Below are 451,949 nucleotides of genomic sequence, written 5' to 3'. Positions count from 1 at the left end.
TGGCGGGCGGCTTCCCGCCCGCGTAGATCGGGGTGTGGTGGACGACCACCCACGCGATCTGCCGAACGATCGGGTTGGTGGCGTCGGCGCCTTCGGCCTTGACCAGGATGGTGGTCAGCTCGTCGACGAGCTGCTGCTCGCGCTCCGGGGTCAATGCGTCGGCCGGCAGATTGAGGTCGATCATGGGCATGGTGTCGCTCCTGGTTCGTTGGTCGATAGGGGGGCGTGCTTGATATTCGGTAGCTACCTGCCGGTGAAGCGTGCGTCTCGTCGTTCGACGAACGACTGCATGCCTTCCCGGCCGTCGTCGGTGTGAAGCAGTGCCGTCATATCGCTGTCGAGGCGTGCGAACGCCGCCTGTTCGCCCTCGTTGCGGGCCCGGTGGGCGGACTCGAGGGTGGTCTTCACACCGAGCGGCGCACTTTTCTCCGCGATGTACTCGGCGAGTTCGAGGGCGCGTTCGAGCTGGTGGCCGGGTTCGACCACCTCTTGTACGAGGCCGATGCGCAGCGCTTCGGCGGCGTCGTAGGGCTCGCCGGTCAGCAGCCAGCGCATCGCGTTGCCCCAGCCCGCGTCGCGTGGGAGTCGAACGGTGGCGCCGCCGAAGGCGTAGATGCCACGGTTGATCTCCATCTGAGTGAATTTCGTATCGGAGGAGGCGACGCGGATGTCGGCTGCGAGCGCCAGCTCGATGCCGAGGGTCATCACCCATCCGTGGACGGCCATCACGAGCGGTGTCGTCCAGACGTTGGACCGTCGCCAGGGATCGAGGCGGCCGGGGCGGTCGTAGTCGACGCCGCCGTCCTCGATCTGCGGCCCGACTTCCTGCAGATCGAGGCCGCCGGTGAAGTGCTTGCCGTGCGCGAAGAGCACGCCGCAGCGGATCTCGGGATCGTTCTCCAGCCGGTGATACGCCTGGGCGAGCTCATCGATCATCTGGAGGTTGAAGGCGTTGAGCTTGTCGGGGCGGTTGAGCCCGATCATCAGGACCTGACCGCGTTGCTCGACGGTGACCGTTTCCTCGTGGGGTGTGGTGACTTCCGGCATGACTTTCCTTTCCGGCAGATCCGCGCTGCGCCGCGACGCATCCGTGCGGCAGCAGGCAGCGCGGTGCGGCTTCACTGATCGGTGGGGCGGCCGTCGACCGGGGTGCCGCGGTATTCGGGCTTGACGCCCTGGAGGCCGCGTTCGACGGCCCGGTCGAGGATCTGCTGGCCGTTCCTGTCGAAGTAGTCCCGCACGACCTTGAGTCGGGTGAGCTGATTGGGGATCTTCAGCAGGACGGATACGGTGCGGACCACGGCCTCCGCGAAGGGAAGCGGTGCGACGTCGAGGCATTCGCGGAGATCCCCGTCCGGGATCGTCGCCGTCATCCTCGGAGCGAGGAGTTGCCGGGAGAGCGCCTGATTGATCGCCCGAGAGCCCAGGAAGTGCCCCATGTCGGTGGCACCGGCGATCACGTACTCGGTGAGTTCCGCACCCCTGGCGCTCGGCTCGTAGAAGCACTGGTGCTCACGGGACTGGAGTGCGAACTCCTCGGCGTGCGTGCGGCCCAGCAACTGATTGTTGGCGCCCTGGATGCGCGACACCCAGCGCCACATCAGTGCGAAGCCGTCGCGCTCCTCCTGGGTCACGACACCGCCTGCGAACTCGATGATGTTGACCCGGTGCTGCCCGAAGATGTACGTGCACGCCGCAGTGGCGAGCTGGCTGATCGGTGTGCCCTTGTTGGCGAGGGGCCACCGACCACCACGGTGAATTCCGAGGCGGATCATCGTGTGCAGCAGGCGGATCCGAACCCACACGATCCACCGCTCGCCGCCGGGGAGCATGCCGTCCACGTCGAGCGCTCCCACGAAGGCGGTTGCCGTCTCCATCATTCTCCTGCGGTAGTCGCTGCTACCGCCGGAAAGGCGCCCCGTCGATCCCATGACCTCGGAGGTGGCCGGATCGATGTACGTGAACGGCAGGGCCGAATGCATACCGATGTTCATTCCGAGCGGGTTGCGCCGCCCCATGCTGGCCCCGAGGCGCAAGGCATCGATGTCGAACCAGGTGGGCAAGGTCTCGACGTCCGCGAAGAACGCGATCGCCTCCGGTGCCCCCTCTGTCTCGAGGGCCCGCGCGTTTGCGTACAGATCGCCACCCATCATCTTTCTCCTGCGCATCAGCTCGACCAGATCCTCGGCGAGCGGATCGCCGACGTGATTCCAGGCCTCGTAGTCGACCTCGTCAGCGCTGAGATAGACCTCGGCGCCGGGAATGCGTGCGAGGTCGGTCAATTCGGTCACCCGCTCGACGAGCGGACCGGTCGCTGCGGGCGTGGTGGGGGTGAGGGCGGGGTTCATGACATCTCCTGCGCTGAGTGGTTCAGTTAATCAGAGTCTCACTCTAAAGTAGAGTCCGACTCCTGTCTAGAGTGTGACTCTGATTTGGAGGTGGGGGCTCGGTGTGTCGGTCCGGGGAGTGGTCGGGTCAGGAGGAGGGAGTGCCCGCTCGATTACGATCAGCGGCGATGACGATGGAAGAGCCGGTGGGCCCGGCGGCGCGCGGTGAACGGCGGCGAGCCAAGACGCGCGCTGCGATCATTGCCGCAGCCGAGGACCTACTCGGGCGTACCGCCCCGGAGTCGGTCCGCATCGAGGATGTTGCTGCTCGTGCCGGAACGGCCCCCGCGACGGTGTACGTCCATTTCGGTACCAAGGACGGGCTCGTCGCGTCTACGACCGAGCGCCTGTTGACGGCGGCGTTCGAGGAGGTCGCCGCTGCGAGTTCCGGCGGGGGGAGCGCGGTCGAGCGAGTGGTTGCGACCGGGCGCGCCTACTTGCGCATGCTCGTCGACAGGCCGGCGCTGACCCGGTATCTGATCGCGCGCGAACTCCGGACCGACGAGCCGGTGTCGCCCACGGATGCGCGCATCGACCGTCAATTGGAGGCGACGAGGATCGCGTTCGAAGGCCTGATTCAGGACTCTATCGACGCCGGTGAGGTTCTCCCGTTGGATGCACGCTTGATGTCGCACTTCCTGTTCGGTGCCTGGGTGGGGCTGGCCGCGTTGTCGCTCGAGGGTAATCCGCGGCCGCTGAGTGCCGAGGATGTGATCCGGTCCGGCGATCAGGCGTTGGAGGTACTGACGCGTGGCACCACGGCGGGCGGGGTCCGTTAGCTCGTTACGAGCGCAGTCGTGGAGCCGCGTAGTCGCTCGCGATCGTTTGGCTTGTGAGCGTGTGAATGCGGCGCATCACTTCGTCGGTCGCATCGCGGATCCCGTGCTCGTCGATGAGGCCGCCGATTTCGAGCGGAGCGCCGAAACGCACTGTCACGCGGCCCGGTCGGAGCGACCGTCGCGGGCCGGGCGGGTTGACGGTGTCCGTGCCGCTCAATCCCACCGGTACGACCACTGCGCCCGGCACCTGCTGGGCGACCCGCGCGAGTCCGGTGTGTCCCCGGTAGAGGCGCCCATCGGGGGAGCGGGTGCCCTCGGGGTAGATCCCCCAGGCGCCGCCCCGTCGAAGATGAGCGACCGCTGCGTTCAGCGCGGCGGTGCCGCCACCCGATCGGTCGACGGGGATCTGCCCCGCGGACTGGAAGAACCAGCGCGACAGCCGACCACGGACCCCGGTGCCGGTGAAGTACTCCGACTTCGCCAGGAAGGCGATCTCCCGCGGCGCTGCCAGGGGGAGGACCAGGGAGTCGACCTCCGCGAGGTGATTCGCTGCCAGGATCACCGGACCGTGCCGAGGAATGTTTCCGGCACCGATCGCCTCGACGCGAACAACGGCGCGCAGCGCCGGACCGATCAGAACGTGTTTGTACAGGGAGTAGAACACGGTGACCTCCTCCAATTCGTAGACACTGTCTACGTGTGCTTGCCAGCCTGCCTCAGTCCGTAGACACTGTCAACGTGGATGCGACACGAGAAGCTCTGATCCGCGCCGGAACCGTCATGGTGGATGCGGAGGGCGTCGCCGCGGTGGGGGTACGGTCCGTCGCGGCGGCCGCGGGGCTGTCACACGGGGCCCCACGGAGGTACTTCCCGACGCTCGCTTCGCTGCTCGCGGCCATCGCCAGGGAGGGGGTCGACGATCTCGATCGCGTCCTGGCACCCGCGCTGGCGGGCGGCATCGACGACGCGGCGGTGGCGTACTGGCGCTTTTCCGCGGAGCGCCCGCACATGTTCGATCTGATCTTCCGCCACGATCTGCTCGACGGTGCCGGTGGGAACCTCCGTGAGGTCACCCGCCCCTGGATCGACGCGCTGGCGGAACGTCTCGGGGGCATCGATCGCGCGATCGAGCTGTGGTCGGCGATCCACGGCCTCTGTGTCCTCGCCCGCACAGCGGCCATCGCAACCACGGGGGTGACCGTGGACGAGAGGTACGTCCGCGCCGTCGCCGAACGCCTCGCGGCCGCCTGATACGGACGACGCCGCCCGCTCCTGAGAATCAGGGGCGGGCGGCGTCGTGAGAAGAGCTGCGGCTCAGTACTTGCCGAAGGCGAGGGCCACGTCGTGGCCGCCGAAGCCGAACGAGTTGTTCAGGGCGTACGTGAAGTCGCCCTTGCGCGCCTCGCCGTGCACCACGTCGAGCTCGATCTCCGGATCCTGGTTCTCCAGGTTCAGGGTGGGCGGGATGACGCCGTCGCGCAGCGACAGCACCGTCAGGGCGGCCTCGAGGGCGCCGACGGCGCCGATCGAGTGGCCCAGCGCGCCCTTGGGGGCGTAGATCGCCGCGTCGGTGCCGACGACCGCGTTGATGGCCTTGGCCTCGGCGAGGTCGCCGATCGGGGTCGCGGTCGCGTGCGCGTTGATGTAGTCGATGTCCGAGCTCTGCAGGCCGGCGGTCTGCATGGCGCGCTTCATGGCGCGCGCGGCGCCGCCGCCCTCGACGTCGGGGGAGACCATGTGGTAGCCGTCCGAGGTGATGCCGGCGCCGAGCAGGCGGGCGATGGGCTTCGCGCCGCGGGCGAGGGCGTGCTCCTCGGTCTCGATGATCATCAGCGTCTGCGCCTCGCCGAAGACGAAGCCGTCGCGGTCCTTGTCGAACGGACGCGAGGCGGCCAGCGGATCGTCGTTACGGGTCGAGAGCGCGCGCATCATGGCGAACGGGGCGATGACGGGGCTGTCGATCTTGCCCTCGATGCCACCACAGACGGCGATATCGGCGTCGCCCATGACGATCTGGCGCCAGGCGTGGGCGATGGCCTCGTTGCCGGTCGAGCAGGCCGACACCGGGGCGATGGCGCCCGCGCGGGCGCCGATCTCCAGCGCCGAGACGGCGCAGGCACCGTTCGGCATGGCCATCTGGACGGTGAACGGCGAGACCTTGCGGACGCCGTGGTCGCGCAGCGCGTCGACGGCCTCGACCATCGACTCGCCGCCGCCGAGGCCGGTGCCGACGACCGCGGCGAGGCGGTTGTGGTCCACGTCGGGGCGTCCGGCGTTGTCCCACAGGCGCTTGGTGATCACGTGTGCGGCCTGCTCCACGTAGGACATGCGGCGCTTGCTGACGTGCTGCTTGCTGATGTCGCCCGCGTACTTGCGGTCGGGGCGCTCGGGGACCTCGGAGGTGGGGTCCTCGAGCAGCTGGCCGCCGAAGCGGACCGGGAGATCGGCGATGTCCACGCCGATGAAATCGCCCTTGAGCTCGCGAATGCCGCTCTTGCCGGCCAGGAGGCCGGCCCACGTGGACTCGGTGTCGGTGCCGATCGAGGTGGTCATCTCGATCGCGGTGACCACGACGTTGGGGAACTGTCCGCCGAGCGTGCTGAAACTCCGGATGTCTGCCATGTCCTCCATGAAACAGGATCGGACCGCCCATCCGGCTGTTCTCAGGTGAGAACTTCACAGCCGTCTCTTGTGGGATCGTCACGAACCGTTCGGTTCACCTTCAGTCCTCGTCCGCTCCGCGGTCGACGCGGAGCACCCCGTCGACGCCGCCGAGCGTCGCGCCCGCCTCCGTCACACCCCGTCCCACCAGCGATAACGCGACGGTGACCTCCCGGTCGGGCCCGTCCTCGCCGGCGGGGCCGTCGAGGACGGTGAGCGAGGCCACACTCCAGCCCCGGCGCGAGCACGAGGCGAGGACGTCCCGTAGTACGCCCGCCCCGTCGCGGTAGGTGACGGTGAGGCTGCGCTCGGCCGTGCCGCGCGCCGCGACCATCCGGCCCAGCGGCGTGAATCCGAGAACCGCGACGAAGTGCAGCCCCGTCACCGCGACCGCGAGGATCTCCAGTCCGGCGCCGGCGGCCATGCCGATCGCGGCGGTCTCCCACACGGCGGCGGCTGTGGTGAGGCCCCGGATCGCGCCGCGCCGCGTGATGATCAAGCCGGCGCCGAGGAAGCCGATGCCCGAGACGATCTGCGCAGCGACGCGGGACGGATCGAGGACCACGGTCTCCGGGGCGAGCACGTTGCTGAAGCCGTACTTGCTGACCAGCAGGATCAGGGCCGACGTGGTGCCGACGATGGCCTGGGTGCGCAGGCCGGCGCTCTTGCCGCGGAACTCGCGCTCGAGCCCGACCACGGTGGACAGGGCGAACGCGAGGACGAGTTGCTCGATCTGGCGCCATCCCTGGCCGGCGCTGATCCATGAGTCCGCGAGCGTGCTCACACCTCCATGGTGCTCCCGATCTGCTCGGATGCAAGCGGTTCCCGCGCACGGAGCAGGAACGTCGACGCCACGGCGCCGATCGCGACCGCGAAGCACAGCAGAGCGAAGGGCAGGTTCCCGACGGGATCGCCCGCGGCGGTCACGCCGTTCTCCGCGCGGAAGTAGTCGGGCAGCGCGGCGATCCACAGCCCGGCGAAGACCACGACGTACAGGCTCGCGTACGTCTGGACCAGGCGGTTGCGGTGCGCCGGAATCGACGGTGCGCCCGCCGTCGACGCCCGCCGGACGGCGTACAGCGCGGCCGCCGCCATCAGCGCCAGTTCCAGGGCGTAGACGGTGCCGCGCACCGTGTCGCCGGCCAGCCCGAGGATCGTGGCGGGCAGGGGCAGCAGGAAGGTGCCCACCGAGGCCGCGAGCCCGATGACGACGGTGCGCCACACCAGCTGAGGGCCGGCGAACCGGACGCCCGCATCGACGTGGCGGCCGACCATGAACTGGACGCACAACGCCAGCGACATGGGCCAGAGCGCGGCGAAGACCACGACCGAGCCCATCGGGACGGACGCGAAGAACGGCAGGTTGATCGGATTGTCGGGCGCCCACTCCCACCAGCGCAGCTGCGGGCCGAGGTGGTCGAAGATCTCGTAGAACGCGCCGTGCACCAGACCGACGGTGCACGCGCCCAGGATGATGCCGCACCGCCGGAACACGCCGAGCATCCGGACGATCTCGAACGACATCGTCGCCATCAGGGGGTAGATCGCCACGATGTAGAGCGGCAGCCGGCCCCACAGGAATTCGACCGTGAACAGGTTGTGCGCGAACATCGTGTCCACGTACCCCTCGATGCCGAACGCGCCCGGGAAGTACAGCGGCGGCTCGATGACGAACAGGTACGCCGTCGCGCCGAACCAGACCGCGAGATTCGTCGCATCGCCCTGCCGCCAGCGCCGGAAGGCGTGCACCAGCATCAGGATCGAGCCGACGATGATCGTCACCTCCAGCGCCGGCAGCGTCCAGTTCTCGAGCTGGAACGGGCTGCGGACGGAGACCAGCCCGCCGGTGTCGTCGCAGGTGAAGCCCATACGGCGCGCGAGCGCGTCGAACGTGGGGGTGCACAGGTCCATCGGTCAGGCCCCGATCGCCGCGGAGGAGGCGTACCAGCGGGTGCAGTCCACGCCGCTGTCGTAGCGTCGCAGCCATTCCCCGGCGAGTTCCGGCAGGTTCTCGTGCGCGGGATCGTGCAGCGGCATCTGGCTCCGGATGATGCCTTTGAGTGCGACGGCCTGCTCCGCCTTGGGGAGTACGTCGAAGGCGCGCGGCATCGCTCCCTTCGTCAGGTGCGGCGCGACGGCGACGAGCACCTTCTGCTTGAGCCGGTACCGGCCGAACATCGACAACGCATCGACGTGCCGGTCCTTGAGCGGCACATGCTGATTGAAGCCCGCGCAGGCGATGCGGATCACCTTGAGCACGTGCGCGAAGATCGACGGCGCCATCCGCATCCGGTACACCTCGCTGCCCACGATCGCGTTGTAGATGATGAGCGCGGAGCTGCGGTGCTCGACCTCTTCGACGAAGTGCCACAAGAACATCGACGCGACCCGATCGTCGCCGGGGCGGAACAGTGCCTCCTCGTTGTCGAGCATGAGCTTGAACACCGGCGTGAACGTCGCCTCGAGATCGGCCGTGTACGCCAGCCGGTAGTCCGTGGAGGTGGCTTCGGTGAGCAGGTCGAATTCGCCGATCACCGCGTCGAGGGTGTTCTCCAGGCCCGGGTACTGGGCGATGAGGGCCTGGACGTGCCGACGGTGCGCGGTCGAGTGGTGCCCCTCCTGCTGCATGAAGGCGTTGGCCTCCGCTGCGACCTCCGGGTCGGCGAACTCCTTTCGCAGCTGAAGGATCAGCTTGACGATCATCTTCTCGAAGCCGACGGCGAGGAAGCTGACCGCGTTCATCATCGACGAGAAGGCGGGGTTGTCCGGGTTCCACACGAAGGGCACGGGCGCCTCGTCGAAGTGGAAGTCCATCTTGCGGGGGTGCAGGTCCGTCATGGGGCGACCATACACATAGAACACGTTCTGTATGTTGAGAACGCGCGAAGCTGTAGCCTGGGGCGATGGCACGCAGGGGATGGGGTGGTTCGCCGCCGGGCGGCGACGAGGAGGCGTCCGCGCGCATCGTCGCGGCCGCGGTGGAGATCATCGGCGAGCGCGGCACCACGTCGATCGCGGAGGTGGCCGACGCACTCGGCGTGATCCGGCAGACGGTCTACCGCTACTTCCCGACCGTCGACGCGCTGCTGCAGGCCGCGGCCGTGCAATCGGTGGGTGCGTTCCTGGACCGGCTCGCGGCCCACGTGCACGGCATCGACGACCCCGCGGAGGCCGTGGTCGAGGGCATCGTCTTCACTCTCGATCAGGTGCCGCGCGCCCCGCACCTGCGGCTCATGCTGGCGGGCGAGTACTCGCACACCGAGGCCATCGCGTCCGGGCAGGCCATGGCCTTCGGCATGACCATGATCCAGCGCTTCGACGTCGACTGGTCCGCCCACGGCTACGACGAGCAGCGGCTGCGCGAGCTCGTGGAGTTCCAGCTGCGCATCATGCAGTCCTTCTTCATCTCCCCGGGCGACCCGCCCCGCGCGCAGGACGAACTGCGCGCATACCTCCGTCGATGGGTGGCCCCCGCCGTCGGCGACCTGCGCTGCAACCCCGCTGCAACGCTTGACTCGTAGTGTTCCAGATCACACCGACAGGAACCGTCGGTGAAACACGCCGATACCGGCCCGGAAACACGCCGGGAACAGGATCGACCGTGATCAGGAAGGCCGATATGAGTACAGAGCGCCAGGCGCCGCAACAGCTCCACCACGACGGGGTGGACGCGACCATCGAATCCGACGACTACCTCGCCAAACGCACCCTCCGCTCCGGCTCGGCCGGATGGGTGCTGCTCGCGGGCCTCGGCGTGAGCTACGTGATCTCCGGCGACTACGCCGGCTGGAACAACGGACTCGCGCAGGGCGGATGGGGCGGCCTGGCCATCGCCGCGGTGATCATCGCCGGCATGTACCTCGCGATGGTGCTCGGCATGGCCGAGATGTCCTCGGCGCTGCCCGCGGCCGGCGGCGGCTACACCTTCGCCCGACGGGCGATGGGCCCCTGGGGCGGCTACGCCACGGGCATCGCGATCCTCATCGAATACTCCATCGCGCCCGCAGCGATCGCCACCTTCATCGGCTCCTACGTCGAATCACTGAACCTGTTCGGCATCACCGACGGCTGGTGGGTCTACCTGTTCGTCTACGCGCTGTTCATCGGCATCCACCTCACCGGCGCCGGCGAGGCACTCAAGGCGATGTTCGTCATCACCGCGATCGCCCTGGTGGGCCTGGTGATCTTCGCGGTCTTCGCCATCGGGAAGTTCGACGCTCACAACCTCACCGACATCGCCGTGACCGACGCCGCAGGCGCGTCGAGCTGGCTGCCGTACGGCTACCTCGGCATCTGGGCGGCCGTGCCGTTCGCGATCTGGTTCTTCCTCGCCATCGAGGGCGTTCCGCTCGCCGCGGAGGAGGCGCGCGAGCCGGAGAAGAACGTGCCCCGCGGCATCATCGTCGCGATGGGGATCCTCGTCCTCACCGGCGCCACCGTCTTCCTCCTCGCCCCCGGCGCCGCCGGAGCGAGCGCGATGGCCGGATCCGGCAACCCGCTGGTCGAGGCGCTGGGCGACGGCACCGCGGCGAAGGTGGTCAACTACATCGGCCTCGCCGGCCTGGTCGCGAGCTTCTTCTCGATCATGTACGCCTACTCCCGCCAGACCTTCGCGCTCTCGCGCGCGGGCTACCTCCCGAAGAGCCTCTCGATCACCAACGCGCGCAAGGCGCCGGTCCTCGCGCTCATCGTCCCCGGCGTCATCGGTTTCGCCCTCTCGCTCACCGGTAAAGGCGCGATGCTGCTCAACATGGCCGTCTTCGGCGCCGCAGTGAGCTACGTGCTCATGATGGTCAGCCACATCGTGCTGCGCCGCCGCGAGCCCGACATGCCGCGCCCGTACCGCACGCCCGGAGGCATCGTCACCACCTCGTTCGCCCTGGTCATCGCGTGCGCCGCTGTAGTCGCGACGTTCCTCGTCGACCCGACCGCGGCGGGCCTGACCCTCGCGGCGTTCGCCGCCTTCCTCGTCTACTTCGGCGTCTACAGTCGCCACCACCTGGTGGCCAACTCGCCCGACGAGGAGTTCGCCGCCCTCGCCGACGCCGAACGGGAACTGCAGTGAGGCGCACCCACGCGGCGCTGCTCGCCGCGGCGCTCCTGGCGCTCGCACCGCTCGCCGGCTGCACCACGAGCGACGCACAGGACGAGGCCGCCGAGTGCCGCAGCCTCGCGGCCGACGCGGGCTGGTACGGCGACAACCACGACCGCCTCCAGCAGCTCATCGCCGAACGCGGCCACTGCGGTGCCGGGCACGACGGTGCCGCCCCCGTCGCCCTGTTCGACTGGGACAACACCGTGGTGCGCAACGACATCGGCTCGGCGACCGCGTACTGGATGATCCGCACCGGCAAGATCCGCCAGCCCGCGAACGGCGACTGGCGGACCACCAGCCGCTACCTCGTCCCCGAGGCGGCGCAGGCCCTCGCCGCGGCGTGCCCGACCGCGCTCGCGGCGCCGGGCGCACCGCTGCCCACGGACCGCGACACCCGCTGCGCCGACGCGCTCGTCGGCGTCGTCGACGACGGCGAGATCGGCGGCAGGGCCGCGTTCGCCGGCTACGACCACCGCCGCATGGAGCCCGCGTACGCCTGGGTCGTCCAGCTCATGGCCGGGTACACCGAGGCGGAGGTCGAGGACTTCGCGAAGGCCGCCCGCACCGAGGCGCTCGCCGCGCCCGAGGGGGCGAAGCAGGTCGTCGGGACCACCGAGGTGGCCGCCTGGGTGCGCTACTACAGCCAGATCAAGGACCTGATCGGGACGCTGGTGGACAACGGCTTCGACGTGCGGATCATCTCCGCCTCCGCACAGCCCGTCGTGCGGGCATGGGCGCCCGAGGTCGGGCTCGCGCCCGACAAGCTGATCGGCATCCGCCCCGTCGTCGCCGACGGGAAGATCGCTCCGCACCTGCGCGGCTGCGGCGACGTCCCCGACGGCGACGACTCGGTGATCAACTACATCGACGGCAAGCGGTGCCTGGTCAACCAGGAGGTCCTCGGGATCACCGGTGCGCAGGCCTGGCAGCGAGCGCCGGAGGACCGGCGGCAGGTGTTCTCCGCCGGCGACTCCGTCACCGACCTCACCTTCCTCGGCGACGCCACCGGCCTGCGGCTGGTGATCAACCGCAACGTCCCCGAGCTGATGTGCACCGCCTACGCGAACGCCGACGGCAAGTGGCTGGTCAACCCCATGTTCATCGAGCCGAAGCCGCAGGCGAAGCCGTACGCGTGCGCGACCGCGGGCACCGACGCCGCCGGTGCGAAGGTGCCCGTCCGCGGCGCCGACGGCGCCCCGTTGGGGTCCGTCGCGGATACCGTCTACTAGAAGTCACGTCTGAAAACGGAGCAAGCATGATCCGCACCCAATCCGTCCGCGGGGAGAGTTTCACCTTCACGTCCATGGCCGACCTGCTGGCCAAGGCGACGCCGCTGCGGTCGGGCGATCAGCTCGCCGGCTGCGCGGCGGCGTCCGACGCCGAGCGGGCCGCCGCGAAGTGGGCCCTCGCGGAGGTCCCTTTGACCGCGCTGCTCGAGGAGCTCGTGGTGCCGTACGAGTCCGACGAGGTCACCCGCCTCATCATCGACAGCCACGACCGGTCCGCCTTCGCCCCGATCGCGCACCTGACCGTCGGGGACCTGCGGGACCTCCTGCTGCGGATCGCCGTCGCCGACGATGCCGGTGCCCGGCTCGCCGCGCTCGGACCTGCCCTGACGCCGGAGATGGTGGCGGCGGTGAGCAAGCTGATGCGCAACCAGGACCTCATCGCCGTCGCACGCGCCGTCCGGGTCACCGCGGGCTTCCGCACCACCGTCGGGCTGCCGGGCACGCTCGCCACCCGCCTGCAGCCGAACCACCCGACCGACGATCCCCGCGGCATCGCCGCCGCCACCCTCGACGGTCTGCTGCTCGGCTGCGGCGACGCGGTGATCGGGATCAATCCCGCCACCGACTCGCCGCACGCCACCTCGGACCTGCTGCACCTGCTCGACGAGGTGCGCACCCGCTTCGACATCCCCACCCAGTCGTGCGTGCTCAGTCACGTCACCACGACGCTGGGGCTCATCGAGCAGGGCGCCCCCGTCGACCTGGTCTTCCAGTCGATCGCCGGCACCGAGGGCGCCAATTCCGCCTTCGGCGTGACGATCCGACTCCTCGAGGAAGCGAACGCCGCCGCGCGCGAGCTGGGGCGCGGCACCGTCGGGAACAACGTGATGTACCTGGAGACGGGGCAGGGCTCGGCGCTCTCGTCCGGCACGCACCTGGGCACCGACGGCGCGCCCGTCGACCAGCAGACGCTCGAGACCCGCGCCTACGCCGTCGCCCGGCACCTCGATCCGCTGCTGGTGAACACCGTGGTCGGGTTCATCGGGCCCGAGTACCTCTACGACGGCAAGCAGATCACCCGCGCCGGACTCGAGGACCACTTCTGCGGCAAACTCCTCGGCCTGCCCATGGGCGTGGACGTCTGCTACACCAACCACGCCGAGGCCGACCAGGACGACATGGACGACCTGCTCACGCTGCTCGGCGTGGCCGGGGTGTCGTTCGTCATCACCGTTCCCGGCGCCGACGACGTGATGCTCGGCTACCAGTCGCTCGCCTTCCACGACGCGCTCTACGTACGGCGCGCACTCGGCCTGCGGCCCGCGCCCGAGTTCGATGCCTGGCTCGCGCGGCAGGGGATGACCGACGAATCCGGTGGCCTCCGCGACGTCGCGGTCGAGGCGTCGCCGCTGCGCGAACTCGCGGCGGGGGTGCCGCGGTGAGCGCGCCCCAGCGGACCGACTCCGCCTTCTGGGACGCCCTGCGCACCACGACGCAGTCGCGGATCGGGCTGGGGCGCACCGGCGACGCGCTGCCCACACGGCGGGTCCTCGAATTCGCCGCCGCGCACGCGGCTGCACGCGACGCCGTGCATCAACCCCTCGACGCCGACGAATTCCTCTCCCGCGCCCGTGATCTCGGACTCGGCGAGCCCGCCGTCGTCACCAGCCGGGCGGCCGACCGCGGCGAGTACCTGCGCCGCCCCGACCTGGGCCGGGTGCCCGCGGACCTGACCGGGGTGTCGACGGTGCCGGACGCCGACGTCGCGCTCGTGCTGGCCGACGGTCTCTCGCCCAAGGCGCTCACCGACCACGGCATCGCGCTGGCCGCCGCGATCATCGCCGCGCTGCCGCCCGACGTCACGGTGGCACCGCCCGTGATCGCGACGCAGGCCCGCGTCGCGCTGGGCGACCACGTCGCCCGCGCGCTGGGCGTGCGGACCCTCCTCGTGCTCATCGGGGAGCGACCGGGGCTCTCGGTCGCCGACAGCCTCGGCATCTACCTGACCCACCGCGCCGATCCCGAGGACTTCGGCATCGGGGTCACCGACGCGCACCGCAACTGCATCTCCAACATCCACCCGCCCGAGGGCCTCGGTTACCCCGACGCCGCCAGGATCGCCGCAGGTCTCGTCGTCGGCGCACGGCGACTCGGCCGGTCCGGCGTCGATCTCAAGGACACCTCACGCGCGGAGCTGGAAGGCGCTGACCAGCGCGGACTAGACTGAGCGCACCCGCGGCGAAGGAGTAGGCGATGATCGGCAAGCGGATCCAGGAGAACATCGAGGCGGTCACCAGGATCGCGGCCGATTCTGTGCGCAAGTCCGGCGAGATCGTCGAGGGCGCGGGCGAGGCGCTAGGCGGCGATGTGAAGGGCGGCGTGGGCCGCATGGCCGCGAGCGCGGCGGACATCGCGACGTCGGCGACCACCGAGGGCGTCAAGCTCGCGGGGGAGAACCTCGTCGCGGCCCGCGAAGTCTCCGATGCGGTGGCCGACAAGGTGACGCGTAAGGACTGATCAGCGCGCGGTCCGGCGGTACCCGCCCGGCGTGAAGCCGAGCACCTTGCGGAAGTCGCGCACGAGATGCGGCTGGTCGGCGTAGCCGAGCTCCGCGGCGATCTCGGCGACCGTGGTGTCCGGTTCCGTGCTCAGCCGGTGCGCCGCCTCCTGCAACCGGCGGCGATGGATCAGGGCGAGCGGCGTCAGGCCCACGAAACGACGGGTCAGGCGCTGTGCCGTCCGCGGCGAGACTCCGATCGTCGCCGCCGCGTCCTCCACGGTGAGGATCGTCTCGTCCTCCTCGATCGTGACGACGAGGCGGTTCGCGAGCGCGGCGTCGTCGGTCACCGTCGGAACCCGTGCCGTGAGCCAGGATTCGACGGCGAGGCAGGCGCCCGCGAGGTCCCCGCGCGTCATCGCCGCGGTGACGTCCGCGTGCAGGTCCGGTGCGTCGACGGTGGGGTAGCCGTTCAGGATCGCGCGGGCGTCGTCGGTGACCGCGGGGGTCGCCGCGGGCCTCAGGAGCGCACCCACGGCCCATCCCGTGCTGACGAGGTCGCGGTGCGAGCGCTCCGTCGTGGCGCCCGCGAGACCGACCAGATCCGTCTCGACGACGAGGTTGAGCGCGGGGAAGGCCAGTACGTCCTGGCGCGAGGTGCGGCCGGGCGCGATCTCCCACTGGGAGATCCAGAACCAGCGCACCAGTGCGTCCGCTGCGGGGGACGGCTCCCGGCGCTCGAAGGTCGGCAGCTGCGCCGGGTAGAGGATGCCGCGGGGGTTCACGGATCGATCCTAGGCGCGCGGGATCTGTCGCGAATGTTCAATCGGTGCGGCGGGGTGCGCTCGTAACGTCGTCGGCATGACAGAGAACATCGCCGCCGCGAACGGCGCACACACCACCGACGGCGTCCCGCACTCCTTCTCCTCGCTGACGCCCTTCCTCGCGATCCCGAACGCCAAGGCGGCCATCGACTTCTACGTCTCGGTCTTCGGGGCCCGCTCACGCGGCGTCACGGAGATGGGAGGCGTCGTCGTGCACGCCGAGCTGGACTTCGGTCACGGCCGCCTTCAGCTCGGGGAGCCGAACGAGCAGTTCGGCCTCATCGCGCCGCCCGGCGGCGACGCCGACTGCTACTCGCTCGGGCTGTACTGCAGCAGCGTCGATGACGTGGTCGCGCGCGCCGAGGCCGCGGGCGCGACGATCCGGGAGCCGGTGGCGAATTTCGTCTCCGGCGACCGGTTCGCCAGCATCCGCGACCCGTTCGGCGTGCGCTGGTCGATCATGACCCGCGTCGAGGATCTCAGTGACGAGGAGAGCGCCGCGCGGGTCGAGGAGTGGGCGGCGACCCAGGGTTAGTCCGCTACCTGCGGCGGGATCGGGTCGAGCGGCTGCGGAGTGTCCTGCGGCATCGTCTGGAACCGCACGTCGGCCGAGCCCGGGGGATTGGCGTTGGCGTCACCGGGGTTCAGCCACTTGAACCGTACGGTGATCTGGCCGGGGCCGTTGCTCCCGACCACCGAGGTGTATCCGTGTGCCTTCTTCGTCGGGGTCCCGGCAAACTTCTGACGGTCGAAGAGCAGGACCTGTCGGGGAGAGCTGACGGTGCCGTGGATTCCGAGCGATACCCAGTTGAGGGTGCAGTCCACCGACCCGCCCATGGCTTCGACGACCCACGGCACTCCGGGCATCGGCGGCGCGATCGAGGCGATCGCGCTGTCGATCCGGTCCTGCGGGATCTCGGGGCAGGTGACGGGCGCGGCACCCGCTGTCCCGGCCCCGACGGTGGCGGTCGCGATCCCCGTGGCGGCCGCCGCAGCGGACAGGGCGAGTGCGGTCAGAGGCTTGCGCATGGCTTCGGTCCTTCCTTGACGGGAGGTCGACGCTGGCTCCATCGACGGGCACTGGTTGTATCGAGTAACGATCTGTCGACGTTACCTCGCGAGGGTCGCCCCCGGTTACTAACCTGGAGACATGAGCGAGGAACAGGGCAGCTACGTCACCGCGAACAAGCCGTACGAGCGGGACACCCGCTACATCGAGACCCGCATCACCAGGGACGGCCGCGACGGCTATCCCGTGGAGGCGGGGCGCTACCGGCTGGTGGCTTCGTACGCCTGCCCGTGGGCCACCCGGACCATCATCGTGCGGCGGCTGCTCGGGCTCGAGGACGCGATCTCGCTGGGCATCGCCGGCCCCACCCACGACAAGCGGTCCTGGACGTTCGACCTCGACCCGGGCGGTCTCGACCCCGTGCTGCAGATCCCGCGCCTGCAGGACGCGTACTTCAAGCGCGTCCCCGACTATCCGAAGGGCATCACCGTGCCCGCGATCGTCGACGTGCCGACGGGCGCCGTGGTTACCAACGACTTCCCGCAGATCACGATCGACTTCTCGCTGGAGTGGACCGACTTCCACCGCGACGGCGCCCCGCAGCTCTACCCCGAGGACCTGCGCGGTGAGATCGACGAGGTCAACAAGCTGGTCTACCGCGACGTGAACAACGGCGTGTACCGCTGCGGTTTCGCGGGCTCGCAGGAGTCCTACGACGCCGCCTACGATCAGCTCTTCTCCCGGCTCGACTGGCTCAGTGAGCGGCTCGCGACGCAGCGGTACCTGGTGGGCGACACCATCACCGAGGCGGACGTGCGGCTGTTCACCACGCTGGCGCGATTCGATCCCGTCTACCACGGGCACTTCAAGTGCAACCGGGAGAAGCTCAGCGAGATGCCGGTGCTGTGGGCGTACGCGCGGGATCTGTTCCAGACGCCCGGTTTCGGCGACTCCACCCACTTCGACCACATCAAGCGGCACTACTACGAGGTGCATCGCGACATCAACCCGTCGGGCATCGTCCCCAAGGGGCCGGACCTGAAGAACTGGTTCACCGAGCACGGCCGCGAGAAGCTCGGCGGCAGCCCGTTCGGCTCCGGCACCGCTCCCGCGCCGCTACCGATCCCCGCCGGCTGAGATCCCGGCGCAGGGGTAGTCCGAGTAACCCTCGGCGGTGCGGCCGTACAGCACGTCCTCCCGGATGGCGGCGAGCGGTAGCGATCGCCGAATACGCTCCACGAGATCGGGGTTCGCGATGAACGCCCGGCCGAAGGAGACCAGGTCGGCGCCGTTGCAGAGGGCCAGCTCCGCCGCTGTCGCCGACGTGGGTGCGCGGTTCTCGCCCACGTTGGCGATGACGGTGCCCGCGAATCGCGGCCGGAGGTCGCCGAGTGCAGGGTAGTCGTCGTTGTCGGTGAGGTGCAGGTACATCAGATCGCGGTCGCTCAGCTCCCCGACGAGTGCGCGGTAGAGGGTGGCGGGGTCGTGCTCGATCATCGAGAACTGCGGGTTTCCGGGCGAGAGCCGGATCGCCGTGCGGCCGGCGCCGATGGCGTCGGATACGGCGTCGACCACCTCGAGGGCGAACCGCAGCCGGTTCGCCGTGGAGCCGCCGTAGCGATCCGTACGCAGGTTGGTGTTGTCCGCGAGGAACTGATGGATCAGGTAGCTGTTGGCGCCGTGCAGTTCGACACCGTCGAATCCCGCCGCAACAGCCCGGCGTGCTGACGCTACGTACTGCTCGATCGCCCGCGCGATGTCGGTGGCGGTCATCGCTGCGGGGCGCGGCCACGTCGTCTTCGAACCGTCCAGCAGGTGAAGGACGTCACCGTCGGGCACGGCCGACGGACCGGCGGGGATCGAACCGTCGATCCGGGCGCCGGGATGTCCCTTGCGCCCGCCGTGCATGAGCTGCGCGACGATCCTTCCGCCTTCGGCGTGCACGGCGTCGACGACCCGTGCCCACGCGCGCTCGTGCCGATCGGTCGCCAGGCCGGGGACCCACGCCTCGCTCTGCCCTGACGGGTGCGGCCACATCCCCTCGGACACGATCAGACCCGCGCTGGCGCGCTGGCGGTAGTAGTCGGCGACGTCGACCGTCGGCGAGCCGTCGGGCTCCGAACGCAATCGCGTCATGGGCGCCATGACGACGCGATTGGGAAGGTCGAGAGTGCGGCTGCGGTACGGCGTGAGGAGGGACATGCCCGTACGCTAAAACCTGACACCAGTGTGAGGGGCAAGAGATGCGGATCGGAGAACTCGCGCAACGCACCGGAGTGAGCGTGCGCTCGCTGCGCTACTACGAGGAGAAGGGGCTTCTGGCCTCGACGCGCACGGGCGCGGGGCAGCGGCTCTACCCGGACCGTGCAGTCGATCGGGTGGTGCGCATCCAGGAACTGTTCGCCGCAGGCCTCACGAGCACGGTGATCGCTCAGTTGCTGCCGTGCATCCACGATGAGGACGGATCGCCGAACGCGAGCGCCACGCCCTGGCTCACGGAGACACTACGTGCGGAGCGCAACCGCATCGACGCGGGCATTCGCGATCTGGTCCGGGCAAGGGAGGTTCTCGACGGCGTGATCGATACCGCAGGATCGCAGCGGTCCTCCGGATCGGTTTAAGCCGCTTGCGACGGTGCGGTGGATCGGTGGACATGTCCTGTGGGGGTGTGGGTTTCGACGGTGTGCCTCCCCGACGGGTCCGATCCGACCGTGGACGTCCAGCCTTCGGCTTCCTTGGCGTAGTTGCACGCCGCGCACAGACCCTGCCCGTTCTCGAAGCTCGTCGGCCCGCCTCTCGCGTGGGGGACCACGTGATCCGAATGCGCGATCGGCGCATCGCAGTACGGGGTGCGGCAGTACCGGTCCCGGGCGCGGATCATCTCCGCCAACCCGTCGGGGAAGCAGCGTTGCCGGGAGTCCATCGCGACGATCGCGCCGGATTCGGGGGTGATGTAGAGGCGTTTGACCCACGCGAGACCCGCGGCGGTGGCGTGGCCGATGAGGTTGCGGGCGATTTCCGCCGGCAGTGTGCCGCCGCCGTCGAGGTGCGCGGTGCCGGGCCGATCGCCCAGCAGGACGGTCGCGGGGATGGTCAGGTTCACCAGCACGGGTTGGCCGTCGATCGATGCGCGGCCGGTGAGGCGGGCGAACGCGGTGTCGGCCATGATCTGCCCGCGCGTGCGGAGCTCGGTGCCGTGGCCGAGGAGGGTGTCGGCGTGTTTGCGCAGGTGCGCGTACGCGCCGACCGCCTGCGCCAGCGGCAGCAGTAGCGAGACCCTGGCCATGCCTTCGGGGAGCGGGCGGATGGTGACGGTGCGGTCCTTCTCCGCGGAGGCGTTCCGGTCCACGGTGGCCCGCGCATCGAGCGCGTACGCGATCTGCTCGACGTGGGCGGCGAGTTGCTTGAGTCCCATCCCCGCCAGGGTCGCCGGGTCGGCGCACAGTTGCTGATCCGCGGTCTGCCGATCCGCGATATCCAGGTGCGCCAGGCCGCCGATGATCACCGGGATCGCCTCCGGGGCGAGGTCCCCGTCGTGCAGGCGGGCGCGGGTGTGCGGCAGGTGCCGCTCGAGCTCCACTGCGCGGGCGAGGAACTTCGCGGCGGTGTGCGGGGACAGGTGCAGCGCCAGGGCGAGTTCCGCGGCGACGCCCTGCTGCCAGCGGTCCTGGCCCACACCGGCGGCGATCCGCTCGCACACCCGCTCCCGCAGCAGTGACGCCGCGAGGGCGTACTGTTCGAACACCAGACGGCACCGTCGGACTTCACTCGAACGCAACCGATCGATCACACCGCCATCGGGAGGCCGATCAACCTCCGCTTCATGAACTTTCTCCATGACTTGACGCTACGCCGACCCACCGACAAGTTTTCGATTGGATGGCATGATATCGAAAATCAATCAGACTCGGAAGCGGCCCGACCTGACGGCGTCCGCGACGCGCCCGAGAGTGCGCGTCGGGGCCTCGTCCGACGTGTCGATCACGTGCGACTCGTACCCGCCGAGGTCGGCGAACTGCTGCCACATCGCCACGAGCGGCCCCTCGTCGACGAGAGCGTCGATGCCCGTCCGCGCCTGCGCGCGCTGGAGCGTCCGGTCGAGCGAGGGACGCAGCACGACGTAGTGGAGCTCCACCTCGGGCGGTGTGTCGCGGAAGTGCTCGAGCATCCATGGGCCGACGACGCCGTCGACGACGGTGGTGAAGCCGCCCAGCGCGTAACCGAACGCCGCGCCCGCGACGACACCCATGACGATGTCGTTCTGGTGCGCGGACTCCGGCTCGTACGGTGCGATCGCGCCGGCCACGATGGCGGCCCAGAAGTCGTCGGAGTGCAGGTGCACGCCGGGCGTCGTGCTGCGGGCCAACGCTGCGGAGACGGTGCTCTTACCGGACCCCGGTGGGCCCGTCAGAACGATGACGGTGCGGCTCATGCTGTGCGTCCTCCTGTCGTGTTCGCATCCGACTCTCCGAGGGGCGCCCCTTCGCTGTCAACGGGTTTCCCTGGGCCGAGACGTCGCGGTCAGTGGAGATCGCGTTCGCGAAGGAAGTCGATGACGGCGCGCGCGGCACAGTCGGCCTCCTGTTCCGCGGGGTAGTGGCCGGAGTCGGACAGGACGACCCCGCGCACGTCCTTCGCGACCGGACGCAGCCCCTCGGCGACCGCCGTCCCCATCGCGTACCGCCCGCCGAGCCCGAGTACCGGCACCGTGACCGGGTGGGTGCGCAGGCGTGCCACGTCGTCGAGGTCGACGGTCCGCGTGCGGTAGTACTGCAGCGCGGCCCGGTGGACGTCGGTGGGGCGGTACGCGTCGACGTAGGCGCGCACGACTGCGGGGTCGAGCGCTGCCGGACCGGCGCTCTGCCGGAGGAAGGCGCCGTAGAAATCGTCCTCGCGGCCGGGGACGAGGCCCTCGGCGAGGCCCGGCGCCCGGTTGAACGCGCCGTGCCAGTCCGGGTAGTGCGCGCTGCCCGGCGCGGGAACGCCCACGTCGATCCCCGGCAGGATCTCCTCCTCGACGACGAGCGCGCCGACCAGGTCCGGGGACGCCGCCGCGAGGTGCACCGCGACGGTTCCGCCCCAGTCGTGGCCGATCACGGCGCATCGCCGAACCGACTGCGCTGCCAGCTGATCGAGCACACGGTCGACCAGCGTGCTCTTGCGGAAGTCGCGCACGCCGTCGGCGCTCACCCCCAGGCCGGGCAGGCTCATGGGGAGCGGGGTGAAACCCGCGTCGCGCAGCCGGGGCAGCAGGTGGCGCCAGTGCAGGTCCGTGACGGGCCAGCCGTGCAGCAGCACGATCGGTGGCCGCGCCGTCACGACGCGGACCCGCGCAGGTGCGCCGCTGCGAGATCGGCGACGGCGAAGTCCCGCTCGCGTTCGGCGCTCTCGCCGTCCTCGTCGAACCACGCCGCCGACAGTCCGGCGAAGGCGAGCACCCAGCGCAGCAGGCGTTCGCGTGGCACGCCGGACGCGGCGACGACGACCGCGAGCTGCCGCGCGAACCGCACCGGATCGGCTGCGGTGGGCAGGTCCGGATTGGTCAGCAGGTTCGCGTAGTCGTAGCCCCGCTCGCCCACCACGCATTTGGGATCGATCGCCAGCCAGCCGCGCGCCCCGAAGTCGAGGACGTTGTCGTGGTGCACATCGCCGTGCAGCACCACCGGGTCGCGCGGGTCGGCGAACAGGCCGAGAGCGGCGTCCCATGAGCGTCGGTACCGCGGGTCGTCCCCGTGCGCCCTCTCCAGCGATGCGAACCACTCGCGCAGCGGAACGAGCTCGGCGTCGGGCGCGCCCGGGCGGGGCCGGTGCAGGTGTTCGACGGTGCCGCACAGGATCCGGGTCGCTTCGTCGTCGCGACCGTCGAGGGCCATCGTCATGAGGCTCGCGGTTCCGGTCGCCCGCTCCATGAGCACGATGTCGCCGTCGTGCGCGAAGACCTCGGCGGCACCGTCGCCGCCCCACCAGCGCAGCACCGCGGCCCCGGCCCGCTCCTCGGAGGTGTTGGCGCGCTTGAGCATCGCCGGCCGGTCCCGCCATCGCACGGGCAGCAGGTCGCTGCCGGGCGTGTCGAACGGCGCACCGTCGGGGGAGAGGCTCCATCGGTCGAGGGCATCGCACCAGCCGGCGAGGGGATCCACGCTGCCAGCCTATCGAGGCGCCTCTCAGCGCCGGTACAGCGCCGCGGTGCTCACGCCGAGCGGGATGTCGAACTCCTCGGTCGGAAGCAGGCGGCGGAGCGTGTCCGCATCGACGAACTCCATGGTGGACGAGTCAGCAGCGCACGAGTTCCGCGCTCGGCGTGCGGTCGCGCATCACGACGAAGGCGGCGAGGGCGGTGGCGACGAGCAGCAGGCTCGATACGCCGACCGTCGTGGTCACCGCATCGACCCAGGCCGAACGCGCGGCGTCGGCAAGGGCGGGGGCGCCGGGCCCGGTCATCGCATCGACGCGCGCCAGGGTGTCGCCGAGCGTGCGCGACATGCCGTCGTGCCGGGTGAACACCGCAGTCGCGATGGAGCCCAGCACGGCGAGGCCGAGGGCGGTGCCGAGCTCGAAACTCATCTCCGACATCGACGAGGCCTGGCCCGCTCGCTCCGGCGGCGCGGCGTCGAGCGCGACCGCGGAGACGAAGGTGAACAGGGTCCCGTAGCCGACGCCGGCCACGACCGTGCCGAGCACGTACAGCCACGACGGGCCGTCCGTACCGAGGCCGACGAGCAGCAACTGGCCGGCGGCCGCGAACAGCAGTGCTGTCACGAAGGTCGCACGCCGCCCCAGGTACTGCTCGATCCACGGAGCCCGCAGCGAGAAGTACGCGACCACCGCGGCGGCGGGGAGGCCGAGCAGGGCGGCGGCCAGCACGTCGAAACCGACGACCGACTGCAGGTAGATGCCCGTGAGGTAGGACATCGAGCCCAGCGTGGACATCGCCAGGATGGTGCCGACGATGGCCATGGTGAACACGCGGTTGCGGAACAGGTCGAAGGGGATCAGCGGGTACGGCGTGCGACGCTGCTGCGCGATGAACGCCACGAGCATCAGCGCGCCGAGGCCGCCGATCAGGAACGTGCTCCCGTGCACCCCGTGACCCGCTGCGGACTTCACGGCGTAGACCAGGGGGAAGATCGCCGCCATCGACAGCCCGACGCCCACGAGATCGAAGCGCGCGGCGCCTCCGCCGCGGAACTCGGGGATCAGCAGCGGTCCCGCGATGAGGAAGGCCAGGAACACCGGCGCGTTGATCAGGAACACCGAACCCCACCAGAAGTGGTGCAGCAGCACGCCGCCGATCACGGGGCCGACGGCCATGCCGAAGGAGAAGGCCGCGGTCCAGACGCCGATCGCGATGCCCCGCGCCTTCGGGTCGCGGAACATGTTCGCGATGAGCGCGAGGCTCGCGGGCAGTAGGGTGGCGCCGCCGACGCCCATGAGGGCGCGCGCGGCGATGAGCAACTCGGGCGACGGCGCGAAGGCTGCGATCACCGATGCGACGCCGAACAGTCCTGCGCCCCAGGTCATCAGGCGCCGGCGACCCCAGCGATCGCCGAGGTTACCCATGGTGATCAGCAGGCCGGCGAGCATGAACGGGTAGATGTCGAGGATCCACAGCTGCTGCTCCGGGCTCGGATGCAGGGCGACGGTCAGGTGCGGCATCGCCAGGTAGAGCACCGACGCGTCCATCGAGACCAGGAACACCGGCAGGAGCAGTGCTGCGAGGCCGGCCCAGGCGCGGCGCGGGGTGGTGGACACTTCGATCTCCTCAGAAGAGCGGGGGCGGGCGCGTACGGCGTACGCATGACGACTGGGTACACTGTACGCATCACCGTCGAATCCGGTCAACGGAGAAAGGGCGCAGGTGTCCGAGACCACCCTGACCCGCGAGGCCATCGTGGCCGAGGCCGTGCGCCTCGCCGACGAGGGAGGCCTTGAGAAGGTGTCCATGCGGCGGATCGCCGACGCTCTCGGCGCCGGGGCCATGTCCCTGTACCGCCACGTGCCCGACAAGGACGCCCTGGTGCGCGACATGGCCGCCACCGTCGGCGCGGAGTACCTCTACCCGCCCGAGTTGATGGGCGATCCCGACTGGCGCACCCGCACCCATGTGGCGGCCGAGGCCGACATGCGGCTCTACCTGCACCACCCATGGGTGCTGCTCGCGCACTCGATGCCGCGCGCGGCGATGGCTCCGTCCGCGGTCTCCTGCTTCAACTGGCTCGTCGAAGCGTTCACCCACCTCACCGGGAACGTTCCCGATGCGGCCGAGCTGACGCTGCACGTGTGGAACCACGTCCAGGGAGCCGGGATCGGCGCCGTCGGACGGCTCCTGCTCGCGCCCGGCGCCTCGCTCGAGGGCGCGGGTTTCGTGGCGGACCTCGCGGAGAACCCCGTGATCGAGGATCTGCCGCTGCTCCAGGAGCTCGTGGCGGTGGACCGGCCGGATCTGTGCGCCGCCATGCCCCTGCTGCACGCCGGCATCGGCGCGCTCTGCGACGGCTTCGCGCAGCGCTACCCGCGCTGAAGCGGCGCTCGTCGGGGTGAGGCGGCCGGCGCCGAACCGTCGACGCGCGTTCAGCGCCGCGCCACCGTCGATTCAAACCGATGGTCCAGCGTGGAACCGTGACCACCGCTAATCGGCGCACGTTCCTCAGGGGAGCCCTCGGCGGCGGTATCGTCGCGGGCATGGGGCTGCTCCCGTCGTCGCTGACCGACGCACTGGCCGAACCCGCCCCCGCCGGCGGGCTGGCCGATCTCGAGCACGTGATCTTCCTGATGCAGGAGAACCGGTCCTTCGACCACTACTACGGCACCCTGCGCGGTGTGCGCGGTTTCGCCGACCCCGCGGCCATCCGCCTCCGGTCGGGCGGGGACGTCTTCTTCCAGCCCACCCGCTCGGGCCTGACGGTGCCGCCCTTCCCGGTGCGCGGGGCCGCCGACCGCCAGCGGATGGACGCGGAGAACATCGACGCGCTCGACCACACCTGGAAGGGCGGCCACGCCGCGCTCGCGGACGGCTGGCACGACGGGTGGATCGCCGCTAAGACCGATTCGACGATGGCGTACTACGACCGCGAGGACATCCCGTTCCACTACGCGCTCGCCGACGCCTTCACGATCTGCGACCACTACTACTGCAGCTCGCCCACGTCGACCTCGCCGAATCGCAACTTCTTCTTCTCCGGTACCACCGGCTACGAGCCCGGGACGGGGGAGCGGGCCGTCGAGAACAGCGCCTACGACCGCGGCCACCCCGGCTACGACTGGCCGTGCATCGGCGAGATCCTGCAGGATGCGGGCGTGCCCTGGCAGGTCTACCAGGAGTGGGACAACTTCACCGACAACAACATCGAGTTCTTCCGCCGCTTCAAACGAGTCTCCAAGCAGGTCTTCGGCGACTTCGGCACCGAGATCGACGACTTCTACCAGGGCCTGCGACGCCTACCGGAGGCGGAGGCGCACCGTCGATCCGGGGAGGTGGACGCCCGGGCCCGGGCGCTCCCGCGGACCGAGCGCGAGTTGTTCTTCCGCGGTCTGCGCCGCACCGCCACCGGGACGCTCACCGACCGGATCGCCGCCGACATCGCCGCCGGCACCCTGCCCACCGTGAGCTACGTCGTCGCCTCCGAGCGGGAGTCCGAGCACCCCAGCGGCTCCTCGCCGCGCGCCTCGGCGAACCTCGTGCACCGCATCCTCGACGCACTCGGCCGCAATCCCGCGGTCTGGCGCAAGACGGCGCTGTTCCTGCTCTACGACGAGAACGACGGCTACTTCGATCACGTCCCGCCGCCGCGTCCGCCGCGCGACCTGGCGGACGAGTGGGTCGGCGGTCTGCCGCTCGGGCTCGGCGATCGTGTGCCGATGACGGTGGTCTCCCCGTGGACGGTCGGCGGTCACGTCGCCTCGGAGACCTTCGACCACACCTCCACGCTGCGCTTCCTCGAGCGCTGGCTGGGGATCGCGGTGCCGGCGATCTCGTCGTGGCGGCGCACCGTCTGTGGTGATCTCACCAGCGCCTTCGACTTCCAGGTGCCGCAGGGACTCCCGACGCAGGCGCACCCGCGGCCCGTCGGCGCGCTCTCCCCGCGGTGGAAGCCGCACGCGCCGGCCGTGGGACGGCGCCCCGCGCAGGAGCCGGGGGAGCGCCCGGCGCGCCCCGTGCCCTACGTTCCGGGGGCCACCGCCGTTCCCCGGCCCGACGGTGTCCGCGTGCGCCTGACCAACACCGGATCCCGCAGCGCGCACTTCACCGTCTTCCCTTACCACGCACCGGATTCCGTTCCGCTGCACGCCGACGTCCTCGGCGAGGTGCAACTCGACGTGCCGGCCCCGGGCGGCCGCTACGACCTGCTCGTGCTGGGGCCCGCCGGTGAGCACTGGCGGTTCGTCACCTCTCCTGCCGTCGAAGGATGAACGCCGCCGTCCCGGCGATGCGCGCGTCGCCGTCGCGGGCGAGGTCGCGGAGGGCGGCGTCGGCGCCGTCGGTCCGGATCTCCGCGAGCGCCTGGACGATCCGCTGCCGCTCGTCGTAGGCGGTGCTCGTGGTCGCGATGTCGGCGAGCCGGGTGCTGATCGCCTCCGGCGCGGGCGTGATCGTCGCGATGACCCCCAGAGCCTCGGCCGCATCGACGTCCTTGCGGCCGGTGCGCACCATTTCGATGAGCGCGGGTACCGCCGCGGCGTCGCCCCGCCGGCCCAGCGCGACGGCCGCGAGCACTCTGACCGCTGCGTCCTCGTGCTCGAGCGCCGAACGCAGCGCCTCGTCCTGTCCCGGTACCTCGGCGAGGGCCTCGACGGCGCGGCGGCGCACCGCAGCGTCCTCCGAGCCCAGCGCGTCCACCAGCGGTGCGAGGTCCGGGCCGTCCGCCTGGGCCAGCGCCCAGCGCAGCGCGCCGGCGACGTTCGTGCTCTCCTCCCGCAGCAGCGCCTCGGCCAGGGCGTCCGACGGTGCCCGGCCGCCCGCCGCCAGGACGGCCCGTTGGCGCGCGCCGGGCGATCCGGTGTCGAGGCGGGAGAGCAGGCCCACGACGGCGAGGACCTGCTCCCAGTCCGACGGCCCGGTGGCAGCGACGTGCTGCAGTCGCTCGAACAGCTCAACCTCGAGGCGGATCCGCTCCCGGCTGCGGGCGATCATGTCCTCGAGCAGCCGCTCGGGAGCGAACGACGGATCGTCGAGCGCGCGCCCGATCTCCTTGAGCGAGAGTCCGAGTGAGCGCAGGCTCTCGACGTGGAAGATCCGCCGGATGTCCTCCGGTGCGTACTCCCGGTAGCCCGTCGAGGAGCGCTGGGAGGGCCGGACGAGGCCGAGCGCGTCGTAGTGCCGGAGCATCCGCGCGCTGACCCCCGACCGTTCCGCCACCTCGCCGATCCGCATGGCCGTCCCTCCTCAGTCCTGGCGCCCCAGGGCAGCCACCCGCTGCGCCTCGTGCAGCGAGCCCGCGAAGCCGGAGTCGGGATCCTCGAGCAGCCGCACCGTCTCCGCCACGTGCTCGCGCACCTCGTCCGCGGCGGTGGCCGCGTCCGGCAGGGCGGACACGCCCTCGTCGCCGAGGGCCAGGATCGCACGGCTGAGGCTGCGACGGGTCTCCGCGTCGCCGCGCCCCAACTGCGCGACCAGAGCCCGGGCGGCGGACCGTCGGGCCCACGCGTCCGGATCGAGCGCGGCAGCGGTGCGCCACGCGGCCCTGGCCACCTCGGCATCGGCGTCGGCAGTCAGCGTCACGACCTCGCCGAACGCGGCCGCCGACTCCGCGCCGCCGATCTTCGACAGCGAATGCAGCGCCTGGCTGCGGGCCTGCGGCACCGCGGAACCGAGCTCGGCCCGCAGCAACGGCACCGTCGTCGATGCGGGCAGGCGGGTCAGCGCCCAGGTCAGCATGTCGCGGACGAAGAAGTCCGGCTCGACACCGCACCGCGCGACGAGCGCCGCGGCGTCGACGTCGCCGGGCGACGTCCCCGCATCGAGCGCCGCGCGCAGGCGGATCGAGGCGTTGTGATGATCGAGCAGGGTCCGGGCCATGACGGCCACCTCCTTGGTTGGTCGGTGGCGTCGATTCCAGACCCTGTCACGATGTCAAGGTCAACCCGTGCAGGTCAGGGACCTACTCCGCGTCGACGTCGACCACCTTCGCGCCCTCGGCGGCACGCTGCACGGCGGCGGCACCGTCGTGCGCACCCTTGCGCGAGGCGTAGGCCTGACCGGAGGCCACGACCTCGCCGTTGCCCGCCTTGAGACGGAACCGGAACTTGCCGGCGTTGTCCTCGTACACCTCGAACTTGCCTGCCATGTGGAGCACCTTTCTCGTGGTGATCCCCGTCCTCGGGGCCGGATGCAGCGTATGACGCCGGCCGCGTGAGCGCGGGGCGAAGCGTTATCAGCCGGCGCTCAGCCGTCGCCAAGCGTCGTGACTATCGTGGATCGCGACGATACGAACGAGGACAGGGGTGCAGCGCAGATGGGGATCATGGACAGGGTCCGCGGCGAGCTCGTCGACATCATCGAGTGGCTCGAGGACAACCGGTCGACGATGGCCTGGCGCTTCCCGCGCTACAACAACGAGATCAAGAACGGCGCGCAGCTCATCGTGCGCGAGGGCCAGGAGGCGCTGTTCGTCTACCGGGGCCAGCTCGCCGACCGCTACGGTCCGGGCAACTACCAGCTGGTCTCCGAGAACATGCCGGTCATGTCCACGCTGCAGGGGTGGCCGCACGGCTTCAAGAGCCCGTTCCGCAGCGAGGTCTACTTCATCAACACGCGCCCCATCACCGACCTGCGGTGGGGCACGCCCAATCCCATCACCATCCGGGACCAGGACTTCGGCATGGTCCAGGTGCGCGCGAACGGCCTGTGCGTGGTGCGCGTCGTCGACGCGCCCACCTTCCTGCGCCAGGTGATCGGCACCGACTCCAACGTCGACTCCGACGAGATCGCCGAACTCCTGCGCCGCACGATCGCCACCGCCTTCTCCGAGATGCTCATCGAGACCGGGGTCGGCGCGATCGACCTGCAGGCCCGCCAGCGCGAGCTGGCCGCGCAGCTGCAGCAGTACGTGCAGTCCAAGATCCACCAGCAGTACGGCCTCGCCTGCGAGGCGATCGAGCTCAACATCTCCCTGCCCGACGAGATCACGCAGGCCATGACCCGGGGCGTCGCCCGCGGCGTCGAGGAGAAGGGGTACTACGGCAACGTCGGCGACATGAACCGCTTCCAGCAGGGCCGGGCGGCCGATTCGATGCTCGGTGCGGCTACAAACGAGGGCGGCGGCGGTGCCGGCCAGTTCATGGGCGCGGGCATGGGCATGGCGATGGGCCAGCAGTTCGCGCAGAACCTGCAGCAGCCCGCATCCGGCGCGCAGGGGCAGGCGGGTCCGCCGCCGCTGCCGACCGAGCAGGCCTTCCACGTCGAGCAGAACGGTCAGCCCGCCGGACCCTTCCCGGTCGAGCAACTGCGCTCCATGAACCTGAGCCCGCAGACCCTGGTGTGGTCGCCGGCCCTGACCGGCTGGACCCCCGCCGGGCAGGTGCCCGCTCTGGCGTCCCTGTTCGGCTCGACGCCGCCGCCCCTGCCGCCCCGGTCGTAGCCGATGACGGTGCCACCCCCGCTGCCCGGGCAGGAGCCGCCGCCCGGGCGGAACACGCCCCGGCCGCTCGTGCCCGGCGTCCCGTCGGCGAACGACCGGGAGATGCTGCAGCTCACCGAGCAGACCCGCACCTACCCGTGCGGGAACTGCGGTGACGCACTGGTCTACGACCCCGCGATCGGGCAGCTGCGCTCGCCGAGCTGCGGCAGCACCTATCCGGTGCTGCTCGACACCCGCAAGTCCCTGACCCCGCATCCACTGGGCCCCACCATGAACGCGCTCTACGCGCGGGCGGCGTTGGCGGCCCCGGTACCCGTCGTCGACCACGAGGTGGTGTGCCAGAACTGCGGCGGGCACACGCTGTTCAGCGGCACCCTCACGGCCGTGCGGTGCCCGTACTGCAACACCCCGATCCAGCGCACCGACGTCCAGGTCGCGCCCGCGCGGCTGCCCGTCGACGGGATCCTGCCGCTGCGGGTCGCCGAGGAGCAGGCGCGCCGGAACATCGAGGCGTGGGTCGACAGCCGGTGGTTCGCGCCCCGCGAGTTCAAGAAGTACCGCGTCCTCGGCTCGTTCAGCAGCGTCTACCTCTCGTACTACAGCTACGACGCCGAGGTGACGACCGACTACTCGGGCTCGCGCGGCGTCCGCCGCACCCGCCGCGACCGCGACGGCAACATCGAGACCTACACCGACTGGTGGCCCGTGAGCGGTCGCGCGCACGACAGCATCCGGCAACTCGCCGAGTCCGCGAACACGGGCCTCGACGGCGATCGGGTCCGCGAGCTCGAGCCCTGGCCCACCGAGCAGGCGGTCACCTACACGCCCGAGTTCGTCGCGGGCCACCTCGCCCGCACGTACGACGGTGACGCGGCCCAGGTCTTCGAGGCGCAGGCGCGCCCGCGGATCGAGGGGATCATCGAGAACACCGTGCGCCGCGACATCGGCGGCGACGAGCAGCGGATCAGCCGGATGAACCCGGTGTACCAGTCCATCGACTTCCTCTATCTGCTCATGCCGGTGTGGCTGCTCACGGTCACCTTCGGAGGCAGGCCCTTCCAGGTGTTCGTCAACGGCGTCACGGGCGAAGTGCAAGGTCAGCGGCCGTGGAGCGCGATCAAGATCGCCTTCGCCGTCACCGCCGGGTTGCTGCTCGTCGGGCTGGCGGTGTACCTCTACATGCAGGCGCGCGGCGGATAGTCGCGGCGGCGAGGAGGTACGGGATGTCGTGGATCATCGTGGTGGTGCTCGTGATCGTCGTGCTGGCGGTGCTCGCGGCCACCGGCTTCGCGATCGCGCTGGTGCGCAACAGTCGCCGGCAGCAGCAGGCCGAGGCCGCGATGCCCTTCCCCTCGCGCGCGCCGTTGTCGTGGTCGGGCTCGCACGTGCCCGAAGCGCGGCTGCACCGCCGCATCCGGAAGGCGTTGCGCGCCTTCGAGCAGCCCGCGGGGGTTCTCTCGGCCGCGCAGCTCGACGCCCAGGTGACGCTCACCATCACGGCGCAGGAGATCGACGACCGGCTCGTCGCCATCGCCGCCCTGCCCGAGACGGAGAAGGAGCCCGCTCTCGAGGCGGCCACCGCGGACGTCGCCGAGCTGGAACGGCGCATCGCCGACACGGTTGTGGTGCGGCCCCAGCTGCCGCCTACGACGACCTGACGAAAGCTGTCGGCGGCGATCACTAGACTGCCGGTGTGACTTCAGCGAACACCTCGACCAAGCCCACGATGCTCCTGATCGACGGGCACTCGATGGCGTTCCGCGCCTTCTTCGCGCTCCCGCTCGACGGTGGCCGCTTCCGCACCAAGGCGGGGCAGCCGACCAACGCGGTGTACGGCTTCACGTCGATGCTGATCAAGCTGCTCAAGGAGGAGGCGCCCGGCTACGTCGCCGCCGCCTTCGACGTCTCGCGGCAGACCTTCCGCGCCGAGATGTACCCCGAGTACAAGGCGCAGCGCTCCTCCGCGCCCGACGACTTCCGCGGCCAGGTGGACGTGGTCAAGGACGTGCTCGCCGCGATGGGCATCCCCACCATGGCGCAGGAGGGCTACGAGGCGGACGACATCATCGCCACGATGACCACCCGCGCGCAGGAGCAGGGCTTCAAGGTCCTCATCGTCACGGGCGACCGGGACGCGCTGCAGCTGGTCAACGACGACGTGACGGTGCTCTACCCGCGCAAGGGCGTCTCCGATCTCACCCGGTTCACTCCCGAGGAGGTGGAGGCCAAGTACGGCCTGACCCCGTCGCAGTACCCGGACTACGCGGCGCTGCGCGGCGACCCGTCGGACAACCTGCCCGGCATCCCCGGCGTGGGGGAGAAGACGGCCGCCAAGTGGATCCGCGAGTACGGCGACCTCGAGGGCCTCGTCACGAACGTCGACAAGGTCAGGGGCAAGGTGGGCGACTCGCTGCGCGAGAACCTCGCCACCGTGCAGCTCAACCGGCAGATCACCGAGATGGTGCGGGACATGACGCTGCCCTACGAGCCGCAGGATCTGGCTCTGCAGCCGTGGAACCGCGAGGCCATTCACCAGCTCTTCGACGACCTTGAGTTCCGCGTGCTCCGTGAGCGGATCTTCACCGAACTCTCGTCCTCGGAGCCCGAGGCGGACGAGGGCTTCGAGATCTCAGGCGGCATCGTCGCGGCCGGCACCGTCGCCGAGTGGCTGGCCGAGCACGGCGCCTCCGGCGCGCGGTCCGGTCTCGGAGTCGTCGGGCCCGAGGTCGTGGTCGACGGTGACGCGGAGGCCGTCGTCATCTCCGCGCCCGACGGCGAGGGCGGCTACATCGAGCTCTCGTCGCTCACGCCGCACGACGAGGCCGCGCTCGGCGCCTGGCTCGCCGATGCGGCGCAGCCCAAGGCGGTGCACGAGGCGAAGTGGGCCATGCACGCCCTGTCCAGCCGCGGGTGGTCGCTCGGCGGCCTCACCTCGGACACGGCGATCGCGGCGTACCTGGTGCGGCCAGGGCAGCGCACCTTCAACCTCGACGATCTGTCGGTGCGGTACCTGCACCGTGAGCTGCGGGTCGAGACCGCGAGCGACGACTCGCAGCTCTCCCTGCTGGATGATCCGGACGACTCCGCGGGGGAGAAGGCGCAGCAGGCGATCCTGCGGGCGCGCGCCGTGGCGGATTTGGCGGACGCGCTCGACGGCGAGCTCGACAACATCGAGTCCGGGCCGCTGCTCGCGGAGATGGAGCTGCCGCTGCTGCGCGTGCTCGACGTCATGGAGGCCACGGGCATCGCCGTCGACACGGCGCACCTCGAGTCGCTGCACAGCGACTTCAGTGAGCGCATCCGTGCCGCCGAGGCCGCCGCGTTCGAGGAGATCGGTGAGCAGATCAACCTGGGCTCGCCGAAGCAGCTGCAGGTGATCCTGTTCGAGAAGCTGGGCCTGCCGAAGACGAAGAAGACCAAGACCGGCTACACCACCGACGCGGCGGCGCTCGAGGCGCTCTACGAGAAGGAGCCGCACCCGTTCCTGCAGCACCTGCTCGAGCACCGTGACGCCACGCGGCTCAAGGTCACCGTCGAGGGCCTGCTCAAGACGGTCGCCTCGGACGGGCGGATCCACTCCACGTTCAACCAGACGGTGGCGGCCACGGGCCGCCTCAGCTCGACCGATCCGAACCTGCAGAACATCCCGGTGCGCACCGAGGCCGGCCGGCAGATCCGGCACGCGTTCGTCGCGGGCGAGGGCTACGAGACGCTCATGACCGCCGACTACAGCCAGATCGAGATGCGGATCATGGCGCACCTGTCGGGTGACGAGGGGCTGATCGAGGCCTTCAAGACCGGCGAGGACCTGCACAACTTCGTCGGTTCGCGGGCCTTCGGCGTCCCGATCGACGAGGTCACCCCGGACATGCGCCGTCGGGTGAAGGCGATGTCCTACGGTCTCGCCTACGGGCTCTCCGCGTTCGGGCTCGCGGCGCAGCTCAAGATCTCGCGCGATGAGGCGAAGGATCAGATGGAGGCGTACTTCTCCCGCTTCGGCGGCGTGCGGGACTACCTCCAGGACGTGGTCACCGAGGCCACGCGCAACGAGTACACCGAGACCATCTACGGCCGACGCCGGTACCTGCCTGACCTGACCTCGACCAACCGCATGCGCCGTGAGGCGGCCGAGCGGATGGCGCTCAACGCCCCGATCCAGGGCAGCGCCGCCGACATCATCAAGGTGGCGATGATCCGCCTCGACGAGCAGATCCGCGCCGCCGGGCTGCGATCGCGGATGTTGCTGCAGGTACACGACGAGCTGGTGCTCGAGGTCGCGGCGGGGGAGCGCGAGCAGCTGGAGACTCTCGTGCGTGACACGATGGGCGGCGCCGCGGAGCTGTCCGTGCCGCTCGAGGTGTCCGTCGGCTACGGACGCACCTGGGACGACGCTGCGCACTAGTCACATGCTGATGTGACAATATGAATCCGTGTACGTGGATCCGTGGTGGAAGAACCGGCGCGTCAGCCGCGGCACCGTCGGCGCGGGTCTCGCGCTCTGGGGCGTCGCGATGCTGCACTCGTACCTGCGGCTGAACCTGTGGATCCTCGACCTCGTGATCGTGCCGATCGCCTGGATCTGCTTCGCGCTCGGGTTCGTCCTGGTGATCACCGGATTCGCTCGCGGGGGCGCCGCCGGCCTGGTCGGGCTTCTCGTCGTTCCCGTGATGGTGGGCGTGACCGCGGTGATCGGTGCGTGGTGGTGGATCGCCCCGCAGACCTGGTTCTCACTGCACAGGCCGTTGTACGAGCAGGCGCGCTCCGTCGACATCAGCGACGACTACTACGCGAGTCTGCCCGTGCACCTGCGCTTCCTCACCGAGGGAGGGACCGTGTCGAAGCGCGGGACCGACGGTGCCCGCTTCTTCCCGCAGTGGACCGGGATCCCCGATGACGCCGGCGGCTACTGGTACGTGCCGTCCGGGTCTCCGGACGGGTTCGACATGTACGGCATGGCGTGCCGCGGCCCGGTGCCGCTGGGCGGCGGCTGGTGGATGTGCGGGATGCGCGACTGACGACCGGAAATCCGCTGTCGCAGGCTCTGCGCAGCGAGGACACTGGGGCCATGCGGGTTGAACTGATGCGTTCGGAGCACGCCGCCACTGCGGCGCGACTGCAGGTGGACTTCAACGTGGAGTTCGGCTCACCCGTGCCGACGGTGGAAGTGCTGGAGCGGCGGTACGCGCGGCTCATGGACGATCCGGCCGCGTTCGTTCTGTTCTCCTGGGGCGACGCCGAGGAGGCCGGCCCCACCGGCTACGCGCTCGTCACACTGCGTCCGACGGTGTACTGCGACGGTCCGCTGGCGGTGCTCGACGAACTGTACGTCGTTCCGCACCTGCGCGATCGGGGGATCGGTACCGCGCTGCTCGAGCGCGCCATCGCCGAGGTTCGCGTCCGCGGCGGCGGTGAGATGCACATCAATGTGGACGAGGTGGACGTCGATACCCGCCGGTTCTACGACCGGCACGGTTTCTACAACATCGAGCCGGGCACCGACTACCGGATGCTCTGCTACATCCGCGAGCTCGTGTGAACCCGGGCCGGGAACTCCGGACCGTGCTCCGGCCTGTGGCACTCTGGATTCATGCGGCGTCGCTCGGGTGAGGTGGGATCCACGCGATCCGTCTCAGCGGCAACCGCTGGGGGCACTGCACAGTCACACCCCGCGTCCCACGCCGGACGGTGCGCTGCGCGCACGCGACGGCGCTCCGGGAACATGTTTCAGGTCACCCGAGCGGCGTTCGCATCCCCGTCATGAGTGCCGTCGAGATCAGCCGGCGACTGCCCCGCGCGTGGCGGTACGCCATCGCCGACCGGGTGGAGATGTTCACGGAGGAGATGTGGACCGCCGACCGCGTCGCGGTGGCGATCCGCGGGATCGTCCCCGGCGAACTGGTGCCCACCGTCGCGCGTGAGCTCCTCGCTGCGCATCCCGCGCCGCCGCTCGCGATCATCGACGGAACCCCGGTCGCGCCGGATCGCGACGCGATCGTCGTCGCGCTGGACACCGTCCGCACCGTCGAACGATTGGGCGCCCGAGCGCCGCTCGAGGTTCCGGGGGTCGCGCTGCCCGATGTCGCCGCCGTCGCACGGATGCTGGACGTGACTGCGCCGGAGCTGGAGTGGTTCGTCGATCACGGCCAGTGGCTGCGGCACGCCACCGGCCCCCTGCGGCACTACCGGGTCCGCCGGATGGCCAAGCCCTCCGGGGGAGTCCGCGTGATCGAGGCGCCGAAACCGCGTCTCGCCGAAGCGCAACGGCGCATCCTGCACCGGGTCCTCGACCCCGCCGGCGCCCACCCGGCGGCGTGTGGATTCCGGCCCGGCGGTTCCGTACTCGCGTACGCCGCTCCGCACGTCGGCGCCCGGTCCGTCGTGCGCCTCGACCTGCGCGACTGCTTCTCGACGGTGACCGTCGACCGCGTCCGCGGCGCGTTCCGCCGGCTCGGATATCCCGTGCCCGTCGCCGGGCTGCTCGCGGACCTGTGCACCACGTCGACCGCGGTGGACGAACTGCGCGGCCTCGACCCGTGGCAGGCGGCGGTCCTGCGGTCGCGGCACCTCCCGCAGGGAGCGCCCACCTCACCCGCGCTGGTGAACCTGGTGCTGCGCGGGCTGGATGCGCGGCTGACGGGGCTGGCCCGGGCTCAGGGCGCCCGGTACAGCCGCTACGGCGACGATCTGGCCTTCTCGAATGCCCGGGACGCTGCGCTGATCGCGGGGGTGGTGCCGAAGATCGTGGCGGCCGAGAAACTTTCGGTGAACCCGCGCAAGACGCGCATCATGCGGTCCGGTGACCGACAGGAGCTCGCCGGCGTCGTCGTCAACGCACGCGCGCAGGTGCCGCGCGCCGAGTACGACGCGCTGCGGGCGCTGCTGCACAACGCCGCCCGATTCGGGCCGGAGAGCCAGAATCGCGACGGCCACGAGGACTTCCGCGCCCACGTGTACGGCCGGATCGCGTGGGTCGCGCAGGGCAACGACGCCCGCCGGGAACGCCTGCGCGCGATGGCCGAGCGGGTTCGATGGTGAGCGGCGTCAGTGTCCCGTGGCATATTGCTCCGCATGAACAGTAGAGCGGCTTCCATCGCGGGAATCCGAGTACCGCGATTGCCGAAACCTGATCCGATGCGGGTGGCTTGGTATGCGCAGATTCCCGTGGCTGCGGTGTTGCTCGCGGGCGCGCTCTCCCCAGTTCACCTTCCGCGGCTGGTCGTCGGAATCGGGGTTGCCGCTTGTGCGGTCGGTGCGACCTCGGTCGTCGTGGCGTGGCGTCGACGCCAGGTCTCGGATTATGCGAAGCGTGCCGCGGCAATAGTGTTCGTGCAGGCCCTGCTGAACGCGTTCGTCCTGATCTCGATGCCGTTCCGCGACGGTGGTCCGTCGGCGGAGGCTCGGATCCTCTGGGGGCTGTGTGCTGTGATGCTCGTCGTCAACAGTGCTGTCACGCTGAACACCTGGCGCAGGTAGCGTCGCAGGGCGTGTTCACCATCGGCTTCGACCTGGACCTGACGCTGATCGACTCTCGGCAGCGGATTCTCACCGCCGCGCAGCGCGCGTTCCGCGATCTCGGCCACGCGGTGGACGATGCGGCGCTCCTGCCGCACATGGGAGTGCCGATCGACGACGTGGCTCGCGCGCTGGTCCCCGGCATCGACGCCGATCGCTTCCTGCGGCGCTACCGCCGGCACTACGCCACCGACGACACGACGCCCGTGCCGGTACTTCCCGGGGCGACGGAGCTCCTGGCGGCGATCCGCGCCGCAGGGGGCGCCGCGGTGGTCGTCTCGGCGAAGCAGCAGGCCGCCGCGGAACGCGCCGTGGCCGAGGCCGGGCTGGACCTCGCGGCCGTCGTCGGCGGGCACTTCGGGGAGCGCAAGGGGGAGGCGCTGCGGCGGTTCGGGAACGTCCGCGCCTATCTCGGCGATCACGTCGAGGACGCGGCGGCCGCCAGAGCCGCGGGATGCCCCTTCATCGGGGTCACCACCGGCGAATTCGATGCGGGTGCCCTGCGGCGCGCAGGGGCGGCGCGCACCGTCGCAACCCTGGCCGACGTCGTCCCGCTTCTACCCGAGTTCACGCGTGTCGGAGGCTCCGAACTGGACTTTCCCTTCGAGGTTTGATATTGCATAACGCATGGGGAAGACATTGGGGGGCGCATCGGACAGCGTAGATCCGATGAAGGCACGGACGATCGAGTGGAAGACCTACGGGGACTCGTTGGCCCGTCGCCTCGTGACGTTGCGGCGAGCGCGCGGGCTCTCGCAGGAGAAGCTGGCGGAGTTGGCGGGGCTGCATCGCAACCAGATATCGAACATCGAGCGGAACGTGAGCTCGAACGACGGTGTCTCGGATCCGCACCTGTCGACGGTCTACCGGCTCGCGGCGGCGCTGGATGTGGCGCCGGCGCTTCTCATGCCGGACCTGGACCGCCGCGTCGCGAAGAAGTCACCCGAGCAGGCCTCGGGGAAGGCGATCGCGGCGGTCGAGGCGGCGTTGCAGGACGCTCTCGACGAGCGATGATCTGCGGCTGCTACTTGGCCTTCGCGGTGCCGCAGGTGCGGTAGGCATCCGCGACCGCGCGCTGCACGTTCGCCTGCTCACCCATCAGGCTCATGGCGCTGCCCGTGCCGCGGAAGGCGAGGGCGGCGACCCGGAGCTGACGCTCGAGGCCGTCGGACGCCGCGATGTCCGCGAACTCCTGCGGGCCGCCGGCGGCGTCCTCGAGCCGCTTGGCCAGACCGGGCGACGAGCGATCGATCGCGACCCGCAACTGACCCACGGTGCACGACGTGCCCGGCACCGCGCGTGTCGACGCGGCGTTCGGCTTGGGCGCGGGCTTCGGGGTGGGAGCGGCGGCGGCCAGCGGGGCGCCGGCGAGGGCGATCGCGCCGAGAACGGCGGCGGTGGCGGCGGTGCGACGGAACGTCATGAACAGGTGTGCCTTTCGGTGGCTGGGGAGGTCAGTACTTGTCGCAGGTCGCGATGACCTTGGCGATCTTGGCGTCCACGTCGGCGCGGTTCGCCTTGTAGTACGACGCGGCCGCGGGGTTGTCCTTGACCAGGCGGTCGATGATCGGCTGCCGGTCCTCGGGCTTGGCGGTCAGCAGCTCGGTGGCCTGGGCGCGACCGCCGGGGGTGGCGTCCATGACGGCGATCGCCTCGGGGGCGATGACCTGGGTCGCGCGCTCGACCTGCGCGACGGTGCACTTGGTGCCGGGCACCTTGTCGGTGGGTGCGGCCGAGGCGACCGCGGGGACGAAGGCGACGGCGCCTGCGAAGGCTGCGACCGCGGCGGCGATCCGGATCCGGTTCATGACTGTCTCCTGTTCGGGCGGTGACGACTGCCCAGCGAGACTACCGGGTCGGGGTGAACGACGAAAGCGCGCCGGCGGCCAAGAACAACCCCACTCGACCCGATCGAAACCCAGGTAGAGGGTGCTTATGCCGCCCGCGGCGACGACGGCTTCTCGCAGCAGAAGATGGCGGTTCCGGGGAAGATCGCACCGCGCAGTGGGCTCCATTGGCCCCACTCCTGGGTGAATCCTTCCGGCCATTCGGGCTCGATCACATCCACCACGCGCAGGCCTGCTCCGACGATCTCGCGGATCCGGTCGCCCATCGTCCGGTGGTGCTCGACGTAGGTGACCGTCCCGTCGTCGTCGGTCTCCACGTAGGGCGAGCGGTCGAAGTAGGACAGGGTCGCGACGAGTCCGTCCGGCCCGGGATCGTCGAGGAACATCCACCGCATCGGGTGGTTGACGGAGAAGACGAACCGGCCGCCGGGGCGCAGGACGCGGAAGGCCTCCGACATCACCCGCGCGGAGTCGGCGACGAACGGGATGGCCCCGAAGGCCGAGCAGACGACGTCGGCGGCACCGTCGGCGACGGGCAGGTTCTCCGCGCCGGCCTGGACCAGTAGCGGGTTGTCGTCCCGCACGTGGGGGAGTCCGCGGCGCAGCATGCCCGCGGAGATGTCGAGTCCCAGCACCGTCGCCCCCTGCGACGCCAGCCACCGGGCGCAGGGGGCGCTGCCGCAGCCGATCTCGACCGCGACGGTCCCGGGGCCGACGGTGCCGAGCAGGCGCACCTCGGATTCGCGCAGGCCCTCGGGGCACCAGACGAACTCGCCGTCGGCGGTGTCGACGCCCAGGAAGGCGGCGTGCTCCTGGTGGTAGGCATCGGCGTCCGCGTCCCACCAGGACCGGTTCGCGGCCTCCGAGCCGGCGCTGTCGCGCCGCATGTCCGGCTTGGGGCGATAGGTCACGGGTGGGGCCCTCCCAGGGCGGTTTGCCCAGCTTGCACGCGGTGGAGTAGCCTGGACCTCGCGTGTGCCCATGCGTGCGCGATCTCGACCCAAACTACTAGCACCCTGTCCGGAGCAACTTACCCAATGCCCACCACCACCGTTACGTCCCCGCAGGTCGCCGTCAACGACATCGGCACCGCGGAGGACTTCCTCGCCGCGATCGACGCCACGATCAAGTACTTCAACGATGGCGACATCGTCGAGGGCACCATCGTCAAGGTCGACCGTGACGAGGTTCTGCTCGACATCGGTTACAAGACCGAGGGCGTCATCCCCTCCCGCGAGCTGAGCATCAAGCACGACGTCGACCCGTCCGAGGTCGTCAACGTCGGCGATGCCGTCGAGGCTCTCGTCCTCACCAAGGAGGACAAGGAAGGCCGCCTGATCCTGTCCAAGAAGCGTGCGCAGTACGAGCGCGCCTGGGGCACGATCGAGGAGCTCAAGGAGAAGGACGAGGCCGTCAAGGGCACCGTCATCGAGGTGGTCAAGGGTGGTCTCATCCTGGACATCGGCCTCCGCGGCTTCCTCCCGGCCTCGCTGGTCGAGATGCGTCGTGTGCGCGACCTCCAGCCGTACATCGGCAAGGAGATCGAGGCGAAGATCATCGAGCTCGACAAGAACCGCAACAACGTGGTCCTGTCGCGCCGTGCATGGCTCGAGCAGACCCAGTCCGAGGTCCGCAGCGAGTTCCTGCACCAGCTGCAGAAGGGCCAGGTCCGCAAGGGCGTCGTGTCCTCGATCGTCAACTTCGGTGCCTTCGTGGACCTGGGCGGCGTCGACGGCCTCGTGCACGTCTCGGAGCTGTCCTGGAAGCACATCGATCACCCGTCCGAGGTGGTCACCGTGGGCGACGAGGTCACCGTCGAGGTCCTCGACGTCGACCTGGACCGCGAGCGCGTCTCGCTGTCGCTCAAGGCGACCCAGGAGGATCCGTGGCGTCAGTTCGCCCGGACCCACGCCATCGGCCAGATCGTGCCCGGCAAGGTCACCAAGCTCGTCCCGTTCGGCGCGTTCGTCCGCGTCGAGGAGGGCATCGAGGGCCTCGTCCACATCTCGGAGCTGGCCGAGCGCCACGTCGAGGTCCCGGACCAGGTCGTCTCCGTCGGCGACGATGCGATGGTCAAGGTCATCGACATCGACCTCGAGCGTCGTCGTATCTCGCTGAGCCTCAAGCAGGCCAACGAGGACTACACCGAGGAGTTCGACCCGTCGAAGTACGGCATGGCCGACAGCTACGACGAGAACGGCGAGTACATCTTCCCCGAGGGCTTCGATCCCGAGACCAACGAGTGGCTCGAGGGCTTCGAGAAGCAGCGTGAGGAGTGGGAGGCCCGTTACGCCGAGGCCGAGCGTCGTCACAAGATGCACACCGCGCAGATGGAGAAGTTCGCGGCCGACGAGGCCGCCGAGGCCGCTGCCGGTGGTCCGGCCGCGGGTGGTGCGAACTACTCGAGCGAGTCGACCGGCGACCGTGGCGGCAACGACGCCCCGCAGAGCACCGGCGGTTCGCTGGCCAGCGATGCGCAGCTCGCTGCTCTCCGCGAGAAGCTGTCGGGCAACGCCTGATCCGCTTCACAGTTCGACGTCGAACGCCCCGCATCCTTATCTGGATGCGGGGCGTTCCCCGTTTCGAGGGTAGGGAGCAGTGGCGTCCGGGATGTTCTCAGCGGGGCAGCACGGGGGCGGATGCTCTCCCGCACCCGTCGCGCGCGGTCGCACCCTGCATGCCGGGTGCGCCGGCGCATTTCGGGTGCGGATGGATTCCCGCACCCGAAACGCCTGCCGCCAGAGCGCCCTCCGGCTCTAGTTGAGGCGTTCGCCCGAGTCCGGGTGGAACAGGTGCACCGCCGGTTCGACCTGCGCGAGCCGCAGGCCGTCGCCGATGCGGGCCTCCGTGCGGCGAGGGCAGCGTGCCACCAGGGTGACGGGGGCACCGTCGACGCCCGCCACGTCGGGGTCCTCCACGCGCGCGTAGACGTAGGTGTCGCTCCCGAGGTCCTCGAGGATCGCGACGGTGCCGGGCACGCCGGCGTCCGGACCGGCGAGACCGAGGCTCTCGGGGCGGATCCCGACGGTGACGCGGTCCAGGCCCGAGGTGCGGAGGGCCGCCTGCGCCTCCGCGTCGAGGTCGACGGTGCCGCCCGCCACAGCGATCGCCCCGTCGCGGACGGGCGCGGTGAACAGGTTCATCGCGGGCGAGCCGATGAAACCGGCGACGAAGGCGTTCTTGGGGCGGTCGTAGAGTTCGGCGGGCGTTGCGAACTGCTGCAGCACACCGAACTTGAGCACCGCGACCCGGTCGCCCATCGTCATCGCCTCCACCTGGTCGTGCGTGACGTACACCGTGGTCGTGCCGAGGCGCCGCTGGAGCGCGGCGATCTGCGTGCGCGTCTGCACCCGGAGCTTGGCGTCGAGGTTCGACAGCGGCTCGTCCATGCAGAACACCTGCGGCTCGCGGACGATGGCGCGCCCCATCGCGACGCGCTGCCGCTGGCCGCCGGACAGCCGGGCGGGCTTGCGGTCGAGGTACTCGGTGAGGTCCAGAAGCTTCGCGGCCTCGGCGACCTTCTGCTTGCGCTCGTCGAGCGGCACGCCGCGCATCTTCAGCGCGAAACCCATGTTCTCGCCGACCGTCTTGTTCGGGTACAGGGCGTAGTTCTGGAAGACCATCGCGATATCGCGGTCCTTGGGGGCCACGCCCACCATGCTGCGTCCGCCGATGGAGATGGCGCCGGAGTCGATCTCCTCCAGGCCGGCGAGCATGCGCAGAGCGGTCGACTTGCCGGAGCCCGACGGCCCGACCAGCACCACGAACTCGCCGTCGGCGATGTCGAGGTCGAGGGAGTCGACGGCGAGGGTCTCGGCGCCGGGGTAGACGCAACACGCCTTGTCGTAGGTGATGGAAGCCATGGTGTTCCTCCTGGGGATGGCGAGGGAGTGAGGCGCTACTTGATGGCGCCGAAGGACAGGCCGCGGACCAGCTTGTTCTGGGCGATCCACCCGCAGATGACCACGGGCAGGGCGGCCAGCACGGAGGCGGCGGAGAGCTTGGCCCAGAACAGGCCCTGCCCGGACATGAACCCGGTCAGTGCCACCGGCATGGTCTGGGCGTTGACCGCGGTGAGGTTCACCGCGAAGAAGAACTCGTTCCACGAGAAGATCACGCAGATCAGGGCGGTGGCGGCGATGCCGGGGGAGATGATCGGAAGGATCACCTCGCGCACCGAGGTCCACAGCCCGGCGCCGTCCATCCCGGCCGCCTCGAGCAGCTCGCTCGGAACCTCGAGGAAGAAGGACCGCATCATCCACACGGCGATGGGCAGGTTCATCGCGGTGTAGAGGATCACCAGCGTCCAGATGTTGTCGAGCATGCCGATCCGCCCGACGATCACGTACAGCGGGATGATCGCCGCGACGATCGGCAGCATCTTGGTGCTGATGAAGAAGAACAGCGCGTCCTGCGTCTTGCGGACCGGCCGTAGCGACAGGGCGAACGCCGCCGGTACGCCGAGCACCAGGACCAGCGTGGTCGAGAGGACCGTCGCGAAGACCGAGTTGAGCAGCGGGACCCCGATACCGGAGTCGAAGACGGCTGTGAACTGATCCAGCGTCGGCACGAAGAAGACGGTCGGCGGACGGGTGGCGGCGTCGCTCTCCTGCTTGAACGCGGTGAGCACCATCCACAGCACGGGGAAGAAGAAGCCGATGGCGATGATCCAGGTGAGCGCGGTCAGCGCGCCGCCCTTGGGGTCGCGCCGGCGGCGGGGAACGATGGTCGTGGACATCAGGCTGCTTCCTCTCCGGCGCCGAAACTCTTGAAGATCAGGCGGATCGCGAGTGTCGAGACGACGATCGTGCCGACCACGGTGACGACGCCCATGGCCGCGGCCTGGCCGATGTCGAACCCGAGGAAGGCGCGCTGATAGATGTAGAAGGGCAGGTTGGAGCTGGCGACGCCCGGCCCGCCCGAGGTCATCATGTAGACCGCGTCGAAGGTGTTGACCAGATAGATGGCGCCGAGGACGGCGCCGAGTTCGATGAACCGCCGCAGATGCGGCAGCGTCAGCTCGCGGAACAGCCGGAAGCTGGTGGCGCCGTCCACCCGGGCGGCTTCCTGCACGTCGCGCGGCATGGACTGCAGGCCCGCGAGGATCAGCAGCATCATGAACGGCGTCCACTGCCAGACGAGCTCGGCGATGACGGACGCGAGCGGGTACTCGCTGAGGAAGTCGACGTGAACACCGAAGGGGCTGAGGGCCCACGCCAGCAGGCCGTTGGTGGGGGAGAGCAGGCTGGTCTTCCAGAGCAGTGCGGCGGCGACCGGTGTGACCAGGAACGGAGTGATCAACAGCGTGCGAACCACGCCGCGCCCCAGGAACTTCCGGTCCAGCAGCAGTGCGAGAACAAGGCCGAGGATCACCGACAGCACGACGGTGCCGACGATGAGCAGCACGGTGTTGAGGGTGACCGTCCAGAACTGGGTGTCCCGGAAGACCTCGACGTAGTTGTTGAGCCAGTTGAACTTCCGTGATCCCGGCCGCACCAGGTTCCACGACTGCGTGGAGTAGTACAGCGTCACCAGGAACGGGATCTGGGTGACTATCACCATGAAGATCAGGGCGGGCAACAGCGGTCCGCGCCGGCGCCACGCCTCGGCGCGGGTGATCCGGTCGCGCTTGGAACGCAACGCGGTCGCCGGCCGCGCTGCGGGCGGCGTGCTGGTCGTGGTCATCGTGCTGCTCCCGTCCGGTCCTGGCTGTCGCGGTAGCTCTTCCCGACGACCTCGGCGTACTTCTGCGACTGGGCCAGGGCGTCGTCGACGGAGATCTGGCCGGCGATGGCGGCGCTGATCTGCTGGCTGACCCGGGTTCCGAGGTCCTGGAACTCGGGGATGGCGAGGAACTGGATGCCGGTGTAGGGCACGGGCTCCAGCGTCGGGCGGGACTGATCGGCGGCCAGCATCGAGTCGAGGGTCTGCTTGGCGAAGGTCGACGACAGTTCCTTGTAGGCGGGCAGCTCGTAGGTCGAGAGGCGGCTTCCCGGCGGTACCCGGCTCGGCCCCAGCTTGTCGGCGACGCCCGCGATGTACTGCTTGCTCGTCATCCAGGAGACGAACTTCCACGCGTCGTCGGTCCGCGTGCTCTTGGCCGGGATTCCGAGCGACCAGGTGTAGAGCCAACCGTTGCCGGACTTGGCCATCTTCGGCGCGGGGAGGTAGCCGACCTGGCCTGCGATCTTCGAGGTCTCCGGGCTCTCCAGCGACGAGACGGCCGCAGTGGAGTCGTACCACATGGCGGCCTGGCCCTGCGCCAACAGGTTTCCGCATTCCTGGAATCCGGTGGAGGCGGCACCGGCCTCGCCGTAGTTCCGGACGGTGTCGACGTAGAAGCGCACGGCGTCGCGCACCTGCGGCGAATCGAACTGCGGATTCCACTGCTCGTCGAACCAGCGGCCGCCGTAGGCGTTGATCACCGTGTTCAAGGGCGCGAGCACCTCACCCCAGCCGGGCTTGCCGCGCAGGCAGATCCCCGCCACGTCCCGCGAGTGCAGTCGGCGGGCGGCGTCGGCGACCTCGGGCCAGGTGGGCTCGGCGGGCAGCGTGATGCCCGCCTGCGCGAACATCTGCTTGTTGTACATGAGGAAGGAGGACTCGCCGTAGAAGGGGACGGAGTACATCCGGTCCTGGTACGAGAGCGCCTCGCGCAGCGTGGGGATGAAGTCGCCCGGGTCGTACGACGGGTCGCGATCCATCAGCGCGGACAGGTCGGTGAGCCAGCCGTTCTGCGCCCACATCCGGGTTTCGTAGTTGCTGATCATCACCACGTCGAACTCGCCACCCCCGGTGGAGACGGAGGCGGTGATCTTGGCCCGCGCCTCGTTCTCCGAGAGCGTGATGAACTTGAGCTTCACGCCGGGGTTGGCGCGCTCGAACTCGGGGGCCAGGCCCACCGCGTCCGTCATCTGCGAGTTCGACACCATGGCGACGGTGACGGCGGAACCGCCCCCGTCGGTGAAGACACCCGCTCCGGAGCAGCCGGCGAGCAGTGCCGTCACGGCGGCGAGGCCACCGGCGGCCGCGGCGCGGCGTCGTACGGATCTGCGGATCACGGTCATCCCTTCTGTTCGGCGAGCAGCCACTGCGCGGTGGGGCGGTCGGTGACCAGAGCGGTCGCGAAGCCGCCCCGCAGGGCGCCCAGGATCGATTCCCGGCGGTGCTCGCCGCCGGAGGTGAGAATCGCTGTGGGGCAGTGCCGGATGTCCTCCAGCGGTACCGAGACGGTGCGCTCGACGAGCGACGACGGGACCGGTGCACCGTCGAGCCCGTAGAACCGCCCGCCGATCTCGCCGACCGCCCCGAGCTCGTGCAGTTCGCTCAGGACCTCGGTGTCGATGTAGGCGCCCTCGAACAACGTGGTCGAGGTGGAGACGGATCCGACACCGAAGAGCATCACCTCGGCGGAGCGGCCCGCCGAGAGTGCCTGGGAGACGATGGAGTCGCGTTCCAGCGCGCGCACTGTGCCGGGATCGGCGAACAGCGGTGCCACCAGCCGGACCGGTCGCGCACCGAGGCGTTCGGAGAATCGGGCGAGGGCGTGATCGACGCCGGTGTGGTACTCGACGGAGGTCATCGAGCCGTCCATCTGGACCACCCGGGCACAGGCCGCGCCTCCGCCGAGCGCGTCCGCGACCGCGACCTGCTCGGGGCCCCAGGTGAAACCGAACGTGTCCGTGGGCTGCAGGCGGCGGGCGAGCAGGGAGGCTCCCGCGCGGCCGAGTGCGGCGTCGCCCGAAGGGGTTCCGTCGGCGTCCTCGGCGATGATCAACGCTTCGGCGAGCCCGAACGCCGCCTCCAGGTCGCGCTCGAGGTCGGGATGGATGGAGCCGGCGAGGTGGGCGGGTGCTGCGACGGTGACGGTGACGAGGCCCTGGGCGCGGGCGCGGGCGACGAGGCGGCCGGCCGTGGGGCGGGAGACGCCGAGCCGCTCGGCGATCTGGGCCTGGGTGAGGCCCTCGAGGTGGTACATGGTGGCCGCGCGGACCAGGAGGCGCAGGTCGTGGCCGGGCTCCCCGGGTGTGCGCTGTGGTGAGGTCACGCGATACTCCGTCGTCTCGTGAGCAAATGCTCACTAGCGGTGATTCTGCTCACTACGCTAACATCGGGGGTGTGACCCAGGCAACAGTTTCGAGTGAAATGCGCGCCAGCGTGCTGCACCCCGGGGGCCGGATGGCCCTCGAGTCGAGACCCGTTCCGACGCCCGACCCCGGCGACGTGCTGGTCCAGGTCGCGGCCGTCGGCGTGTGCGGCTCCGACACCCACTACCTGCGCCACGGCCGGATCGGCGAGTTCGTGGTGACCGCTCCGATCGTGCTCGGGCACGAGGCGTCGGGGCGGATCGTGGCCGTCGGCGCCGGCGTCCCCGACGAGCGGATCGGCGAGCGCGTGTCCATCGAGCCGCAGCGCCCCGACCCGCACAGCCCGGAATCGCTGCGCGGCGAGTACAACCTCTGCCCGGCCATGCGGTTCTACGCGACGCCGCCGGTCGACGGTGCCCTCGCCGAGTACGTGACCATCGGATCCGCCTTCGCGCACGCCGTCCCGGACTCGGTGTCGGATGAGGCCGCGGCGCTGTTCGAGCCGCTCTCCGTGGGGATCGCCGCTATGCGGAAGGCGGCCGTCGGCCTCGGCGGCTCGGTGCTCATCGCCGGCGCGGGCCCGATCGGCCTGCTGAGCGCGCAGGTCGCGCGCGCATCCGGGCTGACGCGGATCGTGGTGACCGACCCCGACCCCCTGCGGCGCGCCGCGGCCGAAAGGTTCGGCGCCACGCGCACCGTCGACCCCGGAACGGAGTCGCCCGCAGTCGGCGACGGCTTCGACGCCTTCGTCGACGCGTCGGGGGCGCCCGCCGCGATCCGTGCCGGCATCCCCGCCGTCCGCCCCGGCGGCCGGGTCGTGCTGGTCGGGATGGGCGCGGACGACCTGGAACTGCCCGTCTCTCTGATCCAGTCCCGAGAGCTACTCCTCACCGGCGTCTTCCGCTACGCGAACACCTGGCCGACCGCCATCGCGCTCGCGGCGAGCGGCCGCGTCGACCTCGACGGCATGGTCACGGGGCGTTTTCCGCTCGACCGCGCCGAGGACGCGCTCAACGCCGACCGCGAGCCGGGCAGCATCAAGGCCGTCGTCCATCCCGGCCGCGCCGGAACCGAACCGCAAGAGGAGCTGTGATGAGCGCACCCATCGACCTCACCCCGGCCGCCCTGCCCGCGATCACGGGAGCGTCCGTACCGGCCTACGACCGCGCCGTACTGCGGCCCGGCATCGTCCACTTCGGCGTCGGCGGCTTCCATCGCGCCCACCAGGCCGTCTACCTCGACCGGCTGCTCGCGGCCGGCCCGGACGCGGCGAGCTGGGGCATCTGCGGCGTCGGGCTCCGGCCCGCCGACGCGGCGATGCGCGACGCCCTCGTCCCGCAGGGCGGGCTCTACACGCTCACGCTCAAGCACCCCGACGGGGCCGTGGAGACCTCCGTCGTCGGGGCGATCGTCGATTACCTGTACGCCCCCGACGATCCCGAGGCGGTGATCGAGCGGCTCGCGGCGGCCGAGACCCGCATCGTCTCCCTCACCATCACCGAGGGCGGCTACAACTTCTCCGCGGCCACGGGGGAGTTCGACGCCGAGAATCCGGACGTCCGAAACGATCTCGAGCCGGGTGCGGCGCCCCGCACCGTCTTCGGCTACGTCACGGAGGCCCTGCGCCGGCGGCGCGACCGCGGCGTCCCGGCGTTCACCGTCATGTCGTGCGACAACATCGAGGGCAACGGGCACGTCGCGCAGCGCACCTTCACCGCCTACGCCCGCCTCGCCGATCCCGGACTCGCGGACTGGATCACCGAGCACGTGCGCTTCCCCAACTCGATGGTCGACCGGATCACCCCCGCGACCCCCGACGGCCTGCGCGCCGAGGTCGCGGCGCGGGCGGACGTCGACGACCGCTGGCCCGTGGTCGCCGAGCCGTACACCCAGTGGGTGCTCGAGGACGCTTTCGGCGCAGGTCGGCCGCGATTCGAGGAGGCGGGCGTCCAGGTGGTCGACGACGTCGCGCCGTACGAGCTGATGAAGCTGCGACTGCTCAACGCGGGACACCAGGCGCTGGGGCACTTCGGCCGACTGCTGGGTTACGAGTACGTCCACGACGCGGCCGCCGATCCGCACGTGCGGGAGCTGCTCCGGCGGTACATGCAGGAGGAGGGCAGGCCCACGCTGCGCCCCGTGCCGGGCATCGATCTCGACGACTACATCGACACGCTGCTCGAGCGGTTCTCCAACCCCGCCATCGCCGACACGGTCGCGCGGCTGTGCCAGGACGCCTCGGATCGTATCCCGAAATGGCTCGTGCCCGTGATCGTCTCGCGCCTCGACTCCGGTGCCGCGGCGCCCCTCGCCGCGGCCGTCGTCGCGGCCTGGACCCGCGGCTGCGAGGGTTTAGACGATGCCGGCGCCCCGATCGTGCAGGCCGACCGCGAGGCGGACGCGCTCGCCCGGCGCGCCCTGGCCTCGCGCACGGAGCCGCTCGCCTTCGTCGCGGCGCCGGACCTGTTCGGCGATCTCGCCGACCGCCCCGGGTTCACCGAGCCGTACCTGGCTGCGCTGACGGCGTTGCGCGCGTCGGGCGCACGCGCCGTGCTGCAGGAGTTGCTCGCACGCTAGACCCGCTGCCGCTCAGGGGCGGTCGAGCACCAGCGCTGCCGCCTCCCGGTAGCGCGCGTAGACCGCCGGGGTGGGATCGGCCGTCCGGGACTCGGCGCTCGGGCGCGACCACTCCGGCGGAGTGCCGTCGCCCCCGAGCGCCCACGCCGCCTGCCGTGCGGCCCCGCGGGCCACGTACTCGCCGTCCGCGGGGAAATCGACGGCGCGACCGAAGATCGCGGGGGCGATGTCGCGCACCGCGCGCGACCGGCCGCCGCCGCCCACCACCAGGATGCGCTCGACCGCCGTCCCCTGCTCGGCGATCGCGTCGAGGCAGAACTGCAGGGAGCAGAGCAGGCCCTCGACGGCGGCGCGGGCGATGTTCTCCCGGGTGAGGTTCGTGCCGGTCACGCCCTGCAGCGAGCCGGTGGCGTCCGGCAGGTTGGGGGAGCGCTCGCCGGCGAAGAAGGGAACCAGGACCAGGCCCTCCGCGCCGGGCGGCGCGGCCAGCGCGAGCCGCGCGAACTCCCCGAGGTCCGCCCCCAGCATCCGCGCGGTCGCGGCCAGGACCGGGGCACCGTTGAGGGTGCACACCAGCGGCAGATGGTGCCCCGTCGCATCGGCGAAACCCGCGACGATGCCCGACGGGTCGCGCGGCGCGGTCGGCGTCACGGCGCTCACGACGCCCGATGTGCCGAGCGAGACGATGCAGTCGCCGGGCCGGGCATCGAGTCCGAGTGCGGCGCCGGCATTGTCGCCCGTACCCGCACCGAGCAGCGTTCCCCGGCGGAGCGGGCCGTCGTCGGCGACGACCGGTACGGACTCGGCGGGGCCGAGCACTCGGGGGAGTGCCGGCCGCCGGCCGCGCAGCGCGAGTTCGAGGAGGTCCGTGCGGTATTCGCCGGTCGCGGCACTGAAGTAGCCGGTGCCCGAGGCGTCCGATCGATCCGTCGCGAGGGTGTCGAGTCCGCCGCCGCCGAGCCGCCAGGTCAACCAGTCGTGCGGGAGGCAGACGGCGGCCGTCGCGTCGGCGTGTCCGGGTTCCGCATCGGCGAGCCAGCGCAGTTTCGCGGCGGTCACGGCGGCCACGGGGACCACCCCCACCGCGTCGGCCCACCCGTCCGTCCCGCCGAGGTCGTCGATCAGCTGATCCGCCGCGGCCGCGGACCGGGTGTCGTTCCACAGCAGCGCGTCCCGCACGACGGCGCCGTCCCGGTCGAGGCACACCATGCCGTGCTGCTGGGCGCCCACCGAGGCGGCGGCGACGTCGTCGAGGCCGCCCGCGTTCCGCGCGGCCACGGTGAACGCCTCGAGCCACGCGGTGGGGTCGATCTCGGTCCCGGGCGGGTGCGGAGCGGAGCCGGAACGGACGACCTCGCCCGAATCCGCATCGCACACCACGACCTTGCAGGACTGGGTGGACGAATCGATTCCGGCGACGAGGGGCATGGCCGCGATCATCGCAGACGCCGACGCGGCGCATGCACGTATCGCCATGGTGATCTTTGACAATGGTTTTCATCAGTGATTAGAAATGCCGTCATGTCCCAGCGCCTGCGTCTTGCCGTCCCCCTGCTCACCGCCGCCCTGCTCGCCGCTGGATGCGGCTCGTCCCAGCCGGATCCCGCGCCGTCGTCCGCGGCGTCCGACACCGATGCCCCCGGCGGCGCCACCGAAGCGCGACGTGCGGCACCGCGCCTCGCGGTGACCTACGAGGGCGGCGTGCAGATCCTCGACGCCGCCACGTTCGAGCGCGTAGCGGACTTCCCGGGCGAGGGCTACCTCCGGGTCAATCCCGCCGGCGACGGCCGGCACGCCTTCCTCTCCGAGGGGGACGGCTTCCGCCTGCTCGACCTCGGTTCCTGGTCCGCGCCCCACGGTGATCACCAGCACTTCTACACCGCGACGCCCCGTCGTACCGACATCCGCATCGCGGCACCCGAACCCGGCCACGTGGTACGGCACGACGGTCGGACCGTGCTCTTCTCCGACGGCACCGGTGAGGTCACGTCGATCGCCTCGGACGCGGTCGGCGACCCGAACGCGCCGCGCACCACCTACACCGCTCCGAAGGCGCATCACGGCGTCGCGGTCGAGCGTGCGGACGGCTCGATGCTCATCACCCTCGGCGACGAGAAGACCCGCACGGGCGTCGCGATCCTCGACAAGGACCGCAAGGAGATCGCCCGCAACGAGCAGTGCCCCGGCGTGCACGGGGAGGGAGCGGCCGAGGGCGGTGCGGTCCTCTTCGGCTGCGAGGACGGCGTGCTCATCGTGCGCGGGAACGACATCGTCAAGACGGCGGCGCCGACGCCCGGCTACGCCCGCACCGGCAACGTCGCGGCCACCGAGGCGCACGCCGTGGTCCTCGGCGACTACAAGGTGGACAAGGCCGCCAAGCCCGAGCGCCCCACCCGGGTCAGCCTCATCGACACCCGCACCGGCGCGATGAAGCTCGTCGACCTGCCCGCCTCGTACAGCTTCCGCTCGCTCGCGCGGGGCCAGTTCGGCGAGGCGCTGGTGCTCGGCACCGACGGAACGCTGCGCATCCTCGATCCCGAGACCGGTGCGGTCGCGCGCGAGGTGAAGGCGACGGCCCCCTGGACCGAGGATGCGAACTGGCAGGAGCCGCGCCCCGCGGTCTTCACCCTGGGCTCCACCGCCTTCGTCACCGAGCCCGCGACGAAGACGATCGTCGCGATCGACGTTCCGACGGGCAAGGAGCTCCGGCGCGGCACTCTCGAGCACACCCCCGACGAGGTGTCGGGCGTCACCGGGGTGAGCGCCACTCACTAGTCTGAGGGCATGTTGCGGATCGGACTCACGGGTGGCATCGGCGCGGGCAAGTCGACGGTGGCGAAGGAACTCGCGGCCCTCGGCGCCGTGATCGTGGACGGCGACAAGATCGCCCGCGAGGTGGTCGAACCCGGGACTCCCGGTCTCGCCGCGCTCGTCGAGGCCTTCGGGGATGACATCCTCGCCGAGGACGGCAGTCTCAACCGGCCCGCTCTCGCGGCGATCGCCTTCTCCGACGACGAGTCCCGCGCGAAGCTCAACGCGATCACCCATCCGCTCGTGGGCGCGCGCTCGGCCGAGCTGATCGAGGCCGCCGGGCCGGACGCCGTGATCGTGCAGGACATCCCGCTCCTCGTGGAGAACAAGGTGGCGCCGATGTTCCACCTCGTCATCATCGTGTGGGTCGACGAGCAGGAGCGGATCCGCCGGCTGGTCGGCTCGCGCGGCATGGCGGAGGACGACGCCCGCGCCCGCATCGCCGCCCAGGCCACCGACGAGCAGCGGCGCGCCGTCGCCGACGTCTGGCTCGAGAACACCGGCACCGAAGAACAGACGCGGGCGGCGGTGCGTGCCCTGTGGGCCGAGCGGATCGCGCCGTTCGCCGCGAACGTCGCCGCGCACCGTCCGGCCGAGGGCGCACCGCTTCTCGACGATCCGGCGTACGGCGAGCGGCTCACGAACCGCCTGTGGGTCGCGCTCGGCGCGAAGGCCTCCGCCGTCACGGCCGACGGTGCCGCCGCCACCGTCGTGCTCGCCGACGGAGTCGAGGAGCCGGCGGTGACGGACGTGCTGGCCGACGCCGGCTTCGCCCCCGTGGGGGCGGGGGAGTACCGCGGCAGCGACCCCGGCCGGGCGGTGACGGTCCGGGTCCGCGCTCACGACAGCGCGAAGTAGTCCCGCGCGTCGAGCGAGGCCAAGGGCGTCCACCGAGGCACCGGACGGTCCGCGGCGGCACCGTCCGGCTCGGCGGCGACCTCCGCGGCCCCGAAGTCCTGGAGGATGAGCACGGTGTTCGGCTCGTTGTCGACCAGGACGGCCAGGGCGTAGAGCGCCGCGAGCACGTGCACGCAGAACGTGCTGCGGGCGCGGCACGAGCAGTCCGCCGCCTCGAGTGCCGGGGCCGGATCGTGCCCCTCCGCCCGGGCCGCGGCGAGCACCGCGTCGTCCGGCTCGGGGCGTGCGCCGAGAGCCTTCCGGAGCGCGGCGACGGTGGCGGGTGCCATGGCCGCGAACTCGAGGTGCGCGATCGACGCCTCACCGCCGCGGTGAATCCGGGCGGTCACCTGTCGACCGTCGATCTCGAGGCCTACGCCGCCGTTGCGGGCGATCATGCGGGCGCGCGGGGCGTGCGTGTTCGGGGTGCGGGCGGTGATCGGCTCGGCGATGCGCACGATCGCGGCGCCGAAGGCGGTGAATCCGAAGGTGAAGACTGCCATCAGGCCTCCCGGTTGCGTCGAAGGACGTCGAGCAGTCGCTCGTCGTCGAGGGCCGCGAGGCTGGTCACGATCCCGTCGTCGTCGGCGTGCACGCCGAGAAGTGCCTTGCGGCGGTGCATCTCATCGATGTGCTCCTCGATCGTGGTCGCGGTGGTCAGCGTGGTCACGGTGACCGGGCGGTCCTGGCCGATGCGGTGCGCGCGGTCGGTCGCCTGCGCCTCGACCGCGGGATTCCACCACCGGTCGTAATGGATCACCTCGGTGGCGCGGGTCAGAGTGAGGCCCGAGCCGCCGGCCTTGACGCTGATCACGAGGACGGGCGGGCCGTCACCCGACTGGAAGCGGTCGCCGATCGCCGTCCGTTCGGTGGGCGCGAGGCCGCCGTGGAAGAAGGGCACCGTGGCGCCGACGATGCGTGACGCCGCCCGCGCAAGGAGCTCACCCGTCTCGCGGTACTGGGTGAAGACGAGCGTCGCGCGGCCCGCGGCGACATTGGCCTCGAGGATCTCCAGGGCGACGTCGAGCTTTCCGGAGCGCCCCGGTTCGGCCTCGGCGGTGCCGCCGCCCTGCAGGTCCGGGTGGTTGCAGATCTGTTTGAGCGCGGTGAGCACCGCGAGCAGCCGGCCGTGACGCGCGAGACCGGAGCCGAAGCCGTCGTCGGCCGCCCGTGCCAGGCAGGCGTCGTAGCGGCGCGCCTGCTCGTCGGTCAGGTCGCACAGGACGGGGTTGTCGAGCTTGGGCGGCAGCGCGCCGGCGGCGCGTTCCTTGGTGCGGGCCAGCATCACCGGCGAGACGGCGGCGCGCAGGCGACGCAGCGCACCGTCGTCGCCCGCCGCGACGGCCCGCGTGAACCGGCGCCGGAACACCGCCTTGACCGGGAAGAGCGACGGCGTGATCACCCGCAGGATCGCCCACAGGTCGTCGAGAGAGTTCTCGATGGGCGTGCCCGTCAGCGCGATCCGGGCGCGGGCGTCGAGGGCCTTCGCCGCGCGGGAGACCTGGGTGCGCGGGTTCTTCAGTGCGTGCGCCTCGTCGAAGACCACGGCGGCCCAGGCGGTCTCGGCGAGCTCGACCGCGGAGAGCCGCAGTCGGGCGTACGAGACGACCGTGACGCGATCGGCCAGGCCTGGTGCGAACCGCGCGATCTCGCGGCGCCAGTTGGTGATCACGCTCGTGGGGCAGACCACGAGGCAGGGCCCGTCGCCGAGCAGCGAGAGAGCGGAGATCGCCTGCAGGGTCTTGCCGAGGCCCATCTCGTCCGCGAGCAGGGCGCCGCCGTACAGGTGCACCGCGCGCAGCAGCCACGCGACGCCCGCGACCTGGTAGGGCCGTAACACGGCGTCGACCTCGAGCGCGTCCTCCAGGGCGGCGGACTGCGCGTAGGCCGTCGCGGCGTAGTCGGCCGTGGTGACCGCGGTGCCGGTGGGGTCGGGTTCGGCGTGGGCGGCGATGGGCAGGAGTGCGGAGCCGCCCGCGGACACGGTGGCCCACGCCGCGTGGGAGGCGGACCGCCGGGTGCCGGGCGGGAGCGCTCCGACGTCGACGAGGTCGCAGCGGACGTCCGCGACGGCGAGCGCACCGTCGACCGGCAGGACGAGGGGGAGGGCGGTCCCGCGCGCGGGATCGTCGGGGTGGTGCGAGGACCAGAGGGCGAACTGATGCAGATCGGGGAGGTACGTGACTTCGAGGCTCAGGGTGCGTCCTTCGCAGGAGTCCAATAGGGTACGTTGTACGGAGTACGCGAAACAGTGTACATCGTACGGAGAAAAGGTGCCAATGACTCCCGAAGACGAGGGCAGGGCGCTGGTCAGGCTGCTGTGGCGGTCGGAGACCGGCGAGCCCGTTCGCGCCCGGAAGGGCCCCAAGCAGCGGCTCACGGTCGACGAGATCGTGGACTCCGCCATCGCCCTCGCCGACGCCGAGGGGCTCGCCGCGGTGACCATGCGCGCCCTCGCGGGGCGGCTGGGCATCGGCCCGATGAGCGTCTACACCTACGTGCCGACCCGGGACGTCCTCGTCGCACTCATGGTCGACGCAGTCGCCCTTGCGCAGGCGCCCGTCGCGCCCTCCTCGACGGTGCGCGCGTCGCTCGCCGCCGCCGTGCGCGCGCGCCGCGAGGAGTACCTGGCGCATCCGTGGCTGCTCGACGCCCCCTCGTGGCGCGACGTGCTCGGGCCGGGACGGCTGAGCCACTACGAGGCTCAGCTGGGGCTGATCGAGGAGCTCCCCATCGGGGACATCGAGCGCGATTGGCTGCTCGTGCTTCTCGAGAGTTTCGCGGCGGGCGCCGCTCGCAGCTCCGGCGCACGCGGTGCGGCGTCGCGCCCGTTGACCGACGCGCAGTGGTGGGAGGTCGTGGGGCCCGAGCTCGCGGCGGTCATGCCCGCCGGGCGGTTCCCGCTGGCCGGGCGCGTGGGCACGGCCGTGGGGGAGCACTACAGTGCGCCCGGCGACCCCGATGCGGGATTCGAGCTGGGGCTCGACGTGCTGCTCGACGGCATCGAAGCGCGTGTCCCGGGGATGCGCCGGGGTGACGTCACCGCCAGGTGACCGGCGCGCCCTCGGCGGCGAGCCAGGCGTCCACGCTGTGCCCGTGCGCGGCGGTGCCGGCGACGGCGCGGGTGGCGGCGTACAGCGCCCGCTCGGCGTCCCGTGCGCCGAGCAGGTCGGCGGCGGAGGCGGCGAGCAGCTCGTCGACGTCGATGAGCTCGATCGGACGGCCGGGGTGCTCGACGAGATCGAGGTACCAGTCCTCGGTGTGCCAGCGGTCCCCGTCGCGCCACACCCGCGCGACGTCGAGGTAGACGCGCTGGTCGCGCTCGTGGCCGGGAGTGAAGTGGAAGATCGTCGCGCGCAGGTCCAGCGCCGGCAGCAGCCACGACTCGATCGCATCGAACTTCGGGTGATCCGCGTGGCGGAACAGGTACAAGCCGAAGGGCGTCTCCCGGAACTCCTCGACCTCGCGGACGAAGCCCTTGGGGTCGGTGTTCGTCAGCGCCGGCGGGTCGAAGACCTCGCGCTTGGGCGGATGGATCGCGCCGTCGTCGATCTCCGCGTCCGCCGCCGGCCGCAGGACGAGGGTGACCTCCGTGCGGCCCCGCGGACGCCCGACGACCGCGCCCGAGGGGCGGAAACCGTGGCGCCGCAGCAGCGCCGCCAGCTCCGCGTCGTGCGTGCGCACCAGGATGCCGTCGAGGCCCTCCGCGCGCTCCCGCGCACCGTCGAGCAGCGCCGGCACCGCGTCCTCCGCGGCGTCGAGCACCGTTAGGTCCAACCATCCGCTGCGCACGGCACCGAGCGCCGCGGCCCCGTCGACGGTGAGCTCGAAGGTCACGTCCGCGTCCATTCGTCCACGATACGACGCCTCGCTAGGATTCCCGGGTGCCTCAGTACTCCCTCCTGCCCGCGCCCGCCGCCAACCGCGTCTACGCCGAGGCGACCGCCTCGATGGTGCGCGCCGAACTGACGGTCCTCAGCAGGGCCGCGCTCGGCGGGCGGATCGGCCCCGTCGAGAGCGCGACGATCGCGGGAGTCGAGCACCTGGTCTTCGAGGCCGACGAGCTCACCGAGCGCGACCTCGGTTTCCTGGGGCTGACCTCGGCGTTCTACGCGCTCTTCGCGCACGAGGGTGAGTTGCTGCGGCCCGTCGCGGTGCCGTCGCCGGACCGCTACCCGTCGGACCTGCTGACCATCCTCAAGTACCAGGGCAAGACGAACGAACAGTTCACCCGGCTCGTGCTGAACGTGACCGCCGCTTCGACCGCGCGACCCGAGGGCGTGCTCGACGGGACGCTGCGCGTGCTCGACCCGGTGTGCGGGCGCGGCACCACGCTGAGCCAGGCCGTCATGTACGGCCTCGACGCGGTGGGCATCGACGTCGACGTCAAGGACTTCGAGCTCTACAGCTCCTTCTTCACCACCTGGCTCAAGGACCACCGGTTCAAGCACACCGCGTCGACCACGCCGGTGCGCCGGGAGAAGTCGGTGATCGCCAAGAAGTACGAGGCGGCCTTCGCCGCCGACAAGGCGGACTACCTGGCGGGGCGGAAGCAGTCGCTGACCTGCTACGCGGCTGACACCATGCTGACCTCGCAGTTGATCCGGCCCGGCACCGTCGACGTGATCGTGGGCGACCTGCCGTACGGCGTGCAGCACGGCAGCCGCGGACCCCGCGGCCTCGTGCGCGACCCGCTCGAGCTGCTGGCCGGTGCGCTGCCGGGGTGGGCGAGCCGGCTGCGCACCGGCGGCGCGATCGGACTCGCGTGGAACGTCCGCGTCGCGCCCCGCGATCGCGTCGCCGACGCCCTCGCCGCCGCCGGCCTGACGGTGCTCGACGGTCCCGGCTACGACGACCTGCGGCACCGGGTGGACCGGGCGATCACCCGCGATGTGATCGTCGCGCGCAGGGACTGAGCCGCGCGCCGGTCGCGGCGAACTTGTCGGTGGGTCGGCCTACCCTGGTGGTATGGCATTCGCGGCAGAGCAACCGGTGGTGGCGCACTCCGAGCACCGGCCGATCGGGGAGATCGAGCGGGCGGCGGCGGAGTTCACCGTTGTCAGTGAGTACGAGCCGGCGGGCGACCAGCCCGCCGCCATCGCCGACCTCGAACGTCGCCTGAAAGCGGGCGAGCGGGACGTGGTGCTGCTCGGCGCCACCGGTACCGGTAAATCGGCCACCACCGCGTGGCTGATCGAGAAGGTGCAGCGCCCCACGCTGATCATGGCACCGAACAAGACGCTGGCCGCACAGCTGGCGAACGAACTGCGGGCCATGCTGCCGAACAACGCGGTCGAATACTTCGTCTCCTACTACGACTACTACCAACCCGAGGCGTACATCGCGCAGTCGGACACGTACATCGAGAAGGACTCGTCGATCAACGACGACGTGGAGCGCCTGCGGCACTCGGCCACCTCGTCGCTGCTGTCCCGGCGGGACGTGGTCGTGGTCGCGTCCGTCTCGTGCATCTACGGCCTCGGCACCCCGCAGAGCTACCTGGACCGCTCCGTGCAGCTGGAGGTGGGCCAGGAGGTCGATCGCGACGCGCTGCTGCGCCTGCTCGTGGACGTGCAGTACAACCGCAACGACACCGCCTTCACCCGCGGATCCTTCCGCGTCCGGGGCGATACCGTCGAGATCATCCCCTCGTACGAGGAGCTCGCGATCCGGATCGAGTTCTTCGGCGACGAGATCGAAGCGCTGTACTACCTGCACCCGCTCACGGGCGACACGGTGCGCCAGGTCGACAACCTGCGCATCTTCCCGGCCACCCACTACGTCGCCGGCCCGGAACGGATGGCCCGCGCGATCGAGGGCATCGAGGCCGAGCTCGAGGAGCGGCTCGCCGAGTTCGAGCGGCAGGGCAAGCTGCTCGAGGCGCAGCGCCTGCGGATGCGCACCCAGTACGACGTGGAGATGATGCGGCAGGTCGGATTCTGCTCCGGCATCGAGAACTACAGCCGCCACATCGACGGGCGTGAGGCCGGTTCGGCGCCGGCCACCCTGATCGACTACTTCCCGGAGGACTTCCTCCTGGTGATCGACGAGTCGCACGTGACCGTGCCGCAGATCGGGGCCATGTTCGAGGGCGACGCCTCCCGCAAGCGCAACCTGGTGGACTTCGGGTTCCGGCTGCCGTCGGCGGTCGACAACCGCCCGCTCACGTGGGAGGAGTTCGAAGGCCGGATCGGGCAGACGGTGTACCTGTCGGCGACGCCGGGCCAGTACGAGCTCGGGCAGACCGGCGGCGAGTTCGTCGAGCAGGTGATCCGCCCCACCGGCCTCGTCGATCCGCAGGTGATCATCAAGCCCACCAAGGGCCAGATCGACGATCTCATCCACGAGATCCGCGAGCGCACCGAGCGGGACGAGCGCGTGCTCGTCACCACCCTCACCAAGAAGATGGCAGAGGACCTGACCGACTACCTGCTCGAGGCCGGCATCCGGGTCCGCTACCTGCACAGCGACATCGATACGCTGCGCCGCGTCGAACTGCTCCGCCAGCTGCGGCTCGGCGAGTACGACGTGCTCGTGGGCATCAACCTGTTGCGGGAGGGTCTCGACCTGCCCGAGGTGTCGCTCGTGGCGATCCTCGACGCGGACAAGGAGGGCTTCCTCCGTTCCACCACGTCGCTGATCCAGACGATCGGTCGCGCGGCCCGCAACGTCTCGGGCGAGGTGCACATGTACGCCGACAAGGTCACCGATTCGATGCGTGTCGCGATCGAGGAGACCGAGCGTCGCCGCGAGAAGCAGATCGCCTACAACAAGGAGATGGGGGTCGATCCGAAGCCGCTGCGCAAGAAGATCGCCGACATCCTCGACCAGGTGTACACGGAGGCCGACGACACGGAGCAGGCGATCGGTGGATCCGGTCGCAACGCCAGCCGTGGGCGGCGCGCGCAGGGCGAGCTGCGTTCGTCGGCGGTGAGCGCCGGGGTGTACGAGGGGCAGGACGTCAAGTCCATGCCGCGCGCCGAGCTCGCGGATCTGATCTCCGAGCTCACCGACCAGATGATGCACGCCGCGCGTGAGCTGCAATTCGAGCTCGCGGGCCGTATCCGTGACGAGATCGCCGATCTGAAGAAGGAACTCCGCGGAATGGATGCGGCCGGTTTGCAATGACCTGCGAATCGGGGGACGCAGCCCACACTGGTGTGTTCCCTGCCGCAAACTGCCTGTTCCCGGGGACAATGAGGCTATTGTGTCGGAGAAGTATTGCTAGGACGTTCCCATGGCAGAACTCCGCTGGAGAAACGTAGAGAAAGAGGAGACTCGATGAGTGGCTACAGCACGATCGTCGTCGGCACCGACGGCTCGGAGTCGTCGCTGCGCGCCGTGGAGCGCGCCGCTGCGCTGTCCGGTGACGCGAAGCTGGTGATCGCCTGCGCGTTCCTGCCGAGCGAGGGTGCCGACCCGGCCGCCGCCGACATCCTGGGTGCCGACGCGTACCAGCTGCAGGGTGCGAACCCGGTCAACGACATGCTGCGCACCGCCGAGGGGCGTGCGATCAAGGCCGGTGCCGCCAACGTCGAGAAGCGGGCCATCAAGGGGCAGCCGGTCGACGCGCTGCTGGACCTGGTCAAGTCGCTGCCGGAGCCTGCCCTGCTGGTCGTGGGCAACAAGGGCATGAACTCGCTCACCGGCCGCCTGCTGGGCTCGGTGCCCTCGGACGCCGCCCGCAAGACCTCCGTGGACATCCTCATCGTCCACACCACGTAGTACCGGCCTCAGGCCTCCAGAGCGCGCAGCGCGCGCGGTAGCGACCCGGACGTGACCACGGTCAACGTCTGGGTCGCTCGCGTCAGGGCCACATACAGGTCCCGCAGGCCCCGGTCGAACTCCACCTCCGCCGGTTCGCCCACGATCAGCGCCGGCTCCACGACGATCACGTGATCGAACTCGAGGCCCTTGGAGTCGCGCACGCTCATGACCCGCACGTGCGGAGCCGTCAGGCGTCGCAGCGGTGCCACCAGTTCCGACGGTGCCAGCACCGCCGTCAGGCGGTCGTCCTCGCGCGGCAGCTCGGCACGCACGGCCTCGACGAGCGGGCGGTCACCGTCGACCCGCACCAGGCGCGGCGGTTCCGCGCCCGAGCGCACGGACGTGGGCGGCGACAGCGCGGGATCGATCTCGGCGAGGACGTCGGCCGCGAGATCCATGATCTCCTCGGGCGTGCGGTAGTTCACCGTCAGCTCGGCCACGGTGAACCGGCCCGGCACGTACGGGTCCAGCGCCGCGCCCCAGCTCGTCATCCCGGCGGCATCGCCGGTCTGCGCGGTATCGCCCACCAGCGTCATCCACCGGTTCGGGCTGCGCCGCATCAGCATTCGCCAGGCCATCGCCGAAAGCTCCTGCGCCTCATCGACGATGATGTGCCCGAAGGTCCAGGTGCGGTCCTCGCGAGCGCGATCGGCGGTGGTGTTGAACTCGCGCACCGTCTGCCGCTGGGCCAGCTGCTCGGCGTCGATCAGGTCGTAGGCCATGAGGATCTCGGCATCGAACTCGTCGTCGAGATCCTGTGGGGCCGAACCGGTCAGGATGTCGAGCGCCTCCTGAGCCTCCTCCAGCCGCTGGCGCCACTGCCGTTCCGCCTCATCGGCGTCCGCGTCGTCATCGCCCAGGAACTCGGCGATCTCGTCGAGCAGCGGCGCGTCGGCGGGGGAGAAGACGGGCTTGCCGTCCGGCCCCGTCGCGACCTCGCGGCGCAGCTCCGCCCGTTCGGCGTCCGTGAGATCGGGGGCCGCCTCGGCGAGCCGGTCCTCATCGCGCAGCAGCTCCGTCAGGACGCGCTGCGGGGTGAGCGCCGGCCACAGCTGATCGAGCGCGCCCAGCACCTCGCGATCCTGCGCGAGCTCGTCGCGGATGTCCGAGATGTCGGTGCGCGAGAGCAGCATCGAGTCGTCCACGACCGACGAGCCGATGGTCTCCGCGTGCTGCGCGGCGAGGGCGTCGAGCGCCGACTGCCGGAAGATCGCCCGGGCCGTGTTGTGCGGCCGGCGCGAGGAGCGTGCGCGGCCTCGGGCCCGAGTCGCGATCTTCTTGTCCAGCGTGAGCGGGTAACCGTCGAACTTCAGCACGATCGGCTCGTCCGGCACGCTCTGCCAGCCGCGCACCGCCTGCTTGCACACCTCGACCATCGCGGTCGAGCCCTTGAGCCGGGAGGCCGCGGCGGTGTCCTCCAGCGTCGCGATCACGCCGGGGAACAGGTCGCCGATCGTGCTGAGCAGGACGCCGGTCTCGCCCAGGCTGGGGAGCACCTGGCTGATGTAGTTCAGGAAGGTCTCGTTCGGCCCGACGATGAGTACGCCGGTGCGGGAGAGGTTTTGGCGGTAGGTGTAGAGCAGGTACGCGGCGCGGTGCAGCGCGACGGCGGTCTTGCCCGTACCGGGCCCGCCCTGCACCACGAGGACGCCGCGGTGCTCGGAGCGGATGATCGCGTCCTGTTCCCGCTGGATGGTCTCGACGATGTCGGCCATGTGCCCGGTGCGCGCCCGGTTCAGGGCGTCGACGAGCGCGGACTCCCCGGCGACGTTGGAGCCCAGTCCCTGGCCGGCGTCGGCACCGTCGTCCCCGGCGCCGGTGAGCGTGAGGCGCTCCGCGACCACCCCGGTGAGTTCGCGGCCGCGGGTGCGGACGTGGCGGCGCACCGCGACGCCCTCGGGTTGGGCGGGAGTGGCGAGGTAGAAGGGGCGGGCCAGCGGCGCGCGCCAGTCGAGCAGCAGGGTGCTCAATTCCTCGTCGTCGTCGAGGACACCGATACGGCCGATGCGTCGGACCCCGTCCGGTGACCCGTCCTGGGCGTCGTCCATGTCGAGGCGGCCGAAGTAGAGGTTCTGCTCGGCGGCGTCGTACTTGGCGAGGTCGTCGGTGTAGAGCTGGTGGTAGGAGTCCCGCTCGGAGATCTCCTGCGGGTTCTCGCCGACCTCCTGCAGGTTGTCGGCCAGGCGCCGGTTCGCGGTACTGCGCAGGGAATCGATTCGGGCGTACACGCGATCGAGGTGGGCCTGTTCCTCGGCGAGCAGGGGGTCGCCAACTGCTGCAGGGTCGGTCTTCACGGGGCTCCTCGTGGACGGCTGCGATGAATCAGACCGTCCATTGTCCACGATCCGCGCGGCGCGTGGGGCGTGCGCCCGTGTGGCCCCCGACTCAACGCCGAGCGATCGTCCTCACCATGAGGTAGCCCGTGATCACGATGTACACGAGAAGGATCAGCCCGACGACGAGCCGCGTGCCGCCGTCGCTGTCGACCACGCCGAGGCCGACGAGCGGCACGCCGATGAAGCCGAGGAGGAACAGCATCGTCGCGGCCCGCCGGGCGCGGCGGTTGTCCGGCGGGGGAGTCTCGACGGTGCCGGAGCGCAGCCGCTCGCGCGCGCTGGCCGGGTTCGCCCGTGACCCGTCGTCGTGCCCGTCGGGCATCACGTCGGAAGCCCCTCCCGGTAGTCGGGCAGGTCGATGCCGTTGATCGCCCGCTCGATCACGGTCGTGTCCCAGTCCGCGGGCGAGATCGCGGGCTCCTCGCCCGGGCCGGGCGTCGTGCGGCTCGCCGCGTTCCACCGCGCGACCTGCTGATTGGCGGCGACCATGGGTCGCAGCAGGCGCTCGTACGCCGCGAACGCCGGCCTCGATGTACTCGAACACCGCACCGTCGGGGTGGCGCGCGATCAGTCGGTCGCCGTTCGGGGCGGGGTTCGGCCCCTCGACGATCTCGGCTCCCGCGTCGGCGAGCGCGCGGAGCACGGGCGTCAGGTCGGAGACCTCGACGGTGGCGGTCCGGTCCCGGTACGCGTCCGTGTCGCCGGCGAGCAGCAGGAACGGCCCGACGCGGGCGAGGCGCACGTCGCGGAAGTCGAAGCGGTGCGCGGTCTCCCGGGCGAGCTCCTCGTACAGCGGGAGAGCGCGGTCCAGGTCGTCGACGAAGACGCGGGTGAGGACCCTCGTGATGGTGGGCACGCGGGGCTACCAGCCGCGTTCGCGCCATTCGGCGAGGTGCGGACGCTCGGCGCCGAGGGTGGTGCCCTTGCCGTGGCCGGGGTGCACGACGGTGTCGTCGTCGAACCGGTCGAAGAGCTTGGTGGTCACGTCGGCGAACAGGCGGTCGAAGTCGCCGGGCTCCCAGGTCTTGCCCACGCCGCCGGGGAAGAGGCTGTCGCCGGTGAACAGGTGCACGGGCGCACCGTCGAACTCGGGGCGCAGGGCCAGGGCGATGGACCCGGGCGTGTGCCCGACCAGTTCGATGACGTCGAAGGTGAGCTCGCCCACGGTGAGTACCTCGCCGTCGGCGAGGGTGCGATCGGTGGGGGCGTCGATGCCCTCGGCGTCGTTGACGCCCGCGGCCGCGGGGACGCCGAGACCGGCGCGGACCTCGGCCAGGGCGTACCAATGGTCCAGGTGGCGGTGGGTGGTGACGATGAGTTCGACACCGCCGGTCTCCCGCGCGACCTCGAGGATCCGCTCGGCGTCGTTGGCCGCATCGATGAGCAGCGTGCGCCCGGCGGAATCACTGACCAGGTACACGTTGTTGTCCATACCGCCGACGGAAATCTGATTGATCGTGGTGGTCACGCGCCTCACGGTACCGCGCGGCGAAAAACTTGTCGGTGCGCTTCTCTAGCATTGATCCGGGCTCGTCTGTGGGCCTGCACGCTCGAACGGAAGGAACACGGTGGCGGATCGCCTGATCGTGCGCGGTGCGCGCGAGCACAACCTGCGGGGTATCGATGTGGATCTCCCGCGCGACAGCCTGATCGTGTTCACGGGGCTGTCCGGATCGGGCAAGTCCAGCCTCGCCTTCGACACCATCTTCGCGGAGGGCCAGCGGCGCTACGTCGAGTCGCTGTCGGCCTACGCGCGGCAGTTCCTCGGACAGATGGACAAGCCCGACGTCGACTTCATCGAGGGGCTCTCGCCCGCGGTGTCGATCGACCAGAAGTCGACCAACCGCAACCCGCGCTCGACCGTCGGCACCATCACCGAGGTGTACGACTACCTGCGCCTGCTCTACGCGCGTGCGGGCACGCCGCACTGCCCCGAGTGCGGTTCGGTCATCGAGCGGCAGACGCCGCAGCAGATCGTCGACCAGGTGCTCGAGATGGAGCCGGGCACCCGGTTCCAGGTCCTCGCGCCGGTCGTGCGCACGCGCAAGGGCGAGTTCGTCGACCTGTTCAACCAGTTGCAGACGCAGGGCTACTCCCGCGCCCGGATCGACGGGGTGGTCTACCCGCTCAGCGAGCCGCCGAAGCTCAAGAAGCAGGAGAAGCACGACATCGAGGTCGTGGTGGACCGGCTCGCGGTCAAGCCGACGGCGAAGCAGCGCCTCACCGACTCGATCGAGACCGCGCTGCGGCTGGCCGACGGCGTCGTCGTGCTCGATTTCGTGGACCGCGAGGAGGACGATCCCGAGAGGGAGCGCCGCTTCTCGGAGAAGATGGCGTGCCCCAACGGCCACCCGATCGCGGTCGACGATCTCGAGCCGCGCTCGTTCTCGTTCAACTCGCCGTACGGCGCCTGTCCGGAGTGCGACGGCCTGGGCGTGCGCAAGGAGGTCGATCCGGAGCTCGTCGTGCCCGACCCGGAGCTCTCGCTGGCCGACGGTGCCATCGCGCCGTGGTCGTCCGGGCAGAGCGCGGAGTACTTCCTGCGCCTGCTCTCCGGCCTCGCCGACGCGATGGGCTTCGACCTCGATACGCCGTGGAAGGACCTGCCGGCCAAGGCGCGCAAGGCCGTTCTCGAGGGCTCCGAGCACCAGGTGCACGTGAAGTACCGCAACCGGTACGGCCGCACCCGGTCGTACTACGCCGAGTTCGAGGGCGTCATGCCGTTCCTGCACCGTCGCCTGGAGTCGACGGAGTCGGAGCAGATGAAGGAGCGGTACGAGGGCTACATGCGCGACGTGCCGTGTCCGGCGTGCTCGGGCGCGCGTCTGCGTCCGGAGATCCTCGCGGTCACGCTGGATCACCCGCGGTTCGGCGAGAAGTCGATCGCCGAGGTGGCGGCGATGTCGATCGGCGAGTGCTCGGACTACCTCTCCGATCTCAAGCTCGGCGCGCGCGAGGCCGCGATCGCCGGCCGTGTGCTCAAGGAGGTGCAGGCCCGCATCGCGTTCCTGTTGGACGTGGGCCTGGAGTACCTCTCGCTCGCGCGGTCGGCGGGATCGCTCTCCGGCGGTGAGGCGCAGCGCATCCGGCTCGCGACGCAGATCGGTTCGGGTCTGGCGGGTGTGCTGTACGTGCTCGACGAGCCGTCGATCGGCCTGCACCAGCGCGACAACCGCCGCCTGATCGACACGCTCGTGCGCCTGCGGGATCTGGGCAACACGCTCATCGTCGTCGAGCACGACGAGGACACGATCCGCACCGCGGACTGGGTGGTCGACATCGGCCCGTACGCCGGTGAGCACGGCGGCAAGGTGGTGCACAGCGGCACCTACAAGGAGCTCCTCAAGAACAAGGACTCGCTCACCGGTGCGTACCTGTCCGGTCGCCGCGCCCTGCCGGTGCCCGCGGTGCGGCGCCCCGTCGACAAGAAGCGCCAGCTCAAGGTTGTCGGCGCGCGGGAGCACAACCTGCAGAACATCGACGTCGCGTTCCCGCTCGGCGTGCTGACCGCGGTCACCGGCGTGTCGGGCTCCGGCAAGTCGACGCTCGTCAACGACATCCTCGCCACGGTGCTCGCCAACAAGCTCAACGGTGCGCGCCAGGTCCCGGGGCGGCACAGCCGCATCACCGGGCTCGGCGATCTCGACAAGCTGGTGCAGGTCGACCAGTCGCCGATCGGCCGCACCCCGCGCTCGAACCCGGCCACGTACACGGGCGTGTTCGACAAGATCCGGACGCTGTTCGCGGCCACCACCGAGGCCAAGGTGCGCGGCTATCAGCCGGGCCGGTTCTCGTTCAACGTCAAGGGCGGCCGGTGCGAGGCGTGCTCGGGCGACGGCACGATCAAGATCGAGATGAACTTCCTGCCGGACGTGTACGTCCCGTGCGAGGTGTGCCACGGCGCGCGGTACAACCGCGAGACGCTCGAGGTGCACTACAAGGGCAAGAACATCGCCGAGGTGCTGGACATGCCGATCGAGGAGGCCGCGGAGTTCTTCGAGGCGGTCACGTCGATCCACCGTTACCTCAAGACGCTCGTCGAGGTCGGCCTCGGCTACGTCCGCCTGGGACAGCCCGCCACCACCCTCTCGGGCGGTGAGGCGCAGCGCGTGAAGCTGGCCGCCGAGCTGCAGAAGCGGTCCAACGGCCGTACCGTCTACATCCTCGACGAGCCGACGACGGGCCTGCACTTCGAGGACATCGCCAAGCTGCTGCAGGTGATCGACGGCCTGGTCGACAAGGGCAACTCGGTGATCGTCATCGAGCACAACCTGGACGTGATCAAGACCGCCGACTGGATCATCGACATGGGCCCGGAGGGCGGCAGCGGCGGCGGCACCGTCGTCGCGCAGGGAACGCCGGAGGACGTGGCCGCGGTACCCGAGTCGTACACGGGCGGCTTCCTCGCGGAGGTTCTCAAGGCCTGAGGCGCCGAGCGGAGCAGCCATGACCTTCCTTCCACCCACAGCCGAGACCACCCGTCCCACGCTGCGCGGATCGTTCGGGATGTGTGCGTCCACGCACTGGCTCGCGACCGCCGCGGCCCAGGCCGTGCTCGAGCGCGGCGGCAACGCCTTCGACGCGGCGGTCGCCGCCGGTTTCGTGCTGCACGTCGCGGAGCCGCACCTCAACGGTCCCGGCGGGGATCTCACCGGCGTGTTCTTCGACGTCCGCACCGGCGCGCCGCGGGTGCTGATGGGGCAGGGCCCGGCGCCCGCGGGCGCGACCCGCGAGCACTTCCTCGCCGAGGGGCTGGAGCTGGTGCCGGGCGCGGGCGCGCTCGCCGCCGCCGTCCCGGGCGCGGTGGACGCGTGGCTGCATCTGTTGGCCGAGCACGGCACGTGGGAGCTGTCGGCGGTGCTCGCCCACGCCGTGGGCTACGCGCGCGACGGCTGCCCCATGGTCGGTCGCGTCGGGGAGACGATCGCCGCGGTGCGGGAGCTGTTCGAGGGGCACTGGCCCACGTCGGCGGCGGTGTGGCTGCCCGGCGGGCGGGTACCGGAGCCGGGGCAGGTGCTGCGCAACCCCGCGTACGCCCGCACCCTGGACCGCCTGATCGAGGCCGGCGCCTCCGTCGTCGGCGACGGGGAGGATGCGCGTCGCGCCCGGATCGAGGCGGCCCGCGCCGCCTGGTCGACGGGCTTCGTCGCCGCCGCCGCGGTGGACTTCGTCGCGGCGCCGCACCGTCACTCGACCGGGACCGATCATGCGGGCGTGATCACGCTGGCGGACTTCGCCGGATTCCGGGCGGGGGAGGAGGAGCCGGTCAGCATCGTCTTCCGCGGCCGCACGATCGCCAAGACCGGCCCGTGGGGCCAGGGGCCCGCGCTGTTGCAGACGCTGCGCATCCTCGAGGGTTTCGCGGACCACGAGCTCGACCCGTCGACCGCCGCGGGCGCGCACCGCATCCTCGAGGCGCAGAAGCTGGCCTTCGCCGACCGGGAGGCCTATTACGGCGACGCCGTCGAGGTCCCCCTGAGCCGTCTGCTCTCCCCGGAGTACGGCGCGCAGCGCCGGGCACTGATCGGACCGCAGGCCTCGCTCGAGTTCCGGCCCGGCACCGTCGACGGGTGCACGCCGTTCCGGCCACCGCTGCGGGAGGCGTACGACACCCCCGCCGACGGCGGCGCGGGGGAGCCGACGGTCCGCGTGAGCGGCGAGGTCCGCGGCGACACCTGCCACCTGGACGTGGCCGATCGGCACGGCAACATGGTCTCCATCACGCCGTCGGGCGGGTGGCTGCAGTCGTCCCCGCTGATCCCCGAGCTGGGCTTCTGCCTGGGCACCCGGCTGCAGATGACCTGGCTCGAGCCGGACGGGCCCGCGACGCTGACGCCGGGCCGGCGCCCGCGGACCACCCTCACTCCCACGCTGGTCCTCATCGACGGTGCGCCGGTCACCGCGCTCGGCTCACCCGGCGGCGATCAGCAGGACCAGTGGCAGCTGCTGTACCTGCTGCGCACGATCATCGGCGGCTACAGCCCGCAGCAGGCGATCGATGCGCCCGCCTTCCACACCACCGCCGTTCCCGGATCGTTCTGGCCGCGCACGTGGACCCCGGGCGGCGTGGTCGTCGAGGACCGGCTCGGAGACGCGGTGATCGACGGCCTGCGGGCGCGGGGACACCGCGTGGTCCGTGCGGGGGACTGGGCACTGGGCCGGCTGTCGGCGGCGGGGCGGGAACCGGAGACGGGGCTGCTGTACGCCGCGGCGAACCCGCGGGGCGCGCAGGGGTACGCGGCCGGCCGGTGACCGCACCCGGATCGGTACACACCCGCCCGAGGTGCGATCGCTCCACAATCCGGGGCGGTCGGGGCCTTCGACCTGCTCCGACGGCCGTTCGGATGGGGATCGAGCTGTGGAGAAACTGTGCATCGAACCCAGTATCTTGTGCAAATTGCACGCCTGTAACACAAGATGTAGTGTTGCTGACATGAGCAACGTGACCGTCTACACCAAGCCCGCGTGCGTGCAGTGCACCGCGACCTACCGTGCGCTCGACAAGGCGGGCATCGAGTACACCGCGGTCGACATCAGCGTCGACGAAGAGGCGCGGGAGTACGTCCTCGCGCTCGGTTACCTGCAGGCGCCCGTCGTCGTGGTCGACGGTGCCGAGCACTGGTCGGGCTTCCGTCCCGACCGCATCAAGGCGCTCACGGCGCAGGCCGCGGTCGCCGGCGCGTAGTCGGTCGACGGCCACGACGAACGGGCCCTCAGTCGCGGGGATGCGACTGGGGGCCCGTTCGTGTGTGCGGCCGAAGGCGTTCGGGTCAGCGGTGCGGGTAGCAGCGCCCGGGTTCCCACCGGCCCGGTACCCAACGCCCCTGCTCCCACCAGCCCGGATTCCAGCGGGGCTGCACCCAGTAACCCGGATGCCAGCCCCAGCGGTCCACCCAGCCGGGCCGCCAATAGCCGGGTGACCACCAGCCGTTGTGCCAGCGGCCCTGACTCCAGTGGCCGCCGACCCAGCGTCCCGGTTCGCACCACCCGTGCCCGGGGTGCGAGACCGCGGGGGTCGGGGCGGCCGTCGCTGTCGCGGCGGTGACGCCCCCGAGTGGGGCCATGACTCCTGCAGCGACCAATACGCCGGCCGCGAGCGTTCTCATCCGTTTCATGCCTGGACGGTACGCCCGGTGTGACCTGGAACACTAGACCTATTTACACAGGTCAGGGTGTGTTTGGGGGTTAACCCTGAGGGTTAGCTGTACACCGGTCCCGTGTACTTCTCGCCCGGGCCCTGCCCCGGCTCGTCGGGGTAACTGCTGTATTCGCGGAACGCGAGCTGCAGCGACTTGAGGCCGTCGCGGTACGGGCCTGCGTGCGGCCCGAGGTACTCGACCGAGGCGGTCGTCAGTCCGGCGAGCGCGGTGATCAGGCGTCGCGCCTCATCGAGGTCGAAGTGCGGGCTCTCGCGCGGGTCGAAGCCGGCTTCGTCGCCCTCCGCGGACGTCAGGCCGAGCTTCTCCGCCGCCGCGCTCATCAGCAGCATCCACGCGCTCGAGATGACCTCGATCGACGGCGACTCCGCGACCAGGCGTTCCAGGGTGTCGGGCTCGGGGGACGAATTCGGATTCTCACTCACGACTGCTACACTGTCATGTGCGACCGCTCCGGCTCTGTCCGGGGCAGCAAGTGGAGTCCACTCCCACCACGTCGATCTTCGGTCGGCTGGTCCGGTCGCCGCCGCGGTTTCCGTGAGGAATGCCCGTGGCGGTCTCCTTGTTACAGGAGAGGTCGATCGTCGGTGCACGCCGGCGCGGCCCGAATCGGTCGGTGTGGGCCCCGCCAGGCGAAACGTCTGGTCGGGGCCTTTTCGCTGTGTGGGACTTGGTGGGCCTCGTCGGCTGCGCGGCGGTCTACGAGTGAAGACCGCTCGCAACGAGACACGAGCACCTATTCAAGGAGGCCCCATCAGCACTGAGACACGCACCAACGGTCAGATCCGCGTTCCCGAGGTCCGACTCGTCGGCCCCGGCGGCGAGCAGGTCGGGATCGTGCGAGTTGAAGATGCGCTCAAGCTGGCGTACGAGGCTGATCTCGACCTGGTCGAGGTCGCGCCGAACGCCCGCCCGCCCGTGTGCAAGATCATGGACTACGGCAAGTTCAAGTACGAGGCGGCGCAGAAGCTGCGCGAGTCGCGGAAGAACCAGCAGCTGACCGTGATCAAGGAGCAGAAGCTCCGTCCGAAGATCGATGACCACGACTACGAGACCAAGAAGGGTCACGTCGTCCGGTTCCTGGAGCAGGGCTCCAAGGTGAAGGTCACGATCATGTTCCGCGGCCGCGAGCAGTCGCGTCCGGAACTCGGTTTCCGTCTGCTGCAGCGCCTCGGCGCCGATGTCGCCGAGTACGGCTTCGTCGAGACGTCGGCGAAGCAGGACGGGCGCAACATGACCATGGTCCTCGCCCCGCACAAGGGTGCGAAGACCCGCGCCAAGGCGCAGCAGGACAAGGAAGCCCCGGCGGCGCGGCCCGCCGCGCCCGAGGCTTCGGCCGAGTAGCGACGCACGTCGCGCCCGGCGAACGAACAAGACAGAGAGACGAAACACATGCCGAAGAACAAGTCCCACAGCGGTACCTCGAAGCGCTTCAAGCTCTCGGGGAGCGGCAAGGTCCTGCGCCAGAAGGCCGGCCGTCGCCACCTGCTCGAGCACAAGAGCTCGCGCGTGACCCGTCGCCTCGACGGTGTGGCCGAGGTCGCGCCCGCCGATGTGCGTCGCGTCAAGAAGCTGCTCGGCAAGTAAGCCGCTCCCGGTACCCGCTCGAACTTTTCATCACGTAAGGACGAAGACCTATGGCACGCGTCAAGCGCGCAGTGAACGCTCAGAAGAAGCGTCGTTCCATCCTCGAGGCCTCGAAGGGCTACCGCGGTCAGCGGTCGCGCCTCTACCGCAAGGCCAAGGAGCAGCAGCTCCACTCGCTCACCTACGCGTACCGCGACCGTCGTGCGCGCAAGGGCGACTTCCGCAGGCTGTGGATCACGCGTATCAACGCCGCCGCGCGGGCCAACGACCTGACCTACAACCGTCTGATCCAGGGCCTGACCCTGGCCGGCGTCGAGGTCGACCGCAAGAACCTCGCCGAGATCGCCGTCTCCGATCCGGCCGCCTTCACCGCGCTCGTCGAGATCGCCCGCAAGGCGCTCCCGGCCGACGTGAACGCGCCCGTCGCGTAACTTGGCAGACCACTCGCAACGACCCGCGGACCAGCTCTTCACGGAGCGGACCCCGCGGGTCGTTGCTGCATCCAAGCTCCTGCGCGCCGCCGGCCGCCGTAAGGCCGGACTGTTCCTCGCCGAGGGCTCCAATGCCGTCACCTCCGCGCTCGAGGCCGGACTCGTCGACGAGCTCTTCGTCACCGAGGAGGGGGCCGAGCGGTATCCGGAACTGCTCACCGCACGCGTGGCGTATGTGACCGACCGCGCCATGCGGGGGCTGTCGGACACCGTCACCCCGCCCGGGATCGTGGCGGTCTGCCGGGCGCTGCCGCAGGCCGTCGTGCCCGACGGTGCGCGGCTGGTCGCGGTCCCCGTCGACGTCGCCGAGCCCGGCAACGCCGGCACCGTCATCCGGGTCGCCGACGCCGTCGGCGCCGACGCCGTGCTGCTCGCGGGCGATGCGGTCGATCCGATGAACGGCAAGGTCGTGCGGGCCTCGGCCGGATCGGTCTTCCACCTGCCGGTCGTGCAGGAGCGCGACGCCGCCGCCGCGATCGTGCAGCTCAAGGACTCGGGCCTGACGGTGCTCGCCACCGCCGCCGACGGCGAGGTCTCGCTCGACGACGCCGACGACCTGCTCGCCGGCCCCACCGCCTGGCTGTTCGGCAACGAGGCCCACGGCCTGCCGGGACAGCTCCAGGCCCTCGCGGACCACCGCGTCGCCATTCCCATCCGCGGCCGCGCCGAGTCGCTCAACCTCGCGACCGCAGCGTCGATCTGCCTGTACGCGAGCTCGCGCGTGCAGAATCGGGGATAGGTCCTCACCGGTTCCGGGTAGGACTACTCATCCATGACGGCGCCCGCACCGGAAGCATGGTGACCATGAGATTCCTGCCCGCCCGCGCCGCCGTCCTGGACGGCACCCCGGACGCCCGTGATCGGGCGATCGACGTCGCCCGCCTCGCGAGCCTCCTCGTCGTCATGTTCGGCCACTGCGTGCTCCTGCTCGCCACCGTCACCCCGTCGGGCGTGTGGGTGGGCAACACCCTCGGCGCGCAACCCGCGCTGCAGCCGATCACCTGGGTGCTGCAGGTCATGCCCCTCTTCTTCCTCGCCGGCGCGGCGTCGTCGGCCTACGGGCTGAAGCCGGGAACGCCGTGGGGCGGGTGGCTCCTCGCCCGGGCGCAGCGGCTGGCCCGGCCCGTGTTCTGGTACCTCGCCTTCTGGACGCTCGCGCTGGGCGCGACGCGGATGCTGCTGGGGGAGTCGAGCGCCGCGCGCCTCGGTGGCGAGTCCGTCGCGCTGCTGTGGTTCATCGGCGTGTACCTCCTGGTCCTTGCCTTCGTTCCGGTCCTCATGCGGTGTTCGGCCGGCGCGCTGGCCGGGATCGTGACCGGGCTGCTCGCCGCGGCGGCCCTGGTCGACGGTGCGCGGCTCGCGACCGGCGCGATCGAGTGGGGATTCCCGAACTTCCTGATCGTGTGGTTGATCCCCGTCGTCATCGGCGTCGCCTACGCGCGGCGGATGATCCCGGTGCCGGCCGCGCTCGTCGTCGCGGCGCTCGCCTTCGCGGGGGCGGTGGCGGCCGTGGTTCTGGGCCCGTACGACGTGCCGTTGGTGGTCACGGGCACCGAGACGTTCTCGAACACGACGCCGCCCACGTTCCTGCTCGGCCTGCACTGCGTGTGGGTGAGCCTGCTCTTCGTCGCGGCCGCGCCGGCCATCGGACGCTGGGCCCGGAATCCGCGGGTCTGGTACCCGGTGGCCGTGGGCAACGGCGGCGCGATGACGCTCTACCTCTGGCACATCCCCGCCATCGCCGTCGCGGCGTTCAGTCTGCATTCCGTCGGCATCGACGCCGTCGATCCGGCCCAGCCCGGCTTCTGGGGGGTGATGGCGTTGCGCGCCGCGGTCTTCGCGGTGGTGATGCTCGCGCTGTTCGTCCTGCTCTCGCCGCTCGAGCACCGGCCGTTGCCGTGGTGGGACGCGCGCGTCGGCGCCTCGGGAGAGCGCGGTGCGCTGGTGGGCGGGCTGGTGTGCGCCGCCGGCGCTGCCGCTCTGCTCATGGCGAAGGAGGGGCTCGGCTCGTCGACGGGGTGGCAGGCCCTGGCGGTCTTCCTGAGCGCGCTGGTCCTCGCCCGGGCCGCGGCGTCGTCGGGCGTCGGCCGGCCGGATCAGGCGCCCTCGCTCACCCGCACCGTCGTTGCGGGCAGAGGCGAGGCACCGTCGGACGCCTGATCGGAGGACGATCGCGCTCCGGCGTTCGGCCGGATGACGTTGAACAGGAGGTTCAGCGTGACAGCCACGATCGCTGCAGCGCTGATCCCGGAGTGGAAGATCACCACGAACCACGCGGGGAAGGCGTGCCAGAAGTCGGTGGACACCACGGGGATCAGGCCGAAGGCCAGCGATGCCGCGACGATGATGAGGTTGTTGTTGCCCCGGAAGTCGACCGTGGACAGGGTGCGGATGCCGCTCGCGGCGACGGTGCCGAACAGCACGATCCCCGCGCCGCCCAGGACCGGCCCCGGGATCACGCTGAACGCCGCCGCTGCCATGGGGGACAGGCCGAGCAGCAGCAGGATCGCGCCGCCCGCCGCGACGGCGAACCGGCTCGTGATCCCGGTGAGCGCGACCAGGCCGACGTTCTGCGCGAAGGCCGTCGCCGGGAACGAGTTGAAGACGGGGGCGAGTAGGGACGAGGCCATGTCGGCACGCAGCCCGTCGGCGACCCTGCGGGAATCGACGGGGGTGCCGACGACCTCGCCGACGGCCAGGATGTCGGCGGTCGTCTCCACCATGATGACCAGCACGACGACGGTCAGCGAGGCGATCGCCCCGAAGTCGAACAGCGGCCCGCCGAACGCGAACGGCTGGGGGAGTGCGAACACGGAGGCCGCGCCGACCGCGCCGACGGCCGCCTTGCCCAGCAGGACGGCGGCGACGGTGCCGACGGCGAGGCCGAGCAGGATCGACAACCGCGACAGCGAGCGGACCTTGCTCAACGCGATCACCACGAGGAACGTGAACAGCGCGAGGGCGATGTCGGACGGCGCGGCGAAACCCGCTGCGGGGACCTCGACGCCGCCGACGGTCGTCGTGCGCGGGCCCGTGATCCATCCGGCTGCGACCGGCATGAGCGACAGCCCGATGACCGTGATGATCGACCCGGTCACCACCGGCGGGAAGAAACGGATGATGCGGGCGAAGAACGGCGTGATCGCCAGTCCGATGGCCGCCGCGACGAGCAGGGAACCGAACGCCACGCGCAAGCCGTGCTCCCCGTCGCCCGCGAGGATCGTCAGCAGGGTCGAGACGGTCGCGAAGCTCGTTCCCTGCACGAGCGGCAGGCGGCTGCCGAAGAACGGCGCGCCGAGCGTCTGCAGCATCGTGGCGAGGCCGCTGACGAACAGTCCGCACGCGACCAGGAGGGCCTTCTGCGCCGTGTCCAGGCCGGCGGCGCCGCCGACGATGAGCGGTACGGCGATGACGCCGCCGAACATCGCCAGGATGTGCTGCAGGCCGTAGCCGACGGTGCGGCCGAAGCCCAGGTACTCGTCCTCCGGTCGCCGGCCGGGCAGGTCTGCGGGGGCGGGGCCGGTCGACGTCGTGGTTGCTGTCATGGGCCGACGCTAGGCAGCTCGGCGTACGGGCGGATTGCCCTCGCGTGACGTCCGTGTTGCGCTCCGCCGGGCCGCGTGAGGCAGGTCGTGCATCTCGGGCATCGGGCGTACCCTCCGGTCATGGGTCGACGGGCGCGGATCGAGGACGTGGCGGAGATCGCGCTCGCCCTGCCGCGGGTCGTGGAGATCACCGCGTGGGGCGGCCGGACCGCATGGCAGGTGAGCAAGAAGGTGTTCTGCGGCAACCGGTCTCCGCGGCCCGATGCGATCGACGCCGACGGAGTCCGGCTCGACGACGTGATCCTGATCCGCACCCCGGACGAATCGGACAAGCTCGCGCTGGTCCAGGCCGACGGGCCGTTCTTCACCACCCCGCACTTCGACGGCTACAACGCGGTCCTCATCCGGGCCTCCCGGCTCCGGGAGATCACCCGGGACGAGCTGGCCGAAGTCATCGAGGACGCCTGGTGCGCGTGTGCCCCGAAGACCGTCGTGCGGGCGTGGATCGCCGAGCACGACGGCTGACCACCCGCTGGGCGCGGACCAGCGGTAATGCGTTTCCGATCGGAAAGAGCCGTCGACTAGTCTGGTCGGGTACCGTCCCACCCTCACCGAGGAGCTCAGATCCGTGTCGGAAGCCCAGAACGCCCCCGTCGACGACCTCAGCGAAGCCGCGCTCGACGCCTTCGCCGCGGAGGCCGCGAACGCGTTCGACGCCGCGACCGACCTGGACGCCCTGAACGCCGCGCGACTGGCGCACCTCGGTGAGAAGTCGCCGCTGGCGCTGAGCAAGCGGGCGCTGGGCTCCATCCCCAAGGAGGAGCGCAAGGACGCGGGCAAGCGCGTCAACGTGGCGCAGGGCCGCGCCCGCGCGGCCTACGAGCAGCGCAAGGCCGTGCTCGACGCCGAGCGTGACGCCGCCGTGCTGGTCTCCGAGTCCATCGACGTGACCATGCCCTCGGCCCGCACCCCGCAGGGCGCGCGGCACCCGGTCAGCATCATCGCCGACGAGGTCGCCGACTTCTTCGTCGGCATCGGCTGGGAGATCGCCGAGGGCCCCGAGGTGGAGACCGAGCACTTCAACTTCGACGCGCTCAACTTCCTCCCCGATCACCCGGCCCGGTCCATGCAGGACACGTTCTACGTGGCGCCGGAGGGCTCGCGGCAGGTGCTGCGCACCCACACCTCCCCGGTGCAGGTGCGCTCGATGCTCACGCGCGACGTGCCGATCTACGTGGCCTGCCCCGGCCGCACCTTCCGCACCGACGAGCTGGACGCCACCCACACCCCGGTGTTCAGCCAGGTCGAGGGCCTCGCCGTCGACAAGGGCCTGACGATGGCGCACCTGCGCGGCACCCTCGAGGCCTTCGCCAAGGCGATGTTCGGCCCCGAGACCACCACCCGCATGCGGCCCAACTACTTCCCGTTCACGGAGCCGTCGGCCGAGGTCGACGTGTGGTTCCCGAACAAGAAGGGCGGCGCCGGCTGGATCGAGTGGGGCGGCTGCGGCATGGTCAACCCGAACGTGCTGCGCGCCAGCGGTATCGATCCCGAGGAGTATTCGGGCTTCGCCTTCGGCATGGGCCTCGAGCGCACTCTGCAGTTCCGCACCGGCCTGTCGGACATGCGCGACATCGTCGAGGGCGACGTGCGCTTCACCCTGCCCTTCGGCGTGCGCGGCTAGCGCCGAACCCCGACCCCGCTCCCCAGCAAACCTCCAGGAGAAGGACTTCCACCGTGCGCGTTGCACAGTCATGGCTCACCGAGATCCTCCGTCGCGACACCCCGGACTGGGGCGTCACCGCCGACGAGCTGGACGCGGGTTTCGTGCGCGTCGGCTTCGAGGTCGAGGAGCTCGACTCGCTCGATACCGTGACCGGCCCGCTGAAGGTCGGTCGCGTCGTGGCGATCGAGGAGCTCACGAACTTCCGCAAGCCGATCCGGTTCTGCCAGGTGGACGTGGGCGAGGCCGAGCCGCGCGACATCGTCTGCGGCGCCCGCAACTTCGCCGAGGGCGATCTCATCGTCGCGGCGCTGCCCGGTGCCGTGCTGCCCGGCGACTTCGCGATCGCCACGCGCACGACCTACGACCACATCTCCGACGGCATGATCTGCTCGGTCTCCGAGCTCGGCCTCGGCACGGACCACTCCGGCATCCTCGTGCTGCCCGCGGGGACCGCGCAGCCCGGTGACGACGCCAAGCAGGTGCTCGGCATGGACGACACCGTCATCGAGCTCAACGTGACGCCCGACCGCGGCTACGCCTTCTCCGTGCGCGGCCTCGCGCGCGAGCTGGCGTGCGGGTACGACCTGCCCTTCACCGACATCACCACGCCGTCGGACAAGCAGGGCGCGGGCGTCGGCGCGGTCGACGTGACCGTCGAGCCGGAGTCCGGCTGCACCCGGTTCACCGCGCTGCGCGTCGAGGGCATCGACCCGAAGGCCGTGAGCCCCTGGTGGTTGCAGCGACGCCTGCTCACCTCGGGCGTGCGCCCGATCAGCGCGGCCGTCGACGTGACCAACTACCTCATGCTGCTCACCGGACAGCCGCTGCACGCCTTCGACGCCGACCTCGTCCGGGGCGGCCTGACGGTGCGCGCCGCGCGCGCCGGCGAGACGCTGGAGACCCTCGACCACGTCGAGCGGAAGCTCGATCCCGAGGATGCGGTCATCGTGGACGACTCCGGCCCCGTCTCGCTGGCGGGCGTCATGGGCGGCGCGACCACCGAGGTGGGTGAGGAGACGGTCAACGTGATCCTCGAGGGCGCGATCTGGAACCCCGTCAAGGTGTTCCGCACGGGCAAGCGGCACAAGCTCAGCTCGGACGCCGCGAAGCGGTACGAGCGCACCGTCGACCCCGCGATCTCCGTGTGGACCGTGCGCGAGGCGGCCCGCCTGCTCACCGAGATCGCGGGCGGCACCGTCGTCGGCGACCTCACCGACCTCGGCTCCTACGACGACCGTCCGCAGGTCACGATCGCCGCGGACCGCCCCGACCGCGTCGCGGGCATCTCCTACGCCGCGGGCACGACGGTGCGCCGCCTCACCCAGATCGGCTGCACCGTGCAGGGCGAGAGCAGCCTCACGGTGACCCCGCCGACCTGGCGTCCCGACCTGACCATGGTCGCCGACCTGGTCGAGGAGGTGCTGCGGCTCGAGGGCCTCGAGCAGATCCCGCCGGTGCTGCCCGCCGCCCCCGGCGGCCGCGGCCTCAACGCCCGCCAGCGCCGCCGCCGGATCGTGAGCCGCTCGCTCGCGCACACCGGCCACGTCGAGGTGCTGACCAGCCCGTTCCTCCCCGCCGACGTGTTCGACACCTGGGGGCTCGAGGCCGACGACGCGCGCCGCACGACGACGAAGGTGCTCAACCCGCTCGAGTCCGACCGGCCGGCACTGGCGACGACGCTGCTGCCCGGCCTGCTGGAGATCCTGGCGCGCAACGTCGCCCGCGGCCAGCGCGACCTCGCGCTGTACACGATCGCGCAGGTCGTGCTCCCCACCGCCGCGACGGTCGCGATCGATCCGATCCCGGTGGACCGCCGTCCCACGGCGGAGCAGATCGACGCGCTCAACGCCTCGCTGCCGCACCAGCCCGAGCACATCGCGCTCGTCTTCGCCGGACAGCGGACCGTCGCCGGTCCGTGGGGCGCCGGGCGCGCCGCGGACGCGACGGATGCGTTCGAGGCGGTGCGGGAGATCGGCCGCGCGAGCAACATCGAGTTCACCCTGCGGGCCGCGCAGTACGCGCCCTTCCACCCCGGCCGCTGCGCCGAGGTGCTCGTCGGGGAGACCGTCGTCGGGCACGCGGGCGAACTGCACCCGGCCGTGCTCGAGCGCGCCGGGCTCCCCGCCCGCACGTGCGCGGTCGAGATCGATCTCGACGCGGTCCCGCTGGTGGAGAACCTGCCCGCGCCGGTGGTCTCGCCGTTCCCGGCGGTCCTGCAGGACGTGGCGGTCGTCGTCGACGGTGCCGTGCCCGCGGAGGCCGTCCGGGCCGCGCTCGCCGACGGTGCGGGCGAGCTGCTCGAGGCGATCGCGCTGTTCGACGTCTTCACCGGCACGCAGGTGGGCGAGGGACGCAAGTCGCTCGCCTTCTCGCTGCGGTTCCGCGCGGGCGACCGCACGCTGACCGAGGACGAGGCCTCCGCCGCCCGCGACGCCGCGGTGGCGAACGCGGCAGAGCGGGTCGGCGCCGTCCTGCGCTGACCCTCCCCGGACATGGAACCGGCCCCGGCGGTGCACGTGCTACCGCCGGGGCCGGAGTCTGTGACGGCCTAACTGGTGTGGTGCACCTCGGCCAGCTTGTAGACGGGGGTGTCGATGCCCTCGTAACGCGCCTTGAGCTGCAGCGCCAGGTACAGCGAGTAGTGCCGCGACTGGTGCAGGTTGCCGCCCATCATCCAGAGGCCGGGCACCTGCGTGGGCTTCCACATGTTGCGCTGCTCGCCCTCCCACGGGCCCGGGTCCTTGGTGGTCTCGGAGCCGAGGCCCCAGCACTTGCCCAGCGTATCGGCGGTCTCCTGGCCCATGAGGTCGGCCGCCCAGCCGTTCATCGAGCCGTAGCCGGTCGCGTAGACCACGAGATCGGCGGGCAGGACGGTGCCGTCCTGGAGCACGACCGCGTCCTCGGTCAGGTGGTCCACCTGGCCCTTGGCCAGCTTGATCGAGCCGTCGATGATCAGGCCCGCCGCGCCGACGTCGATGTAGTAGCCCGAACCGCGGCGCAGGTACTTCATGAACAGGCCGGAGTCGTCGTCACCGAAGTCGAGCTCGTAGCCCGCCTTCTCCAGGCCGTCGTAGAACTCGGCGTCGATCTCGCGGACCTTGTCGTAGATCGGCTTCTGGAACTCGTTCATGATCCGGTAGGGCAGGGAGGCGAAGATCATGTCGGCCTTGTCGGTGGTCACGCCGTTGGCGACCGCCCGCTCGCTGTAGAGATCGCCCAGGCCGTGCTCCATGAGCGACTCGGACTTGATGATGTGCGTGGAGCTGCGCTGCACCATCGTCACCTCGGCGCCGGCCTCGATGAGCGCCTTGCTGATGTCGAGCGCGGAGTTGTTGGCGCCGATGATCACCACCTTCTTGCCGGCGTAGGCGTCCGGTCCCGGATGCTTCGACGAGTGGTGCTGCTCGCCGGCGAAGACGTCCATGCCCGGGAAGTCCGGGATGTTGGGCTTGCCCGACATGCCCGTCGCGAGCACCAGCTGCTTCGGGTGCAGGGTCAGCTTCTCGCCGTCCTTGTTCACCTCGACGGTCCACTCGCCCTTCGCCTCGTCGTAGGAGGCGGACAGGGCCTCGGTGCGCGACCAGTACGGCACCTCCATGACGCGGGTGTACATCTCCAGCCAGTCGCCGATCTTGTCCTTCGGGGCGAAGACGGGCCAGTTGGCGGGGAAGGGGAGGTAGGGCAGGTGGTCGTACCAGACGGGGTCGTGCAGGCACAGCGACTTGTAGCGCCCGCGCCACTGGTCGCCGGGGCGGTCGTACTTGTCGACCACGAGGGCGGGGACTCCGAGCTGGCGCAGGCGGGCACCGAGGGCGATGCCGCCCTGGCCGCCGCCGATGACGAGGGTGTCGGGCTGGATGGAGCGGCCGAGCTCGGCCTCCTCCAGCTCGCGGCGCTCGGCCCAGGTGGGGGCGTCGTTGTGCGCGCCGTGCACCGCGCCCATGGGACGGTTGACGCCGAAGGACTCCTCGTGGCCCTTGAGCTCACGGAGTGTGGTCAGCAGCGTCCACGCCCGGTCGACGCCGTCGTCGCCCTGCCGGATGCGCAGGTGGCCCTTGCCCCGGCCCACGCCGGTCTCGAAGCCGAGGAAGGCCTCCGCGACCTCGTCGCCCGTGGCCGGGTCGGTGGTGACGAAGCCGCTCGGTGCGGTGTCACCGAGGCGCTCGGTGAGCATCGCGGCGATCTGGTCGCGGCCCTCGCTGGTGTGCAGGTTCCAGGTGAACGAGACCAGATCGCGCCAGAAGCCGCCGGGCTCGAACAGGTCGACCGCCGCTGCGACGTCCCGCGCGACGAGGGCCTCCTCGAACCGGGCGAGCCAGGCCTCGATCCGCTCCTGGGGTCCGGTGGCGACGCCCTGTGTCGATTCCGCGATCGCGGTCATGTCGTTCTCCTTCACGGTCGGTGTGGCTGTGGTGTGAATCACACGCTTCGTGTGACGGATGCGACAAGGGTTGCGCCCCGTTGCACGGTTCTGCGCGAACGCCCCTGCCGTGACGGGCGACGATGCAGAATCGAGGGGTGGCACACGCAGTGGAACCGGCGGTGGCGCACGGAGAGGATCCCCGGACCTATGCGCGCCTGCTGGCGGAGGTGTACGACGCGACGATGGCCGGGGAGCGGCCGCCGGCGCGTCCGCGTGAGGTGATCGGGGACTCCTGGGAGCGGGTCATCGCCGCCGGCCTGCGGCCCGATGCGGGCGCCGCGCCCGCGATCCACTCGGCCGCCCTCGCCCGGCTGCGCCGGGAGTCGGGGCTGGCCGGCTTGATCGACGACTTCACGGGCGGTCTGGCGCCGATCACCGACGCCGGATCGAGCATCATGGTCGTCTCCGACGCCGAGGGCCGCCTGCTCTGGCGCAGCGGCTCGACGCGGGTGCTCCGCGAGGCCGACCGGCTCGGCTTCGTCGAGGGCGCCGCGTGGTCGGAGAACGACGTGGGCACCAACGCCATCGGTACCGCGCTGGCCTCCCGGGCGGCCGTGCAGACCTTCTCCGCGGAGCACTTCGCCCGCAACCAGCACCCGTGGACCTGCTCGGCGGCGCCGATCCGGGATCGCCGCACGGGCCGGGTGCTCGGCGTCGTGGACGTGAGCGGGCCCGCGTCCACCGTGCATCCCACGACGTTGGCGCTGGTCGCCGCCGTTGCGAGCCTGGCCGAGGCTTCGCTGCGCGAGGCGCACCTGGCTGGGCTGGATCAGTTGCGCACCGTCGCGGCGCCCCTGCTCGCGGGACTCTCGGGTCCGGGCCTCGTGGTCGACGCCCACGGCTGGGTGGCCGCGGTCGGGCAGCTGGCGCCGTGCACCCGCGTCACGCTGCCGAGCGCCGTGGACTCCGCCCACCTGTGGCTCCCCGAGCTGGGGCAGTGCACCGTCGAACCGTTGCCGGGCGGCTGGCTGCTGCGGCCCGTCGCCGAGGAGCCGCGCGACGGCACCACCCGGGTCACCCTCGACCTGCGGGCGGGGAAGGCCCCGTCGGTCACCGTCGCGGGCGCCACGGGGGAGTGGCGGCACCAGCTCACGCCCCGGCACGCGCAGATCCTCGAGCTCCTCTCCGACGGGCACGGGCGGACCGCGGCGCAGGTCGCGGCGGCGTTGTTCGGCGACGCGGGCCGGGTGGTCACCGTGCGCGCGGAGATCTCCCGGCTGCGCCGGGTGCTCTCCGGGCTGATCGCCGCCCAGCCCTACCGCTTCGCCGACGCGGTGACCGTCGAGACGCTCCGCTGAGCCGGCGCCGCCGCAACCCCGTGCAACCTTGGCGACTGTGTCGCCGGTCACATAGACCGGTGTGACACGTCGACGAAGGGACGCACACGATGGCACGCATCGCATTGGTGACGGGGGCGGGACGAGGGATCGGCGCGGGTATCGCGCGACGACTCGCGGCCGACGGTCTGGACCTGGCACTGGTGGACCTCACCGCCGACGGCGTCGAGGCCGTCGCGGAGGAGATCCGGTCGACGGGACGCCGCGCGGTCGCGCTCACGGCCGACGTCTCCGATCGCGACGCGGTCTTCGGCGTCGTCGCAGCCGCCGTCGAGGCGCTGGGTGGGCTCGATGTGATGATCAACAACGCCGGCGTCGCGCTGGTCGGGCCGGTCGCGGACGTGACGCCCGAGGAACTGCGCCGACTGTTCTCCGTCAACGTCGACGGCGTGCTCTGGGGCATCCAGGCGGCGGCGGCCTCCTTCATCGAGCGCGGCGTGCGCGGCAAGATCGTCAACGCCGCGTCCATCGCCGGGCACGAGGGCTTCGCCATGCTCGGCGCGTACAGCGCCACCAAGTTCGCGGTCCGCGGCTTCACCCAGGCCGCCGCGAAGGAGTACGCGACCCACGGCATCACGGTCAACGCCTACTGCCCCGGCGTGGTGGGCACCGACATGTGGGTCGAGATCGACCGCCGGTTCGCCGAGCTCACGGGCGCCGAGGTCGGCGCGACCTACGACCAGTTCGTGGGCGGGATCGCCCTCGGCCGCGCGCAGACCCCCGAGGACGTCGCCGCCTTCGTCTCCCACCTGGCCTCGCCCGACTCGGACTACATGACGGGGCAGGCGGTGCTGATCGACGGCGGCCTGGTCTACCGGTGACCGAGGGACCCCGATGACGGAACCGGCGATGTCGGCGGGCGAGGACCCGCGGAGCTACGCGCGCCTGCTCACGCAGGTCTACGACGCGACCATGAGCGGCGACCGACCGCCGGCCAGGCCGCGCGGCGTGATCGGCGACTCCTGGGAGCGGGTGCTCGCGGCGGGACTCGCGCCCGACGCGGATGCCGCGCCCGCCCTCGGGTGGATGGATCTCGAGCTGCGGCGACGACAGTCGGGCCTCGGCCCCGTGCTCGAGGAGCTGACCGCGGGCCTGGACCCGCTCACCGCCGACGGCGACAACATCCTCGTCATCGCCGATCGGTTCGGCCGCGTGCTGTGGCGCTCCGGCTCGACGCGGGTCCTCGCGCACGCGGACCGGCTCGGCTTCGTCGAGGGCGCGGGCTGGGCCGAGGATGAGGTGGGGACCAACGCGATCGGGACGGCCATCGCCTCGCGCACGCCCGTGCAGATCTTCTCCGCCGAGCACTTCGCCCGCAGTCACCATGCCTGGACCTGTGCGGGCGCGCCCATCCGCGACGTGCACACCGGCCACATCCTGGGCGTGGTCGACGTCTCCGGTCCCGCCGCGACGGTGCACCCGACGACGCTCGCTCTGGTCTCGACCGTCGCCAAGCTGGCCGAGGCGCGGCTGCGCGAGGCGCACCTCGCGGGCCTGGAACGGCTGCGGTCCGTGGCGGCGCCGATGCTGGCCGGGCTCGGCCGGCCGGGACTGGCCGTGGACGTGAACGGGTGGGTCGCCGCGGTCGGCGCACTGCCCCCGCGCACGCGCGTCGCGCTGCCGACCGACCTGACGGGGCCGAGCGTCCTGCTGCCCGAACTCGGCCCGTGCACCGTCGAGCCGCTGCCGGGCGGGTGGCTGCTGCAGCCCGATCCGGGCGACGGGGCGGAGCCGGTCACCCGCGTGACGCTCGACCTGCGGCCCGGCCGCGCACCGGAGGTCGCCGTCGCGGGCCGCGGGGGCGCGTGGCGGTACCAGCCCTCCCCGCGGCACGCGCAGATCCTCGCCCTGCTCGCCGACGGTGCCGGGCACACCGCCGCGCAGTTGGCGCAGGCGTTGTTCGGCGACCGCGGGCGGGTCGTCACGGTGCGGGCCGAGATCTCCCGGCTGCGGCGCGTGCTGTCCGGGGTGATCGCGGCGCAGCCCTACCGGTTCGCCGACGGCGTCTCGGTCGAGTTGCTGCGCTGACCGGTCCCGGCCTCTAGCGTGGGGAGCGTGAGCGAGCCGCAGATCTTCCCCGAGGACTGGACCACGGCGCTCGTCCTGGTGGCGCACCCGGACGACCCCGAGTACGGGATGGCCGCCGCCGTCGCCCGCTGGACGTCCGAGGGGAGGACGGTGGCCTACGGTCTCGCGACCTCGGGTGAGGAGGGCATCGAGGGCATGTCGCCCGGCACCGCCGGCCCCGTGCGCGAGGAGGAGCAGCGACGGTCCGCCGCCGTCGTCGGGGTCGACGAGGTGCGGTTCTGGGGCTACCCGGATTCGCAGCTGCGCAACACCCCGGAGCTGCGGGAATCGATCCGCAAGTCCATCGCCCGGTACGCACCCGACATCGTGATCACGCTGTGGGGCGGACCGGACTGGGGCAACGGTATCGCCAATCAGAGCGACCACATGGAGTTCACCCGCGCGGTCGCCGAGGCGGGCGCCGAGGCCGGCGTGCGGCTGTTCCAGACGTGCCCCGATCCCACGCTGATCGTCGACGTCACGGGATTCACCGAGCGCGCGGTGGAGTCGCTCGCCGAGCACCGGCAGTACCTGTCCGTGCTGGACCCGCAGACGCCGGTGATCGAGCAGGCCCGCGCGCAGGTCGCCTCCGCGTGCCTGCCGCGCGGCGAGTACCGGCACACCGTGGGCTTCCGGGACCTCGCCTGACCGACCGCAGCGCGGGTACCGCGCTGTGAGAGTGTGGGCGCGAACGGTTCCCGCGGCGGAAGAAGGATTCAGTGGTGGACGAGACGGGCGAGAGCGCGCCGGCGGGCGGCGCGGGACTGGGCTTCGGCATCGACGAGCGGGGCGTCGCGACCCTCACCCTGCAGCGACCCGACGCCGCGAACGCCCTGAACCAGCCGCTGGCGGACGCGCTCGTCGCAGCCGTGCGGTCCATCGGCGCCAACGATGCGGTCCGCGTGATCGTGCTGCGCGCCGAAGGGCGGTTCTTCTGCGCGGGCGGCGACGTCAAGGCGATGGTCGCGGCATCGGATCGCGGGACGATGCTCGACGTGTTGGCCGGCACGATCCACGAGGCGCTCGCGGGGCTGGACCGGCTTGCCGTGCCGGTGGTCGCCGCGATCCAGGGTCCGGTCGCGGGCGGCGGCCTCGGGCTGGTGCTCGCCGCCGACGTCGCGATCGCGGCGGATGCGGCGCACTTCTCCACGGCGTACGCGGGCGTGGGGCTGAGCCCCGACTGCGGCGTGTCGGCGCTGCTGCCGAAGGCGGTGGGGATGCGGCGCGCGCTCCGGATGCTGCTGGACGGCGAGCGGATCGATGCGCCGACCGCCGCCGCATGGGACCTCATCGACCGGGCCGTGCCCGGGGGCGAGCTCGAGGCCGAGGTGGGCGCGGCGGTGGACCGGCTCCTCGCCGGCCCGTACCCAGGTCTGGGCGAGGCGCGCCGCCTGGTACGGGCGTCGTACGCGAGCAGCTACGGCGAGCAACTCGACGACGAGCGCCGCACCATCGCCCGGACCGGCACCAGCGACGCCGCGGCGGCGCGGCTCGCGCGCTTCGCCTGACGCGGCGGTGCTCAGCCCAGGTGGAAGGCCTGCGTGATGTGGTTGCCGCGCCGGTGATCGCCCACCAGGCTGGGGCGCCCGCGGCCCATCTTCACCAGCATGGCGCGGTTCTCCACGCGCGGTGCGAAGCCGTCGAGGACGCGGTTGACGCTGCCGCGCAGGCCGCGCTCGCGGCGCGGGAGCGACAGCGGCTGCGTCAGGGCGTCGGGGTTCGAGTTCGGAAGGTCGTTGCGCATATCAGGTCTTTCGGACGGGTGCAGTGGATCGTTACTGCTATCGACCGTGCCCATCACGCCTGGTCGGAGCCTGGCGGGAAGCTGTGGGGGTGCCAAGGAAGTGGGTTCGCCGAGCCAGTGTGAATAGGCTTGCATGATGGTGCATAATCATTGCATGACTGTTTCCGTGGCGATCGCGGGCGCGAGCGGCTACGCCGGGGGAGAGATCCTCCGGCTGCTGCTCGGCCACCCGCAGTACCTGTCCGGCGAGCTCACGATCGGCGCGCTCACCGCCGGCGGCAACGCCGGCAGCACGCTCTTCGAGCACCACCCGCACCTGCTGCCGCTCGCCGACCGCGTCCTGGCCGAGACCACCCCGGACACGCTGCGCGGCCACGACGTCGTCTTCCTCGGGCTGCCGCACGGCAAGTCGGCCGAGATCGCCGAGGCGCTGCCCCCGTCGACCCTCATCATCGACTGCGGTGCCGACTACCGGCTCAAGGACGCCGCGGAATGGGAGCACTACTACGGCAGCGCCCACGCCGGCACCTGGCCCTACGGTCTGCCGGAGCTCCCCGGCAACCGGGACGTGCTCGCCGGCGCGTCCCGCATCGCCGTCCCGGGCTGCTACCCGACGGTGTCGACCCTCGCCTTCCTGCCCGCCGTCGCCGCCGGCATCGTCGCGCCCGAGGTCACCGTGGTCGCCGTGAGCGGCACGTCGGGCGCCGGGAAGTCCCTGCGGACCGACCTGCTGGCCTCCGAGGCCATCGGCTCGGCGCGCGCCTACGGCGTGACCACCCACCGGCACACGCCGGAGATCACCCAGAACCTGTCGGCGGCCGCGAATTCGCCCGTCACCGTCTCGTTCACGCCGGTCCTCGTGCCGATGGCGCGGGGCATCCTCGCCACCGTCTCCGCCCCGACGACGGTGACAGCCGCGCAGGCCCGGGAGGTCTACGCGGCGGCCTACGCCGACGAGCCCTTCGTGCATCTGCTCCCCGAAGGGGTGCAGCCGCAGACGAAGTCGGTGCTCGGCAGCAACGCCGTGCAGGTGCAGGTGGCCGTCGACGAGCGCGCCGGTCGGCTCATCGCCACCGCCGCGATCGACAACCTCACCAAGGGCACCGGCGGCGCCGCCGTGCAGTCCATGAACCTCGCGCTCGGCTGGCCCGAGACCGCCGGCCTGTCCACCGTAGGAGTCGCACCGTGACCTTCAAACTCGTTCGGAACCAGGGCGTCACGGCGCCGCTGGGGTTCAAGGCCGCCGGCATCGCGGCCGGGATCAAGGCCTCGGGCAAGCCCGACCTCGCGCTCGTCTTCAACGAGGGCCCGCACTACGCGGCGGCCGGCGTCTTCACCCGCAACAAGGTCAAGGCCGCCCCCGTGCTCTGGAGCCAGCAGGTGATCAAGGACGGCCACCTGCGCGCGGTGATCCTCAACTCGGGCGGCGCCAACGCCTGCACCGGGCCCGGCGGCTTCCAGGACACGCACGCCACCGCCGAGAAGGTCGCGGAGACGCTGAGCCACTGGGGGACTGAGACCGGCGCCGGCGAGGTCGCCGTGTGCTCCACCGGCCTCATCGGCGACCGGCTGCCGATGGACAAGCTGCTCGCCGGCGTCACCGAGATCGTGCACGAGATGGGTGGCGGCCTCACCGGCGGTACCGACGCCGCGCACGCGATCATGACCACCGACACCGTGCCCAAGGAGACCGCGCTGCACCACTCCGGCGGCTGGAACGTCGGCGGCATGGCCAAGGGCGCCGGCATGATGGCGCCCTCGCTGGCGACGATGCTCGTCGTCCTCACGACCGACGTGCACGCCACCCCCGAGCAGCTCGACGAGGCCCTGCGGCACGCCACGAGCTACACCTTCGACCGGCTCGACGTGGACGGCGCCACCTCCACCAACGACACGGTGCTCCTGCTGAGCAGCGGCGCGAGTGAGAAGGCCTGCACGCAGGAGGAACTCAACGCCGCCGTGCGGGCGGTCTGCGACGACCTCGCCGCGCAGCTGCAGGGCGACGCCGAGGGCGTCACGAAGCGGATCCTCATCACCGTGACCGGCGCCGCCTCCGAGGAGGAGGCGCTGATCGGGGCCCGCGCCATCGCCCGCGACAGCCTGGTCAAGACCGCGCTGTTCGGCAGCGACCCCAACTGGGGTCGCGTCATGGCTGCGATCGGCATCGCCCCGATCGAGCTGGTCCACGACAAGCTGACCGTCTCCTTCAACGGGCAGCCCATCGCCGAGAACGGCTGCGGCGTACCGGGGGCGCGCGAGGTCGACCTCTCCGGGCCGGAGATCGACGTCACCGTCGACCTGGGCCTCGGGCGCGGCACCGCGACGATCCGCACCACGGACCTCTCGCATGCGTACGTCGAAGAGAACTCGGCGTACTCCTCATGACCGCACCCGATCTCACGCCGCTCGACAAGGCCGGCGTCCTCGCCGAGGCGTTGCCGTGGCTCCTGGACTTCCACGGCAAGACCGTCGTGGTCAAGTACGGCGGCAACGCCATGGTCGACGACGAGCTCAAGCGCTCCTTCGCGCAGGACATGGTGTTCCTGCGGACCTGCGGCCTGCACCCCGTGGTGGTGCACGGTGGGGGCCCGCAGATCAACGCGATGCTCAAGCGGCTCGGCATGGAGGGCGAGTTCCGCGGCGGCTTCCGCGTGACCACGCCCGAGGTGATGGACGTGGTGCGCATGGTGCTCTTCGGCCAGGTCGGGCGCGAGCTCGTCGGGCTGATCAACTCCTACGGGCCCTTCGCCGTCGGCATGTCCGGCGAGGACGCGCACCTGTTCACGGCCACCCGCCGGGAGGTCGTGGTCGACGGTGCGCCCACCGACATCGGGCTGGTCGGCGACGTCACATCGGTGAGCCCCGACGCGGTGAACGACCTCATCGCGGCGGGCCGGATCCCCGTGATCTCCACGATTGCCCCCGACGCCGACGGTGTGGTGCACAACATCAACGCCGACACCGCCGCCGCCGCGCTCGCGGAGGCGCTGGGCGCGCAGAAACTGGTGGTGCTCACCGACGTCGAGGGGCTGTACACGAACTGGCCCGACCGCTCGTCGCTGACCTCCGAGATCGACACGGACGCGTTGACGGAACTGCTGCCGAGCCTCGATTCCGGCATGGTCCCCAAGATGGAGGCCTGCCTGCGAGCCGTGCACGGGGGCGTCCCCACCGCGCACGTCATCGACGGGCGGGTGCCGCACTCCGTGCTCCTCGAACTGTTCACGAGCAAGGGCATCGGCACCATGGTGACCCCGCCGAAAACTCCTTCACAGACCTGGATCTGAGACACATGACGAACGAAGCAATGCAGTCCCGGTGGAACGCCGCGGTGATGGACACCTACGGCACCCCGCCCATCGCGCTGGTCTCCGGCCGCGGCGCGACGGTGACCGACGCCGACGGCACCGAGTACATCGACCTCCTGGGCGGCATCGCCGTCAACGCCCTCGGCCACGCGCACCCGAAGATCATCGAGGCCGTGACCCAGCAGGTCTCGACCCTCGGGCACGTCTCGAACCTCTACATCAGCGAGCCCGTCGTCCGCCTCGCGGAGCGCCTCACCGAGGCCGTGGGCGTCCCCGGCACCCGCGTGTTCTTCAGCAACTCCGGCGCCGAGGCCAACGAGGCCGCCATCAAGATCGGCCGGCGCACCGGTCGCACCGCGATGGTCGCCGCCGAGGGCGCCTTCCACGGCCGCACCATGGGCTCGCTCGCGCTCACCGGTCAGCCCGCCAAGCGGGAGCCCTTCGCGCCGCTGATCGAGTCGGTCACCCACGTGCCCTACGGCGACGCCGCCGCGCTGCGGGCGGCCGTTTCGGGTGACAACGGCGCGATCGCTGCGGTTTTCCTGGAGCCGATCATGGGCGAGGGCGGCGTCGTCGTCCCGCCCGAGGGCTACCTCGCGCAGGCCCGCGCCGCAGCGACGGACGCGGGCGCGCTCCTCGTCTTCGACGAGGTGCAGACCGGGATCGCCCGCACCGGAACACTGTTCGCGTACCAGCGGGTGGGCGTGACCCCGGACGTCTTCACCCTCGCCAAGGGGCTCGGCGGCGGCCTGCCCATCGGCGCGACGGTGGCCGTCGGCGCCGCCGGGGAGTTGCTCACCCCGGGCCAGCACGGCACCACCTTCGGCGGCAACCCGATCGCGGCCGCTGCGGCCAACGCGGTCCTCGACGTGATCGAGGCCGAGGGCCTGGCGGAGCGCGCCGATGCCCTCGGCAAGCACATCGCCGCCACCGTCGAGGGGTTCGGTCACCCCCTCGTCACCGGCGTGCGCGGCTCCGGCCTGCTGCTCGGGATCACCCTGTCCCGTGGTGTCGCCAAGGCGATCGAGGCCGGAGCCCGGGACGCGGGCTTCCTGCTCAACGCCGCCCAGCCCGACGTGATCCGCCTCGCCCCGCCGCTGGTCCTCACCGACGAGCAGGCCGACCGCTTCCTCTCAGCCCTGCCCTCTCTGCTCGACTCAGCCCAGGAGACACCATGACCCGCCACTTCCTCCGCGACGACGACCTGTCGCCCGCCGAACAGCGCGAGGTGCTCGCGCTCGCGGCCGAGCTCAAGGCCGCGCCGTTCTCGCGGCGGCCGCTGGAGGGCCCCAAGGGCGTGGGCGTGCTGTTCGACAAGAACTCCACCCGCACCCGATTCAGCTTCGACGTCGGCATCGCGCAACTCGGTGGGCACCCCGTCGTGGTGGACAGCAAGTCGACGCAGATGGGCCGCGACGAGTCCCTCGCGGACACCGCCCGCGTGCTCTCGCGCTTCGTCGACGCCATCGTCTGGCGCACCTACTCCCAGGCGGGACTCGAGGAGCTCGCCCGGTACGCGACGGTGCCCGTCGTCAACGCCCTCTCCGACGACTTCCACCCGTGCCAGATCCTGGCGGACCTGCAGACCATCGCCGAGCGCAAGGGCGCCGAAGGCACGGGTTCCGTTGCGGGCTTGAAGCTCACGTACCTCGGCGACGGCGCGAACAACATGGCGCACAGCTACATGCTCGGCTGCGTGACGGCCGGCATCGACGTGACCATCAGCGCACCGGCGGGCTTCCAGCCCGACGAGCGGTTCGTCGAGGCGGCCCGGGCCCGTGGCCGCGAGACGGGTGCGGAGGTCAGCGTCATCCCCGATCCCGTGCTCGCCGTCGCGGGCGTCGACGTGGTCGTCACCGACACCTGGGTCTCGATGGGGCACGAGGACGACGGCGTCGACCGCAACGCGCCGTTCCGGCCGTACCAGATCAACGACGCGCTCCTGGCCCACGCGGATCCGGACGCGATCGTGCTGCACTGCCTGCCCGCGCACCGCGGCGACGAGATCACCGACGAGGTGATCGACGGGCCGCAGTCCGCGGTCTTCGACGAGGCCGAGAACCGCCTGCACGCGCAGAAGGCGCTGCTGACCTGGCTGCTGGAGCACTCGTGAGCGAGCAGCCGCTCGCCACGCGCGCCGGGCGGCAGGCGGCCGTCGTCGAGATCCTGGCGAACCACCAGGTGCGCAGCCAGGCCGAGTTGCAGGCGCTGCTCGTGCGCGGGGGCTACGAGGCCACGCAGGCCACCATCTCACGCGATCTCGACGAGCTCGGCGCCGTGAAGCTGCGCGGCGCCGACGGCGGAGCCGGGGTGTACGTCGTGCCCGAGGACGGCTCACCGGTGCGCGGCGTCTCCGGCGGCACCGAGCGGCTCTCCCGCCTGCTGGGGGAACTGCTCGTCTCCACCGATCACAGCGGCAACATCTGCGTCCTGCGCACCCCGCCCGGGGCGGCGAACTTCCTCGCCAGCGCGTTGGACCGCTCCTCGCTGCCCGAGGTCGTCGGCACCGTCGCCGGCGACGACACCGTCCTGGTCGTCGCGCGCGAGCCCCTGACCGGCAAGGACCTCGCCGAGCGCCTCGTGGCGCTCGCCTGAATCCGCACACTCACCACCAGATAGGCTTATCGACCATGTCCAAGGTCCTCTCCACCCTGCCCATCGGCGAGCGCGTCGGCATCGCCTTCTCCGGCGGCCTCGACACCTCCGTGGCCGTCGCCTGGATGCGCGACAAGGGCGCCGTGCCCTGCACCTACACCGCGAACATCGGTCAGCCGGACGAGCCGGACATCGACGCCGTTCCCGGCCGTGCCAAGGAGTACGGCGCCGAGATCGCGCGCCTGGTGGACGTGCAGCCGCTGCTGGTGCAGGAGGGCATCGCCGCCCTGCAGACCGGGGCCTTCCACATCCGCTCGGGCGGCAAGACCTACTTCAACACCACCCCGATCGGGCGTGTCGTGACCGGCACCATGCTGGTGCGGGCCATGAAGGAGGACGGCGTCGACATCTGGGGCGACGGCTCCACCTACAAGGGCAACGACATCGAGCGGTTCTACCGCTACGGCCTGATGGCGAACCCGGCGCTGCGCATCTACAAGCCGTGGCTGGACTCGCAGTTCGTCACCGAGCTCGGCGGCCGCAAGGAGATGAGCGAGTGGCTCGTCGCGCACGGCTTCCCCTACCGCGACTCCACCGAGAAGGCCTACTCGACCGACGCCAACATCTGGGGCGCCACGCACGAGGCGAAGGACCTGGAGTACCTCAACACCGGCGTCGTCATCGTCGATCCGATCATGGGCGTCGCCCCGTGGGACGAGTCCGTCGAGATCACGACCGAGGACGTCACCGTCACCTTCGAGGCCGGCGTGCCCGTCGCGATCAACGGCGTCGAGTACTCCGACCCGGTCGAGCTGGTCCGCGAGGCGAACCGCATCGGCGGCCGCCACGGCCTGGGCATCTCCGACCAGATCGAGAACCGCATCATCGAGGCGAAGTCGCGCGGCATCTACGAGGCGCCCGGCATGGCGCTGCTGCACGCCACCTACGAGCGGCTGGTGAACGCGATCCACAACGAGGACACCATTGCCACGTACCACAACGAGGGCCGCCGCCTGGGCCGCCTGATGTACGAGGGCCGCTGGCTGGACCCGCAGTCGCTCATGCAGCGCGAGGCCATCATCCGCTGGGTCGCGTCCGCCGTCACCGGCTCGGTCACGCTGCGGCTGCGTCGCGGCGACGACTACTCGATCATCGACACCACCGGCCCCAACCTCTCGTACCACCCCGAGAAGCTCTCGATGGAGCGCGTCGGCGACGCCGCCTTCGGCCCCGACGAGCGCATCGGCCAGCTCACCATGCGCAACCTCGACATCGCGGACTCCCGTTCGCGGCTCGAGCAGTACGCGGTGCAGGGCATCGTCGCGGGCGAGACCGCCGCGCTGGTCGGCGAGCTGGAGCAGGGCGGCGCCGAGGCCATCGTCGCGGGCGGGGAGAAGACCCCGTCGAACTTCGACGAGGTCGGCAACCACGCCGCGTTCGACCTCGGCACCGACTAGGAGATCCGTTGAGCGAGAACGCCGAGAAGCACGCCGGCGAGCCGGCATCCAAGCACGGCACCAACGAGGGCAGCCTGTGGGGCGGGCGGTTCGCGTCCGGCCCCGCCGAGGCGATGGCCGCGCTGAGCAAGTCCACGCACTTCGACTGGGCGCTGGCCCCGTACGACGTGCGCGCGTCGAAGGCGCACGCCCGCGTGCTGAACCGCGCCGGACTGTTGTCCGACGCGGACCTCGAGGCGATGCTCGCTGCGCTCACCCGGCTCGGCGAGGACGTGGCCTCGGGGGCCTTCCAGCCCGCCGAGTCCGACGAGGACGTGCACGGCGCGCTGGAGCGCGGGCTCATCGAGCGCGCCGGCCCCGAGGTGGGCGGCCGGCTGCGCGCGGGCCGGTCCCGGAACGACCAGGTGGCCACGCTGTTCCGGCTGTGGCTGCGCGATGCCGTGCGGCTCGTCGCGGTCGGCGTTCTCGACGTGGTGGACGCGTTCGTCGCGCAGGCGCAGGCGAACCCCGATGTGATCCTGCCGGGCAAGACGCACCTGCAGGCGGCGCAGCCGATCCTGCTCTCGCACCACCTGCTGGCCTACACGCACCCGCTGCTGCGGGACGTGCAGCGGCTGCAGGATCTGGACAAGCGGATCGCGGTCTCGCCCTACGGTTCCGGCGCGCTCGCAGGCTCGTCGCTGGGGCTGGACCCCGACGCCATCGCGGCCGACCTCGGTTTCGACTCGGCCGCCGACAACAGCCTCGACGCGACCGCCTCGCGCGATTTCGCAGCCGAGGCGGCGTACGTCTTCGCGCAGATCGCCGTCGACCTCTCGCGCTGGTCGGAGGACGTGATCCTCTGGAGCACCGCTGAATTCGGTTACGTGACGCTCGCCGACGCGTGGTCGACGGGGAGCTCGATCATGCCGCAGAAGAAGAACCCGGACGTCGCGGAGCTCTCCCGTGGCAAGGCGGGCCGGCTCATCGGCAACCTCTCGGGCCTGCTGGCGACGCTCAAGGCGCAGCCGCTCGCGTACAACCGGGATCTGCAGGAGGACAAGGAGCCCGTCTTCGATTCGGTGGAGCAGCTGCGGCTGCTGCTGCCGGCCGTCGCCGGACTCACCGCCACGCTGACCTTCCACCCGGAGCGGATGGGTGCGCTGGCGCCGGCCGGCTTCACGCTCGCCACCGACGTGGCGGAGTGGATGGTGCGGCAGGGCGTGCCCTTCCGCGTCGCGCACGAGGCGGCGGGCGAATGCGTCCGCGCCGCCGAGTCGCGCGGGGTGGGCCTCGACGGCCTCACCGACGCCGAGTTCGCCGCGATCCACCCGGCGCTGACCCCGCAGGTCCGCGAGGTCCTGACCGTGCGCGGTTCGGTCTCCTCCCGCGACGCCCGCGGTGGTACAGCCCCGTCCGCGGTGGCGAAGCAGCTCTCCGCGGTCAGTGCCGCCGTCCCGCCGCTGCGCACCTGGGCCACCACAAGCGCCTGACCCGAGGAATCAGGCGCGGGGGAGCGGGCCGGTGATCACCTGCTGCAGCGGCGGCGCGGCGAGGGCGACGACCTCGTCGACGGTGAGCGAGGCGAGGGGCTCGAAGCCGACGACGTAACGCGCGACCAGTAGGCCGAAGACCTGGGCGATCATGAGGTTCGCGCGCAGCACCCCGTCGCCGGGGCCCGCGTCCATCCGCTCGATCAGCTCGGCGAGGGCGATCTCGAGCAGGAAGCCGCGCACGATCGCCGGGTCACCGTCGTTGCCGAGGTTGGTGCGGATCACCGCGACGCCCACCTCCCGCAACGGGCCGTCCCACATGGTCAGCAGCGCACGCAGGAGGACGGGTGCGGCTTCCTCGAGCGGTGCCTCCCGCAGCGGCGCGCGCACGAACTCCGGGTCGACGGGGATCGCGAGCGCGGCCAGGTACAGCTGCTGCTTGGTGCCGAAGTAGTGGTGCACCAGCGCCGTGTCCACGCCGGCGGCCCCGGCGATCGATCGCACCGTCGTGCCGGCGAGGCCGCCACGGGCGAACGCGGCGCGCGCGGCCCCGAGGATCTCGGCGCGCGTGTCCGGGCTGCCGGACCTGCGGCCCGACCGGCGCTGCGTCATGAGACCTTCCGCGGCAGTGTGGCCGCCGCGAGGGCCAGCGCGGTGACGGCGAATCCCGCCACCACGGAGAGCGAGGTCCACATCGTGCCCGTCGGCGAGGCGTGCGCGCCGACCTCCTGCAGGGCCTGCACCGCGTAGGTCATCGGCAGTACGTCCGCGATGCCCTGCAGCCAGCCCGGCATGGCGTCGTGCGGGACGAGTAGGCCGCACAGGAAGATCTGCGGCACCACCACGATCGGCATGAACTGCACCGCCTGGAACTCGGTGCGGGCGAAGGCGCTGAACAGCAGGCCCAGCGCGACGCCGAGCCAGGCGTCGACGACGGCGATGAGGACGACCAGCCAGACGCTGCCGGCGGTCTCCATGCCGAGCAGGTACGTCGCGACGGTGGTGGCGAGCACCGCCTGCACGGTGGCGGCCAGAGAGAACGCGACCGCGTAGCCGAGCAGCAGATCCGCCTTGGCCAGCGGCGTGGTGAGCAACCGCTCCAACGTCCCGGAGGAGCGCTCGCGCTGCATCGCGATCGACGTGACGATGAACATGAGGGCGAACGGCAGTACCCCGAGCAGCACCAGGGCGATGCGGCTGAACAGCGCCGGGCCGCCGGGGGAGTCGTGGTACAGGAAGTACAGGAGCGTCAGCAGCGCCGTCGGCACCACGACGACCATCGCGACGGTGCGCGGGTCGGCGCGCAGCTGACGGAGTACGCGGACGGCGGTCGCCCGGGTGATGCTCGGATTCAGGACGGTGCTCATGCCGTGGCCTCCTGCGCACGGACGAGCGTCAGGAAGGCCTCGTCGAGAGTGGGGGCGCCGGTGCGGGAGAGCAGTTCCGGCGGTGTGAGCGCGGCGACGAGGCGCCCCTCGCGGAGCAGGAGCAACCGCGAGCAGTGCGCAGCCTCGTCCAGGACGTGGCTCGAGACGAGCAGGGTGGTGCCGGCCGCCGCCATCGCGCTGAACCGCTCCCACAGCTCGGCGCGCAGCAGCGGGTCGAGGCCGACGGTGGGCTCGTCGAGGATGAGGAGCTCGGGGTGGGCGACCAGCGCGCACGCGATGCTCACGCGGGAGCGCTGCCCACCCGAGAGCGCTTCCGCGCGCCGGTCCGCGAAGTCGCCGAGCCCGACGGCCGCGATCGCCTCGGCGACGTCGGCCTGCGCCGACGCGCGCCGGGCCGGGTACAGCGCGCCGAAGTACTCGACGTTCTGCGCCACGGTCAGGTCGCCGTAGACCGCGGGGGACTGCGTCGTGTAGCCGACACGAGCCCGCAGATCCGCGCTGCCGGCGGGGCGGCCGAGGACCGTCGCGCTCCCGCGGGTGATCCGCTGCGCCCCGACGATCACCCGCATGAGCGTCGTCTTCCCGGAGCCCGACGGGCCGAGCAGTCCCGTGATGGCCCCGGCGGGGATCTCGGCGTCCAGGCGGTCGAGGACCGTGGTACTCGACCGCACCACGGTGAGGCCGGCGAGGGTGATCGCGCTGTTCATGGCGCCTCCTGGTAATTCACTGTTCGATGAATTCATCGGTCAGTGAATTATGCGTCGGGATGCGCCGCGCGGTCAACCCCCGGAGCGGTGCGGTGTCAGAACAGTCCGGCGTCCAGGCCGCCGTCGAGCACCAGTCCGCTGCCGTTGCAGAACGTCGACTCGTCGCTCGCGAGGAAGGCGACGGCCCGCGCCACCTCGTCCTCCGTGCCCCAGCGGCCCTGCTTCTGCTCGATGAGCGCGTCGAATCCGCCGGAAGGCATCCCGAGTGCGGCCTCGAACGCCGCCGACTGGTGGGTGACGAGCGCGGTCGCCACGAACCCCGGCAGCACTGCGTTCACGCGTACGCCGTGTGCGCGCAGCTCCGTCGCTGCGGTCTTGGTCAGGTTCACCACTGCGGCCTTCGCCGCGCCGTAGTGCCCGACGAGCGGGGTGCCCGCCGTTGCGGTGACGGACGCGACGTTGACGATCGTGCCGCCGCCGCTCGCGATGATCGCCGGCGCGGCGTAGCGCATCGACAGGAAGACGCCGTCGAGGTTGATGGACATGACCTTGCGCCACTCCGCGAGGTCCATCTGCAGCAGCGGTGCGACGGAGGCGATGCCCGCGTTGGGCACCATGACGTGCAGGCCGCCGTGGTCGGCGACGGTGCGTTCCACCAGCGTGCGCACCTGGTCCTCGTCGCGGACGTCGCATGCGACGGCGTGCGCGCCCGGGAGCTGTGCGGCGGCCGCCACGGCGCCGGCCTCGTCGATGTCCGAGACCACGACCGTCGCGCCGCCCTCGCTCAGTCGGCGCGCAATGGCGAATCCGATCCCGCGTGCGGCGCCGGTGACGATCGCGGTCCTGCCCTGGAAATCCTCGGTCATGGTGTGTGTCCTCCCGTGATGGTCGGTATTCGTCGATGTCGTCCTGACGGTAGGAGTGCGTGTGGTAGGAATCACTGTGTCCAGCGCACGAACATGGCGCGATGGTTTGGTTCTTTCTCCCGCTCGGCAGTGAGAATTCCGGTCTCGGAGACCAAAGGTGAGGTGATGGCGGTGCGAAACGAGCCGGCGGCGCGCGAGCGGGCGCGCGAGTGCATGGCGGCTGCGGCCCGCGCGATGAACGAGACACGTGGCCCGCTCTCGGACGCCGTGCACCAGCAGCTCGCCGCGGGCATCCCGGAGTTGCGCGGCGATCCGGCGCTCCTGGAGCTCCTGCGGGCCAGTACCGAGAGCAACATCGAGACGTTCCTGCACTTCGCTCAGCACGCGATCCCCGTGGAGGAGATCGCGCCGCCCACCGCGGCGCTGGCCTACGCGCGCCGGTTGGCGCAACGCGGCACATCGTCGAACGCGCTGCTGCGGGCGTACCGGCTCGGCCAGCGCGGCATCGTCGAGCTCGGCTTCGCGGAGGTCGACCGGCAGGCGGGCGACGCCGAGGTCGCGTACCTGGCCGCGCAGATGCTGCACGAGGAGGCGTTCCGGTACGTCGATCGCGTCGCCCAGCAGGTGGTGACGGAGTACGAGGCCGAGCGGGAGCGCTGGCTCGCCAACCGCAACTCCGTGCGCTCGGCGATGCTGGCGAGGGTCCTCGACGGCGAGGACGTCGGGGTGACGGTCGCCGAGACGGCGCTGCGCTACCGCCTGCGCCGCCGACACCTGGGGCTGGTGCTGTGGAACGCCGCCGGCGCGGAGACGGCCGGCGCGCTACGGGACCTGGAGTCGTTGGCGGGGGCGGTCGCCCGCGTCGCGAGGTCGGGGGAGCCGCCGCTGTTCATCCCGCACGACGGTTCGCTGGCCTGGGCCTGGATCGCCGTGCCGGGGGAGGCGGGTGAGCCGGCGGTCGACGACATCCGCGGCGTCGTGACGGGGGCGGGCCCCGATCTGCGGGTCGCCATCGGCACGTCGGCGTCGGGGCCGGAGGGGTTTCGGACCACCCACAGGCAGGCACTCCGCGCCCGCGAGGTGGCCGTGATCGCCGACGAACGCGCGCACCCCGTCACGGCGTACGGGGCGGAGGGGGTGCGCGCCGCGGCGCTGGTGGCCGCGGACGTCGAGGTCGGACGGGAGCTGGTCGCGGCGGCCCTGGGGGCGCTCGCCGTCGACGACGAGAACGCGGCGCGCCTCCGCGAGACCCTGCTGGTCTTCCTCGGCGAGGGCGGTAGCTACCTGTCCACCGGGCGTCGCCTGCGCATTCACAAGAACACGGTGAAATACCGTGTCGACCGGGCGGCGGAGGCGCGCGGACGCCCGATCGATGCGGATCGCTTCGAACTGGAGCTGGCGCTGCACGCCTGCCGCTGGTTGGGGAGCGCGGTGCTGCGCTGATCGGTGTCCCCGGAGCGTCAGCCGGCGCGCTGGCGGAGGTCGCCGATCCGGCGCATCGCGGCCAGGATCTTCAGGCCCAGCGACGGTGCCGCGTCGGCGGACCGCACGACCGCACCCCGCCAGCGCGGGACCACACGGAACACCTGCCGCGAGTCGAGGAGGTCGAGGCCGGCGGCGGCGACACCGTCCGCGTCGAGCGGCTTGGGGCCCGAGAACAGCATGGCGGCGCCCGGGTCCTTGCTGCGGTCGGTCACCATCGCGGTGCTCACGACGTCGGGGCACAGCGCCCGGGCCCGGATCGGGAGCCCCGCGTGCCGCAGATCGCCCTCGAGCGACGTGGTGAAGGAGAGCACCGCCGCCTTCGTGGCGGCGTAGAGGGCCAGGCCCGGGACGGGGGTCAGCGCCGAGATCGAGGCGACGTTGAGGATGGCCCCGCCCTGCGCGCCCATCGCGTCGACGGCCGCGATCGAGCCGCCGATCGGACCACGCAGATTCACGTCGAGGATCCCCGTCAACTGGTCGTCCTCGTGGGTCCAGCAGTCGCCCGCGATGAGGATTCCGGCGTTGTTGACCCAGACTGCCAGGCGCCCCAGCTCCTGCGCCTGTTCGGCGACCCGGCGGTGCGAGTCGAGATCGCGCACGTCCTGGGCGATGCCCACGGCGTCGCGGCCGACCTCGGCGGCGGCCCGGGCCGCGGCGTCGCCGTCGATGTCGGTGAGAATCACGCGATGCCCCTGGTCGGCGAGGCGGTGGGCGAATCGGAGGCCGATGCCACGGCCCGCTCCGGTCACTACTGCGATGGATGTCATGGGTGACGACGCTAGGCCCGTCGAGCGTGATCGGTCCTCGTCCTCGAGCCACGGAATCCGACGGCGCCCCTTGTGCCGGGGAGCCAGTCCTGGCGCCGTCCATCGCCGTGCCGCGACCTGGAACAGGTTCCCGTTTCCGGTCGTGCGACGGAGAACATCCGATAACATCGCGGCATGACCGCAGAGCGCACCGTCCGCGGGCTCATCGACGAGCCGCGCCGTTCCGAACCCGCTGAGCTGGCCGGGCTGTTCGCGCAGCTCGAGCCGGTCTCGACCGACTTCCTCCTCGGCGACTGGCGCGGCGGCGAGCTGCCGTCGGGTCACCCGATGGACGGCTCCCTCGGCCGGGCTCGGTGGTACGGCAAGAGCTTCCACTCCGCGAACGACGTGCAGCCGCTGGTCTGCCTCGACGAGAACGGCGAGAAGTTCTCCAACGTCGCGCTCGGCAAGGGCGAGGCGACGCTGCGCCTGATCGAGTTCGAGGGCACCGTGACCGCATCGATGGTCTACGACGGTCAACCGGTGATCGACCACTTCGCGAAGGTCGACGACGACACCGTCATGGGGGTGATGACCGGGAAGAAGCTCGCGCCGCCGTACTTCTACTTCTATCTTGAGCGCGACGCCCGACCCGCGGCGGCCGGTGGCTGTCTGGCGGACCGGTGACCGGCACGATCGCGCGGGTCGTCGCCGCGCCCGGGGCGGCACCGTCGCCGCTGGAGATCGACGTCCCCGCGCCGTCCGGGAACCAGGTCCTGGTACGCGTGCACGCCGTCGGCGTCTGCCACACCGACCTCACCCTCGCCGCGCAGTGGCCTGAGCAGGGACTGCCCGTCATCCTCGGCCACGAGGGCGCCGGCGTCGTCGAGGCGCTCGGCCCCGACGCGCAGGGCCTGTCCGTCGGTGACCGGGTCTGCCTCACCTTCGACAGCTGCGGCGCCTGCGAGTTCTGCGGCGCGGGGACGCCCGGCTACTGCGAGCAGTCCATCACTCGCAACTACCTGGGCCTCCCGGGAATCCGGGCCGGGGAGACTGCCGTGACGGGCGGCTTCTTCGGGCAGTCGAGCTTCGCCGGCCTCGCCCTCGCGACCGACCGCAACACCGTCCGCATCGGTGACCTGCCCTTCGAGGTGGCGGCGCCCCTGGGCTGCAGCGTGCAGACCGGCGTCGGCACGATCACCCGCGCGCTGCAGGTGCAGTCGGGTCAGTCCGTCGTCGTCTTCGGCACCGGGGCCGTCGGCCTCGCCGCCGTGATGGGGGCGAAGCTGGCCGGTGCGACGACGATCGTCGCCGTCGATCCGCGGGAGGACCGTCGCGCACTCGCGCTGGAACTGGGGGCCACGCACGCGGTGGAGGCCGGACCGCAGGCGGCGCAGCAGGTGCTCGAGGCGACCGGCGGCGGCGCGCACGCCGCGGTCGACACCACGGCCCGCGCCGACGTCCTCGGGCAGGCGGTCCTGGCGCTGCGTGCCCGCGGCACGCTCGCGGTCGTCGGGCTCGGCGCACCGGCGGCGGAGCTGCCGGTCATGCTCATCATGGCCCGCGGGTTGCGGGTGATCGGCGTCATCGAGGGGGATTCGGAACCGTCGGAGTTCCTCCCGGAGCTTGCCGCCGCGGCCGTCGAGGGGCGGCTGCCCGTGGACCGGCTGGTGAGTACCTTCACCGATTTCGACGAGGCGTGGGCCGCGGCCCGCGAGGGCACCGCGGTCAAGCCGGTGTGGCTGCCCGCTGGGTAGCATGACGCCATGGCCATCGACGCGACGCTGCTGAAGATCCTCGCCTGCCCGCAGGACAAGGGGCCGCTGCTGTACGTGCCGGACGAGCTGTTCTACAACCCGCGTCTGCGCCGCGCCTACCCGATCGAGGACGGACTGCCGGTCCTGCTGGTCGGCGAGGCCCGCGACGTCGACGACGCCGAGCACGAGTCGATCCTGGCCCGCGCGGCGGAGTGATACCGGACGAGGCGCGTCGGCGCCTGTCCGAGCACCCGCTCGTGGCCGCCCGACTGGTCCTCGGTTCGGTGCTGACGGTCGGCGCGGTGCGCGCGCGCGTCGTCGAGGTGGAGGCCTACGGATCGCCCGAGGACGGCCCGTGGCCGGACCCCGCCGCGCACACCTATCCCGGGCCAACGCCTCGTAACGAGGTGATGTTCGGGCCCGCCGGGCACCTGTACGTGTATCTCTCGTACGGCATCCACCAGTGCGTCAACATCACGGCGGGGCCGGACGGCGAGGGCGCCGGCGTCCTGCTGCGCGCCGCGGCGATCGAGTCGGGGATCGACCTGGTACGGGAGCGGCGCGCCGTCCGCGATCCCGATGCCCGGCTCGCCGCCGGCCCCGGTCGGCTCGGGCAGGCGCTCGGGATCACGGTCGCCGACAAGGGGATCGACGTGCTCGGCGGAGCGTCCGAGGTGGGGCTGGAGATCGCCGCCCGACGGGGCCCGGTCGCCGTCGGACCGCGGATCGGGATCAGCAAGGCGGTCGACCTGCCGTGGCGCCTGTGGCTGGAAGGGCACCCGTCGGTGAGCCGCTGACGGACCGGCTCGTTCACAATGGTCGGGTGAGCACTGACATCCTCGAGGAACTGTCCTGGCGCGGCCTGATCGCGCAGTCCACCGACATCGACGCGCTGCGTGAGCGCCTCGCCGCGGGGCCGGTCACCCTCTACGCCGGGTTCGACCCGACGGCGTCGTCGCTGCACGCCGGCCACCTGGTCCAACTGTTGACCCTGCGCCGGTTCCAGGAGGCGGGCCACCGCCCGATCGTCCTCGGCGGTGGCGCGACCGGCCAGGTGGGCGATCCGCGTGACGTGGGCGAGCGCGTCATGAACTCGGTGGACACGGTCGCCGAGTGGGCGGCCAAGATCGACGATCAGCTCCGGCGCTTCGTCTCCTTCGACGGCGACAACGCAGCCATCCTGGTCAACAACCTGGACTGGCACGGCGCGATGAACGTGCCCACCTTCCTCCGCGATGTGGGCAAGCACTTCTCCATCAACGTCATGCTCGCGCGCGACACGGTCAAGCGGCGCCTCGAGTCCGACGGGATCAGCTACACCGAGTTCAGCTACATGCTGCTGCAGGCCTACGACTACGTCGAGCTCGCGCGGCGCTACGACACCGCGCTGCAGATCGGCGGCTCCGACCAGTGGGGCAACATCGTCGCGGGGGTCGACCTGAACCGGAAGATCGACGGCCGCCAGGTGCATGCGCTGACCACGCAGCTGGTGACCTCGTCCGACGGCAAGAAGTTCGGCAAGTCCACCGGTGGCGGTTCGCTCTGGCTCGATCCCGAGCAGACGAGCCCGTACGCCTGGTACCAGTACTTCGTGAACACGGCCGACGCCGACGTCATCCGCTACCTGCGGTGGTTCACCTTCCTCACACAGGAGGAGATCGCCGAGCTCGAGCGCGAGACGGCCGAGGCGCCGCACAAGCGCACCGCGCAGAAGCGGCTCGCCGCCGAGATGACGACCCTCGTGCACGGCGAGGAGCACACGCGCGCCGCGGAGCTGGCTGCGCAGGCACTCTTCGGACGTGGCGAGTTGGCGGAGCTGCCGGAGCAGACGCTGGCGGCGGCCCTGACCGAGGCCTCGGTCGTCGACGTGGCGGCGGGGGAGCCGCGCACGATCGTCGACCTGTTGGTGGCCTCGGGACTGAGCGAGTCGAAGGGCGCCGCCCGGCGTGCGGTCAAGGAGGGCGGTGCCTACGCGAACAACGTGAAGGTGGAATCCGAGGAGTGGGAGCCGGCTGCCGAGGACCTCCTGCACGGACGGTGGCTGGTCCTGCGACGCGGCAAGAAGAACTTCGCCGGAGCTCGATTCGTCTGAAGTTCCTGGTCATGACCACTGAGGCCGTCCCGCACCTGTGCGCGGGACGGCCTCAGTGCTGTGGATCACACGAACGGGTTTCGGCGGCATTCTGATAGACGCGATCGCCTGACCTGCATAGATGAACATCGCGTTACGCGCTGACCTGCGGATTTGCCCTTCCGTTCCACGGTGCGTAACTTATTCGAAGTCAGCGCGACACCGACCAGGACGGGGCCGAAAAGCCCAGGTCAGGCGGTAGAAACGCAGACAGATTGACAACCAGGAGCTGAACCCCGGTTTGACACCGAGTTCGACTCCGACATAAGCTGGAACGGTTGCTCCGAGCAGCCAGCCCACGGAAGACGATGACTTTCGAGCGTGTCACACGGTCGAGAGCGTCTTGATGTGCGGCTGAGCGGTGAGAAGCAGTTCCGAGAGCGGCCCGCGAGAGCGAGTTGCACACGGAAATCCGGTCTGCTAAGCTAGAACGGTTGCTCCGAGAGGGTCACGCCAGTGAGTTTGACTGGTGTTCCTTCAGAGAGTAGCATGAACTGCCTGCGAAGGTGCGGTTCACACGGAAAACATATGGTGTGGACGGCCGCGTTTGGCGTGTTCTTTGAGAACTCAACAGTGTGTCGATGAAATTGTCAGTGCCAAAATTTTTTGGCACGCATGGACAATCAAATTACTTGGTTGTTTGTGTTGTGGCTTTTCTCGTTTATTTCTTTGCGAGATGTATTTCTGGAATCATTGATTTTTGTCAGTGGTTTCGTTTTGTTCAGGATTTCCTGGATTATGCTGAAACCTTGTGTTTCTAGTGTTTTTTATGGAGAGTTTGATCCTGGCTCAGGACGAACGCTGGCGGCGTGCTTAACACATGCAAGTCGAACGGTAAGGCCCCTTCGGGGGTACACGAGTGGCGAACGGGTGAGTAACACGTGGGTGACCTGCCCTGTACTTCGGGATAAGCCTGGGAAACTGGGTCTAATACCGGATATGACCTTCCCCTGCATGGGGGTTGGTGGAAAGCTTTTGCGGTACAGGATGGGCCCGCGGCCTATCAGCTTGTTGGTGGGGTAATGGCCTACCAAGGCGACGACGGGTAGCCGGCCTGAGAGGGCGACCGGCCACACTGGGACTGAGACACGGCCCAGACTCCTACGGGAGGCAGCAGTGGGGAATATTGCACAATGGGCGAAAGCCTGATGCAGCGACGCCGCGTGAGGGATGACGGCCTTCGGGTTGTAAACCTCTTTCAGTAGGGACGAAGCGCAAGTGACGGTACCTACAGAAGAAGCACCGGCCAACTACGTGCCAGCAGCCGCGGTAATACGTAGGGTGCGAGCGTTGTCCGGATTTACTGGGCGTAAAGAGCTCGTAGGCGGTTTGTCACGTCGTCTGTGAAAACCCGAGGCTTAACCTCGGGCCTGCAGGCGATACGGGCAGACTTGAGTACTGTAGGGGAGACTGGAATTCCTGGTGTAGCGGTGGAATGCGCAGATATCAGGAGGAACACCGGTGGCGAAGGCGGGTCTCTGGGCAGTAACTGACGCTGAGGAGCGAAAGCGTGGGTAGCGAACAGGATTAGATACCCTGGTAGTCCACGCCGTAAACGGTGGGTACTAGGTGTGGGTTTCCTTCCACGGGATCCGTGCCGTAGCTAACGCATTAAGTACCCCGCCTGGGGAGTACGGCCGCAAGGCTAAAACTCAAAGGAATTGACGGGGGCCCGCACAAGCGGCGGAGCATGTGGATTAATTCGATGCAACGCGAAGAACCTTACCTGGGTTTGACATATAGAGGATCGCCGGAGAGATTCGGTTTGCCTTGTGCCTTCTATACAGGTGGTGCATGGCTGTCGTCAGCTCGTGTCGTGAGATGTTGGGTTAAGTCCCGCAACGAGCGCAACCCTTGTCTCATGTTGCCAGCACGTAATGGTGGGGACTCGTGAGAGACTGCCGGGGTCAACTCGGAGGAAGGTGGGGATGACGTCAAGTCATCATGCCCCTTATGTCCAGGGCTTCACACATGCTACAATGGCGCGTACAGAGGGCTGCGATACCGCGAGGTGGAGCGAATCCCTTAAAGCGCGTCTCAGTTCGGATTGGGGTCTGCAACTCGACCCCATGAAGTCGGAGTCGCTAGTAATCGCAGATCAGCAACGCTGCGGTGAATACGTTCCCGGGCCTTGTACACACCGCCCGTCACGTCATGAAAGTCGGTAACACCCGAAGCCGGTGGCCTAACCCCTTGTGGGAGGGAGCTGTCGAAGGTGGGATTGGCGATTGGGACGAAGTCGTAACAAGGTAGCCGTACCGGAAGGTGCGGCTGGATCACCTCCTTTCTAAGGAGCATTTAGTGCCGTATCAAACCCGTTCGTGGTTTGGCGGTCGCTCATATTATTGGGTGGAACACTGACACGGTAATTCTTATCGCCTCGTGGCCGGCTGGTGCTGGTCGTTGGGGGTTTCGTCGGCACACTGTTGGGTGTCTGAGAGGACACGTCTTCTCTAGTTTGCTGCTGCGCGTCTGCGCCGGCGTAGTGGGCCCTGTGGGGTTCATAGCTGGTGGCGGTGTGGTGGTGTGTGTTGTTTGAGAATTGTATAGTGGACGCGAGCATCAACATGACGCTGCATCGTTTTCGGTGTGGTTGTTGTGTTATGTTTCTGTAATTTTACATGTTTCTGTGTAAGCATTTTGTTGTGTTTTTTTGGCGCTTATGTCATGAAGGGCACTCAGGTTTGTGACGGCTTCGGTTGTTTCAGGTTTGGTGTGTGTTTTGTGTGTTGTAAGTGTCTAAGGGCGCACGGTGGATGCCTTGGCGCAAGGAGCCGATGAAGGACGTGGGAGGCTGCGATATGCCTCGGGGAGCTGTCAACCGAGCTGTGATCCGAGGATTTCCGAATGGGGAAACCCAGCACCAGTCATGTGGTGTTACCCGCCGTTGAATATATAGACGGTGTGGAGGGAACGAGGGGAAGTGAAACATCTCAGTACCCTCAGGAAGAGAAAACAATAGTGATTCCGTGAGTAGTGGCGAGCGAAAGCGGATGAGGCTAAACCATGCACATGTGATACCGGGTAGGGGTTGTGTGTGTGGTGTTGTGGGGTTCATCTTTCCAGCTCTACCTGGCTGGACAGCAGTAAGAAAGTGTCATGTTAGGTGAAGTGGCCTGGAATGGTCCGCCGGAGAGGGTGAGAGTCCCGTAACTGAAAACGTGGTGCCTGTTGTGATGGATACCCGAGTAGCAGCGAGCCCGTGGAATTTGCTGTGAATCTGCCGGGACCACCCGGTAAGCCTGAATACTACCTTGCGACCGATAGCGGACAAGTACCGTGAGGGAAAGGTGAAAAGTACCCCGGGAGGGGAGTGAAATAGTACCTGAAACCGTGTGCTTACAATCCGTCAGAGCCCTCGTTGTGGGGTGATGGCGTGCCTTTTGAAGAATGAGCCTGCGAGTCAGTGCTCGGTGGCGAGGTTAACCCGTTGTGGGGTAGCCGTAGCGAAAGCGAGTCCCGAATAGGGCGTTTGAGTCGCCGGGTCTGGACCCGAAGCGGAGTGATCTACCCATGGCCAGGGTGAAGCAGCAGTAAGATGTTGTGGAGGCCCGAACCCACTTAGGTTGAAAACTGAGGGGATGAGCTGTGGGTAGGGGTGAAAGGCCAATCAAACTCCGTGATAGCTGGTTCTCCCCGAAATGCATTTAGGTGCAGCGTCACGTGTTTCTTGCCGGAGGTAGAGCTACTGGATGGCCGATGGGCCCTCACAGGTTACTGACGTCAGCCAAACTCCGAATGCCGGTAAGTGAGAACGTGGCAGTGAGACTGCGGGGGATAAGCTTCGTAGTCGAGAGGGAAACAGCCCAGATCGCCGGCTAAGGCCCCTAAGCGTGTACTAAGTGGAAAAGGATGTCCGGTCGCGAAGACAACCAGGAGGTTGGCTTAGAAGCAGCCACCCTTGAAAGAGTGCGTAATAGCTCACTGGTCTAGTGGCTGGGCGCCGACAATGTAGCGGGGCTCAAGTACACCGCCGAAGCCGCGGCACTCACAGTTTTGACTGTGGGTGGGTAGGGGAGCGTCGTGCAGCCGTAGAAGCAGCAGGGTGACCTAGTTGTGGAGGCTGTGCGAGTGAGAATGCAGGCATGAGTAGCGAATGACAAGTGAGAAACTTGTCCTCCGGATGACCAAGGGTTCCTGGGCTAGGTTAATCCTCCCAGGGTGAGTCGGGACCTAAGGCGAGGCCGACAGGCGTAGTCGATGGACAACGGGTTGATATTCCCGTACCCGTGTCAGATCGCCCCTGATGAATCAGTTGTACTAACCGTCCTGAAGCCGCGAGATCACCTTCGGGTGACGAGCTGGTGGATGCACGGGACCTCGGCTGGTAGTAGTCAAGCGATGGGGTGACGCAGGAAGGTAGTGGGGCCAGTCAGTGGTTGTACTGGTGTAAGCCTGTAGGGCGAGATCTAGGCAAATCCGGATCTCATATAAGCCTGAGAGGTGATGCGTAGCCGTTGCGGCGAATTCCATGATCCTATGCTGCCGAGAAAAGCCTCTAGCGAGATCTGATGTGGCCCGTACCCCAAACCAACACAGGTGGTCAGGTAGAGAATACCAAGGAGATCGAGAGAACTGTGGTTAAGGAACTCGGCAAAATGCCCCCGTAACTTCGGGAGAAGGGGGACCTCGTCTGGTGATGATCTTTACGGTCGGAGCTGGGTGGGGTCGCAGAGACCAGAGAGAAGCGACTGTTTACTAAAAACACAGGTCCATGCGAAGTCGTAAGACGATGTATATGGACTGACGCCTGCCCGGTGCTGGAAGGTTAAGAGGACCGGTTAGCCGTAAGGCGAAGCTGAGAATTTAAGCCCCAGTAAACGGCGGTGGTAACTATAACCATCCTAAGGTAGCGAAATTCCTTGTCGGGTAAGTTCCGACCTGCACGAATGGCGTAACGACTTCTCTGCTGTCTCAACCACAGACTCGGCGAAATTGCAGTACGAGTAAAGATGCTCGTTACGCGCGGCAGGACGAAAAGACCCCGGGACCTTCACTATAGCTTGGTATTGGTGTTCGGTTCGGTTTGTGTAGGATAGGTGGGAGACTGTGAAGCGGGCACGCCAGTGTTCGTGGAGTCGTTGTTGAAATACCACTCTGATCGTATTGGATACCTCAACCTCGGACCATGATCTGGTTCAGGGACAGTGCCTGGTGGGTAGTTTAACTGGGGCGGTTGCCTCCCAAAATGTAACGGAGGCGCCCAAAGGTTCCCTCAGCCTGGTTGGCAATCAGGTGTTGAGTGCAAGTGCACAAGGGAGCTTGACTGTGAGACTGACAGGTCGAGCAGGGACGAAAGTCGGGACTAGTGATCCGGCACCGGCAAGTGGAAGCGGTGTCGCTCAACGGATAAAAGGTACCCCGGGGATAACAGGCTGATCTTCCCCAAGAGTCCATATCGACGGGATGGTTTGGCACCTCGATGTCGGCTCGTCGCATCCTGGGGCTGGAGTAGGTCCCAAGGGTTGGGCTGTTCGCCCATTAAAGCGGCACGCGAGCTGGGTTTAGAACGTCGTGAGACAGTTCGGTCTCTATCCGCCGCGCGCGTTAGAATCTTGAGGAAGGCTGTCCCTAGTACGAGAGGACCGGGACGGACGAACCTCTGGTGTGCCAGTTGTTCCACCAGGAGCACGGCTGGTTGGCTACGTTCGGAAGGGATAACCGCTGAAAGCATCTAAGCGGGAAGCCTGTTCCAAGATTAGGATTCTCACCACCTTGAGTGGGTAAGACCCCCTACAGACTATGGGGTTGATAGGCCAGAACTGGAAGCGCAGTAATGCGTGTAGGTGACTGGTACTAATCGGTCGAGGGCTTACCACACACATAACATTCGCCAAAATGAGCACTGAGGCTCACAGGAACGAATAGCGTGTAACAACAACAGAAACCAGACTTCGGTTTGGTTCGCGTCCACTATGCAATGTCTGAGACAGCACACATGTGTTGTTTCGCAGTGTTACGGCGGCCATAGCGGAGGGGAAACGCCCGGCTCCATTCCGAACCCGGAAGCTAAGCCCTCCAGCGCCGATGGTACTGCACTCGTGAGGGTGTGGGAGAGTAGGACACCGCCGGACTAAAATTAGATACAGGATGAAGGCCCTTGGGGATCGTGTAGAACACTTCGCGTGTTCCACTCCTCAGGGGCCTTCGCCATGTCCAAGTACAGTAATAGCGTGAGTCGCCTCGGGGGCGACGGGAAGTGGGTGCACCGTGGCCGATTCGAACGGCGAGCGCCGGCAGCGTGCCGGATTCACCAATCCCGCCGAGCGGGCGGACCGCGGCGGCAGTGGAGATTCGTCACGTGGCACGGGCCGCGGCAACGATCGGGGAGCCCGCGGCGACGACCCCCGTGGCGGTGATCGCTCCGGCGGCCAGCGCGGTGGCTATCAGGGTCGCGGCGGTGACCAGCGTTCCGAGGGCGCGCGCGGTGACCGCCGTGACGTCGGTGGCAACCGGTCGGGCCGCGGCGGCGACTCCCGCGGCGGTGACCGTCGTGACTTCCGCAGCGGCGATTCCCGTGGCGGCGATCGTCGTGACTTCCGCAGCGGCGATTCCCGTGGCGGTGACCGTCGTGACTTCCGCAGCGGCGATTCGCGTGGCGGCGATCGTCGTGACTTCCGCAGCGGCGATTCGCGTGGCGGTGACCGTCGCGACTTCCGCAGCGGCGATTCCCGCGGTGGCGACACCCGGGGCGGTGACCGCCGTGAGTTCGGCGGCCGGCCGTCGGGCGACCGACGCAGCGGCGGGCCGAGCGCGGACCGTCGGGGCCCGGGCGGCGACCGGCGGGGCGGAGGGGACCGCCGCGGCGGGTTCTCCGGCCCTCGCAACGGCGCGCGCCCCGCGGGCCAGGGCGGACGGCCCGGCGGGTTCAAGCGCGACGATCAGCGCTCGGACCGCCCGCGGACCCGCGCCGGCGAGCCGTCGATCCCGAACGACGTCGATCCCAAGGAACTCGACCCTGCGATCCGGCGTGACCTGCTGAGCCTGGACAAGAACAACGCCGAGCTCGTCTCGTCGCACCTGGTCCTCGCCGGTCGGCTGCTCGACAGCGACCCCGCGGCCGCCCTGGCGCACGCCCGGGCGGCGCGCGAGCGCGCCGGCCGCATCGCCGCCGTGCGCGAGGCGTGCGGTATCGCCGCGTACATGAACGGCGAGTGGTCCGAGGCACTCAGCGAGCTGCGTGCCGCCAAGCGGATGGGCGGCGCGGTCAACCTGCTGCCCATGATCGCCGACAGTGAGCGTGGTCTCGGCCGGCCCGAGAAGGCCATCGAGACCGCCCGCGGCGACGAGGCAGCGCAGCTGACCGGCGACGACCGGACCGAGCTGCGGATGGTCGAGGCCGGCGCCCGCATGGACCTGGGCGAGTACGACAAGGCCGTCGTCACCCTGCAGGCCGAGGACCTCGATCCGTCCCGGCGCGGCTTCCACGCCGCCCGCCTGTTCTACGTCTACGCGGAGGCGCTGCTCGGCGCCGAGCGCCGTGCGGACGCGCTGACCTGGTTCCTCAACGCCGCTGCCGCGGACGAGGAGGAGTTCACGGACGCGGAGGAGCGGGTCGCCGAGCTGTCGTCGGACGACGCCGCCGAATGAGTCCGCTCGCCGAAGCCTACGATCGGCTCCTCGTCGACCTGGACGGCACCGCGTACGCGGGCGCCGTCGCGATCCCGGGGGCCGCGGAGGCGCTCGACGGCCTGCCCGTCACCTACGTGACCAACAACGCCAGCCGCCGCCCCGGCGACGTGGCCCGGCACCTGCGTGATCTCGGCTTCGCCGCACCGGACGACACCGTCGTCACCAGTGCGCAGGCCGGTGCGGGGCTGCTCGCTTCCCTCGTGCCGGTGGGAACGCCGGTGCTCGTGGTCGGCGCGCCGGCGCTGCGCGACGAGGTCGAGGCCCGCGGGATGGTTCCGGTGGAGACCGCCGAGGAGGCCCGCGCCGTCATCCAGGGGCACAACCCCGAGACGGGGTGGGCGCGACTGTCCGAGGCCGCCCTCGCGATCCGCGCCGGCGCCGTCTGGGTCGCCACCAACACCGACGCCACCCTTCCCACCGAACGGGGACTGCTCGTCGGCAACGGGTCGATGGTGGCCGCGGTGCGCAACGCCACCGAGCGCGAGCCCCGGGTCGCGGGCAAGCCCTACACCCCGATCTTCGTCGACGCCATGCGCGCGGCCGGCGCGCAGCGGGCTCTGGTCGTGGGCGACCGCCTCGACACGGACATCGAGGGCGGCAACGCCTTCGACGCCGACACGTACCTGGTGCTCACCGGGGTGAACGACGTGGCCGACGTCGTCGCCGCCCCCGACAGGCACCAGCCCACCCACCTCGCAGACACCCTCGCGGGACTGCGCCTCCCCGGCGCGGCCACGCGGCCCGGGCCGCGCGAGCGATGGACCGCGACCCTCGACGGGGACGAGCTGATCGTCACCGGCGGCCCCGGCGCCGATCCCGCCGACGCGAAGTACGTCGCGGTCGCCGCCGCGCGGGAAGCCCCCGAGGAACGCCGGGCGGGCCTGCGCCTGACCATCCGATAGCGTGGACACCGTGGAGCCAGCAGCGTTTCGACCCGACGATCCCGCCGATGTCCGCACGGCCGTCGAGGATCTGATGCACCGCGTCGACGAGCTCGAGGCAGCACCCGTCGTCGATCCCGGCACCGTCGCCGGCGTCGGCGAGCTCGCGACGCTCGGACGGCAGGCCGCCCTGTTCGAGCAGGCGCACCACCTCCTGGTCGACGCCCTCGACACCGTGGATCGCGCCTGATGGCTCGGAGGGTGCGGCTCGACGCCGAGCTGGTCCGCCGCGGCATGGCCCGGTCCCGTGACCACGCCCGAGAACTGATCGAGTCGGGCCGGGTCACGGTCAACAAGCAGGTCGCGCGCAAGGCCGCCAACCAGATCGATCCCGCCGACCCGGTCCACGTGACAGCGGTGGTGGGCGAGGTCGAGTGGGCCTCGCGCGGCGCCCACAAGCTGATCGGCGCCCTCGACGCCTTCCCCGACGTCACGGTAGAGGGGCGACGGTGCCTCGACGCCGGCGCGTCGACGGGCGGCTTCACGGACGTCCTGCTGCACCGCGGCGCCGCGCGCGTGTACGCCGTGGACGTCGGCTACGGCGAGCTCGTCTGGCGCCTGCGCGACGACGACCGCGTGACGGTCCTCGACCGGACCAACGTGCGCTTCCTCGAGCCGGAGGCCGTCGACGGCCCCGTCGACCTCGTGGTCGGTGATCTGTCCTTCATCTCCCTGGGCCTCGTCCTGCCGGCGCTCGCGCGGTGCGCCGCACCCGGCGCGGACCTGCTGCCCATGGTCAAGCCGCAGTTCGAAGTGGGGAAGGAGCGCCTCGGGTCCGGCGGCGTGGTCCGGGGACCCGCGCTGCGCGCGAGTGCCGTGCGCGGCGTGGCCGAGGCCGCCGCCGCGGTGGGCCTGGCGACGCGCGGGGTGACCTTCAGCCCGCTGCCCGGGCCGTCGGGCAACGTCGAGTACTTCCTGCACCTGCGGCGGGAGGAGGGCCCCGTCGCCCTCCCCGGCGACGTGGACGACATGATCAGCACGGCCGTGACGGAAGGACCGCAGTGACCACAGCGCGCGACCGCACTTTCCTCGTGGTGGTGCACACGCTCCGCAGCGACGTGGACCGCACCGTCGACGACATCCGGCGTCGGCTCGACGCCGCCGGGGTGCGGATGAAGCTCGAGAGCGACGTCCGCGAGGCGCCCGACGACGCCGCGGTCGGCTGCGAGGTCGTCGTCGTCCTCGGTGGTGACGGCGGCTTCCTGCGCGGCGCCGAACTGGCCCGTCGCGCCGACGTCCCCATCATCGGCATCAACCTCGGGCACGTCGGCTTCCTCGCCGAGTCCGAGGTCGACACGGTGCCGGAGACCATCGACGACCTCGTGCACCGCCGCTACACCGTGCACCCGCGCATGACGCTCGACGTCGAGATCCACGACGGTGACCGGCTCGTCTCCCAGGGCTGGGCGCTCAACGAGGTGTCCGTGGAGAACCGTTCGCGGCAGGGCCTGCTCGAGCTGGTCACCGAGGTCGACGGCCGGCCCGTCTCCCGGTTCGCGTGCGACGGTCTGCTCGTCGCCACGCCCACCGGCTCGACCGCCTACGCGTTCTCCGCCGGCGGCCCCGTCATGTGGCCCGACCTGGAGGCCCTGCTCATCGTGCCGAGCAACGCGCACGCGCTGTTCGCCCGGCCGATGGTCACCAGCCCGCGCTCGGTGATCGCGATCGAGGTCGAAGGGAGCCGGCACGAGGCGATCGCCTTCTGCGACGGACGCCGCACCCTCGAGGTGCCCGAGCGCGGGCGCATCGAGATCCGGCGCGGGGTCGAGCCGGTCCGGTTCATCAAACTGGGCGCCGGTCCGTTCACGGACCGCCTGGTGACCAAGTTCCAACTGCCCATCAGCGGCTGGCGCGGCCGCCGCGACGGCGACGGCGGGACCGTCGCCGGCACCAGCACGGGAATCGGGGGATAACGCAGTGCTCGAAGAGATCCGCATCTCGTCGCTCGGTGTCATCGAGCAGGCCGCGGCGGAGTTCGCGCCGGGCCTGACGGTGCTCACGGGTGAGACCGGCGCGGGCAAGACGATGGTCGTCACCAGCCTGCACCTGCTCGCGGGGGCGCGCGCCGATCCCGGCCGCATCCGCGCCGGCGCCGACAAGGCCGTCGTCGAGGGCCGGTTCTCCCTGGCCGGCGCCAGCTCAGCCGACCTGGTCCGCGGGACCGTCGACGGGGCCGGGGGCGAACTCGACGACGACGCCGTGATCGCCGTCCGCAGCGTCGCCCCCGACGGGCGCTCCCGCGCGTACCTCGGCGGGCGCAGCGTGCCCGTGGGCACCCTCTCCGAGTTCGCCGGGCCGCTGCTCACCGTGCACGGGCAGAACGATCAGCTGCGCCTGCTGCGGCCCGAGCGCCAGCGTGACCTGCTCGACGCCTTCGCCGGCTCCCCGGCGGCCAAGGCCCTGCGCGCCTACCAGGGTGTGCGCGAGGAATGGCTCGCCGCACGGGCCGAGCTCGCCGACCGCACCACCCGCTCCCGCGAGCTCGCCCTCGAGCAGGATCACCTCACGGCCTCACTCGCCGAGATCGACGGTGTTGCACCGCAGTCCGGCGAGGACACGGACACCGTCGAGAAGATCAAGCGGCTCTCCGACCTCGATACGCTGCGCGAGGCCGCCGACACCTCGTACGCCGCTCTCACCGGCGCGGGCTACGGCAACGACGGCGAGGGAGTCGGCTCGGTCCTGGACCTGCTGGGCACCGTCCGCGCGTCGCTCTCCGGTTCCGACGACGCCGCGTTGCGGGCTCTCGCGGAGCGGATCGACGAGGCGGCCACCGTGGCGGGCGACGTCGCGACCGAACTCGGCGCCTACCTCACGGACCTGCCGAGCGACCCGTCGGAGCTGGAATCGCTGCTGCTGCGGCAGTCCGAGCTCAAGACGCTGACCCGCAAGTACGCGCCCGACATCGACGGCGTCATCGCCTGGGCCGACGAGGCGCGCACCCGGCTGGAGGGAATCGACACGTCCGCCGAGGGGCTCGCCGCGCTGCAGTCCCGCGTCTCGGCTCTCGAGACGGACCTCGCCAAGGCGGCGGCCGCACTGACCGCGGCGCGGGTCAAGGCCGCCGGCTCGCTCGGCAAGAAGGTCACCGGCGAGTTGCGCAAGCTCGCCATGGGCGGCGCGTCGATCACCGTCGACGTCGCGCCCGACGCTGTGGCGGCCGATGCCGACGGGGCCGGTGTCGTGGTCGACGGGGCGCCGCGTCGCGCCGGTGCGCACGGGACCGACGTGGTGGAGTTCCGGCTGATCGCGCATGACGGCGCCAACCCGCTGCCCATCGGTAAGTCCGCATCCGGCGGCGAGCTCTCGCGCGTGATGCTGGCGCTCGAGGTGGTCCTGGCCGCCACCGAGCAGGGCCTGACGATGGTCTTCGACGAGGTGGACGCAGGCGTCGGCGGCAAGGCGGCCGTCGAGATCGGCCGTCGGCTCGCGGCTCTGGCGCAGCGGCACCAGGTGATCGTCGTGACGCACCTCCCGCAGGTCGCCGCCTTCGCGGACACGCACCTGACGGTGGGCAAGCAGACGGGCAAGGGCTCGGTGACCTCGACGCTGACCGCACTGTCGCGCGAGGAGCGCATCGCCGAGCTGGCGCGCATGCTCGCCGGGCTCGGTGATTCCGATACCGGTCGCGCGCACGCGGAGGAGCTCCTCGAGGCAGCCGATTCGGACAAGATCGCGCAGTCGGGGGCTCACGCGAGCGCATAGCTCGGGAAATCAGCCGATTTCGGCGTGGCGACGGCATATACCGGCGCCACGTCGATTCCGGCGGAATCGTCGATGGCGGGGCGTAACACCAGTGCGGTGCAAGTTGCTCAAAGTTTCCAGTGTTGTCGGCGCGCCTCCCGTGACTTCTGTGACTCACGGGGCAGTATGTGCGGCATGAAGCTCACTGGCCTGCTGTCCCGCAACACGTCGAACCTGCCCGGCGTCACCGGCACCGCCCGGGTCGACAAGGACACCACGCGTCTGCTCGGCCGGATCGGCCGCGGCGACATCGTGGTGTGCGACGAGCTGGACCTCGACCGCACCACCGCCGACCTCATGGTCGAGGCCGGGGTCGCGGCGGTGGTCAACGCGTCGCCGTTCATCTCCGGCCGGTACCCGAACCTCGGCCCCGAGGTGCTGGCCGCCGCCGGGATCGAGCTCGTCGACGATGCCGGCAAGGAGGTCTTCACCCGCGTCAAGGACGGCGCGAAGATCCGCGTCCACGAGGGCGTCGTCTACACCGGCGAGCGCGAGCTGGCCCAGGGCGAGCAGCTCACCGACACCGACGTGACCTCGCGCATGCTCGCCGCGCGCTCCGGCGTCGTCGATCACCTGGAGGCCTTCGCGGGCAACACCGTGGAGTTCATCCGCGTCGAGTCGCCACTGCTCATCGACGGCGTCGGCATCCCCGACGTGGAGGTCAACCTCAACGAGCGGCACGTGCTCGTCGTCTCCGACGGGCCCGATCACGCCGAGGACCTCAAGCGCCTCAAGCCCTTCATCAAGGAGTACGCGCCGGTGCTCATCGGCGTGAACCGCGGCGCCGACGCGCTGGTCAAGGCCGGCTACCGCCCCGACCTCATCGTGGGCGACCCGGAGATGATCACCACCAACACCCTGCGCTCCGGCGCGCAGGTGGTGCTGCCCGCCGCGCCCGACGGCCACGCGCCCGGCCTCGAGCGGATCCAGGACCTCGGCATCGGCGCGATGACCTTCCCGGCCACGGGCTCGGCCGCCGATCTCGCGCTGATCATCGCCGACCACCACGGCGCCTCGCTCATCGTCTCCGTCGGCCACTCCGCCTCGTTGGAGGAGTTCTTCGACGCCGGCCGCCGTGAGTCCAACCCGTCGACCTTCCTCACCCGTCTCAAGGTGGGCACCAAGCTGGTCGACGGCAAGGCCGTCGCCACCCTGTACCGCAGCCGCGGCCACGGCGGCGCCATCGCGCTGTTCATCCTCGCCGCGCTGGTCGCCGTCATCGCGGCGGTGCTGGTCTCGAACCAGGGCCACGACCTGCTGCAGTGGGTCATCGACCAGTGGAACCGCTTCGCGCTCTGGGTCCAGGGCCAGTTCCGGGCACTCTAAGTGCCCGGCCCGTCGCGCCGACTCCGTTCGCCCGGCGCCCGCCGTCCGGCGCTGTTCTGGGCCGCAGTGCTGCTGGCCTTCGCCGTCGGCGTCGCCCTGGGCGGGGGAGTCCTCACCCGGTTCACCGCCGACGGTGACCTCAAGGACCTGCACGCGCAGGTGGACCGGCTCGAGCAGGACAACGCCCGGCTCACCGACCGCGCCCGCGCGGCCGACGACTTCGCCGATGCTGCGGCCCCGTCGGCGCTGGGGCGCAGCCTCGCAGGCGTTCCGGTGCTGATGGTGCTCGCGCCGTCCGCGGATCGCGGCGATGTGGACCAGATCAGCCGCCGGATCACCGATGGCGGCGGCAGCGTCGCCGGGACGCTGCGGCTCACCGACGACCTCTACGCCGAGGACAAGGCGGAGCGCCTGCGCGGCGTGGTCGAGAACGCCGTACCCACCGACGTGACGCTGAACGCCTCCCTCGTCGACCCGCGCGCTCGCGCCGGCGACCTGCTCGGCGCCGTACTGCTCGCCGAGGGCGCGGTCAAGCCGCCGTCGAACGGCCGGACCGACGCGCTGGCCGCGCTGCAGCAGGCGGGCTTCGTCGACTTCGCCGGTCCGACGGTGCCCGGCGCGCGCGCCGCCGTCGTAGTGACGGGCGGAACAGTCCCCGGCGATCGCGCCGGCGAGGGCCAGGGGATCGGCCGCCTCGCGGCCGCGCTCTCACGTCACGGCGACGGCACCGTGCTCGCCGGCCGATCCGGATCGTCGCAGGGTGCGGGCCCGATCGTGGTGGTCCGGCAGGACCGGGCGCTCGGGGAGGAGCTCGCCACCGTCGACGACGCCGACACCGTCGTCGGGCAGGTCTCGACCGCGCTGGCGCTCGCGCAGGCGATGCGGGACGACGTGCGCGCCTACGGAGCGGGTCGTCGTTGACGAGAAGGTGATAGGCTGGAGTCCCGTAGTAGAAGCAGGTCTGTCCGCTCGAATACGGGAGTCTCGTTGCCCTCTCCTCGCGTTGGCGCGCGTGTCGCCACGAAGCACATTTTCGTCTCCGGAGGCGTTGCGTCCTCCCTGGGTAAGGGCCTGACGGCCTCCAGCTTGGGACAACTTCTCACCGCCCGCGGACTGCGGGTCACGATGCAGAAGCTCGATCCGTACCTGAATGTGGATCCGGGCACCATGAACCCGTTCCAGCACGGCGAGGTCTTCGTCACCGAGGACGGCGCTGAGACCGACCTCGACGTCGGCCACTACGAGCGCTTCCTCGATCGCGATCTCTCGGGCATCGCGAACGTCACCACCGGTCAGGTGTATTCGACCGTCATCGCGAAGGAGCGCCGCGGCGAGTACCTGGGCGACACCGTGCAGGTGATCCCGCACATCACGGATGAGATCAAGGCGCGCATCCTGGCGATGCAGGCGCCCGACTCCGAGAGCATCGTCCCCGATGTGGTGATCACCGAGATCGGCGGCACCGTCGGCGACATCGAGTCGCAGCCCTTCCTCGAGGCCGCCCGCCAGGTGCGCCACGACGTGGGCCGCGACAACGTCTTCTTCCTGCACGTCTCGCTGGTCCCGTACCTCGCCGCGTCCGGTGAGCTCAAGACCAAGCCCACCCAGCACTCCGTCGCCGCGCTGCGCAGCATCGGCATCACGCCCGACGCGCTCGTGCTGCGCTGCGACCGCGACGTCCCCGAGGGACAGCGCAACAAGATCGCTCTGATGTGCGACGTCGACATCGACGGCGTGATCTCCTGCCCCGACGCCGGCTCCATCTACGACGTGCCGAAGGTGCTGCACCGCAACCAGCTCGACTCCTACGTCGTGCGCAAGCTCGGCCTTCCCTTCCGGGACGTCGACTGGACCGTGTGGGGCGATCTGCTCAAGCGCGTGCACGAGCCGCGCGAGAGCGTCAACATCGCGCTCGTGGGCAAGTACATCGACCTGCCCGACGCCTACCTCTCGGTGACCGAGGCGCTGCGTGCCGGCGGCTTCGCCAACTGGGCCAAGGTCAAGATCTCCTGGGTCCCCTCGGACGACTGCGAGACCGACGCCGGTGCCGCGGCGGCGCTGCGCGACATGGACGGCATCCTCATCCCCGGCGGCTTCGGCATCCGCGGCATCGAGGGCAAGCTCGGCGCCATCCGCTACGCCCGCAAGCGCGGAGTGCCGCTGCTCGGCCTCTGCCTGGGCCTGCAGTGCATCGTCATCGAGGCCGCCCGCTCCGTCGGGCTCGAGGGCGCCAGCTCCACCGAGTTCGACGACGACACCCAGTACCCCGTCATCTCGACCATGGCGGACCAGGAACAGGCCGTGGCCGGCGAGGCCGACCTGGGCGGCACCATGCGCCTGGGCGCCTACCCCGCAGCCCTCGAGCGCGGCTCGATCGTGGCCGCCGCGTACGGCGCCACCGAGGTTTCCGAGCGGCACCGCCACCGCTTCGAGGTCAACAACGCCTACCGCGACAAGATCGCCGAGTCGGGCCTGTCGTTCTCCGGCGTCTCGCCCGACGGGCACCTCGTCGAGTTCGTCGAGTACCCGAAGGACGTGCACCCGTTCCTGGTGGGCACGCAGGCCCACCCGGAGCTCAAGTCCCGCCCGACGCGGCCGCATCCGCTGTTCGCGGCCTTCGTCGGCGCGGCCCTGAAGTACCGGGCCGAGCTGGAGCTCCCGGTCGGCGTCCACGCCGTCGCGGACGAGGTACCGTCGGAGGATGACCACGCAGATGACTGAGCAGCTGGCACCGCTCGGTTCCGTGCAGACGCACGACTTCGAGACAGTGCGCAGTGAGACCGTCTACGAGGGCGCCATCCTCGCGGTCCGCCGCGACGAGGTGACGATGCCCGGCGGCGGGACGGCCGTGCGGGACGTCGTGGAGCACGACGGGGCCGTGGCCGTCGTCGCGATGAACGACGACGGCGCGATCGCCATGGTGAACCAGTACCGGCACCCGATGGGGCGGCGGCTGCTGGAGATCCCCGCCGGCCTGCTCGACCACACCGGCGAGGAGGAGCCCGTCTGCGCCGCGCAGCGCGAGCTCGCGGAGGAGACGGGCCTCGGTGCCCGCGATTGGCACGTGCTGGTGGACCTCGCCCCGTCGCCCGGCTTCACCGATGAGATGGTGCGCGTCTTCCTCGCCACCGACCTGCGCTACTGCGAGATGGCAGAGCAGGAGGACGAGGAACTCGACATGACGGTCGAGTGGATCCCGATGCCGGACGCGGTGCGCATGGTGCTCTCCGGCGAGATCGTGAACTCCACCTCGGTGAGTGCGATCCTCGCCGCCACCATGGTCACCGACGACGACACCCCGCTGCGGTGCTCCGACGCGCCGTGGCCGGGCCGGCCGACGGCACTCGCGGCCCGCAAGGGCCGGCCCGTGGAGGACGGGCGGTAACTGTGTCGGTCGGGGTGGCTCTCGACGATCAGCTGCGCGCGTACGTCGACCACCTCACCGTGGAGCGCGGCGCGGCGCCGAACACGCTCAGCAGTTACCGGCGCGATCTCGCCCGCTACCGCGAGTACCTCGACGGGCTCGGCGTCGGCGACCTCGCGGAGGTCACGCAGCCGCAGGTCAGCGGGTTCCTGGTGGCGCTGCGCGAGGGTGGGGCGGAGCATCCGCCGCTGGCCGCCAGCTCCGCGGCGCGGTCGCTGATCGCGGTGCGCGGCCTGCACCGGTTCGCCGCGGCCGAGGGGATGACGAGCGCCGACGTCGCGCGCGAGGTGCGCCCGCCCGCCCCGGCGAAGCGCCTGCCCAAGGCCCTGCCGGTGGACCAGGTGATCGCCCTGCTCGAGGCGGCCGGCGGGGACTCGGACGCAGACACCCCGTCGCGGTTGCGAGACCGCGCGATGCTCGAGCTGCTGTACTCGTGCGGCGCCCGCATCTCCGAGGTCACCGCACTCGACGTCGACGACATCGACGCCGAGTCGCGGTCGGTGGTGCTGCTCGGCAAGGGCGGCAAGCAGCGTGTGGTCCCGATCGGGCGCCCGGCGCTCGCGGCGCTCGACGCGTACCTGGTGCGGGGCCGTCCCGCGCTGGTGAAGCGCTCCAACCCGGCGCTGTTCCTCAACGTGCGGGGCGGGCGGCTCTCGCGCCAGTCCGCGTGGCAGGTGCTCGCCGCGGCCGCCGAACGCGCGGGCATCGACACCGCGACGACGCACGTCTCGCCGCACACCCTGCGCCACTCGTTCGCCACCCACCTGCTCGAGGGCGGTGCCGACGTGCGCGTGGTGCAGGAGCTGCTCGGCCACGCCTCCGTCACCACGACGCAGGTCTACACCCTCGTGACGGTGAGCGCGCTGCGCGAGGTGTACGCCCAGGCCCACCCGCGGGCGCTGGGATGAGCGTGCCGGGGGACGGGGAGCGGCGTCCGAAGGCCTCATCGGCCACACCCGTCGCAGGGGCACCGTAAGCTCGGCGTGGCGCGCGCCGGTGCGACGGCGTCGGCGCCGCGCGCATTAGGGTGGTTGTGGACTTATCTGGAGGTGGACATTGGCGGCAGCGCCGGACGCGGAGAACCCGGGCCTGGACCTGGGTGAACTCCAGCACCACCACGCGAGCCCCCGGGACGCGCAGGAGGGCGACCTCGACGCCACCGGCCGCCCGCGGATCGAATTCCCCGAGCCCACGCCCAAGTCCACCCACGGCCCTGCGCGCGTGATCGCGGTGTGCAACCAGAAGGGCGGCGTCGGCAAGACGACGACCACCATCAACCTCGGCGCCTCGCTCGCGGCGTACGGGCGGCGGGTGCTGCTCGTCGACCTCGATCCGCAGGGCGCGCTGTCCGCCGGGCTCGGCGTCGCGCACCACGAGCTCGAGCTCACCGTGCACAACCTGCTCATGGAGTCGCGCATCTCCGCCGATGACGTGCTGCTGCGCACGCGCGTCGACGGCCTCGACCTGCTGCCGTCGAACATCGATCTCTCCGCCGCCGAGATCCAGCTGGTCAACGAGGTCGGCCGCGAGCAGACCCTGGGCCGCGCGCTCTACCCGGTGCTCGACCGCTACGACTACATCCTCATCGACTGCCAGCCGTCCCTCGGCCTGCTGACGGTCAACGCGCTGGCCTGCGCCGATCAGGTGCTGATCCCCATGGAGTGCGAGTACTTCGCGCTGCGCGGCCTCGCGCTGCTCACCGACACCGTCGACAAGGTCAAGGACCGCCTCAACCCGCGGCTCGATCTCGCGGGCATCGTGGTGACCATGTTCGACGCGCGCACGCTGCACTCGCGCGATGTGATGGCGCGCGTCGTCGAGGTCTTCGGCGACGCGGTCTACCGCTCGGTGATCTCGCGGACGGTGCGCTTCCCCGAGACCTCCGTCGCGGGCGAGCCGATCACCTCGTGGGCCCCGAAGTCCACCGGCGCCAACGCCTATCGCGCCCTCGCGCGCGAGGTCATCGCGCAGGAGAAGTGACCGACACCGCTGCGGCCCCCGAGCCGATCGAAGCCGACGCCCCGCTCGACCCGGCGCCGCGGACGGCACCGTCGGACGGCGAGGCGGCGACGTCGGGCGCAGAGGGGGAGGCGGCACCGTCGGGCTTCACCGTCAAGCTCGCCAACTTCGAGGGTCCGTTCGACCTGCTGCTGCAGCTGATCGGCGGCCGCCGGCTCGACGTCACCGAGGTGGCGCTGCACGTCGTGACCGACGAGTTCATCGCGTACACCAAGCAACTCGGTGCCGAGGCGGACCTCGACCAGACCACCGAGTTCCTCGTCGTGGCCGCGACGCTGCTCGACCTCAAAGCGGCTCGGTTGCTGCCCGCCGGCGAGGTCGAGGACGCCGAGGACCTGGCGCTGCTCGAGGCCCGCGACCTGCTCTTCGCGCGGCTGCTGCAGTACCGCGCCTACAAGCAGGTGGCCGAGCTCATGGCCCAGCTCGAGGCGAAGGCGAACCGTCGCTACCCGCGGGCCGTGGGGCTCGAGGCCCGGTTCGAGGAGCTGGTGCCCCCGGTGCAGCTGGGCGTCACGCCCGAGCAGTTCGCCCTCGTCGCCGCGTCGGCCTTCACGCCCAAGGCGAAGCCGACGGTGGGCCTCGGACACCTGCACGTGCCCAAGGTCTCGGTGCCCGAACAGGCCAAGCTCATCGCCGCCCGGCTGCGGGAGCGGCCCGATCACTGGTCGGGTTTCGCCGAGCTCGTCGCGGATTGCGACTCGGGCATCGCCGTCATCGCGCGGTTCCTGGCGCTGCTGGAGCTCTACCGCGAGCGTGCGGTGCTCTTCGACCAGCCCGAGGCGCTCGGCGACCTCAAGGTGCGGTGGTCGGGCGAGAACGATGGCACGGTGGTGGGCGGCACCGTCGACGAGTACGACGAGACTCCTGAGGAGGAATCGTGAGCGAGACATCCGAGGACTTCGCCCTGGTCGAGGGGATGGAGCCCGACGAGCTGCGGTCGGCGCTGGAGGCACTGCTGCTGGTGGTGGACGCCCCGGCGACCGCGGAGCAGCTGGGCACCGCTCTGGAGGAGCCGGAGGAGCGGATCACCGCCGACCTGCGCGCGTGGGCGGGCGAACTCGCCGAGCGCCGCTCCGGCATGGAACTGCGGGAGTCCGCCGAGGGCTGGCGGCTCTACAGCCGCGCCGAGTACGCGCCGTACGTCGAGCGCCTCCTGCTCGACGGGGTGCGCTCCAAGCTGACCCGCGCCGCTCTGGAGACCCTCGCGGTGATCGCCTACAAGCAGCCCGTGAGTCGCTCGCAGGTGAGCGCGGTCCGCGGCGTGAACGTCGACGGGGTGATGCGCACCCTCGCCGCCCGCGGACTCATCGCCGAAGCCGGCAGTGACGGGGGCGCGACGACGTACGCCACCACCGACCTGTTCCTCGAGCGCCTCGGCCTCGGCTCGCTCGACGAGTTGCCGCCGCTCGCGCCGTTGCTGCCCGAGGTCGACGTGATCGAGGACCTCAGCTCGCACCTCGACGAGGAGCCGCGGTTCGCCAAGCTGGGCCGCAAGAGCGCCGACGTGATCGGATTCGATCCCGATGCCTGATCTCTCCGCCGTCCTCCGCGAAGCCTTCCCGCTCGGCTCCCTCGGCCCGACGGTCCGCCGCTGGTGGCCGCTCGTCCTGACCGCCGTGACCGCGGCGCTCACCGGATGGGCGGCGACGGCGACGTGGCTCGGCTTCAAGGTGGGGCAGGTCGAGCTCCCGTGGGGCTTCACCGGCACCGGCCGGATCGTCGCGACCGGGCCCGATGCGAACGTGATCGGCTTCGGCGGTCCGGACGACCTCGTCGACGGGGTGATCCCGTGGGGGTACGCGACCGCCGCGCTCGCGATCGCGGCGCTGGTGCTGGTGATCGTCGCCACGGTGCGCCCCGCGTTCACCCGCGGCCTCGCCCTGGCGAGCGGATTGCTCGGGCTCGCCGCGGTCCTGGCGATCCTGATCTGGATCTTCCCGGCCATGATGACGAGTGGACTCGACGATCTGACCGGCGGCGATGCGGGCGGCGATCCGCTGTTCTTCCCGCCGAAGGGCGGGCTGGTGAGCACGATCGCGGTCACCTCCCTCGCCGCGACGGTGCTGTTCATGGGGCGCCGGAACCGCTCCCTGCGCGCCGCCGCGGTCGCGCCGCGCTGACGAATACCGCTTTCGGCCGCGACCTGCGATCATGGAGTGATCATGAACAGACCCGCTCGCCGTGATGGCACACCGGACAGAAAACGAACCAGCAAGCCCCAGCAGGCACCGAAACAGGGTGGCGTCCCGCGCCTGTCGAACGCCAAGCCGGCACGCACCCAGAACGTCGCGGCCCGCAAGGCCGACCGCGCACCGTCGGATGCCGCCGCCGGCCCCGTCGCCGAGGGCGAGGGCATCCGCCTGCAGAAGGTGCTCGCCCAGGCGGGCGTAGCCTCGCGGCGCGTCGCCGAGGAGATGATCGCCGACGGCCGCGTCGAGGTCGACGGCGAGATCGTGATGGAGCAGGGGCGTCGCGTGGATCCCAACGTCGCGGTGGTCCGTGTCGACGGCGTGCGCGTCGTCGTCAACGAGAACCTCGTGCACCTCGCGCTGAACAAGCCCCGCGGCTGGCAGTCGACGATGAGCGATGACATGGGCCGCCCGTGCGTGGGCGACATCGTCGCCGAGCGCGTCGCCGCCGGCCAGCGCCTGTTCCACGTCGGCAGGCTCGACGCCGACACGGAGGGTCTGCTGCTGGTCACCAACGACGGTGACCTCGCGCACCGGCTCATGCACCCCTCGTACGAGGTGCCCAAGACCTACCTGGCGTGGGTGCAGGGCGAGGTGCCGCGCCGCCTGGGCAACACGCTGCGCAACGGCGTCGAACTCGAGGACGGTCCCGTGAAGGCCGACAAGTTCTCGGTGCTGGAGGCCTCCGAGGGCCGTTCGATGGTCCGCATCGTGCTGCACGAGGGCCGTAAGCACATCGTGCGCCGGCTCCTGGCCGAGGTCGGACACCCCGTCGAGCGCCTGGTGCGCACCCACGTCGGGGCCGTGGCCCTGGGCGATCAGCGCCCCGGCTCGCTGCGCGTGCTCGGCCGCGACGAAGTGACGGCTCTCTACAAGGCGGTGGGACTGTGACGCTCGTGATCGCCATGGACGGTCCCTCGGGGACCGGCAAGTCGACGGTGGCCCGGCGCATCGCCGAGAACCTCGGCGCGCGCTACCTGGACACCGGCGCGATGTACCGCGCGGCGACCGTGTGGGCGCTGGAGCAGGAGGCCGACCTCACCGACCCCGCCGCGATCGCCGCGGCCACGGCCGACCTGCCGTTGGCGATGGGCTGCGATCCGCTCTCGGAGCAGGTGGAGCTGGACGGGATCTCGATCACCCGCCGGATCCGCGAGGACGACGTGACCGCGGCCGTTTCGGCCGTGTCCGCGGTGCCCGAGGTGCGTGAGCAGCTCGTGGACTACCAGCGGGCCATCGCCGCCGACGACGAGTCGCCCATCGTGGTCGAGGGCCGCGACATCGGCACCGTCGTCTTCCCCGACGCACCGGTGAAGATCTACCTCACCGCCTCCGCGGAGGCGCGCGCGCAGCGCCGCCATGCGCAGAACACCGAGCTGGGGCTGCCCAGCGACTACGACGAGGTGCTGGCGTCCGTGCAGCGCCGCGACGGCCTGGACTCGACGCGGAAGATCTCGCCGCTGCGGCCGGCCGAGGACGCGATCGAGCTGGACTCGTCGGAGATGAACCTGGAGGAGACCGTCGCCGCGGTGGCCGAACTGGCCGACCGCGCGCTGTCCTCCCGCGATAAGGAGGTCACGCGATGAGTGACAACGAGTTCGAGTTCGCCGGCGCCGACACTGCGGACGGCACCTGGGACGACGAGGGCGACTTCGCCGACTACGAGGGCGATTTCAGCGACCTCGAGGCGGAGGCCGCCGAGGCCGCCGCGAAGCTGCCGACCGTCGCCATCGTCGGTCGCCCGAACGTGGGCAAGTCGACGCTGGTCAACCGGATCCTGGGCCGCCGCGAGGCCGTCGTCGAGGACATCCCGGGCGTCACGCGCGACCGGATCAGCTACGAGGCCAACTGGGCCGGCCGGCGGTTCCTGGTGCAGGACACCGGCGGCTGGGAGCCGGACGCCAAGGGGATGCAGCAGTCCATCGCCGCGCAGGCCGAGGTCGCCATGCGGACCGCCGACGCGATCGTCGTGGTCGTGGACGCGACCGTCGGCGCGACCGCGACCGACGAGGCCGTCGCGCGCGTGCTGCGCCGGTCGAAGGCGCCGGTCATCCTGGCGGCCAACAAGGTCGACGACCAGCGCACCGAGGCCGAGGCGGCATCGCTGTGGTCGATGGGCCTCGGTGAGCCGCACACCATCTCGGCCGCGCACGGCCGCGGCACGGGTGACCTGCTCGACGTCATCCTGGAGAAGCTGCCGGAGACGCCCCGCGAGGGCACCGGCGGGATGGGGCCGCGCCGCATCGCGCTGATCGGCAAGCCGAACGTCGGTAAGAGCTCGCTGCTCAACAAGCTCACCGGCGAGAACCGGTCGGTCGTCGACAACGTCGCCGGCACCACCGTCGACCCCGTGGACTCCCTGGTCGAGCTCGGTGGCAAGACCTGGAAGTTCATCGACACAGCCGGCCTGCGCAAGAAGGTCAACCAGGCCAGCGGGCACGAGTTCTACGCCTCGCTGCGCACCAAGGGCGCGATCGAGGCCGCCGAGGTCGCGATCGTGCTCATCGACGCCTCCCAGCCGATCACGGAGCAGGACCTGCGGGTGCTGTCGATGGTGATCGAGTCGGGTCGCGCGCTGGTGATCGCCTACAACAAGTGGGACCTCGTCGACGAGGACCGGCGGTACATGCTGGAGAAGGAGATCGACCGGGAACTCGTGCAGATCCCGTGGGCGCTGCGCGTGAACATCTCGGCGCAGACCGGCCGCGCGCTGCAGAAGCTGGTGCCCGCGATCGAGACCTCGCTCGAGTCGTGGGACAAGCGCATCCCGACGGGGCGCCTGAACAACTGGCTCCGCGAGGTCATGGCCGCGACCCCGCCGCCCCTGCGCGGCGGCAAGCTGCCGAAGGTGCTGTTCGCGACGCAGGCCGCGACGCGGCCGCCGACGTTCGTGCTGTTCAGCTCCGGCTTCCTGGAGGCGGGCTACCGACGGTTCCTCGAGCGACGGCTGCGCGAGGAGTTCGGCTTCGACGGCTCGCCCGTGCGGGTGAACGTCCGCGTCCGCGAGAAGCGCGCGAAGAAGTAGGGCCGTGACGGCCGGGGTCGACGTCGCATCCGTGCCGCGCCGCCAGGTGGCGGCGTGGTGCGCGTGGGACTGGGGGAGCGCCGCGTTCAACGCGGTGATGACCACGTTCATCTTCACGGTCTACCTCACCGGTGCCGTCGGCGAGGACCTGCCCGGCTCGATCAGCGCCACCAGCTGGCTCTCCTGGGCGATGGCGGCGGCCGGGGTGGTCGTCGCGCTGTCGGCGCCGGTGCTCGGCGCGCGCTCCGACGCCGCGGGCCGGCGGAAGTTCTCGTTGGCCGTGTGGAGCGCGGTGGTCACGCTGTGCACCGCCGCGTGCTTCTTCGTGCGCGACGAGTACCAGTTCCTCTGGCTCGGCCTGCTCCTGCTGGCCGTGGGCACCGCGGCGTTCGAGCTCGCCAACGTGCCGTACTACGCGATGCTGCGGCAGGTCTCGACGCCCGCGACGATCGGCCGGATCTCCGGGATCGGCTGGGCCTGCGGCTACTTCGGCGGCATCGTGCTGCTGCTGCTCTGCAACTTCGGTTTCATCGCCGGCGACGGTCCCACCCGCGGCTTCCTCGACGTGCCCACCGAGGGTGGCCTGAACATCCGCCTCGTCGCGCTGTTCGCGGCCGCCTGGTTCGCGCTCTCGGCGCTGCCGGTGCTCTTCCTCGTGCCCGAACTGCCCGCCGACCCGGCGGCTGCCCCGCGTCGCGGCATCGCCGGGGCGTACCGCGACCTGTTCGCGACGATCGGGGCACTGTGGCGCGAGGACCGCAACGTGGTGTGGTTCCTGGTCTCCTCGGCGGTCTTCCGCGACGGCCTGGCCGCGACGTTCACCTTCGGCGCGGTGCTGGCTCACAGCGTGTACGGGATGAGCGAGTCGACGGTGCTGCTGTTCGGCGTGGCCGCCAACGTCGTGGCCGCTCTGGGTGCGGTGGTCGCGGGCCGGTTCGACGACCGGATCGGCCCCAAACCGGTGATCGTGGCGTGTCTGGCCGGCATGCTCATCGCGGGGACGGTGCTGTTGCTCGTGAGCGGCGAGACCATGTTCTGGATCTTCGGACTGATGCTGACGGTGTTCGTCGGGCCGGCGCAGGCATCCGCGCGCAGCATGCTCGCGCGGATGGCGCTCCCCGGCCGCGAGGGCCAGATGTTCGGCCTCTACCAGACCACCGGGCGCGCCGCGTCCTTCCTCGGTCCCACCCTGTTCGGTCTGTTCGTGTGGGCGTTCGGCACCGATCGCGCGGGCATCGGCGGCATCATCGTCGTCCTGGCCCTGGGGCTGCTCCTGCTGGCCCAGGTGCGCCCCACCCGCGACCGCGCCCTGGCGGCCTGAGTCACGGGCGCAGGCCTGATCTGAGGAATCGCACTCGAGATGCTGTCCTCGCGAGGGAGGGCCGGGCGTCCCGAGTGGGAATCAGCGCCGCGCGGGGGACGGCTCAACCCCCACCGTTCGCACGGCGTCTGGTGGGGGAGCGAACGAGGGGCGCCGCCTTTCGGCGCCGCGTGGGGGACGACCGAGGTGGTCGGCCCCGATGCCGACGCAGCCCCAGAATCTCCGTGCGGGCGCCGGCGCACCGTCGCCGGACGTGCGCGGGCGGCCGGGGCGCGATCAGCGCGGGGCGGCGGAGGGCTTCGCCGACGAGGTGGGCGAGGAGGGCTTCGCGGCGGTGGACGGCTTGGCCGGGGTGGCGGGCTTCGCGACGTCGACGCCGGGCGGGAGGCCGGCTGCGATGGCGGGGTAGTCCACCGCGAGGCGGAGGTTCAGCACCGGGCCGTTCGGGGTGTTCGGCATGGCCCTGCGCACGTTGTCCATCAGCTGTGAGAACTGGAGACCGACACCGCGCGCGCTGCCGTTCGGGAACGCGTCGAGCAGCGGCTGGAGCAGGTTCACCAGGATCGGCGACGCGGTGCGGAGCCCGTTCAGGGCTTCCGGCGTCAGGATCGCCTGGAGCCCGGCCAGCAGGCCGGTCTGCTCGTTGTTGATGGCGTCCTGCATGGCGATCGTGCGCTTGCTGGCGCCCGTGTGCAGGGGCTGGAACTGGAAGGACGTGCGGAACGCGGGGAGCATCGCCGCGACCGACGGATCGGCGGCCTGGAGCGCGGCCACGATCTTCGGGAAGGTCTCCGCGGTCGAGACGCGCTGCGTGTCGTGCACGGCCTCGGTGACGCTGCCCAGAGCGGTGAGCAGGGGCAGCATCGCCTTCGACGAGGCGTCGACGTTCATCAGCACCTGGCTCATGCGCGGGCGCAGCGCGTCGTCGTTCACGTCACCGAGGGTGGTGATCATGTTGGAGACGGTGTTGTCGGTGATCTGCCGGTTCGGCGAGATCTGGGCACCGTTCTGCAGGGCGCCGCCGCCGTCGTGCGGGGTCAGGATCACTTCGGATACGCCGAACAGGTTTCCGGCCGAGAACGCCGCCTCGACGTTGTTGGTCAGGCTGCGCCCCTGCGGACCGTCGATGAGCAGCGTCACGCCCTGCTGCGCGTTGCCGAGCGCGTGCACCGACGAGACGGTGCCGACCTCGACGCCCTGGATCCGGACCTTGGCACCCTCCACGATGCCCGCGGCCACCGTCGGCGTGCGCAGCGTGAGGCTGAACTCGTCCTTGGGCCGCAGCGTCTGTACGCCCCACACCACGAGGCCGATGAGGACCACGCACAGGGTGAACGCGACACCGCGGCGCCGCAGCTGGGCGTGCGACGGTGCGAAACCTGGTACCGGTGCGAGATCCACGAATAGACAAATTATCCGCAGGTGTCTGAAATCCGTGCTCCGACAGGCCTGTTTGTGTGCACACTCACGTCCCGGCACACGGTGTGAGCGGCGACACCTTCACCGGTGTCGGCGGCCTGATCAGTCGATCTGGCCGATCGGCTGGCGCTTCTCGGCCTGGAAGGCGTCCTCGGCGCGGCCGCGCGCCCAATAGCCCGAGATCGACAGTCGCTCGCGCGGGATCGCGAGCTCGCGCAGCACCTTCCGGATCGCCTTGATCGACTCGCGCTCGCCGTGCACGAAGACGTGCGCGGTGGCGCGGTCCTCGGGCCAGTTCGCGACCGCGACCTGGCGGGCGAGGAAGTCGACGTCGGCGACGTCGGGGTTCACGGCCCAGCGCACGTTCACGCCCGCGGGTGCCGTCAGGTCGATCCGGTCGGCGTCGCTCTCGACCTCGATGACGGCGCTGCCCCGGGCGTCGGCCGGGAGCGCCTCGAGCGCCGAGGCGATCGCGGGCACGGCGGACAGGTCGCCGGCCAGAAGGTGCCACGCGGCCGCGGCGTCGGGGGAGTACGCCCCGCCGGGGCCCATGATGGTGAGTGTGTCGCCGGGCCGGGCACTCTTGGCCCACGGGCCTGCGAGTCCCTCGTCGCCGTGCACGACGAAATCGATCGCGATGCGGCGCTCGGCCCGGTCGAAGGAGCGGACGGTGTAGGTGCGGGTCGCGTCGCCGAACGCCAGCTTGACGTAGGAGTCGGTGCTGGGCAGGCCGGGCAGGTCGGGGTCGCCGAAGGTGGCGAGGGACTCGCCCTCAGCGATCACGCGGACGAGGTGGGCGCCGACGGTCTCGGTGCGCACGACCGTGACCTCGTAGGTCGGCCGCGGACGTCGGGCGGGGGCGGGGGCGGTTTCAGTACGCTGTTCAGTCACGCGTTCCACCGTACGCCTCGCAACTTAGGGTCGCCTAATCGTTTTCGGGCGAGTGGGTCGTCCCGTACGAAACAGCCGCGGCCCGCCGGGCCGCGACTAGCATTTGCGAACATGAGTGCAGAGGTACCGAGCGGCAAGGGACTGCGCAAACGGCTCGCCCGGTCCGCCCATGCGGTGTTCACGCCGGACGCGCGTGATCCGGTCGAGATCATCCGCGAGCAGAACAGCACCCGCATCCAGGAACTCGTGCCCGTCCGGGTCTCGCGCATGTTGCACTCGCCGTTCGCCTTCTACCGCGGTGGGGCCGCCCTCATGGCGCACGACCTCGCGGGGGAGGCCGACACCGGCGTGACGGTGATGAGCTGCGGCGACGCCCACATCTCCAACTTCGGCCTGTTCGCCTCGCCGGAGCGGCGCCAGCTCTTCGACGTCAACGACTTCGATGAGGCGGGCAACGCCCCGTTCGAATGGGATGTCAAGCGTCTCGCGGCCAGCGTGATGATCGCCGCCCGCGAGAACGGCTACACCGACGAGCAGGCGCGGAGCGCGGTCGCCGCCGCCGTGGGTTCCTATCGCACGACATTGGCCGAGCTCGTCGGCCAGAGCGCCCTCGAGCGCTACTACACCTGCTACGACGTCGAGCACCTGGCGACGCGGGCCGCCGGCGATCAGCCGTTGCTCGAGCTCATCGAGCAGACCGCGAAGAAGGCCCGCAAGCGCACCTCGGCGCGCATGGTCGAGAAGATCACGGCGACGAGCGCCGACGGCGAACCGCACATCGTGGCGAACCCCCCGACGCTGGTGCCGGCGCCCCCGAAGCTGGTCGAGGGGTTCGAGGGCATCTACGTCCGCTACCTCGATTCGCTCCGCGCGGACGCCGCGGCGCTGCTGGGCCAGTTCCGGGTCCTCGACTGGGCGCTGCGGGTGGTGGGCGTCGGCAGCGTCGGCACTCTGTGCTTCATCGTGCTGGTGGGCCGCGACGTGCCCGGCGGCGGTATGGAGACGCTGTTCCTGCAGGTGAAGGAGGCGTCCCCGTCGGTGCTGCAGACGTACGGCAAACGCGGGCCGTCGACGATGCCGCCCCGCGCGCCGTCGAGCGGTGCCCAGGCCTGGCGCGTCGTCGCGGGCCAGCAGATCCTGCAGGCGCAGTCCGACTCGTTCCTCGGGTACACGCCGACCGTGCTCGGCAAGGACTTCTACTGGCGCCAGTTCCGCGACATGAAGGGCTCCGTGGCCCCCGAACTGCTCACGCACGAGCAGTTCGAGCGGTACGGCCAGGCGTGCGGCGGCGTGCTGGCCCGCGCCCACTCGCAGTCCCCGGCGTCGGCCTCCGCCTCGGCCTACCTGGGCAAGTCCACGGAGTTCGACGAGGCCGTCGCCGGATTCGCCACGGCGTACGCCGATCAGAACGAAAAGGATTACGCCGCAGTGCAGGCCGCGGTCAAGGCGGGCGTTCTCCCGTGCGCCGAACCGGGGGTCTGACAGTCTTAGCGCGACCTTGACGGCGGCGGACCTTCCCTCCGCGCCACGGCCCGCGTAGACCGGTAGGCGTGACTTTGATGGAGGTACTGCCCTCACTCGCCCGCGCCGGCGTCGCCCGGTCCTTCGACCCCACGATCTGGCCGGAAGGCACCGCGATGGACGGCGACGACGTCCTCATCGCCGGCACCCCGGCCGCCGCTCTCGCGGACGGCGGCCCGTCGACCTACCCGGTGGTCGTGAGCCGCATCAGCCGGCTCGTGCGGTCGGGCCCGGTGGTCCTGTGCGATGTCGCCGGGCACCTGCCGCAGCACGCGAGCCTGGCCGACGTCGCGTGGCCCGGGGCCCGCCTCGCCGGGGCCCGGACGCGTCAGCTCCTGGTCCGCGGCGCCGACGGTGCGCGGCTCGCCGCCCGCGTGGAGGTTCCCGTAGACGTGCCGGTGGACGCGCCGATCGCCCTCGCGCTCGCACTGCCGCACGGCCTGGCCACGCCCGGCGCGCACGACTGGTGGCCCGCGACCGGGTGCGCCCACCGGCGCCTCGGACGGCTGGCCTAGCCCGTCCGGCACCACCGCGCAGCCGAGCGCGCCCGGTGCGCTCGCCCGTCGATTAGGCTCTGCCCGTGCACAATTTCCGCGATGTGGCAGGTATGGACGGGTACACGGCCGAGGGCGGCCGGATGCGGCGCGGCCTGCTCTTCCGCTCCAGCGTGCTGGACGCCGATTCGATCGACCCGGACCGGCTGGCGCAGGCCGGCCTGGCGGACGTCTTCGACCTGCGGATGACGGTCGAGGTCACGCCCAAACCGGACGTCGTGCCCGACGGCGCGCGGTACGTGCGGCTGAACGTGATCGGCGACGACGTCGAGCTCGGTGCGCTGGATCCCAAGTCGCTCACCGATGCCGCGCACGCCAAGGAACTGCTCACGGACGTCTACCGGATGTTCGTGACGGAGGAGAACGCCCGGGCCCAGTTCTCCTCGCTCGTGCGGGCCGTCGCCGACGAGGACCGCGCCCAGGTCTTCCACTGCAGCGCGGGCAAGGATCGCACCGGCTGGGCGGCTGCGATCGTGCAGCGGATCCTCGGCGTCTCGCCCGACGACGTGATGGCCGACTACCTGCTCACCAACGAGTACTCGGCAGCCGTCATCGAGGCGATCGCCGAGCGCGCCACCACCGAGCGCGGTGCGGCGATCGGCGAGGCCGCGCGGGCGCTCGCCGGGGTCTTCCCCGAGGCGCTCACCGCCGCGTTCGATGAGGCCGATGCGCGCTACGGCGGCTTCGACGGGTACGTGCGCGCGGGGCTCGGCATCGACGACGTCGTCATCGCCCGACTGCGCGCCAAACTCGTCGCCTAGCCCAGTCGCTTGCCCTTCGGGGTGAAGCGGCCGTCGTCCTGGGTGAACCCCGCGGAATCGACCGAGCACTCCAGCCCGCCGTCGCGCAGCGCGGTGCAGGAGACGCCGTGGACCGAGAGCCGAGCGCCGGCCGGGAGCATGCGCGGCCGCTCCCGCACGCTGAGTTTGTCCAGGTAGCGCCACCCGGCGTCGGTCACCTCGACCGCTTCGGGCCGCACGCTGCGGTTCTTCACGGTGATCCGGGTGCCCGCGGGGGCGAAGATCCCGCAGCGCAGCGTGGCCGGCTCCGACTCGATGGTGCACGCCCGCTTACCGCCGTCGTAGCGGTAGACGAAGGCGTGGTGGCCGCCGTCGGTGCGGTAGCGATCGGCGTCCACCGCGGGCTCGGCCGCCGCGGGCACCGCGACCGCCACGATCGCGGCGACCATCGCCGAGCCCAGGAGAACACGCTTCATGCGGCTACTCTAGCGCGCGGAAGGGCCCGCGAGCAGGCTCAACGTGCGTTGACCCGCACGATCCGGTCGTCCCCGGGGCGGGGCTCGCCGCGGCCGTCGGTGTTGTTGGTGAGGGCCCAGGCGGAGCCGTCGGGCGCGCGTACGACGTCGCGGAGCCGGCCGTGGGTCCCGCGGTAGCGCTCCGTGGCGGTGGCCGGGGCCCCCAGCGGGACCGTGCGCAGCCGCTCGCCGCGCAGGTTCGCGATCAGCAGGTCGGTGCCGACGACCGCGATGCCGCTGGGGCTCGCGGACGAGGTGGACCACTGCTGCAGCGGGTCCGCGAAGCCCTCACGTCGTCCGATGCCCTCCACCTCGGGCCACCCGTAATTCGCGCCCGGCCGGATGAGATTGAGCTCGTCCCAGGTGTTCTGGCCGAACTCGCTGGCGTAGAGGGTGCCGTCCGGCGCCCACGCCAGGCCCTGCGCGTTGCGGTGGCCGAGGCTGTAGACGAGCGAATCCGGGAAGGGGTTGTCCGCGGGCCGGGCCCCGTCGGGCGTCATGCGCAGGATCTTGCCGCCCAGGGCGCGCGGGTCCTGGGCGTCGTCGGGGCTCCCGGCGTCCCCGACGGTGGCGTAGAGCATCCCGTCGGGCCCGAAGGCGATGCGGCCGCCGTTGTGGATCGACGCCGCGGGCAGGCCCGTGAGAATCGGGCGGGCGGGGCCGAGGGTGCGTGCACCGGCGGTGCCCTGCAGCGGCATCCGCACGATCCGGTTGTCGGTCGCGGTGGTGAAGTAGGCGAACAGCTCGTCGTCGCGGACCGCGATCCCGAGCAGGCCGCCCTCGCCGCGGGCGGCCACGCCGTCGATCCGCCCGACCTCGCGGGGCCTCCCGTCGACGATCTCCACGATGCGGCCGCGGTCGCGCTCGCTGACCAGAGGGGTTCCGTCGGCGAACGCGATCGACCAGGGCGCATCGAGCCCCGCCGCGATGGTGTCCTGCGGGGCGGGGTCGGCGCTCGCGCTCGGGGTGGGCGCCTGCGACGGTGCCCCGCCGCCGCATCCCCCCACCGTCAGCGCCGCGAGCACGGCGATCGCGACGCCTCGGTTCCTCAGCGGGGTGCGCATACGTCCACAGTAGGGCGGAACGTCCGATTCCACCGGCGATGCGGTGGCGCCGTATACCGAAGCGATGGCGTACTCCGCCGCCTCTCGGGGACGACGTCGTGAGCGCGCCGCGTCGCGCCGTGCTGGCGATTTCTCGTCCGCGCGACGTATGGGGTAATCTCCTACAGCACCGCGAGAGCGGCCACGGGCTGTGGCGCAGCTTGGTAGCGCACCTGACTGGGGGTCAGGTGGTCGCAGGTTCAAATCCTGTCAGCCCGACAGAAAAAGGCCAGGTCAGAGGGTAAAACCTCCGACCTGGCCTTCTTTGTTTCCGGCGCAGATCGGCCCCAGTGGGCCAAGAGTGGGCCAAGCGGTTGCCGAGGGCCACGAGTGGGCCGAATGGCTACCCGAACAGCACGGTGGATGCGCGGCGCAGATCGTCCTCCTGGGCGCGCGCGTAGTGCGCCAACGCCACCGCCTCGGAGTGACCGTGCCAGGCCGCGGATACGTGCAGCGGGACGTCGCGCGCGAGCATCGCGGACTCGGACGAGGCGCGCAGGCCCTTCAGGGTGATTCGCCGCTGGCCGGTCGCGGCCCGCAGCCGGTCAAACTCGCGGCTGAACCAATCCGGCGCGATGGGCTCGCCGTCCTCTCGCACCGCCAGCAGGCCGCGCTCATCCCACGGGACGCCGAGCGCCAGCGCCTCGCGCTTGCGGACGGTCCTGAAGGCCCGCAGCGCCTCGGTCAGTTCGTCCGGCAGCGGCAGGGTCCGATCCGATCGCTTCGGCGACTTGGTACGGCCCTCGATCACCTCCGCACCGACCGCGACCCGGCCGCGCACGACCGACAGCGTGCCCTCGTCCAGGTCGATCGCATCCCACCTCATGCCCATGATCTCGCTGCGGCGCAGTCCGTACATCGAGAGCAACCACAACGGGTAGAGCCGGTCGGCGGCGACGGAGGCGCGGAAGACCTCGACCTCGGCGGGGGACCAGGCGATGTGCGTACGTGAGTCGGTGTCGGCGGCGGCGTGATCGTCGTACTCGTCGCGCGGGCGCTCGACCAGGGCGATGACGTTGCGGGGGAGCGCGCCCTGGTCGACGTAGCTCTGCGCCACCGAAGTCAGCGCCTTCAGAGTCGCCCGGACGCTCACCGGCTTCAGCCCGCCGACCTGTTGCTGTGCGGCGGGTGCGGGTGCGTAGACACCGCGCGACGGCCGGGTCACGCGGCCGGAACGGACCAGACCGGCAAGCGTGGTGCTCGCGTCCTCCCCAGGGAACGCCGCCTTGATCTCAGTCAGGGTGATGCCCTCGGGATGCTCGGAGACCAGCGCGGTGACGCGGCCCGCGAACGAATCGGCGCGGTAGTGGCGCGGCGAGGTGCGGCCTTCAGTGAGCATCCAGGTGACCAGCGCGTCGCCGTCGGCCTTGGTGAGTGCCGCGAGCTTCTTGGTCCCGAGGTACCGCTGCGCCGCCTTCAGCGAGTCGGCGTACCCGCGCAACGTCACGGCGCGCACTCCGCGCCGCCCGGCGAGCCACTGGTCGATCGCTTCGTTCACCGTGAGCGTCGTCTGGCGGCTGAACCGTCCGGCCGCGACCTCGGCGCTGATCCTGCGGAACTCGATCACGGCCAGCTTCTTGGTGGGGAAGGTGAACCGCTGACGATCTCGGGTGCCGTCGGGGCGCAGGCCTACATCCAGGCGGAACTCGTAACTGACCGTGCCGTTCTTCGCGGTGCGCTTCGTGATCGGCTCGGCGCGGCGGGTGCGCTTGGTGGGCTCGGTGGTGGTGTTCTCGGGCATGTCGTGTGTGTCCTGTCGTGGTGGCGTGTCAGGTGGTCAGGATCGGGTCGCCCAGTCGCGCGCGAGGAAGCCGCGCTTCTTGGCCTCGCGCACCCATCGGTCCAGGGTCGGAAGTGGCACCCCGCCGAGCTGCTGCGCGACGTGCTCGCGTGGAATCTCGCCCATCTCGCGGGCCGTGACCATCAGCCGCGCGACCTGGCGGTAGTGCGCGTCATCGAGATTGCGGCGGCCGACACTGTTACGGCGACTGATCGGGTCGAGGTCCGGCCGGTCGACGACCGTCGCGTCTTCAAGCTGATCGGGCGTGGCAATTCCGTGTTCACCCTGAGTGATGAACCGCGCCGCCGCCTTCGTCAGTCGCCGCGCAGGAACCCCGCGCAGTGCGGCGGGCGTGATCTCCTGCTCGGGCGAGTCGGCGATCATCCGCAGCTCGACCAGGCGCGGCGCTGGGCCGGAGAGATCGACACGCACCTGGTAGCGGTGCGCGTGACCGAACAGCGGGATCTCGATCAAGCCGTCCGCGCTGCCCTTCTCGCCCGAGACGCGGCGGATGTCGGCAGCCATCACGTCACCCGGGATCGGGGTGTCGTCGTAGGGGTTATCAATGTCCACGACAAAATGATAAGCGAATGACATGGACTTTGTCACGCTGATCGGCGATATTGGATTCATGACCACCACACAGACCAACCCATCCACGACCTCCGACATCGACGAATTGCGCTCTCGCGCAGCAATCTCCATCCCTCGCGCTGGCGAGATCCTCGGCATTTCTAGGGCCAACGCGTACTCGCTCGCAGACCGCGGCGAGTTGCCGAGCATCGCGCTCGGTGGGCGTCGCCTGGTCCCGACCGCGGCGCTCAGGGCAATGCTCGGCGTAGAGGCATAGCGCCATGACGACGGCGATGGAACTCGGCCTCTACGAGGACGACCTCGGCTACCGGTGGGGCGGCACCTCCCGGTGCAGCCGTGCCGACTTCGATCTCTGCCTGATTTGGGTGGGACGCAACAACGGTCCGGCCCTGCTGTTCGACTTTCACTTCGGCGGGGTCGTCGATCTCAGAGCCCCGGACATGGCGGGGATCGCGGCCAGTGCGTGGTGCGGTGCGGAATATCCGGAGCGCACATACGATCCGCCGAGCATGTGGGTGAGGATGTTCAAGCGGAACGGCTACACCCACGACGGCAGTCGCGCTCCGCTGCCGACGGAGCCCATTCAGCTCTACCGGGGATGCACGGAGGACGGCCGCTACGGGATGTCCTGGACGACCGACTGCGAGATCGCGAGGGCGTTCGCATTCGACGGGCTCAGGGGCCAACCGGCAGGCGCTGTGTACACGGCCACAGTCGATCCGAAGCACCTGTTGGCCTACATCGGCCCCGAGGTCGGGCGGGGAGAGTCGGAGTACGTGGTGGACCCCGCCGGGCTCTCCGACGTATGCCTGAGCCACTGACCCTCTGGCCGGGGGCCTTCTCCAGCCCCCAACACACCCTCAGCGGCGGTGATCGTCCGGTTACGCACCGGGTCACCGCCGCTGAGGCGTGCCCATCAAAAGCACCACCCTCATAGGTATTTCGCTTCCACCGGGCGACCACCAGACACGACAACGCCCCCGCGTCACGGTTCGCGGGGGCGTCATCCAAACCACAGATAGGGAGCACGACCAATGTCCCAAGCCGAGAATACCTCGACCAGCGGCGATGCGGGAGACGAGCAGGCGGCGTATCGCCATGTCGCGGGTGACGCGGCTGAGTCGATCGGCGCTGCGCGCACCGGGGCTACCGAAGCCGCCGCCGCGACGGAGGCCCTTCGCCAGGTGATGCAGGAGCGCGCCGACGTGTTCGACGCGAGCCCGACGCTCGCGCATGTCCGCTCGTTCGCTGACGCGCGACGAGCCGGGCACTGGGCGACGCTGCTCGGCGTGCTTCAGCGCACGACCCTCGCGGTGCCGCCGTATGTCGTGTTGCCGCCGATCATCGGCGGCGAGGTGTCGCTGAACCTCCTGACCGCGCTCGTGGGGGTCTCCAGCGGCGGCAAGGGGGCCGCCGACAAGACCGCTGCGGCGGCGATTCGTTTCACGCGCGAGGGTGCTCGCATGCCCACGCCCTCGGTCGTCCCGCTCGGGTCCGGCGAGGGGATCAACCGGACGTTCGCGACCGCGCGGAAGGCCCCGCTTGGCGGTGGCGCGACTGTGATGCGCTGGCACAAGACCGCGGCGCTATTCGGGGTCCGGGACATCGCCCATCTGGTCGCGCTCGCTGGCCGGTCGGGCTCGACGCTGCTGCCCGAGCTGCTGAAGGCGGCGATGGGCGAGGAGTTGGGGTTCGCCAACGCTGACGCCGAGCGCCGGGTGATTCTTCCGATGCATAGCTACCGCCTCTGCATGTCCGCGGGCGTTCAGTTCGACAACGGCGTGGCGCTGCTCAATGACCAGGCGCAGCGCGACGGTGTGCCGCAGCGGTTCGTCTGGGCACCGACACGGCAGGGCGAGGCACGCAAGCTCCAGGCCGCGCCGGACAAGCCGTTGGAGCCGATGGAGATCGAGTTGCCGGACTTTGGCAGCGACCCGTTCTCGGTGCCCGAAGGGGCGGACGACGACCTGGCGTTCAACCCCGAGGCCCGTGAGCTGATCCCGCTCGACCTGCACCCGTCGATCACCGCCGAGATCATCGCCGCCGACGCGGCGAAGGATCTCGACCCGTTCGGCCGCAGCGGAGACCCGCTCGCAGGCCATCGGCTCCTCACCCAGGAGAAGGTCGCCGCCGCGCTGGCAGTGCTCCACGGGCGGACCGCGATAGAACCGATGTACTGGCAACTCGCCGCCGCGATTCTTGACGTGTCCGCGGCTACCAGTCGAGCCGTCGCCGCCGAGTCGGGCATCGCAGCGCAGCGGGACGCCGAACGGCAAGGCGAACTCGATGGACACCGCCGCGCAGCCGCGGACACTGTGCGCGACGCCGCCGCGATCGCGGCGACCGCAGACCGAATCGAATCGTTCCTCCGCAAGCGCGGCGGATGGGTCGCCTCGTCGGAGGTGCGCAAGGCCGTGTCCTCACGGCTGCGCCAGCATTTCGAGGAGGCACAGCTCGCCCTCCAGACTTCTAAGCGGATCGAACTCCGCCGCGACACCAACGCCACTGGTCAGAGCGTTACCTACTACCGGTTGCGGCAGTCGTGACCCTGCTCGGGAGGGGTGGCCAGAAATCCAGGGGTGGCCGCCAGGGGTGGCCAGCGTTTCCGCAGGTCAGCGAGGGGTGGCCAGGGGTGGCCGGGGTGGCCACGCGCTCGCGGAAATACGACCGCGCGTAGTACCCTCGCATACCTCTTACTTATTACAAGAACTAACTACTTTTTCAATCCCCTGATGCGTAGAGAGAGCGCGCGACCCCGGCCACCCCTGGCCACCCCGGCCACCCCTGTCTGACCTGCGGTTTTGCTTGGCCACCCCTTGGCCACCCTGGCCACCCCTCGGCCACCGCTGGAAAATGCTGCTGAGCTGCGTAGACGGTGGTGGGGCCGTCGTCTGGGGCGCGGGTTCGGCACCTCGGCACCCCCTCTCGTTAGCTCAGCACCCCGTGCCGTGTTCTGGTGTGGCGTTCTGGTGTGGCGCTGCGGACAAGCCGAGCGCGAGCGCGCCGAGGGCTGCACGGTTGTCAGGTACTTATCGGGTATGCCCCACGTGATGCCGCTGGCCCTGAGCCGCGAGAGAGCCGAGGAAGCGCACACCCTGCGCGTGCACGGGTACTCCTGGCGCGAGATCGCAGGGGCGCTCGGGTTCAAGTCCGTGGGTGCTGCTCAGCAGGCCGTCGCCAGCCACCGCAAGCGCAACCCTCCACCTTCGCGCGAGGACACGCTGGCGGACATTCTGGAGCGGCGGCGGGTGACCCTCCAGCGTCTTCTCCGCCAGCTCGCCGTCGCCGAGACCGACGGCGACAGTGCCGCGGTCGCAGCGCTGTCGAAGACGATCACCGCAGCCGATGCCGAGACATCGAAGATCTTCGGCCTGTACGCCTCGGAGAAGGTCGACGTGACGATCGGACGGTCGCCCGTCGAGGCGATCGCCACAGCGCGTGACGCCGCCCTTGCCGCGCTCGAAGCGCGCCGTGCAACAACCCCGGCGGTGTCCTCCGTCGAACCCGAACCGATCGACGCCGAGGTGGTCGAGTGAGTACGCCAAACATGACCGACGCAGATGTCGTGAACTCAGCCTTCGATGTGCAGGCCGCGATCACCGACGGAACCCTAAGCGCCGCGACGCTGGAGTCCGAGCTGACCGAGATGATGCGCGCCGAGTTTGGCACCGTCGGCGAGCCCGGCGACCCGCTGTTTGAGCTGCATTGCGACGTGACGCGTCAGTTCCTCGCGGTCGGCGGGCTGACCTCCGATGAGCTGCGCGAGTGGCTGAGCGTGCGCCTTCGGGCCGAGAACGGCGGCGAGTTGCCCGAGGATGCGACTCCGGCACCCGAGCCGGTCGCGCTGCTCGGCGTCGTCGAGCCCGAGTCCGAGCCCGACGACGAGCTGGCCGACCTCCCCGAGTCCGTGCTGGCCGACGCCGAGGCGGCGGCGCAGGCTGTCATCGACGCGTGGCGTGCCGCGCGCCCCCACCTCCGAGGAGTGACCGAATGAGCCTGCTCGCCCGTCTGCGCGCCCGAACCGCGCGACCCACCCCTGAGCCCGCCGAGGTAGATCTGACCCCGGACCGCGGCGCACAGCCTCAGCACGAAGTACCTCCGCACGTCCGAGGGCCACACGACTTCGGGAGCCAGCGCCGGGTCCGGGTCTCGGCCGACGAGGTGATGCGCGCTCGGAGCGGAGTCGTCGGCGCGTTGCCCAACTCGTTGGCCCGGCCGGTCGGCTCCGGCACACCCGAGCGGCGGCGCACTGAGCTGGCGCGTGATCGCGGGTTCGGCGACGACGTGCTGTTCGGTGACGCGCCGTGATCGCCTCGATTCCGGGGGTCATTGGCCCACTGCTGGCCCACCGGCTTGGCCGATCGCTCTCCGGTCGGGCGAACGGGGCATCATCACCCCTGGTCAACAGCTGCATTTGCCGCATGCGAACTACCCCGAACCACTTGATCAGAGATCAGGTGTACTCCACCTTGACCCGGATCGAGGCCCAGTCATGAGCGATCGCAAAGACCCGACGCGGACGTTGATCGCCGCCCGCGCGCTGCGCACCGCGCGCCGCCGTGTGCCCGCGCCGGGTCCGGCGCAGCTCGCACGCCGCCTCGATCCCAGCTATCGGATCGTGCCCGCCACCGCCCTGCTGTCAGACCTCGCCGTTCGATCCATCCGCGAGGAGGATCGCCGCGACATCGTGAGCACACCACCCCGCGCTGGCAAGTCGCGGTTGCTCTCGGTCTGGACGGTGGTCTGGGCGCTGCACTCGGACCCTGACCGCGAGGTGCTGCTAACCAGCTACAGCGACGAGTTGGCACAGTCCCACAGTCGCGAGGTGCGCGCCTTGATCCAGGAGCACGGCGCGGAGCTGGGCATCTCGATCGCCAGCGACAAGTCGAGCGTCGGCCGATGGCGGATCGAGGGGCGGCGCGGTGGACTACTCGCTGGCGGCATCCAGTCCGGCGCGACCGGATTCGGTGCACATGTACTGATCATCGACGACCCGATCAAAGACGCCGCCGAGGCTGATTCCGCCGCGCACCGCAAGCGGGTGCTGAACGAGTTCCGTTCGACCTACTCGACCCGCGTGTACCCCGGCGGGAGCATCTTGCTGGTCGGCACCAGGTGGCATGAAGCCGACCTGATCGGCTCGCTGCTGGCCGACGAGCCCGAGCTGTGGACACGTACGAACGTGCCCGCCGTGTCCGAGGTCGGAGTGCCCGACGCACTCGGCCGCGAGCCCGGCCAGGCCATGACCTCCGCTCTGGGATTCACCGCCGAGCACTTCGCCAGCGCGCGGCGTACTGCAGGCGAGCGCGCGTGGTGGTCACTGTATGAGGGCGAGCCCAGCTCGCCCGAGGGCGGCCTGGTGCAGCGCTCGTGGCTGGACGACTGGCGCATGGCCACGGCTCCCGCGAATCCCGTCCGCGCGATCGTCGCCGTCGACCCATCCGACAGCGGCCGCGGCGACTCGGCGGGCATCGTGGCGGCGAGCACGACAGCCGACGGCGTCGTGGCGCTGATCGCCGACCGCAGCGCACCGATGACCAGCGACGCATGGGCTCGCACCGCACTGGAGCTGGCCATCGAGGTCGGCGCGTCCGAGATCGCGGTCGAGGCGTTCACCGCCCGCGCGACCTACGAGCGCATCCTGGCGGAAGCCGTCGAACGGCACCGTCGGGCGCACCCTGATACGCACCACATCCGGGTCACGATGTGGCCCGAGAAGGGCCGCGGTGCGATGGGCGACGCGCTGGCGCGCAGCGGCGCGATGCTGCAAGGCCTGGAGACGGGCACGTGCCGGGTCGCCGGTCATCTCCCGAAGTTCGAAGAACAGGCACTCCGGTGGCAGCGCGGGCAGCACCAACCGGACAGCTTGGCCGCCGCCGTGATCGCGTTCGACCTGCTCGGCGCGAAGACCGCGGGACTGATCCTCGGCGTGCCCGGCGACCGAGACGCCAGGAAGGCGTACTTCAGCCGTCGGATCGGCTGAACTCCCAGGTCAGCACACGGTGACTACCCTGGTAGGCACGATCTGAACTCGGCGTCATGACCGGGGTCACGACGATTTCCAGCACGCCGACCATCAGGGATAACGCCCAGGTCGGGGGCATCAGACGGCGCTACGCCGCAACGCCGCTGCACCCCCGTTCGGTGGACTACTCGCATGGCAACAGTCACCGCCCCCGAGGCACCGAGCGCCGAGCTTCCCGCTTCGAGCTGGTCCGCACAGCTCGCCGGACTGAAGTCCCGAGGCGCGTCCGACCAGGACTCTCGTGTGCTCCGGTGCCGTGCCGCTCTCGCGTACCACCGCGCACTGCGCGTGATCGACGCCGAGGCCGACCGGCTCGACCCCGCCGACGCCGCCGCGCTCGCCGCGCGCCTGACCGGCGGCGCATAGACCCCCACCGGTCGACCTTCCCCAGCACTCACGGATGACCACCGCAGAGATTCGGAGAAACCACAGATGACCACCACCAGCAGCACCACAGCCCAGACCGGCGACCTCGACACCGCCGACATCGCGGCGGCCTTCGACCCGTGCCCGGAGTGCACGACCCGCACGTACGAGGCGCTGCGCTCAGCCATCCTCGCGATGCCCGTCGGCGAGCCGGTGCGCTGGTCCGCCCTGCGCCGCCGCCTGCCGAAGGACTCGGCCAAGGGGCTGGAGGCGGCGAGTGCGCTGCTGAAGCTGTGCGACCAGGGCGAGGCGGTGCTGGTCTCGGGACGTGACGCGACGTGGGTCGCTCGCGCCGACGACTTCGACAAGGCGACCGCCCAACTAACGCGGCCCGGCGGCAAGACCGCGAACACCTTCGACTACCGCTGACGCGAACGGAGACAGACACAATGGCACTCAAAGGATTCATCAAGCCCCGTCGGCCGCTGCCCGATCCGAAGCCGATCAAGTACTCGGCGGCTCAGCAGCGCGACCGGCGGCGAAATCACCTGCCGCTTGTGCTCGGTGCGGACTTCGACCTGGGCGCGGAGGTGCTGGCAGTGACAGGCCCGGTGGCCGCGCGATTGGCCGAGGAGCCGCACCCGAGCGGGCGCACTGCGCTTGCGTCGGTGGCCGCGATCAGCGAGGCCGTCGCCGACCTCTGCATCGTTGCGGGTGAACTCGTCGCCGTTGATCGCGCACGGGGTGTTGACGGTGCGGAGGCGAAGGTGCGAGCCACCAACGCGCTGAAGTCGATCACCAACCGGGCGGCGCTCCAGTTCGGCGCTGACGAACTGGCCGCGGGCACCTGGGCCGAGACCCTGGCGGGCTTCGCACGGCCGCTCGCTGGTCCTCTGGCCGCGGTGCTGGGCCGGGCGGCAGCGGACAAGAGTCGTCAGCCGGTCGAGTCCGACCGGATACTCGATGCCCTCCGCGACCTTGACCGCGCGGTGATCTCGCTCGATCGGAAGATCACCGCGTCGATCGACTACCGCCGCGCGCTACCCACCCCGAAGGCCGCGCCCCAGCGTGACCTCTCCTCCGCCATCGAGGCCCTGGAGAGCAGCGGGATTCGATACGACGACTTGATCTCCAACGACAACGAAGGGACCGCCCCGTGACCGCCCCCAACAACACCCTGAACCCCGCCGAATGGGAAGCGCCGCTGGTGAACCCCGACGCCATCGGCCTGTACTCGGCGACCACGTTCGCGACGCCCGATACGGTGCCGCGCTGGCTCCAGTCCGGGGTGCGCATTCGGCCGCACAACTACGACACCGAGAACACGGGCGTCTGGGGTGCGGACTGGTGCGACCCCGAGCCCGGGGAGCTGAAGGACGGCGAGCGCCTGGGGCTCTCGGATCCGCATGAGCCGGTCGTCGTCTGGGCATTCGACGAGTGCGATTTGTCCCGCCCGAGCCAGGCCGAGGTCCGGGAGCGAGCGCTCCAGAACATGCGGCTGCGCGAGGAGACGGCCGTCGAGCGCGAGTTCGCGGGACGCCTCGTGCTTGACTCGGGCACCCCGGCCACCGCGGCCTCGTTGGTCGCCGCGGTGGGCAAGCTGGAGGAAGCGCTGGCTGCGACGAACACAGTCGGCGTGATCCATGCGAGCGCGCGGTGGGCAGCGGCGGCGGCCGATGCCGGGCTGCTGACCCGCACGGGCGCGGGCTTCCTCACGCCGCTGGGGCACCGTTGGGTTTTCGGCGGCGGCTACGCGCCGGTCTTCGGCGACACCCTCGTGGCCACGAGCCCGTCGTACGGCTGGCGCACCGCGGCCGAGCTGCGGGAGACCATCGACCACCTGAACAACCGGTTCATCGCGGTGGCCGAGGCGTCGATCGTCGTCGGCTTCGAGCGCGCCATCGCGGCCGTCACGGTCACCGCTCCGTAGCCCACTGAAGAACTTGCTGGCGTTGGGCATGTGCCAGCGAGGCGCGGTGCGGGGTCCGAAACTCGGTCTCTCAACTGACGGACCCCGCGCCCGCTGCCTACCTCATCTCTCGACGACGAACAGGACGACACCATGACCACGAAGCGCCCACCCGATGCGACCCGCCAGGCGGCGGATCAGATCAAGGCCGCGAGGGAGCGAGCCGCGATGAGTGTTCACGAAGCCGCGCACTGTGTTGCGGCGGTGCTCCTCGGTGGCACCGTCGAGCTGGCGGTGCTCGACCCCGAGGACCGCGACGAGAAGGGCTTGACCACGGTGGCCGAGGACTCGTTGTCGACGGATGCGCAGGCGCAGGTCGCCTGGGCAGGCCCGTTCGCGCAGGCCAAGTTCGATGCGGGGCGGCGACCGACGCGCCGCGAGATCGACGCCGCGATGGCTAGCAGCGGCCACGGAGACATGCAGATGATCACCGCTGCGGGTGGGCCGATCCAGCTGGGCGTCGAGCGCGTCGAGTCGCTGATCGAACAGAACTGGCCCGCGGTGCTCCGTCTGGCTCGACGGGTCGCGAAGGATGGGTACTGCACCCACTGGCACGTGTGCAACGAGCTGGGCTTCCCGAGCGGTGATGCCGGCGGCCCGACGAGCTTCGGCCTGAGCTGCGTCCGCTCCGGGATGACGCCCGCGCGGCGTTGACCCCATGAACTCCGATCCGCTCCGCCGCTCTCGGTCCTATCTCCCGAGCGCGGCGTCCAACCGGCTCGTCACCGGGCGCAGCGGATCGGCGGGCGACCGTCCTCATCTGGGGTGGGCGGTCGCCAGGTCGGCACGGCGTCGGGGATTCTCCGACCTCCGTCGCCGTGTCGGCCACCTCGGCTCGCAGCTAGTGGAACTCCCAGCCCTGGGCCTCGATGTAGCCCATGAGGGTCACGCACGGCACTCGGAGATCGCTGCATACGTCCGGGATACGGGGCTTCGTCAAGTTTCCGGAGGCCGTCTCCTCACTGACCACAGTGCCCTTGGTGACCAGCGCGAGCGCGATCACGAACGGATCGGCCCCGCTCCGTTTGCCGCCCTGCCGGACGAGGTTCGGGTAGAGGCTGAGAACCTGCCGCGCGCCGTCCTGGATCTGTTGCGACAGAGGGCAGAACAGATCAGGTTGCTGATCGGCCCACTGCTTCGCGTCGTCGTCACGCTTCGATAGCTCGCGCTGTACCTCATCGACGGCGCGGATGTCACCGCGTGCGATCTCGTCCTCGATGCGCGTCCACAAGCCGACGAACACGGCGGGGCGAAACAGGTCACGGCGTCCGTTGAGGATCGCGCTCGTGTCGAACGAGTACAGCGTCACCTCTCAGTGCTCCCGAGCTGCGCGAACTCGCCGAGCTTCTGGATCTGCCCCACCTTGGCGTTGAGGTACACCGCCGCGGTGTTGCTGTCGATCACTCGCCGTCGGTGTGCGTCGGTTACCGCTCGGACGTACGCCTTGCCGAGATCTCGCACCGTGTTGCGGTACCAGTTCCCGCTCGTCGGCTTCTTGCGCGCGGCCTCCTCGTCGAACGCCGCCGAGAACTCAGCGCGACGCTGCCGGTAGAACTCGATCGGGACCACGCCCAGCGTGGACAGTCGCCGCAGGAACGCCTCGGGGCTCACGCCGAAGTGCGCAGCGACCGGCCGGAGGTTGTCGTAGTCCCACGACGTGGGCACGTCCCTCCGCGCGATCACCTCGGGGCGCGCGAGCACAGCCGAGCGAGGCATGAGCACAGCTGCGGCGATCGCATTACAGACGGTCTCCACCTCGCGGTTCTCCGTGCGCGGTCGATCGTCGGCGGTGACATCGCACAGACCCTCCGTGTGCAACGCGAGGTGCGCGAACTCATGGAGCAGTGAGAACAGTCGGGGCCGGACGGTATCGCTTCCGTTGAGGACGATCACCGGGAGCACGTCGAAGTACAGGGACATGCCGCGCATCTCCGACACCTCGACGCCGCCGCGGCTTGTCGCGAGAACCAGCACACCGCTGGCCTCGATGGCAGCGATCCAGGCGTTCAGGTGGGCGTACGAGTCGTTCGACGTGGGCGGGACGGCCAGAGGGCCGACGGTGCCGAGCACGTCCCTGATCCGCTGAGCCGCGGCCTCGACATCATCCGCCGACAGCCGCAGATCCCACTCGGTCGGTATCTCTCGGTCCTCGGTCTCTGCCAGCTCCAGAGCGAACTCGCGCTGCGTGTGGGCGCGCCGGAACTCGTCGTGCAGTCCCGGGCTCCAGTCGCCCGCGGTGACTTCATCGAGTCGACGGAAGTCGCGAAGGGTGTCGAACCCGTCCGGCGGCTCAGGGAGGAAGAACACGGCCAATGACCGGTTGTACGCCTCCGCCGCCTTGCGAAGCTGGGCGATGGTCGGGACGGCCTCGCCAGCCTCCCACTGCGCCACTCGGTCATCCGGCAACGACATCTTGCGCGAGGCCGCGATCGGCGAGTATCCGCTGGACTCGCGCGCCCAGCGGAGCACGGAGGTCTCCACGGGTGCAGGGATCGAAGCGGCCACACCACGATGATGCACCACCCCACCCACACGCGAAGAATGAACCGCTGGACACAGCGGACATTCCGGCAGCGATTCGACCGTTCCCCGCTGGCCTACCTCGCTACCCTGGGCGCATGAGCGAGCCCGTGTGCCGCCCCGGTCCTGACCGCGCGGTGTGCGCCGTGAGCGGATGCACTTACCACGACGAGCGAGGCAACCTGGAGCAGGGCGGCCGAGAGCGGCTGCTCGAATACCTCACCGAGCCGCAGGAGCAGATGGGCAAGCCGTGGCTCACGACGGAGGAGGCCGCGCAGATCCTCGACCACGTGAGCCCCCGAGTGCTGGTGCTCTACTTGCTGGGCAAGGTGGGCGTGCGCGGCGCAGGGCAGTGCGATCGCTGCGGCGGGTGGGTCGCGTCGTTCTACGACACCCCGAACTCCACCGAGGGCACACTCGCGAACCAGACGTGCCCGTATCACCCCGATGGTCGCCCGTGGAGGTCCAGCGAGGTCGGCGACAACACACCCCGGCGCGCTCTGACTGATGGCTCGGAGTCGGCGACTCAGGCCCTCCCCAGTGGGCCGCCAGTGGGCCAAGACCCGGACATACAGCGTAGACAAGCTGATACACGGTAGATGGTTCTAGCTCGCTGACCAGGACTTATGGAGACGCTATAGACGCGATTCTCTGATTGTCGACGCTCTGGGGGTCAGGTGGTCGCAGGTTCAAATCCTGTCAGCCCGACCAGAAGTCCCGAGACACAAAGTGTCTCGGGACTTTCTGCTGTGCGGGCGACCGGTTCGCGATCACGTCACCTCGGAGTGTCAGTGCTCGTCCCTATCGTTGCGCCATGCGGGACCGGACGTACACCGATGCACAGTTGATCGCGGCGATCACAGGGTCTGCGTCATGGCGAGGAGTGATGCGCGAACTCGGGCTCCGGGCCACATCGAGCGGCGCCATTCGCTCGGTGCGTGCTCGGGCAGACGTCCTCGGCATTGACTACTCGCATTTCGGGCGACTTCGATGGTGGTCTGACGATGATGTTCGGGCCGCGGTCGACGGTGTGACGAGCTGGGCGGAGGCCGCCGCCCGGTTGGGTGTGCGTGACGACCCGTCCGCTCTCGGGGCAGTTCGGCGTGACGCACGTCGATTGGGCGTGGGAGTACTGCGTGTCGACAGTGTCGGCGCCGCTCCGGGGGACGGCGCAACCTTCGCTCCCCACGCACTCGCGCGCGCCGGATCGATGCTCGCCGCCAGTTGGTTCACTCTGCGCGGCCACGAAGTGTCCTGGCCACTCGAACCGTGTCGCTATGACCTCGTGGTGAACACCGGAGTGGAGTTGATTCGGGTTCAGGTGAAGACGACGATCTCGCGTAGCGCCAACAGCTGGAAGGTCTATCTGTCGACGTCACGTCAGGGCAGAACCACGTACGAAGAGGACGAGATCGACCAGTTCTTCATCATTGACGGTGATCTGACGTGCTATCGCATCCCCCTCGCTGCGGTGAAGGGACTCTCCGCTGTTCATTTGTCGGCCTATGGGCGGTTTCGTGTGGAGGGTTTCGGGAACCCGCGACGCACCAACGAGCCGAGCGATCGATGAGGTGGTTTCCGGCGTGCGCGGTCTCGTGATCGGAATCCTCGGCCGTCGGGCCGGGTTGGCACTGATATGGACCACGAACGAGGGCACGCGCTCTGGGTGTACGCGCACCCGAGGGCGGAATCGCTGAACGCGCAGCTGCGGGACGCCGGGGCCGCCCGACTGCGCGCCGACGGCTGGACCGTCGACGTCGCCGACCTCTACGCCGAGGGCTTCGATCCGATCCTGGTCGAGGAGGGCGGCGCCGACGTCCGCGCCGAACAGCGGCGGCTGCTCGCCGCCGATCTCGTGGTTCTGCAGTTCCCGCTGTGGTGGTACGGGCCGCCCGCGATGCTCAAGGGTTGGATCGACCGCGTCTTCGAGCGGGGCTTCGCCTACGACGTGGCCGATCCCGCCACGGGCCGCAACCGCAAGTACGGGGACGGGGGCCTCGCCGGCCGCCGGGCGTTGGCCGTGGTCACTGCGGGCGATCGCGCCGACTCGATCTCGCCGCGGGGGATCAGCGGCGACGTCGAGGACCTGTTCTGGCCCCTGCTGCACGGCACGTTCTGGTACACCGGCATGGAAGCGCTTGCGCCGCATCTGATCACCGGCGTCCACGGCATCGACGACGCCGGGATCGCCCGCCTCGCGCGCGACCTCGGCGCCCGGCTGGGCGCGATCGCCGCGGAAGAGCCGATCCCGTACCTCCCCATGACCGACGAGTTCTACGACCACTCGATCGCGCTGCATCCGCACGTCTCCTCGGGGCTCACGGGAGGGGCGGCGCACCGTCGGCCGTCATAGTCCGTGCAGTGCGGCGAACGGATCCTCGGTCGAATCGGTCCGGTAGTCGAGCTCGGCCGTGTCCGCGGCGGCGGCGGCCACGTCGTCGCCGTAGAGAGCGCGGATCAGCGCGACGGTCATGTCCATGCCGGCGGCCACGCCCGACGAGGTCCAGCGATCGCGGTCCTCCACCCAGCGTACGTGGGCCACCCAGTCGACGGACTCGCCGAACGTCTCCGCCCAGCGGAAGGCCATCTTGTTCGACGTGGCGCGGTACCCCTCGAGCATGCCCGCCGCTGCCAGGAGCGCCGATCCGGTGCACACGGACGTCACCAGGCGTGCCGCGGCCCCGTGCGCGCGCAACCAGGACAGGAAGGCCTCGTCGCGGATCACCTCGCGGGTGGCGACGCCGCCCGGCACCAGGATGATGTCCGGTTCCGGCGCGGTGGCGTAGGTGTGGTCGGCGTTGACGGTGACGCCCTGCGAGCTGCGCACCGGCGCCGCATCGGGAGCGAGGAACGTGACGGCGAAGTGCTCCGGGATCAGGCCGAACAGCTCGACAGGGCCGAAGACGTCGAGGAGTTCGAAGCCGTCGAAGAGGACGATCTGCACGGCGCGCGGGGTCATGATTCCGACGGTACGGGAGCCGGCGGCGGGCGCCCCGGCGTCGTCGCGGGCACAATGGCGGCATGAGTCTTTCCGACAAGGCGGCCGAGATCGGTGCGTGGGCCCTGGAGAACGGGCACCGCGCCCTCCTGGCCCTGACCGGCGGGCGCTTCCCCCGGCGCGTGCTCGGCATGCAGACCCTCGAACTCCACACGATCGGACGCAAGTCCGGCCAGCGGCGTTCCACGATGCTGACCGCGCCGATCTACGGCCCGGACCGCATCGTCGTGATCGCGTCCAAGGGAGGGCACTCGGAGCATCCGGACTGGTACAAGAACCTCGCCGCGAACCCCGAGGTGGAGGTCACCGTCGACGAGGTGACCGGCCCGTGGACCGCCGTTGCCGCCACCGCCGACGAGAAGGCGCGGCTGTGGCCGCAGATCACGAAGGTCTACAGCGGCTACGAGGGCTACCAGAAGCGGACCGACCGCGACATCCCCGTGGTCATCCTCACGCCGCGCTGACGTCCCGGCGGGCTCACGCGCCGAGATCGCCGTCGAGTTCCTCGAGGAGCCCCGCATAGGCGGTGGCGTCGTCGGTGCCGCCGGTGTGCGGCCGCCGGAACCAGTCGAGGTACTCGGCGATCTCGGTCAGCCGCCATTCGAGCTCGAACAGCTCGATCGCCCAGTCGCGCGCGGCGAACTCCGCGCGGAGGGCGACCGGCACGTCGAGCAGGTCCCGCTCGGGCGGGGCCAGGCGCAGTGACTCCCAGTCGACCAGCACCAGATCGTGGTCGACGAGCATCTGGTTGGCGTGATGCGGTTCGCCGTGCGTCGGCACCCGGCCCTCCGAGCGCTCCGCGCGGGCGACGAGCTCCGCGTGCCGCGCGGCCCAGCCCTCGATCGCGTCGGCCCGGCCGGCGATCGCGCCGCGTGCGCGCTCCCCGTAGGGACCCGTCGACCACCGCGCCGCGGTCGTCCGCCGCACCCGGGCGACGAGATCGGGCGGCACACTCGTCGACCAGCGCGGCAGGTCCGCGGGCGGCCGTGCCGCGTGCAGCCCGCGCAGCAGTTCGACGGTCCGCCCGGCGTGCGCGGCCGCTGTCTCCTCCGACGGGGTGATTCCCGCGAGCCACGGCGTGACGCTGAGCCCGTCGTCGCCGAGCGGCACCATGTACCGGGCGTCGAGCGACGGCATCGGCGCCACCACGCCGGGCACCCCGTCGTCGTGGAGCCGCGCGGCGGCCCGGTAGGCCTGCGCGGTGACGGGCAGGGGCCGGATCTCGGTATCGAGGTCGACGGTGGCGAACCCCACCGGCCCGTCGGCACCGTCGATCCGCCAGTGGTGTGCGCCGAACCCCAGCGGCAGGTGGATCGCGTCGGTCGCGTCGAGCGCCCAGGCCGCCCGCACCGCGGCGAGCACCTCGGAGGCGGTGGGCCGCGCCGGCGCCGTCAGCACCCGTGCCGCCCCGTCACTTGCCGAACGACGGATCCCGGCCGATGAAGGCCATCAGCGAGGTCACCTCGTCGGTCCCGGCGGGCACCGGGATCGGGGCGCCGAACTGGCCCGACTCCTGCAGCATCGGCCCCATCGACTCCAGGCCGCGGTGCAGCATCTTCGCGAAACCCGGGTCGAGATGCGCGGTGATGCCGTTCGAGCGCGCCAGATCCCACGTGTGCATGAAGACGTCCGCCGTGTAGAACTGGTCGACCAGCGCGTCCAGCGGCTTGTCCCCGAACATCTGCGTGTGCAGCACCCGGGACGCGTCCGGCGCATCGAGCAGTGCCTGCACCGCCTGGCTGAGCTGCCCGAAGGCGGCGGCGGGCTCCGCCGCGTCCGACGGCGCGCCGGGCAGTTCCACGTCGTTCATCGCGAGGAACCCGGGCAGCCACTCGACGAGGTGGCCCACGACGTCCCGGGACTTCCACTCCGGGACGGGCGTCTGTGCGTCCCAATCGGTGACCGCGGCGGCGGCGTCGGCGAACGTGGCGGCCACCGCGCGATGGCGCTCGGCGGGGGACAGGGAGCTGAGTTCGGTCATGGCGCCACTGTCGCACGCCCCACCGACACGGGGGTGCCCTAGCGTGAGATCCGTGACCGAACATCTGAGCATCCCCACCGCCGCGGGTTCCTTCGACGCCATCGCCGCCGGGCCGCACGACGGTCGCCCGGTGCTGCTCCTGCACGGCTTCCCCGAGGCCGCGATCGAGTGGCGACATCAGGTCGCGGTGCTGGGGGAGCGCGGATTCCGCGCCGTCGCACCCGATCAGCGCGGCTACTCGCCCGACGTGCGGCCCGAGCGCCCCGCGGAGTACGGCATCACCGCGCTCGTCGACGACGTGATCGCCGTCGCGGACGCCCTCGGCTGGCCCCGCTTCGACCTCGTGGGGCACGACTGGGGCGGCGCCGTCGCCTGGTGGACGGCGTCCGAGCACCCGGACCGGCTGCGCTCGCTCACCGTCGTCTCCACGCCGCACCCCGCCGCCCTGGCGACGGCCATGAAGACCGACGAGGACCAGGCGAACCGGTCGCGCTACATGACCGAGTGGCGCAACACGCCCGCGACGGAGAAGGCGATGCTCGCCGACGACGCCCGCGCGCTGCGGCAGATCTTCGGGCGCGACGTGCCGCGGGACGCCGTCGACGAGTACGTCCAGCGACTCCAGGAGCCGGGCGCGTTGACGGCCGCCCTGAACTGGTACCGGTCGGGCCGGCCGCCGTCGGCGATCGGCCCGATCGAGACGTCCGTGCTGTACGTCTGGAGCACCGACGACGCGGCCTTCGGTGATGTCGCCGCCTTCGGCACCCGGGAGCAGTGCACCGGGCCGTACCGCTTCGAGATGCTCGAGGACGTCTCGCATTGGGCACCCGAGCAGGCGCCCGAGGCGATCACCACGCTGATCCTCGAGCACCTCGACGCGACCTGAGCCGGGCTACCCCGCGGCGATCACCGGGGTGTGCGTGACGGGGCAGGTGAGCGAGGCGGCGATGTAGCACTGCTCGCCGGCGTCGTGGTGCAGGGCCAGAGCGAGGTCGAGATCGCCACCCGGCGCGACGGTGACGCGCGGCGCCAGCGCGATCTCCGTGAACCGGCCGCCACCGCCCGGCGTCTCGACCATCGTCCCGGTCGCCGTGTCCACGTAGTCGATCACCGTGACGCCGCGCAGCGCGCACAGTGCGAGGTACGAGAGCATGTGGCAGTTCGCGGCCGCCGCGACGAGAAGCTGCTCGGGGTTCCACAGCGCCGGATCGCCCCGGAAGTGCGGATCGGCGGACGCGGAGATCGTCGCGTCCGCCGCCGAGCTGATCCGGTGTTCGCGCGGGTAGGAGGCGTAATCGGCGGTTCCGCCGGGGGAGGACCATTCGACTTCGACCGAGTAAGTGTGCGTGTTCACCCCGCAATCCTCGCCCCATGTGTATCTAATGAGAACCATGTTGCACAGGCGAAAGAACTCCACCACCATCCGGGTCGTCAGCGCGCTGGCGGCCGTGAGCCTCGTCGCGGCGGGCTGCGGCACGTCGGGCGACGATGCGGCGTCGTCGAGCACGGCCGCCGCCGGATCGTCCTCGAAGGCGGCCCCGAGCAGCGTCGACCGTCCCGCCCCCGCGGGTGCGGCCGACGACGCCGGCGCGACCGAGAAGGCGCGCGCGCTCGCGGACGCCGTGACGCTCGAGGGCGCGGTCAAGCACCTGGAGACCTTCCAGGACATCGCGAACCGCAACGGCGGCAATCGCGCACTGGGCTCGCCCGGCTACCAGCAGAGCGTCGAGTACGCCGAGCAGGTGCTCCGCGACGCGGGCTACGACCCCGTCCGACAGGAGTTCTCGACCGCGGTCTGGTCGGCGTCGAAGGTGGACGTGCAGGCCGGCGGCGCGCCGGTGAAGGCCGCCGCGCTGTCCTTCTCGGGGGCCACTGAGGGCGCGGTGACCGCCAAGGCGGCCGTCACCGGCACCCAGGGCTGCACCGCCGACGACCTGCAGAAGGTCACCGAGGGCAGCATCGCCGTCGTCCAGCGCGGCAAGTGCACCTTCGGTGAGAAGTACAAGGCCGCCGCCGCGAAGGGTGCGAAGGCGCTCGTCATCACCAACAACGAGGCCGGGGATTGGAAGGGCGGCACGCTCGGCCTCGACGACGGCGCCTCCATCGCCGTCGTGGGCGTGGCGCAGGACGCGCCGATCGCCGACGGCCAGGACCTCACGCTCACCGTCGACGCCACGACCGAGAAGGCCAAGACCTGGAACATCCTGGCGGAGACCACGAAGGGCGACGACGCCAACGTGCAGATGGTGGGCGCGCACCTCGACGGCGTCACCGAGGGCCCCGGGATCAACGACAACGGCACGGGTTCGGCCGCGGTCCTGGAGACGGCCGCCAAGCTCGGCGCGAACGCCGACGTCAAGAACAAGGTCCGCTTCGCGCTGTGGGGCGCCGAGGAGGAGGGGCTCGTCGGTTCGGAGCACTACGTCTCCGAGCTGAGCGAGGAGCAGGCCTCGAAGATCAAGCGCTACCTCAACTTCGACATGCTCGGCTCGCCCAACGGCGGCTACTTCACCTTCGACGGTGACGGTTCCTCCAAGCTCGACGGCGGTGCGGGGCCGGCCGGCTCGGGCGTGATCGAGCAGGTCTTCCGGAACTACTTCGCGTGGCGGAACGTCCCCGTCGAGGCCTCCGCCTTCGACGGCCGCTCCGACTACGGCCCCTTCAAGGAGGTCGGGATCGCCTCCGGCGGCATGGACACCGGCGCCGACGGCAAGAAGACCGAGGAGCAGCAGCGCCAGTGGGGCGGCACCGTCGGTGACATCTTCGACCCGAACTACCACAGCCCGCGCGACACCATCGAGAACGTCAACCGCGACATGTACCGCGTGTCCCTCGGTTCGGTGGGCTTCTCGACGGCGTACTTCGCGGCACTCTGAGCGGGCGCCCCGCGACCCGGGCACCACGGGGTGCTCGGGCGTGGGGCGGCGCGGTGCGGACCGGTAGTGTCGACGGCGCAAGCGGTCGAGTGTCGAGTGCGGAGGTCACGTGGGCAGGTTCAGCAACAAGGTGTGGAAGGTGTTCGGCGCGCAGAGCACGCGGAACCAGTCCCGGTCCGTCGCGCTGATCGAGCAGTCGTCCGCCTTCGACGAGTGGGCCCACGGCCTCTCCGATGCGGAGTTCCCGGACGCCGCGCTGGCGCTGGACGTCTACGACGCCAAGTCGGAGGATCGCGCGAAGTTCATCGCGATCGCCCGTGAAGGAGCCGAGCGGGCCCTGGGCCTGCGCCCCTTCGACGTCCAGTTGCAGGGCGCCGACCGCCTCCTCGAGGGCGACGTGGTGGAGATGGCCACCGGTGAGGGCAAGACGCTCGCCGGCGCCATCGCCGCCGCCGGCATGGCGCTGGCCGGCCGCAGCGTGCACGTGATCTCGCCGAACGACTACCTCGCCCGGCGCGACGCGGAGTGGATGAAGCCCTTCTTCGACCTGCTCGACGTCACCGTCGCCTACGTCGCCGAGTCCTCCACCCGCGAGGAACGGCGCGCGGCGTACGCCCAGGACGTCGTCTACGGCTCGGTCAACGAGATCGGCTTCGACGTGCTGCGCGATCAGCTCGCCACCCGCGCCGAGGATCTGCTCGCCCCGAAGCCGGACGTCGCCATCGTCGACGAGGCCGATTCCGTCCTGGTCGACGAGGCGCTCATCCCGCTCGTGCTGGCGGGCTCGGTCAAGGGCGACGTGCCGCAGGCCGCGATCATGGAGGTCGTCGCCCGGCTGCGCCAGGGCAAGCACTACGAGATCGACTCGGACGGCAAGTCCGCCTTCCTCACCGACGACGGCGCCAAGCTGGTCGAGGAGGAACTCGGCGGGATCGACCTCTACTCCGACGCGCACGTCGCCTCGACGCTGCCGCAGGTGAACATCGCGCTGCACGCGTACGCGCTCGTGGAGCGCGACGTGCACTACATCGTGCGCGACGGCCAGGTGAAGCTCATCAACTCCTCCCGCGGCCGCGTCGCCGAGCTGCAGCGCTGGCCCGACGGCCTGCAGGCCGCCGTCGAGGCCAAGGAGGGGCTCTCGCAGACGGACTCCGGCGAGGTCATCGACACCATCACCGTGCAGGCACTGCTGCAGCGCTACGCCCTGGTCTGCGGCATGACCGGTACCGCGATCGCCGCCGGCGAGCAGCTGCGTCAGTTCTACGACCTCGGCGTCTCGCAGATCCCGCCGAACACGCCGAACATCCGCGTCGATCAGCCCATGCGGGTCTACGACAACAAGGGCAACAAGGTCGCGGGCATCGTCGACTACGTGCGCGAGGTGCACGAGACCGGGCAGCCGGTGCTCATCGGCACGCACGACGTGGCCGAGTCCGAGGAGCTCGCGCACATGCTCAAGATCTCGGGCGTGATCGCGACGGTCCTCAACGCCAAGAACGACGCCGATGAGGCGCGGATCATCGCCGACGCCGGCACCAAGGGCGCCGTCACCGTCTCCACCCAGATGGCGGGCCGCGGCACCGACATCAAGCTCGGCGGCCACGACGCCGGCGATGAGAGCCCCGAGCACGACGAGGTGGCCGAGCTCGGCGGCCTCGCCGTCGTCGGTACCGGTCTGCACGACACCGAGCGCCTGGATCAGCAGCTGCGCGGCCGCGCGGGCCGCCAGGGCGACCCGGGGACGTCGGTCATCTTCGCCTCCGTCGAGGACCCGATCGTGGAGCGGCATCTGCCGCTCAAGCGGCCGCCCGGCGGTGCCGACCCCGAGACGGGCGAGTTCCCCCGCGGCAAGGCGGCGGACATGCTCGACTCGGCACAGCGCGTCGCCGAGGGCGGGATGCTGGAGACGCACGCCAACACCTGGCGCTACAACCAGCTGGTCAACCAGCAGCGCGACCTGGTGATGGCACGGCGTCACACCCTGCTCACCACGGCCCGCCCGCTCGACGACTTCGCCGAGTTCGAGCCCGAGCGCCTCGCGGAACTGCGCGAGGCAGGCATCGAGGACGAGGTGCTCGAGCAGGCCGCGCGCGAGGCCTTCCTGTTCCATCTGGACCGGGCGTGGGCCGAGCACCTGGCCTTCGTCTCCGAGGTGCAGACCACGATCCACCTGCGGGCGCTGGGCCGGCAGTCGCCGCTCGACGAGTTCCACCGCCTGGTGATCGAGGAGTTCCGCAAGCTGCCCGACGAGGCCGTGCGCCGCGCCCGGGAGACCCTGCTCGAGGCGGAGATCACCGCCGACGGCATCGACCTCGAGGGCGCCGACCTCGGCCGGAACACCCTGACCTGGACCTACATGGTCCACGACAACCCGTTCGCCACCAAGGGCATGGCGAACATGTTCGGAATGATCTGAGCCGGACGTGAGCGATCCCGGGCCACAGGCGTCGTCGGAGCCCAGCGCGCTCAACGTGCCCAACGCCCTGAGCCTGCTGCGCCTGCTGGGCGTGCCGCTGTTCCTGTGGCTGTTGCTGGTGCGCGAGGCGGACGGCTGGGCGCTCGCGGTGCTGATGGTCTCGGGGTTCACCGACTGGCTCGACGGCAAGCTCGCCCGGCTGCTCGATCAGCAGACCCGCCTGGGGGAGTTGCTCGACCCCGCCGCGGATCGGCTCTACATGATCGCGGTCCCGATCGCGTTCGGCCTCCGCGAGATCCTGCCGTGGTGGGTGATCGGCCTGCTGATCGGCCGGGAGGTGATCCTCGCCGGGACGGTCCCGCTGCTGCGCAGCCGGGGCCTGACCGCGCTGCCCACGCTCTACCTCGGCAAGGCCGCGACGCTGGCGCTCATGTACGCGTTGCCGATGCTCCTGGCGGGGACGTTCGACAACACTCTCGGCGCCGTGATGCACCCGCTGGGCTGGGCGTTCCTCATCTGGGGACTCGGCATGTACTGGTGGACCCTGGTGCTGTACTGGTGGCAGACCGTCCTGGTGGTGCGTGACCTGCCCCGGGTGCGGTAAACCGGGGGGTGTGTTGCTCAATCATCGTGCCGCCCACTAAGTTGTAACCCGCTGCGCGGCCCCGCACAGCCCTCGTGAAAGGACATCCCCGTTGAGCGCCAGCTTCCCCGGAGAACTGCTGTACACCCCTGATCACGAGTGGCTGCTGAAGAAGAGCGAGACGGTGGTCCGCATCGGGATCACCGACTTCGCGCAGGATCAGCTCGGCGACGTCGTCTTCGTGCAGCTGCCCGAGGACGGCGCGGACGTCGCCTCGGGCGACTCGTTCGCGGAGGTCGAGTCCACCAAGAGCGTCTCCGACATCTACGCGCCGCTGGCCGGCACCGTCGTGGCGATCAACGGTGAGCTCGACTCGAGCCCCGACATGATCAACTCGGACCCGTACGGCGAGGGCTGGATCGTGGAGATCGAGGCCGCGTCTCCCGAGGATCTGCAGACCGCGCTGGGTGAGCTGCTCGACGCCGACGCCTACAAGGCCCTCACCGCCGACGCGTAGAACGTCTTTCCTTAGAACGGCTTTAGAGCCGCCGAATCCGGCCGCCCTCGAGGGGCCCGGCACGGTACCGTGGACGACAGGTCCATCAGGTGTCGTGAACTACAGACCTGTGCAGTAATCACTGACGAAGGAGCGATGTGAGCGAGAACGACAAGGGCAACGAATCGGCCCCCGTTGAGACCACTTCGGTGTTCCGCGCCGACATCATCCGCGAGATGGACGCCTCCGGCGGATCCGAGAGCGATGCGCCCGTCTCGGGCCTCGAGAACCTCCCGGCCGGCGCGGCCCTGCTCGTGGTCAAGCGCGGCCCGAACGCGGGTTCCCGCTTCCTGCTGGACCAGGAGACCACCTCCGCCGGCCGCCACCCCGACAGCGACATCTTCCTCGACGACGTGACGGTCTCGCGTCGCCACGCCGAGTTCCGCTCGGTCGAGGGCGGCTTCACCGTCGTCGACGTGGGCAGCCTCAACGGCACGTACGTCAATCGCGAGCCGGTGGACGCCTCGCCGCTCTCGCACGGCGATGAGGTCCAGATCGGCAAGTTCCGCCTGGTCTTCTTCGTCCCGGCGGCCGGCTGACCCCTGTGACGGCCCCACGCCAGGAATCGGCGGCCCCGAGCGCGATGTCGATCGGGGCCGTCCTCGAACGCCTTCGTGACGAGTTCCCGGACGTGACCATCTCCAAGATCCGATTCCTCGAGTCGGAGGGGCTGGTCACGCCCGACCGGTCCCCTTCGGGGTACCGGCGGTTCTCGCCGAAGGATTGCGAGCGACTGAAGTACGTGCTCACCGCGCAGCGCGACTACTACCTGCCGCTCAAGATCATCAAGGAGCAGCTGGACGCGCACGATCGGGGCGAGGCCGTCGAGGGCCCCGCTCCGCGTGCGCCCCGCGCCCTCGCTGCGGTGTCGTCCAAGACGGCGCCCGCCACCGACTTCTCCGCGCGCCGGCAGACCCGGATCAGCCGCGCGGACCTGCTCGCCCGCTCGGGGGCCGACGAGGCCTTCCTGCGCGAGCTGGAGCGCTCGGCGCTCCTGACCTCCGGCAAGGCCGGCTTCTTCGACGAGGACGCGGTCGCCCTCGTGCAGGCGGCCAAGGCCCTGGCGGAGTACGGCCTGGAGGCACGCCATTTGCGCGCCTTCAAGACCTCGGCCGATCGTGAGGCCGGCCTGATCGCGCAGATCGCGAACCCCGTCGCGCGCGGTGGGGACGCCGGCGCCGCCGAGCGCGCGGCCGAGCTGGTGCGCGAGCTGGCGGCCCTGTCGGTCACGTTCCACACCCAGCTCGTCAAGGCCGCCGTCAAGGACGCGGTGCGCTGAACGGACTCCGCGTTCGAATCCCGTGTCGCGCCGGTAAGCTGGAACCATGATCGAGATGACCGTCGCGGGCATCCGTATGGACCCGCCGCAGAACGATCCCGTGCTGCTCCTGCGCGAGGTCTCCGGCCCCCGGTACCTGCCCATCTGGATCGGGCAGGGCGAGGCCACCGCGATCGCGATCAAGCTGCAGGGCGTCGAGCCCCGCCGCCCGCTCACGCACGATCTCATCGCGGATCTGCTCGAGACCGTGGGGCGCTCGCTCACCGAGGTGCGGATCACGGGCCTGCAGGAGGGCACGTTCTTCGCCGACCTCGTCCTCGACGGTGACGAGACCGTCTCGGCCCGCCCGTCGGACTCCGTGGCGATGGCCGTGCGGCTGGAGGTGCCGATCTTCGCCGAGGAGGAGGTGCTGGCCGAGGCCGGTCTGCTCCTGCCGGACGAGGAGATCGATGCGGAGGCAAGCGAATCCGGCGCGGAGCCGCCCGCGGATGAAGAGGTCGAGGCGTTCAAGGAGTTCCTCGATTCCATCTCCGCGGACGACTTCAAGGCGCCCGGCGAGTCCTGACGGCGAGCCGTCCCGAGGTCACGATTCGATCTCGACCTCAACTTCAACTTGAGGGTGTCGGTGTGTCGCGTTGATTCGGCGCTCTCCGCGCCCTAGCGTTCACGCCGAACACACCGCGAATGGCACCGGGGGAATTACACCGACGGCCGCCGCGCGGCAGGCGTACTCTCAGGAGTGCGCACGGACCTCATGAGGGAGACGGCAGTGACCGATCAGGACGGCACCGGGCAGAACGCGCCGCAGGCGGATTCCGCCATGGGCACGCAGGGCTCGCTCGACGACATCGCGCCGGGCCTGTTCCCGAACGACACCATCCCGGACGAGCTGCTCGGCTACCGCGGACCCAGCGCCTGCCAGATCGCCGGCATCACGTACCGCCAGCTGGACTACTGGGCGCGCACCTCGCTGGTCGTCCCGTCGATCCGCAGCGCCGGCGGCTCGGGCACGCAGCGCCTGTACTCCTTCAAGGACGTGCTGGTGCTCAAGATCGTCAAGCGCCTACTCGACACCGGCATCTCCCTGCAGAACATCCGCGTCGCCGTCGATCACCTCCGCCAGCGCGGCGTCGAGGATCTGGCCCGCATCACGCTCTTCTCCGACGGCACCACCGTCTACGAGTGCACCAGCGCCGAGGAGGTCGTCGACCTCCTGCAGCACGGCCAGGGGGTCTTCGGGATCGCCGTCTCCGGCGCGATGCGCGAGCTGACCGGCACCATCGCCGACTTCCCGGGCGAGCGCGCCGACGGGGTGGCCGCCGAGTCCGCGCCCGAGGACGAGCTGGCCTCGCGCCGTCGCAACCGCGCCCGCGCCACCGGATAGTCACCGGATAGTCACCGTACGGGCGTCCTACTGAAATGCGTTAGAATCGCCGTGCGTCGCAACACCGCGTGGGAGAGTCCGCCGGACCGGCAGTAGACGGGCCGCGGGCGCCGAAGGAGCAACACCTCTCCGTCAATCTCTCAGGCACCAGGACCACGTGGGTTGGGCGCCTCTGGAGCCGCCGGCGACTGAGGGAGAGGGCACCCGGCCCGGAGGTCCCCAGTGTCCGAGAACACTCCCGCGAGCAACTTTCCCGCGCGCCACATCGGCCCTGATGCGTCTGAGCTCGACCAGATCCTGCGCGTGATCGGCGTCGACAGCCTCGACGATCTGGCCCGCGCCGCCGTCCCGTCGGCCATCCTCGATCCCGAGAGCGACAACGGCCTCGGAGCCCTGCCCGCCCCGATCGATGAGCACGAGGCCCTCGCCGAGCTGCGCGCCCTCGCGGACCGCAACACCGTGGACCGCACGATGATCGGCCTCGGCTACTACGACACGCTGACCCCGCCGGTGCTGCTGCGCAACATCGTCGAGAATCCCGCCTGGTACACGGCCTACACGCCGTACCAGCCCGAGATCAGCCAGGGCCGACTCGAGGCCCTGCTCAACTTCCAGACGATGGTCTCCGACCTCACGGGCATGGAGATCGCCAACAGCTCGATGCTGGACGAGGCGACCGCCGCCGCCGAGGCGATGACCCTGCTGCGCCGCGCCGGCAAGTCCAAGAGCCCGCGGCTGGTCGTCGACCGCGACGTCTTCCCGCAGACCCTCGCCGTGATCGAGACCCGCGCCGAGCCGCTGGGCATCGAGGTGCTGGTCCACGACGTGACCACCGGCCTCCCCGAGGGCGAATTCTTCGGCGTGATCCTGCAGACCCCGGGCGCCTCGGGCCGCATCGCGGACGTGAAGTCCGTCATCGACGGGGCGCACGAGCGCGGCGCGCTCGTCGCGGTCGGCGCCGACCTGCTGGCCATGACCCTGCTGACGCCTCCCGGCGAGCAGGGCGCCGACGCCTGCTTCGGCACGACGCAGCGCTTCGGCGTGCCGCTCGGCTTCGGCGGCCCGCACGCCGGTTACCTCGCGGTGCACAGCAAGCACGCCCGTCAGATCCCCGGCCGCCTCGTCGGCGTCTCCGTCGACGCCGACGGCAACCTGGCCTACCGCCTCGCCCTGCAGACCCGTGAGCAGCACATCCGCCGCGAGAAGGCCACGAGCAACATCTGCACCGCGCAGGTGCTGTTGGCCGTGCTCGCCGCGATGTACGCGAGCTACCACGGCCCCGAGGGGCTGAAGGCGATCGCGCTGCGGGTGCACGCCCGGGCGTCGGCCCTTGCCGCGAGCCTCGGCGACGCCGTCGTGCACGCCGACTTCTTCGACACCGTCCTGGTGAACGTCCCCGGCCGCGCCGACGCCGTGCTGGCCGCCGCCAAGGCCGCGGGCTACAACCTGTGGCGCGTCGACGACGACCACGTCTCCGTCGCCTTCGACGAGACGAGCACCCCGGCCGACGTGGCGGCGGTACTCGCGGCGTTCGACGCGCAGCCGGTCGACGCGGCACCGTCGGACATCGAGAACCGGACCTCCGAGTTCCTGACGCACCCGGCGTTCCACGCCTACCGCACCGAGACGGCGATGCTGCGCTACCTGCGCAAGCTCTCCGACAAGGACATCGCGCTGGACCGCTCGATGATCCCGCTGGGCTCGTGCACCATGAAGCTCAACGCGACGGCCGAGATGGAGTCCATCACCTGGCCCGAGTTCTCGCGGCTGCACCCGTTCGCGCCGGCCGCGGACAGCGAGGGCATCCGCGCGCTGATCGGCCAGCTCGAGGAGTGGCTGGTGGCGATCACCGGCTACGACAACGTCTCGCTGCAGCCGAACGCCGGCTCGCAGGGCGAGTACGCGGGCCTGCTCGCGATCCGCAACTACCACCTCTCGCGCGGCGACGCGCACCGCACCGTCTGCCTGATCCCGAGTTCCGCGCACGGCACCAACGCGGCGTCTGCCGTGATGGCGGGCCTGCGCGTCGTGGTCGTGGCTTCGCGCGAGTCCGGTGACGTGGATACCGCGGACCTCAAGGAGAAGATCGCCAAGCACGCCGACGAGCTCGCGGCGATCATGATCACCTACCCGTCCACGCACGGCGTGTACGAGCACGAGGTGCGCGAGATCTGCGGTGCGGTCCACGAGGCCGGTGGGCAGGTCTACGTCGACGGTGCCAACATGAACGCGCTGGTCGGCCTGGCCCGGCCCGGCAAGTTCGGCGGCGACGTCTCGCACCTGAACCTGCACAAGACCTTCTGCATCCCGCACGGTGGCGGCGGCCCGGGCGTCGGCCCGATCGGCGTCCGCAGCCACCTCGCGCCCTTCCTGCCCGGGCACCCGCTCGAGCCCTCCCTGGGCACCGGCCCGACCATCTCGGCGGCGCCCTTCGGCAGCGCCTCGATCCTGCCGATCACCTGGGCGTACATCCGGATGATGGGCGCGTCGGGCCTGCGGAGGGCCACGCTGACCGCGATCGCCTCCGCGAACTACATCGCCGCGCGCCTGAACGATGCGTTCCCGGTGCTCTACACGGGCGAGAACGGCCGGGTGGCGCACGAGTGCATCCTCGACGTCCGCGGCATCACCAAGGAGACCGGCGTCTCCATCGACGACGTCGCGAAGCGCCTGGCCGACTACGGTTTCCACGCCCCCACGATGAGCTTCCCCGTCGCGGGCACGCTCATGGTGGAGCCGACGGAGAGCGAGTCGCTCGGCGAGATCGACGAGTTCTGCGATGCGATGATCGCCATCCGTGCCGAGATCGCCCGCGTGGCGTCGGGGGAGTGGCCGGTGGACGACAACCCGCTGCGCGGCGCCCCGCACACCGCGGAGTGCCTCGTCACCGAGTGGGATCACCCGTACTCGCGCGAGATCGCGGTCTACCCGCAGGGCCTGCCCTCCGGGGGGGCGCGCGCAAAGGTATGGCCGTCCGTCCGCCGCATCGACGGCGTCTACGGCGACCGCAACCTGGTCTGCTCGTGCCCGCCGATCGAGGCCTTCGCGGAATGAACACCCCGGTACAACGCCGGCGATAAAGATTCGAATACTTCATATTCGGTTTGTTAAACTCTCCGAGTATGGGGAGTCGGGGCGATGGCGCGGGCTATCAGACGGGGCTGCTCGTCGGACTGGTGACGTTCGTGATCGTCGCGGGTGCGTTGACCTGGCTGGCGGCGCGTCACGCGCGGCGCGAACGCTTCCTGTTCCGGCCGGCCGATGTCCTGCTCGGGTTCGGGCTCGCGTGGGTGGGTGCGCTGGTCTTCGCGGCGACGGTGCGCCGGTCCGACTTCGTCACCGGATTCGCCGTTCTCACGACCTTCGCATTCGCGCTCGCCCTCGCCCTCGGCGTCGCGGCGATCCGCAGCCGGCGTGATCTGCGGCGCGAGCGGGCATCGGTGGAGGTCGCGCGTGCGGCGATCCCGGCCGCGGCGCGGGAGTACTTCGCGAGCGCCGGGTTCCGGTCGGCGCTGGCCGGTATGAGCGTCGTCTCGCCGCCTCGGCCGGAGACGGCCTCGGAGGTCATCGCCTACTGGGCGTACCGGGCACTGGACTCCGGCGACTACGTCGAAGGCGCGCGCCTGATCCACGAGGCGGCAGCGCTCGCCGGGTGGACGGTAGCCTCGCCGTCCCTTGCGGCGGCCGTCCCACGGCTCACCGCCCCGTTCCTGGCCGGCGACGAGTGGCGGGATCCCGCGATCGACCGCGGGTTCCGCGACTGCGCGCTCGCGCTGCTCAGCGCGCGATTCGGACAGGGAGCCCGGGTATGACGGAGTTCTTGTGGGGGCTGGCGGGCGCGGGCGTCGGCGCCGTGGTGACCGGCCTCGTCCTGGGTGGCGTCATCGGTGCGGTGGTGGGCCCGTTCGTGACGGCGCCCACTCGGGGCGATCGAGTGGCGGCCTTCGTGCTCGGCGTCGCCGCGACCGCCGTGCTGATGGGCTCCTTCTCCGCCCTCGTGCCCGGCTCGGCGTTCGCCGAGAAGCTCGGATTGGGAATCGGGCTCACGATCATGTTCGGGACGGAGGATCTGTTCGCGATGCTTCGCGGACACGTGCGTTCGGGAGCGCCCGCTGCGGCGCTGCCGACGCGGGTGGATCCGGCGCGGTTCACCGATGAGGTGCGCGAACACTTCGCCGATCCGACGGCGCGCGCCCGGTACGTGGTGGCCGCGTACCGTCGCGGCCTGATCGCCCCCGGGTTCGTCCCCGCGCTGGCGGCGGAGCTCGCGCCCTCACTGGTCGACCGTGCCGCCTGGTCGGACCTCGCCGCGTGGCAGGGACAGGACGGGCTCGAAGCCACCGTCGATCGCGCGGCGCTCGCGCTCGACTACGCCCCGAACGATGAGGTGGCGCGTGCGGACACCGTCGAACGGCTGGTCTACGCCGCCCTGTGCGGCGATGACCCCCGCACCCGCTTGGCGACCGCCGAGGCGCTCGCGCTCCCGATGTCCGAGAGCGCATCGCCGCGCCTCGAGGCGCGGCGTGCACGCGCCGTCGAGCTGCGCGTTCTCCTCGCCGATTCACTGGCGGCCCGGTACGGTCCGGCTCTCCCCGAGGCGGTCCAACGGCGCTTCACCGGAGCGCCTGCGCGGGCGCGGGCACTGGTCGCGGAGTACCGTCACGGCCTCCTCGTCTCGCCCCAGGTGCCGCAGGCGGCCGCCGAGATCGTCGCAGAGCTGCCGGGGGAGGCGTGGACGGAACTGGCGATGGCCGCGCCCGATGCGCCCCGCTCCGAACTGCTCCCCGTCCTCGATCGCGCGGCGACGGAGATCGCCTACGCGCCGACCGAGCGCGACGCTGAGATCGACGTGCTCGAGGCCGCCGCGTATCGGGCGGTGGTCGACGGGCGGGTGGTGCGCGAGTCGTCACTGCTCCGCCGCATCGACTTCCACGGCGACCGCGACGACTACCCGCCCGAGCTCCAGCTGCTCCGCGACGCCTGGTTCCTGTCCGACGGCGGGGAGGAGCAGCTTGCGAGCGTCCGCTCCCGGCTCGTCGACTACCTCACGGCGCGCTACGGCTGACGGCCCCCGGATCGCGGGCCTCGGCGGCGCCCCGGGCCTCGGCCCGCGGCACCGTCGCCAACCAGTTCTCGACGACGGCGTCCGCGACGGCGCGATCCGCGCGGAGGTGCCGCGTCAGTTCCAGGCCGCGCACCAGCGCCATGAGCGATTCGAAGGTCACCCGGCGCTGCTCGGGGTCCTCGATCCCGGCGTGCTCGTCGAAGATGGAGCGGAGCTCCCGGCCGAGCCGTCGCTCGGCGGGCAGCAGCGCGTCCGCTAGGAGCGGGTCGGTGCGCGAGGCCGACCACAGCTCCAGGGCGGCCTGGAAGTGCGGTCCGCTCATCGCGGAGCGGATCGCCGCGACCATGGCGCGCAACGGATCCGGCGCACGGTCGAATCCCTCCGTCATGTCGGTGACCTGCTGCAGGCGCAGGTCGGCGACGTGATGGATCGCGGCGACGAGCAGCTCGGACTTCGAGCCGAAGTGGTGCAGCAGGGCGCCGCGGGAGACACCCGCGGCCTCCTGGATCCGCTGCGTGGTGGTGCCGGCGTAGCCGTGGGTGACCAGGCTGGCGATCGTGGCGTCGAGCAGCCGCTGCCGGGTGAGCTCCTTCTGCTCCGCGCGTGACATGGTCACAATGGTGTCAGGTCGCCCTTCGCCCATCGCTCGCGCAGTGCGAACTTCTGCAGCTTGCCCATGGCGTTGCGGGGCAGTTCCTCCGCCACGAGCCACGTGGTGGGCGTCTTGTGCGGGGCGAGCGTCGAGCGCATGAACCCGTGCAGGTCCGCCGTCGTGGGCCGCGCCGCCCCGGGGCGCAGGGTGAGGACCGCGGCCACCGTCTCGCCCCACTGCGGATCCGGGATCCCGAGGACGGCCACCTGCTCGACGGCGGGATGCGTGGCGAGCGCGTCCTCGATCTCGGCGGGCGCGATGTTCTCGCCGCCGCGGATGATCAGGTCCTTCAAGCGGCCGGTGACGGTGACGTAGCCGCGCGCGTCCATGGTGCCGAGATCGCCCGTGTGCAGCCACCCGTCGGCGTCGATGGCGCGGGCCGTCTCCTCGGGGCGCCCGTAATAGCCGAGCATGTTCTGGTAGCCGCGCGCACAGATCTCCCCGGCGGCGCCGAGGTCCTGGACCGACTCCGTATACGGGTCACGGATCGAGACCTCGACGTTCGGCAACGGGCGGCCGGCGGTGTGGAGCACGTCGTCGCGCTGGTCCGCCGGGCCGGTCTGGCAGACGACCGGGCTGAGCTCGGTCTGCCCGTACACCGCGCTCATCGCCGCGCCGCACCGCGCCGCCCACGCATCGACCAGGGCGGGCGGGACCATGTCGCCGCCGGACATCAGGACCCGGAGCGAACTGAGGTCCGTCCGAGCGTTGTCGGGGTGGGCGAGCATCGCCTGCAACATCGTCGGCACGCCGCCGACGGCCTCGACCCGGTACGTCTCGATCGCTTCGAGGAGCAGCCCGGGGTCGAAGGCCTCCGCGAGCACCAGTGTCGCGCGGTGGTGGACCGAACCGAGCCCGGCGAGACCGCAACCGGCGGTGTGGAAGAGGGGGAGCGCGGTCGCGTAGGTCGCCCCGCGCGTCGCCCCGCAGCGGTCGCGCACGTACGCCGCGTTCGTGACCATCGCCCGGTGGGAGAGCATCGCGGCCTTCGCCGGCCCCGTCGTTCCCGACGTGAACTGCAGCTGAGTCGGATCGTGCGCATCGACCGGGGGCAGCGCGTCGCTGCGGGGAGTAGCCCGGACCGCATCGAGCCAGTCGACGAGGTCGACGCACTCGCGCACCCGCGGTGCGTGGGCCACGGCCACGTCGAGAATGGCACGCATATCGGTACCGCGGTGCTCGCCGACGTGGAAGACCCCCGACACCTCCGCCGTCACCAGGGCGTGGGACAGTTCGCCCACGCGGAGGGCGGGATTGACCGCCGCCAGCACCAGCCCCGCCAGGGCGGCGCCGTACTGCAGCACGACCCACTCCGGGACGTTCGGCGCCCACACGGCGATGTGCTCGCCCGGGCGGTAGCGCTCCGCCAACCACGCCGCGGCGCGCTCGGCATCGTCGAGAAGCTCCGCGTAGGTCCAGGTCCGGGGCGGACGGCCCCTGCCGATCGACACCAGCGCGGGGGTGTCGGGCACCTCCGCCGCGGCGCCGCGCAGGAGATCGCCGACGGTGACCTCGAGCACGGGACGGGACTCGTCGGCCGGCCAGTACGACGTGGTGAGAGTCGTCATCGGGCCGCCGCCGCGTCGAGTTCGGCCTTCATCTCCGCGATCTCGTCGCGCGACGGGACGGGGCCGCCGCCGTCGGGGATGAAGCGCCCGGTATCGCGCCACTGCACAGCGGCGCCGAAGCCGTGGGCCTGCGCGAAGTCGACGAACCAGCGCCCCTCGGGGGAGTGGCGGGTGATGCCGTCGAAGAGGACCGCCATGTTCTGGGTGCTCTGCAGCCCCATGTTGTCGTAGGCCTGGTTGATCATGAGCTTCTGCATCACCAGTTGGTTGGTGGGGACGCCCGCCATGCGATCGACGAGCGTCTCGACAGTGGCGTCCAAGTCGGCGGCGGGGACCGCGTCGATGACCAGGCCCCAGTCCTTGGCGGTGGTGCCGTCGATGGTGTCGCCGGTGAGCAGCATGCGCTTGGCCTTCTCGGCACCCAGCCGGTACACCCACATCGCGGTGGTGGGGCAGCCCCAGATGCGAGCGGGCATGTACCCGATCTTCGCGTCCTCGGCCATGACGACCAGATCGCATGAGAGCGCGATGTCGCTGCCGCCGGCGACGGCGTAGCCGTGAACCTTCGCGATCGTCGGCTTCGCCGAGCGCCAGAGCGAGAAGAAGTGGTCGGTGTTCGCCTTCATCATCCGGTAGTCGGCGATCGGGTCCCAGACTTGCGACTGGTGTTGTTCGCCGGCTTCGGCGTAGAGCTTGAGGTCGTATCCGGCGCAGAACGCGCGACCGGCGCCCTGCAGGACGATGACGCGGACGTCGGGGTCGGCGTTGGCCTCCGCGACGGCGGCGGCGATGTCGAACCCCATCTGCCCGGTGATCGCGTTGAGGCGCTCGGGGCGGTTGAGCGTGAGGTACGCGCGGTGCTCGCGCACCTCGTAGTCGACGGTCTCGGTGGTGAACGGCACGGGTGCTCCTTCGAGGGTGGTGGTGACCGCCACACGGTTTCACAGTCCGTCTGGACTGTCAACGACGGAGGCGGTATCGCTTGTTTTCGCGGGCTCAGCCCTCGCGGAGGCTCTGCCCCGCCCCGTTCTGTGGGGGCGGCGACGGGTTCCGGGCGTCGGGCCGCCGCCAGGAGGTGGGGCGCGTCGCCTCCGCCGGTCGCCGCCTCGGCATCGGGGCGCGGCCGTTCCTGACGTGTTCGAATTCGCCTCGTGCTTTCAGTCGAACAGGTGTAGCATTAACGCATGGGCGAGGCGGCCACTCTGAGCGATCTACCGGGGGAGTTGATTCCCCCGGAGCTGGTCGCGGCGATGGGCCGCGAGCGTGTGATCGCTGAGGTGCTGTTCGAACAGCGGCGGTCGGAAGGGCTGGCCTATTGCCGGACGATGACCTCGCTGTACGCGCTGCATCGCGCGATGTACGCCGATGACGAGGCCGAGTACCTGGCGCGGCCGGCCGGGTTCGCGGAGGCGGTGGAGGCTCGACGGCGGTTGTCTGCCGCGGGCGTGGCGGTGGAGGCGCAAGTGTCCACGCTGCTGCGGTTGGGCCCGACGGCGGCGCGGCTCGCGATCGAGACGGCGATCGGCTTCGTCGAGCGACTGCCGAGAGTGTTCGCGCTGATCGGGGAGAACGTGATCTCACCGAAGGCGGGAGAGGCGGCGCTGCGGCGTTCCCAGGCGCTCGACGACGTGCTGGTGCGGCGGTTCGATGAGCTCCTCGCCGACCGGTTGAAGGCGGACTACGAGGTGCTCTCGCTCCCCGCGTTGAGGGAGGCAGCGGACGTGATCGTCGAGCAGATCGACGCGGAGGCCGCGGAACGGCGCCGCCGGGCGGCGTTGGAGGAACGTCGGGTGGCCTTCCGGCCGGAGCAGGACGGCATGGCCGCGGTGTTCGCCCTACTGCCGGCGGAGGACGCCCTCGAAGTGGAAGCCCGGGTCGAGCAGATCGCGGGCACCGTGTGCGACGCCGATCCGCGGACGCTGCCGCAGCGTCGCGCGGACGGGTGGGTGCAGCTCACCCGCGGCTACGGCACGCTCGGTTGCCGCTGCGAGACGTCCGGCTGTCGCTACCGGGAGGCGCGTTTCCACGGCGAGCCGGACGCGGACGGGGTGATCACCCGGTTCGTGACCCTGATCAACGTCGTCATCAACGAGCGGGATCTGGCGTCTCCCGGCGCACCGTCCCCCGACGACGCGCGACCCGTCGTGGCATCGGGGACGGAGCTCGGTCGGCGCACTGCAGCGGACGCTCCGGCGGCCACGGCCGCCCAGGGCGATGCGAGTCACGGCCAGCACCGTCTCGGGTACCTGGTCGGTCACGGTGTGATCTCACTGGACCGCGCGCGCGAGCTCGCGGCGCGCGAGGGCGCGAGGATCCGCCCCTTCGGGCAGCGGATCGACGAGCGCGTGAACTCGCATGCAGCCGAACGCGACCCGCTGCGCGGAAGCCAGGAGCCCGCGGGGATCGGCGACGGTCCTCGTGGGCGCCTGGACTTCTCAGCGGTGTGGGCGGACATCGTGGTGCGGCTGGAGGGGCACAACGGGCCCGGCGACGGGTGGGGCTTCGATGACGGTCCACCGGACGGTGATCCGCCCGAAGCCGATCCGCCGGACGGGCCACCCGATCCCGACGACGACCCGGACCAGCCGCGCGATCCGAGTCCACGCGGAGGTGCGTCAGGAACCGAACGACCGGATGGCCCGGAGAACACCGGCCGTGTGCACGGCCCGATCGTGACGGCGCGGGGGAGCAGCCGGTATCGGCCGTCTGCCGATCTGCGGCGGTACCTGCGAATGGTGCACCCACGCTGCGTCTTTCCGTACTGCACCCGCCCGGCGGCGCTGGCGCAGCTCGACCATCGCCGCGAGTTCGATCATCGCGCGCCGCGGGAGGGCGGCGGCACGTCCGCGGATCAGCTGCAACCGCTGTGCGTGGCGCATCACCAGCTCAAGACCGCGGGCGCGTGGATCGACGCGCGCATGCCGGACGGACGGATCCTGTGGACCTCGCCGGACGGGCGGCGCTATCTCGTCGACCCCAGCAGCACCGTGCTCGCACTGTTCCCCGACCTCGAGCGGGTGCGCTGGATCGTCCCGAAGGCGGCGGTATCGGCGGCGTCGACGAATCCCGGCAGCCGGCCAGGAGGGCGGACGCGCCTGCAACGCGAGCACGCCCGCCGGGAGTGGTTGCGGCGGCGCAACGTCGCGGCGATGCAGGCCGAACTGGACCGCGCGAACACCACCGTGAGCACGATCGAGGAGAATCTCGCGTCCGTGATCGGCGCGCCACGCCCGACGCGTGTCGTGGCGCCGTTCGACGGCCCGCCGCCGTTCTGACGATGCCGCGGGTGAACCGCTCGGAGGACGCGGCGGCTAGCGGCGATTCATCGTCTCGACGAGGCTGATGACGGCGCCGTTCGAAGCGGGAGCCAGCGGCTCGATGGTGCCGAACTCCACGGAGGCGGTCTTCGCCGGTGCGGGCTGACCCACGACCCGGAACCCGGCCTCCGCCAGCGGCTTCGCGTTGCCGCGCTCGGTCAGGTACGTCACGAAGTCGGCGGCCGCCCGGTCGTGGGCATCCGTGGTCTCCTCGCGGTCGAGGACCGCGGCGGGATAGGTCGCCGCTGCCGTCGGCCCCTCCGGGTACACCGCGACGGGCACCGCATCGCCCCGGCCGCGTGCGAAGGCCGCGAGCTGCTGCTCCGTGACCGGTACGGCCCGCAGCGCGTCGCCGGGACGGGTGAGCGCCTCCAGGGCCGCGCCCGCGGTCGTCGACTTCGGGGCGTCCTTCCCCCACCGGGACAGCGAGCCGACCACCACGGGGCTCTTCGCCGCGTCCTCGGACAGCGCGGCGCCGGCGGTACGCCCCACCGCGGCCGCCACGGACTGGGCCGCGAGGTAGGTCCCATCGGCGTCGGCGCCCGTGGGCAGCGCAATGCGCAACTGTTCCTGCCGCGTGGGAAGGTCGAGCCAGCGGACACCGTCGAAGCCGGGGCGCGCCGAACCGCGGACCGCCAGGACCACCGGCGACGAGGCGACCGAGGTGGGCTGGCCGGACACCTCCGCCGGCTTGGCCGCGGCCAGTCGCGCGGTCCACACCGTGCTCTCCGGGATCCACAGCGACGGCACGGGGCCCAGCTTCGGGTCCCACGTCCCGGTGAGCGCGTTCAGGGCGACGGGCGAGTCGATCCCCATGACTTCGATCTTCGCGCAGTAGTCCGCCGAGACGGCGCCACTGCCGTTGAAACTCTCCGCCACCCGCTGCAGCGGTCCCACCAGGGCGGGCGCGACGGCCACCTGCACCGCGAGGTCGCCGCGCACGCACGAGGCGGCCGCGTCGCGGCCCTCCTGCTCGGAGCGGCCCGACAGCCAGACCATCGCCGCAGCGACCGCCGCGATGACAACGACGGCGGCGACAGCGGCGATCAACCACCGCGCGACGCCGCGGGAACCGGTTCCAGAACGATGTGATCCCATCGAGAGCAACCTACCCGAAGACGCCGCGGGGTGGCAGAGGAGACTCCTGTGCGTTCGCGCTGGTGAAAGGCTTCGCCCCGCCCGTGAACCTGGTCACGGCGGCGCCCTCGAGCAACGTTCCCGGGAACGGGTCGCCCGCGAGCCTGCGGGCGAGACCGTTCGCCAACAGTTCCGGCACGGCCCCGGCCACCAGGACCAGGTTCCCGAACCGGCGGCCCTTGAGGACGCCGGGCTCCGCCGCGATCGCCACCTCGCCGAACACACCGGCCACCGTGGCCGTCACCGAGCGGGCGAAGGCGAGCGGCGCACCGTCGGCGATGTTGAGCGCGAGCACCGCGCCGGGGCCGAGCAGGGGAGTGAGGGAGGTGAAGAACTCCGTCGTGGTCAGGCTGGAGGGCGTGCGGGCGCCGGCGAAGACGTCCAGGATCATCAGGTCGACGGTGCCGTGCATCCCGGGCGGCAGCACGGAGGCCGCCGCGGCGGCGTCGGCGCAGCGGATCTTGATCTGCTCGCGCGGGGGCAGGGGCGCGGCGGCGCGCACGGCGTCGATCAGCGCGCGGTCCACCTCGAGCACCTGCTGCCGCGAACCGGGCCGCGTCCGCGCGATGTAGCGGGGCAGGGTGAACCCGCCACCCCCGAGGTGCACGGCCGTCACCGGCGCGCCCTCCGGGCGGGCGAGGTCGATCACGTGCCCGATCCGGCGCACGTACTCGAAGACGAGGTTCGTGGGGTCGCCGGTGTCGATGTAGCTCTGCGGCGTGCCGTCGAGCAGGACCGTGAACGCGCCGGGCCGGTCGCGATCGGGTTCGATCACGACCGGCCCGGAATCCGACGCGGTGTCGGTCTCGGCTGCGTTGCTCAGCTGTTCGCGGCCTTGTACTCGCGACGGCGCGCGTGCAGGATCGGCTCGGTGTAGCCGTTCGGCTGCGTGCCGCCGAGCAGGATCAGGTCCTTCGCGGCCTGGAAGGCGATGTTGGTGTCGAAGTCCGGCGCCAGCGGGCGGTAGTCCGGGTCACCGGCGTTCTGCTGGTCGACGACCGGCGCCATGCGCTTGAGCGCCTCGATGACCTCGTCCTCGGTGACGACGCCGTGGCGCAGCCAGTTCGCGAGCAGCTGCGAGGAGATGCGCAGGGTGGCCCGGTCCTCCATGAGTGCCACGTCGTGGATGTCCGGCACCTTCGAGCAGCCGACGCCCGCGTCGATCCAGCGGACCACGTAGCCGAGGATCGACTGCGCGCTCTCGTCCAGCTCCTCGCGCTTCTCCTCCTCCGACCAGTTCGCGTTCTTCGCGAGCGGGATGGTGAGGATGTCGTCGACCGATGCGGGATCGCGCTTGGCGATCTCGTTCTGCACCTCGAACACGTCCACCAGGTGGTAGTGCAGGGCGTGCAGCGTCGCGGCGGTGGGCGAGGGCACCCAGGCGGTGGTGGCGCCGGCCTTGGGCTGGGCGATCTTCTGCTCGAGCATCGCGGCCATCAGGTCGGGCATGGCCCACATGCCCTTGCCGACCTGTGCCTTGTGCTGCAGGCCCGCGTGCAGGCCGATGTCGACGTTGCTGTCCTCGTAGGCGGGGTACCAGGTCTGGCCCTTGAGCTCGCCCTTGCGGACGATCGGACCCGCGACCATCGAGGTGTGGATCTCGTCGCCCGTGCGGTCGAGGAAGCCGGTGTTGATGAACACGACGCGGTCGTTCGCGGCGGCGATGGCGGCCTTGAGGTTCACCGACGTGCGGCGCTCCTCGTCCATGATGCCGACCTTGAGCGTGAGTGCCGGCAGGCCCAGGATCTGCTCGACGCGGGCGAAGATCTCCGCGGCGAAGGCGACCTCCTCGGGGCCGTGCATCTTCGGCTTGACGATGTAGACCGAGCCGGTGCGCGAGTTGCGGATCTCGCCGGTGAGGCCGTGGATCGCGATGAGCGAGGTGACGATGCCGTCGAGGATGCCCTCGCCGATCTCCTCGCCGTCCAGGAGGATCGCGTCGGTGGTCATCAGGTGGCCCACGTTGCGGACGAACAGCAGCGAACGGCCGTGCAGCACCAGCTCCGAGCCGTCGACGGCGGTGTAGACGCGGTCCGGGTTCAGCGTGCGGGTGAAGGTCTTGCCGCCCTTGCTGACCTCCTCCGCGAGGTCGCCCTTGTTCAGGCCCAGCCAGTTCCGGTACCCGAGCACCTTGTCGTCGGCGTCGACGGCCGCGACCGAGTCCTCGAAGTCCATGATCGTGGTGACCGCGGACTCCACGAGCACGTCCTTGACGCCCGCGCGGTCGGTCGAGCCGATCGGGGAGGCGGGGTCGATCTGGATCTCGAGGTGAAGGCCGTTGTGGCGCAGCAGGATGCCCGACGGGGCGCTCTTGTCGCCCGTGTAGCCCACGAAGGCCGCGGGGTCGGCCAGGCAGACGGAGGCGTCCTCGCTGGAGCCGGACGCGCCGGCGACGGTGGCGAGCAGCTCGGTGCCGTTGATGCGGTACTCGATGACGTCGGCGTGCGAGCCGGACTCGAGCGGCACGGCCTTGTCGAGGAAGTCCTTGGCGAACGCGATGACCTTGTCGCCGCGGACCTTGTTGTAGCCCTTGCCCTTCTCGGCGCCGTCGGCCTCCGAGATGGCGTCGGTGCCGTAGAGCGCGTCGTACAGCGAGCCCCAGCGGGCGTTCGCGGCGTTGATCGCGAAGCGCGCGTTGAGGATCGGGACCACCAGCTGCGGGCCGGCGGTCGAGGTGATCTCGGAATCGACGTTGCTCGTGGTGATCTCGCGGTCCTCCGGGACCGGCACGAGGTAGCCGATCTCGGTGAGGAACTGCTTGTACGCGGGGAAGTCGGTGATCTCGCCCGGGGCGGCGGCGTGGTAGGCGTCGATCTTCGCCTGCAGCTCGTCGCGGGTGGCCAGCAGCGCCTTGTTCTTCGGCACCAGGTCGGCGATCAGCTTCGCGGCGCCCTCCCAGAAGGCGGCCTGGTCCACACCGGTGCCCGGAAGCGCCTCGTCGTTGATGAAGTCGTAGAGGACCGTTGCGACCTCGAGGCCGGCGACGGATGTCCGGGCGGTGTCAACCATGAAGTACTTCAACCCCTTCGTAGCGCGTGATAGGTACCCATCAGGTTACTCCGCGCGCGATCGTCGCCGACGCCGGGACCACCTGGCCGAAGTCCAGTTTCACCAGCTGGTCGGCGCGGTCGAAGTACCGGTCGTCGTGTGTGATGACGACCACTGTCTTCCCCCGTGCTGTCAGGTCCGGAATGATCCGGTCGTAGAAGACCTCGCGGAACCGCGGGTCCTGGTCGGCGGCCCACTCGTCGAACAGGTACACCGGGCGGTCCTCGAGCAGCGCGGTCAGCAGCGCCAGCCGTTTGCGCTGCCCGGTGGAGAGCGCGAGCGTGGACAGCCGGCCGCCCTGCACCGTCACCGCGTGCGCCAGTTCCAGCTCGTGCAGCAGCCCGCGGACGCGGTGGTCCAGGTCGTCCGCGGACAGCCCGAGGTAGTCGTCGAACAGGTGGAAGTCGGCGAAGACCGCGGTCGTGTGCTGCCGGAACCATTCGGTGTTGTGGGGCCCGATCGGCTCGCCTCCGGCACGGATCTCACCGATCCGCGGCGCGTAGAGCCCGCAGATCAGCTTCGCCAGCGTCGACTTGCCGCTGCCGTTGCCGCCCACGACGAAGGTCACTTCACCGGGCCGCAGCGTCAGGTCGACGGGGCCGAGGCGGAAGCCGTGCGGAGCCCCGGGCGGTGGCCCCTGGGGCGGGTGCGGCGGGAGGCCTCCGGGCCCGCCCGGTCCGGGCGGTCGGTGGCCGGGGCCCATGGGCGGGGGCTCGGGCAGGTACTCGTAGCCGACGCCCCGCAGTTCGACGGTGCCGTCCGACAGCGGGCGATCGTCGTGCGGGAGCGCGGACTCGTCGCGCGGGGTCTCCAGCGACAGGTCCAGGCCGCGGATCTTCGCCAGCGCGACGTCGCCGCGCAGCAGGTCGGGGATGCGGTGCATGAGGCTCTGCATGGGCATCGACAGGAACGTCGTGACCAGCACGTATCCGATCATCGTCTCGCGCGGCAGCTCCAGGGCGCGGGCCAGCACGAACAGGATCAGCATCATGGTCCCCAGCTGCAGGACCTGCCCCAGCGCCTGGCCGCCCGCGAACCGGGTGCCTGCGGACACGTGCGCGGCGCGCAGGTCCTGGGCGGTGCCGAGCAGCGAGCGCTCCAGGAAGTCCGCGCGCCGGGCGCGGTGCAGCTTGAGCTCCTTGATGCCGTGCGTGACCTCCTGGAACGAGCCGATCAGCGCGTCGTCGAGCTCGCGGGCCCCGCGATAGGTCTCCCGGACGCGGCGCAGCACCGTCTCCACGCACGCGATCCCCACGAGCGTGCCCGCCACCGATACCGCGAACAGCGGGCCGGAGACCGTCGCGAGATAGGCCAGCGCGCCGATGATGGTGGCCAGGTCGATGCACAGTCCCGGGATCCCGGAGACGGCCATCGACAGCGAGCGCACGTCCTCGGTGAGCGTCGCGAGCAGGCGGTGGTCGCCGAGCCGCTCGATGTGCTCGAGCGGCGCGGCCAGGACGCGCTGCGAGAGCCGTGCCCGCAGGCGGTACACCGCCGCCTGCGCCAGGTGCAGCAGTATCAGCTGCGAGGCCACCCCCGCGACCACCACGACGAGTGCGGTCAGGGCGAACCGGGTGATCGTCACCGTCGGCATCGGGCCCGGCGCGACCAGGCCGTTGATGAGGGTGAGCAGGTAGGCGTTCGCGCCACCCGCGATCAGGCCGGCGACGACGGCCGCGGCGATCGCGGCGGGCGAGATCGAGAGCAGGAACCTGAGGAGTTTCACGGCGTGCTCATTCGCCGGTGGTCACGACGTCGAAGAGGAAGCCCTCCACCGTCACGCCGGGTGCGAAGGAGAAGGCCATCCCCGTCGACGGTGCGCCGTCGGCACCGTCGGAGGCCACCTGCGCCCGGAGACGCTCCAGGACGAACAGCAGCGAGACGCTGAGCATGTTGCCGTGCTCGGCGAGCACGTCCCAGCTCAGGCGGGAGGCATCGTCGGGCAGCCCGAGCGCCGCGGCCGCGGACTCGATGATCTTCGGCCCTCCGGGGTGGATGGCCCAGTGCGCGACGGCCTCCCGGCCCAGGCCGTTGCGGTCGAGCACCGCGTCGACCACGGGCGCGACGCCGTTCACGATGTACTGCGGCAGCGACTCGGCGAGCTCGCACGTGATGCCGTTCGCGTTGACCCCGAGAACGATCCCGTCCTCGGCACCGTCGAGCAGGTGGGTGAAGGTGTCGCGCACGACGATCTGGCCGCTCGGCAGCGGGTGCCCGACCTCGCTGGCGCCGATGACGGCGGCGCCGCAGCCGTCGGCGAAGAGGCTGGAGATCACCACGTCGTTGGGGTCGCCGGAGAAGACGGCGTTCACCGAGCTCAGTTCCAGGCAGATCATCAGCGACTTGCGGTCCGGTTGGGCCCGCACGTAATCGGTCGAGACGCGCAGCGCGTTCATCGCGGCCGCGCAGCCCATGAAGTTGATGACCACGCGGCTGGTCTGCGGCGCGAGGCCGAGCGCGCGGATCACCGCGACGTCGACGCCGGGCGCGAGGAAGCCCGTGCTGGTGACGAAGACGAGCTGGCCGATGTCGGTGGCGGCGTTGTCGCCGAGCGCGCGACGGGCCGTCTCGATCGCCAACGGTGCGGCGTGCTCGAAGAACAGGTCCATGCGCTCGCGGACGGTGTCGGGGCGGGCGCTGAACTCCGCGAACTCCGGCGTCAGCGGGTCGATCGCCAGGTGGCGCTCGGTGACGCGGGTCTTCGCGTAGACACGGCGGATGCGCTCCGCCTGCCGCGGGTCGTCGAACCGCGCGGCGACCCGGTCGGCCGATTCGGCCTGCCCGTAGGTCTGCGTGGGCGAGCTCGTCGCCAGCGATTCGATCACCGCGACCGAGGTGGGCGGCGCCGGAGGCGCGCCCAACCAGGCCTGTTGGGGCAGAACGCTCTGCTGCTCCGTGGTGTTCATGGTGATCTCCTTACACCGTGCCGATGCCGGTGAAGCCGGCGACGACGTACGAGCCCGAGGTCTTGAGCGCCTGGGGCGAGAAGTGCTCGCGGAAGAAGCCGTGGCCCTGCTCCTGCGCGGGCCGGGCCTTGCTGCCGAGGAACGTGCGGACCTGGTCCGGCAGGCGGTCGAAGACGAAACTGCGGCGCGGCAGCCACTCGACGCCGAACTTCGCCGCCTCCTCTGCCATCAGTTCCTCGGTCGCGATGTTGGCGAAGCCGCTGCGCTGGTACGGCAGGACGTGGTGCACGCGGTGGCTGGACAGGCCAGCGGAGAGGAAGCAGTCGACGTACCGGTTGCCCGAGATCCACAGGTCGTAGGCCTGGTGGAGCTGGTTGACCGCCCAGTCCTCGGTCTCGACCTCGGGGAGCTCGTCGACGTCGGTCTCGAAGTCGTGGCTCGCGACCACCAGGAAGGTGCTCACCCAGAGCACCGCGACGAACTGCGCGACCCAGGCCCACACGTCGCCGAGGAACAGGAACAGGAGGAACTCGCCGATGAGCAGCGCGCGCATGGCGAAGGCACCGATGAAGTGGGGGAGCGCGCCGCGCAGCGAGCCGTACATGTCGGCCACGCCCACCTGCCGCGTGAGCCTGACGATCTCGAACAGGCGCATCGTCATGCCCGTGGCCGTGTGCCCGAACTTGTGCAGCGTGTGGATCGGGATCCGGTACCAGCGCGGGATGTCCATCATCATGGTGAAGACGTTCTTCTTGATGTCCACCTCGCTCTGCGTGTGCGGGTGGTGCAGCAGCGCATGGCCGTCGGCGGTGACGAACGACAGCGCGACGTAGTTGATGTCGAAGGCGTTCACCAGCACCTTCGTCGCGCCCTTCTGCGCGCGATGGATCGCGTAGTGGCCGAAGCCCGCCAAGGAGCTGCGCAGGATCACCATGAGCAGCACGAACAGCCAGATCGGCATCCACGACGGGACGCCGAGCCTGGTCGCGATGACTACGACGTACGCGATCGCCAGCGCCGCCGCGACGATGTCGAACCAGCGGTCCATACGCGTGATGCGCGCCTTCGTCGCGGGATCGCGCAGTCGCGCCTTCACGGCGTGCAGCAGATCCTTCGGGTCGTCGAACCGATAGCGCGGAGTATCGCGCCAACTGTCGAAGCCGTCCTTGAACAGGAATGCCGGAGCGTTGTTCTTCGGGTGCACATCCTCGACCCGCGCGTCGCGATCAAGGGCGAAACGTTCGAGCATCTTCTCGACCTTCTCGGGATTCGCGTGATACGACCCGATGATCGACGTGATGTCACGATTCTTCGATCGGCCGATGAAGAATTCCCCGCCCGGATGCTTGTTGATCCATTCCGAGAGATCGTAGGCGCGGCCTTTGTAAACCCACACGTTCGACAACTGCGGTCCGCCGCCGGGGCCCGGTTCGCGGCCCAGGTCGCGGGGGCCCGGATCGCCGTCCTCGGTGTCGAAATCGCGGCCGCGAGGACCGGCGGGGCGGCGCCCGGGATCGCGGGGATCAGGCGCGGAAGTGCCGTCCTGAGCTGCATCTCCGCGCCGGCCGGGTCCGGGGCCGCGCTCGAGATCGCGGGGGCCCGGATCGGCCGTGCCGCGCTCGGCGGGAGCCGGCGACGGAGTGGGATTGATCGACACTTCTCGTTCCTCCTGAGTGCTGCCGTATTCGGCGGTCACGAAGACCGTCCCCGGTTACGCTAATGGATCACTGAAGGCGCGCTTGCCGCTACCGCGAAGTGTCCGATTTGCCGGGAAAATGGTCGGAAGAAGTCCTGGACCTGATCCGGAATTGATGCATACTTCTTCCGTAAGGGCGGGGCTTCCGTCCTTTCATTGAATCCGGACGATCACCGTTCGGACAGATCCCAGGGGGGAAACCCATGAACCTCAAGGCTTCACGGGCGGCCGTCGCCCTGCTCGCCGCCGGCGCGCTGGTGCTCACCGGGTGTGCGGACAAGAAGTCCGACGACTCCGCGGCGGGCGGGACGACCGCAGCCGCGCAGAGCGGGGCGTCGGGCTCGCCGAGCGCCGCACCGTCGGTCGATCCGAACGGCCTGCCGACCGTGCAGATCATTCAGGACGCGGCGCTCGCGACCCGCGAGACCTACTCGGAGCACCTGACGCTGACCGTCGACAAGGCGATCCAGGGCCTGCCGGTGACGAGCGTCGACGGCGACATCATCTCGTACAAGGACACCAAGCGGGTCGCCGCACAGGGCGATGCGAACGTCCGGGTGGACGGCAATTACGTGCAGACCAAGTTCGTCGTGATCGACGGCGTGCTCTACGCCAACCTCGGTGGCGCGAAGTACCAGCCCATGGGCAAGGCGGGCGAGAAGGGCGTCTACGACCCGGCGATCATCCTCGACCTGGACAAGGGCCTGGCGAAGATCCTCGATTCCGTGCAGAACCCGAAGGTCGAGGGCAAGGACTCGGTGAACGGGCTCAAGACCGTCAAGGTCAGCGGCACGGTCGCCACCCAGGTGCTCGACCCGCTGCTGCCGCAGATCACCGATATCGCGATGCGCGGCAACGCCGGGACCTCGCTGCCGATCACGCTCTGGATCGTCTTCGATCCGTCGGCGGATCCGCAGCCCAAGCCGAACGTCACCCGGATGCAGGTCAAGCTCAAGGAGAGCCCGATCGAGCTCAACCTCACCGACTTCGGCAAGGACGTGCAGATCACCAAGCCCGCCACCTAGGCGGCACGACGCGGGTACGACGGGGCCCGCCGGACTCTGGGGGAGTCCGGCGGGCCCACGTCGTGTCACGGCCAGAGGTTGGGGTTCAGATCCGAGCCGTAGCCGCCGTACCGGGGGCGCCGCTCGAGATGCAGGTGCGGGCCCGTCGTGTTCCCGGTGTTGCCCGAGTAGCCGATCAGCTGATTCGTCGCGACCCGCTGGCCGTCGCCGACCACGCGCTTGGACAGGTGGCAGTAGCCCCAGTCCGACCCGTCGACGTCGTCGTTGATGAGGATCATGGTCCCGTAGGAGGACCCCCAGTTCGCCCGGCCGGTCCGGACGTCGCCCCCGATGGTGGCGTACACCGGTGTGCCCACGGGGCAACCGATGTCGACGCCGGTGTGGTAGCCGGCCGCCCAGGATCCCGGCTTGCGCCATGCGGCGGTGATCGGGTGCGCGGTCGGGTTCCGCACGGGCCGGACGTAGGACGCGGCGTTGGCGATCGGCGCGAGCGCGGCCCCCGCGGCGGTGAGACCGGCGACGAGCGCGCCACCGAGCAGCACGCGCCGGCGACTGAGCAGGTTGGATGAAGCACGATCGGCTGTCATTGACTCTCCCTGGATGTCCCTGAGGATGCGAGAACGTGAGCAGGGCTCACGTTCAGCGCGAGTATCGCACCACCCGGGAGTGCCCGCCGGGCGGAACGCCGGGCGGCTCAGAAGCCCTTCGAGCGCAGGTACTTCCCGAGCGTCTCCACGCTCGACGCCGTCCGCGGCCCCTCCACCCAGCCCGCGTAGGGGATGACCACGACGTTGCCCTCGCGCACCGCGGTGGTGGCGGCCATCAGCGGCTGCGAGCGCAGCTGCGCGATCTTCGCCTCCGCCGTGTTCTCGGGGCCGACCCCGTAATCGACCACCGCGATCACCTGCGGGTCGCGCTGCGCGGCGGCCTCCCACGACGCAGTGGTCCAGGAGTCGTCGAGATCGGCGAAGACGTTCTCGCCGCCCGCGTTCTCGATGATCGCCTGCGGCGTGCCCGTGCGGCCCGAGGTGAACGGATCGGGGGAGGCGCTGTCGAACAGGAACACGCGCGCCTTCGGTCCCGACGGTGCGCCCGCCCGCACCCGCTCGATCCGGGCGCGGTAGTCGGTGACCAGTTGCCGGGCGCGGTCCTCGACGCCGAACAGGGTGCCCAGATCCGTCAGGTCGCGGAAGAGCGCGTCGAGCGGGGGCATGACCCCGCGCCGCGTGCTGCCGGCCTGGCGGCAGGCCTCGGTCAACTGGTACGGGACCGCGCCGATCTGCCGCACCCAGTCCGGGGTGACGCCGGTGGTCTCCTGGAAGCCGTAGCTCCACCCGGCGAAGACGAAGTCGGGGCGTGCGGCCTGGATCGTCTCGCGAGTGAACGCGGTGCCCAGGTTCGGGGCGCGGTCGAAGTCCGCCTTCCAGGGCGAGGTGTTGTAGTCGACGTGCTTGCCGTCGTAGGTCGTGTACCCGGCGATGCGATCGGTCAGGCCGAGCGCGAACAGGATCTCCGCGCTGCCCGTGTCGTTGACCACCACGCGGGAAGGTGTGCCCGGCACCGTCAGCGGCGCACCGCAATTGGTGACCGTCGCCGGCTTCCCGGCCGGCCCGGACGGCGTCGCCTCCTCGACGGTCGCGCCGCAGCCGGCCAGGAGGGCGCCGCACAGCAGCAGCACGGACAGTCGCTTCATCTCAGGGTCCTTCGTCGAAGATCACCTGGGGCACTCCCAGGCGGGGGTGGGGCAGCACGTGCGCCCCGATGCCGAAGTAGCGCCGGATCGTCGCCGGCGTGAGGATCTCCGCCGGGGTCCCGGAGCAGGCGAGCGCGCCGTCGGCGAGCACGTAGAGCCGATCGCAGTACTGCGCTGCGAGGTTCAGGTCGTGCAGCACCGCGATCACCGTGACACCCAGGTCGCGCGCCGCGCTGAGCACCGCGAACTGGTGCCGGACATCGAGGTGGTTCGTCGGTTCGTCGAGCACCAGCACTCGCGGCTCCTGGGCGAAGGCGCGGGCGATGAGCACGCGCTGCGCCTCGCCGCCGGACAGCGTGCCGAAGTCGCGCCGGGCCAGGTCCGTCGCGCCCGCGGCGGCGAGCGCACCGTCGACGGCCCGGCGGTGGGCGACGAGCGGCACCCCGCGCCGCCGGTGCGGCAACCGGCCGGTCTCGACGATCTCGCGGGCGGTGAAGCCGATGTCGGACGGCGCGTGCTGCATCACCGCGGCCACCTGGCGCGCGTTCTCGGCCAGGCCCACGGCGGTCACGTCGCGCCCGTCGATGCGTACCGTGCCGGACGACGGCGTCAGCACCCGGTACAGGCAGCGCAGCAGTGTGGACTTCCCGCTGCCGTTCGCGCCGACGACGCCGAGGAACTCGCCGGTCTGAGCGGTCAGGCTGACGTCGTCGACGATCCGCGCGCCGCCCAGTTCGACGGAGACGTCCCGGTACTCGACCCGCATCAGCCGACGCCGACCGTGCGGCGGCGCATGAGCGCGACGAACAGGGGCACGCCGACCGCGGCGGTGATGGCGCCCAGCGGCAGTTCCTGCGGCGGCGCGACGGTGCGGGCGGCGATGTCCGCCAGGACGAGGAACAGTGCGCCGAGCGCCGGCGCGATCACCAGCACGCGGCGGTGGTCCGCGCCGACCAGCAGTCGCGCGACGTGCGGCACCACCAGCCCGACGAAGCCGATCGCCCCGCACACGGAGACGATGATCCCGGTCATCGCGGCGGTGAGCACGAACAGGGCCGAGCGGTAACCGGAGGCGGAGAGCCCCACGGAGATCGCGACCTCGTCACCCAGGGCCAGCGCGTTGAGCTTGCGCGCCCCGGAGCGCAACACGACCAGGCCGATCGCCACCGTCACCCCGAGCAGGGCCGTCGTGCGCCACGTCGAGGGCGACAGGCTCCCGAACAGCCAGAACATGACGGTGCGGGCGGCGTCGCCGCGCGGGGCGAGGAAGACCAGGACGGTGGTCACGGCGGAGAAGCCGTAGGCGAGCGCGGTCCCGGTGAGCACGAGTCGCAGCGGGGTGAGCCCGCCTCCGCGGTACGCGATGAGGTAGACCAGCGCCGTCGCGCCGAGCGCCCCGAGGAAGGCGGCCGTGGGCAGTGCGTAGAGCCCGAGCGTGCCGAAGACGCCGAACAGGGCGACGGTCGTCGCGCCGACGGAGGCGCCCGAGGAGATGCCCAGCACGTACGGGTCGGCGAGCGCGTTGCGCACCATCGCCTGCACCGCGACGCCGATGGCGCTCAGTCCGGCGCCCACGATCGCGGCGCTGAGCACGCGGGGGATCCGGGAGTCGGCGACGATCCGGTAGTGCGTGGCGTGTTCGGCGTCGATGGTGCCGCCGGTGAGGAAGGCCGTGAGGTAGCGGGTCGAATCGGCCCACGGGATGCGCACGGTGCCGAGCACGACGCCCAGCCACATCGCGGCGATCAGGGCGATCAGCAGGCAGATCAGCAGTACGGCCACACGGCGCGACGAGACGACTCGCACTCCGCGACTCCCCTCGGGTCGGTGAGCACCACCCGGTCCGGGCGGTCGCGAGGGCAGGTATCGGGCTCTCACCGGGGTGATCACCGTTGCGGGGCAGCCCCGGATTCGCACCGGGTTCCCTCTTGCGCCGCGGGCTCCCGCCCGCGGACCGCTCGCTGGGAGGGAAGTCTAGGCGGGGGAGCCGGACTTCTCGGCAGGGGGTTCACCGTCACCGGGCCACGCGCGGACGGTGCGCAGGAGGCGCTCGCGGATCGGCGCGGCGCGCTCCGCGAGCGCCACCTGCTGCCGCACGTACTCGCGGCGGCCCGCGGCGGTCTCGATCGCGATCGGCGCGAAGCCGTGCGCGGCGAGGTCGTACGGACTGGCCCGCATGTCGAGCTCCCGGGCGTCCCGCGCCAGGTCGAACGCGTCCGCGACCACCTCCGACGGTGCGCCGGGCGTGAGCTTGAACGCCCACTTGTAGAGATCCATCCCCGCGTGCAGGCAGCCGGGCTGCTCGGAATCGACCTGCGTCTCGCGGGTGAGCGCGGTGGCGTTGCGGGGCGCCGCGTCCGGGGTGAAGAACCGGAACGCGTCGTAGTGGGTGCACGTCAGTTGCCCCGCGCGGACCACCTCGTCCGTGCCCGCGGGGCCCAGCCGTAGGGGCACCGGGTGGCGCGCCTGGTCGGCTTCGCGGTAGACCATCGCCCATTCGTGCAGGCCGAAGCACCCGAACACGGGTCGGCGCGCGGCCGTGGCCTCCAGGAGCCGGGCCACGTACGCGGCGGTGCCGGCGCGCTTGGCGAGCACCGCGGGGTCCGCCCGCACCCGGGTGCCGTCGACCAGGTAGCCCCGTGCGCCCGCGAACTCCGCCGCCGCGCGGGGACCGTCGAGTTCGGTTCCGAGACCGGGATGCCAGCGCAGCAGGTGCGCCGGCCGGTGCCCGTAGTAGGTGAACAGGAAGTCCCAGACGGGGTGCTTCTCGCCGCGCGCGGAGCGGTCCCGGTGCGCGGCGACGAACGGCTCGAGCCGCGCGCGGTGCCGCTGCGCCCGGGCCTCCCACTGCGCGTCGGTCAGGACGGTGACGGCCGAGCTCACACGCGGTGCGTCCCGTCGCGCACGGTGCCGACGAACTCCTCGACCACGTCCTCCAGGGCGACGATGCCGATGGTCCGGCCGTGGTCGTCCGCGACGGCGGCGAGGTGCCCGCCCAGGCGGCGCAGATCGCCGGCCGCCTGGTCCAGCGACAGGCTGCCGTCGACCACGGGCAGCGGGCGGATGCGGCTGGTGCCGATCACGGTGTCCGGCCCGACCGCCGCGTCCATGATGTCCGGCAGCACGTCCTTGACGTGCAGGTACCCCGTGAAGGCGCCCGCCTTGCTCCGCACGGGATAGCGCGAGTAGCCGGTCTCCGCGACCGCGGATTCGATGTCGCCGAGCGTCGGGCCCCAGGTGCCACTCGTCCCCTGCACCGCCTGCAGGCCGCGGATCTTCGCCAGCGGGATTGCCACGTCGGCGACGGTGCGCCGCGAGGTCTGCAGCGCGCGCGTGAGTCGCACGCGCTCTTCGGCGTCGATGAGGCCCTCGTCGTGGGACTCCGCGATCAGCTCGCTGAGCTCGCCCGCCGAGACCGTGCTGTCGAGCTCGTCGCGCGGTTCGACGCCGCCGGCGCGCAACACCAGCATCGCGAGCCAGTTGTAGACGGCGATGACCGGGCGCATCAGCCGCACGAACGCGACGTGCGGCGGGACCAGCAGCATCGCGGCGGCCTCGGGGCCCGCCAGCGCGATGTTCTTGGGCACCATCTCGCCGAGCAGGATGTGCAGCACCACGACCAGCCCGAGGGAGACCGTGAACGAGATGGGATGCAGCAGCGCGTCGGGCACGTGCGCCCAGCCCAGCGGCTTCTCCAGCAGGTGCGCGATCGCCGGCTCGCCGACCTTGCCGAGGAGGATCGAGCAGATCGTGATGCCGAGTTGGCAGCCCGCCAGCATCAGCGACAGGTTCTCCGACGCCTTGATCACGGCCTTCGCGCTCGAACGGCCCTGCTCCACGAGGGCTTCGAGCCGGTCGCGCCGGGCCGCGATCAGCGCGAACTCGGCCGCCACGAAGAAGGCGTTCGCGGCCAGCAGCAGCACTGTCAGGGCCACGCCCAGGAGGTCATTCATGGGTCACCTCCACCAGATCGACGCGGCGCCCGTCCATCCGCGCCACCCGCGCGGACCACTGCGGCGCACCGGATTCGTCGTCGAGCGACGGGTGGTGCGGCAGCGTGACGCGGTCGCCGACCGCGGGGATCCGGCCCAGCAGGTACATCACGAGCCCGCCGAGCGTGTCGTAGTCGCCCTCGGGGGCGCGGTAGCCCGTGTCCCGCTCGAGTTCGTCGACGCGGAGCAGTCCGGCGCACAGGTAGCCGTTCTCCGTGCGCTGCACGTCGACGGGTTCGTTCGCGTCGTGCTCGTCGCGCACGTCACCGACGATCTCCTCGATCAGGTCCTCGACGGTGACGATCCCCGCGGAGCCGCCGTACTCGTCGACCACGAGCGCCATCTGCAGGCCGTTCGCGCGCAACTGCTCCATCAGGGCATCACCGTCGAGCGTCGCCGGGACGACGGGCGCGGTGGTGGCGATCTCGGCCACCGCCACGCTCGCGCGGCGCTCCGCCGGCACCGTCAGCGCCTGCTTGACGTGCACCAGCCCGACGGTGTCGTCCAGATCGCCCCGGACCACAGGGAACCGGGAGTGCCCCGACTCGATGGAGAGCGCGATCAGGTCCGCGACGGTGTCGTCCGCGTCGAGCGAGTGGATCCGCTGACGCGGGGTCATGAGCTCCTCGGCCGTGAGCTCGCCGAACTCCAGGGAGCGGCCGACCAGCTCGGCCGTCATCTCGTCGATCGCGCCCTGCGCGGCCGAGTTGCGCACCAGCGCGCTGAGCTCCTGCGCCGACCGCGCCGAGCTCAGCTCCTCCGCGGGCTCGATGCCCAGGCGGCGGACCAGTGCGTTCGCGGACCGGTTGAGGAACGAGATGGCGAAGCGGAAGGTCGAGGAGAACAGCGACTGCGCGCCCGCCGTGAGCCGCGCGGTCTGCAGCGGCCGGGCGATGGCGAGGTTCTTCGGCGCCAGCTCGCCCAGCACCATCGACAGCGACGTGGCGATGACCAGCGCCAGCACCAGGGTCAGCGCCGTCGACCACACCTCCGGCATGCCGGTCCACTCCAGCGCGGGGCGCAGGAACTGCGAGAGCACGGGCTCGGCGAGGTAACCGGTCACGAGTGTCGTGATCGTGATGCCCAGCTGTGCGCCCGAGAGCTGGAAGGACAGGGTGCGGTGCGCGTTCTGCACCTGCTTGGACCGGCGATCGCCGCGGTCGCGCACGTCGGCGTCGACCGTCGACTTCTCCAGCGCGGTCAACGAGAACTCGGCCGCGACGAACAACGCCGTGCCCAGCGTGAGCGCGATGAAACCGGCGATCGCGCCGAGCGTGATCAGCGCGCTAGTCATCGCGCGACACCACCGGTCCCGGCGTCGGTGGACTCTGTCGTCGGCGGCGTTTGCCCGGTCTTCGGACCTTCATGTTCCTTCTCAGGAGTCGGGGAGAGCGTGATCGCAGTGTAACGGGGCGGGGCTGCTCCGTCCGGTCACCAGCCGCCGGGGAGCGGCCGGCCCTCGGCGAATCCGGCGGCGCTCTGCACGCCGACGGTGGCCTTCGCATGGAACTCCGGCACGCTGCGGGCGCCGGCGTAGGTGAACGAGCTGCGCACACCGGACGTGATGCGGTCCAGCAGGTCCTCGACGCTCGGGGCGTCCGGATCGACGCGGATGCGCGAGCTGGAGATGCCCTCCTCGAACAGCGACTTGCGGGCGCGATCGAACGCGCCCTCGCCGGCGGTGCGCGCGGCGACCGCACGCTTGGAGGCCATGCCGAAGCTCTCCTTGTACGCGGAGCCGTCGGTGGCGTACTTCATGTCGCCGGGGGACTCGTAGGTCCCGGCGAACCACGAGCCGACCATGACGTTGGAGGCGCCGGCGGCCAGCGCCAGCGCGACGTCGCGCGGGTGCCGCACGCCGCCGTCGGCCCAGACGTGCGCGCCCAGCTCGCGGGCGGCCGCGGCGCAGTCGAGTACGGCGCTGAACTGCGGACGGCCGACGCCGGTCATCATGCGGGTGGTGCACATGGCGCCGGGGCCCACGCCCACCTTGACGATGCTCGCGCCGGCGTTGACCAGATCGCGGGCGCCCGCGGCGGCGACCACGTTGCCCGCCGCGATCGGCAGGCCCAGATCGAGCGCGGCGACGGCCTCGAGGGCGTCGAACATCTTGGCCTGGTGGCCGTGCGCGGTGTCCACGACCAGCACATCGGCGCCGGCCTCGGCGAGCGCGCGGGCCTTCGCGGCCACGTCGCCGTTGATGCCGACCGCGGCGGCGATCCGGAGCTTGCCGGCACCGTCGACCGCGGGGGTGTAGATGCCGGCGCGCACGGTGGCGGTGCGGGTGAGCACGCCGTGCAGGCGCTCGTCGGAGTCGACGAGGACCGCGAGGTCGGAGTGGTCCTTGTCCAGCATGTCGAAGACGGCCTCGGGCGCGGTGCCGGCGGCGGCGCACACGAAGGACGTGCTCATCACGTCGCGCAGGCGCGCGAAGCGGTCGACGCCCTCGCAGGCGGCGCTGGTGACGAGGCCGACCGGACGGTTCTCGGCGTCGATGATCACCACGGCGCCGTGGGCGCGCTTGGGCAGCAGCGCGACGGCGTCGCTCACCGAGTCCTCGGCGCTGAGCGTGACCGGGGTGTCGGCGACGAGATCGCGGCTCTTGACGTAGGAGATGGTCTCGGCCGCGGCCTCCAGCGGGAGGTCCTGCGGTAGCACGACGATGCCGCCGCGTCGCGCGACCGTCTCCGCCATGCGGCGGCCCGCGACGGCCGTCATGTTGGCGACGACGAGCGGGATGGTGGTGCCCGTGCCGTCGACCGACGAGAGGTCGACGTCGAATCGGGAGGTGACGTCCGACCTGTTCGGGACGAGGAAGACGTCGTCGTAGGTCAGGTCGTACTGCGGGCGGCTATCAGGAAGGAACTGCACGTGGGGACATGCTAGCCCACAGACGGCCGGAATCGGGCATCGACGGTCAGGAACGCAGCGCCCGGCCGTACGGATCCTTCACCGCGCCGGCGAAGATCATGATCGCGTCGATCAGCACCCAGATGCCCACACCGAAGAACAGCAGCATCGCGATGATCGTGCCGATGCCGAAGGTGAGGAAGCCGAGGAAGAAGAAGAACCACCCGACGACCGTCAGGGGCAGCTGGATGGCGCCGATCAGGCCGTAGCCCAGGTAGAAGCGGCCCGCGCCGAAACCGCCGAGGAACAGCTGCAGCAGGCCGCCCGCGACCTTCGACTTGTCCGACAGCGGCAGGCCCGTGGCCGGGTCGACGCCGTAGCCGCCGGGATGTCCGGGCGCGGGGTACCCCGCCTGCGGGTAAGCGGGAACGCCGTACCCGGGCTGGGCGTACCCGGGCTGTGCGAGGCCCTGGTACGGCGCGATCTCGCCGTAGCCCGGCTGCTGCCCGTACCCGGGGTACGCGGCCTGCTGGGGCGGGTAGGGCTGCTGGTACGGCTGCTCACCGTAGGGCTGCTTCGGCTGGTACGGATCGGTCATGGTGGTCCTCCCTCTCATCCCCCTGGAGCGACCAGATTAACCCGCGAGGTCAGTGGGTGAAGAGGCGGTAGATCTCCGTGAGCCACGGGACCGCGACGGCGACCGTGGGGACGACCAGGATGAGGCCCGCGAGCAGGTAGACCGACGCGCTGAACAGGTTGCTCGCCGGGGGCATCGACAGGCGCTCGACGCGGACCACGGTGCCCGTCGCACCGACCGCCAGCGCGCCGCGCGGGGCGGGGCTCTGGGCACAGGTGACCAGTGCGTTCGCCAGGGGGACCGGGCCCGCGGCGGCGACCGCTTCGTCGTCGGCGAGCAACTCGACGAGGAGCTTGACCGAATCGAGAGCGGTGGAGGAGCGGACGAACTTGGGGAAGGCGTGGTGCACCGCGGTGAAGGCCTCGAGCACCAGGTCGTGGCGCGAACGCAGGTGGGCGCGCTCGTGCGCGAGCACGGCGGTCAGTTCCTCGTGGGTGAGGGAATTGAGCGTGCCCACGCTGAGCACCACGCGGTGGCGCAGCCCGGGCAGGCAGTACGCGAGGGGTTGGTCCACGCCGAGGACCCGCAGGTCGGCGGCGGAGACGGGGTGGTCGCCGTCGACCGCCTGGGAGAGGATGTCGACGACGGTGCGATGCCGGGCCCGGCGTCGACGGGTGCGGATCGCCAGGCGCACGGTGGAGGTGATGAGCCGGGCGCCGATCAGCAGGGTGAGCGCGAAGGCGACCACGGCGACGATCCACGGGACCAGGCCCAACTGGCGGATCTCGTCGATGGGGTTCGTGGTGGGGCGTCCATCCGCCCCGGGCACGAGCAGGCGGCTGGCGATCACGAGGCCGGCGCTGAAGGCGGAGAGCACGGCGGCCAACGCGATGGCCTGCCAGAGCACCAGCGCGGCGCGCGGGGCGCGCAGCGGCCAGGTGGCGCGGGAGAGCCAGGCCGGCACCGGCCCCGCGAGCAGCAGGGCCAGCGCTCCGAAGATGAAGGCCGCCATGGGGACGAGCCTACTTGCCGATCAGGACTCGGCGCGACGCGCGGCCTCGCCGCCCTCCAGCTTGGCCAGGGCACGGCGCAGGGCCTGCGCCTCGTCGGCGCCGACGCGCTCGACGAAGTGCACGAGCGCGGCCTCGCGCGAGCTCTCGGCCTGCGCCAGCGCGTCGAACATCAGGTCGGCGACCAGCTCCTCGCGGCCGAAGCTCGCGGCGTAGCGATGCGCGCGGTCGGTGCGGATCTGGCTGACCAGCTTCTTCTTGGCCAGTCGCTGCAGCACCGTCATCACGGTGGTGTACGCGAGTTCGCGGTCAGCGGCGAGGGATTCGTGCACCTGTCGCACGGTCTGCGGTTCGGTGGACGCCCAGAGGTGGTCCATGACCGCGCGTTCGAGATCTCCCAAAGCCGCCATTGCACTGATTCTACTCGGCATGGTCCGCATCGCTACGACGACCTGTCGTAATCCACGCCACATCGATGAGGGCTTGCTAACTTAGGCCAGCCTGCCCTAGAGTAGGTCGTGTCGCCGAGAGCGACGACGAACCACATCGGACCGTGACGCGAACTGAGGGCTGCAGTAATCCGCCGGTCTGTGCCACGGCGGGTCCGGGGGATGGCTGAGCCCCCGGACCCGCCGACTTCTTTCTCCGCTCCGCGGCGCAGTCCGTCGCGGATCAGTCCTTGGGCATCACGAGCCACAGCAGCAGGTACAGCAGGAACTGCGGGCCGGGCAGCAGGCAGGACACCACGAAGAGCACCCGCACGAGCGTCGCGTCGATGCCGAAGTAGCGCGCGATGCCGGCGCACACGCCGCCGATCCAGTTGTTGTGGAGGTCGCGGGCGAACCGCTTCTGCGGCGCGGGGGCGTAGGGGGTCTGTGTGAAGGGCGAGTTCTCGGTCATGTCTCCACGGTGCCCGCGGGAGGCGTTGCCGCGCATCGGGGTCTACCCCGAATCCGGCCCGGAGATCGGCCCGTCGGACCGCAGCCCTAGGGTGTGTCCATGACGCAACCGACACCCGGACAGCAGCAGGTCATCGACGGGATCCTCGCCGGCGGCACCGCCGGATTCGACTCGATCCTCGGCCTCGAGTACACCGCGATCTCGCCCGACGGCGTGCAGGCGACGCTCACTCTGCGTCCCGAACTGCACCAGCCCTTCGGCATCACCCACGGCGGCGTCTACTGCGCGATCGTCGAATCCGTCGCCAGCGTCTCCGGGGTGGTCTGGCTCGGCGGCGCGGGTCACGTGGTCGGCGTGAACAACAACACCGACTTCCTGCGGGCCCTCTCGAGCGGGGTGCTCGCGATCCGGTCCACGCCGATCCATCGCGGCCGCCGCCAGCAGCTCTGGCTCGTCGAGATCGACTCCGAGGACGGCAAGGCCGTCGCGCGCGGCCAGGTGCGGCTGCAGAACATCGACGCCTGACCTCCACCTACGCGACGAGCGCGCCACCCGGAGATCGGGTGACGCGCTCGTCGGTGTCGGAGGGGCTCAGCCCGCCTGTTCGGCGTCCTTCGACGGTGCCGTCGCCGGGGCCTTGGCCGCCGGAGCCTCGGTCTTGTGCAGCGCCCGCGGGGAGCTGGTGTGCACCGGCGGGATGGCCTTCTTCGCGCCGGTCTGCAGGGCGTCGAGCGCCGTGCGCGCGTACACCTGCTGCTCGGTGATCGTCATCTGGCCGCGCTTGTTGGTCAGGAACGTCACGCCCCACGAGGTCAACGTGATGACCCGGTTCTGGTAGCCGACGATGTACCACAGGTGCAGGGCGAGCCACCCGAGCCAGGCGAAGAACCCGCCGAACTCGAGCTTGCCGACCTTGGCGACCGCGTCGCCGCGGGAGATCGTCGCCATCGAGCCCTTGTCGAAGTACTTGAAGGGCTTGCGATCGGCGGGGGACTGGCCCTTGAGGCCGGCGATGATCGCCTTGGCGGCGTAGGTCGACCCCTGGATGGCGCCCTGCGCCATGCCCGGCACACCGTCGACCAGCATCATGTCGCCGACGACGAAGACGTTCGGGTTGCCCGGGATCGTCAGGTCCGGCAGGACCCGGACGCGACCCGCGCGGTCGATCTCGGCGCCCGACTGCTCGGCCAGGACGGCGCCGAGCTTGCTGGCGGCCACGCCCGCGGACCACACCTTGCACTGCGCCTCGATGCGCCGCTCGGTGCCGTCCTTCTCGCGGACCACGAGGCCGTCGGCGTCGACGTCGACGACCATCGCGTTGAGCTGGATCTCCACGCCCATCTTCTCGAGGCGCTTGGCGGCCATGTCGCCCAGCTTCTTGCCCATGGGCGGGAGCACCGCGGGCGCGGCGTCGAGCAGGATGACCCGCGCCTCGGTGGGATCGATGTTGCGGAACGCGCCCTTGAGGGTGTTGTCCGACATCTCGGCGATCTGCCCCGCGAGCTCCACGCCCGTGGGGCCGGCGCCGATCACGACGAACGTGAGCAGTCGCATCCGCTCCTCGTGGTCGTGCGAGAGCTCGGCCTGCTCGAAGGCGCCCAGGATGCGGCCGCGGAGCTCGAGAGCGTCGTCGATGTTCTTCATGCCCGGCGCGAACTCGGCGAACTGGTCGTTGCCGAAGTAGGACTGGTCGGCGCCGGCCGCGACGATGAGGCTGTCGTAGGGCGTGACCGTGGTGCGCTCGAGCAGGTGGCTGGTGACCGTCCGGTTCTCGAGGTCGATGTCGGTGACCTCGCCCAGCAGCACCTCGACGTTGCGCTGCTTGCGCAGCACCATGCGGGTGGCCGGGGCGATCTCGCCCTCGGAGAGGATGCCCGTGGCGACCTGGTAGAGCAGCGGCTGGAACAGGTGGTGGGTCGTCTTGGCGACCAGCGTGACGTCGACGTCCGCGCGCTTGAGCGCACGGGTGCCGAACAGGCCGCCGAATCCCGAACCGATGATGACCACCTTGTGGCGGTGTGCTCCGTCGCTCATAACTCTCAAGGCTCCTGGTTGTGCGTCGAAGCCGGGGTCCCCGGCATGTGCAGTACCACCGTAGTCCCCTGCTCAGCTCCCGTCGCGCCGCCCGCCCGAAGTGGAGGCGCGGCGCTCCCGGTAGGCGGCGACGTGGGTCCGGTTGCCGCAGTTCCCCTCGGCGCAGAAGCGCCGGGAGCGGTTCTTGGACAGGTCCACGAGGACCCGGTCGCAGTCGTCCGCCGCGCAGGTCTTGAGCCGGTCGACGTTGCCGCTGCGGACCAGATCGACCAGGGCCATGGCGAACTCGGCGCGCATGCGGACCGGGATCGGCGCGTCGTCCGGGGTGAAGTGCAGATGCCAGTCCCAGCTGCCGTGCCGGGTCAGGCGCGGCTGCTGCGGGGCCGCGGCCAGCATGTCGTTGACGATCACGGCGACCCGGTCGGGGTGACCGGCGGCCCAGGCGTGCGCGAGTTCGACCCGCAGGGCGTGCACGGGCACGAGGTCGCCGGAGTCGGCGCTGTTCCAGCCGGTGAACTCGTGGCGGCGCAGGTACTCCTTGAGCGCGGCGACGGTGCCGAGGGTCTCGGTCTCTGCGTAGTCGGAGTTGACCAGGTCGGCAGCCATGACGAGCGACGGCTCGGTGTCATGTGCGAATTTCATTTGACTCCTTACGTGGCGCGCCGGTACTGTCACCAGTGTAGTTCATTTGACTCCTTACGGTTCGCGCATAGTCGGAGGTGACGCATGGGTCGGGGTATCGCAATCGCACTGTTGTCGGGGTTCGCGTTCGCGATGTCCGGCCCGTTCGGGAAGCCGCTGCTGGAATCGGGGTGGAGTCCGGCGGGCGTGGTCCTGGTGCGGATCTGGATCGCGGCCCTGGTGACCGGTGTCCCGATGCTGCTCTTCGCGCGCGAGCGCCTGGCGACCCTGTGTCGCGCCCCGTTCACGGTGCTCGCGTACGGCGTCCTGGCCGTGATCGGCGTCCAGCTGGCGTACTTCAACGCCATCGCGCACATGTCGGTCACCGTCGCCCTGCTCATCGAGTTCTCCGCTCCGCTGCTGGTGCTCGTCTACCTCTGGGCCCGGTTCGGGCAGCGTCCCACGCTCAAGACCGTGCTCGGCGCCGTGCTCGCGGTCGCCGGGCTGATCGCCGTCGTCGGGGCCGCGTCGGGCGGCGCGGTCGTGACGCCCGTCGGGTTGGCGTGGGCCTTCCTGTCGCTGATCGGTCTCGCGGCGTACTTCCTGCTCGCGGAGGACGGCACCAAGGCCGATGCGATCGACGTGGCGAGCGCGCAGAAGCCCGGCGTCGACCAGCTGGCGCTGGCGGTCGGCGGCCTCGTGGTCGGTGCGGTGGTGCTCTCCGCCACCTCGCTGGCCGGGATCACTCCGGTGCGCGTCACCACCGAGCCCGTCGTGCTCGGCGGGCTCGGCACCACCCCCTGGTGGGTGCCGGCCGTGGTGATCGGCGCGATCGCCACGGGGCTCGCGTACGTCGCGGGCATCCTCGCCATCAACATGGTGGGGCCCACCTTGGCGTCGTTCCTCGGTTTCTCCGAGGTGATCGCGGCGGGCGTCGTCGCGTGGCTGATGCTGGGGGAGGCGCTCACGCCGGTCCAGATCGGCGGTGCGATCGCGATCGTGGCGGGTGTGATCGCGGTCAAGCGGGGCGAGCAGCGCGGGGGTGCGCGGCCAGCCGCGCCAGCCAGTCCGCACGATGCAGTTCGTACTCCACCCGCGCGTACGGCGTGAGGTCCGCGCCGTCCTCGACGCCCAGGTCCACCTCGCCCTGCAGGGACTCCCAATCGAGCATGGCGATGTCGAGCTGGTGCATGCCCAACCCGGCGAGGACGCGCCGCGAGGCGAGGTTCGACCACGCGGTGGACGCGTAGACGCGCCCCGTGAGGCGCTGCTCGAAGGCGTGGCCCACGAGCGCGTGCGCCGCTTCGGCGCAGAAGCCCCGACGACGGTGCGCGTCCGCGACCGCGTAGCTCAGCTCCAGTCCGCGTGCACGGCTGTGCCGCGACGCGCGCAGGGCGATGCGGCCGAGCGTGCGGCGCGAATGTCGATCGACGATGTGGAACCGACCGTCGGCGTCGCCGACGCCGGTGGCGGGCGCGAGATGCAGGCGTGCCGTCTCGATGTGCACGTGCAAATCACCCCTCACACGGCCCAGAGTAGCCTCTCCGGCTCGTCGTGCGGCGTAGTTCGCGCGGGTGTCGCGACGGTCGCGCCGCTCCGGCTGCCATACTGTCCGGCGTGACGTACCGAATCGCTCTTGCCACCTCCGCGGCGCAGCCGGACACCGACGACCGCGGCCAGGAGATCCTCTCGGCCCTGCGCGCCGCCGGACACGAGGCCGAGGCCGCCGTGTGGTCCGATTCCGCCGTCGACTGGGAGCAGTTCGACGCGATCGTGATCGCCGGTGCCTGGGACTACGCGCAGCGCTACGACGACTTCCTGGGCTGGGCCTGGCGCGCCGCCGCCCAGTCGCTCGTGCTCAACCCGGAGCCGCTGGTCCGCTGGTACGCCGACAAGCGCTACCTGCGGGACTACGAGTCCGAGGGCATCCCGATCGTGTCGACGCAGTTCATCACCGTGCACGACGCGACGCTCGACCACGACTACCTCGGCACCGAGCACCTGGTGCGCCCGTCGATCAGTGGCGGCCTCGCCGAGTCCTTCCGCTTCGGCCCGGGGGACGACGACGCGAGCCGCGCCAAGCTGGACGAGATCAAGGCCAGCGGCAGCAGCGTGATGGTGTTCCCGTACTCGGTCGAGGCCGGCGGTGTCTCCCTGGTCTACATCGGGGGCGAGTTCAGCCACGCCTTCGGCCGGGACCTCGCCGCCGAGATCAATGCCGAGCCGACCGAGGGGCGTCCTGCCGAGGTCCTCGTCGACGCCGAGCCGACGGATGCCGAGCGCGCGGTCGCCGAGGCCGCGCTCAAGCCGATCGACCCGGCCAACCCGCCCCTGTACGTGCGCGTGGACCTCGTCCGCACGCCCGGTGGCGAGCCCGTGGTCCTCGAGGTCCAGGTCGTGCAGCCGGATCTGCACCTCGAGCGCATCGACGGTGGCGCGGAGAAGTTCGCGCAGGCCGTGATCGATCGGGTGGCCGCCGCGAAGGCCTGACCCGCACCTTTCGACGTGATCGACGTCCCCGCCCGGACTCCGGGCGGGGACGTCGTCGTTTCCAGGGGTTGCCATCGACGCTATCGCGATATATCGTGAACGCATCGGGTTGCGAAACATGCGACCCCCTACCGAAAGGAGTGCCACCATGCGTAGGCACACTCACGATGATCAGCGTTTCGAGGGCCGCGGTGCCCGCACCTGCGACGACCGGTTCGAGGGCCGCTTCGACGGCCGGTTCCGGCAGGGCGGTTTCCCCGGCGGGCCCGGCTTCGGCCCCGGCGGCCCCGGTCCGTTCGGCCCCGGAGGACCGGGTGGTCCCGGCGGACACGGACGGGGCGGCCACCGCGGCCGCGGCCGCCGCGGCGTCCAGCGCGGCGACGTCCGGATCGCGGTCCTCAAGCTGCTGGAGGTCGAGCCCATGCACGGCTACCAGATCGTCTCCTCGATCGAGGAGCGCACGGCCGGTGCGTGGAAGCCCAGCCCCGGGGCCATCTACCCCACGCTCAGCCAGCTCGAGGACGAGGGGCTCATCACCATCGAGCGGGAGAACGGCCGCAAGGTCGCCACGCTCACCGACGCGGGGCGCGAGTACATCGCGACCGCCCTCGCCGACGCCCCTGATCCGTTCGCCGGATTCGACGGCGGCTCGGCCGAGCGCGGCCATCTTCGCGAGACGCTGCGCGAGCTGCACGAGGTCACTCGCCGGGTGGCCCGCACGGGGAACGCCGAGCAGACCGCCGCCGTCGATGCCATCCTCGGCGACGCGATCAAGCAGGTCTACCTGCTGCTCGCCGGTGTCGACCGGACCCCGCCGTCGGCTACCGACGCGGGGGAGCCGGGCGCGCAGTAGCCGCCCGGCCGGCCCGCGCCGGGTCCGGGAGCAGTCGCACCGCGTCGCCGGGGTGCAGCTCCCGGTACCGCTCGGCCGGCAGCTCCGCGACCACGGTCGCCCCCTGCTCGACCCGCGCGGTCACCCGGCAGTGGCCGCCCGCCACCGTCACTTCGACGACGGTGCCGGGCATCCCGGCACCGTCGGGCCCGTCCACCCGTACCGTGTTCGGTGCGAACACGCGCACACCGTCGCCGTCCGGCAGCAGGTTCATCCCTGCGAGCCGGGCGGCGAACGGCGTCGCGGGGGCGAGCAGCAGGTCCGCGGCCGGCCGGTGATCGCTCACCCGGCCGTCGTCGAGCACCGCGGCCTCGTCGGCGAGCGACACCACGTCGGCCGCGTCGTGCGTGATGAGCACGCAGGTCAGGTCCCGCAGCAGCGCGCGCAGTAGCGACCGCACCTCGGCGCGCGCCGAGACGTCCAGCGCGGAGAGCGGCTCGTCGAGCAGGAGGACCTTCGGTTCCGCGGCGAGCGCCCGCGCCAGGGCGACCCGCTGAGCCTGACCGCCACTGAGTTCGGTGGGTCGACGGTCGCGCAGGTGCTCCGCGCCCACCGCGGCCAGCCAGCGATCGGCCGCCTCCGCCGCCGCGCGACGGTTCGCGCCGGCGCTGCGGGGCGCGAAGGCCACGTTGGCGTGCACCCGCAGGTGGGGGAACAGCCGGGCGGTCTGGCCCAGCAGCGCCACGCGGCGCCGGTACGCGGGGACCCAGCGGCCGTCGTCGTCGAACACCGTCTCCCCGGCCACGACGATGCGCCCGGCGTCCGGGCGCAGCAGCCCCGCGACGGCGCCCGCCACCGTCGACTTGCCCGTGCCGTTCGGGCCGAGTAGTGCCAAGGTGCGCCCCTCGGGCACGGTGAACCGCGTGTCGACGCCGCGCGCGGCGACGGTCGCGTCGACCTCGAGTCCCGCCGTCACCTCCGCCACGACCGCACCCCGTACACCGCCGAGACGATGACCGCCGCGGCGGCGAGCAGCACCAGCGAGAGCGCGACCGCCGCCTGCGGGTCGGTCTCGTTGCGCAGGTAGATCTCGAGCGGCAGCGTGCGGGTGGTCCCCGCCAGAGAGCCCGCGAAGGTCAAGGTGGCGCCGAACTCGCCGAGAGCCCGCGCGAAGGTCAGCACGACGCCCGACGCGATCGACGGCAGCACCAGTGGCAGCGTGATCCGCCGCAGCACGGTGGACGGCCGCGCACCGAGCGTCGCGGCCGTGTGCTCGAAATCGGTGCCCAGCGTGCGCAGTGCGCCCTCCACGGCCAGCACTAGGAAGGGCAGCGCGACGAAGGCCTGCGCGAGCACCACCGCCACCGTCGTGAACGCGATGTGCTCGCCGATCCCGCCGTGCTGGCCGACCAGGCCGCGCCGGCCGAACGCGTAGAGCAGCGCGATGCCGCCGACGACGGGCGGCAGCACCAGCGGCAGCAGCACCAGCGGCCGCAGAACTCCGACGAAGCGGGATCGGCTGCGCGCCAGGACGACCCCCAGCGGCACGCCGAGCAGGATGCACACGAGGGTCGCCGCGGAGGACGTCTGCAATGACAGCACCAGCGCGGTCCGTGAGTCCGGCGAGGTGACCAGCTCGCCGAACCGCGGCCAGTCCACCTTCGCGACGATGGCGACGAGCGGCACCAGCACGAGCGCCGCGCCGAGCGCAGCCGGCAGGACGATCCAGCGGGGGTGGGTCCGGACAGGGGCGGACCGGGTGCGCGAGGTCAGCTCGGGGCCCCGAAACCCGCGTCCGCGAGCGCCGAGCGGCCCTCGGGTCCGCGGACGAAGTCCACGAACGCCTTCGCGCCCTCGGCGTTCTTCGCGCCGGACAACGGCGCGATCGGGTAGACGTTGACCGCGTCGTCGGCCTGCGGGAAGTCGACCGACCCGACGGCGCCGCCGGTGCCCTTGACGTCCGTGCGGTAGACCAGGCCCGCGTCGGCCTGGCCGTGCCGGACCTTGGCGAGCACGCTCGAGACCGCGTCCTCCTCGCTCACGGGGGCGAGAGTGACGCCCGCGGCCGAGGTGACCTTCGCCGTGGCGGCGCCGCACGGCACGGGCTGCGCGCAGACGACGACCGAGACGCCCGGCTTCGTGAGGTCCGCGAGTCCGGTGATGTCCTTCGGATTGCCGGGCGCGGTCGCGATCGTGAGCACGTTGGTCGCGAACGGCTCCGCCTGCGCCACCAGGCCCGCGGTGCGTGCGCGGTCCATGGTGGGCGTGTCCGCCGTGGCGAAGACATCGGCCGGCGCGCCCTGGTTGAGCTGGGTGAGCAGGCCGGAGGAGCCGCCGAAGGAGAACTTCACGCCGGTGCCCGGGTGCTGCGCGCCGAACCGCGCGCCGAGCTTCTCGAACGTGGCCTGCAGGCTGGCCGCGGCGTACACGATCACGGTGCCGGAACCGCCGGCCGCCGAGGACGGGGCGGCGTCCGGTGGCGTGTTCGAGGTCGAACACGCGGCGACCGCCGCCGCGAGCGCCGCGGCGGCGAGCAGTCGTGTGGCGCGCATCGCATCTCCCGGTGACAGGTTCTCGGACGGTCGTGCTCGACAATAGCCCCATGGCAAGTCAAGAGGTGGCCGTCCTGCTGCGCTGGGCCGACATGGACGCACTGCAGCACATCAACAACGTCGCGATGCTGCGACTGCTCGAGGAGGCCCGGATCCGGTTCCTCACCGAGTGGGTCGCGCAGCCCGAGGGGCCCACGGTGACGATGTTCGTCGCGCACCAGGAGATCGACTACCTCGCGCCCCTGCTGTATTCGCCCGAACCGGTGCGGATCGCGTTGCGGGTCACGCGGATCGGACGGTCGGGCTTCGACGTGGGCTACGAGGTGATCGAGCCGGGCGGCGCGACCGTCGCGATCGCCGAGACGTCGCTGGTCGTGGTGGATGCCGCCGGCCGTCCGTCGGAGCTCCCCGCGGCGCTGCGCACCGAACTGGCCGGTCTGGTGGGCGATCCGATCCCGTTCCGGCGCCGCCGCTCCGGGTCCTAGCGGGCCACCGCGGCCAGATAGCGCCGGGTCATGGTCGCCTGGAGCGCGCGGGCGACGGGCGCACCGAGACGGGTGTACCACCTGCCCGGCCGGGAGAACGCGGCGATCACCGCGACCACGGCACCGTCGGGCCGCAATTCGACGGAGAAGAGCTCCTCGCCGCTCTCCGGATGCCCGGGCAGCGTGCCGTAGGCGAAGCCGGCGCGGTCGGGTTCATCGACGACGTAGACCACTCGGCAGGGGATCCGGATCGGGCCGAACAGCGGGGCGCTCAGCACCAGGACCGTCCCGGGCCGCGCCCGAGACGTGCTCGCGCGCACCCGCATCCCGGCGCCGCGCTGCATGCCGTAGGTCATGATCGACTCCCGCACCGCCGCGAAGTCCTCCGCCCCGCGGCCCACCACGCGCTCCGCCCGGTTGCCGTGCGCATCGGCAGGCGGGACGCCGCGCGTCGCACCGACCTCGGCGTAGGTGAAGGGCGCGTCCGCCAGCGCCGCGAGTTCCGTCATACCGCCCGACGGTACGCCGCTACCGCCCGGCCAGGCGGGCGGCCGCGATCGCGCCGACGACGCCCGAGGCGATCACCGCGACGCCGTGCCAACCCGTCAGCGTGACCGATTCGTGCAGCACGACGGCGCCCAGCGCTGCCGCGCACAGTGGCTCGGCGAGCGTGATCGCGGGCAACGACGCCGCGATCGGGGCCGGCTGGAAGGCCCTCTGCTGCAGGTACATCGCGCCGATCCCGGCCAGGACCAGCACGTACAGGCGCCAGTCCGTGAACAGCCGCAGCGTGTTCGCGAGGAAGGGGGCGTGCTCGTAGGAGGTCAGCACGGGCTTGGTCAGCACCGTCGCCACGCCGAACAGCACGCCCGCGGCGACGCCGAAGGACAGTGCCCGGGTGCGGCCGGGCAGCGACCGCACCAGTCCGACACCCGTGGCGGCCGCCGCGACGACGCCCACCGTCAGCAGAGCGGGCAGCCAAGCCGTCCCCGGAGCGTCGGCCGCGCCCTCCGTCGGCCGGCCCGCGATGAGGAACACCGCGAGCGCGACCGCGAGCAGTACGGCGTAGGTCCACTCGCGGGCGGTGACCCGGGTGTGGTTGAGCAGCGCGGAGACGGGCAGCGCGAACAGGAGTGCCGCGACGATCAGCGGCTGCACGACGAGCACCGGTCCGAGCGCGAGCGCCCACGCCTGCAGGGCGTAGCCGCCGAGGTCGCCGAGGAGGCCGAGCCACCACCGCGGCCGTCGGATCAGCTGCGCGATCAGCGGCGTCCCCTCGTCGACGCTCGCCGCCTCGCTCTGCTGCGCCGCGGAGCCGCACGCGAAGAGGAACGCGGCGACGAGGGCGAGGACGACCGAGGCGGAGGTGGCGGACACGCGAGGAATCTACGCTCGGGCGGTGGTGGTGCGGCGTCGCACGCTAAGTTCGACAGCAGCAACTCGCGAAGGAGGACACCGTGGCGAAGGTCGAGAGCAGGGTCGAGGTGGCGCTGCCGCCGGAGGAGGCGTGGGCCAAGGCCGCGGACCTGGAGACGCTGCCGCAGTGGGTGACGCTGCACGACGGGTGGCGCGGCCCGCTGCCCGAGCTCGCGACGGGCGCGAAGATCGCCTGTGTGGTGAAGGTCAAGAACTTCCGCAACCGGGTCGACTGGACCATCACCGAATACGATCCGCCGCGCCGGCTGGTGCTCGACGGCAAGGGCGTCGCGGGCACGAAGTACAAGCTCACTGTCACGATCGCACCCGCGAGTGGCGGCTCGACCATCGCGCTGCGCGCCGACCTCGGCGGTGCCCCGCTGTTCGGTCCCATCGGCGCGACGGTGGCGCGGGCGCTCAAGGGCGACATCGCGCAGTCACTCGCGACCTACAAGCGGATGTACGAGAAGTAACGGGCGCGTCGGCGGGAGGCGGAGGGAGAGCGGCGTGGAGCTCACGGAGCTGGTGGGCGCGGCGGTCCGCGGTGGCCTGGGCTGGGGTGCGGAGACGCTCGCCCGCCTCCGGCAGCGCTCCGGGATCGACGGTCCGCGGCCCTGTGACGGCCTGATCCTCGATGTGGACGACACCCTCGTCGACACCGACGCGGCCCTGCGCACCGCCGCCCGCGCGGCGGCGCTGGAGGTCTGGCCGACCACGAGCGCGGCGGTGCGCGAGGGCTTCGCGGAGCTCTTCCTCGCCGATCCGGAGGGCGTGTTCGGTCGCTACACGGTGGGGGAGCTGCGCTTCCACGAGATGCGCAAGGCCCGGATCGCCGTCGCGGCCGAACGCTCGGGGCTGCTGTGGGAGGCGCGCCGGTACCGGCGCTTCTGCAGCGGATTCGACCCGGCCTTCGCCGCGGCGCAGCACCTGTTCCCCGATGCGATGCCCGCTGTCGTGGCTGCGGAGCGGTGGGGGATCGCCGTGGTGCTGCTGACGAATTCGTCCTCGCCCGCCACCCGGATGAAGCTGCAGGTGCTCGGCGTCGCCGACCGGTTCGAGCACGTGGTGACCACCGACACGCTCGGCATCGGCAAGCCCGATCCCAGCGTCTTCCTGCACGCCTGCGAGCTGGCCGGGGCGGCACCGGAGGCGTGCGTCGCGGTGGGCGACAACTACCGCAACGACGTGGCGGCCGCCCGCGAGGCGGGGCTGCGCGGACTCTGGCTCGACCGCACCGGGCGGGGCGTCGCGGGGGAGCCGCCCGCGATCCGCTCACTCGCCGAACTGCCGGCTGCGCTGACCCGGGCGGTCTGACCTGTCGGTGCCCCGTGTTAGAACTGCGCCCATGCTCACCGTGCACCGCTCCGACCGCGGCGACGTCCTGTTGGACGCGCTCGCCGAGGTGCTGGCCGTGCCCGGTGCCGATCCGTTCGTCCCGGAGCTGATCGCCGTCCCCGCGCGCGGCGTCGAGCGGTGGATCGTCCAGGGACTGGCCTCGCGGCTGGGCATCGCGGCGAACATCGAGTTCCCCACGCCCGCCGCCCTCGTGGCCGATGCGGTGGGCGCCGCGTCGGGGATCGCGCCCGACGAGGACCCGTGGCGCGGTGAGCGGCTGGCGTGGCTCGTGCTCGCGGCGATCGACGCGATGGCCTTCGAGCCGGGCGGCGCCGTGCTGGCCCGCCACCTGGGCGTGGTGCGCCCCGGCGGGTGGACCGATCAGCCCGGCCACCGGCCGCGCCGCAGGTACCCCACGGCGGAGCTGCTGGCGGGCCTGCTGCGCTCGTACGGCGCGAACCGGCCGGGCATGCTCGCCGCGTGGGCCGCCGGCGACGACAGCGACGGGCTGGGCGCGCAGCTGCCGGAGGACTTGCGCTGGCAGGCCGAGCTCTTCCGCCGCGTCCGCGACCTCGCGGGCGTCCCCAGCCCCGCCGAACGGCTCGAGGACGCGTGCGCGCGGCTGCGGGACGAGCCGGGTCTCGTCGCCCTGCCCGAACGCCTGTCCGTCTACGGCCCCACCCGGCTCCCGTGCGATCAGCGGGCGGTGCTCGCGGCACTCGCCGCCGGCCGCGAGGTGCACCTGTGGCTCCCGCACCCCAGCCCCGCACTCTGGTCCGCTTCATCGGGCGGGTCGCCCGCCGCGCCCGCGGGTCCGGTGCCGCGCTCCGTCGGCGCGCCGGCGCGCAACCCGCTGCTGGCCTCCCTCGGGCACGAGGCACGGGAGCTGCAACAGCTCGTCGCGCCGCTCGCCCACGCCGACCTGCACCACCCGTCGCCGCCGCGCCCGGCCACCCTGCTCGGCGCACTGCAGAGCGCGCTGGCGCAGGACCGCCCGCCGGTCGCGGCGCACGCCCCCGACGGTTCGCTCGAGTTCCACGCCTGCCACGGCCCGGCCCGCATGATCGAGGTGCTGCGCGAGCGACTGGTGCGGCTCTTCGAGGACGATCCCACGCTGCAGCCCCGGGACGTGCTGGTCTCCTGCCCGGACATCGAGACCTACGCCCCGCTCATCCGCTCCGCCTTCGGGCAGGCGGTCGCCGGGCCGGAGGGCGGCCCTGGCGGCGGGGAGGAGGCCGTGCACCCCGGGCAGCGGCTGCGGGTGCGCCTGGCGGACCGGGCGCTGCGGTTCACCAATCCGCTGCTCGACGCACTGGTCACCGTTCTCGAGATCGCCGACGGCCGGGCCACGATCGCGCAGGTGCTCGACCTGGCGGCCACTGAGCCCGTGCGCCGCCGGTACCGGTTCGGGGACGCCGAGATCGAGCGGCTCCGCGCGTGGGCCGGTCCCTCCGGCGCCCGCTGGGGCCTCGACGCCACCGGGCGCGAGCGCTACGGGCTCGGCGGCTTCCCGCAGAACACGCTGGCCACAGCACTGGACCGGATCGTGCTCGGTGTGGTCGCCGACGAGGCGCAGGGCGAGTGGCTCGGTCTCGGTCTACCGCTCGACGACGTCGACTCCACCGACATCGATCTCGTCGGCCGGTTCGCCGAGTTTCTGGCGGTGCTCACCCGCGCGAGCGCGGAGAGCCGCGGCAGACGGTCGGCCCGCGCGTGGGCGGCGTCCCTGCAGGAGCTGGTCGGTGAGGTGGGCGCCGTGCCGGCGGCGGACTCCTGGCAGGTCACCCAGGCGGGGCGCGAGATCACCGCGGCGCTGCGCGACGGCGCCGACCGGGACCTCACCCTCACCGAGGTCCGCGCGATGCTCGGCACGCGCCTGGCGGCGAAACCCACCCGCGCGAACTTCCGCACGGGTGAGCTGACGGTGTGCACCCTGGTGCCGATGCGCTCGGTGCCGCACCGGGTCGTGGTGCTGCTCGGGCTCGACGACGAGGTGTTCCCGCGTTCGACCCGCTACTCGGGCGACGACGTGCTCGGCCGCACGCCCTGCGTGGGTGAGCGGGATCCGCGCGCCGAGGACCGTGAACTCTTCCTCGACGCCGTGACCAGCGCGACCGACCGGCTGCTGGTGTTCTACACCGGTGCGGACCCGGTGAAGGGAACCCGGCGCCCGCCCGCGGTGCCCGCCTCCGAACTGCGCGACGCCGCCCAGGCGCTGCTCATCGAGCCGGACGCCGCCGGCCTCGAGTTCCGGCACCCGCTGCAGCCCTTCGACCCGGTGAACTTCGACCCCGCCGCGTTCGGCGGGCGCGTGCCCTTCTCCTTCGATCCCGCGGCTTACGCGGGCGCGGTCGCCGCGCTCGGCGAGCCCGCCCCGCCGGAGCCGTTCCTCGCCAAGCCGCTGCTCGCCGCCGCGGTCGAGGACGTCGACCTCGACGCGCTGGTCCGATTCTGCGAGCATCCGGTCAAGGCGTTCCTGCGGCAGCGCCTCGGCTTCACGGTTCCCGACGCGGACGACGAGCTCGCCGAGGCCCTGACCATCGCCCCGGACGGGCTGCAGAAGTGGGACATCGGGGAGCGGATGCTCGCCTCCGCGCTGGCCGGGGTGCCGCCGGAGAAGTTCGCCGCCGCCGAGGTGCGTCGCGGCACCCTGCCGCCGTTCGCCCTCGGCTCCACGGTGCTGGCCGACATCGGCGCCACCGTCGCCGAGCTCGCCCGCGTCGCCGGGCCGCTGATGACCGGTACCGCCACCACCGTGGACGTCGCCGTCGATGTGGGGGACGGCCGGCGGCTCGTCGGCTCGGTGCCGGCCGTCCGGCCCGACGGGGTGGTGCGCACCTCGTTCTCGCGCCTGGCGCCCAAACACCGCGTCGCGGCGTGGATCGCGCTGCTGGCTCTGGCCGCGGGTGGCCACGACGCGAGCGGCGCGGTGGCCGTGGGCCGGGCCCGGTTCCGCGGCGTGCTCACCTCCCGGTTGCGCGTGCCGCCCGAGCCCGCAGCGCTCCTGCGGACCGTGGTCGACCTGCGAGATCGCGGGCTGCGCGAGCCGCTGCCCCTGTTCCCGTCGGCGTCCGCGCTCTACGTCGAGCGCGGCATCGCCGGCGATCCGGCGCACCAGGCGCTCGAGGCAGCGCGCACGGACTTCGAGGGGAACTTCGGCGACGGCACGGACCGGTCGATCCGGTACGCGTTGGGCGAGCACGCCTTCGACGACGCGCTGGTCCCGCCGCGGGGCGACGAGGCGGAGTTCTCCCGCGCCGGTACGCGCTTCGGGGCCTTCGCGGCGCGCCTGTGGGTACCGATCCTCACGCACGAGGAGATGAGCTGATGAGCGCACGCGAATCCGTCCTGGGCGCGGTCCCGTTCGAGTTGACCGGCCCGCTGCCGGCCGGTCCCACCACCACGGTGCTGGAGGCGAGCGCCGGCACCGGCAAGACCTACGCCATCGTCGGGCTGCTGGCGCGCTACGTCGCCGAGGGCGTCGCCGAGCTCGGCGAGATGCTGCTCATCACGTTCTCCCGCGCCGCCACCCAGGAGCTGCGCGAGCGCGCTCGCGCGCGGCTGCTGTCGGTGGAACGGGCGCTGCGGGATCCGGCCGCTGCCGCCGCTTCGGACGACGAGCTGATCCGGCATCTGGCGGCGGGGGAGGCCGACGAGGTGGCCGCGCGGCACCGGCGCCTGGTCACCGCGCTGTCGGACTTCGACGCCGCGACCATCACCACCACCCACGGCTTCTGTCAGCGGATGCTCGACGCGCTGGGGTTGGCGGGGGACCTGGAACCCGGCGCCGTTTTCGTCGAGGACGTCGACGATCTGGTCCAGGAGGTCGCCGAGGACGTCTACCTGGGCATGTTCGCGGGGCGCGAGCGGGCGCCGTTCCCACTCGCGGACGCCCTGATCTACGCGCGCACCGTGGTCGCGAACCCGCGGGCCGCGATCACGCCCGCCGAGGCGGAGCCCGGATCGGAGACGGAACTGCGGGTCGAATACGCGCGCGCCGTGCGCCGTGAGGTCGACCGCCGCAAGCGGATGGGCAGGCTGCGCGACTACGACGACCTGCAGGGCCTGCTGCGCGACGCGCTCACCGATCCCCAGCACGGGCGCAGCGCGCGGTCCCGGTTGCAGGCGCTGTACTCGGTGGTCCTGGTGGACGAGTTCCAGGACACCGATCCGGTGCAGTGGGACATCCTGCACGCCGCCTTCCACGGCACCTGCACGTTGGTGCTGGTCGGCGACCCGAAGCAGGCGATCTACGCCTTCCGCGGCGCGGAGGTCTACAGCTACCTCAGCGCCGCCACCACCGCGGACCGGCACCAGGCGCTCACCGTCAACCACCGCTCCGACGCCCCGCTGGTCGACGCGTTGCAACACCTGTACGGCGATGTCGCCCTGGGGGATCCCCTCATCGTCGCGGGTCCCGTCGAGGCGCACCGGCGCACCTCCCGGCTCAGCGACGGTGCGCCGCTGCGGCTACGGCATCTCGGTTCGAACGGGCTCGGTCCCAAGACCCAGTCGGGGACGCCCTACGTGCGCAACGTGCGGCCCGCGGTGCTGCGCGACACGGCGGCCGACATCACCCGCACCCTGCTCTCGGGCGAGCAACTGGAGACGGCGAGCGGCGAGCGGCGGGCGTTGCGTCCCGGCGACATCGCCGTCCTGGTCCGCAAGAACGCCCACGTCGCGGAGCTGCAGTCGCTGCTCCAGGAGCACGGGGTGCCGGCCGTCGCGGCGGGCGGCGCGAGCGTGTTCAGCACCGCCGCCGCGGTCGATTGGCTGCGCGTGCTGCAGGCTCTGGAGAACCCGGGCCGCAGCGACCGCGCCCGGCTCGCCGCGCTCACCCCGCTCTTCGAGTTCACCGCCCGCGACCTGGACGAGCGCGGTGACGAACTGGTCTCCGCGATCAGCGGCCGGCTGCGCACGCTGGCGGGGATCTTCGCGCGTGCGGGCTTCGCGGCGATGTTCGACGCCCTCGCCACCCGGTCCCGGTTCGACGAGCGGCTCCTCGGGCGCGTCGGTGGGGAGCGGGTGCTCACCGACCTGCGGCACGTCGCCGAGCTCGTGCAGCACGCCACCGTCACCCTGGGGCTGGGCCTGGCCGCCGCCACGCGCTGGCTCGCCGACCGCATCGCCGATCCCGGCCTCGGCGGCACCGCCGATCCCGCGCGCCGGCTCGCGACCGACACCGCCGCGGTCCAGCTGATGACGGTGCACGCCAGCAAGGGGCTGCAGTTCCCCGTCGTCTACCTCCCGTTCGGATGGGACGACGGCTCCTTCGGCGGCAAGAAGACCTTCGTCTTCCACGACGAGCAGGGAGAGCGGCTGATCGACGTGGGCGGCGAGTACGCGCCGGGCTACGCCGAGCGGTACGCGCTCTCGCAGAAGGAGGCGGCGGGCGAGGAGCTGCGCCTGTTCTACGTCGGTGCCACCCGCGCCCAGTCGCGGCTGGTGCTGTGGTGGGCGCCCGGCACCACCACGCGCAGCTCGCCGCTGCACAGACTGCTGTTCTCCGAGGTCGGGGGAGGACGCATCCCCGCCGACCGCGCGCCGATCCCGCGGGACGCCGATGTCGCACCGAGACTGCAGGAGTGGGCCGCGCCGATCGAGGCCTCGGTGTCGATCGAGCACGTCGGCCTCGCCGAGGCCACGCCGGAGCAGTGGCGGCCGCAGGACCGCACCTATCCGGCACTCGAACTGGGCCGAGCCCACCGCCGCATCGACCCCACCTGGCGGCGCACCAGCTACTCCGCGCTCGTCGCCGACGCGGCCCACGGCCCGGCCGAGGTCACCCCCGACCCCGGCAGCGAGCCGGAGGAACCGATCACCGACGACGAGCCGGACGAGGAGCCGATGACCGCGCCGGCCGCGGCGGACGGCGCACCGTCGTCGCTGATGAACGGGCTGTCGGGCGGCGCGGTCTTCGGCACCCTGGTGCACGAGATCCTCGAGCACGTCGACACGGGCGCACCGGATCTCGCCGCGGAGGTGCTCGAACGCTGCCGCGAGGCCGCCGAGTACGGTGCCACCCCCGACGATCCGGCGGAGGTGGCCGCCGCGCTCGTCGCGGTGCTGCACACACCGCTCGGCACCGGCCCGCTCGCCCATCTGACCCTCGCCGGGATCGCGCCGGCCGACCACCTCGCCGAGCTGGACTTCGAGCTGCCCCTGGCGGAGGACGAGGGCACCCGCGCCGCGACCCTCGCCGCGATCGCCGACCTGCTCGACGAGCACCTCCCGGCCGACGATCCGCTCGCGCCGTACGCGGAGCGGCTGCGCGAGGTACCGGGTGCCGCGCTGCGCGGCTACCTCACCGGCAGCATCGACTCCGTGCTACGGATCGCGACCCCCGACGGCCCGCGGTTCACGGTGGTCGACTACAAGACGAACCGGCTCGCCCGGGGCGATCTCACGACCGCCGACTACACGGCCGAGGCGATGGCGCGGGAGATGATCTCCTCGCACTACGTGCTGCAGGCGCTGCTGTACTCGGTGGCGCTGCACCGATTCCTGTCCTGGCGCGTGCCCGGGTACGCGCCGGCCACGCACCTCGGCGTGGTGCAGTACCACTTCGTGCGCGCGATGATCGGCCCGGACAGCCCGCCCGGCGCGGGCGTCTTCGAATGGCACCCACCGGCGGCACTGGTCGTGGCGGTGTCCGAGGCGCTGGCGGGAGGTGGCGCGTGAGCAGCCCCGAGAAGACCCTGCTCGAGACCTTCGCCGAGGCGGGCGTGCTCGGTCCCGCCGATGTGCACGTCGCGGCCACGGTGGGCCGGCTGGGCGGCGAGTCCGACGAGGCGGTGCTGCTCGCGACGGCGCTCGCCACCCGCGCCGTGCGGCTCGGCTCGGTGTGCCTCGAACTGTCCCGGCTGCGCGACGTCGCGGTCGACGGGGAGGCCGAGATCGACGTGGCCGCGCTGCCGTGGCCCGAGCACGACGCCGTTCTGGCGGGCCTGCGCCGCAGCCCGCTCGTGGTGGGCGCCGCGTCGGGCCCGCTGCGCCCGCTGCGGCTGGTCGGCGACGAGCTGCTCTATCTGGACCGCTACCACCGGCAGGAGGAGACGGTCCGCGACATCCTGGACGCCCGTGCCGGTGCCGCGCCCGGCGTGGACGCCGCGCGGCTGCGCCAGGGCCTGCTCGACCGGTTCCCCGAGCCCGGGCCGGACCGGCAGCGGCTCGCGGCCGCGGCGTCGGTGCTCGGCCAGACGACGGTGCTCGCCGGCGGGCCGGGCACGGGAAAGACCTACACGGTGGCCCGGATCCTGGCGCTGCTCTTCGACCAGCACGGTCCCGACCTGCGCGTCGGACTGGCCGCGCCCACCGGCCGCGCGGCGGCGCAGCTCGCGGGCGAGGTCCGGACCCAGGGCGCGGCGCTGGGCCTTCCGCGGGAGATCCCCGCGCAGACCATTCACCGCATGCTGGGCTTCAAGCCGGGCAACGCCAGCCGGTTCCGGCACGACACCGGCAACCACCTGCCCTACGACGTGGTCGTCGTCGACGAGACCTCGATGGTCTCGCTGACCATCATGTGCCGGCTGTTGGAAGCACTGCGGCCCGAGGCGCGGCTGATCCTCGTGGGTGATCCGGATCAGCTCGCGTCGGTCGACGCGGGCGCGGTGCTCGGCGATCTCGTCGCGCGCGGGGTGACCACCGCACCGTCGCCCCAGCTCGAGGCGCTGCTCGCGGACGAGGCCGAGCGTGCGGGCGAGAACGAGGAGCCGCTCCAGGCCGGAGAGCTGGCGGACGCCGCCCGCGGGGTCGTCCGGCTGCGGCGCGGGCGCCGGTTCGCGGGTGCGCTCGGAGAGCTCGCGGACGCGGTCCGTCGCGGCGATGCGGACCGGGTGGTCGAGCTGGCCCGTGCGGGCGGCGACGGCGCCATCGAGTGGTGCGAACCCGACGATCTCGCGGGCCTGCGCGCCGACGTGGAGCGGGCGAGCGCCGTCACCGTCGGTGCCGCGCAGCGGGGCCTCGCCGCCGACGCCGCCACCGGGGTGCAGCAGCACCGGGTGCTGTGCGCGCACTCGGAGGGGCCGTCGGGCGTGACCCGGTGGGCGCAGCTCGCCGAGGAGTGGGCGGGCGTGCGCGGCGGCGGTTTCGGCTGGTACGCGGGCCAGCCGCTGTTGGTGACCGCCAACGACTACGACACCAAGGTCTACAACGGCGACGTCGGCGTCGTGATCGCGCACGAGGGCGACCCCGCCGACCTGCGGGCCGCCTTCGCCCGCGGCGGCGATGTCGCCCTCCTGTACCCGAATCAGCTCGTCGCCGTGCGCACCGTGTACGCGATGACGATCCACCGCAGCCAGGGCAGTCAGTACGAGGCCGTGTCCGTGGTGATCCCGCCCGCCGACTCGCGGCTGCTGACCCGGGAGTTGCTCTACACCGCGATCACTCGGGCCCGGCAGCGGGTGCGGCTCGTCGGCGGTGAGGAGGCGTTGCGGGCGGGAGTCGAGCGTCAGGTGTTGCGGGCGAGCGGCCTGCGGGGCGACGCCGGGGTATGACTGGGGTATGAGCGAGAGCAGGCGGGTCCTGATCCAGGGTGCCGGGGCGGTGGCCGCGGCGGCGGGGGCACTGCTCGCGGGCACCGGCGCCGACGTGCGCGCCGCCTCCCGGAGGGACGGCGCCGTCCTCACCGCCGTCGGCCCGGGTGGCGACGTGCAGCACGTCCCGGTGGTGCGCTACGCGGACGTCGGGCCGGGCACCGTCGACCTGGTGATCCTGACGTCCGCGCCCGGGGAGCTCGACGATGCGACCGTGAGCGCGCTGATCGCGGCCCGCCCGACGGTCGTCGGCGTCACGAGCCCCGTCATCGGCGATGCGGCGATCGCCCAGCGGGCCTTCCCCGAGGCCGATGTCGTCACGCTGGCGCCGGGGCTGCTGTCCTTCGCGACCTCCCGGGGAATCGAGACCCGCGCCGAGTACTGGGTGCCGCCGCTGACCCCCGCCCTGTCCGCGGTCGCGGTGGAGGGGTCGCCGCGGGACCTGCCCAAGCGCCTCGCCGCGGAGTATCCGACCGTCATCGGGCGGGCGCCCGCGAAGGCCGCGGCCGCCGTGGGCGTGCTCATGGTCCCGTACGCGGCCGAGCTGGCGATCGTCGGCGGCGACTGGCCGACGTTCCTGCGTCGGCTGCGCCGTCCCGGTCGCGCGATGGCGGAGGCGATGCGCGCCGATGTCGGGCTACCGGCCTTCGCGCCGCCCCCGGTCGTGGTCCGTGCGGTGCTGCGGCGGCTCTGCCGGACGGCGCCCTTCGACTTCCCGAAGTTCGCCGGCAACCACTTCGTCCGTCACGCGGACCAGAGCCTGCGAATCCTCGACGCGTGGCGCGCGATGACGCCGCGCGCCACGCCCGCACTCGATTCCCTCCGCGACGACCTCGCCGCGACGCTCTAGGGCTGGACGAGCAGGCGGATCGGGTTGCCCTCGTGGCGTTCGAGCCGCTCGACTCCCTCCGCGATGTCCTCCAGTGGCACGATCCCGCTGATCGACCGGGACAGGTCGAGCCGCCCCAGGGACACCAGGGTCGCGAGGGTCTCGATGTCGGCGTTCTTGTATCCGAGGTGGCCGAGCACCTGCTTCTTGGTCAGCCCGAGCATCGTCGTCGATCCGACGGTCGGTTCCTGATCGCTCATCCCGACGGAGATCAGGCGCCCGCCGACGGTGAGCTGTCCGAGCGCCTGCTCGAAGGTCGCCTTGAGGCCGACGGCATCGAACGCGACGTCGAGGCCGCGCCCGCCGGTCGCGGCCGCGATCTTCGCGCCGAGCTCCTCGTCGCGCGAGTCGAAGGCGTGGTCGGCGCCGAGTTCCAGGGCGCGCTCCAGCACCTCCGGGTTGATGTCGACCGCGATGATCGGAGCCGCGCCGACGAGCCGGGCCAACTGCACCACGTGCGTGCCGACCCCGCCCAGGCCCCACACGCCGACGGACTCCCCGACGCCGACCTTTCCGGTCCGCACCACGGCGCCGTACGGGGTCGAGACCGCGTCGGCGAGGATCGCCGCCTGCTCGAGGGGGACGTTGTCCGGGACGCGCGTCAGCCCGGACGCCTGGGCGACGGTGTACTCCGCCCACGCGCCGTCGTAGGCGAACGCCATGATCTGGACCTGAGTGCAATCGGCGAGGGCACCGCGCCGGCAGTTCGGGCACGTGGTGCACGGCCGGCCGGCGGCGACGATCACCCGGTCGCCCTCGGCCCATCCGGTGACCCCGGGCCCCAGCTTCGCGATGGTTCCCGATGCCTCATGGCCCTGGGTGACCTCCGGCAGCGTCGCCGGGAACGTGCCGTTGATCAGGCTGAGGTCCGAGTGGCAGATGCCGCAGAACGCGACCTTCACCAGCACCTCACCGGGGCCGGGCTCGGGGATCGGCACGTCCTCGACGGTGATGGTCTTCGTCTCGGCGTGGAATCGCTGCGCGCGCATCGTGGAGGTCATGGCTCCATCATCGGCGGTTGCCCGGGTGCCGGGGCGGATTCGGGTACGGGCGTCCTGCGCGTCACACGACGCTGCGTAGGGGATCGTGCTCGGCCATCAACTTGTCGATCCGGGCCTCGTCGACGCGGACGCGGATGCTGTTGGACTCCTGCTGGTCGCGCACGACCTTGGCGAGGTTGAAGCAGCTGGTGATGAGGAAGAGCGTGCCGACGATCATGAAGCCCCGCTGCCACGGGTCCATGGGCAGGTAGAACGCGCCGATGAGCAGCGCGCCCGAGGACACGCCGAAGGCGATGGCGGACTGGACGAAGAACGCGGTGGTCGGCTTGGCTGCCGGAGTCGATGTGGTCATGGTCCTAGCCTGGCGTGACGGCGGTACGGACGGATGCGTAGAACTACTCGCTCGCGCTAGGTACTTCGCGGTGTGAAAGCGGCCACAGGATTCGGCGGAATCGGGCGCGGCCTGCGATTCTGCTGTGAGAGAAGATCGACGTAGTTCTATCGCAGCGAGGGAGGCGGCATGACGACGGTCCTGGTGTCCGCGCTGGTCGCCGCTTTCGTCGCGGGTGCGATCGCGCTCCTCGCCGCAGGCCCGGGCCGCCGGGCGCCGTGGGTGGGCCGCGTCCTGGTGGTGGCCCTCGCCGGGCTGGTCGTCGGGGAGCTCGTCTCGATGCTCGCGCTGAGTGGGCCGATCACCGACCGGCTCCGGGCGGACGCCGACCGTGCCGCCGCGTCCACGCCCGCGGTGCGCGCCGCCCAGGCCGATCTCGACGCCGCCCGCGCCGACCGGGCCGCGCTCGACAGCACCGTCGCGGAGGCCTCTTCCCGGCGCGACCGCGCCCTCGTGGTCGCGCGCTGCGAGTACCGGCCGGGCCCCGCCTGCCCGCAGACGTCGATCACCGGCGTCCCCGGGCAGGGCCCCGAGACCCGCACCGCCAACCAGCGACTCGCGGCTGCGCAGACCGATCTGGACCGCGCGACGGCGGCGCGGGCCGCGCGCGCTCCGGGGCTCGACGCGCGGGTCACGACGGCGCGCTCCGAGCTGCGCGCGACGCGGGATGCGGCCGCCGCGGCCGACGACGGGATCGGCGCACGCTGGGTGGCGATGGGCGCCGTGACCGCCCACTCGCTGCCCGCCGCGGCGCTGCGCCTCGCGATCGACCTGGTGTGCGTCCTCCTCGCACTGCTGCCGCTGCTCGTACGGCGCTGGCGGGGCGAGACCGTACGCGACATCCGGGACCGGCGCGACCTCGAGAGCGAGCGACTCGCCGCAGCCGCGCAGCTCGCGATCGACCGCCGTACCCAGGAACGACGGGTCGAACTCGCCCTCGCAGAGCAGGCGCCCGCGGCACCCGCGCTCGGCGGTGCGGCGGCAGGGGCCGCCGCCCTGGAGGCCGCGGGATTCGAGCCGGTGGCCGTCACCGCCCGCCGGTACGTGACGCCGGTACCGTCCGCGCGCGCCGACGACGACTTCCTGCCCATCGCCGCGGCGGCGGAGGCGGCCAGCCTCGCGGCCGCCGGCCAGCCCGCCGCGGACGAGACGCCGACGGGGCCGATCCCGGTGGTGGCCGTCCCGACCGTGCCCGACGCATCGCCCGAGCCCGCCGAGGAGGCGACCGTGCCCGACGAGAACATCCCGCACCTGCCGGCCGTCGCCGCCGATACCGCGCCCGCGGTCCCGGCGCCGCGGCCGCCCGAGCGCACGCCGAACCCGTTCGTCCCGCCGGTCCTCGACGAGGCGGCGCGCACCCTCGCCGGTTTCGTGCGACCCCTGGTGCCGCCCATCGTCGCGCGGGTGCTGCCCGGCGGCGGGACCCGCACGGTGACGCAGTCCTACGAAGAGGTCGAGGAGGTCACCTTCGCGATGCGCCGCACCCGCAGGGTGACCGTGGGCACCGTCGAACAGGGCGTGCCGGCACCGTCGGACGACGGTGCGCCCGTCCCGGCCGCGCATCCCGGCCCCGCGGCGCCGGCGCAGGAGCCGCTCGACGTGGCGCACGAGCCGGTGGTGCAGCTACCCGCCCAGGGCCCGCGCGAGATCGGCCAACCGGGCGAGCTCCCGCGGGGGCAGTGACCGGATCGCCGCCGGTGCGGGATCCTCGACGGCCAGCATCGCCCTGACTCTCGCGCGCCCGCTGTCGGTGATCGTGACGACCTTCGCCCGCCGGTCCTCGAGCGCGACGGTGCGCCGCACGTACCCGCGATCGACGAGGTCGTTGACCGCGACGGTGGCGGCGGGCGGATCGATGTCTGCGGCCGCGGCCAGTTGCTTGAGGGTGAGCGGGCCGAACCGGTCGAGTCGCCGCAGGACGCGCAGCCGGCTGAACGGCAGGCCCGTGCGCTCGGCGACCGCGCGGCGCCAGTCCGAGCGGCTGTCGATCACGGCGCGCACGAGCAGGCTCCACACCTCGTCGGGGTGCTCACCGGGCATCGGCGGGCTCCTGCGCCTCGAGCAGCGGCGCGATCCGCGCGCGGGAGCGCTCGGCGCGGGCGCCCGTCGACACGAGCGCCAGTGCGATGACGACCGCCGCGAACGCCGCGACCGCCCACCACAGCGCGTCGCCGGCGACGAGGCCGCACAGTGCCACCCCCAGACTGATCCCCAGTTGCCGGCTGGTGCTCGCGACCGCTGCGGCCGCACCGGTCCGATCGAGCGGCATCCCGCTCACGGCGGAGTTGGTGATCGGCGCGTTGACCAGACCGAAGCCGATGCCGAAGGCGGCGAAGACGACGCCCAGTTCGGGTACCGGGGTGTGCGCGTCCACCGTGGTCAGGGCCGTGGCCGCAGCCGTCATCAGCGCGCCCGCGCCGAGGAGCGACGGGCGCGGGCCGAACCGGGCGACCCATCGACCCGAGACGGGCGAGGCGAGCAGGACGCACACCGCCATCGGCAGGAACATCAGGCCCGTCTGCACGGCGGTGAAGTGCCGGACGGTCTGCAGGTACAGCGACATCGTGAACAGGAAGGCGCCGAAGCCCGCGAACGCGCACACCGCGGTGAGTGTCGCCGCCGAGAACGGGATGCTGCGGAAGAAGCGCAGATCGATGAAGGGCGAGGGGTGACGCCGCTCGTGGGCGAGGAACGCCACCAGCGTCGCCGCGGACAGCAGGAGCATCAGCGGGGCGCGCTCGATCAGGCCGAACACGGCGGTGAACATGACCGCGATGGCCAGGACCTGGCCGAGTGGGTCGATGCTGCGGGGCCTCGACGCCTTCGACTCGGGCACCACCGCGTAGGTCAGAGCCAGGGCGACGGCGCAGACCGGCAGGTTCACCCAGAACACCGACCGCCATCCGAGCGCGTCGATGAGCAGACCGCCCACCAGCGGCCCGATGGCGGTCGAGACGCCCACCACCGCGCCCCACACGCCGATGGCGCGGGCGCGTTCGGAGGGTTCGGTGAACACGGCGGTGACGATCGACAGCGCCACCGGGGTGAGCATCGAGCCGCCGAGAGCCTGGATCGCGCGTGCGCCGATGAGCACGTCGATCGTCGGCGCGATGCTGCACAGCAGCGAACCCGCCGCGAAGACCGTCAGGCCGATCCGGAAGACGCGGCGCCGGCCCAACCGGTCCGCGGTGGCGCCGGAGAGCACGAGCAGGCTCGCCAGCGTGAGGGTGTAGACGTCGACGACCCACTGCAGGTGGGTGACCGAGGCCTGCATCTGCCGACCGATCGCCGGGAGGGCGACGTTGACGATGGTCACGTCCATCGACGAGATCAGCAGGCTCAGGCTGCAGGCCACGAGGACGAGGCCGCGGTGTCGAGGACCGGGGCTCGGGACGGGGGTCGCCATGCGACAATTGTATTCGCATAACTAAGTGATTCGCTCGGGGCGGACTCCTGCATGGCTCGTACGCAATGTTTGCTATACTGCAATTGGGAGATCCGAGCGCAGAGGAGGCGCCCGTGGTGACCGTTTTCGCAGTGTGTGCCGTCATCGGGATCCTGGTCCTGATCGCGTCACTGATCCTGGGGGACTTCGAGATCGGGGGAGTCGAGGTCGGCAGCGCCGACGCCGGGCTGCCCTGGCTCAGCGCGCCCGCACTGGCAGCCGCGGTCGGCGTCTTCGGAGTCGTCGGCTGGCCGCTGTCGGTGGGGACTTCGCTGCCGATGCCCGCCGTGGTCGGCGCCGCCGCGGTGTCCGGCGTCGCTGCGTACACCCTGCTCATGGTGGTGCTGCGCGCCATGCGTCGCGCGCAGACCGGCACCGTCGCCGGGCTGCGGGCCGCGGTCGGCACCATCGGCGAGCTCAGCATGGACATCCCCGCCGGCGGGTGGGGGCAGGTCAGCTACGTCGATTCCGAGTCCGTGCGCGCCGTGACCACCGCGATCCTCGTCGATCCCGGGGCCGCGGCCCGCGACGGTGAGCAGGTGCTCATCGTCGACGTCGAGGGCGACCGGCTCGTCGTGCAGCCGCTGGACACCCGGGACTGACGCACGCGCGCCCTCGCCGGCGCGCCGCAGAACCATCGAAAGAGGAATAGGGAGGAACGTCATGACCGTATCGATCCTGCTCGCGGCCGGTGCCGCGGTGATCGTGATCCTGTTGGCGCTGTGGATCTTCTTCCACAACTACATCAAGTCCCCGCCGGACCAGGTCGCCATCTTCACCGGCCGCGGCGAGATGAAGGTGGTGCGCGGCGGCGCCCGGTTCAAGGTGCCGGGGCTCGAGCGCGTCGACTACATGCCGCTGCGCCCGTTCGAGGTGCGCATCGCGCTGAGCAACGCCCGCAGCATCGACGGTGTGCCCGTCGAACTGCAGGCCGTCGGCCTGGTGCGCATCGGCACCACCGACGAGATGACCCGCACCGCGGCGCAGCGCTTCCTCACCGCCAACATGGCGGAGCTGGAGAACCAGATCAACGAGATCCTGGCCGGCAGCCTGCGCGGCATCGCCGCGACCATGACCGTCGAGCACCTCAACAGCAACCGCGAGGCCCTGGCGCGCGGCGTGGTGGAGGAGGCCGGCGGCGACCTCGCGCGCATCGGCATGGAAGTCGACATCCTCAAGATCGCCGGTATCGAGGACCGCAACGGGTACCTCGAATCGCTCGGCCAGAAGCGCATCGCCGAGGTCAAGCGCGACGCCGACATCGGTAAGGCCGAGGCCGAGCGGGACTCGCTGATCCGCTCCGCCGACGCCCGTCGCGCCGGCGAGATCGCGCAGACCGAGGCCGAGACCGCGATCGCCGAGGCCCAGCAGGGCCGCGACGTGCGCATCGCCCAGTTGCGTGCCCAGACCGAGGCGGAGAACGCCGAGGCCGACCAGGCGGGCCCGCTCGCCAAGGCGAAGGCGGAGAAGAACGTCGGCATCGCGCTCGAGGAGGCCGAGGCCGCGCGCATCGAGGCCCGCACCGAGGTCGAGCGCAAGCGTCGCGCGCAGGCCGAGGCGGCGCTCGAGGCCGACGTGATCGCGCCCGCCGAGGCGCAGCGGCAGGCCGCGATCACCCGCGCCGAGGGTGAGCGCCAGTCCGCGATCCTCACCGCCGAGGCCCGCGCGAACTCGACCCGCCTGGACGGCGAGTCGGCGGCGGACGCCCGCAAGTCGGCCGCCGCTGCCGTTGAGGCGGAGCTCCGCGCCGACGCGGCCGGCAAGCTCGCTCAGGCCGAGGTGCAGGCCGAGTCGATCCGCCTCGAGGGCGAGTCCAAGGCGACGGCCCGCAAGGTCGCGGCTGAGGCGCTCGAAGCCGAGCTGCGCGCCGACGCGGCCGGTAAGCAGGCACAGGCCGAGGCGTTCAACCAGTACAACGCGGACGCGGCACGCCTGCTGCTCGTGCCCCAGGTGCTCGCCACCATCGAGGGCGCGGTGCGGTCCCAGTCCGAGGCCACCGCGGCGATCGATTCCATCAACATCATCGGCGGCGGGCAGAACGACGCCACCGGAGGCCTGCTCGGGCTGTCGGCCCAGTCGATCGCGTCGATCGTCGCCGCCCTGCGCGCACAGGGCATCGACCTGTCGAAGCTGCTCGACGGCGACGCCGCCGGACCGGCCCCCACGCCCGCGACGGTCGAACCGGCCGCGACGGCCGCGGACACCGTCGACGCGCGGTAGCGCGACGATGAAGCCCGGCGACGCAGAGGCGCTGCGCCTCGCGGTGGGCCTGCTGGAGGAACGACTCCGGCGGTTGCCCGCCGCGGGGCTGCGCGGCTCCGAGCTGTTCGTGCTCGCCACCGTCGAGGCGCTGGGACCGGAGGCCTTCCCGACGGCGATCGGCGACCGGCTCGACATGAAGCGCTCGAACGTGTCCGTCGCGGTGGCCGACCTGCGCCGCCGCGGCTTCCTGCAGGACGACGCCGACGGCTCCGACGGGCGACGGCGGCCCGTCGCCCTCACCGAACGCGGACGGGCCGCACTGCACGCCCGCGACGCCGCGCAGGACGCCTGGCTCGTGCAGACCGGGGGCGCGCAGCTCACCGCCGATGAGGCGGCGCTGCTGCGCGACGCCGTGCCGCTGCTGCTGCGCCTCGCCGCCGGCGAGGACCCGGCCTGAGACACGGAGTGAGAATCAGGGCGAGCGCAACCCTGGGACGGGGCGTCGCGCGCGGTTAGTCTCAGCGGCGTGAGTGGTCTGTTCTCCTTCCCGAACCCGGTCAACGAGTACGCGGCCCGCGTCACCGCGGCGCTGGTCGTGCTGCTCGCGATCGTGACGATCGTCGCCGGGCAGTGGTGGCTCTACGCCGCCCTCGCGATCGGTTTCGCGTTGCGCGTCGCGGGCGGTCCCCGCTACTCGCCGTTCGGCCGGCTCTCGGTGCACGTCATCGCGCCGCGGATCGGCCCGGCCAAGCTCGTGCCCGGTCCGCCCAAGCGGTTCGCGCAGACCATCGGCCTGGTGTTCTCGACCACGGCGCTGGTGCTGTTCGTGACCGGGAACCACCTCGCGGCCCAGATCGTGCTCGGCCTCCTCGTGGTGGCCGCCCTGCTCGAATCGGCGGCCGGCGTGTGCCTCGGCTGCATCGTCTTCGGCGCTCTGCAGCGGCGCGGCGTATCCCCGCCTCGGTGTGCGAGGCCTGTGCGGGCGTGAATACCACAGCGCCCACGCTGACCGTGCCGCAATAGCACCACCCGATACGAAAGAACGCCGCCGCGGATCACTCCGCGGCGGCGCTCGTCTGTCAGGGGGACGGCGTCAGATCTGGCCGACGATCGCCTCGGCCCACTCCACGGCCTTCTCGTCCACATCGTCAGTGCCGGAGTTGTCGTGCTCGAAGCGCTCGCCCACCTGGACGGCGCCCAGGCCGGTGAGATGCTTGACGATCGTCTTTCCGCCGGCGTTGTAGGTGTCGACGTAGATCGTGTCGCCCAGCCCGAAGACGGCGAACCGCAGACCCGTGAGATCGGGCGCGGCCTCGAGCAGGTCCTCGAAGAACTCGGTGGAACCGGCGGGCAGCTCGCCCTCGCCGTACGTGGCGCACGAGAAGACGTGGAAGTCCGCGGGATCCAGTGCGTCGATCTCGCCGTCCATCATGTCGTGCAGCTCGACGGAGCCGGCCTTGGCGAACACGTCGAACATGGCGTTCGCGGCGCCCTCGGCGGTGCCGGTCGAGGAACCGTAGAAGATGTGAACAGACATGGGACGAGATTCTAGCCAAGCCTCACCTCGTGGTGTGAGCTGCGTCCTGTCGGTGTGACGTCCTAGGCTTGCCGCCATGCCCCACGCGACCCTCCCGGACGGTGCCCGGCTCGCTTACACGGTGCACCCCGCGGCGCCCGGCGCGACGGGCCCCGGTGTGCTGTTGCTCGCCGGGCAGGCGCTCGCCGGATCGTCGTGGGCTCCCGTCGTGGAGGACTTCCGCGCCGCCGGGCCCGTGATCACCTTCGACCATCGCGGCATCGGCGCCAGCGACGACGTCTTCCCCCGCGGCTGGAGCACCCGCGACTGCGCGGCGGACGCCCTGGCAGTGCTCGACGCGGCACGCGCGGACGGCGCCCTCGGCGACGCGGTGGACGTGTACGGCTTCTCGATGGGCGGCCGCGCGGCCCAGTGGCTCGCCGCCGACCACCCCGACCGGGTCCGCCGCCTGATCCTGGGCGCGACCACCGTCGGCGACGCCCACGGTGTGCCCCGGCCCAGTGAGGTGCTCCGCATCCTGGTCCGCTCCGACCGTCGCGCGCTCCTCGAACTGTTCTTCACCCCGGACTGGCTCGCGGCGAACCCCGGCGCGGCCGAGGCGATCATCGCGCAGCCCCGTTCGCTGCCCGCGCAGCGCGCGCACTTCGCCGCGAGCACCGACCACGACGCCTGGGCGGCGCTGCCGTGGATCGCCGCACCGACCCTGGTGCTGCACGGCGCACAGGACCACATGTGCCCGGCCGAGAACGCGGGGATCCTGCACGCCGCGATCGCCGGTGCCCGGCTGCGCGTGTACCCCGGGATGCGGCACGGCTACCACCTCCAGGAGCTGGCCGCCACGGCGGACGCGCTGGAGTTCCTCACCGCTCCCTGACCGCCACTGCTACCGTCCACCCATGGCGGACTACGGCAGCTTCCAGGACGGCATCTACGCGGAGGGTCTGGTCGCGAAGCACCGCCACTTCCCGTACACCTTCGACGATCTGCAGGCGCGGGCGCAGCAGGTGCTCGACCACTCCCTGTTCGACTACGTGCGCGGCGGCGCGGGCGACGAGGCCACGCAGGACGTGAACGTCACCGAGCTGCGGCGCTACGGCTTCGTGCCCCGGATGCTCCGCGACCGCAGCGTGCGGGATCTGTCGACGACCTTCCTCGGCGCGGAGCTCGACGCGCCGGTCGTCCTGTGCCCCGTCGGAGTGAACGGCCTCGTGCACGAGAACGGTGACCTCGAAGTGGCCCGCGCCGCGGCGACGCTCAACGTCGCCGCGATGTACTCGACGCTCTCCGAGGCCCCGATCGAGGAGATCGCCGACGCCCGCGGCGACTCCTTCGCCGCCTTCCAGCTGTACCCGACCAAGGACGACCAGCTCACGGACAACCTGGTGCGCCGCGCCGATGCGGCCGGATTCGACGCGCTGACCATCACCCTCGACACCGGCAGCCTGGGCTGGCGGCCGCGGGACCTGCGCAACGGATACATCCCGTTCCTGCGCGGCCGCTGCCTCGCGAACTACCTCACCGACCCGCGGTTCATCGAGCACTGCGGGGTGGAGAATCCGGCGCCGCTGCACGCGGGGGTCGTCTGGTCGTCGCTGTTCAGTAAGCCCACCTTCTCCTGGGAGGACATCGCCCGGATCCGCCGGGTCACCGACCTGCCGATCATCCTCAAGGGCATCTGTCACGCCGAGGACGCGCGGCGGGCGGCCACCGAGGGCATCGACGCGATCGCCTGCTCGAATCACGGCGGCCGACAGGCCAACGGCGGCCTGCCCGCGATCAGCCACCTCGAGGGCGTGCTCGAGGCCGGCCTGCCGGTCACCTTCGACAGCGGCGTCCGCGACGGCGTCGACATCCTGCGCGTCGTCGGCCTCGGCGCCACGCTCGCCGGGATCGGGCGGCCGTACGTCTACGGGCTCACGTTGGGCGGTGCCGCGGGCGTCGAGCACGTGCTGCGCTCGATGCTGGCCGAGGCCGACCTGACGATGGCGGCGGACTGCTTGACCACGCTCGCCGACCTGCACGTCGTGAAGCGGTGACCGTCGCGGGCGGGCCGACCCGATGACGATCGCGGGCAACGACTTCGACTGGTTCGGCTTCGAGGATGCGATCGCCGAGGAGTTGCGCACCGTCGCGCGAGCGCTCGTCTACCAGGCCGACGGCGAGCTGCCCTACGCGTACGCGCTGACCGCCTTCCACGCCGAGGCGGGCGGCCCCATCGACCTGCCCCACCCGGCGCTGGGCACCGTCGAATCGGTTGCGCCGCGCGCCCTGTGGAATCCGCCGGCATGGCCGCGCGCCGACGAGGGCTGGTCGCGCCGGGCGCCGTTGGACGCCTGGCAGGACCGCCTGACCGGGGCCGTCGACGGGCTCGGCGAGGCCGACTGGAACGCCGCGTACGCCCGGTACGGGCACGCGCTGCTCGCGGCGATGCGGCGCGCGAAGGCCGAGCTCGTCGCGGAGGGCGCCTTCCCGACGGAGATCGCCTGCCTGCTCGACGACGACGGCGAGCTCCTCGCGCGGTCGGCGACGCCGCGGGAGTTGCGTGCCCTGCGCGCCGCGCGGGGCGGGCCGGGGGAGTAGGTCGCTCGCCCCCCGAGGCTTTTCGGTCGCAAAGGGCGCACCGTCGGATTAGTGTCTGCGCATGACGTTCTCGACCCTGGCACTGATCACCGCATTGGGGCTGTTGGGTCCGCTGCTCTCCGCCAAGCGGAGTTGGCACATCCCCGTGGTGCTCGGGCCGGTGCTGGGCGGGGTGATCTTCGGCGCCACCGGTTTCCGCGTGCTGGACGCCACCGAACCCACCTTCCAGTTCCTCGCCAACGTGGGCTTCGCGATCGTGCTGTTCATCGCCGGGACGCACATCCCGGTGCGCGATCCGGCGGTGCGCTCGGTGCTGGGTGTCGGCGCCCTGCGGGCGGTCGCGATCGGTCTGGTCGCGGCCGTCCTGGGATCGGTCCTCGCGCAGGTCTTCGACACCGGGCACGCCGCCCTCTACGCGGTGCTCATGGCCTCGTCGTCGACGTCCATCGTGCAGTCGGTGATCAAGATGAACGGGCTGACCAACCCCTCCCTGCTCGCGCTCACCGCACAGGTGGCTATCGCCGACGTGGTCTGCATCGTCGCGCTCCCGCTGGCCATCAACCCGCCGACCGCGGTCCGCGCGGCCCTGGGCGCGCTGGCGGTGATCGCCGCGGCGTTCGTCCTCTACCTGCTGCTGCGGTGGTCGGAGAGGATCGGACTGCGCAAACGTCTCGAGGAGATCTCCGAGGAGCGCGAGTTCGCCCTCCAACTCCGAATCAGCCTGGTCGGCCTGTTCCTCCTCGCGGCCATCGCTTCCACCACCCACGTCTCGATCATGATCGCCGGCTTCACACTCGGCCTGGCCGTCTCGGCGGTCGGAGAACCCCGGCGAATGGCCTCGCAGCTCTTCGCCGTGGGCGAGGGCTTCCTCGGCCCGCTGTTCTCCGTCTGGCTGGGTGCGGTGGTCGACCTGCGCCACCTGATCGAGCACCCGAAGTTCATCGTGCTCGGGCTCGCGCTCGGGCTCGGTTCGCTCCTCGCCCACGGTGCGATCCGCTTCGCCGGCGTCCCGGCATCGCTGGCGGTGCTGTCCGCGGCGCAGGTGAGCCTGCCGGTGTCGGCCGTGACCGTCGGCGAGGAACTGCACGTGCTCGCGGCGGGGGAGGGCGGCGCGCTGATCGTCGGCGGGGTGGTGACGATCCTCGGCGTCGCGATCGCCGCGGGGCGCGCCACCCGGCAGATGGGCGATCCGGCGCGGGCTCAGCTCACGGCGTAGTCCACGATCACCGGAGCGTGATCGGAGAGCCGCTCGTCGGGCGAGGGCTCCTTGTCGACGGTGACCGCCACCGCCCTGCGCGCCAGCCCCGGGGTGGCCAGCTGGTGATCGATCCGCCAGCCGACGTCCTTGGTGAAGGAGGCGCCCGCCCAGCTCCACCAGGACAGCGGCCCGGGCCGGTCGCCGTGCAGGGTCCGCACCACGTCGACCAGGCGCCGGGGTCCGATCCGCTCGTCGAGCCAGGCGCGTTCCTCGGGCAGGAAGCCCTCCATCTTCTGCGCCGGGCGCCAGTTGGTGACGTCGTGCGGCAGGTGCGCGAGGTTCAGGTCGCCGAGCAGCAGGAACTCCCGTCCGGCGGCGAGCGCGGCGCGGCGGTTGCGATCGAGCTCGCGCGCGAAGCCGTCCAGGAAGCGCATCTTCCGGGCGTGCTTGGCGCCGCCGTCGGGCGTCTCCCGCATGTTCCCGGGGCGCTGCAGGTGCGCCGGCAGCCCGCCCTTGGGCAGGTACAGGCAGGCCACCGTCAGTCCCGGGACGTCGATCTCCACGTACCGGCCCTCGTGGGCGTACTCGGCGAGTCCGCGGGCGCGCGGCGGGTGGCTCACCCAGGTCCGCACGTCCGACGGTGCTTCCCGGGACAGGATCGCCACCCCGTTGCGGCCGGGGATCGAGCCGCAGTCGACGGCGGCGCGGTAGCCGGGGAAGTCGCCCACCTCGGCGGGCGGGCAGCGCAGTTCCTGCAGTGCGAGCACGTCGAGCCCGCGGTCCGCGAACCACGCGTCGAAGCCGCGCCGCCGCGCCGCCCGGATACCGTTGACGTTGAAGGTGCCGACGCGCAGCACGCCGGGCGCCGTCAGGGGGCGGTCGCCGTGCTCGACGGGTCGATGAGGATCTTGGCGTGCACTTCGGGATCGCCGAGAGCGTCGAACGCCGTCGCCACGCCGTCGAGGCCGACGGTGCCCGTGACCAACGGCTTCACGTCGACCTTGCCGTCCGCCATCATGTGCAGCGTGTCGTGGAACTCGCCGGGGTCGTAGCCGAAGGCGAACCGCAGGTCGATCTCCTTGTTGCCGGCGAGGGCGGGCATGATCTGGTCGGGCTCCATACAGACCCCGACGACGACCACGCGGGTGCGCAGCGGTGCGGCCTCGATGATCGAGTTGATCATCCCGGGCACACCGACGCACTCGAAGACCACGGGGCCCGACGGGGTCTCGCCGATCTTGTCCGCGAGGCGGAAGACGTGCCACCAGGGCAGGGGACCCGGGACGAGGGTGAGCTTGTCCATCGTGCTCACGCCCAGCTTGAACAGGTCGCTCGCCTTGCGGATCTCGTTGCGGGGCTGCTTGTAGGCGTCCCACGGCTGCTGCTCGCGCGGATCGACGACGACGTGGGCGCCCATCTGCTTGGCGAGGGCGCGGCGGCCGGGGGAGAAGTCGCTCGCGATGATCTTCTTGACCCCCGACGCGCGCAGCATCGAGATCACCGCGAGGCCGATGGGGCCGCAGCCGATCACGATGGCCGTCTGCCCGCGGCCGACCTCGGCGCGGCGCACCGCGTGCCACGCGACGGCCATCGGCTCGGTGAGGGCGGCCTCCTCGTCGGACAGCTTGGCGGGCACGGGCATCGTCATCGACTCCTGGACGAGCACCTGCTCGGCGTACGAGCCGGGGGCGCGCTCGGACAGGCCCACGAGCTGGGGCTCGCTGCCGACCATCAGCGTCGGCAGGGACACCACGCGCGTGCCCACCGGCCACCGCTTGCGGCAGCCGGGGCCGTACTCGGCGACAGTGCCCACGAACTCGTGCCCCATGACGATGCGCTGGTCGGTGCGCATGCAATCGGGGTACCCGGCCTTGGCCGCGAGATCGGCCACGAGGTCGGCGTGGTGGCGGGCGTGCAGGTCCGAGCCGCAGATCCCGGTGCGGGTGACGTTCAGGAGCACCTGCCCGCGGGCGGGGCTGGGGGCGGGGAGATCCTCGACGGTGAGACGGCCTTCGTTGCACACGACAGCTTTCATACGATCGAGAATAATCGCCCGGTCGCCGGGCCACGAACGCGGTGCGACCCTCGCCTCCGTGGTGGCGATGCAAACAGTGAGTAACCCATGTTGCACAGATCGCGTTCAAATGTTGTAACTTTTGCTTATGCAAAAACTTAGGAAGTCCTTCGTCGCCGCCGCTGCGGCTCTCGGTGTCGTCTCGGCCGTCCCCTCGGTCGCCCAGGCCGCCGAGCGTGATCTCGTCATCGTCTACGCCGGCCTGATCGCACCGGGCGAGATCTACGAGCCCCTCAACACGAACCTGCGCAACGCCGGTTTCGACGTCAAGAACCTGTGGCTGCCCGGCTTCGACCACCGCAAGGAGGCGGGGCAGCTCAAGGCCACCGTCGACGAGGCCAAGAAGGTCGCGCCGAACCGCAAGGTCTCCATCGTCTCGCACAGTTCCGGGGCTATCAGCAGCCGCTACTACATCAAGGCGCTCGGTGGCTCTCAGAAGGTCGCGCGCTCGGTGGTTCTCGGCGGCGTCGAGTACGGCTCGCCCACCGGTTGCGTTCTGCCTGCGCCCGCGAACGGCGCCTGCAACGGCTCGGCGATCCTCAACCAGCTCAACGCCGGCGTCGACACCCCGGGTCCCACCGAGTTCTACTCGATCCGCAGCACCACCGATCCGCTGTCGGGCAACCTCGACGGCAGGCAGTGCCGCGCCTCGGTCAAGGGCTACCTCCCCGCCGCGGTCTCCTTCGACCACGCGTATCTCGCCTGGGACCCGCGCGTGGTCCCGCTGGTGATCAGCTCGCTCAACGGCACCTGCCCCGGACAGTGGGTGAACTCGCCGGAGGGCTCCGTCACCTACGAGAACAGCGTCGACATGAACCGCAAGTAGATTCCATCACTGGGCACGATGCGGGTGCACCTGGTTCGATGAACCCGTGAGTACATCGGATGACACCCGCATCGTCTCCGCCTCCCGCGATGTCGCGGCGCCGGCGGACACGATCTTCGACCTGATCGCCGACCCGGCGCGCCAACCCGAGTGGGACGGCAACGACAACCTCACCGCCGCGGCGCCGGGCCAGCGGGTCAGAGCGGTCGGCGACGTCTTCACCATGACGCTGACCAACGGCCAGGTGCGCGAGAACCACGTCACCGAGTTCGTCGAGGGCAGCCGCATCGCCTGGCTGCCGTCCGTGGTCGGCGAGCCGGCACCAGGGCACCTGTGGCGCTGGGAGCTGGCGCTGCTCCCCGACGGCGGCACCCGGGTCACCCACACCTACGACTGGACGCAGTTGCGCGACGAGCAGCGCCTCCCGCGCGCCCGGGCGACCACCGCGGACCGTCTGGCGGCCTCTCTCGAGCGGTTGGCGGCCCGCGCCGAACGACGGTGAGCGGGACGCCGCAGCTGCGCCGCAGCCTGGGCCTCACGGACGCGGTCACCGTCGGCCTGTCGGCGATGGTGGGTGCCGGTGTCTTCGTCGTGTTCGGTCCCGCCGCGGCAGCGGCGGGCTCGGCGCTGCTCGTGGGTCTGGCGCTCGCCGGCGTCCTGGCCTACTGCAACGCCAGCAGCTCGGCGCGACTCGCCGCCCGGTATCCGCAGTCGGGCGGCACCTACGTCTACGGCCGAGAGCGGCTCGGGCCGTTCTGGGGCCATCTCGCCGGCTGGAGTTTCGTGGTCGGCAAGTCGGCCTCGTGCGCGGCGATGGCGCTGACCGTCGGGCGCTACGCCTGGCCGGCGCACGCGCACGCCGTCGCCGCCGGCACGGTGGTCGCCTTGACCGCGCTGTCCGTCGCCGGGGTGGAGCGCTCGGCGCGGGTCGCCCGCGTCGTCGTCGCAGTGGTGCTCGCCGTGCTGACGGTGGTCGTGGTCGCCCTGTTCACCTCGGGCGCGGCGGACTCCGGGCGCGTGCTCGACGGCGCCGCCGGCGGTCCATGGGGCGTCCTCCAGGCCGCGGGCCTGCTCTTCTTCGCGTTCGCGGGCTATGCGCGGATCGCCACACTGGGCGAGGAGGTGCACGATCCCGCCCGCACCCTGCCCCGCGCGATCCTGCTCGCCCTCGGGATCACGCTCGTCGTCTACGCCGTGATCGGCGTCGCGCTGCTCGCGGTCCTGGGACCGGCGGGACTCGCCGACTCCGCCGCGCCGATCGCCGACGCGGCCCGCGCGGCGGGGTTCCCGGTCCTCATCGTCACCGTGACCGCCTGCGTCGCGGCGGTGGGCGCGCTGTTGGCCCTGCTGCTCGGGGTCTCCCGCACCACCTTGGCGATGGCCCGCGACGGGCACCTGCCCCGACCGCTCGCCGCGGTGGACGAGCGTCGCCGGGTACCGGTGTACGCGGAGCTCGCCGTGGGGGCCGTCGTGACCGTGGTGGCGGCCACGGCGGATCTCGGTGCGGCGATCGGCTTCTCCTCGTTCGCCGTGCTGGTCTACTACGCGGTCGCGAACGCCTCCGCGTGGACGCTCGAGCCGTCCGTCCGGACACGCATCGTGCCGGGATTCGGGTTGATCGGATGTCTGGCGGTGGCGCTCTCGCTCCCGGCGGGCTCGGTCGCGGCGGGGATCGTCGTGCTCGTCGTGGGCGCACTCGCCTACGCGATCACGCGCGCTAACAACCGGTCTGATACAGCGCCTTGAGCCAGCCCGCGCTCTGGTAGCCCCAGCCGAACACGGTCTCGGCCGCACCGCGCCGCTCGGGGAAGTCGGTCATCTGCATGGTGGCGCCGTAGCAGCGCTCGAGGATGAACCGGGCGCGCTCGAGGTGCGCCGTGGTGGTGACCACGATGATGTCGTCCCACCCGCGCGCGGATGCCAGGCGGCGCACCTCCTGCGCCTCGCCGCGCGTGGTCCACGGCTCGGGGAGGAAGCAGGTGACCTCGACGCTCGGGATGGCCCGTGCGCACAGCTCCTGCATCCGGGGATCCTCGGCGCCCACCGAGTTGGAGAGCACGACCTGCCGGGAGAGACCGCGTTCGGCGAGGTCGAGCCCGTACTCGAAGCGGTCGTAGGGATTGCCCCCGAGCACCACGATGGCGTCGGCGTGCTGCAGGTCGTGATCGATATCGGGCTGGAGGTAGGCGCGGTCGAGCGCGATCCCGACGGTCACGAGGAGGGCCATGGCGGTCACGAGCGCGACGAGGCGCCGCATCCATCGGCCGGTCATCGCTGCTCGCACCACTGCATTATCGCGGTTGCAACAGCTGCGCGCACCTCGGGGTGATACGCGGGATGATCGCCGGTTCCGATGCGCACCACCCGGATCGCGCCGCCCGTCCGGCCGGCGAGGCGGCGCACCCCCTCGGGGCCGCGCTGTCCGTCGAACCACGCCGCGTCCGGTGGGGCCAGGACGAGGACGGTGTCGGTGCCGTCGGCGACGACGGGGCGCAGCAAGACCTCGGGTACCTGGGTGATGCCCCGCCCGCCCAGGAGGCGCCAGGCGGGGTAGGGCAGGCGCCGGCGCAACAGGTCCTTGATCCGGCCGCGCGGGCTGCGGGCGAACGACGGATCCGAGCGGGGCACCCCCAGATCCGCTTCCGGCGCCCCGGCGATCCCCGCCTTGACGCGCCACGAGTACAACACCGCGTTCACCAGCACCGCGGCGTCCGCGTGCACGGCCCGGGCGGCGTGGGCGGCGTACCAGGAGCCCGAACAGACCCCGGTCGTGAGGATCGGGCCTTCGAGCGCACCGGCCGCCGCGACGACGTCGTCGACGGCGGTCGCGGGGAAGAGCGGCACGATCTCGGCGGGCCCGACGGGGCCGGATTCCCCGGCGCCGCGCCGGTCGTAGCGCAGCGCGGCCGCACCCGCCCGCGCGGCTTCCCGGGCGAGGTGCACCCATGCCCGGTTCGGCCCGTGTCGGGTGTCGTTGGCAGTGGCGCAGAGCAGCACCGAGCGGTGCGGAGCGGCACCCTCGTCCGGCAGCGTCCGGATCGCCGCGACGCCCCCGATGTCCTCGATCCGTTCCTCGACGCCGTCGTGTCGCGCGCGCGTGCGGATCGCGGGGTCGACCTCGGTCGCCGGGGCGTCCGGGAGCGCCGCCGCCGTCCACGCGACGATCTCGGCGATCACGGCATCGGGGATCCGCACGAGGTGGGTCGGCGGCTCCAGGAACTCCGGCATGCCCGCGGCGACGATGCGCTGCGCGCCGTCGGGCCCTGTCGACGGGGCGCCCGGGCGGTCGGCGATCAGCAGACGCGGGGCGGTGAGGGCCTGCGCGGGGAGCGCAGCGAGGGCCTGCACCGCATCGGCGTGCACGTCCATGCCCACCCAGCTGCCCGGCCCCGCGCCGATGGCCATCCCGGCGAGCGCGGCCTGCGCGCGGGTGTAGGCGCGGCCACCGACCGCGTCCCACAGCACTGCGGCGGGCGGGGTCAGGCCCGCGGCGCCGGCGATCGCTGCCCCGGCGCGCAGGGCCACCACCGCCGGGGCGCCGAGGCCCAGCCCGCGCAGGTACGCGTCCGCGTGCCGGACCGTGTCGATCCAGCCGTCCACCGCGTCGGCCGTCCCCGACGGACCGCACGAGTCGCCCGTGCCCCGGTAGTCGAACCGGAGGACCGCGAGGCCCTCCGCGGCGAGCAGCGTCGCGAGCCGGCGCAGACCGCGCAGCGCGTCGTACTGCTCCTTGCCGAGCGGCGGCACCAGCAGCACGGCGCCGCGGGCCCGGCGGGAGACGGGCAGGTGCAGGGCGCCGTACAGCGACGCGTCGACCCGCCCGAAATAGGTGCGCAGCTCGAGGCAAGGCTCAATCGAGGGCATCGATGATCTCCCGGGCGCGATCGGTGTAGGTGTGCCCGCCGCGAACGATCGCGGAGCGGCCCGCCTCGGCGATCCGCCGCGCGCCCGCGGGGTCGGCGCGCACCCGCTCGATGATCCCGTCGATCTCGGCCGGGTCGTCGTAGAGCAGCGCCTCGCGCCCGTCGGCCAGCAACGCCGCGTGTTCGACGGTGCGCGGGCCGACGAACAGCCCGCCGGCGGCCGGCACCTCGAAGGTGCGGCACGTGTGCGTGTCGCGGTTGTCGGAGTTGAGCAGCACCAGGTTGGCGTCGACGGCGCCGATCGCCGCGGACAGCGCCGCGCCGTACTGCGGCCCGCGCACCGTCGCCCCGCTGCGCAGCAGGGCCGGCCGTCGCCGCCACCCCGGGCCGGCCAGGTAGAACTCGCGTCCCCAGCGGGCGGCGAGACCGGCGAGCAGCGCGGTGCGATCGGGGCGGGCGTTGCCGACGAATCCGGCGGCGTACCGGCGTGCCGACCGCGATCCGGTCGGTCGATGCCAGTCGGGGTCGTAGGCGCTGCGCACGAAGATCGGGTGCCGCACGCCGCGGGCGGCGAGCTCGGGCACGTTGTGCGCCTTGGTGGTCACCACCGCGTCCCAGCCGGATTCTGCGGCCAGGTACGAGGGGGTGGTGTTGACCGGGTTGGCGACGTCGTCGGCGCTGTAGTGCACCCGGCGCCCCGCCGGCAGCGACAGCAGCCGCTCCTGGTCCAGGTGCACGGCGGTGTAGCAGAAAAGCAGGTCGGGGACGGGCTGCGACTCCAGCCGCTCGTGCACGGCGTCGACCGCGGCCGGCGCCCGGCGTCCGGTGCGCTTGGCGTACCACCACGCCGCGCCGCCGCGCCGGGGGAGCGTGACGGCGGTCGTGTCGACGACCGTCACCTCGTGGCCGGCGCGGTGGAAGCCGACGGCCAGCGAGCGCGCGTTGCTGCCGTACCAGTCGTCGCCGGCGAACAGGATCCTCATGCGGCGCCCTCCCGGCGCCGGGCGCGCAGCACCGAGAACCCGGCCGCGGCGGTCTGCGCCGCCACCACCCCGAGTACGACGGTCCGCGGGTCGTGGGTGCGCAGGGTCAGCAGCAGCGCGATCGCGATGACCGCGGCGCCCACCGTTCCGGCGAGCAGCACGCCGCGCGCGTCGCCCAGCACCGGAAGCACCGCCGTCGCGACGAACGAGGCGACCGCCAGGCCGGGCAACGCCCAGGCCTGGATCTGCAGCAGCGGGACCGCGGCATCGAAGTCGGCGCCGAAGAGCAGCGGCAGGACCCACGGCGCGAGGACGGTCGCGAGCGCGGCGAGCACCGTGCCGCCGAGGCCCACGAGCAGGATCCCGCGGCGCGCGGTCACCCAGAACGCGCCCCCGTCGCGCCGCGCGAGACGTGGCAGCAGGCTCACGCCGACGGCGTCGAGCAGCGAGCCGGCGGCCTGCACCGGGCGGTCGCTCGCGCTGAACTGACCCAGGGCCTGTGGCGTCAGGGCGGGGGAGAAGACGGTCGCGGCGCCGGGGCCGTACGACGACGAGAGCAGGCGCGCCGTGAGGACCGGGCCGCCGGTGCGCAGCAGCGGGCCGGGCGGCCCGGGACGCGCGGGCGGCCCGTAGTCGCGCACCGTCCGCGCCCACGACCAGCCCACGGCGACGAGGTTCCCGGCGAGCAGGCACGCCATCGCCGCCTCCGGCGTGCGCACCTGCGGCAGCGCCAGGAGCAGCAGGGCCAGGTACAGCAGCCGGCCCGCGCTCTGCTGCACCACCACCGCGCCGAACCGTCCGCGCCCCAACAACACCCAATCGTCGCCGCACGCGCTCACCGAGCCCACCACCAGGCCGAGCGCCCCCAGCTCCACCGCGCGCGGTACCGGGGTGAGCAGCGCCAGCAGCAGCAGGGCGACGAACAGTACGAGCGCTCCGGCGCGGAGACCGGCGTAGTCGCCGCGCAAGCGCGCCAGCCCCGGCTGCTCCGCGCGTGCGGAGACGAAGGCGGTGATGCCCAGATCGGTGCACAGCGCGCCGAGGAAGTACGTCGACATCGCCACGGCGAGCAGGCCCATCCCGGTGGGGCCCAGGAGCCGCGCGCACAACGGGATGGTGATCAGTGTGACGGCGTACTGCCCGTACCGGCCCGCGGACACGAGCACGACGTCCCGCGCCAGACCCGCGCCGCCGCGCAGCAGGGCGGGACTCATCGTCCGTCCCGCGCCACCCGAGCCAGCAGGGAGTCCGCGATCGCGGCGGAGGTGGTGAGGTCCAGGTCCCGGCCCCGGTCGCGCGCCGCCTCGCTGAGCTGCTCGCGCAGCTCCCAATCGGCGATCACCGCGTCGAGGGCGACGGCCAACAGGTCCGGCCGCCGCGGCGGCACCAGGACGCCGTTCTCGCCGTCGACGATGAGCTCGGTGGGGCCGCCCGCCCGCGCGGCCACCACGACGCGGCCGGCGGCCATCGCCTCGGCGACCACCTGGCCGAAGGGTTCGGTCAGGCGCGAGTAGTGCACGACCACGTCCGCGTCCGCGGCGGCCTCGAGGGGATCGGCCACGTGCCCGGTGAAGGTCACCCGGTGGGCGACACCGAGCCGCTGCGCGAGTTCCTCGAGGTCGGCGAGGTACTGATCGTCGCCATCGAAGTGGGTGCCGCCCACGAATCGCACCTCGGGCGCCGCCTCCATCTGTGCGAGCGCGCGCAGCAGCAGGTCCTGCCCCTTCCACGGGGTGATCCGGCCGACCATCGCGAGCTTGACGCTCTTCGGTGCGCGCTGCGGCGCGGGCGCGGGAACGGCGCGCAGGTCGACGCCCGGGTGGCACACAGCCGTGGGGCTGCCGCCGGTGGAGATGGTGCGCAGCGTCCCGCGCGAGTTGGCGAGGTAGCCGGAGGCGGCGACACGGCCCAGCAGGCGCAGCGGGAACCGCGCCCGGCCGAAGTACTCGGCGCTGACGCGGTCGTGCACCTGCCAGACCAGGGGAATGCCGGTGCGCCGCGCCGCCACGGCGCCGACGAGCAGCGTCTTGGTGGACTCCGCGACGATCACGTCGGCCTGCTGGGCCTGGAGCAGGGGCGCCAGGCGGCGACCGTCGCGGTAGAGGCCCACCGCGCCGCGCAGCATCGTGACGGGCCCCGACCCGCGGCGCACCGCCGCCGACCGGCCCGGGACCACGGTGACCGGGACGTCCGCTGCCTCGAGCACGTCGGTCAGCGGGCCGGGGGCGAGCAGCACGACCGACGCGGGCACGCCGCGCCGCCGCAGCGCGCCGGCCAGGCGGGCGAAGGCCAGCTCCGCGCCGGACGGCGCCGCGGTGTGCCCGAGGAAGACGGGACGGCGGGCGCTCACGCGGCGACCGCCCGGTACAGCGCGGCGTGCCGCGCGGCGGCGACGTCCCAGGAGAAGCCCCCGGCGTGGGCGCGGCAGGCGTCCGCACTCGGTCGGTCGCCCTCCAGCGCCGCGGCCAGACGGTGCCCCAGCGCCTCCGGATCGCCGGCGGGGACGACCAGATCGGCGGCGAGGCCGCGGACCGCCTCGGGCAGCCCGCCGACGTCGGTGACGACCGGTGCGCGCCCCGAGGCGAGCGATTCGAGCGCAACGAGGCCGAAGCCCTCCCAGGCGCGCGACGGAACCACCGTCACCGTCGCGGCGGCGTAGCGGTCCGCCAGCGCGGCGTCGTCGATGGTTCCCACGAAGCTCACAGTATCCGTGATGTTCAACGCCGCGGTGCGGTGCTGCAGATCCGCGCGCGCGGTGCCGTCGCCGACGATGTCGAGGCGGGCGTCCGGGTGGCGGGCCAGCACGTCGGGCCAGGCGTCCAGGAGGACGTCGATGCCCATGCGCCGCTCGAGCCGGCGCACACACAGCACGCGCGGCGGACCGTCGGGCGAGGGCGCGGGTGCGAACCGTTCGAGGTCGACCCCGGGCGCGATGACGGCGACGGCCCCGCGATCGGCGCCGTACCGCTCGACGAGCACGTCCGCGAAGGCCTGCGAGAGCACGACGAATCGGTCGCTCCCGCGGTAGCGGGCCCGCTCGATGAGGGACTTGAGTGCGACGCGCGCGCGACCCTCGCCCGCTGCGGCGCTCTACTGCGCCCACGGCCCGTGGAAGTGTGTGACCAGCGCTGCGCGGCGCGGTGCGGGGCCGAACAGGGCGAAGTGCCGGTCGAGCACCTCGGTACCGGCCGGGACGGGCGCGCGGGAGGCCCGCACGCGGGCGCGGGTCGGGCCGGAGTCGGGGCCCCAGCTCGCACCGCCGGGATCGGGGTCGCCGAAAGCGGCCGCGGTGGCGACGAGGTCGGTGCGCCGCTGCAGCGCGGCGAACAGGTCCGCGAAGTAGCGCGACAGGCCGCCCGCGGCCGTTCCGGGCCAGGTGGTCCCTGTCAGGTGGACGCGGGGCCCCGTCACAGCTGGGCGGACACGGAACCGGGCCACGCGGCGCGATCGAGGCCGTGCGTGGCGAGCAGGGCCAGGGCGATCCGCTCGATGCCGAAGCCGAGGCAGGCGCTGTGGGCGGGTGCGCCGTCCACGGTGGTGATGTCGAAGTGCACACCGAAATGATCGCGGTGGTAGTTGCTGGACGCGACGGCGACCCCGGGGACGTCCTCGCCGTAGAGCGGGACCAGCAGTTCCGTCTTGAGGTTCTCGGCGTTCTGGTTCGCGGCGAGCATCCGGCCCGCGCGGCCGAAGAACGGATCGGTGGCGGCGGCCCGCCGAACGGTCAGGCCCAGGTCGGTGAGGAGATCGTCGGCGCGAGCGACCCAGGTGTCGCGGTGCGCGACGGCTGCGCGGTCGGAGCCGACCCGGACGATCTCGCGCATCCGGAAGGACTGCATGCGTGCGGGATCGGCGGAGGGCTCGCGGCGGAAGCAGTGGCCGGACACGTCGATCCAGGCGCCGTCGCGGGGGAGCTCACCCGTGAGGGTGGGGTAGACGCTGTGGCACGCGGACGGGACGAGGGCCACGTCGCTCGCGTGGAAGTGCCCGCCCCAGTCGTGGCCGGCGTTGCGGCCGGCCAGCAGCAGGCGGTGCTCCGCGTCGCCGCCGGTGTAGGTGGACACCGCGGCTGCGAGCTGGGGGAACGAGGCGATGTAGTCGGTGCGGTCGAGGTACTCGCGCGGCATGACCGGCGGGAAGGACAGCACCGTGGCCGCGCCGCCGTGCACGTCGCGCACCGTGGCGCCGATGAGGGCGTCGATCCCGGCGACCAGTTCGGCGAACGCGACGCCCTGGCCGTACACGCCGTCGGCGCTCGAGGGGATCAGCAGGCCCGCGTCGATGAGCGAGGCGCGGAATCCCTGCTGGCGCTCGTGCAGCTCAGTAAAGTCGGTTGCACGTGCTACTGCGGCCTGCGTCATCGGTCTCTTCTCGGGGTGGCTGGAACCGTTGTCACTGCAACACGATAGCAGGCTAGGGTGTTCGACGGCGGCAGCGCGGACGCGACTGCAAACACGGTCGCGCGGGGTGTGAGCCCGGCGCGCATCGCAGGTGGGGAGGTCTGATGGAGGCGGAGATCCGAGCGATCGTCGCTGCTCACGGGCGTTTGAGCAGGCCCCTTGCGGAGATTGCAAGTGGTGATGATCTGTATGCGCTGGGGCTGACTTCCCACGCGGCCGTGAATGTGATGCTGGCCATTGAAGACCGGTTCATGATCGAGTTCCCAGACTCGGTGATGACCAAGAACACGTTCAACACTCTGGATTCGATCGCGGCGACGGTCCGCGGCCTGACCGGCTGACGCCGATGGCGCGCATCGCGGTGGTCCATGAGCGGTGGACCGAACAGGGCGGTTCCGAGAACGTCGCGCGGGCTCTCGTCGAGACGTGGCCGGGCAGTCGCCTGCACGTGGCCTTCGCCGATCCGCGGACCGTCCCCGACGAGTTGCGGGACCGCATCGTGGTCACGGAACTCGATGCGGTCCACCGCGCCCTCGGCCGCCGGTCCCACGCGCCGCTGCTTCCTCTCGCACCTGCCGCCTGGCGCCGGCACCGGCCCGAGCCCGGCGCGGACGCCGTACTGATCAGTCACCACGCGGCCGCGATCTCCGCCGCCCCGACGTGGGCCGGATCCGCTCCGGTGATCGCCTACGTGCACTCGCCGGCCCGCTGGGCATGGGCGCCGGAACTCCGCTCGGGTGAGCGCTTCGGCCCTGTGGGCGGGCTCGCGTTGGCGGCCCTCGCTGCGCGCACTCGGGCGGTCGAGCGCGCGGCCGTGCCGCACCTGGACGTCGTCCTCGCCAATTCCACGGCCGTCGCCGACCGGATCGAACGCTGGTGGGGCGTCGCGGCACGGGTGGTCCCGCCGCCCGTCGACATCGAGCGGTTCACCCCCGACGGCGCCGGCACCGGCGACTACTTCCTCGTCGCGGGGCGATTGGTGCCGTACCGGCGTGTCGATCTCGCGATCCGCGCCGCGCAGCGCGCGGGTGTGCGGCTCGTCGTGGCCGGTGACGGACGGCACGGGGCCGCTCTGCGCCGCCTCGCCGGAGACGAGACGGTCTTCCTCGGCCGGGTCTCCGATGCGGATATGGTGCGCCTGCAGCGCGAGGCGATCGCCACCGTCATGCCGGGGGAGGAGGACTTCGGGATCGTTCCCGTCGAGGCGATGGCGGCAGGCACACCCGTCCTCGCCCGCGCTGCGGGCGGGGCGCTCGACACGGTCGTCCCCGGACTCTCCGGCCTGCACGTACCCGACGCCGACGACGAGCCCTTCGTCGCGGCGCTGGCCGCCGCGATGCACGCCCTGCGCCCCGCCGACTTCGATCCCGCCGCGCTGCGCGCCCACGCGGAGCGCTTCTCGGTCGACGCCTTCCGGGACCGGATGCGCGCGATCGTCGCGGAGGCGGTGCGATGAACCGGGTGGGGATCGACGCCGCCGAGGTCGCCGAGATCGAGGAGGCGATCGCCCGGTTCGGGGACCGGTACACCGACCGGGTCTTCACGCCGCGTGAGATCGCCGACTGCGCGGGTGACGCCCGGCGCCTGGCCGCGCGGTGGGCGGCGAAGGAGGCCGTCATCAAGACGTTGCGGCTGGGTCCGGACGTCCCGACTCCGCCCCGCGAGGTCGAGGTGATCGGCACGTCGTGCGGGCCCGACGTGGTGCTGCACGGCGGCCTCGCGGCGCAGGCCCGCGCGCAGGGGTGGGTCCGGGCCGAGGTCTCGCTGACCCACACCGATCACTGCGCCGCGGCCGTCGCGCTCGCCGAACTCACGGCGGTTCCGGGACGGGCCTAGTGGCGATCGCCTAGCGGCCGCCGCGGCCGAAGAGCACCGTACCCACGGAGATCAGCAGGATCTTCGTGTCCAGCCACAGGCTCCAGTTCTCGATGTAGTAGTTGTCGTACGAGGCGCGGTCGCGGATGTCGGTGTCGCCGCGCAGCCCGTGGATCGCCGCCCATCCGGTGAGGCCGACCATCACCCGGTGCCGCGACTGGTACGCGGGGATCTCCGCACCGAACCGGTTGGCGAAATGCGGCCGCTCCGGGCGCGGGCCGACGACGGACATGTCGCCGCGCACCACGTTCCACAGCTGCGGCAACTCGTCGATCGAGTGGCGGCGCAGGAACCGGCCGAGCCGCGTGATCCGGAGCGATTCGTCGGTCCAGTCACGGTCGGACTCCTCGTCCGGGACGGGCCGCATCGTGCGGAACTTGTAGAGCGAGAACAGGCGCCCGTCCTGCCCGACCCGGGTCTGGCGGAACAGCACCGGCGCGTGGGGCTCCTGGAGCTTGATGGTGATGGCCACCACCAGCAGCAGCGGCGAGAGCAGGGCCAGCCCGAGGAGCGAGGTGAACAGCGACGTCACGCGCTTGACCCGCCAGTGACTGGTGCGCAGTGCCATCCGTCGCACCAGCACCAGGGGAGTGGTGTGGATCCGGTCCATGTCGCGGTCCTGATGCACGAACTCGTAGAGCCGCGGGACGACGTAGATCTCGCAGTCCAGCGTGTCGCACTCGCGCAGCGGTTCGACCAGCGTGGCATCCCGGTCCCGGGAGAAGGCGACGATCACGGTGTCGATCGACCGGCGCTCGATCAACCCGGCGAGGTCCCGATGGCGCGGGATGACCTCGACCGGGAAGGCCGTCGCGTCGAGCGGATCGTCGTCCATCACCAGCACGGGGCGCAGGCCGTACTCGGGGTACTCGAACATCGCGTTGACCAGTTCCCCGGCAACCTTGCCGCCGCCGATGACGAGCGTGCGGGCCCCGCGGTCGGGGTTGCGGGCGCGCCGCCGCCGGACCGCGCCGTAGTACAGGACGCGGACCGCGAACAGCAGGGCCCAGCAGGCGATCGCTTCGAACACCCGCGAGTGGTCGTCGTGCCAGATGGTGGTGACTCCGATGGGCGCCACCACCCAGCCGGCGATCGCGAGCTGCGGCACGGCGTCCAGCGCGCTCAGCGTGATCCGGGTGCGGTAGAGGCCGAACAGGTAGAACACGATCACGGTGAGCACACCGCCGGCGACGCCCTCGAGGAGCTTCTCGACGGGACCGTCCGCCGTGACGCTGGTCCCGGCGACGAAGAGCGCCACGATGAGGAAGTCGAACAATGCGAGCGCCCACGAATGACGGCGTGTGCGCCGGCCGCTGCCGGGCGGTGCAGCGCTCGTGCTCATGTGCTCCTCGGGACTTTTGGATGTCGCTCCGTCGCTCGAATATAGGACATCGCGGTGATGCGGTGACAACCACCGCAGTCCCGGCGCCCTGCGGGCGTAGTGTGAGCGACGTGCAGCCACTCCCGTCGCAGGTCGCGATGCTGCGCCTCACCGCGCAGCACCCACAGGGCCGGACACTGGTGATCGATGCGGCGTGGCGCACTGCGGCGCCCGTCGAGACCGCCGACCTGGTGCGAGCGGCGCAGGAGGCGCTCCTCGAGACCGAGGCCGCCGCGATCGGCGCGGAGCCCGTCCCGGGCGGCGGGGTGCGTCTGGTTCCCACGGCTCCGGCCCCGGTCGCCGTGCACGACGTCGCCGACGAGGACGACCTGCGGCGCTGGCGCGTGAGCGGCACACTGGCACTGGACGGCTCGCCGCTGGTGCGGGTGGCGATCGTCCGGTGCGCGGGCGACCACGTGCTCCGCGTCCTCGCGCATCACGCCGTCCTCGACGGCTACGGGGTCACGCACATCGTTCGCCGGATCCTCGAGCGCCTCGAGGCACTCGGCGCCGGGAGACCGCTGCCGCTCTCCCGCCTCGGCGACCTCGCCGCGCTCACCGCGGCGAGCGCCCCGCTGCGCGACCCGGATCCGACGTTCTGGGCCGCCGCGACCGAGGGCGTCGGGCGTCCGGGACACGAGATCGCCCTCGCCGAGCGGACGGGGGCGCCCGCCGAGTCGCCGCTGCAGTACCGCCTGCGCATTCCTGCCGCCGCGTTCCGCGCCCGACGGTCCTGGCCCGCGGAGGCGGCCGCCACCGTCGCCGCGTACGTCGCGCGGTACCTGGGCACCGAGGTCGCCCACGTCGGGGTCACGGCGGCACTGCGGAGCACGGACCTCGAGCGCGCGACACCGACGTACCTGGTCGCCGTCGTGCCGACCCGCCTGCACGTCCCCGACGGCGCCACCCCGGCCTCACTCGCCGCCGACCTGAAGAGCTGGCTCGGCGCGGCCGTGCCGCGGATCGCCGCGGGCGAGCGACCGGAGCAATTGCTCGCCAGCACCCCCGCGGGCTGGCGCACGGGGCGCCTCTACGGGCCGGTGGTCAACGTCGTGCCCTTCGCCGGCGTGGCCGGATGGTCGCTCGACATCGTGGCGTGGGGGCCCGTCTCGGACAGCCTGATCACCGTGCACCCGGGGAGCGACGACGATCTGCTCGTCGTCGGCGTCTTCCACCCGGAGCTCTACGACGCCGACGGTGCCGCGGCGCAGGTCGAGGCGATCGCCGCGCTACTGTCGGCGGCCCTCGCCGATCCGGCGGCGTCGTTGCCGCCGATCGCGGCGAAACCGGTCGCTCCGGACCGGGTCCCGATCCCGGGCGGCTGGGTCACGCCGGCGGGACTGCGTGCGGCGCTCAGGTCCGCCGGGTTCGCCGCCGAGCAGGTGAACCTGCGCCTGGAAACGCCGGTCACGGTGGAGCTCATCGGCGCCGGACCGGAGCGGCTCCCGCAGGCCCGAGCGGTACTCCCGCCGGGTGTGCGCGTGCGGTGCGGCTGAGCGCGCCCGCCGACGTTTGCCGAAATGGCACGAAGACTTGCCATGGTGTCACCCTGCGGGGCACCGTGGCGGCATGACGGAGCACGCACACGCCCACGCGCACATCGATCCGGATTGGGCCGCCCTCGCCGCCGAGCTGGAAGCGGAGGCCACGACACTGGCGCCGTACGCGACGGCGGCCTTCGAGGCGATCGCCGAGCGCGTCCCGGCCCCCGGGACGGCGCTCGACGTCGGGGCCGGACCGGGCGTCCTCACCGACCTGCTGGCCGCGCGTTTCCCCACGGCCCGGGTGATCGCCGTCGACGGCGCCGAGCCGCTGCTGGACCGGGCCCGGGAGCGGGCGGCCGCCGCGGGGCGGACCGTCGAGACCCTGCGGACCGACCTGCCCGGCGGTGTCGCCGACCTGCCCGCGGCGGACGTCATCTGGACGGCGCAGACCCTGCACCACCTGGGTGATCAATCGGCGGCGATCGCCGCGCTGGCCGGGCGCCTGAACCCGGGGGGAGTGCTCGCCGTGGCCGAGGGCGGCCTGCCGCTGCGGTTCCTGCCGCGCGACATCGGCCTCGGCCGTCCGGGCCTCGCCGAGCGGCTCGACGCTCTGCAGGCGGAGGGCTTCGGGGCGATGCGGGCCGCGCTCGAGGGCACCGTCGACGTGCCGGAGGACTGGCCCGCGCTGCTGCGGGCGGCGGGCCTGCGCGACGTGCGGGCCCGCACCTTCCTGGTGGACCGCCCCGCGCCGCTGGACCCGGCGTCGCGGGACGCGGTCGCCCGCATGATGGGCCGTTACCTGCGCATGGCCGACCGGCTCGCACCCGACGACGCGGAGGTCCTGCGCCGGCTCACCGATCCCGGCGACCCCCACAACGTACGACGCCGCCCCGATGCCTTCGTGCTGGCCGCACGAACGGTGTACATCGGGACGGCGCCGTGACCGTCGTCGAGGACTAGGAGACCGTGGCCTTGCCGTCGGCGAAGGTGATCGTCCCGTTCTGGAAGGTCTGCTTGATCTCGCCGTTCTCGGCGGTCTCGTCGCTGGTGGGGTAGCCGAGCTTGCCGGCCTCGTGGCCCTCGTCGCCCCACTTGTCGCCGATCACGCCGTGCACGACGTGCGCGCCCGAGGCCTCGGACCAGTAGATGGTGCCGCCCTTGAGCGTGAGGTACTTGCCCTTCCCGTCCGGCAGTGCGGACACGGGGCCGAGCGGGGCGCCGAGGTGGCCCTTCTCGTAGCCGTACTTGGCGTACTCACCGATGATCGGGGCGTCGGTCAGCGTGACCTCGGTGCCGCCGGGCGTCGCGATGCTGGTCGAGGGCACGGCGGCCTTCGACTCGGAGCCCGCACCGTTCGCGCCGGACTCGCCCGCGCCCGCACCGTTCGCGCCGGTGACCGCGGAGGCCGCGCTGCCGGCGGCCGACGTCGCGGCGTCCTTCGCGTCGTTCGCCGTGTCCTTGGCGTTGTCGCAGGCGGTCATGGTCACGGTCAGCGCGACGGCGGCGGCTACTGCACCGAGCGTCCGTGTGATCCGAGTATTCATTAGAGCTCCCTTCGGCAGGGTGAACTGAACGCTCGGAATGTAACCACACTCCGGACCGGATTTCAGCGCAGACGCACGGTTTGGATCTGATCCACCGTGCCGAGCGGGCCCGTGATGTCGTGAATGACCGAATGGGTCAGACCTGCGCCGTCGGGCCCGGTGGACACTCGCGTGTCGAAGCCGATCGCACCGCCCACCGGGTCGCGGAACAGGTGCGCGGTCAGGTCGAGGTTCGGGTACGCCACCTGCTCGGGGGTGAACCGGGGTGTCATTCCGTTCGCGATGTCAAAAAGGCGTGCCGCCTGCGCGATCGGACCCGTCGGCTCGTCGAGGAGGGGGACGTCGGACTCCACCCAGTACGCCGCGCGGCCGGGACGCTCCTCCGCGCGACGGGTGCGCGCGGAGGCGATGAAGCCGCCCGGCCAGACGGCGCTCGGGTCGTACTCGGGCATCTGCTCGGCCGGCGGGATCGGATCCAGCTCGGAGGCGGCGACCTCGCGCGTGTCGCGGCGGTCGAGCAGCCACGCGCGCAGGACGAGTCCGGCGCGGCCCCCGTGACCGAGGACGGCCTCGACGAGCTCGATGGTGCGGCCGGGGCGCACCACCCGCACCTCCACGTCGACGACGTCCATCGGCAGCGTGCCGAGGATGTCGTAGGACAGGCGCGCGATGCGCAGGCCGTCGTCGCGGCGCGCGTCGCGGTCCTGCTCCACCGCGTGGGCGAGCAGCCCCATCGGCGGGGCGATGTGCTGCTCCGCGGTGTTCCATCCGCCGGAGACGTGCTCGGTGGGGCGGAACGCGGTCTCGGAGACCCGGTCGAAGTACGGCATGAGAGGGAGAGTACGCCTGCGACCGGCGGCTATCGCGCTCAGGGTTAATTGTGACTAACTCGAATCCGGCCCGGGAACGAGCACGCCCCGCACACCCGGAAGGGGTGTGCGGGGCGTGCTGCCGGCCGGTGGAAGAGGATCAGGCCTTCACATCGAACCGGTCTGCGTTGGCGAGCTTGGTCCATGCCGCGACGAAGTCGGTCACGAACTTCTCGCCGGCGTCGGCGGCGCCGTACACCTCGGCGATGCCGCGCAGGACCGAGTTGGAGCCGAAGACGAGGTCGGCGCGGGTGGCCGTCCACTTCTTCTCGCCGGTGGCGCGGTCGGTGCCGACGTAGGTGGAGTCGTCGTCGGACGCCGGGGTCCACTTGGTGGACATGTCCAGCAGGTTGACGAACCAATCGTTGCTCAGCACGCCGGGGCGGTCGGTGAACACGCCCGCCTCGGAGCCGCCGAAGTTGTTGCCCAGCACGCGGAGGCCGCCGAGGAGCACCGTCATCTCCGGCGCGGTGAGCCCGAGCAGGTTCGCCTTCTCGACGAGGAGGTACTCCGCCGGCATCGGCGCGCCCTTGGCCACGTAGTTGCGGAAGGCGTCGAAGCGCGGCTCGAGGACGGCGAAGGACTCCACGTCGGTCTCCGCCTGGGTCGCGTCGGTGCGGCCCGGCGTGAACGGGATGCTCACGTCGACACCGGCGGCCTTGGCGGCCTGCGCGACGCCGGCGTTGCCCGCCAGCACCACGACGTCGGCGAACGAGACCTTCGTGCCCGACTCGGCGTTCCAGGCGTCGACCACGCCCTCGAGCGTCCGGATGACCTGGGCGAGCTCGTCGGGCTCGTTGACCTCCCAGCCGGCCTGCGGCTGCAGGCGGAGGCGGCCGCCGTTGGCGCCGCCGCGCTTGTCGGTGCGCCGGAACGAGGAGAACGCCGCCCACGCGGTCTTGACCAGCTGTGCGGTGGTCAGGCCGGTCGCCAGGATGCGCTCGGTGATGGCGTCGGCGTCGGCCGCGTCGATCGGGGCGCCCTCGGCCGCGGGGATCGGGTCCTGCCACAGGTGCTCGGTCTTCGGGACCAGCGGGCCCACGTAGCGGGCGGTCGGGCCCATGTCGCGGTGGAGCAGCTTGAACCAGGCCTTGGCGAAGGCGTCCGCCAGCTGCTGCGGGTTGTCGAGCCAGCGCTTGGTGATCGCGCCGTAGATCGGGTCGAACCGCAGCGACAGGTCGGTCGTCAGCATCGACGGGTGGGTCTTGGCCGTGCCGAAGGCCTCCGGCACCGAGTTCGCCCAGCCGCCGTCCTTCGGACGCCACTGGTTCGCGCCGGCGGGGCTCTGGAAGAGCTCCCACTCGTTGCTGTAGAGGATCTCGAGGAAGCTGTTGTCCCACTTGGTCGGCGTGTGCGTCCAGATGACCTCGAGGCCGCTGGTCACGGCGTCCTTGCCGACGCCGGTGCCGTTGCCGCCCTTCCAGCCCAGGCCCTGCTGCTCCATCGGGGAGGCCTCGGGCTCGGGGCCGTTCTCGACGGGGCCCGCGCCGTGCGTCTTGCCGAACGTGTGGCCGCCGACGATGAGCGCCGCGGTCTCCTCGTCGTTCATCGCCATCCGGCCGAAGGTCTCACGGATGTCGTCCGCGGCCGCGATGTAGTCCGGGACCCCCTCGGGGCCTTCGGGATTGACGTAGATCAGGCCCATGTGAGTGGCGCCCAGGGGCTGATCCAGCTCGCGCTTGCCGGAGAACCGGCCGTCGGAGCCGAGCCAGGTGTGCTCCGGACCCCAGTAGACGTCCTCGGGCTCGGCCACGTCGGCGCGGCCGAAAGCGAAGCCCTCGGTGGTGAAGCCCATGTCCTCGAGGGCGACGTTGCCCGCGAACAGGATCAGGTCGGCCCAGGAGAGCTTGCGGCCGTACTTCTGCTTGACCGGCCACAGCAGCCGCCGGGCCTTGTCGAGGCTGACGTTGTCGGGCCAGCTGTTGAGCGGGGCGAAACGCTGCAGGCCCGCGCCGCCGCCGCCACGGCCGTCCGTGGTGCGGTAGGTGCCGGCGGAGTGCCAGGACATGCGGATGAACAGCGGGCCGTAATGGCCGAAGTCGGCGGGCCACCAGTCCTGCGAGTTCCGCATCAGCGCGACCAGGTCGGCGCGGACGGCGTCGACGTCGAGCGTCGCGACCTCGGCCGCGTAGTCGAAGTCCGCGCCCAGCGGGTCACCCTCGGCGGGGTTGTTGGCGAGCACCTTCAGGTTGACCTCGTCGGGCCACCAGTCGCGGTTGCCGCCGCCGGCCACGGGCGGGCGCAGCGAACCGTGCGCGACGGGGCAGCCCCCGCTTCCGCTCGTCTGTTCCTGGGGGGAGGTGGTCTGATCCTCGGACACGGCGTTCCTCTCGGGTACGGATGTGTGTTCGGCTGTGAAGCGGTGCGGCCGGGCTGTCGGGCCGCGCGTCACCCACCTTACGTCCGCGGAGCGCCAGATTCCAGCGTTTCTGGAATTATTCTAGAAATAGTCGAAAGTCGAGGTGAGACGGCCTATCGGAGCGGTAGGGAACCCCTATCGCCCGGCCCGGAGAGCACCTCGTCGATCAGCGCGCCGACCGCGGGAAGGCGGCCGTGATGGCGTCGAGGAGCGCGGGGTAGCGCTTGGCCTCGGGGTGGCTCCCGGGCTTGCCGCTCGAGACCACTGCGGCAGCCAGATCCCGCTCCGGGTCGGCCCACATCGCGATCTCCGTCAGACCCGTGTGGCCGAAGGCCGCAGGTGCGTTCCGGCCGAAGGGGCCGAACCGCTCGGAGCCGAGCATGTAGCCCGTGCCCCATCGCAGGGGCGCGCCGCCGGTCGCGAAGTCCGGGCGCAGCCGACGGGCCTGCGTGGTCGCCGCCGCGAGCGTCTCGGGCCGCAGCACGCGGACACCGTCGAGCTCACCGCCCCGGCGCAGGATCTCGGCGAACCGCGAGAGCTCGTGCGCGTTCGAGACCAGATTGGAGGAGGGCACGATGCCGGTGAGGAACTGCGGCGAGTTCGACATCGGCACGATCTGCTGCATGGTGCCGCCCACCACTTTCCGGAACGCGGCCTCGATGACCGGCGGCGCGGGCGTGCCGGTCGCGTAGCTCAGGCCGACCGCGGGCAGATCCCGGGGTGCGACACCGAAGTTGGTCCAGCGGAAGCCCAACGGGTCCAGGATCTCCGTCGCCGCGATCTCGCGGATGGTGCGACCGGTGGCGGCCAGCACGAGCTCGCGGACCAGTGGCCCCCACGTCAGCGCGTGGTAGAAGTGGAGCCGGCCGGGGGAGTACACGGGCTTGATGCCGGCGAGCATCGCCCGCGTGTACTCGCTGTCCTCGGAACGCGAGAGATCCGGCTTCGGCCCGGTGTTGATCGGGATCCCCGCGCTGTGGGTCAGCACGTGCCGCACGGTGACGCGGTCCTTGCCGTCGCTGGTGAACTCGGGCATGTAGTCGGCGACGCGGGCCTCGAGAGCGAGGTCGCCCCGCTCGATCAGCCGGTGTAGCACGGTGACTGCGACGCCCTTGGCCGTCGAGTAGGTGCAGAACGGGGTGCCGACGGTGACCGGGACCGGCTCGGCGGCCTCATCGCGGTTCGAGGGCAGAGCGGGGCCGTTGCCCCGGGCGTGACCGATGGCCCGGTCGAGCACGACCCGGCCGCGGTGCCGCACGCACACCTGGATCGCCGGCTGCATCCCGGCGGCGTACCACGACCGCGCCGCGAGCCAGACCCGCTCCACCGCCCGGGCGTCCACACCGTCGTGGTCCTCGGTGCCGACGTCGGTGACGGCGTCCAGGTCGCGGGGGATGCGGATGCGCCCCTCCTCGGGCCGCCGGGCCTGCTGCACGGTGTCGATGCTCACGGGACGAGCCTACGGATAGATTGGCGCGGTGACCCGTGCCAGCACCGTTCTCAAGCTCGCCTACGCCGCCGTCGCGGTCGTCGACACCACGCTGTCGGCGTCGCCGAAGCCTTCTCGCCACCACGCGCGTCGGTTCACCAAGCCGCTGCTGCTGCCGATCCTCGCGGCGTCGTTCGCCACCGACCCGCGGGCGCGGCGCTCGCCACTGCGCCGCTCCACGCTCGCGGGCCAGGCCGCCGGGTGGGTGGGCGATGTGGCACTGCTCGGCGACGAGCCGAGGGACTTCGCGCTCGGGGCGAGCGCGTTCGCGACCGGCCACGCCGCCTACATCAGCGGGCTGCTCGCGCAGCGTGATCCCGACGCCTCGCCGGTGCGCCCCGCCGCCGTCGGGGCGGCGTGGGTGGTCGGCGCGCCGCGGACCCTGCTCGCCGCGTACCGGACCGCTCCCGCGCTCGCGCCGGTCCTCGCGGGGTACTCCGCCGTGCTCAGTGGCACCGCCGCCGCGGCGACGGTGCTGGGCCCGCAGATCCCCGCCGACGCCCGCCGCGCCACGCTCGCGGGCGCCGGACTCTTCCTCCTGAGCGACTCGATCCTCGGGCTGCGCAAGTTCGTCCTCGCCGATCCGCCCGCGTGGATGGAGGGGGCCGTGATGGCCACGTACACGGGCGCGCAGTACCTGATCGCCGACGGGGCGGCGCGCGCCGGGGGAGTCGATCGGCAGGTCCGCGCCGGGGCTTGACCCTCACACCGTGTCAGGAGGAACAGTGGTGCCCGTGACCGACACCCCGGACCTCATGCCCATCGGCAGGTTCTCCTCGCTCAGCCGGATCAGCGTGCGGATGCTGCGCCACTACGACGCCCACGGTGTCCTGGTGCCCGCGGACGTCGACGCCGCGACCGGCCACCGCAGGTACGACGGAGCGCAGCTCGCCGAGGCGGCCGCCATCCGACGCCTGCGGGACGTGGGATTCGGCGTGTCCGCCATCGGCGCCCTGCTCGCGGTGCGCGGCACCGCGGCCTACGAGGAGGCCCTGCGCGCGCAGCGCCTCGAGCTCGTCGCGGCCGCGGACCGGGTGGCGGCGCGCCTGACCCTGCTCGACTCGATCCTTCAGGAGCCCACCATGACCGACACCGTTTCCGAGATCACCCTGCCCGCCCGCACACTCGTCTACCTGCGCGGCACCGTCCCCGACTACGCCGGGGAGGGCCTGCTGTGGCAGCGCTTCCTCCCTGCGCTCCGGGAGCAGGGCATCACCGCCGGCGCCACCGGCGGCTGCATCGAGCACGACGACGAGTTCCGCGAGGCGGACGTGGACGAGTCCGTCTTCGTCGAGGTGGCCGACGGCACCACCGCGGGCGCGCCGCTCGGCGTCCTGGCGACCGGGCCGCTGCGGGCCGTCGTCGCCACCGTCGAGGGGCCGTACCCACAGGCCATCGGCCGGGCGCACGAGCTGATCGGCGCCTACGTGGCCGAGCACGGACTCGAGCTCTCCCGGACCCCGGACGATCCGGCGACGCACCACTTCAACGTCTACCTCAACGACCCGTCGACGGTGCCCGAGGCGGACCTGCGCACGCAGGTCTTCGTGCCGGTGCGCTGAGTCAGTGCTCGGCGGGGGCGCCGCCGCGGATCTTGCCGATCAGGTGCACGATCGCGACCACGACGGCGCCCACCGCCAGGCCGAAGAGGGCCGAGCCGAGCGTGTTCGCCAGCCAGCCGAGCACCGAGCCGATGGCGGGGATCAGGTCGTGGGCCCAGGTCTCGAAGTGGTGCACCACGGAGTACGGCCGGTGCCAGCCCAGGTCGTCGAGGCCGACCAGCAGGATGTGCCCGCCGACCCAGCACATCGCGACGATGCCCACGTTCGCGAGCACGCTGAGTACCTTCGGCATCGCCTTGACCATCGCCGTGCCGACCCGGCGGCTGAACTCCGACGGGCGCTGGGCCAGCGCGAGGCCCACGTCGTCCATCTTCACGATGAGCGCGACCACGCCGTAGACGAGCGCGGTGATGAGGATCGCGACGACCACGAGGATCAGCGCCCGCGACCACAGGGCCTCGCTCGCGACCTCGTTCATCGCGATCACCATGATCTCGGCGGAGAGGATGAAGTCGGTGCGGATCGCGCCGCTGACCACGGTGTCCTCGTCGACGGCCTGCCCGGCGTCCGCCTCCGGCTCCTCGTGCCCGCTGAGCTTCTCCCAGATCTTCTCGGCGCCCTCGTAGCAGAGGTAGGTGCCGCCGAGCATCAGGATCGGGGTCAGTGCCCACGGAGCGAGCCAGCTCAGCAGCAGGATGGCCGGGAGGATGAAGACGAGCTTGTTGCGCAGCGATCCCTTGGCGATCCGTGCGACGATGCGCAGCTCGCGTGCGGGCTCGATGCCCTGCACGTAGCGCGGGGTGACGGCCGTGTCGTCGACGACCACGCCCGCCGCCTTGACGCTCGCGCGTCCGGCGGCCGCCGCCACGTCGTCGACCGACGCGGCTGCGAGCCGCGCGAGAGCGGCGATGTCGTCGAGTAGGGCTGCGAGTCCTCCGGCCATGGCGACAGCGTAAACGGCGGGGGCGCGCTGCGTTTGCCGGACTGCCGTCGCGGGTCCGCGGCGTGAGGGAGGATAATGGGGGAACCGTTACATGGAGACTGACACAAGCAGTTCGTACAGAGTCGACCGACCAAGACATTCGGGAGAAGCAAACACACATGAGTGCGCAGCAGCAGACCATCATCTACACGCTGACCGACGAGGCCCCACTACTGGCCACCGCGTCGTTCCTGCCGATCATCCGCGCCTTCGCCGGGCCCGCCGGCATCGACGTGCAGACCAGTGACATCTCGGTCGCTGCGCGCATTCTCGCGACCTTCCCCGAGCGGCTGACCGAGGAGCAGAAGGTTCCGGACAACCTGGCCGCCCTCGGCGAGCTGACCCAGGACCCGACCGCGAACATCATCAAGCTCCCGAACATCAGCGCCTCGGTGCCTCAGCTGCTGGCCGCGATCGCGGAGCTGCAGGGCAAGGGTTACGACATCCCCGACCTGCCGTCGGAGCCCAAGACCGACGAGGAGCGCGACATCGCGACCCGCTACTCGACGATCCTCGGCAGTGCCGTGAACCCCGTGCTGCGCCAGGGCAACTCCGACCGTCGCGCCCCGCGCGCGGTCAAGGAGTACGCCCGCAAGAACCCGCACAGCATGGGCGAGTGGTCGATGGCCTCGCGCAGCCATGTGGCGCACATGAAGCACGGCGACTTCTACCACGGCGAGAAGTCCACCACGCTCGACCGCGAGCGCGACCTGCGCATGGAGCTGGTGACCGCAGACGGCCAGACCCACGTGCTCAAGAAGAGCGTCAAGCTCGGCGCGGGCGACGTCATGGACTCGATGTTCATGAGCAAGAAGGCGCTGCTGGAGTTCTACGAGGAGCAGATGCAGGACGCCTACGAGACCGGCGTCATGTTCTCGCTGCACGTCAAGGCCACCATGATGAAGGTCTCGCACCCCATCGTCTTCGGCCACGCGGTCAAGGTCTTCTACAAGGAGGCGTTCGCCAAGCACCAGGAGCTCTTCGACGAGCTCGGCGTGAACGTCAACAACGGCCTCGGCGACCTGTACGACAAGATCGCGACCCTGCCGGCCTCCAAGCACGAGGAGATCGTCAAGGACCTGCACGCCTGCCACGAGCACCGCCCCGAGCTCGCGATGGTCGACTCGGCCCGCGGCATCTCCAACTTCCACTCGCCGTCCGACGTGATCGTCGACGCCTCGATGCCCGCGATGATCCGCGCCGGCGGCAAGATGTACGGCGCCGACGGCCGCACCAAGGACACCAAGGCCGTGATGCCGGAGTCCACCTTCGCGCGGATCTACCAGGAGATCATCAACTTCTGTAAGACCAACGGCGCCTTCGATCCTCGCACCATGGGCACCGTCCCCAACGTCGGCCTGATGGCGCAGAAGGCGGAGGAGTACGGCTCGCACGACAAGACCTTCGAGGTCCCCGCCGGCGGCACCGCGAACATCGTCGACAACGCCACCGGCGAGGTCCTGCTCTCCCAGGAGGTGGAGGAGGGCGACATCTGGCGCATGTGCACCGTCAAGGACGCACCGATCCGCGACTGGATCAAGCTGGCCGTCAACCGCGCCCGCCAGTCCGGTACGCCCGTGCTGTTCTGGCTCGACCCGTACCGCCCGCACGAGAACGAGCTGATCAAGGCGGTCAAGGCCGAGCTGAAGAACTACGACACCGAGGGCCTCGACATCCAGATCATGTCGCAGGTGCGCGCCATGCGCTACACCCTCGAGCGGGCCATGCGCGGCCTGGACACCATCGCCGCAACGGGCAACATCCTGCGCGACTACCTCACCGACCTGTTCCCGATCCTCGAGCTCGGCACGTCGGCGAAGATGCTCTCGATCGTCCCGCTCATGGCGGGCGGCGGCATGTACGAGACCGGTGCCGGCGGTTCGGCGCCCAAGCACGTCAAGCAGCTCACCGAGGAGAACCACCTGCGCTGGGACTCGCTGGGCGAGTTCCTCGCGCTGGCGGTCAGCCTCGAGGACACGGGCATCAAGAACGAGAACGCCGCCGCGAAGGTGCTGGCCACCACGCTCGACGCCGCGACGGGCAAGCTGCTCGAGACCAACAAGGCGCCCTCGCGCAGCACGGGCGAGCTCGACAACCGCGGCAGCCAGTTCTACCTGGCCCTGTACTGGGCCCAGGAGCTGGCCGCGCAGACCGAGAACCCGGAGCTGGCCGCGAAGTTCGCGCCGCTGGCGAAGGCGCTCACCGAGCACGAGGAGACCATCGTGGAGGAGCTGCGCGCGGTCCAGGGCGAGCCGGCCGACATCGGCGGCTACTACTACCCGGACCCCGAGAAGATGGCGAAGGTGATGCGCCCCAGCGCGACCTTCAACGCGGATCTGGACTCGCTCAACTCCTGATCGCGGGGCGCACCCGGTGCACGGGCACCGTCGACCATCCGGTCGGCGGTGCCCGTTCCGCTATCGCGGGGCGGGGGCCGCGAGCGCGATCACCATGGCGATGACGGCCTCCAGGTCCGCTGCCGCGCGATCGGCGTCGGGGGCCGAGACCTGCTGCAGGATCAGCCCGTCCACCGCGGCGACGACCACCCGGGCGAGCCTGTCGTACGGGACGGCGCTGTCCTCCTCGGCCCGATCGGCGGCCTCGACGCACCATTGGCGGACCACCTCGGCGTAACGCTCGTACTGGAGGCGGGCGAGGTCCTCGAGTCCCGGCGTGCGCAGAGCGTGCGTCACGAGCTCGTATTGCAGGACCTGGAGGCCGCGGTGATCGAGGACGAGCGTCGCCCAGAAGTTGCGCAGTCCCTGTGCCAGGGCGTGGGCGAGCCCGGCATCGGTGTCGGCCGAGCGTCGCAGGACCTCGGAGATGTCGTCGATCACCTGCTCGATCACCGCCTGCAGTAGCAGTTGCTTCCCGGGAAAGACGTGCTGCAGCGTGCCCAGGGGGATCCCCGCCTCGGAGGCGACGGCGCGCAGGCTGGTCTTGGCGACGCCGTCACGGATCAACACGGCCCGGGCGGCCGCGACGATCTGCGGGCCGCGGACCGCGGACTCGACGTAGGGCATCCGGCCTCCGGTTCGGTTCGTGGGTACCCCAGCAAATCACACCCGCTCCAGCGCGAGGTCTCGACACGGATGCGTGACTCGGATTACAGTACGTGCAGCAAGTCATACGACTGACTGAGAATGAGGAGCGGGACATGGTGGACGTGAACGTGATCGTGGTGGGCGCTGGTCTGGCGGGCCTGACCGCCGCCCGGCGGCTGGTGGAGGCGGGGAAGTCGGTGCTGGTCCTTGAAGCGCGTGACCGCGTCGCCGGCCGCAACCACGGTGGTTTCCTCAGCAACGGCGTGCCAGTCGAGCTGGGCGGGCAGTGGATCGGGCCCGATCAGAGCGCGGCTCTCGAACTCGTCGCCGAACTCGGGCTGGAGACCTTTCCCTCCTACGACGACGGTGACGCGATCACCTACGTCGACGGGCGTGCCGTTCGGTATGCGGACGAGAGCTTCGGCCTCGACGACGAGTCGCTGGCCGAGGTCGGACGCCTCTGGGCGGTCATCGAGAACCTCGCCGCCGAGGTCGATCCCGGTGAGCCCTGGGCGGTCGACGGCGCCGCTGACCTCGACCGGCACAACGTCGACACGTGGCTCAGTGCGAACACCGCGAGCGCCATGGCGCGCAGCTTCTTCCGGATCATCGTGCCCGCCGTCTTCTCCGCCGAGACCGCGGAGCTGTCCTTCCTGCACTTCCTGACCTACATCCGCTCGGGCACCAGCCTCGCGATGCTGCTGAGTACCCGCAAGGGCGCGCAGGACGCCCGTGTCGTCGGCGGCACGCACCAGATCTCCGAGCGGCTGGCCGGGCACCTGGGCGACGCCGTCCGACTCGGCACCGTCGTTCGCACGATCACTCAGGACGATGCCGGCGTCGCCGTCGCCTACGAGAGTGCCGACGGGACACGGGGCGGCGTGTTCACGGCGGAGCAGGTGATCGTCGCGATCCCGCCGACCCTCGCCGGCCGCATCCGCTACCTGCCGGCGCTGCCCTCGGCCCGCGACGGGCTCACCCAGCAGATCCCCGCCGGCTCCGTGATCAAGGTCCAGGTCGGCTATGACCGTCCGTTCTGGCGCGAGGACGGGCTCAGTGGTTTCGTCATCAGCCTCGACGACGCCTTCAACGTGGTCCTCGACAACTCGCCGAGCGACGGGAGCTGCGGCGTGCTGGTCGGCTTCCTCGAGGGCGCGCACGCGCGTGCCGCCGAACGCCTGAGCGCGGCCGAACGCCGCGACCTGGTGCTCGGCGCCTTGGTCAAGTACTTCGGCCCCGAGGCGGCTGCGCCCTTCGACTACGTGGAGCAGGACTGGAACGCTGAGGAGTTCAGTCGCGGTTGTTACGGCGGTCGGCTCGGCTGCGGCGTGTGGACGCAGTACGGTTCGGCACTGGCGGCACCCGTCGGCCGCATCCACTGGGCCGGTGCCGAGACGGCAGCCCGGTGGAACGGCTACATGGACGGAGCGATCCGATCCGGCCACCGCGCAGCGGAAGAGGTCCTCGCCGCGCCGTAGCGGGTCAGAGGAACCGGGACTGCTGGCCGTCGACGAAGGCCATCAGGCGCTGGTAGCCGCTGCCGGTGACGCGCACGAGCAGATCGAGCGCCACGGCGTCGGGCCCGATCAGGATGCGGCCGTGGTTCTTCTTGACGCCCCGCAGGATGGTGCGCGCCGCCGCGTCCGCCTCGGTGCGGGCCAGGTGCTTGTTGAAGAAGTCCGCGAACGAGGCCTGGTCCTGGCCCTCGGCGACGGTGGCGTTGTTGCAGATGTCGGTCTTGATCCCGCCGGGGTGCACACAGCTCACGCCGACGTTGTGATCGCTCGCGAGCATCTCGATGCGCAGCGCTTCGGTGAAGCCGCGCACCGCGAACTTCGCGGCGTTGTAGGCGCTCTGCCCGCCGACGCCGAACAGGCCGAAGATCGAGCTGGTGTTGACGATGTGACCGTCGCCGGAGGCGATGAGGTGCGGCAGGAAGGCCTTGGAGCTGTTGACGACGCCCCAGAAGTCCACGTCCATGAGGCGGTCGTAATCCTTGAAGGAGGTCTTCTCCACGCTCGCGTGGTGCGCGATGCCGGCGTTGTTGAACACCAGGTTGACCACCCCGTAGTGCGCGACCACGTCGTCCGCGTACGCGAGGATCTGCTCGCGCTCGCCGACGTTGACCACCTTGGTGTGCACCTCGGCGCCCAGCGCCCGCGCTTGCTCCGCGGTGTTCTCGAGGCCGACCGGGTCGTAGTCGCACAGCGAGAGCCGGGCGCCCTGCCGCGCCAACTCGAGCGCGAGCTCGCGACCCATACCGGACGCGACGCCCGTGACGACGGCGACCTTGCCGTGGAAGTCCTTCATCGTGGTTCTCCTCTTACTCCATGACCCGCGCGAGGAACTCGGCGGCGTCGTCGGCGGCCGCGTACACGGTGCCGAAGTGGTCGGTGGGGTACAGCTTGAGCGTCACCGGCTGGCGGTGCGCGGCCAGTGCCGCGGCGAGCGAGAGCCCGGACGCCACGGGGACATCGATGTCGGTGAGGCCGTGGCCCAGGAAGATCGGCCGGTCGTAGCCCGCGGTCGGGGTACCCATGTGCTCGTGCAGGGCGGTACCGATGCCGGGGATCGAACGCAGGGGAGCGGTGACCCAGGTGGAGATCCGCGCGCCGCGGACGGCCTCACGCGTGTCGTACAGGCTCAGGCGCTCCGCGAGGTCGACGACCCGTCGGCCCTCGTCGCTGAGTAGGCCGTCGATCCCGAGGTCGGGGCGGGCGTCGCGGATGCCGGCCAGGATGTACGCGGCGTAGACGGTGGTCAGCGGCGGGAGGACGATCGGCGGGAACGAGGGCCGGAGGAACTGCGCGACGCGCTCGATGTTGGCGGGCGTGCCGGTCGCGACGACGCCGCGCAGGTCGAGGTCGTAGCCCGCGCCGAACTCGCTCGCGTACCGGGCGCCGTTCATGGCCGCGCCCGCGCCCTGCGACTGTCCGACGAGGGCCCACCGCCGGGCCAGCGGCACGTCCAGCCCCCTCGCGGCCTGCACCGAGTCGATGAGGTTGTGCGCCTCGATGCGGCCGTTGAGGTAGCTCATCAGGCCGGGCGTGCCCATGCCCGCGTAGTCGGTGGCGACCACGGCGTAGCCGTGACGCAGCCAGTGCCCGAGGTAGAACCGCTGCCGGTCGGACTGCGGCTGGGCGGACGGGGTCGCGTCGTCACACAGCCCGACGGTGCCGTGCGCCCAGGCGATCACGGGCCAGCCGTCCGTGGGTGGGGCGCCGTGCGGCAGGAACAGTGCGGCGGTGCTGACCGCTCCCGGGCCGTGCTGGTTGGTGGTGGCGTAGAGGAAGCGGTGCGCCTCGGTTGCCTCGTCGAGGCCGAGCGCGGCGGCGAGCGGTACCCGCTCGATCGGGGTACCGGCCGGCACGACCGGGCCTGCGTACTCGCGCGCGTCGAGCCCGGACCAGTCCGGCGGGCCTATCGGGGTGACGGGATCGGGGGTGACGAACCCGCGCAGGAGGCCGGCGACACGATTCGTCAGCGCGCGCGGCAGGGCGGACGACGTGATCGGCACCACGTCAACCTAACAGGACGGGGCTCAGGCGGCCGCGCGGCGTCGCGGAATGGCGAGGGAGCAGGCGACGGCCAGTGCGCACACGGCGAGGCTGATCAGGATGGTGGCCTCGTAGGCGCCGGCGGAGGGGGTGCGGACCGGGCCCCCGGCGGTGACGGTGACCACGGTCGCACCGGTCAGGACCATGCCGACGACCGCCGTGGCCATCGACGTGCCGACCGAACGCATCAGCGCGTTGACCCCGTTGGCCTCGCCCGTCTGCGAGACCGGGACCACCGACATGATCAGCGCCGGCATCGCGGAGTAGGCGACACCCAGGCCTGCACCGACGAGCGCGCTCGCCCCGAGGATCCACTGCCATGTGATGGACCAGGGGCCGGTCAGCGCCGCGAGGAGCACCAGGTAACCGCCCGCGATCACGACGCCGCCGATCGCCAGCGACAGGCGGGCGCCGTGCCGGTCGGTGATCCACGAGCTCACGTAGGAGAAGCCGAACATCACGAGGCCGGTGGGCATGAGCACCAGGCTCGCGGGCACCATGTCGAGGCCGAGGCCGGCGGGTGCCTCGTCCGGCGCCATGAGCAACTGGATGGGCATCATCTGCATCGCGTAGAACGCGAAGCCGGTGGCGACGGAGGCGATGTTGGTCAGCAGGATCGGCGGGTGCAGCAGGGTGTCGACGTCGATGAGCGCATTCGGGGTGCGTCGCTCGTAGCGCCACCACGCGACCGCCGAGACCGCGAACGCCGCGAACATGCCGAGGGTGAGGGGATCCGTCCACCCCCAGTCGGCGGCCTTGGACAGCGGGAGCAGCACGAAGGTCAACACGGCGGTGAGGCCGAGCGTGCCGACCACGTCGAAGCGTCCGCCACGCTCGGACGGCCCCTCGGGGACGAACCGCAGGATCGCGGCCGCGCACAGCACGGCGGCGAGCGCGCACAGCCAGAACAGCGCGTGCCAACTGAGGTGCCGGGCGACCGCCGCGGCGAACGGCAGCCCGAGCGCCCCGCCCACTCCCAGCGACGCGCTCATCGCGCCGACCGCCGCGCCGAGCTGTGCCGGCGGCACGATGTCGCGCAGGATGCTGATGCCGACCGCGATCGCGCCGATCCCGAGCCCCTGCAGGCCTCGGCCGACGAGGAACGGCAGCAAGGAGGTCGAGACGGCGCAGACGGCCGACCCGAGAGCGACCGCGGCCATGTTGCCCAGCAGCACGCGGCGCTTGCCGAACATGTCGCCGAGGCGACCGGCGATCGGCGTGCCGATGGCGCCGACGAGCAGGGTGATCGTCAGCGTCCAGGAGGCGTTCGACGGGGTGGTCCCGACGAGGTCGGGGAGCTGGGGGATCAGCGGCACGATGATGGTCTGCATCAGCGCGACCACGATGCCCGCGGCGCACAGGACGGCGACGGCGGCGCGGGAGTATGACGGAGACAGGGCGATGCCTTCGGTGTCGGTGGTGGGCTGCTAGCAATCCTAACAATGGAGGCGCGCTGCACCGGCAGCGCGATCCGGCGCGCTTCCTCAGTCGCGACGCTCGAGATCCGCGTGACCCGCGAAGCGGGCTGCGGGTCCCGCGAGGACGCCGCGCAGCTCCAGGAACAGCGCGCGCGCGTCGGCGCCGGGCCAGTCCCGCGGCAACGCGTCGACGGGCAGGCCCGGGTCGCGGTAGGGCAGTTCGCGCCAGGAGGTGACGAGCCGGAGGTGATCGGCGAAGGCGTCCTCGTCGGTCCCGGCGGCGGATTCCCATCGCTCCCGTACAGGGCCGAACTCGTCGAGGAAGGTGCGGTAGTCCTCGGCTAGGGCGTCGAGGGGCCACCACTGTCCGGCCTGCGTCCGTAGCCGCTCGATGTCGGGAGCGTGTAGCTCGAACCACTCGACATAGCCGTCGAGCTCGAGGCGGATGAGCCGCTCGCGCGCCTCGTTGCCGATGCCCGACGGCGCGAGGTAGACGCTGGCGGCGACCACGCCGAAGCCCATCTCGCTCAGAGTCTTCTTCAGAAGTACCCTTCGGGCGCGCTGTGATTCGGGGACCGAGAACACGGCGAGGCTCCAGGGTGCCACTGCGTCGTAGCCGTGCTCGCCGAAGATCCGGGTGTCGCCCGCCTCGAAGGCCGCGGCGCGCCTCCCGGCGAGGCGGTAGCGGCCGGGGGTCGCGGCCTCTAAGAGGCCCCGCGACTTCATCCGGGAGACGCTAGAGCGCACCGATTGCTCGTCGGGGCCGGCGGTGCCGACGAGGGCGATGATCTGCGCGATCGGCAACGGTTCCTCGCCGCGCCCGTAGAGGCCGAACAGCGAGACGATGAGATCGCGGACCAGCGGCTGTGCGCGCGTTGCTTCCGTCATCGGCCCCTCCTCACCGTCCGGTCCCGTGCCGGCCTCAGGGCGAGGCTACCCGCGTGCGCCGGAGCCGATCTCCGCGATGCCTGCGATCTCGATCATCGCCTCGGGCTGCCACAGCTCGCTGATGCCGATACCCGCCATGGCGGGGTAGTGGTCGCCGGCGAGCTCGCGCCAGACGCGGCCGATCTCTTTGCCGTTGCGCTGGTAGTCCTGCACGTCCGTGAGGTAGATGGTCACCGAGACCAGATCGTCTGGCGTACCACCCGCTTCGGCGACTGTGGCCAGCACGTTGGAGAACGCGCGGCGGAACTGCTCGACGATGCCGCCGGGGACGATCGCGCCCTCGGCGTCCATGGCGGTCTGGCCGCCCAGATGGAGGGTGTTCCCGACGCGTGTGCCGTGCGCGAAGCCACGGGGGACGGCGAGCTGCGGGGGATTGACGGTGACCTTGGCGGACATGGGGTTCCTTTCATGCAGAGGCGGATCGGTGACGAAGAAGGGTCTGTCCCAGAGGTGTGATCCGTGCTACATTCAGCCTATCTGACGGACGTCAGAAACGCTATATACGAGTTCGGAGGCTTCTCCCGTGCGGCTCGCAACCCATCAGCTCGGCGATCGGACGATCGCCACCGTCGACACCGGATCCGGTCCGCGATGCGCGGGCGCAGCGAGCGTCGACGAGCTTCTGCGTCAGGACGACTGGCGTGCCGCTGCGCGCCGCGCCGCGGAGGAGGGAGAGGCGCTCCCGCCCGCGGCCCGCCCGCTCGCGCCGATCCGCGCCCCCGGCAAGGTGCTGTGCTGCGGGCTCAACTACCGCGCCCACATCGAGGAGATGGGCCGCGGCGTCCCCGAGGTACCCACCTTCTTCGCGAAGTGGGCGGATACCCTCGTCGGTCCCGAGGCCGACGTCGCCCTCGCCGCCGGTGACACCACAAAGCTGGACTGGGAGGCGGAACTCGCCGTCGTCGTGGGCGCCGATCTGCGCCGCGCTTCCGTCGCCGAGTGCGCGGCCGCGATCGCCGGCTACACCGTGAGCAACGACGTCTCGCTGCGCGACCGGCAGTGGGCCACCACCCAGTGGCTCTCCGGGAAGGCCTGGGACGCGACCACGCCCGTCGGGCCCGTCGTCGTCACCACCGACGCCTTCGACCCCGCCGAGCACGTCGTGACCTGCCGCGTCGACGGGGAGACCGTGCAGCACGCCCCGCTCGACGACCTGCTCTTCCCGCCGGCCGAACTGCTGCACCACGCCTCGCTGTTCACCCGATTGCGCCCCGGCGACCTCGTGCTCACCGGTACCCCCGCCGGCGTGGGCGCGGGCCGTGATCCGCAGCGCTTCCTCTCCGACGGGCAGGTGCTCGAGACCGAGATCTCGGGGATCGGACTCCTGCGCAACACCATCCGTATCCGAGCCTGACCGCAACCGCGTTCACCACCAGAAAGGCGAAGCCCATGAGCGAACAGATCGTCGACCCCGCACTGCTACCGACCGGCGACGTCCCCGTCGTCACCCGCCACGGCGCGGAGAGCACCGACACCGCGCAGTCCGGAGACTGCATCCGCGTCTCCGGCGTCAGCATCCAGCACACGCCCGCCACGAAGATCTGGTACGGCCAGGTGCGCAACAAGCCCGGCTACCGGTCGCTGCCGCACCACCACGGTGAGGCCGAGACCGGCGGCTACGTCCTCTCGGGCCACGGCCGCATCTACTACGGCGAGGGCTACACCCGGTACACCGATATGACCGAGGGGGACTGGGTCTTCGTGCCGCCGTACATGCCGCACGTCGAGGCCAACATGTCGATCACCGACGACCTCGTCTGGCTCACCTGTCGCACGCCCGAGAACATCGTCGTGAACCTGGACGACGTCGACGACGCCACGCTCGAGGGGTACCGCCGCGCATGACCACCGTCAACGAGTTCGACAGCAACGTGGCCGATTCCGCGCGTTTCCTCGACGCGGTCCGCCTCACGGAGACCGACGACGCCCCCGCGGGGCACCGCGCCTTCACCGCCACCACCCAGTACGTCCCCTGGCCCAAGGCCTACGGCGGCGACCTGGTGGCGCAGGCGGTCGCCGCGGCGTGCGCGACCGTCGAGGGCAAGACCGTGCACTCCGCCCACAGCTACTTCCTGCGCCCGGCGGAAATCGGCGGCGACGTCCGCTACGAGGTCGAGATCCTGCGCGACGGGCGGGGATACGCCACCCGGCACGTCCGCGGCCTGCAGGGCGGTAAAGTGATCTACACCTGCTACGCCTCCTTCGCCGCCGGTGCGGACGGCACCGAGGTCCCCGGGGCGCCGCTCGTCGGGGAGGTCGCGGGCACCGGTCTCGCCGGTGTCCCCGCGCCCGAGGGCCTCCCGTCGTCCGCCGAGGCCCTCGCGGGACGCGACGGCGCCGACGCCGACTACTGGTCGCATGGCCGCAGTTTCGAGATGCGGCACGTCCCCGATCCGATCTACCTCCCCGGCGACCGTGACCGTGCCCCCCGGCAGGCGGTGTGGATCAAGGCCTTCTCGACGTTGCCCGAGGAGCAGACCGTCCACGACATCGCGCTGGCCTACTGCTGCGACTACACGATTTTGGAGCCCTCGTTGCGGGCGCTCGGTGCGTCGTGGTCCGACGACGGCCTGCGCACCGCCAGCCTCGACCACGCGATGTGGTTCCACCGCCCGGCGCGCCTGGACGACTGGGTCCTCTACTCCCAGGAGTCGGTGAACGTCGGCTCCTCCCGCGGCCTCAACACCGGCCGCTTCCACGACCGCAACGGCACCCACCTGGCCACCGTGTGCCAGGAGGGGCTGCTCGCGCAGTGACCAGGAGGCCCACGATGACCCTGACGCCCAGCGCCCACGAGGACACCTTCGCCCGCGACCATCTGCCGCCCGCGGAGCAGTGGCCGACGCTCGAGTTCACGCTGCCCGAACTGCGGTACCCCGATCGCCTCAACGCCGCCGTCGCCCTCATCGACGAGGGCGCGGAGCGGTTCGGCGACCGGACCGCGATCCGGACGCCCGAGGGGCTGCGGTGGACCTACCGGGACCTGCGCGAGGCCTCGGACCGGGTGGCGCAGGTCCTCGTCGACGAGTTCGGCGTGCGGCCGGGCAACCGAGTGCTGCTCCGCGAGGGCAACACCCCCTGGCTCGTGGCCGCCTGGCTCGGCGCGCTGAAGGCCGGCGCCGTGCTCGTGACGACGATGCCCATGCTCCGCCCCGCCGAGCTGGTGGACCTCCTGGAGCGGACGACGCCCGTCGTCTGCGTCAGCGGTGCGGCGGCGGCCGCGGACCTCCGCGCGGCGCTGCGGAGCACCGGGTCCGGCGCCGCGCTGGTCCTCCTCGGCGGTGACGATCCCGACCGGCTCGAGCAGCGCGCCGCCCGTCGGGACGGGGTCTTCACCCCCGTGACGACGGCCGCGGACGACGTCGCCCTGCTCTGCCCGACCTCGGGCAGCACCGGCAGGCCCAAGATCACGATGCACTTCCATCGCGACGTCCTGGCCAACGCCGACACCTTCGCCCGGCACGTCCTGCGCCCCGGACCGGAGGACGTCTTCGCGGGATCGCCGCCCCTCGCGTTCACCTTCGGCCTCGGCGGCCTCGTCGTCTTCCCGCTGCGCTTCGGGGCGAGCACCGTGCTCACCGAGCGGGCTACCCCGGCGCAGCTCGCCGACGTCGTCGCCGAGCACGGAGTGACGGTCCTCTTCACCGCGCCGACCGCCTACCGCGCGATCATCCGGGGCGGCGGCGCGGGACGGCTCCGCGGTGTCCGCGTCGGCGTCTCCGCGGGCGAGCACCTGTCGGAGGAGACCTTCGAGCTGGTCCGCGACGAGTGCGGTATCGAGCTCGTCAACGGCATCGGCTGCACCGAGTTGCTGCACGTCTTCCTCTCCACCGCGCCCGGCCGCACCGTCCCCGGCGCGCTCGGCACCCCCGTTCCCGGCTACCGCGCCACGGTGCTCGGCCCGGACGACGAGGAGGTCGGCCCGGGGGTCGCGGGTCGCCTCGCCGCCATCGGCCCCACCGGCTGCCGCTACCTCGACGACGCCCGGCAGCTCGGCTACGTGGTGAACGGCTGGAACGTCACCGGCGACACCGTCGTCCGCGACGCCGACGGGACCTTCCGGTTCCAGGCCCGGTCCGACGCGATGATCGTCTCCTCCGGCTACAACATCGGCGGTCCCGAGGTCGAGGCCGCGATCTGCGCCGACGACGCCGTCGTCGAGGCCGCGGTGGTCGGCCGGCCCGACACGGAGCGCGGGGCCGTCGTCTGTGCGTTCGTCGTGCTGCGCGAGGGCGAGGACGCCGGCGACGCGATGGTGCGGCGCATCCAGGACGGCGTGAAGGCGCGCCTCGCGCCGTACAAGTACCCGCGGGACGTCCGCTTCGTGGACGCACTGCCGCGCAACCCCTCCGGCAAGCTCCAGCACTTCCGGCTCCGAGAACAACTGGCCCGCGAGTCCGACGCCGCGGTCCGCGGCTGATCGGCCCATTTCAGCACGAAGGACTACAGAGATGAAGATCGCAGTGATCGGCGGTGGCCCCGGCGGCCTCTACTTCTCCGCCTTGATGAAGCAACTCGATCCCGCCCACGAGATCACCCTGTTCGAGCGGAACCGGGCCGAGGACACCTTCGGCTTCGGCGTCGTCTTCTCCGACGAGACCCTCGGCGGCATCGAGAGCGCCGACCCGGTGATCTACGGGCAGATGGAATCGCTGTTCGCCCGGTGGACCGACATCGACGTGCACTACCGCGGTCGATGGAACACCGTGGGCGGCCAGGGCTTCGCCGCGATGAACCGGCACGACCTCCTCGCCCTGCTGCAGCGCCGCTGCCTCGACCTGGGCGTCGACGTGCGGTTCGCGACGCCCGCCCCGGACGTCGAGGAGCTGATGGCCACGCACGATCTCGTGCTCGCCGCCGACGGCCTGAACTCCGCCGCCCGCAGCCGTTTCGCCGAGGGCTTCGAGCCTGACCTGGACCGGCGGCGGTGCAAGTACATGTGGCTCGGCACCGAGAAGGTCTTCGAGGCCTTCACGTTCATCGTCGAGGACACGCAGTGGGGCACGATGCAGATCCACGGCTACCCGTACTCGGATCAGGGCAGTACGTTCATCGTCGAGATGGCCGAGGACGTCTGGCGGCGCGCCGGATTCGACGCCACCGAGAGCCGGGCCTTCGCGCCGGGCGAGAACGACGAGGCCGCCATCGAGCGGATCGCGGAGATCTTCGCCCCGTACCTCGGCGACAGCCGCATCCTCGCCAACAACTCGCAGTGGATCACCTTCACCACCGTCCGCAACACCAGCTGGGTGCATCGGAACCTGGTGCTGCTCGGCGACGCCGCGCACACGGCGCACTTCTCCATCGGCTCCGGCACCAAGCTCGCCATGGAGGACGCACTTTCGCTGGCGGCGTGCCTGCACGAGAACGGCGACCTCGGCACCGCCCTCAAGGTCTACGAGGAGGAGCGGCGGCCCGTCGTCGAATCGACGCAGCGCGCCGCGCAGGCCTCCCTCGAGTGGTTCGAGACCATCGGCACCTACCGGGAGCAGGACCAGGTCCAGTTCACCTTCAATCTGCTCACGCGCAGCCGCCGCATCACGTTTGACAACCTGCGGCTCCGCGACGCGGACTTCGCCGACCGGATCATGCGCTCCTTCAGCGCGGGTACCGAAGCGGGACCCGAGACCCCGGCGATGTTCCATCCCCTCAGCATCGGCGACCTGACGCTGAAGAACCGGATCGTGGTCTCGCCCATGGACATGTACTCCGCCGTGGACGGCATGCCCAACGACTTCCACGTCATGCACCTCGGCTCCAAGGCGCTCGGCGGGGCCGGCCTGGTCATGACCGAGATGGTCTGCGTCTCCGCGGACGGCCGGATTACACCCGGCTGCACGGGCCTGTACACCGACGATCAGCGCGAGGCCTGGCGCCGTGTGGTCGACGCCGTGCACGCCTACTCCGGCGCCAAGATCGGACTGCAACTGGGCCATTCGGGGCGCAAGGGCTCGACCAAGCTCATGTGGGAGGGCATCGACGACCCGCTCGACGCCGACAACTGGGAGACCATGGGCCCGTCGGCGCTGCCCTACGGGCCGAACAGTGCGGTGCCCCGCGCGATGACGCGCGCCGACATGGACCGCGTCGTCGAGGAGTTCGCCGACGCCGCGCGTCGCGGCGCCGCGGCGGGATTCGACCTGCTCGAATTCCACGCCGGCCACGGCTACCTGATCTCCTCGTTCCTCTCGCCGATCGCCAACACCCGCACCGACGAGTACGGCGGATCCGCGGCGAACCGGCTCCGTTTTCCCCTCGAGGTCTTCGACGCGGTCCGGGCCGCCTGGCCGGCCGGCCGTCCGATCTCGGTGCGCCTCTCGGCCACCGACTGGATCCCGGACGGCAACGACATCGAGGACGCGCTGGCGATCGCCCGCGCCTTCTGCGAGCACGGCGTCGACCTCGTGGACGTCTCCACCGGCCAGGTCGCCAAGCACGAGCGCCCCGCGTTCGGCCGGAGTTACCAGACGCCGTACGCCGATCGCATCCGGAACGAGGTCGCCGGCCCCGCCGGTGTGAAGGTGATCGCCGTCGGCGCCATCTCCTCCTACGACGACGTCAACTCGATCGTGCTGGCCGGCCGCGCCGACCTGTGCGCGCTCGGCCGAGCGCACCTGTACGACCCGCAGTGGACGCTGCACGCCGCCGCCGACCAGGGGTACACCGGGCCGGGCGCGCCGTGGCCCGATCAGTTCCGCGCGGGCAACCGCAAGCCGCCGAGCGCCCGCACCGACGCGGTCAGGCCGCGGCTCGCACTGCTGCGTGACGAGGAACCCGAACTCGCCGGACACGTGCGGTGGGCCCCGTGACCGCCGCCGCGGCCGTGCCCGCGATCCCGGCCGCGGTCACGCGGCGGGTGCTGCTGTGCTGCTGGCTCGTCGTGCTCGCCGACGGCTACGACATCGGGGTCTTCGGCGCCGTCGTGCCCGGACTCCTCGGCTACGAGCCGTGGGGCTTGAGCTCGGTGCAGGTCGGCGGCCTGGCCGCTTGGTCCCTCGTCGGCATGCTGATCGGGGCCACCGTGATCGGCCTGCTCGCCGAGCGCTTCGGCCGTAAGACCATGCTCCTCGTGGCGATCGGCCTGTGCGCCCTCCCGCAGTTGGCCGCGGCGCTCGCCCCGACTCCCGAACTGCTCGGTGTGGCGCGTCTGATCGGCGGCCTCGGCCTGGGAGGTGTCATCCCCATCGCCGCCGCCTACACGATCGAGTTCTCTCCGCCGCGGCGACGATCGCTCAACTACGGAATCATGTACTCGGGATACTCGCTGGGCATCATGCTCGCGGCCCTTGTCGCCGTGGCGTTCCTCGATCGCCTCGGGTGGCGACCGGTGATGGGCATGGGCGTGGTCGCACTCCTCCTGATCCCGTTCCTCGCGGTGGCCCTGCCGCAGTCGATCGAGCAACTCACCACCGCGGGCCGCACCGACGAGGCCGCGCGGGTCGCCCGATCCTTGGGGATCGAACCCGAGGCGGCCATCGCCGCGGCCCTGCCCGTCGACGACGAGATCCGCGGCATGCGGTGGAGCGACTACCTGCGCACGATCTTCTCGTCCCGCTACCGACTGGCGACTGCCTGTTTCTGGGTGGCCCTGTTCTGCGGGCTGCTGCTGGTCTACGGGCTCAACACCTGGCTCCCACAGATCATGCGCAAGGCGGGTTACGACCTGGGGTCGTCGTTGATGTTCCTGCTCGTCTTCTCCATCGCGTCGGCCATCGGGGGCGTCGTGATCGGGCGGCTCGCGGACGAGCGCGGGCAGAAGCCCGTACTCGTGACGTGCTATGCCCTCGGCGCTCTGGGCATTCTCGCGTTGATGTTCCGCGGCCCGCTGCTCGTCAACTACATCCTCGTGGCGATCGCCGGCATCGGGTCGATCTCCACCTCGCTGGTGCTGACGGGCTGGGTCGCGCACTACTACCCGGCGCGGATCCGCGCCGCTGCCACCGGTATGGCGCTGTCCTTCGCGCGGATCGGCGCGATCGTCGGTCCGGTGATCGGCGGCGTCATCGCGGGAGCCGGGTTCGGGTATCAGATGAACTTCGTCTTCTTCGCGGTCGTCGGTGCGGTCGCCGCCATCGCCGTCGCCGTGCTGCCGGTGCCGACGTCCGCCCCGAGCCCGGAGGCGGACCCGGACGAGTTGTCCACGGCCGGGGCCTGATCCCCTCGGACGAGAACGGCGGCGCCTCCGGGAGGAGGCGCCGCCGTTCCCGTGCGCGGCGTCGTTCGCTCAGACGTCGACGAGCGCCAGCACGCGGGCGGGGGAGCCGGTACCGCCGACGATCGGCAGTGGCGAGACCACGACCACGGCGCCCTGCGGAGGCAGCTGGGCGAGGTTCCGCAGACTCGTGAGGCCGTACTTGTCGGCGCCGAGCAGGAAGTTGTGCGCCGGGAAGGGCGGCTCGAGCATCGCCGCGTTGCCGGCGTCGATGCCCACGGTCTCCACGCCGAAACCGGAGATCGGGACCTCCTCGGCGAGCCAGCGGGCGCAGGCCGCGGAGACGCCGGGCGTGTGCGAACCGCCCTCGGCGGCGCCCAGGAAGCGCTCGCGGTCGCCGCCGTACTGATCCCAGCCCGTGCGCAGGAGGAGCCACGCGCCCTCCGGGACGGCGCCGTGCTCGGCGATCCAGCCCTCGACGTCGGCCACCTCCAGCAGCCAGTCCGGGTCCGCCGCGGCGCGATCCGCGAAGTCCATCACGCAGGCGGGGCCGACGAGGCGCTCGGGCGGCAGCTCGCTCACGTCGGCACCGTCACGACCCGTGATCCAGTGGCACGGGGCGTCCACGTGCGTGCCGATGTGCTCGCCCGTGTGGATGTTGTTGTGCTGCCACGCCGGCGCCGTCGGCTCGAACGCGGCGACCCGCTCCAGGCTGAAGTCGATGAGGTTCACGAAGGGCTCCGGCAGGCGGAGCGAGGGGGTGTCCGCGGAGAGCGGCGTCGTCAGATCGAGTACCCGGATCCTGCCGCCTGCGAGGGCGGTGGCGAGTTCGGTGAGCATTGGGTCCTCTTCTCCCCGGCACGGGCCGGCATCGGCTGAGCGGCGCGCGGGCCGCACCGTCGGCGAACGGCGGCTGCGCCCGACGGTAGGACGCGCCGCAGCACCCCGCTATCCAGATCGCGACGGCCCGCTGTCCCGATCGGAGCGGGCCCCCGGCGGGCCCTTCAACCCGTCCCGTGGCGAGGCTAGCGTGGTACGCATCACACGGCCCGTGATACGTGAAAGGCAGGTCGGGGCATGGCGGAACGCTCCTTTGCGAAAGAGGTCCTCAAGCTGCGCCAGGAACCGGGGACCCGGTTCGAGGGCGAGGGGATCCTGGCGGTGACCAAGGCGCTGCTGCAGTCCGGCGTCGCGTACGTCGGCGGCTACCAGGGGGCGCCGATCAGCCATCTGATGGACGTCCTCGGCGACGCCCGCGAGATCCTCGACGAGTACGGTGTGTACTTCGAGAACAGCGCCTCGGAGGCGACCGCCGCGGCGATGCTCGCCGCCTCCGTGCACTATCCGCTGCGCGGCGCGATCACCTTCAAGTCGACGGTGGGCACCAACGTCGCGTCCGATGCGCTGGCGAACCTGGCGAGCGGCGGGGTGACGGGCGGCGCGCTGATCATCGTCGGCGAGGACTACGGCGAGGGCAGCTCGATCATGCAGGAGCGCTCCCACGCCTTCGCGATGAAATCGCAGATGTGGCTGCTGGATCCGCGACCCGACCACACCGCGATCGTCGATGCCGTGGAGCACGGTTTCGCCCTGTCCGAGGCGTCGAACACCCCGGTCATGCTGGAGCTGCGGCTGCGCTCGTGCCACCTGCACGGCACCTTCACCACCCGGGAGAACCGCCGCCCGCAGATGACGGTCGAGCAGGCCATGGAGAACCCGAAGCGGGACGTGAGCCGCGTCGTGCTGCCGCCCGCGAGCTTCCAGCACGAGCAGGAGAAGATCGCCCACCGCTGGCCGGCGGCGGTGGAGTACATCCGCGAGCACCGGCTCAACGAGACCTTCGGGCCCACCGACGGCCGGGTCGGCCTCATCGTGCAGGGCGGCCTGTACAACACGCTCAATCGCGCGCTCGAACTGCTCGGCTGCTCGGACGCCTTCGGCGACACCGCGGTCCCGCTGTACGTGATGAACGTGACCTATCCCGTGATCGACGAGGAGATCGTCGAGTTCTGCGCCGACAAGGACGCGGTCCTGCTCCTCGAGGAGGGCCAACCCGACTACATCGAGCACAACCTCAACGCGATCCTGCGCCGCAACGGCCTCGACACGGCGCTGCACGGCAAGGACGTGCTGCCGAAGGCGGGGGAGTACACCCCGATCGCCGTCACGAAGGGCGTCGCCGAGTTCCTCGGCCGCTACGTGCCCGAGCTCGTCACCGGCGATCCCGCTGTGCTCCTCCCGGCCGGCGACCCCCGCAGCCCGTTCACCGAGCGGGTCGACGGCCGCGCGGTCCAGCCCCGCCCGCCCGGCCTGTGCACCGGCTGCCCCGAACGGCCGATCTTCTCCGCGCTCAAGCTCGCCGAACGCGAGACCGGCGTGGAGCACCACGTGAGCGCCGACATCGGGTGCCACCTGTTCGCCATCAACGAGCCCTTCAACCTGGGCGCCACCACGATGGGCTACGGCCTCGGCTCCGCCGGCGGAGCCGCGCTGAGCAGCAAGGACGCCGACCGGCGCGGCATCGCGGTGATGGGCGACGGCGGCTTCTGGCACAACGGTCTCACCTCCGGCGTCGGCAACGCCGTCTTCAACGAGTCCGACCAGCTCCTGGTGGTGGTGGACAACGCCTACGCCGCCGCGACCGGCGGTCAGGACCTGCTCTCCTCCCGCGCGATCCTGCCCGACCGCAGCACCAACAACCCGATCGAGCGGGCGGTGCGCGGCGTCGGCGTGACGTGGGCGAAGACCATGCCGGACACCTTCGACGTCGCGAAGATGCGCGACGTCTTCATCGACGCCCTCACCAGTAAGAAGAAGGGCCCCAAGGTCATCGTCGCCCAGAGCGAGTGCCAGCTGAACAAGCAGCGCCGCGAGAAGCCGGAACGCGCCGCGGCGGTCGAGGCCGGCAAGCGCGTCGTGACCCAGCGGTTCGGCGTCGACCCGGAGACCTGCACGGGCGATCACGCCTGCATGCGGATCTCGGGCTGCCCGTCGCTGACGATCGCGCCCAACCCCGACCCCATGCGCACCGACCCCGTCGCCGCCGTCACCGACACCTGCGTCGGCTGCGGCGTCTGCGGTAACAACGCGCACGCGGCGGCGCTGTGCCCGTCGTTCTACCGCACGGACGTCGTCACCAATCCCACTCGCGTCGACCGGATCCGCGACCGCGTGCGCGGCGCCGTGTCCGAGCGCCTCGGCCGTGGCCTCGAGGGGCGCGCCGCTCGCTACGAATCCACGGAGGCCTTCTCATGACCTGGACCATCGGGCAGCGGCCCATCACCGTGGCGGTGCTCGCCATGGGCGGCGAGGGCGGCGGCGTGCTCGCCGATTGGATCGTCTCGCTCGGCGAGGACGAGGGCTGGACCGCGCAGAACACCTCCGTGGCCGGCGTCGCGCAGCGCACCGGCGCCACCGTCTACTACGCGGAACTCTTCCCGCCGGACGTGGCGCACCGCAGTGGAACGGGCCGCGCCCGCGACACCCCGATCCTGTCGCTCATGCCCACGCCGGGCGAGGTCGACGTGCTCATCGCGTCCGAGCTCATGGAGGCCGGCCGCGCCGTGCAGCGCGGCTTCGTCACCCCCGACCGGACCACGCTCATCGCCTCGCTGAACCGGGTCTACTCGATCCTCGAGAAGTCCACCCCCGACGACGGCCGGGTCGACTCGGCGGCACTGCTCGACGGCGCCGCCGCGGCCGCGAAGACCCTCGTCTCCGGCGATTTCGCGACGCTCGCGCGGGAGAACGGCAGCGTGATCAGCGCGTCCCTGTTCGGCGCGCTCGCGGGGAGCGGCGCGCTGCCGTTCCCCCGCGAGGACTTCGAGGAAGCGATCCGCAAGGGCGGCAAGGGCGTCGAGACCTCGCTCGCCGCCTTCGCCGCCGGGTACGAGCGGGCGCGGGAGAGCCTGGCGGAGGACGCCGCGCGCACGCCGGCCCCGGCGCCGGCCCCCTCCGGCGGCGGGCCCGTGCCGCTCACCCTGCAGGTGCGCCGCCCGAAGTCGCCCGAGGAGGTCAAGGCCGACCGGGAGGCCGAGCGCAACGCGATCGCCGCGCGCGCGCCCGAATCCCTGGTCGGGCCGGCCCTCGCAGACCGCGCCCGCCGCGTCGCCCGGTCCTTCCCCGCCGCGGCCGCGTCGATGCTCCTGCACGGCCTCGAGCGCACCGCCGTCTACCAGGACCTCGCCTACGCCGACCGCTACCTCGACCGCGTCGCGCGGATCAGCGCCCTCGACCCCGATCACGAGGGGGCGGCCACGCTGACCGTGGAGGCGGCCCGGCACATCGCGCTGTGGATGACGTACCAGGACACGGTGCACGTCGCGCTGCAGAAGGTGCGCGGCCGCCGCATGGAACGGGTGCGCGCCGAGGTGCGGCCCGGCGACGAACAGGTGATGCGGGTCCATGAGTACCTGCACCCCCAGGTCGATGAGATCACCGACACGCTGCCCACCGCACTGGGCCGCGCGCTCGAGCACAACCGTGCCTTCGCCAAGGCGGTCGACACGGTGTGCCACCGGGGCTTCGTCATCAACACCACCTCGGTGTGGGGCTACACGACGCTGTCCACCCTCGCCCGGATGCGGCCGCTGCGGCCCCGTTCCCTGCGATTCGGCCGGGAGCAGGTCTTCATCGACACCTGGCTCGACACCGTGACCTCGGTCGGCCGCACCGATCCCGCGCTCGCGACCGAGGTGGTCGTCGCCGCGCGGGTCCTCAAGGGCTACGGACAGACCCACGCCCACGGCGTCGACAGCTTCGGCCTGCTGATGGAGGGCCTCGCGCTGCTCCGCGGCCGGCCGGACGCCGCCGCGCGGATGCGTCGCCTGGTGGACGCCGCCGTGGCCGACGAGGACGGCGGCCGGCTCCGTACCGCCCTCGCGACGCTGCGCGACGCGGCGGCCTGACGGCACCGTCGGACACGGGAAGGGGGGCGAACCGGATTCCGGTTCGCCCCCCTTCTTCGTGGTGCGATCAGCGGCCGAGCAGGCGCCGCACGCGGGTCAGGGCACCGTCGTCGCGCCGGAGGAGCTCCTGCGCGACGAGGTGACCGGAGCCGCCGCCGAGGCCCGGCCCCGGATGCGTGGCCGCCCCGATGTGCCAGAGGCCGTCGACGGCGGTGCGATGCCGCGCGGTCAGCGGCCCCGGGCGCCAGAAGATGTTCTGGTCCAGCTCTGCCGCACCGCAGTACGGGTCGCCCCGCACGGCGTTGGGGTTCGCCGCTGCCAGGTCGACGGGGCTGATCGCGCTGACCGCGAGGACGGCGTCGCGCGTGCCGGGCGCCGCCTCCTCGACGAGGCCGAGGACCCGGTCGACGTAGCCGGCGACCAGCTCGTCGGTCCAGCCCGCGGACGTGTCGAGCTCGCCCGCCGCGTCGCCGACGGGCGCGAACGGGAGCTCCTGCAGCTGCAGCCACAGCATGCCGCGGCCCGCGGGGACCCGGCTGGGATCGATGAGTGCCTGCTGCCCGACGACCACCGTCGGACGAGCCGGCAGGAGTCCGGCCTCGGCCTGTGCGCACGCGACGCCGACCGTGTCCGAGCCGCCGGTGAGGTGCACCAGCGGTGCGCCGTCGAGCGCAGGATCGGACCACTGCAGCGGCGCGTCCAGCGCGACGTGCACCTGCATCGCGGCCCGGCCGTACTGGTAGCCGCGCGCCTCGGCGCGGACCGACTCGGGGACGGCCGATTCCGGCAACAGATCGCAGTACAGGGCCGTCGGGGTGACGGACGCGAGGACCGCCTGCCGCGCGTCGATCCGGCGCCGTCCGACCATCACGCCCGCGGCGCGTCCGCCCTCGACCAGGATCCGGTCGACCGGCGCCCCGGTCAGGACCTCGACGCCCCGCTCGGCGAGCAGCGCGGCGAACGCGTCGAGGAAGGCGCGCTGTCCGCCGACCGCGACGGGCAGGCCGGCGCCGTGCATCGTCGCGGCGAAGACGGGGATCATGAGCCCGCCCGACGCGCTGTCGGGGCTCAGGCCCGCGTGCAGCAGCCACGGCGCCCACAGCTGGTCCACCTCGGGGCCCTCGAACGTCCTTCGGCCCCAGCGGCGCCCGCTGGCGGCGGCGTCGCGCACCCACCCCTCGGTGCGGCCCAGGCCGCGGCGCAGCATCGCCGCCGCGTGCCCCAGCACGCCCGGCGCGCGGGTCTCGTTGCCGAGGAGGCCGCCGATGACGTCGAGGTCCCCGCCGATCCGGTCGAGCATCGCCAGGTAGGCGGTCCGGTCCCGCGCCGAGAACTGCTCGACGGTGCGCGCGGGGTCCCGGTGCGCGACCACGGCGCGGCCGTCGCCGGAGACGGATCCGGTGACGGCGTCGTCGGCGTTCGCGTACTCCAGGCCGTGGCGGTGCAGGTCCGCACCGAGCGCGGCGTAGGCGCCGCCGGTCACGAACAGGGGATGCCACGACGAGTAGGTGTCGTGCAGGAAGCCGGGCAGCGTGAGCTCGTCGCTCGCGAGGAAGCCGCCCAGCCGGTCGGCCGCCTCGATGAGGCACACCGACCGGCCGGACCCGGCGAGCTCGGCGGCGGCGACGAGGCCGTTGATGCCGGACCCGATGACGACGACATCGGCCGTCACGCGACGCGCCTCGGGCTCGCCCCGGATCGTGCCGCGTCCGCCGCCGGGCGGGGACGACGGGCGAGCAGGCGCTGCGTCACCCAGCGGTAGTCCGCGGGCTTCGGCGGCAGCAGCCACTCGCGCACCCGCTGGCGCCGCGGCAGTCGCAGGCCCATCTCCTCGATGATCTCGTCGATGTTGTGCATCGAGAACGGGATCAGGTTGGTGCCGCGGGCGTGGTGGCCCTCGGTGCGGTCGCGCATCCACCGCAACCGCGCCGACACCTGGTCGCGCCGCGCTGGCACGGCCGGGAGCCGCGCCGCGCCGTCGAGGACGTGCGCGACGTACAGCGACGCCATCTCGGCGGACAGGGGCGAGAAGAAGGACGAGTTGTAGCCGACGAAGGCCAGGCCGGGCACCTCGTGCGGGAGGATGAAGCGGTAGAGCTCGAAATCGCCGTTCGCGTCGGTCAGCCGGGCCTGGACGTCGGCGTCGAGGAAGGGCACGTCCTGCCGCCATCCGGTGGCCGCGATGACGACGTCGGCCGGCACCGTCGAGCCGTCGGACAGGCGCGCCGCCGGGCGGCCGTCCTCGACCAGCAGCTCCGTGATCTCCGTGTCGCGGCGCACCGCGAGGCTGCCGTCCTGTACCGCCTCGAAGAAGCCCTCGCTGACCAGGCTCACGGTGCTGCGGGCGATGCGCTCGAAGTCCCCGTCCGGGACCAGGCCGTGCTCCTTGAGCCGCAGTTGCTTCGTCGCGACGGCCTGCAGGCTCGCGAGCATGCTGTTGCGCACCGGCTTGCCGGCGCCGTGCAGGAAGGCCTCCACGCCGCGCAGCCGCTGGTACTCGAAGAGCGCCTCGCCGAGGCGGGTGAGCATGAGGAACTTGTAGTTGACGGCGCCGCCGAGGTGACGCGGCATCTTCCACAGCAGCTTCCGCGCGATCACCGTCGCGCTGGCGGTGACGGGTGCGATGGCGGACGCGACGTCGCAGGCGGACTTGCCGTAGCCGACGACGAGCACGTCGCGGCCGGCGACCTCGTCGAGTTCATGCACGTCGCCGGGCGCGCAGACCCGCCCGCCCGCGGCCTCGAAGGCCTCCCGACCCGGCCATCCCGGGATCGAGGGGGCCGAGAAGATGCCGTTGGCACCCACGAGGTAGTCGTAGACCTCGGTGCTCACGCCCTGCGGTCCCTCCGCGGTCACCGACCAGGTCACGGGGCGCAGGGCGGGATCCGCGGTGACGTCGCCCGACGGCGCACCGTCGGGTTCGTTCAGCGTGGCGGCGATGACGTTGGTGGACAACCGGAACCGGTCGCGCAGTCCGAACCGGTCGACGTAGGCGTCGAGGTACTCCTGGACCTGGGCGCCCTCGAGCCACTGCGGGTAGTGCCGCGGCATCGCGAGGTCGGACAGGCAGTACGTGCCCTTGTTGTTCTGGGTCCGCAGGCCCGGGTAGCGGCGCGAGGCGCTCCAGACGCCGCCGATGTCGGGGGCCTTCTCGTAGACGGTGACGTCGTGGCCGAACTGGGTGAGGACCTTGGCTGCGGAGACTCCGGCGAAGCCGGCTCCGATCACGGCGATGCGCATGGCTGTGTTCTCCTACTCGGTGCCCGCGGGGGCCAACAGGGGGATCGCGGGGGCGGCCTGTTCCGGCCCCATCGCGGAGTAGCCGCCGTCGGCGGCCCAGTCGGCGCCGGTCACCACGGACGCGGCGTCGGAGCACAGGAAGGCGACCACGCGGCCGACCTCCACCGGGTCGGCGACGCGGCCCGTCAGGTGGAAGGGGGCGGCGACGGCGTCGGTGTGCGCGCGGTCGTGCTCGGAGACGGTGTCCATGATCTTCGACCAGACCCAACCGGGGCTGACCGAGTTCACCCGGATCCGGTCGGCCGCGTAGTCCATCGCCATGGACCGGGTGATCTGCACCAGCGCCGCCTTGCACGCGGGGTAGACCCACCGACCCGTCTGCGCCACCGAGCTGGAGATCGACGTGAAGTTCACGATCGCCCCGCGCCCGCTCGCGGCGAGCGCGGGTCGCGCCGTCGCCGCGACGCGGACGGCGCTCGCGACGTTGACGTCGAAGGCCGTCAACCAGTCGGCGCGGGCGGTGTCGGCGCCGTCGTCGAGGTAGGTGCACGCGAGGTTCACGACGACGTCGAGCCCGCCGTGGTCCCGCACGGTCGCGGAGACGAGGTCCGCGACCTGCGCGTCGTCGGTGATGTCCGTGGTCCGCACGATCACGCGGTCGCCGAGGCGGTCGGCGATCGCGCGTGCGCCGTCGGCGTCGACGTCCGCGACGATCACCGTCGCGCCCTCCGCGTGCAGCGCCTCGACCACGCCGTGGCCCACCAGGGTCGCCCCACCGGTCACGATCGCTGTACGCCCGTCCAGATTTCCCGTCATGCCTCCACCTCGCGTCGGTTCCGTGGCGCCGTTCGGGCGCCGATGGGTCCGGACGGTAGTGACGCAGGTCATAGCGCTGCTATCCGCTGCGACGCGGGCGCTATCCAGATCGCGGTATTGCGCCTGCTTGACGACAGGCAGGAATGCAGCACATGATGGTGACGTGATCCACGCCACAGGGAGGTGCCCGTGACCGCTCCGACGGTGCTGCGGACGCGGGACGTCGACCTCGCCCGGGCGCGGGTGGCCGACTTCTTCTGCGACCACCGGCTCGATCCGGTGGGACGCGCCCACGCCATCGACATGCGGCTGCGCATCGACACCGTCGGATCGATGGGCCTGGTGCACCTCGACTACGGCGAGCCCGTCCAGATCCGGCCCGGACCACTGGCCACCTTCTACCTGGTACAGATCCCGCTCGCGGGCCGAGCGCTGGTGGAGCACGGCGTCGCGCGCGTGCAGTCCACGCCGCACCTCGCCACGGTGCTGTCGCCGACGTCGCCGACGGTGATGACCTGGCAGCGCGGCAATCCCCAGCTGTGCGTGCGGCTGCGGCGCAGCACCATCGACCGGGAGCTGATGCGGCGCCTCGGCCGTGAGATCACCGCACCCCTGCGATTCGACGTCGGCATGGATCTGCGCCGGCCCGAGGTGGCCTCCTGGGTGCGGATGGTGCGGTTCCTCGCCGACGAGGCGCTGCGCGGCGCGTCGTCCGTCGGCGGGGCCGACTGCTCCGAGTACCTCGCCCGCGGTGTGGTCAACCAGCTCCTCGACGTGCAGCCCCACAACTACAGCGCCGCGCTCGCCTCGGCCGCCGACGGTGCGGCCACCCTCGGCTCACGCATGCTCACGCTCGTCGACGACCACCTCGCGGACCCGCTCGGACCCGGCTGGCTCGCGGAGCGCCTGCGGGTCAGCGTCCGGGCCCTGCGCGAGGCGTGCCGATCCGAGCTCGACTCGACGCCCACGGCTGTGGTCAAGGAACGGCGGCTGCTCGCGGCCCGGGCCCGTCTGCTCGACGCCATGCATCCGGGGCGCACGGTCACCGATGTCGCGCTGAGCGTGGGACTGACCCATCTCGGCCGGTTCGCCGTCGACTACCGGGTGCGGTTCGGGGAGTCGCCGAGCGAGACGGCGGCGGCGCAGGCGTGAGCCGGCACGGCTGACTTCCGGGTAGCCCGGCGCGCCTGCTTAGATCATCGAATGCTCGTCGCCCTGCTCTCGTTCACCGCCGCCGCGGCGCTCATCGTGGTGCTGCCGGGACCGGACACCCTCGTCGTGGTGCGCGGCGTCGTCCAGGGCGGAAGGGCCGCCGGCCTGCGGACCGGCCTGGGCGTGTTGAGCGGCCTCGTGGTGTGGGTGCTCGCGGCGGTCCTCGGGCTCTCGGCCTTGCTCAAGGCGAGTGAATACGGCTACACCGCGCTGAAGTTCCTCGGCGCGGCCTACCTGATCTTCATGGGCGTCCAATCGCTGCGCGCCGTGGTCCGCGGATCGGCGCTGGGCGACGTGCCCCCATCGGTGGCGGAGACCTCCTGGCGGACCGGCGGATTCACCGCCGGCTTCCTCACCGACGTGCTCAACCCGAAGATCGGCGTGCTGTTCGTGAGTCTGCTCCCGGGGTTCGTGCCGACGGGATACTCGGTGACGTGGACGACGCTGGCCCTCGGCGGCGTCTACATCGCGTTGAGCGCCCTGTACTGCGGCGTCCTCATCGCCGCGGCGGGCACCGTCACGCGCTGGATGCGCACTCCGCGGACCCGGCGCGTGCTCGACGGCGTCGCCGGTGTCGCGCTCATCGGTTTCGGCGCGAAGCTCGTCACCGAGCGCTGACCGCCGGTCCCGGCGTGCGCGCCAGCTCCCGGCGGCCGACAGGTCGTGCGCGGCCCTCAGGCCTCCGGCGACGACGGATAGCGGTAGAAGCCCTCGCCCGTCTTGACGCCGAGCTTGCCGGCGTCGACGTACTCGTGCAGCACGCGTCGCGGACCCTCCGGCAGATGCGGGTTCTCGGCCGCGTAGTGGTCCTCGATGTCGAGCACCACGTCCAGTCCGACGCTGTCCATCATCTGGAACGGACCGACCGGCATGTGCCAGTTGAGCCGGAACATCCCGTCCACGTCCTCCGGCCGGGCCACGCCCTCGGCGACCACGGCCAGCGACTCGCGCTTGATGGCCGCCCACACCCGGTTGAAGATGAATCCCGTGCTCTCCCTGCGTGCTTCGAACGGGTGCACGTCGAACTCGGGGAGCACGGCCAGCAGGGTGTCGATCACGTCCCGTGCGGTCTCGCCGTCCGACATCACGTCCGCGGCGTTCGCGGTGGGCGGCATGTAGAAGTGCAGGTTGCACAGGCGGCTCTTGTCGCGGACGTTCTCGCTCATCAGCCTCGAGGCGTACGACGAGGAGTTCGTCGTGAAGATCGCGTCCGCCGGTGCGGCGGCGTCGATCTCGCCCCACAGCGGGATCTTGATGTCGAGGCGCTCCGGCACCGCTTCGACGACCAGCCAGACGTCGGCGAGGGTGGCCCCGAGGTCGGCGCCCACGACGGCGCGCCCCGCCTCGCCGGAGCCGCGTCGCGCGAGGAGTTCCGGCAGGGTGCTCGCCACGTAGTCGACCGCCGCGCAGGCCTGCTCGGCGTTCGGGTCGTGGATGCGGACCTCGCCGCCGCGGCCTGCGAACATGAGCGCGATCCGGCGGCCGAGCGTGCCGGCACCGATCACGGCGACGGGGCGGTGGCGGACGTCGTCGAAGGAGAAGGAGTAGGTCATCGGAGGTTCCGTTCGTCGGTGGGGGTGATGGTGGGGACGCCGGCGATCCCGGACACCGGGGTGCCGAGGTCCGCGAGGACATCGGGTGCGCCGCCGGTGAGTGGCACGCGCCAGATCCGGCCCCCCAGATCGGAGACGTAGGCGAGGTCGGCGGCGGCATCGACCGCCAAGCCGATCGCCTCGGCGAAGCCGCGGGCGAGGATCTCCGGCGGCGCGCCGCGCTCGCCGGGCCGGGGGAGCGCGGCGCGGTTGAGCGAGTTGCCGTCGGGGTCGGCGCCGCGGTCGGTCCAGTACAGGGTGTCCCCGACGATCTCGAGGTCGATCGGCTCGGGCAGGCCGTCCCACAGCGTCTCGATGTCGGGGCGGTCCTGCGCGGTCGCGCCGGCGGGCAGGTCGAGACCGGTGCGCAGGATCCGGCCGCGACCACCCTTCGCCGGCCCCTTCTGGGTCCAGTACAGGTGGCCGCGCCCGGGATCGACCGCGACCCCGACGCATTCGGCGAGCCGATCGGGCGCGGGGGCGTTGACGACGTGGTCGCGCAGATCGGTGCCGTCGGTGCGGACCGAGCTGACGCGCAGGCCCTCGCGATCGCCCCAGAACAGCCGCCCCGCACCGTCGGACGTGAGCTGCTTGCCGGTGGTGATGGCACCGTCCCGCAGCGTGTCGCGGGCGTCCCCGCCGTCGGGAAGCATCGAGTGCAGGCCGCCGGTGCGGGCCGAGTAGTCGAGCCCCTCCTCGCCGGGACGCTCCCGGTCCACGACGGGTCGCCCCATCGTGGTCCAGTGGATCCTTCCGCCCGCGACGACGACTCCGTCGGGGCTCGCGCCGACGGGCCCCGTGTGCAGGATCCGGGTCGCACCGTCGGGGAGGGAGACGCGGACGATCGTCCCGGCGCGGATGCCGAGCGCAATTATTGCTTCGAACATGGAATTGATTCTACGGCGGCGACCGCGGCGGGAGTGGGGTCTCAGGGTGTGACGTTCGAGACTCGCTGCGCCCCGAAGATCGTCTCCTCCGAGCGGTGCAGGTACTCCTCGAGGAGTGCGGCGGCGCCCTCGCCGTCGCCGCTCTCGAAGGCGTCGAGGATCGCGACGTTGTCGTCGAGGAACGGGGCGTGCAGAACCTCCGGGTCCGCGATCGCGCCGAAGGCCAGGCGCAGCTCGGCGAGCATCGAGGTGACGAGGGCGTCGAGCCGGGGGCTGTCGCTGAGGCCGACGATCGCACGGTGGAACTCGAGGTCCGCGGTGCCGACGCGTTGCCAGTCGTCCGCCCCGGCGGCGGCCCGTGCGGTGGCGACCGCGTCGCGCATGCGGATCGTCGCCGGGTGGGTGGGTGCGGCGTTGCGCAACGACGGGGGCTCGACGGTGCGTCGCACCAGGTAGATGTCCCGGACGGACGCGCGCGTGGGCGTCGTGACGCGCGCGCCGCGGTTCGCCTCGTGCACGATCAGGCCCTCCTGCGCGAGAATGCGCAGCGATTCCCGCAGTGTGTTGCGCGAGACGCCGAGTTCGGCCGCCAGGCGCTCCTCGCGCAACGGATCGCCCGGACGCAGGGCGCCTTCGACGATCGCGCGACGCAGATCGCCGGTCGCTTCGCTCGCGGCGTGCCCGCGCTGTCGTCCCGTGCTCACGGTGCGAGTGTACGAAGCTCCGCGCGATTTGTTGAACAAAGTGGGCCACTCCGCGTGACAGATTGTTCAACAATTGCTTATGGTGTGGATCACACGCCACTGTTCCCGCGCCGCGACGACCCGAGCGAAGAGAGACCGCATGCCCACCACCACGCCCGACGGGGCGGCCACGCGCCGATCCAGCGCCATCAAGGCCTACATCGCGAGCCTGACCGGAACCTCGCTCGAGTACTACGACTTCGCCCTGTACTCCGTGGCGTCCGCCCTGGTCTTCCCGCACGTCTTCTTCCCCGCCGAGGACCCGTTCATCGGACTCCTGCTGTCCTTCTCGACCTTCGCGGTCGGCTACTTCGCCCGCCCCATCGGCGGCGTCGTCTTCGGCCGTCTCGGCGATCGCATCGGACGCAAGAACGTCCTGGTCGCGACGCTGCTCCTGATCGGCGTCGCAACGGTGCTGATCGGCGTGCTCCCGAGCTACGGCACGATCGGCGTGATCGCCCCGACGATCCTGGTGCTGCTGCGCTTCGCGCAGGGCGTCGGTGTCGGCGGCGAATGGGGCGGCGCGGTACTGCTCTCGAGTGAGTTCGGCGACCCGCGTAAGCGCGGCTTCTGGGCCTCCGCGGCGCAGATCGGTGTGCCCGTCGGCAACCTGCTCGCCAACGGTGTGCTCGCTCTGGTCGCGGCTCTGCTCTCCGAGGACGCCTTCCGCGACTGGGGCTGGCGCATCGGCTTCCTGCTCTCCGCGGTGCTCGTCGTCTTCGGGCTCCTCATCCGGCTCCGGCTCGAGGAGACGCCCGTCTTCCAGGCGATCGCCGAACGTGCCGAGCAACCCGAGGCCCCGATCTCCGAGGTGCTCCGCGGCCATCCGCGCGCCCTGCTGGCCGCCGCGCTCTCGCGCATCTGCCCCGACGTGCTGTACTCCCTGCTCACCGTCTTCCTGGCCAGCTACGCGACCAAGGAGCTCGACTTCCCCACGAGCCACGTCCTGACCGCGGTGCTCACCGGTTCGGCCGTGCAGATCGTGGTCATGCCGCTCGCCGGCTCGCTCACGGACCGGTTCAATCGGCGTCTCGTCTACGGCATCGGCGCGGTCCTCACCGCCGCGTGGGTGCCGGTGCTGTTCCTGATGATCCAGTCCGGAAGTCGCGTACTGCTGACCCTCGGGGTGGTCGTCGGCATGTCGCTGCACGCGCTGATGTACGGCCCGCAGGCGGCGTTCATCACCGAGCAGTTCCCCGCCCGCCTGCGCTACGCCGGCAGCTCGCTCGCGTACACCTTCGCCGGTGTCGTCGGCGGCGGCATGGCGCCGCTCATCTTCACCGTGCTCTTCCGCTGGACCGATTCGTGGGTGATCATCGCGGGATACGTCGCGGTCACCGCCGTCGCGACCGTCGGAGGAGTGCTCATCGGCCGGGATCCCGCCCCGGAGGAGGAGTTCGAGCTGCTCGCCGACGCCCCGGACGGTGTCGATGTTCCCCGCTGACGTCCGGCCCCTCGGCACCCGCGCCGTGCGGGTGCGGGTCGCGTCCGGCACCGTCGAGGCGCTGCGCGCCGCCCTGGCGGCCGAGCCCTTGCCCGGGCAGCGCGAGCTCATCGCCGGAGGCGACAGCGTCACCGTCTTCTTCGACGACGCCGGGGCCGCCGCGGGGGAGCGCCGGCTCCGCGCGATGACGCCGCCGCAGGCGCAGCGGACCGACGGCCCGCTCGTCGAGATCGACGTGGTCTACGACGGGGAGGACCTGGCCGACGTGGCCGAGCAACTCGGCACCGATCCCGACGGCGTGGTCAGGATGCACACCGAACGGTCCTGGCACGTGGGCTTCCTCGGTTTCGCACCGGGCTTCGCCTACCTGCGCTCCGCCGAGCCCGGGCCCACGATCGCCCGCCGCGCCGCGCCGCGCGTGCGGGTGCCTGCGGGATCGGTGGGGCTCGCCGGGGATTACAGCGCCGTCTACCCGCGCACCTCGCCCGGCGGCTGGCAGCTCATCGGCCGCACCGACGCCGCGCTCTGGTCGCTCGACCGCGATCCGCCCGCACTCCTCGTCCCCGGGACGCGGGTGCGATTCACCGCGGTCCGCGGGCGCGTCAGCGTCCCGGCGTCGGTCGCTCCTGCCGCGCCGCCGCCTCGACCCGAGCGGGGCCTCGTCATCCGGGAACCCGGGATGCAGAGCCTCATCGAGGATCTGGGGCGGCCCGGCCGCGCGGGGATCGGCGTGACCCGCTCGGGCGCCGCGGACCGGGGCGCGCTCCGCCTGGCCAACCGGCTCGTCGGCAACCCCGACGGGGCGGCCGGGATCGAGAACGCCGGGGGCGGAATCGAACTCGTGGCCGCGGGGGAGCAGGTCCTCGCGGTGACGGGTGCCGACGTACCGCTCGTCGTGGAATCCCCGGACGGGCACTGGCGCACCGTCGAACGGGGCCGTCCGTTCGGCCTCGACGACGGTGACCTGCTCGAGGTGGGGCCCGCGAGCGCCGGGCTGCGCGTGGTGATCGCCGTTCGCGGCGGTATCGACGCGCCCGCGGTCCTGGGCAGCCGGAGCACCGACACGCTCGCCCACCTCGGACCGCCCCCGATCGCCGCCGGCGACGTTCTCGCGGTGGGCCGCGCGCCCCGGGCCGCCGTCGGCGCGCCGGTCCCGGTTCCGACGGTGCCGGCCCCCGGCGTTCCGGCCGTGCTCGCCGTCGTTCCCGGCCCGGACGCCGACCTGTTCCCCGACGCTGCCTGGCAGCACCTGCTCGACGCCGCGTGGGAGGTCACGCCGAACAGTGATCGCGTCGGCGTGCGCCTGACCGGGCCGCCCCTCGCGCGGGCGGACGGCGAGGTGCAGAGCCAGGCGATGATCCCGGGCGCGATCCAGGTGCCGCACTCGGGTGAGCCGGTGGTCTTCCTGGTCGATCATCCGACCACCGGGGGCTATCCCGTGCTCGCGGTGGTGGCCGAGCGCCATCTCGATCGGCTGGCCCAGCTGCCGCTCGGCGCCCCGGTGCGCTTCGTGCGCGATGAGGCCTGATCCGTCGGGGGTCGCCGGTTCGTCAAAGCGGTGAACCGGGGCTGGTCGCTGTGGTTATGTCGTGGTGGATGTTCGCCCACCTGCACCGAATCGCCACGGAAGGACCCATGCGGAACACCACGACTCGACGGATCATCGGCCTCGTCGCCGGCCTCGCGGCCGCGTCCCTGCTGGTCGCCGGCTGCGGCACCGACGGCGGTGACAGCGCTGCCGGCACCTCGACGACGGCGGCGACGCTCAGCGGGGCGGCGGGCGGTACGTCGCCGACGACCGCGACGTCGGCCCGTACCTCGGCCGGGGCTTCCGCCTCGTCGGGGGTGGCGAGCTCGTCCGCGAAGGCGCCGGCCGGTGCGGTGACCGTCCAGGGCGCCGACGGGAGCGAGGTAACGCTGAGCGGCCCGATCGCCGTCAAGTACACGCGCGCCACCGCGGCCCAGCGGGCCGCCCTCGGCGTGGTTCTCACGGGCGACCACAACGCCGGGACACGGGAGAGCGGGCTGATCTACCAGCAGTTCAAGGGCGGTGTCATCACCGCTGCGAACGCCGACGCGGGCACGCCCGCGTACATCACCTGGGGGCGCATCCGTGATGCCTGGAACATCGAGCGCGGCCCTGACGGTAGGCCCTCCCAGGACGGCATGAACGGGTCCGCCGGTCCGCTCGGCGCCGTGACCAGCGACGAGACCACCACGGGCACGGTTAAGCAGACCACGTTCGCGCACGGGAAGATCACCTTCGACACCCGGACCGGGAAGGTCGAGGTGACCGTCAACGGCAAGGTCGTCCCGGCCGGTCTCTAGGAGGACGAGCATGGCCGATACCGCAGGGCCGATCGACATCACGTTCACCGCCGTCCTCGGCAAGGTGCGCGAGGGCGACACGTGGACGTGCGTGCAGTTGCCGGACTCCGCCGAGATCTTCGGCACCCGCGGCCTCGTCAAGGTCGCCGGCACCGTCGACGGCGTGCCCTTCACCTCCTCGTTCATGGCGCTCGGCGACGGGACGCACAAGCTCCCCGTGGCCGCGGCGATCCGTCGCCGGATCGGCAAGACCGATGGCGACGAGGTCGAGGTGCACCTGACGGATCGGCTGAACTGACGCGGGCTCGTCGTCGGGCCGGCTGCTCAGCGGGCGAGAACGCCCGTCGCGAGCCGCTCGGCCGTCTCGGCGACGGTGCGACGCCAGTTCGCGGGGTCGACGGTGTGGGCGCCGTGCTCGCCCGCGAAGGCGCTCGAGGCCACGAGATCGGGCTCGAGTCCGCCGAGCACCTCAAGGCTGGCGAGCAACTGGGCGCCATCGCTCATACCGGGAAGGTAGCCGGCGTTCCAGCGCCCGTCGGCACCGCGGTAGAGCGTGTCCCCGGTGAACAGGTAGCGCGCACCGTCGGACCCGGTGACCAGGAAGGACGTGCTCCCGGGGGTATGACCGGGGGTCGGGATCACTTCGACACCGTTCGCGTCGATGCCGCGGCCGGCGAGAAGGACGCCGGGGGTGGCGTGCTCCGCGACGCCCGGGAGGTCGCCCTCGGGGGCGTGCAGGACGGCGCCGAACCGCGCGGCGATCGCACGGAGTATCGGACCGGCCTCGTCCTGATGGCTGAGGTACTGGTGGGCGATGCCGCCGTGCTCGGCGAGGGTGTCGAAGTCCGCCGCGTCGCCTGGGGAGTAGAACAGGACGTTGCCGCCGCTCGGCGGGGTCCAGAGGTAGGCGTGGGTGGTCAGCCCCGGAAAGGGCGAGTACGTCGGGGTCTCGAGCAGGTCGGGACGGATCGGGGTGAGCATCGGGTGTCCTCTCGTCGGGGTGTCTCCGACGCTAGGACCTCGATAATGGTTCAGGTCAAGGGGCGTCTGCCGGATCGCGCCCGGAGCGCGAACGTGAGCAGCACGACGCCCAGGGCGCAGCGCCACCACACGAACGGGTCGATCGCCGCGCGCTCGGTACCACCGGCGCCGAGCGGGTTCGCCCACGGGATGACCAGTGCGGCAAGGCCCGAGACGGCGATGCAGGCCACGGTGGCCACTGCGAGCCGCGGTCGCGAGCGGAGCAGGAGGAGGGCGGCGAGCCCCATCAGGGCCATCCCGCTGACGTGCTCGGTGTACGCGGCGATCGGGTGCACGACGATCCGTGCGCGGGGCCCGTCGGGGAACTCGCCGGCGCTCCCCGGGAAGAGTCCCACGCACGCCAGGGCGATGCCGTTGACCGCCGCGAGCGCGACCGCGACGGTTCCCCAGCGCCGGGGAAGCAGCGGGCGCACCGCGACCGCCCCCGCGATGCCGAGTGTGCCGACCACCACGAACGTCGTGTTCATGACCGGATGCCACGGCGAGCACACGAAGCGGTCCGCAACGGCGAGGCCGCCGTCGCGACGGAGGTCGCCGAGGCACTCCGGGACACCCAGGTCGCTGATCATGTTGCCGGTCCAGCTGTACGGCCGCGGCCAGCGCGCCGCGACGACCACCTCTGCGACGAAATAGCCGACAGAGGCGAGGAAGAGCGATCCGGCGAGCACGGACCGGCGCGTGCTCACCGTCGTCATCGGGCGCGCCGAGGGGAGCGAGGAAATATTTAGCCGCATTCAGTATTTCTACGCGACAATGGCCGTTGCACGCTGTGGTGTGCATCTCGATCGGGGCGTACGGTCGACATCATGGCGAAGAGGACTCCCGGACCGTCGGTGAAGGACGGTGAACTGTACGAAGAGCTCCGCGATCAGGGTGACTCGAAGGAGAAGGCGGCGCGGATCGCGAACGCCGCGGCGAACCGGGGGCGATCCGCGGTCGGTGCCGCCGGCGGTCGCTCGCCCTCGTACGAGGACTGGACCGTCGACGAGCTCAAGGCGCGAGCCAAGGAGTTGGGCCTGTCCGGCTATTCGTCGAAACGCAAGGGCGAACTGATCGACGCACTTCGTCACCACTGAGGACGACGATCTCGCCGTTGAGGACGCGGTTCGTCGTGGGCCTCCTGTCGCTGCGTGTCAGTCGGCGAAGGCGTAGTCGGAGAGAGGGAATCGGCGGCTCTGCCAGGTCGCTTCGACGGTGGTGGACGCGCGGAACGGGACGTCGCCCTGCTTGGTGAAGTAGTAGCTGTTCGCGCCGCCGCACGTCGGATCCGAGAAGACCTGCCGGTGTTTCCGGGCGAGGATCGATTCCATGTACCGCTCCTGTGCCCGTTCCGTGACCTCGGCGGTGGCCGCCGTGCGGCGCCGGGCCTCGTCGAGCACCCGCACGATGTGGGCGGCGTTGTTCTCGACCAGCGTGAAGAAGGAGGCGCCGTTGTACCCGTACGGCCCGAACACGGTGAAGAAGTTCGGGAAGCCTGCGGTGGCGACGCCCTGGTAGGAGTGGAAACGCTCGGCCTCCCAGTGCTCGGCGAGGTCCGTGCCGTCGGCGGTCACCAGGCGGTAGGTGGGCAGCGCGTCCTTGTCGGTGACCTTGAACCCGGTCGCCAGGATCAACACGTCGAGCGGGTGCTCCGTGCCGTCGGCGGTGCGGACGCCGGTGGGCGTGACCGCGTCGATCGTCGTGGTTTCGAGCGTGACGTTCGGCCGGTTGAAGGTCGACAGGTACGAGTTGTGGAAGCTGGGTCGCTTGCAGCCGAGCGCGTACCGGGGCGTGAGTGCGTCCCGGGTCCGCGGATCGTCGACCTGGGAGCGGATGTAGGCGCGCGCGCCGACCTCGAGGGCCTCGGTGCCGGGGATCCAACTGTGGAAGTGGGCGAGTACGGGGAAGGTCGCCTCGACGAAGGCCTGGCTGGCCAGGCGGGCGACCCGGCGGGCGCCCGGAACCACCGACAGCCCCGCGCGACCGGCCCGGCCCAGGGGGAAGTCGGGCTTCGGCAGGCACCAGATCGGCGTGCGCTGGAAGACGGTCAGGTGGGCGGTGCGCTCGGCGATTTCGGGGATGACCTGCACGGCCGTCGCGCCGGTACCGATGATGCCGACGCGTTTGCCGTCGGTGGTGACGTCGTGGCGCCACCTGCTGGTGTGCATGGTCTCGCCCGTGAACGAGTCGATGCCCTCGATCTCCGGGAACTTCGGCTGGCTGAGCGGGCCGCCGGCGTGGATCAGCCACCGCGCGCTCGTGCGGCCCGAGCTGGTCTCGATCGACCACAGGGCGGTGTCCCCGTCGAACGACGCCTCCCGCACCCGGGTGCCGAACCGCAGGCGCGGCCCCAGGCTGTACTCGTCGACGATCTGCTCGGCGTAGGCCCGCAGTTCCCGGCCGGGTGCGTAGCTGCGCGACCACGTCGCGCGCTGGGCGAACGAGAACTGGTAGCTGAACGACGGGATGTCCACCGCCACACCGGGATAAGTGTTCCAGTGCCAGGTGCCGCCGGGTCCGCTCGCGTCGTCGAGCAGCACCACGTCGTCGAATCCGGCCTTCGCGAGGGCGATCGCGGTGCCGAGGCCGGAGAAACCGGCGCCGACGATGACGATCTCGTAGTACGGATCGAGGGGGAGCGGGGCATCGGGCATGGTCACGACTCATTTCGGATACGGGGCGTATTCGCGTACCGACTGTATCCCCAGTGTGACCTCGATGCCGCGATTCGCGGGGCATCGAGGCGGTGTAAGGGTCGCGCCGGAGTGTGTGGACCATGTCACACAACTGTTTCGGCTAAGTAACGATAGTCTTGGGATGTCGCCACCGATCGCGGGTGTTCGGTGGAAATCGAAGCCAGGGAGGTGTCGTTCGCCATGCGCTTGCGCAGCCACTGGGAGTCCTCGTCCACGATGCTCGTGAGTGCGGTGAGTACGCAGGCCTCGTCGGCCTTGTCGCTGCAGACCTTCAGCCGGGCCGGTCCCGCTCCGGCGTCCGGCCTGCGGATGGCGGGGGCGGCGGTCATGATGTGCGCCTTGACCAGACCGAACCTTCGCCGGGTGACTGTGCGGGAGTGGTCGGCGATCATCGCCTTCGGGGTCGTCATGGCGGTGATGAACCTCTGTCTGTACCAGGCCATCGACCGGCTCCCACTCGGCGTGGCGGTGACCCTGGACTTCCTCGGCCCGTGCAGTCTCGCGTTCGTCATGGCCAAGCGCTGGCGGGAGCGGTGCTGCGCGCCGATCGCGCTGCTCGGTGTCGTGCTGATCGCGGGTCAGGGGAGCGGCGTCAACCTCGTCGGTGTCGCGTTCGGGCTGGGCGCGGGCCTCTGCTTCGCCGGTTACGCCGTTCTGGCCGAGCGCGTCGGGCGTCAGCAGCAGCCGTTGTCGAGGTTGGCGCTCGCGGTGACGATCGCGGCCGCGACGACGGCGCCGTGGTCACTGCGCGCCCTGGGGGAGCTGAATGCGCGGACCGTAGGGCTGTTGCTGGCGGCGGCCTTCTTCGGCGTCGTCGTCTCGTACACGTGCGATGCCATCGCCGCGGCGCGGGCGTCGGCGGCGCTGATCGCGCTGTTGTTCGGGCTCGACCCCGCTGTCGGCGCGATCGTCGGCACCGTCTTCCTGCATCAGAGTCTCGGTGTTCCGGCCGTCGTCGGGATGGTGCTGGTGGTGGGTGCCGGCGTCGCCGTCAGCTGGATGGCGGCGACGGACACCCGGCGTGCGCGGGGCGGTGAGGTCGCGCCCGCCACTGTGGGGGCGACCTCGTCGGACGCCGCGATCGACGGGGTGCTGGAGGCTCGCTGACGCGCCGCGTTCCACGTCCTGCCCGGCCCGTCGGGCTCAGCAGCAGTCCGGATCGAGAACCTTGCAGAGCGCTGTCAGCGCTTCGCGGCGCGGCGTGTGGTGCATGCTCATGCCCTGCCGCTCGGAAGCGATGAAGCCCGCGGTGCGCAGCTGGCCCAGGTGGTGGCTCACGGTCGATTCGGCGAGGTTCACCGCGGCTGCGAGGGAGCTCGTCGTGCAGGGTTCGCCGCAGGTGAACAGCAGCGACAACAGTTTGACGCGGACCGGGTCCGCGAGGGCTTTCAGGCGCAGTGCCACGTCGAGTGCGGCGACGTCGTCGGCGGTTGTCGCAGCGACGGGCGCGCAGCAGACCGGATCGCTCATGTCGATCATGGGCAGCGTCTTGGGCATGGCGGCGAGCATACGCACTATCTTGACATATGTCGAAGAGGTGCAGTAGAACTGAGTCGGCAAGAGATTCGACATACATCGCACAGCTTCGGAGGTGATCATCGTGTGCCGCACGCAGCCCACTCGCAGCGTCGGTGCGTCGATCACCCTCTGCTCCACGCTGATCGGCGTCGGTCCGGCGAAGGTCGAGCCCGGCTACGCGGATCTCGCGGTCGAGCGACTCGCCACCACCGCCGTGTGCGACTGCGGTCCGCAGTGACTGCGCCGGCCGCGGACGTGGAGGCGGGAGGGAGGCTGTCGACGCTCGATCGGCTCCTTCCCGTGTGGGTCGGGGTGGCGATGGCCCTGGGACTGCTTCTCGGCCGGATGGTCCCCGGCCTGAACGCCGCGCTCGAGAAGATCCAGATCGACGGGATCTCCCTGCCGATCGCGCTCGGTCTGCTGATCATGATGTACCCGGTGCTCGCGAAGGTCCGTTACGACCGCCTCGACACCGTCACCGGCGATCGCAAGCTTCTCGTGAGTTCGTTGGTGCTCAACTGGATCGTCGGCCCCGCGCTGATGTTCACGCTCGCCTGGCTGCTCCTGCCGGACCTGCCCGAGTACCGCACCGGCTTGATCATCGTCGGCTTGGCGCGCTGCATCGCGATGGTGATCATCTGGAACGACCTGGCCTGCGGCGACCGCGAGGCCGCCGCCGTCCTCGTAGCCCTGAACTCGGTGTTCCAGGTGATCATGTTCGCCGCTCTCGGCTGGTTCTACCTGTCGATCCTGCCGGGCCGGCTCGGCCTGGAGCAGACCGCGATCAGTGCCTCGCCCTGGCAGATCGCCGAGTCCGTGCTCATCTTCCTCGGTATCCCGCTGATCGCGGGGTACCTGTCGCGCAGGTTGGGGGAGAAGACGAAGGGGCGTGCGTGGTACGAGGGGACGTTCCTGCCGCGGATCGGCCCGTGGGCCCTGTACGGGCTGCTGTTCACCATCGTCGTCCTCTTCGCCCTCCAGGGGGAGCAGATCACTTCCCGGCCCTGGGACGTCGCACGGATCGCGCTGCCTCTCCTGGCGTACTTCGCGATCATGTGGGGCGGCGGGTATCTGCTCGGCGCGGCGATGGGCCTGGGGTACCAGCGGACCACCACGTTGGCTTTCACAGCGGCGGGCAACAACTTCGAGCTCGCGATCGCCGTCGCGATCGCCACCTACGGTGCGACGTCCGGCCAGGCGCTCTCCGGTGTCGTCGGCCCTCTGATCGAGGTGCCGGTCCTCGTTGCTCTCGTCTACGTGTCGCTGGCCCTGCGCAGGCGCTTCCCGCTCACCCCGCCCACTGCCGCCGCGAGCGGCGACGCGTCCAGGAGTGTGAACTGATGCCGGAGAGTCGAACCCGAGTGCCGAGCGTGTTGTTCGTGTGCGTGAGGAACGGCGGAAAGTCGCAGATGGCCGCCGGGTTGATGCGGCGGGCTGCGGGCGACACCGTCGCGGTGTACTCGGCCGGAACCGACCCGGGGACCGCGATCAACGCACTGTCGGCCGAGACCCTGGCGGAAGTCGGCATCGACATCACCGGCGAGGTCCCGACGCCGATCGACCCGGAGCTGCTGGCCCGCGTGGACCTCGTGGTCACCCTCGGCCGTGAAGCGGTCGTGCAGCCGCCGGCCGGGGTGCGTGTGGTCAGGTGGGGCACCGATGAACCCGCCGATCGCGGCATCGACGGGATCGAACGGATGCGCCTCATCCGTGACGACATCGCGACGCGGGTGGACGAGTTGATCGTCGAGCTGACCCGATAGGCGTCGTGGAACTTCGCGGCGGAACATCACTGCGCGACGGATCGATCGTCACCCAGTTCGTTCGGGGGCGCGGCCGGAGAGGCGCGCGCCTCCTCGTAATGTCATAATGTAGATTATCGGTGAATCTCGGTACTGCCGATATCGCGGTGTCGCGAAGCTTGCTCGGCCGTGCCGATGTCGGCGGCATACGTCCGGATGGTGTCCCTTCTCAGTGCAGTTGACGTATTCGCGGCCTAGTTGACGCATTGCAGTGGGCGCTCTCAACTAGTTGACGCATCTTCGGTGTTGTTCTCATCTTGTTGACGCATCGACCGGCGCGCCTGCGTTGCCCGGATCGCTCGATGTCCTAGCGTCGGCCTATGCAGGCACCGCAGCCTCTCGCCGCTCGTGATGATCGGTTGCCCGCTGCGGTGTCGGGTTCCGTCACAGTGACGTATATGTCGATCGCTGGGGTGGTGCAGCGAGACTCTCTCGCTGTGTTCGCTGCGATGGATGCGGTCAATTTGCTCAGTGTGCGCAAGCCGCGGTCGTTCAAGGGACAGCGGAATTTCACCGGCGAGTGGTGGTCGTCGACGATGGGTGACCACGTCGTCTTCGAGTCGTGGGTGGAGCGGGACTGGTTGATGCTGTTCGACCAGAATCCGGATGTGATCGAGATCGTCAGCCAGCCGCTCACGCTGGAGCTATCGGTCGGAGGTCGCACGAGGTCGCATACTCCTGATGTGCTCGTGCGGCGACGCGATGGATCGACGGCGGTAGTCGATGTTCGTCCGGATGGTCGTGTCGATGAGGACGCTGCTGCGGTGTTCGCCGCGACGCGCGACTGCTGCGTCGACGTCGGGTGGGACTACCTGCGGCTGGGTGTCCTTGACGTGGTGCACGCAGCGAATCTTCGATGGCTCGCGGGATACCGGCAACCGCGGTGCCGTGACGACTCGCTCGCGGCAGCGGCACTCACGGAATCGACCAATGGGCCGCTACCCATCGGCGTTCTCGCAGACCGCGTCGGTCCGCAGATCGCGGTGCTCCCGACGTTGTTTCATCTGATCTGGACGGGCGAGCTTAGTGCGCCGCTGGCCCGGCAGATTCTGGGGCTAGAGACCGTCGTGGCAGCTGCGGCGGGTGGCGGTGGTTCGTGAGAGCCGGCGATCGCCAGATCCGGGTCGGGAGCCGCGTGCGGTTCCGGGAGCTCGTGTACGACGTCGCAGGGACCGACGGGTCGTCGGTGTTTCTGGCGGGTACGAGCGGTGGCGCACCGTTGACGATTCTGGCGACTGATCTGCTAACGGATCGCACGTTCGCGCTGGAGTCAGTGATCGCCCGGCCGGTAGCGCCGCCGGCGTTGTTCGACCTGCTTCCCGACGACGTCAGGGATGCCGCGAGGGACCTCGAGGGCCACATCACCGAGGTACTCGACGGGGTGCCGGTAGGTGCGCCGCACGGTACCCGTCCGCGACCGGAGTACGACGTCGGGTCGACGACACTGCGCCAGCGTGAGATGGCGAAGGTCGCCGAGCTCGAGCGTGCTGGACAGCAGGCCATGACCCTGCGAATGTTTCAGCGTCGCCGCGTTGCCTACGAGGCGCAGGGCGTCCTCGGTCTTGTCGATCGCCGCCGGCTGCAGGCGAGCAACCCCGCGGGGCGAACCGACCCGAGGGTGATCGAGGCGCTGCAGCGTGTCCTGGAGGCGAATACGGACGGTTCCTCGGGAACCGTCGATCGGATCAGACGTGCGGTCGAGCGTGATCTGGCCGAGTACCACCCGGGTGAGACGGTGCCGATGCCGTCGATGCAGACGCTTTACCGGCTTCTGAAGAGGCTCGCTCAGGGCCGTCACGCGACGGGCTCGGCACGAACCCGGCGGACGTTGGCCAAGCAGCCCGACGGGCCGTTCAGCACGGTCACCGCGGTCCGCCCGGGCGAGGTGACCCAGATCGATTCCACTCCCCTCGACGTCGCGGTCATCCTCGACGACGGCGTGGTCGGGCGGGTTGAACTGACCGGTCTCGTCGACGTGGCGACCCGCACGATCGGCGCCGCCGTACTGCGGCCGACGACGAAGGCTGTCGATGCGGCGCTGCTGTTGGCGCGCGCGATGACACCGGAACCAATGCGCCCCGGGTGGTCTGAAGCGGTGAAGATGGCGCACTCAGCACTGCCGTATCACCACCTTGTCGAAATCGATGACCGGTTACGTGAGGCTGCAGCGCGACCAGTGATCGTGCCTGAGACTATCGTCTACGACCACGGGAAAGCGTTCTTGTCGGACACCTTCCGCTCTGCCTGCCGAACGCTCGGGATCAGCCTGCAACCGGCCCATGAGGACACTCCGACGGACAAGCCGATCGTTGAGCGCACGATCCAGTCTGTCGGCACCTTGTTCGCTCAACACGTTGCCGGCTACCTCGGCTCGTCTGTCGAACGCCGCGGCCGCGACGCCGAGCAGAACGCGGCATTCACCATGCTCGAGTTGCAGAACCTTCTCGACGAGTGGATCGTCACCGGGTGGCAGAACCGCCGTCACGACGGCCTCCGGGATCCGTTCGTGACCCGTGAGGTGATGTCACCCAACGAGAAGTACGCGGCGTTGCTGTCCGTGGCCGGATACGTGCCGGTGCCGCTGTCGGACGACGACTACATCCGACTGCTGCCAACCTGCACGCGGGTCATCAATTCGTACGGCATCAAGATCGACCATCGGGTGTACGACTGCGAGGCGCTCAACCCGCTCCGGGGCGAGAAGTCACGGATCAAGTCCCTTAACGGACGGTGGCTGGTGCACTACGACCCGTACGACGTCAGCCGCGTGTGGATCCGCACGCCCGACGACGACGCGTGGATCATTGCCTATTGGCGACAACTTCGGGCCGCGCCGCAGCCGTTCGGCCGTGACGCGTGGGAGCACGGCCGCAGGATCATCGCAGACCGTGGCGAACGCGTCACCGAGCAGGCGATCTCGGAAGCGGTCGACGATGTTCTCAACCGCGCCGCGGCGCCCGATCGAGCGCCGCGCAACGGCCGGCGCAAGCGACGAGACGCCCGTATCGCCGCACGTACCGCTGCTACCGCTGAAGCGCGAAGGCTGCCACTCCCCTCGTCTGGCACCGCGCCAGCGCCGATCTCTGACGAAGAAGATGACGAGGGCGCTGACGTCATCCCGCTGCCCGTTTTCGACCCCGAAAGGGAAGCAAAATCATGGTGGTAGCCGACGACGACGATCCCGGCGCGGAGAACCGCCGCCTTCCCACGGTGACCTTGGAGGGCTGGCGCCAGTTCGTCCAGGAGAAACCGGCGGCGCTGACGCTACTGCCACGACCTGCGGTGGACGCGATGGACGCCCCCGAGCGCGAGGCGTACGACGAGCGGCGCATTGCGTATCACTCTGAGCTCGTGGTCGTCGAAACTGCGCCGATGCGCGCGATCATCAACCGCGGCCGAATGCTGACCCTGCTCAACCAACGGGAGATCAGCGCGCGGAGATCACTCATTGTCGACGGGCCCTGGGCAAGCGGAAAGTCGACCACGATCAAGATGCTCGGCAAGGTGCACGAGCAGAGCGTGCGCCGCCGATGGCCGGGCCAGGACCGGATCCCTGTCGTCTACATCACCACCCCACCGAAGGGCTCGCCCCGCAAACTCGCCAGCGAATTCGCCCACTTCCTCGGCATCCCGAGCCGCGCTCGGTTCAACACCAGCGACATCGCCGACGCTGTGTGCCACGTCCTCACCGAAGCCCGTACGGACCTGGTGATCGTCGACGAGATCCACAACCTCAACCTCGCGACGAGCGCCGGCGAAGACATGTCCGACCACCTGAAATACTTCACCGAACACATGCCCGCGACGTTCATCTACGCCGGGATCAACGTCGAACGATCTGGGCTGTTCACAGGTGTCAGGGGCAAGCAGATCTCAGGCCGCTCGGTGCTCATGCGCACCGGCACCTTCGCCTGCGACGACGAATGGCGCGGACTCGTCGCTACCCTCGACAGCGCCCTGCGGCTCTATGACCACGCCCCGGGCACGCTCACCCGCAACGGGAAGTTTCTCCACCGCCGGACCGGCGGAAGCATCTCCAGCCTCTCGCAGCTCGTCCGCTCCGCGGCCCTGACCGCGATCATCACCGGCACCGAAGCGGTCACCCGCGCATTGCTCGAGGAGACGCCCGTCGACCACGCAGCGGAACAAATCACGCCACGCGACGAGCGCACGGCACAGTGATCTCCGGCAACCCGCTCCAGGTCGTCCGCCGACTGCCCCGGACGGTCAAACCGTTCCCCAACGAGGTCGTCTTCAGCTACCTGCACCGCCTCGAGCAGATCAACTGCTTCCCCAAGGGACTCCTACTGAGCCTGTCGATATCCGAAGATCGCCGTCAGACCGCGTTGCTCTCCACCTTGAGCGGATACTCGGCCCCCGTACTCCGATGCGCGTTACCGGAACTCGATGCGAAAACGACGCGGCTGCTGCCGGGCCACTGGTACACCTTCGCTCCGTGCTATCGCTGCGTCGCCCGCCGAGCACCCGGACAAACCGTCAACGCCTGGCACGCACACCCGGCTCGATTCTGTCCTCGACATCGCGTCTGGACCGGCAACGTGCGCTATCCCCTGCACACTGACCGCCGACCCGACATCAGCCGCGCCCACCACCGGTACCGCAGGCTCGTCGCACAATACGGCGCGGCCCCGACCCACACCGCCTTCCGCGACGCCGTCGAGATCATCACCTCCTGGTCCACGATGAACGTGCTGAACCTGCCACCCGATCAGGCCCTAGACCCGGCGCCGGCCGCGATCAGGGGGACGGTATCCCCACGCGAGATCTGGTCCACACGTATGGCCGCCCATTGCTATCCGGCGACTGTCGAGCTCACGCGACTGCTCGTTGACCCCACCTGGACTGCCCAGGCTCTGGCCTCACGAGCCTGGGCAGACGTCCGCCCCACCTTCGCGCACCTGGTGTCCGACAACTGCCGCCCCGAAGGGATGAGTGACCCACTCACTCTCTGGCGCAACGACATCAGACAGCGCACGCTCATCGCTGCTGCGCATGCGCCGTAGGCGATCCAAGAGCACCATGCGAAACGACCTGCGGCAGTGTCTCAATCAGCAGCAGGTGGCCAGCACGCCGCGGAGCGCTTCGAGCGCACCGGGTTCGGCGCGATAGAAAACGTTGACGCCGCGGCGCTCCGAGCTGACTAGGCCGGCCTTCTTGAGCTGCCCGAGATGATGGCTGACAGTCGCCGAGGAAAGGTTCACTGCCTCGGCGAGGTCGCCAGTGCTGACCTCCCCCGGGCGGGAGGCCATGAGAATCGAGATCAGCTGGATCCTCGCCGGATCGGCGAGGGCCTTGAGCCGCAACGCGAGCTCGAGCGCGGTGCCAGCGTCCATCACGCCGGCGGCGAGCGGGGCGCAGCAGATCGGGGCGCTGATATCGACCACGGGGAGCGTCTTGGGCATGATTCCAATCTACCCACTTGTTGACATATGTCAAAGTGTGGTCTAGAACTGAACCCGCACACCCTTTTGATATATATCTCAGCCTTGGAGGTTCTCATGTCCCGCGTCCAACTCGCCCTCAATGTCGACGATCTCGAGCAGTCGATCACGTTCTACACCAAGCTGTTCGGCACCGGCCCGGCCAAGGTCAAGCCCGGCTACGCCAACTTCGCCGTCGCCGACCCGGCGCTCAAGTTGGTGCTGCTGGAGAACCCCGGTCAGGGCGGCAGCATCAACCACCTCGGCGTCGAGGTCGACTCCAGCGAGAAGGTCCACTCCGAGATCGCCCGCCTCACCGACGAGCAGCTGTTCACCGAGGAGGAGATCGGCGCCACCTGTTGCTTCGCCACCCAGGACAAGGTCTGGGTCACCGCCCCCGACGCCGAACGCTGGGAGGTTTACACCGTCCTCGCTGACGCCGAGACCTTCAATGGTGAACCCTCTGCCGCCGAACCGACAGTAGCTCCTGCCGGCGGAGTCGCACGAATCGCACCGACTGCCTGCTGCACGCCCGGCAATTAGCAGTTCTCTGCGCGCGCCCGGCCGCCGCCGGTGAGGGCGCCAGGCTCGGGCGAGGCTGCCGCACTCCACGTAGTCGGTGAACTGGTGACGAACATCCGGGCAACGACTCCACTGCATCCGATATCGGATCTAGATATCGGCTACCGTTCTCGGTTGTACGGCAGTCGAGCGGAGGCGTGCAGAAATGGCTACAGGGGCGGCGAACAGCGGGTTGGCGCGTCGACTCGGTGTCGGTGATGCGGTGGTGATCGGGCTCGGGTCGATGATCGGTGCGGGGATCTTCGCCGCTCTCGGGCCCGCGGCGGCCGCCGCGGGGTCCGGGCTGCTGGTCGGGCTTCTCGTGGCAGCAGTGGTGGCGTATTGCAACGCGATCGCCTCAGCGCGATTGGCGGCGCGATACCCCCAGTCGGGCGGCACCTACGTGTATGGGCGTGAGCGCCTGGGGCCGTTCTGGGGCTACCTGGCCGGGTGGAGCTTCGTGGTCGGCAAGACGGCGTCGTGTGCGGCGATGGCGCTGACCGTCGGCGCGTACGCGTGGCCCGAGCACGCCCGCGCTGTCGCGGTGGCCGCCGTCGTGGCGCTGACCGCGGTGAACTGCCGCGGGGTGCAGAAGTCGGCGATCCTGACCCGGGTGATCGTCGCCGTGGTACTCGCTGCGCTCGCCGCGGTGGTGCTCTCCGCTATCGGGGCCGGCGCCCTCGACGCCGGCAGGTTGGCGATCGGTTCAGATGTGACCGTGTACGGGGTGTTGCAGGCGGCGGGGTTGTTGTTCTTCGCCTTCGCCGGGTACGCGCGGATCGCGACGCTCGGCGAAGAGGTCCGGGATCCGCAACGCACGATCCCGCTGGCGATCCCGACAGCGCTGGGCCTGGCGTTACTGGTCTACGCGGCGGTCGCCACGACCGCGCTCGCAGTTCTCGGTCCGGACGCGATGGCCACATCGGTCGCACCGCTCACCGACGTCGCCCGCGCGACCGGCGTGCCAGGGCTGGCGGTAGCTGTCGCGATCGGGGGCGCCGTTGCGGCGCTCGGGTCGCTGCTATCGCTGACCCTCGGCGTCTCGCGCACTACCCTCGCGATGGCCCGCGACGGACACCTCCCCGCTCCGCTGGCGGCGGTGCATCCGCGGTTCCAGGTGCCGCACCACGCCGAGATCGCCGTCGGGGTCGTCGTCGCTGCGCTGGTGCTCGCGGTCGACGTGCGCGGGGCGATCGGCTTCTCCTCGTTCGGCGTCCTGCTCTACTACGCCATCGCCAACGCATCAGCGTGGACACTCAGCCTCGACGAGGGCCGCCCCGCGCGACTGATACCTGTCGTCGGGGCCGGCGGGTGCGTGCTGCTCGCGTTCACCCTGCCCTGGCAATCGGTCGCGGCCGGCGCGGTGGTGGCAGGGCTCGGTGCCGCCGTCTACGTGATCCGTCAGCAGCTCTCGGGCAGGCGAGGCGACGTTCGGTAGGGTGCCCGACATGGACCTGGTGCGCGAACTTCTGCGCGGCGCTGTGCCGGTCCATATCCTGCACCATGCCGCCGAAGACGGCGGTGTCTACGGCGCGTGGATGGCCGAAGAACTCGCGCACCACGGCTACCGCATCTCACCCGGAACCCTCTATCCGCTGCTGCAACGCCTCGAAGACGGCGGACTCCTTCGCTCCTCAGAGCACCTCGTCGACGGCCGGGTGCGACGCGTCTACACAGCCACCTCAGCCGGTGTCGAGGAACTCGCCCGCCTCCGTGTCGTGATCAACGAACTGTCCGGGGAGATTCTCGACCGCTGAGCCCGTCGCGGCGGACGGCGACCATATTGCGTTCGAGATCGACGTCTGTCAATATTGATGTGTGTCGAATTCGATTCCGTTGACCGAGGTGACCGTGCGGTGCTCACCGCTGGTCCGTGAACCCCTGTCGGAAACCCAGTCCGTCGATCTGGCGGCGGTGTTCAAGGCTCTCGCTGACCCGATCCGGTTGCGGTTGTTCAGCTTGATCGCCAGCCACGAGAATGGCGAGGCCTGCGTCTGCGACATCTCGCCGGCCGTGGACGTCTCGCAGCCGACGATCTCCCATCACCTCAAGGTCCTCAAGACTGCGGGGCTGCTCGAGTCCGAGCGCCGCGCCTCCTGGGTGTACTACCGCGTCATCCCCGAAGTCCTGTCCTCGCTCGCCGGGATCCTGCAGTCCGGCGAACCCGCCACCAGCGCCACTTCGATGGAGGTTCTTTCGTGACCAGCCCCGCAACAGCCGCCGAGCATCAGCCGGTCGTCGGCAAACTCTCCACCCTCGACCGGTTCCTGCCGGTGTGGATCGGCGTCGCCATGGTCGCCGGCCTGCTGCTGGGCCGGATGATCCCCGGCCTGAACACCGCGCTGGAGAAGATCCAGGTCGACGGCGTCTCGCTGCCGATCGCCATCGGCCTGCTGATCATGATGTACCCGGTGCTGGCGAAGGTCCGCTACGACCGCCTCGATACCGTCACCGGCGACCGCAAACTCCTCCTCGGCTCGCTGCTGCTGAACTGGGTCCTCGGCCCGGCGCTGATGTTCGCCCTCGCCTGGATCTTCCTGCCCGACTTGCCCGAGTATCGGACGGGTCTGATCATCGTCGGCCTGGCCCGGTGCATCGCGATGGTGATCATCTGGAACGACCTGGCCTGCGGCGACCGCGAGGCGGCGGCCGTGCTGGTGGCGCTGAACTCGGTGTTCCAGGTGATCATGTTCGCCGTCCTCGGCTGGTTCTATCTCTCGATCCTGCCCGGCTGGCTCGGTCTGGAGCAGACCACGATCAGCACCTCACCGTGGCAGATCGCCAAATCGGTGCTGATCTTCCTCGGCATTCCGCTGCTCGCCGGCTACCTCTCGCGCCGGATCGGCGAGAAGACCAAGGGCCGCGACTGGTACGAAGCGAAGTTCCTCCCGAAGATCGGGCCGTGGGCCCTGTACGGGCTGCTGTTCACCATCGTCATCCTCTTCGCGCTCCAGGGTGAGCAGATCACCTCCCGCCCGTGGGACGTCGCCCGGATCGCGGTGCCGCTGCTGGTGTACTTCGCGATCATGTGGGGCGGCGGCTACCTGCTCGGCGCCGTCATGGGCCTGGGCTACGAGCGCACCACCACGCTCGCGTTCACCGCCGCCGGCAACAACTTCGAGCTCGCCATCGCCGTCGCGATCGCAACCTACGGCGCCACCTCCGGCCAGGCCCTCGCCGGCGTCGTCGGACCGCTCATTGAGGTGCCGGTCCTCGTCGGCCTCGTCTACGTCTCACTCGCCCTGCGCAAGCGATTCCCCCTCACCCCGTCCTCCGCTGCGACCGCAGCTGATTCGTCCAGGAGTATGAACTGATGCCCGACAACCAGACCAAGCCTGATACCGAGACCGAATCGGGCACGCCGAGTGTTCTGTTCGTGTGCGTGAAGAACGGCGGCAAGTCGCAGATGGCCGCCGGTCTGATGCGTAAGACCGCCGGCGACGCGGTCGCCGTGTACTCGGCCGGCACCAAGCCCGGGTCCGCGGTCAACGGCCTGTCCGCCGAGTCTCTCGCGGAGGTCGGCGTCGACATCACCGGTGAGACCCCGAAGCCGATCGACCCCGATCTGCTCTCCCGCGTGGACCTGGTGGTCACCCTCGGCCGCGAAGCGGTAGTCGAGACCCCTGACGGTGTGGCGCTGGTCAACTGGGACACCGACGAGCCGTCGGAGCGGGGCATCGACGGCATCGAGCGGATGCGCCTGGTCCGCGACGACATCGCCGCCCGCGTCACCGCGCTGGCAGCCGAACTCACCACCCGGTAGCAACCCAGCAGGCCGGGATCGGACGAACGGGAGCATAGGAATGAACGCCACCACCGAACCGGCCGGCACACCGGAACTGCTGATGCCGCAGGCGCTGCTCGCCCGGACCGCGGAGCGGCTCGCGGTCCAGTACCGCGGGATCGTCTCCGAGCAGACCGTCGAACGGGTCGTCTTCGAGTCCTACACCGCGCTGCGGCGCACCGCCCGCATCCACACCCACCTGGTCACCCTCGCCGGCCGGTTCGCCGCCGAACGCCTCACCGCACTCGCGCAATCCACGGGTGCGACCAGCAAGACGGTGCCGGAGGTGCTGTTCATCTGCGTGCACAACGCGGGCCGCTCGCAGATGGCCGCCGCCCTGCTCACCCACCACGGCGGCGGGCGGGTGCACGTCCGCTCCGCAGGCTCGCTGCCTGCCACGGCGATCAACCCGGTCGTCGAGCAGGCCATGGCCGAGGTCGGGCTCGACCTGGCCGCGGAGTTCCCCAAGCCGCTCACCGACGACGTGGTCGCGGCCGCGGACGTGGTGATCTCCATGGGCTGCGGCGACGCCTGCCCGGTCTACCCGGGCAAGCGGTACCTGGACTGGCAGGTCGCCGACCCCGACAACCACCCCATCGAGACCGTCCGCCTGATCCGCGACGACCTCGACCGCCGCGTCCAAGCCCTCCTCACCGACCTCCTGCCGGCCACCACCTGACCCACCCGACCCGCCCCGTCTCTAGATCTGGTCGACCGCCCGGCCTTCGCCGCCGTCGGCCGTGTTCCGCCTGCCCTGCTCATCTCGCCTGTGTTCTTGGAAGGGAACGAAAACACCCATGTCTGCACGCAAGATCATCGCCATCGGCGGTTCGGACGCCGGGATCTCCGCGGCCCTGCGGGCCCGCGAACTCGACCCCACCAGCGAGGTCACCGTGGTCGTCGCCGACGCCTACCCGAACTTCTCCATCTGCGGCATCCCGTACTACGTCTCCGGCGAGGTCACCCACTGGAGCAACCTCGCCCACCGCACCGCCGCCGACCTCGCCGCCACCGGCATGACCGTGCACACCGACACCCTCGCGACCGCGATCGACGCCGCCGGGCACCGCCTCACGGTCACCGGCCCCGGCGGCGCCACTCGCGACCTCGACTACGACGCCCTCGTCATCGGCACCGGCGCGGTATCGGTGCGGCCGCCGATCACCGGCCTCGACCGCCTCGGCGCTGACGATGGTGTGCACCTGCTTCACTCGATGGGCGACACCTTCGCCGTGATGAACACCCTCACCGCCAAGGATCCGAAGACCGCGATCATTATCGGCGCCGGCTACATCGGCCTCGAGATGGCCGAAGGGCTCACCGCCCGCGGCATCCACGTGACTCAAATCGAAGCCCTGCCCGAGGTGCTGCCCACCGTCGAACCTGAACTCGGCGCCCTCGTCCACACCGAACTCGTCCGCAACGGGGTCGACGTCCGCACCAACACCCTGGTCACCGCCGTGAACCGCACCGCCACCGGCGGGCTGGCCGTGACCACCGAACGTGACGGCGAGACCGACCAGTTGACTGCTGATCTGGTGCTCGTCGTCGTCGGCGTGCGCCCGGACACCGAGCTGGCCGCCAAGGCCGGGGCCGAGCTCGGGGTCAAGGGCACGATCGCCGTCGACGAGCAGATGCGCACCAACCTGCCGGACGTCTTCGCCGCCGGCGATGCCGTGCACACCCACCACCGCCAGCTCGGCATCACCTGGCTGCCGCTCGGGACGACCGCGCACAAGCAGGGCCGCGTCGCCGGCGAGAACGCCCTCGGCGGCACCGCCCACTACACCGGATCCCTCGGCACCCAGGTCGTCAAGATCTTCGACCTCGTCGCCGCCCGCACCGGCCTCAAAGAGACCGAAGCCCTCGCCGCCGACCGCGGCTGGGTACCGGTGTCGACGACCTCCACACCGGACGATCACAAGGCCTACTACCCGGGCGCCACACCGATCAGCATCCGCATCACCGGCGACCAGAACACCGGCATCCTGCTCGGCGCTCAGCTCATCGGCCATCGCACCGCGGAGATCTCCAAGCGCGTCGACACCTACGCCACCGCCCTGCACCACGGCATGACCATCGACGCCCTCTCCGAACTCGACCTGTCCTACACCCCGCCGCTCGGCTCCCCGTGGGACGCCGTGCAGGTCGCCGCCCAGAACTGGGTCCGCGAGCACCAGCTGCAGCATCAACGCAGCGCTCTTACGTTCAATCGGTAATCACTCCTTCCGACGACAGCGATCATCGACACACACTGACGAGGTCGCAGTCGTAAGGAAGATCCACTGCAACGCGGGCCGCTCGACACCCACGGATGAAACTCCCCTTACGGGAGGGTAGGGTCTGATGCAGCTTGCGCGGACGACCGCGCACCGTCACCACCCACCCGTCGCACCGTTGCTGTGCAGTGCCGTGCGACCGATTCACGGAGGATCCCCGATCTCGATGGCAGTACAGACGCGTGTGAAAGAGGCCGTGCAGGGCAGCGATGTCGTTGCGGCGCTGCGGAGCCCGAAACGCCTCAAAACCGAGTCCCTCGCCGGTCTCGTCGTCGCATTAGCGCTGATTCCGGAGGCGATCTCGTTCTCGATCATCGCCGGGGTCGACCCGCGGGTCGGGCTGTTCGCCTCGTTCACCATGGCGGTGACCATCGCGATCGTCGGTGGGCGGCCGGCGATGATCTCGGCGGCGACCGGTGCGATCGCGTTGGTGGTGGCGCCGATTTCTCGTGAGTACGGGCTGGACTACCTGCTGGCGACGGTGATCCTCGCCGGGATCCTGCAGGTCGTGCTCAGCGCACTGGGGGTGGCGAAGCTGATGCGGTTCATCCCCCGGTCGGTGATGGTCGGCTTCGTCAACGCCCTGGCGATCCTGATCTTCCTGGCCCAGCTGCCACACATGACGGACGTGCCCTGGCTGGTGTATCCGATGATCGCCGCAGGCTTGGTCATCATGGTCGGTCTGCCGAAGCTGTCGAACGCGGTGCCAGCACCCCTGGTGGCGATCGTGCTGCTCACCGCTATCACCATGGCCTTCGGCCTGGGAGTACCGAACGTCGGCGACGAGGGCGAGCTGCCGAGCACCCTGCCGCAGTGGCTCATCCCCGATGTCCCGTACAACCTGGACACCCTGAAGTTGATCGCCCCGTACGCGATCGCGATGGCCCTGGTCGGCCTGCTCGAATCGTTGATGACCGCCAAGCTCGTCGACGACATCACCGACACCCACTCCGACAAGACCCGCGAAGGCTGGGGGCAGGGCGTCGCGAACGTCATCACCGGATTCTTCGGCGGCATGGGCGGCTGCGCGATGATCGGCCAGACCATGATCAACGTCAAAAGCTCCGGCGCGCGGACCCGGATCTCGACCTTCCTCGCCGGCCTGTTCCTGCTGATCCTCGTCGTCGGACTCGGAGATCTGGTGGCGCAGATCCCGATGGCCGCACTGGTCGCCGTGATGGTGATGGTCGCCGTCGGCACCTTCGACTGGCACAGCATCGCCCCGGCGACACTGCGGCGGATGCCGCGCAGCGAGACCGCAGTCATGATCGTCACCGTCGCGATCACCGTCGCCACCCACAACCTGGCGTACGGCGTGATCGGCGGCGTCATCGTCGCGACCCTGCTGTTCGTCCGCCGCGTCGCCCACTTCACCGAGGTCACACCCACCGCATCCGACAATGCGGGCACCCGCACCTACCGAGTGCGCGGCGAACTGTTCTTCGCCTCCAGCAACGACCTGGTCTACCAGTTCGACTACGTCGACGACCCCGAGCACGTGATCATCGACCTCTCCGACACCCACGTCTGGGACGCCTCCACCGTCGCGGCCCTCGACGCGATCGAGACCAAGTACCGCAACAAGGGCAAGACAGTCGAGTTCATCGGCCTCAACCCAGCATCCGCGGAGCGGCACGGACGGCTCAGCGGCCACCTCGGCGGCGAACACTAGGCTCACGATCATGGCTGACGAACCCGAAGGCGGCCGGCTGCTGCAGATCGGCCAAGTCGCCGAAGCAACTGGACTGTCGCTCAAAACGATCCGGCACTACGACGAGATGGGGCTGGTCGCCCCGTCCGAACGCAGCCCCGGGGGCTTTCGCCTCTACACCGCGGCCGACGTCGAACGCCTGCTGGTGATCCGCCGCATGAAACCCCTCGGCTTCACTCTCGAGCAGATGCGGGACCTGCTCGCCGCCCTCGACACCCTCGCCGACCCGGCAGCAACCGCCACGGTGCGGGCCGACGCCACCGCTTTCGTCGATCAATGCTCCGACGCCGCGCAGCAGCGCTGCGCCGAACTCCGAGCCCAATTGGCGATCGCCGAGGAGTTCGCGAACACACTCACCGCCCTCGCCGGCCGCCACTGACCCACAAGCTCGGCGCGTGAGGTCCGCGCGGCCGACCGGGGTGAGCCGCAAGGGTGGCTACGTGCCCGCGAGAACGTCATCGAGATGCATCGACGCGACGTCACGGGCCTGGGTGGCGGTCCTGTGCCCGACAAGTACGCTTACGCCCATCGATCCCGACGATCTGACGATTTGCGACAAGTAGATTGAGAAGGCGCACCGTTTCAATTCTCAATCGAGTTGACGCAACGCAGGTCAGAGCGGTGGGAATGCGTCAAGTGGAATGAGAAGGGACAGATGGGTTCGTCGCAGTCGTCGGTTGCTGCGCCCGAGGCGCTGCAGTGATCCGGCGTTTCCCTCGTCGGCGTTCGTCCGCACACTCTCCGCCGCGTCACCCTTGCGCGGCCCTGCTGTGGGCGTCCGTCGAGATCGCCCGCCGTTCGGCATGCTGAGCGTGTCGTTGCGCGGATCGCCCCGCCCGCCGCTTCCCCGGGCTCCCGCCTGTCCACGCCATAACGTCACTGTGACGAAAAAGTGGGTTCGGGGAGTCTGCGCGGCGAACGATTACTGCAGGGTCTCGTCGTAGTCCGGGAGCTTGAACGCCTTCTCGTAGTCGCCGCCGGTGAAGTCTCCGGGCCGGTTCCCCACGTTGGCAGTGATCGTGTACCCCTCGGCCGCGTACTTCGACCGGCAGGCCTGCTTGCTGTCCGTCGCATGGCGGGCCGTCCGCGGCGTCCGCGGGCACATCGCGTCCACGGGATAGCCGACCGCGGTCACCGCGGCGGTGGCACTGTCGGCGTTGGTGCGGTATGAGGCGAACAGAACCGCGAAGCCGATGTCCTTGGCATGGCGTGCGAAATCGAGCACCTCCGGCGTTGCGGTGCCCGGGCGGTAGTCGGTCTGCAGCGCGGTGTTGTCGATGTCCAGCACGATGGCCAGGCGTTCGCCGCCCTGCTGCTTGCGCTGGTCGAGCCACGCGGTGCCGCCCGACATGGCGGCCTGGACATCGGCGCGCCACGTGTCATAGCTCGGCGTCGCGGCGTGCGCCGCGGCCGGCAGAACCGCAGCGGTGATGCCCATGCCGAGCACTGTCGCGGCGACTCGGCAAGCCGTTCGGGTGCGCAATGAAATCATCATGATCGCACTAGAACCGTCGCGCCCCACGGTTCGGCGAACTGTGGGCTCCGGGCCCGTGAACACTGGTGGACATTCCGGCCGGGCGGCTCCCCTCGGTTCGCGGCAGGGCGTCACGGCGCGGTCTTTTGTTGCGCGTGCGATTGATTGGGTCTAGCGTCCCCGCGTGACCCGTCCTCGGCGGCGCCGCGGTTCCGATGTGCGCGTTCGTCTCCCCTTATCCGATCGTGCGAGGAGCATCATGGCCATTCGAGTTCGCGACGCAGGATGCCTGCTGCTGCGGTGGGGAATCGCGTTCGCGCTGATTCCTCACGGGTGGAACAAGCTCACCAACTGGGGTTACAGCGGGACCGTCGACAACTTCGCTCAGACCGGGACGCCGGTACCGAACGTTACGGCGGCCTTCGCGATGGCGGTCGAGATCGGTGCCCCGGTGCTCCTGGTTCTGGGGTTGCTCACCCCGCTCGCGGGCGCCGGCATCGTCGCCGTGATGGCGGGAGGACTGCTCACCGCGCCTGATCATCTCTTCGCGGCCGGCGGTGGGCTCATCCCTTGGCACACCGCCGGCGCGGCATTGGATCAGGGCACGGGGCTGCTCGATGAGCAGTGGACCGGCGCCTCGGCGTTCCTGTTCCTCTTGCTCGGGCTCGCGGTCCTGATCACGGGTGCCGGGCGGATCAGCGTGGATCGCGGCGTGTTCCAGAACAATCGGTGGCTTGCGCCGCGTGAGTGAGACGCTCGCCACGTCGCCTTGCGCCTCCCTGATGCTAGGTTAGGCTAACTATCATTATTGGCCTGGGGCGCACTCGCGCCGAATCTGTCGAAGGGGATGCGCGTGGAAGCGATTCGGGTCGCGGTGATCGGCGGCGGGATCGGCGGGCTCACCGCCGCTCTGGCGCTGGAGTCGAGCGGGCTGTCCGTGACCGTCTTCGAGAAGGCGCGCGAGCTGCGGGAGATCGGCGCCGGAGTGGTGGTGCGGGCGAACGGCATCCGCGGACTGGCGGCGATCGGTGCCGACGGTCCGGTGCGGGAGGTGGCGCAGCCGGTCCCCTGTCGACCGCCTCGCATGTGGCAAGGCGAGTCGCTCTCGCCCGACGGCGACGCTCAGGGGAACGGCACGCTCGAGAGCACCATCGTCTATCCGGCGCACCGGGCGGAGCTCCAACGCGCGCTGCATGATCAACTCGCCTGCGGCGCGGTGCGGCTGGGCCACGAGCTCGAGGTCCTCGCCGAGGACGCGGACGGTGTCGACCTCCGGTTCGGCAACGGGCATCGCGAGCGATTCGACCTGGTGATCGGCGCCGACGGTATCCATTCGGTGGTCCAGGGCTTCATCGGCGAACCCGTGGTGCCGGAGAACCAGGGCATCATGGCCTATCGGGCACTGGTGCCCACCGAACGCATCAGCGGCGCGGAGACCGCGCGGCTGTGTCAGTGGCTCGGCGAGAGCAGGTACTTCATCACCTACCCCGTCGCGCGCGGGCGTCTGCTCAACGTGGTCGCGTCGGTGCCGAACACCCTTGCGCCGGGAGCGTGGTCAGGGCCGGGGAACGTGGCGGATCTGGCGCGGGAGTACCAGGAATGGCACCCCGAGGTGCGTGCGGTCATCGCTGCGGTGGAGTCGACCTTCGCGTGGGGCATCTACGACCGTCCGGCCCTCACCGGGTGGACCAGCCCCCGGGTCGCGTTGATCGGCGACGCGGCCCATGCGATGGCCCCGTATCTCGGCCAGGGGGTCAACACGGCCATCGAGGACGCGGTCACCCTCGGTGTGCTGCTGCGCGGCATCGGCCTCGACGAAGTCGCATCTCGCCTGCGCCTCTACGAGGACATCCGCAGGGACCGCACGCACCGCATTCAGGACGGCTCGCGCCGCATGGGGCGCATCTACCGGGACGGTTCGCTCACCGTCGACGACCGGCGGGACCGGATGGCGGCGGAATTGCGCGGTGGCGGCTGGCTCGCCGGCCACGACGCTGAGGCCACGGCGCGCGAGTGGCTGGACCAGCGGATACGCGTCGCAGGATGACTCCGCGGTGCGTCCGTCCGTGTGTCCACGCGCAGGGCTCTCGCTCGGAGGCGATCGCTTCTCCACCCGGCCCCACTCCCCTCATCCGTGATCACCTATCACTGTGGTTGCAATAGCAATACGCCGCCTTCTATTCTTGTGACGCACGTCAATTCGCGATCGAAGAAATGGGATTTCGTTCGTGTGGGCAAGGAGGGTTTCATGGGCAGGCACAGTCGTAACGAAATGGCGGCGCCGTCACGGCCGGATGTCTCGCTCGAGGAGACTGTTCAGTTCAGCCTGCCCGGCTTGATCCCCTCTCGAGCGTCGTCCGCGCTGGCGAGTTCCGACACGCGGCAAATGGCCATAGATTCAATTTCGAGAATGATCGATTTGATCGACATGATCGACAATTCGCCCGATCCGCGCGCGGCCCGTCGCGCCGCGCAACGCGGATCATTCGTCGACTTCCGCCAGATCGCTTCGGCGGGTTCGCGTTTCGCGCAGGCGGCGGCCGCGAGGGTGCGGCACCCCGTCAACGGCCGGCATCGATTGCCAGGAGAATTCGAGCGCGACACGCCCTCTTACGGGGGGAACAGTAACCGTCGATGGTCGGATAACGCTATTGTTAACACCATGACCAATGATGACCTCTCCGTCCTCAAGCGCGCGCAAGAACTCGTTCGCAAGCACGATGAGGAGTTGCGCGCCCAGCGGGTCGAGCGCGAAGGCCGCGTGCGCCAGACCGGCTCGCTGATCGCCACCTACAGCGCGGACTGCGCTCTGCGCCTCGCGGAGCTGCTGGACTTCTCGCAGAAGGACGGCCCCGTCGACAAGATCAAGTGGCAGCTCTCCGCCTCCGGGGAGAAGTTGATCTCGTTCAACCCCGAGGACAACGACCTCATGGTCGACGTGCACCGGATGCCGATGCTCGTCACCAACGTCGAGGGCTACACGGTGGGTGTGCAGCACCTCCTGGGCACCGACGTCTACCTCTTCGGCCTCACCGACGGCGCCGACAACTGGAGCGGCTTCGAGGATCTCGAGGGCTTCGGTCGCGCGACGCTCACGCCGGGCAACCGGTACAAGTGGACCGACGTCGAGCTCTCGCAGTACAACGACTGACTCCGCTCCCCCCGTTCACGAAGTCGGGCGCGCCGTAGGGCGCGCCCGACTTCTCTGCATTCCGGCCGCGATCGGTGACGGCGGATCGGTTGTGAACGACCGGTTGCGGACGGCGACGACGCGACGCGCGCCGTCGGTACGCTGGTGCGGTTGCCGCACGAGGTCACCAGGAGCATTCATGCCGCAGTCCGTCCCGCACATCGCCGACAGCCACGAGAAGATCCGCGTGCACGGTGCCCGGGAGAACAATCTCAAGAACGTCAGCATCGAGCTGCCCAAACGCCGGCTGACCGTTTTCACCGGCGTCTCCGGGTCCGGGAAGAGCTCGCTGGTCTTCGGCACCATCGCCGCCGAGTCGCAGCGCATGATCAACGAGACCTACAGCGCGTTCGTGCAGGGATTCATGCCCACGCTCGCGCGACCGGACGTCGACGTCCTCGACGGATTGACCACCGCGATCATCGTCGGTCAGGAGCGGATGGGCTCGGACCCGCGGTCGACCGTCGGCACCGCCACCGACGGCAACGCCATGCTCCGGATCCTGTTCAGCCGCCTCGGCGAACCGCACATCGGTTCGCCCCAGGCCTACTCCTTCAACGTGGCGTCCGTGAGCGGCGCCGGCGCCGTCAAGCACGACAAGGGCGGCCGCGAGGTCAAGGAGCGCGTCAGCTTCAGCATCACCGGCGGCATGTGCCCGCGCTGCGAGGGCCGCGGCTCCGTCACCGACATCGACCTGACCGCCCTCTACGACGCGAGCAAGTCCCTGGACGAGAATCCGTTCACCATCCCCGGCTACAGCATGGAGGGCTGGCAGGGGCGGATCTACCGCGGCAGCGGCTTCTTCGACACCGCCAAGCCCATTGCGAAGTACGGCAAGCGCGAGCTCGACGACCTGCTCTACAAGGAGCCGACCAAGATCAAGGTGGAAGGGATCAACCTCACCTACGAGGGCATCATCCCCAAGATCCAGAAGTCGTTCCTGTCGAAGGACGTCGATGCGATGCAGCCCCACATCCGGGCCTTCGTCGAGCGCGCCGTCGCCTTCAGCGTGTGCCCGGAGTGCGACGGCACGCGACTGTCGGAGCTGGCGCGCTCCTCGAAGATCAACGGCGCCTCCATCGCCGACTGCTGCGCCATGCAGATCAGCGATCTCGCCACGTGGGTCCGCGGCGTCGACGACCCGTCGGTCGCGCCGCTGCTCGAGAGCCTGCGGTTCACGCTCGACTCCTTCGTGGAGATCGGCCTCGGGTACCTCTCCCTCGACCGCCCCGCCGGAACGCTCTCCGGCGGCGAGGCGCAGCGCACCAAGATGATCCGCCACCTGGGCAGCTCGCTCACCGACATCACCTACGTCTTCGACGAGCCGACCATCGGCCTGCACCCGCACGACATCGCCCGGATGAACGATCTGCTCCTGCGCCTGCGCGACAAGGGCAACACCGTGCTCGTCGTCGAGCACAAGCCGGAGGCCATCGCGATCGCGGACCACGTCGTGGATCTGGGCCCGAAGGCGGGCACCGCGGGCGGCGAGATCGTCTTCGAGGGCACCGTCGACGGGCTGCGGAAGGCGGACACCCTCACCGGCCGCCACCTCGACGACCGCGCGCGTCTCAAGGACGCGGTCCGCGCACCGTCGGGCGCCCTCGAGGTGCGGGGAGCCACCGAGCACAACCTCCGCGACGTCGACGTGGACGTGCCCCTCGGTGTTCTCACCGTGATCACCGGCGTCGCCGGATCGGGCAAGAGCTCGCTCATCCACGGGTCGATCAGCCCGCGGGAGGGAGTGGTCACCGTCGACCAGACCCCGATCAAGGGCAGCCGCCGGAGCAATCCCGCCACCTACACGGGGCTGCTCGATCCGATTCGCAAGGCCTTCGCGAAGGCCAACGGGGTCAAGCCGGCGCTGTTCAGCGCGAACTCGGAGGGCGCGTGCCCGGCGTGCAACGGCGCGGGCTTGATCTACACCGACCTCGGCATCATGGCCGGCGTCTCGACCACCTGCGAGGAGTGCGAGGGCAAGCGGTTCCAGGCCGCGGTGCTCGAGTACCGGCTGGGCGGCAAGGACATCAGCGAGGTCCTCGCGATGCCGGTCGCCGAGGCGCTCGACTTCTTCGCCGACGGCGAGGCGAAGATCCCGGCCGCACACAAGATCCTCGGGCATCTGGACGACGTCGGGCTGGGCTACGTCGGGCTCGGGCAGCCGCTGACGACCCTCTCCGGTGGCGAGCGCCAGCGGCTCAAGCTCGCGACCCACATGGGCGACAAGGGCGGCGTCCTGGTGCTCGACGAGCCCACGACGGGCCTGCACCTCGCGGACGTCGAGCAACTGCTCGGCCTGCTCGACCGCCTCGTCGAGTCCGGGAAGTCGGTGATCGTGATCGAGCACCACCAGGCGGTGATGGCCCACGCCGACTGGGTCATCGACATCGGCCCGGGTGCCGGGCACGACGGCGGTACCGTCGTCTTCGAGGGCACCCCGGCCGACCTGGTGGCGGACGCCCGCACCCTCACCGGCGAGCACCTCGCCGCGTACGTCGGAGGGCGAGCGTGACGGCACTGCCAGGTTCGTCGCCTACGATCGCTGGCGTGTCCACCACCGAGAACCGTCGCACCACCGGAATCCTGCTGCTCGTGACCGGCGTTCTGGGCCTCCTGGCCTCGGCGATGCTGACGATCGACAAGATCAAGATCCTGGAGGATCCGAACTTCGTCCCGGGGTGCAGCCTCGACCCGACCATCTCGTGCGGATCGGTGATGCAGTCCTGGCAGGGCTCCGTGTTCGGCTTCCCCAACCCGCTCATCGGGATCGCGTCGTTCTCGGTGGTGATCGTCGCCGGCGTGCTCACCCTCGGCGGCGTCGCGCTCCCCCGGTGGTTCTGGACCGGCCTCGCGATCGGCTCGGCCGCCGGGCTCGCACTCGTGATCTTCCTGATCTACTCGAGCCTGTTCGTGATCCACGCGCTGTGCCTGTGGTGCATGCTCGTGTGGACCATCATGCCGATCGTCCTCGCGACCGCGGTGGCCGCCGCGCTCGGCGAGAGGGCGACGCAGCAGGTCAAGCAACTGCTGGCCGCCCTCGTCCTGCTCTGGTACATCGTGGTGCTCACGCTGATCGCCGTGCAGTTCTGGGACTACTGGAGCAGCAAGTTCTGAGTCACCAGGTGTCTTCGAGCATGCGCGGCTTGCACGCCTGGTAGGCGCCGACGCCCAGTACGACGAGGCAGCCGAAGAGCATCAGGAACGGTGCGGTCCAGCCGTGAGTCGCCTCGTGCAGCAGGCCGAATCCGAGCGGTCCGGCGCACGCCGCGAGGTAGCCCACGCCCTGCATGAAGCCGGACAGCGCGGCCGAACCGGCGCCCGTGCGGGTGCGCAGGTTCACCAGGGTCAGCGCCATCGGGAACGTCGTCGGGCCGAGGCCGGCGGCGATCACCCAGAGCCACGTCAGCGTCGTCGGAGCCAGCAGCAGGCCGAGGAAGCCCACCACGAAGCAGCCGAGGAACACGATCACGAGCGGGAACGGGTTCGTCATGCGGGCGCAGATCCCGGGGATCACCAGGGTGGCGACGAAGCCGACGCCCGAGAACAGCGCGACCATGTTCCCGCCGAGGGCCGCGCTGCCGCCCGCGTCCGAGAGGATCGTCGGGATCCAGGTGAACATCGCGTACGTGTTGAGCGAGGTCATGCCGAACATCGCGGCAGCGCCCCAGGCCAGCGGCGAGCGCCAGATCCTTCCCTTGGGCTCGGCGGTCTCCTCGGCGCTGACGTCCTGCACGTCGTGGCCGCGCCGCGCGAGGACGATGCCGAGCCACGGCAGGAACGCCGCGATCGGGATGATCGCCCAGATCGCGAGCGAGACCCGCCAGCCGTACGCGTCCGCGACGGGCACCGCGGCCAGTGCCGGCACCATGGTGCCCAGCTGCACGCACGTCAGGTACGCCGTGCTCAACACCGCGACGTTGTCGGAGAAGTACCGCTTGACCAGCGGCGGGAGCACGACGTTGCCGACGCCCATACCGATCAGCGCCAGGCACGAGAACGCCAGCAGCCCCAGGGTGCCGCCCATCAGCGACCGCACGCCGATGCCGATCGCGGTCGCCGTGACCGCCACCAGGGTGGTGCGCTCGAGGCCTATACGGCTGGTGAGGAACGGAGTCACGATCCCCGCTGCGGCGAACATCGCGGTCGGCAGCATGCCGAAGACGCCGATGATCGTCGCACCGAAGTGCAGGTCCTCGCTGATCCGCGTGAGCAGCGGCGTCAGGGATGTGACGGCCGTGCGCAGCGTCAGGGCGAACAGCACGATCGCCAGCAGAACGAGTAGTCGTCCCTGCTTCACGGATCGCACCATGCTGTGGTCGGCCTCCTGCGGCTCGGTCGCGATGCTGGTCATTCGCCCTCCTTACAGACGGGACAAATCATAGGATGAATGGATCTATGGCGGCAAGACGATTTCCGGCCGGATAGGATGACTGTGATGCAACCGGTACGTAGACAGACCTTGATAGCGCAGGTCACAGAACAGCTCCGCGGCGAGATCGCCAGCGGGCGGTGGCCCGTGGGCGGCCGCATCCCCACAGAGACCGAGCTCCGCGAGCTCACGGGGACCGCGCGCAACACGGTCCGCGAGGCCGTCCAGGCGCTGGTGCACGCCGGGATGCTCGAGCGGCGCCAGGGCTCGGGCACGTACGTGCTGTCGGCGTGCGCCACCTCCACGCTCGGCGATTACTTCGCCGCGGCGCGCGATACCGACCTGTTGGAGCTGCGCGAGGCGCTCGAGGTGACTGCCGCCGGTCTCGCCGCGGAACGCCGCGACGACGACGACGTCGCCGAGCTCCGCCGGCTCCTCGAAGCGCGCAACCGGCTGTGGGCCCCCGAGCAGGTGGACGCCGGGGCCGAGCGCGAGGCGATCGCGGCGGACCTGGCGATGCACCGCGGTGTGGTCGCAGCCAGCCACAATGCGATCTACCTCGAGTTCTACGATTCGCTGGTGCCCGTCCTGCAGGAGCACCTGCAGGAGTTCCCCGTCGGCTCCGCCACGTCGTACGAGTGCGCCCACATCGCCGTCATCGAGGCCGTCGCCGACGGTGACGCGCCCGCCGCTCGCGCCGCCGCGCGCGAACTCCTCGCGGAGGTACGGCTCCGGGAGCGCTGAGCAATACCCCTCTGGGGTATCATTCGGTGCGTGCGGAACCTGCGGAGCGGAAGATCGTCGGCCACCACGGCCGTCGTGCTCGGTTTCGCCGTCCTGCTGATGCATCTCGGCATGCCGCCGGCGGCCGCGACCGCCGCATCCGTGGGACCGTCCGCGACCTCGCACGGCATGCACCGCGCGACGCCTGCGGACGCGGCGTTCTCCCCCGCCGAGCACGGGACTTCGGTCGACAAACAGAGTCTCGACGCCGTCCACGACCACGAGTCGCACGACTGCGCCGGCACCGTCGTCGTGCACAAGCAGGTGGCCCCGCCCGCCCTCGTCGCCGTCCTCCCCCTGCCCGACGGCGCCCCCGACGTGACCCCGGCGACGCGCGCCGCGCTCGCGCGCGGTCCCCCGCCCTGGACGGTCCACGACCTCGCCCAACTCTGCGTTCTTCGAGTCTGATCGACGCCCGCGCGCGGCACTGACCGCCGCGGCGCGCCGACCCGCACCAACAGACCCGAGAAACTCCACGCAGAGGAACAACCATGACCGTTTCCCGTATCCGCATCGCCACCGTCCTGTCCGCCGTCGCCGCCGGCGCGACCCTGCTCGGAGCCTGTGGCTCGGGCGAGACGCCCGACGCAGCACCCTCGAGCGCCGCGTCCGCCGAGCACGCCGGGCACGGCCCGGCCGCGCCGTCGTCGTCGAGCCCGGGGGTGAACGCCCGGTTCAACGATGCCGACGTCGAGTTCGCGACGATGATGTACCCGCATCACGCCCAGGCCGTCGAGATGGCGAAGATGGTCGCCGGGAAGGACGCCGGCCCCGAGGTCGTCGCCCTCGCGGACGAGATCGAGGCCGCACAGCAGCCCGAGATGGACGCCTTCGCCCGGCTCCTGGCGCAGTGGGGCGAGCCCGCCCCCAGTGCGACCATGGAACACGCCATGGACGGCATGATGACGCCGGCCCAGATGGACCGGCTCGGCACCCTTCGCGGCGCCGAGTTCGATCGCGAGTGGCTGACCATGATGATCGCCCATCACAAGGGCGCCATCACCATGGCCGACGCCGAGCTCGCCCGCGGGGTCAACCCCGAGAACCGGAAGCTCGCCGAGGAGATCAAGCGCGGCCAGCAGGCCGAGATCGCGCGCATGGAGAAGCTGCTGTAGTCCGCTTCCCGACGGGTCGGGCGCGGTGATCGACCGCGACCCGTGATGCCTCCCGAGCGCCCCCGCACCCGTGGTGCGGGGGCGCTCGCCGTCGTCGGCACGCGGAACTCCGTCCTCCGGCTTTGCGATCCGAACGGATCGTGCACAATGATCCGCGTACTACATCTCTCGTGCTTCGAGAAAGGGAGCAGACGATGACGACGAGCCATGCCCTTCGGCGACGCAGACCGATCGCCCTGGCGGTCGCGGGAACCGGTCTCGCGGGCGCGCTCGCCCTCACCGGAGGCGGCGTGGATCTGCTCGCCGCGGTCGCGGCGAAGACCGTCATCGTGGTCGGCGGTGCGAACGACCCCACCGGCAAGGACCAGTGGACGCGCATCGGCGGTCAATACACCGGCCCGGCACCGGTCTTCGTGCAGTATCCCGCCGTGTTCGGCGTCGGCTTCCCGGGCTTCGCCCTGAGTAGCGACGGCGTGCACACGTACGCCCGGTCCATCGACATCGGAGCCACCGCCACCGTCGACGCCATCGCCGCGGCGAAGCAGAACCCCGACGAGGAGGTCGTGGTCTACACGATCTCGCAGGGTTCCGACGTCGTCGGCGTCGCGGTGCTGCGCTACGGCAGGGATCATCCGCGCCCCTCGGACGGCTCCGCCGGGCTGACCTTCGTCGAGCAGGGCGGCCCGAGCTTCATCCGCTCCGGCGCCTGGAGCGTGATCCCCGCGGGCATCCCCGGTCTGCACGCCGGGCCGATCCGCAACGACGGAGCATCGGGAGCGACCGTCGTGAGCATCTGCGTCAAGGGCGACATCGCCTGCGGGATGGGGCTCGATCCCGTCAGGGCGATGGTGTACCTCGTTCCGGGGTTCCTGATGCACGGCACCGTCTACACCGCTGAGAACATCGGCCGCTACTCCCCGCTCACCGGCGAGGCCTTCACCCCCGGCTCAGTGGCAGAGGCTCCCGTCGCGACGCGCACCGAGTTCCGCGAAGCGCGCACGGTCACCGTCGACACCTACGCCGACGGCACGATCAAGCGCACGTGGATCGAGGACGGCACGACGTGGGTCTCGATCGACCAGGGTGAGAACCCGTGGGGATGGTTGCTGCGCCGCAGCGGTCTCGACGTGCCGCTCGCCTTCGATCGGCTGCTGAGCGCGGTGCTCCCGGTACCCGAGCCGGGCGAGAGCGGACTGGAGCCGGTGCTGTCCTCGTCGCCGACGGTGGGCACGGTGCACGATCCGGCGCCGTCGCCCGCCCGCCACCGGGAGGACCGGCCCGATGCCGTGCCGGTCGCGCAGTTGCTCGCCGCGTCCTCCCCGGAGAGCCCCCTCGACGGGCCCACCGCGGACGGCGCCGTGCCGCCGATGTCGTCGACCGAGGGCGGCGAGGCCTCGCCCACGATGGACCCGGTGGACGCCGACGACGCGGCCGAGGACGCCACGGGCGCGGACCCGGCCGACGGCACCGAGGGCGATGCTCCGGTGGCCGAGACTCCCGGTGCCGACGATCAGGACGCGACGGTGCCGGACACGACGGATGACCGGGAGGGTGAGGTCGCGCCGGAGACCCCCGCCGCGGCCTAGCCGTAGACCTCGGCGTAGAGCGCGACGATCTCCGCGGCATCGGGGACGCGCGGGTTGTTGCCCGGCGACCCCGATGCCAGCGCCTGCTCGGCCATCAGGGGCGCGAGATCGTCCCAGCGCGCCCGGTCGATGCCGTGCGCCCGGGGCGTCGGCACCGCCAGGTCGGCGCAGAGCTCCTCGATGGCATTGACGAGACCCTGCGCGAGCGCGCCATCGGAGTCCCCGGTCAGGCCGTACGCGCGGGCGCAGTCCGCGTACCGCGACGGCGCCGCGTCCACCGAGAACCGCATCACCGCCGGCAGCAGCATCGCGTTCGAGAGTCCGTGTGCCACATGGAAATGCGCGCCGATGGGCCGGCTCATCCCGTGCACCAGCGCCACCGAGCTGTTGGAGAAGGCGATCCCCGCCTGCGTCGCGGCGAGCATCATCGCCTCCCGGGCAGCGCGATCGGTGCCGTCGGCGTAGGCGGAGCGGAGGGTGGCGGAGATCGTGGAGATCGCGGTCAGGGCGAAACCGTCGGCGAACGGATTGGCCTTGCGGCTGACGTACGCCTCGATCGCGTGCGTCAGCGCGTCGACACCGGTGTCCGCGGTGAGCCGGGCCGGCATCGAGAGCGTCAACTCGTAGTCGACGATCGCCGCGATCGGCAGGAACGCGGGGCCGGGGCACAACATCTTCTCGTCGCTCGCGCTGTCGGTGATGATGCTGAACTGGGTCGCCTCGCTGCCGCTGCCCGCCGTCGTCGGGATCGCGATCACGGGCAGTGCCGGGCCGACGGTGACCGTGGGCGCCTTGTAATCCCGCATGGTGCCGCCGCCCACGGCGAGCACCGCCAGGGCCTTCGCCGTGTCCAGCGGGCTCCCGCCACCCAGGCCGATGACGCAGTCCGCGTCGTGCGCGCGCACCACGGCGAGGCCGGGATCGAGGGATGCGGTCGTCGGATCGGGGACGGTGCCGTCGAACACGGCGACCTCGCAGCCCGCCTCGGTGAGCGCCGCGACGAGGCGCGCCGCGGTGCCCTGCGCCGTGAGGAAGGCGTCCGTCACCACCACCGGGCGGGTGTGCCCGAGGTCGCGTACGAGCCGGCCCGCATCGGCGAGGGCGCCGCCCCCGACCACGAGCCGACGGGGAAGTCCGATCTGCGCTGCCGTCATGCTCCGAACGTACCTACACTTGCCCCCATGGCTGACAGGATCGGCGAAGGCGCTGGGGCGAGCGATGATTCGACGGTGGGCGGTGGCGGGCACGCCTTCGAGCCGCACCACGACGCGGTCGGCGACCGGCTGAACTGGCTGCGCGCCGGCGTCCTCGGCGCGAACGACGGCCTGATCTCCACCGCGGGCATCGTCATGGGCGTCGCGGCCGCGACCGGGGACTCCTCCGCGATCCTCACCGCGGGCATCGCCGGCCTGACCGCCGGCGCCGTCTCGATGGCGCTGGGCGAGTACGTCTCCGTGAGCACGCAGCGGGACACGGAGGTGGCCCTCATCGCGAAGGAACGCGCCGAGCTCACCGCGATGCCGGAGGACGAACTCGCGGAACTCGAGGGGATCTACCGCGCCAAGGGGCTCACGCCGGAGACTGCGCGGCGGGTCGCCGAGGAGCTGACGGCGCACGATCCGCTGCAGGCGCACCTCGACGCCGAGCTCGGGATCGACGAGGACAACCTCACCAGTCCCCTCGCCGCGGCGGTCTCGTCGGCGATCTCGTTCAGCGTCGGCGCGGCGATCCCGATCCTCGCGTCCCTGGTGCAGGCGCAGCGCATCCTCGCGATCGTCATCGCGGTGCTGGTCGGTCTCGCCCTGACCGGCTACGTCTCCGCGCGACTCGGCGACGCCGACGTCCGGCGGGCGACCGCGCGGGTCGTGCTCGGCGGCCTGATCGCGATGGCGGTCACCTACACGGTCGGTAAGCTCCTCGGGACCACCGGAATCGCCTAGGAGGCACACGTGATCGCTCGCTTCGGACAGCTCTCGCCCCGCATCGCCGAGACCGCCTGGGTGGCGGAGTCCGCGACGGTCATCGGCGACGTGGAGCTGGCCGCGGGCGTGGGCGTGTTCTACAGCGCGGTGATCCGCGGCGACATGGCCACGATCTCCGTCGGCGAGAACAGCAACGTCCAGGACGGGGTCGTCATGCACGCCGACCCGGGGATGCCGCTGACCGTCGGTGAGCGCGTCTCCATCGGGCACAACGCGGTGCTGCACGGCTGCACCGTCGGCGACGACGTGCTCGTGGGCATGGGCGCGACGGTCCTCAACGGCGCCGTGATCGGCGCGGGCAGCCTCATCGCGGCGAACGCCCTCGTGCCGCAGGGCATGGAGATCCCGCCGGGGTCCATGGTCGCGGGCGTTCCGGCCAAGGTCCGCCGCGAACTCAGCGAGGCCGAGCGCGCGGGCATCACCGCCAACGGCGGCGCCTACGTCGAACTGACCAAGGCCCACGCCCGGGAGACCGGCGAGGCCTGAGCGCGGGTCAGATCCCCGACCACACCATCGTCGCGCCCGAGTGGCCGGCGGCCACGGTGCCCCAGAGGCAGGCGACGACCGTCGCGGTGGCGAGGACGCCGAGCGCCACCGAGCCGCCGCGACCCGAGAGCACCGTCGCCCCCGGGAACCGGGCCGCGACGAGCGGGCTCGACCCCGCCCAGACCAACACGGCGAACAGCAGCAGGCCGAGGGACCAGTAGAACGTCGCGTTCCCCTGGGTGGCGTGCGCGGCGATCTCGGTGCGGATCCCCTCCATCGACGGGCGCTGTTCCAGCTGCTCCCCCGACAGCTTCGCCAGCAGGCAGGCACCCGTTGCGACCAGCGCGAGGACCGGCAGTCCCACGCCCAGACGGGCGCGGGCGGCGGGCCACCACGCGGCCAGGGCCAGCGCCAGGGCCGCGAGGGGCACGAGCACCACGGCCCCGTGGACCAACAACGGATGACTCGGAATTCCCGCGATCTCGGTGAGCACGCATCAATGCTGGCAGAGTGGTCACCGTGACGCGGACAACTCAGCCAAGCCTGTGCCCCAGCCGGCGCGCGATCCTCGCCGCCGTCCCCGGCATCGCCCTCCTGCCCCTCGTGGTGGCCTGTGGAACGACCCCGAACGACGACAAGGCTCCGTCCGACGCCGCCGACGGGGGCGGCTCGTCCGGTGGCACCGCCCCTGGCGCGCGCGTACCGGTGGCGCAGGTACCGGTCGGCAGCGCGGTGGTGATCGCGGGGGCCAAGCCCTACGTCGTCGCCCAGCCCACCGACGGTGCCTTCGTCGCCTTCGATGCCGCCTGCACCCACCAGGGCGTGACGGTCGGCGCCGACGACGGCCTCACCCTGGAGTGCCCCGCGCACGGCAGCCGCTTCAACGGCGGGACCGGCGCGGTGGAGGGCGGCCCCGCGAAGGCGCCGCTCGCCGCGGTCCCGGTGCGGCGCGACGGCGAGACGCTCATCGTCGGGTGATAGATATGGACCCTGAAGCTACCGGGTTGTAGCATGGACGGACGTTATTGAATCGGTCTCAGTAGACAGCCGCTGCCGAGACCTCACCACTTGACCCGAGGAGACTCCCGTGGCCAATCCCGAGGCGATCTACAAGGACGTGCTCATCGTGGGCGCCGGACTGGCCGGTATCGACACCGCGTACCGCGTGTCGAACGAGGTCCCCCAGTTCAGCTACGCGATCCTCGAGCAGCGCGCCGAGATGGGCGGTACCTGGGACCTGTTCAAGTACCCGGGCATCCGGTCCGACTCCGACATCTTCAGCCTGAGCTACCCGTTCCTGCCCTGGAAGGGCACGAACCGCCTCGCGAGCGGCCCGGAGATCAAGGCCTACATCGAAGAGGCCGCCGCGAAGTTCGGGATCGACAAGAACATCAGCTTCAACACCAAGGTCGGCACTGTCGACTTCGACTCGCGCACCGACCTGTGGACGATCACGGCCGAGCGCGACGGTGAGCAGGTCGTCTACCAGTCGCGGTTCCTCGTCGCCTGCACCGGCTACTACAACTACGAGGCCGGCTACGAGCCGCCCTTCCCCGGCGTGGACACGTTCCAGGGGCAGGTCGTGCACCCGCAGCACTGGCCGGAGGACCTGGACTACCAGGGCAAGAAGGTCGTGGTCATCGGCTCCGGTGCCACCGCCATCACCCTGATCCCGTCGATGGCCGACGATGTCGAGCACATCACCATGCTGCAGCGCTCCCCCACCTACGTGCTGCCGGTTCCGAACGCCGATCCGCTGACGATGTTCGGCGCCAAGGTGCTCCCGGCGACCGTCTCGCACACGCTCACCCGCAACATCAACGCCGTCATCAACGTCGGCCAGTACGTGCTGGCGCGCTCGTTCCCCAAGACCTCGCGCAAGTTCCTGCGCAAGCTCAACCAGAGCATGCTGCCGGAGGGCTACGACGTGGACGTCCACTTCAAGCCCAAGTACGAGCCCTGGGACCAGCGCCTGTGCGTCGTCCCGAACGGCGACCTGTTCAAGACCATCAAGGACGGCAAGGCCGAGGTCGTCACCGACACCATCGAGACCTTCACCGAGAAGGGCATCCGCCTGACCTCGGGCCGCGAGCTCGAGGCCGACATCGTGATCACCGCGACGGGCCTGCAGCTCCTCGCGTTCGGCGGCGTCGAGGTCAACGTCGACGGTGCGCCGATCAAGCCCAACGACAAGTTCGCGTTCAACGGCTACATGCTCGAGGGCGTCCCGAACTTCGCGTTCATCATCGGCTACACCAACAACTCGTGGACGCTGCGCGCCGACATCTCGGCCCGCGGCATCGCCCGCCTGCTCAACCACATGGTCGTCAAGGGGTACACGCACGTCGAGCCCGAGGTCGGCGGCAAGGTGCTCACCGAGCACCCCGCGCTCGACCTGAGCTCCGGCTACGTGCAGCGCTCCCCCGACGCGATGCCCAAGGCCGCCACCGAGCAGCCGTGGATGATCCGGCACAACTTCGTGCTCGATTCGCTCGACTACCGCCGCTCGCGCGTCGACGCGCCGGAGCTCAAGTTCGGCACCGTCGCGGCGCCGTCGAAGGCCGGCGTCTGATCGCCTGACACCCGGAAGACGAGAAGAACCCGCCCCCTCCGATCGGAGGGGGCGGGTTCTTTCATCGCCGTGAGGGCTTACGAGCCCTGCACGTACGTCCCGCCGACGGTGTTGCGCACCACGATCGGCGACCCGATCGGGAAGTTGTCGTAGAAGTACTTGCCGTTGGCGGTGCTCACGTTGAGGCAGCCGTGGCTCACGTTCGACACACCCTGCTGGTTCACCGACCACGGCGCGGCGTGCACGAAGATGCCGCTCCACGACATGCGGGTGGCGTACTCGACGTACGTGCGGTAGCCCTCCGGGGAGTCGACCGGCACGCCGTACGTGGACGAGTCCATGTACATGTCGCGCATCTTCTCCATGGTGTAGTACGTGCCGTTCGGCGTGGGGTGCTTGTCCGTGCCGAAGGACGTCGGCATGGTCTTGACGACCTCGCCGTTGTGCCAGACCGTGATCTGCTTGGTGTTGTCGTCCGCGAGGGCGACCCAGCCGGTCTTGGTCGCGACGGGCGGCTCCGGGGCGGACGTGGTGGGCGTGCTCGACGCCGAGCCGGTACCCGCAGGCGTCGACGGTCCGCTGGGACGCGGCGAGGTCGGGCGCGACGGGGTCGTGGGCACTGCGCCCGCGACGGCCGCGGAGGCCGTGGCCGCGACGATCGCCGCGGCGGCGCCGGCACCGAGACGGGCGAAATCGCGCCGGCTCACGCCGGTGGGACCGAGGTTCCGGTCAGTCATCGTTGTTCCTCCTGCGGGTATCAAGCTTTGCGCACGATTCTACGGGGCGGATGCCCCAGGTGAAGAAATCACTGAACCGGAGCTGAGGATCGCTCCGGTCCCGTTCAGCATCCAGTGGGCCAGGAAACAGGGCCACCACCTGCCGGTTCGCCGCGCGAGGGCGTCCATCGCGGCACCGAACCCGGCGGTGACGCCGATTGTCGGAAGAACGGGGTCGTGAGCACTCCGGGCGGCGCCGACGTGCCACAGGCCGAAGGCCAGCGGCCCCGCGACAGCACCGATCCGACGGCCGTGGGCGGCCTCGAGCGACGGGGTGAGCGCCCCGCGGAAGAGCATCTCCTCCGGGAGCGCGGTGCCGAGTGGGATGTCCACGAGCACCCACTTCGCGCGGTTCGACGGAGCCTCGCGCCGCACGGGCCGGACGAGGGCCAGCCCGGCGCCGAGGAGCGCAGCCCCGCCCGCCAGGCCCGCCGCGGTCGGGATCGCGGTCCGGGCGAGAGCGGCGTCGACGGCGCAGAAGGTGAGCGTGGCGGCGGATCGGGCGTCGCGGTTCCAGCCGAACCGCTCCGTCAGACGCGGCAGCACGGCGTTCGACCACGCGACCGCGGCACCCGCGGCCAGCGCCGGGGCGCCGCGCCGGCTCACTGCATCGCCGCCCAGGAGCCGAGGGAGCGGAAGAGGGTGGCCGAGTAGGGCTGGTCGCCGCCGTACTGCGCGGGATCGCGGGTGGTGTCCTCCTGCAGCGCGTGGCTCACCCCGCGGAGGCGGACGAAGTTCACGTGGGTGCCGGTCATCACGTCGGCGAGGTCCTGCGTCGCCGTGCAGTCCACCGCGACGTCCGCGTCCGAGCAGGTCACGATGTTGTGCTTCTGCGGCGGCAGCGTCATCGCCGTGCGCAGCGGGTCCGGGCTGCCGGCGGGCAGGCCTGTCAGGACGGGCTCGATGAGCCCGATCGGCACGGCCCCGCGCCCGGTGGCGCCGGTGCCGAGGGCGAGTGCCAGCGGCGCGGCGGAGCCGTGGCCGACGGCGAGCAGCCTGTCGTCGCCCAACCCGGACCGTTCGGCGAGTGCGCTCAGGCCCTTGCCCGCGCGGTCGAGCAGCGCGGGGTGCTGCGTGCCCTCCGGCGGTGCGGCGTCGAAGCGCAGGGACGCCACGCCGTGGTGGGCGAGCATCACGGACAGCTCCTTCGCTGCGAGGGTGCCGGCGCGGTCCGGTCCGGAGAGGATCAGGGCCGCGCGCATCCGCTTCGACTCGCGCGGAGCGACGTAGGACGCGGCGCCCGCCACTGCGGGGACCTGCACGGCCGACTCGCTCCAATCGGCGGGCAACGCCGCCGGGGCCGGCGGGGCGGCCTCCTGGGAGATCACCGGGGTCGGCTTGTCCGACGCGCAGGACGCGACGGCGAGCAGTGTCGCGAGGATCACCGCGGCGAACCGCGTCCTGGCATGGATCATCGACATCCCTCTCGTTGTTCGGCGCGTGCTCAGCGCAGGCGTTCCGCGGCCCGCGCGGTCTCGACCAGGTGCTCCGCGAGCGCCGCCAGCTCGTCGGTGTCGGCGCCCTCGGCGATCGCGGTCCGCACGTCCTCCGCGGCGCAGCGCACCTCGAACATACGCTCTCCTACGGACTCGGCCTCCTCGGCGGTGAGCACCACCGAATCCGGTGGCAGCGAGGTCCCGGCGAGGGCGGTGCGGGCCTCGTAGGCGCGCTGGCGGCAGGACCGGCGGCAGTACTTGCGGGTGCGCCCCGGTCCCTCCGTGACCACCTCGCGCCCGCACCAGGCACACGCGGCGGACCTGCGACGGCGAGCGGTGGTCATGGGCCGCAGTCTAGTGAACCGGGTAGACTGGGAATGTTCGGCGTAGGCGAGAGGTTGGGAGAAGCATGGCAGATCGAGTTCTACGAGGCAGCCGCCTGGGTGCGGTGAGCTATGAGACGGATCGGGACCACGACCTCGCTCCGCGCCGCGTGGCGCGGTACCGCACCGACAACGGCGAGGAGTTCGACGTCCCGTTCGCGGACGACGCCGAGCTTCCCGGCACCTGGCTGTGCAAGAACGGGCTCGAGGGCACCCTGATCGACGGGGTCGCACCCGAGGAGAAGAAGGCCAAGCCGCCGCGCACGCACTGGGACATGCTCCTGGAGCGGCGGTCCGAGGGCGAGCTCGAGGAGCTCCTCAAGGAACGGCTGGACCTGCTCAAGGCGCGCCGCGGCAAGTAACGCGAGGTTCGTCCGAACGAACACGAAGGGCCCCGGATCACTCCGGGGCCCTTCGTCGTGCGGTGGCTACTTGCCGAGCAGGCGCTGCACCTTGCGCTTGCGGGCGCGGTAGCCCCAGCGCGGCACCAGCGTCGCCGCCTCCTTGACGATGGAGCCGCTCATCTTCGACTCGCCGATGACCCGCTCGGTGAAGGTGATGGGCACCTCGACCACGGTGAAGCCGGCCTGCACCGCGCGCCAGGTCAGATCGATCTGGAAGCTGTAGCCCAGCGACTCGATCTCGTCGAGGCCGAGCCCCTCGAGCGTCTCGCGGCGGAAGGCCTTGTAGCCGCCGGTGATGTCCCGGATCCGGGTGCCGAGGATGACCTGGCTGTAGACGTTGCCGCCCCGCGAGATCAGCTGCCGCGAGAGCGGCCAGTTCACGGTCTTGCCGCCGAAGACGTAGCGCGAACCGATCACCAGGTCGGCGCCGGCGTCGATCGCCGCCAGGTGACGCTCCAGCTGCTCGGGGGCGTGCGAGCCGTCGGCGTCCATCTCGACGATGACGCGGTAGTCGCGCTCGAGCGCCCACTTGAACCCGGCGATGTAGGCGCCGCCCAGCCCGTTCTTCTCCGCCCGGTGCAGGACGTGGATCCGCGGGTCCTTGGCGGCCATGGTGTCGGCGAGGTCGCCGGTGCCGTCGGGGCTGTTGTCGTCGACCACGAGCACGTCGACGCCGGGCTGCGCGCGGTGCAGCCGGCCCACGATGAGCGGCAGGTTCTCCAGCTCGTTGTACGTGGGGATGATCACCAGCGTCTTCGACGACGGCGCTGACGTCTCACTCATGAAGGTTCCTCGGTCCGGGTTCGGGGCTGAAACAGACTTCTATCGTGCCTTATCGCGATCGCGATTCCGCAGAGGGTGGCCACCAGCAGCGCGACCTCGCCCCAATCCCCCAGCCGGGCGGCCGGGGTGAGGCCCTCGCGCAGCCGGATCGTCTCGACCAGGTGGTCGCCCGTCCAGATGCCGGTCTGCCGGGTCACGTCACCGTCGGGCCGCACGAGCGCGCTGACCCCGGTGGTCGCCGCGACGACGACGTCCCGGTCCAGCTCGACGGCGCGGACCCGGGACATTCCGAGCTGCTGATAGGTCATGCCCGTGCGGCCGAAGGTGGCGTTGTTGGTCGGCACCGTGAGCACCTGCGCGCCGTTCTCGACGGAGCCGCGCAGGGCCCGGTCGAAGGCCACCTCGTAACAGGTCGCGACGCCCAACGGCACACCGTTCGCGTGCACCACTCCGGGCCCGTCCCCGGGCGTGAAGTCGTTGGCGAGATCGACGTAGTCGCTGAACAGCCGGAAGAAGTCCCGCATCGGCATGGTCTCGCCGAAGGGCTGCAGGATGGCCTTGTCGTGCCGCTCGAGCGGGCCGCTCGCGTCGATCAGGATCATGCTGTTGTAATAGCGGCCGGTGCCGTCGTAGTGCACCGTGCCGACCAGGATCGGGGCGCGCACCTCGGCGGCCGCGGCGCGGATCCGGGCGGCCACATCGGGATCGCGTTCGGGCGAGACGTCCGAGGAGTTCTCCGGCCAGATCACCACGTCGGGCTGCTTCTGCCGGCCCTCCCGCACCTCCGTCGCGAGCCGGCGCGTCTCGGTGAGGTGGTTGGTGAGCACCGCCTCGCGCTGCGTCGCGACGTCCCACCGCTGCTCGGGCACGTTGCCCTGGATCGCGGCGAGGGTCACCGCGCGCCCGTCCGACGGTGCGCCGATGGCCGGCCAGGCCGCCGCCGTCGCGATGCCGGTCAGGGCCACCGCCGCCGCGGGCAGCACGTAGGCCCGACGGTCCGCCCGCCGCACGGCCGCCACGCCCGCGGCTGCGAGGCACGCGCCGACCAGCGCGACGGCGAAGGACAGCCCCGGCGCACCGACGTACCGAGCGAGGGAGAGCAGCGGACCGTCGGCCTGGCTGAAGGCGAGCCGGCCCCAGGGGAAGCCCCCGAACGGGAAGGAGGCGCGCGCCCACTCCGTGACGGAGAACGCGGCGGCCACCCAGACCGGGCCGCCGGGGGCCCGGGCCACGCGGGTCGCGAGCAGCCCGAAGGCGCCGTAGTAGAGGGCACAGGTGATGCCGAGACCGATCCACGGCAGCGCGCCGACCATCGTGTCGATCCATTTGAGCAGCGGAATGAACAGCCCGGCGCCGGTGAGCAGGCCGTAGCCGAATCCGCCGCGCAGGGTGGGACTCGCGCGCGTGGTGAGCACCGCGACGAGCACCGCGACGCCGATCGGCGCGAGCCACCACAGTCCCGCGGGTGGGAAGGCGAAGAAGAGGGCGACGCCGGCGAGCAGGCTCGCTCCCCCGCGGAGCAGCACGCTCACGCCGCGAACACCGTCCGGCCGTCGACCACCGTGCGCAGGCAGCGCGGGAGGCGGGCGCCGGGGGCCAGGTCGGGCAGCGGGGCGACGCCGGCGCGGGGGTCGGTGGACCAGCGCTGCACCGCGTCCGACGGTGCCCGGACGACCAGCTCATCGGCGTCCCAGACCGCGAAGGTCGCGGGCGCTCCCGGAACCAGGGTGCCGGCGACGCCGTCGCGCCTGGCCGCCAGCCGCGGTGGGCCGCGAGGCGCGGGGCGAGCGGCTGCCCGGGTGCGGTGCTGCGTGGCCGGCGAGGTGGAGGGCGGGGGCGGGAGTCCGAGGAGAAGGCGAGCGGGACGGCGTTCTTCGCGAGCAGCGCGAAGTCGTTGAGGGTCGCGGCGCGCTCGGCGCCCAGGCGGCGCGCGTACATACCGTCGGGGCCGCCCCACAGGGCGTCGAACTGCGGCTGCATGGAGGCGTTGACGCCCCAGTCGCCGAGCCGCGCGGCCTCGTCGGCGGTGACCATCTCGGCGTGTTCGATGCGGTGACCGCAGGAGGCGACGCGGGGACCGCCGAAGGCGTCGACGGCCGCCTCGAAGCCCGCGACGACCCGGGCGACCGCGGCGTCGCCGATGGCGTGGAATCCGGCCTGGATCCGGGCGCGGGTGCAGGCCAGGATGTGCGCGGTGACGGTGTCCTGGTCGAGGTACCCCACGCCGGTCGACGGGGCGTCCGCGTACGGCGCGTGCAGCAGCGCGGTGCGGCTGCCCAGCGAACCGTCGACGAAGAGGTCACCGGCCAGGCCGTCGGCGCCGGTGCGGTAGATGATCGCGCGGGCGTCGTCGGCGTCGCGGGCGGCCTCGCCCCAGTAGCGGCGCACGTGCACGCCGTGGGTGAGGGCGCCGAGGAGGGCGAAGTCGCGCTCCCCCGCGATGTCGGGCCCGCCGCACTCGTGGACGGCGGCGATGCCGGCGGCGGCGGCCGCGTCGAGGGCCGCCGTCTGCGCGGCGGTGATCTGGGCATCGGTGAGCGCCGCGAGCGCGGCGGCTCGGACCGCGTGGTGGGCGGCGGCGGTGAGCGGGCCGTCGGGCGAGAACCCATCGAGGTCCGCGAGGCCCGGGACGAGGGCGCGCAGCGCGGTGCTGGCCTGTGCGGAGTGCTCGTCGACGCGGGCGGCGTAGACGATGCGAGCCTCGTCGAGGTCGGTGCGCTGCAGCGGGCGCTCCCAGGCGGTGTCGTCCCAGCCGCGGGCGATCACGGTCTCGCCGGTCGCCGCCGCGAGCGCGGCGCGCACCGCATCAGGCCCGCCGGTCAGGTCCGGCCCGGTGAGCGCGAGGCCCGTGGCGGTCAGGTGCACGTGGGTGTCGACGAAGGCCGGGGCGAGGAAGGCGCCGCCGAGGTCGGTGACCTGCGCGTCCGGGTGCAGGGCGCGGGCGGCGCGATCCTCGCCGATCCAGCTGATCCGGCCGTTCTCGACGGCGATCGCGGTGGCAGTGGTGGACGTGGGCGTGTAGATCCGCCCGCCGACGAGCAGTTCGGTGGTCACGGTGGACCAGTCTGCTACGCGGGCGGCAGCTCGCGGAATCCGGGCCGGGGGCCGTACTGCCCGCCCTGGCCGGGACCCGTCACATCGACGATGGGCTCGTCGGTGCGCTCGCGTCCGGAGACGACGTCACCGTCGACGACGGTGCCGTACCCCCGCGGCTGCCCGGCGAGCACGGTGACCAGTCCGGACTCCTCGACGAACGCGGCCACGCGCTTGGCGCCCACGTACGCGACCGCCGGCCGGACCACGGCGCGCACGGGCTTGACCAGGAGCAGCAGGCCCAGTGCGGTGCTCACCACCCCGGGCACGGCGAGCAGGAAGACGGCGGCCGCGAGGATCGCGCTGTCCATCAGGGCGGGGCCCGCGGACCGCTGGCCGTCGAGGGCCTGCCCGAGGTCGCGCAGCACGCCCGATGCGGTGCGCCGCAGCATGATGACGCCGAGCGCGGTGGCGCCGATGATGGCGAGCACCGCCCAGCCGAAGCCGAGCCAGGACACCAGTCCGGCGAACGCCGCGATCTCCACGACGATGTAGGTCAGGAACGCGAAGAGCTTCATACCCGTACAACGGGCGAACCGGGCGAATGGTTCCCGGTCAGCGGTCCTCGAGGTCGCCCTCGGTGTCCAGGTAGACCTGCTGGAGGTCGGCGAGGAGCTGCGGGTCCGGGGACTTCCACAGCTCGCGCTGCGAGGCCTCGAGGAGCCGCTCGGCGATGCCGTGCAGCGCCCACGGGTTGGATTCCTCCATGAACGTGCGGTTCTCGGGATCGAGGACGTAGTTCTCGGTGAGCTTGTCGTACATCCAGTCGGCCATCACGCCGGCGGTGGCGTCGAAGCCGAAGAGGTAGTCCACCGTCGCCGCCATCTCGAAGGCGCCCTTGTAGCCGTGCCGGCGCATGGCCGCCATCCACCGCGGGTTCACGACGCGCGCGCGGAAGACCCGGTTGGTCTCCTCGCTCAGCGTGCGGGTGCGCACCGAGTCCGGGCGGGTCGAGTCGCCGACGTACGCCTCGGGGTCGGTGCCCGTGAGGTGGCGGACCGTCGCGACCATGCCGCCGTGGTACTGGAAGTAGTCGTCCGAGTCGGCGATGTCGTGCTCGCGGGTGTCGATGTTCTTCGCGGCGACGTTGATCCGCCGGTACGCGGCGCGCATGTCGTCGGCGGCCGGCGCACCGTCGAGGCCGCGACCGTAGGCGTAGCCGCCCCACGCGGTGTAGACCTCGGCGAGGTCGGCGTCGCTGCGCCAGTTCTTCGAGTCGATGAGCTGCAGCAGGCCGGCGCCGTAGGTGCCGGGCTTGGAGCCGAAGACGCGGGTCGTCGCGCGACGTTCGTCGCCGTGCTCGGCCAGCGCGGCGCGCGTGTGTGCGGCGACGAAGTTCTGCTCGTCCGGCTCGTCGAGCTGCGCCACGAGCTGGACGGCGTCGTCGAGCATCGCCACGACGTGCGGGAAGGCGTCGCGGAAGAAGCCCGAGATCCGGACGGTGACGTCGATACGGGGACGCCCCAGCTCCTCCAGCCCGATGACCTCGAGGGCGCTCACCCGGCGCGACTGCTCGTCCCACACCGGTGTGACACCGAGCAGCGCGAGCACCTCCGCGATGTCGTCGCCGGAGGTCCGCATGGCCGAGGTGCCCCATACGGACAGGCCCACGGAGCGCGGATACTCGCCGTGCTCGGCCAGGTAGCGCTCCACGAGCGAGGAGGCGAGCTCCTGTCCCGTCGCCCACGCGAGCCGCGACGGTACGGCCTTCGGGTCCACCGAGTAGAAGTTGCGGCCCGTGGGCAACACGTTGACCAGGCCGCGCAGCGGCGATCCCGACGGGCCCGCGGGCACGAAGCCGCCCGCGAGCGCCCGCAGCACGTGATCGAGCTCGTCGCCGGTGCGGCGCAGGCGTGGCACCACTTCGGTCGCCGCGAAGTCGAGGATCTTCACCACTGCGGGGTCCTCGCTCAGGCCCGCCATCGCCGACGGTGCCCAGTCGACCGCCGCGGCGGCGACGACGAGCTCGCGGGCCCGGGCCTCGAACTCGTCGGTCCTCGCCTTCGACGCGGTGCCGTCCTCCTCCAGGCCCAGCGCCTCGCGCAGGCCCGGGGTGTGCACCGAGCCCGCCCACATCTGCTTGGCGCGCAGCATCGCCAGCACCAGATCGGTCTCCGCGTCGCCGGCCGGGGCCTGCCCGAGGATGTGCAGGCCGTCGCGGATCTGCACGTCCTTGATCTCGCACAGCCAGCCGTCGACGTGCAGCAGCATGTCGTCGAAGGCGTCCTCGTCGGGCTGGTTCTCCAGGCCCAGGTCGTGGTCGAGCTTCGCGGCCTGCAGCAGGGTCCAGATCTGTTGCCGGATCATCGGCAGCTTCGCCGGGTCCAGGCTCTGCACGTTGGCGTACTCGTCGAGGTGCTGCTCGAGACGGGCGATGTCGCCGTAGCTCTCGGCGCGGGCCATCGGCGGGATGAGGTGATCGACGAGCACGGCGTGGGCGCGGCGCTTGGCCTGCGTGCCCTCGCCGGGGTCGTTGACCAGGAACGGGTAGATCAACGGCAGGTCGCCCAGCGCGGCGTCGGTGCCGCACGACGCGGACATGCCGAGCGTCTTGCCGGGCAGCCACTCGAGGTTGCCGTGCTTGCCGAGGTGGATCACCGCGTCGGCACCGAAACCGTGCTCGCGGTCCGCGACCCACCGGTAGCTGGCCAGGTAGTGGTGGCTCGGCGGCAGGTCCGGATCGTGGTAGATCGCGACCGGGTTCTCGCCGAAACCGCGGGGCGGCTGCACCATGACGGTGAGGTTGCCGAACCGCAGGGCGGCGATCGCGATGTCGCCGCTGCCCGTCGTGAACAGCGACCCGGGCGCCTCGCCCCAGTGCTCTGTCACGGCGTCGCGCAGGTCCTGCGGGAGCGTGGCGAACCAGGCGCGGTAGGTCGCGGGGTCGACGGTGACCTCGCTGCCGTCGAGCCGCTCGTCGGAGAGCCAGTCCGGGTCCTGACCGCCGCGGGCGATGACGGCGTGGATGAAGGCGTCGGAGTCGTCGGCCTCCAGCCCGGGGATGCCGGCCGGATCGCCGATGTCGTAGCCCGCGGCGGCCAGGCGGCGGATCAGTTCCAGCGCCGACTGCGGCGTGTCCAGGCCGACAGCGTTGCCGATGCGGGCGTGCTTGGTGGGGTACGCCGACAGCATGAGCGCGATGCGCTTGTCGGCGTTGGGAATCGTGCGCAGGCGGGCGTGACGCAGGGCGAGGCCCGCGACGCGGTCGGCGCGCTCGGCGTCGGGGACGTACGCGGGCAGGCCGTCGTCGCCGATCTCCTTGAAGGAGAAGGGCACCGTGATGATGCGGCCGTCGAACTCGGGGATCGCGACCTGGGTCGCCACGTCGAGCGGGCTCAGCCCGTCGTCGCTGCTCTCCCACTGCGCGCGCGACGTGGTGAGTGCGAGCGCCTGCAGGATCGGGATGTCCAGCGCCGCCAGCCGGCCGATGTCCCAGGATTCGTCGTCGCCGCCCGCCGCGGCGCCCGCGGCGTTGACCCCGCCGGCCGCGAGAACCGTCACGACGAGGGCGTCCAGGGTGGCCAGCTCGGTGAACAGGGCGTCGTCGGCCGTGCGCAGCGAGGCGCAGAAGACGGGTAGGGCGACAGCGCCTTTGGCCTCGATCGCCGACGCCAGGGCGTCGATGTAGGCGGTGTTGCCCGCCAGATGCTGGGCTCGGTAGTACAGGACGCCGATCCGCGGGCCGTCGCCCGCGTGCTCACGTGGCACGAGGCCCCACTGCGGCGCCGCGACGGGCGGCGCGAAGCCGTTCCCGGTGAGCAGCACCGTGTCCGAGAGGAAGTGGTACAGCTGTTCCAGGTTCTCCGGCCCGCCCTCGGCGAGGTACGCGTGCGCCTGTGTGGCGACGCCGGCGGCCACCGTCGAGGCCTCCATCAGGTCGGCGTCGGGCGCCTGCTCCCCCGAGACCACGACCACCGGCTTGCCGCTCGCGGCGAGGGCGTCGAGGCCGCTCTCCCAGTACCGGCGTCCGCCGAGGATCCGCACCACCACGATGTCGGCGCCGTCGAGCAGGCCCGGCAGGTCGAGGTCGACGCTGATGCGCGCGGGGTTGGCCCAGCGGTAGTCCGCGCCGCTGGCCTTCGCGCTGAGGAGGTCGGTGTCCGAGGTCGAGAGGAGGAGGATCACCGCACCAACCCTAGTGTGCGATCGGTCGGGCCCCTCCGGCCCGCCACGGGTACCGCAGCGGTCCGTTCTCAGGACACGGCGCCGTGCATGACGATGCCGGGCGCGGCGGCGTCCACCGCCGAGGTGTCCGTATCGCCGCCCGCGTAGGCCACCACGCTGGAGGTCTCGATGCGCACCTCGTCGTCCACCTGCACCACGCAGTCGACGGTGAACAGATCGATGCCCGCCCGGGTGACCCGCTCGGCGATGCGCGCGCCGAGCGAGGCGACGTCACCGATGCGGATCGGCTCGACCTGCCGGACGGTCTGCGAGACGTGCAGCAGGCGGCCGACGTTGAAACCCTCGATCTGCTCGGACAGCAACCGCGCCGCCACCTTGAACACGGGATCGGCGACGATCAGCGGCGGCACCGGGGTGTCCTTGGGCACGACCCGGCTGCCCGCGTAGGGCACATGGGGCGAACGGGTGGCCCGGCCGTACGCGCGCAGGCTCTCGGAATCGACCGTGTAGCAGTCGTCCATCCAATGGGTGTATCCGGCGACGGTCATTCGGCGACTGTAGCCCCCCGCACCACGTCGGGCGCGGCCATGGTCAGGTCCAGCAGTGCGGTCATCGACAGGTACACGTCGGTGAGCGGATAGATGTCGCGCGCGGCGCGCGCCCGCGCCACGGCGCCCTCGATCGAGCTCATGAACACCGAGGCGAAGATCATCGCGCCGCGCTCATCGACGCCGTAGTCCACCAGCGCCGCCGCGAACCGGCGCTCGCACTCGGTGTAGGCCGCCGTGGCCGCGTCCTGCACGCGCGGCGCACCGTCGGCCAGCGCGGCGGCGAGCAGCGGGCACCCGACCTGGAACTCGGAGCGGACCAGCACGCGCTTCCACAACTCGATGAACCGGCCGATCCACTCGTGCGGCTCACCCTTGCTGGTGGCGGCGTCGATGTAGCGCAGCAGCCGGCGGCCGGCGAGCGAGGTGGACGCCTCCACCAGCTCGGCCTTGCCGCCGGGGAAGTACTGGTACAGCGAATTCTTCGACGCCTGCGACTGCGCGGTCAGCTCGGCCAGCCCGGCATCGGCGAAGCCGTGGCGGCCGACCAGGTTCAGGGCGGTGTTGACCAGTCGGACCCGGGGGCGGGGACGTGGTTTGGGGGCGGCGGGCATCGGGGCCGGACCCTCCTCGTCTCTTCGGAAATCGGCGGAACCACCGGCGAGTGGAATTCGCCACGCGGCGTGGCGGCGCTTGTTTGAACCGCTCGGTTCATGTTACCAATGACGGATCGATGAACCGAATGGTTCATCGGGTCCGCCCTGTCGAACGGAGTTACCCACGCATGACCGCCCCCGCCCGGATCGCTCCTCCCGCGCCTGCTGAGCAGTCGAACGTCAGCTACCTCGGGATCGGCGCCTACCGTCCGCGGCGCGTCGTGCCGAACTCCGAGATCGTCGACAAGATCGACTCCAGCGACGAGTGGATCAAGACCCGGTCGGGCATCGAGTCGCGGCACTTCGCCGAGGACGACGAGACCATCCTCGCGATGTCGGTCAAGGCCGCCGAGCGCGCGGTGAAGGCGTCGGGCATCGACCCGGAGCAGATCGACTGCGTCATCTCCGCCACGAATACGCGCCTGGAGCTCGGCCCGTCGCTGGCACCGCAGATCGCCAAGGAGCTCGGGCGCGTCGGCATCCCCGCGTTCGACATCACGGCCGGCTGCTCGGGGTTCACGACCGCAGCCGCCGTGGGCACCGACCTGATCCGCGCCGGTACCGCGAAGTACGTCGTGGTCGTGGGCGTCGAGCGGCTCTCGGACCTCATCTCGCCCGAGGACCGCACCTGCGCCTTCATCTTCGCCGACGGCGCCGGCGCCGCGGTGCTGGGCCCGTCCGAGGAGGTCGGGATCTCGCAGGTGTCGTGGGGCGCCGACGGCGACTTCACCACCGCGATCTTCCAGGACAAGGACTTCGGCACCTACTTCGACGAGGTCCACGCCTTCCGCGACGACACGTCGACCGAGGCACCCGTCCGCCCGTTCCTGCGCATGGAGGGCCGCAAGGTCTTCCGCTGGGCTGCCACCGCGCTGCTCCCCGCCTGCCAGGAGGCGCTCAAGCTCGCCGGCCTCACGTCGAAGGACATCGACGTCTTCGTGCCGCACCAGGCCAACCTGCGCATCACCCAGGTCCTGATCAAGGCGCTCGAGTTGCGCGACGACTGCGTCGTCGCCGAGGACATCGTGACCACCGGCAACACCTCCGCCGCGTCCATCCCGCTCGCCGTCGAGGAGCTCCTGCGCACGGGCAAGGCCAAGCCCGGCCAGACCGCGCTCGTGATGGCGTTCGGTTCCGGCCTCGCCTACGCCGGCCACGTCATCACCCTCCCGCCGGTCCACTTCGAGGACTGATCGCGCTGGAGCCGAAGCAGCCCGACTCCTGCCCGGGCGTCCTCCGACCGCACGCGGCGGCCGACGGCGCCCTGGTGCGGGTGCGGCTGCCCGGCGGTGCCGTCGAACCCGCCCAGTTGAACGTTCTCGCGGAGCTCGCCGACGGCGAGCCGCTGGAGCTGACCTCCCGCGGCAACCTCCAACTGCGCGGGGTCGACGACCTCGACACCGTCCGGGAGCGCCTCGCCGATGCGGGCCTGCTGCCGTCGGTGACGCACGAGCGCGTGCGCAACATCGTCGCCTCTCCGTTCTCCGGCGAGCTTCGCGGGACCGCCGCGGCGCTCGACCGGGCGCTCGTGGCGCGGGCCGGCCTCGCCGCGCTCCCCGGGCGGTTCCTGTTCGCCCTCGACGACGGTGCCGGCGACGTGGCCGCCCTCGCCGCGGACGCCGAGATCCGTTCCGGCGTCCTGCATCTGGACGGCTTCCCGACCGATGCGCCGGGCACCGTCGAGGCGTTGCTCGACGCCGCGCAGGCCTTCCTCGACCTCCGTGGCGACGAATGGCGCGTGCGGGACCTGCCCGACGGTGCCGCGCGCATCGCCGCCGCGCTCGGCGGCGCGGTGACCGGTCCCCGCACGGTGCCCGCGCCCCCGTCGCCGCCCCCCGTCGGGTGGTTCGACCGCCCGGACGGCACGGTGACGCTCGGCATGGGCGTCCCGCTCGGCCGGCTCGACTCGCGCACCGCGCAGTTCGTCGCGGCCGCGGACCACCCGATCACCGTCACGCCGTGGCGCACGCTGCACGTGCACGGACTCGACGAGGGCGTGGCCGAGACCGTGGTGCGGGTGTTCGCCCCGTTGGGCCTGATCTTCGACGCGAACTCCCCGCTGCTGCGCGTGAGCGCCTGTGTGGGCGATCACGGATGCGCACGCGCCCAGGGGGATTCGCTGGGCTACGCAGAAGAGCTGGCCGGCGACATCGACGAGGACGAGCGCGTGCACGTCGTCGCCTGCGAGCGCGGTTGCGGCGCCCCGCCGGGAGAACACCGGCGGGTGGTCGTGACCGACGAGCCCGCCGAATAGACTTCCGGGGTGCACGACTACCTCACCGACGGTGCCGAGATCTACCGGCGATCGTTCGCGACGATCCGCGCCGAGGCGGACCTCTCGACGCTGGCGGCCGACGCCGAGACGGTGGCGGTCCGCATGATCCACGCCGCGGGCCAGACCGACCTCGATCGCGACATCCGCGTCTCCGACGGCGCCGTCGCCGCCGGCCGGGCCGCGCTGCGCGCCGGGGCGCCGATCCTCACGGACGCGAACATGGTGGCGCAGGGCGTCACCCGCGCCCGGCTGCCCGCCGACAACGACGTGCTGTGCCTCCTGCGCGATCCGCGCGTTCCCGCGCTCGCCGCCGAGATCGGCAACACGCGCAGCGCCGCCGCGCTCGAATTGTGGGGCGAGCGCCTGGCCGGCGCGGTGGTGGCGATCGGCAACGCCCCCACGGCCCTGTTCCACCTGCTCGACCTGCTCGCCGTCGGTGCGCCGAGACCCGCTGTGATCGTGGGGATTCCGGTCGGGTTCATCGGTGCCGCGGAGTCCAAGGACGCGCTGGTCGCCGAGGCGGCGGAACTCGGCGTCGAGTACATCACCGTGCTGGGCCGCCGCGGCGGCAGCGCGATCACGGCGGCGGCGCTCAACGCGCTGGCGCGGGAGGAGGAGCTGTGAGCAGTAACGATTCTCGGCTCGGCCGAGGGGTCCTGTACGGCGTGGGCGTGGGGCCCGGTGATCCCGAACTGGTCACCGTCAAGGCGGCGCGACTCATCGCCGAGGCCGATGTCGTGGCTTATCACAGTGCGCGCCACGGCCGCTCGAACGCACGGGCCTGCGCCGCGCCGTACCTGCGCGAGGAGCAGACCGAGATCCGGCTCATGTACCCGGTGACCACCGAGACCACCGACCACCCCGGCGGCTACCGCGGAGCACTGGACGACTTCTACACCGAGGCCGCCGAGCAGCTCGCCGAGCACCTGTCGGCGGGACGCACCGTCGCGCTGCTCGCCGAGGGCGATCCGATGTTCTACAGCTCCTACATGCACATGCACAAGCGGCTGCGCGACCGGTTCGAGTGCATCGTCGTTCCCGGCGTGACCTCCGTCAGCGCCGCCGCGGCGGCCACCGGCGTGCCGCTCGTGGAGGCCGACGAGATCCTCACCGTGCTGCCCGGCACACTCCCCGCGACCGAGCTGCGCCGCCGTCTCGGCGACACTGACGCGGCCGCGATCATGAAGCTGGGCAGGACCTTCCCGACCGTCCGCGGTGCGCTGCGCGACGCCGACCGGGACGACGCGGCCTGGTACGTCGAACGCGCGAGCCGGGCCGACGAGCGCGTGCTCGCGGTGGGCGATGTCAGCGCCGAGGACGTCCCCTACTTCGCCACCGTGCTCGTGCCGGGACGGATCAACGCGCCCACACCCCAGTCGGGCGGGCGCGGCGAGGTCGTCGTGGTGGGGCTGGGCCCCGGCGACGAGGCGTGGACCACCCCCGAGGTCCGGCACGAGCTCGCCGAGGCGACCGACATCGTCGGCTATCAGACCTACACCGACCGCGTGCGGCCCCGCCCGGGGCAGCGGGTGCACCCTTCCGACAACCGGGTGGAGGCCGAGCGTGCCCGCCACGCACTGGAGCTCGCCGCGGCCGGTGCCCGCGTCGCCGTCGTCAGTTCGGGCGACCCCGGCGTGTTCGCCATGGCGTCCGCCGTCGCGGAGGTCGCGGCCGATCCCGCCTTCCACGCCGTGCCCGTCCGGGTGCTCCCCGGCATGACGGCGGCCAACGCCGTCGCCAGCCGGGTCGGTGCGCCGCTGGGCCACGACTACGCGGTGCTCTCCCTCTCCGACTACCTCAAGCCCTGGGAGGTCATCGAGCAGCGCCTGCGCGCCGTGGCCGCCGCGGACCTGGCGCTCGCCGTGTACAACCCGGCGTCGAAGACCCGCCGTGAGCAGCTGGTGCGCATGCGCGAGGTGCTGCTCGAGGAGCGCTCCCCCGAGACGGTCGTGATCGTCGGCCGCGCGGTCGGTTCGCCCGAGGAGTCGCTGACCGTGACCACGCTCGGTGCACTCGACCCCGAGCAGGTGGACATGCGCTGCCTGCTGATCGTCGGCTCGTCGCGCACCGAGATCACCGAACGCTCCGGCGGGCGGATCGTGCACACCCCGCGCCGGTACTGAGAACACCGCGCACAACCGAGGAGGAATCATGGCGAAGGCCTACTGGATCGCGTTCTACCAGGAGATCAAGGACCCCGAGAAGATGGCGGCGTACGCGGCCATCGGCGGCCCCGCGATCATCGAGGGCGGCGGGCGGTTCATCGTCCGCGGCCAGGCGGCCGTCGCCTATGAGGCGGGCACGGTCGAGCGCACGACGGTCATCGAGTTCGACAGTCTCGAGCAGGCCGTCGCGACGCACGACTCCCCCGCCTACCAGGAGGCGCTCGCGGCGCTCGGCGACGGCGCCGTCCGCGAGATCAGGATCTGCGAGGGCGCGTAGCCCGGTCCCGGAACAGCCGGGCGCGGGGCGGTGTTGGACCGGTCATGGCCCCGACCGAGTTCGACCCCCGCGCCCTCATCGCCGCCACCCGCATCGGTGTCCTCGCGACACTGCGGGCCAGTGGGATGCCGCAGCTCTCCCCCGTCACCGCGGTGTACGACGCCGAGGGCGACCGGATCCTGGTCTCGATGACGGCGGGGCGCGCCAAGGAGGCGAACCTGCGGCGCGATCCGCGCGCCGCCGTCGAGTTCACGAGCCCCGACGGGTATACGTGGGCCACGGCCGAGGGCACCGCCGAACTCATCGGGCCCGGTACGGACCCCGACGGGCCCGAGGTCGATGCGCTCGTCGACTACTACCGCCGCGGGGCCGGCGAGCACCCGGACTGGGACGAGTACCGCGCCGTGATGGTCGCCGATCGGCGCGTCCTGCTCGTCCTGACGATCACCCACGCGTACGGCGCGAAGCTGCGCTGACCGCTGCCCTCAGCCGGCGGCGAAGTGCGCCGCCGCCTCCTCGGCGGTGACCCTGCCCGCCGTGGTGAGGTCGAGGTTCGCCAGCGAGGCGGCGTGCACCGCGGGATCGGCGGCGGCGACGCAGTCTGCGACGACGTGCACGACCAGGCCGAGATCGGTGGCGTGCCGGGCGGTCTGCTCGACGGTGAGATTGGTCGCGACGCCCGTGATGTAGAGCGTGTCGACACCGTGCTCGGCGAGCCACCCCGTGGCGGGGCCCGCGAGCCCGGACAGGCGCTGGTTGTCGTAGACCGCGGTCGGCTGATCGGCCATGGCCGCGATGATCCGGGCGCCGTCCGAGTGGGGCCGGAAGGATTCCTGCGCTTCCGCGACCGCCTGCATGAAGCCCGTGTTCCGGACCAGCTCGCCCTCGTCCTCCGGGACGGTGAACCGGGTGAAGATCACCGGGACGCCCGCCGCCAGCGCGAGGTCGTGGAAGGCCGCGGCCCGGTCCACGACGCCGGACTCCGCGACCGGAGCGGCCAGCATCGGGCCGAAGAAGCCCTCCGGCTCGATCACGTTCACCTGCCAGTGCAGGGCCAGCACCGCTGTACTCATTCCTCGATCATGCCGCGCTCACGCGAGCGCGCGCAGGAACTCCGCCACGTCGGCCGTCCACACCGCCGCTTCCGCCGGGGTGAAGACGTGCCCCGCGTCGGGGTACTCGACCAACCGGGCACCCGGGATCTCGGCGAAACGCCGGCCGATGTCGACGGGCACGAGGCGGTCGCCGCCGGACACGGCGACCAGAGTCGGCACGCTCACGCGGGGCAGGAGCCCGGTCACGTCGACCCGGCCCGCCACCTCCATCTGGTCGGGCGCACCGGCCGGCATGCCGTCGCGGACCTCGACGCGCGCCCGCTCGAGCTGTTCGTCCGTCAGCGCGCGCAGGGTCGTCTCCGAGGACGCGGCGCCGAGCACGTACGCCGCGAGTGCGTCCCACGCGCCCGCGGCGGCCAAGGCACCGATCGTGTCGGTCGCGGTGCGCACGCGGAAGTCGGCGCAGGCCAGTCCGACCGTCAGGACCAGCGCGGAGACGTGCTCGGGGTGACGGAGTGCCGCGGTGACGGCGATCGCGGCGCCGAGGGAGAGCCCGACGACGGGGAACCGCTCCGCGCCCGCGTCGACCGCCGCCGCGACGACCGCGTCGGCCAGTTCGTCGATCTCGAGCGGCCGGTCGGTCCGCGGGGTACCGCCGGAACCGGGCCAGTACGGCCCGACGAACCGGCGATCGGACACGCCGTCGATCAGGGGCCCGAAGTTCTCCCGCACGCCGCCGCCGGCCCCGTGGGCGAGAGCGACGACCGGGCCGGGGCGTCCGTCGTCGACGATCTCGTAGTGGGTCTCGGACAGGATCGCGCTCGCATCATCGGAATACATGCGTGCAGTGTGCGGGTTGCCACCGGTGTGAAGGTCAAGGGCGAGATGCTGATCGGTCAGTTGTCCGAGCTCACCGGTGCGAGCGCGCGCTCGCTCCGGTACTACGAGGAGAAGGGGCTCCTCGCGTCGGCCCGCACGCACGCCGGCTACCGCGTCTACGGCGCCGCCGCGCCGGCGCAGGTGCGGCGCATCCGGGGACTGCTCGACGCGGGCTTCGACACCGAGGCGATCCGCGTCATCCTGCCGTGCGCGCGGGACGAGCGGACCGTCGAGCTGTGCCCCACGGTCGAGGCGACGATGCGGGCCGCGCTGTCCCGGATCGATGCGGACCTGGACGAGCTCGCACGGCGCCGCGCCGCCGTCAGTGCGCTTCTCGAGTGAGCAGGCGCGCGCCGACCAGGGCGACGATCGCGCCGGGCACCACGTTGACCAGCAGGATCGGCAGCTCCTCGGCGACGGTGTAGCCGTGCGAGACGCCGACGGCGAGGTTGCCGATCATCGCGAGGGTCCACAGCACGACGAAGGCGATGGCCGCGCGCTGCGGGCCGATCGCCGCCGACCTGCGCCCCACCGCCAGGAAGATCAGCGCCACCACGATCCCGAGGGTGACGATGATGATCGTCCGCACGGTCGTCAGCCCTCGCGAATCGTCATGGACCTGAGGCGATCCCCCGCGACCGCGAAGGTGAACTCGCTCAGCCCGTTGGCGTGCGTGCTGCGCCAGTCGCCCACCACCGTGACGGTATCGCCGTCGACGGTGACCTTCTCGGGCGTCAGGACACCCTTGGCGCCGATGAACTCCTTCGCGCTCCACCCCTGCATCGCGGCGCGGTCGCCGAAGACACGACCCCAGTCGTCGATGAAGCCGTCCGCGGTGAAGGCGTCGAGGAAGGCGGCCTCGTCGCCGGCGTTCACGGAGTCGATGAATTCCCCGACCGGGCTCGGGATGTCGATGTTCGTCATGCGCGTCTCCTCGTCGTAGCGTTCGGGGGCTTGCAGGCCCACACCGCCATCGTAGGGGCGCGAACTCCGCTCTGCCGCTCGAAAACCGGCGGGATCGACAACTTCTGGTTGTGCTTCGCGGCGATGACTCAGGCGTCGGCGAGGAGCGCGGCGTAGGCCGCCTCGGCGGTCGGCACCGCGGGCACCTCCGACGGCCGGTCGGGGCGCTCGACCATGAGCACCTCGATGCCGAGCTCCCGGGCCGCGGCGAGCTTGGCGGACACCAGATCCCCGCCGCTGTTCTTGGTGATCAGGACATCCACGTCGTGCGCGCGAAGGAGAGCCCGTTCCGCATCGGGAGTGTACGGTCCGCGGGCACGCAGCAGCTCGTGGTGCGCCGGCAGCGGCCCCGACGGAGCGTCGACCACCCGGATCAGGAACCACCAGTGATCGAGCGTCGCGAACTCGTGCGCGTCCTGCCTGCCGGTGGTGAGCATCGCCCGGCCGCCGTCGCGGCCCGCCAGCGCCCCGGCGGCGGCCGCCACCGTCGGCACCCGCGACCAGCGGTCACCCGGTAGCGGTTCCCACTGCGGGCGCAGCACCGCCAGCGCGGGAACACCGGCGTCGTCCGCCGCCCGCGCCGCGTTGCGGGAGATCGTCGCCGCGAAGGGATGCGTGGCATCGACCAGCACGTCGATGCGGTGCTCAGTCAGGAACGCCGCCAGGCCCGACGGTCCGCCGAACCCTCCGATCCGTGTCTGCCCCACCGGCAGCCGCGGATCCACGACCCGGCCGGCGAGCGAGCTGATCACCGTGAACCGCGCATCCTCGTGGAGCGACCTCGCCAGCTCTCGCGCCTCGGCGGTCCCCCCGAGGATCAGCACCCGGCGCATCAGTGGCTCGCTCCCGGGGCGCGCAACCGGCGCGCGGAGTACAGATAGCTCTCCTCGAAGACCTCCGCGTCGAGCACCTTCCCGACGAAGATGACCGCCGTCTTCGTGATGCCCTCCGCGGCGAGCCGCTCCGGCAGGTCCGCGAGCCGGCAGCGAACGATCCGCTCGTCGTCGCGGCTGGCGAAGGCGACCACGGCGACCGGACAATCGGCGCCGTAGTGCGGCAACAGATCGTCGGTGAGCGCCTGCGCCCGGTGCGCGGCCAGGTGCAGCGCGAGCGTCACCCCGGTGCGGGCGAGCGAGGCGAGATCCTCGCCGGCGGGCATATCGGTCGACAGCGTCGAGACGCGGGTGATGAGCAGCGACTGCCCGACGCCCGGCACCGTCAGCTCCCGGCCCAGTGCGGCGGAGGCGGCCGCGAACGCCGGGACGCCGGGGACGATCTCGTACGGCACACCCGCGGCGTCGAGACGGCGTGCCTGCTCGGTGAACGCGGAGTAGAGCGAGATGTCGCCCGAATGCAGCCGTGCGACGTCGCGGCCCGCCCGGTGGGCCGCGACCATCGCCTCCACGATGTCCGGCAAGGGCATCCGCGCCGTGTCGATCAGCTCCGCGCCGGGTGGGCAGCGGTCCAGCATCTGCTGGGGCACCAGCGATCCCGCGTAGAGGCACACGGTGCAGCGCGCGAGCAGCTCCGCCCCGCGCAGCGTCAACAGATCGGGGGCCCCGGGGCCCGCACCGATGAAATGAACCGTCACGACGCCTCCTTCACGAACACCCACTGCACGATCGGTCGCCGCGGGCGCCACGCGGTCCCGCCGCCGAGCGGTTCCAGGTCGGCCACCGTGTAGCTGCGCAGCGTGCCGCCGTACCGGGCGCGCAGGGTGCTCACCAGGTTCTGCCCCTCGACGGTGACCGTGTTCGCCACCAGCCGGCCCCCCGCGGGCAGCACGCCGACGCACGCCGCCGCGAGCGTCTCGGTGAGGCCGCCGCCGATGAAGATCGCGTCCGGTACGGGCAGGTCCGCGGTGAGGTCCGCGGTGTCGCCGACGACCGGTTCGAGCGGTACCCCGGCGCGGGCGGCGTTGCGCGTGATCGTCTTCGCCCGGTCGGCGCGGCGTTCCACCGCGACGACGGAGCCACCGGCCTGTGCCGCCCACGAGATGCCGACGGAACCCGATCCGGCCCCGAAGTCCCAGATCCAGCCCGGCGTGGGGCGCAGTGCCGCGACCGTCAGCGCGCGGATGTCGGCCTTGGTGATCTGGCCGTCGTGCTCGAAGACGAACTCCCCCGCCGGCGCCTCCGGTTCGAGCGCGACCACGTTCAGGTCGTCGATGCGCAGGTCCCGGCGGAACGGGCGGACCTTCTCCCGGCCACCGCCGAGCTGCTCCAGCACCGTCATCGTCGCGGCGAGACCGGCGTCGCGCAGCAGGTCAGCGATCGCCGCCGGGGTGGCGCCCGATTCGCTGAGGACGATCGTGCGCCGGCCCGCGCGGATCGCCTGCACGAGGGGCGCCGGATCGCGCGCCACCGCGGAGACGACGGTGACCTCCTCGGCGGGCCAGCGCAGCCGGGCGCAGGCCAGCGCGAACGAGGACAGGTGCGGGATGACCCGCAGGTCGAGGTCGGGGCGCCGGCGCGCGATCGTCGCGCCCACCCCGTAGAACATCGGGTCGCCACTGGCCAGGACGTGCACCCCGTCGGCCAGCCCGTCGATCGCGGGCAGCAGCGGCGAGGGCCACGGACGCGCGGCCTCCTCGGCGATGTCCTGCGGGAGGTACGCGAGCTGCCGGGACGCGCCGTGGATGACGCTCGCGTCGAGCAGCGCGCGCCGCGCACCGTCGGTGAGGCCGGGCCAGCCGTCGGCGCCGATCCCGACCACCGTCACCGTCATCGGGGCATCCGGCGCCAGATCGCCTGGGGGACGAAGCGCAGGCCGGCGTAGAGCGGACGCAGGAGCGGCGGGATCCACACGGTGCGGCGGCCCCGGCGCAGCGCGTGCACCGTCGCCTCCGCGACCTGCGGGGCCGTGCGGCTGAACGGCGCGGGCCGCACCCCGGACGCCATGAGCTCGCGCGTCATCGTCCCGACGATGAACCCCGGCCGCGCGAGCAGCACATGGATGCCGCTGCCGTGCAGGGAGTCCGTGAAGCCCTGCACGAACCCGTCGAGCCCGGCCTTGGTGCTGCCGTAGACGTAGTTGGCCTTGCGGACCCGCACCCCGGCGACGGACGAGAAGGCGATGATGGCGCCCTTGCCGCCCACGCGGGGATCCTGCACGCGCAGCAGGTTCGCCAGGCCGAGGAGGATCGACACCTGTGCCACGTAGTCGGTCTGCGCGATCTGCACGGCGTGCGCGGGGTCCGCCTCGGCGCGGGCCTGGTCGCCGAGGATGCCGAAGGCGACCACGGCGACGCCGATGCGGCCGAAGCGATCGGCGACCTCGTCGAGGAACCGGGTGTGCTCCTGCGTGCGGTCCGCGTCGAACTCGATCGGGTAGACGCCGGTGGCACCGACCTCGCGCAACGCGGCGATCTGCTCGTCGAGGTACTCGGAGCGGCGGGCGCCGAGGACCACGTCGCGGCCCGGGGCGATCCGCTTGGCCACCTCCAGGCCGACCTCGCTCCGGCCGCCCAGGAGCAGCACCGCACCGTCGGGAATCCTGTCCGCACTCACCGGACCAGACTAGACGCGCGGGTTCGGACTACCGTGGCGGTGTGCCGAACCGTGACCGCCCCGTCCTCAACCCCGACGCCCTCGCCTTCGTGACGGACCGTCACCTGGCGACGCTGAGCACCCTGCGTGCCGACGGGACGCCGCACACCGTGGCGATCGCGTTCACCTACGACCCCGCGACCGGTCTGGCGCGGGTGATCACCTCCGGCCACACGCAGAAGGCGCGCAACGCCGCGCGCGGCGGGTACGCGGCGCTGACGCAGGTCGACGGTGCCCGCTGGCTCACGCTGGAGGGCCCGGCGCGAGTGGTGACCGACGCGGAAGCGGTCCGCGACGCGGAGGCGCGCTACGCCGTCCGCTACAAGCCGCCGCGGGAGAACCCGCAGCGCGTGGTGATCGAGATCGAGGTCACCCGCGTGCTGGGGTCGAGCACGCTGCGCGCCTAGCGGGCGGGCAGGTTCCCGTCCATGTCCTCGAGGGTCTTGCCCTTGGTCTCCGGGACGAACCGGTAGACGAAGAACAGCGAGAGCAGGGCGAAGGTCGCGTACAGGCCGTACGCGAGCGTGAGGTTCCCCTCCATCTTGGGGAAGGTCACGGTGATGGCCCAGTTCGCCGCCCACTGCGCGGCCGCGGCCAGCGAGAGCGCCGCGGCGCGGATGCGGTTGGGGAACATCTCGCCGAGCAGCACCCAGACCACGGGGCCCCAGCTGACCCCGAAGAAGATGACGAACAGGTTCGCGGCCACGAGCGCGAGGACACCGACCGCGCCGGTGAGCGAGGGCTTGCCGTCGATCATCTCGGCGGTGCTGAAGCACAGCGCCATCGTGGCGAGCGAGACCGTCATGCCGATCGAGCCGATGAGCAGCAGCGGGCGGCGCCCGATCCGGTCCACCAGCAGGATGGCGACGATCGTGACGACGACGTTGACGATCGAGGTGAAGACGCTGATCTGGTTCGACTGGGACTCCTCGAACCCGACCGCCTGCCAGAGCATGTTCGAGTAGTAGAAGATCACGTTGATCCCCACGGCCTGCTGGAAGATCGACAGCAGCAGGCCCACCCAGACGATCGGGTACACGCCGCCGCCCGGCTTCATCAGGTCGCGCCACGAGTGTTTCTCCTCGCCGGCGAGGCTCTCCTCGATCCGGTGCACCGTGAGATCGAGGTTCTTCTCGCCGAGCAGCATCGTGAGCACCCGGCGCGCCTCGGGGATCCGGTGCCGGGAGACCAGGTAGCGCGGCGACTCGGGGATGAGCGTCGACGCCACGCCGTAGACGACCGCGGGGATCGCCATGACCAGGAACATCCACCGCCAGGCCTCCATGCCCAGCCACAGGTCGTTCGAGGCGCCGCCCGCGAGGGAGGCCAACAGCCAGTCGATCAGCAGGGACAGGAAGATGCCGAGCACGATCGCGAGCTGCTGCAGCGAGCCCAGCCGTCCCCGGATCCGCGCCGGGGAGACCTCGGCGATGTACGCCGGGGCGATCACCGACGCGACGCCGACGCCGACGCCGCCGATCACCCGGAACAGGATCAACATCCAGGTCTGGGTGGCGAACGCGCAGCCCACGGCGCTGAGGAAGAACAGCACCGCCGCGATCTGCATGACCCGCAGGCGGCCGATCCGGTCGGCGATACGGCCCGCCGTCATGGCACCGGCGGCGGCGCCGAGCAGAGCCGAGGCCACCGCGAAGCCGAGGGTGTAGCCGTGGATGTCGAAGCGTCCCTCGATGGCCTTGGTGGCGCCGTTGATGACGGCGCTGTCGTAGCCGAAGAGCAGGCCGCCCATCGCCGCGACGACGGCGATCTGGATGACGCGGCCGCTGTTGCCCTCGCCCTCCTCGAAGATCGAGGGACCGTCGGCCGTCGTGCCGCCGCCGTGGGTCATGCTGCCTCCGGTGTCTCGCTGCTAGAGGATCGTCAGGCCGTGGCTCCGGGTGTTCACCGGCTCGCAGCCGTCCTCGGTGACGATGACGATATCCTCGATCCGCGCGCCCCACCGGCCACTGAAGTAGATTCCCGGCTCGATCGAGAAGGCCATGCCCGGTTCGACCGGAATGTCGTTGCCCGCAACGATGTAGGGCTCCTCGTGCACGGAGAGCCCGATGCCGTGCCCGGTGCGGTGCAGGAAGAACTCCCCCAGGCCCGCCGCCGCGAGCACGTCGCGTCCGGCGGCGTCGATCGACTCGGCGCTCACCCCGGGGCGCACGGCCTCGACCGACGCGCGCTGCGCCCGCTCGAGCAGCGCGTACTGCTCGGCGATCTCCGCCGACGGGGCGCCCATCGCGTACGTGCGGGTGCAGTCCGAGTTGTAGCCCGAGGCCAGCGGCCCGCCGATGTCCACGACGACGATGTCGCCCGCCTCGATGACGCGGTCGGAGACCTCGTGGTGCGGGTCGGCGCCGTGCGGCCCGGAGCCGACGATGATGAACGCGGCCTCGGTGTGGCCCTCCTCGACGATCGCGGCGGCGATGTCGCCGGCCACCTCGCGCTCGGTGCGCCCCACCGCCAGGATCTGCGGCACCCGTGCGTGCACGCGGTCGATCGCGGCACCGGCGGCGCGCAGCTCGTCGAGCTCGGCCGCGTCCTTGATCATCCGCAGCCGGCGCAGCACGCCCGTCGCCAGCCGCACCCCGAGCCCGCGGTCGAGCAGCGGCACCAGATGCAGCGCGGGGACCGCGTCGGCCACGGCCACCGTCGACGCACCGGCGAGTCGGTCGACGACCAGCGCGTACGGATCGTCACCGTCGACCCAGTCCAGGACGGCCAGCTCCACGCCCGCGTCGCCCAGGCCCGGGACCGACGAGTCCTTGAGGATGGCGAGCTCGAGCCGCGGGACGACGAGCCCGAAGCCGGACTCGGTGATCACGAGGGCCGTCAGGCGCTCGAAGGACTCGCTGACGATGCCGGTGAGGTAGGCGAGATCGGGGCCGGGGGTGATGACGAGCGGGGTCCCCGCCTCCGTCGCGAGCTGCTGGGCCTTGGTGAGACGGGTCGCGTACACCTGGGAAGCGAAGAGGGTCATGCTCCGATTGTGACACCATGCTTCCCGTGACGAACGACGCGCGCCCGCTGATGCTGCTCGACTCCGCCGGGCTGTGGTTCCGGGCCTACTACGCGATCCCGGACAAGGTGAAGGCCTCCGACGGGCGCTCCGTGAACGCCCTGCGCGGCTTCCTCGACATGACCTCGCAGCTGATCGCGACGCACCGGCCGGGCCGACTCGTCGCGTGCCTGGACCTGGACTGGCGTCCCGCGTTCCGGGTGGAGCTGCTGCCGACCTACAAGACGCACCGCGTGGCAGAGGACGGCGACGGCAGCGCCGAGGAGGTGCCCGACACCCTCTCCCCCCAGGTCGACATGATCCTCGAGGTGCTCGATGCCGTCGGTATCGCGACCGGTGGCGCGGTCGGCCTGGAGGCCGACGACGTGCTCGGCACGCTCGCCGCGCGGGAGAAGGCCGATCCGGTGATCGTCGTCTCCGGCGACCGGGATCTGCTGCAGGTGGCCGACGACGCCGCGCCCGGCGTGCGGTGCCTCTACATCGGCCGCGGTATCGCCAAGGCGGAGATGTTCGGGCAGGCGGAGGTGGCCGAGAAGTACGGGGTGCCGTTCGAGCGCGCCGGCGAGGCCTACGCCGAACTCGCTCTGCTGCGCGGTGATCCGTCCGACGGCCTGCCCGGCGTACCCGGGATCGGCGAGAAGACCGCCTCGAAGTTGTTGCTGCAGTACGGCTCCCTCGCCGCGATCCGCGAGGCGGCCGCCGCGGTCCCGTCGCCGCTGCCGGCCCGCGCCGCGACATCGATCGTGGGTTCCGGGGACTACCTCGACGCCGCCTGGGACGTGGTGTGGGTGCAGCGCGACGCGGACGTGGCCCTCTCGGGTTCCGACGAACTGCCCCGGAAAGCACGCGATCCGCAGCGCCTGGCCGAGTTGGCCGAGGAGCTGCGGATCGGGGCGCAGGTGGAACGCCTGCTCGCCGCGCTCGCGGGCTGAGGCGTTCCGGGCGGGGATCAGCTGGGCGCGCCCACCTGGTACTTGCCCTCGTCGTCGAGGACCTTGACGGAGACCGTCTTCTCCTTGCCGCCGACGTTCGCGGTGCAGGTGAAGGTCTCCCCCTCCTTCACCTTGACGCCGTCGGTGTTGCACGAGACGTCCTTGGCGTCGCTCTCGTTGTAGCTCTCCTTGAGCACGGTGGTCACGCCCTCGTTGACCTTGGCGTTGTCGAACTTCTTGCCGAAGAAGACGCCGGTGGCCCAGCCGATGAGCAGGACCAGGGCGACGATGGCGATGACGACCGCCGCCGCGATGCCGATGATCAGGCCCGTCTTCGACTTGCGCGGCCCGTTCAGGTGCGGGGGCTGGCCGAACTGCTGGCCGAACTGCTGGCCGGCGAACTGCGCGGGTTGCTGACCGAACTGGTCCTGACCGAACTGCGGCGTCTGGGGCTGCTGGTACCCGCCGTACGGCTGGCCCTGCATCGGCTGCCCCGGGATCTGCCCGCCCTGCGGGGGCTGGCCCCACTGACCGCCCTGGTACTGCGGTGAGATCTGCGTCTGCTCACCGGAGGGAGCGCCGAAACCCTGCTGGCCATACTGGGGTGCGATCTGGGTGGGATCCTGCTGCGGGGGCTGCTGGCCGGGCTGTTGCCACCCCTGCTGCCCCCACTGGTTCGGATCCTGCGGGTTACTCATGTATCGACTCCTCCCCGGTCACGGGCCGTCGGCCCGTGACGTTCGCCTCTTCGGGTCAAGATACCCGATGCTCACCCTGATTCCGCGACGACGCCGCGCCGTACGCCGGCGATCGCCGCGGTCGCGACGGTCGCCAGACCGGGACGGGTGTCGAACGAGGTCTGCTTGATCTGATCGAGCAGATCGATCACCTGACGGCACCACCGCACGAAGTCGCCGGCGGGCAGCGGACGACCGCGTTCGCCCGCTGCGAGCAGCACGGCGGCCAGCGTGCCGCCGCTCGCCCACTGGTGCATCGGGGCGACGAAACCGATGTCCGGCTCCCGGCTCGGCTCGAGGCGGTGCGCCGCCTCGGCGGCCACGATGTCGGTCCAGCGGTCGGCCACGTCGCGGATCGCGGACCGCACGGCGCCGGGGAGCTTCTCACCGGTCAGCAGCATCCCGCCGCGCTCTCCCCGAGATTCGAAGACCAGCGCGCTGACCACCGCGGCGAGTCCTGCCGGGTCGAGCCCGTCGAAGACGCCGTCCTCGATGCACTCGCAGACCAGGAGGTCCGATTCGCTGTAGACACGGGCCAGACGGTGCCCCGACTCGGTCAGCTCGGGTTCGCCGTCGACGGTCGCGATGTATCCGCGCTCGCCGAGCAGGCTCACGATCCGCTCGAAGGTCACCGCGAGGGACGAGGTGGTGGCGCGGACCGTCGCCGCCGACCCGCTGATCTCGCGCTCGAGCCGGGCGTAGCGCTCCGCGAGGCGGTCCAGTTCCGGTGCGCGCTGCCCGGTGTGGGCGGGGTGGGCGCGCATTCGGGCGCGCAGGTCGGCCAAGTGGGAATCGGTCGCGGCCGGACGCTGCGCCTTGGCCTGCTGCCGCGGGGCCGAGATCGCGCTGTTGCGCAGCGTCGACGCGAGATCGCGCTTGCCCCGGCCCGAGCGGTAGTCGGCGTTCTTGGGCACGCGGAGCGTCCCGAGCACCTGGACCTCGCCGACGAAGTCGCTCGCGCCGACGCGGCCGGACCAACTGCTCTCCGTCACGACGACGGGCTTGGGATCGCGGCGGTCGCCGGACGGCTCGACGACGAGCGCGAGGCCCCGTCGGCGACCACCGGTGACGGCGATGACGTCGCCGCGGCGCAACTCCGCGAGTGCCGTGGCGGCGCCGTCGCGGCGATCGGCGAGGTGCTCCCGGCGCAGTGACCGCTCGCGGGAGCGGACCGCCTCGCGCAGGCGCACGTACTCGAGGTAGTCGGCGCCGCCGGCGGCCTCGGTGATCTGGGCGCCGAGGGTCGCGAGTTCCTTCTCCCCCCGCTGGACCCGCTTGGCCAGGCCGACCACGGACCGGTCCGCCTGGAACTGCGCGAAGCTGGCTTCGAGCAGCCGCTCGGCGCCCTCGCGGCCGAGGCGGTCGAGCAGGTTGATCGACATGTTGTACCCGGGCGAGAACGAGCTGACCAGCGGGAAGGTGCGCGCACCGGCGAGTCCGGCCACCTCCTGCGGGCGGACCCCCGTCTGCCACAGCACCACGGCGTGCCCCTCGACGTCGATCCCGCGGCGGCCCGCCCGGCCCGTGAGCTGGGTGTACTCGCCGGGGGTGAGCTCGACGTGGGACTCGCCGTTGTACTTGACCAGCCGCTCGAGCACGACGGTGCGCGCCGGCATGTTGATGCCCAGCGCGAGGGTCTCGGTGGCGAAGACGGCGCGCACGAGACCCTTGACGAACAGCTCCTCGACCGCGTGCCGGAAGGCGGGCAGCATCCCGGCGTGGTGGGCCGCGAAGCCGCGCAGCAGGGCCGCGCGCCACTCCTCGTAGCCGAGCAGGTCCAGGTCGGCCGGTGAGAACTCGGCGACGTGCTTGTCGACGATGCGGCCGATCTCCTCGGCCTGCGCCTGGTCGGTGAGCACCACCGGCGAGCGGAGGCACTGGGTGAGCGCCTGCTCGCAGCCCGAGCGGGAGAAGACGAAGGTGATCGCAGGCAACAGGCCCTCGGCGTCGAGCAGCGCGATGACGTCGGGCCGCGGGATCGGTCGCCGCGTGGCCTGAGGACGTCCTCGGCCGCCGGTTCGGCGCCCCGTGCGGCTGTTGATGCCCGGCTCGAAGCTGCGGTCGAGCGCCTCGCGCTGCTTGACGTAGCGCACGAGATCCGCGTCGAGGACCAGGTTCTTCTGCCCGGACTCCTGCGCGGTGCGCAGCGCCTTCGTGTCGAACAGGTCGAAGAGCCTGCGCCCGACGAGCATGTGCTGCCACAGCGGCACCGGCCGGTGCTCGTCGACGATGACCTCGGTGCTGCCGCGGACCTCGGTGATCCAGGCGCCGAACTCCTCCGCGTTGGAGACCGTGGCAGAGAGGCTCACCAGTCGCACGTCCTGCGGGAGGTGCAGGATCACCTCCTCCCAGACCGCGCCGCGGAACCGGTCCGCGAGGTAGTGCACCTCGTCCATCACGACGTGGCTCAGGCCGTCGAGGGTGGTGGAGTTCGCGTAGAGCATGTTGCGCAGGACCTCGGTGGTCATCACGACGACCGGTGCCGAGGAGTTGATCGCGGTGTCGCCGGTGAGCAGGCCCACGTTGTGGGCGCCGTAGCGGGCGGTGAGCTCGGCGTGCTTCTGGTTCGACAGGGCCTTGATCGGCGTGGTGTAGAAGCACTTGGTGCCGGCCGCCAGCGCGAGGTGCACGGCGAACTCGCCGACGACGGTCTTGCCCGCGCCCGTCGGGGCGCACACCAGCACGCCGCGCCCTTCCTCGAGCGCGCGGCAGCCCTGGACCTGGAACGGATCGAGGGTGAAGTCGAGCGCGGCGGTGAAGCCGTCGAACTCAGAGGACGTCATCGAACCCCGAACGCGGGATCGACGTGCGCGTGAGCTTCTCCGCAGGGCCGACCGGCGCCGGGGCGGGCACGGCGCTGCCGGCGGGGCCCGCGGACGCCCCGATCGGTTGCGGCGCCGACGGTGCCGGCGACGCGGTCTCGTCGTCGATCTCGCCCTCCCAGGCGTCGCCGCCCGAGCGCTTGCGCTTGAGCCGGTCGTGGAAGCGGGTGAATTGGATGGACAGCTCCAGCAGCAGCGCCAGCGCCGCCCCGAGCGCGAGCATGGTGAACGGATCGCCCGACGGCGTGATCACGGCCGAGAAGATGAACATCGACAGCAGCAGGCCACGGCGCCACTTGACGAGCTTGGTGTACGGCAGCACGCCGACCAGGTTGAGCGCGACGATGAAGAGCGGCAGCTCGAAGCTCACGCCGAAGATCGCCATCACGGTGAGCACGAAGCTGAAGTACTCCGGCCCCTGCAGCGCGGTCACCTGGGTCTCGTTGCCCACGGTGAGGAAGAAGCTGAACGCGCTGGTGATCATGAAGTAGCCGAGCACCGCGCCGCTGATGAACAGCGTGCCGCCCAGGGTCACGAAGATCGCGGTGTACCGCTTCTCCTGGCGGTGCAGCGCGGGGACGATGAAGGCCCAGATCTGGTAGAGCCACACCGGGCAGGCGAGCAGGACACCCGTCGCGACGGCCACCTTGAGGCGGAGGTTGAACTGGTCGAACACGCCCGTCGCGAGCAGGCGGCACTCACCGTCGCGCGTGATCTCCGCGCGGGAGGTGGCGGGCAGGTCGCAGTACGGACCGGTCAGCAGGTGACCGGTCGACGGCAGCCCGAACGGCCCGTGGCTGTACCACCAGAAGCCGACGATCGAGGTGAGGACGATCGCGGCCAGGGACCACAGCAGACGGGTCCGGAGCTCGTAGAGGTGCTCCACGATCGACATCGTGCCGTCGGGATTGACGACGGCACGGCGACGACGTGGATCGAACGGGATCTTCAAAGGGGCAGGCGGCTACGCCGACTTGCGATCGGCCTCGGACGGCTGCACCGTCTGCACGTCGATCGGCTGGTCGGTGACCTCGGCCTGCGGCTTCGGAGCGGCGGCCTTGCCGTCGCCCTCGGTCTTCATCTCGTCCATCTCGCTCTTGAAGATGCGCATCGAACGGCCGAGCCCGCGTGCGGCGTCCGGCAGCTTCTTGCCGCCGAACAGGATCAGCAGGACGACGGCGATGATGATCCATGCCCAGATGTTGTGGGTGAGCCCCATGATGCTGCCTCACTAACTTCGCGAATACCTCTACTGAGACTACCGGATCGCGTCCACCCCGACCGCGCCGTGACCGCCCGGCCCAGGTGTCCACTTCATGAATAGTTGGCGAGTCCGGCGGCGGCGCGCTCGGCCACGGCGTCGGCGAGCGACTGCGGGCCGCGGACCGTCAGCTCACCGCCGAAACTGAGCACGAAACGCACCATCCACGCCTCGGTGGCGTACTGCATCGTCGCGATCACCGGACCGCTCGCCTCCTCGGAGAGCACGGTGAACGGGTGGTACTCGAGCGCCCACGCCGCACCCGGGCCGACCTCGAGGGTCGCCGTGGTCAGCTCGTCGGCGGCGGCACCGTCGAACAGGCCGGACGCGGGCTCGACGTGCTGGGGTACCGACGCGGGCTCGTCGAGGACGACGGCCTCGTCGATCCGGTCGAGCCGGAACATGCGCAGGCCCTCGCTGGCGCGGCACCAGGCCTGCAGGTAACTGTGGCCGGCGAAGGTGTCGAGGGCGATGGGGTCGACGTCCCGCTCGGTGGCGGCGTCCCGGGTGGCCGAGTAGTACCGCAGGTGCAGGGCGCGACCGTCGCGCAGGGCGCCGCGGACGATGCCCGCGATCGCGGCCACGGGGCCGGTGTCCTGGGCGCCGTCGATGGAGGCGACGGTGTCGCGGCCCGCCCCCGCGACGGCGGCCTCCAGCTTGGCGATGGCGCGCAGCACGGCCGCCGGGTCCGCGACGCCGGGCGAGTCGGCCAGCGCCCGCAGGGCGAGTAGCAGCGACGCCGCCTCGGGCCCGGTGAGCTTGAGCGGGCGATCGAGCTTGGCGCTGAACTCGATGTCGACCCCGGCCTCGTCGTAGTCGATCTCGATGAGGTCGCCCGGGAACATCCCGGGCAGGCCGCACATGGTCAGTCCGGTGATGTCCTTGCGCAGCTGTGCGACGGTGACGCCGAGGTCGGCGGCGGCGCGTTCGAGATCGGCGTCGGGATGGCTGCGGAAGTACGGGATCAGGTTGAGCCAGCGCGCCAGACGCTGCATCTGCCGGCTCGGCTGCTTGGACTGTGTACTCATCGCTTCCCCTCCAGCGCGGTGAGCCGGTCGACGACCGCATCGCGCAGGTGCACCGGCTCGAAGACCACCGCATCCGGGCCGAGGCCGCACACCTCGCGGGCCACGGCGTCCACCGAACGCATCTCGACCGTCAGCTCCGTGCCGGCGCGGCCGCGGAACTCCGCGTCGGTCTGCGCGGAGGCGAGCCGGCGCAGACCGTCGCCCCGGCCCTGCGCCACCCACAGCCGGGCGGTGCCGATCGGGTCGCGCTCGGCGACGGTGGCGACGACGTGCGCGTGCAGGTCGAAACCTTCCGGCGGGCGGACGGTGGCGGGGCGGGCGGTCACCGCGCCCCCGCGCACGCGACTGAGCTTGAAGGTGCGCACCGCGTCGCGGGCCACGTCGTGGCCGACGGCGTAGGCACTGCCGCGGAAGGTGACCACGCCCCACGGGTGCAGCGTGCGGTCGACGTAGGGCTGGGCGGGGTTCGCGCGGTGCTCGAAGGTGACCTGGCGGCGCCGATCCACTCCCTCGAGCATCGCGAGCAGGGCGGCCTCGGCGCCGCGGTCCGGGGCGATCCCCGGGGTCACGCCGGCACCGGGGCCGTCGACGTCCATGCCGCCCGCCCGGAGCTTCTGCACCGCGGACTGCGCCGCGGCGGACAGTTCGGGCGATTGCCAGAGCGCGGCCGCGACGGCCACTGCGGTCGCCTCCTCGGGATCGAGGTCGATGTCGCCGAGGGCGTACTCGTCGAGCGCGATGCGGTAGCCGACGGCGGAGTTGATCCGGGACACCGGCGCCACCTCGATGGGGACGCCGAGTTCGCGCAGGTCGGCCTTGTCGCGCTCGAACATGCGCTCGAATGCCTCGTCGTCGGACTCCGGGTCGTAGCCGAAGACGTTCTTCCGGATGTAGTCCCGGTCGAGCGGGCGTTGCGTGTACAGCAGGCATATCACCAGGTTGGTGAGACGCTCGATCCGCGAAGTTGCCACGTGTCGATCTTACGTTCTATCCGCCGCCGCGGGGCGCACCGACGCGACCCGCCGTCACATCGACGCGATCAGGCGCTCCACCCGCTCGTCGACGTTGCGGAACGGGTCCTTGCACAGCACCGTGCGCTGCGCCTGGTCGTTGAGCTTGAGGTGCACCCAGTCGACGGTGAAGTCCCGGCCAGCCGCCTGCGCGGCGGTGATGAAGTCGCCGCGCAGCTTCGCCCGCGTCGTCTGCGGCGGCGTCTTCACGGCCTCGTCGATCGCCTCGTCGGTGGTGACGCGCGCTGCCATGCCACGGCGCTGCAGCACGTCGAAGACGCCGCGGCCGCGCTTGATGTCGTGGTACGCGAGATCGAGCTGGGCGATCTTCGGATCGGCCAGGTCCATCGAGTACTTGTCCAGGTAGCGCTGGAAGAGCTTGCGCTTGATCACCCAGTCGATCTCGGTGTCCACGCCGGAGAAGTCCTGCGATTCGACGGCGTCCAGCGTGCGTCCCCACAGATCCACGACCTGGGCGAGCTGCGCGTCGGGCTCGCGCGTGGCGAGGTAGTCGACGGCCTTGGTGTAGTACTCGCGCTGGATGTCGAGCGCCCCCGCCTGGCGACCGCCGGCCAGGCGCACCTCGTGCCGCCCGGTGGTGTCGTGGCTGACCTCGCGGATCGCCCGGATCGGGTTGTCGAGCGAGAAGTCGCGGAACTGCACGCCGGCCTCGATCATCTCCAGCACCAGGTGCGCGGTGCCCACCTTGAGCATGGTGGTGGTCTCGGACATGTTCGAGTCGCCGACGATCACGTGCAACCGGCGGTACTTCTCCGCATCGGCGTGCGGCTCGTCGCGGGTGTTGATGATGGGCCGGCTGCGGGTGGTGGCGCTCGAGACGCCCTCCCAGATGTGTTCGGCGCGCTGGCTCAGGCAGTACGTCGCGTTCTTCGGCGTGAGCAGCACCTTGCCCGCGCCGCAGATGAGCTGGCGGGTCACCAGGAACGGCAGCAGTACGTCGGCGATGCGGGAGAACTCTCCCACCCGGCTCACCAGGTAGTTCTCGTGGCAGCCGTAGGAGTTGCCGGCCGAGTCGGTGTTGTTCTTGAACAGGTAGATGTCGCCGCCGATGCCCTCGTCCTGCAGGCGCTGCTCGGCGTCGAGGAGCAGGTCCTCGAGCACCCGCTCCCCCGCCTTGTCGTGCGTGACGAGCTGCAGGATCGAATCGCACTCGGCGGTCGCGTACTCGGGGTGGCTGCCCACATCGAGGTACAGGCGCGAGCCGTTCTGCAGGAAGACGTTCGAGCTGCGCCCCCAGGAGACCACGCGCCGGAACAGGTACCGGGCGATCTCGTCCGGGCTCAGGCGACGGTGCCCGTGGAAGGTACACGTGACACCGAACTCGGTCTCGATTCCCATGATTCGCCGCTGCACGTCACGAACATACCCCGCGGCCGGGCTCAGGCGCCGGAGCCCCGCACCGTCCGGACACCGTCGAGCTGCAGGTGCAGGTGGCGGCGCCACCGGCGGTCGTCGCCCCGGGTCGCTTCGATCACCGCGGCCACCGCCACCATGAGCGCCGCGAGGTCGTCGTAGCCGAAGTCCGCGCGGATCACCCCCGCGTCGTGGGCGCGATCGAGCACGGAGCGCACCGCGCTGCCGGACCGCCCGCACTCCGCCGTCAGGTCGACGTCGCCGAGTGGGCCGCGTGCCATCGCCTCGTTCGCGGCGCGATGCCGCGCCTGCCCGGCGAACATCGCCTCGAGGAAGCCACTGAAACCCGTCCAGGGATCGGGTGCGTCCTCACTCTGCGCCGCCAGGCGCTCCAGCTCGGCGAGCCGTTCGGGCAGCACGGCGTCGAGCAGCGCGCCGCGATCGGCGAAGTTGTTGTAGAGCGTGCCGATGCTGACGCCGGCCGCTCTCGCTATCCGCTCCAGCGGCACGTCGATACCCTCCTGTGCGAACAATGCCAACGCGGCGTCGAGCAGCTTCTGCCGATTGCGGACCGCGTCCGCGCGGGGTGCCATGCCCCGAGCGTAGCGATATTGAGAGCGACCTCAACTTCTGGTACTAAGTTGAGTATGACCTCAACTACTGAGAACCCCGTTCTGCTCGTCGTCGGCGCCGGCCCCGGTCTCGGCATGTCGGTGGCCCGCGCCTTCGGCCGGCGCGGCTATCGCATCGCCCTCGCCTCGCGGTCGGCGCAGCGTCATGCCGGCTACGTCGAGGAACTGCGCGACCTCGGCGTCGACGCCGAGGCGTTCCCGGTCGACGTCACGGTGCCCGGCGCCGTCGACGCCGTCGTCGCGCAGGTGCGGGCGCACTTCGGGCGTATCGACGTGGCCTACTACGGCGCCGCCGCCCCCGTCGCGCTCGGCCCGATCACCGAGCTCACACCCGCCGACGCGGCTGCGGCGCTCACCACGGTCGGGTCCGCGGTCGAATTCGCCGGTGCGGTGCTCCCCGAGCTCCGTGCGCACGCCGGCGCACTGGTCTTCATCGGCGGCCTGAGCGCGACCGTCCCGATGCCCGACGTCGGCGGCCTCGCGCTCGTCGCCGCCGCGTACCGGTCGTACGCGCTCAACCTGCACGCCGCTCTCGAGCCCGAGGGCGTGCAGGCGGGCATCCTCACCGTCGGCGGCATGATCGCCGGCGGCGACATCGCCGCCGCCACGATCGCGAACGCTCCCGATCAGGACCTGTCGGCGATCACCCTCCACCCGGACGACCTCGCCGAGGAGGTGTGGCGCCTGGCCGTCGACCGGGCTCGCCCCGAGGTCGTCATCGACGTCCTCGGCGGGTGATCACTCGTCGCCGTCGAGCTCGGGGTGGCGCCGGAAGTTCACCACTGCGCCTACCAGCCCTCCCCAGAGGATCATGGTCGAAACGACGAGCATGATGAGTGCCGGTGCGGTCATGAGATCTTCTCCTCCAGGTCGTCCAGGTACGCACGGTCTTCGGCATCGGCCCGTTTATCGGGGATCAGGGCCATGAGCACGCCGAAGACGATCGCGGCGGCGGCGACGCCCCAGCCCAGGGTGAGCAGGTACGCCGTCGTGTAGCTGCCGCCTCCGTAGTTCTCGGCCAGCTCGTCCTGCAGGCTGCGAACCATCATGAAGGCCAGCATGATCGGCGTGACGACGCCGATCAGCACGATCCACGCTCGGCCCACCCGGATGCTCGAGACCGAGTCGACGTGCCGCTGCAGGAGCGGCAGCTTCCCGATGACCGCCACCACGACCACGACGACGAGCGCCGCCAGAAGGATGCCGTACTGGTTGATCCAATGATCGGCGACGTCGAGGATGTAGAGCCCGTTGCGCGTCGGGAAGAGCCCGATCGAGACGAGCGCGGTGGCACCGCCGACGAGCGCCACGGCGGGCAGCCGGCCGATGTTCAGACGATCCTGCACGGCCGCAACGATCACCTGAACGATACTGATCAGCGAGGTGAGTCCGGCGATGACGAGGCTGCCGAAGAAGAGCACACCGAACAGGGCCGCACCACCGCTCAGTTCCGAGATGATCTGCGGGAAGGCGACGAAGGCCAAGCCCGGGCCGCCGGAGACGACCTCGGAGATCGGCTGCGACGTCTGCGCCGCCATGAACCCGAGCGTGGCGAACACCCCGATGCCCGCGAGGATCCCGAAGGAGCTGTTGGCGAAGCCCGCAACCATGGCCGACCCGGTGAGATCCGCCTTGCGCTTGAGGTACGAGGAGTACGTGACCATGATGGCGAAACCGACCGACAACGAGAAGAAGATCTGGCCGTAGGCCGCCGTCCAGACGGTGCCGTCCAGGATGCGCGACCAATCGGGCGTGAAGAAGGCGTTGAGACCGTCCATCGCGCCGGGAAGGAACAGCGCCCGGACCACCAGGATCATGAACAAGACCACGAGCAGCGGGATGAAGATCTTGTTCGCGATCTCGATCCCGCGCTTCACGCCGATCGCGAGCACGGCGATCGTGATCGCCCACACCGCGATCAGGGGAATGAGCACGCCCGGAACGAACGGAGCGAAGATGCCCGGCGTCGGATTGCTGTTGAGGAACTCACCGCTGAAGAAGGCGTCCGGATCGGATCCCCACCGCTCATCGAGGGAGAAGCCGATGTACCGGATCGACCACGCGACGATCACGGCGTAATAGGTCGCGATCACGAAACAGATCGCCACCTGCCACCATCCGACGGCCTCGAGCGGCCGCCACAGCCGGCGGTACGCGCGGGGAGCCCCCTTGCGGGCGCGATGCCCTACCGCGTACTCGAAGATCAGCAGCGGGATTCCCGCCGTGAGGAGAGCGATGAGGTACGGCACGAGGAACGCACCCCCACCGTTGTCGTACGCCTCCTTGGGGAAGCGCCAGATGTTGCCCAGGCCGACCGCCGAGCCGATCGCGGCCAAGAGGAAACCCGCACGGGTACCCCATTGTTCGCGCGGGCGGTCTGTCACTTCTGCCGTCACACCGGCTCCTCCTGTCGATCAGCTCTATGAGCGCGTCCGTTCGACCGTATCGAGAATCGGCCGGGAATCGGAAGATTCAGGCGAACCTGCCCGTCGACGGTGGTCGATCCGGTACGCCACCAGAGCCAGTGGCACCAGCGCGATGCTCGGGATGATGAAGCCCGCGAGGATCGCGTCCTGCGGCAGGAACTCGCCCATCGTCATCGAGAACACCAGGTTGAAGCCGGCGTGCGCCACCGACGTGGGCCAGATGCTCCCGGAGCCGTACCAGAGCGTGCTCCAGACGATCTCGAGCAGCACCGACATCACGATCCACAGCGGGATCAGCAGCAGCACGTCGTGCAACGGCGGCTGGAAACCGAAGTAGCCCACCGAGGCCAGGGGCCAGTGCCACGCGCCCCAGATCGCACCGGTGGCCGCGGAGGCCGCCGTGGGGCGCCCGCGCAGCACGGGCAGTTCGGCCAGCGCGCCGCGCAGGTACGCCGTCCATCCGAACTCCTCCCCGAAGTAGATCGGCGCGAGCACGATCATCACCAGAGGGCCGAAGGCCACGGCCTGCAGGTGCGCGGGGACGCCGTCGGAGGGGACGCTCATCACCCCGGACGCGAAACCGAGTGGCAGGGCGATCAGAAGCAGTGCCGGCGGAATCGCGAGCGCCGCGAGGTACCAGCGGGCCTGCGTCCGCAGCTGCGGACGCAGGCCCGCACCGGAGAGCCCCTGGCGGGTGATCCACATTCGCACGACCAGTGCCGCGATCGCGGGCGCGAAGGCACCCGTGAAGAGCTGGATCGCCGGGTCGTCGAGCGGGTGATCGACGGCGTACGCGGCGAACCACAGGCCCCAGGTGGGAAGGAAGGTGAGGACGAGGAACCAGGCGATCCCCCGACGGTGCACGGACGGTGTGTTCATGGCGTCCAGCACACCGTGTCGACGGTCCGCCGTCACGGGCCCGCACTCCCCGGCACCGGGTGGTGCAGGCTCTACCCTCCGGCCCGTCAGGCCAACAGCTGCCCTACCCGCTCGTCCGTCAGGCGCTTGAACGCCCGCCGCGGACGGGTGTGATCGAGCACCGCGACCTCGAGCTCGTCGGCCGCGTAGCTCTTCGTCTCGGCCGCGCCGCTCGCACCGTTCGACGGGGCGGGCGCACCGAGCGCCCTGACCGCGAGGCCGAACGCGGCAGCGAGGTCCATGCCGTCCTCGTAGCCCTCGGTGAGCACGGGCGTGGTGGACTCGGTCTGGCCTCCCATGACGACGAACTGCTTCTCGTCGATCACCGAGCCGTCGTAGCCCACGCGGTAGAGACGCGAGGCGGCGTTGTCCGGCGTGCCGACCTCGGCGACGCAGAGCTCCACCTCGTAGGGCTTGGCCTGCTCGGTGAACACCGTGCCCAGCGTGGAGGCGTAGGCGTTGGTGAGCGACCATCCGCTGACGTCGCGGCGCGAGTACTGGTAGCCGCGGGTGTCCGCGAACTGGATCCCCGCCCGCCGCAGCGACTCGAACTCGTTGTACTTGCCGACCGCGGCGAACCCGATCCGGTCGTAGATCTCGCTGATCTTGTAGAGCGAGCTGGGATTGTCCGCGACGAACAGGACACCGTCCGCGTACTTGAGCACGACGACGCTGCGCCCGCGGGCGATCCCCTTGCGCGCCAGGTCCGAGCGATCGCGCATGATCTGCTCGGCGGAGGCGTAGTACGGGAACGTCACTGCTCTCCTCCCCTCGCCGCGATGACGCGGTCCGTCGCGGCGGCCACGTCCGCCTCGTCGATCTCGACCGCACCGTCGGCGGTGATGACGATCGCCGTCGGATACAGCTTGCGCAGCACGTCGGGGCCACCGGTGGCGGTGTCGTCGTCGGCTGCGTCGAACAGCGCCTCCGCGGCGACGTCGAGCGCGCCGTCCGCGTCGAGGCCGGGGCGGAAGCGCTTCTTGATCGAGGACTTCGCCCACGCGGAGCCCGAGCCGATGGAGTGGTAGCCGATCTCGTCGTGCCAGTCGCCCGTCACGTCGTAGGAGACGATCCGGCCACGGGATTCGAGTTCGTCGAAGCCGATCAGCAGCGGTACCGCGGCGAGGCCCTGCAGGGCGGCGCCGAAGTTGCCGCGGACCATGCCCGCGAGCCGATTGGCCTTGCCCTCGAAGGTGAGTGGCATGCCTTCGATCTTCTCGTAGTGCTCGAGCTCCACGGTGAACAGCTTGACGATCTGCTTGGCGATACCCGCCGTGCCGGCGATGCCGACGGCGGTGAACTCGTCCGTGACGAAGGTCTTGACGATGTCCCGCTGCGCGATCAGGTTGCCCATCGTGGCGCGGCGATCACCGGCGAGCAGCACCCCGCCCTCGAAGGCGACGGCGACGATCGTCGTGCCGTGCGGGACCTCCGGCGCACCGTCGGAACCGGCGCCCCGGCCGGGCAAGGCATCCGGCGCCACGGCGGCCAGGTGCTCGACGAACGACGACCCGCCGTGCAGCGGCGTCACTGGCCGCCCTTCTGCACGTAGGCGCGCACGAAGTCCTCGGCGTTCTCCTCCAGCACGTCGTCGATCTCGTCGAGCAGATCGTCGGTCTCGTCGGTCAGCTTCTCGATACGCTCCTGGCCGGCACCGGAACCGGCACCCGCGACGTCCTCGTCGTCTCCGCCGCCGCCACGCTTGACCTGCTCCTGCGCCATCTCGGTGCCTCCTTCACGACCGTCCCGGGCCGCATGACCCGATGAATCAACACTACCGGCCTAGACTGATCTCGTGGATCCGTACACGCCGCCGGGTGCGCCCGGGATGCCCGAACCGGTGCTGGTGAGCATCGGTGACATCCACTGCACCGCGAGCGAAGTCATCACGCCCGTCGGTACGTTCCCCATCGCGGGCAGCCAGTGGGGCGTGTCCGACCAGAGCATCACCACCCGCGCGATCCCGACCTGGGCGATCGTGCTGGCCATCGTCGGCGCCTTCGTGGTGTGCCTGTTCTCGCTGTTCTTCCTGCTGGTCAAGGAGGATCAGACCCGAGGATTCGTGCAGGTCACCGTGGTCGGCCCGGAAGGCCGCTCCTACACCACCAGCGTGCCCGTGAGTTCCTTCGCCGCAGTGCAGGACGTCGTCAACCGCGTCGGCTACGCCCGCAACCTCGGTTACGGGATCTAACGAAGCTCCATCGATCGACCCTCGGGCCGCGGAGAACACAGCCGAAGGACCGCTCGAGCCGCGCGGCCCTGTGCGTCGCGCTCACCACCAGCCTCCGGTGACGCGAACCGCGGGGGCGACGTCCCGCACGAGGCCGCGGAAGCGCATCGGTCGCACCGATGCTCCGGCCGGGTATCGGACTGTGACCGGGGGGCGGTCGTCGAACGAGATGGTCCAGCGGTGGGTGTAGACGACGCCTCGAGCGTCGTCCTTGTCGTACTCCACCGCGACCACGTGCTCCCAGGTGCTCCTGCCGGGGCGATCGGTGTCGGCGGTGCGGAAGCCGATCTCCTCCAGTGTCGCCCACAGGTGGATTCTGCGGCCGCAGCGGATGATCCGCACGGGCAAGGCAGCACAGAGCACGGCACCGCTCGCTGCGGCGATGACGGCGCCCGGCCACAGGGCCGGCTCGTCGTCGGGTGGCCATATCGACAGTCCGAGGCAGATCACCGCGAGCAAGCCGAAGGCGACGGCGGCCAGCACGCCGATGACGAGCATGATGCCGTACCGTCCTCGGACCACAGTCGGGAACTTCGGCGGCTCAGGTGCGCGGCCGACGCTCTCGACCACCGGACCGCGACCCGATGCGCGAACAGGATCACGCCAGGAACCGGCGACCTGGACATGAGGGGCCGCGCGGCCTATCGCGGCGCGCACGCGGCTTGGCCTGTGGCGGACCCCCGCCGGAGAGCGCACCTCGTCGACTTCGCCGGCGCTGCGCCGAATCGTCCAGACGTGCCACAGCGGGAAGCCGCCCGCGTCCTCGTACCCGTAGGACACGGACTCGACGTCGTGCCACGCGAGAGTCGTCTGTACCCGGCCCTGCCGATACTCGAGTGCGGCGTCGGTGATCGCGATTCGCCACTGGATTCCGGCGCGGAGCACCGAGCGAAGGAACAGCACACATCGCGCACCGCCTCCCGCGACCAAGAGCAGCGATACGCAGGCGGGGAGCGTGAAGCCGCTCGCCACGGCATCAGACACGAGACGCCAGGTGAACAGCACGCAGCCGAGGAGGGCGCCGACGGCGAGCCAACCGACGACACCTATCCCGCCGCGCACCACGACGTGAGAGCCGGCCGACCTCACCATCCGATGAACTCCCGCATCCCCGTCCTGACTGTCGTGTTCGGCGAGAGTCGACGGACGGTTGCGAGGCCGGCTGAACCGGCGCTGATCAGATAGCTCACCGGATCGCCCACGACGCCGTGATACAGCCCGACTCCCGCCAGGAGAAGCAGAACGACTACCACCGCTGCCAGTACGCCGAGGCCGGGACCGAAACGCATCCGCACCGTCATCGACTGCGAGTGCAGTCGGGTTCGACTTATGTTCAACATCGAGAACATTCTATCCGGGATGGACATGAGCAGCGCGGCGGTCAACGCTCCGCAAGGTGGGGTGCGAGGCGTCGCAGCTCACGATCGATCTCGACGACATCGGGGCGCAGGTCGACGGGCGTGCGCACGGACACGTCGCCGAACCTCCAGGTGAAGTGATGGTCGACGTCGCCCGGGCCGATCGGGAACAACGTGGACTCCACCGACCTGCTGAACTACTCGACCTCGTTCCAGGGCGTGAGCGCGGGCGCGCCGCCGGATGTCGCGACGCTCACGCCATCGGGTGACAGCGAGATCAAGACGATCCTGGACGCGCGGAGTAACCCGACGGCGTATCCAGCCAGGACCGCGTTGAAGATCAGGACGAAGCCCGCCATCAGCAGTGCGCCCAACACCTCGTCCCGGGTTCCGACATCGAAGCCCAACGGTGCAAGCGCCACACCGAGAGTGAGAATCGCGCTGACGGGCGTCAGGACGATGGCGCCCGCCACGACGAGGAACAAGCGCGGCGTAAGACGCCCGCGGATCTCGACCGCGTCACGAATCCGGAGGGCACTGCGCGTCGCGACCGGCACAGACAACGCTTCACGCCCGAACCCTGCCGCGCAGACGGCGAAGAACAGCGCGCCGAAGACCTCGATCCACCAGTCGATCTCGCGATCGGCGTACAACCAGAATCCGACGCTCAGGCAGACGTGTAGCACGAGAAGGAGCGCAGCCCCGAACAGTGCGAGGACCATCGGGCCGAACCGGCGCGGCGTCGACCGTGCGTGCCGCACTACGTCAGGCGGGGCGAAGCCGCACGACGGGGATCGGGCGCGACGTCTTGCGCTGGTAGGCGGCGTAGCGGCCGCCGTTGTGCGCGTCCGCGAGATCCCAGAGCCGCTGGTAATCGGCGTCACCGGGACGCAGCGCCTCGACCGTCGCGGGGAACCGGTCGGTGCCGACCTGCACGTCGACCGTGCCGGCGGCGACCATGTTGTGGAACCACGCCGGATTGCGCGGCGCGCCGCCCTTGGACGCGACCACGATGTAGTCGCCGCCGTCGCGCGCGTAGGTCAGCACGGTGGTGCGCGGCTGCCCCGACTTCGCCCCGACGGTGCGCACGATCAGGCTGGGCACGCCGAAGAGCAGCTTGTGCCCGATCCGCCCGCCGGAGCGCACGTACAGCTCGCCGTGCGCCTTGAGCACCTCGGGGAACGCCTTCGCGTACAGCTTGCCCACCTCGCGACCGATGTCCATGGCTCTAGCCTCGCAGAGAATCGACGAGCTCGCGTGCCGACGCGGCGTCGTCGAGCAGGGCGCCCACGTGCTCCTTGGTGCCGCGCAACGGCTCCAGGGTGGGAATGCGCACCAGCGACTCGGCACCGATGTCGAAGATCACCGAGTCCCAGCTGGCGGCCGCGATCTCGGTGCCGAAACGGCGCATGCACTCGCCGCGGAAGTACGCGCGCGTCGACTCGGGCGGCGTGGTGACGGCGTCCATCACCTGCTGCTCGGTCACCAGGCGCTTCATCGAGCCGCGCGCGACGAGCCGGTTGTACAGCCCCTTGTCGAGCCGGACGTCCGAGTACTGCAGGTCCACGAGCTGCAGCTTCGACGCCGCCCACCCGAGGCCCTCGCGCTGGCGGATCCCCTCGAGCAGTCGCAGCTTGGCCGGCCAGTCGAGTTCGTCCGCGAGCCGCAGCGGGTCGTCGGCGAGGGTGTCGAGCACTCGTACCCAGGTGGCGTGCACGTCGAGCGCTCGGGCGTCGTCCGAGCCCTCGAGGAAGGTGCCGACCCGGTCCGCGTAGGCCCGCTGGATGTCGAGCGCCGTCATCGTCCGGCCGTCGGCGAGTTCGAGCGGCGCGGTGAGCGAGAGATCCCGCGAGACCTGGTGCACCGCCGTCACCGGCGTGGCCAGCTGCAGGTCCGAGAGGTCCACGCCGGCCTCGATCAGGTCCAGCACCAGCGAGGACGTGCCCACCTTGAGGTAAGTGGAGGTCTCGGCGAGGTTGGCGTCGCCGATGATCACGTGCAGCCGGCGGTACTTGTCCGGATCGGCGTGCGGCTCGTCGCGGGTGTTGATGATGCCGCGCTTGAGGGTGGTCTCCAGGCCCACCTCGACCTCGATGTAGTCGGCACGCTGCGAGAGCTGGAAACCGGGCTCGTCCCCGTTGGAGCCGATGCCCACGCGGCCGCTGCCGCAGAAGACCTGGCGGGTGACGAAGAACGGGGTCAGGCCGGCGACGATCGCCGCGAACGGCGTGTCCCGGCGGCACAGGTAGTTCTCGTGCGTGCCGTAGGAGGCGCCCTTGCCGTCGATGTTGTTCTTGTAGAGCTGCAGGGCGGTCGAGCCGGGCACCGTCGAGGCGTAGCGCGCGGCGGCGTCCATGACCCGCTCCCCCGCCTTGTCCCAGATCACGGCGTCGAGCGGGTCCGTGACCTCGGGCGCCGAGTACTCGGGGTGCGCGTGATCGACGTACAGCCGTGCGCCGTTGGTGAGGATCATGTTCGCGGCGCCGATCTCGTCGGCGTCGATGATCGGGGCGGGCCCGCCCCGCCCGAGGTCGAATCCGCGGGCGTCGCGCAGCGGCGACTCCAGATCGTAGTCCCAGCGGGTGCGCTTGGCCCGCGGCACCGCCGCGGCGGCCGCGTAGGCGAGCACCGCCTGCGTCGAGGTCAGGATCGGATTGGCCGACGGGTCCTTCGGCGCGGAGATCCCGTATTCCACCTCGGTACCGATGATGCGCTGCATGCGCCCAGCCTATCGGTGCCGATCCGGCCCGCGCGCCCCGCTCCCGACCGGCGCCGACAGCACCGTCGCTGCCCTCGACCGAGCGGGCTGCGATCAGGAGGACTGGCGCGCGATCCGCATCCGGGTGGCCACCCACAGCACCGCGGCCATCACCGCGAGGACGCCGATCGAGATCCCCCACTGCGCGGGCGTCGAGTCCCACAGCGGATCCGTGCTCGACGGCATCGGCCGCCCCGACACGGGATCGGTGACCGCGGTGACCTTCTGCAGGTCGATGGTCGACGCCGACGCCGCGAACCCCCAGCGCGACGGGAACAGCCACGACAGCTGCACGAGGCCGGGGCGCCCGTGCAGCCCGAACAGGCCGCCGCTCATCACCAGCTGCGAGATGACGACGACCACGAGCAACGGCATCACCTGTTCCGCGGACTTCGCGAGTGCCGAGATCAGCAGGCCGACCAGGGTCGAGACGCAGGCGAGGACGGCGATGTCGATGATCAGCTCGAGCGGGACGTTCGCGAGGATCGCGCCCTGCTCCGGCACCGCCGTGCGGGTGAGCATGATGCCGACCATGATCGCGGACTGCAGCGTCGCGGCCACGAAGAAGACGATCGTCTTCGCCGCCAGGTACGCGCCGGGCCGCAGGCCCACGGCCCGCTCGCGCTGGAAGATCGCGCGCTCGCCGACCAGGTCGCGCGAGGTGAGGGCCGCACCCATGAAGCACGCGCCGATCACCAGTAGCACCAGGATCATGTTGGGTGCCGAGACCTCCGAGTCGGTGACGCCGGCCAGTCCCTTCTCGGCCGGCACCAGCAGGGTGACCGCGCCCAGGACGACCGGCATCAGGATCAGGAAGATCAGGTAGCCGCGGTCGGCCAGGATCAGCCGCAGCTGGCGCCGCGCCACGACCGAGAGCTGCTTGCGCATCGGGGTCTTCGGCGCCTTCGTCGGCGACGGTGGCGCTCCCGTCGGCGCGGGTGGGGGCGGTACGGGGTTGGCCGAGCGGTAGCGCTGCCACGCCACGTCGGGCTGCTTGGCGGCGAAGTCGAAGATCTCCGCCCAATCGCTCGTCCCCATCGCCGCCTTCACGCCCTGCGGCGCCCCGCAGTAGGCGGTCTTGCCGCCCGGCGCGAGCAGCAGCACCTGGTCGCACATGTCGATGTGCGTGAGCGAGTGGGTCACGACGATCACGACGCGGCCCGCGTCGGCCAGCCGCCGCAGGGTCTGCATCACCTGCCGGTCCAACGCCGGGTCGAGGCCGGAGGTGGGCTCGTCGAGGATGAGTAGCGATGGGCCGGTGAGTAGTTCCATGGCCACCGATGCGCGCTTGCGCTGGCCGCCCGAGAGCTTGTCCACGCGCGTCTGCTTGTGCTCGGTGAGCTGCAACTCCGCCAGCACGCCGTCGATCACCTGGTCACGATCGGCCTTCGACATGTCGGGCGGCAGTCGCAGCTCCGCGGCGAACCGCAGGGCCTGCTGCAGGGTGAGCTGCCGGTGCAGCACGTCGTCCTGCGGGACCATGCCGATGCGCGAACGCAGCGCGTCGAAGTCGCGGTGCACGTCGCGGCCCTCGAACTCGACCCGGCCCGCGGTCGGGGTGACCGCGCCCGAGACGACCCGCGACACCGTCGACTTGCCCGCGCCCGACGGCCCGATCACGGCGGTGAGAGTGCCCGGGGCGGCGCGGAAGTCGACGCCGTGCAGCAGCGTCTTGTTGCCGTCCACGGTGAGCGTGATGCCCTGCACCGCAAGGCCGGCGCCGGCGAACTCCTGCGCCCGCGGGCGTTCGAGCCTGCCCTGCTCGACGATGAGGTCCGAGTTGCCGACCGTCACCAGATCACCGTCGCGCAGCGCGGTGGGTGCTCCGATGCGGCGACCGTTGACCTGCGTGCCGTTCGCCGAGCCCAGATCCTCGATCACGAGGCCCCGCGGCCCGGTGAGCAGACGCGCATGGCGGCGCGAGACGAGCATGTCGCCGAGCGCGATGTCGTTGTCGGGGGTGCGGCCGATCGTGAGCTGCCCGGACCCGGTGGGCGGCCCGGCCATCTTCGCCACCTCGTACATGCCGGTGTTGCCGGCCATCGCGCGCAGGTGCGGCGCGACGTCGCCCGTGGGCCGGGGCGGTACGGGGCGCTGCGGTGCACTCGGGGTCGACGGTGCCGGCCGGCGCGGCGGCAGGGGCATCGGCGGCGACGGCGGTGCGGAGGCCGTGGAGTCGCTCGGTCGCCGCCCGGCGGTCGGGGCACCCGCGCCGGCAGGGGGTGCCGACCGCAGCGTCGGATTCGACGGTGCGCGGCGCGCGGCCGGGAGCTGCTGCACCGGCTGCTGTGGCGCGGCGGGCGGCCCCGTGCGGGGGGCCGGCGGCGGGGGCGGCGTGGACGAGCGCGGCGCCGACGACAGCACGACCGCGGCGCCGGTCCGCGGATCGCCGAACATCAGCTGCTGTGTGCCGTGGACCGCGATCGTCGGGCGCCGGGCACCGGCGACGAAGACGCCGTTGGTGCTGCGGTCGGTGAGGATCCACCCCGTCGGGCTCGCGGACGCCACGGCGTGGGTCCGCGAGACCAGCGGATGGTTGATCGTCACGTCCGATTCGAGCGTGCGCCCGAAGGTCACCGTCTTACCGGGGGCGAAGGTCAGCGTCTGGCCGTCCACAGTGACGGTGAGAACTGCGGTATCCGTACTCATCACGGAGCATTCTATTCAGACCGCCCTTGCCCAGGGCTTATGCGGCACTAGTCGCGCCGCATCGCACCCCTACAGGTACTGGCCGGTGTTGTTCTCGGTGTCGATCGCCCGGGAGGCGCTCGAGTTCTTCCCCGTGACCAGCGTGCGGATGTAGACGATCCGCTCGCCCTTCTTGCCCGAGATCCGTGCCCAGTCGTCCGGGTTGGTGGTGTTGGGCAGATCCTCGTTCTCCGCGAACTCGTCCACGATGGACTCGAGCAGGTGCGTGATCCGCAGGCCGGGCTGCCCGGTGTCGAGGAAGCCCTTGATGGCGTGCTTCTTCGCCCGGTCCACGACGTTCTGGATCATCGCGCCCGAGTTGAAGTCCTTGAAGTACATGACCTCCTTGTCGCCGTTGGCGTAGGTCACCTCCAGGAACCGGTTGTCGTCGGACTCGGCGTACATCCGCTCGACGACCCGCTCGATCATCGCCTTGACGCACGCCTCGCGGTCGCCGTCGAACTCCGCGAGATCCTCCTCGTGGATGGGCAACTCGGGCGTGAGGTACTTGGAGAAGATGTCGATCGCGCCCTCGGCGTCGGGACGCTCGATCTTGATCTTCACGTCCAGGCGGCCGGGCCGCAGGATCGCGGGATCGATCATGTCCTCGCGATTCGAGGCGCCGATGACGATGACGTTCTCCAGCCCCTCGACACCGTCGATCTCCGAGAGCAGCTGCGGCACGACGGTGGTCTCCACGTCCGAGCTCACGCCGGAGCCGCGCGTGCGGAAGATCGAGTCCATCTCGTCGAAGAAGACGATGACGGGCGTGCCCTCGGAGGCCTTCTCGCGGGCCCGCTGGAAGATCAGGCGGATGTGCCGTTCGGTCTCGCCGACGAACTTGTTGAGCAGCTCGGGGCCCTTGATGTTCAGGAAGTACGACTTGACCTCGCGCGCATCGTCGCCGCGGACCTCCGCGATCTTCTTCGCGAGCGAGTTGGCGACGGCCTTCGCGATGAGCGTCTTGCCGTTGCCGGGCGGGCCGTAGAGCAGCACGCCCTTGGGCGGGCGCAGCGAGTAGTCCTTGAACAGGTCCTTGTGCAGGAAGGGCAGCTCGACGGCGTCGCGGATCAGCTCGATCTGCCGGCCCAGGCCGCCGATGTCGGAGTAGTCGACGTCCGGCACCTCCTCGAGCACCAGGTCCTCGACCTCGGCCTTGGGGATGCGCTCGAACGCGTACCCGGCCTTCGTGTCCACCAGCAGCGAATCGCCCACGCGCAGCTTGCGCCGGGGCAGCCCGAACTCGTCGAGACCGGGATCCTCGGAGGCCTGCAGCGCCAGCGGCGCCGCCAGGCGCACCACGCGCTCCTCGTCGGCGTGGCCGACCACCAGGGCGCGGGCACCGTCGTCGAGGATCTCGCGCAGGGTGGAGATCTCGCCCACCGACTCGAACTCACCCGCCTCGACCACCGTGAGGGCCTCGTTGAGGCGCACCGTCTGGCCGGTGTGGAAGGTGGCGACGTCCAGGTTCGGGGAGCACGTCAGGCGCATCTTGCGGCCCGAGGTGAAGACGTCCACGGTGTCGTCCTCGTAGGTGCCCAGCAGCACGCCGTAGCCCGACGGGGGCTGGCCGAGCCGCTCGACCTCCTCGCGGAGGGTGAGCAACTGGTTGCGCGCGTCGCGCAGCGTCTCGAGCAGCTTGGTGTTGCGGGTGGTGAGCGCGTCGACACGCTCACGCAGCACCGCCGCGGACGTGGCCTGCGAGGCGGACGAGTCCGCCGACGCGGCCGAAGAACGGGTCGGATCCGGTTCCGTCACGAGTGAACTCCCTTTCCGTGGGGACTTCTCACGCTACCCCTTGTTGGACCGCCGCTGCGGACGCGGCGCGACCGTGCCGTCGGCCAGCCGCCGGCAGGTGATGAGGAACGCGGTGTGCCCCTGCATGCGGTGCGAGGGGCGCACGGCGAGGCCCACGACGTGCCACTCGCGCACCAGCGCCTCCCACGAGCGCGGCTCGGTCCACAGCGCCTGCTCGCGGAGCGCCTCGACGACCTTGGAGAGCTGCGTGGTGGTCGCGACGTACACGGTGAGGACGCCGCCGGGCACCAGCGCCTTGCCGACGGCGTCGAGCACGTCCCACGGAGCCAACATGTCGAGCACCACCCGGTCGACCTGGGGGCCGTCGTAATGCGCGAGGTCGCCGAGCTGCAGGTTCCAGTTCTCGGGCCGGCCGCCGAAGAACTCCTCGACGTTCTTCGCCGCGTACTCGGCGTGGTCCTCGCGCACCTCCCACGAGGTCACCGAGCCCTCGGGGCCGACGGCGCGCAGCAGCGAGCAGGTGAGCGCGCCCGATCCGGCGCCGGCCTCCAGCACCCGCGCGCCGGGGAAGATGTCGCCCTCGGCCACGATCTGCGCGGCGTCCTTGGGGTAGATGACCTGCGCGCCGCGCGGCATCGACAGCACGTAGTCGGTGAGCAGGGGCCGCAGCGCCAGGTACGGGGTGCCGTTGACGGCCTTGACCACGCTGCCCTCGGGGGCGCCGATCAGCTCGTCGTGCCGGATACCGCCCTTGTGGGTGTGGAACTCCTTGCCCGCCTCCAGGTGGACGGTGAACTTCCGGCCCTTCGCGTCCGTCAGCTGTACTCGGTCGCCCACCACGAAGGGTCCACTGTTCGCCATGGCTGGATATTCTCCCAGGTCGCCGCAGCGGTGCCGTCAGGCGGTCGTCACTGCATGATCAGCACGACGAGCTGCCGGGATCGGTGCGCGGCGCCGTAGAGCGTGCGCAGGCAGGAGTGGGCGCTGCGCAGGTAGTCGAGCCCGTCGGCAGAGGACCAGTCGTCGACGGGGCCGATCCCCGCCGCGGCGCGGACGGTCTCCCGGGTGATCACGGCCTCCGCGGGCCGCGCCTCCAACGCGGCTGCCGCGGCCTCGACCTCGTGCGGCGGGATCAGCATGATCGGGCCGTACCCGATCTCCGTGTCCTCCACGGGCCGGCCCGCGTAGACGACGGGGACCGCCGTGCCCTGGGCCCGCAGGACCGCCTCGAGGGCCTCGTGCGCCTGGTCGATGTCGACGGAGCGCCCCTCTGCCTCCAGGCGGTCCGCGTTCTCGTCCCACGCGTCGGGATCGAACCCCGCGTCGTAGAGCGCCGCGTACTCCGCGGGGGCGAGGCGGTAGTAGCAGGCGATGACCGACATGCGGCGATGATAGATCGACGGAACGGACCCCGCCGGGTCGCGGATTCCGGCGTATCGGTAGGACTGGTACATGGCAGATGACGCGTTCTTCCACCCCGCCGGGAATCTCGACGCCGACGGGCACCGGTGGGAGGTCTTCGATCCCACCCCGTCGTCCGCCAGCGTGTGGGCCGACACGATGCAGCACGGCGCGCCGCCGGCCGCGATCATGGTGCGCGCCATCGAGAAGCTGGTCGGTGAGGGGAGCCGGGAGCGCCGTGAGCGGGGCCGATCAGCGCCGTCGCTCCGGATCTCCCGGGTGACGATCGATCTGCTCGGCGTCGTCCCGATCACCCGGACCCGCGTGCGGGCCCGGGTGGCCCGTCCGGGCCGCACGATCTCGCTGATCGCCGCCGAGATGGACTGCATCGACGCCTCGGGCGAGTACCGCACCGTCGCACGGGCGCAGGCGTGGGCGCTGGCCGCCTCGGACACCTCGGCCCTCGCCCGGGACCTCTCCCCCGTCCTGCCGCCGGCCGGCGCCGAGCAGGGCGTCATGCCCGGCTTCTTCGAGCATCTCAAGGACCAGGGCTTCCTGGCCGCGTGCGACTGGCGGTTCGTCGACGGTCCGGATGGACCCGACGGGATCAAGCAGTGCTGGATCCGCGCGAAGATGCCGCTGGTCGCCGGTGAGGAGCCCTCACCGCTGGTCCAGGTGTTCTCCGTGGTCGACGCCGCCAACGGGATCTCGGCCTACCTCGATCCGTCTGTGGTGACCTGGATGAACATGGACATGACCGTGCATCTGCATCGCTCGCCCCAGCCCGTGGACGGGTGGATCGGCGTCGTGGGTGATCAGCTCGTCGGCGGTGAGGGCATCGGCACGACGCTCTCGCGTCTCTACGACGGTGCCGGCGCCTTCGCGGTCGGCGCGCAGACGCTCCTCATCGCCGCGCGCTGACGGGCGGCCCGGCGGGCGATCAGAAGCGGCAGCTGCGGATATCGGTCATGAGGATCGCCTTCGCGCCGAGCTCGGCCAGGTCGTCCATCACGCCGTTGGCGTCCTTGCGGAGCACCATGGCGCGCACCGCGACCCAGTTGTCGTCGGCCATCGGCGCCACCGTCGGCGACTCGAGTCCGGGGGTCACGGCGATCGCGCCCTCGAGCAGCGGACGCGGGCAGTCGTAGTCGAGCATCACGTACTGCCGCCCGAAGACGACGCCCTTGAGGCGGGCCGTGAGCTGATCGCGGGCGCGGTCCGAATCGGCACCGACGCGCTCGATGAGCACGCCCTCGGAATCGCACAGCGACTCGCCGAACGCGACGAGGTTGTTCTGGCGGAGGGAGCGGCCCGACTCCACCACGTCGGCGATGAGATCGGCGACGCCGAGCTGGATCGAGATCTCGACGGCACCGTCGAGGCGGATCACCTCGGCGTCGAGGCCCCGCTGCGCGAGGTCGCGCCGCACCAGGTTCGGGTACGACGTGGCGACCCGCTTGCCGTCGAGATCGGCGACGGCCCACTCGCGGCCGGCGGGCCCGGCGTAGCGGAAGGTGGAGCGGCCGAAGCCGAGTGCGAGCCGCTCGGTGAACTCGGCGCCCGAGTCGAGGGCGAGGTCACGCCCGGTGATGCCCATGTCGAGCTCGCCCGAGCCGACGTAGAGGGCGATGTCCTTGGGGCGGAGGAAGAAGAACTCCACCTCGTTGGCGTTGTCGAGGACCGTGAGGTCCTTGGCGTCGGAGCGGCGGCGGTAGCCCGCCTCGCTGAGGATGGCGGCGGCGGCCTCGGAGAGCGCGCCCTTGTTCGGTACGGCGACCCGCAACATGTGTCGTGAGATCCTTCGGGGAGTCGGGCTAGAGGTAGGAGTAGACGTCGTCGAGCGTCAGACCGCGCTTGACCAGCAGCACCTGCAGCCAGTACAGCAGCTGCGAGGCCTCCTCGGCGAGGTCCTCATCGCTCTGATGCTCCGCGGCGATCCACACCTCGCCGGCCTCCTCGAGCACCTTCTTGCCCAGGAAATGGATACCGCGGTCCAGCGCCTCGACGGTCCCGCTCCCGGCGGGCCGCTCCTCGGCCTTGGCGGCCAACTCCGCGAACAGCGTCTCCATGGTCTTCACGGAGATCATTGTCCCACGCGAACTAGAGTGGTCCGTGTGGAGGGCAGCGTGACCGACGAGGCGGCACCGTCGGCACCGCGTACCGACGGTCCCGACGCGCCGGCGAAGGGCTCCGCGCAGTACCGCTACGCCCGCGCGCTGATCAGGGCCCGACTGCGCGTCGTGCGCGCGGCCCGGGACCCGGACCGGTTCCTCCGCGAGAACTACGACGACTTCGCCGGCCGGCACCCGCTGCTGGCGTGGGCGTGGAGCCTGTTGCACCTCGACTTCGCGGGCCTGTTCGTCGGCGGCCTGTTCCTGATGAGCAGCCTGACGGTCTCCCTGCTCCCCCGCTCCTGGTTCTTCCAGGGCATCGTCTCCGGGATCAACGCGGTGATCGGATACGCGATCGGCGTCTTCCTCAAATGGGTGATCGTCGATCTCCTCGTCCGCGCCCATCCGATCCGCGACGACCCGCAGCGGGCCCGGTTCGTGCCCGTCTGGCGGGCGCTCATCGTGCTCGGCGTGCTGCTCGGCGGCCTGACGATGATGGTCGCCGCCAAGCGCTGGCAGGACGACGTCCGCGCGTTGATGGGCATGCCGCCCGGGTCGAACCTCTGGTACGTGCTGACGCCGATCGTCGCGTTCGCCGTCGCTGCGGCGTTGATCTCGGCCTTCCGCGTACTGCGCGACCTCGGCCTGTTCCTCGCCCGCCGTGCGAACACGTACCTGCGGGTGCCGCAGCCCGCGGCCAAGGTACTCGGTTTCGGGCTGGTCGTGGTGTTCGTGGCGTTCATGGTCAACGACGTCGGCTTCCGCGCCTTCACGGCCACGGCGAACACCCTCGCCTCCTCCACCAACGACCAGGAGCTCGCCGCCTTCCCACAGCCGGCGGAGTCGTGGCGATCGGGCTCGGAGGAGTCGGCGGCCGCGTGGTCCGGGCTGGGCAACGAGGGGCGCAAGTTCGTGGCCGGCGGCCTGCGCGCGGCCGAGATCGCGCGCTTCACCACGCGCCCGGTGACCGAGCCGGTCCGGGTGTACGTGGGGTTGGAGAACGCCGACGACCCGCAGGAGCGGGTCGCGCTGCTGCATCGCGAGCTCGCGCGCACCGGCGCCCTGGACCGCAAGTACGTCGTGGTGGTGCCGACCACCGGCTCGGGCTGGGTGAACCCGACGGCCGCCCGCGCGGTCGAGCTCATGTACGACGGCGACGTCGCCCTCGTGGCGATGCAGTACTCGTACCTGCCGAGCTGGATCTCCTTCCTCACGGACGGCGAGGCCTCGCTCGAGTCCGGAAAGCGGCTCATCGACGCCGTGTCCACCGACGTCCGCGCCCGGCCCGCCGCCGAGCGCCCGAAACTGCTGGTGATGGGTGAGAGCCTGGGCACGCGCGCCGGCGAGGGCGCCTTCTCGGGCCTCCCCGACATCCGGGACAAGGTCGACGGGGTGGTCTGGCTCGGCCCGCCGCGGGCCAATCCGATCCACTCGGCGATCACCGAGCGGCGGGACCTGGGGACGCCCGAGGTCCTGCCGACCTACACCGACGGGCTGATCGTGCGCTTCACCGACGGGCAGCGCCCGCTGACCGGGCCGGACGGCAGCGGCGGCGCCGAGTGGCTGGCGCCGCACATCGTGTACGTCCAGCACCCGTCCGACCCCGTGGTGTGGTGGTCGCCGGAACTGATGGTCCGCCAGCCCGACTGGCTCACCGAACCCGCTGGGCGCGACCGGAGCCCGGCGATGGCCTGGTACCCGTTCGTCACCTTCTGGCAGGTCTCCGCGGATCTCGCCAACGCCGCGGGGGTCCCCGACGGGCACGGCCACAACTACGGCACCGCGGTGGTCGACGCCTTCGCCGCCGTACTCCCGCCCGCCGAGTGGACCGCGGCCGATACCGAGCGGGTGCGCATGGCGGTCATGGCGAGCGCTCCCGTCGACGGGGCGGAGAAGTAGCCGCGTCACGATCCGGCCCGTCCGTGAGACCCAACACAATGGGCGTTCTGCGGCGAGCGGGAGCGCCCGATCGGCGTTAGCGTCGCGACCATGAACCCGCGTTGGTTTGCGCTCGGCGCCCTGGCCCTCGTCCCGTTGGCGGGCTGCTCGTCCTCGGGCGAGCAGGAGACCGCCAGTCCCGTGAGTTTCGCGGCGGTGTCCTCCGCGTCCTCGGCTCTGCATCAGGACTCGCAGGGGCCCAACGCGAACGAGGTGCCGCGGGCCGCCGCCGGCACGACGTGCGGCTCGCTCGACGTGCCGCAGGGCACGGCGGCCGTGGTGGTCCGAGCGGGCAGGGTGAACTGCGTCGACGCGCTGCGGGTGGGCGGCGTCTACGCCTCCGCGGCGGCGCACGCGGAGGGGCGCGCGGTCACCGTCGAGACCTCGGGGTGGCAGTGCACCGCTCGCGTGACCGACTCGGTCGCGACGTGCCGCTCCGGCGAGGACGCGTTCAGCGTCGGCTGAGGTCGGTGAAGCGGGAGCCCTCGAGCGTCCCGATGTGCACGGCACCGTCGAGCACCGGCGCGGGGCCGACGGTGAGTACCGTGCACCCCGCCTCGTAGGCGGAGCGCGCCCCGGTCGGCGAGTCCTCGACCGCCACGCAATCCGACGGTGCGACGCCCGCCAGTTCGGCGCCGCGCAGGTACGGGTCCGGCGCGGGCTTCGGGCTGGGCACCTCGTCGCCGCAGACGGTGGCGACGAAGCGCTCGCGCCCCAGGGTGCCGAGAGCGTGCTCGGTGATCTCGCGGACCGTGTTCGTCACCAGTACCAACGGAACACCCGCGGCACCGAGGGCGTCGAGGGTCCGCTGTGCGCCGGGCTGCCATGGGATACCCCCGGCGAACAACTCGACCACGCGGTTCGAGATCCACCGCTCCGCGCCGTCGTAGTCGCGGTCCGCCACGGGCACCTGCGCGAAGTCGAACAGCTTGCGCAGCGCGTCGTCGATGGCGTTGCCGAGCGTCGCCTCCCGCGCCTCCGGCGTGATCTCCATGCCCAGGTCGCGGGTGAACTCGGCGACGGCGATGTCCCAGAGCTTCTCGGAGTCCAGGAGGGTGCCGTCCATGTCGAACAGGACCGCGGCGGGCAGCGACGGAGAGGTCATGCCGCTCACCCTAGATCCGCGCACGCACGGGGTGTTAATTCATTCGTCACCCGAACGATGGCTCCCTGTGTTCGAATCCCTGACATGCGCACTCGCAGCCTGCACACCGCCCTGGCCCTCACCGCGACCGCCGCGCTCCTCGCGGGCTGCGGCGCCTCCGGAAACGACGCGGCGCCGTCGTCGTCCGCCGCCGGATCGTCGACGGCGAAGGCGAGCTTCACCGTGCCCGGGTTCGAGGACCTGCCCGCCGCGAATCCGGACCAGGTGCACCTGCTGGCGTTCAACGACTTCCACGGCAACCTGCAGCCGCCCACGGGGTCGACGGGGAAGATCGGCGGCAAGGAGGCGGGCGGCGCCGCGTACTTCGCGACGGCCCTGCAGCGACTGAAGAAGCAGTACCCGAACAACCTCACCGTCGCGGCGGGCGACCTGGTCAGCGCCAGCCCGCTGGTCTCCGCACTGTTCCGCGACGAGCCGACGATCAAGTTCCTCAATTCCGTGGGCCTGCAGGCCTCCTCGGTCGGCAACCACGAGTTCGACCACGGCACCATCGAACTCGCGCGGCTGCAGAAGGGCGGCTGTGCGCCGCAGGGCTGCGAGCCCGGCGAGCCCTTCACCGGCGCCGCGTACCAGTACCTCGCCGCGAACGTGACCAACGAGCAGGGCCAGCTCCCGCCCGGCACCGTCCCCTGGAAGATGTTCGAGGCCGGCGGGAAGAAGATCGCCGTCATCGGCACGGTCACGCCGGAGACCGCGACCATCGTCGCCCCGGAGGGCGTGCGCGGCTACGGCTTCGGGGACGAGGCGGACGCGATCAACAAGTACGTCCCCGAGATCAAGGCCGCGGGCGCGCAGGCGATCGTCGCGACCATGCACGACGGCGGCGCGCAGAAGGGCTCCGGTGAGCAGGACCCGAACTCCTGCCACGACGTCTCCGCGCCGGTGCCCGACCTGGCCAAGCGGATCGACCCCGCGGTGACCTCCCTGGTCACGGCGCACTCGCACCAGGCGTACAACTGCACCATCGACGGCCGCACCGTCACCCAGGCCGCCTCCTACGGCCGCCTCATCACCGACATCACGCTCGACTTCAGCGGTCCCGCGGCCAAGGCCACGGCCGTGAACCGCGTGGTGAGCCGGGATCTGCCCGCCGACGCCGCGACGCAGCGGCTCGTCGAGTTCTACGAGAAGGAGGCGAAGCCGCGCGCCGACCGGGTGATCGGGAAGATCCCGACCGACCTGAAGCGCGAGGCCTTCCCCGGTGGCGACTCCCCGCTCGGCGACGTGATCGCCGACGCGATGCTCTTCACCACCCGGCCGCCGAACGAGGCCGCCGGCCAGATCGCGCTCATGAACCCGGGCGGCGTCCGCGCCGACCTCAAGGGCGGCGACGTCACCTACGGCGCCGCGTACACGGTGCAGCCCTTCGGCAACCAGGTGGTCACCGTCTCCCTCACCGGCCAGCAGATCATCGACCTGCTCGAGCAGCAGTGGCAGAACCCCGCCAAGACCACGATCCTGGCACCGTCGGGCATCGGCTACAGCTACGACCCGAACGGCGCGCCGAACCGGAAGGTGGTGCGCGAGAGCGTGAAGATCGGCGACCAGCCGCTCAACCCCGTCGCGAAGTACCGGGTGACCACGAACAACTTCCTCGCGGCGGGCGGCGACGGCTTCAGCGTCTTCACCCAGTCGACCGACCTCACCGTCGGCGGCATCGACCTCGACGCGCTGGAGACGTACCTGCAGGCCACCCCGGAGCCGCAGGTGCCCACCAGCCGGATCACGAAGCTGTAGGAACGGTCCGACGCCCGGCGAGGGCACGCCGGCCCGACGTCGTGGTGATCCGGGCCGACGCACCCGATCCGCTGGCAGGCGACGATGTGGTCGTGGCCGTAGAAACCCAGTCGCTCGGTTCCCGGCGACGTGACGGCGTCGTCAAGCGCGCCCAGGACACCGCTGCCTGGATCCGGCACTACTGGATTATCGACCTCGACGGCCCGTCGGCGGAGGTGCTCACGCTGGTCGACGGTGCGTACGAGGGTCCGACGGTGACCGACCGCATCGCGATCGACGGTGCCCTCCCCTCGTCGTGGATCTCTCTGCTCTCATCTGAGCCGTTGCATCAACCATGCCGGTCCCACCAACCGATCTCGGGGAGGATTCCCTGCTCGATCTCGTCGAGAGCGGTACTCCGGGGGTACGCGGCATCGTCAACGGAGTCCAGGATGCCTCCCGCTGAACGCCAGCAGTTCCCCTCGGCCCGAGTGGAGTCGATGAATGCGTGCAGGCCGCTAGTGTCGTCAGTCCAGATTGCAATGAGATCTGCCACGTGTGGCTCGTACGGCACGGGCACCGCAAGGTATTCGCGCGTCTCGTCGTACATCCCGGCTACTTCTTGGGCGTTGGTCAGATCCCCCGACCCCGGCACACACTTTGCTCCGGCAGCGACATTGGCGTCGAAACCGTCGTGCATCGCGAGGTAGAACTGGTGCAGTTCGGGTGGGAGCGTTGCAGCGATACCCGTGATGCTCGACGCCGGTGGGAAGCCGAGCGCGATCAAAGGGCGATCCTCCACGACGGGATCGAACACGTACAGCAGACAGACCCCGGATCGCTTCGGCGATTCCAGGCGCGCGGGGTACACCTCACACGCTACGGCGACCTCGTCGCGTAACCGCTCGAACGCCGTTGGAAAGACCTTCGCCCATTCGGCGGCGACTCGAGCCGCATTCCGCCTCCCGTTGCTTCCGAGTTCGCGCCACCAGGCGGGTACCCCCTCGGATTCCGCAGGAGTGAGTGGATTCTCGTCGTTGACGAGGTCGATGCGACTGCGCCGGAACTTTTCGAACCTGGTCGCCGCGGCGTTGACCGCCTCGCTATCCACCTACGTCGTCCCGTCGAGGCCGAGGTCCGCGGACACCCGTTTCACGGCGTCGAGAGCGTCCGCCAGCGACGCGGCCCAGGACGCCGCGATCTGCAGGCCGGCGGCATCGTCGAGACGCCAGAACCAGGCGCCCTCCTCACCGGGCTCGCCGGCCTGCAGGTGCAGGCGGTAGTCGTCCATCCGGGCCGGCCTAGGTGTTGAAGTACTTCGCCTCGGGGTGGGTGAGGACGAAGGCGTCGGTGGACTGCTCGGGGTGCAGCTGCAGCTCCTCCGACAGCTCCACGCCGATCCGCTCGGGCTGGAGCAGGTCGACCATCTTCGCGCGGTCCTCGAGGTCCGGGCAGGCGCCGTAGCCGAAGCTGTAGCGCGCGCCCAGGTACTTGAGGTCGAAGAAGTCGGTGACCGCCGTGGGGTCCGTGTCCGCGACCTTGCGGCCGCCGGGCAGGATCAGCTCCTGCCGCACCCGCTGGTGCCAGCGCTCCGCGAGCGCCTCGGTGAGCTGCACGCCGATGCCGTGCAACTCCAGGTAGTCGCGGTAGCTGTTCGCGGCGAACAGCTCGTTCGCCGCGTCGGCGATCGGCTGCCCCATCGTGACCAGCTGGAACGGCAGCACGTCGACCTCACCACGGGCCTTCGCGGTCTCGCGGTCGCGGATGAAGTCCGAGATCGCGAGGAAACGGCCGCGCTGCTGCCGCGGGAACTCGAACGAGTACCGCACGGGCGCATCGGGTTCCGGCGACTCCAGCACGTCGATCACGTTGCCGTGGCTCACCGCCGGGAAGTAGCCGTAGACCACGGCGGCATGGTCGAGGATCTGCTCCGCCTTGAGCTTGTCGAGCCAGTACCGCAGCCGGGGCCGGCCCTCGGTCTCCACCAGCTCCTCGTACGACGGTCCCTCGCCCTTACGAGCGCCGCGCAGGCCCCACTGGCCGAAGAACAGCGCGCGCTCGTCAAGCAGCGAGGCGTACTCGCTGATCGCGATGCCCTTGACCACGCGGGTGCCCCAGAACGGCGGGGTGGCGACCTCGAAGTCCAGCGCGACGTCGGAACGGTCCGGCACCACGACGGGCGCGGCCTCTGCCTTGCGCTTCTCGGCGATGCGCCGGCTGCGGGCGTGGCGCTCCTTGCGCTCGCGGGCCTTCTCCGCGGCCGCGAGGGCCTCCGGGCTGTCGGGATCGGGCCCCTCGCCGCGCTTGAGCGCCATGATGTCGTCCATGAGGCGCAGCCCCTCGAAGGCGTCGCGCGCGTAACTGACCTCGCCCGCGTAGACCTCGGCGAGGTCGTTCTCGACGTAGGCGCGGGTCAGGGCCGCGCCGCCCAGCAGCACCGGGTACTTCTCCCCCAGGCCGCGGGTGTTGAGCTCCTCGAGGTTCTCCTTCATCACCACGGTGGACTTCACCAGCAGCCCGGACATGCCGATCACGTCGGCGTGCTTGTCCTCCGCGGCCTCGACGATGGCGGCGATCGGCTGCTTGATGCCGATGTTGACCACTTCGTAGCCGTTGTTGGAGAGGATGATGTCGACCAGGTTCTTGCCGATGTCGTGCACGTCGCCCTTGACGGTGGCGAGCACGATCCGGCCCTTGCCGGCATCGTCGTCGGACTTCTCCATGTGCGGCTCGAGGTACGCGACGGCGGCCTTCATCACCTCGGCGGACTGCAGCACGAAGGGCAGCTGCATCTGGCCGGAGCCGAACAGCTCGCCGACCGTCTTCATGCCCGAGAGCAGCGTCTCGTTGATGATCGCCAGCGCCGGCTTCTCCTGCAGCGCAGCGTCCAGGTCGGCGTCCAGGCCCTCCCGCTCGCCGTCGACGATGCGCCGCTCGAGCCGCTCGAACAGCGGCAGCTTCGCGAGCTCCTGCGCGCGGGACTCGCGGGCGCCGGCGGCGGAGACGCCCTCGAACAGCTCCATGAGCTTCGACAGCGGGTTGTAGTCCGGGTCCCCCTGCGACTGCAGGCCGTCGAGGCCGCGGCGGTCGTAGACCAGGTCGAGCGCGGTCTCGCGCTGGACGTCCTCGATCCTGCTCATCGGCAGGATCTTCGAGGCGTGCAGGATCGCCGAGTCGAGGCCCGCCTCGGTCAGCTCGTGGAGGAACACCGAGTTGAGCACCTGTCGGGCGGCCGGGTTGAGGCCGAAGCTCACGTTCGACAGGCCGACGGTGAAGTGGAGGTCCGGGTACTTCGCGTGCAGGATCCGCACGGCCTCGATGGTCTCCAGCGCGTCGCGCCGGACCTCCTCCTGGCCGGTGGAGATCGGGAACACCAGCGGGTCGATGATGACGTCGTCGAGGCTCAGGCCCCAGTTCTCGGTGAGGTCGGCGATGAGCCGCTCGGCGATCCGCACCTTCCACTCGGCGGTGCGGGCCTGGCCCTCCTCGTCGATGGTCAGTGCCACGACCGCGGCGCCGTGCGCGACGACCTGCTCCATGATCTTGGTGAACCGCGACTCCGGGCCGTCGCCGTCCTCGTAGTTCACCGAGTTCACCGCGCAGCGCCCGCCGAGGTGCTCCAGGCCGGCCTGGATGACCGCGGGCTCGGTGGAGTCGATCATGACCGGCAGCGTGGACGCGGTGGCGAACCGGGACGCCAGAGCCGCCATGTCCGCGGCGCCGTCGCGGCCCACGTAGTCGACGTTCAGGTCGAGCATGTGCGCGCCGTCGCGCACCTGATCCTTGGCGATGTCGACGCACTTGTCGTGGTCGCCGGCGAGCATCGCGTCGCGGAAGGCCTTGGAGCCGTTCGAGTTCGTGCGCTCGGCGATCATCAGGATCGACGAGTCCTGCGCGAACGGCACCGAGGTGTACAGCGAGCTGACCGAGCTCTCGGTCTCCGGGACGCGCTGCGCCTTCTCGACGGTCCGGACCGCCTCGGCGACCTGCCGGATGTGCTCGGGGGTGGTGCCGCAGCAGCCGCCGACGAAGCTCAGGCCGAACTCGCCGACGAAGCCGGACAGTGCCTCCGCCAGCTCCTCCGGGGTGAGCGGGTACTCCGCGCCGTTCTTGCCCAGGACGGGCAGGCCCGCGTTCGGCATCACCGACACGGGGATGGTCGAGTGCCGCGACAGGTGGCGCAGGTGCTCGCTCATCTCCGCCGGGCCGGTGGCGCAGTTCAGGCCGATCATGTCGATGCCCAGCGGCTCCAGCGCCGTGAGCGCCGCGCCGATCTCCGAGCCGAGCAGCATGGTGCCGGTGGTCTCGACCGTGACGTGCACGATGATCGGGATCCGCTTCTCCAGCTCCGCCATCGCCACCTGGCAGCCCAGGACGGCGGCCTTCGACTGCAGGATGTCCTGGCAGGTCTCGATGAGGAAGGCGTCCGCGCCACCGTCGATCATGCCGCGCGCGGCCTCGGCGTAGGCGTCGCGGATCACCGCGAACGACGTGTGGCCCAGCGTCGGCAGCTTGGTGCCGGGGCCCATGGAGGCCAGGACGAAGCGGGGCGTGCCGTCCGCGGCGAACTCGTCGGCCACCCGCCGGGCGATCGCGGTGCCCTTCTCGGACAGCTCGCGGATCCGATCGGCGATGTCGTAATCGCCGAGGTTCGACAGGTTGCAGCCGAACGTGTTGGTCTCCACGGCGTCCGCGCCCGCGGCGAAGTAGGCGCGGTGAATCCCCTCCAGCACGTCCGGACGGGTGTCGTTGAGGATCTCGTTGCAGCCCTCCAGGCCCAGGAAATCGTCCAGGGTCAGGTCCGCTGCCTGCAACATCGTGCCCATCGCACCGTCGCCTATGAGTACACGGCGTGATGCCGCCTCCAGGAAACTCGACTGCAGCGGCTGCTGATGCGTACGGGTCATGGTTCAAGGGTAGTCGGTGACGGCAAATCGCCTCGTCACACCCGGCGCGTACCCTGATCGAAGTGACGCCCTTGCCGAAGCTCGACCGCCCCGTGCTCATCGCGGCGTTCGAGGGCTGGAACGACGCGGGTGACGCGGCGTCCGGCGCCGTCGAGCACCTCGAACTGACCTGGGACGCGACGCTGATCACCGAGGTCGATTCGGACGACTTCTACGATTTCCAGGTCAATCGCCCCATCATCAAGCAGATCGACGGGGTGACCCGCGCCGTCGAGTGGCCGTCGACCACGTTGTCGGTGTGTCGCCCGCCCAAGGCGGACCGGGACGTGGTGCTGCTGCGCGGCACCGAGCCGAACTTCCGGTGGCGCGCCTTCTGCGATCAGCTCCTGACCGTCTTCGCCGAGCTGCACATCGACAGCGTCGTCATCCTGGGCTCGCTCCTCGCGGACACGCCGCACACCCGCCCCGTGCCGGTGACCGGCGCGGGTTACGACGCGGAATCGGCGAAGCGCTTCGGGCTCGAGCAGAACCGCTACGAGGGCCCGACGGGGATCACCGGCGTGCTGCAGGACGCCTGCGTGCGCGCGGGATTCCCCGCTGTCTCGTTCTGGGCCGCCGTCCCGCACTACGTCTCGCAGCCGCCGAACCCGAAGGCCACCGTCGCGTTGCTGCAGCGGGTGGAACAGGTCCTGGATCTGGCCGTCCCGCTCGGCGACCTGCCCGCCCGCGCCGAAGCGTGGGAGGCGTCGGTCAACGAGATGACCGAGGACGACGAGGACGTCTCCGACTACGTGCGCGGGCTGGAGGAGCGCGGCGACGCGGAGGCGGTGGACGTCGAGCAGCACATCGACGCCGACGCCATCGCGGAGGAGTTCGAGAAGTACTTGCGGCGCCGGGATCCCGGCACGGGTCCGTAGGACGGAGCCGTCGGCGCTAGCCGATCCGCTCGATGGAGACGACCGGCGTGGTGATGCGCCAGGTACGCACGTCCGGATCGTCGGCCGCGCGGACCCAGAACTGGGCCGATTCGCCGACGCGGCAGCTCTTGATACCGAGCAGGGGGATGTCCTCCGAATCGCGGCGCAGCGAGCTGATGCTCCACTGCTCGCCCTCGGCCTCGCCGCCGATGCCGGGGGCGCGCATCAGGGTCATCTCCCCCAGATCCACCACGTACGTGGACGTGCGGGTCTGAACGGTCCACACGCCCTCGGTCAGATCCGGGGCCAGCTCGCTGACGGTCCTCACAGGCGCAATATATCGTGTCGGGCGCTCAGACCGCGGCAGGTACGCCGAGCAGCGCGTCGATCGCGGTCGCCACGGCCGCCGGAGCGCCGGCGTCGGGCCCGCCGACGGTGACGGCCTTCTCGGCCCAGGCGTCGATCGCCGCGAGGGCGTGCGGCGTGTCCAGATCGTCCGCCAGGTAGCGGCGGACCCGCGCGATCAGCTCGTCGCCGTCGGGGGCCGACGAGGCCTGGAAGGCGCGCCGCCACAGGCCCAGGCGCGCCTGCGCGCGCTGCAGGACCTCGTCGGACCACGGCCGATCCTGCCGGTAGTGCCCCTCGAACAGGCCGAGGCGGATCGCCGCGGGGTCGACGCCCGAGCGCCGCAGCTTCGAGACGAAGACGAGATTGCCGCGGCTCTTGGACATCTTCTCGCCGTCCAGGCCGATCATCGCCGCGTGCACGTAGTGCCGCGCGAACCGGCGCTCCCCCGTCGCCGCCTCGACGTGGGCGGCCGAGTACTCGTGGTGCGGGAAGATCAGGTCGCTGCCGCCGCCCTGGATGTCGATGCTGGCGCCGATCCGGTTCGCGGCGATCGCCGCGCACTCGATGTGCCAGCCGGGCCGCCCGGGGCCCTGCGGTGAGGGCCAGGACGGCTCGCCGGGCCGCTCCGCGCGCCACAGGATCGGGTCGATGGCGTCGCGCTTGCCCGGGCGGTCGGGATCGCCGCCGCGTTCGGCGAAGAACTTCTCCATCGTCGCGCGGTCGTAGCCGGACTCGTATCCGAACTGCTCGGTGGCGTCGGCGCGGTAGTACACGTCCGGGTACTGCGCGTCGTCGACGACGTACGCCGAGCCGTTGTCGAGGAGCTTGCCGACGTACTCGACGACCTCGTCGACCGACTCCACGGCGCCGATGTAGTCGCGCGGCGGGATGACCCGCAGCGCCTCCATGTCCTCCCGGAACAGCTCGATCTCGCGGGCCCCCAGATCGCGCCAGTCCACGCCGTCGCGCTCCGCGCGCTCGAACAGCGGATCGTCGACGTCGGTGATGTTCTGCACGTAGTGCACATCGTGCCCGTTGTCCCGCAGCACCCGATTGACCAGGTCGAAGGCGAGGTAGGTGGCGGCGTGCCCCAGGTGCGTGGCGTCGTAGGGGGTGATGCCGCAGACGTACATGCCCGCCACGGCGCCGGGGTTGACGGGACGCACCACCGCGTCGGACGTGTCGTAGAGGCGCAGCGGGACCGACGGTCCGGGCACGCTGGGGACGGTGGGAGTCGGCCAGGAGCGCATGCCCCCACCCTATGCGGCCTCATCCGGCCGTGGATTTCGGGCCGGAGGCCCGCATCGGCGGGCCTGCGCGCGCCGCGATCCCGGTCGTGCACCACGCCGAATGGACGAGGGAACCGTCCTCGAGCTGGGGCGACCCTGCGGCACAAGAACTCTCAGCAAACTCTTGCCTCCCGAAGCTGGTCAACGGCGCGTTCGGTCGCCATGCTTTACCGAACCTTGAAAGAACGTCGCCACCGGAGGTGAACATCATGTCCCCCAATCCTTCTGCGCACGGACCCGAACCGGTGTTCGCCGAGCCCGTCCGGCGGCGCTGAAGCCCGCCGCTCTTCCCGATCCCGTTCTCCGAACGCGCCTTCAGCGACGAGGGCGCGGACGTCCTGCTATCCGCTCACCGGGAGGTGTTCGCCATGCCTGATCACATCCGTCTTCTCCACGAATTCGTCGCCCACGACGAGGCGCGGTGGTTCCTCCGGGCCCTCGCCGCGGGCATCCTCCTCGCTCTGATCTGGCGGTTCGCGGCGGCGCCGCGACGCACCGTCGTCGCCGAGCCACCGCTGACGGCACCCGAACTGGCCTGCCTGCGCTCCCGGGAGGCGCCCGTCGTCGCGGCGTTGGCGCTGCTGCGGGCCGGTGGGCAGGTGACCGGCAGCGGTCGGATCGACGGTGCGCGCCCCCTCGATCCGCACGCGGACGCGTTCACCGCCGCGGTTCTCCGGGAGACCGGTCGAACGGAGCAGTCCACGGTCGCCGCCCTGATCGCGGCCCTCGACGCCGACCTGGACCGGCTCGAGGAACGCCTCGCCGCTCGCGGCTACCTGCGGCACGACGTCGACCGGTGGCGCATGCGGCTCGGCGCCGCCCCGGTGACCGCCGTGTGCGTGGCCGCAGTGGCCGTCGGGTGGTCCCGGATGATGTTCGTTCGCGGTCACGAGCTGTCCTCGGCGTTCGGGCTGTTCCTGCCCGGACTGCTGTCCTGCTTCGTGATCCTTCCGCGCCTGTGGACCGTCGCCCGGGGCACCCGCGCCGGCAAACGGCTGTTGAAGGCGGAGCGCACGCGTCTGGACTACCTCGCGCCCGCCCGCAGGCCGGCCTTCACCACCTACGGAATCGCCGCCGCGGGCCTGTCCGTCGCGGTCTTCGGGACGGCGGCGCTGTGGCAGCTCGACGAGGGCTTCGCGAACGGCATCGGCCTTGCAGGCAATGCGGACGCCGGAGCCGACGGGGGCGGTTGCGGCGCCTCGTGCGGGGGTGACGGCGGCGGCGGAAGCGGCGGGTGTGGTGGTTGTGGCGGCTGCGGAGGGTGCGGCGGATGAGCACGGCACCGCGGACCGTTCCCGCTCTCGGACCGCTCGGCCTGGGCTGGCGACGCGAGATCGCAGGCGTCATCGCCGACCTGCGGCCCGGGTTCTGCGAGGTGATCGCCGAGTCCGTACCGCTCCGGCGGGGCCGGGCGCGCCTCGATCCCCTCCAGCGCGATCTGCGCGAGCGTGGAGTGCCGCTGATTCCGCACGGAGTCGCGCTCTCGCTCGGCGGGGTCGATGAGCTGGATCCGGCGCGCGTGCACCGTCTCGCCGCGTGCGCCGAGGCCTTCGGCGCTCCGCTGGTCAGCGAGCACGTCGCCTTCGTCCGCGCCTCCGGAATCGAGGCGGGGCACCTGCTGCCGGTGCCGCGCACGCGGGAGGCGCTCGACGTGCTGGTCCGCAACATCACTCGGCTGCAGCAGTCGCTGCCGGTGCCGGTCGCCGTGGAGAACATCGCGGCATTCCTGTGCTGGCCCGAGGACGAGTTCTCCGAGGCGCAGTTCCTCACCGAACTGCTCGCCCGCACGGGGGCACTGCTCGTGCTGGACGTGGCGAACGTCTACGCGAACGCGCGCAACCGCGGCCTCGACCCGCAGCGCGAACTGGCCCGGCTCCCCGCTGACCGGATCGCCTACGGCCACGTCGCGGGCGGTTCGGAGGTGGGCGGCCGCTATCACGACACGCACACGGACCCGGTGAGCGCGGGCGTATTGGAGCTGGTCACGGCACTACGGGCCCGCGCGGACGTTCCGTTCATGCTGGAACGCGACGGGCGCTATCCGCCCGCCGCCGCCCTGTTCGACGAGCTCGATGCGATCGCCGTGGCCGCGGGGTGCGCGCCGATCACCAGGGACGCGAGGAGGAGGTGGGCATGAGCCTGCGGGAACGCCAGGAGGCGCTCGTGCGAGCGCTGGTCGAGGACGGCCCGGTGCCGCACGGGTTCGACGCCGACGAGATCGCGGCCGCCGGCGTCGTGTGCCGGCACAAGCGTGACGCCCATGCCGGGCAGGAGGGGGCCGCAGACCGTCGCCGACGGTGGCCGGCGCGGCCCTGACCGGTCAGAACGGCGGCCAGGGAATCGGTCGGCTCGGGGTCGGCAGCGGCATCGCACCGAGCTCGAGGAGGATCGCGGCGCGCTCGATGAGCGCCTCCTGCTCCTCCTCGGTGATGAGCCCGGTCAGGTCGGGCGGCGCGGCGCGGAACGCCTCGACGTCGGCGAGCAGTTCGTCGCCGACGGGCCGCCCCGCCCAGCCCCAGAGCACGGTGCGCAGCTTCGGGGCGCTGTGCAGGCAGATGCCGTGATCGACGCCGAGGACGTTCCCATCGGGTCCGGTGAGGACGTGGCCGCCCTTGCGGTCCGCGTTGTTGATGAGCACGTCGAGCACCGCGAGACGGCGCAGTCGCGGATCATCGGCGTGCGCGAGGGCCACTTCGGCGATGCCGTCCGGCGCGTCGTCGTCCTCGACGTAACCGGTGAAGACCGTGAGGTAGCCGTCGGGCACCCCGTCGAGCGGGAACAGGTCCACGAGATCGGGCACCTCGTCGCCGTCCGGCTCGACGACCCATCTCTGCACCATGCCGGGCCCCAGCGGACCGTCGCGCAGGACGGTCTCGGGGATCAGGCCCCAGCCGAGCGCCTCGGAGACGCGATAGGACGCCACCTCGCGGCCGGCGAGTGTCCCGTCGGGGAAGTCCCACAGCGGCACCTCGCCGCGGACCGGCTTGTAGACGGCGCGCTCGCCGGTCTCGCCGAGCTCGCACAGCAGGGTGGCGTTCGAGGCGCTGGTGATCCGACCGAGGATCGTCAGGTCGGCGGTCTCGAGGTCCACCGTGAGGTCCACCTACTCGCCCTCGGCGCCGAAGGCGGCACCGCGGCGGTACCCGTTGAGGCGTACGCACATGTGCCCGTCGGCGTCGAGCGGTTCGCCGCACAGCGGGCACGCGGGGCGGCCGGCGCCGAGCACCTTCTCGGAGCGGTCCGCGAACTCGCGCGCCGCCTTCGGGGTGAGGAAGACGCGGACCGCGTCCGGGCCCTCCTCGGCGTCGTCGGCGAGCACGACGGACTCGTCGAGTTCCTGCTCGGTGATCGCCAGCAGTTCGATCACGACGGCCCGCTCCTCCGAGTCCCAGCCCAGGCCCATCGTGCCGACCCTGAACTCGGCGTCGACGGGCATCGTGAGCGGCTGCAGGTCGGTGACGGGCGTGCCCGCCGGGGGCATCTTCATGCCGAACCGGCGGGAGACCTCGTCGAGCAGGGCGGAGATGCGCTCGGCCAGGACCTCGACCTGCTGCTTCTCCAGCAGCACTGAGACGATGCGCGCATCGTGCACGGCCTGCAGGTAGAAGGCGCGGTCGCCGGGCTGGCCGACGGTGCCCACGACGAACCGATCGGGTGTGCGGAAAACATGGACGGAGCGACTCATGCCTCGCCTCCCACCGTGGCCTCCTTGGCTGGACGTTTAGGCAGCGTGACGCTACCGGACGAGTTGACGCACTGCACGAGCGGGCGGGACGGGCCGTACGTCACGATCGATACCGAGGCCGGTGCGACGAACAGGCGCTGGAACTGATCGAGGTGCGTGCCGAGCGCGTCGGCGACGACCGCCTTGATGACGTCGCCGTGGCTGCACGCCACCCACACCGCACCGGGACCGTACTGCTCGGTGAACCGGCGGTCCGCCTCCCGCACCGCTGTCACGGCCCGCGCTTGCACGTCCGCCAGCCCCTCCCCGCCGGGGAAGACCGCGGCCGACGGCTGCTGCTGGACGGTCTTCCACAGCGGCTCCTGCAGCAGGTCGGAGATCGCGCGGCCGGTCCAGGTGCCGTAATCGACCTCGACGAGCCGCTCGTCGACCTCGGGCACCAGTCCGTGGGCGGCCGCGAGCGGCGCCAGTGTCTGCTCGCAGCGCAGCAGCGGGGAGCGCACGGCGGCCACCAGGTCGACGTCGACGAGCCGGCCCACGAGATCGGCGGCCTGGGCGCGGCCGGCGTCGTCGAGCGCGACACCCTCGCTGCGGCCCGCGAGCACCCCGGAGGTGTTCGCGGTCGAGCGGCCGTGGCGGAGCAGGATCACGGTCATGCATCCGAGTCTAGGCGCGGAGTCCGCCGGGATCCCGGAGCCTGCGGCGCACTGTCGCGCGCGGGGTGCGTGTTCGGGCCTCCTGACTTCACCGCGCCCGCGCGAACGCGGTGATCGCCTCCCCTGCCTGAACGGAGAAGGGCAACGGCGCACCGTATTTCGCCTGATCCCGACTCGGGTCCTGCTTGAGCACGTGGGACACGCCCGTCAGTCGCACGAAGGTCGGATCGGCATGGTTCAGGCCGGCGGCAATATGCGCGACATCGCTGCAGCTGACTTGGACGTCCGAATCACTGCAGGTCAGAAGCGCCGGGTAGTGGGCGGGCAGCCGGCGCGCGAGGTCCTGCGGGTCGATCCGGTCCATCTGCTGGAGGAACTTCGCGGTGCCTGGGTTGAGCGTCGAGCGCAACGCCCTGGGCAGATCGCTCGGCACTGTCCCCGTCGCGCGCACCTGATCGATCGCCGCGGACAGTGACGCCGACAGCGCATCGCCGTCGGCCCGCGTCATCGTGCCTTCGCTCACCGCGCGGTCGGTGAGCTCGGTGATCTGACGCCACAGGACATCGAGGTACCGGCGGCTCAGCGGCTCGAGCAGCCCCACCGAGCCGATGGCGTGCTCGCCGGGAGTGGCGGCGAGCTGCAGCGCGAACAGTGCTCCTTCGCTGTGTCCGTAGACGGAGAGCCGCGACCGATCGACAGCCGGGCTGGCGGCCAGGCGCGCCAGCGCGTCGCGCGCCTGGGTGGTGAACACGTCCGCTCCGAGGGCGGTCGGGTCCTGCGCGTAGCGACCGATGCCGGTTCGCCCGGAACCGAGCTTGTCGTACCGGAGCGTCGCGACGCCCGCTGCGGCGAGCCGGTTCGCCACCCACCGGAGCGTGTTCACCGATCCCGGGATCAACGGTGAGTTGCCGTCACGATCGGTGGGGCCACTGCCCGCGATGATCAGCGCGGCGGGCACGGGCTTACCTGACTCCGGGCGGTGCAAGGTCCCGTGCACCGTCACCCCGGCGCTGTCGAAGGCGACTTCTTCGTCGACCCATGTCCGGTGCTGCGCGGTGTCGCTCCGTGGACCACCGACCGGGGCCGCCGCGTGCGCGGGTGCGACCGTGGCCACCAGCCCCACGGCGAACACCGCGGCGTACGGCAGAAGCTTCGCAGCAAACATAATTACCTTCCCGAATGATCTGAGGTGATCGCCAGCGTAGGCGATCACCTCGTCACGCGGCCATGGCGGTCCGCACCAGCGCCGCGGCGGCGGCGACGGCGGCCGGGGCGGCGGGGAGCAAGGGCAGGCGCACCGCGGGGGTGGCGATGCGGCCCTGCGCAGCCAGGACGCCCTTGATCACCGTCGGATTCGGCTCGGCGAACAGAGCGGCGGCCAGATCCGCCACGGCCCCGCCGATCACGCGCGCCTCCTCGAGCCTGTGCTCCCGCCACGCGGCCAGGAGCGCGGCGAACTCGCCCGCCGCGACGTTCGCGCACGCCGAGATCGCGCCGTGCCCGCCGAGCGCGAGCACCGCGCCCACGAACGGATCGTCGCCCGCGAGCACCGAGACCGCGCCCGGCGTGGCGGTGTTGATCGCGGCGAGCAGGCGGACCGTCGTCTCCGTGACACCGCCGGCGGCGTGCTTGAACCCGGCCACGCCGTCGAGCGCGGCGAGTTCGAGCAGGGTGTCCACCGAGAGCGTGCGCCCGGTGCGCTGCGGCACGTCGTAGACGATGACGGGAACCGGGCTCGCCGCGGCGACCCTGCGGTAGTGCTCGACCACTCCCTCCTCGGAGGGGCGCGTGTAGTACGGCACGACCACCAGCGCGAAGTCGGCGCGCGGATCGACGCCCCGCAGAACATCGGCGGTCCCGTCGGTGGCGTTGGTGCCCGCGCCCACGGTGAACACGGCGCGGTGCTCGGCGCAGACCCCGCCGATGCGGTCGATCACCGCGGCGCGCTCGGCGCCCGTGAGGGTCGCGGGTTCGCCGGTGGTGCCGAGCGCGAGGAGCCCGTCGGCGCCGTCGGCGAGGGTGTCGTGCGCGAGGCGCTCGAGCGAGGCGAGGTCGACGGTGCCGTCCGCGGCGAAGGGCGTGACGAGCGGGACGTGGAGGCCGGTGAGCTGCATGCCATCAGGCTCCGCCCCGGCGAGCGCAAGCACCAGCGCGAGATCTCGATGTCGAGCGTAAGGTGAAGTGATGCTCGATGTGCATCGCCTCCGCCTGCTGCGGGAGCTCTCGCATCGCGGCACCATCGCCGCGGTCGCACAGGCCCTGGACTACACGCCGTCCGCCGTCTCGCAGCAGCTCGCGACCCTGGAGCGCGAGGCCGGACGGCCGCTGCTCGAGCGGACCGGGCGCAGCGTGCGACTCACCGAAGCCGGCCGCATCCTCGTCGGTCACGCCGACGCGGTCCTCGCCCGCCTCGAGCAGGCGCAAGCGGAGCTCGACGCGCTGGGCACCGAGGTGGCGGGCGAGTTGCGGATCGGGACGTTCAGTTCCGCGATGCGGACCGTCGTCACTCCGGCGCTGCTGCGGCTCTCCCGCGCGCACCCCCTGCTGCGAGTGCGCGTGACGGAGATCGACCCGGCGACGGCACCGGAGGAACTGCGATCCCGGCGGCTGGACGTCGCCCTGATCCAGCACTACGACTGCCTGCCCGCGCGCGACGAGCCCGGACTCGACACCGAGCCCCTCTTCGACGAGGCCGTGCACCTGGCGACCCACCGGGACCGGCCGCGCACGCTCGCCGAGTGCGCGGAGGCGCGCTGGATCTCCGGCACCGTGGGCACGATGTGCGACGACGCCACGGTCCGGACCTGCGAGAACGCCGGCTTCACGCCCCGCGTGCGGCACCGCACCGACGATTTCGCCGCCGTGCTGGCGCTGGTCGAGGCCGGGCAGGGCGTGGCGGTGATCCCCGACCTCGCCGCGGTCGACGTGCCGGAGGCGGTGCGGCTCACCCCACTCGAGGTGGCGCGGCACACCGCACTGGCCTACCGGCGCGGCGCCGGTCGCGATCCGCTCATCGGGGCTGCGAGGGCGGCGCTCAGGTCGCGCTGATGACCCCGCCCCAGAGCAGACCGAGCACCAGGAAGCCGACCGCGATGCGGTACCCGACGAACCAGTTCAGCGAGTGCTTGGCCACGAAGTTGAGCAGCCACGCGATCGCCGCGTACCCCACGACGAAGGCGATCACCGTGGCCACGAGCAGCTGCGGCCCCGAGGCGTGGAGTCCCTCGCCTGCGGGCTTGAAGGCGTCCGGCAGGCTGAACAGCCCCGATGCGGTGACGGCGGGGATCGCGAGCAGGAAGGACAGGCGCACCGCCGCCTCGCGACTCAGGCCGAGGAACAGGCCGGCGCTCGACGTGGCGCCGGAACGGGAGACGCCGGGGATCAGCGCCAGGCACTGCGCCAGGCCCATGAGGATGCCGTCGCGGGCGGTGACCTGCTCGAGCGGACGCTGCCGGTGCGCGTAGACCTTGGAGCTGACGTACTCCGCGGCGAAGATGACGATCGAGAAGACGATGAGCATCGTCGCGACGAGGTACAGGTTCCGCGCCGCCGTGCGGATCTCGTCCTTGAACAGGTAGCCGAGCACGCCGATCGGGATCGTGCCGATGATCACGTACCAGCCGATGCGGTAGTCGACACCCCGCTCGCCGGCGTCGAACAGGCCGCGGAACCAGGCCAGGACGATCCGGTAGATGTCGCGCGCGAAGTAGATGAGTACCGCCGCCTCGGTGCCCAACTGGGTGACCGCGGTGAACGAGGCGCCCGCGTCGTCGCCGAACCAGAGCTCCGAGACGATCCGCAGGTGCCCCGAGGACGAGACGGGGAGGAACTCCGTCAATCCCTGCACCAAGCCGAGCACGATCGCCTGCAACCACGTCATGTCCACCCGGGCAGGCTACCGGCCGCAGCCGGGTCGCCTCCGGGGCGGTAGTTTCGAGGGATCATGACCCGCACATTCGCCTCCCGGATCGCCGCTCTCGCCGTCGTCGCGACGGTCGCGCTCGCCGGTTGCTCCACGACGCCCGCCCGCGAGGACCGCCCCACGATCGTCCCGGCCACGCCCGCCGTCGCGCCGGAGCCGGCGACCCCGCCGGCCGGAGTGGTCGCACCCGCCGCTGCGGGCGAAGGACTGGCCTTCGACCCCGTCAGCCGGCAGCTGGCCGCCATCGAGGGAACCGAGGTGGTGCGGTACCGGGTCGACGGCGGCCTGACGGTGGCCGGGCGGTCGACATTGCCCGCTCGACCGAGTCAGGTCGTGCCCGACCAGGACGGCGGCTTCCTGGTCGCGGCCGGCAAGCAGGTCGTCGCGCTGCCGTCGGACTCCGATGGTGCGGTGTCGGAGGGGCGGAAGACCTACGACGTCGACGGGGAGGTCCTCACCGTCGCCCCGTACCGCGTCGACGGTGCCTCGGTCCTCGCCGGGACGTCCGACGGCCGCATCGTCGTTCTCGGCGACTCCTCCGAGCCGAAGACCATCACCGGCCCCGTCGAGGCGAGCCGGATCCTGGTGCACGACGGCGACGTGGCGGTCGTCGACCGCCTGCAGTCCTCCCTGTCCGAGGTCGACGTGCCGGGCGGCAAGCTCGGCAAGGGCCTGCGGGTGGGGCGCGGCATCACCAACGCCGCCGTCGACCCCTACGGACGGCTGTTCGCGATCGACACGGGCAAGAACCAGGTGATCGGCTACACCGTCGCGCCGCTGATGCAGAAGTTCCTCTACCCGGTGGCCGGCTCGCCGTGGGCGGTGGGCTACGACGAGAGCGACGAACTGATGTGGGTCAGCCGCACCGCCACGAACGAGGTCGTCGGCTACGCGCTCAACACCGGCATCCCCGAGCAGCGCAAGCTGTTCCCGACGGTGCGCCAGCCGAACGCCATCGCGGTGGACTCCACGACGGGGACGCTCTACGTCCAGTCGGCCACGGGCGCCGGCATCCAGGCGATCCCCACTCGGTAGGGAACGGACATTGACCAGCAGCACCCGGAGTGCCCCCGATGAGGACGAGTACGATTTCCTGCCGTTGCGATTGCCGCGGGAGGTCTCGCGTGTGACCGCAGCGATGCGGCTCGCCATCGAGGCCGAATTCGGCGGGTGGGAGCTCTCTCGTGTGCGGCTGTACACCGACGGTTCGCGGCGGGTCCTGCTGCGCCGCAAACGCACGAAAACGTCCGGCATGCTGCCGCCGGACGCCACGAAGGGGTTGTGAGCACCATGTCGGCGATGTCCCAGGCGATCTACCGGTCGTTGTTGCAGGTGATGTTCCTCGTCTCGCCCGAACGCATCCACCACCTGGTGTTCGGCCTGATCCGCGGCACGACGGCGGTCCCGCCGGTGCGCGCCGGTATTCGACGGGCCCTGGCGCATCGTGATCCGATCCTCGAGCAGACGGTGTTCGGCGTCCGCTTCCCCGCGCCCGTGGGCCTGGCCGCCGGATTCGACAAGAACGCCCGCGCCGTCAACGGCTGGGGCGCGCTCGGCTTCGGTTTCGCCGAGATCGGCACCGTGACCGCGCACCCGCAGCCCGGTAACCCCACGCCGCGCCTGTTCCGGCTGCCCGACGACCACGCCCTGATCAACCGGATGGGGTTCAACAACTACGGCTCGGGCGCCGCCGCCAACGAACTGCGCAAGCGCGACGCGGGCCCGACCGCCGTCCCCATCGGCGCGAACATCGGCAAGACGAAGGTCACGCCGCTCGAGGGCGCCGCCGACGACTACCGGATCAGCGCCATGCTGCTCGGCCCGCTCGCCGACTTCATCGTGGTCAACGTCTCCTCCCCCAACACCCCCGGTCTCCGCGATCTGCAGGCGACCGAGTCGCTGCGCCCCGTCCTGCAGGCGGTGCTCGACACCGTCAGCGTGCCCGTGCTGGTGAAGATCGCACCCGACCTCGCCGACGGGGACGTCGACGCGGTCGCCGACCTCGCGCTGGAGCTCGGCCTCGCCGGCATCGTCGCGACGAACACCACGATCAGCCGGGAGGGCCTGTCCACTCCGGCGGCCGAGGTCGAGGCGATCGGCGCGGGCGGCCTCTCCGGCCTGCCGGTCAAGGCCCGCTCGCTGGAGGTCCTGCGGCGCCTCGCCGCCCGCGTGGGCGACGACCTGGTGCTGATCTCGGTCGGCGGCATCGACAGCGCCGACGACGTCTACGAGCGCATCCGCGCCGGCGCCTCGCTCGTGCAGGTGTACACGCAGTTCATCTACGGCGGTCCGGCGTGGACGCGTTCCGTGCACAAGGAGCTGGCGGCGCGGCTGCGCGCCGACGGCTTCGCGTCGATCTCCGAGGCCGTCGGCGTGGATCGCTGACGCGCCGTTCGACGACGAAGGCCGCGCTCCCGATGTCCGGGGGCGCGGCCTTCGTCGTACGGGCTACTGCTGTGCGTACGTGGCCGTGATCGCGCCGCGGGCGATCGCGGCGCCGAAGAGGTTGAAGCCCAGGTACGCGGGCGTGGCGGTGGCCGGTAGGTCCAGCTTCTCCACGCCGAGCGCGTGCACGACGAAGATGTACCGGTGCGGGCCGTGTCCGGCGGGCGGCGCCGCGCCGACGTAGCGGGGCAGGCTCGCGTCGTTGCCCAGCGTGAGGGCGCCCTCCGGGAGCGAGCCCGGCGCACCGTCGCCCGCGCCGGCGGCGAGCGAGGTGACGGAGGCGGGGATGTTCGCGACGGCCCAGTGCCAGAACCCGGAGGCGGTGGGGGCGTCGGGGTCGTAGCAGGTGACGGCGTAGGACTTGGTGCCCTCGGGCGCGCCGGTCCAGGACAACTGGGGCGAGACGTCCTCGCCGCCCGCGCCCATGATGCCGCTGCGCTGGGCGACGGGCAGCTCGGCGCCGTCGGTGAAGTCCGCGGACGTGACGGTCAGCTGCGGGAGCGCGGGCAGGCCGGCGTACGGATCGAACGGTGCGGTCATCGTCTTTCCTCTCGTCGTGGGTCAGGAGTTCATCAGGAAGTGCTCGAACACCTTGGTGCCGAACAGCAGTGCGTCGACGGGCACGCGCTCGTCGACGCCGTGGAACAGGGACGCGAAGTCCAGGTCCTCGGGCAGCTGGAGCGGCGCGAACCCGAAGCAGCGGATGCCGAGCTTGGCGAAGGCCTTCGCGTCGGTCCCGCCCGACAGCATGTACGGGACGGTGCGGCCGTCGGGGTCGAACGCCAGGATCGCCTCGTTCATGGCGTCCACGAGGGCACCGTCGAACTGGGTCTCGTACGAGTCGAGCTTGGTGATCCACTCGCGTTCGATGTCCGGCCCGAGGATCTCGTCGAGCTCGCGCTCGAACGCGGCCTGGCGGCCCGGCAGCACTCGGCAGTCGACCACGGCCTCGGCCGTCTGCGGGATCACGTTGGCCTTGTAGCCGGCGTTGAGCATCGTCGGGTTCGCCGTGTCCCGCAGAGTGGCTCCGACGATGCGGGCGAGACCGCCGATCTTGGCGAGCTGCCCCTCCAGGTCCGGGGCGTCGAGATCGATGTCGATCGTGGACTCCCGGTCGAGCGCGCGCAGGAAGGCGATCACGCTGTCGGTGAGCACGAGCGGGAACTTGTGCCGTCCGAGCCGCGCGACGGCCTCGGAGAGCAGGGTGACGGCGTTGTCCTCGTGGACGAACGAGCCGTGCCCGGCCCGGGCCTTCGCCGTCAACCGCATCCAGCACATGCTCTTCTCGGCCGACTCGACCAGGTAGAGGCGCTTCTTGTCGCCCGACGGGGTGTCGACGGTCAGCGAGAAGCCGCCGACCTCGCCGACGGCCTCGGTGACACCGGCGAACAGCTCGGGGCGGTGCTGCACCAACCAGTGCGAGCCCCACGTACCGCCGGCCTCCTCGTCCGCCAGGAAGGCGAAGGTGATGTCGCGGGGCGGGACGGTGCCGCTGGACTTGAGCTGGCGCGCGAGCGCCAGCATGATCCCGCACATGTCCTTCATGTCGACCGCGCCGCGGCCCCAGACGTAGCCGTCCTCGACGGCGCCGGAGAAGGGGTGCACGCTCCAGTCGGCCGGCTCGGCGGGAACCACGTCGAGATGACCGTGCACGAGTAGGCTGCCACGCTTCGGATCGGCGCCGCGCAGGGTGGCGAAGACGTTGCCGCGGCCGGGCTGCCCGGACTCGACGTACACGGTCTCGTACCCCACCTCCTCCAGGCGGGCCTGCACCCAGCGGGCGCAGTCGGCCTCGCCCCGGGTGGTCTCGAGCTCACCGGTGTTGGTGGTGTCGAAGCGGATGAGGGCGCTCACCGTCTCGACGACCTCGTCGAGTGCGTTCACTGGAGTAGACACACCCATATGACTATCACGGAGCACCGACACCGCGGCGGCCACCGCAGGGGGTCCGACGTGCCGATTTGGATTCGCGGGCGCGCGTGGATTACTGTGAACGAGCTTCCCAGCGCGGGTGGCGGAATGGCAGACGCGCTAGCTTGAGGTGCTAGTGTCCTATTAACGGACGTGGGGGTTCAAGTCCCCCTCCGCGCACAGAACGAAAACCCCGGCTCCGGCCGGGGTTTTCGTGTATCCGGGCCGTCGGATGTTCTTACGGAACGGTGACATCGCAACGGCCGGCGGCCCATTCGACCGTCCGGGCGGATGCGCGCTCCTACGCTCGCATCGTGAAGATCACAAGGAAGAACGTCAGCATCCTGGGCCTGCACGTCATCCGCGCCGGCCTGGTCATCAACATCGGCTGGAACGGCGTGGCCAAGTTCACCGCCGAGGAGGCCAACGCGATCGAGCCGCTGATCAGTCGCAGCCCGCTGATGTCGTGGCTCCTGGACGTCGCGCCGCTGCGCACGGTGTCCTCCGCCATCGGTGTCGTCGAGTTGGGCGTCACCGCGCTGCTCGTCGCCGGCACGGCCTCCCAGCGCGCCAACGACCTGGCGGTGCTCGGATCGGCCGGCATGTTCGTCGGCACGTCGTCGTTCCTGTTCACCTCGATCGACTACGACCTCGGGGCGATGCCTCCCGATCCCTTCATCCTCAAGGACGTCGTGCTGCTGGGCGCCGCACTCGCGCTGGCGGTCGGCACGCCCGCGTTCGAGAAGAAGGGTGATCCGGTCACGACCGGCGCGATCGCGGCCTGACGTTCACTGCACGGGCTGCGGCGCGAGTTCGATGCGATGCGCGGCGTCCCAGGGCAGGTCCGGGTGCAGTGACGTGAAGCTGTACTCGACGACCTCCGCGCCGCTCGACTCGTCGAGCCGCAAGCCGGCCAGCCTCCCCGCCGCGAGCAGCCGGCCCTGCGCGTCGTAGATCCGCGCGTCCCGGTCGGTCACGGCGTCGTAATCCGCGTGGAAGGCCTCGTAGAGTTCGCGTCCCGTGAACGTGTCCATGCCTCCATGGTGCGCCCGCGGGGCCGCGCGCACAGCCGTTTTCACGGCCCTCGCGTTTCCGGCGCGCGCACGGGCCCGTCGTCTGGCAGGCTGACCGACGTGGCCCAGTCGATCGGAACCGGACGCCTGCACAAGTTGCGGGACGTCACCCCGGTCACGCGCTTCGCCGTCGGCGGCACCGACCTCGGAATCGCCTGCCGGGTGGGCGACGAGGTGCTCTACGTCTTCGGCGACACCTTCGAGGGGCTGAGCATCGGCGCGGGCGACTGGCGCTCCCCCGTCGGCCTGTTCGGTGATCGCAACGGCGTCATGCGCCGCGCCGCGGGGCCCGATCCGCAGCGGGCGCGGCAGCTCCTCGACTACTCGCACGACACCGGTCGCTTCACCACGATCCTGCCCACCACCTGCATCGAGGTCGACGGGTCGCTGTACCTGCACACCATGACGATGCAGAGCCTCGACACCGTGGTGCAGACGGGCCTGTGGCGCAGCGACGACGGTGCCGCCACCTGGCGCGAGGTCGCGCAGTACAACGCCGGGCACGCGGACGGTGCCTGGTGCATGTGGGCGCTGTGCCCCGCACCCGACGGATACACCTACAACGTCTCCACCGGCGGGCTCAGCCGCGACAAGGGGCTGCGGCTGCACCGGATGCCGACGAAGACCCTGCCGACGCTCCGCGACGGCCTCAACGTCGAATGGGAGCCCTGGGGCTGGACCCGGGAGACGGGCTGGGCCTGGGGCAATCCGCCCACCGATCTCGCACTCGGCCGGGGCTACGGCGAACTCTCACTCTCACTCGTGGAAGGAATCTGGGTGCTGACGTACTTCGACGCCGCCGGATACCGGATCGCGGCGCGCTTCGCCGACCGCATCGACGGCCGCTGGTCCGAGCCCGTGACGCTGCTGCAGGGCTCCTCCTGGCAGGACGAGGACCACGCCGCGGGGCGGGTCGCCCAGCTCTACGGCGGCTACCTCGTCCCCGGTTCGACGCTCGCCTCCGCGCGGCTGGTGGTCTCGCAGTGGAACACCGCGGTGGGCCACCCGTACAAGTCGATGATGTTCACCGGCGCCCTGCGGAAGGCGCGGTCATGAGGCGCCCGCTGCTCGCGGTGCTCGCCGCGACGGCGCTGCTCGCCCCGGCATCGCCCGCGACCGCGACGCCGGCCCCCGCGCCCGCGCTCGGCACCGTCGTCGGTCAGGGGCCGCTCGCGCTGCCCGACGGTGTCCGCGACACCACGGCGACCCGTATCCAGTACGTCTCCCGGACCCCGTCCGGCGCACCGATCACCGTCACCGCCGGGGTGTACGTGCCCCGCGGCCCCGAACCGGCCGGCGGCCGGCCGCTGGTGGCGATGGGACACGGAACGTCGGGCGTGAACCGGCAGTGCGCCCCGACGACGGTGCCCGACCAGTTCGGCAACGCCCCCTACCTCGCCGACCTGCTGCGCCGGGGCTTCGCCGTCGTACTCACCGACTACCAGGGCCTCGGCGGGGAGGGCGTGCACCCGTATCTCGACTCCACCTCGCACGGGTTGGACATGCTCGGGTCGGTCCGCGCGGCGCGGACCCTCCCCGTGCGGTTCACGCCGCAGACGGTGCTCTACGGAAACTCCCAGGGCGGCAGGGCCACCGAGGCGGCCGCCGAGCTCGCGCCGACCAGGACGCCGGAACTGCGCTTCGCCGGCAACGCGATGGTCTCGCCCGCGCTGCGCATCGACTACCTGCCCGCCGTCGACGCGGGACGGCTCTCGCCGACGCAGTACGCGATCGCGCCGATGCTGGTGCGCGGCGCGCAGGCCGTCGACCCGAGCATCCGGACCGAGGCGGTGCTGCGCGGCCCGATCCTGGCGCAGCGCGACGCGCTGCTCTCGTGCACGGCGCGCATGCCCGCGACGGTGAACCTGTCCAGCGTGGTGCCCGACGACGTGCGGCCCGAGCCCGGCGTCCGCGCGCGGTTCGCCGCGTTCTTCGACCGCAATCAGCTGCCGCGCACGCCGAACCGCGGGATCCCCGCACTGGTGGTCTATGGCAGGTCGGACGATCTCGTCGACCCGGCGTGGACGTTGCGCGCGAGCGCCGACCTGTGCCGGGCGGGAGTGCCGCTCGAGCTGGCCCCCCGTGCGGGCGGCCACACCAGTACGGCGGACATGGGCACCGTCGGGCGGTGGATCGAGGACCGGTTCGCCGGACGGCCGGCGCGCAGCACCTGCTCCGGGTGAGGTTCAGGCCTGCTCGGTCAGGCGCTGCTCGATGAAGCGGACGGTCTGCTCGATCAGCGGGCGGAGCATCTGCTGCACCTCGTCGTCCGAGATCGGCCGGTCGAGGATGATCGCGCCGAGCTGCGGGATCATGAAGGGCGCCGCCTGCAGGCCGATGGCCGCGTACAGCGCGACCGCGGCACGCAGATCGTCGGTGCCGCCGGTCACGGCCCGTAGCCGCTCGACCTTGCGGCGGTAGAACTCCCGGCGACCGTCGCTGAACGGCGGCGTCCGCCCCTCGTCCGCGTCGTAGTGCAGCGATTCCCACATCAGCAGCCGCACGAGCTCGGGGTCGCGGCGATGGTGGTCGTAGGCCGCCATGACGTGCTCGGTGAGGGTCTGCCCCTCGAGGAACGGGCTGTGCTCGACGTGCTCGGTGAGCGCCTTGGCCATCACCACCTCGAACAGGCCCTCCTTGCTGCCGAAGTAGCCGTAGATGCGCTCCTTGTTGACGCCGGCCTCGGCGGCGATCCGCGCCACGCGGGCACCGTCGAAACCGCGCCGGGTGAACTCCGTGCGGGCGGCGGCGATGAGTGCCTCGCTGGTGGGAGTCGATTCGTATCCGGCGTCGTCGGTCACGCCCGACAGACTACCGCCAACCGTTCGGTTGACGCGCCAACCGTACGGTTGCTACGTTCGCCGCATGCCGACGACCACCCCACCCGCGACCGCCCGTCCCGCCCTGATCCGCACCGGCGTGCTCGCCGCCCTCGGGGCCCTGCCGATGGTGGGACAGCTCTACATCGTGCTGCCGCTCGCCGCCGAGATCGGCGCGCTCCCCGGAGCTTCCACGTCGACGCACGCCTTCGCCGGCACGGTCTTCGCCCTGGCGTACGCCGTCGGCATCCTGGCGCTCGGGCCTCTCGCCGACAGCCTCGGTGCACGCCGGCTGATGGTGGCGAGCGCCGCGGCGACCGCCGCGGTCACCGCGCTCACCGCGCTGGCGCCGTCGGCGTCGTGGTTCCTCCTGGGGCGCGTCGCCCAGGGCGTGGCCGCAGCGGCGTTCACGCCGGCCGCGCTCGCCTACATCGCCCGTACCGCGCCGGTGTCGGCGCGGGTGCCGCTCAACACCGCCGCGATCGGCGCCGGTCTGGCCTCCGCCGTGGTCAGCCAGGTGGCGGCGCAAGTGATCGCGCCCGCGGCCGGCCTCACCGGGGTCTTCCTCACCGCCGCTGGTGCCGCGGCACTCGCGGCCGCCGCGATCGGCACGCTGCTTCCGGGCGACGCCGCTCCGCGGGGCGGGGGCCCGTCGGCGACCGCCGTCCACCGCGCCATCCCCGGGCTGCTCCGACGGCCGCGACTCGTCCTGCTCTACGGCACGGGCCTGACCTTCCTCAGCGTGCTGGTCGCGCTCTACACGGCGCTCGGCGCCGACGGCCGCTGGTCGGCGACCACCCTGCTGATCCTGCGCGCGAGCTCGCTGCCGGCGGTGGTCGTGGCCGGAGTGCTCACGCTGCGCCTGGGCGAGGTGCCCGCACGCACCCGGATCCTGGGCGCGGTGACCCTCGCGGTCGCCGGAACCCTGCTGTGCGCGACCGGCGCCACCCTTGCGGTCGGTGCGGGACTGCTCGTCTTCGTGGGCGCGGTGGCACTGGCTGCGCCGTCGGTGGTCGCGGAGGTGACCCGGCTCGGGGCACCGGCGATCGGCGCCGCCGCCTCGCTCTACACCGTGTCGATCTTCGGTGGAGCGAGCCTCGGGGCACCGCTCGACGCGCTGTTCGGCGGCGGGCTGACCACCGTCGCGGTCGGCGGCGCCGCCGTGCTCGCGGCGGGCGGGCTCGCGGCCGCGATCGCGACCCGCGACTGACAGGATCGCTTCACGATCTCGCGGTTTCCGTCGGTACGGATGCGCGGGCGCACACGTACCACCGCAGAACACGACATCGCGAGAACACGTCGCTCAGGCGATGCCGGGGACCTCGGTGGCGGCGAAATCCGCGAGTGCCTCGTGCACGATCTGCGGTATGTCACCCGAGACGTTGACCGTGACGCCGAACTCGTCGGGTTCGAGCGGCTCGAGGATCTCCAGCTGCGAGGCGAGCATGCCCGCCTTCATGAAGTGCCCGGCCCGCTCGCTCATCCGCTCCTGCAGCAGTTCCTCGTTACCGGTCAGGAACACGAAGTAGACACTGGCTCCGGCCGCGCGGATACGATCCCGGTACACACGTTTGAGTGCGGAGCACGCCACGACCGTGGGTCTCCCGGCGATCATCTCGTCGCGCAGGTAGGCGCCGATCGTCGCCAGCCAGGGCCACCGGTCCTCATCCGTGAGCGGATGACCGGCACCCATCTTGGCGCGGTTGGCCTCGCTGTGGAAGTCGTCACCGTCGGCGAAGCTCCGGCCCAGCCGGGCGGCCAGTTCGGCCCCCACCGTCGACTTCCCGGAGCCGGACACCCCCATCACGCAGATCTGGATCGTGGACACCCACCGAGTAGACCACGCGCACGGACCGCTCGGGCGCGAAGCGGGTGCGACGGGCCGGGCCGGCGATGAGGGACAATCATCCCCATGCCCGAACCCACCGCCCCGATCTCCGCCGAGGACCTCGCCGCGTTCCACCGCGTGCTCGAGGCCGCCGCGCACCTCGATGACGGCGATCCCCAGTCCGTCGAGGTGCAGCGCGCCGTCGGACACATGTTCAAGCTGCTCAAGCGCGAGCGCCGCAAGACCGCGCGCGCGAAGGTCAAGGCGGCCGACCGCGACGTGCTCGAGCGCACCGCCACCGGCAACGCGGAGCGGATCGACGACGAGACCGCGGGGATCCTGCTGACCACCCCCACCGCCGGCGACAGCGCCGGCGAACTCTCGCGACCGCAGAGCTGCTACATCTGCAAGCAGCCGTACACCCGCATCGACGCCTTCTACCACCAGCTGTGCCCGGAGTGCGCCGCGTTCAGTCACGCCAAGCGCGACGCCACGACCGACCTGACCGGCCGCCGGGCGCTGCTCACGGGCGGCCGCGCCAAGATCGGCATGTACATCGCGCTGCGCCTGCTGCGCGACGGCGCCGACCTCACCATCACGACCCGATTCCCCACCGACGCCGCCCGCCGCTTCGCCGAGCTCGCCGACAGCGCCGAATGGCTCGACCGCCTGCACATCGTGGGCATCGACCTACGCGATCCGTCGCAGGTGAGCGCCCTCGCCGACGCCGTCGCCGCCCGCGGTCCGCTGGACATCATCATCAACAACGCCGCGCAGACGGTGCGCCGCTCGCCAGGCGCGTACTCGGCGCTGGTCGACGCCGAGGCGGGCGACGTCCCGCCGGAGCTCGCCGGCCGGATCATCCGCTTCGGGCGGGCCAGTTCCGCGCATCCCGCAGCGCTCACCGAGGCGCTCGACGGGCACACCGGCGGCGTCTCCGGCGATCTCGCCGCGCTCGACCCCGCCGCCCTCACCGCCCTCGCCCTGCGCGGTGGGTCCTCGTCGGCCGCCCGGATCGAGGACGGCACGGCGATCGACGCCGGCGGGCTGCTCCCCGACCTCGTGCACACCAACTCGTGGGTGCAGACCGTCGAGGAGGTGGAGCCGCTCGAACTGCTCGAGGTGCAGCTGTGCAACTCGGTGGCGCCCTTCATCCTGATCTCGAAGCTGCGCCCCGCGCTGGCGGCCTCCCCCGCCCGCCGCAAGTACGTGGTCAACGTCTCCGCGATGGAGGGCCAGTTCGGCCGCGGCTACAAGGGGCCCGGCCACCCGCACACCAACATGGCCAAGGCGGCGCTCAACATGCTCACCCGCACCTCGAGCCTCGAGATGCTCGAACAGGACGGCATTCTCATGACCGCCGTCGACACCGGGTGGATCACCGACGAACGGCCGCACCACACGAAGATGCGCCTGGCCGAGGAGGGCTTCCGGGCGCCGCTCGACCTCGTCGACGGTGCCGCCCGCGTCTACGACCCGATCGTTCAGGGCGAGAACGGCGTCGACCTCTACGGCTGCTTCCTCAAGGACTACAAGCCCTCGCCGTGGTGACGGGCCGCCCCGCTCGCCGGGACCGGGCGCTAGGGTCGACGGCGTGGCGGAAACGAAGGTCCTGTTCGACTGCGACACCGGCGTCGACGACTCCCTGGCCCTGCTGTACCTGCTGAGCAAGCCCGAGGTGAACCTGCTCGGCATCGTCTCCACGGCCGGCAACGTGCCCGCGCCGCAGGTGGTGGAGAACAATCTCGGCTGGCTCGAGCTGCTGGGGCGCACCGATATCGACGTCTTCCCCGGTTCGGACGCCCCGCTGTCCACGCCGCTGATGACCACGGAGGAGACGCACGGCCCGTTCGGCGTCGGATACGCCGCGCTGCCGACGCCGACTCGCGCGCCGTCGGAGATCTCGGGCGCCCAGGCGTGGTCCGACCTCACTCGCGCCCACCCGGGTGAGGTGGTCGCGCTCGTGACCGGGCCGTGCACCAATCTCGCGCTGGCCCTGCGCGATGATCCGGGGATCCTCACCCGGCTGCGCCGGCTCGTCATCATGGGCGGCGTCTTCTGGCACCCCGGCAACACCACGCCCACCTCCGAGTGGAACGTCGCGGTGGACCCCGAATCGCTGTGGGAGGTGCTGCGCGCCTACGGCGAACTCGACGGCACCGGCACCCCGCTGCCGATCCTGTGCCCACTCGATCTCACCGAGACCATCGAGCTCACCCCCGATCACGTCCTGCGCCTCGCGGACGCCGCGGGCAGCACCCCCGCCGAGTGCCTCGATCCCGAGGACGCCGACGGGACGCGGTCGGCCGCGAGCGATCCCGTGGTCCGGGCGCTGTCGGACGCCGTGCGGTTCTACTTCGAGTTCCACCGCGACCACGACCTCGGGTACATCGCCCACATGCACGATCCGTTCGCCGCCGCCGTCGCGCTCGACCCGGGCATCGTGCGCACCCGCACCTACCCGGTGGACGTGGAGCTCACCGGCTCACTCACGCGCGGCACCACGCTCGCCGACGTGCACGGGGCATGGAACCGGCCCGATACCGCGCAGATCGCGGTCGCCACCGATCAGGCGGCCTTCTTCGACGATCTGCTCGATTCGATCGCGGGGTTCGCGCGTGGCCGCGACTGAGGGGCAGATCGCGGCGTTCCTCGACGTCGCCGCCGAGACGCTGGACACCGTCGAGCGCGTCCTGGGCGATCTGGACGACGAGACCGTCAACGCCGCCCCTCCCGTGCCCGGGGTGAACTCGGTGTTCGCGCTGATCACGCACGTCGGCGGAGCGCTCGGCTACTGGGGCGGATCGCTCATGGCCGGCGAGGACATCCCCCGCGACCGTGCCGCGGAGTTCCACGCGCGCGGCACCGTCGACGAGGCGCGCGCGATCGTCGCGCGGCTGCGCACGGACCTCCCGCGCTGGGCAGCGGTGGCGGCGACCGGGATCCGCAATCCCACCGCCACCGGGACCACTCGGCGCAACGCCGCCGAGGCGACGCCGGAGTGGGTGCTCACGCACATGCTGCGTGAACTCACGCAGCACACCGGGCACATGGAGATCTGCCGCGACGTGGTCGCACGACGCGCAGACTGAAGCCATGCTCATTCCGAAGGCGACCGCCGAGGGCGTCCGCGACGGCCGCGTCACCACGCAGTACCGCCGCTGGGACGCCCCACGGGTCAAGGTCGGCGGCACCCAGCTCACACCGGCGGGCCTGCTGCGGTTCACCCGCGTCACCCGGGTGCCGGACGTCGAGAAGATCTCCGATCGCGCGGCCCGCGCCGCGGGCATGAAGGACGCGGCCGCCCTGCGCCGGGCGCTGCGGCCCCGCGATCCCGGCGCACCCCGTCGAGAGCGTTCCGGGCGGGGCGGCGAGCACGTGTACCGCATCCACCTCGAATGGGCCGGTGAGGACCCTCGAATCGCGCTGCGGGAGGAACTGCCGGACGACGCCGCGCTGGAAGCCATCGCGCAGCGTCTCGCCCGGCTCGACGCCCGCGAGAGCGGTCCGTGGACGCGCGAGATCCTCACCTGGATCCGCGATCACCCGCGGGTGGTCTCCAAGGAGCTCGCCGCGCAGCGCGGCGTCGAGCTGCTGCCCATGAAGGCCGACATCCGCACGCTCAAAGGCATGGGACTGACGATCAGCCACGAGGTCGGCTACGAGCTCTCGCCGCGCGGCGCCGCGTACCTGGACTGGGTGCGGTCGCGCTGACCGCGGCCGCCTAGGCGGGCTGCTCGGACTGCGCGGCCACCTCGGCGGTCGACTTCGCCCAGCGGTAGTCGGCCTTGCCTGCGGGCGTGCGCTTGACCTGGTCGACGAAGACGATGGTGCGCGGCACCTTGTAGCCCGCCAGCTCGCCGCGGGCGAAGGTCTGCACGTCCTCGATCGACGGCCGCTCCTTGCCCTCCGCGACGGAGACGACCGCGGCCACGCGCTGCCCGTAGCGGGCGTCGGGGACCGGCACCACGAGTGCGTCGGAGATCGCGGGATGTCCGTGCAGCGTGGCCTCGACCTCCTCGGCGTAGACCTTCTCGCCGCCGGTGTTGATGCACTGGCTGCCGCGGCCGAGGAAGACGATGCCGCCGTCGTCGGCGGGGTAGCCCATGTCGCCGAGCACCGAGATCCGCCGGCCGTCGGCGAGCGTCGGGAAGGTGCGCGCCGACTTCTCGGGATCGTTGTAGTAGCCGAGCGGCACGTTGCCCACGCGGGCGATGTAGCCGACTTCCCCGGGCGTGGTGATCTGCGCGAAGGACTCGTCGACGACCATCATCTTCTCGGTGGGCGGCGCCTTGAGGTTGCCGTTCTCGTCGAGGGTCATCACGCCGTCGTTGCCGGATTCGGAGGCGCCGAAGTTGTCGCGCAGGATCAGTTCCGGCTTGATGGCGGCCATCCGGTCGCGGACGTGCTTGGACCAGATGGCGCCACCCGAGGTGATCGAGAACAGCGACGAGAAGTCCGCGGTGTCCTTCTGCTTCTCCATCTCCTCCACCAGCGGGATGCCCATGGCGTCACCCACGATGAGGATGGTCTGGGTCTGGTCGCGACCGATGTTGCGGACGATCTCGGCGGCCTTGAAATCGCGCTCGAGAATGATGCGGGAGCCGAGCACGAAGAACGTGAACAGCGAGTACGCCGCGGCGCCGTGCATGAGGGGCGCCGCGATGAGGAAGGCCAACGGCGGGAAGTCCTTGGCGCCCTGCCCGACCTCCGCGAGGTTCTGCCGCGGCTCGCCGCCGTAGGGCACGCCGGCCGAGAGCGGCTTGCGGAAGAAGTCGTCGTGCTGCCAGACGACGCCCTTCGGGTAGCCCGTGGTGCCGCCCGTGTAGATGATGTAGTGCTCCTCGCCGGTGCGCTCCTCGAAGTCGCGCGAGGTGGGCTGGGCGGCCGCGTCGGCGAAGGGCACCAGCGCGACGTCGGGCAGACCGTCGACGGCGGCGGCGAGCTCGGGCACGATCTCCCCCACCACGAACACCGTGCGCAGGTCCGGCAGCTTGCCCACCAGATCGGCGAGAGTGCGCTGGTGCTCGGCCATCTCGACCACGATGCCGCGCGCATCGGAATTGGTGAAGATGTACTCCAGCTCGGAGCCGGTGTACCGGTAGTTGACGTTGACCGGCACGGCGCGGATCTTGATGAGGGCGACCAGGGACTGCACGTGCTCGACGCTGTTCTTGAGGAACAGCGCGACGTGATCGAAGGCGCCGATCCCGTTCGCGGCGAACAGATGCGCCACCTGGTTGGCCTGCGAGTCCATCTCGGCGTAGGAGGTCTGCGCCCCCTCGTAGCTCAAGACGATCCGCTCCGGCACCGCGTCGACGACCGCCTCGAAGACATCGGCGAGGTTGAACTTCATGCGCACTCCTGTTCCTGACCTGCGAACCCATCCAGCTCGGCAGAACGTGTTCTAGTTGTAACAGGTTCTACCGCGCGGCGGGGTGGATTCGCGCACGAACACGCCGGAAGCCGCCGTCAGCCCTGCGCGACGACCCCCACCACGGCGCGCGCCTGTGCGATGATCGCCGCCAGGTTCGCGCGGTAGGCCGCGGATTCCGTGATCGCACGGTCGGCCGGAAGCCCGTCGAGGACCGGGGTGTGCAGATGCCCGCCGGGCACCGGCGCCGCGAGCCGGTCGCGCACCAGGGTGACGCGGTAACCGATCTCGTTGGAGAGGTAGTCACCGCCGGCGCCCTGCCGGGCGAGACCGCCCGCGGGCGGTTCGGCCGAGGTGGTCGTGGACGGCAGCGGCGGGAGGTCGCACGCGGTCGTGGTCGGCGGATTCGCCCCGGTGGCGTAGGCGATCTCGGGGTTGCGGACCACCGGGTACCGGCCCTGCGCCGCTGCGGTGATCGCCGCCATCGGCAGGGTGCTGCGCGTCCACTCCGGCGCGTCACCGGCGACGGGCGCGCGACCGCGGAAGCACGCGGCCTCGTTGTCCACCGCGCCGCCGCGCCACACGCCGTTGATCGCCTCGAGATCGAACTTGCCCGGCCGGCCCTGGCTGACCGTCGTGAAACCGACGGCGCGTGCGGGTGCGGGGCGCAGGAACGGCGTCACGGCGCGTTCGACCATGCCCGCGCCGAAGTCGCGCCACCGCACGGGGAACGTCATCGCCACCACGGTGACCGGTCCCTCCGGGGTGTCGATCCGGGTGCCGTCGAGAGCGAGCGCGATGGCGCCGGACGGGTTGCCCTGGCGGATGTCCCGGGTGAGGCGGAACGGGTCGAACCCGGTGACGAGCACGGTCCGGCCCGAGGGTGCGCGGCGCTGCCCGCGCGAGACCTCGTCGATGGCGGTCACGATCGCGGACCGGCGGGCGGCGGGCACCGCGAAGCCCGGCCGCCAGTCGCGCACGGAGCGGATCATCGCCAGCCGCGCCCAGTACAGCGGGCGATCGTCGGACGCGAAACCACCTGTGCCACTGCGGGCGCGGCGCACCGCGGCGCTCCACAGCTCCCGCGCGAGCCGGTCGGCGGCGCGCTCCGCCTCGTCGACGGTGCGCGCCCGGTCCAACGCCCGGTCGAGATCGCGCGCGAAACGCTCGAACCCGGCGCCGGTCACCAGTCGCTCGGGGACGTCGCCGGCGGAGTAGAGGCGCTCCTCGGCGGTGGGCACCGTCGACGGATCCGTCGCGTTCGCCGGGGCGGCGAGGACCGATCCGGCGACGAGCGCTCCCAGGACGGACAGGGACAGTGCGTGCGCGAACCGGCGTGCCATGCGTCGAACCTAGGCCACCCCGCCGTATCGATGCGCCGGAATACGTTCACCGCGCGGCGAACCCTCGCCAGCAGATCGTTCGCCGACCACAGTTGTCGGCCATGACCACCTCGCTCACCACGCCCACCTCCGACGCCGAGCTCGATGCGCGACTCGGTCCCGTCTACGCCCGGATCGCAGAGGGCGCCGTCGCCCGTGAACGCGACCGTGAGCTCGTACACGAGCCCATCGCCGAGCTCAGGGCCGCGGGCTTCACGGCCCTGCGCGTCCCGGTCGAACTCGGTGGCGGCGGCGTGACCCTGCGCCAGCTCTTCCGGCAGGTGATCAACCTGGCGGCCGCGGACTCGAACATCCCGCAGGCGCTGCGCGTGCACGTCAACTTCGTCGAGGACCAGCGCCTGGCGAACACCCCGGCCGGCGACGAGTGGCTCCGCGCGGTGGTGGACGGCACAGTCGTCGGCAACGCGATCACCGAGCCGGGCACCGGGTCCGTCGGCGGGTACGCCACCACCCTGACGAAGCAGGACGACGGGGGCTACCGGCTCAACGGCACCAAGTTCTACTCGACCGGCACCCTGTACGCCGACCAGATCGTGGTCGCGGCGGACCTCGACGGGGAGCGCGTCGGCGTGCTCGTCGACGCGACCGCCGAGGGCGTCGAGCGGGTGGACGACTGGAACGGCTTCGGGCAGCGCCTCACCGCCAGCGGCACCACCGTCTTCACCGACGTGACCGTCCCCGCGGACCGGCTGCTCGGCCCCGGCTACGGCGCGCCCGGCGCGACGTACGCCACCTCGTACCTGCAGCTGGTGCAACTCGCGGGCCTCGCGGGGATCGCGCAGCGCGCCACCGACGACACCGTCGCCTGGGTGCGGGCCCGCACCCGCACCTTCTCGCACGCCGCCGCGGATCTGCAGCGCCACGATCCGCTGGTCCAGCAGGTGATCGGCCGGCTCTCGAGCGCGGCGTGGTCGGCGAAGCAGTCCGTGCTCGCCGTCGCGGACGTACTCGACGCCACCCTCGCCGACCGGCATGTGCACGAGGACCTGCTGCCCGAGGCCGAGCTGGCCGCGGCGCACGCCCAGCTGGCGGTGATCGACACCGTGCTCAAGGCCACCAACGACCTCTTCGAGGTCGGCGGCGCGTCCATCGTCGACGCCGACCTGCGGCTGGACCGGCACTGGCGCAACGCCCGCACCCTCGCCGTGCACAACCCCGCCATCCAGAAGGCCCGGGCGATCGGCGATCTGCTGCTCAACGGCGCCGACCTGCCCTACGCCTGGAACGCGGGCGCCCGCACCCCGACCACCGACTCCCCTTCGCAGAAGTAGACACCCGAACAGTCCGACCACCGAAAGGCACGACCATGACCCAGGCACGCATCGCCATCATCGGCGCCGGAGTGGTGGGAGCCACCGCCGCGCTCGTCCTCGCCCGCGCCGGGCACCCGGTAGACCTCTACAGCGACCGCACCGCGGAGCAACTGCGCGACGCCGTGCCCGCCACCGGCACCGCCGTCCTGTTCGGGCACTCGCGGGACGTCGACCACACGCTCGTCGAGGAGCTCTACCCCGACGCGCCGCTCTCCACCGGCATGAACACCCGCCTGAACACGGGCGAGCCGGGCGCACTGGAGCAGGTGCTCGCCTTCGACCCCGACTTCACCTACACCGCGGCGGGCATCGACGTGCGGCTGCGCGCCCACGACCGCATTCGCCTGTTCGAGCAGGCCGGTGGCGCCTTCCATGTCGAAACGGTCACGCCCGAGAATCTCGACGCCATCGCGGCGGCGCACGATCTCACCATCGTCTCGACCGGCAAGGGCGGACTGTCGAGCCTGTTCCCGGTCGACGAGTCGCGCACCGTCTACCGCTCCCCGCAGCGCCACCTGCTGGCCGCCGCCTTCACCGGTCTCGGCCACGGCGCGGACGTCTTCACCGCCCGCGGGCACGGTGCCGGCGCGCACAACGTGTTCAACCTGCACACCGACCACGGCGAGATCTGGATCGGCCCGTACTGGCACAAGGACGCGGGCCCGTCGTGGAGCGTGCTCGGGTTCGCCAAGCCCGACGGGGACTGGGTCCAGCGGTGGGGCGAGGTGACCGATGCGCAGAGCGCGCTCGACGTGGTCGTGAGCATCTACCGGGACTACTTCCCCGACGATCTGCCGGACATCGAGAAGCTGCGCGTGATCGAGCAGGACCCGCACTCGTGGCTGCGCGGCGCCGTGACCCCGACGGTGCGCCAGGGCGTCGGCCACACCCGCGGCGGCCGCCCGGTCCTCGCCCTCGGCGACTCCGCGATCGCCTTCGATCCGATCGCCGGGCAGGGCGCGCAGACCGGGTTGATCCAGGTGGCGGCGCTGGCCAAGGCCCTCGAACACCGAGGCGCGGACGGCGGAGCCTTCACCGCCGAGTGGATCACGGACCAGTTCGACCGGCACTGGGAGGAACGCGGTCATGCGGCCGCGGAGGTCACCCGCCTGTTCCTGGGCGACCCGGACTACGCCTTCGCCGCCGGCCTGCTCTTCGCCGGTGCGGTCGCCGACGACGCCGTGGGCGCCGCGCTGTTCGGCCTGCTCTCGGAGCCCGCGCCGATCCTCGATCTCCACACCGAGGAGGACGTCGAGCGGTTCATCGTCGAGGCGAAGGCCGCGTTCGCCTCGGCGTGACGGGCGGCGCGCCGCCGATCCGATAGCGGTGCGAACGGATCAGTGACGGAGTAGCGTCCCGCGGAATGGACCTCCTGCGGACGAAACCTCTCGCCAGGATCAAGGCCGACGGCGCCGCCGACGGCGGACTGCGACGGGACCTGCGCCTGTTCGACCTCATCGGTTTCGGTGTCGGCATCGTGATCGGGACGGGCATCTTCACCTTGACCGGCGTCCAGGCCAAGGTGAACGCCGGTCCCGGCATCGCGATCTCGTTCATCGTCGCCGGCGTGGTCAGCCTGTTCGCCGCGCTCTGTTACGCCGAACTGGCGGCGGCGGTGCCCACAGCCGGCAGCGCGTACACCTACGCGTACGCCACGATCGGTGAGGTCTTCGCATGGATCATCGGCTGGGACCTGCTGCTGGAGTTCGGGCTGGGCGCGGCCGTCGTCTCGCGCAGTTGGTCCGGGTACCTGGCGGATCTGTTCCACCTGCCTCCGCAGTGGTTCACGGAGGAGGCGCCCGTGAACGTCGGCGCGATCGTGATCATCGTCGTGCTCGGCGTCGTCGCCACCGTCGGGATCAGGGAGTCGGCCCGGGTGACCAACATGTTGGTCCTGGTCAAGGTGGCGATCTCTGTCTTCGTCGTCATCGTGGGTGCCTTCTTCATCACGCGGTCCAACCTGGTTCCGTTCATCCCCGAGTCCGTGCCGGCGGAGTCCGGTGGAGAAGCACTCGACCGGCCGCTGATCGAGACGATCCTCGGGGGCGCACCGTCGCACTTCGGCGTCGCGGGCATCCTCACCGCCGCGGCCGTGGTCTTCTTCGCCTACACGGGCTTCGAGGCCGTCGCCAACCTCGGTGAGGAGGCCCGCCGGCCCGGCCGCGACATGCCTCGGGCACTGATCGGCACGCTCGTCGCGTGCACGCTGCTCTACGTGCTCGTCTCGGTGGTGCTCACCGGCATGGTCAAGTACACCGACATCGATTCCAGTGCACCGCTGTCGAAGGCCTTCGACGTGGTCGGCGCATCCTGGGCGGGCGATCTCGTCGCCATCGCCGCCGTCGCCGGCCTGACCTCGGTGATCCTTGTCGAACTGGTGACGATGGGGCGGATCGGCTACGCCATGGGGCGCGACGGCCTGATCCCGCCCTCGGTCGCGAAGGTCTCGCCGCGGTTCGGCACGCCCACGCGGCTCACCGTCATCGTCGTGATCGTGTGCGCCCTGATGGGCGGCTTCATCCCGATCGAGGCGCTCTCCGAGATGGTCAGCATCGGCGCGCTGTTCGCCTTCCTGCTGGTGTCGCTCGCCGTGCCGATCCTGCGCCGGACCAAGCCCGACCTCGCCCGGCCGTTCCGGGTCCCCTTCTCGCCACTGATCCCTGTTCTGTCCGGATTGGCCTGCGTCTACCTCATGCTCAATCTCGCGGTGGCGACGTGGCTGCGTTTCCTGATCTGGTTCGCCCTGGGCGTTGCGATCTACCTCCTCTACGGTCGCCGCCACTCGGTGCTCGGTCGCGAGGGCTCCATGGCAGACTCAGGCGGGTGAGTGTGCGTATCGGTCTGGTCGGCGCGGGGCCATGGGCACGGGAGACGCACGCGCCCTCCCTCGCCGCCCATCCCGGCGTCGACTTCGTGGGCGGGTGGGCCCGCGATCCCGCGGCCGCGGCCGAGGTCTTCCCCCGGTCCTTCGAGACCCCCGACGCGCTGTTCGGCGCCGTCGACGCCGTGGCCTTCGCCGTACCGCCGAACGTGCAGGCTCCGCTCGCCGCGCAGGCCGCGCGGGCGGGTCGGCACCTGATCCTCGACAAGCCGATCGCCCTCGACCTCGACGGCGCCGTTGCGCTCGCGGAGAGCGTCGCGGAGGCCGGCGTCCGGTCGATCGTCGCCTTCACCCGACGGTTCGCCCCCGAGACCCGGGAGTTCCTCGCCGCCGCAGCCGAACTGCGCCCGGTCGCGGCGCAGGCGCAGTGGCTCTCCGGTGCCGCGCTCGCCGGGAAGTTCGCCGCGTCCGCGTGGCGGCAGGAGGAGGGCGCGCTCTTCGACGTGGGCCCGCACATCCTGGATCTGCTCGACGCGGCCGCGGGCCCCATCGCGACCGTCGAGGCGGCGCGCTACGACGCTCCCAGCGATACCTGGGCGGCGCAGCTGACCCACGCCGACGGCGCCGCATCGTCCGTCTCACTGTCGCTGCGCACCCCCGTCGTGCCGACGGTGATGCGGGTGTCCGCGCACTCGCAGCAGGGCCTCGCCTTGCTCGACCGCCGCGACACCCCGTCGACGGAGTGCTTCCGGGTTTTGCTCGACGAGTTCCTCGGTGCGATCGCCACCGGCGAGGACCACCCACTCGACGTGCAGCACGGACTGCGCATACAGCGGGTGATCGACCGCATCCGTGCCGGAGCGGCCCCGGCGAGACGATGAGTACCACCCCGGATGCGACACCGCACCCTCCGGCACCGCCGAACGCTCCCCCGGTGATCGGGGAGATGAGCCGAGCCTTCGTCGAGCACTCGCTGGACGGGTTCTTCGTCCATGACGAGGACGGGCGGCTGGTCATGGTGAACGACGCCGCGTGCACGAGCACCGGCTACACCCGTGCCGAGTTGCTCCGCATGAACGCGCTCGACATCGTCCAGGTCACGGTCGGCGAGGCCCGCCACAACTGGGAGCTCGCCATGGCAGGCACGATGCTGGTGATCCCAGCCATGCACCGCCGCAAGGACGGCAGCACGTTCCCCGTCGAGGCGCATCTGTACTTCCACGTGATCGACGGTCGTCGTTACATCGCCGGCCTGACCCGCGACATCTCCGAGCGGGTGGCCTCCGTGCGCGCGATGAGCGAGGCGCAGTACCGGCTCCGCGCCCGGGCCGAAGAGTCGGCAGTGCGGTCCGAACGGGTGTCGGGTCTGCTCCAGGCCGTGATGGACACGGCGCCGTTCCACATCTTCATCAAGGATCGGCTGGGCCGGTACCTGTACTTCAACACGCCGGTGGCCGAACTCGCCGGCGTTCCGGAGGCGCTCGCGATCGGCTCCGACGACACTCTCGTCTTCCCCGCCGTGGCCGACCAGCTCATGGCCACGGACCGCGCGATCATGGACAGCGGCGTCGGCCGGGAGGTCGAGGAGATCATGGTCGCGGGGCCGGACCAGGAGCCGCGCACCTTCGTGGCGAACAAGGCGCCCTACCGCAACGCCGACGGCGAGATCGTCGGCCTGATCGGCATCTCGCGCGACGTCACCGACGCCCGCCGCGATCAGGCCCTGCTCCGGCGCGCCGAGGAACGGTGGCAGTTCGCGATCGACGGCGCCGGCGACGGCATGTGGGACTGGGACCTCACCACCGGCGTCGTGTTCTACTCCGACCAGTGGAAGGCCATGCTGGGCTACGGCCACGACGACATCGGCTCCACGGTCGGCGAATGGATGCACCGCGTCCACCCGGACGACCTCGCGACCTCGTGGCAGTCGATCCGGGAGGTCGCCGACGGCCGCGCCCGCGAGTTCTCCACCGAGCACCGCATGCGGACGCGCTCCGGCGAATGGGTCTGGGTGCTCGATCGCGGCCGTGCGGTGGAGACGGGGCCGGACGGAACGCCGACCCGGGTCATCGGGACCCACACCGACATCACCGCGCGACGGCATGCGGAATCGGAGATCCGGGAGCTCAACCGGCGACTGCGCTGGCGCGCGGATCACGACGACCTCACCGGCCTCCTGGGTCGCGCCGGCTTCATCGAACGCGCCACGGCCGTCGTCGAGCAGCGCCGCGCCGACGGTGCGGTGCTCGCCGTGCTCTGGATCGACCTCGACTCCTTCAAGCGGATCAACGACTCCCTCGGGCACAAACTCGGCGATCAGGTCCTGCAGGTGGTCTCCCGCCGGTTGCAGGCGGCGAGCCTGCGCACCGATCTCGTCGCCCGCCTGGGCGGCGACGAGTTCGTCGTGCTGCGCCCCCACGTCGACGCGTCCGACCCCACCGAGGAGTGGGCCGAGCGGGTGCGCGCAGCGCTCGCCGAGGGCGTCGAGGTCGACGGCCTGCACGTCACGGTGACCTGTTCGATCGGGCTGGTCGAGTCCGGCGCCACCGACGACGGGATCACGCAGTTGCTCATCGATGGCGATCTCGCGCTGCTCCAGGCCAAACGCGACGGCCGTAACCGCACCGTCGCGCATTCGGCGGGCCTGCGCGCGCCCCAGCAGCAGCGGGTCGCGCTCGCCCGGCACATCCGCTCGATGATCGACGGTGGGAACATCGAGGTGCGCTACCAGCCCGTGCTCGACCTCGCCACCGGTGCGATGGTGGGCGCGGAGGCGCTCACCCGGATCGCCGGACCGGACGGCGAGGAACTGACGCCCGCCGACTTCCTGCCGCACCTCGAGGCCCTGGGGATGCTCCCCGACCTCGCCCGGCTCGTGCTGCGCCGCGCCTGCGCGGACTTCGCGGGCTCCCCGGACCTCGGCTGGGTGTCGGTCAACCTCGCCTCGGAGGATCTCGCCGATCCGCAGCTGCCGCACGTGGTCGAGAGCACGGTGGAGCGCTCGGGTCTCGACCCGTCGCGCCTGATCCTGGAGATCAACGAGCGGGTGGTGCCGGAGCGACACGTCCTCGCGGCGACCCACCGGCTGATCGAACTGGGCACCCGGATCGCACTCGACGACTTCGGCACCGGCTGGTCCAGCCTCGCGCAGCTGCGCGACCTCGATCTCGCGCTGGTGAAGATCGATCGCTCGGTGGTCACCGCCTCGACCGGACACGACGATCCGCAGCTCGAAGCCATGCTCGACGCGGCGGTCGCGATGGCGCGCGCCCTCGACCTCGACGTCATCGCCGAGGGCATCGAGTGCCCGGCGGAGGCCGCCGCGCTGGCCGGTGCCGGCGCCCACTACGCCCAGGGATACCTGTGGTCGTACCCGATCCCGTTCGACGAACTGCGCGACTGGACGAGACACCGCGTCGACGCGGGCTGACCTGCGCACGAGCTCCCGTCGTGCCCGGCGCCGCAGCGCTACGCTGGAGGCATGACGCAGCCCGGCGACGACCAGCAGCCCCCGACCAGCGCGCCGACGACGCCCCCGACGGAACCGATCGACGCGGAGCTCGTCGACCTGCCCCCGGCCGAGAGCACGGCGCCGTCGTACGAGGACGTCACGGGCTACACGCCGGCGGGCGTGCCCACCTTCGACCACATCCGCGACAAGATCGAGCGGCGCACGACCACCGCGCTCGGCGCCGAGGAACTGGCACACGGGACCGCGGCCGGGCAGGACGCCGAGCGCGCCTTCGCCGACCGCGACAAGGCGGCGAAGGCCAAGCTCGAGGAGATCCGCCGGTCGATGGGCTCCTGACCACCGGACCCCGCGGTGCTCAGGCCAGGCCGCCCGAGAGGTACTCGGCGTAGGCGGGCAGGTCGAGCTGGCCGTGGCCGGAGAGGCCGATGATCAGGACCTCGTCGGAGTGCTCGCGGGCGTAGTCGGCCGCGGCCGCGATGGCGTGCGTGGACTCCGGTGCCGGGACGATCCCCTGGGTGCGCGCGAACAGCACACCGGCGGCGAACGCGTCGTTCTGCTCGATCGCGATCCCCTCCACCAGGCCCAGCTCCACGGTGTGACTCAGCGCCGGCGCCATCCCGTGATAGCGCAGGCCGCCGGCGTGGATCGGGTCGGGCACGAAATCCATGCCGAGCGTGTGCATCTTGAGCAGCGGCGTGAGGCCCGCGACGTCGCCGTGGTCGTAGCGGTACTCGCCCTTCGTGATCGACGGGCACGCGGCGGGCTCGGCGGCGACGATCCTCGGGTCCTGACGGCCGTGGATCTTCTCCCGCAGGAACGGGAACGCGAGGCCGGCGAGGTTGGATCCGCCACCGGCGCAACCGAAGACGACGTCGGCCCCGTTCTCGTGGAGGTTCAGCTGGTCGACGGCCTCGAGGCCGATCACGGACTGGTGCAGCACCACGTGGTTGAGCACGCTGCCGAGGGCGTAGCGGGCCTCGGGGTCCTGCGCCGCGACCTCGACCGCCTCGGAGACCGCCATGCCGAGGCTGCCCGTGGTGTTCGGGTCCTTCGCCAGCATCGCGCGCCCCGCCTCGGTGAGGTCGGACGGGCTGGGGTGCACGGTGCCGCCGTAGGTGCGCATGAGATGACCGCGATAGGGCTTGGAGTCGTAGGAGGCCCGCACCTGCCACACCTCGACATCGATGCCGAACTGCGCGCCCGCGAACGAGAGCGCGCTGCCCCACTGGCCCGCCCCCGTCTCGGTGGTCAGCTTCCGCACCCCGTCGACGGAGTTGTAATAGGCCTGCGCCACCGCCGAATTGGTCTTGTGAGAACCGACGGGGCTCACGCCCTCGTACTTGACGTAGATCCGGCAGGTGGTACCGAGTGCCTCCTCGAACTTGCGCGCACGGATCAGCGGCGACGGCCGCCACATCGCGAGGATCTCGCGGACCGGCTCGGGGATCTCGTGGTACGCCTCGGTGGACGCCTCCTGCGCGATGAGTCCGGACGCGAAGAGCGGCGCCAGGTCCTCGGGCTGCACGGGCTCCTTGGTGCCGGGGTGCAGGTGCGGCGGGATCGGCGTCTCCAGCTCCGCGGCCAGGTTGTACCAATGGGTGGGAACGTCGATCGAGGTGATGTCCTGGTGCGGTGCGGCGTCCGAGCGTGTCATGGATCACAGACTAGAGCGCCGGCTCCGCACTCCTGCGCGGGGTCCGTCCTCCCGGCCGCGACCCCCGTCAGGTCCGCACGAGCGCCGAGGCGGCGAAGTCCCCGGCGTGGGCGAACGCCGCGAGGACCACGTCCTCCCCGGGCCCGATCCGGCCGTCCGCACGGGCCGTGGCGAAGGTGTGCGGAACACCGACGGCGAACAGGTTGCCGCACTCGTCGAAGGTGTCCGGGTGCCGCTCGGGCGGGAGCTCGAGCGCCTCGCGCCAGTTCCGCAGGAAGGTGCGGTTGGGCTGGTTGGTGACGAGGTGCCCCACCTGCGGGCCGGTCAGCCCGCCGGCGGCCGCGGCGGCGAGCGCGACCTCCGGGACCAGCCGGTTGCCGCGGGCGAGGACCTTGGCGATCTTGGCCTCGGTGAAGCCGACGTGGAGTTGCCCCTCACCGGCCTCCCAGTACTTGCGCGGCGGATCGACCGCGGCGGTCATGTCGCCCGCGTACTCGCTGTGCTGCGCGCACGCCACCTCGCGCACCTCGAGCCCGCCGGCCTGCGGATCGGCGACGACGAGGGCCGCGGCGGCACCGTCGCCCGGGATGGCGGCCTGCGGCAGGTTCCGCACCCGGTCCTGGGTGAAGACGTTCCCGGCGGCGTTGGTGGCGGTGAGCAGCAGCGCCGAGCGGGCGGTGCCGGCGGTGAACACGGTGCGCGCGAGCTGCAGCATGAGGAGGAAGGCCGCGCAGCCTCCGTTGTGCAAGTCCAGTACCAGCGACGGCCGCGTGCCGAGCCGCCGCGCGACGTCGCCGCCGCAGCCGACGACGGGCAGGTCGGGCAGCTGGGAGTGGCTGAGCACGACGTCGGCCTGCAGGGCCTCCTCGCCCACCTGCTCCCGCAGCCGGTCGATCGCCGCGCACATCAGGTCGACGTTCGACTCCCCCGCCGCCGCGTGGTGCCGGTACGCGGGCGGAGCGAACATCGGGTTCGAGGTGAGCGTGCGGCTGTCGGCGTCGGCGTACTCGCGGAAGTAGTCGGCGGAGACGCGGTTCTCGGGCAGGTACGACGCGAGCCCGACGATCCGCGGGTTCACCGGTCCATCCATTCGGGCCGGACGGGTTCGCCGTGCGCGTGCCGGTGCTCGGCGATGGCCTTGAGATTCTCGAGCTCCATCTGGTGGCCGGCGCCGAAGGTGTCCCACAGGTCGCCGACCCACACCGGGCGGTCGGGCGGGGCGGTCTCGGGGTACGGGTTCTCGTCGTAGAACGGGTGATGGCAGTTGACCCACAGCACCACCGAGCCGGGGCGGTTCAGCACGAGCTGCGCGTCGACGACCCGCATCAGGTAGATCATCCAGAGGTGCTTTCCCTGGTCCCAGGCGCAGTGGTAGTCGACGGTCCGCGCGTCGGGCTGGGCGACGGTGCGCGTGTAGATCTCCGTCTCGGAGCCCAGCATGTCGCGGGCCACCCACAGGCCCGGCTCGTCGGTCTCGCGGAAGCCGCGCAGGCTGTACGTCCACTCCTCGAGCGAGCGGGTGTCGGAGAGCCAGTCGTACAGCTCGTCGGGCGGGGCGTTGACATAGGACTGCACGGGGCAGAAGTCGCCGTATATCTGCTGGTGCGGGTACACCGAGCGCATGCGGTCCACGAGGATCGGCTGTGCCACCGGACGGGGGTGGCTCTCGATCCGGATCGTTCCCTCGATGTCGATCGTCGGGATCATCGGTGCTCCTTCGCGGTGTCGGGCAACAGTGCGGCGAACGGTGGGATCTCGGCCGGGTCGGTCCCGATCTCCAGGCACGACGGTCCGCCCCCGAGTCCGGCCAGCAGGTCCTCGCACGCGGACCGCGCACCGTCCGGCGTGGTGACCGCGCGGACGGGCAGCGTCGGGAACATGGCGGCGAGACCCTCGGCGATCCGGCTGGGACGGAACCGATTGATACCGGGCAGGTCCGGGAAGAACTTGTCCTCGCGCGCGACGCACATGCCGTGCGCGTCGTTGTTGAGGACCACGAGCAGGACCGGCGCTCGCGCCTCGATCGCGGTGTGGATCTCCATGCCGTGCATGAAGAACGCGCCGTCGCCCGCGAGGATCACCGTGGGACGCCGGGTGGCGATCGCGGCGCCGATCCCGGCCGCGATCCCGTGCCCCATGCCGCCCATCCCGAGCGCGACGAGGAACCGCTCCCCCGTACCCAGCGGAAGCCGGTGCACCGCCGCGGCTCCGGCGTTCCCGGCGTCCGCGAAGACCAGGGCGCCGCGCGGTATCACCTCGGCCAGCGCGTCCACACCGTCCGCACAGGTCATCACACCGGACCCGTTCCGAGGCACCACGATCGGCTCCGGCACGGCCCGCGTCCACGGCCGTCTCCGGCAGGGGCCGGCGGCCGCGGCGAGGGCCCGGGTGTACGCGGCGAGATCCCGCACCGGCTCGTGCACGGTGACCGCGCGGAGCGGCGGCTCGGCCCCGGCGTGGACGGTGCACGTGACGTCCATCGCCGCGTCGAGCCCGCTGCGATCCATGAGGTCGAGCTCGGTCCCCAGCGCCACGATCAAGTCGGCCTCGGCCGCGACGCGCGGCACCACGGGATGCCCCATGACCCCGGCGATCCCGACGCCCCCGCGCGACGGTACGGCGTCGCGCCCGTTGGGTCCGGCGGCGACCACCGCGCCCGTCGCAGCCGAGAGCTCGGACACCGGGCCGGCCAGCCGTGCCCGCGACGCACCTTCTCCGAGGAGGACCAACGGCCGGCGCGCGGCGCGAAGCAGGCGGATCACCTCGTCCGACGGGGCCGGGGCCACCGGACGGACCGGCGTCCGGGGCGGCGGCTCGACGCACTCGGCGCACTGCACGTCCTTGGGCAGGAGCAGCGCCGCGGGCAACCCGCGCTCGAGACAGTCGAGCGCACCGTCGAGCGCGGGGCGCAGGTCGTCCGGGCCCGACACCTTCGCCGAGAACCCCGTGACCCCGCGCAGGACGCCCAACAGGTCGACGGTGCGCGGCGCGGCGCACATGTCCTGGAACGCGCCGCGGCCCTCGGCTCCGGTGGGCGGGCTGCCGATCAGGGCCAGGATCGGCACGCGCGACTGGTACGACTCGGCGAGCGCGGGGACGCAGTTCATGGCCGCGCCACCCGAGGTCGCGATGAGGCAGGCGGGACGGCCCGTCATGCGGGTGGCGCCGTCGGCCATGGCGCCGGCCCCGAACTCGTGTTTCGCGATCGTCACCGTCAGTCGACGGTGCGGCGGCCGCCGCAGCAGCGCCGCGAACAGATCCTCGGGATTGGCCCCGTGGATACCGTATGCGTTGCGAAATCCATACGCATACAAAGCATTTGCAATACGATCCGCGACGGCCGGGGACACGGATTCACCCTAAGCCGGTGTGATGTCGATCACAACCGACCAGGCGAACGCCGTCCGCTTAGGCGCACTGCGCCGCCAGGCGCTGCGCGAACGCCTCCGCGCGCAGGAGGTCCGTGTCGTCGGGACGCCCCTTGTTCACGCCGCCGATCAACCGCAGCGGACCCATGGTGTCGAGCCCGCGACAGAGGAAGGCCTCGGGCGCGAGCTGGAAGCCGCATTCGGTGAGCCGATCGGCGAGGTCGAGGGTGTACCGCCGCAGCGGCGTCTCGGGCAGGCCGCTGGTCGCGTAGACGAACGCGGTACCGCGGGGTTTCGCGCTGAGGCCACTCACGAGCCGGATCACGTCGGGATCGAAGGCCATCCAGTACACCCCTGAGCCGAATCCGACCAGGTCGGCGGCATCGATCTGCTCCACCGTGACCTCACCGGGCGTCATCACCGGCGCGCCCAGCACCCCGCCGATCCGATCGGCCACCCGCCGCGTGTTGCCGTGATGCTTGGACGCGCAGATCACCAGTGCCGACATGACCTCATGGTGACACGAGCGAGCGGGCCACGCCCGGCGCCGGCGGCCCGCCGCCCGTCGGACGCGGAGGCCACGTCGCCCGATCCGGCGCGAGACGAACGATCGATACCTAGTGTTGCAATCGCAATATCATTTGTCGACGGAAGTGAACGGTGATGACGAAGAAGGCCCTGGCGACTCTCCTGGCGATGCTCTCGGCGGCGGTGCTGTCCGTGCCGGGCGGAGGTGCCGCATTCGCGGCTCCGCTGCCCGTCCGGTGGGACGCCCTCTCCGCGATCGGACCGGCGTTGTTCCCCGAGACCCCACCGCCGGGCGCGAACGTTCCGTGCAAGCCCACTGCGGCGCACCCGAACCCCGTCGTCCTGGTCAATCCGACCTTCGCAAACCAGGCGACCGCGTATCAGGCGGGATCGCCGTATCTCAAGAACGCCGGGTACTGCGTCTACTCGTTCAACTACGGCAACCCCGCGTACCTCCCCGAAACGCCGTTGCAGGCGCTGGGCGACGTCCGCGAGGGTGGCCGCAAGCTCGCGGACAAGGTGCGCGCCGTGCTCGCCGAGACCGGCGCGCGGAAAGTGGATCTGGTGGGTCACTCGCAGGGCGGCGGCATCATGCCCGCCTACTACGTGAACGTGCTCGGCGGCGCGCGGTACGTGGACAAGTTCGTCGGGATCTCGCCCAGCAACCACGGAACGACCCTGTCGACCGTGGCGCTACTGCAGCCCACGCTGGGCCCGATCGGTCCGGGCGTGATGAAGCTCCTCGGCGTGGTGGCCCCCGCTCTCAGCCAGCAGGCGATCGGATCGGAGGTGGCCAAGGAGGTCTACGCGGGCGGGGACACCCGCCCGGGAGTCACGTACACCACCATCGTGACCGTTCACGATCAGGTCGTGACGCCCTACCCGCGCCAGTACCTCAAGGGGCAGAAGGTCACCAACATCACGCTGCAGGAGGGATGCCTGAAGGACTGGTCCGAGCACCTGTCGACCGCCTACAGCCGGCGCGCGTGGAACCATGTGCTCAACGCGCTCGATCCGGCGAACGCGAAGCCCGTCGCTTGCGAGGCCGTGGCACCGTACTTCGGTTCGGAACCGCAGCCGTGGGCCTACGACATGAGCATGATCGAGCAGCTCACCAACTGATCGTCAGGAGGGCGCGTCGAACGCGTCGAGGATCCGCTGCGCGGCGAGGGCGGGGGTGAGCGATCCGTCCTGCACGCCGGCCTCCACCTCGGCGCGGACGGAACGGACGCCGTCGGACTGCTCGACCCGGGACAGCACCGCGTCCCGGACCATCGTCCAGGTCCAGTCGACCTGCTGCTGCCGGCGGCGCCGGTCGAACTCCCCCGCCTCCTGCAGCGTGCTGCGGTGCCGCAGCACCGCCTCCCAGAACTCGGGGATGCCGGTTCCCTCGACGGCGCTCTGGGTGAGCACGGGCGGCCGCCACAGCGAACCGCGCGGGTGGATCAGGCGCAGCGCACCGGAGAGCTCGCGCGCGGCGACGCGGGCCTCCACGACGTGGTCCCCGTCGGCCTTGTTGACCGCCACGACGTCGGCGAGCTCGAGCACGCCCTTCTTGATGCCCTGCAGCTGATCGCCGGTGCGCGCCAGGGTGAGGAAGGTGAACGTGTCCACCATGTTGGCGACGGTGACCTCGGACTGGCCCACGCCGACGGTCTCGACGAGCACCACGTCGAAGCCCGCCGCCTCGAGGAGCACGATCGTTTCGCGAGTGGCCTTCGCGACGCCGCCGAGCGTCCCGGAGGTGGGCGAGGGCCGGATGTAGGCGCGCGGGTTCACGGCGAGGGTGCCCATCCTGGTCTTGTCACCGAGGATCGAACCGCCGGTGCGCGTGGAGGACGGGTCCACCGCGAGCACGGCGACCTTGTGCCCCAACGAGATCAGGTGGTTGCCCAGCGCCTCGATCGTGGTCGACTTGCCCACCCCGGGCACGCCGGTGATCCCCACCCGGGTCGCGAGCGGCGCATCCGGTGGCGGGGTCACCTCCAGCAGCAGCTCCTGTGCCAGTGCCTGGTGGTCGGGCCGGCGGGACTCGACCATCGTGATGGCGCGCGCCAGCACGGCGCGCTTGTCGGCCCTGACCCCTTCCGCGAGCTCGGCGACGGTGATCACGCCAGCCGGTACCCCAACTTGCCGCCCAGCTCGTGCAGCAGGTTCACCGCGGCGTCCGCGATGACGGTGCCGGGCGGGTAGATCGCCGAGGCGCCGGCCGCGTACAGCTCATCGAAATCGCCGGGCGGGATGACACCGCCCACCACGATGGTGATGTCGGGGCGGCCCACCTCGGCGAGCGCGTCGCGCAGCGCGGGCACCAGCGTCAGGTGGCCGGCGGCGAGCGAGGAGACGCCGACGACGTGCACGTCGTTGTCGGCGGCCTGCTGCGCGACCTCCTCCGGGGTGGAGAACAGCGGGCCCACGTCGACGTCGAAGCCGAGGTCGGCGAAGGCGGTGGCGATCACCTTCTGGCCGCGGTCGTGCCCGTCCTGGCCCATCTTCGCGATGAGCACGCGGGGGCGGCGGCCGTCGGCCTCCTCGAACTTCGCGACCAGATCGGTCGCGGTCTGGATGTTGCCGGCCGCACCGGCCTCGTCGCGGTACACGCCACTGAGCGTACGGATCTCGGCCTGGTGGCGGCCGTAGACCTGCTCGAGTGCGTCGGAGATCTCGCCGACGGTGGCCTTCGCCCGCGCCGCGTCGATCGCGAGCGCCAGCAGGTTGTTCTCGAGGCCGCCCTCGGAGGACGCCGCCGCGCGGGTCAGATTCTTCAGCGTCGCGGTCACCTCCGCGTCGTCGCGCTCGGCGCGCAGGCGCTCGAGCTTGGCGAGCTGCTCGGTGCGGACCTTGGAGTTGTCCACCTTGAGCAGCTCGATCACCGCGTCCTCGGCGACCTGGTACTTGTTCACGCCGATCACCGGCTGGCGGCCGGAGTCGATGCGCGCCTGGGTGCGGGCCGCGGCCTCCTCGATGCGCAGCTTCGGGATGCCCTCGTTGATGGCCTTGGCCATGCCGCCGGCCTCCTGCACCTCGCGGATGTGGGCGCGGGCGCGCTCGGCCAGCTCGTGGGTCAGCGTCTCGACGTAGTACGAGCCGCCCCACGGGTCGATGGGCCGGGTGGTGCCGGACTCCTGCTGCAGCACCAGCTGCGTGTTGCGGGCGATGCGGGCGGAGAAGTCCGTCGGCAGCGCGATGGCCTCGTCGAGGGCGTTCGTGTGCAGCGACTGGGTGTGGCCCTGCGTGGCGGCCATGGCCTCGACGCACGTGCGCGCGACGTTGTTGAACACGTCCTGCGCAGTGAGCGACCAGCCCGAGGTCTGCGAGTGCGTGCGCAGCGAGAGGGACTTGCTGTTCTTCGCATCGAACTCGGCCACCAGCTCGCTCCACAGCAGGCGCGCGGCGCGGAGCTTCGCCACCTCCATGAAGAAGTTCATGCCGATACCCCAGAAGAAGGACAGGCGCGGCGCGAACTTGTCCACGTCCAGGCCCGCCTCGATGCCGGCCTTGATGTACTCGACACCGTCGGCCAGCGTGTACGCGAGCTCGAGATCGGCTGTGGCCCCGGCCTCCTGGATGTGGTACCCGGAGATCGAGATCGAGTTGAACTTCGGCATCTTCTGCGAGGTGTACGCGAAGATGTCCGAGATGATCCGCATGGACGGTGCCGGCGGATAGATGTAGGTGTTGCGCACCATGAACTCTTTGAGGATGTCGTTCTGGATGGTGCCCGCGAGCTTCTCCGGTCCGACGCCCTGCTCCTCGGCCGCGACGACGTAGAGCGCGAGGATCGGCAGCACGGCGCCGTTCATCGTCATCGAGACGGAGACGCCGCCCAGATCGATGCCGTCGAAGAGCTGGCGCATGTCGAGGATCGAGTCGATCGCCACGCCGGCCATGCCCACGTCGCCGGTGACGCGCGGGTGGTCGGAGTCGTAGCCGCGGTGCGTCGCCAGATCGAACGCGACGGAGAGGCCCTTCTGACCGGCGGCCAGGTTCCGGCGGTAGAAGGCGTTCGACTCGGCCGCGGTGGAGAAGCCCGCGTACTGCCGGATCGTCCACGGCTGGTTGACGTACATCGTCGGGTACGGGCCGCGGAGGAAGGGCACCGCGCCCGGGTAGGAGTCGACGGGGTAGCCCGCCTCGGCGACGGCGTCGCGGTCGGCGCGGGTGTAGACGGGCTTGACGTCGATCCCCTCGGGCGTGGTCCAGGTCAGCTGGTCCGGGGTGTAGGCGTAGGCCTGCGCGGAGGCGTCGACGAAGGCGTCCACGTCGGCGCTCGTCGGCGCTGCGCCGTGCAGCTCCTCGAACGGGACTTCGGCGAAACTGCCGATGGTGTCAGTCATCTCATGCCCCCAGTCGGGTCAGCAGATCGTCGAGCGCGGCGGCCGCGTCGATCTTCGCGTGCAGGTAGATGTCGATCAGGCCGTCGTCGACGGTGCCGGGCGCGCCCGCGAGCAGCACGAGGTTCCCCTCGTCGCGCAGGGTGCGCGCCAGCGCCTCGCCCTCCTCGGCGTAGCCCGCGTCCGACCCGGCCAGCACGGCGATCCGCGCGCCCGGCGAGCCGTCGCGCGTCGCGGTGCCCGCGGCCTGCGCGTCGGCGTCGAGCACGGTCTCGATGCCGCCGGAGGCCAGCAGGTTGGTCAGGAAGGTCGACCGGCCGTTGTGCTGGGCGACGCTGCCGATGGTGACCATCCGCACCCGCGGCCGCACACCGTGCTCCCGCAGGAACGCGTCGGACCGGGCGCGCAGGGCCTCGAAGGGCGCGGCGTAGGACCGGACGACGGGGCCGTTCGTCGCCGCCGACGGTGCCACGGGCGGCTCGGCGAGGTTCGGGAACTCGTTGACGCCGGTGAGTTTGCGGGCGCGACGGGCCACGGCGGCGTCGCGCCGGTCGGCGGACTCGCCGAGCCGCGTCGCGATGCTCTCCTCCGCGGCGCCGCGGGCGAAGCCGCCGTCGCGCTCCACGTCCTGCAGCACGCTCCAGGCGGCGCGGGCGAGGTCGTCGGTGAGCGACTCGACGTGCCACGAGCCGGCTCCCGGGTCGACGACGCGTCCGAGGTTGGACTCCTCGAGCAGCAGGAGCTGGGTGTTGCGGGCGATGCGCCGGGTGAAGCCGGGCGAGTACCCCTCGACGCCGGCGGGCAGCGCCTCGTCGTAATCGAGAGTGGTGACGTAGTCGGCGCCGCCGAGGCCCGCCCCGAAGGCGGCGATGGTGGTGCGGAGCAGGTTCACCCAGGGGTCGCGCTGCGTGGTCGCGGCCAGCGAGGTCACGGCGTGCACGGGGGCGTTCCCCGCCTCCGGGGCGCCGAGGTGCTGCGCGACGCGGGCCCAGACCGTGCGCCAGGCGCGGATCTTGGCGAGGGTGAGGAACTGGTCGTCGGTGGCGGCCAGGCGGATCGTGAGCTGGCGCAGCGCGGCGGCGGTGGTCAGGCCCGCGGCGGTGAGCGTACGCACGTGGTCGAGCCCGGCGGCGGCGGCCAGGCCCAGCTCCTGCGCAGCGGTGGCACCCGCGTTGTGCAGGTCGGCACCGTCGACGACGATCGCGCGCACGTCCTCCGCGCGGGCATCGGCGGCACGGGCGAGCTCGCTCGCCTCGTCCAGGGAGACGTCGGCGCGGCCGACGACCTGCGAGGTGAGCGGCGCTGCGCCGAGGCTGACGCGGACGAGGTCGGCGCGGTAGGCGTCGGAACCGGCGGCCTCGTCGAGTGCGGCGTGGACCTGCGCGGCCGCTTCGGCGGCCCGACCGCCCGCGGTGAGCAGGATCGGCGCCATGTCCGGGTAGACGCCCTCGAGCAGCGGCGCGGGATCGGGACGGGTGAGCCACAGCGCGCTCGCGCCGGACTCGAGCGCGCCGAGCACGTCGGCGGAGTCGGTCGTCGCGTCGAAGCGCTCGGCGACCTTCCAGCCCAGGCGCACGTCGGGCGTCGGGTTGCCGCCGCGCACGAACGGGAACGCGCCGGGCAGCGGGGCCTCGGGCAGCTCGTCGCGCTGGGAGTACAGCGGCGCGATCTGCACGCCGTCGTCCTCGGTGGGGGTGGTCAATGCGGCGATCGGATCCTCCGGCGGCGTTCCGCCGCGCGACTTCGCGAGCACGGCGCCGACTGACTCACGCCACGCTTCGTAGGGGTTGTCCGCCACGAGACCTCCTCACCTGTGGCCCAGCACACGCCGGGTCGATGAGAATCCACGTTAACCGATTGCGCTTGCTACGCCCCAGTAGGGTCACGGCACTCCGCGCGCGCACCGCGTATCTTGGCTCGACGTGAGCGACAACGAATCCCGGCTGCGCCCCGGCGACCGCGCCCTCGTCGTGCGCGCGGCGATCGGCGGGGTCGTCGTGCTCGCTCTCGTCGTCGCCGGACTGATGCTGCCGCATCCGGGCATCGCGACGGTCCGCGGCTGGGCGGAGTCGACCGGGACCTGGTTCGTCGTGCTGTTCCTCGTCGCCCACACGGTGGTGACGGTCTTCCCCATCCCCCGCACCTTCTTCACCGTGTCCGCGGGGGTGCTGTTCGGGCCGATGGGCATCCTGCTGTGCATGGTGGCGTCCACCGCGGCGGCGGTGATCGCGTTCGTCGCGGTCCGCGCGGTCGACGAACGGCATCCGTCCGCGGTGCTCGCCCGGATCCGCGAGCACCGCGCGTACGTCCCGGTCGCGGCCCGGCTGCGCGCGCGGGGCTGGTTGGCCGTCGGCTCGCTACGGCTCATCGCCGTGGCACCGTTCTCCTTGGTGAACTACGCGTCGGCGCTCTCGCCGGTGTGCCTGTGGCCCTACCTCGCGGCGACGGTCGCCGGTCTCGCCCCCGGCACGATCGCCGTCGTGCTCCTGGGGGATGCGCTCACGGGCGAATCCTCGCCGTGGCTCGTCGTGGTCAGCGGCGCCCTCATGGCCGTCGGCATCGCCGGCCTGCTCGTGGATGCGCGCCTGCCCGCAAGTGAAAAAGCTTGACATAAGCGCTCGCAAGGATGAAGGCTTGCTTTAGGCGCGGACGTGCAGGAGGCCGGGAATGTCCACGACGCCGCCGAGCACGTGATCCGCGCCCGCCTCGGCGAGCACCCGGCCGTCGGCCTTCCCGGTGAGCACGCCCACCGACACCGCGCCGGCGTTGTTCCCGGCCTGCACGTCGACGGCGGTGTCCCCGGCGGCGAGCACGCGGCGCACGTCGCGGACGCCGGTGCGCTCCATGGCCCGATGGATCATGTACGGCGCGGGGCGCCCGGCCGCCACGTCGGAGGTGGTCACGACCGCGTCGACGACCGTTCCCCGACCCCCGCCGATCCCCCAGCCGAGGGCCGCGAGCAGCGGCAGCGCGACTGCGTCGTCGAAGCCCGTGGTCAGAGCGACCTTCACCCCGAGCGCGCGGATCTCCCGGAGCGCCTCGGGCACACCGGCGATCGCGGTGGGCGGCGTCGCGGCGTAGGCCTCCTGCAGCCGCTCACGGAATCGCGCGAATCCGGCCGCGATCCGCTCCTGCGTGGGCTCGACTCCGCCGAGGCGCAGCAGATTGGTGATCGCCTCGACCTTGTCCGTCCCCATCCACACCTGCAGGTCGCCCTGGTCGACGGTGGCCCCGCCGTCCTCGACCGCGCCGCGCAGCGCCTCGTAAACGGCACCGCCGTCGTCGATCGTCGTGCCGGCCATGTCCAGCGCGACGAGTTCGATGGTGGTTGCGGTCATGCGTCTCTCCTGACGGGTACGGATCGCAGCGCCTGGCTCGGCGCCGCGAAGAGTCGGTTCTCGACGATCACGGTGGTCACACCGGGGACGTAGCGGTCCTCGCCGTATTCGACGACGTCGCCGGCGGCGTCGGTCGTGGTGCGGCGCACCCGCAGCAGCGGGGCGCCGTCGGGCAGGCCGAGTTGCGCGGCGTCCTCGGCGGTCGCGGCGACGGCGTCGATCTGGTGGGTGGACGCGTACAAGTCCGCCCCGGCGTCCAGCAGGAACCGGTTCACCGAGCCGGAATCGGGATCGAACTCCATCAGGCGCCTGCCGAGCGCCCACACGAAGTACATCGTCTCGCCGAGGGCGGGCGCTCCGTCGAGCGTGCGGACGCGCCGCAGCTCCAGCACCGGCTCCCCCACCTCGACCTGGAGCCGCTCGGCGATGTCCGAAGTCGCCGGGACGCGCGCCTGCAGCACGGTCCGCTGGCCGGGCTCGCGCCCCTGCGCGCGAGCCCACGCGGTGAAGGAGCCGAGAGCGCTGGCGCTGTGGCTGGGAACGTTGCGGCGCACGACGGGCGAGCGTCCCTGCCCGCCCACGATCAGGCCCTCCGCGCGCAGCGTCGCGAGCGCCTGCCGCACCGGGCCGCGGGACGTGCCGAACTCCTCGCACAGCTGCGCCTCACTGGGGGCCTGTTCGCCTTCCGGCCAGCGACCGGAGGCGATGCGCGCGCGGAACTCCGCGGCGAGACGGTGATGGAGGGGCTGAGCTGCGACCACGCCATTGAGTATACAAGTGAACAGCTCTCACGCCTGCACTGTCGATGAACACTGGGTGAACGCGCGCCTTACCTGGATGTACAGACGAACAACTTGTATAGACATCCTGCGCTAGGCCTTGCCAAGGCGTACGACGAGCCGCCACGCTCAGTGCCATGAACACCGCTACGGACGTCCTCGTCGTCGGCGCCGGCGTCGTGGGCCTGGCCCATGCCGTCGAGGCGCTCGCCCGCGGCCTGACGGTCACCGTCGTCGAGCGCGACACCCGGGCCGTCGGTGCCTCCGTCCGCAATTTCGGGCACGCCTGCGTCACCGGACAGTCCGGGGACCTCGCCGAGCTGGCCCACCTGGCCCGCGAGCGCTGGCTCGATCTGGACGGCCGTGCCGGCCTCGGCGCCCGCGCCACCGGCGGCCTCGCGGTCGCCCGTCACGCCACCGAACTCGCCGTCCTCGAGGAGCTCGCCGCGGCACGGCCCGGCGAGGTCGCCCTGCGCACCGCCGACCAGGTCCGGGCCGAGCTCCCCGGCGGCGGCGCGGACGACGTCATCGGCGGCGCCGCGCTGCTCGCGGACCTGCGGGTGGATCCGCGGGTGACCGTCGCGCGCCTCGCCGCCTGGCTCGACGCGCAGGACGGCGCCGAGGTCCGTTTCGGCACCGCCTACCTCGGTTTCGACGGCAGCCGCGCCCACACCTCGCGCGGCACCGTCGAGGCCGGCCGCGTGATCGTCTGCGTCGGCCACGATCTCGACCACCTCCTGCCCGAGCTCGCCGAGCGGCAGCGCGTGCAGCGGTGCGCCCTGCAGATGGCCCGCACCGCCGACCCGGGCGCCGTCGTCACGCCCGCGGTCCTGACCGCCACCTCGCTGCTGCGCTATCCCGCCTTCGCCGAGACCGAGGCGGCCGTCGCCCTCCGCGAGCGGATGGAGCGCGAGCGCCCGGACCTGCTCGGCATCGACGCGAACGTGATGTTCACCCAGCGCCCCGACGGCACGCTACTGATCGGCGACTCGCACCACACCGAGCGGACCGTCGAGCCCTTCCTCGACGATGCCGTCACCGAGACGCTGCGCGCCGAGTCCGCGCGCGTCATGGGCCTGCGCGAGCTGCGCATCATCGAGCGCTGGCAGGGCGTCTACGCCTCGAGCCCGCTGCACCCCTACCTCGCCGCCGAGCCGGAGGACCGGGTGAGCGTTCGCGTCGTCACCTCCGGTGTCGGCATGACCATCGCCCACGGCCTCGCACGCCGCCACTTCCCCACCTGATCCGACCGACACCCCTCCCACACCACCTCCCTCCCGCTTCCCGAACGAAGGGCAATCCCCCATGCGCATCACCCGTTCCCTCAGCGCGATCACCGCCGTCGCCGCGGTCTTCGCCGTCGCCGCGTGCGGCGGTACCGGCGGCGGCACCGGCTCGTCGGACACCGTCACCGTCTACAGCGCCGACGGTCTCGGCGACTGGTACAAGGCCGAGTTCGAGGACTTCACCAAGGCCACCGGCATCAAGGTCGCCCTCGTCGAGGCCGGCTCGGGCGAGGTGGTCTCGCGCGCCCAGAAGGAGAAGGCGAACCCCCAGGTCGACGTGCTGGTCACCCTGCCGCCGTTCATCCAGCAGGCGCAGCAGCAGGGCTCGCTCGCGAAGTCCGGCATCGACACCTCCGCGGTGCCCGCGCCGCTCAAGTCCGCGGACGGCACCTACGTGGCGGTCGTCAACAATTACTTCGCGATGATCCGCAACACCGCGGCGCAGCCGAAGCCCGCCGACTGGGCCGAGTTCACCGGTCCCGCGTACCAGCAGAAGATCCAGTACTCCACGCCCGGGAAGGCCGGCGACGGCACCGCGCTGCTGCTGCTCCTGCAGCAGATCATGGGCAAGGAGGGTGCGCTGGGCTACCTGAAGGACTTGCAGCCCAACAACGTCGGCCCGTCGACCTCCACCGGCAAGCTCGGGCCCAAGACCTCCAAGGGCGAACTGACGGTGGCCAACTCCGACGTCCAGATGGCGCTCGCCGCGATCGCCGCCGACAAGGTGGCCTACGAGGTCTTCTACCCGACGTTCAACGGCAAGCGGACCACGCTGCCGCTGCCGTACTACATGGGCCTGGCCGACAAGGCCCCGCACGCGGCCAACGGCACGAAGCTGATGGAGCACCTGCTGTCGAAGGACGTGCAGCAGAACGTTCCGGCCCGGGCGTGGGGCGCGCCCGTCCGTAGCGACGTGACACCGTCGGGTCCGCAGTGGGACGCCTTCGGCAAGGCCATCGAGGGCGTCGAGATCTGGTACCCGAACTGGGACGAGGTGCTCAGCGACCTCGACGCCGACATCAAGGAGTACGAGAAGGTGACGGGGCAGTGACCGCGCCGAAGCGGAGCGTCACCGCGCCGAAGGGCCTCGACGACGACGCCGTCGACCGGACCGTCCGCCGCACCGTCGCCGTCGGGCTGCGCGACGTGGGCGTCACCTACGGCGACACCGTCGCGCTGCAGGACTGCAGCTTCGAGGTCGCGCGCGGCGAGACCGTCGCCCTGCTCGGGCCGTCGGGGTCGGGCAAGTCCACGGCCCTGAAGGCGATCGCCGGCTTCGAACGGGTCTCCTCCGGCACCGTCACCATCGACGGCCGCGATGTCACGCACCTCTCGCCCGCCAAGCGGGGCATCGGCATCGTGGTGCAGAGCTACGCCCTGTTCCCGCACATGACCGTCGCGAAGAACGTGGCCTTCGGGCTCCGCTCGCGTGGCGCGGACCGCGCGACGATCGCGCCCCGCGTCGCCGAGGTGCTGGGGATGGTCGGCATGGGCGAGTACACGGATCGGCTGCCTCGCCAGCTCTCCGGTGGCCAGCAGCAGCGCGTGGCGATCGCGCGAGCACTCGCCACCCGCCCGGACGTCGTCCTCCTCGACGAGCCCCTCTCGGCCCTCGACGCCGGGATGCGCAAGGACATGCTCGGCGAGCTCCAGCGCCTGCGCGCCGAACTGCCCGACGTCGCGATGGTCTACGTGACGCACGATCAGAGCGAGGCGCTCGCGCTGGCCGACCGGATCGCCATCATGCGCGACGCCCGGCTCAAGGCCATCGATACGACCGACGCGCTCTTCCACCGACCTCCCACCCGGTTCACTGCCACCTTCCTCGGCGGCGCCGACCTCCTTCCCGCCGGCGCGCTGCGCACCTCCCGCCCGCTGCCCGACGGGGACCACGTGCTCGCCGTACGGCCATGGGCCTGGCGGTTCACCCGCACCGCACCGTCGAACGGGCTCCGGGTGACCGTCGAGCAGGAGCAGTGGCGCGGGGCCGTCCGGCACGTGACGGCAAGGGTCACCGGGACCGGCGAGAGCATCGGCGTCGACGTGCCCGTGCTGACCGACGCACCGCTGCGGGCGGAGAGCCTGTGGGTCGAGGTCGACCCCGCCGACGTGATGGTGGTGCCGGCGTGACCGCCGTGCTGGACGCGCCCCCCGCGCCCCCGGAGCAGTCCGCGGGATCGTCCCGGTCGGTACCCCGGTGGGTGTGGGTGCTGCCGCCGGTCGCGTTCATCCTCGTCGCCGTGGTCTACCCCCTGGTCGGGATCGTCGCGCGGACGTTCACCGACAAGGCCGAGCAACCCGCCGGGCTCTCCACGTGGCGTGAAACCCTCACCGACGGTGCGGTCCTCGCCGCCCTGGGCACCACCGTCAAGGTCGCGGCGCTCTCCACCGCGGGCTGCCTGATCGCCGGGACGTTCCTCGCCCTGGTGCTCGCCTTCGTGCCGTTCCCCGGTGCGGCGGCCGTGTCCCGGCTGATCGAGGTCGTCGTGTCGTTCCCCAGCTTCCTCATCCCGCTGGCGCTGGGCGTCCTGCTCGGCCCCGTGGGCGTCGCGCAGTCCCTCGGCGTGCCGACCGGCTCGTTCACCTCCTCGCTCTGGGGCGTGGTGCTCGCCGAGATCGCCTTCTACACACCGTTCGTGGTGCGCCCGATGCTCGCGGCCTTCGGGCAGTTCCCGACCGTGCAGATCGACGTCGCGTCCTCGCTCGGCGCCGGCCCGTTGCGAATCATCGCGCGAGTGATCCTGCCCGCCGCGCTGCCCGCGCTCGCGGCGGCGGGATCGCTCACGTTCCTCCTCACGCTCAACGAGTTCGGGATCGTGCTCTTCACCGGAGCCAAGGACGTGATCACGGTGCCGATGCTCATCTACACCCGCTCGATCGTGGGCCAGGACTTCGCCTCGGCGGCGGTGCTGGCGACGGTGCAGCTGCTCATCTCCATCGGCGCGTACGCGGCGTACCGCCTGCTCATGAAGAAGGGAATGCGCTGATGCTGGTCCGCAATCCGGTGGCGCGCCTGACCGTCTGGGCCGTCTTCGCCGTCGTCCTGCTCGGCCTGGTGATCACCCCGATCGCCGTCACGGTGGTCACGGCGTTCAGCGCGAGCTGGACCTCCGTACTGCCCTCGGCCCTGACCACCGCCCACGTCGCGGAGGTCTTCACGCCGGAGAACGCGGCGAGTATCGGCGTCTCGGTGCAGACCGCGGTGCTCGCCTCGGCGATCTCCGTCGTCGCCGGCACCTGGGCGGCGTTGGCCGTGCCGTCACTGCCCGCGCGACTGCGCGGGATCGTCGACGCGTTCTTCCACCTGCCCGTGGCGGTGCCGTCGGTAGTGGTGGGTCTCGGTGTGCTGGTGGCCTTCTCGGCGCCGCCGATCGTGCTCGGCGGAACCCCGTCGATCGTGATCCTCGTGCAGGCGATCCTGGTGTTCGCGTTCGCGTACTCGATGGTCTCGGCCGCGGTCTCCCAACTGGACCCGATGCTCGACAAGGTCGGCGGCTCGCTCGGCGCATCGCCGCTGCGGCTGCTCGTGACCGTTCGCCTGCCGCTGCTGCTTCCGTCCATCGCGGCGGCCGCGGGCCTGTCGATCGCGTTGTGCATGGGCGAACTGGGCGCGACGATCATGGTCTATCCGGCCTCGTGGCGCACGCTGCCGGTCACGGTGTTCACTCAGTCGGACCGCGGCGACCTGTTCGGCGCGGCCGCGAACACGATGTTCCTCGTGCTGGTCACGGTCGTCATCCTCGGCGTGCTCTCGGCGTTCCGCCGCCGCCGCGCCTGAGCCGACGCCCGGTCGTCAGCGCGGCGGCCCCGCGGCGCGGCCGCTGGCGACCGCCATGAGGGTCTCGACCACCGCGCGCGGTGCGGCGTCCTTGCGCCGCACCGCGCGCAGCCGTCGATGCAGGTCGATCCCCTCGGTGGGGATCTCGACCAGCCGGCCGTCGCGGAGTTCCGCCGCCACCGCGAGCTCGCTCAGTACCGCGGCCCGGCCGCCCGCGGCGACCATGATCTTCACGGCGGCGTTGGTGCCGAGCGCGATCGAGTCCGGCTCCCGCTGGATCCCGGCCCGGCGGAGGGCGGCGCCCAGGGCGTCCCGTGTCCCGGCTCCCGGTTCCCGGGTCACCAGCGGGAGATCGGCGAGTTCGGCGGCGCCGACCGGCCGATCCTCCCGGCGACGGGTCAGTCGGTCACCGGGGGCGGCGACCAGGAGCATCCGGTCGGTGCGCACCGTGCGGGAGGCGAGGTCGTCGGGCACCGTCGGTCCCTCGATGAAGCCCAGATCGGCGATGTGGCCCCGCACGTCGGCGATGACGGCGGCCGAGTTCCCGACGGTGAGGTGCACCGGCTCGTCGGTGCGCTCGCGCAGCCGGGCCAGCCAGGCCGGCATCAGGTACTCGGCGATGGTCTGGCTGCAGGCGATCCGCACGGTGTGATCGGACCGGAGCGCCTCCGCGCCGGTCTGCAGGGCCGCCATCGCGGCGACGACGGTGCGCGCCCACTCCGTCACGGCGGCTCCCTCGGGAGTGAGCTCGGCACCTCGGGTGCGGCGATCGAGCAGATCGAGGCGCAGTTGACGCTCGAGGTGCCGCAGGCGGGAGCTGGCGCTGGGCTGGGAGATGGCGCACTCACGGGCCGCGGCCGAGATCGAGCCCAGATCCGCGACGGCCACGAGCAGGCGGAGGGATTCCACCGACGGCATTTCCATAGCCCCACCCTATGGGTAGATAGGCGAGCTGTGGGTTCTGATCGGACCACGGTGTCGACAGAGTGATCGGTATGCACGCGACGAGCACCGATACCCGCACCGGTCGAGCCCCCCGCTCACTCCTGCGCGAGCTCCGCAGCCCCGGTGAGGCCCTGTCCAACCTCACGCCGAACTGGTTCGCCTCGGTGATGGGCACCGGGATCATCGCCAACGCCGCCGTCGGCCTGCCCGTGCAGATCCCCGGCCAGCGCACCGTCGCCGCCGCGGTGTGGGCACTGGCGACGATACTGCTCGCCGTGCTGACGGCTGCCACCGTCGCACACTGGGTCCGGTACCCCGCGTATGCACGCCGGCACCATCGCGACCCCGTCATCGGCAACTTCTACGGCGCGATGGCGATGGCCTTCCTCACCGTCGGCATCGGCGCCGTGCTGGTGGGGCGGGATTGGATCGGCCCGACCGCGGCGCTGACTCTGGGAACGGCTCTGTGGGTGATCGGATCGGTCCTGGGGCTGGTGTTCGCCGTGGTGATCCCCGTCCTGATGCTCCGCGGCGGCCACTACCGCGGGGACGCGGCGTTCGCGGGCTGGCTGATGCCCGTGGTCTCCCCCATGGTGACCGCCGCCGGCGGAGCGGTCCTGCTGCCGTACGCCCCCGCCGGCGTGATCCGGACCTCGCTGCTGTGGATCAGCTACGGCTGCTTCGCGTTCACCCTGCTCACGTCGCTGATCGTGCTGCCGCCGGTGATCCTGCGGCTCCTGCGGGGGCCCGCGTGGGCACCGGCGATGATCCCCACCGCGTGGATCGTCCTCGGGCCCCTCGGCCAGTCGATCACCGCCGCGAACGGTCTGGGATCGACCGCCCACCTGGCCGTGGGCGCGGACCTGGCGGCGGGACTCGAGCACTTCGGCACGGATTACGGCTGGGCCGTGACGGTGCCGGTGCTGATGTGGACCGCCGTGGCCCTCACCCTGACCGCACACACCGCGATGGGAACGACCCACGGGCTGCCGTACGCCTTGACCTGGTGGTCGTTCACCTTCCCCGTCGGGACGTGTGTCACCGGTTTCAGTGCCATGGCCGGCGCCACGGGCGCCGCGGGCTACACCGCGCTCGCGCTCGCGTACTTCGGCGGGCTGGTGCTCGGTTGGATCGTCGCCGCCCGGGGCACCGTGCCGCGCGCCCTCTGCAGCGGGGCACTGCTCCGGCATCCGGAGCTCGCGCCGCGAACCGCCTCGTGAGAAGCAAGCCAATAGCCTTGCTTTAGCCATATGCAAGTCCTTACACTTGCACCATGATCGTTCTCACCGTCGACCAGCGGGGTAGCCGTTCCGACTCGGACCGCGTGGAGGCCGCGCGCGCGCTCCTGACGCCGCTCGGGTGGCTGCGCGCGCCCGACCGGACCGCCGGCGACGAGTTGCAGGCCGTCACCGACGACGCCGCGGTCGCCGTCGACGCGGCGCTTGCGCTGCTCGCCGACGGGCACTGGAGCGTCGGGATCGGCGTCGGGCCGGTGGAGCGACCGCTTCCCGAGCAGACCCGCGCCGGCCGCGGCCGCGCATTCGAATCGGCGCGGGAGGCCGTCGAGGCCGCGAAGGGCACCGCCGTTCCCGTGCAGGTCCGCGGGGCCGACGGCGCGGCGGCGACGCGCGCCGAGGCGATCCTGTCGGTGCTCGGGCTTATCGTGAGCCGCAGATCGCGGGAGGGACAGGAGGTGGCGGCGTTGCTGAACACGGGGATGACGATCACCGCGGCGGCGGCGGAGCTCGGCGTCTCGCGCCAGGCGGCGTCCCAGCGCGCGGCGGCGGCGGGCTGGTCGGTCGAGCCGGCGGGCCGCGCGTTGGCGGTGGAGTTGCTCACCGCGGCCGACGCCGCGGCCACTGCGGGGGCAGACGCGTGATCGCCGCCGTCATCGCACTCCTCCTCGCCGCGACCGTCGTGGGCGTGCTCGCCGCTCGTCGCGCCTCGGCGGGCCCGGCCGGCATGCTGTGGGCAGCGATCCCGGCGGTCCTCGTGGGGGCCGCGGCGATCGTCGCGCTGGCGGCGCCCGCCGCGCACGGGGCCGCTCTCGCCGCCGTCCGCGCCGCCGCGGTGCTCGCCGCGATGACGGGCGGCAGCGCCCTGGTCACCTCGGCCTTCGCACTCGCGGGCGCCACCGGGGAGGACGATCCCTCGCCGCAGAACGACGGCGACGGCGCCACCGCACCACCCACGGACGAGCCCGACGGTGCGGCGGAGGATCCGGTGCCCGCCTCACCGTTGCGCGGCGGGCTCTCCATCGGCGTGCTCGAACGCGCCGCGATCGCGGTCTGCGTGCTGGCGAACTTCGGTGGCGGCCTCGCCGTGATCGTCGCCGCGAAGGGACTCGCCCGCTACCCGGAACTGCGCCATCCCGGCGCCGCTGAGCAGTTCATCATCGGCACCTTCGTCTCGGTCCTGTGGGCCTGCGCCTGCGCCGGCGTGGCGGTGGCCCTGGGCCGGTGAGCCCGGGGAATCACCGCCACATGGAGTGCCGCGCCTCGTCAGGCCTCGTGCTGCGGCGGCGGCGCGTAGCCGGGCTGCTGCACCTCGTACGGCGAGGGCTCGTCACCCCGGCCGAGCGGCAGCTGCGCCGTGGCGTCCGACGGGACGTCCGACTCGGCATCCTCCTCGGACTCGGCGGCTCGGGCCCTGGCAGCGGCACGCGCCGCCGCGATGGGCGCGTCCGGCACCTCGTCCTTGGTCACGACCACCGGGGCCACCGGTTCGGGCGTGTCGAACCAGCCCTCGGTGTCGATGTCCGGTGCCGTGCCGGGCGCGTCCTCCGAGGCCTCGAACCGGAACACGCCGTCGGAGCCCGGCGTCCCGAGATTGCGCATGAACCCCTGCAGCGCGGCGTTGAAATCGCTCGGCACCACCCAGACCTTGTTCGCATCGCCCTGCGCCATCTCGGGCAGGGTCTGCAGGTACTGGTAGGCGAGCAGCTCCGGCGTGGGCCGGCCCGACTTGATCGCGGAGAACGTGGTCTCGATGGCCTTGGCCTCACCCTGCGCCTCGAGGTAGGAGGCGGCCCGCCGGCCCTCGGCGCGCAGGATCTCGGCCTGCCGGTCGGCCTCGGCGGAGAGGATCGCGGCCTGGCGCTCACCTTCGGCCAGCAGGATCCGGCTGGCCTTGTCGCCCTCGGCCGACTTGATCGCGGCTTCGCGGTGTCCCTCGGCGGAGAGGATGGTGGCGCGCTTCTCGCGGTCCGCCTTCATCTGCTTCTCCATCGACTCCTGGATCGACGGGGGCGGGAAGATCGATTTGAGCTCGACCCGCGCGACGCGCAGGCCCCACCGCGACGTCGCCTCGTCGAGCACGCCGCGCAGCTGGCCGTTGATCTTCTCGCGCGAGGTCAGCGTCTCCTCCAACGTCATGCCGCCGACCACGTTGCGCAGCGTGGTCGTGGTGATCTGCTCGACGCCCACGACGTAGTCACTGATCTCGTAGACCGCGGCCTCGGGGCGCGTGACCTGGAAGTAGACGACCGTGTCGATGTTGACGGTCAGGTTGTCCTGCGTGATGACGGGCTGCGGTGGGAACGAGACGACCTGCTCGCGCAGGTCCACCCGCGCTCGGACCTTGTCGATGAACGGAATCAGCAGTGCCAGTTGCCCCGACACGGTGCGGGTGTAGCGGCCCAGCCGTTCGATCACCGCGGCCTGCGCCTGCGGCACCAGCACCAGCGCCTTCACCAGCACCACCACCGCCGCGAGGATCAGGACGATCAGTACGACCAGTCCGATTCCAATGCCCTCCATGGATGTTCCTCTCCTTGTCGGCTCAACTGTCGACCACGACGGCGACCGCGCCGTCGATCTCGACGATGGTCACCTCCACTCCCACGGGGATCGCCGCACCGTCGTACGGCGTCCGCGCGGACCACTCCTCGCCCCCGATCAGGACGCGACCGCCGTCACCCGAAACGGATTCGAGGACGGGGACTTTCATGCCGGGGAGCGATTCCAGATAGGACGGCGCATCGCCCCGCCTCTTCTCGACGTACCGGCGCAGCGGCGGGCGCGCCACCAGCAGCAACAGCACCGAGGAGACGGCGAAGACCACGCCCTGCGCCCACAGCGGCAGGTCGAACGCTCCCGTCGCGCCCGCCGTGACGAGTGCGCCGCCGCCGAGCATGAGCAGAGTGAACTCGCCGGCCGCCGTTTCCGCGACGGCCAGCAGGATCGCGCCGATGAGCCAGAGCGCT

The 451,949-nt window shown here is 71.1% G+C and carries 444 protein-coding genes, 2 tRNA genes, 3 rRNA genes, 5 pseudogenes and 2 riboswitches (2 of these 456 running past the window's edge); of the genes and pseudogenes, 246 read left to right on the top strand and 208 right to left on the bottom strand.

Annotated elements, in window-relative coordinates:
• The 3 genes from BLQ62_RS13855 to BLQ62_RS13845 form a co-directional block, all read right to left on the bottom strand.
• Positions 1-190, bottom strand: partial view of a tautomerase family protein gene (locus BLQ62_RS13855; protein ID WP_115391346.1) — the 5' portion only. It extends 308 nt beyond the left edge of the window; only the first 190 of its 498 coding nucleotides appear in the window; the start codon lies at positions 188-190; its stop codon lies beyond the left edge, outside the window.
• A 53-nt stretch (positions 191-243) separates the two neighbouring features.
• Positions 244-1,047 carry a crotonase/enoyl-CoA hydratase family protein gene (locus BLQ62_RS13850; protein ID WP_068568533.1) on the bottom strand — a complete coding sequence of 268 codons (804 nt, stop codon included), beginning with the start codon at positions 1,045-1,047 and terminating at the stop codon, positions 244-246.
• 71 nt (positions 1,048-1,118) lie between these two features.
• Positions 1,119-2,348 carry an oxygenase MpaB family protein gene (locus BLQ62_RS13845; RefSeq protein ID WP_068568532.1) on the bottom strand — a complete coding sequence of 410 codons (1,230 nt, stop codon included), beginning with the start codon at positions 2,346-2,348 and terminating at the stop codon, positions 1,119-1,121.
• Positions 2,349-2,515: 167 nt separating this feature from the next.
• Between BLQ62_RS13845 and BLQ62_RS13840 the strand changes: the two genes are divergently transcribed.
• A complete protein-coding gene (locus BLQ62_RS13840; RefSeq protein WP_068568530.1) occupies positions 2,516-3,166 on the top strand; it encodes a TetR/AcrR family transcriptional regulator in 651 nt (216 codons plus the stop codon).
• A 4-nt stretch (positions 3,167-3,170) separates the two neighbouring features.
• Here BLQ62_RS13840 and BLQ62_RS13835 read toward each other — a convergent pair whose 3' ends face one another.
• Complete coding sequence (locus BLQ62_RS13835; protein ID WP_068568911.1) at positions 3,171-3,830, bottom strand: lysophospholipid acyltransferase family protein; 660 nt, start codon at positions 3,828-3,830, stop codon at positions 3,171-3,173.
• 74 nt (positions 3,831-3,904) lie between these two features.
• Here BLQ62_RS13835 and BLQ62_RS13830 point away from each other — a divergent pair, with 74 nt between their 5' ends.
• Positions 3,905-4,417 (top strand): TetR/AcrR family transcriptional regulator, encoded by a 513-nt coding sequence (locus tag BLQ62_RS13830; protein ID WP_068568528.1) that lies wholly within the window; start codon positions 3,905-3,907, stop codon positions 4,415-4,417.
• A 63-nt stretch (positions 4,418-4,480) separates the two neighbouring features.
• Here BLQ62_RS13830 and BLQ62_RS13825 read toward each other — a convergent pair whose 3' ends face one another.
• From BLQ62_RS13825 to BLQ62_RS13810, 4 genes are all read right to left on the bottom strand, one after another.
• Positions 4,481-5,788, bottom strand: coding sequence for a KasA/KasB family beta-ketoacyl-ACP synthase (locus BLQ62_RS13825; protein WP_068568908.1), 1,308 nt, complete (start codon positions 5,786-5,788; stop codon positions 4,481-4,483).
• Between the two features lie 100 nt (positions 5,789-5,888).
• A complete protein-coding gene (locus BLQ62_RS13820; protein ID WP_068533832.1) occupies positions 5,889-6,611 on the bottom strand; it encodes an MgtC/SapB family protein in 723 nt (240 codons plus the stop codon).
• Positions 6,608-7,738 carry a DUF7802 domain-containing protein gene (locus BLQ62_RS13815; protein WP_068568526.1) on the bottom strand — a complete coding sequence of 377 codons (1,131 nt, stop codon included), beginning with the start codon at positions 7,736-7,738 and terminating at the stop codon, positions 6,608-6,610. The genes BLQ62_RS13820 and BLQ62_RS13815 overlap by 4 nt, the downstream gene beginning before the upstream one ends.
• A gap of 3 nt (positions 7,739-7,741) precedes the next feature.
• The gene (locus BLQ62_RS13810) at positions 7,742-8,665 is read right to left on the bottom strand and encodes a metal-dependent hydrolase (RefSeq protein WP_068568524.1); all 924 of its coding nucleotides are present in this window, start codon (positions 8,663-8,665) and stop codon (positions 7,742-7,744) included.
• 65 nt (positions 8,666-8,730) lie between these two features.
• Between BLQ62_RS13810 and BLQ62_RS13805 the strand changes: the two genes are divergently transcribed.
• The 6 genes from BLQ62_RS13805 to BLQ62_RS13780 all read left to right on the top strand — a co-directional run bounded on the left by BLQ62_RS13805 (position 8,731) and on the right by BLQ62_RS13780 (position 14,668).
• Complete coding sequence (locus BLQ62_RS13805; RefSeq protein ID WP_068533826.1) at positions 8,731-9,348, top strand: TetR/AcrR family transcriptional regulator; 618 nt, start codon at positions 8,731-8,733, stop codon at positions 9,346-9,348.
• Between the two features lie 98 nt (positions 9,349-9,446).
• Complete coding sequence (gene eat, locus BLQ62_RS13800) at positions 9,447-10,892, top strand: ethanolamine permease (RefSeq protein WP_068568522.1); 1,446 nt, start codon at positions 9,447-9,449, stop codon at positions 10,890-10,892.
• Entirely contained in the window at positions 10,889-12,151 is a 1,263-nt protein-coding gene (locus tag BLQ62_RS13795) for an HAD family hydrolase (RefSeq protein WP_170842913.1), read from the top strand. Before eat ends, BLQ62_RS13795 begins: the two co-directional genes overlap by 4 nt.
• 26 nt (positions 12,152-12,177) lie before the next feature.
• Positions 12,178-13,593, top strand: coding sequence for an ethanolamine ammonia-lyase subunit EutB (locus tag BLQ62_RS13790; RefSeq protein WP_068568520.1), 1,416 nt, complete (start codon positions 12,178-12,180; stop codon positions 13,591-13,593).
• Complete coding sequence (gene eutC / locus BLQ62_RS13785) at positions 13,590-14,378, top strand: ethanolamine ammonia-lyase subunit EutC (RefSeq protein WP_068568518.1); 789 nt, start codon at positions 13,590-13,592, stop codon at positions 14,376-14,378. Before BLQ62_RS13790 ends, eutC begins: the two co-directional genes overlap by 4 nt.
• Before the next feature lie 26 nt (positions 14,379-14,404).
• The gene (locus BLQ62_RS13780; protein ID WP_068568516.1) at positions 14,405-14,668 is read left to right on the top strand and encodes an Rv1893 family protein; all 264 of its coding nucleotides are present in this window, start codon (positions 14,405-14,407) and stop codon (positions 14,666-14,668) included.
• Here BLQ62_RS13780 and BLQ62_RS13775 read toward each other — a convergent pair whose 3' ends face one another.
• On the bottom strand, positions 14,669-15,433 hold the full coding sequence (locus BLQ62_RS13775) for an AraC family transcriptional regulator (protein WP_068568514.1): 765 nt from the start codon (positions 15,431-15,433) through the stop codon (positions 14,669-14,671).
• 76 nt (positions 15,434-15,509) lie between these two features.
• On the opposite strand from BLQ62_RS13775, the gene BLQ62_RS13770 reads away from it, so the two are divergent.
• Positions 15,510-16,007 carry a VOC family protein gene (locus tag BLQ62_RS13770; protein WP_068568512.1) on the top strand — a complete coding sequence of 166 codons (498 nt, stop codon included), beginning with the start codon at positions 15,510-15,512 and terminating at the stop codon, positions 16,005-16,007.
• Here BLQ62_RS13770 and BLQ62_RS13765 read toward each other — a convergent pair.
• Entirely contained in the window at positions 16,004-16,501 is a 498-nt protein-coding gene (locus BLQ62_RS13765) for an LppP/LprE family lipoprotein (RefSeq protein ID WP_068568510.1), read from the bottom strand. The two genes, BLQ62_RS13770 and BLQ62_RS13765, sit on opposite strands and share 4 nt — an antisense overlap.
• Before the next feature lie 121 nt (positions 16,502-16,622).
• Here BLQ62_RS13765 and BLQ62_RS13760 point away from each other — a divergent pair, with 121 nt between their 5' ends.
• Positions 16,623-17,618: a glutathione S-transferase family protein gene (locus tag BLQ62_RS13760; RefSeq protein ID WP_068568508.1), complete on the top strand. Its 996-nt coding sequence runs from the start codon at positions 16,623-16,625 to the stop codon at positions 17,616-17,618.
• Here the strand turns inward: BLQ62_RS13760 and BLQ62_RS13755 are convergent.
• Positions 17,598-18,683, bottom strand: coding sequence for an alkene reductase (locus BLQ62_RS13755; protein WP_068568506.1), 1,086 nt, complete (start codon positions 18,681-18,683; stop codon positions 17,598-17,600). The genes BLQ62_RS13760 and BLQ62_RS13755 overlap by 21 nt on opposite strands.
• 41 nt (positions 18,684-18,724) lie before the next feature.
• Here BLQ62_RS13755 and BLQ62_RS13750 point away from each other — a divergent pair, with 41 nt between their 5' ends.
• Positions 18,725-19,102: a MerR family transcriptional regulator gene (locus BLQ62_RS13750; protein ID WP_068568503.1), complete on the top strand. Its 378-nt coding sequence runs from the start codon at positions 18,725-18,727 to the stop codon at positions 19,100-19,102.
• On the opposite strand, the gene BLQ62_RS13745 is transcribed toward BLQ62_RS13750, so the two are convergent.
• The 5 genes from BLQ62_RS13745 to BLQ62_RS13725 all read right to left on the bottom strand — a co-directional run bounded on the left by BLQ62_RS13745 (position 19,099) and on the right by BLQ62_RS13725 (position 24,233).
• Positions 19,099-20,319 (bottom strand): HNH endonuclease, encoded by a 1,221-nt coding sequence (locus BLQ62_RS13745; RefSeq protein ID WP_082756894.1) that lies wholly within the window; start codon positions 20,317-20,319, stop codon positions 19,099-19,101. The two genes, BLQ62_RS13750 and BLQ62_RS13745, sit on opposite strands and share 4 nt — an antisense overlap.
• Positions 20,320-20,382: 63 nt before the next feature.
• Positions 20,383-20,913: an AAA family ATPase gene (locus BLQ62_RS13740; RefSeq protein WP_068568500.1), complete on the bottom strand. Its 531-nt coding sequence runs from the start codon at positions 20,911-20,913 to the stop codon at positions 20,383-20,385.
• An 89-nt stretch (positions 20,914-21,002) separates the two neighbouring features.
• Positions 21,003-21,800: an alpha/beta fold hydrolase gene (locus BLQ62_RS13735; RefSeq protein WP_231857738.1), complete on the bottom strand. Its 798-nt coding sequence runs from the start codon at positions 21,798-21,800 to the stop codon at positions 21,003-21,005.
• The gene (locus tag BLQ62_RS23865) at positions 21,797-22,621 is read right to left on the bottom strand and encodes an aminoglycoside phosphotransferase family protein (RefSeq protein ID WP_068568498.1); all 825 of its coding nucleotides are present in this window, start codon (positions 22,619-22,621) and stop codon (positions 21,797-21,799) included. Before BLQ62_RS23865 ends, BLQ62_RS13735 begins: the two co-directional genes overlap by 4 nt.
• Before the next feature lie 133 nt (positions 22,622-22,754).
• Complete coding sequence (locus BLQ62_RS13725) at positions 22,755-24,233, bottom strand: MFS transporter (RefSeq protein WP_068568496.1); 1,479 nt, start codon at positions 24,231-24,233, stop codon at positions 22,755-22,757.
• 106 nt (positions 24,234-24,339) lie between these two features.
• Here BLQ62_RS13725 and BLQ62_RS13720 point away from each other — a divergent pair, with 106 nt between their 5' ends.
• Both BLQ62_RS13720 and BLQ62_RS13715 read left to right on the top strand, forming a co-directional pair.
• Positions 24,340-25,002, top strand: a complete 663-nt coding sequence (locus tag BLQ62_RS13720) for a TetR/AcrR family transcriptional regulator (protein WP_068531515.1) — start codon at positions 24,340-24,342, stop codon at positions 25,000-25,002.
• 98 nt (positions 25,003-25,100) lie between these two features.
• Positions 25,101-26,891, top strand: a complete 1,791-nt coding sequence (locus BLQ62_RS13715) for a phosphocholine-specific phospholipase C (protein ID WP_231857737.1) — start codon at positions 25,101-25,103, stop codon at positions 26,889-26,891.
• On the opposite strand, the gene BLQ62_RS13710 is transcribed toward BLQ62_RS13715, so the two are convergent.
• From BLQ62_RS13710 to BLQ62_RS13700, 3 genes are all read right to left on the bottom strand, one after another.
• Positions 26,866-27,852, bottom strand: coding sequence for a HEAT repeat domain-containing protein (locus tag BLQ62_RS13710; RefSeq protein ID WP_068568492.1), 987 nt, complete (start codon positions 27,850-27,852; stop codon positions 26,866-26,868). The two genes, BLQ62_RS13715 and BLQ62_RS13710, sit on opposite strands and share 26 nt — an antisense overlap.
• Positions 27,853-27,864: 12 nt before the next feature.
• A complete protein-coding gene (locus BLQ62_RS13705; RefSeq protein ID WP_068568902.1) occupies positions 27,865-28,497 on the bottom strand; it encodes a HEAT repeat domain-containing protein in 633 nt (210 codons plus the stop codon).
• 82 nt (positions 28,498-28,579) lie between these two features.
• Positions 28,580-28,765, bottom strand: a complete 186-nt coding sequence (locus BLQ62_RS13700) for a YegP family protein (protein WP_068531521.1) — start codon at positions 28,763-28,765, stop codon at positions 28,580-28,582.
• 177 nt (positions 28,766-28,942) lie between these two features.
• On the opposite strand from BLQ62_RS13700, the gene BLQ62_RS13695 reads away from it, so the two are divergent.
• The 10 genes from BLQ62_RS13695 (at position 28,943) to BLQ62_RS13655 (ending at position 38,584) form a co-directional block, all read left to right on the top strand.
• Positions 28,943-30,058 (top strand): SPFH domain-containing protein, encoded by a 1,116-nt coding sequence (locus tag BLQ62_RS13695; RefSeq protein ID WP_231857736.1) that lies wholly within the window; start codon positions 28,943-28,945, stop codon positions 30,056-30,058.
• Between the two features lie 3 nt (positions 30,059-30,061).
• Entirely contained in the window at positions 30,062-31,258 is a 1,197-nt protein-coding gene (locus tag BLQ62_RS13690) for a TFIIB-type zinc ribbon-containing protein (RefSeq protein WP_068568490.1), read from the top strand.
• A gap of 23 nt (positions 31,259-31,281) precedes the next feature.
• Positions 31,282-31,716 carry a hypothetical protein gene (locus BLQ62_RS13685; RefSeq protein ID WP_068531527.1) on the top strand — a complete coding sequence of 145 codons (435 nt, stop codon included), beginning with the start codon at positions 31,282-31,284 and terminating at the stop codon, positions 31,714-31,716.
• A 68-nt stretch (positions 31,717-31,784) separates the two neighbouring features.
• Positions 31,785-34,460 carry a DNA polymerase I gene (gene polA, locus BLQ62_RS13680; RefSeq protein ID WP_115391429.1) on the top strand — a complete coding sequence of 892 codons (2,676 nt, stop codon included), beginning with the start codon at positions 31,785-31,787 and terminating at the stop codon, positions 34,458-34,460.
• A gap of 28 nt (positions 34,461-34,488) precedes the next feature.
• Positions 34,489-35,073, top strand: coding sequence for a hypothetical protein (locus BLQ62_RS13675; RefSeq protein ID WP_068568486.1), 585 nt, complete (start codon positions 34,489-34,491; stop codon positions 35,071-35,073).
• A gap of 50 nt (positions 35,074-35,123) precedes the next feature.
• Positions 35,124-35,594: a GNAT family N-acetyltransferase gene (locus BLQ62_RS13670; RefSeq protein WP_068568484.1), complete on the top strand. Its 471-nt coding sequence runs from the start codon at positions 35,124-35,126 to the stop codon at positions 35,592-35,594.
• 221 nt (positions 35,595-35,815) lie between these two features.
• Entirely contained in the window at positions 35,816-37,093 is a 1,278-nt protein-coding gene (locus BLQ62_RS13665) for a reverse transcriptase family protein (RefSeq protein ID WP_068568482.1), read from the top strand.
• A gap of 33 nt (positions 37,094-37,126) precedes the next feature.
• A complete protein-coding gene (locus BLQ62_RS23860; RefSeq protein ID WP_160126312.1) occupies positions 37,127-37,531 on the top strand; it encodes a hypothetical protein in 405 nt (134 codons plus the stop codon).
• A gap of 11 nt (positions 37,532-37,542) precedes the next feature.
• Positions 37,543-38,184, top strand: a complete 642-nt coding sequence (locus tag BLQ62_RS13660) for an HAD family hydrolase (protein WP_068568480.1) — start codon at positions 37,543-37,545, stop codon at positions 38,182-38,184.
• 55 nt (positions 38,185-38,239) lie between these two features.
• Positions 38,240-38,584, top strand: coding sequence for a helix-turn-helix domain-containing protein (locus BLQ62_RS13655; protein ID WP_068568477.1), 345 nt, complete (start codon positions 38,240-38,242; stop codon positions 38,582-38,584).
• A gap of 10 nt (positions 38,585-38,594) precedes the next feature.
• On the opposite strand, the gene BLQ62_RS13650 is transcribed toward BLQ62_RS13655, so the two are convergent.
• The 3 genes from BLQ62_RS13650 to BLQ62_RS13640 all read right to left on the bottom strand — a co-directional run bounded on the left by BLQ62_RS13650 (position 38,595) and on the right by BLQ62_RS13640 (position 40,328).
• Positions 38,595-38,993: a hemophore-related protein gene (locus BLQ62_RS13650; protein WP_068568476.1), complete on the bottom strand. Its 399-nt coding sequence runs from the start codon at positions 38,991-38,993 to the stop codon at positions 38,595-38,597.
• 31 nt (positions 38,994-39,024) lie between these two features.
• Complete coding sequence (locus BLQ62_RS23855; RefSeq protein ID WP_068531546.1) at positions 39,025-39,378, bottom strand: hemophore-related protein; 354 nt, start codon at positions 39,376-39,378, stop codon at positions 39,025-39,027.
• Positions 39,379-39,503: 125 nt separating this feature from the next.
• Positions 39,504-40,328, bottom strand: a complete 825-nt coding sequence (locus BLQ62_RS13640; RefSeq protein WP_068531548.1) for a class I SAM-dependent methyltransferase — start codon at positions 40,326-40,328, stop codon at positions 39,504-39,506.
• Between the two features lie 126 nt (positions 40,329-40,454).
• Here BLQ62_RS13640 and rpsA point away from each other — a divergent pair, with 126 nt between their 5' ends.
• Entirely contained in the window at positions 40,455-41,936 is a 1,482-nt protein-coding gene (gene rpsA / locus BLQ62_RS13635) for a 30S ribosomal protein S1 (RefSeq protein ID WP_068531550.1), read from the top strand.
• A gap of 237 nt (positions 41,937-42,173) precedes the next feature.
• On the opposite strand, the gene BLQ62_RS13630 is transcribed toward rpsA, so the two are convergent.
• Genes BLQ62_RS13630 through BLQ62_RS13610 form a run of 5 tightly spaced genes read right to left on the bottom strand, consistent with a single transcriptional unit; the run spans position 42,174 to position 47,464 of the window.
• Entirely contained in the window at positions 42,174-43,280 is a 1,107-nt protein-coding gene (locus tag BLQ62_RS13630) for an ABC transporter ATP-binding protein (RefSeq protein WP_068568473.1), read from the bottom strand.
• 35 nt (positions 43,281-43,315) lie between these two features.
• Positions 43,316-44,155, bottom strand: coding sequence for a carbohydrate ABC transporter permease (locus BLQ62_RS13625; protein WP_068531554.1), 840 nt, complete (start codon positions 44,153-44,155; stop codon positions 43,316-43,318).
• A complete protein-coding gene (locus BLQ62_RS13620) occupies positions 44,155-45,102 on the bottom strand; it encodes a carbohydrate ABC transporter permease (protein ID WP_068531555.1) in 948 nt (315 codons plus the stop codon). The genes BLQ62_RS13625 and BLQ62_RS13620 overlap by 1 nt, the downstream gene beginning before the upstream one ends.
• Positions 45,099-46,484 carry an ABC transporter substrate-binding protein gene (locus BLQ62_RS13615; RefSeq protein ID WP_068568471.1) on the bottom strand — a complete coding sequence of 462 codons (1,386 nt, stop codon included), beginning with the start codon at positions 46,482-46,484 and terminating at the stop codon, positions 45,099-45,101. The genes BLQ62_RS13620 and BLQ62_RS13615 overlap by 4 nt, the downstream gene beginning before the upstream one ends.
• Positions 46,481-47,464: a sugar-binding transcriptional regulator gene (locus BLQ62_RS13610; protein ID WP_068568469.1), complete on the bottom strand. Its 984-nt coding sequence runs from the start codon at positions 47,462-47,464 to the stop codon at positions 46,481-46,483. The genes BLQ62_RS13615 and BLQ62_RS13610 overlap by 4 nt, the downstream gene beginning before the upstream one ends.
• A 98-nt stretch (positions 47,465-47,562) precedes the next feature.
• On the opposite strand from BLQ62_RS13610, the gene BLQ62_RS13605 reads away from it, so the two are divergent.
• Complete coding sequence (locus BLQ62_RS13605) at positions 47,563-48,597, top strand: NAD(P)-dependent alcohol dehydrogenase (RefSeq protein ID WP_068568467.1); 1,035 nt, start codon at positions 47,563-47,565, stop codon at positions 48,595-48,597.
• Positions 48,597-50,081: a mannitol dehydrogenase family protein gene (locus tag BLQ62_RS13600; protein WP_068568465.1), complete on the top strand. Its 1,485-nt coding sequence runs from the start codon at positions 48,597-48,599 to the stop codon at positions 50,079-50,081. The genes BLQ62_RS13605 and BLQ62_RS13600 overlap by 1 nt, the downstream gene beginning before the upstream one ends.
• A gap of 12 nt (positions 50,082-50,093) precedes the next feature.
• Here BLQ62_RS13600 and BLQ62_RS13595 read toward each other — a convergent pair whose 3' ends face one another.
• On the bottom strand, positions 50,094-51,509 hold the full coding sequence (locus tag BLQ62_RS13595; RefSeq protein ID WP_068568901.1) for a xylulokinase: 1,416 nt from the start codon (positions 51,507-51,509) through the stop codon (positions 50,094-50,096).
• 93 nt (positions 51,510-51,602) lie between these two features.
• Between BLQ62_RS13595 and aztD the strand changes: the two genes are divergently transcribed.
• Together aztD and coaE are read left to right on the top strand one after the other, a co-directional pair.
• Positions 51,603-52,856, top strand: coding sequence for a zinc metallochaperone AztD (aztD, locus tag BLQ62_RS13590; protein WP_068531565.1), 1,254 nt, complete (start codon positions 51,603-51,605; stop codon positions 52,854-52,856).
• Between the two features lie 9 nt (positions 52,857-52,865).
• Positions 52,866-53,750, top strand: coding sequence for a dephospho-CoA kinase (gene coaE / locus BLQ62_RS13585; protein WP_068568463.1), 885 nt, complete (start codon positions 52,866-52,868; stop codon positions 53,748-53,750).
• Here coaE and BLQ62_RS13580 read toward each other — a convergent pair.
• Both BLQ62_RS13580 and BLQ62_RS13575 read right to left on the bottom strand, forming a co-directional pair.
• Positions 53,732-54,292: an SWIM zinc finger family protein gene (locus BLQ62_RS13580; protein WP_068568461.1), complete on the bottom strand. Its 561-nt coding sequence runs from the start codon at positions 54,290-54,292 to the stop codon at positions 53,732-53,734. The genes coaE and BLQ62_RS13580 overlap by 19 nt on opposite strands.
• A complete protein-coding gene (locus tag BLQ62_RS13575; RefSeq protein WP_068568459.1) occupies positions 54,292-56,010 on the bottom strand; it encodes a DEAD/DEAH box helicase in 1,719 nt (572 codons plus the stop codon). The genes BLQ62_RS13580 and BLQ62_RS13575 overlap by 1 nt, the downstream gene beginning before the upstream one ends.
• A gap of 58 nt (positions 56,011-56,068) precedes the next feature.
• Here BLQ62_RS13575 and BLQ62_RS13570 point away from each other — a divergent pair, with 58 nt between their 5' ends.
• On the top strand, positions 56,069-56,842 hold the full coding sequence (locus BLQ62_RS13570; RefSeq protein ID WP_068531573.1) for a TetR/AcrR family transcriptional regulator: 774 nt from the start codon (positions 56,069-56,071) through the stop codon (positions 56,840-56,842).
• Here BLQ62_RS13570 and BLQ62_RS24165 read toward each other — a convergent pair.
• Positions 56,829-57,365 (bottom strand): ribonuclease FAU-1 family protein, encoded by a 537-nt coding sequence (locus BLQ62_RS24165; RefSeq protein ID WP_414929940.1) that lies wholly within the window; start codon positions 57,363-57,365, stop codon positions 56,829-56,831. The genes BLQ62_RS13570 and BLQ62_RS24165 overlap by 14 nt on opposite strands.
• Before the next feature lie 308 nt (positions 57,366-57,673).
• Here BLQ62_RS24165 and BLQ62_RS13560 point away from each other — a divergent pair, with 308 nt between their 5' ends.
• The 3 genes from BLQ62_RS13560 to BLQ62_RS13550 all read left to right on the top strand — a co-directional run bounded on the left by BLQ62_RS13560 (position 57,674) and on the right by BLQ62_RS13550 (position 61,514).
• Entirely contained in the window at positions 57,674-58,705 is a 1,032-nt protein-coding gene (locus BLQ62_RS13560) for a TRM11 family SAM-dependent methyltransferase (RefSeq protein ID WP_068531575.1), read from the top strand.
• A gap of 52 nt (positions 58,706-58,757) precedes the next feature.
• Positions 58,758-60,917 (top strand): excinuclease ABC subunit UvrB, encoded by a 2,160-nt coding sequence (uvrB, locus tag BLQ62_RS13555; RefSeq protein ID WP_068531577.1) that lies wholly within the window; start codon positions 58,758-58,760, stop codon positions 60,915-60,917.
• 153 nt (positions 60,918-61,070) lie between these two features.
• Entirely contained in the window at positions 61,071-61,514 is a 444-nt protein-coding gene (locus tag BLQ62_RS13550) for a universal stress protein (protein ID WP_068531579.1), read from the top strand.
• Between the two features lie 8 nt (positions 61,515-61,522).
• Here the strand turns inward: BLQ62_RS13550 and BLQ62_RS13545 are convergent, their stop codons facing one another.
• The 3 genes from BLQ62_RS13545 to BLQ62_RS13535 form a co-directional block, all read right to left on the bottom strand.
• The gene (locus tag BLQ62_RS13545) at positions 61,523-63,850 is read right to left on the bottom strand and encodes a HelD family protein (RefSeq protein WP_068531581.1); all 2,328 of its coding nucleotides are present in this window, start codon (positions 63,848-63,850) and stop codon (positions 61,523-61,525) included.
• A gap of 91 nt (positions 63,851-63,941) precedes the next feature.
• The gene (locus BLQ62_RS24160) at positions 63,942-64,748 is read right to left on the bottom strand and encodes a VOC family protein (protein ID WP_231857735.1); all 807 of its coding nucleotides are present in this window, start codon (positions 64,746-64,748) and stop codon (positions 63,942-63,944) included.
• Between the two features lie 6 nt (positions 64,749-64,754).
• Complete coding sequence (locus BLQ62_RS13535; protein ID WP_068531585.1) at positions 64,755-65,324, bottom strand: MBL fold metallo-hydrolase; 570 nt, start codon at positions 65,322-65,324, stop codon at positions 64,755-64,757.
• Between the two features lie 136 nt (positions 65,325-65,460).
• On the opposite strand from BLQ62_RS13535, the gene uvrA reads away from it, so the two are divergent.
• From uvrA to nrdH, 3 genes are all read left to right on the top strand, one after another.
• On the top strand, positions 65,461-68,319 hold the full coding sequence (gene uvrA, locus BLQ62_RS13530) for an excinuclease ABC subunit UvrA (RefSeq protein ID WP_068568457.1): 2,859 nt from the start codon (positions 65,461-65,463) through the stop codon (positions 68,317-68,319).
• Positions 68,320-68,338: 19 nt separating this feature from the next.
• The gene (locus BLQ62_RS13525) at positions 68,339-70,144 is read left to right on the top strand and encodes a gamma-glutamyltransferase family protein (RefSeq protein ID WP_068568455.1); all 1,806 of its coding nucleotides are present in this window, start codon (positions 68,339-68,341) and stop codon (positions 70,142-70,144) included.
• A gap of 181 nt (positions 70,145-70,325) precedes the next feature.
• Positions 70,326-70,577 (top strand): glutaredoxin-like protein NrdH, encoded by a 252-nt coding sequence (nrdH, locus tag BLQ62_RS13520; protein WP_068531591.1) that lies wholly within the window; start codon positions 70,326-70,328, stop codon positions 70,575-70,577.
• A gap of 85 nt (positions 70,578-70,662) precedes the next feature.
• Here the strand turns inward: nrdH and BLQ62_RS23365 are convergent, their stop codons facing one another.
• Positions 70,663-71,007: a hypothetical protein gene (locus tag BLQ62_RS23365; protein ID WP_133298484.1), complete on the bottom strand. Its 345-nt coding sequence runs from the start codon at positions 71,005-71,007 to the stop codon at positions 70,663-70,665.
• Positions 71,008-71,090: 83 nt separating this feature from the next.
• The gene (locus BLQ62_RS13515; protein WP_068531593.1) at positions 71,091-71,474 is read right to left on the bottom strand and encodes a recombinase RecA; all 384 of its coding nucleotides are present in this window, start codon (positions 71,472-71,474) and stop codon (positions 71,091-71,093) included.
• 280 nt (positions 71,475-71,754) lie between these two features.
• Here BLQ62_RS13515 and infC point away from each other — a divergent pair, with 280 nt between their 5' ends.
• From infC to BLQ62_RS13490, 5 genes are read left to right on the top strand one after another with little or no spacing between them, the layout of a single operon-like run.
• Positions 71,755-72,393: a translation initiation factor IF-3 gene (gene infC / locus BLQ62_RS13510; RefSeq protein ID WP_082756887.1), complete on the top strand. Its 639-nt coding sequence runs from the start codon at positions 71,755-71,757 to the stop codon at positions 72,391-72,393.
• A 48-nt stretch (positions 72,394-72,441) separates the two neighbouring features.
• Positions 72,442-72,636, top strand: coding sequence for a 50S ribosomal protein L35 (gene rpmI, locus BLQ62_RS13505; protein WP_068531598.1), 195 nt, complete (start codon positions 72,442-72,444; stop codon positions 72,634-72,636).
• Positions 72,637-72,686: 50 nt separating this feature from the next.
• Positions 72,687-73,067 carry a 50S ribosomal protein L20 gene (rplT, locus tag BLQ62_RS13500; protein WP_068568453.1) on the top strand — a complete coding sequence of 127 codons (381 nt, stop codon included), beginning with the start codon at positions 72,687-72,689 and terminating at the stop codon, positions 73,065-73,067.
• 1 nt (position 73,068) lies between these two features.
• On the top strand, positions 73,069-73,866 hold the full coding sequence (locus BLQ62_RS13495; protein WP_068568451.1) for a TrmH family RNA methyltransferase: 798 nt from the start codon (positions 73,069-73,071) through the stop codon (positions 73,864-73,866).
• Positions 73,867-73,922: 56 nt separating this feature from the next.
• Positions 73,923-75,287, top strand: a complete 1,365-nt coding sequence (locus BLQ62_RS13490) for an acyltransferase family protein (protein WP_068568449.1) — start codon at positions 73,923-73,925, stop codon at positions 75,285-75,287.
• On the opposite strand, the gene BLQ62_RS13485 is transcribed toward BLQ62_RS13490, so the two are convergent.
• A complete protein-coding gene (locus BLQ62_RS13485; RefSeq protein ID WP_082756886.1) occupies positions 75,224-76,672 on the bottom strand; it encodes a nucleobase:cation symporter-2 family protein in 1,449 nt (482 codons plus the stop codon). The two genes, BLQ62_RS13490 and BLQ62_RS13485, sit on opposite strands and share 64 nt — an antisense overlap.
• Positions 76,673-76,792: 120 nt before the next feature.
• Here BLQ62_RS13485 and BLQ62_RS13480 point away from each other — a divergent pair, with 120 nt between their 5' ends.
• The 3 genes from BLQ62_RS13480 (at position 76,793) to pheT (ending at position 80,878) form a co-directional block, all read left to right on the top strand.
• On the top strand, positions 76,793-77,197 hold the full coding sequence (locus BLQ62_RS13480) for an MmcQ/YjbR family DNA-binding protein (protein ID WP_068531605.1): 405 nt from the start codon (positions 76,793-76,795) through the stop codon (positions 77,195-77,197).
• 103 nt (positions 77,198-77,300) lie between these two features.
• Positions 77,301-78,356 carry a phenylalanine--tRNA ligase subunit alpha gene (pheS, locus tag BLQ62_RS13475; RefSeq protein ID WP_068568447.1) on the top strand — a complete coding sequence of 352 codons (1,056 nt, stop codon included), beginning with the start codon at positions 77,301-77,303 and terminating at the stop codon, positions 78,354-78,356.
• Positions 78,357-78,409: 53 nt separating this feature from the next.
• Positions 78,410-80,878, top strand: a complete 2,469-nt coding sequence (pheT, locus tag BLQ62_RS13470) for a phenylalanine--tRNA ligase subunit beta (protein WP_068568445.1) — start codon at positions 78,410-78,412, stop codon at positions 80,876-80,878.
• Positions 80,879-80,946: 68 nt separating this feature from the next.
• Here the strand turns inward: pheT and BLQ62_RS13465 are convergent, their stop codons facing one another.
• Positions 80,947-82,779, bottom strand: a complete 1,833-nt coding sequence (locus BLQ62_RS13465; protein ID WP_068568899.1) for a flavin-containing monooxygenase — start codon at positions 82,777-82,779, stop codon at positions 80,947-80,949.
• 137 nt (positions 82,780-82,916) lie between these two features.
• On the opposite strand from BLQ62_RS13465, the gene BLQ62_RS13460 reads away from it, so the two are divergent.
• From BLQ62_RS13460 to BLQ62_RS13440, 5 genes are all read left to right on the top strand, one after another.
• Positions 82,917-84,119: a GAF domain-containing protein gene (locus BLQ62_RS13460; RefSeq protein ID WP_231857734.1), complete on the top strand. Its 1,203-nt coding sequence runs from the start codon at positions 82,917-82,919 to the stop codon at positions 84,117-84,119.
• 89 nt (positions 84,120-84,208) lie between these two features.
• Positions 84,209-84,979 carry an acetoin reductase gene (locus BLQ62_RS13455; RefSeq protein WP_068568443.1) on the top strand — a complete coding sequence of 257 codons (771 nt, stop codon included), beginning with the start codon at positions 84,209-84,211 and terminating at the stop codon, positions 84,977-84,979.
• Between the two features lie 13 nt (positions 84,980-84,992).
• Complete coding sequence (locus tag BLQ62_RS13450) at positions 84,993-86,186, top strand: GAF domain-containing protein (protein WP_068531616.1); 1,194 nt, start codon at positions 84,993-84,995, stop codon at positions 86,184-86,186.
• Between the two features lie 27 nt (positions 86,187-86,213).
• The gene (locus BLQ62_RS13445) at positions 86,214-86,873 is read left to right on the top strand and encodes a PIG-L deacetylase family protein (RefSeq protein ID WP_068531656.1); all 660 of its coding nucleotides are present in this window, start codon (positions 86,214-86,216) and stop codon (positions 86,871-86,873) included.
• 74 nt (positions 86,874-86,947) lie between these two features.
• On the top strand, positions 86,948-87,733 hold the full coding sequence (locus BLQ62_RS13440) for an enoyl-CoA hydratase/isomerase family protein (protein WP_170842912.1): 786 nt from the start codon (positions 86,948-86,950) through the stop codon (positions 87,731-87,733).
• 11 nt (positions 87,734-87,744) lie between these two features.
• Here the strand turns inward: BLQ62_RS13440 and BLQ62_RS13435 are convergent, their stop codons facing one another.
• Complete coding sequence (locus BLQ62_RS13435) at positions 87,745-87,969, bottom strand: hypothetical protein (RefSeq protein WP_068531617.1); 225 nt, start codon at positions 87,967-87,969, stop codon at positions 87,745-87,747.
• A gap of 154 nt (positions 87,970-88,123) precedes the next feature.
• Between BLQ62_RS13435 and argC the strand changes: the two genes are divergently transcribed.
• From argC to argH, 8 genes are read left to right on the top strand one after another with little or no spacing between them, the layout of a single operon-like run.
• Positions 88,124-89,158, top strand: coding sequence for an N-acetyl-gamma-glutamyl-phosphate reductase (argC, locus tag BLQ62_RS13430; RefSeq protein WP_068531619.1), 1,035 nt, complete (start codon positions 88,124-88,126; stop codon positions 89,156-89,158).
• Positions 89,155-90,354, top strand: a complete 1,200-nt coding sequence (gene argJ, locus BLQ62_RS13425) for a bifunctional glutamate N-acetyltransferase/amino-acid acetyltransferase ArgJ (RefSeq protein WP_114651893.1) — start codon at positions 89,155-89,157, stop codon at positions 90,352-90,354. Before argC ends, argJ begins: the two co-directional genes overlap by 4 nt.
• On the top strand, positions 90,351-91,256 hold the full coding sequence (gene argB / locus BLQ62_RS13420; protein ID WP_068568441.1) for an acetylglutamate kinase: 906 nt from the start codon (positions 90,351-90,353) through the stop codon (positions 91,254-91,256). Before argJ ends, argB begins: the two co-directional genes overlap by 4 nt.
• A 5-nt stretch (positions 91,257-91,261) precedes the next feature.
• Positions 91,262-92,455 (top strand): acetylornithine transaminase, encoded by a 1,194-nt coding sequence (locus BLQ62_RS13415; protein WP_068568439.1) that lies wholly within the window; start codon positions 91,262-91,264, stop codon positions 92,453-92,455.
• A complete protein-coding gene (argF, locus tag BLQ62_RS13410) occupies positions 92,452-93,390 on the top strand; it encodes an ornithine carbamoyltransferase (protein ID WP_068531625.1) in 939 nt (312 codons plus the stop codon). The genes BLQ62_RS13415 and argF overlap by 4 nt, the downstream gene beginning before the upstream one ends.
• Positions 93,369-93,872, top strand: a complete 504-nt coding sequence (locus BLQ62_RS13405; RefSeq protein WP_068531662.1) for an arginine repressor — start codon at positions 93,369-93,371, stop codon at positions 93,870-93,872. The genes argF and BLQ62_RS13405 overlap by 22 nt, the downstream gene beginning before the upstream one ends.
• A 35-nt stretch (positions 93,873-93,907) precedes the next feature.
• Complete coding sequence (gene argG, locus BLQ62_RS13400) at positions 93,908-95,329, top strand: argininosuccinate synthase (RefSeq protein ID WP_068531627.1); 1,422 nt, start codon at positions 93,908-93,910, stop codon at positions 95,327-95,329.
• Positions 95,330-95,337: 8 nt separating this feature from the next.
• Positions 95,338-96,801, top strand: a complete 1,464-nt coding sequence (argH, locus tag BLQ62_RS13395) for an argininosuccinate lyase (RefSeq protein ID WP_068568437.1) — start codon at positions 95,338-95,340, stop codon at positions 96,799-96,801.
• 9 nt (positions 96,802-96,810) lie between these two features.
• Here argH and BLQ62_RS13390 read toward each other — a convergent pair whose 3' ends face one another.
• The 4 genes from BLQ62_RS13390 to BLQ62_RS13375 form a co-directional block, all read right to left on the bottom strand.
• Positions 96,811-97,413, bottom strand: a complete 603-nt coding sequence (locus BLQ62_RS13390; protein WP_068531630.1) for a TetR/AcrR family transcriptional regulator — start codon at positions 97,411-97,413, stop codon at positions 96,811-96,813.
• Positions 97,410-98,168: an ABC transporter permease gene (locus BLQ62_RS13385; RefSeq protein ID WP_115391349.1), complete on the bottom strand. Its 759-nt coding sequence runs from the start codon at positions 98,166-98,168 to the stop codon at positions 97,410-97,412. Before BLQ62_RS13385 ends, BLQ62_RS13390 begins: the two co-directional genes overlap by 4 nt.
• Positions 98,165-98,896, bottom strand: a complete 732-nt coding sequence (locus BLQ62_RS13380; RefSeq protein ID WP_068568435.1) for an ABC transporter ATP-binding protein — start codon at positions 98,894-98,896, stop codon at positions 98,165-98,167. Before BLQ62_RS13380 ends, BLQ62_RS13385 begins: the two co-directional genes overlap by 4 nt.
• Before the next feature lie 95 nt (positions 98,897-98,991).
• Positions 98,992-99,762 (bottom strand): SDR family NAD(P)-dependent oxidoreductase, encoded by a 771-nt coding sequence (locus BLQ62_RS13375; RefSeq protein ID WP_068568433.1) that lies wholly within the window; start codon positions 99,760-99,762, stop codon positions 98,992-98,994.
• Positions 99,763-99,927: 165 nt separating this feature from the next.
• Between BLQ62_RS13375 and BLQ62_RS13370 the strand changes: the two genes are divergently transcribed.
• Positions 99,928-101,205: a PucR family transcriptional regulator gene (locus BLQ62_RS13370; RefSeq protein WP_231857733.1), complete on the top strand. Its 1,278-nt coding sequence runs from the start codon at positions 99,928-99,930 to the stop codon at positions 101,203-101,205.
• Between the two features lie 17 nt (positions 101,206-101,222).
• Here BLQ62_RS13370 and BLQ62_RS13365 read toward each other — a convergent pair whose 3' ends face one another.
• On the bottom strand, positions 101,223-102,014 hold the full coding sequence (locus BLQ62_RS13365) for an SDR family NAD(P)-dependent oxidoreductase (RefSeq protein ID WP_068568431.1): 792 nt from the start codon (positions 102,012-102,014) through the stop codon (positions 101,223-101,225).
• 174 nt (positions 102,015-102,188) lie between these two features.
• Between BLQ62_RS13365 and BLQ62_RS13360 the strand changes: the two genes are divergently transcribed.
• The 27 genes from BLQ62_RS13360 to BLQ62_RS13230 all read left to right on the top strand — a co-directional run bounded on the left by BLQ62_RS13360 (position 102,189) and on the right by BLQ62_RS13230 (position 131,502).
• Positions 102,189-102,680 (top strand): DUF4334 domain-containing protein, encoded by a 492-nt coding sequence (locus BLQ62_RS13360; RefSeq protein ID WP_068568429.1) that lies wholly within the window; start codon positions 102,189-102,191, stop codon positions 102,678-102,680.
• Positions 102,677-103,750 carry an NAD(P)-dependent alcohol dehydrogenase gene (locus BLQ62_RS13355; protein WP_068568427.1) on the top strand — a complete coding sequence of 358 codons (1,074 nt, stop codon included), beginning with the start codon at positions 102,677-102,679 and terminating at the stop codon, positions 103,748-103,750. The genes BLQ62_RS13360 and BLQ62_RS13355 overlap by 4 nt, the downstream gene beginning before the upstream one ends.
• Positions 103,751-103,759: 9 nt before the next feature.
• Positions 103,760-103,966, top strand: a complete 207-nt coding sequence (locus BLQ62_RS13350; RefSeq protein ID WP_068531641.1) for a Trm112 family protein — start codon at positions 103,760-103,762, stop codon at positions 103,964-103,966.
• A 23-nt stretch (positions 103,967-103,989) separates the two neighbouring features.
• The gene (locus BLQ62_RS13345) at positions 103,990-104,547 is read left to right on the top strand and encodes a DNA-3-methyladenine glycosylase (RefSeq protein WP_170842951.1); all 558 of its coding nucleotides are present in this window, start codon (positions 103,990-103,992) and stop codon (positions 104,545-104,547) included.
• 26 nt (positions 104,548-104,573) lie between these two features.
• Complete coding sequence (gene tyrS / locus BLQ62_RS13340; RefSeq protein WP_068531643.1) at positions 104,574-105,842, top strand: tyrosine--tRNA ligase; 1,269 nt, start codon at positions 104,574-104,576, stop codon at positions 105,840-105,842.
• 805 nt (positions 105,843-106,647) lie between these two features.
• Positions 106,648-108,168: ribosomal RNA gene (locus tag BLQ62_RS13335) — 16S ribosomal RNA — on the top strand.
• A 442-nt stretch (positions 108,169-108,610) separates the two neighbouring features.
• Positions 108,611-111,701: ribosomal RNA gene (locus BLQ62_RS13330) — 23S ribosomal RNA — on the top strand.
• A gap of 137 nt (positions 111,702-111,838) precedes the next feature.
• A 5S ribosomal RNA gene (gene rrf / locus BLQ62_RS13325) occupies positions 111,839-111,955 on the top strand.
• Together the 16S, 23S and 5S rRNA genes form the textbook arrangement of a ribosomal RNA operon.
• A 136-nt stretch (positions 111,956-112,091) precedes the next feature.
• Positions 112,092-113,471, top strand: coding sequence for a hypothetical protein (locus BLQ62_RS24015; protein ID WP_231857691.1), 1,380 nt, complete (start codon positions 112,092-112,094; stop codon positions 113,469-113,471).
• Positions 113,468-114,415 carry an HAD-IIA family hydrolase gene (locus BLQ62_RS13315; RefSeq protein WP_068567684.1) on the top strand — a complete coding sequence of 316 codons (948 nt, stop codon included), beginning with the start codon at positions 113,468-113,470 and terminating at the stop codon, positions 114,413-114,415. Before BLQ62_RS24015 ends, BLQ62_RS13315 begins: the two co-directional genes overlap by 4 nt.
• 10 nt (positions 114,416-114,425) lie before the next feature.
• Positions 114,426-114,644, top strand: a complete 219-nt coding sequence (locus BLQ62_RS13310) for a hypothetical protein (protein ID WP_133298580.1) — start codon at positions 114,426-114,428, stop codon at positions 114,642-114,644.
• Positions 114,644-115,459, top strand: coding sequence for a TlyA family RNA methyltransferase (locus BLQ62_RS13305; protein ID WP_068567682.1), 816 nt, complete (start codon positions 114,644-114,646; stop codon positions 115,457-115,459). Before BLQ62_RS13310 ends, BLQ62_RS13305 begins: the two co-directional genes overlap by 1 nt.
• On the top strand, positions 115,456-116,367 hold the full coding sequence (locus BLQ62_RS13300) for an NAD kinase (protein ID WP_068536178.1): 912 nt from the start codon (positions 115,456-115,458) through the stop codon (positions 116,365-116,367). Before BLQ62_RS13305 ends, BLQ62_RS13300 begins: the two co-directional genes overlap by 4 nt.
• 4 nt (positions 116,368-116,371) lie before the next feature.
• Entirely contained in the window at positions 116,372-118,159 is a 1,788-nt protein-coding gene (gene recN, locus BLQ62_RS13295; protein WP_068567680.1) for a DNA repair protein RecN, read from the top strand.
• Between the two features lie 174 nt (positions 118,160-118,333).
• Entirely contained in the window at positions 118,334-119,524 is a 1,191-nt protein-coding gene (gene steA, locus BLQ62_RS13290) for a putative cytokinetic ring protein SteA (protein WP_068536172.1), read from the top strand.
• A complete protein-coding gene (locus tag BLQ62_RS13285; protein WP_082756736.1) occupies positions 119,525-120,445 on the top strand; it encodes a copper transporter in 921 nt (306 codons plus the stop codon).
• A 66-nt stretch (positions 120,446-120,511) separates the two neighbouring features.
• Entirely contained in the window at positions 120,512-122,245 is a 1,734-nt protein-coding gene (locus BLQ62_RS13280; RefSeq protein ID WP_068567677.1) for a CTP synthase, read from the top strand.
• Entirely contained in the window at positions 122,226-122,909 is a 684-nt protein-coding gene (locus BLQ62_RS13275; protein WP_231857690.1) for an NUDIX domain-containing protein, read from the top strand. The genes BLQ62_RS13280 and BLQ62_RS13275 overlap by 20 nt, the downstream gene beginning before the upstream one ends.
• Positions 122,910-122,911: 2 nt before the next feature.
• Entirely contained in the window at positions 122,912-123,856 is a 945-nt protein-coding gene (gene xerD / locus BLQ62_RS13270) for a site-specific tyrosine recombinase XerD (RefSeq protein ID WP_414929925.1), read from the top strand.
• Between the two features lie 187 nt (positions 123,857-124,043).
• On the top strand, positions 124,044-124,928 hold the full coding sequence (locus BLQ62_RS13265) for a ParA family protein (protein ID WP_414929926.1): 885 nt from the start codon (positions 124,044-124,046) through the stop codon (positions 124,926-124,928).
• Positions 124,925-125,848, top strand: a complete 924-nt coding sequence (locus BLQ62_RS13260) for a segregation and condensation protein A (protein ID WP_068536164.1) — start codon at positions 124,925-124,927, stop codon at positions 125,846-125,848. The genes BLQ62_RS13265 and BLQ62_RS13260 overlap by 4 nt, the downstream gene beginning before the upstream one ends.
• Before the next feature lie 35 nt (positions 125,849-125,883).
• The gene (scpB, locus tag BLQ62_RS13255; protein ID WP_082756752.1) at positions 125,884-126,498 is read left to right on the top strand and encodes an SMC-Scp complex subunit ScpB; all 615 of its coding nucleotides are present in this window, start codon (positions 125,884-125,886) and stop codon (positions 126,496-126,498) included.
• On the top strand, positions 126,491-127,087 hold the full coding sequence (locus BLQ62_RS13250) for a hypothetical protein (RefSeq protein ID WP_068536160.1): 597 nt from the start codon (positions 126,491-126,493) through the stop codon (positions 127,085-127,087). Before scpB ends, BLQ62_RS13250 begins: the two co-directional genes overlap by 8 nt.
• Before the next feature lie 42 nt (positions 127,088-127,129).
• Entirely contained in the window at positions 127,130-128,047 is a 918-nt protein-coding gene (locus tag BLQ62_RS13245; protein WP_082756751.1) for a pseudouridine synthase, read from the top strand.
• A gap of 14 nt (positions 128,048-128,061) precedes the next feature.
• Positions 128,062-128,742, top strand: a complete 681-nt coding sequence (gene cmk, locus BLQ62_RS13240; RefSeq protein ID WP_068536221.1) for a (d)CMP kinase — start codon at positions 128,062-128,064, stop codon at positions 128,740-128,742.
• A complete protein-coding gene (gene der, locus BLQ62_RS13235; RefSeq protein WP_068536158.1) occupies positions 128,739-130,181 on the top strand; it encodes a ribosome biogenesis GTPase Der in 1,443 nt (480 codons plus the stop codon). The genes cmk and der overlap by 4 nt, the downstream gene beginning before the upstream one ends.
• A gap of 4 nt (positions 130,182-130,185) precedes the next feature.
• Complete coding sequence (locus BLQ62_RS13230) at positions 130,186-131,502, top strand: MFS transporter (protein ID WP_068567675.1); 1,317 nt, start codon at positions 130,186-130,188, stop codon at positions 131,500-131,502.
• Between the two features lie 276 nt (positions 131,503-131,778).
• Here BLQ62_RS13230 and BLQ62_RS13225 read toward each other — a convergent pair whose 3' ends face one another.
• Together BLQ62_RS13225 and BLQ62_RS13220 are read right to left on the bottom strand one after the other, a co-directional pair.
• Positions 131,779-132,903, bottom strand: a complete 1,125-nt coding sequence (locus BLQ62_RS13225) for an MlaD family protein (protein ID WP_068567674.1) — start codon at positions 132,901-132,903, stop codon at positions 131,779-131,781.
• A gap of 120 nt (positions 132,904-133,023) precedes the next feature.
• Positions 133,024-133,812: a siderophore-interacting protein gene (locus tag BLQ62_RS13220; protein ID WP_068567713.1), complete on the bottom strand. Its 789-nt coding sequence runs from the start codon at positions 133,810-133,812 to the stop codon at positions 133,024-133,026.
• Between the two features lie 111 nt (positions 133,813-133,923).
• On the opposite strand from BLQ62_RS13220, the gene BLQ62_RS13215 reads away from it, so the two are divergent.
• The 3 genes from BLQ62_RS13215 (at position 133,924) to BLQ62_RS13205 (ending at position 136,648) form a co-directional block, all read left to right on the top strand.
• Positions 133,924-135,294: a DUF2252 domain-containing protein gene (locus tag BLQ62_RS13215; protein ID WP_068567672.1), complete on the top strand. Its 1,371-nt coding sequence runs from the start codon at positions 133,924-133,926 to the stop codon at positions 135,292-135,294.
• Positions 135,295-135,371: 77 nt separating this feature from the next.
• Positions 135,372-135,848, top strand: a complete 477-nt coding sequence (locus tag BLQ62_RS13210; protein ID WP_068567670.1) for a hypothetical protein — start codon at positions 135,372-135,374, stop codon at positions 135,846-135,848.
• Positions 135,849-135,913: 65 nt separating this feature from the next.
• On the top strand, positions 135,914-136,648 hold the full coding sequence (locus tag BLQ62_RS13205) for a tyrosine-protein phosphatase (protein ID WP_139061863.1): 735 nt from the start codon (positions 135,914-135,916) through the stop codon (positions 136,646-136,648).
• On the opposite strand, the gene BLQ62_RS13200 is transcribed toward BLQ62_RS13205, so the two are convergent.
• Both BLQ62_RS13200 and BLQ62_RS13195 read right to left on the bottom strand, forming a co-directional pair.
• The gene (locus BLQ62_RS13200) at positions 136,645-137,103 is read right to left on the bottom strand and encodes a hypothetical protein (RefSeq protein WP_139184204.1); all 459 of its coding nucleotides are present in this window, start codon (positions 137,101-137,103) and stop codon (positions 136,645-136,647) included. The two genes, BLQ62_RS13205 and BLQ62_RS13200, sit on opposite strands and share 4 nt — an antisense overlap.
• Positions 137,104-137,141: 38 nt before the next feature.
• The gene (locus BLQ62_RS13195) at positions 137,142-138,206 is read right to left on the bottom strand and encodes a PQQ-dependent sugar dehydrogenase (RefSeq protein ID WP_068567666.1); all 1,065 of its coding nucleotides are present in this window, start codon (positions 138,204-138,206) and stop codon (positions 137,142-137,144) included.
• Between the two features lie 184 nt (positions 138,207-138,390).
• Here BLQ62_RS13195 and BLQ62_RS13190 point away from each other — a divergent pair.
• Positions 138,391-138,464, top strand: a tRNA-Pro gene (locus tag BLQ62_RS13190).
• 124 nt (positions 138,465-138,588) lie between these two features.
• Here BLQ62_RS13190 and BLQ62_RS13185 read toward each other — a convergent pair.
• Together BLQ62_RS13185 and BLQ62_RS13180 are read right to left on the bottom strand one after the other, a co-directional pair.
• Positions 138,589-139,986: a tyrosine-type recombinase/integrase gene (locus tag BLQ62_RS13185; RefSeq protein WP_068567664.1), complete on the bottom strand. Its 1,398-nt coding sequence runs from the start codon at positions 139,984-139,986 to the stop codon at positions 138,589-138,591.
• Positions 139,987-140,022: 36 nt separating this feature from the next.
• On the bottom strand, positions 140,023-140,622 hold the full coding sequence (locus BLQ62_RS13180) for a hypothetical protein (RefSeq protein WP_139184203.1): 600 nt from the start codon (positions 140,620-140,622) through the stop codon (positions 140,023-140,025).
• Here BLQ62_RS13180 and BLQ62_RS13175 point away from each other — a divergent pair.
• From BLQ62_RS13175 to BLQ62_RS13130, 12 genes are all read left to right on the top strand, one after another.
• Positions 140,621-140,875 carry a helix-turn-helix domain-containing protein gene (locus BLQ62_RS13175; protein WP_231857689.1) on the top strand — a complete coding sequence of 85 codons (255 nt, stop codon included), beginning with the start codon at positions 140,621-140,623 and terminating at the stop codon, positions 140,873-140,875. The two genes, BLQ62_RS13180 and BLQ62_RS13175, sit on opposite strands and share 2 nt — an antisense overlap.
• Positions 140,876-140,879: 4 nt before the next feature.
• Entirely contained in the window at positions 140,880-141,440 is a 561-nt protein-coding gene (locus BLQ62_RS13170) for a hypothetical protein (RefSeq protein WP_068567660.1), read from the top strand.
• Between the two features lie 213 nt (positions 141,441-141,653).
• On the top strand, positions 141,654-143,165 hold the full coding sequence (locus BLQ62_RS13165; RefSeq protein ID WP_068567658.1) for a hypothetical protein: 1,512 nt from the start codon (positions 141,654-141,656) through the stop codon (positions 143,163-143,165).
• A 504-nt stretch (positions 143,166-143,669) separates the two neighbouring features.
• A complete protein-coding gene (locus BLQ62_RS13160; protein ID WP_139184202.1) occupies positions 143,670-144,155 on the top strand; it encodes a hypothetical protein in 486 nt (161 codons plus the stop codon).
• An 11-nt stretch (positions 144,156-144,166) separates the two neighbouring features.
• Positions 144,167-144,613: a hypothetical protein gene (locus BLQ62_RS13155; protein WP_068567654.1), complete on the top strand. Its 447-nt coding sequence runs from the start codon at positions 144,167-144,169 to the stop codon at positions 144,611-144,613.
• Entirely contained in the window at positions 144,610-144,927 is a 318-nt protein-coding gene (locus BLQ62_RS23360) for a hypothetical protein (protein WP_139184201.1), read from the top strand. The genes BLQ62_RS13155 and BLQ62_RS23360 overlap by 4 nt, the downstream gene beginning before the upstream one ends.
• 184 nt (positions 144,928-145,111) lie before the next feature.
• Complete coding sequence (locus BLQ62_RS13150; protein WP_068567652.1) at positions 145,112-146,602, top strand: terminase large subunit domain-containing protein; 1,491 nt, start codon at positions 145,112-145,114, stop codon at positions 146,600-146,602.
• Positions 146,603-146,776: 174 nt separating this feature from the next.
• The gene (locus BLQ62_RS23355; RefSeq protein WP_139184200.1) at positions 146,777-147,010 is read left to right on the top strand and encodes a hypothetical protein; all 234 of its coding nucleotides are present in this window, start codon (positions 146,777-146,779) and stop codon (positions 147,008-147,010) included.
• A gap of 66 nt (positions 147,011-147,076) precedes the next feature.
• The gene (locus tag BLQ62_RS13145) at positions 147,077-147,439 is read left to right on the top strand and encodes a hypothetical protein (protein ID WP_068567651.1); all 363 of its coding nucleotides are present in this window, start codon (positions 147,077-147,079) and stop codon (positions 147,437-147,439) included.
• Positions 147,440-147,459: 20 nt separating this feature from the next.
• A complete protein-coding gene (locus BLQ62_RS13140; protein ID WP_068567649.1) occupies positions 147,460-148,170 on the top strand; it encodes a hypothetical protein in 711 nt (236 codons plus the stop codon).
• Complete coding sequence (locus BLQ62_RS13135) at positions 148,167-148,940, top strand: hypothetical protein (RefSeq protein WP_068567647.1); 774 nt, start codon at positions 148,167-148,169, stop codon at positions 148,938-148,940. The genes BLQ62_RS13140 and BLQ62_RS13135 overlap by 4 nt, the downstream gene beginning before the upstream one ends.
• Before the next feature lie 132 nt (positions 148,941-149,072).
• A complete protein-coding gene (locus tag BLQ62_RS13130; protein WP_083350808.1) occupies positions 149,073-149,633 on the top strand; it encodes a hypothetical protein in 561 nt (186 codons plus the stop codon).
• A 187-nt stretch (positions 149,634-149,820) separates the two neighbouring features.
• On the opposite strand, the gene BLQ62_RS13125 is transcribed toward BLQ62_RS13130, so the two are convergent.
• On the bottom strand, positions 149,821-150,288 hold the full coding sequence (locus BLQ62_RS13125; protein ID WP_231857688.1) for a DUF4411 family protein: 468 nt from the start codon (positions 150,286-150,288) through the stop codon (positions 149,821-149,823).
• Positions 150,285-151,513 (bottom strand): annotated as a pseudogene (locus tag BLQ62_RS13120) (XRE family transcriptional regulator). The gene BLQ62_RS13125 and the pseudogene BLQ62_RS13120 overlap by 4 nt, the downstream one beginning before the upstream one ends.
• A gap of 84 nt (positions 151,514-151,597) precedes the next feature.
• Between BLQ62_RS13120 and BLQ62_RS13115 the strand changes: the two are divergent.
• The 3 genes from BLQ62_RS13115 to BLQ62_RS13105 all read left to right on the top strand — a co-directional run bounded on the left by BLQ62_RS13115 (position 151,598) and on the right by BLQ62_RS13105 (position 153,852).
• Positions 151,598-152,098, top strand: a complete 501-nt coding sequence (locus tag BLQ62_RS13115; RefSeq protein WP_068567641.1) for a hypothetical protein — start codon at positions 151,598-151,600, stop codon at positions 152,096-152,098.
• Positions 152,099-152,313: 215 nt separating this feature from the next.
• Complete coding sequence (locus BLQ62_RS23350) at positions 152,314-153,069, top strand: group I intron-associated PD-(D/E)XK endonuclease (RefSeq protein ID WP_139184199.1); 756 nt, start codon at positions 152,314-152,316, stop codon at positions 153,067-153,069.
• 66 nt (positions 153,070-153,135) lie between these two features.
• The gene (locus BLQ62_RS13105; RefSeq protein WP_068567637.1) at positions 153,136-153,852 is read left to right on the top strand and encodes an NAD(P)H-dependent oxidoreductase; all 717 of its coding nucleotides are present in this window, start codon (positions 153,136-153,138) and stop codon (positions 153,850-153,852) included.
• Here BLQ62_RS13105 and BLQ62_RS13100 read toward each other — a convergent pair.
• A complete protein-coding gene (locus BLQ62_RS13100) occupies positions 153,847-154,458 on the bottom strand; it encodes a DJ-1/PfpI family protein (protein WP_068567635.1) in 612 nt (203 codons plus the stop codon). The genes BLQ62_RS13105 and BLQ62_RS13100 overlap by 6 nt on opposite strands.
• Before the next feature lie 62 nt (positions 154,459-154,520).
• Here BLQ62_RS13100 and BLQ62_RS13095 point away from each other — a divergent pair, with 62 nt between their 5' ends.
• Positions 154,521-154,961 carry a nitroreductase family deazaflavin-dependent oxidoreductase gene (locus BLQ62_RS13095; protein ID WP_068567633.1) on the top strand — a complete coding sequence of 147 codons (441 nt, stop codon included), beginning with the start codon at positions 154,521-154,523 and terminating at the stop codon, positions 154,959-154,961.
• A 13-nt stretch (positions 154,962-154,974) separates the two neighbouring features.
• On the opposite strand, the gene BLQ62_RS13090 is transcribed toward BLQ62_RS13095, so the two are convergent.
• Positions 154,975-155,895, bottom strand: coding sequence for a phosphotransferase (locus BLQ62_RS13090; protein ID WP_068567631.1), 921 nt, complete (start codon positions 155,893-155,895; stop codon positions 154,975-154,977).
• Positions 155,896-155,908: 13 nt separating this feature from the next.
• A complete protein-coding gene (locus tag BLQ62_RS13085) occupies positions 155,909-156,478 on the bottom strand; it encodes a maleylpyruvate isomerase N-terminal domain-containing protein (protein WP_068567626.1) in 570 nt (189 codons plus the stop codon).
• 52 nt (positions 156,479-156,530) lie between these two features.
• Here BLQ62_RS13085 and BLQ62_RS13080 point away from each other — a divergent pair, with 52 nt between their 5' ends.
• Entirely contained in the window at positions 156,531-157,364 is an 834-nt protein-coding gene (locus BLQ62_RS13080) for an alpha/beta fold hydrolase (RefSeq protein ID WP_068536124.1), read from the top strand.
• Between the two features lie 6 nt (positions 157,365-157,370).
• On the opposite strand, the gene BLQ62_RS13075 is transcribed toward BLQ62_RS13080, so the two are convergent.
• Complete coding sequence (locus BLQ62_RS13075; protein ID WP_231857687.1) at positions 157,371-157,832, bottom strand: OsmC family protein; 462 nt, start codon at positions 157,830-157,832, stop codon at positions 157,371-157,373.
• A gap of 37 nt (positions 157,833-157,869) precedes the next feature.
• On the opposite strand from BLQ62_RS13075, the gene BLQ62_RS13070 reads away from it, so the two are divergent.
• The 11 genes from BLQ62_RS13070 (at position 157,870) to BLQ62_RS13020 (ending at position 170,637) form a co-directional block, all read left to right on the top strand.
• Complete coding sequence (locus BLQ62_RS13070; protein ID WP_082776348.1) at positions 157,870-159,354, top strand: M28 family peptidase; 1,485 nt, start codon at positions 157,870-157,872, stop codon at positions 159,352-159,354.
• A 109-nt stretch (positions 159,355-159,463) separates the two neighbouring features.
• Positions 159,464-161,770: an accessory Sec system translocase SecA2 gene (gene secA2 / locus BLQ62_RS13065; protein ID WP_068536121.1), complete on the top strand. Its 2,307-nt coding sequence runs from the start codon at positions 159,464-159,466 to the stop codon at positions 161,768-161,770.
• 7 nt (positions 161,771-161,777) lie between these two features.
• The gene (locus tag BLQ62_RS13060) at positions 161,778-162,374 is read left to right on the top strand and encodes a CDP-alcohol phosphatidyltransferase family protein (protein ID WP_068536119.1); all 597 of its coding nucleotides are present in this window, start codon (positions 161,778-161,780) and stop codon (positions 162,372-162,374) included.
• 91 nt (positions 162,375-162,465) lie between these two features.
• Complete coding sequence (gene gcvH / locus BLQ62_RS13055) at positions 162,466-162,870, top strand: glycine cleavage system protein GcvH (protein WP_068536117.1); 405 nt, start codon at positions 162,466-162,468, stop codon at positions 162,868-162,870.
• 137 nt (positions 162,871-163,007) lie between these two features.
• Positions 163,008-163,448: an oxoglutarate dehydrogenase inhibitor Odhl gene (odhI, locus tag BLQ62_RS13050; protein ID WP_068536115.1), complete on the top strand. Its 441-nt coding sequence runs from the start codon at positions 163,008-163,010 to the stop codon at positions 163,446-163,448.
• 5 nt (positions 163,449-163,453) lie between these two features.
• On the top strand, positions 163,454-164,188 hold the full coding sequence (gene ftsR, locus BLQ62_RS13045; RefSeq protein WP_435594789.1) for a transcriptional regulator FtsR: 735 nt from the start codon (positions 163,454-163,456) through the stop codon (positions 164,186-164,188).
• Positions 164,189-164,234: 46 nt separating this feature from the next.
• Positions 164,235-164,753 carry a bifunctional nuclease family protein gene (locus tag BLQ62_RS13040; RefSeq protein ID WP_068536113.1) on the top strand — a complete coding sequence of 173 codons (519 nt, stop codon included), beginning with the start codon at positions 164,235-164,237 and terminating at the stop codon, positions 164,751-164,753.
• Positions 164,754-165,008: 255 nt separating this feature from the next.
• Positions 165,009-165,572 (top strand): MerR family transcriptional regulator, encoded by a 564-nt coding sequence (locus BLQ62_RS13035; protein ID WP_231857693.1) that lies wholly within the window; start codon positions 165,009-165,011, stop codon positions 165,570-165,572.
• Between the two features lie 59 nt (positions 165,573-165,631).
• A riboswitch (glycine riboswitch) is annotated at positions 165,632-165,738 on the top strand.
• 56 nt (positions 165,739-165,794) lie between these two features.
• A complete protein-coding gene (gene gcvP / locus BLQ62_RS13030) occupies positions 165,795-168,626 on the top strand; it encodes an aminomethyl-transferring glycine dehydrogenase (RefSeq protein WP_068567624.1) in 2,832 nt (943 codons plus the stop codon).
• A 68-nt stretch (positions 168,627-168,694) separates the two neighbouring features.
• Complete coding sequence (locus BLQ62_RS13025) at positions 168,695-169,384, top strand: hypothetical protein (protein ID WP_068567620.1); 690 nt, start codon at positions 168,695-168,697, stop codon at positions 169,382-169,384.
• Positions 169,381-170,637: an MIP/aquaporin family protein gene (locus BLQ62_RS13020; RefSeq protein ID WP_068567619.1), complete on the top strand. Its 1,257-nt coding sequence runs from the start codon at positions 169,381-169,383 to the stop codon at positions 170,635-170,637. The genes BLQ62_RS13025 and BLQ62_RS13020 overlap by 4 nt, the downstream gene beginning before the upstream one ends.
• On the opposite strand, the gene BLQ62_RS13015 is transcribed toward BLQ62_RS13020, so the two are convergent.
• From BLQ62_RS13015 to BLQ62_RS13005, 3 genes are read right to left on the bottom strand one after another with little or no spacing between them, the layout of a single operon-like run.
• The gene (locus tag BLQ62_RS13015; RefSeq protein ID WP_082756728.1) at positions 170,618-171,247 is read right to left on the bottom strand and encodes a TetR/AcrR family transcriptional regulator; all 630 of its coding nucleotides are present in this window, start codon (positions 171,245-171,247) and stop codon (positions 170,618-170,620) included. The two genes, BLQ62_RS13020 and BLQ62_RS13015, sit on opposite strands and share 20 nt — an antisense overlap.
• 2 nt (positions 171,248-171,249) lie before the next feature.
• Positions 171,250-172,857 carry a class I adenylate-forming enzyme family protein gene (locus BLQ62_RS13010; protein WP_068567610.1) on the bottom strand — a complete coding sequence of 536 codons (1,608 nt, stop codon included), beginning with the start codon at positions 172,855-172,857 and terminating at the stop codon, positions 171,250-171,252.
• Positions 172,854-173,759: a crotonase/enoyl-CoA hydratase family protein gene (locus BLQ62_RS13005; protein WP_068567704.1), complete on the bottom strand. Its 906-nt coding sequence runs from the start codon at positions 173,757-173,759 to the stop codon at positions 172,854-172,856. Before BLQ62_RS13005 ends, BLQ62_RS13010 begins: the two co-directional genes overlap by 4 nt.
• Positions 173,760-174,041: 282 nt before the next feature.
• Between BLQ62_RS13005 and BLQ62_RS13000 the strand changes: the two genes are divergently transcribed.
• Positions 174,042-176,132, top strand: a complete 2,091-nt coding sequence (locus BLQ62_RS13000; RefSeq protein WP_068567608.1) for an HNH endonuclease signature motif containing protein — start codon at positions 174,042-174,044, stop codon at positions 176,130-176,132.
• A 36-nt stretch (positions 176,133-176,168) separates the two neighbouring features.
• On the opposite strand, the gene BLQ62_RS12995 is transcribed toward BLQ62_RS13000, so the two are convergent.
• From BLQ62_RS12995 to BLQ62_RS12970, 6 genes are read right to left on the bottom strand one after another with little or no spacing between them, the layout of a single operon-like run.
• Entirely contained in the window at positions 176,169-177,272 is a 1,104-nt protein-coding gene (locus tag BLQ62_RS12995; RefSeq protein WP_083350807.1) for a substrate-binding domain-containing protein, read from the bottom strand.
• Between the two features lie 10 nt (positions 177,273-177,282).
• Positions 177,283-178,086, bottom strand: a complete 804-nt coding sequence (locus tag BLQ62_RS12990) for a spermidine synthase (RefSeq protein WP_231857686.1) — start codon at positions 178,084-178,086, stop codon at positions 177,283-177,285.
• 44 nt (positions 178,087-178,130) lie between these two features.
• Complete coding sequence (locus BLQ62_RS12985) at positions 178,131-180,320, bottom strand: malate synthase G (protein ID WP_068567702.1); 2,190 nt, start codon at positions 180,318-180,320, stop codon at positions 178,131-178,133.
• Between the two features lie 40 nt (positions 180,321-180,360).
• Positions 180,361-182,085 (bottom strand): ATP-binding cassette domain-containing protein, encoded by a 1,725-nt coding sequence (locus BLQ62_RS12980; protein ID WP_068567604.1) that lies wholly within the window; start codon positions 182,083-182,085, stop codon positions 180,361-180,363.
• Between the two features lie 7 nt (positions 182,086-182,092).
• Positions 182,093-183,265 carry a type III polyketide synthase gene (locus BLQ62_RS12975; protein ID WP_068567598.1) on the bottom strand — a complete coding sequence of 391 codons (1,173 nt, stop codon included), beginning with the start codon at positions 183,263-183,265 and terminating at the stop codon, positions 182,093-182,095.
• Between the two features lie 10 nt (positions 183,266-183,275).
• Positions 183,276-184,706, bottom strand: a complete 1,431-nt coding sequence (locus BLQ62_RS12970; RefSeq protein WP_068567700.1) for a fatty acid desaturase — start codon at positions 184,704-184,706, stop codon at positions 183,276-183,278.
• Between the two features lie 458 nt (positions 184,707-185,164).
• On the opposite strand from BLQ62_RS12970, the gene BLQ62_RS12965 reads away from it, so the two are divergent.
• Positions 185,165-185,986: an LppX_LprAFG lipoprotein gene (locus BLQ62_RS12965; protein WP_068536091.1), complete on the top strand. Its 822-nt coding sequence runs from the start codon at positions 185,165-185,167 to the stop codon at positions 185,984-185,986.
• A 65-nt stretch (positions 185,987-186,051) separates the two neighbouring features.
• Here BLQ62_RS12965 and BLQ62_RS12960 read toward each other — a convergent pair whose 3' ends face one another.
• The 12 genes from BLQ62_RS12960 to BLQ62_RS12905 all read right to left on the bottom strand — a co-directional run bounded on the left by BLQ62_RS12960 (position 186,052) and on the right by BLQ62_RS12905 (position 197,008).
• The gene (locus BLQ62_RS12960) at positions 186,052-186,573 is read right to left on the bottom strand and encodes a M23 family metallopeptidase (protein WP_068536089.1); all 522 of its coding nucleotides are present in this window, start codon (positions 186,571-186,573) and stop codon (positions 186,052-186,054) included.
• 107 nt (positions 186,574-186,680) lie between these two features.
• The gene (locus tag BLQ62_RS12955; protein ID WP_068567596.1) at positions 186,681-187,679 is read right to left on the bottom strand and encodes an ABC transporter substrate-binding protein; all 999 of its coding nucleotides are present in this window, start codon (positions 187,677-187,679) and stop codon (positions 186,681-186,683) included.
• 1 nt (position 187,680) lies between these two features.
• Positions 187,681-188,445: an ABC transporter ATP-binding protein gene (locus tag BLQ62_RS12950; RefSeq protein WP_068567595.1), complete on the bottom strand. Its 765-nt coding sequence runs from the start codon at positions 188,443-188,445 to the stop codon at positions 187,681-187,683.
• Positions 188,445-189,485: a FecCD family ABC transporter permease gene (locus BLQ62_RS12945; RefSeq protein ID WP_068567589.1), complete on the bottom strand. Its 1,041-nt coding sequence runs from the start codon at positions 189,483-189,485 to the stop codon at positions 188,445-188,447. The genes BLQ62_RS12950 and BLQ62_RS12945 overlap by 1 nt, the downstream gene beginning before the upstream one ends.
• A gap of 52 nt (positions 189,486-189,537) precedes the next feature.
• A riboswitch (cobalamin riboswitch) is annotated at positions 189,538-189,635 on the bottom strand.
• Between the two features lie 18 nt (positions 189,636-189,653).
• The gene (locus tag BLQ62_RS12940) at positions 189,654-190,562 is read right to left on the bottom strand and encodes a 3-methyladenine DNA glycosylase (protein WP_068536081.1); all 909 of its coding nucleotides are present in this window, start codon (positions 190,560-190,562) and stop codon (positions 189,654-189,656) included.
• Positions 190,559-191,632: a hemolysin family protein gene (locus tag BLQ62_RS12935; RefSeq protein ID WP_068536079.1), complete on the bottom strand. Its 1,074-nt coding sequence runs from the start codon at positions 191,630-191,632 to the stop codon at positions 190,559-190,561. The genes BLQ62_RS12940 and BLQ62_RS12935 overlap by 4 nt, the downstream gene beginning before the upstream one ends.
• Complete coding sequence (locus BLQ62_RS12930; protein WP_068567586.1) at positions 191,625-192,965, bottom strand: hemolysin family protein; 1,341 nt, start codon at positions 192,963-192,965, stop codon at positions 191,625-191,627. The genes BLQ62_RS12935 and BLQ62_RS12930 overlap by 8 nt, the downstream gene beginning before the upstream one ends.
• A 137-nt stretch (positions 192,966-193,102) precedes the next feature.
• A complete protein-coding gene (gene guaB1, locus BLQ62_RS12925; RefSeq protein WP_068536075.1) occupies positions 193,103-194,542 on the bottom strand; it encodes a GMP reductase in 1,440 nt (479 codons plus the stop codon).
• A gap of 46 nt (positions 194,543-194,588) precedes the next feature.
• Positions 194,589-195,119 (bottom strand): NINE protein, encoded by a 531-nt coding sequence (locus BLQ62_RS12920; RefSeq protein ID WP_082756725.1) that lies wholly within the window; start codon positions 195,117-195,119, stop codon positions 194,589-194,591.
• Positions 195,120-195,168: 49 nt separating this feature from the next.
• On the bottom strand, positions 195,169-196,110 hold the full coding sequence (locus BLQ62_RS12915; RefSeq protein WP_068536071.1) for a M56 family metallopeptidase: 942 nt from the start codon (positions 196,108-196,110) through the stop codon (positions 195,169-195,171).
• 21 nt (positions 196,111-196,131) lie between these two features.
• Positions 196,132-196,518, bottom strand: coding sequence for a BlaI/MecI/CopY family transcriptional regulator (locus tag BLQ62_RS12910; protein ID WP_414929924.1), 387 nt, complete (start codon positions 196,516-196,518; stop codon positions 196,132-196,134).
• A gap of 262 nt (positions 196,519-196,780) precedes the next feature.
• Entirely contained in the window at positions 196,781-197,008 is a 228-nt protein-coding gene (locus tag BLQ62_RS12905; RefSeq protein WP_068567584.1) for a PspC domain-containing protein, read from the bottom strand.
• A gap of 99 nt (positions 197,009-197,107) precedes the next feature.
• Here BLQ62_RS12905 and BLQ62_RS12900 point away from each other — a divergent pair, with 99 nt between their 5' ends.
• Entirely contained in the window at positions 197,108-197,533 is a 426-nt protein-coding gene (locus tag BLQ62_RS12900; protein WP_082756723.1) for a PaaI family thioesterase, read from the top strand.
• A gap of 66 nt (positions 197,534-197,599) precedes the next feature.
• Here BLQ62_RS12900 and BLQ62_RS12895 read toward each other — a convergent pair whose 3' ends face one another.
• Together BLQ62_RS12895 and BLQ62_RS12890 are read right to left on the bottom strand one after the other, a co-directional pair.
• On the bottom strand, positions 197,600-199,042 hold the full coding sequence (locus BLQ62_RS12895; protein WP_068536067.1) for an NAD(P)/FAD-dependent oxidoreductase: 1,443 nt from the start codon (positions 199,040-199,042) through the stop codon (positions 197,600-197,602).
• A 72-nt stretch (positions 199,043-199,114) separates the two neighbouring features.
• Positions 199,115-199,684, bottom strand: a complete 570-nt coding sequence (locus tag BLQ62_RS12890; RefSeq protein WP_068536065.1) for a CGNR zinc finger domain-containing protein — start codon at positions 199,682-199,684, stop codon at positions 199,115-199,117.
• Between the two features lie 84 nt (positions 199,685-199,768).
• On the opposite strand from BLQ62_RS12890, the gene BLQ62_RS12885 reads away from it, so the two are divergent.
• A complete protein-coding gene (locus BLQ62_RS12885; protein ID WP_068567582.1) occupies positions 199,769-200,773 on the top strand; it encodes an EamA family transporter in 1,005 nt (334 codons plus the stop codon).
• Here BLQ62_RS12885 and BLQ62_RS12880 read toward each other — a convergent pair.
• Entirely contained in the window at positions 200,682-201,188 is a 507-nt protein-coding gene (locus BLQ62_RS12880) for a GNAT family N-acetyltransferase (RefSeq protein ID WP_160126313.1), read from the bottom strand. The two genes, BLQ62_RS12885 and BLQ62_RS12880, sit on opposite strands and share 92 nt — an antisense overlap.
• Positions 201,189-201,280: 92 nt before the next feature.
• Between BLQ62_RS12880 and BLQ62_RS12875 the strand changes: the two genes are divergently transcribed.
• Both BLQ62_RS12875 and BLQ62_RS12870 read left to right on the top strand, forming a co-directional pair.
• Positions 201,281-202,153 (top strand): hypothetical protein, encoded by an 873-nt coding sequence (locus BLQ62_RS12875; protein ID WP_068536058.1) that lies wholly within the window; start codon positions 201,281-201,283, stop codon positions 202,151-202,153.
• Positions 202,154-202,301: 148 nt separating this feature from the next.
• Positions 202,302-203,006 carry a PadR family transcriptional regulator gene (locus BLQ62_RS12870; RefSeq protein WP_068536056.1) on the top strand — a complete coding sequence of 235 codons (705 nt, stop codon included), beginning with the start codon at positions 202,302-202,304 and terminating at the stop codon, positions 203,004-203,006.
• Here BLQ62_RS12870 and BLQ62_RS12865 read toward each other — a convergent pair.
• From BLQ62_RS12865 to modA, 3 genes are read right to left on the bottom strand one after another with little or no spacing between them, the layout of a single operon-like run.
• Complete coding sequence (locus BLQ62_RS12865; protein ID WP_068567579.1) at positions 202,975-203,970, bottom strand: sulfate/molybdate ABC transporter ATP-binding protein; 996 nt, start codon at positions 203,968-203,970, stop codon at positions 202,975-202,977. The genes BLQ62_RS12870 and BLQ62_RS12865 overlap by 32 nt on opposite strands.
• Positions 203,958-204,758 carry an ABC transporter permease gene (locus tag BLQ62_RS12860; protein WP_068536198.1) on the bottom strand — a complete coding sequence of 267 codons (801 nt, stop codon included), beginning with the start codon at positions 204,756-204,758 and terminating at the stop codon, positions 203,958-203,960. Before BLQ62_RS12860 ends, BLQ62_RS12865 begins: the two co-directional genes overlap by 13 nt.
• Complete coding sequence (gene modA / locus BLQ62_RS12855; protein WP_068567578.1) at positions 204,755-205,537, bottom strand: molybdate ABC transporter substrate-binding protein; 783 nt, start codon at positions 205,535-205,537, stop codon at positions 204,755-204,757. The genes BLQ62_RS12860 and modA overlap by 4 nt, the downstream gene beginning before the upstream one ends.
• Positions 205,538-205,587: 50 nt before the next feature.
• On the opposite strand from modA, the gene BLQ62_RS12850 reads away from it, so the two are divergent.
• Positions 205,588-206,022: an acyl-CoA thioesterase gene (locus BLQ62_RS12850; RefSeq protein WP_068567576.1), complete on the top strand. Its 435-nt coding sequence runs from the start codon at positions 205,588-205,590 to the stop codon at positions 206,020-206,022.
• On the opposite strand, the gene BLQ62_RS12845 is transcribed toward BLQ62_RS12850, so the two are convergent.
• Positions 206,019-206,531: a DUF1990 domain-containing protein gene (locus BLQ62_RS12845; RefSeq protein WP_068567574.1), complete on the bottom strand. Its 513-nt coding sequence runs from the start codon at positions 206,529-206,531 to the stop codon at positions 206,019-206,021. The genes BLQ62_RS12850 and BLQ62_RS12845 overlap by 4 nt on opposite strands.
• Positions 206,532-206,550: 19 nt before the next feature.
• Positions 206,551-207,399 carry a DMT family transporter gene (locus BLQ62_RS12840; protein WP_068567572.1) on the bottom strand — a complete coding sequence of 283 codons (849 nt, stop codon included), beginning with the start codon at positions 207,397-207,399 and terminating at the stop codon, positions 206,551-206,553.
• A gap of 80 nt (positions 207,400-207,479) precedes the next feature.
• On the opposite strand from BLQ62_RS12840, the gene BLQ62_RS12835 reads away from it, so the two are divergent.
• Genes BLQ62_RS12835 through BLQ62_RS12810 form a run of 6 tightly spaced genes read left to right on the top strand, consistent with a single transcriptional unit; the run spans position 207,480 to position 218,157 of the window.
• Entirely contained in the window at positions 207,480-207,911 is a 432-nt protein-coding gene (locus BLQ62_RS12835) for a type II toxin-antitoxin system Rv0910 family toxin (protein ID WP_068536044.1), read from the top strand.
• 34 nt (positions 207,912-207,945) lie between these two features.
• On the top strand, positions 207,946-208,752 hold the full coding sequence (locus BLQ62_RS12830) for an HAD family hydrolase (protein ID WP_160126314.1): 807 nt from the start codon (positions 207,946-207,948) through the stop codon (positions 208,750-208,752).
• Positions 208,753-208,783: 31 nt separating this feature from the next.
• Positions 208,784-212,101 carry an exodeoxyribonuclease V subunit gamma gene (recC, locus tag BLQ62_RS12825; RefSeq protein WP_068567570.1) on the top strand — a complete coding sequence of 1,106 codons (3,318 nt, stop codon included), beginning with the start codon at positions 208,784-208,786 and terminating at the stop codon, positions 212,099-212,101.
• Positions 212,101-215,454, top strand: a complete 3,354-nt coding sequence (locus BLQ62_RS12820; protein WP_068567568.1) for a UvrD-helicase domain-containing protein — start codon at positions 212,101-212,103, stop codon at positions 215,452-215,454. Before recC ends, BLQ62_RS12820 begins: the two co-directional genes overlap by 1 nt.
• Positions 215,391-217,268 carry an exodeoxyribonuclease V subunit alpha gene (gene recD / locus BLQ62_RS12815; RefSeq protein WP_068567566.1) on the top strand — a complete coding sequence of 626 codons (1,878 nt, stop codon included), beginning with the start codon at positions 215,391-215,393 and terminating at the stop codon, positions 217,266-217,268. Before BLQ62_RS12820 ends, recD begins: the two co-directional genes overlap by 64 nt.
• Positions 217,269-217,275: 7 nt before the next feature.
• A complete protein-coding gene (locus BLQ62_RS12810) occupies positions 217,276-218,157 on the top strand; it encodes a hypothetical protein (RefSeq protein ID WP_068567564.1) in 882 nt (293 codons plus the stop codon).
• Here BLQ62_RS12810 and BLQ62_RS12805 read toward each other — a convergent pair.
• Both BLQ62_RS12805 and BLQ62_RS12800 read right to left on the bottom strand, forming a co-directional pair.
• Entirely contained in the window at positions 218,154-219,197 is a 1,044-nt protein-coding gene (locus BLQ62_RS12805; RefSeq protein WP_068567559.1) for a zinc-binding dehydrogenase, read from the bottom strand. The two genes, BLQ62_RS12810 and BLQ62_RS12805, sit on opposite strands and share 4 nt — an antisense overlap.
• A 61-nt stretch (positions 219,198-219,258) precedes the next feature.
• Positions 219,259-219,549, bottom strand: a complete 291-nt coding sequence (locus BLQ62_RS12800; RefSeq protein ID WP_068536032.1) for a YiaA/YiaB family inner membrane protein — start codon at positions 219,547-219,549, stop codon at positions 219,259-219,261.
• 168 nt (positions 219,550-219,717) lie between these two features.
• Between BLQ62_RS12800 and BLQ62_RS12795 the strand changes: the two genes are divergently transcribed.
• On the top strand, positions 219,718-221,271 hold the full coding sequence (locus tag BLQ62_RS12795; protein WP_068567556.1) for a DUF4407 domain-containing protein: 1,554 nt from the start codon (positions 219,718-219,720) through the stop codon (positions 221,269-221,271).
• Here BLQ62_RS12795 and BLQ62_RS12790 read toward each other — a convergent pair.
• Positions 221,212-221,628 (bottom strand): MarR family winged helix-turn-helix transcriptional regulator, encoded by a 417-nt coding sequence (locus BLQ62_RS12790; RefSeq protein ID WP_068536028.1) that lies wholly within the window; start codon positions 221,626-221,628, stop codon positions 221,212-221,214. The two genes, BLQ62_RS12795 and BLQ62_RS12790, sit on opposite strands and share 60 nt — an antisense overlap.
• On the bottom strand, positions 221,618-222,994 hold the full coding sequence (locus BLQ62_RS12785; RefSeq protein ID WP_068567554.1) for an MFS transporter: 1,377 nt from the start codon (positions 222,992-222,994) through the stop codon (positions 221,618-221,620). The genes BLQ62_RS12790 and BLQ62_RS12785 overlap by 11 nt, the downstream gene beginning before the upstream one ends.
• 116 nt (positions 222,995-223,110) lie before the next feature.
• Between BLQ62_RS12785 and BLQ62_RS12780 the strand changes: the two genes are divergently transcribed.
• The 4 genes and pseudogenes from BLQ62_RS12780 to BLQ62_RS12765 all read left to right on the top strand — a co-directional run bounded on the left by BLQ62_RS12780 (position 223,111) and on the right by BLQ62_RS12765 (position 226,258).
• Positions 223,111-223,635, top strand: a complete 525-nt coding sequence (locus BLQ62_RS12780) for an NfeD family membrane protein (RefSeq protein ID WP_160126315.1) — start codon at positions 223,111-223,113, stop codon at positions 223,633-223,635.
• Between the two features lie 61 nt (positions 223,636-223,696).
• Entirely contained in the window at positions 223,697-225,253 is a 1,557-nt protein-coding gene (locus tag BLQ62_RS12775; protein WP_068536022.1) for a flotillin family protein, read from the top strand.
• 7 nt (positions 225,254-225,260) lie between these two features.
• Positions 225,261-225,692: a MarR family winged helix-turn-helix transcriptional regulator gene (locus BLQ62_RS12770; RefSeq protein ID WP_068536020.1), complete on the top strand. Its 432-nt coding sequence runs from the start codon at positions 225,261-225,263 to the stop codon at positions 225,690-225,692.
• 69 nt (positions 225,693-225,761) lie between these two features.
• Positions 225,762-226,258 (top strand): annotated as a pseudogene (locus BLQ62_RS12765) (DUF4395 domain-containing protein).
• A 70-nt stretch (positions 226,259-226,328) separates the two neighbouring features.
• Here the strand turns inward: BLQ62_RS12765 and BLQ62_RS12760 are convergent.
• Complete coding sequence (locus BLQ62_RS12760; RefSeq protein ID WP_068536016.1) at positions 226,329-226,772, bottom strand: flavodoxin domain-containing protein; 444 nt, start codon at positions 226,770-226,772, stop codon at positions 226,329-226,331.
• 76 nt (positions 226,773-226,848) lie between these two features.
• On the opposite strand from BLQ62_RS12760, the gene BLQ62_RS12755 reads away from it, so the two are divergent.
• The 4 genes from BLQ62_RS12755 to BLQ62_RS12740 all read left to right on the top strand — a co-directional run bounded on the left by BLQ62_RS12755 (position 226,849) and on the right by BLQ62_RS12740 (position 230,568).
• Positions 226,849-227,646 carry an alpha/beta fold hydrolase gene (locus BLQ62_RS12755; RefSeq protein ID WP_068567551.1) on the top strand — a complete coding sequence of 266 codons (798 nt, stop codon included), beginning with the start codon at positions 226,849-226,851 and terminating at the stop codon, positions 227,644-227,646.
• A 22-nt stretch (positions 227,647-227,668) separates the two neighbouring features.
• Entirely contained in the window at positions 227,669-228,808 is a 1,140-nt protein-coding gene (locus BLQ62_RS12750) for an alpha-hydroxy-acid oxidizing protein (RefSeq protein WP_068536011.1), read from the top strand.
• Between the two features lie 22 nt (positions 228,809-228,830).
• Entirely contained in the window at positions 228,831-229,352 is a 522-nt protein-coding gene (locus BLQ62_RS12745; protein WP_068567550.1) for a hypothetical protein, read from the top strand.
• Positions 229,353-229,413: 61 nt separating this feature from the next.
• Positions 229,414-230,568, top strand: coding sequence for a cation:proton antiporter (locus tag BLQ62_RS12740; protein WP_068536007.1), 1,155 nt, complete (start codon positions 229,414-229,416; stop codon positions 230,566-230,568).
• Here BLQ62_RS12740 and BLQ62_RS12735 read toward each other — a convergent pair.
• Entirely contained in the window at positions 230,553-231,404 is an 852-nt protein-coding gene (locus BLQ62_RS12735; protein ID WP_068567698.1) for an exodeoxyribonuclease III, read from the bottom strand. The two genes, BLQ62_RS12740 and BLQ62_RS12735, sit on opposite strands and share 16 nt — an antisense overlap.
• Before the next feature lie 14 nt (positions 231,405-231,418).
• Positions 231,419-232,585, bottom strand: coding sequence for a zinc-binding dehydrogenase (locus BLQ62_RS12730; protein WP_068567549.1), 1,167 nt, complete (start codon positions 232,583-232,585; stop codon positions 231,419-231,421).
• 127 nt (positions 232,586-232,712) lie between these two features.
• On the opposite strand from BLQ62_RS12730, the gene BLQ62_RS12725 reads away from it, so the two are divergent.
• Genes BLQ62_RS12725 through BLQ62_RS12715 form a run of 3 tightly spaced genes read left to right on the top strand, consistent with a single transcriptional unit; the run spans position 232,713 to position 235,196 of the window.
• Positions 232,713-233,450 (top strand): esterase/lipase family protein, encoded by a 738-nt coding sequence (locus BLQ62_RS12725; protein ID WP_068567548.1) that lies wholly within the window; start codon positions 232,713-232,715, stop codon positions 233,448-233,450.
• Positions 233,451-233,496: 46 nt separating this feature from the next.
• Positions 233,497-233,952 (top strand): SRPBCC family protein, encoded by a 456-nt coding sequence (locus tag BLQ62_RS12720; protein ID WP_068567547.1) that lies wholly within the window; start codon positions 233,497-233,499, stop codon positions 233,950-233,952.
• A complete protein-coding gene (locus BLQ62_RS12715) occupies positions 233,949-235,196 on the top strand; it encodes an APC family permease (protein ID WP_068534250.1) in 1,248 nt (415 codons plus the stop codon). The genes BLQ62_RS12720 and BLQ62_RS12715 overlap by 4 nt, the downstream gene beginning before the upstream one ends.
• Here the strand turns inward: BLQ62_RS12715 and BLQ62_RS12710 are convergent.
• The 7 genes and pseudogenes from BLQ62_RS12710 to BLQ62_RS12680 form a co-directional block, all read right to left on the bottom strand.
• Positions 235,168-235,734, bottom strand: coding sequence for a YdcF family protein (locus BLQ62_RS12710; RefSeq protein WP_068567696.1), 567 nt, complete (start codon positions 235,732-235,734; stop codon positions 235,168-235,170). The two genes, BLQ62_RS12715 and BLQ62_RS12710, sit on opposite strands and share 29 nt — an antisense overlap.
• A complete protein-coding gene (locus BLQ62_RS12705) occupies positions 235,719-237,314 on the bottom strand; it encodes an alpha/beta hydrolase (protein WP_068567546.1) in 1,596 nt (531 codons plus the stop codon). The genes BLQ62_RS12710 and BLQ62_RS12705 overlap by 16 nt, the downstream gene beginning before the upstream one ends.
• On the bottom strand, positions 237,301-238,296 hold the full coding sequence (locus BLQ62_RS12700) for a CgeB family protein (protein ID WP_068567537.1): 996 nt from the start codon (positions 238,294-238,296) through the stop codon (positions 237,301-237,303). The genes BLQ62_RS12705 and BLQ62_RS12700 overlap by 14 nt, the downstream gene beginning before the upstream one ends.
• Positions 238,293-239,510: a lipopolysaccharide biosynthesis protein gene (locus tag BLQ62_RS12695; RefSeq protein ID WP_068567535.1), complete on the bottom strand. Its 1,218-nt coding sequence runs from the start codon at positions 239,508-239,510 to the stop codon at positions 238,293-238,295. Before BLQ62_RS12695 ends, BLQ62_RS12700 begins: the two co-directional genes overlap by 4 nt.
• The gene (locus BLQ62_RS12690) at positions 239,507-240,646 is read right to left on the bottom strand and encodes a glycosyltransferase (RefSeq protein ID WP_068567533.1); all 1,140 of its coding nucleotides are present in this window, start codon (positions 240,644-240,646) and stop codon (positions 239,507-239,509) included. Before BLQ62_RS12690 ends, BLQ62_RS12695 begins: the two co-directional genes overlap by 4 nt.
• Positions 240,643-241,686 (bottom strand): annotated as a pseudogene (locus BLQ62_RS12685) (glycosyltransferase family 4 protein). The gene BLQ62_RS12690 and the pseudogene BLQ62_RS12685 overlap by 4 nt, the downstream one beginning before the upstream one ends.
• Before the next feature lie 17 nt (positions 241,687-241,703).
• The gene (locus tag BLQ62_RS12680) at positions 241,704-242,657 is read right to left on the bottom strand and encodes an amino acid--[acyl-carrier-protein] ligase (protein WP_068534269.1); all 954 of its coding nucleotides are present in this window, start codon (positions 242,655-242,657) and stop codon (positions 241,704-241,706) included.
• Between the two features lie 143 nt (positions 242,658-242,800).
• On the opposite strand from BLQ62_RS12680, the gene BLQ62_RS12675 reads away from it, so the two are divergent.
• From BLQ62_RS12675 to BLQ62_RS12665, 3 genes are read left to right on the top strand one after another with little or no spacing between them, the layout of a single operon-like run.
• Entirely contained in the window at positions 242,801-243,037 is a 237-nt protein-coding gene (locus BLQ62_RS12675; RefSeq protein ID WP_170842911.1) for an acyl carrier protein, read from the top strand.
• 5 nt (positions 243,038-243,042) lie between these two features.
• Positions 243,043-244,152, top strand: a complete 1,110-nt coding sequence (locus tag BLQ62_RS12670) for a glycosyltransferase (protein ID WP_068567531.1) — start codon at positions 243,043-243,045, stop codon at positions 244,150-244,152.
• Positions 244,149-244,532, top strand: coding sequence for a holo-ACP synthase (locus BLQ62_RS12665; RefSeq protein ID WP_068534275.1), 384 nt, complete (start codon positions 244,149-244,151; stop codon positions 244,530-244,532). Before BLQ62_RS12670 ends, BLQ62_RS12665 begins: the two co-directional genes overlap by 4 nt.
• Positions 244,533-244,542: 10 nt before the next feature.
• Here the strand turns inward: BLQ62_RS12665 and BLQ62_RS12660 are convergent, their stop codons facing one another.
• Positions 244,543-245,913: a sugar transferase gene (locus tag BLQ62_RS12660; RefSeq protein WP_068534277.1), complete on the bottom strand. Its 1,371-nt coding sequence runs from the start codon at positions 245,911-245,913 to the stop codon at positions 244,543-244,545.
• Between the two features lie 110 nt (positions 245,914-246,023).
• Between BLQ62_RS12660 and BLQ62_RS12655 the strand changes: the two genes are divergently transcribed.
• Positions 246,024-247,448, top strand: coding sequence for a condensation domain-containing protein (locus tag BLQ62_RS12655; RefSeq protein ID WP_139184198.1), 1,425 nt, complete (start codon positions 246,024-246,026; stop codon positions 247,446-247,448).
• 73 nt (positions 247,449-247,521) lie between these two features.
• Positions 247,522-248,379: a class I SAM-dependent methyltransferase gene (locus BLQ62_RS12650; RefSeq protein WP_068567528.1), complete on the top strand. Its 858-nt coding sequence runs from the start codon at positions 247,522-247,524 to the stop codon at positions 248,377-248,379.
• Between the two features lie 13 nt (positions 248,380-248,392).
• On the opposite strand, the gene BLQ62_RS12645 is transcribed toward BLQ62_RS12650, so the two are convergent.
• From BLQ62_RS12645 to BLQ62_RS12630, 4 genes are all read right to left on the bottom strand, one after another.
• Positions 248,393-248,980, bottom strand: a complete 588-nt coding sequence (locus BLQ62_RS12645; RefSeq protein WP_068534283.1) for an LGFP repeat-containing protein — start codon at positions 248,978-248,980, stop codon at positions 248,393-248,395.
• A 62-nt stretch (positions 248,981-249,042) separates the two neighbouring features.
• On the bottom strand, positions 249,043-249,810 hold the full coding sequence (locus tag BLQ62_RS12640; protein WP_068534288.1) for an acyl-CoA thioesterase domain-containing protein: 768 nt from the start codon (positions 249,808-249,810) through the stop codon (positions 249,043-249,045).
• Positions 249,811-249,949: 139 nt separating this feature from the next.
• Entirely contained in the window at positions 249,950-252,169 is a 2,220-nt protein-coding gene (katG, locus tag BLQ62_RS12635) for a catalase/peroxidase HPI (protein WP_068534290.1), read from the bottom strand.
• Between the two features lie 205 nt (positions 252,170-252,374).
• Complete coding sequence (locus BLQ62_RS12630; RefSeq protein ID WP_082756719.1) at positions 252,375-253,658, bottom strand: serine hydrolase; 1,284 nt, start codon at positions 253,656-253,658, stop codon at positions 252,375-252,377.
• Positions 253,659-253,686: 28 nt separating this feature from the next.
• Here BLQ62_RS12630 and BLQ62_RS12625 point away from each other — a divergent pair, with 28 nt between their 5' ends.
• Complete coding sequence (locus BLQ62_RS12625; RefSeq protein ID WP_068567526.1) at positions 253,687-254,397, top strand: lysoplasmalogenase; 711 nt, start codon at positions 253,687-253,689, stop codon at positions 254,395-254,397.
• A 34-nt stretch (positions 254,398-254,431) separates the two neighbouring features.
• Positions 254,432-255,259, top strand: a complete 828-nt coding sequence (locus BLQ62_RS12620; RefSeq protein WP_068535801.1) for a MerR family transcriptional regulator — start codon at positions 254,432-254,434, stop codon at positions 255,257-255,259.
• A gap of 1 nt (position 255,260) precedes the next feature.
• Here the strand turns inward: BLQ62_RS12620 and BLQ62_RS12615 are convergent, their stop codons facing one another.
• Positions 255,261-256,202, bottom strand: a complete 942-nt coding sequence (locus tag BLQ62_RS12615; protein WP_068567520.1) for a DUF808 domain-containing protein — start codon at positions 256,200-256,202, stop codon at positions 255,261-255,263.
• A gap of 158 nt (positions 256,203-256,360) precedes the next feature.
• Between BLQ62_RS12615 and BLQ62_RS12610 the strand changes: the two genes are divergently transcribed.
• Complete coding sequence (locus BLQ62_RS12610) at positions 256,361-258,598, top strand: NADP-dependent isocitrate dehydrogenase (RefSeq protein ID WP_068567519.1); 2,238 nt, start codon at positions 256,361-256,363, stop codon at positions 258,596-258,598.
• Between the two features lie 60 nt (positions 258,599-258,658).
• Here the strand turns inward: BLQ62_RS12610 and BLQ62_RS12605 are convergent, their stop codons facing one another.
• The gene (locus tag BLQ62_RS12605) at positions 258,659-259,264 is read right to left on the bottom strand and encodes a TetR/AcrR family transcriptional regulator (RefSeq protein ID WP_068567517.1); all 606 of its coding nucleotides are present in this window, start codon (positions 259,262-259,264) and stop codon (positions 258,659-258,661) included.
• Between the two features lie 134 nt (positions 259,265-259,398).
• On the opposite strand from BLQ62_RS12605, the gene BLQ62_RS12600 reads away from it, so the two are divergent.
• Positions 259,399-260,763, top strand: a complete 1,365-nt coding sequence (locus BLQ62_RS12600; protein ID WP_068567515.1) for a flavin monoamine oxidase family protein — start codon at positions 259,399-259,401, stop codon at positions 260,761-260,763.
• Positions 260,764-260,767: 4 nt separating this feature from the next.
• Here the strand turns inward: BLQ62_RS12600 and BLQ62_RS12595 are convergent, their stop codons facing one another.
• The 5 genes from BLQ62_RS12595 to BLQ62_RS12575 form a co-directional block, all read right to left on the bottom strand.
• Positions 260,768-261,595 (bottom strand): SDR family NAD(P)-dependent oxidoreductase, encoded by an 828-nt coding sequence (locus tag BLQ62_RS12595; RefSeq protein WP_068534296.1) that lies wholly within the window; start codon positions 261,593-261,595, stop codon positions 260,768-260,770.
• A 13-nt stretch (positions 261,596-261,608) separates the two neighbouring features.
• Positions 261,609-262,805, bottom strand: coding sequence for a lipase family protein (locus BLQ62_RS12590; protein ID WP_068567512.1), 1,197 nt, complete (start codon positions 262,803-262,805; stop codon positions 261,609-261,611).
• A 21-nt stretch (positions 262,806-262,826) separates the two neighbouring features.
• Positions 262,827-264,173, bottom strand: a complete 1,347-nt coding sequence (locus BLQ62_RS12585) for an MFS transporter (protein WP_231857684.1) — start codon at positions 264,171-264,173, stop codon at positions 262,827-262,829.
• A 153-nt stretch (positions 264,174-264,326) separates the two neighbouring features.
• On the bottom strand, positions 264,327-265,148 hold the full coding sequence (locus tag BLQ62_RS12580) for a PaaX family transcriptional regulator (RefSeq protein WP_068567510.1): 822 nt from the start codon (positions 265,146-265,148) through the stop codon (positions 264,327-264,329).
• A 45-nt stretch (positions 265,149-265,193) separates the two neighbouring features.
• A complete protein-coding gene (locus tag BLQ62_RS12575) occupies positions 265,194-265,604 on the bottom strand; it encodes a RidA family protein (RefSeq protein ID WP_068567509.1) in 411 nt (136 codons plus the stop codon).
• A gap of 127 nt (positions 265,605-265,731) precedes the next feature.
• Between BLQ62_RS12575 and BLQ62_RS12570 the strand changes: the two genes are divergently transcribed.
• Genes BLQ62_RS12570 through BLQ62_RS12545 form a run of 6 tightly spaced genes read left to right on the top strand, consistent with a single transcriptional unit; the run spans position 265,732 to position 273,363 of the window.
• A complete protein-coding gene (locus BLQ62_RS12570) occupies positions 265,732-266,562 on the top strand; it encodes a fumarylacetoacetate hydrolase family protein (protein ID WP_068567507.1) in 831 nt (276 codons plus the stop codon).
• 35 nt (positions 266,563-266,597) lie between these two features.
• The gene (locus BLQ62_RS12565; protein WP_068567505.1) at positions 266,598-267,053 is read left to right on the top strand and encodes a cupin domain-containing protein; all 456 of its coding nucleotides are present in this window, start codon (positions 266,598-266,600) and stop codon (positions 267,051-267,053) included.
• A complete protein-coding gene (locus tag BLQ62_RS12560) occupies positions 267,050-267,964 on the top strand; it encodes an acyl-CoA thioesterase (protein WP_068567504.1) in 915 nt (304 codons plus the stop codon). The genes BLQ62_RS12565 and BLQ62_RS12560 overlap by 4 nt, the downstream gene beginning before the upstream one ends.
• A 14-nt stretch (positions 267,965-267,978) precedes the next feature.
• Positions 267,979-269,628, top strand: a complete 1,650-nt coding sequence (locus BLQ62_RS12555; protein ID WP_068567502.1) for an AMP-binding protein — start codon at positions 267,979-267,981, stop codon at positions 269,626-269,628.
• A 31-nt stretch (positions 269,629-269,659) separates the two neighbouring features.
• Positions 269,660-272,017, top strand: coding sequence for a bifunctional salicylyl-CoA 5-hydroxylase/oxidoreductase (locus tag BLQ62_RS12550; RefSeq protein WP_068567500.1), 2,358 nt, complete (start codon positions 269,660-269,662; stop codon positions 272,015-272,017).
• The gene (locus tag BLQ62_RS12545) at positions 272,014-273,363 is read left to right on the top strand and encodes an MFS transporter (RefSeq protein WP_068567692.1); all 1,350 of its coding nucleotides are present in this window, start codon (positions 272,014-272,016) and stop codon (positions 273,361-273,363) included. The genes BLQ62_RS12550 and BLQ62_RS12545 overlap by 4 nt, the downstream gene beginning before the upstream one ends.
• Positions 273,364-273,432: 69 nt before the next feature.
• On the opposite strand, the gene BLQ62_RS12540 is transcribed toward BLQ62_RS12545, so the two are convergent.
• On the bottom strand, positions 273,433-274,200 hold the full coding sequence (locus tag BLQ62_RS12540; protein WP_068567498.1) for a cyclase family protein: 768 nt from the start codon (positions 274,198-274,200) through the stop codon (positions 273,433-273,435).
• 237 nt (positions 274,201-274,437) lie between these two features.
• Between BLQ62_RS12540 and BLQ62_RS12535 the strand changes: the two genes are divergently transcribed.
• Both BLQ62_RS12535 and BLQ62_RS12530 read left to right on the top strand, forming a co-directional pair.
• Positions 274,438-276,615 (top strand): thiamine pyrophosphate-dependent enzyme, encoded by a 2,178-nt coding sequence (locus tag BLQ62_RS12535; RefSeq protein ID WP_068567496.1) that lies wholly within the window; start codon positions 274,438-274,440, stop codon positions 276,613-276,615.
• A complete protein-coding gene (locus tag BLQ62_RS12530) occupies positions 276,612-278,267 on the top strand; it encodes an indolepyruvate oxidoreductase subunit beta family protein (RefSeq protein ID WP_082756717.1) in 1,656 nt (551 codons plus the stop codon). The genes BLQ62_RS12535 and BLQ62_RS12530 overlap by 4 nt, the downstream gene beginning before the upstream one ends.
• Before the next feature lie 67 nt (positions 278,268-278,334).
• Here BLQ62_RS12530 and BLQ62_RS12525 read toward each other — a convergent pair whose 3' ends face one another.
• From BLQ62_RS12525 to BLQ62_RS12515, 3 genes are read right to left on the bottom strand one after another with little or no spacing between them, the layout of a single operon-like run.
• Positions 278,335-279,939 carry a phytoene desaturase family protein gene (locus BLQ62_RS12525; RefSeq protein WP_068567495.1) on the bottom strand — a complete coding sequence of 535 codons (1,605 nt, stop codon included), beginning with the start codon at positions 279,937-279,939 and terminating at the stop codon, positions 278,335-278,337.
• A complete protein-coding gene (locus BLQ62_RS12520; protein ID WP_068567494.1) occupies positions 279,936-281,507 on the bottom strand; it encodes a flavin-containing monooxygenase in 1,572 nt (523 codons plus the stop codon). The genes BLQ62_RS12525 and BLQ62_RS12520 overlap by 4 nt, the downstream gene beginning before the upstream one ends.
• Positions 281,508-281,519: 12 nt before the next feature.
• Positions 281,520-282,323, bottom strand: a complete 804-nt coding sequence (locus tag BLQ62_RS12515; protein WP_068567493.1) for an SDR family oxidoreductase — start codon at positions 282,321-282,323, stop codon at positions 281,520-281,522.
• A 189-nt stretch (positions 282,324-282,512) separates the two neighbouring features.
• On the opposite strand from BLQ62_RS12515, the gene BLQ62_RS12510 reads away from it, so the two are divergent.
• Together BLQ62_RS12510 and BLQ62_RS12505 are read left to right on the top strand one after the other, a co-directional pair.
• On the top strand, positions 282,513-283,475 hold the full coding sequence (locus tag BLQ62_RS12510) for an AraC family transcriptional regulator (RefSeq protein WP_068567492.1): 963 nt from the start codon (positions 282,513-282,515) through the stop codon (positions 283,473-283,475).
• A 51-nt stretch (positions 283,476-283,526) separates the two neighbouring features.
• Complete coding sequence (locus BLQ62_RS12505; RefSeq protein WP_068567490.1) at positions 283,527-284,153, top strand: LysE family translocator; 627 nt, start codon at positions 283,527-283,529, stop codon at positions 284,151-284,153.
• 56 nt (positions 284,154-284,209) lie between these two features.
• Here BLQ62_RS12505 and BLQ62_RS12500 read toward each other — a convergent pair whose 3' ends face one another.
• Genes BLQ62_RS12500 through BLQ62_RS12490 form a run of 3 tightly spaced genes read right to left on the bottom strand, consistent with a single transcriptional unit; the run spans position 284,210 to position 286,718 of the window.
• Positions 284,210-285,088: a 3-hydroxyacyl-CoA dehydrogenase family protein gene (locus BLQ62_RS12500; protein ID WP_068567488.1), complete on the bottom strand. Its 879-nt coding sequence runs from the start codon at positions 285,086-285,088 to the stop codon at positions 284,210-284,212.
• Positions 285,085-286,014, bottom strand: coding sequence for a hypothetical protein (locus BLQ62_RS12495; protein ID WP_068567486.1), 930 nt, complete (start codon positions 286,012-286,014; stop codon positions 285,085-285,087). The genes BLQ62_RS12500 and BLQ62_RS12495 overlap by 4 nt, the downstream gene beginning before the upstream one ends.
• Positions 286,015-286,055: 41 nt before the next feature.
• The gene (locus BLQ62_RS12490) at positions 286,056-286,718 is read right to left on the bottom strand and encodes a GntR family transcriptional regulator (RefSeq protein WP_068567484.1); all 663 of its coding nucleotides are present in this window, start codon (positions 286,716-286,718) and stop codon (positions 286,056-286,058) included.
• Positions 286,719-286,857: 139 nt separating this feature from the next.
• On the opposite strand from BLQ62_RS12490, the gene BLQ62_RS12485 reads away from it, so the two are divergent.
• From BLQ62_RS12485 to BLQ62_RS12470, 4 genes are all read left to right on the top strand, one after another.
• The gene (locus tag BLQ62_RS12485; RefSeq protein ID WP_068534307.1) at positions 286,858-288,201 is read left to right on the top strand and encodes an MFS transporter; all 1,344 of its coding nucleotides are present in this window, start codon (positions 286,858-286,860) and stop codon (positions 288,199-288,201) included.
• Complete coding sequence (locus BLQ62_RS12480; RefSeq protein WP_068567483.1) at positions 288,188-289,729, top strand: 5-oxoprolinase subunit B/C family protein; 1,542 nt, start codon at positions 288,188-288,190, stop codon at positions 289,727-289,729. The genes BLQ62_RS12485 and BLQ62_RS12480 overlap by 14 nt, the downstream gene beginning before the upstream one ends.
• Before the next feature lie 107 nt (positions 289,730-289,836).
• Positions 289,837-290,529 (top strand): LGFP repeat-containing protein, encoded by a 693-nt coding sequence (locus BLQ62_RS12475; RefSeq protein ID WP_068567690.1) that lies wholly within the window; start codon positions 289,837-289,839, stop codon positions 290,527-290,529.
• A gap of 10 nt (positions 290,530-290,539) precedes the next feature.
• The gene (locus BLQ62_RS12470; protein ID WP_068534311.1) at positions 290,540-290,827 is read left to right on the top strand and encodes a DUF1905 domain-containing protein; all 288 of its coding nucleotides are present in this window, start codon (positions 290,540-290,542) and stop codon (positions 290,825-290,827) included.
• A gap of 26 nt (positions 290,828-290,853) precedes the next feature.
• Here the strand turns inward: BLQ62_RS12470 and BLQ62_RS12465 are convergent, their stop codons facing one another.
• Entirely contained in the window at positions 290,854-291,510 is a 657-nt protein-coding gene (locus BLQ62_RS12465; protein ID WP_068567482.1) for an MBL fold metallo-hydrolase, read from the bottom strand.
• Between the two features lie 50 nt (positions 291,511-291,560).
• A complete protein-coding gene (locus BLQ62_RS12460) occupies positions 291,561-292,265 on the bottom strand; it encodes a DUF998 domain-containing protein (RefSeq protein ID WP_068567481.1) in 705 nt (234 codons plus the stop codon).
• A 111-nt stretch (positions 292,266-292,376) separates the two neighbouring features.
• Here BLQ62_RS12460 and BLQ62_RS12455 point away from each other — a divergent pair, with 111 nt between their 5' ends.
• Positions 292,377-292,646 carry a DUF7218 family protein gene (locus tag BLQ62_RS12455; RefSeq protein ID WP_068534321.1) on the top strand — a complete coding sequence of 90 codons (270 nt, stop codon included), beginning with the start codon at positions 292,377-292,379 and terminating at the stop codon, positions 292,644-292,646.
• 57 nt (positions 292,647-292,703) lie between these two features.
• Here BLQ62_RS12455 and BLQ62_RS12450 read toward each other — a convergent pair whose 3' ends face one another.
• Positions 292,704-294,203: a flavin-containing monooxygenase gene (locus BLQ62_RS12450; RefSeq protein ID WP_068567689.1), complete on the bottom strand. Its 1,500-nt coding sequence runs from the start codon at positions 294,201-294,203 to the stop codon at positions 292,704-292,706.
• A gap of 125 nt (positions 294,204-294,328) precedes the next feature.
• Positions 294,329-294,574, bottom strand: a complete 246-nt coding sequence (locus tag BLQ62_RS23850; RefSeq protein WP_160126316.1) for a hypothetical protein — start codon at positions 294,572-294,574, stop codon at positions 294,329-294,331.
• Between the two features lie 34 nt (positions 294,575-294,608).
• Here BLQ62_RS23850 and BLQ62_RS12445 point away from each other — a divergent pair, with 34 nt between their 5' ends.
• Positions 294,609-295,352, top strand: coding sequence for an EamA family transporter (locus BLQ62_RS12445; RefSeq protein WP_160126317.1), 744 nt, complete (start codon positions 294,609-294,611; stop codon positions 295,350-295,352).
• Between the two features lie 36 nt (positions 295,353-295,388).
• Here the strand turns inward: BLQ62_RS12445 and BLQ62_RS12440 are convergent, their stop codons facing one another.
• A complete protein-coding gene (locus BLQ62_RS12440) occupies positions 295,389-295,742 on the bottom strand; it encodes an Rv2640c family ArsR-like transcriptional regulator (protein WP_068567687.1) in 354 nt (117 codons plus the stop codon).
• 103 nt (positions 295,743-295,845) lie between these two features.
• Between BLQ62_RS12440 and BLQ62_RS23845 the strand changes: the two genes are divergently transcribed.
• The 7 genes from BLQ62_RS23845 (at position 295,846) to BLQ62_RS23345 (ending at position 302,589) form a co-directional block, all read left to right on the top strand.
• On the top strand, positions 295,846-296,001 hold the full coding sequence (locus BLQ62_RS23845) for a hypothetical protein (protein ID WP_156483203.1): 156 nt from the start codon (positions 295,846-295,848) through the stop codon (positions 295,999-296,001).
• Positions 295,998-297,104 (top strand): ACR3 family arsenite efflux transporter, encoded by a 1,107-nt coding sequence (arsB, locus tag BLQ62_RS12435; RefSeq protein ID WP_068567476.1) that lies wholly within the window; start codon positions 295,998-296,000, stop codon positions 297,102-297,104. The genes BLQ62_RS23845 and arsB (BLQ62_RS12435) overlap by 4 nt, the downstream gene beginning before the upstream one ends.
• The gene (locus BLQ62_RS12430) at positions 297,104-297,526 is read left to right on the top strand and encodes an arsenate-mycothiol transferase ArsC (RefSeq protein WP_068567474.1); all 423 of its coding nucleotides are present in this window, start codon (positions 297,104-297,106) and stop codon (positions 297,524-297,526) included. Before arsB (BLQ62_RS12435) ends, BLQ62_RS12430 begins: the two co-directional genes overlap by 1 nt.
• 359 nt (positions 297,527-297,885) lie before the next feature.
• Positions 297,886-298,665, top strand: a complete 780-nt coding sequence (locus BLQ62_RS12425) for a TnsA-like heteromeric transposase endonuclease subunit (protein ID WP_231857683.1) — start codon at positions 297,886-297,888, stop codon at positions 298,663-298,665.
• Positions 298,662-300,731, top strand: a complete 2,070-nt coding sequence (locus BLQ62_RS12420; RefSeq protein WP_068567467.1) for a Mu transposase C-terminal domain-containing protein — start codon at positions 298,662-298,664, stop codon at positions 300,729-300,731. Before BLQ62_RS12425 ends, BLQ62_RS12420 begins: the two co-directional genes overlap by 4 nt.
• Positions 300,722-301,747: an ATP-binding protein gene (locus BLQ62_RS12415; RefSeq protein ID WP_068567466.1), complete on the top strand. Its 1,026-nt coding sequence runs from the start codon at positions 300,722-300,724 to the stop codon at positions 301,745-301,747. Before BLQ62_RS12420 ends, BLQ62_RS12415 begins: the two co-directional genes overlap by 10 nt.
• On the top strand, positions 301,744-302,589 hold the full coding sequence (locus BLQ62_RS23345) for a hypothetical protein (protein ID WP_139184196.1): 846 nt from the start codon (positions 301,744-301,746) through the stop codon (positions 302,587-302,589). The genes BLQ62_RS12415 and BLQ62_RS23345 overlap by 4 nt, the downstream gene beginning before the upstream one ends.
• Positions 302,590-302,634: 45 nt before the next feature.
• On the opposite strand, the gene BLQ62_RS12405 is transcribed toward BLQ62_RS23345, so the two are convergent.
• Positions 302,635-302,988, bottom strand: a complete 354-nt coding sequence (locus BLQ62_RS12405; RefSeq protein WP_068567464.1) for an Rv2640c family ArsR-like transcriptional regulator — start codon at positions 302,986-302,988, stop codon at positions 302,635-302,637.
• A gap of 96 nt (positions 302,989-303,084) precedes the next feature.
• On the opposite strand from BLQ62_RS12405, the gene BLQ62_RS12400 reads away from it, so the two are divergent.
• The 10 genes from BLQ62_RS12400 (at position 303,085) to BLQ62_RS12355 (ending at position 311,720) form a co-directional block, all read left to right on the top strand.
• The gene (locus BLQ62_RS12400) at positions 303,085-303,549 is read left to right on the top strand and encodes an ArsI/CadI family heavy metal resistance metalloenzyme (RefSeq protein WP_231857682.1); all 465 of its coding nucleotides are present in this window, start codon (positions 303,085-303,087) and stop codon (positions 303,547-303,549) included.
• Between the two features lie 184 nt (positions 303,550-303,733).
• Complete coding sequence (locus BLQ62_RS12395) at positions 303,734-305,005, top strand: APC family permease (RefSeq protein ID WP_068567463.1); 1,272 nt, start codon at positions 303,734-303,736, stop codon at positions 305,003-305,005.
• Between the two features lie 19 nt (positions 305,006-305,024).
• Complete coding sequence (locus tag BLQ62_RS12390; RefSeq protein WP_068567686.1) at positions 305,025-305,324, top strand: Rv3488 family transcriptional regulator; 300 nt, start codon at positions 305,025-305,027, stop codon at positions 305,322-305,324.
• A 61-nt stretch (positions 305,325-305,385) separates the two neighbouring features.
• Complete coding sequence (locus BLQ62_RS12385; RefSeq protein WP_068567456.1) at positions 305,386-305,769, top strand: ArsR/SmtB family transcription factor; 384 nt, start codon at positions 305,386-305,388, stop codon at positions 305,767-305,769.
• Positions 305,766-306,881 carry an ACR3 family arsenite efflux transporter gene (arsB, locus tag BLQ62_RS12380; RefSeq protein WP_083350806.1) on the top strand — a complete coding sequence of 372 codons (1,116 nt, stop codon included), beginning with the start codon at positions 305,766-305,768 and terminating at the stop codon, positions 306,879-306,881. Before BLQ62_RS12385 ends, arsB (BLQ62_RS12380) begins: the two co-directional genes overlap by 4 nt.
• Positions 306,881-307,330: an arsenate-mycothiol transferase ArsC gene (locus BLQ62_RS12375; protein WP_068565160.1), complete on the top strand. Its 450-nt coding sequence runs from the start codon at positions 306,881-306,883 to the stop codon at positions 307,328-307,330. Before arsB (BLQ62_RS12380) ends, BLQ62_RS12375 begins: the two co-directional genes overlap by 1 nt.
• Positions 307,331-307,370: 40 nt before the next feature.
• Positions 307,371-308,030: an arsenate reductase ArsC gene (locus BLQ62_RS12370; protein WP_068565163.1), complete on the top strand. Its 660-nt coding sequence runs from the start codon at positions 307,371-307,373 to the stop codon at positions 308,028-308,030.
• Between the two features lie 118 nt (positions 308,031-308,148).
• Positions 308,149-309,570, top strand: a complete 1,422-nt coding sequence (locus tag BLQ62_RS12365) for an FAD-dependent oxidoreductase (RefSeq protein ID WP_068565166.1) — start codon at positions 308,149-308,151, stop codon at positions 309,568-309,570.
• Between the two features lie 226 nt (positions 309,571-309,796).
• Positions 309,797-311,302, top strand: coding sequence for a SulP family inorganic anion transporter (locus tag BLQ62_RS12360; RefSeq protein WP_115391354.1), 1,506 nt, complete (start codon positions 309,797-309,799; stop codon positions 311,300-311,302).
• Between the two features lie 10 nt (positions 311,303-311,312).
• Entirely contained in the window at positions 311,313-311,720 is a 408-nt protein-coding gene (locus BLQ62_RS12355; RefSeq protein WP_068565170.1) for a MerR family transcriptional regulator, read from the top strand.
• A 543-nt stretch (positions 311,721-312,263) separates the two neighbouring features.
• Here the strand turns inward: BLQ62_RS12355 and BLQ62_RS12350 are convergent.
• Complete coding sequence (locus BLQ62_RS12350; RefSeq protein ID WP_231857581.1) at positions 312,264-312,779, bottom strand: HAD family acid phosphatase; 516 nt, start codon at positions 312,777-312,779, stop codon at positions 312,264-312,266.
• 295 nt (positions 312,780-313,074) lie between these two features.
• Here BLQ62_RS12350 and BLQ62_RS12345 point away from each other — a divergent pair, with 295 nt between their 5' ends.
• Both BLQ62_RS12345 and BLQ62_RS12340 read left to right on the top strand, forming a co-directional pair.
• A complete protein-coding gene (locus BLQ62_RS12345) occupies positions 313,075-313,566 on the top strand; it encodes a DoxX family protein (RefSeq protein ID WP_068565174.1) in 492 nt (163 codons plus the stop codon).
• Between the two features lie 102 nt (positions 313,567-313,668).
• Positions 313,669-314,862, top strand: a complete 1,194-nt coding sequence (locus BLQ62_RS12340) for an FAD-dependent monooxygenase (protein WP_160126318.1) — start codon at positions 313,669-313,671, stop codon at positions 314,860-314,862.
• 269 nt (positions 314,863-315,131) lie between these two features.
• Here the strand turns inward: BLQ62_RS12340 and BLQ62_RS23335 are convergent, their stop codons facing one another.
• Positions 315,132-315,419, bottom strand: a complete 288-nt coding sequence (locus tag BLQ62_RS23335) for a hypothetical protein (protein WP_139184195.1) — start codon at positions 315,417-315,419, stop codon at positions 315,132-315,134.
• A 58-nt stretch (positions 315,420-315,477) separates the two neighbouring features.
• Between BLQ62_RS23335 and BLQ62_RS12335 the strand changes: the two genes are divergently transcribed.
• From BLQ62_RS12335 to BLQ62_RS12325, 3 genes are all read left to right on the top strand, one after another.
• Positions 315,478-315,966, top strand: coding sequence for a hypothetical protein (locus tag BLQ62_RS12335; RefSeq protein ID WP_068534335.1), 489 nt, complete (start codon positions 315,478-315,480; stop codon positions 315,964-315,966).
• 178 nt (positions 315,967-316,144) lie between these two features.
• The gene (locus BLQ62_RS12330; RefSeq protein WP_068565178.1) at positions 316,145-318,517 is read left to right on the top strand and encodes an ATP-binding cassette domain-containing protein; all 2,373 of its coding nucleotides are present in this window, start codon (positions 316,145-316,147) and stop codon (positions 318,515-318,517) included.
• Between the two features lie 35 nt (positions 318,518-318,552).
• Entirely contained in the window at positions 318,553-319,119 is a 567-nt protein-coding gene (locus BLQ62_RS12325; protein WP_231857582.1) for a vitamin K epoxide reductase family protein, read from the top strand.
• Between the two features lies 1 nt (position 319,120).
• Here BLQ62_RS12325 and BLQ62_RS12320 read toward each other — a convergent pair whose 3' ends face one another.
• Complete coding sequence (locus BLQ62_RS12320; RefSeq protein WP_068534341.1) at positions 319,121-320,356, bottom strand: MFS transporter; 1,236 nt, start codon at positions 320,354-320,356, stop codon at positions 319,121-319,123.
• 84 nt (positions 320,357-320,440) lie between these two features.
• On the opposite strand from BLQ62_RS12320, the gene BLQ62_RS12315 reads away from it, so the two are divergent.
• The 4 genes from BLQ62_RS12315 to BLQ62_RS12300 all read left to right on the top strand — a co-directional run bounded on the left by BLQ62_RS12315 (position 320,441) and on the right by BLQ62_RS12300 (position 323,858).
• Entirely contained in the window at positions 320,441-321,118 is a 678-nt protein-coding gene (locus BLQ62_RS12315; RefSeq protein WP_068534343.1) for a FadR/GntR family transcriptional regulator, read from the top strand.
• Positions 321,119-321,148: 30 nt separating this feature from the next.
• Entirely contained in the window at positions 321,149-321,565 is a 417-nt protein-coding gene (locus tag BLQ62_RS12310; RefSeq protein ID WP_083350805.1) for a hypothetical protein, read from the top strand.
• Between the two features lie 83 nt (positions 321,566-321,648).
• Positions 321,649-322,272, top strand: coding sequence for a DUF305 domain-containing protein (locus BLQ62_RS12305; RefSeq protein ID WP_068565183.1), 624 nt, complete (start codon positions 321,649-321,651; stop codon positions 322,270-322,272).
• Between the two features lie 194 nt (positions 322,273-322,466).
• Positions 322,467-323,858: an ICP22 family protein gene (locus BLQ62_RS12300; protein ID WP_068565184.1), complete on the top strand. Its 1,392-nt coding sequence runs from the start codon at positions 322,467-322,469 to the stop codon at positions 323,856-323,858.
• Here BLQ62_RS12300 and BLQ62_RS12295 read toward each other — a convergent pair.
• Positions 323,855-325,012, bottom strand: coding sequence for an iron-containing alcohol dehydrogenase (locus tag BLQ62_RS12295; RefSeq protein ID WP_068565186.1), 1,158 nt, complete (start codon positions 325,010-325,012; stop codon positions 323,855-323,857). The genes BLQ62_RS12300 and BLQ62_RS12295 overlap by 4 nt on opposite strands.
• A gap of 27 nt (positions 325,013-325,039) precedes the next feature.
• Here BLQ62_RS12295 and BLQ62_RS12290 point away from each other — a divergent pair, with 27 nt between their 5' ends.
• The gene (locus BLQ62_RS12290) at positions 325,040-325,798 is read left to right on the top strand and encodes a VIT1/CCC1 transporter family protein (protein ID WP_068565188.1); all 759 of its coding nucleotides are present in this window, start codon (positions 325,040-325,042) and stop codon (positions 325,796-325,798) included.
• Positions 325,799-325,807: 9 nt separating this feature from the next.
• Positions 325,808-326,326: a gamma carbonic anhydrase family protein gene (locus tag BLQ62_RS12285; RefSeq protein WP_068534354.1), complete on the top strand. Its 519-nt coding sequence runs from the start codon at positions 325,808-325,810 to the stop codon at positions 326,324-326,326.
• Positions 326,327-326,333: 7 nt separating this feature from the next.
• On the opposite strand, the gene BLQ62_RS12280 is transcribed toward BLQ62_RS12285, so the two are convergent.
• Positions 326,334-326,819 (bottom strand): DUF2231 domain-containing protein, encoded by a 486-nt coding sequence (locus BLQ62_RS12280; RefSeq protein ID WP_068565190.1) that lies wholly within the window; start codon positions 326,817-326,819, stop codon positions 326,334-326,336.
• A gap of 26 nt (positions 326,820-326,845) precedes the next feature.
• Between BLQ62_RS12280 and BLQ62_RS12275 the strand changes: the two genes are divergently transcribed.
• Complete coding sequence (locus BLQ62_RS12275) at positions 326,846-327,304, top strand: Rieske (2Fe-2S) protein (protein ID WP_068535811.1); 459 nt, start codon at positions 326,846-326,848, stop codon at positions 327,302-327,304.
• Positions 327,305-327,413: 109 nt separating this feature from the next.
• Complete coding sequence (locus tag BLQ62_RS12270) at positions 327,414-328,898, top strand: flavin-containing monooxygenase (protein ID WP_068534362.1); 1,485 nt, start codon at positions 327,414-327,416, stop codon at positions 328,896-328,898.
• A 77-nt stretch (positions 328,899-328,975) separates the two neighbouring features.
• Here the strand turns inward: BLQ62_RS12270 and BLQ62_RS12265 are convergent, their stop codons facing one another.
• The 4 genes from BLQ62_RS12265 to BLQ62_RS12250 are packed head-to-tail and all read right to left on the bottom strand — an operon-like array spanning position 328,976 to position 331,454.
• Positions 328,976-329,635 (bottom strand): L,D-transpeptidase, encoded by a 660-nt coding sequence (locus tag BLQ62_RS12265; protein WP_068534364.1) that lies wholly within the window; start codon positions 329,633-329,635, stop codon positions 328,976-328,978.
• A gap of 39 nt (positions 329,636-329,674) precedes the next feature.
• Positions 329,675-330,280 carry a CPBP family intramembrane glutamic endopeptidase gene (locus BLQ62_RS12260; RefSeq protein ID WP_068565194.1) on the bottom strand — a complete coding sequence of 202 codons (606 nt, stop codon included), beginning with the start codon at positions 330,278-330,280 and terminating at the stop codon, positions 329,675-329,677.
• On the bottom strand, positions 330,277-331,089 hold the full coding sequence (locus BLQ62_RS12255) for a hypothetical protein (protein WP_139184194.1): 813 nt from the start codon (positions 331,087-331,089) through the stop codon (positions 330,277-330,279). Before BLQ62_RS12255 ends, BLQ62_RS12260 begins: the two co-directional genes overlap by 4 nt.
• A gap of 29 nt (positions 331,090-331,118) precedes the next feature.
• Entirely contained in the window at positions 331,119-331,454 is a 336-nt protein-coding gene (locus tag BLQ62_RS12250) for a hypothetical protein (protein ID WP_068534367.1), read from the bottom strand.
• Positions 331,455-331,519: 65 nt separating this feature from the next.
• Between BLQ62_RS12250 and BLQ62_RS12245 the strand changes: the two genes are divergently transcribed.
• Complete coding sequence (locus BLQ62_RS12245; RefSeq protein WP_068534369.1) at positions 331,520-331,855, top strand: RNA polymerase-binding protein RbpA; 336 nt, start codon at positions 331,520-331,522, stop codon at positions 331,853-331,855.
• A gap of 66 nt (positions 331,856-331,921) precedes the next feature.
• On the opposite strand, the gene BLQ62_RS12240 is transcribed toward BLQ62_RS12245, so the two are convergent.
• The 7 genes and pseudogenes from BLQ62_RS12240 to BLQ62_RS12210 all read right to left on the bottom strand — a co-directional run bounded on the left by BLQ62_RS12240 (position 331,922) and on the right by BLQ62_RS12210 (position 341,060).
• Positions 331,922-332,680 carry a polyprenol monophosphomannose synthase gene (locus BLQ62_RS12240; protein WP_068565198.1) on the bottom strand — a complete coding sequence of 253 codons (759 nt, stop codon included), beginning with the start codon at positions 332,678-332,680 and terminating at the stop codon, positions 331,922-331,924.
• Entirely contained in the window at positions 332,677-334,212 is a 1,536-nt protein-coding gene (gene lnt / locus BLQ62_RS12235; RefSeq protein WP_068565200.1) for an apolipoprotein N-acyltransferase, read from the bottom strand. The genes BLQ62_RS12240 and lnt overlap by 4 nt, the downstream gene beginning before the upstream one ends.
• Positions 334,209-335,734 (bottom strand): annotated as a pseudogene (locus BLQ62_RS12230) (amidohydrolase). Before BLQ62_RS12230 ends, lnt begins: the two are co-directional and overlap by 4 nt.
• Positions 335,735-335,748: 14 nt before the next feature.
• Positions 335,749-336,291, bottom strand: a complete 543-nt coding sequence (locus BLQ62_RS12225; protein WP_068565203.1) for an FxsA family protein — start codon at positions 336,289-336,291, stop codon at positions 335,749-335,751.
• A 37-nt stretch (positions 336,292-336,328) separates the two neighbouring features.
• On the bottom strand, positions 336,329-339,898 hold the full coding sequence (gene cobN, locus BLQ62_RS12220; RefSeq protein WP_068565205.1) for a cobaltochelatase subunit CobN: 3,570 nt from the start codon (positions 339,896-339,898) through the stop codon (positions 336,329-336,331).
• A gap of 68 nt (positions 339,899-339,966) precedes the next feature.
• On the bottom strand, positions 339,967-340,446 hold the full coding sequence (locus BLQ62_RS12215) for an FAS1-like dehydratase domain-containing protein (RefSeq protein ID WP_082756385.1): 480 nt from the start codon (positions 340,444-340,446) through the stop codon (positions 339,967-339,969).
• Positions 340,443-341,060 carry a TetR/AcrR family transcriptional regulator gene (locus BLQ62_RS12210; RefSeq protein WP_068534387.1) on the bottom strand — a complete coding sequence of 206 codons (618 nt, stop codon included), beginning with the start codon at positions 341,058-341,060 and terminating at the stop codon, positions 340,443-340,445. The genes BLQ62_RS12215 and BLQ62_RS12210 overlap by 4 nt, the downstream gene beginning before the upstream one ends.
• 170 nt (positions 341,061-341,230) lie before the next feature.
• Between BLQ62_RS12210 and BLQ62_RS12205 the strand changes: the two genes are divergently transcribed.
• The 6 genes from BLQ62_RS12205 (at position 341,231) to BLQ62_RS12180 (ending at position 346,295) form a co-directional block, all read left to right on the top strand.
• Complete coding sequence (locus tag BLQ62_RS12205; RefSeq protein WP_068534389.1) at positions 341,231-342,295, top strand: beta-ketoacyl-ACP synthase III; 1,065 nt, start codon at positions 341,231-341,233, stop codon at positions 342,293-342,295.
• Between the two features lie 74 nt (positions 342,296-342,369).
• Positions 342,370-343,356 carry a precorrin-3B synthase gene (locus BLQ62_RS12200; protein ID WP_331711105.1) on the top strand — a complete coding sequence of 329 codons (987 nt, stop codon included), beginning with the start codon at positions 342,370-342,372 and terminating at the stop codon, positions 343,354-343,356.
• 9 nt (positions 343,357-343,365) lie between these two features.
• Positions 343,366-344,001 (top strand): precorrin-8X methylmutase, encoded by a 636-nt coding sequence (locus BLQ62_RS12195; protein ID WP_068565207.1) that lies wholly within the window; start codon positions 343,366-343,368, stop codon positions 343,999-344,001.
• Entirely contained in the window at positions 343,998-345,500 is a 1,503-nt protein-coding gene (locus BLQ62_RS12190) for a precorrin-2 C(20)-methyltransferase (RefSeq protein ID WP_068565209.1), read from the top strand. The genes BLQ62_RS12195 and BLQ62_RS12190 overlap by 4 nt, the downstream gene beginning before the upstream one ends.
• Before the next feature lie 28 nt (positions 345,501-345,528).
• Positions 345,529-345,819 (top strand): DUF1330 domain-containing protein, encoded by a 291-nt coding sequence (locus BLQ62_RS12185; RefSeq protein WP_068534395.1) that lies wholly within the window; start codon positions 345,529-345,531, stop codon positions 345,817-345,819.
• 44 nt (positions 345,820-345,863) lie between these two features.
• Positions 345,864-346,295, top strand: a complete 432-nt coding sequence (locus BLQ62_RS12180; protein WP_068534397.1) for a PPOX class F420-dependent oxidoreductase — start codon at positions 345,864-345,866, stop codon at positions 346,293-346,295.
• Between the two features lie 9 nt (positions 346,296-346,304).
• Here the strand turns inward: BLQ62_RS12180 and BLQ62_RS12175 are convergent, their stop codons facing one another.
• Both BLQ62_RS12175 and BLQ62_RS12170 read right to left on the bottom strand, forming a co-directional pair.
• Complete coding sequence (locus tag BLQ62_RS12175) at positions 346,305-346,892, bottom strand: cysteine hydrolase family protein (RefSeq protein WP_068534399.1); 588 nt, start codon at positions 346,890-346,892, stop codon at positions 346,305-346,307.
• A gap of 18 nt (positions 346,893-346,910) precedes the next feature.
• Positions 346,911-347,714 (bottom strand): alpha/beta fold hydrolase, encoded by an 804-nt coding sequence (locus BLQ62_RS12170; protein WP_068565211.1) that lies wholly within the window; start codon positions 347,712-347,714, stop codon positions 346,911-346,913.
• A 9-nt stretch (positions 347,715-347,723) separates the two neighbouring features.
• Here BLQ62_RS12170 and BLQ62_RS12165 point away from each other — a divergent pair, with 9 nt between their 5' ends.
• Complete coding sequence (locus tag BLQ62_RS12165; RefSeq protein WP_197467285.1) at positions 347,724-348,095, top strand: MerR family transcriptional regulator; 372 nt, start codon at positions 347,724-347,726, stop codon at positions 348,093-348,095.
• Here BLQ62_RS12165 and BLQ62_RS12160 read toward each other — a convergent pair.
• The 6 genes from BLQ62_RS12160 to BLQ62_RS12135 form a co-directional block, all read right to left on the bottom strand.
• Positions 348,076-348,342, bottom strand: a complete 267-nt coding sequence (locus BLQ62_RS12160) for a hypothetical protein (protein ID WP_068534403.1) — start codon at positions 348,340-348,342, stop codon at positions 348,076-348,078. The genes BLQ62_RS12165 and BLQ62_RS12160 overlap by 20 nt on opposite strands.
• A 5-nt stretch (positions 348,343-348,347) precedes the next feature.
• A complete protein-coding gene (locus BLQ62_RS12155; RefSeq protein ID WP_231857583.1) occupies positions 348,348-348,719 on the bottom strand; it encodes a nuclear transport factor 2 family protein in 372 nt (123 codons plus the stop codon).
• A gap of 86 nt (positions 348,720-348,805) precedes the next feature.
• Positions 348,806-349,549: a cobalt-precorrin-6A reductase gene (locus BLQ62_RS12150; RefSeq protein WP_068565213.1), complete on the bottom strand. Its 744-nt coding sequence runs from the start codon at positions 349,547-349,549 to the stop codon at positions 348,806-348,808.
• Positions 349,549-350,307: a precorrin-4 C(11)-methyltransferase gene (gene cobM, locus BLQ62_RS12145; protein WP_068565215.1), complete on the bottom strand. Its 759-nt coding sequence runs from the start codon at positions 350,305-350,307 to the stop codon at positions 349,549-349,551. The genes BLQ62_RS12150 and cobM overlap by 1 nt, the downstream gene beginning before the upstream one ends.
• Positions 350,304-351,443, bottom strand: a complete 1,140-nt coding sequence (gene cbiE / locus BLQ62_RS12140; protein ID WP_068565217.1) for a precorrin-6y C5,15-methyltransferase (decarboxylating) subunit CbiE — start codon at positions 351,441-351,443, stop codon at positions 350,304-350,306. Before cbiE ends, cobM begins: the two co-directional genes overlap by 4 nt.
• Positions 351,440-352,225: an SDR family NAD(P)-dependent oxidoreductase gene (locus BLQ62_RS12135; protein ID WP_068565219.1), complete on the bottom strand. Its 786-nt coding sequence runs from the start codon at positions 352,223-352,225 to the stop codon at positions 351,440-351,442. The genes cbiE and BLQ62_RS12135 overlap by 4 nt, the downstream gene beginning before the upstream one ends.
• Before the next feature lie 41 nt (positions 352,226-352,266).
• On the opposite strand from BLQ62_RS12135, the gene BLQ62_RS12130 reads away from it, so the two are divergent.
• Positions 352,267-352,671, top strand: coding sequence for a pyridoxamine 5'-phosphate oxidase family protein (locus BLQ62_RS12130; RefSeq protein ID WP_068534417.1), 405 nt, complete (start codon positions 352,267-352,269; stop codon positions 352,669-352,671).
• Here the strand turns inward: BLQ62_RS12130 and BLQ62_RS12125 are convergent.
• Together BLQ62_RS12125 and BLQ62_RS12120 are read right to left on the bottom strand one after the other, a co-directional pair.
• The gene (locus tag BLQ62_RS12125; RefSeq protein ID WP_068534418.1) at positions 352,668-354,113 is read right to left on the bottom strand and encodes a sugar porter family MFS transporter; all 1,446 of its coding nucleotides are present in this window, start codon (positions 354,111-354,113) and stop codon (positions 352,668-352,670) included. The genes BLQ62_RS12130 and BLQ62_RS12125 overlap by 4 nt on opposite strands.
• 21 nt (positions 354,114-354,134) lie before the next feature.
• Positions 354,135-355,250 carry a M24 family metallopeptidase gene (locus tag BLQ62_RS12120; RefSeq protein WP_068565221.1) on the bottom strand — a complete coding sequence of 372 codons (1,116 nt, stop codon included), beginning with the start codon at positions 355,248-355,250 and terminating at the stop codon, positions 354,135-354,137.
• Positions 355,251-355,267: 17 nt separating this feature from the next.
• Between BLQ62_RS12120 and BLQ62_RS12115 the strand changes: the two genes are divergently transcribed.
• On the top strand, positions 355,268-356,221 hold the full coding sequence (locus BLQ62_RS12115; protein WP_068565224.1) for a 5'-3' exonuclease: 954 nt from the start codon (positions 355,268-355,270) through the stop codon (positions 356,219-356,221).
• Positions 356,222-356,238: 17 nt separating this feature from the next.
• Here the strand turns inward: BLQ62_RS12115 and BLQ62_RS12110 are convergent, their stop codons facing one another.
• The 8 genes from BLQ62_RS12110 to BLQ62_RS12075 all read right to left on the bottom strand — a co-directional run bounded on the left by BLQ62_RS12110 (position 356,239) and on the right by BLQ62_RS12075 (position 365,046).
• Complete coding sequence (locus BLQ62_RS12110; RefSeq protein WP_068565226.1) at positions 356,239-356,919, bottom strand: DUF4333 domain-containing protein; 681 nt, start codon at positions 356,917-356,919, stop codon at positions 356,239-356,241.
• 71 nt (positions 356,920-356,990) lie between these two features.
• Entirely contained in the window at positions 356,991-359,741 is a 2,751-nt protein-coding gene (locus BLQ62_RS12105; protein ID WP_068565228.1) for a DEAD/DEAH box helicase, read from the bottom strand.
• The gene (tatC, locus tag BLQ62_RS12100; protein WP_068565230.1) at positions 359,728-360,732 is read right to left on the bottom strand and encodes a twin-arginine translocase subunit TatC; all 1,005 of its coding nucleotides are present in this window, start codon (positions 360,730-360,732) and stop codon (positions 359,728-359,730) included. The genes BLQ62_RS12105 and tatC overlap by 14 nt, the downstream gene beginning before the upstream one ends.
• A 12-nt stretch (positions 360,733-360,744) precedes the next feature.
• Positions 360,745-360,999, bottom strand: a complete 255-nt coding sequence (tatA, locus tag BLQ62_RS12095; protein ID WP_068565232.1) for a Sec-independent protein translocase subunit TatA — start codon at positions 360,997-360,999, stop codon at positions 360,745-360,747.
• A gap of 95 nt (positions 361,000-361,094) precedes the next feature.
• The gene (locus BLQ62_RS12090; RefSeq protein WP_068565235.1) at positions 361,095-362,069 is read right to left on the bottom strand and encodes a helix-turn-helix transcriptional regulator; all 975 of its coding nucleotides are present in this window, start codon (positions 362,067-362,069) and stop codon (positions 361,095-361,097) included.
• Positions 362,066-363,040: a helix-turn-helix transcriptional regulator gene (locus BLQ62_RS12085; protein WP_068534438.1), complete on the bottom strand. Its 975-nt coding sequence runs from the start codon at positions 363,038-363,040 to the stop codon at positions 362,066-362,068. The genes BLQ62_RS12090 and BLQ62_RS12085 overlap by 4 nt, the downstream gene beginning before the upstream one ends.
• Positions 363,041-363,094: 54 nt before the next feature.
• Positions 363,095-364,453 carry a Pup--protein ligase gene (gene pafA / locus BLQ62_RS12080; protein ID WP_115391356.1) on the bottom strand — a complete coding sequence of 453 codons (1,359 nt, stop codon included), beginning with the start codon at positions 364,451-364,453 and terminating at the stop codon, positions 363,095-363,097.
• Positions 364,454-364,479: 26 nt separating this feature from the next.
• Positions 364,480-365,046, bottom strand: a complete 567-nt coding sequence (locus BLQ62_RS12075) for a TetR/AcrR family transcriptional regulator (RefSeq protein WP_068534442.1) — start codon at positions 365,044-365,046, stop codon at positions 364,480-364,482.
• A gap of 54 nt (positions 365,047-365,100) precedes the next feature.
• On the opposite strand from BLQ62_RS12075, the gene BLQ62_RS12070 reads away from it, so the two are divergent.
• A complete protein-coding gene (locus BLQ62_RS12070; RefSeq protein WP_082756388.1) occupies positions 365,101-365,823 on the top strand; it encodes an SDR family NAD(P)-dependent oxidoreductase in 723 nt (240 codons plus the stop codon).
• Here BLQ62_RS12070 and BLQ62_RS12065 read toward each other — a convergent pair whose 3' ends face one another.
• The 6 genes from BLQ62_RS12065 to BLQ62_RS12040 all read right to left on the bottom strand — a co-directional run bounded on the left by BLQ62_RS12065 (position 365,824) and on the right by BLQ62_RS12040 (position 370,151).
• Positions 365,824-365,937 (bottom strand): methionine/alanine import family NSS transporter small subunit, encoded by a 114-nt coding sequence (locus BLQ62_RS12065; protein ID WP_068534445.1) that lies wholly within the window; start codon positions 365,935-365,937, stop codon positions 365,824-365,826.
• Positions 365,934-367,481, bottom strand: coding sequence for a sodium-dependent transporter (locus BLQ62_RS12060; RefSeq protein WP_082756390.1), 1,548 nt, complete (start codon positions 367,479-367,481; stop codon positions 365,934-365,936). The genes BLQ62_RS12065 and BLQ62_RS12060 overlap by 4 nt, the downstream gene beginning before the upstream one ends.
• A 24-nt stretch (positions 367,482-367,505) precedes the next feature.
• Positions 367,506-368,390 (bottom strand): CPBP family intramembrane glutamic endopeptidase, encoded by an 885-nt coding sequence (locus BLQ62_RS12055; RefSeq protein WP_139184193.1) that lies wholly within the window; start codon positions 368,388-368,390, stop codon positions 367,506-367,508.
• 86 nt (positions 368,391-368,476) lie between these two features.
• Positions 368,477-369,187 carry a proteasome subunit alpha gene (gene prcA, locus BLQ62_RS12050; RefSeq protein WP_068565244.1) on the bottom strand — a complete coding sequence of 237 codons (711 nt, stop codon included), beginning with the start codon at positions 369,185-369,187 and terminating at the stop codon, positions 368,477-368,479.
• Positions 369,184-369,960 carry a proteasome subunit beta gene (prcB, locus tag BLQ62_RS12045; protein WP_068565246.1) on the bottom strand — a complete coding sequence of 259 codons (777 nt, stop codon included), beginning with the start codon at positions 369,958-369,960 and terminating at the stop codon, positions 369,184-369,186. Before prcB ends, prcA begins: the two co-directional genes overlap by 4 nt.
• A complete protein-coding gene (locus tag BLQ62_RS12040) occupies positions 369,957-370,151 on the bottom strand; it encodes a ubiquitin-like protein Pup (protein WP_068534451.1) in 195 nt (64 codons plus the stop codon). Before BLQ62_RS12040 ends, prcB begins: the two co-directional genes overlap by 4 nt.
• 73 nt (positions 370,152-370,224) lie before the next feature.
• Between BLQ62_RS12040 and BLQ62_RS12035 the strand changes: the two genes are divergently transcribed.
• A complete protein-coding gene (locus tag BLQ62_RS12035; protein WP_231857584.1) occupies positions 370,225-370,620 on the top strand; it encodes a hypothetical protein in 396 nt (131 codons plus the stop codon).
• An 81-nt stretch (positions 370,621-370,701) separates the two neighbouring features.
• Here BLQ62_RS12035 and BLQ62_RS12030 read toward each other — a convergent pair whose 3' ends face one another.
• The 10 genes from BLQ62_RS12030 to BLQ62_RS11990 form a co-directional block, all read right to left on the bottom strand.
• Positions 370,702-371,544: a hypothetical protein gene (locus BLQ62_RS12030; RefSeq protein WP_147292542.1), complete on the bottom strand. Its 843-nt coding sequence runs from the start codon at positions 371,542-371,544 to the stop codon at positions 370,702-370,704.
• A 200-nt stretch (positions 371,545-371,744) separates the two neighbouring features.
• Positions 371,745-372,044: a hypothetical protein gene (locus BLQ62_RS12025; protein ID WP_068565250.1), complete on the bottom strand. Its 300-nt coding sequence runs from the start codon at positions 372,042-372,044 to the stop codon at positions 371,745-371,747.
• Complete coding sequence (locus BLQ62_RS23840) at positions 372,041-372,202, bottom strand: hypothetical protein (protein WP_156483183.1); 162 nt, start codon at positions 372,200-372,202, stop codon at positions 372,041-372,043. The genes BLQ62_RS12025 and BLQ62_RS23840 overlap by 4 nt, the downstream gene beginning before the upstream one ends.
• Before the next feature lie 12 nt (positions 372,203-372,214).
• On the bottom strand, positions 372,215-372,739 hold the full coding sequence (locus BLQ62_RS12020; protein WP_068565252.1) for a hypothetical protein: 525 nt from the start codon (positions 372,737-372,739) through the stop codon (positions 372,215-372,217).
• Between the two features lie 43 nt (positions 372,740-372,782).
• Complete coding sequence (locus BLQ62_RS12015) at positions 372,783-373,241, bottom strand: nitroreductase family deazaflavin-dependent oxidoreductase (RefSeq protein WP_068534458.1); 459 nt, start codon at positions 373,239-373,241, stop codon at positions 372,783-372,785.
• A gap of 4 nt (positions 373,242-373,245) precedes the next feature.
• On the bottom strand, positions 373,246-374,736 hold the full coding sequence (gene dop, locus BLQ62_RS12010) for a depupylase/deamidase Dop (RefSeq protein ID WP_068565254.1): 1,491 nt from the start codon (positions 374,734-374,736) through the stop codon (positions 373,246-373,248).
• 93 nt (positions 374,737-374,829) lie between these two features.
• On the bottom strand, positions 374,830-377,424 hold the full coding sequence (locus tag BLQ62_RS12005) for an ATP-binding cassette domain-containing protein (protein WP_082756391.1): 2,595 nt from the start codon (positions 377,422-377,424) through the stop codon (positions 374,830-374,832).
• A 69-nt stretch (positions 377,425-377,493) separates the two neighbouring features.
• Positions 377,494-379,221 carry a proteasome ATPase gene (arc, locus tag BLQ62_RS12000; protein WP_068534465.1) on the bottom strand — a complete coding sequence of 576 codons (1,728 nt, stop codon included), beginning with the start codon at positions 379,219-379,221 and terminating at the stop codon, positions 377,494-377,496.
• 33 nt (positions 379,222-379,254) lie between these two features.
• Positions 379,255-380,082 (bottom strand): tRNA (adenine-N1)-methyltransferase, encoded by an 828-nt coding sequence (locus BLQ62_RS11995; RefSeq protein ID WP_068565258.1) that lies wholly within the window; start codon positions 380,080-380,082, stop codon positions 379,255-379,257.
• Between the two features lie 47 nt (positions 380,083-380,129).
• Complete coding sequence (locus tag BLQ62_RS11990) at positions 380,130-380,603, bottom strand: DUF1877 family protein (protein WP_160126319.1); 474 nt, start codon at positions 380,601-380,603, stop codon at positions 380,130-380,132.
• Positions 380,604-380,673: 70 nt separating this feature from the next.
• Between BLQ62_RS11990 and BLQ62_RS11985 the strand changes: the two genes are divergently transcribed.
• Positions 380,674-381,543: a thioesterase family protein gene (locus BLQ62_RS11985; RefSeq protein WP_068565263.1), complete on the top strand. Its 870-nt coding sequence runs from the start codon at positions 380,674-380,676 to the stop codon at positions 381,541-381,543.
• A 19-nt stretch (positions 381,544-381,562) separates the two neighbouring features.
• Here BLQ62_RS11985 and hisG read toward each other — a convergent pair whose 3' ends face one another.
• A complete protein-coding gene (gene hisG, locus BLQ62_RS11980) occupies positions 381,563-382,408 on the bottom strand; it encodes an ATP phosphoribosyltransferase (RefSeq protein ID WP_068534473.1) in 846 nt (281 codons plus the stop codon).
• Positions 382,409-382,436: 28 nt separating this feature from the next.
• Positions 382,437-382,700, bottom strand: coding sequence for a phosphoribosyl-ATP diphosphatase (locus BLQ62_RS11975; RefSeq protein WP_068535820.1), 264 nt, complete (start codon positions 382,698-382,700; stop codon positions 382,437-382,439).
• 36 nt (positions 382,701-382,736) lie between these two features.
• On the opposite strand from BLQ62_RS11975, the gene BLQ62_RS11970 reads away from it, so the two are divergent.
• Both BLQ62_RS11970 and BLQ62_RS11965 read left to right on the top strand, forming a co-directional pair.
• Complete coding sequence (locus BLQ62_RS11970) at positions 382,737-384,632, top strand: alpha/beta hydrolase (protein ID WP_068565264.1); 1,896 nt, start codon at positions 382,737-382,739, stop codon at positions 384,630-384,632.
• Positions 384,633-384,722: 90 nt separating this feature from the next.
• Positions 384,723-385,136 (top strand): hypothetical protein, encoded by a 414-nt coding sequence (locus BLQ62_RS11965; RefSeq protein ID WP_068565270.1) that lies wholly within the window; start codon positions 384,723-384,725, stop codon positions 385,134-385,136.
• Here BLQ62_RS11965 and BLQ62_RS11960 read toward each other — a convergent pair.
• On the bottom strand, positions 385,123-385,776 hold the full coding sequence (locus tag BLQ62_RS11960) for an HAD family hydrolase (RefSeq protein ID WP_068566175.1): 654 nt from the start codon (positions 385,774-385,776) through the stop codon (positions 385,123-385,125). The genes BLQ62_RS11965 and BLQ62_RS11960 overlap by 14 nt on opposite strands.
• Positions 385,777-385,860: 84 nt before the next feature.
• Here BLQ62_RS11960 and BLQ62_RS11955 point away from each other — a divergent pair, with 84 nt between their 5' ends.
• Positions 385,861-387,573, top strand: a complete 1,713-nt coding sequence (locus tag BLQ62_RS11955; protein ID WP_068565272.1) for a bifunctional metallophosphatase/5'-nucleotidase — start codon at positions 385,861-385,863, stop codon at positions 387,571-387,573.
• 23 nt (positions 387,574-387,596) lie between these two features.
• Positions 387,597-387,851 (top strand): annotated as a pseudogene (locus tag BLQ62_RS24485) (Uma2 family endonuclease); the annotation flags it as partial.
• Positions 387,852-387,901: 50 nt separating this feature from the next.
• Here the strand turns inward: BLQ62_RS24485 and BLQ62_RS24155 are convergent.
• From BLQ62_RS24155 to metH, 3 genes are read right to left on the bottom strand one after another with little or no spacing between them, the layout of a single operon-like run.
• A complete protein-coding gene (locus tag BLQ62_RS24155) occupies positions 387,902-388,663 on the bottom strand; it encodes a hypothetical protein (RefSeq protein ID WP_068565274.1) in 762 nt (253 codons plus the stop codon).
• Positions 388,664-388,843 carry a hypothetical protein gene (locus BLQ62_RS11945; protein WP_068565276.1) on the bottom strand — a complete coding sequence of 60 codons (180 nt, stop codon included), beginning with the start codon at positions 388,841-388,843 and terminating at the stop codon, positions 388,664-388,666.
• Between the two features lie 10 nt (positions 388,844-388,853).
• Positions 388,854-392,459, bottom strand: a complete 3,606-nt coding sequence (metH, locus tag BLQ62_RS11940; protein WP_068565278.1) for a methionine synthase — start codon at positions 392,457-392,459, stop codon at positions 388,854-388,856.
• A gap of 53 nt (positions 392,460-392,512) precedes the next feature.
• Between metH and BLQ62_RS11935 the strand changes: the two genes are divergently transcribed.
• The gene (locus BLQ62_RS11935) at positions 392,513-393,376 is read left to right on the top strand and encodes a PAC2 family protein (protein ID WP_231857621.1); all 864 of its coding nucleotides are present in this window, start codon (positions 392,513-392,515) and stop codon (positions 393,374-393,376) included.
• Positions 393,377-393,392: 16 nt separating this feature from the next.
• On the opposite strand, the gene BLQ62_RS11930 is transcribed toward BLQ62_RS11935, so the two are convergent.
• Together BLQ62_RS11930 and mshC are read right to left on the bottom strand one after the other, a co-directional pair.
• On the bottom strand, positions 393,393-393,704 hold the full coding sequence (locus BLQ62_RS11930) for a hypothetical protein (RefSeq protein WP_068534482.1): 312 nt from the start codon (positions 393,702-393,704) through the stop codon (positions 393,393-393,395).
• Between the two features lie 25 nt (positions 393,705-393,729).
• A complete protein-coding gene (mshC, locus tag BLQ62_RS11925) occupies positions 393,730-394,974 on the bottom strand; it encodes a cysteine--1-D-myo-inosityl 2-amino-2-deoxy-alpha-D-glucopyranoside ligase (RefSeq protein WP_068565284.1) in 1,245 nt (414 codons plus the stop codon).
• A gap of 407 nt (positions 394,975-395,381) precedes the next feature.
• Between mshC and BLQ62_RS11920 the strand changes: the two genes are divergently transcribed.
• Genes BLQ62_RS11920 through BLQ62_RS11910 form a run of 3 tightly spaced genes read left to right on the top strand, consistent with a single transcriptional unit; the run spans position 395,382 to position 397,329 of the window.
• Positions 395,382-396,287: a TIGR04222 domain-containing membrane protein gene (locus BLQ62_RS11920; RefSeq protein ID WP_139184192.1), complete on the top strand. Its 906-nt coding sequence runs from the start codon at positions 395,382-395,384 to the stop codon at positions 396,285-396,287.
• Complete coding sequence (locus BLQ62_RS11915) at positions 396,284-397,150, top strand: MbnB/TglH/ChrH family RiPP precursor modification enzyme (protein ID WP_068566178.1); 867 nt, start codon at positions 396,284-396,286, stop codon at positions 397,148-397,150. Before BLQ62_RS11920 ends, BLQ62_RS11915 begins: the two co-directional genes overlap by 4 nt.
• On the top strand, positions 397,147-397,329 hold the full coding sequence (locus BLQ62_RS11910; protein ID WP_068566181.1) for an SCO6045 C-terminal-like domain-containing protein: 183 nt from the start codon (positions 397,147-397,149) through the stop codon (positions 397,327-397,329). The genes BLQ62_RS11915 and BLQ62_RS11910 overlap by 4 nt, the downstream gene beginning before the upstream one ends.
• Positions 397,330-397,333: 4 nt before the next feature.
• Here BLQ62_RS11910 and BLQ62_RS11905 read toward each other — a convergent pair whose 3' ends face one another.
• The 5 genes from BLQ62_RS11905 to dapA form a co-directional block, all read right to left on the bottom strand.
• Positions 397,334-398,116, bottom strand: coding sequence for an SCO1664 family protein (locus BLQ62_RS11905; RefSeq protein WP_231857585.1), 783 nt, complete (start codon positions 398,114-398,116; stop codon positions 397,334-397,336).
• Positions 398,117-398,698 carry a DUF3090 domain-containing protein gene (locus BLQ62_RS11900; protein WP_068534488.1) on the bottom strand — a complete coding sequence of 194 codons (582 nt, stop codon included), beginning with the start codon at positions 398,696-398,698 and terminating at the stop codon, positions 398,117-398,119.
• The gene (locus BLQ62_RS11895; protein ID WP_068534491.1) at positions 398,695-399,354 is read right to left on the bottom strand and encodes a histidine phosphatase family protein; all 660 of its coding nucleotides are present in this window, start codon (positions 399,352-399,354) and stop codon (positions 398,695-398,697) included. The genes BLQ62_RS11900 and BLQ62_RS11895 overlap by 4 nt, the downstream gene beginning before the upstream one ends.
• Positions 399,355-399,442: 88 nt before the next feature.
• Positions 399,443-400,567, bottom strand: a complete 1,125-nt coding sequence (locus BLQ62_RS11890) for an alpha/beta hydrolase (protein WP_139184191.1) — start codon at positions 400,565-400,567, stop codon at positions 399,443-399,445.
• A 4-nt stretch (positions 400,568-400,571) separates the two neighbouring features.
• Positions 400,572-401,468, bottom strand: a complete 897-nt coding sequence (dapA, locus tag BLQ62_RS11885; RefSeq protein WP_068565292.1) for a 4-hydroxy-tetrahydrodipicolinate synthase — start codon at positions 401,466-401,468, stop codon at positions 400,572-400,574.
• Positions 401,469-401,538: 70 nt separating this feature from the next.
• On the opposite strand from dapA, the gene BLQ62_RS11880 reads away from it, so the two are divergent.
• Positions 401,539-402,402, top strand: coding sequence for a LysR family transcriptional regulator (locus BLQ62_RS11880; RefSeq protein WP_068566187.1), 864 nt, complete (start codon positions 401,539-401,541; stop codon positions 402,400-402,402).
• Here BLQ62_RS11880 and BLQ62_RS11875 read toward each other — a convergent pair.
• Positions 402,389-403,234, bottom strand: coding sequence for an undecaprenyl-diphosphate phosphatase (locus tag BLQ62_RS11875; RefSeq protein WP_068535829.1), 846 nt, complete (start codon positions 403,232-403,234; stop codon positions 402,389-402,391). The two genes, BLQ62_RS11880 and BLQ62_RS11875, sit on opposite strands and share 14 nt — an antisense overlap.
• A gap of 63 nt (positions 403,235-403,297) precedes the next feature.
• On the opposite strand from BLQ62_RS11875, the gene BLQ62_RS11870 reads away from it, so the two are divergent.
• The 3 genes from BLQ62_RS11870 to BLQ62_RS11860 are packed head-to-tail and all read left to right on the top strand — an operon-like array spanning position 403,298 to position 405,661.
• The gene (locus BLQ62_RS11870) at positions 403,298-404,311 is read left to right on the top strand and encodes a YncE family protein (protein ID WP_068565293.1); all 1,014 of its coding nucleotides are present in this window, start codon (positions 403,298-403,300) and stop codon (positions 404,309-404,311) included.
• A gap of 10 nt (positions 404,312-404,321) precedes the next feature.
• A complete protein-coding gene (locus BLQ62_RS11865) occupies positions 404,322-404,561 on the top strand; it encodes a DUF5703 family protein (protein ID WP_068534501.1) in 240 nt (79 codons plus the stop codon).
• A 26-nt stretch (positions 404,562-404,587) separates the two neighbouring features.
• A complete protein-coding gene (locus tag BLQ62_RS11860) occupies positions 404,588-405,661 on the top strand; it encodes a quinone-dependent dihydroorotate dehydrogenase (protein ID WP_068566191.1) in 1,074 nt (357 codons plus the stop codon).
• Positions 405,662-405,724: 63 nt separating this feature from the next.
• On the opposite strand, the gene BLQ62_RS11855 is transcribed toward BLQ62_RS11860, so the two are convergent.
• Positions 405,725-406,261 carry a YbhB/YbcL family Raf kinase inhibitor-like protein gene (locus BLQ62_RS11855; RefSeq protein WP_068534504.1) on the bottom strand — a complete coding sequence of 179 codons (537 nt, stop codon included), beginning with the start codon at positions 406,259-406,261 and terminating at the stop codon, positions 405,725-405,727.
• A 21-nt stretch (positions 406,262-406,282) separates the two neighbouring features.
• On the bottom strand, positions 406,283-407,623 hold the full coding sequence (locus BLQ62_RS11850; RefSeq protein ID WP_068534506.1) for a M20/M25/M40 family metallo-hydrolase: 1,341 nt from the start codon (positions 407,621-407,623) through the stop codon (positions 406,283-406,285).
• 103 nt (positions 407,624-407,726) lie between these two features.
• On the opposite strand from BLQ62_RS11850, the gene BLQ62_RS11845 reads away from it, so the two are divergent.
• Positions 407,727-407,812 (top strand) — tRNA-Leu (locus tag BLQ62_RS11845).
• 134 nt (positions 407,813-407,946) lie between these two features.
• Entirely contained in the window at positions 407,947-408,417 is a 471-nt protein-coding gene (locus BLQ62_RS11840; protein WP_068534508.1) for a DUF417 family protein, read from the top strand.
• A gap of 3 nt (positions 408,418-408,420) precedes the next feature.
• Here the strand turns inward: BLQ62_RS11840 and BLQ62_RS11835 are convergent, their stop codons facing one another.
• Positions 408,421-408,666: a hypothetical protein gene (locus BLQ62_RS11835; protein ID WP_068534511.1), complete on the bottom strand. Its 246-nt coding sequence runs from the start codon at positions 408,664-408,666 to the stop codon at positions 408,421-408,423.
• Between the two features lie 99 nt (positions 408,667-408,765).
• On the opposite strand from BLQ62_RS11835, the gene BLQ62_RS11830 reads away from it, so the two are divergent.
• Positions 408,766-409,761 (top strand): DUF4185 domain-containing protein, encoded by a 996-nt coding sequence (locus tag BLQ62_RS11830; protein ID WP_068565294.1) that lies wholly within the window; start codon positions 408,766-408,768, stop codon positions 409,759-409,761.
• On the top strand, positions 409,758-410,888 hold the full coding sequence (locus BLQ62_RS11825; protein WP_068534515.1) for a lipase family protein: 1,131 nt from the start codon (positions 409,758-409,760) through the stop codon (positions 410,886-410,888). The genes BLQ62_RS11830 and BLQ62_RS11825 overlap by 4 nt, the downstream gene beginning before the upstream one ends.
• Positions 410,889-410,891: 3 nt before the next feature.
• Here BLQ62_RS11825 and BLQ62_RS24010 read toward each other — a convergent pair whose 3' ends face one another.
• Positions 410,892-411,506, bottom strand: a complete 615-nt coding sequence (locus tag BLQ62_RS24010) for a TetR/AcrR family transcriptional regulator (protein ID WP_068534518.1) — start codon at positions 411,504-411,506, stop codon at positions 410,892-410,894.
• A gap of 64 nt (positions 411,507-411,570) precedes the next feature.
• Between BLQ62_RS24010 and BLQ62_RS11815 the strand changes: the two genes are divergently transcribed.
• The gene (locus BLQ62_RS11815) at positions 411,571-412,734 is read left to right on the top strand and encodes an MFS transporter (protein WP_160126320.1); all 1,164 of its coding nucleotides are present in this window, start codon (positions 411,571-411,573) and stop codon (positions 412,732-412,734) included.
• Between the two features lie 93 nt (positions 412,735-412,827).
• On the opposite strand, the gene BLQ62_RS11810 is transcribed toward BLQ62_RS11815, so the two are convergent.
• A complete protein-coding gene (locus tag BLQ62_RS11810) occupies positions 412,828-413,352 on the bottom strand; it encodes a gluconokinase (protein WP_114652554.1) in 525 nt (174 codons plus the stop codon).
• An 84-nt stretch (positions 413,353-413,436) separates the two neighbouring features.
• Between BLQ62_RS11810 and BLQ62_RS11805 the strand changes: the two genes are divergently transcribed.
• The 4 genes from BLQ62_RS11805 to BLQ62_RS11790 are packed head-to-tail and all read left to right on the top strand — an operon-like array spanning position 413,437 to position 417,066.
• Positions 413,437-414,903 carry an SDR family NAD(P)-dependent oxidoreductase gene (locus BLQ62_RS11805; protein WP_068565295.1) on the top strand — a complete coding sequence of 489 codons (1,467 nt, stop codon included), beginning with the start codon at positions 413,437-413,439 and terminating at the stop codon, positions 414,901-414,903.
• Positions 414,904-414,946: 43 nt separating this feature from the next.
• A complete protein-coding gene (locus BLQ62_RS24150; protein WP_068534524.1) occupies positions 414,947-415,984 on the top strand; it encodes a nucleoside hydrolase in 1,038 nt (345 codons plus the stop codon).
• Entirely contained in the window at positions 415,971-416,444 is a 474-nt protein-coding gene (locus tag BLQ62_RS24145; RefSeq protein ID WP_068565296.1) for a DinB family protein, read from the top strand. The genes BLQ62_RS24150 and BLQ62_RS24145 overlap by 14 nt, the downstream gene beginning before the upstream one ends.
• Before the next feature lie 4 nt (positions 416,445-416,448).
• Positions 416,449-417,066 carry an ASCH domain-containing protein gene (locus BLQ62_RS11790; protein ID WP_068565297.1) on the top strand — a complete coding sequence of 206 codons (618 nt, stop codon included), beginning with the start codon at positions 416,449-416,451 and terminating at the stop codon, positions 417,064-417,066.
• 10 nt (positions 417,067-417,076) lie between these two features.
• On the opposite strand, the gene BLQ62_RS11785 is transcribed toward BLQ62_RS11790, so the two are convergent.
• Together BLQ62_RS11785 and BLQ62_RS11780 are read right to left on the bottom strand one after the other, a co-directional pair.
• Positions 417,077-418,708 carry an AMP-binding protein gene (locus tag BLQ62_RS11785; protein WP_068534531.1) on the bottom strand — a complete coding sequence of 544 codons (1,632 nt, stop codon included), beginning with the start codon at positions 418,706-418,708 and terminating at the stop codon, positions 417,077-417,079.
• A gap of 116 nt (positions 418,709-418,824) precedes the next feature.
• Positions 418,825-420,069 carry a C15 family peptidase gene (locus BLQ62_RS11780; protein WP_068565298.1) on the bottom strand — a complete coding sequence of 415 codons (1,245 nt, stop codon included), beginning with the start codon at positions 420,067-420,069 and terminating at the stop codon, positions 418,825-418,827.
• Positions 420,070-420,170: 101 nt separating this feature from the next.
• Here BLQ62_RS11780 and BLQ62_RS11775 point away from each other — a divergent pair, with 101 nt between their 5' ends.
• The 6 genes from BLQ62_RS11775 (at position 420,171) to BLQ62_RS11750 (ending at position 428,071) form a co-directional block, all read left to right on the top strand.
• Positions 420,171-421,400, top strand: a complete 1,230-nt coding sequence (locus BLQ62_RS11775) for an acyl-CoA dehydrogenase family protein (protein ID WP_068565299.1) — start codon at positions 420,171-420,173, stop codon at positions 421,398-421,400.
• A gap of 35 nt (positions 421,401-421,435) precedes the next feature.
• Positions 421,436-422,740 carry a styrene monooxygenase/indole monooxygenase family protein gene (locus tag BLQ62_RS11770; RefSeq protein WP_068565300.1) on the top strand — a complete coding sequence of 435 codons (1,305 nt, stop codon included), beginning with the start codon at positions 421,436-421,438 and terminating at the stop codon, positions 422,738-422,740.
• A gap of 65 nt (positions 422,741-422,805) precedes the next feature.
• Positions 422,806-424,269 carry an amino acid permease gene (locus BLQ62_RS11765; protein WP_068565302.1) on the top strand — a complete coding sequence of 488 codons (1,464 nt, stop codon included), beginning with the start codon at positions 422,806-422,808 and terminating at the stop codon, positions 424,267-424,269.
• Complete coding sequence (locus BLQ62_RS11760; RefSeq protein ID WP_068565304.1) at positions 424,266-425,144, top strand: Gfo/Idh/MocA family protein; 879 nt, start codon at positions 424,266-424,268, stop codon at positions 425,142-425,144. The genes BLQ62_RS11765 and BLQ62_RS11760 overlap by 4 nt, the downstream gene beginning before the upstream one ends.
• 65 nt (positions 425,145-425,209) lie before the next feature.
• Positions 425,210-427,693: a sensor domain-containing protein gene (locus tag BLQ62_RS11755; RefSeq protein ID WP_160126321.1), complete on the top strand. Its 2,484-nt coding sequence runs from the start codon at positions 425,210-425,212 to the stop codon at positions 427,691-427,693.
• A gap of 51 nt (positions 427,694-427,744) precedes the next feature.
• The gene (locus BLQ62_RS11750) at positions 427,745-428,071 is read left to right on the top strand and encodes a hypothetical protein (protein WP_068565308.1); all 327 of its coding nucleotides are present in this window, start codon (positions 427,745-427,747) and stop codon (positions 428,069-428,071) included.
• Between the two features lie 19 nt (positions 428,072-428,090).
• On the opposite strand, the gene BLQ62_RS11745 is transcribed toward BLQ62_RS11750, so the two are convergent.
• The 5 genes from BLQ62_RS11745 to BLQ62_RS11725 form a co-directional block, all read right to left on the bottom strand.
• A complete protein-coding gene (locus BLQ62_RS11745) occupies positions 428,091-429,389 on the bottom strand; it encodes a TrpB-like pyridoxal phosphate-dependent enzyme (RefSeq protein ID WP_068565315.1) in 1,299 nt (432 codons plus the stop codon).
• A gap of 67 nt (positions 429,390-429,456) precedes the next feature.
• On the bottom strand, positions 429,457-430,467 hold the full coding sequence (locus BLQ62_RS11740) for a 3-oxoacyl-ACP synthase III family protein (protein WP_068565316.1): 1,011 nt from the start codon (positions 430,465-430,467) through the stop codon (positions 429,457-429,459).
• On the bottom strand, positions 430,464-431,096 hold the full coding sequence (locus BLQ62_RS11735; RefSeq protein WP_068565317.1) for a hypothetical protein: 633 nt from the start codon (positions 431,094-431,096) through the stop codon (positions 430,464-430,466). The genes BLQ62_RS11740 and BLQ62_RS11735 overlap by 4 nt, the downstream gene beginning before the upstream one ends.
• Complete coding sequence (locus BLQ62_RS11730) at positions 431,093-432,739, bottom strand: thiamine pyrophosphate-binding protein (protein ID WP_082756406.1); 1,647 nt, start codon at positions 432,737-432,739, stop codon at positions 431,093-431,095. The genes BLQ62_RS11735 and BLQ62_RS11730 overlap by 4 nt, the downstream gene beginning before the upstream one ends.
• 58 nt (positions 432,740-432,797) lie before the next feature.
• Positions 432,798-433,265: an NADPH-dependent FMN reductase family protein gene (locus BLQ62_RS11725; protein ID WP_068565321.1), complete on the bottom strand. Its 468-nt coding sequence runs from the start codon at positions 433,263-433,265 to the stop codon at positions 432,798-432,800.
• A 155-nt stretch (positions 433,266-433,420) separates the two neighbouring features.
• On the opposite strand from BLQ62_RS11725, the gene BLQ62_RS11720 reads away from it, so the two are divergent.
• Positions 433,421-434,407, top strand: coding sequence for an esterase/lipase family protein (locus tag BLQ62_RS11720; protein WP_114652565.1), 987 nt, complete (start codon positions 433,421-433,423; stop codon positions 434,405-434,407).
• Between the two features lie 3 nt (positions 434,408-434,410).
• Here the strand turns inward: BLQ62_RS11720 and meaB are convergent, their stop codons facing one another.
• From meaB to BLQ62_RS11705, 3 genes are read right to left on the bottom strand one after another with little or no spacing between them, the layout of a single operon-like run.
• Complete coding sequence (gene meaB / locus BLQ62_RS11715) at positions 434,411-435,394, bottom strand: methylmalonyl Co-A mutase-associated GTPase MeaB (RefSeq protein ID WP_082756542.1); 984 nt, start codon at positions 435,392-435,394, stop codon at positions 434,411-434,413.
• Positions 435,394-437,622 (bottom strand): methylmalonyl-CoA mutase, encoded by a 2,229-nt coding sequence (gene scpA / locus BLQ62_RS11710; RefSeq protein WP_068565323.1) that lies wholly within the window; start codon positions 437,620-437,622, stop codon positions 435,394-435,396. Before scpA ends, meaB begins: the two co-directional genes overlap by 1 nt.
• 1 nt (position 437,623) lies before the next feature.
• Positions 437,624-439,417 carry a methylmalonyl-CoA mutase family protein gene (locus BLQ62_RS11705; RefSeq protein ID WP_068534584.1) on the bottom strand — a complete coding sequence of 598 codons (1,794 nt, stop codon included), beginning with the start codon at positions 439,415-439,417 and terminating at the stop codon, positions 437,624-437,626.
• A gap of 124 nt (positions 439,418-439,541) precedes the next feature.
• Between BLQ62_RS11705 and BLQ62_RS11700 the strand changes: the two genes are divergently transcribed.
• Positions 439,542-440,228 carry a TVP38/TMEM64 family protein gene (locus BLQ62_RS11700; protein ID WP_231857586.1) on the top strand — a complete coding sequence of 229 codons (687 nt, stop codon included), beginning with the start codon at positions 439,542-439,544 and terminating at the stop codon, positions 440,226-440,228.
• A gap of 30 nt (positions 440,229-440,258) precedes the next feature.
• Here the strand turns inward: BLQ62_RS11700 and BLQ62_RS11695 are convergent, their stop codons facing one another.
• A complete protein-coding gene (locus BLQ62_RS11695) occupies positions 440,259-440,957 on the bottom strand; it encodes a phosphonatase-like hydrolase (protein ID WP_068534586.1) in 699 nt (232 codons plus the stop codon).
• Positions 440,954-441,718, bottom strand: coding sequence for a GntR family transcriptional regulator (locus BLQ62_RS11690; RefSeq protein WP_068565325.1), 765 nt, complete (start codon positions 441,716-441,718; stop codon positions 440,954-440,956). Before BLQ62_RS11690 ends, BLQ62_RS11695 begins: the two co-directional genes overlap by 4 nt.
• Positions 441,719-441,873: 155 nt before the next feature.
• On the opposite strand from BLQ62_RS11690, the gene BLQ62_RS11685 reads away from it, so the two are divergent.
• The 5 genes from BLQ62_RS11685 to BLQ62_RS11665 all read left to right on the top strand — a co-directional run bounded on the left by BLQ62_RS11685 (position 441,874) and on the right by BLQ62_RS11665 (position 446,800).
• Positions 441,874-442,980 (top strand): TIGR03364 family FAD-dependent oxidoreductase, encoded by a 1,107-nt coding sequence (locus BLQ62_RS11685; RefSeq protein ID WP_068534592.1) that lies wholly within the window; start codon positions 441,874-441,876, stop codon positions 442,978-442,980.
• Between the two features lie 61 nt (positions 442,981-443,041).
• Positions 443,042-444,073 carry a 2-aminoethylphosphonate ABC transporter substrate-binding protein gene (locus tag BLQ62_RS11680; protein WP_068565327.1) on the top strand — a complete coding sequence of 344 codons (1,032 nt, stop codon included), beginning with the start codon at positions 443,042-443,044 and terminating at the stop codon, positions 444,071-444,073.
• Positions 444,070-445,152, top strand: coding sequence for an ABC transporter ATP-binding protein (locus tag BLQ62_RS11675; RefSeq protein ID WP_068565329.1), 1,083 nt, complete (start codon positions 444,070-444,072; stop codon positions 445,150-445,152). Before BLQ62_RS11680 ends, BLQ62_RS11675 begins: the two co-directional genes overlap by 4 nt.
• A complete protein-coding gene (locus tag BLQ62_RS11670) occupies positions 445,149-446,009 on the top strand; it encodes a 2-aminoethylphosphonate ABC transporter permease subunit (protein WP_068565336.1) in 861 nt (286 codons plus the stop codon). The genes BLQ62_RS11675 and BLQ62_RS11670 overlap by 4 nt, the downstream gene beginning before the upstream one ends.
• Positions 446,009-446,800, top strand: coding sequence for an ABC transporter permease (locus tag BLQ62_RS11665; RefSeq protein ID WP_068565337.1), 792 nt, complete (start codon positions 446,009-446,011; stop codon positions 446,798-446,800). The genes BLQ62_RS11670 and BLQ62_RS11665 overlap by 1 nt, the downstream gene beginning before the upstream one ends.
• 15 nt (positions 446,801-446,815) lie before the next feature.
• Here BLQ62_RS11665 and BLQ62_RS11660 read toward each other — a convergent pair whose 3' ends face one another.
• Positions 446,816-447,724 (bottom strand): LysR family transcriptional regulator, encoded by a 909-nt coding sequence (locus BLQ62_RS11660; protein ID WP_068565339.1) that lies wholly within the window; start codon positions 447,722-447,724, stop codon positions 446,816-446,818.
• A 71-nt stretch (positions 447,725-447,795) separates the two neighbouring features.
• On the opposite strand from BLQ62_RS11660, the gene BLQ62_RS11655 reads away from it, so the two are divergent.
• Genes BLQ62_RS11655 through BLQ62_RS11645 form a run of 3 tightly spaced genes read left to right on the top strand, consistent with a single transcriptional unit; the run spans position 447,796 to position 450,208 of the window.
• The gene (locus tag BLQ62_RS11655) at positions 447,796-448,965 is read left to right on the top strand and encodes a TDT family transporter (protein WP_068565340.1); all 1,170 of its coding nucleotides are present in this window, start codon (positions 447,796-447,798) and stop codon (positions 448,963-448,965) included.
• A 53-nt stretch (positions 448,966-449,018) separates the two neighbouring features.
• The gene (locus tag BLQ62_RS11650) at positions 449,019-449,624 is read left to right on the top strand and encodes a hypothetical protein (RefSeq protein ID WP_068534609.1); all 606 of its coding nucleotides are present in this window, start codon (positions 449,019-449,021) and stop codon (positions 449,622-449,624) included.
• Positions 449,621-450,208, top strand: coding sequence for a hypothetical protein (locus BLQ62_RS11645; protein ID WP_068565342.1), 588 nt, complete (start codon positions 449,621-449,623; stop codon positions 450,206-450,208). Before BLQ62_RS11650 ends, BLQ62_RS11645 begins: the two co-directional genes overlap by 4 nt.
• Before the next feature lie 38 nt (positions 450,209-450,246).
• Here the strand turns inward: BLQ62_RS11645 and BLQ62_RS11640 are convergent, their stop codons facing one another.
• Together BLQ62_RS11640 and BLQ62_RS11635 are read right to left on the bottom strand one after the other, a co-directional pair.
• The gene (locus tag BLQ62_RS11640) at positions 450,247-451,503 is read right to left on the bottom strand and encodes an SPFH domain-containing protein (protein ID WP_068534614.1); all 1,257 of its coding nucleotides are present in this window, start codon (positions 451,501-451,503) and stop codon (positions 450,247-450,249) included.
• A 22-nt stretch (positions 451,504-451,525) separates the two neighbouring features.
• Positions 451,526-451,949: the 3' portion of an NfeD family protein gene (locus BLQ62_RS11635; protein ID WP_068534616.1), read on the bottom strand. It continues 8 nt past the right edge of the window; only the last 424 of its 432 coding nucleotides appear in the window; its start codon lies off the right edge, out of view — the gene reads right to left on this strand; the stop codon is at positions 451,526-451,528.

Origin of the sequence: Tsukamurella pulmonis, from assembly GCF_900103175.1 — a bacterium.
In the GTDB taxonomy this organism is placed as follows: Bacteria; Actinomycetota; Actinomycetes; order Mycobacteriales; family Mycobacteriaceae; genus Tsukamurella; species Tsukamurella pulmonis.
This window is presented reverse-complemented; position numbering and strand designations above follow the sequence as displayed.

Coding starts and splice junctions, on each gene's coding strand:
- BLQ62_RS12245 (WP_068534369.1), top strand. CDS start 331,520: ATGGCAGATCGAGTTCTACGAGGCAGCCGCCTGGGTGCGGTGAGCTAT.
- BLQ62_RS11725 (WP_068565321.1), bottom strand. CDS start 433,265: ATGTCGGCACTGGTGATCTGCGCGTCCAAGCATCACGGCAACACGCGG.
- BLQ62_RS13085 (WP_068567626.1), bottom strand. CDS start 156,478: ATGACCGAACTCAGCTCCCTGTCCCCCGCCGAGCGCCATCGCGCGGTG.
- BLQ62_RS12900 (WP_082756723.1), top strand. CDS start 197,108: ATGACGCAACCGACACCCGGACAGCAGCAGGTCATCGACGGGATCCTC.
- BLQ62_RS12755 (WP_068567551.1), top strand. CDS start 226,849: ATGCCCCACGCGACCCTCCCGGACGGTGCCCGGCTCGCTTACACGGTG.
- BLQ62_RS12935 (WP_068536079.1), bottom strand. CDS start 191,632: ATGAATGACCTCCTGGGCGTGGCCCTGACAGTGCTGCTGCTGGCCGCG.
- BLQ62_RS12040 (WP_068534451.1), bottom strand. CDS start 370,151: ATGGCGCAGGAGCAGGTCAAGCGTGGCGGCGGCGGAGACGACGAGGAC.
- BLQ62_RS12320 (WP_068534341.1), bottom strand. CDS start 320,356: ATGACCAGCATCGCGACCGAGCCGCAGGAGGCCGACCACAGCATGGTG.
- BLQ62_RS13840 (WP_068568530.1), top strand. CDS start 2,516: ATGACGATGGAAGAGCCGGTGGGCCCGGCGGCGCGCGGTGAACGGCGG.
- BLQ62_RS11915 (WP_068566178.1), top strand. CDS start 396,284: ATGAGCACGGCACCGCGGACCGTTCCCGCTCTCGGACCGCTCGGCCTG.
- recD (WP_068567566.1), top strand. CDS start 215,391: ATGGCACCCACCGGCGGCACTGGTCGTGGCGGTGTCCGAGGCGCTGGC.
- BLQ62_RS13185 (WP_068567664.1), bottom strand. CDS start 139,986: ATGCCCGAGAACACCACCACCGAGCCCACCAAGCGCACCCGCCGCGCC.
- BLQ62_RS13825 (WP_068568908.1), bottom strand. CDS start 5,788: ATGGCAGACATCCGGAGTTTCAGCACGCTCGGCGGACAGTTCCCCAAC.
- metH (WP_068565278.1), bottom strand. CDS start 392,459: ATGACCCGTACGCATCAGCAGCCGCTGCAGTCGAGTTTCCTGGAGGCG.
- BLQ62_RS13145 (WP_068567651.1), top strand. CDS start 147,077: ATGACCACCACCAGCAGCACCACAGCCCAGACCGGCGACCTCGACACC.
- BLQ62_RS23365 (WP_133298484.1), bottom strand. CDS start 71,007: ATGAAACGGATGAGAACGCTCGCGGCCGGCGTATTGGTCGCTGCAGGA.
- BLQ62_RS13655 (WP_068568477.1), top strand. CDS start 38,240: ATGAAGGCACGGACGATCGAGTGGAAGACCTACGGGGACTCGTTGGCC.
- BLQ62_RS13305 (WP_068567682.1), top strand. CDS start 114,644: ATGGCTCGGAGGGTGCGGCTCGACGCCGAGCTGGTCCGCCGCGGCATG.
- BLQ62_RS12550 (WP_068567500.1), top strand. CDS start 269,660: ATGAAGATCGCAGTGATCGGCGGTGGCCCCGGCGGCCTCTACTTCTCC.
- BLQ62_RS13525 (WP_068568455.1), top strand. CDS start 68,339: ATGACCTTCCTTCCACCCACAGCCGAGACCACCCGTCCCACGCTGCGC.
- BLQ62_RS13535 (WP_068531585.1), bottom strand. CDS start 65,324: ATGGACAACAACGTGTACCTGGTCAGTGATTCCGCCGGGCGCACGCTG.
- BLQ62_RS12355 (WP_068565170.1), top strand. CDS start 311,313: ATGGCTGACGAACCCGAAGGCGGCCGGCTGCTGCAGATCGGCCAAGTC.
- BLQ62_RS11880 (WP_068566187.1), top strand. CDS start 401,539: ATGCTCGATGTGCATCGCCTCCGCCTGCTGCGGGAGCTCTCGCATCGC.
- BLQ62_RS12895 (WP_068536067.1), bottom strand. CDS start 199,042: ATGAGCGACGGAGCACACCGCCACAAGGTGGTCATCATCGGTTCGGGA.
- BLQ62_RS12370 (WP_068565163.1), top strand. CDS start 307,371: ATGAACGCCACCACCGAACCGGCCGGCACACCGGAACTGCTGATGCCG.
- BLQ62_RS12415 (WP_068567466.1), top strand. CDS start 300,722: ATGGTGGTAGCCGACGACGACGATCCCGGCGCGGAGAACCGCCGCCTT.
- BLQ62_RS12915 (WP_068536071.1), bottom strand. CDS start 196,110: ATGGCGGCCTTCATCTTCGGAGCGCTGGCCCTGCTGCTCGCGGGGCCG.
- BLQ62_RS13275 (WP_231857690.1), top strand. CDS start 122,226: ATGACCACGCAGATGACTGAGCAGCTGGCACCGCTCGGTTCCGTGCAG.
- BLQ62_RS12015 (WP_068534458.1), bottom strand. CDS start 373,241: ATGGACATCGGTCGCGAGGTGGGCAAGCTGTACGCGAAGGCGTTCCCC.
- BLQ62_RS12395 (WP_068567463.1), top strand. CDS start 303,734: ATGGCTACAGGGGCGGCGAACAGCGGGTTGGCGCGTCGACTCGGTGTC.
- BLQ62_RS11680 (WP_068565327.1), top strand. CDS start 443,042: ATGCGCATCACCCGTTCCCTCAGCGCGATCACCGCCGTCGCCGCGGTC.
- BLQ62_RS13685 (WP_068531527.1), top strand. CDS start 31,282: ATGTCGTGGATCATCGTGGTGGTGCTCGTGATCGTCGTGCTGGCGGTG.
- BLQ62_RS12265 (WP_068534364.1), bottom strand. CDS start 329,635: ATGACTGACCGGAACCTCGGTCCCACCGGCGTGAGCCGGCGCGATTTC.
- BLQ62_RS13620 (WP_068531555.1), bottom strand. CDS start 45,102: ATGACCACGACCAGCACGCCGCCCGCAGCGCGGCCGGCGACCGCGTTG.
- BLQ62_RS12575 (WP_068567509.1), bottom strand. CDS start 265,604: ATGTCCGCCAAGGTCACCGTCAATCCCCCGCAGCTCGCCGTCCCCCGT.
- BLQ62_RS12225 (WP_068565203.1), bottom strand. CDS start 336,291: ATGAAGCTCTTCGCGTTCCTGACCTACATCGTCGTGGAGATCGCGGCG.
- BLQ62_RS13095 (WP_068567633.1), top strand. CDS start 154,521: ATGAGTCTTTCCGACAAGGCGGCCGAGATCGGTGCGTGGGCCCTGGAG.
- BLQ62_RS12870 (WP_068536056.1), top strand. CDS start 202,302: ATGCGTAGGCACACTCACGATGATCAGCGTTTCGAGGGCCGCGGTGCC.
- BLQ62_RS12535 (WP_068567496.1), top strand. CDS start 274,438: ATGGCGGAACGCTCCTTTGCGAAAGAGGTCCTCAAGCTGCGCCAGGAA.
- BLQ62_RS12005 (WP_082756391.1), bottom strand. CDS start 377,424: ATGAGTACGGATACCGCAGTTCTCACCGTCACTGTGGACGGCCAGACG.
- BLQ62_RS13845 (WP_068568532.1), bottom strand. CDS start 2,348: ATGAACCCCGCCCTCACCCCCACCACGCCCGCAGCGACCGGTCCGCTC.
- BLQ62_RS13195 (WP_068567666.1), bottom strand. CDS start 138,206: ATGCGCACCCCGCTGAGGAACCGAGGCGTCGCGATCGCCGTGCTCGCG.
- BLQ62_RS13705 (WP_068568902.1), bottom strand. CDS start 28,497: ATGGCCCGGACCCTGCTCGATCATCACAACGCCTCGATCCGCCTGCGC.
- BLQ62_RS13390 (WP_068531630.1), bottom strand. CDS start 97,413: ATGACGCAGCGCCGGTCGGGCCGCAGGTCCGGCAGCCCGGACACGCGC.
- BLQ62_RS12430 (WP_068567474.1), top strand. CDS start 297,104: ATGCCGGAGAGTCGAACCCGAGTGCCGAGCGTGTTGTTCGTGTGCGTG.
- BLQ62_RS12175 (WP_068534399.1), bottom strand. CDS start 346,892: ATGAGTACAGCGGTGCTGGCCCTGCACTGGCAGGTGAACGTGATCGAG.
- BLQ62_RS12425 (WP_231857683.1), top strand. CDS start 297,886: ATGCAGGCACCGCAGCCTCTCGCCGCTCGTGATGATCGGTTGCCCGCT.
- polA (WP_115391429.1), top strand. CDS start 31,785: ATGCTCCTGATCGACGGGCACTCGATGGCGTTCCGCGCCTTCTTCGCG.
- BLQ62_RS11655 (WP_068565340.1), top strand. CDS start 447,796: ATGCACGCGACGAGCACCGATACCCGCACCGGTCGAGCCCCCCGCTCA.
- BLQ62_RS11900 (WP_068534488.1), bottom strand. CDS start 398,698: ATGAGTCGCTCCGTCCATGTTTTCCGCACACCCGATCGGTTCGTCGTG.
- BLQ62_RS12785 (WP_068567554.1), bottom strand. CDS start 222,994: ATGGCGACCCCCGTCCCGAGCCCCGGTCCTCGACACCGCGGCCTCGTC.
- BLQ62_RS23855 (WP_068531546.1), bottom strand. CDS start 39,378: ATGAACCGGATCCGGATCGCCGCCGCGGTCGCAGCCTTCGCAGGCGCC.
- BLQ62_RS13130 (WP_083350808.1), top strand. CDS start 149,073: ATGACCACGAAGCGCCCACCCGATGCGACCCGCCAGGCGGCGGATCAG.
- BLQ62_RS13350 (WP_068531641.1), top strand. CDS start 103,760: ATGGCCATCGACGCGACGCTGCTGAAGATCCTCGCCTGCCCGCAGGAC.
- BLQ62_RS12985 (WP_068567702.1), bottom strand. CDS start 180,320: ATGGTTGACACCGCCCGGACATCCGTCGCCGGCCTCGAGGTCGCAACG.
- BLQ62_RS11835 (WP_068534511.1), bottom strand. CDS start 408,666: ATGGACACGTTCACGGGACGCGAACTCTACGAGGCCTTCCACGCGGAT.
- BLQ62_RS13385 (WP_115391349.1), bottom strand. CDS start 98,168: ATGAGCACCGTCCTGAATCCGAGCATCACCCGGGCGACCGCCGTCCGC.
- BLQ62_RS12020 (WP_068565252.1), bottom strand. CDS start 372,739: ATGGTCCTCGCACTGTTCGGGGCTGCGCTCCTTCTCGTGCTACACGTC.
- BLQ62_RS12965 (WP_068536091.1), top strand. CDS start 185,165: ATGAACCTCAAGGCTTCACGGGCGGCCGTCGCCCTGCTCGCCGCCGGC.
- BLQ62_RS13165 (WP_068567658.1), top strand. CDS start 141,654: ATGTCCCAAGCCGAGAATACCTCGACCAGCGGCGATGCGGGAGACGAG.
- BLQ62_RS12730 (WP_068567549.1), bottom strand. CDS start 232,585: ATGAAAGCTGTCGTGTGCAACGAAGGCCGTCTCACCGTCGAGGATCTC.
- BLQ62_RS11685 (WP_068534592.1), top strand. CDS start 441,874: ATGAACACCGCTACGGACGTCCTCGTCGTCGGCGCCGGCGTCGTGGGC.
- BLQ62_RS12365 (WP_068565166.1), top strand. CDS start 308,149: ATGTCTGCACGCAAGATCATCGCCATCGGCGGTTCGGACGCCGGGATC.
- BLQ62_RS11755 (WP_160126321.1), top strand. CDS start 425,210: ATGAGCCGAGCCTTCGTCGAGCACTCGCTGGACGGGTTCTTCGTCCAT.
- BLQ62_RS12185 (WP_068534395.1), top strand. CDS start 345,529: ATGGCGAAGGCCTACTGGATCGCGTTCTACCAGGAGATCAAGGACCCC.
- BLQ62_RS13250 (WP_068536160.1), top strand. CDS start 126,491: ATGCCTGATCTCTCCGCCGTCCTCCGCGAAGCCTTCCCGCTCGGCTCC.
- BLQ62_RS13315 (WP_068567684.1), top strand. CDS start 113,468: ATGAGTCCGCTCGCCGAAGCCTACGATCGGCTCCTCGTCGACCTGGAC.
- BLQ62_RS12565 (WP_068567505.1), top strand. CDS start 266,598: ATGAGCGAACAGATCGTCGACCCCGCACTGCTACCGACCGGCGACGTC.
- BLQ62_RS11765 (WP_068565302.1), top strand. CDS start 422,806: ATGGACCTCCTGCGGACGAAACCTCTCGCCAGGATCAAGGCCGACGGC.
- BLQ62_RS12210 (WP_068534387.1), bottom strand. CDS start 341,060: ATGCCCGCCGCCCCCAAACCACGTCCCCGCCCCCGGGTCCGACTGGTC.
- BLQ62_RS11665 (WP_068565337.1), top strand. CDS start 446,009: ATGCTGGTCCGCAATCCGGTGGCGCGCCTGACCGTCTGGGCCGTCTTC.
- BLQ62_RS12405 (WP_068567464.1), bottom strand. CDS start 302,988: ATGCCCAAGACGCTCCCCGTGGTCGATATCAGCGCCCCGATCTGCTGC.
- BLQ62_RS12760 (WP_068536016.1), bottom strand. CDS start 226,772: ATGTCTGTTCACATCTTCTACGGTTCCTCGACCGGCACCGCCGAGGGC.
- BLQ62_RS12470 (WP_068534311.1), top strand. CDS start 290,540: ATGGCCGATACCGCAGGGCCGATCGACATCACGTTCACCGCCGTCCTC.
- BLQ62_RS12910 (WP_414929924.1), bottom strand. CDS start 196,518: ATGGCGGCTTTGGGAGATCTCGAACGCGCGGTCATGGACCACCTCTGG.
- BLQ62_RS13215 (WP_068567672.1), top strand. CDS start 133,924: ATGAGTGCAGAGGTACCGAGCGGCAAGGGACTGCGCAAACGGCTCGCC.
- BLQ62_RS12790 (WP_068536028.1), bottom strand. CDS start 221,628: ATGCCCGGTGAGCACCCCGACGAGGTGTGGAGCCTGCTCGTGCGCGCC.
- BLQ62_RS13805 (WP_068533826.1), top strand. CDS start 8,731: ATGGCACGCAGGGGATGGGGTGGTTCGCCGCCGGGCGGCGACGAGGAG.
- BLQ62_RS12605 (WP_068567517.1), bottom strand. CDS start 259,264: ATGCCCTACGTCGAGTCCGCGGTCCGCGGCCCGCAGATCGTCGCGGCC.
- BLQ62_RS11775 (WP_068565299.1), top strand. CDS start 420,171: ATGACCACCTCGCTCACCACGCCCACCTCCGACGCCGAGCTCGATGCG.
- BLQ62_RS12460 (WP_068567481.1), bottom strand. CDS start 292,265: ATGACGACGGTGAGCACGCGCCGGTCCGTGCTCGCCGGATCGCTCTTC.
- BLQ62_RS12345 (WP_068565174.1), top strand. CDS start 313,075: ATGGCCATTCGAGTTCGCGACGCAGGATGCCTGCTGCTGCGGTGGGGA.
- BLQ62_RS12475 (WP_068567690.1), top strand. CDS start 289,837: ATGCGGAACACCACGACTCGACGGATCATCGGCCTCGTCGCCGGCCTC.
- BLQ62_RS11750 (WP_068565308.1), top strand. CDS start 427,745: ATGACGCAGCCCGGCGACGACCAGCAGCCCCCGACCAGCGCGCCGACG.
- BLQ62_RS13015 (WP_082756728.1), bottom strand. CDS start 171,247: ATGTCACGCGCGGAGCAGAAGGAGCTCACCCGGCAGCGGCTGCTCGAC.
- cmk (WP_068536221.1), top strand. CDS start 128,062: ATGGACGGTCCCTCGGGGACCGGCAAGTCGACGGTGGCCCGGCGCATC.
- BLQ62_RS12505 (WP_068567490.1), top strand. CDS start 283,527: ATGCTCGTCGCCCTGCTCTCGTTCACCGCCGCCGCGGCGCTCATCGTG.
- BLQ62_RS11850 (WP_068534506.1), bottom strand. CDS start 407,623: ATGGGTGTGTCTACTCCAGTGAACGCACTCGACGAGGTCGTCGAGACG.
- BLQ62_RS13245 (WP_082756751.1), top strand. CDS start 127,130: ATGAACAGACCCGCTCGCCGTGATGGCACACCGGACAGAAAACGAACC.
- BLQ62_RS12255 (WP_139184194.1), bottom strand. CDS start 331,089: ATGATCCATGCCAGGACGCGGTTCGCCGCGGTGATCCTCGCGACACTG.
- BLQ62_RS12795 (WP_068567556.1), top strand. CDS start 219,718: ATGACGACGGTCCTGGTGTCCGCGCTGGTCGCCGCTTTCGTCGCGGGT.
- BLQ62_RS13710 (WP_068568492.1), bottom strand. CDS start 27,852: ATGCGGATCGGCGAGGTGGCGGAACGGTCGGGGGTCAGCGCGCGGATG.
- BLQ62_RS11990 (WP_160126319.1), bottom strand. CDS start 380,603: ATGTCGGTCATCGCCTGCTACTACCGCCTCGCCCCCGCGGAGTACGCG.
- BLQ62_RS12560 (WP_068567504.1), top strand. CDS start 267,050: ATGACCACCGTCAACGAGTTCGACAGCAACGTGGCCGATTCCGCGCGT.
- BLQ62_RS13200 (WP_139184204.1), bottom strand. CDS start 137,103: ATGAAGCGTGTTCTCCTGGGCTCGGCGATGGTCGCCGCGATCGTGGCG.
- BLQ62_RS13105 (WP_068567637.1), top strand. CDS start 153,136: ATGGACCACGAACGAGGGCACGCGCTCTGGGTGTACGCGCACCCGAGG.
- BLQ62_RS13070 (WP_082776348.1), top strand. CDS start 157,870: ATGTTGCACAGGCGAAAGAACTCCACCACCATCCGGGTCGTCAGCGCG.
- BLQ62_RS12300 (WP_068565184.1), top strand. CDS start 322,467: ATGACGACGAGCCATGCCCTTCGGCGACGCAGACCGATCGCCCTGGCG.
- der (WP_068536158.1), top strand. CDS start 128,739: ATGAGTGACAACGAGTTCGAGTTCGCCGGCGCCGACACTGCGGACGGC.
- BLQ62_RS12440 (WP_068567687.1), bottom strand. CDS start 295,742: ATGCCCAAGACGCTGCCCATGATCGACATGAGCGATCCGGTCTGCTGC.
- BLQ62_RS13360 (WP_068568429.1), top strand. CDS start 102,189: ATGACCGCAGAGCGCACCGTCCGCGGGCTCATCGACGAGCCGCGCCGT.
- BLQ62_RS12600 (WP_068567515.1), top strand. CDS start 259,399: ATGGTGGACGTGAACGTGATCGTGGTGGGCGCTGGTCTGGCGGGCCTG.
- BLQ62_RS13790 (WP_068568520.1), top strand. CDS start 12,178: ATGATCCGCACCCAATCCGTCCGCGGGGAGAGTTTCACCTTCACGTCC.
- BLQ62_RS13625 (WP_068531554.1), bottom strand. CDS start 44,155: ATGTCCACGACCATCGTTCCCCGCCGCCGGCGCGACCCCAAGGGCGGC.
- BLQ62_RS12465 (WP_068567482.1), bottom strand. CDS start 291,510: ATGCTCACCCCGATCCGTCCCGACCTGCTCGAGACCCCGACGTACTCG.
- BLQ62_RS11955 (WP_068565272.1), top strand. CDS start 385,861: ATGCGCACTCGCAGCCTGCACACCGCCCTGGCCCTCACCGCGACCGCC.
- BLQ62_RS11780 (WP_068565298.1), bottom strand. CDS start 420,069: ATGGCACGCCGGTTCGCGCACGCACTGTCCCTGTCCGTCCTGGGAGCG.
- BLQ62_RS12905 (WP_068567584.1), bottom strand. CDS start 197,008: ATGACCGAGAACTCGCCCTTCACACAGACCCCCTACGCCCCCGCGCCG.
- BLQ62_RS13175 (WP_231857689.1), top strand. CDS start 140,621: ATGGACTTTGTCACGCTGATCGGCGATATTGGATTCATGACCACCACA.
- modA (WP_068567578.1), bottom strand. CDS start 205,537: ATGCGCGCCACACGACTGCTCGCCGCCGCGGCGCTCGCGGCGGCGGTC.
- BLQ62_RS11945 (WP_068565276.1), bottom strand. CDS start 388,843: ATGGACGACTACCGCCTGCACCTGCAGGCCGGCGAGCCCGGTGAGGAG.
- BLQ62_RS11960 (WP_068566175.1), bottom strand. CDS start 385,776: ATGACCTCTCCGTCGCTGCCCGCCGCGGTCCTGTTCGACATGGACGGC.
- BLQ62_RS13750 (WP_068568503.1), top strand. CDS start 18,725: ATGCGGATCGGAGAACTCGCGCAACGCACCGGAGTGAGCGTGCGCTCG.
- BLQ62_RS12930 (WP_068567586.1), bottom strand. CDS start 192,965: ATGACTAGCGCGCTGATCACGCTCGGCGCGATCGCCGGTTTCATCGCG.
- BLQ62_RS13100 (WP_068567635.1), bottom strand. CDS start 154,458: ATGACCCCGCGCGCCGTGCAGATCGTCCTCTTCGACGGCTTCGAACTC.
- BLQ62_RS12375 (WP_068565160.1), top strand. CDS start 306,881: ATGCCCGACAACCAGACCAAGCCTGATACCGAGACCGAATCGGGCACG.
- BLQ62_RS11870 (WP_068565293.1), top strand. CDS start 403,298: ATGACCCGCACATTCGCCTCCCGGATCGCCGCTCTCGCCGTCGTCGCG.
- argC (WP_068531619.1), top strand. CDS start 88,124: ATGACTGTTTCCGTGGCGATCGCGGGCGCGAGCGGCTACGCCGGGGGA.
- BLQ62_RS13370 (WP_231857733.1), top strand. CDS start 99,928: ATGGCGGTGCGAAACGAGCCGGCGGCGCGCGAGCGGGCGCGCGAGTGC.
- argG (WP_068531627.1), top strand. CDS start 93,908: ATGTCCAAGGTCCTCTCCACCCTGCCCATCGGCGAGCGCGTCGGCATC.
- BLQ62_RS12350 (WP_231857581.1), bottom strand. CDS start 312,779: ATGGGCATCACCGCTGCGGTTCTGCCGGCCGCGGCGCACGCCGCGACG.
- BLQ62_RS13630 (WP_068568473.1), bottom strand. CDS start 43,280: ATGGCTTCCATCACCTACGACAAGGCGTGTTGCGTCTACCCCGGCGCC.
- BLQ62_RS13765 (WP_068568510.1), bottom strand. CDS start 16,501: ATGCGCAAGCCTCTGACCGCACTCGCCCTGTCCGCTGCGGCGGCCGCC.
- BLQ62_RS12305 (WP_068565183.1), top strand. CDS start 321,649: ATGACCGTTTCCCGTATCCGCATCGCCACCGTCCTGTCCGCCGTCGCC.
- BLQ62_RS12670 (WP_068567531.1), top strand. CDS start 243,043: ATGGCGCGCATCGCGGTGGTCCATGAGCGGTGGACCGAACAGGGCGGT.
- BLQ62_RS12515 (WP_068567493.1), bottom strand. CDS start 282,323: ATGACGGGAAATCTGGACGGGCGTACAGCGATCGTGACCGGTGGGGCG.
- BLQ62_RS12180 (WP_068534397.1), top strand. CDS start 345,864: ATGGCCCCGACCGAGTTCGACCCCCGCGCCCTCATCGCCGCCACCCGC.
- BLQ62_RS12615 (WP_068567520.1), bottom strand. CDS start 256,202: ATGGCCGGAGGACTCGCAGCCCTACTCGACGACATCGCCGCTCTCGCG.
- BLQ62_RS23850 (WP_160126316.1), bottom strand. CDS start 294,574: ATGACCGCCGCCCCCGCCATCCGCAGGCCGGACGCCGGAGCGGGACCG.
- BLQ62_RS11660 (WP_068565339.1), bottom strand. CDS start 447,724: ATGGAAATGCCGTCGGTGGAATCCCTCCGCCTGCTCGTGGCCGTCGCG.
- BLQ62_RS13570 (WP_068531573.1), top strand. CDS start 56,069: ATGACTCCCGAAGACGAGGGCAGGGCGCTGGTCAGGCTGCTGTGGCGG.
- BLQ62_RS11735 (WP_068565317.1), bottom strand. CDS start 431,096: ATGATCCCGACGATCGACATCGAGGGAACGATCCGGATCGAGAGCCAC.
- BLQ62_RS13020 (WP_068567619.1), top strand. CDS start 169,381: ATGACGGAGTTCTTGTGGGGGCTGGCGGGCGCGGGCGTCGGCGCCGTG.
- BLQ62_RS12585 (WP_231857684.1), bottom strand. CDS start 264,173: ATGCAGACCATCATCGTGCCGCTGATCCCCCAGCTCCCCGACCTCGTC.
- cbiE (WP_068565217.1), bottom strand. CDS start 351,443: ATGACGGTGACGGTGGTCGGGATCGGCGCCGACGGCTGGCCCGGCCTC.
- BLQ62_RS13745 (WP_082756894.1), bottom strand. CDS start 20,319: ATGGAGAAAGTTCATGAAGCGGAGGTTGATCGGCCTCCCGATGGCGGT.
- BLQ62_RS12075 (WP_068534442.1), bottom strand. CDS start 365,046: ATGGCACCCCGCGCGGACGCGGTCCGCAATCGGCAGAAGCTGCTCGAC.
- BLQ62_RS12495 (WP_068567486.1), bottom strand. CDS start 286,014: ATGTTCGAAGCAATAATTGCGCTCGGCATCCGCGCCGGGACGATCGTC.
- BLQ62_RS12665 (WP_068534275.1), top strand. CDS start 244,149: ATGAACCGGGTGGGGATCGACGCCGCCGAGGTCGCCGAGATCGAGGAG.
- argB (WP_068568441.1), top strand. CDS start 90,351: ATGACCGCACCCGATCTCACGCCGCTCGACAAGGCCGGCGTCCTCGCC.
- BLQ62_RS12775 (WP_068536022.1), top strand. CDS start 223,697: ATGACCGTATCGATCCTGCTCGCGGCCGGTGCCGCGGTGATCGTGATC.
- BLQ62_RS12820 (WP_068567568.1), top strand. CDS start 212,101: ATGAGCGCACGCGAATCCGTCCTGGGCGCGGTCCCGTTCGAGTTGACC.
- tatA (WP_068565232.1), bottom strand. CDS start 360,999: ATGGGGCTCACCCACAACATCTGGGCATGGATCATCATCGCCGTCGTC.
- BLQ62_RS12055 (WP_139184193.1), bottom strand. CDS start 368,390: ATGAACACACCGTCCGTGCACCGTCGGGGGATCGCCTGGTTCCTCGTC.
- BLQ62_RS12610 (WP_068567519.1), top strand. CDS start 256,361: ATGAGTGCGCAGCAGCAGACCATCATCTACACGCTGACCGACGAGGCC.
- BLQ62_RS13780 (WP_068568516.1), top strand. CDS start 14,405: ATGATCGGCAAGCGGATCCAGGAGAACATCGAGGCGGTCACCAGGATC.
- BLQ62_RS13160 (WP_139184202.1), top strand. CDS start 143,670: ATGCCGCTGGCCCTGAGCCGCGAGAGAGCCGAGGAAGCGCACACCCTG.
- BLQ62_RS12975 (WP_068567598.1), bottom strand. CDS start 183,265: ATGAACACCACGGAGCAGCAGAGCGTTCTGCCCCAACAGGCCTGGTTG.
- BLQ62_RS13115 (WP_068567641.1), top strand. CDS start 151,598: ATGAGCGAGCCCGTGTGCCGCCCCGGTCCTGACCGCGCGGTGTGCGCC.
- rpsA (WP_068531550.1), top strand. CDS start 40,455: ATGCCCACCACCACCGTTACGTCCCCGCAGGTCGCCGTCAACGACATC.
- BLQ62_RS12400 (WP_231857682.1), top strand. CDS start 303,085: ATGTCCCGCGTCCAACTCGCCCTCAATGTCGACGATCTCGAGCAGTCG.
- BLQ62_RS12065 (WP_068534445.1), bottom strand. CDS start 365,937: ATGACCGCACCGGCACTCATCATGCTCGTCGTTTCGACCATGATCCTC.
- BLQ62_RS23355 (WP_139184200.1), top strand. CDS start 146,777: ATGGCAACAGTCACCGCCCCCGAGGCACCGAGCGCCGAGCTTCCCGCT.
- BLQ62_RS12240 (WP_068565198.1), bottom strand. CDS start 332,680: ATGAGTGAGACGTCAGCGCCGTCGTCGAAGACGCTGGTGATCATCCCC.
- BLQ62_RS11720 (WP_114652565.1), top strand. CDS start 433,421: ATGACGAAGAAGGCCCTGGCGACTCTCCTGGCGATGCTCTCGGCGGCG.
- BLQ62_RS12120 (WP_068565221.1), bottom strand. CDS start 355,250: ATGACCCTCTTCGCTTCCCAGGTGTACGCGACCCGTCTCACCAAGGCC.
- BLQ62_RS12070 (WP_082756388.1), top strand. CDS start 365,101: ATGACCTCAACTACTGAGAACCCCGTTCTGCTCGTCGTCGGCGCCGGC.
- BLQ62_RS13455 (WP_068568443.1), top strand. CDS start 84,209: ATGGCACGCATCGCATTGGTGACGGGGGCGGGACGAGGGATCGGCGCG.
- BLQ62_RS13000 (WP_068567608.1), top strand. CDS start 174,042: ATGGGCGAGGCGGCCACTCTGAGCGATCTACCGGGGGAGTTGATTCCC.
- BLQ62_RS12580 (WP_068567510.1), bottom strand. CDS start 265,148: ATGACGGAAGCAACGCGCGCACAGCCGCTGGTCCGCGATCTCATCGTC.
- BLQ62_RS12520 (WP_068567494.1), bottom strand. CDS start 281,507: ATGCGCATCGCCGTGATCGGAGCCGGCTTCGCCGGAGTCTCCGCAGCC.
- BLQ62_RS13615 (WP_068568471.1), bottom strand. CDS start 46,484: ATGACCGTGATCCGCAGATCCGTACGACGCCGCGCCGCGGCCGCCGGT.
- BLQ62_RS13380 (WP_068568435.1), bottom strand. CDS start 98,896: ATGAACAGCGCGATCACCCTCGCCGGCCTCACCGTGGTGCGGTCGAGT.
- coaE (WP_068568463.1), top strand. CDS start 52,866: ATGTTGCGGATCGGACTCACGGGTGGCATCGGCGCGGGCAAGTCGACG.
- BLQ62_RS11875 (WP_068535829.1), bottom strand. CDS start 403,234: ATGACGTGGTTGCAGGCGATCGTGCTCGGCTTGGTGCAGGGATTGACG.
- BLQ62_RS12640 (WP_068534288.1), bottom strand. CDS start 249,810: ATGCCGTACTTCGACCGGGTCTCCGAGACCGCGTTCCGCCCCACCGAG.
- BLQ62_RS13690 (WP_068568490.1), top strand. CDS start 30,062: ATGACGGTGCCACCCCCGCTGCCCGGGCAGGAGCCGCCGCCCGGGCGG.
- BLQ62_RS12955 (WP_068567596.1), bottom strand. CDS start 187,679: ATGAAGCGACTGTCCGTGCTGCTGCTGTGCGGCGCCCTCCTGGCCGGC.
- BLQ62_RS11965 (WP_068565270.1), top strand. CDS start 384,723: ATGAACCCGCGTTGGTTTGCGCTCGGCGCCCTGGCCCTCGTCCCGTTG.
- BLQ62_RS11920 (WP_139184192.1), top strand. CDS start 395,382: ATGCCTGATCACATCCGTCTTCTCCACGAATTCGTCGCCCACGACGAG.
- BLQ62_RS23860 (WP_160126312.1), top strand. CDS start 37,127: ATGAACAGTAGAGCGGCTTCCATCGCGGGAATCCGAGTACCGCGATTG.
- BLQ62_RS13760 (WP_068568508.1), top strand. CDS start 16,623: ATGAGCGAGGAACAGGGCAGCTACGTCACCGCGAACAAGCCGTACGAG.
- BLQ62_RS12650 (WP_068567528.1), top strand. CDS start 247,522: ATGACGGAGCACGCACACGCCCACGCGCACATCGATCCGGATTGGGCC.
- hisG (WP_068534473.1), bottom strand. CDS start 382,408: ATGTTGCGGGTCGCCGTACCGAACAAGGGCGCGCTCTCCGAGGCCGCC.
- BLQ62_RS12750 (WP_068536011.1), top strand. CDS start 227,669: ATGGCGGACTACGGCAGCTTCCAGGACGGCATCTACGCGGAGGGTCTG.
- BLQ62_RS12920 (WP_082756725.1), bottom strand. CDS start 195,119: ATGACCGATCCGTACCAGCCGAAGCAGCCCTACGGTGAGCAGCCGTAC.
- BLQ62_RS13600 (WP_068568465.1), top strand. CDS start 48,597: ATGAGCGCACCCATCGACCTCACCCCGGCCGCCCTGCCCGCGATCACG.
- rpmI (WP_068531598.1), top strand. CDS start 72,442: ATGCCGAAGAACAAGTCCCACAGCGGTACCTCGAAGCGCTTCAAGCTC.
- BLQ62_RS12995 (WP_083350807.1), bottom strand. CDS start 177,272: ATGGGATCACATCGTTCTGGAACCGGTTCCCGCGGCGTCGCGCGGTGG.
- BLQ62_RS11825 (WP_068534515.1), top strand. CDS start 409,758: ATGAGGCGCCCGCTGCTCGCGGTGCTCGCCGCGACGGCGCTGCTCGCC.
- BLQ62_RS13595 (WP_068568901.1), bottom strand. CDS start 51,509: ATGCCCCTCGTCGCCGGAATCGATTCGTCCACCCAGTCCTGCAAGGTC.
- BLQ62_RS12770 (WP_068536020.1), top strand. CDS start 225,261: ATGAAGCCCGGCGACGCAGAGGCGCTGCGCCTCGCGGTGGGCCTGCTG.
- nrdH (WP_068531591.1), top strand. CDS start 70,326: ATGAGCAACGTGACCGTCTACACCAAGCCCGCGTGCGTGCAGTGCACC.
- BLQ62_RS13700 (WP_068531521.1), bottom strand. CDS start 28,765: ATGGCAGGCAAGTTCGAGGTGTACGAGGACAACGCCGGCAAGTTCCGG.
- mshC (WP_068565284.1), bottom strand. CDS start 394,974: ATGCGCTCCTGGCCGACTCCCACCGTCCCCAGCGTGCCCGGACCGTCG.
- BLQ62_RS13650 (WP_068568476.1), bottom strand. CDS start 38,993: ATGACGTTCCGTCGCACCGCCGCCACCGCCGCCGTTCTCGGCGCGATC.
- BLQ62_RS13850 (WP_068568533.1), bottom strand. CDS start 1,047: ATGCCGGAAGTCACCACACCCCACGAGGAAACGGTCACCGTCGAGCAA.
- BLQ62_RS13150 (WP_068567652.1), top strand. CDS start 145,112: ATGAGCGATCGCAAAGACCCGACGCGGACGTTGATCGCCGCCCGCGCG.
- BLQ62_RS12485 (WP_068534307.1), top strand. CDS start 286,858: ATGCCCACCACCACGCCCGACGGGGCGGCCACGCGCCGATCCAGCGCC.
- BLQ62_RS13465 (WP_068568899.1), bottom strand. CDS start 82,779: ATGACCGCGATCGCGGAATCGACACAGGGCGTCGCCACCGGACCCCAG.
- BLQ62_RS11640 (WP_068534614.1), bottom strand. CDS start 451,503: ATGGAGGGCATTGGAATCGGACTGGTCGTACTGATCGTCCTGATCCTC.
- BLQ62_RS12315 (WP_068534343.1), top strand. CDS start 320,441: ATGCAACCGGTACGTAGACAGACCTTGATAGCGCAGGTCACAGAACAG.
- BLQ62_RS12115 (WP_068565224.1), top strand. CDS start 355,268: ATGCTTCCCGTGACGAACGACGCGCGCCCGCTGATGCTGCTCGACTCC.
- BLQ62_RS11695 (WP_068534586.1), bottom strand. CDS start 440,957: ATGACCGCAACCACCATCGAACTCGTCGCGCTGGACATGGCCGGCACG.
- BLQ62_RS12645 (WP_068534283.1), bottom strand. CDS start 248,980: ATGAATACTCGGATCACACGGACGCTCGGTGCAGTAGCCGCCGCCGTC.
- BLQ62_RS13670 (WP_068568484.1), top strand. CDS start 35,124: ATGCGGGTTGAACTGATGCGTTCGGAGCACGCCGCCACTGCGGCGCGA.
- BLQ62_RS12595 (WP_068534296.1), bottom strand. CDS start 261,595: ATGAAGGACTTCCACGGCAAGGTCGCCGTCGTCACGGGCGTCGCGTCC.
- BLQ62_RS12125 (WP_068534418.1), bottom strand. CDS start 354,113: ATGACCCACGGCGGCGGCACGACGGCCGACGGTCCCTCGATCTTCGAG.
- BLQ62_RS12680 (WP_068534269.1), bottom strand. CDS start 242,657: ATGACGCAGGCCGCAGTAGCACGTGCAACCGACTTTACTGAGCTGCAC.
- BLQ62_RS12555 (WP_068567502.1), top strand. CDS start 267,979: ATGACCCTGACGCCCAGCGCCCACGAGGACACCTTCGCCCGCGACCAT.
- BLQ62_RS12740 (WP_068536007.1), top strand. CDS start 229,414: ATGACGTTCTCGACCCTGGCACTGATCACCGCATTGGGGCTGTTGGGT.
- BLQ62_RS13435 (WP_068531617.1), bottom strand. CDS start 87,969: ATGCGCAACGACCTTCCGAACTCGAACCCCGACGCCCTGACGCAGCCG.
- BLQ62_RS12290 (WP_068565188.1), top strand. CDS start 325,040: ATGGCTGACAGGATCGGCGAAGGCGCTGGGGCGAGCGATGATTCGACG.
- BLQ62_RS11985 (WP_068565263.1), top strand. CDS start 380,674: ATGGCAGATGACGCGTTCTTCCACCCCGCCGGGAATCTCGACGCCGAC.
- BLQ62_RS13580 (WP_068568461.1), bottom strand. CDS start 54,292: ATGGCAGTCTTCACCTTCGGATTCACCGCCTTCGGCGCCGCGATCGTG.
- BLQ62_RS11805 (WP_068565295.1), top strand. CDS start 413,437: ATGCCCGAACCCACCGCCCCGATCTCCGCCGAGGACCTCGCCGCGTTC.
- BLQ62_RS13490 (WP_068568449.1), top strand. CDS start 73,923: ATGGTGACCATGAGATTCCTGCCCGCCCGCGCCGCCGTCCTGGACGGC.
- BLQ62_RS13480 (WP_068531605.1), top strand. CDS start 76,793: ATGGGTCGACGGGCGCGGATCGAGGACGTGGCGGAGATCGCGCTCGCC.
- BLQ62_RS12660 (WP_068534277.1), bottom strand. CDS start 245,913: ATGAGCACGAGCGCTGCACCGCCCGGCAGCGGCCGGCGCACACGCCGT.
- BLQ62_RS13550 (WP_068531579.1), top strand. CDS start 61,071: ATGAGTGGCTACAGCACGATCGTCGTCGGCACCGACGGCTCGGAGTCG.
- BLQ62_RS12805 (WP_068567559.1), bottom strand. CDS start 219,197: ATGACCTCCACGATGCGCGCGCAGCGATTCCACGCCGAGACGAAGACC.
- BLQ62_RS23350 (WP_139184199.1), top strand. CDS start 152,314: ATGCGGGACCGGACGTACACCGATGCACAGTTGATCGCGGCGATCACA.
- BLQ62_RS13210 (WP_068567670.1), top strand. CDS start 135,372: ATGGAGGTACTGCCCTCACTCGCCCGCGCCGGCGTCGCCCGGTCCTTC.
- BLQ62_RS12215 (WP_082756385.1), bottom strand. CDS start 340,446: ATGACCGTCGCCGGATACACCCATTGGATGGACGACTGCTACACGGTC.
- BLQ62_RS12705 (WP_068567546.1), bottom strand. CDS start 237,314: ATGCCCTCGATTGAGCCTTGCCTCGAGCTGCGCACCTATTTCGGGCGG.
- BLQ62_RS12960 (WP_068536089.1), bottom strand. CDS start 186,573: ATGACAGCCGATCGTGCTTCATCCAACCTGCTCAGTCGCCGGCGCGTG.
- scpA (WP_068565323.1), bottom strand. CDS start 437,622: ATGACTGACACCATCGGCAGTTTCGCCGAAGTCCCGTTCGAGGAGCTG.
- BLQ62_RS11770 (WP_068565300.1), top strand. CDS start 421,436: ATGACCCAGGCACGCATCGCCATCATCGGCGCCGGAGTGGTGGGAGCC.
- eat (WP_068568522.1), top strand. CDS start 9,447: ATGAGTACAGAGCGCCAGGCGCCGCAACAGCTCCACCACGACGGGGTG.
- BLQ62_RS13140 (WP_068567649.1), top strand. CDS start 147,460: ATGGCACTCAAAGGATTCATCAAGCCCCGTCGGCCGCTGCCCGATCCG.
- BLQ62_RS11910 (WP_068566181.1), top strand. CDS start 397,147: ATGAGCCTGCGGGAACGCCAGGAGGCGCTCGTGCGAGCGCTGGTCGAG.
- BLQ62_RS13010 (WP_068567610.1), bottom strand. CDS start 172,857: ATGACGACTCTCACCACGTCGTACTGGCCGGCCGACGAGTCCCGTCCC.
- BLQ62_RS13665 (WP_068568482.1), top strand. CDS start 35,816: ATGAGTGCCGTCGAGATCAGCCGGCGACTGCCCCGCGCGTGGCGGTAC.
- BLQ62_RS11815 (WP_160126320.1), top strand. CDS start 411,571: ATGCCGACGACCACCCCACCCGCGACCGCCCGTCCCGCCCTGATCCGC.
- BLQ62_RS12700 (WP_068567537.1), bottom strand. CDS start 238,296: ATGAGGATCCTGTTCGCCGGCGACGACTGGTACGGCAGCAACGCGCGC.
- BLQ62_RS13155 (WP_068567654.1), top strand. CDS start 144,167: ATGACCGACGCAGATGTCGTGAACTCAGCCTTCGATGTGCAGGCCGCG.
- BLQ62_RS13810 (WP_068568524.1), bottom strand. CDS start 8,665: ATGACGGACCTGCACCCCCGCAAGATGGACTTCCACTTCGACGAGGCG.
- BLQ62_RS11650 (WP_068534609.1), top strand. CDS start 449,019: ATGATCGTTCTCACCGTCGACCAGCGGGGTAGCCGTTCCGACTCGGAC.
- BLQ62_RS13755 (WP_068568506.1), bottom strand. CDS start 18,683: ATGTCCCTCCTCACGCCGTACCGCAGCCGCACTCTCGACCTTCCCAAT.
- BLQ62_RS13485 (WP_082756886.1), bottom strand. CDS start 76,672: ATGACAGCAACCACGACGTCGACCGGCCCCGCCCCCGCAGACCTGCCC.
- BLQ62_RS13695 (WP_231857736.1), top strand. CDS start 28,943: ATGGACAGGGTCCGCGGCGAGCTCGTCGACATCATCGAGTGGCTCGAG.
- rplT (WP_068568453.1), top strand. CDS start 72,687: ATGGCACGCGTCAAGCGCGCAGTGAACGCTCAGAAGAAGCGTCGTTCC.
- BLQ62_RS13815 (WP_068568526.1), bottom strand. CDS start 7,738: ATGGACCTGTGCACCCCCACGTTCGACGCGCTCGCGCGCCGTATGGGC.
- BLQ62_RS11895 (WP_068534491.1), bottom strand. CDS start 399,354: ATGACCGTGATCCTGCTCCGCCACGGCCGCTCGACCGCGAACACCTCC.
- BLQ62_RS12090 (WP_068565235.1), bottom strand. CDS start 362,069: ATGAGTACACAGTCCAAGCAGCCGAGCCGGCAGATGCAGCGTCTGGCG.
- BLQ62_RS12110 (WP_068565226.1), bottom strand. CDS start 356,919: ATGAGTAACCCGCAGGATCCGAACCAGTGGGGGCAGCAGGGGTGGCAA.
- BLQ62_RS12335 (WP_068534335.1), top strand. CDS start 315,478: ATGACCAATGATGACCTCTCCGTCCTCAAGCGCGCGCAAGAACTCGTT.
- BLQ62_RS12850 (WP_068567576.1), top strand. CDS start 205,588: ATGGCAAGTCAAGAGGTGGCCGTCCTGCTGCGCTGGGCCGACATGGAC.
- BLQ62_RS12250 (WP_068534367.1), bottom strand. CDS start 331,454: ATGACCACCGCTCGCCGTCGCAGGTCCGCCGCGTGTGCCTGGTGCGGG.
- BLQ62_RS12455 (WP_068534321.1), top strand. CDS start 292,377: ATGGCGAAGAGGACTCCCGGACCGTCGGTGAAGGACGGTGAACTGTAC.
- BLQ62_RS11790 (WP_068565297.1), top strand. CDS start 416,449: ATGCTCATTCCGAAGGCGACCGCCGAGGGCGTCCGCGACGGCCGCGTC.
- uvrB (WP_068531577.1), top strand. CDS start 58,758: ATGGCATTCGCGGCAGAGCAACCGGTGGTGGCGCACTCCGAGCACCGG.
- BLQ62_RS13180 (WP_139184203.1), bottom strand. CDS start 140,622: ATGTCATTCGCTTATCATTTTGTCGTGGACATTGATAACCCCTACGAC.
- BLQ62_RS11745 (WP_068565315.1), bottom strand. CDS start 429,389: ATGACACGCTCGGACGCCGCACCGCACCAGGACATCACCTCGATCGAC.
- BLQ62_RS13365 (WP_068568431.1), bottom strand. CDS start 102,014: ATGACATCCATCGCAGTAGTGACCGGAGCGGGCCGTGGCATCGGCCTC.
- BLQ62_RS12725 (WP_068567548.1), top strand. CDS start 232,713: ATGCAAAAACTTAGGAAGTCCTTCGTCGCCGCCGCTGCGGCTCTCGGT.
- BLQ62_RS12150 (WP_068565213.1), bottom strand. CDS start 349,549: ATGCGCCGGGTGCTGATCCTCGGGGGGACCGCCGAGGCGCGAGAGCTG.
- BLQ62_RS12480 (WP_068567483.1), top strand. CDS start 288,188: ATGTTCCCCGCTGACGTCCGGCCCCTCGGCACCCGCGCCGTGCGGGTG.
- BLQ62_RS12500 (WP_068567488.1), bottom strand. CDS start 285,088: ATGACCTACTCCTTCTCCTTCGACGACGTCCGCCACCGCCCCGTCGCC.
- BLQ62_RS12885 (WP_068567582.1), top strand. CDS start 199,769: ATGGGTCGGGGTATCGCAATCGCACTGTTGTCGGGGTTCGCGTTCGCG.
- BLQ62_RS23360 (WP_139184201.1), top strand. CDS start 144,610: ATGAGCCTGCTCGCCCGTCTGCGCGCCCGAACCGCGCGACCCACCCCT.
- BLQ62_RS13450 (WP_068531616.1), top strand. CDS start 84,993: ATGACGGAACCGGCGATGTCGGCGGGCGAGGACCCGCGGAGCTACGCG.
- BLQ62_RS13040 (WP_068536113.1), top strand. CDS start 164,235: ATGATCGAGATGACCGTCGCGGGCATCCGTATGGACCCGCCGCAGAAC.
- BLQ62_RS11785 (WP_068534531.1), bottom strand. CDS start 418,708: ATGAAGTTCAACCTCGCCGATGTCTTCGAGGCGGTCGTCGACGCGGTG.
- BLQ62_RS13770 (WP_068568512.1), top strand. CDS start 15,510: ATGACAGAGAACATCGCCGCCGCGAACGGCGCACACACCACCGACGGC.
- dapA (WP_068565292.1), bottom strand. CDS start 401,468: ATGCAGCTCACCGGCCTCCACGTCCCGCTCGTCACGCCCTTCGCCGCG.
- BLQ62_RS12450 (WP_068567689.1), bottom strand. CDS start 294,203: ATGCCCGATGCCCCGCTCCCCCTCGATCCGTACTACGAGATCGTCATC.
- BLQ62_RS13375 (WP_068568433.1), bottom strand. CDS start 99,762: ATGACCGAGGATTTCCAGGGCAGGACCGCGATCGTCACCGGCGCCGCA.
- scpB (WP_082756752.1), top strand. CDS start 125,884: ATGGAGCCCGACGAGCTGCGGTCGGCGCTGGAGGCACTGCTGCTGGTG.
- BLQ62_RS12530 (WP_082756717.1), top strand. CDS start 276,612: ATGACCTGGACCATCGGGCAGCGGCCCATCACCGTGGCGGTGCTCGCC.
- BLQ62_RS11855 (WP_068534504.1), bottom strand. CDS start 406,261: ATGACCGCACCGTTCGATCCGTACGCCGGCCTGCCCGCGCTCCCGCAG.
- BLQ62_RS12295 (WP_068565186.1), bottom strand. CDS start 325,012: ATGACGGCAGCGCAGATCGGACTTCCCCGTCGGCTCGTGGTCGGGGGC.
- BLQ62_RS13740 (WP_068568500.1), bottom strand. CDS start 20,913: ATGAGCCGCACCGTCATCGTTCTGACGGGCCCACCGGGGTCCGGTAAG.
- BLQ62_RS12950 (WP_068567595.1), bottom strand. CDS start 188,445: ATGCGGGTCGAGTACCGGGACGTCTCCGTCGAACTGGGCGGCGCGCGG.
- BLQ62_RS13035 (WP_231857693.1), top strand. CDS start 165,009: ATGGGCACGCAGGGCTCGCTCGACGACATCGCGCCGGGCCTGTTCCCG.
- BLQ62_RS12810 (WP_068567564.1), top strand. CDS start 217,276: ATGAGCGAGAGCAGGCGGGTCCTGATCCAGGGTGCCGGGGCGGTGGCC.
- BLQ62_RS12845 (WP_068567574.1), bottom strand. CDS start 206,531: ATGACGGAACTCGCGGCGCTGGCGGACGCGCCCTTCACCTACGCCGAG.
- BLQ62_RS12330 (WP_068565178.1), top strand. CDS start 316,145: ATGCCGCAGTCCGTCCCGCACATCGCCGACAGCCACGAGAAGATCCGC.
- BLQ62_RS12745 (WP_068567550.1), top strand. CDS start 228,831: ATGACGATCGCGGGCAACGACTTCGACTGGTTCGGCTTCGAGGATGCG.
- BLQ62_RS12675 (WP_170842911.1), top strand. CDS start 242,801: ATGGAGGCGGAGATCCGAGCGATCGTCGCTGCTCACGGGCGTTTGAGC.
- BLQ62_RS13025 (WP_068567620.1), top strand. CDS start 168,695: ATGGGGAGTCGGGGCGATGGCGCGGGCTATCAGACGGGGCTGCTCGTC.
- BLQ62_RS12205 (WP_068534389.1), top strand. CDS start 341,231: ATGACCGCCCCCGCCCGGATCGCTCCTCCCGCGCCTGCTGAGCAGTCG.
- BLQ62_RS12105 (WP_068565228.1), bottom strand. CDS start 359,741: ATGACGTCCTCTGAGTTCGACGGCTTCACCGCCGCGCTCGACTTCACC.
- BLQ62_RS13170 (WP_068567660.1), top strand. CDS start 140,880: ATGACGACGGCGATGGAACTCGGCCTCTACGAGGACGACCTCGGCTAC.
- BLQ62_RS13415 (WP_068568439.1), top strand. CDS start 91,262: ATGACGAACGAAGCAATGCAGTCCCGGTGGAACGCCGCGGTGATGGAC.
- BLQ62_RS12800 (WP_068536032.1), bottom strand. CDS start 219,549: ATGACCACATCGACTCCGGCAGCCAAGCCGACCACCGCGTTCTTCGTC.
- BLQ62_RS12890 (WP_068536065.1), bottom strand. CDS start 199,684: ATGAAATTCGCACATGACACCGAGCCGTCGCTCGTCATGGCTGCCGAC.
- BLQ62_RS12695 (WP_068567535.1), bottom strand. CDS start 239,510: ATGAGTCCCGCCCTGCTGCGCGGCGGCGCGGGTCTGGCGCGGGACGTC.
- aztD (WP_068531565.1), top strand. CDS start 51,603: ATGTCCCAGCGCCTGCGTCTTGCCGTCCCCCTGCTCACCGCCGCCCTG.
- BLQ62_RS12540 (WP_068567498.1), bottom strand. CDS start 274,200: ATGCTCACCGAACTCGCCACCGCCCTCGCAGGCGGCAGGATCCGGGTA.
- BLQ62_RS11995 (WP_068565258.1), bottom strand. CDS start 380,082: ATGGCGAACAGTGGACCCTTCGTGGTGGGCGACCGAGTACAGCTGACG.
- recC (WP_068567570.1), top strand. CDS start 208,784: ATGCTCACCGTGCACCGCTCCGACCGCGGCGACGTCCTGTTGGACGCG.
- steA (WP_068536172.1), top strand. CDS start 118,334: ATGAAGCTCACTGGCCTGCTGTCCCGCAACACGTCGAACCTGCCCGGC.
- BLQ62_RS13605 (WP_068568467.1), top strand. CDS start 47,563: ATGCGCGCCAGCGTGCTGCACCCCGGGGGCCGGATGGCCCTCGAGTCG.
- BLQ62_RS12360 (WP_115391354.1), top strand. CDS start 309,797: ATGGCAGTACAGACGCGTGTGAAAGAGGCCGTGCAGGGCAGCGATGTC.
- dop (WP_068565254.1), bottom strand. CDS start 374,736: ATGCAGCGCATCATCGGTACCGAGGTGGAATACGGGATCTCCGCGCCG.
- argF (WP_068531625.1), top strand. CDS start 92,452: ATGACCCGCCACTTCCTCCGCGACGACGACCTGTCGCCCGCCGAACAG.
- BLQ62_RS12170 (WP_068565211.1), bottom strand. CDS start 347,714: ATGTATTCCGATGATGCGAGCGCGATCCTGTCCGAGACCCACTACGAG.